Here is a 461373-nt window from a genome sequence, read left to right on the forward strand (position 1 = left end):
GCCCGGCGGCTTCGACGTGCCCGGCGCCCGCACGCCTGCCGAGGACGACTGGCTCTCCGACGACCTGGACCTCGGGCCGGACGATGCCGGTGCCGGGGCCGACGACGGTGAGAGCGACTGGGCGAGCGTGTACGCCTGGGACGACGGTCCGTCCTGGGAGGAGCCCGCGGACGAGAAGGGGCCCGAGACGGGTCCGGAGCCGAGTTACGCCGCCCCGTCGCGGGACCGCTCCAAGGGGGTTCCGCGCTGGCTGGACCGGGAGAGCGGCGAGGGCGGGCCCGACCTGGTCGCCACCCTGTCGGCCGATCTGACGGACGCCGCCCTGGAGGCGATGAAGCCCTACTGGGGCGCCGTGGAACGCGGCCAGGCGGGCACCCTCGCCGTCCGGCGCACCGAGGAACGGGTCCGCGCGCTGCTGTCGACGGCCCGTCATCACCTGCAGCACAACGGCGTTCTGGCCCCACCCCCGTTCGCCGCTGCCCGCCGCGTCCGTGCCACCTCGGCCAACCTCCTCGGCACCGACCCGCACGGACCGGCCGACCTGGTCGGCGCCGAGGCCGACCGGCCGGCCGTCGTACAGCTGTCCTCGCCCGAACAGGGCGCACTGCTCAGCCGCGATCCGGCGGCCGCGGTGTGGCTCAGGTTCGCCCCCAGGGCCGTACGCGACGAGGTCGAGAAGGCCTGGCGGTCGAGCGGCTCGGTCCACCCGGACGAGGTCCTGTGGACGTCCTCGGGACGCTACGCCGGCCTGGTACGGCTCACCCCGCTACGCATCGGCGTGGTGCACACCGTCCGGCCCCGGCACGGAGCCGAGCCCGACGGCGACGCGGCACTGGACACGGACGACGCGCTGGAGTCGTACGGCACGACGAACGCGTACGACCGGGCCGAGCCGGCGAACCCGTATGACCGCCCCGACCGCCCCGACCGCCCCGACCGCCCTGACCGCCCCGACCGGGCCGAGCCGGTGAACCGCCACGAGCGCACCAACTCCCATGAGCGGGCGGCGCAGTCCTACGACTGGCCCGACAGGGACGGCTGGCCGGACGCCGGCGACCGAGGGGACGGCGACCCCTGGTGACCCGTCTCCCGCACCCCGCCCGGGTGCACCCGCACACCCCGGTGCTCACGTACGAACGAAAGGACCGCCGGTGAGCAGCATCCCGTATCCCCCGCAGGGGCCGGGCGGTCCGCCTCCGGACAAGCTCGCGTTCACCGTGCCCTCGGGGCGGCGCCGGGTCACCCCGGTCCGCGTGGGCCGGGAGGTCCGCCGCGACCGGCCGCTGCCCCAGCTGATCCGCAAGGCGAGGCTCGACGACGAGGGACAGCAGTGCGTGCAGGTGCGCCTGAGCGCCAAGGACGCGGCGAACCCGGCGGCGCGCGCCCTGCTGGACACGGAGGCGGGCACCGCCCTGCTCCTGCAACAACTGCTCGGGGACACGGAGTTCGCGGCGCTCTTCCCGAGGATCGTCGGCTACGAGCTGGACACGGCCGAGCCGTTCCTGCTGTACGACCCTCCGCGCGGCACCCCCGTCGCACGGATCCACGTGATGTCCGCGACCGACCAGGACGTCTTCACCAGGGATCTGATGCTGGCCCTGTGCCTGCTGGAGGGCCAGGGGCTGGTACCGCGCGACATCTCACCCAACTCCGTGCGCTGGGACGGCGCCAAGGTGCAGCTGTGGGGGCTGGAGTCGGTGACCCGGACCGGCCGACCCAGGCGCCCGTGGGGCCGGACACCGTTCTGCCCGCCGGAACAGCGACGGGGGGAGGGGCGCGCCGACTCCCGGGACGCGGTGTGGAGCGCGGCCCAGGTGCTCTACCAGCTGGTGACCGGACGGCCCGGACCGGCCGACCGGACACCCCCCGACCTCGCCGAACACCGCAGGCTCGACCGGACCTTGCGGGACGCCTTCGCGCCGCGAGCGGCCGACCGGCCGACGCCCGCCCAGGTGCTCGACCTGGTGAAGCCGGGCGCCGCCCGCCGCGTCCGCCTCGCCGTGCCGCCCGACGAGACCCGCCCGCACCACGAGGCCTTCGAGGAGGCGCTGCGCCTCAAGCGCGAGGCACCGGCCGGGCGGAGTGACGGCGCGGCGCGCGGGGACGGCGAAGTGCTGTGCCCGTACTGCCTGGAGACCATCCAGCTCGACCTCACCAAACTGTTCGTCACCGACAGCCGTATGCAGTACCAGCCACTGGACCTCTCGGGCATCACCAACCCCGTGCGGCGGGCCGACATCATGCGCGGCGCCGTCCAGAAGTGCACGGCGGACCCGGACTTCCCCGAGCACTTCATCCCGGTGCCCTATCTGACGTACGGCCGCCCGCTGACCGTCGCGATGGTCGGCCAGTCCTCCACCGGCAAGAGCCATCTGCTCACCCAGATGATCGCGGCCATCACCGACGGCGGGCTGGAGCCGTACGGCCTGAAGTGGCAGTCCGTCAACCCGGAGCAGCACGCCCGGTTCGTACGGGAACGGGTGCAGCCGCTGCGCAACGGCAAGGTCCTCGACCACACGGCCGCGCTCGGCCTGGACGACTTCGCCCGCTTCGTGGAGTCCCTGCTGATCACCGACGCCCGCGGGCAGGTGCGCCCGGTCGCCTTCTTCGACCTGGGCGGCGAGGACCTCGTACGCACCGACGCGGCGCTGCGGTTCCTGCTGGGCGTCGACGCCCTGGTCTTCGTCGTCGACCCGGCGCTGGCCCTGCCGCTGCCGCAACTGGACCACGCCAGGGAACGCTGGGGGGTCGAGGTGAACCGGGACGGCGACCTCGCCTTCGGCACCGTCCTTGACCGGCTGCCCAAGAACGGCCCGTACGTGGACGTGCCGGCTGCGATGGTGCTCGGCAAGGCCGACCTCCTCAGGTTCCAGCCGCCCGTCGACCGCTGGCTGACCCGCCCGCCGGCCGGCTCCCTCGACCCGGCACTGATGCGCGAGGAGAGCCGGGACGTCCACGGGCTGCTGCGCCGGCACGCCGGCCAGGCGTGGCTGCGTCCCTTCGACGCGATCCGCCGCTGCACCCTGCACATCGCGTCCGCCACCGGCGGCCAGGAGGACCAGGGCCGCTATCCGGCGGGCGCGGGGCCCCGGCGGGTGCTGGAGCCGCTCGTCGCGCTGCTGGCGATGCACGGACTGATCCAAGTGCCGGGCGGCGCCGAGGCGTTGGCCGTGGGCGAGGCGCCCGCGCTGGAGGCGGTGCCGTGGGACGAAGCCGGGGGACACGAGGCGGCGTCCGCAGGATTCGAGAGGTCTGAAGGGCCCGAGGAGCCCGAGGGATCCGACGGAGGGGAACATCGGTGAGCGACTTCCAGGACCGGGGCCCGGTCCACCAGGCCGTCTTCCGCTGGGACGGCAACCACGGCCGGCAGGGCACCGGCATGAACGCCGTCGCGCACTCCTGCGAGCCCGAGCGCGCCGAGGAACTCGGCCGGGAACTGGGCCCGTTGCTGTGGGTGTCCGGCGCGGCGGCGGCACGGCCGAGCGTCGTGCGCACCGTGTCCCGCGACGGTGACGTCCTGCTCGTCCAGCGCTGGCCCACCACCGACCGGGGCGGACGGCCCAGCACGGTCAGCCATGTCCTCATCGGCGACCGCGGCACCCTCGCGGTCCGGGAGAGCCTGGGGCTGGCGTACCGCGGCTGGCGCAAGCAGGAGAAGGCCGAGCAGGCGTCGGGCCGGCTTCCCGAAATCGACCCCGCGAGACTCGACGACCTCGCGCACAAGCGGCTGCCGGAGATGCTGGAGCGGCTGCCGAAGGTCGCGCACGCGCTGATCCTCACCACCGCGGAGTTGCTGCGCGATCCCACGCAGCGGGTGTCGCTGCTCCTGGAGGAGGAGACCCCGCGCGACTGGCCGGACCGGGAGGCCGTACCGCTGGTCTATCTCGGGCTCTTCCTGCTGTTCGGGCGCTGGCTGGGGCAGGAGTGGACGTTCGCCACCTGCGACTCCGTCGACACCCACGCCCTGCGCCTGATGGCCGTCCCGCGCTGGGAGCCGGACACGGGCGGCTCCGGCCCGCTCGCCAGGATCATGGGCCGCCCGCACGGCAAACCACGCTTCGAACACAAGGCGGCAAACCGGCTGGTCGACCACCTCCTCACGCACCGGGAGGCGGCCCCCGGCGTACCGCAGCTCGTCGAGGAACTCCCCGACGGCGCCGCCCTGGACTGGGAGCGACGCCGTGACCGGCTCTGGAGAATCCTGGGGGAGCAGCGGGAGCGGGACCAGGAGCGGGATCGGGACCGGGACCGGGACCGGGAAACGAGGCGAACGCGAGATCGGGATCGGGACTCTGAGAGGCCCTCGACACTCGCCGCCCAGGCCACCGTCGCCCCGGAGCCGTATGCAGCGCCTTACCCGGACCCGTACGCCGAGCACTACGCGGAGCTCTACGCGCAGCCCCGCCCGGAGGATTACACCGAGCCGTACCCGCAGCCCCGCCCGGAGCCGTACGCCGAGTCCCGCGCGGAGCCGTACGGAAAACCGTATGCGCCCCCCGCACTCGCGCCCTCTCCACCGTCACCACCCCCTGCCCCCGTGACACCCCCGCAGCCGCACCAGCCGCCGCTCACCCCCGGCCCGAACGGCCACGACACCCCCGCCCTCCCTGCCCTGCGCCGGGACCTGCGCGACTACCGGCGCGGGGACGGGAGCCGGCGCAGCATCCTGATGGCGGACCTGCGCACGCGGTCCGACGAGGTGCTCCTCGGCGAGCTGCGTTCCGGCGAACTGCCGCGGGACTCGGTGGAACTGCTGCTGAACGAGCTGGGCAGGCCGGACCGTGTCGAGGTGCGTCACCTGGAGGTGCGACACGAGCTGTGCGCCGAGGTGCTGCACAAGGACCTGTACTTCACTCCGCAGACGGCGAACGGGGAACACCCGTCGAGGAAGGCCATGATCGATCTCTCGGCCGACCTCTTCACCTGGGCCGTCGCCCCGCTGGCCCGCGACGAACGCTATCTGCGCGATCTGCAGGAACTGCTGTACCGCATGAGCCGGGACCCTCACCCCACCACGGGCAACTGGCTCCGGCAGAGCATCATCGAACCGGCGAACGGCAAGATCCCCGACCTGCCGCCGGTGCTGTGGAGGCAGCTCCTGCGCGATGCCATGTGCCGCAGCGAGGGGCCGCCGCCCGCACCAGCCCTGCCCCGCCCCACGACGGCGCCCACGGTGCCCCAGCCACCCCCGCAGCCGTCCGCCTTCACGCCGGAGCCGCTCACCGCCATGGCGCGGATCTCCGACCTGATGAACAACCCCGGCTGCTTCATCGGAAGCAGCCTCGTCGTGATCGCCGTCCTACTGGGGATCGCCCTGATGCTCTTCGTCTAGCACTCGGTCAGCACGGGATCAACACTCAGTCGGGTCGTTGTGTTCGTACAGGCATCCGATCCCTTCGTTGGGGAGCGTGAGGGGCGCGCATCCAGGGGCCTGGGGCTTCGGCCTTTGACCTGGGGTTTCTTGGGTCCTGATGCTGCGAGACCCGGGCGGTGCCGCGGTGGTCGGCCCATGCGGAGTGCGCCGAACCTCGTTGCCGACCGTGACCGCGATGCCGGCCAGTCAGGCCGGCGCGGTGTTCGCACCGGTCGGAGCGCGGCGGCCGTGCTTCCCGCGGAGGCGACGGGATCAGTGACCGGGAGGCGCTGACATGTGCAGCAGTCGTTCGGTGATCTCCCGGTACTGCCTCAGTGCGAGCCGCAGTTCCTCGGTCTGCGCCTCGGTGTCCTGGTCCTGCCAGCTCGCGCGCAGGACGTGCCGCCGTTCCGTGAGGGTGTCGGTGAACCGGGTGGCGACGTCGTCGAGGACGCTGCTGCTTCCCTTCGCGTGGCGTCGGGTCAGCGGCCATGGCGCGTGGCCTTGGCCGTCAGGGGCGCAGGGCCGGGGCGGCTCGGCTGTTCGGTGACCAGTGCTTCGAAGAGGCTTCGGGCTTCGACCATGGCCTCCCGCATTTCCTCGGTGTCGCTCTGGCCGCGGGCCGCCGCGTGCATGCTGCGGTAGCCCTGGACGTAGTGGGCGTGGTGGACGGAGAGGGCGGCGATCTGGTCCTCGAACCGCTCGCCGTCGGGGAAGCCGCGGTCCCTTGCCAGGCGCGCCAGCAGTGCGTCTGCCTCGGTGACGGACTGCTGCGGTGATTCCACGAACTGCTCCTGGACGGCGGCCCATCGCGTCACGTAGCGCTCACGGGCCGCGGGCGACAGCGGCTGCTCCGTGAGGGAGCCGTATTCCTTCACACGCGCGCCGAGTTCCTGCTCGGCGGCCTTGGTGTCGCCGTCCTGGCGGGCGACGGCGCGGGCGTACTCGGGGCCGAAACGCCGCTTCAGCCCGTGCGCGCCATGGCCTCGGACTCGTCCACGTCCGAGGTAGAGGAGGGTGGCCGAGCCGATGACGATCACGGCGATGATCACGAGGGTGAACATGGCTGCCTTCTTTGGCTCTCGGTTCGCACGTCGGGCTGCTGCATTGTCGTCAACTCCTGTCGGCTGATCGAGCGTTGGGCCCGCCGGGTGGTGTCCACACGACGTGGGCACCACCCGGGGCGTTTGCGGTCACGGCCTGAAGGCGTCCTTGGTCTTGTCGCCGGACTGCTTCAGGTTTCCGGCGACCCGGTCGGTCCTGCCTTCGCGCTGCAGTCGCCTGTTGCGAGTGGTCCGGCCGATGCGCTCGGTGACCCGGCCCTTGAACGCCTGTGTCTTGTGCTTGATCGTCCGTCCGACGCTCATGGCCGGCCTCCTGCTTGTCTGGTGAGTGGGGTCCCGCTTGTGATCGCCGTACAGGCCTTTGTTCCTGCGGGCAGGGTCGAGCTCCGGAATGGACTACCTGCGGCTGTACCGGCGGCCGCCGCCACGGCGCCCGCGCATCGCGAAGCCGACGATCCAGACGACCAGCAGTACGGCGGCGACCCACCACAGGATCTGCATGGTGAAGCCGAACCCGAACACCACCAGGATCAGCAGAAAGAGAAGAATCCACAGAATCATTGCCGGGCCTCCAGATCGCGGGGATTTCCTTGATTCCGCGGGGTCCGGGCGAAGCGGGAAGGTGGAATGCCGCCGAACAATCCGGAGTGGCACTGCCCTACGCCGTGCTGCCAGTCAACGCCCGGCAACCTTCCTTGTCAACGCGGTGTCGACACTGAGGAGTTCTGGGAGCTCTGCTGGGGCCGCCGGGGGGAACGGAGGCTCGGCGGGGGCTTCGGGCGGCTCGGTCGGCGGCGTCGGCAGGATGTGGTCCTCCCACCAGGACAGGGCCATCACGGTGGCGAGCAGGACGAAGGGGGTCGAAGCGGGAACGATCAGCGCGTACATGTGTACCGCCTGTCGGTGGATACGTGCGACACGGCGGACAGCGGATGGGCGGTGCCCGCATGGGCGCATCGAGGCCGCGCCGGGATCGCGTGGCGACGGCGGGTGCGGGAGCGGCCCGTTGGGGGCGGGGCAGGTTCCGGCACTGATGCACGAGGTGCGCCCTCGAAGGGGCGCGAGAGGTGTTCGACGCTGCCGGGGGCTCGGGCCGTACCGCACACGCTAGCCCTCGCCGCGCTCCCTGGACAGATGTCAAGTGGCCATCTGGTCCCGGCGGAGGGCGCTGACGTGGGTCGCTATCCGCAACCTCTGGGGAGGGCTACGCTGTTCGTACAGGCCCCAGCCCCCGGCAGTGATGCTTTGTTCCGCTCCCGGAGGCCCGCGGTGTTCGTTCTGCTTCTCATCCTGATCGTGGTCTTGTTCGGCCTCGGCTTCATCAACCCCATCTGGTGGGTGGCCGCGGCCGTGTTGGTCTTCGGCGCCACCCGGCACGGCCGCGATCGCGGGGGAGGGTGGATCCGTGACGACGGTTCCGATCTCGGGGACTACCGGGACTACGAGAACCGCCGGGATCGTCAGGACCGCTGGAACCGTCGTTACAGCCGTCGGCACCGGGCGCGCTGGAGGCGTGAGGACCGTCGGGACCATGAACACCGCGGGTGACCGATGAAGTTGCCCGACATCCAGAGATTCCGGGGCGGCTTCAGCCACACCGGACGTGTGGAATTCGTGGAGAGGTAGATGCCATGCATCGCACAACCTTGCTCCCAGAGAATTGGTGGGATGTGGCGGCTGAGGCCTGGGCGGAGAATGCGGCGGGCCATGGTGTCGTGGCGCTGCGCGCCGAGAATGATCAGCTGCGGCGGGCACTGGCCGGCCGTATGGTCATCGATCAGGCGTGCGGCATGGTGATGATCCTTGCCCCCTGCCGCCGTGGGCCGGCCAGGAACCTGCTGGTGGACATCTCGCGGCAGTGCAACAGCAGTCTTCCGGACGTGGCTGCGGCCGTGGTCGCTGCCTGGGAGGGTGATCCGCTCTCGCCGCTGATGCGGCGGGCGCTGCGGCGGGCGCTGCGGCGGCTTCACGCGGAAGACCGGGGGTGCGACTCGCCGCCGGCGGATGAGCCCTCCGGAAGGAGAAGGTCATGATTCACGCAGCCGACGTCCGAGAATGGCGCAACCGCGATGTCGTCGACACCGAGTCGCACAAGATCGGTGTTCTCGAGGCGGTCTATGTGGACACCACTACCGATGAGCCGGCCATGGCCACGGTACGGACCGGACTGCCCACCCGGCACCGTCTGGTCTTCGTCCCCCTTGAGGACGCGATCGCCGGGCCGGACTATCTCAGGGTCGGCCATGTCAGAACGCTGGTGAAGCAGGCCCCTTCGATCGGCACCGACGACGTGCTGCCCGCCGAACAAGAGGAAGCGATCTTCAAGCACTACGGACTGGCCTACCAGCCCGGTGCGGCCGGAGAACGGCAACTGGCGCGCCGCTGACCACCTATGGACGGGATGACTGCCCTGTGAGGTATGCACCATGCGCCGGCTGACCACACCCCGCGAAGAACAGCCGTTGTTGACGGCCGTGGCGTCGGCGGAGGAAACGGCTCTACGGACCGAAGTCGTCGAACTGCGCGCCACGAACGAGCAGTTGGGACGCGCGCTGGCGAGCCGCGCGGTGATCGACCAGGCGCGCGGCATGGTGATGGCCCTGGCCCCATGTCCCAGCGACAGGGCCTGGGACCTGTTGGTGGACGTGTCGCAGCACTGCAACATCAAGCTCCGGGACGTGGCCGCGGCCCTGGTCGCCACGACCAAGGACGAGGCACTCCCGGAACCGATACAGCGGGAGCTGCGCCGGGGGCTGCGGTGTCTCCACCTGGCAGACCGGCGGTGACGGCATGCGTGCCCAGCGGACGGCAGCGGCAGCTGTGAGCTCAACTCTCCGGTGCCTTCGTCCAGGACGGCCGTCGGACGCCTCGTGCAGCCCACCTCGCGGAACACAGACTCCGGCCGGCCCCTTCCCTGCCCTCGCCATGGCGCTACGCCCCCTGGGGGCCGTGGCGGAAGAGCGGACGAGAGATCGTCCACCCAGTAGTGCCGGTGTACTCCGGACTCGCCGCTACCTCATCTTCGGGGTAGACGCAACTCGTGGCGGTGGCGTGCCGGGCAGAACGGTTCTACCGTGAGGACAGGAAGCAGACCCCAGTAGCACGTCATGATCATCCTCGGACTCGCCATTCCCGTTGCCGCGGTGGTCATCGGTGTCGCCAGGGTTCTTTCCAACAGCGGCAGCGCCCTCGATTTCACCGGCGGATTCTCCGTCCTCGGAGTCGACGTCACCGGCTCCGCCGGCACCCTCTTCCTCTACGGCATCGTCGTCGGGGCGGCGGCTCTGTTCGGGCTGATCCTGATCCTGACCGGTACACGCCACGCCACTCGTCGCGGCCGCACCGCACGTGGCAGGCTCAAACACGAACACGGCTCCGCCCGCGCGCAGACGGCGCAGGCGGAGGGTGCTGACGAAGACCCTGCCGGACTGGTCGAAGGCCCCCGTCACGAGGACCACTGGTTCCGCCACCGGGCCGCCCACTGACGATCCAGGTCGGCCGCTCTCATACGTCGCGAGGCGGTGCGGGTCCTCCGCTGGATGCCTCTCTTCTGGGCCTTGGGTGTAAGGAGTAGGTGTTCCTCATGGAATGGCTGAGAAGGTTGCCTGTGATCGGAAAGCTGATGCGTACGCACGCTGGGCGGGCGTTCGAGCGGCTGGATGCCGTCCACTGGGCCCGGCTCGCCGCGGCCATCACCTTCACCAGTTTCGTCGCGCTCTTTCCGCTGATCACCGTGGGCGCGGCGATCGGCGCCAAGCTGCTGAGCGACGACCAGCTCCGGGACCTCCAGGACGAGATCGCCGACCAGGCGCCGGGCCTCTCCGACCTGCTGGACCTGGACGGTCTCGTCGCGCACGCCGGATCCGTCGGGCTGATCGCGGGCGCCCTGCTGCTCGTGATCGGCATCAACTGGGTCGGCGCCCTGCGCGGGAGCCTGCGCGCGGTGTGGGAGAAGGAGCAGGACCCGGGCAATCCCATCCTGCTCAGGGCCAAGGACGCCATGGTGCTGGTCGGTCTCGGCGCGGTCGGGCTGGTCGCGATCGGCAGTTCGGTATCCGCCAACATCGCCGTCGGCTGGGCCGCCGACAAGGCCGGCATCGAGGGCGGGGCGGGACGGGCTCTGCTGTTCTTCGCCGGCCTGGCCATCGCCCTGGTCGTCAACTTCCTGCTGCTGGTCTACGTACTCACCCGGCTGCCGCGGGTGCATCCCGGCCGGCATGCGGTCGTGGTCGCCGGGCTGATCGGTGCGGTGGGCTTCGAACTGCTCAAGTGGTTGCTGACCGGCTATCTGCAGGGCGTTGCGGGGAAGAGCATGTACGGCGCCTTCGCCGTGCCGGTCGCCGTCGTGCTGTGGATCAACCTCATGGCCAGGCTGCTGCTGTACTGCGCCGCTTGGACAGCGACAGCAACGGGGACGGCAGTGCGGTCCGACGAGTCAGCCGAGGGCGAGGGCGCAGAGCCAGCGGGGATCAGCCCCGCAGCCGCCGCCGCACCACAGCGGGCGTCAGCCGGCAGTAGCGCACCAGCAGCACCGCGCCTCCAGAAGCACGGCCGGTGATCCGAGCGTGGGCCTGGTGCTCAGGTAGCTGCGTGCGGGCACAGCCTCGGCGACGGTGTCAGGGCACCAGGCCGGGGAGAGGTTCGGAGTCGTCGATGAAGGCGCGGGCCAGATCGGACAGGCGCCGGTTGTGGGCGCGGGCGTAGCCGCGCAGCGCGGTGAAGGCCTGTTCCATGTCGATGCGGTGGCGTTCGGCGAGTTTGCCCTTGGCCTGTTCGATCAGGACGCGGCTGTTCAGCGCGTTCTGCAGCTGTTCGTTGAGGACGTTGCTGAGGTGTGCGGAGCGCTGTTGGAGCAGGCTGATGGTGGCGACGTCGGCCAGGGCCTGGGCGACAAGTGTGCCGACCGGGTCGAAGGGGCCGGCGGCGGCGTGGAAGAGGTTCAGGGCGCCGACGGTCTCGTCCCGCAGGCGCATGGGCAGGGCCTGGACTGCACCGAACCCGCTGCGGTGGGCCGCCGTGACGAAGCGCGGCCAGCGGTCGGCCTCCCGGGTCAGGTCGGGGACTGCCACGGGTGTGCCGGTGCGGAAGCATTCGAGGCAGGGGCCTTCGTCGTTCTGGAGCTGGAAGAGCTCAAGGAGGCGCACCTGTTCGTCGGAGGCGGCCATCACACGGAGTTTGCCGTCCCGGTCGGCGAGCAGCACCCCGGCGGCGCTCGCGTCGAGCATGCCGACGCAGCGGTCGGTGAGCAGGCGCAGGAAGTCGATGAGGTCGAAGTCGGCGACGAGGTTGTCGGCCAGCTCGACGAAGGTCTTGGCCAGGAGCTGCTCATTCATCGTGTCACCCTCGATTGAGACTGGTCCCGCCGGGAGGGGGCGGGAAGTACGGCATGTTCCTCGGATGGCGCCGGTGCGTCAGGCTTCGTCGTCGGCTTGGCCCGGCTCCGAGTCAGGGGAGAGACGGAGCCGGTGGGCCACCACGTCGGCGGCCACGTCGGCGAGCCGGCGTCTCTGCGCGTAGGCGTAGGCGCGCAACCGTACGAAGGCTTCGTCGATGCCGACGCCGAGCTGGACGGTGAGGATGCCGGTGGCCTGGTCTATCTCCGCCCGGTATCCGCCCAGGTCCTCGAATCCTCGGTCTGCCACTTCTGCACCGGCCGGCGCGCCCGTCTCGTCGATCCGCGCATCGAGCAGGATCAGCGTCGCGAGATCGGCGAACGCCAGCGCGTCGGCCAGTTCCTCGGCGTCCAGCACGGTCGGCACGTCGGCGTACAGGTCGAGGACTCCCGGGCTGATCGCCCCGATCTGCAGGGGGAGCGCGAAGACGGCGCGTGCCCCGGCTTCCAGGGCCGCATCGGCGAACACGGTCCAGCGGTCCTGCAGTTCACGGGTCAGCAGATCGGGTGTCAGGACGGCCGAGCCGTGCAGAAAGGCATCCACGCAGGGCCCCTCGCCCAGTGTGAGCTGGAGCTCTTCCAGTTGCTCGCTGATGTCATCGGTGCTGCAAAGCGGATGGCTCGCCGCGGACTTGGACATCGCCGACAGGCCGGCCCCGCCGACCGGCAGCGCGGCCACGGCCGCGGTGCACACATCCACCACGCCGACCCGGGCACCACGAAGGGCCGCCTGCTCGGCGACCAGCGCCTGGATCCTGGCCGACCGGCTCTCGGACCTCACCCGGGCCACCGGGTCCAGGCCTCGCGGGCAAGTCCCTCCAGCCTTGCGGCGGTTCGTTCCCCGAGGGGCAGAACCAGCGCACGGAACATGGTGGGGCCTGCCGGCCGCCAGAGCTCTCCGACGTCCAGCCATCCCCAGGAGCGGAGCGCGGCGAGGGCCGGGTGATCGTCCTGATCCACCAAGATGGCGCCGAGCGACGCCCGGTGGTCGCTCACCAGCCGCTCCTGCAACCGACGGGCCACCTCCGCGTCCCAGTCCTGGTCCGGCGGGTGCGAACGGACAAGGGTGTCGGCGATCGCGAAGACACCGCCGGACTCAGTGAGTTGCTCAACACTTTGCGGCAGTGCTCCGTCGAAGCCGAGCCACCAGCAGCCGTCGCTGCGCACCGGGAATCCGAAGGCGCATCCCACGAGACCATCCGTCTCCGCGATCACCATGGCGAACCCCGGCCTGCGGATGTCGCCGGTGAGACGGTTCAGGACGTCCTGGCGGCTGCGGTATGCCTCAGGGGCGGACGTCTCGCGGGAGTTCACGTACAGATCCGCCAGCGCCCCGGCCAGGCCCTGTGCCAGCCAGCGGCTCACCCGACGTAACCGCACCGCGTCCATGGTGGACGACTCGCCTGCATGGAGCTTGTGCGGCTGCCTCTGCCCTCGCCGGGCCGTCACCGCACATCACCCGAGAAGACGGGCGCAAGCGGAACAGTCCGGTACGGCGGAGCTTGGGCGGTCGGGGCCGGGACACCCTCGGGAGGAGGTGACAGGTGCCCGAGCGGAAGGCCTGGGAGCAGGAACCCGGAACCGGTGAGGTCGAGTATCAGACCGAGATGCGGTGGCGGGTGGTGCAGCCCCAGGGTCCCGCCGGCCTCCGCGGTCCGCTGTGAAGCGTAGAGGAAGGCGTTGAGGCCGCTGCAGTCGCAGAAGGTGACGGGGGCGAGGTCGACGTCGATGGTGTGGATGCCGTCGTGCAGGCACCGCTCGAGCGCGGTGCGCACCAGGGGGGCCGATTCCAGGTCGATCTCACCGACCAGGGTGATCAGCGTCCGGTTGCTTCGGTCATGGCGGTAGACGGTGAGCTGCGGAAGGGGCATGACGCCTCGGTTCAGAAGACCATCCGGCAGCGGACGCGGTGACGCCGGGAATCCCGGCCCCTTGGCGCTGCCGGCAGGGGCGTACGTTCGGCGGAGGTGGAGCGGCGGCCGGTCCGACAGCCTGTGTGTCAGGACAGAGGACCCACCCAGTTCTCTCCAGGGACGGGCCGGGTGACGGACGAAGGTCCACTCCCTGCGCCATCTGTGTCGAGCATCGACAAAGCCGCCAGGGTCTGGGGCGCCCGTGTAGCAGCATAGTCGCCGCCGGGTGCGAGGGGCGGCCCGAAGCCGCCCATCTCAGGATGCGGACGGCGCCAAAAGGTGGTGGCGCGCGTATATCGGGTGCCTGCACGGTACTTGGGCCTGCTGCGCGAACGCGGCGGCCGGCAGCCGTTCAGGTATGGCAGTCCGTCGACTGCCCGAGGAGGTGGCTTCGCATGACGGAGCCGAACAGTTCAACCCTGCGGAAGCCCGAGCCCGATGGGCCGAGCACGGGCGTGGGGCCGACGCTGCAGGCCGCACGGCCCGGGCCTCAGGAACCGCCGGGGACCCGTGGCAGGACGACCATCGCGGACGGGGTGGTGGAGGAAATCGCCGGGATCGCCGCACGGGAGGTCCCCGGATTCCACGCACTGGGTGGGGGATTCACCCGCACCATGGGCGCGGTGCGCGACCGGGTCCCGGGCGGGCACTCGAGTGTGCTTTTCGGCGATGACGGTGGCGAGTGGGTAGCCGAGGATCTGGAAGCTGTCCGTCGTGAGCTGCTGTGGGTAGTCGATGATCCGAGGGCCGGGGGTAACGGGGTCGCCGAAGCTGACATCCAGTCGGAGCTTGGGTCGGGCCGGGCAATGGAGGCGGCCATGGACAGGCGCAGGCCGTGGTACTCGTCCTCCTCGCGGATGGGGACGGTCTTGAGCGTCGTGGGATCGAAGAGGACTCCGTCGTCGATCTCGGTGGCTGCGATGCCGCCGATCCTGTGGACGATCTCGGTTTCGGTGCCCGGGAACGAGCGGCCGAGGATGTTACATCGAGATGGCGGGGCGTAGTTCCCGTCGTTGACTATGCGGCACGAACCCGCAGGTCAGACGCCCATACATGGGATTTACCAGGGACTTTTCAGGGACTTCCACGTCTGTCCCAGGGAGTTTCCAGGGACTTCCCGCCGCGTAAGCAGAGAAGGCCCCGACAGCGCCGAAAGACACGAACGCGCAGGTCAGGGCCCCTCCCCTCAGCACTCGATGATGTTGACCGCCAGCCCGCCCCGGGCCGTCTCCTTGTACTTCACGGACATGTCGGCGCCCGTGTCCTTCATGGTCTTGATGACCTTGTCCAGGGACACCTTGTGCGAGCCGTCCCCGCGCATGGCCATCCGCGCCGCCGTGACCGCCTTCACGGCGGCCATGCCGTTGCGCTCGATGCACGGGATCTGGACGAGGCCGCCGACCGGGTCGCAGGTCAGGCCGAGGTTGTGCTCCATGCCGATCTCGGCGGCGTTCTCGACCTGCTCCGGGGAGCCGCCTAGCACCTCCGCCAGCGCGCCCGCCGCCATCGAGCAGGCCGAGCCGACCTCGCCCTGGCAGCCGACCTCGGCGCCGGAGATGGACGCGTTCTCCTTGAAGAGCATGCCGATCGCGCCGGCGGCCAGCAGGAAGCGGACCACGCCTTCCTCGTCCGCGCCGGGCACGAAGTTGATGTAGTAGTGCAGGACCGCCGGGATGATGCCGGCCGCGCCGTTCGTCGGGGCGGTCACGACCCGGCCGCCCGCCGCGTTCTCCTCGTTCACGGCCATCGCGTAGAGCGTGATCCACTCCATGGCGAGCGCCTTGGGGTCGCCCTCGGAGCGCAGCTTGCGGGCCGTGTTCGCGGCGCGGCGGCGCACCTTCAGGCCGCCCGGCAGGATGCCCTCCCGCGACATCCCCCGCGACACGCACTCCCGCATCACCTGCCAGATCTCCAGCAGGCCCGCGCGGATCTCCTCCTCCGTGCGCCAGGCCCGCTCGTTCTCCAGCATCAGCGCGGAGATCGACAGACCCGTCTCCTGCGTCAGGCGCAGCAGCTCGTCGCCCGTGCGGAAGGGGTACTTCAGGACTGTGTCGTCCAGCTTGATGCGGTCCGCGCCGACCGCCTCCTCGTCGACGACGAAGCCGCCGCCCACCGAGTAGTACGTCTTGGAGAGCAGTTCCTCGCCGGACGCGTCGTACGCCCACAGCGTCATGCCGTTCGCGTGGTACGGCAGTGCCTTGCGGCGGTGCAGGATCAGGTCCTTGTCGAAGGAGAACGGGATGTCGCGCTCACCGAGCAGCCGCAGCCGGCCTTCACTCTTGATCGCCTCCACCCGCTCGTCGGCGCTCTCCACGTCCACCGTGCGCGGCGAGGCGTCCTCCAGGCCGAGCAGCACCGCCTTGGGGGTGCCGTGTCCGTGGCCGGTCGCGCCCAGGGATCCGTACAGCTCGGACCGTACGGACGCGACGGAGTCCACCAGACCCTCGTTGCGCAGACGGCGGGCGAACATGCGTGCCGCGCGCATCGGGCCGACCGTGTGGGAGCTGGACGGGCCGATGCCGATCGAGAACAGGTCGAAGACCGAGATGGCCACGGGGGACTCCTCAATACGGGGTGGAACAGGGGCGTGGGGCGTCCCGCTCACCTACGAGTGTGCGGGACACCCCACAAAAAGGAACTACTTGTTGAGACCGGGGTACAGCGGGTGCTTGTCCGCGAGCGCCTTGACCCGGGCCTTCAGCGCGTCCGCGTCGTACGTCGGCTTCAGCGCCGCGGCGATGACGTCCGCGACCTCGGCGAAGTCCTCGGCCGTGAAACCGCGGGTCGCCAGCGCCGGCGTACCGATCCGCAGACCCGAGGTCACCATCGGCGGGCGCGGGTCGTTCGGGACGGCGTTGCGGTTGACCGTGATGCCGACCTCGTGGAGGCGGTCCTCGGCCTGCTGCCCGTCCAGCTCCGACTCACGCAGATCCACGAGGATCAGGTGCACGTCGGTGCCGCCGGACAGCACGTTGACGCCGGCCTCGCGGGCGTCGGCGGCGGTCAGACGGTCGGCGAGGATCCGCGCGCCCTCGACCGTACGGCGCTGGCGCTCCTTGAAGTCCTCGCTCGCGGCGACCTTGAAGGAGACCGCCTTGGCCGCGATCACGTGCTCCAGGGGACCGCCCTGGAAGCCCGGGAAGACGGACGAGTTCAGCTTCTTGGCGAAGTCCTTCTTCGCCAGGATGATGCCGCCGCGCGGGCCGCCCAGCGTCTTGTGAGTCGTGGAGGTGACGACGTCCGCGTGCTCGACCGGGTTCGGGTGCAGGCCCGCCGCGACCAGGCCGGCGAAGTGCGCCATGTCGACCCACAGGTACGCCTCTACCTCGTCGGCGATCCGGCGGAACTCGGCGAAGTCCAGCTTCCGCGGGTACGCCGACCAGCCGGCGATGATCACCTTCGGGCGGTGCTCCTTGGCGAGCCGCTCGACCTCGGCCATGTCGACCAGGCCGGTCTCGGTGTCCACGTGGTACGGGACCACCTTGAACTGCTTGCCCGAGAAGTTCAGCCGCATCCCGTGCGTGAGGTGGCCGCCGTGGGCCAGGTCCAGACCCAGGATGGTGTCGCCGGGCTGGGCCAGCGCGAACAGGGCGGCCTGGTTGGCGGAGGCGCCCGAGTGCGGCTGGACGTTGGCGTACTCGGCGCCGAACAGTTCCTTGACCCGGTCGATGGCGATCTGCTCGGCGACGTCGACGTGCTCGCAGCCGCCGTAGTAGCGGCGGCCCGGGTAGCCCTCGGCGTACTTGTTCGTGGCGACCGATCCCTGCGCCTCCATGACCGCGACCGGCGCGAAGTTCTCGGAGGCGATCATCTCCAGGGTGGACTGCTGGCGCTCCAGCTCGGCGTCGAGCGCGGCGGCGATCGCCGGGTCGAGCTCGTGCAGGGGTGTGTTCAGAAGCGACTTGTCAGACATAAGGGGGTGTAACTCCTCAGCCGGCGGTGTGGGCGACGTACTCGTCGGCGGAGAGCAGGTCGGCGGGCTCCTCCGTGATGCGTACCTTGAACAGCCAGCCGCCCTCGAAGGGGGCCGAGTTCACGAGCGCCGGGTCGTTCACCACGTCCTCGTTGATCTCGGTGACCTCGCCGGTGACCGGGGAGTACAGGTCCGACACGGACTTGGTCGACTCCAGCTCGCCGCAGGTGTCACCCGCGGTCACGGTCGAGCCGACCTCGGGGAGCTGGGCGTAGACGACATCGCCGAGCGCGTTGGCCGCGAACTCGGTGATGCCGACCGTCGAGACGCCGTCCTCGGCGGTCGACAGCCACTCGTGCTCCTTGCTGTAGCGCAGCTGCTGGGGGTTGCTCATGGCCTGAATTCTCCTGTACGCGCGGGAGTGGTGATGAAGGGGGGACTGCTGGAAACGTGCGTGAGCAGCACAAATGTGCGCAGGCTCACGCAGGGGCCGCTGCCAGTCTCTACTTCTGGAGTTACTTCTGCCGCTTGTAGAAGGGCAGCGCCACGACCTCGTACGGCTCGTGGCTGCCGCGGATGTCCACGCCGACCCCGGCCGTGCCCGGCGCCGAGTGCGCCGCGTCGACGTACGCCATCGCGATGGGCTTGCCCAGCGTGGGGGAGGGCGCACCGGAGGTGACCTCACCGATCACCTGGCCGCCGGCGACGACCGGGTACCCGGCGCGCGGGACGCGACGCCCCTCGGCGATCAGGCCGACCAGGACGCGCGGCGGGTTCTGCGAGGCACGGTCGGCGGCCTCGGCGAGCGCCTCGCGCCCCACGAAGTCGCCCTCCTTCTCGAACTTCACCACCCGGCCGAGCCCGGCGTCGAAGGGGGTGAGAGAGGTCGACAGCTCGTGGCCGTACAGCGGCATGCCCGCCTCCAGCCGCAGCGTGTCCCGGCAGGACAGACCGCACGGGATCAGGCCGACGCCCTCGCCCGCCTTGGTCAGCGCCTGCCACAGCTCGACGGCGTGCTCCGGCTTCACGAACAGCTCGAAGCCGTCCTCGCCGGTGTAGCCCGTGCGCGCGACGAGGGCGGGGACGCCGGCGACGGTGCCGGGCAGGCCGGCGTAGTACTTCAGGCCGTCCAGGTCGGCGTCCGTGAGGGACTTGAGGATGCCGGGGGACTCCGGGCCCTGCACGGCGAGCAGGGCGTACGCGTCCCGGTCGTCACGGACCTCGGCGTCGAAGCCGGCGACCCGCTCGGTCAGCGCGTCCAGCACGACCTGGGCGTTGGAGGCGTTGGCGACGACCATGTACTCGGTCTCGGCGAGCCGGTAGACGATCAGATCGTCCAGGATGCCGCCGTCGGCCCGGCAGATCATGGTGTAGCGGGCGCGGCCGACGCCGACGGAGGCGATGTTGCCGACCAGGGCGTGGTTCAGGAAGGCCGCCGCGGCGGGGCCGGTCACGGTGATCTCGCCCATGTGGGAGAGGTCGAAGAGCCCGGCCTTGGTGCGCACGGCGTTGTGCTCGTCGCGCTCGGAGCCGTAGCGCAGGGGCATGTCCCAGCCGGCGAAGTCGGTCATCGTCGCACCGAGCGAGCGATGCAGGGCATCGAGCGCGGTGTGACGGAGTTCTTCTGTACTGCTCATCGGACGGTTTTCTCCCAAGGCATGACGGGCGAGGTCGTTCCTCCCCATCTGTCATCGGAACCTGAGAGGTTCGCCATGACCGGCGGAGGGCCAGGTCACGGCTTGCACCTTGGGTGGAGCCCACGCCTCTTCTCGGCGAAAAGGGGGACTCGCTTTTCAGATGTGCCTCGCCCGCGCGGTAACGGGGCCTGAGAGATTCAAGGGAGGGACTTGCTCCTTCGGCGCCCCAGCGATGCACTGCTGGGAACTCTCCCGCGCGGATTCAAACGGCCGGTATGCAGTTGGCGCGGACATCATTGCACGCCCGGCCCGTCTTGGGCAGGCCGCGGCTGTAACGGGGTTGTGGCAGGAAGTGAACGAAAATGCGGGAGATCATCCATTACCTTCTCTTTACGCTCAGTGGGGATGGGGAATCCTGAACCGGAGGAGGACGATGACGGTGAAGCGCACCACTGCGTACGCCACGACGTCGGGCATCGCGCTGCCCAAGCAGCCCGCGGCCCCGGCCGTCGAGGCCCCGGGCACGCGCGTCGCACCGGTGGTCCGTGACCTCCGCGATCGCTCCGGCCACAGCCCGCACGCTCTGCTCTTCGCCCCCGAGGACCTCGTCGTGATCACGGGGCTGCCCGGCAGCGGCAAGTCCACGCTGATGCGCCGGACGGTGAACGGCGCCCGCATCGACTCCCAGGACACCCGGGACCGCTGGGACGCCCGCATGCCCGGCTTCCTTCCCTACGCCGTATACCGCCCCCTGGTCCGCCTCGCGCACTACGCCGGCCTGCGCCGCGCCATGCGCTCCGGCGAGGGCGTCGTCGTGCACGACTGCGGCACGCAGGCCTGGGTGCGCGGCTGGCTGGCCCGTGAGGCCCGCCGCCGCGGCGGCACCGTGCACCTGCTGCTGCTCGACGTCGACCCGGACACGGCCCTGGAGGGCCAGCGCGAGCGCGGCCGGGGCGTCTCGCGGTACGCCTTCCTGCGCCACCGCAGGGCCGCGGCCCACCTGCTGCGCTCCGTGGAGAAGGGCCACCTGCCCCCGGGATGCGGCTCGGCGGTGCTGATCGACCGGGATGCGGCGGGCGTACTGCGCCGGATCGGGTTCACGGGCTGACCGGCCGAGGGCCTGTACGGGACGGCCACCCGCTAGCCTTTTGAGCCACAGCAGCGGTTCACAGCAGGCGGTTGAGAAGTAGATGGACTTCCCGGCGGAACTCCCCGCGGACTTCCCGGCAGGGGCACACCTCCACTCCCACGGCGGGTGGCCAGGCAACGAACTGGAGGAGGTGCTCTCGGCCTCCCTCGGCCTCCCCTCGGCCGGCGGCCGGATCATCGAGGTGCTGGGCCGCAGCTTCGTCTGGGTGCCCCTGCCCAGCGGCGGCGGCCCGGACAGCGGTCAGCTGGACCTGCCGACGGTGGAGATCGGGGGTCAGGCGTACGTGCCGGTCTTCAGCTCCGAAGAACAGTTCCGCCAGGTGGTCGGCTCCCACATGTCGTTCACCATCGCCCCCGCGGTGGAGTTCGCCCGCGGTCTGCCGCCGCAGGTGGGCATCGCCGTCAATCCCGACGGCGTGGTCGGCGTCCCGCTGCCCCCGGCGGCGGTGGCCGAGCTGTGCCGCGTGGGCCGCACCCCGCTGGACGGCCTCGCGTCCGGGGGCCGCGTCAAGCTCTACGAGCCCGACTGGCAGGACGACCCGATCGACTTCCTCGCGGTGGCGTCCGCCGAGTTCGCCGAGACCGGCGTGGTCACGACGGCCCGCCGCTGCCTCGCGTCGATCGAGACGGGCGCCCCGGTGATGTTCATCGGCGTGGAACTCTCCCTCTGGGAGGGCGACTTGCGCGCCGCCCCCATGGACGCCCTGGCCCGAGCCCTCGGCCGCGCCCCGGTCCAGTGGCCGGTCAACCTCGTCCTGCTGGACGTGGCCGAGGACCCGGTGATCGCCTGGATGCGCCAACAGGTCCGGCCCTTCTACCAGCGTGACTTGCAGCGCCCCTGAGGGGCAGCGCCCCTCCAGGGGCGCGGGGAACTGCGCGACAAGCCACATGTGACCCGCAGTCCGCAGACCACAATAGGTCCCGAGCTCTCCCCGGCTCTCCCAGCGGAGCGCCTAAGCTGGGGACAAAGCCATGTTTCCCGAAGGGGCGGTAAAAGGTGAGCGCGAGCGGCACCACCTCGACCGGACAGGTCGAGCACATGCTGCGCCAGGTTACGCCCGGGCGCTACGACGCCTACGAGGCCCTCCTGCGCGCGCTCGCGACCCCGTCCTCCGGCCAGGTCTGGATGCTGCTGTGGCACGGCCAGGGCGGCTCCCCGGACGCCCAGTACGGAAACATGGACGTCGAGGGCTACGGCTACGCCCCGTGCGTCACCTCCGCCCAGGAGCTGTCCGCCAGCGGCTGGAACCGCAGCTACGAAGTCGTCGACGGAGTCGACGTGGCCCGCACCCTCTACCCGGACCACTACGGCCTCTGGCTCAACCCGCACGCCCCCGGCGGCGGCGTCGGCATCCCGTGGCTCGATCTGCGCCGCATCGCCACCGGCCTGGACCGCCAGCCCGCCGGCCCGCTGAGCCTGTCGGAACCCGGCATCGAGGTCCCGCAGTTCTACGCCCTGCTCGCGCAGAACGCCCACCGCACCCCGGCGGTCCGCTCGCTGCGCCGCGCCTGGGTGCAGCCGGCGCTCGGCGCGCCGTATCTCGCCATCGGGCTCGACGTGTACGACACCAGCCCGCCCGCGGTCGACTCGGTGCGCTCGATGATGTCGCAGTCGATCGGCGCGGTCCCGGACGGGCTGCCGGTCTCGACCGTGGCGATGTCCGACGAGGACGACCCGGTCGCCATGTGGATGAGAGCGAGCGCCCGCCCGTTCTACGACCGCGAGGCACACGTCGCCGCCCCCGCGCAGGCACCGGCGGCCGGCTACGGCTACCCACCGGCACAGGGCCGTTACTGATCATGCATCGGCTAACCTGCTGATCAGTCGGCAACCCGACTGTCGTAGGTGCAAAGGGTCTTCGACTGCGGTTTCCCAGGTCGATCTCCGCGCGTAGATGCGATCGGAAGGTCCCGGTCCGCCCTCATACGCCCCAACTAGCCCCCGTCCGACGGCCGATACCCACTGTTCGGATAACGGAACCCCTCAGACAGCATCACGGTTGCGCATCCTTTCCCCGTCAGCTCTGGCAACAGATCGCCAAAGCGTTGAAGACTCCCGGCAAGACACGGGCCGGTCGGTCCTGTGTACGAGTGGAAGCAACCGCTACAGCGGCAGCCAGGGGGGTCGGCAACCGCCGGCCGAGAGGGGTCAATCTCACTGTGACCGCACCGATCGAGACAACCGGAGCGGAGGCCGGAGCGCAGCCCGAGGCCGTTCTCTCCGGCGTCGAGAAGAGCCAGATCGAGGGGCGTTCCCTCGGCCAGATCGCCTGGTCCCGGTTCAAGAAGGACAAGGTGGCTGTGGCCGGCGGGGTCATCGTGATCCTGCTGATCCTGCTCGCGATCCTCTCCCGCCCCATCCAGGCGATGTTCGGCCTGGACCCCAACGCGCTGAACCAGGATCTGATCGACCCCAACACGTCGCTGCCCAAGGGTGACTTCGGCGGCATGAGCTGGGAGCACCCGCTCGGTGTGGAGCCGAAGTTCGGCCGGGACATCGCCACCCGCATCCTGGAGGGCTCCTGGGTCTCGCTGGTCGTCGCCTTCGGCGCCACGATCCTGTCCAACACGATCGGCGCCGTCCTCGGCGTCGTGGCCGGTTACTACGGCGGACGCGTCGACACGATCATCAGCCGTCTGATGGACACCTTCCTGGCGTTCCCTCTCCTGCTGTTCGCGATCGCCATCTCCGCCACCCTGCAGGGCGGTGCCTTCGGCCTGGAAGGCCTGCCGCTGCACATCAGTGTGCTGATCTTCGTCATCGGCTTCTTCAACTGGCCCTATCTGGGCCGCATCGTCCGGGGCCAGACACTGGCCCTGCGCGAGCGGGAGTTCGTCGACGCCTCGCGGGGGATGGGGGCCAAGGGGCCGTACATCCTCTTCCGGGAGCTGCTGCCGAACCTCGTGGGTCCGATCATCGTCTACTCGACGCTGCTCATCCCGACCAACATCCTCTTCGAGGCGTCCCTGAGCTTCCTCGGCGTCGGCATCCAGCCCCCGCAGGCTTCGTGGGGCGGCATGATCAACCAGGCGGTCGACTACTACCAGGTCGACCCGCAGTTCATGATCGTGCCCGGTCTCGCCATCTTCGTGACCGTCCTGGCATTCAACCTGCTGGGCGACGGTCTCCGTGACGCTCTCGACCCGCGCAGCCGCTGATCTGCGGCCGCAGCGAGAGTCCCAAAATTCCAACAATGGAGGGGAAGCAGACCATCATGCGAAGGTCAGCGCTGGCCGCGGTAGCGGCCATCGGCAGTGCGAGCTTGCTGCTTTCGGCTTGCAGCAAGGCCGATGACAACTCGGACAACAACGGAAACAAGTCGGCTGGGGCCAACGCAGCGACCAAGGGTGTCGTCAACGCCTCCACCCAGAAGGGTGGGACGGTCACGTACGAGTACTCGGACGTCCCGGACTCCTTCGACCCCGGCAACACGTACTACGCGTACATGTACAACCTCAGCCGGCTCTACGCGCGCCCGCTGATGACGTTCAAGCCCGCCCCGGGCGAGGCCGGCAACGAGCTGGTCCCGGACCTCGCGGCCAGCCCGGGCGTGCCGAGCGACGGCGGCAAGACCTGGACGTACAAGCTGCGTTCGGGCCTGAAGTACGAGGACGGCACCGCCATCACCTCGAAGGACGTCAAGTACGCCGTCGAGCGCTCCAACTTCGCTCGTGACGTGCTCTCCCTCGGCCCGAACTACTTCCAGCAGTTCCTCGAGGGCGGCGACAAGTACAAGGGCCCGTACAAGGACAAGAGCGACAAGGGCCTCGCGTCCATCGAGACCCCGGACGACACCACGGTCGTCTTCAAGCTGAACCGCGCCTTCCAGGAGTTCGACTACCTGGTCGCGACGCCGCAGACGGCTCCGGTGCCCAAGGCCAAGGACAAGGGCATCGACTACGTCAAGAGCATCGTGTCCTCGGGCTCGTACAAGTTCGAGAGCTACGACGAGGGCAAGCAGGCCGTCCTCGTCCGCAACGAGAACTGGGACGCCAAGACGGACCCGCTGCGCAAGCAGTACCCGGACAAGATCGTCGTCAAGCTCAAGGTCAACGCCGAGACGATCGACCAGGACGTCCAGGCCGGTACGGCGATCGACCTCGGCGGCGGTGGCGTCCAGGCCGCGACGCAGGCCAAGGTCGTCAACAACGCGGACCTGAAGGCGAACACCGACAACACCTACGGTGGCCGTCTGGTCTACATGGCGATCAACACCCAGGTCGCGCCGTTCGACAAGGTCGAGTGCCGCAAGGCCGTCCAGTACGCCATCGACAAGGTCTCCGTGCAGACCGCCGAGGGCGGCCCGATCCGCGGTGACATCGCCACGACCGTCCTTCCGCCGGACATCCCTGGCTACCAGAAGGCGGACGTCTACGCCACCGAGGGCAACAAGGGCGACGTCGCCAAGGCCAAGGAGCAGCTGAAGGCCTGCGGCAAGTCGACCATCAGCACCAACATCTCGGCGCGCAGCGACCGTCCGCAGGAGATCGACGCGGCCACCGCGATCATCGCCTCGCTGAAGAAGGCCGGCATCAACGCCACCCTCAAGCAGTACCCGTCGGGCAAGTACTTCACCGACTACGCGGGTGTGCCGACCTTCGACAAGAAGCAGAACATCGGTCTGCACATGATGCAGTGGGGTGCCGACTGGCCGTCCGGCTACGGCTTCCTCCAGCAGATCCTGCACGGTGACGCGATCGGTGCGTCCGGCAACACCAACCTCTCCTACATCAATGACAAGCAGATCAACGAGATGCTGGAGAAGGCGATCGCGACCGAGAGCGACACCGAGCGCAACAGCCTGTACGCCGAGATCGACAAGCGTGCGATGGACCAGGCTGCTCTCGTCCCGCTGACCTACTTCAAGGTCCTGCTCTACCGCCCCGCCAACTTCACCAACCTGGTGTCCACGGCGGCCTTCAGCGGTCAGTACGACTACCTCAACATCGGCACGACCAAGAAGTAGCCCCGGAAGGCAGGTGAAGGCATTGGTGCCCGCGGGCTTCGCGGCCCGCGGGCACCAGCGCCGGTCCCCGTGATCTCGTACATCCTCCGTCGGACGCTCGCGGCAGTGATCCTGCTGCTGGTCGTCACCGCGGTCACCTTCGCGATCTTCTTCCTGCTGCCACGGATGGCCGGTCAGACCGCCGACCAGCTCGCGCAGCAGTACATCGGAAAGAGCCCGACGAAGGCCGACATCGCCGCGGTCAAGCAGAACCTCGGTCTGGACCAGCCCCTGTACGTCCAGTACTGGCACTTCATCAAGGGGATCGTGGCCGGCGCCACCTATGACCTGGGCCCCACCACGGCGCACTGCAACGCGCCGTGCTTCGGCTACTCCTTCAAGAACCACGTCGAGGTCTGGCCGCAGCTCACCTCGCGCCTTCCGGTGACCCTCTCGCTGGCTGCCGGTGCGGCCGTGCTGTGGCTGGTGTCCGGTGTGCTGATCGGCGTGATCTCCGCGCTCAAGCCCCGCAGCTTCTTCGACCGCACGTTCATGGGTGTCGCGCTCGCCGGCGTCTCGCTGCCCATGTTCTTCACGGGCAACCTGGCGCTGCTGCTCTTCACCTTCCAGTGGCCGATCTTCGGCCGCACCTACGTGCCGTTCACCGAGAATCCGGCGCAGTGGGCCAACACGCTCTTCCCGGCCTGGTGTTCGCTCGCCCTGCTGTACTCCGCCATTTACGCGCGGCTCACCCGCTCGGGCATGCTGGAGACGATGAACGAGGACTTCATCCGCACCGCCCGCGCCAAGGGCCTGCGTGAGCGCAAGGTCGTGGCCCGGCACGGGCTGCGGGCCGCACTGACCCCGATCATCACCGTCTTCGGCATGGACCTGGGCCTGCTGCTCGGCGGCGCCGTGATCACGGAGACCGTGTTCTCGCTGCCCGGCATCGGCCAGTACGCGGTGCAGGGCATCACCGACAACGACCTGCCCCCGATCCTCGGCGTCACCCTGCTGGCCGCCCTCTTCGTCGTGATCGCAAATCTCCTGGTGGACCTGCTCTACGCTGCCGCCGACCCGCGCGTGAGGCTCTCGTGACCGAACTCTCCAAGACCGGTGCCGCCGTGGGCGAGCCGACCAGCTCACCCTCGAACGGTTCCGACGCCTTCCTCTCGGTCCGCGACCTCAAGGTGCACTTCCCCACCGACGACGGCCTGGTCAAGTCCGTCGACGGGCTCACCTTCCAGGTGGAGAAGGGCAAGACCCTCTGCATCGTGGGCGAGTCGGGCTCCGGCAAGTCCGTCACCTCGCTGGCGATCATGGGCCTGCACCGGCTCGGGGCACGCGGCAAGAACGTCCAGATGTCGGGCGAGATCTGGCTCGGCGGCAAGGAGCTGATCTCCGCCGACCCGGACGAGGTGCGCCGGCTGCGCGGCCGCGAGATGGCGATGATCTTCCAGGACCCGCTGTCCGCGATGCACCCGTACTACACGATCGGCAACCAGATCGTGGAGGCCTACCGGGTCCACCACAACGTCAACAAGAAGACCGCGCGCAAGCGTGCCGTCGAGATGCTCGACCGGGTCGGCATCCCCGAGCCCGGCAAGCGCGTCGACAGCTACCCGCACGAGTTCTCCGGCGGTATGCGCCAGCGCGCGATGATCGCCATGGCGCTGGTCAACAACCCCGAACTGCTCATCGCGGACGAGCCGACGACCGCCCTCGACGTGACCGTCCAGGCGCAGATCCTCGACCTCATCCGGGACCTGCAGAAGGAGTTCGGCTCCGCGGTCGTCCTCATCACCCACGACCTCGGCGTGGTCGCCGAGATCGCCGACGACGTCCTCGTGATGTACGGCGGCCGGTGTGTGGAGCGCGGCAGCGTCGACGACGTCTTCGAGCGGCCGCAACACCCGTACACCTGGGGCCTGCTCGGCTCGATGCCGCGCATCGACCGCGAGACCTCCGAACGGCTCATCCCCGTCAAGGGCCAGCCGCCGAGCCTCATCAACGTCCCCTCGGGCTGCGCCTTCCATCCCCGCTGCCCGTACGCGGACATCCCCAAGGGCGATGTCACCCGTACCGTGCGCCCGGACCTCCAGCCGGTCGGCAGCGGACACTTCTCCGCGTGCCACCTCTCGGCGGAGGACCGTACGCGGATCTGGACCGAAGAGATTGCGCCGAAGCTGTGAGTGAGACGAAGAAATCGGACGCGGCCGTCCCGGCGCAGGCGTCGGCTCCCGCCGCGGAGCGCGAGGTGCTGCTCAAGGTCGAGGGCCTGCAGAAGCACTTCCCGATCCGCAAGGGCGTCCTCCAGCGTCAGGTCGGCGCGGTCAAGGCGGTCGACGGCATCGACTTCGAGGTGCGCAAGGGCGAGACCCTCGGCGTGGTCGGCGAGTCCGGCTGCGGCAAGTCGACCATGGGCCGGGTCATCACGCGGCTCCAGGACCCGACGGGCGGCTCGATCCACTTCGAGGGCCAGGACATCACGCGGCTGAGCACGGCCGGGATGCGTCCGCTGCGGCGGGACATCCAGATGATCTTCCAGGACCCGTACGGCTCCCTGAACCCCCGGCACACCATCGGCGGCATCGTCTCGGCGCCGTTCCGGCTCCAGGGCGTCGAGCCCGAGGGCGGGGTGAAGAAGGAGGTCCAGCGGCTCCTGGAGCTGGTGGGTCTGAGCCCCGAGCACTACAACCGCTACCCGCACGAGTTCTCCGGCGGTCAGCGCCAGCGCATCGGCATCGCCCGGGCGCTCGCCCTGAAGCCGAAGCTGGTAGTGGCGGACGAGCCGGTGTCCGCGCTGGACGTGTCGATCCAGGCCCAGGTCGTGAACCTGATGGACGACCTCCAGGAGGAGCTCGGCCTCACGTACGTGATCATCGCTCACGACCTGTCCGTCGTCCGGCACGTCTCGGACCGGATCGCGGTGATGTACCTCGGCAAGATCGTCGAGCTCGCCGACCGCACCTCGCTGTACGAGGCGCCGATGCACCCGTACACCAAGGCCCTGATGTCGGCCGTGCCGGTGCCGGACCCCAAGCGCCGGGGTGCCAAGAGCGAGCGCATCCTGCTGCGCGGCGACGTGCCCTCGCCGATCTCCCCGCCGAGCGGCTGCCGCTTCCACACGCGGTGCTGGAAGGCCACGGAGATCTGCCGGACCACGGAGCCGCCGCTGCTGGAGCTGAGGCCCGGCCAGCGGGTGGCCTGCCACCACCCGGAGAACTTCGAGGACCAGCAGCCGCAGGACACGGTGCTGCTGACCGTGGCCAAGGAGGCCGCGGAGCTGGTGCCGGCGGAGCAGACCGCCGACGCTCCGGTCGCCAAGGAGGCACCGGCGGCGGCTCCGGTCGCCAAGGAGGCACCGGCGGCGGCTCCGGTCGCCAAGGAGGCACCGGCGGCGCCTCCGGTTGCCAAGGGGGCACCGGCGGCTGCGGCTTCCGAGGAGGCACCGGCGGACGAGGCTTCCGACGAGGCCCCCGATGCCGAGGCTTCTGCGGAGTCCTCCGCGGAAACTCCGGACGAAAAGAAGTAACCCAGCCCGGGCCCCCGCCTTCCTTTGCAAGGCGGGGGCCTTGCGCTGAGCGAGAATGTGCGGGTGCTCCAGCAACTGTTCAGCCCGTCCGTCCAGCACACGCTCGACCTGATCGGCATCTTCGTCTTCGCCATCTCCGGCGCGCTGCTGGCGGTCCGCAAGAACTTCGACGTCTTCGGCATCGCCGTCCTCGCCGAGGTCACCGCCCTGGGCGGCGGGCTGTTCCGGGACGTGGTCATCGGCGCCGTACCGCCGGCCGCCTTCACGGACCTGGGGTACTTCCTCACCCCGCTGCTCGCCGCGCTGCTCGTCTTCTTCCTCCACCCGCACGTGGAGCGCATCCAGACCGGCGTGAACGTCTTCGACGCGGCGGGCCTCGGCCTGTTCTGCGTCGCCGGGACGACGAAAGCGTACGACTACGGCCTCAACCTCACCGCCTCCGTCGCCCTGGGCCTTGCGACCGCAGTGGGCGGCGGTGTGCTGCGTGACGTCCTCGCCAACGAGGTGCCGTCACTGCTGCGCTGGGACCGAGACCTGTACGCGGTCCCGGCGATCGTCGGCGCCACGATGACCGTCCTGTGCATCCACTACGACGCCCTGACCCCGCTCACCAGCACCCTCGCGGCCGTCACGGCCTTCGTGCTGCGGCTGCTCGCGATGCGGTTCCACTGGCGAGCTCCGCGGGCCTGGAACCGGCGGTCGACGGTGCGAGAGGAGTAGCCCCCGGCTCCGTACGGGCCTGCTGCCGGGGCCCCATCACCTCGCTCAGCCAGCGGAACGCCGGGACCACCTGCGGCTTCCACAACGCCATGGTGTGACCGCCCGCACTGCTCGGGATGAACACCACGTCCACGGTCGTCGGCGCCTTCGCGGCCCGCTCGACGGCCATGGCCGCCTCGTACCCGTCCTTCGGCTGACCGGAGAGGTAGAGCGCCACGCGCGGCGGGACACGGGACTTCTTGAGCAGGACGTACGGGTTGTTGGCGGCCCGCAGCGCGGGTGACTTGGCGGCGAGCGACTGGGGTACGGCGACGGGGTCGTTGTAGCCGGACAGGCTGACCGCGGCCCGGTAGCGGTCGGGGTGGGCGACGGCGAGCTTGGCCGCGCAGTGCCCGCCCGCCGAGTACCCGGCGACGGCCCAGCCGTCCGGCGCGGCCTGGGCGCGGAAGTTGTCCATGACCATCCTCGGCACGTCGACGCTGAGCCAGCTGTCGGCGTTCACCTTGCCCGGGATGTTCGCGCAGCCGGTGTCCACGCCGGGCAGCAGCGAGGTGCGCGGCGAGACGATGATGAACGGCTCGACCTGCCCGCTGCGCATCAGCGGCGCCAGCTGCTGGGGCGCGTCCATCGTCCCGTACCAGGCCTTCGACGAGCCCGGGAAGCCCGGCAGCACCTCGACGACCGGGAACCGGTGATTGCGGTACGCGGGCTCGTCGTACTGCGGCGGCAGCCAGACGTTGACCTCGGCGTGCACTCCGGAGACCCGGCCCTTGAGGTGCGTGACGAGCACCCCGCCCTCCGCGCGCATGCCCGGCCCCTTGGCCGGCTTGAACGTCTGCCGCACCTTGGGCAGCTTCTCCAGCGCGATCCCGCCGGTGCCGCTCGCCCCGAGGTCGGCGGCCTCGTGCACATGGTCGCTGGTGCCGAGGAGATCGCCCCAACTGTCGTACAGCTGGTTGGAGTTGTTGACCATGGTGAAGACCAGGGCGACCGCCGTGGCCTGGGCGAACAGCAGCATCAGCACCCGGGCGGCGCCCCGCACGACCTTGGGCCCGCGCACTCGCGACCACAGAACCAGCGGCAGCGCGACGGCGACGACGCACAGCGCGATCAGCGTGTAGAGGAACGGGGTCCCGGTGAGACTCATGTCCTCATAGAGGGGTGGAGCGGGCTTCGGGTTTCGGGCGAGCCGGGGCACTTGCCGAAAAGTTGCGCACATCTCGTCCGACAGGTGTGCGCCCTTGCGGGAACGGGTGTGAGCCCTCCCCAGGAGAAAAAGCTACCGCTTAGTAGTTAGCTGTTGTACCGTTCATCCATGCCAGAAGCAGCCTCTGCCCCGACGGCCCCGCGGGCCGTGATCGGCGACAGCGAGTTCGACCGCGACACCGCGCTGACCCTGCGCGAGCCCGGCGTCTACGACATCGACCTGTCCGCCGGCTGGACGATCATCAGCGCCGTCAACGGCGGCTATCTGCTGGCCGTCCTCGGCCGCGCCCTCGCGGACGCGCTCCCGCACGGCGACCCGTTCACCATCTCCGCGCACTACCTCACCGCGTCCCAGCCGGGCCCGGCGGTCGTCCGCACGGACGTGGTGCGCACCGGGCGGACCCTGTCGACCGGCCAGGCCTCGCTCTTCCAGTACGACGAGCAGGGCCGCGAGGTGGAACGCATCCGCGTCCTCGCCTCCTACGGCGACCTCGGCGCCCTCCCCGACGACGTCCGTACGACGGCCGAGCCGCCCGCGATCCCGCCGATGGACCACTGCTTCGGCCCCGAGGACGGTCCCGCCCCCGTCGACGGCAGCTCGGCCATCGCCGACCGCCTCATGCTCAAGCTCGACCCGTCCACCCTCGGCTGGGCACTCGGCCAGCCCTCGGGCAAGGGCGAGATGCGGGCCTGGTTCGGCCTCGCGGACGGCCGCGACGCCGACCCCCTCTCCCTGCTCCTGGCCGTCGACGCGCTGCCCCCGACGGCCTTCGAGATCGGCATCTCCGGCTGGGTCCCGACGGTCGAACTGACCGTCCACATCCGCTGCCGCCCGGCCCCGGGCCCCCTCCGCGTGTCCATCACCACCCGCAACCTCGCCGGCGGCTTCCTGGAGGAGGACGCGGAAGTGTGGGACAGCGCGGACCGGTTGGTGGCGCAGTCGAGGCAGCTGGCGAGGGTGCGGCTCGGCTGAAGCGGGCCTGGTGATGCGGGGCCGGGTGCGCGCGGCCGCGCCGTGATCCGGCTCCGCCGTGATCCGGCTCCGCCGTGTCACGGCCCTGTATCAGCGAGTTGGCTGAGTCTCCAAGGGAATTCGCAGGTCAGCGACGTGTGTTGAGGTGCGCTTTGCCCGGCGCACAGGCCCTCGACAGCCGGGCCTCAAGGGAGCCCTAAGCAGCGTGGGTTGAGTGCCCGCCCAGGACTTCCTCAGTTTCCTCATCTTCCTTGGAGCTGTCTCTCATGAAGCGTGCGCGTCTCCTCCCCGCCGCGGCCCTGCTGGCGCTCTCGCCCCTGGCCCTGGCGGCCTGCGGGTCAGGCGACTCGTCGTCGTCGACGTCGAACAGCGACAACTCCGGGCAGCTGCAGTCGTCGTGCCGGCAGCCGAGTGGGGCTGCGTCGGGTGCGCCTTCCGGTGCACCGTCGGGCGCCCCGGCCGCGCAGCCGCCGGGTGCGCCTTCCGGTGCACCGGCGGGCGCGCCGAGCGGGGCGCCCAGTGGCGGCCCCGGTGGCGGGCAGGGTGGCCCCGGCGGGGGTCAGGGTGGCTGTGGTGGTCCCGGCGGCGGGGTGGCTCCCAGCGGGGTGCCGAGTGTGGCGGCGACGGCGACCAAGAGTTGACGTAGGACGCCGTACGGACGCCGTACGGACGCCGTACGAGCCTTACGGCAGGGGCGGCACTCCCGGTGAACGGGGGTGCCGCCCCTGCCCCGTTGTGCCGATCCCCGGTCCTCAGTCCAGCCAGTGCTCCCGGCCGATGCTGATCAACCGCATCTGGCGGGTGGCGACCTGGGCGACGCGCCGCCGCTCGTCCTCCGGGGCCTCCAGGGCATCCAGGAACAGCGAGGCCGTCATCAGCATCTGGTCGACGTAGAGGTTGGCGAGCATGAGGAGGTCGTCGTCGTTCCAGCCCGCGGAGACCGGGTCCTTGGTGAGCGCGACCTTCACCTCCTCGGCGAAACGGGCCAGTTGGTCCTGGATCGCCTCCCGCACCGACTGCACGCCGCCGTGCCGCTCCCGGGCGATGAAGCGGACATGGGCAGGATGGGTGTCGACATGCCGGGCGATCAGGTCGACGGCGCGTTCTATGCGTTGGTCGCTGTCGCCGGCGGAGCTGACGATCGTGCGGATCATGGGGTGCAGACTGCCCAGCGCCTCCTCCACGAGGGCGACTCCGAGGTCGGCGGTGGAGCGGAAGTGCCGGTAGAAGGCGGTGGGGGCGACGCCGACGGCACGGGTGACCTCGCGCAGGCCCAGGCTGCTCAGGCTCTGCTCCTCGAGCAGGGCGAGCGCCGCGTCCAGGAGGGACTGGCGGGTCTTCTGCTTCTGGGCCTGCCGGATACCGAAGGTGTGACTCATACCATGCAGTTAACAACTGTTCTCTGGAATTGAAAAGCCGTGCGGCGCGCTAGACTTGGAGTCAGTGAACAACTGTTACTACAACTGTTCACCGAAACGTAACGAGAGAGATCTCCAGCGAGAGGGATCTCGAAGGGGGCTCCAACCATGCTGTTCCTCGTCGCCGCGCTCCTGCTGCTGGGCGTACTGCTGGGCACCGTGGCCCACGCACCGCTCGCCTTCACCGCCGTTGCCGCCGCCGTGATCGCCGTCTGGCTGGGCATCTTCGCCGCCCGCGAGCGTCACGCCCGCCGCAACTGACTGACCCCGTCGTCCGAATCGACTTCGTCATCCGAACCGACTTCTCGGGAGCTGACACCCCATGCACCTCACCGCACCGGCCACCACGCGCCACGGCAGCCGCACCCGCGACGCCGACGGCATGGCCGTGGCGTCCTTCATCCTCGGCCTCCTCGGCCTCCTCGTCTTCAACCTCTTCCTCGGCCCGACCGCGATCGTCCTGGCCGCGGTGTCCCTGTGGCGAGGCACCGAGCGCAGGGGCCGCGCCTACCTGGGCATGGGCCTGGGCGTCGCCGACCTGCTGGTCCTGCTGGCCTTCGTGCAGGTGGACAACACGCTGTCCTGGAGCTTCTAGGAGTTCCGGACGGTCGGCACCCGAATCCGACGGCAAAGCGGCTTGGGGCGAGCCGCAGCCGCGGACGGCCCGCCGGGCGCCTGCTGACTGCCGTCGGCTGACGGGCACGGCCCGCTGACCAAGCCGCCGGTGCTGCGGGAGCGGTTCGCGTGCTGCCTGCGGCCCGCCGTCGGTTGCCCGCCGCCCGCCGCCCGCCGCCCGCCGCCCGCCGCCCGCCGCGGCCGACCGGCAAGATCCGCCCGCTGACTGCCGTCCGCCGGCCCAGCCGCCGGTGCTGCGGGAGCGGTTCGCGTGCTGCCTGCGGCCCCCCGTCGGTTGCCCGCCGCCCGCCGCCCGCCGCGGCCGACCGGCAAGATCCGCCCGCTGACTGCCGTCCGCCGGCCCAGCTGCCGGGACTGCGTGAGTGTTTCGCGCGCTCCGCCGCCCGCCGTCGCCTACCACCGAGCGCTGCCTGCCCCCCCCATCGTCCGCGCGCCACCGCCGGCTGGCCGCCGCGCGCCGTGGGTCGACCGCTGACCGCGCCGCCGGAGCTCTGGGAGTGGTTCGCGCGCTGACCGCCGTCGGCCGAACCATCAACCCCGTGGGCAGTCGTTCCGCAGGGCGGAACGGGTGGGCACGGGCTGTGGCGCCGCGTGGGTGGCCGCCGAGGTCGACCGGAACGCGGGCAAGGCGCAACCCAGTCGCCGCGTGGGTGGCCGCCGAGGTCGACCGGAATGCGGGCAAGGCGCAATCCAGCCACACTCCGCGGCAACCTGGGCACGAGGCCGCGTGGCGGCGCCCGTAGAATCGGGCTCACCATGGCTTACCTCGACCACGCCGCGACGACCCCCATGCTCCCGGAGGCGGCAGAGGCCCTGACCGCCCACCTGAGCGTCACCGGCAACGCCTCTTCCCTCCACGCATCCGGCCGCCGCGCGAGGCGAACCGTCGAGGAGGCCCGCGAGACCCTCGCGGAAGCGCTCGGCGCCCGCCCCAGCGAGGTCGTCCTCACCTCCGGCGGCACCGAGGCCGACAACCTCGCGGTCAAGGGCCTGTACTGGTCCCGCCGCGACGCCGACCCGGCCGGTACCCGGACCCGCATCCTGGCCAGCCCCGTCGAGCACCACGCCGTCCTCGACGCGGTCCACTGGCTCGGCGAGCACGAGGGCGCCGAGGTCGAATACCTCCCGGTCGACTCCCACGGCCGGGTCCACCCGGACACCCTGCGCGAAGCCATCGCCCGCAACCCCCACGACGTCGCCCTCGCCACCGTGATGTGGGCCAACAACGAGATCGGCACCGTCATGCCGATCCGCGAACTGGCCGACGTGGCAAGGGAGTTCGACATCCCCCTGCACGCCGACGCCGTCCAGGCCTTCGGCCAGGTCCCCGTCGACTTCGCCGCCTCCGGCCTCGCCGCGATGACGGTCTCCGGCCACAAGATCGGCGGTCCGTACGGCATCGGCGCCCTGATCCTCGGCCGTGATCACACCCCCGTCCCGGTCCTGCACGGCGGCGGCCAGGAACGCCACGTCCGCTCCGGCACCCTCGACGTCCCCGCCATCGCCTCCTTCGCGGTCGCCGGCCGCCTCGCCGCCGAGCAGCGCGAGTGGTTCGACCGGGAGATCGGTGCCCTGCGCGACGCCCTGGTCGAAGCGGTCCGTACCGCCGTCCCGGACGCGATCCTCGGCGGCGACCCGGCGCCCGGCGGCCGCCTCCCGGCCAACGCGCACTTCACCTTCCCGGGCTGCGAGGGCGACTCCCTGCTCCTGCTGCTCGACGCCCAGGGCATCGAGTGCTCCACCGGCTCGGCCTGCACCGCGGGCGTCGCCCAGCCCAGCCACGTCCTCCTGGCCACCGGCACCGACCCCGCCCTGGCTCGCGGCACCCTCCGCTTCTCCCTCGGCCACACCTCCACGGAGGCCGACGTCGACGCGGTCGCCAAGGCGATCGGCCCGGCCGTTGAGCGGGCGCGGGCGGCAGGCCTGACGTAGACGCGAGACGCGAGACGCGAGACGTAAGAGGCGAGGCGCAACCGGGTTCGGCTACGCCTCCGCCTCTGCCTTCGCCGTACGCGCCGACCGCACAAGCTTCATGTACCGGTCCCAGTCCCAGTGCTTCCCGGGATCCGTGTGATCGGTCCCCGGCACCTCCACGTGCCCGATGATGTGCTCGCGGTCGACGGGGATGTCATAGCGCGCGCATATCCGGGCCGTCAGCCGCGCCGAGGCCTCGTACATCTCGTCCGTGAGGTCCTGCGGCCTCTCCACGAAGCCTTCGTGCTCGATGCCGACACTGCGCTCGTTGTAGTCGCGATTACCCGCGTGGTACGCCACGTCCAGCTCGCGGATCATCTGCGTGACGTGGCCGTCCTTGCGGACGATGTAGTGCGCGGCCGCACCGTGTTCCGGGTCCTGGAACACCTTCACCGCGCTGTCGAAGCTGCCCTGGGTGACATGGATGATCACCATGTCTATGCCGTAGTCGTCGGGCCGGTCCGCGCGCCGCCAGTTCGCGTCCGACGCCGCCACCCACCGGGCGCCGGTGTAGTCGACCTCGCCCTCCTTGCGCGGCTTCTCCACGCCCGGAACCCGCCACCACAACCGCGCGAGCTCGTCGCGGGCCAGCACGGCCGAGCCAGCCGCCGCCACTGCCCCACCGATCAGCAACGCGCGCCGGCCGACCTTCCGGTCGCCGTCCTTCGGAGCCTTCCGCTGTCCCATGTGATCGTCAACGGATACTCGCGGGTCCTGGTTCCCGCGCCCCCGTACCCTGGAAGGGTTATGACTGACACCGCGCAGCCCTCCCGCCCCCTCCGTGTCCTCGCCGCCATGTCCGGCGGGGTCGACTCCGCCGTCGCCGCCGCCCGCGCGGCCGAGGCGGGCCATGACGTCACCGGCGTCCATCTCGCGCTCTCCGCGAACCCCCAATCCTTCCGCACGGGCGCGCGGGGCTGTTGCACCATCGAGGACTCCCGCGACGCCCGCCGCGCCGCGGACGTGATCGGCATCCCGTTCTATGTGTGGGACCTCGCCGACCGCTTCCGCGAGGACGTGGTCGAGGACTTCATCGCCGAGTACGAGGCCGGCCGCACCCCGAACCCCTGCCTGCGCTGCAACGAGAAGATCAAGTTCGCGGCCCTGCTGGACAAGGCCCTGGCCCTCGGCTTCGACGCGGTCTGCACCGGCCACTACGCCACGGTCGTGCTGAACGAGGACGGCACCCGCGAGCTGCACCGCGCCTCCGACATGGCCAAGGACCAGTCGTACGTCCTCGGCGTCCTGGACGAGCAGCAGCTCGCGCACGCGATGTTCCCGCTCGGCGACACCCTGACGACGAAGGACGAGATCCGCGCGGAGGCCGAGCGCCGTGGTCTGGCGGTCGCGAAGAAGCCGGACTCGCACGACATCTGCTTCATCGCCGACGGCGACACCCAGGGCTTCCTCGCGAACCGCCTCGGCAAGGCGGAGGGCGACATCGTCGACGAGACGGGTGCGAAGCTCGGCACCCACGAGGGCGCGTACGGCTTCACCATCGGCCAGCGCAAGGGCCTGCGCATCGGCACCCCGGCCCCCGACGGCAAGCCGCGCTACGTCCTCGACATCTCGCCGGTCAACAACACGGTGACGGTCGGCCCGGCGGACTCCCTCGACGTCAGCGCCCTCACCGCCATCAAGCCCCGCTGGTGCGGCACCGCCCCGACCGGCCCCGGCACCTACACCGCCCAGCTCCGCGCCCACGGCGGCGAGACCGAGGTGAGCGCCGAACTGGTCGACGGCACCCTGGAGGTCACCTTCACGGAGCCGGTCCGCGGAGTGGCCCCCGGCCAGGCGATCGTCCTGTACGACGGCACGCGCGTGGTGGGCTCCGCGACGATCGCGTCGACGGTGCGGGCTACGACAGCGGCCGTCTGAGGCGAGGCACCCGGGCGGAGCCGAACTCCCGGCACACGCGTGTGCCCGTACCCGGCCCCGATCACGCCCCGAAGAACTCCGCGAGCACCGGCCCGAGAACGTCCGGCTCCACCATGTGGGTCTGCCCCTCCAGGCTCCGGTACGTCCCCTCGGGCACGGTCTCCGCGACGGCCCGCGTCGCCTCAAGCATCCACGCGGGGCTCACGCCGCCCGCGACGGCCAGCACCGGCACCCCGATCGAGGCCAGCCGGTCCCGGGGCAGCAGACCGTCGCCCATCACGGCGTCGTCGTACGCCAGACTCGGCGCGATGGTCTCCAGGCCGGGCCACATGGGCGACTGGCGGGCACCCTGGATCATCTGCTCGGCCATGCCCGTGAGCCGCAGGAAGAGCTCGACGGCGTCCCCGCGTCGGCCTTCCGCCAGCGCCTCGGTCAGCCGCTCGGTGTACTCCGCGCGCTCCTTGGCGCCGCCCTCGTAGACGGCGAACGGCACCTCGTACACGGCGACCTGACGCACCGGCAGCCCGCTCGCCGCCGCCTCGAGCGCCAGGGCGCCGCCCGACGAGACACCGTAGAGCGCCGCCTCGCCACCCACCGCCTCGATCAGCGCGGCAAGATCCTCGACCTCGCGCTCCACCGCGTACGGCTGAGTGTCACCGCTCTCGCCGCGCCCCCGACGGTCGTACGAGACGACTCTGAAGCGATCCGCGAGGGGTACGGCCAGCGGCGCGACAGTGGCCCCGGTGGACATCGCCCCACTGACCAGGATCACCGCCGGCCCCTGCCCGCTGCTCTGGTACGCGATGGAGGTGCCGTCGTGCGAAATGGTGTTCTTGTCCATGCCTGTGGAGATTGCCGTATGGGACGGCCCTAATCGTTTACGACACCTCGACTTCGTAGAAGCACAGGTGGTCCTTGATCTCGGCCACGTCCGGCTTGGGGTCCGGGTAGGCCCAGACGAGGTCCGCCGCGTCGGGCAGCGACCAGTAGGAGGCTGTTCCCTTGAACGGGCAGTAGGAGTGTGTCTCGGAGGGCGTCAGCAGGTCCAGGCGTACGTCCTCGGGCGGGATGTAGTAGCGCACGGGACAGCCCGTTTCCCGCAGGAGGAGAGGGCGGTCGGATTCAGCCAGGATCTGGTCGCCGTGGACGACCCGCACGCGTCGGGTGCCCTGCTCGATCGTGATCGTGTGTCCTTGAGCCATATCGGAAAAGCGCTCGCGGGCCCCCGGTTCTTCCCGCGTACGGTGACTGCATGCGTATCTGTGTCTTCCTCTCCGCCGCCGACCTCGACGACCGTTACACGCGACCCGCGCGCGAGTTCGCGAAACTGCTGGGCAAGGGCGGGCACACGCTCGTGTGGGGCGGCTCCGACGTCGGGCTGATGAAGGTGGTCGCCGACGGGGTGCAGGAGGCGGGCGGCCGGCTGGTCGGGGTCTCCGTGCAGTTCCTGGCCTCCAAGGTCCGCCCGGGCGTCGACGAGATGGTGATCGCGAAGGACCTGGCCGAGCGCAAGAAGCTGCTGCTGGAGAAGGCCGACGCGGTGGTGATCATGGTCGGCGGCACCGGGACCCTCGACGAGGCGACGGAGATCCTGGAGCTGAAGAAGCACGGCCACACGGACAAGCCGGTCGTCCTGCTCAACACCGCGGGCTTCTACGACGGCCTGAAAGAGCAGTTCCGCCGCATGGACGACGAGGGCTTCCTGCCCCGCCCCCTGACCGACCTGGTGTTCTTCGCGGAGGAGCCGGTGGGGGCGCTGGCGTACCTGGAGGAGAGCCAGGGAGTGGAGTGACCGGGCACTGATGCGAGCATGGCGGGCATGGCTACACATGTGATCACCGGAGCGGGCTCCGGCATCGGCGCGGCCGTCGCCCGCCGTCTGCACACGCGCGGGGACGATCTCGTCCTCCACGCGCGCGACGCGGGCCGCGCGAAGGAGCTGGCGGCGGAGTTCCCGGGCGCGAAGACGCTGGTCGGCGACCTGGCGGACCCGGACAAGCTGTCCTGGGCCTTCTCCCACCAGACGCTCCCGGGCCGGGTGGACTCCCTGCTCCACATCGCCGGGGTCGTGGACCTCGGCGCGGTGGGCGACCTGACCCCGAAGTCCTGGCGCCATCAGCTGAACGTCAACCTGATCGCCCCGGCGGAACTGACCCGCCACTTCCTTCCCCAACTCCGCACCGCCCGCGGCCATGTGATCTTCGTGAACTCGGGCGCGGGCCTGCGCGCGAGTGCCGAGTGGTCCGCGTACGCCGCGTCCAAGCACGGTCTGAAGGCCCTGGCCGACTCCCTGCGCAACGAGGAGCACGACAACGGCGTCCGGGTCACGTCCGTCTACCCGGGCCGCACCGCCAGCCCGATGCAGGCGAAGGTCCACCAGCAGGAGGGCAAGGAGTACGACGAGTCGCAGTGGATCGACCCCGAGTCGGTCGCCACGACGATCCTGATGGCCCTGGACCTCCCGAGGGACGCGGAGGTCAACGACCTGACGGTACGGCCGGGACGGTGACGCGGCTCGCCGGTGAAGCCGGCGGCGCGCGTTACATACGCTGTCCACGTGAGTGACAACAGCCAGTCCACCTTCGCCCCCGCCACCGGCGTGGGCTCCATGCCCGGTGGCGACGCCCGTGAGGCCGCCAAGACCGTCACCGGGTCCTTCGAGGACTTCCCGTTCCTCGCCGAGCTGCCCGCCCGCGGCCCCGGCGCTGACATGATCGGGCGGACCGCGGGGATGCTCGTCGAGCTGTACGCGCGGGTGGAGCCCAGCGGATGGCGGATCGGGGACCGGCCGGGGCGGGACACCAGGCGGGCGAGGTCGTGGCTGGGGGAGGACCTCGACGCGCTGGAGGAGTTCACCCAGGGACACGAGGGGCTGCTCAAGGTCCAGGCCGTCGGGCCCTGGACCCTGGCCGCGGCCCTGGAGCTGAGGAACGGCGAGGTCGCTCTCTCCGACGCCGGCGCCTGCCGCGACCTCGCCGCCTCGCTCGCCGAGGGGCTGCGGCAGCACCTGGAGGAGGTCCGGCGCCGTGTACCCGGCGCCCAGCTCGTCCTCCAGCTCGACGAGCCCTCGCTCGTCGCCGCGCTGCGCGGGCAGGTGAAGTCCGCCAGTGGCTACCGGACCCACCGTGCCGTGGACCGGCAGATCGTCGAGGCCACCCTCCGCGACGTCGTCGGGGTTCACGGCGACGGCCCCGTCGTGGTCCACTCATGCGCACCGGACGTCCCGTTCGCCCTGCTGCGCCGGGCGGGCGCGGCAGCGGTCTCCTTCGACTTCTCGCTCCTCACCGAACGTGACGACGATGCGATCGGCGAGGCCGTGGAAGGGGGCACCCGGCTCTTCGCAGGTGTCGTCCCGGGCACGGACGGCCCATTGTCAGACCCTGCCGGTAGCGTCATGGGTGTCAGGACGTTGTGGCGCAGGCTGGGGCTGTCACCGGGGCTTCTCGCGGAGGCGGTCACGGTCACGCCGTCGTGCGGACTCGCGGGGGCCTCCCCGGAGTACGCGCGCAAGGCACTCGCGCACTGCGCCCGGGCGGCGAGATCCCTCGCGGACAACCCAGAGTAACGGGAGGACCATACGGTGGCCGGCGACAAGCAAGCGGAGACGACGGTGCCCGCGGAGGCACGGGAGAAGCACGCGAAGCTCGCTGAGCAGATCGAGGAGCACCGCTTCCGGTACTACGTGAAGGACGCTCCGGTCATCAGCGACGCGGAGTTCGACGAGCTCCTGCGCTCGCTCGAAGCACTGGAGGACGAGTATCCGGAGCTGCGCACACCGGACTCGCCGACCCAGAAGGTCGCCGTCGAGTACGAGACCGACCTCGCCGAGGTCGAGCACCGCGAGCGCATGCTCTCCCTGGACAACGTCTTCGACGACGCGGGCCTCGCGGCCTGGGCGGAGAGAGTGGCCAGGGACGTCGGCGGTCCCGACTACCACCTGCTGTGCGAGCTCAAGGTCGACGGGCTCGCGGTGAACCTGACGTACGAGGACGGCCGGCTCACCCGGGCCGCCACCCGTGGCACCGGACGGATCGGCGAGGACATCACGCCCAACGTCATGACGATCGCAGAGATCCCGCATCGGCTGACGGGCGATCGTGTGCCGCGTCTCGTCGAGATCCGCGGCGAGGTCTACTTCCCGATGGAGGCCTTCGCGGACCTCAACGCCCGGCGTGTGAAGGCCGGTGAGAAGCCGTACGCCAACCCGCGCAACTCCGCCTCCGGTTCGCTGCGGCAGAAGGACCCGAAGGTCACGGCGACGCTTCCGCTGCACATGGTGGTCCACGGCATCGGCGCCCTGGAGGGGTACGAGGGCCTGACCCGCCTCTCCGAGGCCTATGACCTGCTCAAGAGCTGGGGTCTGCCCACCTCCACGCACGCCAGGGTGGTCGAGGGTCTCGACGGCGTCCGGGAGTTCATCGCGTACTACGGCGAGAACCGCCACTCCGTGGAGCACGAGATCGACGGCGTCGTCGTCAAGCTCGACGAGATCCCGCTCCAGGGCCGCCTCGGTTCGACCTCGCGCGCGCCGCGCTGGGCGATCGCGTACAAGTACGCGCCGGAGGAGGTCAACACCAAGCTCATCAACATCCGTGTGGGCGTGGGCCGTACGGGCCGGGTGACGCCGTACGCCCAGGTCGAGCCGGTCACGGTCGCGGGCTCGGAGGTCGAGTTCGCCACCCTGCACAACCAGGACGTCGTCAAGGCGAAGGGCGTCCTCATCGGTGACACGGTGGTGCTGCGCAAGGCCGGTGACGTGATCCCGGAGATCCTCGGGCCCGTGGTGGACCTGCGCGACGGCAGCGAGCGCGAGTTCGTGATGCCGTCCGAGTGCCCGGAGTGCGGTACGGCGCTCAGGCCGATGAAGGAGGGCGACGTCGACCTGCGCTGCCCGAACGCCCGCACCTGTCCGGCCCAGTTGCGTGAGCGCCTGTTCTATCTCGCGGGCCGCAAGGCGCTGGACATCGAGCATTTCGGCTATGTCGCCGCCGCCGCGCTCACCAAGCCGCTGGAGCCGTCCGAGCCGCCGCTGCTGGACGAGGGCGACCTGTTCGACCTGACCGTCGAGCAGTTGCTGCCCATCAAGGCGTACGTCCTGGACCAGGACAGCGGTCTGCCCAAGCGCGACCCGAAGACCGGCGAGGAGAAGATCGTCACGATCTTCGCCAACCAGCAGGGCGAGCCCAAGAAGAACGCGGTCGCGATGCTGGAGAACATCGCCGCCGCGAAGGCGCGTCCGCTCGCCCGCATCCTCACCGGCCTGTCGATCCGTCACGTCGGACCGGTCGCCGCCGAGGCGCTGGCCCGCGAGTTCCGCTCCATCGAACGTATCGAGCAGGCCGGCGAGGAGGAGTTGGCGAACACCGACGGCGTCGGCCCGATCATCGCCGCCTCGCTGAAGGAGTGGTTCGCCGAGGAGTGGCACCAGGAGATCCTGCGCAAGTGGAAGGCGGCCGGCGTACGCACCGAGGAGGAGGGCTCCGGGGAGGACGAGGGACCGCGTCCGCTGGAAGGGCTTACTGTCGTCGTCACCGGCACTCTGGAGCACTTCACGCGCGATGGCGCCAAGGAGGCGCTGCAAACTCGCGGAGCGAAGGTGACCGGTTCCGTTTCGAAGAAGACATCTTTTGTTGTCGTAGGTGACAACCCTGGGTCTAAGTACGACAAGGCAATGCAGGTCAAGGTGCCAGTTCTGAACGAGGACGGCTTCAACGTCCTCCTGGAACGGGGGCCCGACGCGGCGGCCGAAGTTGCGCTACCCGCAGAGGAGTAGCGGTTGAAGGCTCCCCGATCGGCGCATATCAGATGCATACGGGTGGCTGGGGCGCATTCGGGCAACCGTCGACGACCGCTGCCCGTGGAAGCCTTCTGCAGCCTACTGTTGAGGTGTGCGCCTGCCGTGCCCAGCTGCGGTCGGGGCATCCCCTTGGCTCTGCAGAGCCTTGAAGGGCGAGGGGAAGGGTTTTCCAACGCGGTGCCGTTGAAGGTTGTTGTCGGGCATCGGGCCGCGTGGCGTGGGCACCGCCGGCTGTGAGAGGGACGGGAATGGAACCGACCGAGAGCGCCGCCCCCGACTCACGGCTGCGCCGGATGGCCGGCGCGTGGCGGGGGTGGGCGGCACGGACCGCGGAGCGTTCGCGGGCGGAAAGAGCTGCGGGGAGCGCCGCCGGGCGGAAGGTCATGACGGAGGACCGCACCACCGTGCCGTTCGGCACCGAGCGCGCCGACGGGCTGCCCGGTTCCGATCACGAACGGCACCTGTCCTGGCCCGCGCTGCCCGCGGCGGTCGTCGCTGCGGCCGGGTTCGTTCTCGGCGCCGGGTTCTACCGGGCGTTCTCCGGCGACCACGCCCTCTTCCCGTCCGGCACCGTCGGCTGGTCCCTGGCCGTGCTGACCGGCATCATCGTCGGCCACCTGGTGGCCCTCGGTCGCGCCCGCTGGTGGGGCGGCACCGGATCCGGCGCCGCCCTCACCCTCGCCGTGCTGATGCTGTACGGCTGGGTGCCGGCCGGCATGGTCAGCCTCACCGTCGTCGTTCTGGTCGGCATCGCCCGGCGGGGGCGCTGGCTGCAGGGTGTGCTGCACGGCGCGGTGGACATCCTCGGCATCGCCGCCGGAGCCCTCGTGCTGGCCGCCTTCGGCCGGGTGCCGACCGTCGAGAACCCCTGGAACCCCGACACCTGGACGCTCTACACCGCCCCCGGCGTGGTGCTCGTCGCCGCCGCCTATCTCGCGGTCACCCGGGTCCTGCTCTGGTACCTGCACGCCCCGCGCGGCGGCCTGCCCACCGTCGCCCGCACCGCCCTGGTCAGACAGGGGCTGGTCGCGGTCGCGCTGCTCGGCATCGCCCCGCTGGTGTGCGTGGTCGCCACCGCCAAGCCCCTGCTGCTGCCGCTGTTCTCCATCCCGCTCGTCGCCCTCGACTCCACCCTGTGGATCGCTCGGGCCCGGGCGGAGGAGCAGCTGCGCGACCCGCTGACCGGGCTGCCCAACCGGCAGTGGCTGCTGGAGCGCATCTGGACCGCGCTCGACGACGCCGAGCGCATCGGTGCCCGGTCCGCCCTGATGCTGATCGACCTCGACCGTTTCCGGTCGGTCAACGACACGCTCGGTCATCTCGCCGGTGACCGGTTGCTGTTGCAGATAGCCGACCGGCTGCGGCTCGCCCTGCCGCGCGGAGCGGAGGCCGCGCGGCTCGGTGGTGACGAGTTCGCCGTCTTACTGCCGGTCGCCGACTCCACGACGTCCGCGACCCGGGTGGCCCGCAGCCTCGTCGCCGCCCTCAGCTCCCCGCTCGACCTCGACGGCCTCACCCTGGTCCTGGAGGCCAGCGCCGGTGTCGCGGTCTTCCCCGACCACGCGCTCGACGCCGAGGGTCTGCTGCGACGCGCGGACGTGGCGATGTACCAGGCGAAGCGGGACCGCACCGGCGTGGAGGTCTACGAGTCGAAGCGGGACTCCAACACCCCGGACCGGCTGGGCCTGCTGGGAGATCTGCGCCGGGCGCTCGACGCGCACGAGGTCGAGCTGCACTACCAGCCGAAGGTCCGCTTCGACGGACAGGTCGCCGGCCTGGAGGCCTTGGTCCGCTGGGTGCATCCCGAGCGCGGGAAGGTGCCGCCGGACGAGTTCATAGCGATCGCCGAGTCGTCCGGGCTGATGCCGCATCTGACGGAGTACGTGCTGGAGACGGCGCTCGGGCAGGTGGCCCGGTGGCGGTCCCAGGGGCTTTTCGTGCCCGTCGCCGTGAACGTCTCGCCGCGTGACGTCCACACCCCCGGATTCGCCGGCTCCGTCGCCGCGCGGCTCGCCCGGCACGGTGTCCCGGCGGGAGCGCTCCAACTGGAGATAACGGAACACGTCCTGCTGGAGGACCCGCAGCGGGCCGCGGACACGCTCGCCGGGCTGACCGGGCACGGCGTGAAGATGTCCCTGGACGACTTCGGCACCGGGTACTCGTCCCTCGTGCACCTCAGACGGCTGCCCGTGAGCGAACTGAAGATCGACCGCTCGTTCGTGGCCCGGCTCGCGGTGGACACCGAGGACGCGGAGATCGTGCGCTGCACCGTGGACCTCGCGCACTCGCTGGGCCTGCTCGTGGTCGCCGAGGGCGTCGAGGACGACGAGACCTGGGAACGCCTGCGGGATCTGGGCTGCGACGCCGTACAGGGATGGCTGGTCGCCGCGGCGATGCCACCCGAGGAGACCACGGCATGGCTGCTGGCGCGAGGGTCGCGCGGGTGGCAGCGGCCGCGTGCGGCGCTGCCGGCCGCCGAGTAGGTCTCCGGTGAGTGCCGCGAGGGGTGGTGCGGCGGCTGCGGCGCCGTCGTGGCCGGTCGCGCGGTTCCCCGCGCCCCTCAGGGCGTTGTCCAGCCGCAAGCTGCCACCGAATCGGTTCAGCGACTCGCTCCTGCCGTGAAGTGTCCGATCAGCAGCGCCAACCTCTGCTCATGATCCCTCTCCGGTAGCCGCCCGCTGCGCATCAGGGTCACCAGACCGTGCAGCCCCGCCCAGTACGTCTCCGTCAGCACCCCCAGGTCCTCGCCCGCCCCTGCGATCGGCTCCACCACCGCCGCGATCTCCCCGAAGGCCCGTTTAAGTGGCTCCGGCGCCTCGTCCGTGGCGAACGGCAGGTCCACCCGGTACGTGAACATGGCGTCGTAGAGCGCCGGTCGGCGTCGGCCGAAGGCCGTGTACGTCTCGCCCACCGCCGTCAGCGCCGCGCTGGTGCCCTTCGCCGCCGTACGGGCCGCGTGCAGTTCGTCCGCCAGGTCCGCGCAGCCCTGCACCGCGACCGCGGCCATGATCGCGTCCTTGCCCTTGAAGTGGCTGTAGAGGACCGGCTGGCTGTACTCGATCTCCGCCGCCAGTCGGCGGGTCGTCACCGCGTCCCAGCCCTCGGCCTCCGCGAGTTCCCGCGCGGCCGTGACGATCAACCGCTCGCGCTCCGCTCGTTCGCGCTCCCTGCGCGTCTGGATCGACATGCCAGGAATTCTAGCAGCGCTAGCGCAACTGTCGATGCTCTGCTAGCTTCGCTCTTGTCCCTAGCATCGCTAGCGAGGAGTGAAGACATGACCGTGACCGCCTACACCCTGGCCGTCGTGCTCAACCTGTTCTGCCTGTTCCTCGGGTACCGGTTCCTGTTCCAGCCCGCCTCCGCCGCCACCGGTTACGGCGTGCCCGCCCGGCCGGAAGGCGACGCCGGCGCCTATCTCTCGATCAAGGGCCTGAGGGACGGCACCTTCGGCCTGCTGGGCCTGGCGCTGCTGTTCTTCGTGGGCGCCCGCGCCGAGGCCTGGTTCATGCTCGCCGTGGCGATCGTGCCGCTCTGCGACACACTGATAGTGCTGCGGCACGGCGGAACGAAAGCCGTCGCGTTCGGGATCCACTTCGCCACGGCGGTCGTCGTCCTGATCACCGCCGCCCTGCTCTTCCTCGTCTGACCTCGTCCGAGCACGTCAAGACCGTCACCGGGGGTTCGACATGTCGCTGTTCGTTCCGAAGTTCGACGAGTCCGTGATCGTCCGCGAGGCCGAGGCGGAGGTCGTCGGCCGCGCGCCCACCACCGTGCGTCTGCTGGCCGACAGCAGCCGGACGGGCGGCGCGCTGTCCACCCAGCGCGTGACACTCCAGGGCGGCGCCGACGGCGCCGAACCGCACTGGCACGACAACTCCGCCGAGATGTTCTTCCTGCTCGACGGTGCCGCCGAGATCCTCTCCGGCGACGACGTCGTCACCGCCGGCCCCGGCGACCTCGTCGTCGTACCGCCCGGCAAGCCGCACGCCTTCGCCGCCGTGCCGGGCGCCGACGCCGACCTCCTGATCGTCATCACACCCGGCGTCGAGCGCTTCGAGTACTTCCGCCACCTCCAGCGCGTCGCCCTCGGTGAGGCCACCCCGGAGAGCCTGCTGGAGGTGCAGGAGCTGTACGACAACCACTTCATGAGGAGCGAGGCCTGGGACGGCCGCCGGCGCTGGCGGGCGAGGGCCGGGGAAACCGTTTCACAGGCACAGGTCCCCGACCCATAGGATTGGGCCAAACCACACACACTCACCCCAGAGGATCGCTGCATGCCTGGCATCACGCGCGAGGAGGTCGCCCACCTCGCCCGGCTGGCGCGTCTGGAGCTGAAGCCCGAAGAGCTCGAGCACTTCGCGGGACAGCTGGACGACATCATCGGCGCGGTCGCCCGCGTCAGTGAGGTCGCCGACCAAGACGTACCGCCGACCTCGCACCCGCTCCCGCTGACGAACGTCATGCGAGCGGACGAGGTCCGTCCGTCGCTCACCCCCGAGCAGGCGCTCTCCGGCGCCCCGGCCCAGGAGCAGCAGCGTTTCAAGGTGCCGCAGATCCTGGGGGAGGACTAATCGCCATGACGGACATCATCAAGCTCACGGCCGCCGAGACCGCCGCGAAGATCGCCTCCGGCGAACTCACCGCGGTCGAGGTCACCGAGGCCCACCTGGCCCGCATCGAGGCCGTCGACGAGAAGGTGCACGCCTTCCTGCACGTCGACCGCGAGGGCGCCCTCGCCCAGGCCCGTGCCGTCGACGAGAAGCGGGCCAAGGGCGAGAAGCTCGGCCCGCTGGCCGGCGTCCCGCTCGCGCTGAAGGACATCTTCACCACCGAGGGCATTCCGACGACCGTCGGTTCGAAGATCCTCGAGGGCTGGATCCCGCCGTACGACGCGACGCTCACCAAGCGGCTCAAGGCCGCCGACGTCGTCATCCTCGGCAAGACCAACATGGACGAGTTCGCCATGGGGTCCTCCACCGAGAACAGCGCCTACGGCCCGACCGGCAACCCCTGGGACCTCACCAAGATCCCCGGTGGATCGGGTGGCGGCTCGTCCGCCGCGCTCGCCTCCTTCCAGGCGCCGCTCGCCATCGGCACCGACACCGGCGGCTCCATCCGCCAGCCGGCCTCCGTCACCGGCACGGTCGGCGTGAAGCCGACGTACGGCGCGGTGTCCCGCTACGGCATGGTCGCCTTCTCCAGCTCCCTCGACCAGGGCGGCCCCTGCGCCCGTACGGTCCTGGACGCGGCCCTGCTGCACGAGGTCATCGCCGGGCACGACCCGATGGACTCCACCTCGATCGACGCGCCGGTCCCGCCGGTCGTCGAGGCCGCCCGCAACGGCAGTGTCGAGGGCATGCGCGTCGGCGTCGTCAAGCAGTTCCGCGGCGAGGGCTACCAGGCCGGCGTCATCCAGCGCTTCGACGAGTCCGTCGAGCTGCTCAAGGAGCTGGGCGCGCAGATCGTCGAGCTGGACTGCCCGTCCTTCGACCTGGCGCTCTCGGCGTACTACCTGATCGCGCCCTCCGAGTGCTCCTCCAACCTCGCCCGCTTCGACGGCCTGCGCTACGGCCTGCGGACCGGCGACGACGGTACGAACTCCGCCGAGGCGGTCACGTCGATCACCCGTGAGGCGGGCTTCGGCCCCGAGGTGAAGCGCCGCATCATGCTCGGCACGTACGCCCTGTCGAGCGGGTACTACGACGCGTACTACGGCAGCGCCCAGAAGGTCCGCACGCTCATCACCCGCGACTTCGAGAAGGCCTTCGAGCAGGTCGACGTGATCGTCTCCCCGACGACGCCGACCACCGCCTTCGCGATCGGCGAGCGTGCCGACGACCCGATGGCGATGTACCTCGCCGACCTGTGCACCATCCCGACCAACCTGGCGGGCAACGCGGCCATGTCGCTGCCCTGCGGTCTCGCTCCGGAGGACAACCTCCCGGTCGGCCTGCAGATCATCGCTCCGGCGATGAAGGACGACCGGCTCTACAAGGTCGGCGCTGCTGTCGAGGCCGCCTTCGTGGAAAGGTGGGGGCACCCGCTGATCGAGGAGGCTCCGTCGCTGTGAGTGCACTGACCAAGGCCAAGGGCTTCAAGAAGTCCAAGTCCGGTACGTACCTGTCCATGGCCGCCACCGCGTTCGGCGCGTTCGGCGTCGCAAAGCGGCTCAAGACGGCCCGCGCCGAGAAGGACACACTGGTCCTGATCGACGCCACCGTGTCCGCCGCCGCCATCGTCACCGGCCTCGCCATCCTCTACCGCGAGCTGAAGCGGCTGGGCGACGACGACGTCCTGCTGGGCTGAGAGGGAAGTTTCACCGTGACCACCACGACCGACCTGGTGTCGTACGAGGACGCGCTGGCGTCGTACGACCCCGTCATGGGCCTTGAGGTCCATGTCGAACTCGGCACCAAGACCAAGATGTTCTGCGGCTGTTCGACCGAACTCGGTCAGGACGCCAACACGCAGACCTGCCCCACCTGCCTCGGCATGCCCGGCGCGCTCCCGGTCGTCAACGCGATCGGCGTGGAGTCGGCGATCAAGATCGGTCTCGCGCTGAACTGCGAGATCGCCGAGTGGTGCCGCTTCGCCCGGAAGAACTACTTCTATCCGGACATGCCGAAGAACTTCCAGACCTCCCAGTACGACGAGCCGATCGCCTTCAACGGCTACCTCGACGTCCAACTGGAGGACGGCGAGACGTTCCGCGTGGACATCGAGCGCGCCCACATGGAGGAGGACACCGGCAAGTCGACGCACGTCGGCGGTGCCACGGGCCGAATCCACGGCGCCTCGCACTCGCTCCTCGACTACAACCGCGCCGGCATCCCGCTCATCGAGATCGTCACCAAGCCGATCGTCGGTGCGGGCGAGCGTGCCCCTGAGGTGGCGAAGGCGTACGTCCGTGAGCTGCGCGAGCTCATCAAGGCGCTCGGCGTCTCCGAGGCCCGTATGGAGATGGGCCAGATGCGCTGCGACGTGAACCTCTCGCTGCGCCCGAACGGCACCGAGAAGTTCGGCACGCGTTCCGAGACGAAGAACGTCAACTCGCTGCGGTCCGTGGAGCGCGCGGCCCGCTACGAGATCCAGCGGCACGCCGCCGTGCTGAGCGGTGGCGGGACGATCATCCAGGAGACCAGGCACTTCCACGAGGACACCGGGTCGACGACCTCGGGCCGCGTGAAGGAAGAGGCCGAGGACTACCGGTACTTCCCCGAGCCGGACCTGGTGCCGGTGGCCCCCTCGCGCGAGTGGGTCGAGGAGATCCGGGCGGGCCTCCCGGAGCTGCCGCTGGTCCGCCGCACCCGACTCCTCGCGGAGTGGGGCATCTCGGCCGTCGAGATGCAGGCGATCCTCAACGCGGGCGCGCTGGACCCGATCGTCGCCACGATCGACGCCGGCGCCGACGCGGCCTCCGCCCGCAAGTGGTGGATGGGCGAACTCGCCCGCAGCGCCAACGAGTCGGGCAAGTCGCTCGACGAGCTGGCCATCACGCCGGCGCAGGTGGCCCGCGTCACCGAGCTGGTCTCGAAGGGCGACCTGAACGACAAGCTGGCCCGCCAGGTCATCGAGGGCGTTCTCGCGGGCGAGGGCACCCCGGACGAGGTCGTTGACAAGCGCGGTCTGAAGGTCGTCTCGGACGAGGGCGCGCTCACCACCGCCGTCGAGGAGGCCATCGCCGGCAACCCGGCCATCGCGGACAAGATCCGCGGCGGCAAGGTGGCCGCGGCCGGCGCCCTGGTCGGTGCGGTCATGAAGGCCACCCGAGGCCAGGCCGACGCGGCCCGCGTCAAGGAGCTGATCCTTCAGCAGCTGGGCGTCAGCGAGGGCTGAGCCGAAGCGCGTACGGCCCCGGAGGCAAGTCCTCCGGGGCCGTCGCCTTGCTCGGGCTACGGCTTACGGCGTCCTACGAGCCGTACGAAGCCCAGCGCGCGGCCCTCGTCATGGCGCAGCATCTCGCCGACCCGGCGGGCCATGGTGCGATGCCACTCATCCGGGCTCTCCTCGGCGATCACGTCGCACCACAGCAGCCAGTCCCGCCAGCCGTCCGGCTGCCGGTCGGCGGCCTCGACCTCGACGGCGCCGCTGCGGGTCCACTGGCGTCGCCACCAGTCGGCGGAGTGGAAGCACCAGTAGCCCGGCTCCCACCACGGCTCGAGATGCTGCGGCGGCTCGAGCCCCTCCGGCTCCTCCCGCAGCGCGGGCACGACGACTCCGATCCGCCCGCCGGGCTTCAACAGCCGCGTCAGGGTGGGTAGATAGAGGTCGTCGGTGCCGAAGTACTGGTACGCGTCGACGCTCACGATCGCGTCGAAGCTGCCCTCGGCGAACGGCAGGTCGTGCGCCTCGGCGTGCACGGGCAGCACGCGGTCGGCGAAACCGGCCTCGGCGATGCGCTGGGCGTTGTCGTCGGGCTTGATCCACAGGTCGGCCGCGGTGACCTGGGCGTCGTACTCCCTGGCCAGGAAGACGGAGGTCATCGCCCGTCCGCAGCCCAGGTCGAGGACGCGCGCGCCGGGGCGCAGGGCGTCCAGGCCGAGGGCCGGGGCCAGCCACTCCAGCAGCCAGAGTGCGTTCGGGCCCATCTGGTTCTCCACGACCCAGTGGGGGTCGTAGCTGTTGCTGCGCGGGTAGCGGGGGTGGGTCAGCCGCTTGGTGAGGTCCTCATTCGAGGTCCTCGGGGTGATGTCCGGCATCGGTGAACGGGCTCCTTGAGTCCGGGAAGGCGGAAAGGGATACGGAGGAGCTCGGCCGGACGCTCAAACAATGCACCTGCTCAGGTCGGCGGCGGTGTGCCGCGGCATGGCTGACCTCCGGAAACTAGCAGTGGCAGGTACGGCCCGGCATCCGGTTTCCCAGCGCGACCCGCTACGCTCGCCCGCCATGAGTGGACGCGGTGATTCCGAGATATCCGAGACGGGGGAGGACCGGACCGAGAAGCCCGAGGGCCTGGACGACGGCAAGGACTTGGAGGACGTCGAAGACCTGGAGGACGTCGAAGAGTTCGAGGACGTCGAGGATCCGGCGCAGGTGGCGCGGCGGGCCCGCTGGACGGCGGCCGGGACCGGGGCGCTGCTCGCCCTTGCCGGCCTGGCCGCCTCGATGCTCCGCGCCACGAGCAGCGCCCCGGCCCTCGTCCCGGCCGCCTACGCCTTCGGCGCCGCCTTCTGCGCACTTGCCGCGTTCCTCGGTTCGCGGGGGCGCACCCGGCGGGCGCTGTGGCTGCTCGTCACCGGGGTAATGGTGATGGCCCTGGGGGATCAGTTCGACTGATGTGAAGGGCGCCACTCATGAGCGACGGAGTGACCGTTACTGTCCTGTGATCTTCCTCCCAATCGTGTGAATAAACGCACGAACGAGGCAAACGATCATTTTCGCCTGCGAGAGTTTGCTTCACATCGCTCACGCGTTCTTTGCGGGCTGTTCACTTCGTATGAACGACTGTTCCCGGTCAAAGATCCATAAAAGCCCCGGGAGCACGTTCGTGGCAGCCCTCGCACGCTGGTGTGTCCAGCGCCGCCTCGTCGCCGTACTGCTCTGGCTGCTTGCTTTCGGCGGGGTGAGTGCGGCCGCCGCCGTGACCGGCTCCGCGTACTCGAACGACTACCAGGTCCCCGGCACCGAATCGGGCCGCGCCACCCAGCTGCTGGAAGACGGCTTCCCCGGCCTCGGCGGCGACAGCGGCACCGTCGTCTGGCACACCACCGCCGGCACCGTGCGCGCCGCCGACGTCGAGCAGACCATGACGCGCACCCTTGACGAGATCGCGGAACTGCCCGGAGTGGCGGCCGTGAGCAGCCCGTACGACAAGCAGGGCGCCGCGCAGATCAGCGAGGACAGGCACACGGCGTACGCCACCGTCACCTTCGAAGCCGGAGCCGAGAGCCTCGACGAGGGCGACGCACAGGCCGTCGTGAGCGCGGCCAAGGACGCCGAGACCGAAGGGCTCCAGGTGGAGCTGGGCGGCAGCGCAGTCGGGCTCACCGAGTCGCCGGGCGGGCACATCGCCGAGGTCGTCGGGGTGGCCGTCGCGGCCGTCGTGCTCTTCCTCGCCTTCGGGTCGCTCGCCGCCTCGCTGCTGCCCATCGCCACCGCGCTGGTGAGCGTCGGCACCGCGTACGCCGGGATCGCGCTGCTCGGGCACGCCATGACCGTCGCCGACTTCGCGCCCATGCTGGGCATGCTGATCGGGCTCGGCGTCGGCATCGACTACGCGCTGTTCATCGTCACCCGGCACCGGCGCGGGCTGAAACGCGGGCTGCCCGTCGCCGAGTCGATCACGAGCGCCGTCGCGACCACCGGACGGGCCGTCGTGTTCGCGGGTGCCACCGTGTGCATCGCCCTGCTCGGCATGCTGATCCTGCAGCTGAGCTTCCTCAACGGCGTCGCGATAGCCGCCTCGCTGACCGTGGTCCTGACGGTCGCCGCCTCCGTGACCCTGCTGCCCGCCCTGCTGTCCTTCATCGGCATGCGCGCCCTGAGCCGTCGCGAGCGGCGCCGGCTGGCGGAGCACGGACCTCAGCCCGAGCTGCCGACCGGCTTCGCCGCTCGCTGGTCGGCGTTCGTGGAGCGCCACCCCAAGGCGCTCGGCGCGATCGCCCTGGCCCTCATCACGGTCCTCGCGCTGCCCACCCTGGGCCTGCGCCTGGGCACCTCCGACCAGGGCAACAACCCTCAGTCCGCCACCACCCGCCAGGCCTACGACCTCCTCGCCGACGGCTTCGGCCCCGGCGTGAACGGCCCGCTCACCCTCGTCACCCAGGTCGACGGCGGCGACGACAAGCTCGCCCTGGACAACCTCGACGCCACCCTGCGCACCACCGAGGGCATCGCGGCGGTGACCCCGGTGACGTACAACAGCGGCGGAAACACCGCCTACCTCACCGTCGTACCGGAGTCCGCCCCGCAGTCGCAGCAGACCAGCGACCTCGTCGACCGGCTGCGCTCCGAGGTCCTGCCACGCGCCGAGACGGGCACCTCGCTCGATGTGCACGTCGGCGGCATGACGGCGGGCTACGACGACTTCGCCGACGTGATCGTCGGCAAGCTGCCGCTGTTCGTCGGCGTCGTCATCGGCCTGGGCTGTCTGCTGCTCCTGCTCGCCTTCCGGTCGGTCGGCATCCCGCTGAAGGCCGCCGCGATGAACGTCGCCGCGGTCGCCGCCGCCTTCGGTGTCGTCGTCGCGATCTTCCAGTGGGGCTGGGGGAGCGAGCTGCTGGGGCTGGGCCGCGCCGGGCCGATCGAGCCCTTCCTCCCCGTGATCATGGTGTCGGTGCTGTTCGGCCTCTCCATGGACTACCAGGTCTTCCTGGTCAGCCGGATGTACGAGGAGTGGCTGGAGACCGGTGACAACCGGCGGGCCGTGCGGATCGGCCTGGCCGAGACCGGCCGGGTGATCAACTCCGCCGCGGTCATCATGATCTCGGTCTTCCTCGCCTTCGTCCTCAGCGGCGACCGCGTGATCGCCATGTTCGGCATCGCCCTCGCGGCCGCCGTCGCCCTCGACGCCTTCGTCCTGCGCACCCTCCTCGTCCCCGCCCTGATGCACATGCTCGGCGGCGCCAACTGGTGGCTGCCCCGCTGGCTCGACAAGCGCATGCCCCGCATCAGCATCGAACCGCCCGAGTCCCGCGCCGCCCATGAGAGGCTCACCGACGTCGTGGCGGAACTGGAGAAGGAGCAGCGGGGCGATGTACGCGATATCGCTGGGTGACGACGGAGCCGAGTTGCGGCCTCTGGAGCCGTGGCACGCCGAGGAGTTCCTGGCCCATCTGGAGCGCGGGCGGGAGTTCATCAACGAGTACGTCCCCTTCGGCTCGAAGGCCACGGACGTGGACGCCGCGCGCGCGGTGCTCCAGCGGTACGCCGACATGCGCGCCGCCGACACCGGATCCCTGCACGGCCTGTGGCTTGAGGGCAAGCTGGTCGGCGGGGTGCTCTTCCTCAACTTCGACGCAGAGAACGCCAACTGCGAGGTCGGCTGCTGGCTGGAGCCCGCCGGCACCGGGCGGGGGCTCGTCACGCGCGCGATGCGCGTACTCATCGACTTCGCCGTCGAGCAGCGCGGCATCCACCGCGTCGAGTGGATCGCCTCCGCCGGGAACACGCCCAGCCTGAACGTGGCGCGCCGCCTCGGCATGACCCGCGACGGCGTGCGCAGGGAGAGCTACCCCTATCGTGGGGTGCGGCACGACCTCGAGGTGTGGTCGATCCTGGCCCCCGAGTGGCGTGAGGCACGCACGCGTGCCGTCCGCAATGATCAGTAAGAGGCCTCGACGATCATTAAGAGACCTCTCATACAGCGTCCGTACGGTGCGAGGCATGGGAACGAAGACAGTGGACGAGACCGGCGCCGACCGAGGCACTGAGGCGAAGACCGACGAGGAGAAGGTGGACGTCGTCAAGACGAGCGATGCCACTGACGCCACCGTCTCCGACGAGGTCGAGGAGAACGACGACATCGAGGCCGAGGACGAGGTGACCGCTCAGGCCACGGAAGCGAGCCCCTCCGCTGTCGGCCAGGGCGCGGCCGCGGTCGTCTCCGCGGCGCTCGGCCTCGTCTCCCTGACCGGTGGCTGGATCGGTACGGTCGCCGCCGCGCGCGAGACCCTCGTGGGCCAGCTGGAGACCGCCTCGAACGCGAGCGTCTCCCAGCAGATCCAGGAGGTCTACGGCGACGCCTGGCAGACCTCCGCCCTGTGGGCCGGCGTGTTCGCACTGGCCGCGCTGATCGTCGGCGTCGTCGTGCTCGCCCGCCCCGCGTTCGGGGCGCCCGGCAAGCCGCAGGCCCCGTGGATCAAGTCGGTCGCCTGGGGCGGTGTCGCGCTCGGCGTCATCGGTCTGCTGCTGGCGGTGCTCAAGTACACCGACGCCCTGCTCGGCCTGCCCTCGGCAAGCTGAACCACCTGAATCACCGCAGGTCCCGAGGGGCCTCAGGACAGCCATAAGTACCTTAGACGGCGCCCTGAGGCCCCTCATGCGCGTCTAAGGCCCCTCGGCCGCCGAAGATGCGGAACTCTCCCGATGTGGCGGACCCGCCTGGCAGACGAAGGTTGACCCATCGCACAAAGCGATGTCGGAAATCGCGTCTCACCAGGGAAAACGAGGGTGCTGCCATGTTCGAGTACGAGCTCCACCACATCCGCTCCGCCGACATGATCCGCGAGGCCGAGCACGAGCGCATGGTCCGCGAGGTCATCCGCGGGCGCCGCGCCGCGAAGCGCTCCACCAAGGGTGCGGCGGAGGCGGAGTCGCATACGTCCCGCCTCCGTAGGCTCCGGCATCCGCGTGCCGCGTGAAAGCGGCGGTTCCGGGGGCCGAAGGTCGCCTCCCGGCGCCGGTCGCGGCCGTCTCAGCCCGTCCGGCACCTGAGGGCGAGGCCCATACCGGGCCGCAGGGGTTCTCCGGGGGCGCCGGTCCCCGGAAAACCGATGCCGGACTCGCAGCAGCGCGTGCGATGCTCGGACCCGTGGAGAGCCGGTCCGTCAGTCCCGTGTTCGTCGGTCGCGCAGCCGAGTTGGAGACTCTGAACGACGCCCTCGCCCGAGCCGCCGCGGGCGAACCGCAGGCGTTGGTGATCGGCGGCGAGGCAGGGGTCGGCAAGACCCGCCTCGTCGAGGAGTTCGCCGACGCCGCGGGCGAGGGCGCCGCCGTCGTCGCGCTCGGCGGCTGCGTCGAGATCGGGGCCGACGGGCTGCCCTTCGCCCCGTTCTCCACCGCGCTGCGCGCCCTGCGCCGCGAACTGCCCGGCGAGCTGGCCGCCGCGGCCGCCGGCCAGGAGGAGGAACTGGCCCGGCTGCTGCCCGAGTTGGGCGAGACAGCCCCGACCCGCGGCGCGGACCGTTCCGACGAGGAGGGCATGGCGCGGCTCTTCGAGCTCACCGCCCGCCTGCTGGAGCGCGTCGCCGCCGGCCGCACGGTCGTCGTCGCCCTGGAGGACCTGCACTGGGCCGACGCCTCCACCCGCCACCTCCTCGCCTATCTCTTCCGCACGCTGCGCACCGGCCGCCTCGTCGTCCTCGCCACCTACCGCTCCGACGACATCCACCGCCGCCACCCGCTGCGTCCGCTCCTCGCCGAACTCGACCGGCTGCGCACGGTCCGCCGCATCGAACTCGGCCGCTTCAATCGCGCCGAGGTCGGCCGCCAGATCGCCGGCATCCTCGCCACCGAACCCGACCCGGCCCAGGTCGACGAGATCTTCGAACGCTCCGACGGCAACGCCTTCTTCGTCGAGGAACTCGCCGTCGCCGCCCACGAGGGCAGCTGCGCCGGCCTCACCGACTCCCTGCGCGACCTGCTCCTCGTCCGGGTCGAGGGCCTGCCGGAAAGCGCCCAGCGGGTCGCCCGGATCGTCGCCGAAGGCGGCTCCACCGTCGAGTACCGGCTGCTCGCCGCCGTCGCCCAGCTCGCCGAGGACGACCTCATCGAGGCGCTGCGGGCCGCCGTCAACGCCAACATCCTCATCGCCGCGCCCGGCGGCGACGGCTACCGCTTCCGGCACTCCCTGGTCCGCGAAGCCGTCGGTGACGACCTGCTGCCCGGCGAGCGCTCCCGCCTCAACCGCCGCTACGCCGAAGCCCTGGAGACCGACCCGACGCTCGTCCCGGCCGGCGAGCGCGTGATGCGGCTGGCCAGCTACTGGTACCACGCCCACGACCCGGCCAAGGCCCTGCCCGCCGTCCTGGACGCCTCCGTCACCGCCCGCCGCCGGCACGCCCACTCCGAGCAACTGCGGCTGCTGGAACGCGCGATGGAGCTGTGGGACTCCGCCCCCGAGGCCATCCGGGCCACCCTGCGCCCCGTCGACTACACCGAGGTCTACCCGCCCTGCGGCTGCGACCCCGACACCACACCCCTGCGCTACCTCGACCTGATGGCCGAGGCCGCCGTCGCCGGACGGCTCTGCGGGGAGCGCGAACGCGCGCTGAAGATCACCAAGCGCGCCCTGCACCTGCTGGAGGACGAGGGCGATCCGCTGCGCGCCGCCTGGTTCTGGGTCCAGCGCTCCCGGCTGGTGCAGTCCCTGGCCCGCGGCGACGGCTGGAAGGAACTCGGCACCGCCCAGCAACTGGTGCGCGGCCTGCCCCCGTCCGAGGTGCACGCCGAGGTGCTGGCCGCCGCCGCCAACTGGTCGATGCTCCGCGCCCCCGGCCCCGACGCCATGTCGGCCGCCGAACGCGCCGTCGAGTACGCACGCATGGTCGGCGCCGAGGACATCGAACTGAACGCGCGACTCACACTCGGCAACCTCATGGTCGACGCAGGGCACATCGAGTCCGGACTGGCCCAGATGTACGAGGTCAGGGACGAGGTGCTGGCCCGCGGCCTGACCTCCGTGGTGGGCCGCAGCCATGTGAACCTGCCCTCCGTCCTGGAAGGCATCGGCCGCTCCGAGGACGCCGTCGGCATCCTGCGCGAGGGCTTGCGTCTCACCCAGCAGTGGGGCCTGCGCGACTCCGAGGCCTGGGTCTGGGCGAACCTCGCCAAGTCGCTGATTTCTTTGGGCCGTTGGGACGAGGCCGGCGCTGCCGCGGTGAACGCCCAGCGCACGGGACAGTCCGCCAAACCGCTCGGCGGTGGTTCCAACAGCCTCGCCCACCTCGCGCTCGCCCGCGGCGACACCGCCGCTGCCGCCCGCCATCTGGCCACCAGCCGCGCCTCCTACGGCACCCACGACCCCATGCCGCAGAACGACCTGCGCATGTCCTGCCTCGCCCTCGGCATAGCCGCCGCCGAGGGCCGCCTCCTCGACGCCCGCGCGGAAGCCGACCGGGTCCTGGACGCCGGCTTCCCGCCGGGCACCCAGCGCTACGTCTGGCCCCTGCTGCTGGCCGCCGCCATCGCCGAGTCGGACGCCCGCGCCCGGGCACTGCCCGCCGCACAGGAGGGCCGCACCGCCTTCCTGGAACGGCTCTGCGACGCCGTCCGCAAGCTCACCACGGGCGCACCCCTGTGGCTCGCCTACGAGAAGTGGACCCGGGCCGAACTCGACCGCGCCGAGAACCGGGCCACCCCCGACACCTGGTCGGACGTGGTCACCGCCTTCGAGGCCCTGGAACGCCCCTACGACCTCGCCCAGGTCCGCCACCGCCTGGCCGAGGCGCTGCTCGCGATCGGCGGCGACGACGAGCGCGCCCGCGCCACGGAACTGCTCCGCCTGACCCGCGCCGCCGCCATCCACCTGGAAGCGCGCCCGCTCGTCGACGCCACGACGCACCTGGCCCAGCGAGCCCGCCTCGCCCTCACCACGGCCCCGCCCCCGACCGACCCGGCCGACTCCCTCGGCCTCACCACCCGCGAACGAGACGTCCTGCGCCTGGTCTCCGCAGGCCGCACCAACCGCCAGATCGCGGAGGAACTCTTCATCTCCCCGAAGACGGCCAGCGTCCACGTGTCGAACATCCTGGGCAAGCTCGGCGTCTCCGGGCGGGGCGAGGCTGCGGCCGTGGCGCATCGGACGGGGATGTTCGCGGCCGAAACGCTCCCGTCCGGGACCTGAGCCCGAGGTTTACGCTGTAAGGGACGTCGGCCCAGGGAGGTTCCGTGTTCAACGCGTTCGAGGAACTTTTCGCGCCCGGCCGCAAGCACACCACCGACGAACAGAACCGCCTGGAACTGACCCGCGAGGACGTCGGGGACAACGACCCCGGCCGCGGACCGATAGATCTCGCGTCCGGGAAGGTCGTCGTACGGCCCCCCGAACCGTCGGCCGAGGAGGACGAGCACGGAGGTGACGGGAGGCGCGACGGGGAGGGGTGAAGGCGGCCGCTCAGGTCACCTGCACCTCCAGGATCCGGTCGTCCCCGTCCTTCGGGCTGCCCCGCCCGTCCGTGTTGCTCGTCGTCACCCACAGCTTGTCGCCGCCAGCCGATACAACCGTCCGCAGCCGGCCGTACTCACCCTCCAGGAAGGCTTGCGGGTCAGCCGATGCCTCGGTCCCGTCGAGGGGGACGCGCCACAGACGCTGGCCCTTCAGGCCGGCCATCCAGACGGAGCCCTCGGCGTAGGCGACGCCACTGGGGGAGGCGTCGTCGGTGCCCCACTGGGCGAGTGGGCTGCGGTACTTGGCGTTGTCGGACTTGCCCTCGACTTCTGGCCATCCGTAGTTGTCGCCCGGCTTGATCGCGTTGAGCTCGTCCCAGGTGTCCTGGCCGAACTCCGCGGCGAACAGGCGCTGTTTGGCGTCCCAGGCCAGGCCCTGGACATTGCGGTGGCCGTACGAGTACACGGGGGAGTCGGTGACGGGGTTGCCCGGAGCCGGTTCACCCTCCGGTGTCATGCGCAGGATCTTGCCGCCCAAGGACTCCTTGTCCTGGGACAGGCCCGTGTCACCGCTCTCGCCCGTGCCTGCGTACAGCATCTTGTCGGGGCCGAAGGCGATCCGGCCGCCGTTGTGGATGAAGCCCTTGGGGATGCCTCTGAAGATCGTGTCGGGTGCGCCGAGCTGCTCGCCGGTGGGCCGCTGCTCGTCGTACAGCACGCGGACGATGCGGTTGTCCGAGGCCGAGGTGAAGTACGCGTAGATCATGTGGTCCGAGGCGTAGTCCGGCGACAGCGCCAGGCCCATGAGGCCGCCCTCACCCGCCGGGGACACCCCCGGCACCTCGCCCAGCTCGGTCTTCTTGCCCGTCTTCGCGTCGACCCGCGTGATCGTGGCCTCGTCGCGGGAGGAGACGAGCAGGTCGCCGTCGGGGAGCGGGGCCAGACCCCAGGGGGTGTTCAGGCCCCCGGCGACCGTGCGCACCACCTTGACGGAGCCCTTCGCCGGCGGGGTCTCCTCGGCGGCCCGACCGGAGGGCGACGACCCCGCGGCCGTACTACTCGGTGCCGCGGCTCCGTCCTCGCCCGGAGATCCCCCGTCGTCGGAGGAACAACCGGCCGTCAGCAGGAGCGCGGCCGCGGCCATCACGGCCGTCACAACTCGACGTTGCACGATCAAGGTCCCTTCGACGCGGCGGCTTCTACTTTTCTTACACCGCTCGCGCCTCACAGGTTCCCGATCCATGAACCTCGAACCACCTCCGTGCGGGCGTCCCGTCCGTGTTTGGTCGGCAGTCGGCGCCTGTGACCTGCGGTGGAGCCCAAGCGCCGCGGTCGGCGGGGCAGGGCCCGGCGGCCGAGACTTCGCGACGGGACGGCGCCGCAGCAGGGCGCGCGGGCCGGCGGGAGGGCGCGGCGGCCCGCAAGTCCCCCGGCCCCCTGCCGATCTCGGTCTCCGGCCGATCCCGGCCCCGAGCCCGGCGATTTTCGGCTCAGGACCTTTGCACCGTCAGTCCCACGACCCCAACGCCCCCGGCAACTCCGCCACCTCCGCCAGATCCGTCTCCGTCAGCCGCAACTCCCCGGCCGCCGCGTTCTCGCTCACCCAGCGCTCCTGCTTCGCCCCCGGCACGGTGACCACGTGTCGCCCCTGAGCCAGTACCCACGCCAGTGCCACCTGCGCCGGGGTGACGCCCTCCCCGTGGCGGGACGCGATGCGGCGCAGGCCGGCGACTATCGGCTGGTTGGCCGCCATCATCTCCGCGGTGAAGCGCGGGTGGCGGGCGCGGACGTCGTCGGGTTCGAAGCCCTCGCCCGGGGTCAGTCTGCCGCTGAGGAAGCCGTTGCCCAGTGGCATCGCGGCCAGGAAGCCGATGCCGCGGGCCTCGCACCACGGCAGCAGCGTCTCCAGTGCCTCCGGTGACCAGACCGACAGCTCCGCCTGTACGGCGCTCACCGGGAAGACCTGCTGCACCCGCTGCAGCTGGCGGATCGTCGTGTCGTGCAGACGGGTTCCCGAGCGGCGGCCACCCCGCGCGCCCACCGCGCACAGTCCCAACGCCCGTACCTTTCCGGCCCGAACGAGCTCCGCCATCGCGCCCCAGGTCTCCTCGACCGGTATTTCGGGGTCCGCGCGATGCAGTTGGTAGAGGTCGATGACGTCCGTCTGCAGGCGGCGCAGAGAGGCGTCGCAGGCACGCTTCACATAGCCGGGACGGCCGTTGGCCACGATGTGCTGTTCGCCCACGAGCAGGCCGACCTTGGTCGACACGAACGCGTCCCGCCGGCGCTCCTTCAACACCCGCCCCAACAGCAGCTCATTGGTGAACGGGCCGTACATGTCGGCCGTGTCCAGCAGTGTCGAGCCCAGATCGAGCGCCCGGTGCACCGCCCTGAGCGACTCCTCGCCCCGCTGCCGCGACGAGCTGTAGGCCCAGCTCATCGGCATGCACCCGAGTCCGACGGCTCCCACCGCGAGCGCCGCCGCGCCGATCGTCCTGCGCTCCACCTGGCCGTAACCCTCCCTCTTTCGGCACCCCAACCTAACCTCTGCACTCCTGTTCGCCTGACATAGCCTCCAAGGCATGACTGCTGACGTGTGGCTCCCCATCCCGCCGGAAGAGATCGAGGGCCTCCCGCAGGGCCCGCACTACCGCTTCTGGAACGGCGAGGAGACCTTCCCCGCCGACCCGGCCGAGTGCGCCTTCTACGTCGTCCCCTACATGAAGCCGCCGGGAATCGGACAGCGTCCCCTGCCGGAGATGAGCTCCGTGGAGGTCGTGCAGACGCTCTCCGCCGGCATCGATCACGTGGAGTCGGGCCTGAAGCACCTGCGCCCGGGCGTGCGGCTGTGCAACGCGCGCGGGGTGCACGAGGCGAGCACCGCCGAGCTCACGCTCACGCTGGTCCTCGCCTCGCTGCGCGGCGTCCCCGACTTCGTGCGGGCCCAGGACAGAGGGGAGTGGCTCAGCGGTTTCCGGCCCGCGCTCGCGGACAAGAACGTCCTCATCGTGGGATACGGCTCGATCGGCGCCGCCATCGAGGACCGGCTCGCACCCTTTGAACTCGCGCGGGTGGCGCGCGTCGCGCGCTCTGAGCGCACCACGGCGCGCGGACCCGTGCTTCCGCTCACCGAACTGTCCGCCCTGCTTCCGGAAGCGGACGTCGTCATCCTCTCCACGCCCCTCACGGCGGCCACCCGGCACATGGTCGACGCCGACTTCCTCGCTCGCATGAAGGACGGCGCGCTGCTGGTCAACGTCGCACGTGGGGGCGTCGTGGACACGAAGGCGCTGCTGGCGGAGCTGGAGACCGGGCGCATCACCGCGGCCCTGGACGTCACCGACCCCGAGCCGCTGCCCCGGGAGCATCCCCTGTGGCGTGCGCCGGGCGTACTGATCAGCCCGCACGTGGGCGGACCGACGTCGGCGTTCCTGCCGCGCGCCAAGCGGTTGCTGGTCGACCAGCTCACTCGTTACGTGAACCGTGAGCCCCTTCGCAACGTGATCCTTACGACGGGCGCGGCACGCGCGTGACGCTCGCGGGCTGAGCTTCCCTCGGGTGCCGTGTGCGCCGCGCGCAACAGGCCGGAAACCCGCTTCGAGTACCGTCCGCAACCTTCCGGAAGCGGTGGGTACTCGCATATGCGCTGGTCGTTACGGAGCGTAGAGGTGCTATGTCCCTGAGTGACGAGACTGGTGTATCGTCCCGACAGGGGCTGCGCCGTGCACCTTTCGGCGCCGGGGATGGACATTTCAGATTTGTGAGGGGGGCGACGGGCGATGCACGGCCTATGGACGAGCAATCCGACGCGGCGGAGCCGTCGGCGGCGACCCTGGCGAACGGCCGCGCGCAGACGCGGCCACCACGCCACTCACGGCTGTCGTCACAGCCATCACCACCGCAGGCTCAGCAGCCGCAGGCGGCATGCGCACCCAGCGCACCGGGACCCTCGGGACCCGCGAGCGGTGCGGACCGGGAGGGTCCGGTGAGCTCGCCACCGCCCTCCACGACCACGCTGGACGCGGGGCTGCGGACTCAGTCCTCGTCGGCGGCGCTGCTGCCCCGTCCGTCGTCCTTCAAAAGCGGCTCGGGGCTGGTTCCGCAGCTCGTTCTGGCCCTGGTGTGCGCGGGATACGCCGTCGGTTCCGCGCTCGGCTGGGGTTCGGAGCAACTCGCGCTGATCATGGGCGACTTCGGACTGGCCGCCGCGGCGGGCGCCGCTGCCGTGTCCTGCTTCCGCTACGCCCGTAGCCGCCGTATCCGCTTTCGGCCCGCCTGGCTGCTGTTCGCCCTCTCCTCGGCGATGGCCGCCCTCGGCAACCTGGTCTGGGGATGGTACGAGGTCGTCCTGCAGCGACCCGTGCCCAGCCCCTCCTACGCCGACGGGTTCTTCCTGTGCTTCGCGCCGCCCGCCATCGTGGGACTCCTGGTGCTCGCCAAGCGGCCGGTGACGAGGGCCGGCTGGGTCTGCCTCGCGCTGGACGCGTGGCTGATCGGCGGCTCGCTGCTGACGCTGGCATGGAGCCTCGCCCTCGCCCAGGCGGCCAAGATCGACTCGAACGGCGGGGCCAGCGTGGCGCACACCGCGCTCTCGCTCGCCTACCCGCTGCTCGACATCGCCCTGGTCAGCATGGTGCTCGCGTTGCACTTCCGCCGCTCGTCGGCGAACCGCACCGCGGTCAACACCGCGATCGGCGCGCTCGCGCTGACCGTGATGTGCGATGCCCTGTTCACCTCGCCGCTGCTGCACAACAGCTACCGCTCCGGCCAGCTGCTCGACGCGGGCTGGTTCGCCGGCTCGCTGCTCCTGGCGTACGCCCCGTGGGCCGCGCCTCGGCACGGAGACGGTGAGCGGCAGGAAGGCACGGGGCACACGCGCGTGGTGCACGAGCACGTGCCCGGACAGCGCGGTGGAAGCCATCACCACACGCCCGCGCCGGGAGGTGATCACAGCCGGTACCCGGTCTCCCGGCCGATCGCCGGCTCCCTGGCCGCCCTCACGCCGTACCTCGCGGCCGCCGTCTGCACGCTGGGGATCCTGTACAACGTCCTCAACGGCCGCAGCGTCGACCGGGTCGTGCTCATCACCGGCGGCACCGTCGTGCTCGCCCTCGTGATGCGCCAGGGCATCATGCTGCTCGACAACATCACCCTCACCCAGGAACTGGCGCAGAAGGAGAACCACTTCCGCTCCCTGGTGCAGGGCTCCAGCGACGTCATCATGATCGCCGCACCCAACGGCATCCTCCGGTACGTCTCCCCGGCCGCCGCCGGGGTCTACGGCTGCTCCGCGGAGGAGCTGGTGGGCACGGAACTGGCCAATCTCATCCACCCGGAGGACCTGGGCTGCGTGGTGCACGAGGTGCGCCGCTTCCTCGCCGCCAGCCCACTTGAGGAACCCACTACGCGCATCGAGTGCCGCTTCCGGTCCGGAGACGACGGCTGGCTCAACGTCGAGTCGACCGTCAACCGTCACCACGGTGGCCTCATCTTCAACAGCCGGGACGTGACCGAAAGAGTGCGCCTGCAGGCGCAGCTCCAGCACAACGCCGAGCACGACCCGCTCACCGACCTGCCCAACCGCGCGCTGTTCACCAAGCGGGTCCAGCAGGCCCTGTCCGGCCGCCGCGCCTCCGACCGGGGCATCGCCCTGCGCAACACGGCCGTCCTTTTCATCGACCTCGACGGCTTCAAGGGGGTCAACGACACCATCGGACACCAGGCAGGGGACGAACTGCTCGTCCAGGCCGCCCGCAGACTCCAGGACGCGGTCCGGGGCGGGGACACGGCCTCCCGGTTGGGCGGCGACGAGTTCGCGGCCCTGATCGCCGGGGACAACACCCGTGACCGCACCGCCCGCGAACGACACATCCTGGAGCTCGCCGACCGCCTCAGGCTGACGCTGTCGCAGCCGTACCTCATCGACGGCAACGATGTCCGTGTCAACGCCTCCATCGGCGTCGCCTTCGCCGAGCCCGGCCTCGGCGCGGGGGAGCTGCTGCGCAATGCCGACCTGGCGATGTACCGCGCGAAGGCGGGCGGCAAGGGCCGGGTCGAGCTGTACAAGCCGCAGATGCAGCAGGACGTCGTACGGAAGGCGGAGCTGGCCACGCGTCTGCGGGCCGCGCTGCACGACGGGGAGTTCGCGCTGCTGCACCAGCCGGTGGTGTGCCTGGAGAGCGGCCGGATCGCATCGGTGGTCACCCAGGCGCGCTGGCGGTCCTCGCAAGGGGTGCTGTTCACGCCCGCCGAGTTCCTGCGGGTGGCCGAGGACAGCGACAAGACCGCCGAGCTGGGCCGCTGGATGCTGGAGGAGGCCGTGGAGCAGGCCGCCGAGCGCACCGCGACCGGGCTCGCCGTACCCGTCGCCGTGCGGGTGGGCGCGCGCCGGCTGCTGGACCGGTCGATGCCGCTCGGCTCGATCGAGGCGTTGCTGACCCGGCACGGGCTGCCGTCCGGGTCGCTGATCATCGAGCTGTCGGATCTGGACCACCGTGTCTCGCTGGACGAACTGGAGCGCCGCCTGAGCGGTCTGCACCGACTCGGCGTCCGGGTCGCCCTGGACGGCTTCGGCAGCGGATACGCGGCGATCACGGCCCTGCGCCGGCTCCCCGTCGACGTACTCAAACTCGACCGCGGTCTGGTCGAGGGTGTCGTCGAGTCCGCGCGGCTGCACAAGATCACCGGTGGGCTGCTGCGGATCGCCGGAGACCTGGGGCTGCAGTCCGTGGCCGACGGCGTGGACCTGCCGGAGCAGGTCGTCGCCCTGCGCGCGATGGGGTGCACGCACGGGCAGGGCATGGCGTTCTCCGGTCCGCTGGACGAGTACCGGCTGCGCCGGGCGCTGAGTTCCGGCCACTATCCGGTGCCGCACGGACCGGCCGAGCCCGCGTTCGCGGGTGGCGTGAGAGGTGAACGAGCCATGGAGAGGGGTGCGGGGGTGTACACCGGTGGTGTGCCCGCTGTTCTCGGAGGCGGAAGTGGCCTGCGCTCACATAATGAGACTCCCGTCCCACCCACTTGACAGTGGGTGCGTGCCGGGGGGAGGGTCTGTGCCATGCGCACCCGAATTCTCGTACTTGGAAAGCGCGTCGGCTGAAGCTGGTGACGTCCGGACAGATCCGGAACTCCCAGCGACCACACCCGGCGCGCTCCCCTCGCTTGCCTTATGGCACGAGGGGTTTTTTGTTGCACAGGCACCTGTCGTGCAGCACCGAAACTCCGCTCAAACTTCGCAAAAACCCTCAGCATCGAGAAGAGAATGCCGATGACCGAGCAGGCCACCGGGGCCCATCACCCGCAGCCCCGGCCCCGATCCGGAGGACACCAGTCCGCCCCCGAGCACGTCACGGGTGCGCAGTCCCTCATCCGTTCGCTCGAGGAGGTCGGCGCCGACACGGTATTCGGCATTCCGGGTGGTGCGATCCTTCCGGCGTACGACCCGCTGATGGACTCCACCAGGGTGCGCCACGTCCTGGTCCGCCATGAGCAGGGCGCAGGTCACGCCGCCACCGGCTACGCACAGGCCACCGGCAGGGTCGGCGTCTGCATGGCCACCTCGGGGCCGGGTGCCACCAACCTGGTCACGCCGATCGCCGACGCCCACATGGACTCGGTGCCGCTCGTGGCGATCACCGGGCAGGTGGCCTCCAAGGCGATCGGTACGGACGCCTTCCAGGAGGCGGACATCGTCGGCATCACGATGCCGATCACCAAGCACAACTTCCTGGTCACCAAGGCCGAGGACATCCCGCGGGTGATCGCGCAGGCGTTCCACATCGCCTCCACCGGCCGCCCGGGCCCGGTGCTGGTCGACATCGCCAAGGACGCCCTCCAGGCGAAGACCACGTTCTCCTGGCCGCCCGTGATGGACCTGCCCGGCTACCGGCCCGTCACCAAGCCGCACGCCAAGCAGATCCGCGAGGCCGCCAAGCTGATCACCGCCGCCAAGCGGCCCGTCCTCTACGTCGGTGGCGGCGTCCTCAAGGCCGGTGCCACCGCAGAGCTGAAGGTCCTCGCCGAACTCACCGGAGCGCCCGTCACCACCACCCTGATGGCGCTCGGCGCATTCCCCGACAGCCACCCGCTGCACGTGGGAATGCCGGGCATGCACGGTGCGGTCACCGCCGTCACCGCGCTGCAGAAGGCCGACCTGATCGTCGCCCTCGGAGCCCGCTTCGACGACCGTGTCACCGGCAAGCTGGACAGCTTCGCCCCGTACGCCAAGATCGTCCACGCCGACATCGACCCGGCCGAGATCGGCAAGAACCGCGACGCCGACGTGCCGATCGTCGGTGACGCCCGCGAGGTCATCGCCGACCTGGTCCAGGCCGTGCAGAAGGAGCACGCCGAGGGCCACCAGGGCGACTACAGCGCCTGGTGGAAGGACCTCAGCCGCTGGCGCGACACCTACCCGCTCGGCTACGACCAGCCCGACGACGGCTCGCTGTCCCCGCAGCAGGTCATCGAGCGGATCGGCCAACTCGCGCCGGAGGGCACGGTCTTCGCGGCCGGCGTCGGCCAGCACCAGATGTGGGCCGCGCACTTCATCCAGTACGAGAAGCCGGCCACCTGGCTGAACTCCGGCGGCGCCGGGACGATGGGCTACGCCGTTCCGGCCGCGATGGGTGCCAAGGCCGGAGCGCCGGAAAAGGCGGTCTGGGCGATCGACGGTGACGGTTGCTTCCAGATGACCAACCAGGAGCTCACCACCTGCGCCCTGAACAACATCCCGATCAAGGTCGCGATCATCAACAACGGCGCCCTCGGGATGGTCCGCCAGTGGCAGACCCTCTTCTACAACCAGCGCTACTCCAACACCGTGCTGCACAGCGGCCCGGAGGCGGACGGCAAGCAGCCGAGCGCCGGCACCCGGGTCCCCGACTTCGTGAAGCTGTCGGAGGCCATGGGCTGCTACGCGATCCGCTGCGAGTCGCCGGAGGACCTCGACAAGGTCATCGAAGAGGCGAACTCCATCAACGACCGCCCCGTCGTCGTCGACTTCATCGTCCACGAGGACGCGATGGTCTGGCCGATGGTCGCCGCCGGCACCTCCAACGACGAGATCATGGCCGCCCGGGACGTCCGCCCCGACTTCGGCGACAACGAAGACGACTGAGCGAGAGAGACGTAAAAGATCATGTCCAAGCACACGCTCTCCGTCCTGGTGGAGAACACGCCCGGCATCCTGGCCCGGATCGCCGCCCTGTTCTCCCGCCGCGGCTTCAACATCGACTCGCTCGCGGTCGGCGTCACCGAGCATCCCGACATCTCCCGCATCACCATCGTGGTGAGCGTCGCGGACCTGCCGCTGGAGCAGGTGACGAAGCAGCTCAACAAGCTCGTCAACGTGCTGAAGATCGTCGAGCTGGAGCCGGGTTCGGCCGTTCAGCGCGAACTCGTTCTGGTGAAGGTGCGCGCCGACAACGAGACCCGCTCCCAGATCATCGAGATCGTCCAGCTGTTCCGCGCCAAGACCGTCGACGTCTCCCCGGAGGCCGTCACCATCGAGGCCACCGGCTCCAGCGACAAGCTGGAGGCCATGCTGAAGATGCTGGAGCCGTTCGGCATCAAGGAGCTCGTCCAGTCAGGCACGATCGCGATCGGCCGCGGCGCCCGCTCCATCACGGACCGCTCGCTGCGCGCGCTCGACCGCTCGGCGTAGGACGCGTTCGGACGGCCGGGTGACACCGGCCGTCCGGACAGCGCCCGTATGGCGAGACCCCGAAACTTCCCTTCCGCCCCCCGTCATACGGTGGGACGCAACACCTGCACACAAGGAGAGAACCCAAAGTGGCCGAGCTGTTCTACGACGCCGACGCCGACCTGTCCATCATCCAGGGCCGCAAGGTCGCGGTCATCGGTTACGGCAGCCAGGGCCACGCCCACGCGCTGTCGCTCCGTGACTCGGGTGTCGACGTCCGCGTCGGTCTGCACGAGGGCTCCAAGTCCAAGGCGAAGGCCGAGGAGCAGGGCCTGCGCGTGGTGACGCCGTCGGAGGCCGCCGCCGAGGCCGACGTCATCATGATCCTCGTCCCGGACCCGATCCAGGCCCAGGTGTACGAGGACCACATCAAGGACAACCTGAACGACGGCGACGCGCTGTTCTTCGGCCACGGCCTGAACATCCGCTTCGGCTTCATCAAGCCCCCGGCCGGCGTGGACGTCTGCATGGTCGCCCCGAAGGGCCCGGGCCACCTGGTGCGCCGCCAGTACGAGGAGGGCCGTGGCGTTCCGTGCATCGCGGCCGTCGAGCAGGACGCCTCCGGCAACGCCTTCGCGCTGGCCCTGTCGTACGCCAAGGGCATCGGCGGCACCCGCGCCGGCGTCATCAAGACGACCTTCACCGAGGAGACCGAGACCGACCTGTTCGGTGAGCAGGCCGTCCTCTGCGGTGGTACGGCCGCCCTGGTCAAGGCCGGTTTCGAGACGCTGACCGAGGCCGGTTACCAGCCGGAGATCGCGTACTTCGAGTGCCTGCACGAGCTGAAGCTGATCGTGGACCTCATGTACGAGGGCGGCCTGGAGAAGATGCGCTGGTCGATCTCCGAGACCGCCGAGTGGGGCGACTACGTCACCGGCCCGCGCATCATCACGGACGCCACCAAGGCCGAGATGAAGAAGGTCCTCGCCGAGATCCAGGACGGCACCTTCGCCCAGGCCTGGATGGACGAGTACCACGGCGGTCTGAAGAAGTACAACGAGTACAAGCAGCAGGACTCCGAGCACCTGCTGGAGACCACCGGCAAGGAGCTGCGCAAGCTCATGAGCTGGGTGAACGAGGAGGCGTAAGCCTCAAGGCCACGGGGCCGGAGCAGCCGCTCCGGCCCCGTTGTCCACCTCGTCCAGCCACGGACGAGTGATCCTTCCGCGGAGGCGTAAGACGACCTCCATCGCGCCACTACACTGGCGCACAACATACGCGTCAGGCCCACAGCGTCGTGCGTCTTCCACGCGGCCAGTACCCTCCACCGCCTGCGGCCGTCGGGACGGCCGTCCGCATTGGACTTGTGAGGACTCACGTGAGCTCGAAACCCGTCGTACTCATCGCTGAAGAGCTGTCGCCCGCCACCGTTGACGCGCTTGGCCCCGACTTCGAGATCCGCCACTGCAACGGAGCGGACCGAGCCGCCCTGCTCCCTGCCATCGCCGACGTGGACGCGATCCTGATCCGCTCGGCCACCAAGGTCGACGCCGAGGCCGTCGCCGCCGCGCGCAAGCTCAAGGTCGTCGCACGAGCCGGCGTCGGCCTGGACAACGTCGACGTCTCCGCCGCCACCAAGGCGGGCGTGATGGTCGTCAACGCCCCCACCTCGAACATCGTGACCGCCGCCGAGCTCGCCTGCGGTCTCCTGCTCGCCACCGCCCGCAACATCCCGCAGGCCAACGCCGCGCTGAAGAACGGCGAGTGGAAGCGCAGCAAGTACACGGGCGTCGAGCTGGCCGAGAAGACCCTCGGCGTCGTGGGCCTGGGCCGCATCGGCGCCCTCGTCGCGCAGCGCATGTCGGCCTTCGGCATGAAGGTCGTCGCCTACGACCCCTATGTGCAGCCCGCGCGGGCCGCGCAGATGGGCGTCAAGGTGCTGTCGCTGGACGAGCTGCTCGAGGTCTCCGACTTCATCACCGTCCACCTGCCGAAGACCCCCGAGACGCTCGGCCTGATCGGCGACGAGGCGCTGCGCAAGGTCAAGCCGAGCGTGCGCATCGTCAACGCCGCGCGCGGTGGGATCGTCGACGAGGAGGCGCTGTACTCCGCCCTCAAGGAGGGCCGGGTCGCCGGCGCCGGCCTCGACGTGTACGCGAAGGAGCCCTGCACGGACTCCCCGCTGTTCGAGTTCGACCAGGTCGTCAGCACCCCGCACCTCGGCGCCTCCACCGACGAGGCGCAGGAGAAGGCCGGTATCGCCGTGGCCCGCTCGGTACGCCTCGCCCTCGCCGGTGAGCTCGTGCCCGACGCGGTGAACGTCCAGGGCGGCGTCATCGCCGAGGACGTCAAGCCGGGTCTGCCGCTCGCCGAGCGGCTCGGCCGTATCTTCACGGCGCTCGCCGGTGAGGTCGCGGTCCGCCTCGACGTCGAGGTGTACGGCGAGATCACCCAGCACGATGTGAAGGTGCTGGAGCTCAGCGCCCTCAAGGGTGTCTTCGAGGACGTCGTCGACGAGACGGTGTCGTACGTCAATGCCCCGCTGTTCGCCCAGGAGCGCGGCGTCGAGGTGCGGCTGACGACCAGCTCGGAGGCCACCGACCACCGCAACGTCGTCACCGTGCGCGGCACGCTCGCGGGCGGCGAGGAGGTATCGGTGTCCGGCACGCTGGCCGGCCCCAAGCACCTGCAGAAGATCGTCGCGGTCGGCGACTACGACGTGGACCTCGCGCTCGCCGACCACATGGTCGTCCTGCGGTACGAGGACCGTCCGGGTGTCGTCGGCACGGTCGGCCGGGTCTTCGGCGAGGCGGGCATCAACATCGCCGGCATGCAGGTCTCGCGTGCCGTCGCCGGTGGCGAGGCGCTGGCCGTCCTGACCGTCGACGACACGGTGCCCGCCGGGGTGCTCACCGAGGTCGCCGAGGAGATCGGGGCGACGTCGGCCCGTGCGGTGAACCTGGCCTGAGGCCCGTCGCACACCGAGGCCTATCGAACGCCGGACGCGCTGAGCTTGCTCGGCTCGTCCGGCGTTTCGCATGCCGGCTCCCTGAGCTCGACGCGGCGCAGCGCGAGCGCGGCCAGCACCGCCGCCCCCGCCAGCAGTACCGCGCCCGCGATCGCCGCCCCCTGCATTCCGCTGGTGAACGCCTCTCGGGCGAGCGTGGCCAGACCCGGCACCCGGTCGGCGACCGCCAGCGCTCCGCCCAGCGTCTCGTGGGCCACGTCCGGTACCGAGGCGGGGATCTCGTGGCGGTAGATCGCCGTACCGATCGAGCCGAGCACCGCCATGCCCATGGCGCCGCCGAACTCGCCGGCGGTCTCCATCAGGGAGGACGCCGAGCCTGCCCGCTCCACCGGCGCGGTGCCCATCGCGAGGTCCATGATCTGGGACATCACCACGACGCCCCCGACGGCGAGGACCGCGCACGAGGTCAGCACCAGCCACAGCGAGTCCGTACCGGCGAGGGCGAGCAGCGCGAACCCGGCCGCGGAGATCGCGAAGCCCGCCGTGACGACGTAGGCGCGATTGGCGCCCCGCTGCACCAGCTGGGTCGCGACCGGCCCGGCCACGCCGATCGGTACCGACGGGAGCAGGGCCCACAGGGCCGCCTCCAGCGCACCCTTGCCGAGCACGGACTGCAGGTACTGCGTGGTGAAGTAGGCCGACCCCATCACCCCGAACATGCAGACCAGGTTCAGCACGACCGACGGTGCGAAGCCCCGACCCCGGAACAGGTCCGGCGAGATCATCGGTGAGGCGGCCGTGCGCTGCCGGTGCACGAAGAGCGCCGCGAACAGCAGGCCGACGGTGATCGAGACGACGTAGCGGACGTTGAAGCCCTCGGAGGGGATCTCCTTCAGGCCGTGGATCACGGGCAGCACGGCCGCCATGGAGAGCGGGACACTCAGCCAGTCGAAGCGGCCGGGGGAAGGGCTCTTCGACTCGGGGAGCAGCAGCGGGCCGAGGACCAGCAGCAGCGCCATCGCGGGCAGGTTGACCAGGAAGACCGAGCCCCACCAGAAGTGCTCGACCAGCACGCCGCTCAGCACCGAGCCGAGCGCGATCCCCGCGGTCATCACGCCGGACCACACGCCGATCGCCTTCGCGCGCTGGGCGGGGTCGGTGAACATCGTGCGGAGCATGGCCATCGTCGACGGCATCAGGGTCGCGCCGCCGATGCCGAGGACCGCGCGGGCCGCGATCAGCATCTCGGCGCTGTTCGCGTACGCCGCCAGCAGCGAGGCGGTCCCGAAGGCGGCGGCGCCGATCAGCAGGAGGCGGCGGTGGCCGATGCGGTCGCCGAGCGAGCCCATCGTCATCAGCAGGCCGGCCAGCACGAAGGCGTAGATGTCGAAGATCCACAGCTGTTGGGTGCCGCTCGGCTCCAGATCGGCGCTGATCGACGGGACGGCGAAGTAGAGGACGGAGACGTCCATCGAGACCAGTAGCAGCGGAAGCATCAGGACGCCGAGAGCGGTCCATTCGCGTCGTCCCGCGCCGGGGGAAGGAGACGTGGTCGTGCTCGTCGGGTTCGTTGTCATGGCGGTGAATGTACGCGCGTATTAAACGCTTGTCTAGAACGATCGTATAGAACGGCTGTATAGGACGGTTGTATGGATCGGCGGTAGGGTGGGCGCATGGGACACCGTGAGGATCTGCTCGAGGGCGCCAAGCGCTGCCTGCTCGACAAGGGGTTCGCGCGCACGACGGCGCGGGACATCGTCAAGGAGTCGGGGACCAACCTGGCCTCGATCGGCTACCACTACGGCTCGAAGGACGCGCTGCTCGCGCAGGCGTATGTGTCGCTGGTCGAGGACATGGGCGACGCTTTCGAGGGCAACGGGACCACCGGGATCACCGCCGAGCCCGGCTCGATCGAACGGTTCCGTGAGGTGTGGTCGAACATCATCGGCACCATGAGCGGGCCCGGCTCCATGTGGCGGCTCAGCATGGAGATCGTCGTCATGGGCGACCAGCTGCCGGAAGTCCGCGACCATCTGGCCGTGGCCCAGCGCGAGGCCTGTCGCGGACTGATTCCGCTGCTCATGGGCGGCCGGGAGGAGGACGTCCCGGACGAGACCGTGGACACCCTCGGCAGGTTCTACGTGACCCTGATGACGGGTCTCATCGCGCAGTGGATGTTCGACCCGAGGACCGCGCCCGGCGCGGATCAGCTCACCGAGGGCCTGCGCCAGGTGCTGGAGGCCGCCACTCGGAAGTGACCCGCCCGTCCCGCATCTCGATCACCCGGTCCGCGAAGTGCCGTACGACCGCCCGGTCATGGCAGATGAGCAGGTACCCGAGGCCGAGATCGTCCTGCAGGTCGGCGAGCAGGTTCAGCACGCCGGCGCGCACCGACGGGTCGAGGGACGAGACCGGTTCGTCGAGAACCAGCAGGCGTGGCTCCGAGGCCAGTGCGCGGGCGATTCCGACGCGCTGGCACTGGCCACCGGAGAGTTCGTGCGGGCGGCGGTCGCCGTACGACGGGTCCAGGCCGACGCGGTCGAGGAGTTCGGCGACGCGCGCGGGACCGTCGGCGGCGTTCCAGCGGCCCTGCACCTTCAACGGTTCGGCCACCGCGTCGCGGATGCGGTGCCGGGGGCTGAGGGAGCCGTACGGGTCCTGGAAGACGGGCTGCATGCGCGGGCGGATCGGGCGCAGCCCGGCTTCGGTGAGGGCCGTCAACTCGCGCCCCTCGAAGCGGACTTCACCGGCGTCCGGGCGGCGTAGTTGCAGCGCTGCCAGGGCCGTCGACGACTTGCCGCAGCCGGAGGGGCCGTTCAGGGCGAGGGTCTCGCCCGCGGCCAGGGCGAACGAGACGTGGTCGACGGCGGTCGTGTCGCCGTAGCGGACCACGAGCTCGCGGACGTCCAGCAAAGCGTCACTCATGGAACAACTCCTTTGCCGGATAAGGGACTTCCGGCCAGCGGTGGCAGGCGACCAGGCGCCCCTCCACAGGGTGCGGTGCCGGTTCCGTCCGATGGCAGAGGTCCGACGCCAGCGGGCAGCGCGGGGTGAAGGCACAGCCCGGTGGGAGGTCGCCCGGGGCGGGTGGGGTGCCGCGCAGCGTGGGGAGGCGGCGACCGGGGGGTGCGTGCTGGGGGAGGGACGCCAGCAGGCCTGCCGTGTACGGGGCGCGGGGGCGACCGAGCACCTCGGCCGCCGGACCGAGTTCGGTGAGGCGTCCGGCGTACATGACCAGCACGCGGTCCGCGTGGTCCCGTACGACGTCCAGGTCGTGGGTGACCAGGACGAGCGCGGCCCCGACGGCCTCCCGTCGCTCGGCGAGCACCCGCAGCACCTGGCCGCGGTGCTCCTCGTCCAGGGCGGTGGTGGGTTCGTCGGCGACGACCATGTGGGGCTCGTTGATCGTCGCCATGGCGATGACCGCGCGCTGCCGCATGCCGCCGGAGTACTCGTGCGGATACGCCCGCGCCCTGCGAGCGGCTTCCGGGATGCCGACCCGGTCGAGTGCGGCGACCGCCCGGGCCCGGGCCTCCTTGCGGGAGACGCGGGCCACCGAGCGTACGGCGGCGGCGAGTTGGTCGCCGACCGGGTGCACGGGGGAGAGGGCGGACAGGGCGTCCTGAGGGACCAGCGAGATGCGCCGGCCGCGGTGGGCCGAGAGGTCCGGCGCGATCGTCCCGCCCGTCGTCGCGCCCCGCGGCAGCATGCCCAGCAGCGCCCGCGCCGTGAGGGACTTGCCCGCGCCCGACTCGCCGACGATCGCGAGGACCTCGCGTGGACGGACGTCGAAGGACAGGCCGCGCACGGCCCCGACGCCGTCGAAGGCGATACGGAGTTCTCGTACCGAGAGGAGCACCTCGGGGCTGTTCTCAGGCTTCAACGGGGGCCTCCTTCGGTACGGCACGTGCTCCCCGGCCCGGTACCGCCGTCGCTCCCGTCACCGCCAGCCCCGCCAGCAGGGCCAGAGCGACGGCCGGGGCGAGGGCCGCCCACGGGGCGCGTTCGACGTAGGCGCGGGACTCGTCCAGCAGCAGGCCCCACTCGGGCGCCGGCGGCTGCGCGCCCAGGCCCAGGAAACCGAGGGAGGCCAGGGCGAGGGCGATGCCGGGCAGGCGCAGCAGGGCGTGGCGGGCGACCGGGGCGGCGACGGACGGCAGGACGTGCCGGGTGAGGATCCAGAACGGGGTCGCGCCCATGGCCCGTTGGGCGGTGAGGAACGCCGACGCGCGCACCTCCTGCACCAGCGCCGCCGCGTGCGCGGACAGCGCGGGCCACGAGATCAGCGCGACGGCGAGGGCCGCGCCGCCGGCGCCGGGGCCGGTCGCCGCCGCGACCAGGATGCCGACGATCACCGGTGGCAGGGCGTTGGCGATGTCCGCGGCGCCCGCCGCGACGCCGGGCAGGAAGCCCAGCGCGAGCGCGAGGAGCAGGCTCAGCGCGCAGATGGCGGCGGCCGTGCCCACGGTCGAAGCGGCCCCGTGCCCGAGCCGGGCGAGCACGTCGCGGCCGAGGGCGTCGGTGCCGAGCGGGTGCGCCCAGGAGGGGGCGGCGAGGCGGGCGGCCGCATTGACCGTGTACGGGTCGCGCAGCAGGCCCCAGCCGATGGTCACGGCGAGGGCCGTGAGCAGCGCCGACGGGATCGCCGGGTGGGTGCGGACCGGGCGGGCCGGGGGCAGGGTCAGTCCGGCGTCCCGCAGGGCGGGGCCGAGCAGCCGGCGCCGGGTGAGCGCCGCCGCCGCGCCGGCGACCAGGCCGAGCAGCAGCAGTGCCAGCACCGAGCCCTGGAGCAGCGGCAGGTCCTGCGACTTGGCCGCGCCCAGAGCGGTACGGCCGATGCCGGGCACCGCGAACACCAGCTCCACGGCGACCGCGCCGCCGGTGAGGCCGACGGCGACCATGCCGAACTGCGGTACCAGCGGCGGCAGTACGCGCTTGAGGGCGGCCGCCGAGATCGCCGTACGGCTCACTCCCGCGCCCCGCCACAGCTCCACCCACCGTTCGTCGAGGACGGCGGGCAGCGCGTCCGCGACGAGCCGGCCGAGGAGGCCGCCCGCCGGGACGCCGAGGGCGAGCGCGGGCAGCACCAGGTACTCGGGGCCCGCCCAGCCGGCCGTCGGCAACCGGCCCAGCCAGACCCCGCAGACCAGCAGTGCGACGGTGGCCAGCAGGAACTCGGGCACGGCCGCGAGCATGGCGGCGAAGGCGCCGGCCGACCCGCGACCGCGCACCAGCACCGGTGCCACCAGCACGGCGGCCAGCGTGACCGCCACCCCGAGCGCCGCGCCCATCAGGCCCAGCGAGACCTGGACGCCGGCGACGACGGACGGCAGCACGTCGGTGCCCGACACCCAGGAGGTGCCGAAGTCGCCGTGCAGCAGGTCCGAGGCCCAACTCCCCAGCAGGGAAAGGGGGCCGGCGTCCAGGCCGAGGTCCTCGCGGATCGCGGACAGTGCCTCGTCGGTGGCCTCCCGCTCGGCCGACCGGGCCCGCAGCACGGTGAGCGCCGGGTCCGTGCGGGAGAGCCAGGGGAGCAGGCCGACGGTGGCCAGGACGGCGACCAGGCAGACCAGGCGGGTCAGGGCGGCGGGGCCGATCGACTTCCTTGCGGTGGACCCCACTTGTCGCAGGCGGCGCTTCACCTGACGTACGTGTCCGCCGTGACGAGCTCCCGCTCGCGCGGGTCGTGGGCGGCGTCCACGACACCGGCGGCGTCGCCCTGGATCACCCGCTCGTGGAGCATCGGCACGGCCGCGTCCGCGGCGAGCACTGCGGCCTCGGCCGCGATGATCGCCGCGCGGCGGGCGTCACCGACCCCGGTGTCGGAGGCCTTCTTCAGGGCCGCGTCCACGCCCTTGTCCGCGAACCGGGACAGGTTGAACGTGCCGTCGGACGCGAAGTCGCTGTAGAGGTAGGCGGCCGGGTCGCCGGAGTCGAGGACGGTGGCGCGGGAGAGTACGAAGGCGTCGAACCTGCCCGCGAGGGCGTCGGCCTCGATGTTGGTGTACTCGCGGACGTCGAGCTTCACCTTGAACCCGGCCTTCTGGAGCTGTTGTTGCAGTGTGGCGGCGACCTCGGGCATCTCGGCCCGGTCGGTGTACGTCCCGATGGTGATCGCCTCGCCGTCCGGCGCCCCGGCCCCGGCGTCCCGCGTCACCGGCCTGCGCAGCTCGGCGGCCCAGGGGAGTGCGGGCCCCAGCAGCCCCTCGGCGACGTCGGCGCGTCCCTCGTACACGCCCTTCACGAGCGCCTCGGCGTCGATCGCCTCGCGGGCCGTCGCGCGCAGCGAGGCGTCCTTGAAGGGGCCCTTCCCGGTGTTCAGGTACAGCGTGTTGGTGCGCGGCATCGGGACCTCGGTGATCAGGTCCTGGTCGAGGACCGCGGCCTGCGACACCGGTATCGCCTCGACGATGTCGGCCTCGCCGCTGCGGAGTGCCGCCGCGCGAGCCGTCCCGTCGGGGACGAAGGTCACGTCGATCCCGGGTGCCTCGGCCTTGTCGCCCCAGTAGGTGTCGTAGCGGTCGAGGGCGGCGGAGGCGGTGCCGTTGACCTTCGTGAGCTCGAAGGGGCCGGTGCCGGCGCCGACGGGGTCGACCGTCTTCCCCCGGTACGCCTTGGCGGCCAGGACCGACAGCTGCGGGGAGCTGAGGCGCTGCGGGACCAGGGGGTCCTCGGCGGCGGTCGTGACGCTGAGGGTGTCGGCGTCCGCGGCCCGGGCGGTCAGGTCGACGCCGTCGAGGATGCGGGGCTTGGGGGAGGCGGTGGCGGCCCTGGTGAGGGAGTTGGCGACCGCCTCGGCGGTGAGCTTCGTGCCGTCGTGGAAGGTGACGCCGTCGCGTATCTCGAAGGTCCAGGTACGGCCGGACTGCTCCCACTCGGTGGCGAGCGCGGGCTGCGCGTCGCCGTCCGCGTCGAGCTTCACCAAGGTCTCGGCCGTCGACCACCGCGACAGCTTGAACGCGTCGTCGGACAGCGGGGACAGCCCGGAGCGCGGGGGCTGCATCATCGCGACCCGGATGCGCTTGCCGCCGGACCCCGCCTCCTCGGCGGACTCCGCACCGGCGAAGCAGCCGGTGAGCAGCGCGGAGGCCGCGGTGAGGGCGGTGGCGGGGAGCAGATGGCGGGTGGGCAGGCGCACAGGGCCCTCCGGGTAAAAGGGTGGTCAAGAGAGCGGTTGCTGTGACCGTAGCATGATGACAATCATTTCCAATAGCCGGGGGTGGGGGCGTCAGCCCTGCGGGGCGATGACGCCGGTGGCGCCGGTGACGTGCTCGATCTACAGGCGTGCGCCCTTCAAAGCCATGTGCAGCAGCAGCCGGTCCTCCCCGTCGTCCAGGTCCAGGCCCGTGAGTTGTTCGACGCGGGAGAGGCGGTAGTACAAGGTCTGGCGGTGGATGCCGAGTTCGGCGGCGGTACGCCCGGCCTGGCCCGCGCGGTCGAGGTAGATCTCGGCGGTGCGGGCGAGTTCGTGGTGGGTGGGGGAGAGGAGCTGGGCGATGGCGGGGTCCCGCGCGGCCCCCGGCGGGAGAAACGTCAGCAGGCGGTACGGGCCGATGTGCGCCCACTCGGCGACCGGGCCGAGGCGGGGTTCGGCCAGGGCGGCGCGGGCCGCGGCCGATGCCTCCTGCCAGGTGGCGGCGAGGTCGGTGAGGCCGGAGCGGGGTGCGCCGATGCCGGCGGCTGCCTGTACCGCGCCGTCCTTGAGCAGCCGGGACGCCGCCGCGTGGGCCGGCGTCCGTACCTCCGGCGAGCGCAGCCGGACGAGGATGGCGAGGCTCTGGCCGCTCTCCCCTCCTGGCTTGAGGGCGTGGGAGGTGTCCCCACCCCACGGCACCGTGCACAGCGCCGTCGCGTGCGGCACCGTACGGACGGACGGCGCGTCGTCGGGGTCGGCGGACGGCCACGGGGCCACGCAGACCACGGTGTGCGTGCCCTCGCCCCGCGGGCCGAGCGCCGCGCGCAGGGCCGCCAGCGCCTGGTCCCCCTGCCAGCCGCGCTCCGCGGTCAGCGCGGCCCGCAGTTCCCGGCTCAGATCCGCTCCGTGCTGCGCCTCGTCGGCGAGCAGTGCGCCGATGCGGGCGGTCACCTCCATGGCGGCCGACAGCTGCTGGTCCGTGGGGCCCGGATCGTCGTCCAGGAGCCAGACGTAACCCAGGACCACCCCCCGATGGCGTACCGGGAGGCAGACACGTCCCCGGTAGACGCCCGCCTCCGGGGTGGGCGGGATGCGTACCGGGCCCGTAGCGCGGGTGATGCCGAAGCCCTCGAACCACGTCCGCACCGCCGTCGTGGAGCGCCGGGTCAGGATCGAGCGGGTGCGGACGGGATCCAGGGCGGACGCGTCGATATCGCCCTCGCTGTCGTACGCGCCGAAGGCGATCAGCTCGAAGTCGCGGTTCTCCAGCGTGGCGGGCGCACCCAGGAGCTCGGAGATCTCGTCGACCAGCTCCTGGTAGTCGTCCTTGTGGTCCTTGTGGTCCTTGAATTCCGGCGTCACCCGGGCATTCTCCCGCATTTTCGTGCAGCCTTCATACATCTGTCTGAGATCTGTGGCACGGATGCGTGACAGCTGTCGATGGCCGCCGTTCGGAGGGATCCTTAGGTTTCACGGTGGTTCTCCGTGCCGTACCCGGAACATCACTTATCGGGGTGTCGGCCGTCATTCGGCAGTGTTTGTGGAGGTGCCCCGTGCTGGGTCCCGTGATTCTCGCCGCGTCGCGCAGCGACCGGATGCGACGCCTGATCTCGGCGGCCCCGGTGACCAAACAGGTCGTCGACCGGTTCATCCCCGGCGAGACCGTCCACGAGATCGTGCCGATCATCGAGGAGCTCACGGGCAACGGCCTGGAGCTGACGATGGACGTCGTCGGCGAGGACATCACCCGCCCCGAGCAGGCCGAGGCCGCGCGGGACGCCTACCTGGCGCTCGTCGACCGGATCAAGGACCTGGAGCTCGGCGAGCGCGTCGAGATGTCCGTCAAGCTGTCCATGTTCGGCCAGGCGCTGGAGGGCGGACACGAGCTCGCCCTCGCCAACGTCCGCCCGGTCGTCGAGGCCGCCGCGGCCATCGGTACGACGGTCACGCTGGACGCGGAGGACCACACCACCCTCGACTCGATGTTCGCCATCCACGAGGAGCTGCGGAAGGACTTCCCGCAGACCGGCTGCGTCATCCAGGCCTACCTCTTCCGCACCGAGGCCGACGCCCGCCGGCTCGCTGCGAACGGCAGCCGCGTACGACTCGTCAAGGGCGCCTACAAGGAGCCCGCCGAGGTCGCCTACCAGCAGAAACAAGAGATCGACAAGGCGTACGTCCGGATCCTCAAGGTTCTGATGGAGGGCGCCGGGTACCCGATGATCGGGTCCCACGACCCGCGACTGATCTCCATCGCCCAGGAGCTCGCGCGGCGCGCCGGGCGCAAGCTGGACGAGTACGAGTTCCAGATGCTGTACGGGATCCGCAGCGACGAGCACCTGCGGCTGGCCGCGGAGGGCCACCGCATGCGCGTCTACACGGCCTACGGCACCGACTGGTACGGCTACTTCATGCGCCGGCTCGCGGAGAAGCCCGCCAACCTGCGGTTCTTCGTACGAAGCATGATCACCAAGGGCTGAACCACCACCGCTCAGTAAGGAGTTACGGAACCCATGGACGCTGTGACCCAGGTCCCCACCCCCGTCAACGAGCCGGTGCACGGCTACGCCCCCGGCTCGCCAGAGCGCGCCCGGCTGGAGGTCAAGCTCAAGGAGCTGGCCGAGAACCCGATCGACCTGCCGTGCACCATCGGCGGCGAGCGGCGGATGGGCGGCGGCGAGCGCTTCGACGTCGTGCAGCCGCACAACCACAAGGCCCGCCTCGGCACCTATGGCAACGCCACCCAGCAGGACGCCCAGGACGCCATCGACGCGGCCCTCGCCGCCGCGCCGGCCTGGCGTGCGATGTCCTTCGACGACCGCGCGGCGATCATCCTGCGCGCCGCCGAGCTGCTGTCCGGCCCGTGGCGCGAGACGCTGGCCGCCTCCACCATGCTCGGCCAGTCGAAGACCGCCCAGCAGGCCGAGATCGACACGCCCTGCGAGCTGATCGACTTCTGGCGCTTCAACGTCAAGTACGCCCGTGACCTGCTCGCCGAGCAGCCCCCGGCGAACTCCCCGGGCGTGTGGAACCGCCTCGACCACCGCCCGCTCGAGGGCTTCGTCTACGCGATCACGCCGTTCAACTTCACGGCCATCGCGGGCAACCTGCCCACCGCGCCCGCGCTGATGGGCAACGTCGTGGTCTGGAAGCCGTCCCCGACGCAGACCCACGCCGCCGTGCTGCTGCTTCAGCTGCTGGAGGAGGCCGGCCTGCCCAAGGGCGTCATCAACCTCGTCACCGGTGACGGCATCGAGGTCTCCAAGGTCGCCCTGGAGCACCGCGACCTCGCCGGCATCCACTTCACCGGCTCGACCAAGACCTTCCAGTACCTGTGGAAGACGGTCGGCAACAACATCGAGAAGTACCGCTCCTACCCGCGCATCGTCGGCGAGACCGGCGGCAAGGACTTCGTCGTCGCCCACCCGAGCGCCGACAAGGCCGTGCTGAAGACCGCCCTGACCCGCGGGGCCTTCGAGTACCAGGGCCAGAAGTGCTCGGCGACCTCCCGGGCGTACATCCCGGCGTCGATCTGGAACTCCGGCTTCAAGGAGGAGTTCGCGGCGGAGGTCGACTACATCACCATGGGCGATGTGACGGACCTGTCGAACTTCATCGGCGCCGTCATCGACGAGCGGGCGTTCGCCAAGAACAAGGCGGCGATCGACCGGGCGAAGCAGGACCCGACCTGCACGATCGTCGCGGGCGGCTCCTACGACGACTCGGTCGGCTACTTCGTCCGCCCGACCGTCGTCGAGTGCACCGACCCGGAGAACGAGGTCTTCACGACCGAGTACTTCGGCCCGTTCCTCGCCGTGCACGTCTACGAGGACGACAAGTACGACGAGATGCTGGAGCAGATGGAGTCGGTGTCCGCCTACGCGCTGACCGGCTCGGTCATCTCGGGCGACCGGGCGGCTGCGGCGTACACGATGGACAAGCTGCGCTACGCGGCCGGCAACTTCTACATCAACGACAAGTCGACCGGCGCCGTCGTCGGCCAGCAGCCCTTCGGCGGCGGCCGTGCCTCCGGCACCAACGACAAGGCCGGCGCCCCGCAGAACCTGATGCGCTGGACGCTGACCCGCGCCATCAAGGAGACGCTGGTCGCGCCGACCGACTACGCGTACCCGCACATGGGCTGACACGCCAACCCAACGCGAAGGGCCGGGTCTTGACGGACCCGGCCCTTCGCCGTGCGGGGAGTGGGTGCTACTCGGCGATCTCCGTCCGCTCCCACCACTCGTAGACCGGCAGCGCGCCCTCCGGGGTGTTCTCCCGGCGCGAGGTCGGCCTGAAGTGCTCGTATCCACCGCGGAGCTTGATCTTCACATCCGGACCGGGGGACGGGGACCCGACGATCCGCTCGGGCAGATCCTCGGGGCCGCCCTCGAGGAACACTTTCGACGTGTCGTTCATGACCTCACCGTTCCCCTCGACGTGACCTCGTCTCCCGGGCGGCGGGGAGGATCAGCCGAGTGGGCGATGCCGAATACTGGTGGGATGACCCCCGACGCACCGGCGGGCACGCCGCGCACCGCGCACACCGCCGACCTCACCCCCGCCGAACTGAGCGCGATCCGCGCCCTGTTGGACGATGCCTTCGAGGGGGACTTCTCCGACGCGGACTTCGAGCACGGGCTCGGCGGCATGCATGCCCTCGTCCAGGACGACGCCGGGCGGATCGCCGCGCACGGTTCGGTGATCATGCGGCGGGTGCGCTACCGGGACCGGTGGCTGCGGGTCGGGTACGTCGAGGCGGTCGCCGTGCGTGCCGACGCGCGGTGGACCGGGCTCGGGGGCCGGGTGATGGCGGAGCTGGAGCGGGTGATCGACCGGGCGTACGACGCGGGGATGCTGTCCGCGAGCGACGAGGGGGCCGCGCTGTACGCCGCTCGCGGCTGGGGGGTGTGGCGCGGGCGGGTCTGCGCGCTGGGGCCGGAGGGCGTCGTGCATCTGCCGGACGAGGAAGGCACGACCTTCGTGCGGCCCGCGCTCGCCGGCGCGCTCGACCCCGCGTTCGAGCTGGTCTTCGACTGGCGGGACGGGGACGTGCTCTGACGGGGCGACGACGGAAAGCCCAGGTCAGTGGGGTGTGACCCGGTCGACCGTCTCAGATAGTAGGAAGTCCGAGTAATTGTGGAGACAGACGCGCCGTCCTCCCTTAGCTTTGTAGAAGCCGAACGTCTCGCTCGATCAAGCGAATGGCGGTCGTGAGCCGGGCCCCTTGCAGGCAACCCCTGCGGCACCGCTCCCCGCCCCATCCGGCGTCTCGTATCCCCTGTCTGCACTCCCGGATTGTCGAAGGAGTCGATTTCCCATGGCCGAGACGACCGCCCGCCGCCGAGTCCGTCACCTCTCCCGCACGAGCGAGTCCGACCGCAAGAACGCCGCCGCGGCCCTCCAGCGTGCCCTCGACCGCAGGGACAACGGCGGAGCCACCGGCCACCAGGCCGCGTGACGCTCCGCTGGTAGTGCCGCGAAGTGTCGCTGTTCGAGTGCGGCGCCGTCGTGGCTGATCGCGCCCACGCGGCGGAGCCGCATATCGATGGAGCCCCGCGCCCCCGAACGGACGCTGGCCTCAGGCCGATCAGCCGCCGCGCCGCACCTCGAAGTGGTCGATGCGCTCCCCGTTCTGGGCCAGCGCCGACACCTTCAGCCGGGGCTTCGTGCCGCCCTCCGCCTCCACCGTGAGGAAGGAGAAGCCCCGGTAGCGCACCCGCGACCATTGCACGCTCTCCGCCTTGGTGTCGCGTGACTTGGTCCACTTGAAGGTGTCGACCGACTCCCGCTCGGTCACATGCCCCTCGTAGCTCTCCTCGACGCCGGCCGGGAAGCCGTACAGCTCCTTGCCGCCCCCGCCCGCCGTGACGTACACGATGCCGTCCCGCGTCGGGTCCGTCGAGGCACCGATGGGCACCTGCCTGCCGACCTCGCCGTTCTTGATGGCGTCCGTCCGCTCGTAGACGTGGTTGTGCCCGTTGATCACCAGGTCCACCTGATGCCGAGCGAACAGCGGAACCCATTCGGCCCGCACACCCCCGTCGGACGCGTGCGAGGACGTCGAGTAGGCGCAGTGGTGGAAGAAGACGACGATGAAGTCGACGTCCTTCGCCGCCCGCAGCTCACCGAGCCGCTCGTCCAGCCACTTGGTCTGACGACCGTCCGTGTGGCCCCGGTTGGCGGGAATCTCGTACGACACGTCGTTGGCGTCCAGCGCCACGAAGCCGGCGTTGCCGTAGGTGAAGGAGTACACGCCCGGGGCCGTACGGGCATCGAAGCCGCTGTCCGGCAGGGACCAGCGGGCCAGCTGGCCGCCGTAGCCGTCCGGCGAGTACCAGGCCTCCATGTCGTGGTTGCCGGTCGTCACCATCCAGGGCACCGACTTGGCCACCGACTCGGTCTGCTTGAGGTAGCCGTCCCAGAAGCCGGGGTCGTAGGCGTCCGACTCCTTGCCCAGGCCCTTGACGTTCGCGTAGCAGATGTCGCCGGCGTGGAGGTGGAAGGCCGGGTTCTGGCCCAGCAGGAGCTTGTCGTTGGTGGCGGCGGCCTCGCTGACGCCCTGGTCGCCGAAGGCTGTGAAGGTGAAGGCCTGCGGGCTCGCGGGAGCCGTGCGGAAGGAGGCGATCGTCGCGCGGTTCCTCGGGGCCGCCGGGTCGAAGCCGTCATGGCCCACGCCGTAGTAGTACGTCGTGCCGGGGCGCAGGGAGTCCAGTGCCGCGTGGACGTAGTACTGCTCCAACGCCGCGCGGATGCCCTGCAGTTCGGGGGTGTACAGATCGCGGATCTCGGCGTCGATCCGGCGGCTCAGGTCGTCGGGCCGCAGGCCGATCCGGATGTACGGCTTCTGCACCGCGGCCGGGACCTGCCAGGAGATCCGCATCTGCGACTTCGGGTCGGCGCCGAAGGCGAGATGGCGGCCGAACGGGGCGACGGCGGAGCCCGGCACCTTCGTGAGGGTGGACGCGGACGCCGATGCGGAGGGCTTCGCACCGGGCGTGCCCGACCCCGACCCCGAGCAGCCCGTCAGCAGACCGCCCGCCACCGCGCCGGCCGTCACCAGCGTGCGGCGCCGGGTCAGTTTCGTACGCAGGTACTCGTGCTGTTCCGCCATGCTCATGCGGCGGGCGAGCTGGGGCGGGATGCCGAAGTCCGGGATGTCCATGCTGGGAAAGTTCCCAGCACAGGCCAACGCCCGCCATACGTACGGGTGAACGCCGGTCGACACGCAAACGCCGTCCCCCATCGGGGTGTCCGTATCGCGGACATCGCGTGTCATCCCATGGGACGAGGAGTAGGGTGCCGACATGTCTCGCAGCCTCAATCTCGCAGTGATTCCCGGTGACGGCATCGGCCAGGAGGTCGTGGCCGAAGGCCTGAAGGTCCTCTCCGCCGTCCTTCCGCAGGATGTGAAGCTGGAGACCAAGGAGTACGACTTCGGCGCCAGGCGCTACCACGCCACGGGTGAGACCCTCACCGACGCCGACCTCGACGCGCTGAAGAAGCACGACGCGATCCTGCTCGGCGCCATCGGCGACCCGGGCGTGCCGTCGGGTGTCCTGGAGCGCGGCTTCCTGCTGAAGCTCCGCTTCGCCTTCGACCACCACGTCAACCTGCGTCCGTCGAAGCTCCTTCCGGGTGTCGCCACCCCGCTCGCCGGACAGCCCGAGATCGACTTCGTCGTGGTCCGCGAGGGCACCGAGGGCCCGTACACCGGCAACGGCGGCACCATCCGCAAGGGCACCGAGCACGAGGTCGCCACCGAGGTCTCCGTGAACACGGCCTTCGGCGTCGAGCGCGTGGTCCGCGACGCCTTCGCCCGCGCGCAGGCCCGCCCGCGCAAGAAGCTGGCGCTGATCCACAAGAACAACGTGCTGACCTTCGCGGGTCACCTGTGGACCGACGTCTTCAACAAGGTGGCCGAGGAGTTCCCCGAGGTCACCACCGAGTACATGCACGTCGACGCGGCGACCATCTACCTCGTCACCCAGCCCGAGCGGTTCGACGTCATCGTCACCGACAACCTCTTCGGCGACATCATCACCGACCTCGCCGCGGCCGTCTCCGGCGGCATCGGCGTCGCCGCGTCCGGGAACATCAACCCGTCCGGCGCGTTCCCGTCCATGTTCGAGCCGGTCCACGGCTCGGCCCCGGACATCGCCGGCCAGGGCAAGGCCGACCCCACCGCCACGGTCCTGTCCGTCGCCCTGCTCCTGCGCCACCTCGGCTACGACGCCGAGGCCGCCCGCATCGACGAGGCGGTCTCCGCCGACCTCGCGGAGCGCACCGGCAAGCCCGCCCGCAGCACGTCGGAGATCGGTGACGCGCTGGCCGTACGAGTAGCCGGCTGACGCCCGTCGCGCTACTCGAACAACTTTCGAAGCCGTCGGGTCACTTCGCACCCGGCGGCTTCCCCATGTCCGCCGCCGGGTGACACCATCAACCCCTGGATCGCGATTTCGCGCCGATCACGTCGAACAGGCCGATTTCTTCCACGGCAGCCGCTTGCGATAATCGAACGCGGAGCCGCGGTAAGAAGGAATGCTCGGACGTCCTAGCACTGGCCACAGGCAGTACTGGCGTGATCGCGGCCCGCCACAACGAAACCGGTGAAGGACATCTACTCATGACGACGCCCACGATCGAGCTCAAGCCGTCCGCCAGCCCGCTCGCCGCCGCGGACCGCGAGGCGATACTGGCCAACCCCGGGTTCGGCCGCCACTTCACCGACCACATGGTGACGATCAAGTGGACCGAGGGCCGTGGCTGGCACGACGGCCAGCTCGTGCCGTACGCGCCGCTCTCCCTCGACCCGGCCACGATGGTCCTGCACTACGCGCAGGAGATCTTCGAGGGCCTCAAGGCCTACCGTCAGCCCGACGGGTCCGTCGCCACGTTCCGTCCCGAGAAGAACGCCCAGCGCTTCCAGTCCTCCGCCCGCCGGCTCGGCATGCCCGAGCTGCCGGTCGAGACGTTCATCGAGGCGTGCGACGCGCTGGTGAGCCAGGACCAGGCGTGGGTGCCGACGCACGGTGGCGAGGAGTCCCTCTACCTGCGTCCGTTCATGTTCGCGACGGAGGTCGGCCTGGGCGTGAAGCCCGCGAGTGAGTACCTCTTCATCGTCATCGCCTCCCCGGCCGGCGCCTACTTCCCGGGCGGCGTCAAGCCGGTGTCCATCTGGGTCTCCGAGGACCACGTCCGCGCGGTGCCCGGCGGCATGGGCGACGCCAAGACGGGCGGCAACTACGCCGCCTCCCTGCTGGCCCAGGCCGAGGCCGCCGCCGAGGGCTGCGCCCAGGTCTGCTACCTGGACGCGGTCGAGCGCAAGTGGGTCGAGGAACTCGGCGGCATGAACCTGTACTTCGTGTACGGCGACAAGATCGTCACCCCGTCCCTCACCGGCTCCATCCTGGAGGGCGTCACCCGCGACTCCCTCCTGGCCGTCGCCCGTGACCTCGGCTACGACGCCGAGGAGGGCCGCATCTCCGTCGACCAGTGGCAGCGCGACTCGGAGAACGGCACCCTCACCGAGGTCTTCGCCTGCGGTACGGCCGCCGTCATCACCCCGGTCGGCACCGTGAAGCGCACCGGCGCCCAGTGGCACCAGGGCGACGGGGAGCCCGGCGAGGTCACGATGAAGCTGCGCCAGGCTCTGCTCGACGTCCAGCGGGGCAAGGTCGAGGACAAGCACGGCTGGATGCACAAGCTGGGTTAACTCTCGGCCTTGACCGTCAGGGCCGCCGCGGCCTCCGAGTCCGCGGCGGCCCTTTCGCGTACGACAGCGGTGTCGGCGATCGTCAGCAGCACGTACGACACGCCCCCCACCAGCCCCGACAGCAGGAAACTGCAGTCCACCCCGCCGGTCAGGGCCAGCAGCGGCCCCTCGTACGACGGGAGGGAGACGGCCAGCAGGCCGACCGTCGCGCCCAGTGCCCACGCCACCGTCGCCGGAATGTTCCAGCCGGCCCGGTACCAGTAGATCCCGCCGCGGGCCCGGCGGTTGAAGACCTGGAGGGCCTCCGCGTCGTACACGCCGCGGCACCGGGCGAAGCCGATCAGGGTGATCACCGCCCACGGGGTACCGATCGCCGTCAGCAGCAGGACGAAGGACGTCATCGCGTCCTGCGCGGACGAGTAGTAGTGGCCTACGAAGACGCAGGCGGTGGCGATCACCGCGACCGTGTACGTGGCCGTCGCCCGGGACGCGCGCGGCAGGATGGCGTCCAGGTCGAGGCCCATGGAGTAGAGCATCAGGCCCGCGTTGCCGACCGACCCGGCGGAGGCGGCCAGCAGGAGCGGGACCAGGTACCAGCCGGGGGAGGCGGAGACCAGCGGTCCGGCGTAGTCGAGGGCGGCCCCCGCCGCGTACGCCGTGAAGGTGCCGAAGAGCTGGGGGATCAGCAGGCCGAGGGAGAGCCCGAGCCAGGTGGCGTGCAGCACCCGGCGTGAGGAGTGGCGGGCCGGGGAGATGTAGCGGGTGTAGTCGCCGAGCAGCGTGATGAAGGCGATCGGCCCGGACAGGCCCGCGGCCACCGTCGCCAGCAACCAGGTGGGCCAGAAGCCGCCCAGCAGATAGCCGCCCGCCTCCGGCAGCGCGCCGGTCGTGAAATGCGGGGCGTAGGCGATCACGCCGAGGGCCAGCAGGGCCGTCATGCCGATCGCGAGGACGCGGGACATGGCGAGCAGCACCCGGTACCCGTACACCGCGCCCGCGACGGTCGCCGCGGCCAGCAGCCCGTAGACCACGCCGTACGAGATCCCGCTCGCTGGCAGTCCGACCAGCCGGCCCAGCACGCCGACCATCACATCGCCGCCGATCCACACGGTCAGGGCGGTGTAGCCGAGGGCAAGCAGCAGGCCGACCACCGAGCCGACCAGGCGGCCGCGTACGCCGAACTGGGCGCCCGACGACGTGGACAGGTTCGTCGCCGTGCGCAGCGAGATCAGGGCGAGCGGGGCGGTCAGGGCCGTGCCGGCCACCGTGCCCACCACGATCGAGCTCACCGACGCCCACCAGTCGAGGCCGAACGACGGCGGCAGCCAGCCGAAGACGATCACTCCGAGACAGAGGTTGGACCCCAGCAGGATCGAGACGAGATCCCGGGGCCCGCTCGTGCGTTCCCCGTCGGGGATGGTGTCGACTCCGCGCTGTTCCATCGGCATATTGGTCTCCCTCGGTTAGAACGACGTTCAATGTGAGGTGTCCTAACCTCTGCCGTCAAGGTTTCGGTTGCATCAATCCCGTGTTTAGAGTGATGCTCTAAAGCGAGGACGACAAGGAGGTGCCACGTCGTGAGACTGACCCCGACGGAACGTGACCGGCTGCTGCTCTTCGGAGCCGCCGAACTCGCCCGGGCCCGCCGGGCCAGAGGGCTCAGGCTGAACGTGCCCGAGGCGACCGCGCTCATCGCGGACACCGTCTGCGAGGCCGCCCGGGACGGGGCCCGGCTCGCCGAGGCGATCGAGCGTGCCCGGTCCGTGCTCGGGCCGGACGACGTGCTGCCGGGCGTGGCGGATGTCGTCACCGAGGTGCATGTCGAGGCCGTCTTCGACGACGGCTCGCGGCTGGCGGTCGTGTCCGACCCGATCGGTGGCGGCGGGCTCGCGGACCAGGGTCCGGGCGCGCTGCTGCCGGGGCCCGAGCACGCCGAGCCCGAGGCGGTCCTGCGGGTGATCGTGACGAACACCGCCACCGTGCCGGTCTCCGTCACCTCCCACTTCCACTTCTTCGAGGCCAACCCGCGCCTCGACTTCGACCGCGGCGCGTCCTACGGCATGCGCCTCGCCGTTCCGGCCGGGTCGTCCACGCGCTTCGGGCCGGGGGAGAGCGTCGAGGTCGGACTGGTCCCGATCGGCGGCGAGCGGATCGCGATCGGGTTCGCGGGGCTCGTCGACGGGGCGCTGGACGCGCCGGGAGCCCGCGCGGAGGCACTGCGCCGCGCCGCCGCCTGCGGCTATCTCGGCGTGACGGAAATACCTGATCAGGAGCAGGAGGTCGAGCGATGAGCCGTCCCGGAGGCCACCCGGCGGAGGCCCGCCGCCTCACCCCGTACGAGTACGCCGCCACCCACGGCCCCCGCGCCGGCGACCGCATCCGCCTCGGCGACTCCGGCCTGACCATCCGCGTCGAGTCGGACTCCCAGCGCTACGGCGACGAGTTCCTCGCCGGGTTCGGCAAGACCGCCCGGGACGGGCTGCACCTCAAGGCGGCCGCCGTCCGCGAGACCTGTGACGTCGTCATCAGCAACGTGGTGGTGATCGACGCGGCGCTGGGGATCCGGAAGGTCTCCATCGGCATCAGGGAGGGCCGGATCTGCTCGATCGGGCGAGCCGGGAACCCCGACACCCTCGACGGTGTCGACGTCGTGGTCGGCACGGGCACGTCGATCGTGTCCGGCGAGGGGCTCATCGCCACCGCCGGGGCCGTCGACACGCATGTGCACCTGCTGTCGCCGCGCGTCATGGAGGCCTCGCTGGCCTCCGGCGTGACCACGATCATCGGGCAGGAGTTCGGGCCGGTGTGGGGCGTCGGCGTCAACTCGCCCTGGGCGCTGCGGCACGCGTTCAACGCCTTCGACGCCTGGCCCGTCAACATCGGCTTCCTGGGGCGCGGTTCCTCGTCGGACCGGGCCCCGCTCGTCGAGGCCCTCGCCGAGGGCGGCGCCTCCGGCTTCAAGGTCCACGAGGACATGGGCGCCCACACCCGGGCGCTGGACACGGCCCTGCGCGTCGCCGAGGAACACGACGTCCAGGTCGCCCTGCACAGCGACGGCCTGAACGAGTGCCTCTCGGTCGAGGACACCCTGCGCGTGCTGGAGGGCCGCACCATCCACGCCTTCCACATCGAGGGCTGCGGCGGCGGACACGTCCCGAACGTGCTGAAGATGGCCGGCGTCCCGAACGTCATCGGCTCCTCCACCAACCCGACCCTGCCGTTCGGCCGGGACGCGGTCGCCGAGCACTACGGCATGATCGTCTCCGTCCACGACCTCAAGACCGACCTGCCCGGCGACGCCGCCATGGCCCGCGACCGCATCCGCGCCGGCACGATGGGCGCCGAGGACGTGCTGCACGACCTGGGCGCGATCGGCATCACCTCCTCGGACGCGCAGGGCATGGGGCGTGCGGGCGAGACCGTCCGCCGTACCTTCGCGATGGCCGGGAAGATGAAGGCCGAGTTCGGCGCCCCGGACGACGGCGACGACAACGAGCGCGTCCTGCGCTACATGGCCAAGCTGACCATCAACCCGGCCATCGCGCACGGCCTCTCGCACGAGGTGGGGTCGATCGAGGTCGGCAAGCTCGCCGACATCGTGCTGTGGCGGCCCGAGTACTTCGGAGCCAAGCCGCAGCTGGTGCTGAAGTCCGGCTTCCCTGCCTACGGCGTGGTCGGCGACCCCAACGCGGCCACCGACACCTGCGAACCCCTCGTCCTGGGACCGCAGTTCGGGGCGTACGGCGCCACGCCCGCCGACATCTCCGTCGCCTTCGTCGCGCAGGCCGCCGTCGACCAGGGCGACGACTCCATGCCGACCCGGCGCCGCAGGGTCGCCGTGCGCGGCACGCGCGGCATCGGGCCGGCCGACCTTCGCCTCAACTCCCGTACCGGAGCCGTCGACGTCGACCAGCGCACCGGCCTGGTCACCCTCGACGGCGAGCCGCTGCGCTCCGAGCCGGCCGACTCGGTCTCCCTCAACCGCCTCTATTTCCTGTGACGTTCAGACAAGGACCCGCCATGACGACCCCCGCCGCCGACGGCTTCCGCATGCCCGCCGAGTGGGCCCCGCACGAGCGCACCTGGATGGCCTGGCCGGGCCCCAACCCGACCTTCGAGGACCCGGACGACCTCGCGGCCTCGCGGATCGCCTGGGCGTCCGTCGCCCGTGCGGTCCGCCGCTTCGAGCCGGTGACGGTGGTGTGCGGCCCCGGCCAGTCGGCCGAGGCGCGCGCGCTGCTCGGCCCCGGCGTCGAGACGGTCGAGCGGGACCTCGACGACGCCTGGATGCGTGACATCGGCCCGACCTTCCTCACCGACGCCAAGGGCGAACTCGCCGCCGTCGACTGGGCGTTCAACGGCTGGGGCGCCCAGGACTGGGCCCGCTGGGAGCACGACGCGAAGATCGCCGCGTACGTCTCCGACCTGGCGGGGTCGGCCAGGACGTACGCCTCGAAACTCGTCAACGAAGGCGGCGCGATCCACGTCGACGGCGAGGGCACCGTCCTGCTCACGGAGACGGTCCAGCTCGGCCCGGAGCGCAACCCGCACTGGACGCGCGAGCAGGTGGAGGCCGAGATCCACGCCCACCTCGGCACCCGCAAGGCGATCTGGCTGCCGCGCGGACTGACCGGCGACTACCCCCCGTACGGCTTCGGCACCCTCGGCCATGTCGACATCGTCGCCGCGTTCGCCCGGCCCGGCGTGGTCGTCGCCCACGTGCAGCCGGACCCCGCCCACCCCGACCACGAGGTGACCAAGGAGATCGTCGACCTGCTGAAGTCGCAGACGGACGCGCGCGGCCGCCGCCTGGAGGTCGTCGAGGTGCCCGCGCCGACCGTCCTGGAGGCGGACGGCCACTGGGCCGACTACTCCTACATCAACCACTACCTCTGCAACGGCGGCGTGGTGCTCTGCGGCTTCGACGACCCGCGCGACGAGATCGCGGCCGGCATCTTCCGCCGGCTGTTCCCGGAGCGGACGGTGACGCTGGTGGACGCCCGGACGATCTTCGCCGGCGGCGGGGGCATCCACTGCATCACCCAGCAGCAGCCGAGGGCCGGGGTCAGGTAGAACGTACGGGTGAACGTACTGCTCTGCGCCACCTGCGGAACCCGGCTGACCGAGCCGGTCCGGCAGCTCGACGAGATGCCCGCGTGCCCCGGCTGGGACGGGTTCGCGGACCCGGACGAGCTGCGACCCGGACCGGCGAGCGTCCCGCGCGGGACGTACGCCGTCGACCCGAACCCCTTCGGCGCGCCGTACGTGCCGTACGAGGGGCCCGCAGGCGAGTACGACGGGGTCTCCCCGGGCGGTGGGTGGAAGTCCGACGCGCGGGGCCTGCTGGTCGCCGCGGGATCGCGCGGCACCTATGTCCTGCACCCGCTCGACGCCGTCGGCCTCGCACCCCATGCCGACGGCGCGCGCCTCATCGGATGCTGCGGCCCGGACGGCACACGGGGGGTCAACCACGTGTGCGCCTGCGGGGCCGAGGTCGCCATCGTGGCCACCGACTGCTACATCCGGTACGAGACCCGCCTCGTCCCGGACGCCGTCCGCATGGAGGCCGTAGCGTGACCCCCGTCCGGCGCCGTACCCCCGCCCCGCCCCGCGAGGACGTCCTCGCCGCCGCCATGGAGATGATCGCCGAACGCGGCCTGGAGAAGCTCACCATGGCCGCCCTCGGCCGTGAGGTCGGCATGAGCAGCGGCCATCTCCTTTACTACTTCCACTCCAAGGACGAGTTGCTGCTGCGGACCCTGGAGTGGAGCGAGGGCCGGCTCGGCGCCGAGCGCGGGCGGCTGCTCACCCGGACCGCCTCCGCCCGCGAACGCCTCGACGCATACGTCGACCTGTACGTCCCCGACGGCCACCGCGACCCCCACTGGACGCTGTGGCTGGAGGTCTGGAACCGTTCGCAGAACGCCGACGACGACGCCCGCGACCGTCAGGCCGCGATCGAGGGGGCCTGGCACCGGGACCTGGTGGCGCTGCTGGCGGAGGGGGTGTCGAGAGGCGAGTTCCGAGCGGTCGACCCGGACCGATTCGCCGCCCGCCTGCGGGCCCTGCTGGACGGCTTCTCCATCCATGTGGCCATCGGGCTGCGGGGCACGGACCGGGGGACGATTCTCGGCCACGTACGGGAGTTCCTGGACGAGGGCCTCCTCGCGGACGCCTGACCTCCCGCCCGGGTTGTACGCAATAAGACCGATTGACCCTGTGGCCGGTGATGCGTTTGCCTCGTTGCGAACTCCCGGCGGGGGCCGGGGGTGAAGCGTCGGCGGGGACCACAGGGGGGAACATGTCCGGAGTCGCACGTGTGTCCAGAGCCTCGTTAGGCGCGGCGCTGCTGCTCGCGCTCGCCGGGACGGCGGTCCCGAGCGCCGCCGCGGCGCCCCACCCACCGCGCGTCGAACGCGTCAGCACGGCAGCCGACGGCACCCAGGCCGACGGCCCCTCGAACGACGCCGCGCTCAGCGCCGACGGCCGCCATGCCGCGTTCGTCTCCACCGCGCCGAGCTTCAGCTGCGCGCACTTCACCCCGTGCCTGCTCGTGAAGGACCTGACCGGCGGCGGGGTCACCAGGATCGACCTCGGCAGCGGCTACACGTACGGCACGCCGATGCCGAGCGACGACGGGAGCCGCATCGCCTTCTCCGCGGGCACCCGGTTCCTCGCGCCCTACCTGTACGACCGCGCCACCGGGCGTTCGGAGCGGCTGTGGCCCGAGAACCCGCCCGGCTCCAACGAGTTGGGGCGCGTGCAGTCCATCAGCCCGGACGGCACGCACGTCGCGTACACCATCGGCAACCGCAACGGCTCCGAGAACTTCCGGCTGCTGTACGTCCGCGACACGGCCACCGGCACCGACGAGCTGATCTCACCGGCCGAGGAGGGCGACAAGCCCGGGGCCTCGGTCAGCGGCGACGGCGAACGGGTCGCCTACTCGGTCCGCAGCGGCTCCGAGGAGGATCCGGCCGACGTCTTCGTCAAGGACCGGGCCACGGGCGAGCGGACCCAGGTCGACACGGGCCTCGGCGCCGCCTTCCTGGTCCGCATCACGGCGGACGGCCGTAGCGTCCTCCTCGAAGCGGAGGGCGGCCTCTACGTCCACGACCTCCGCACGGGTACCTCGCGCCGGGTGGCCGAGGGGACGACGTCCTCCGCCACGGCGGACGGCCGGTACGCCGTCGTCTCAGGCGCGGACGGCACCCGTGTACGCGATCTGCGGACGGGGCTGCGCGGGGCCGCCCTCCCGTCGAGCGCCCAGGTGACGGAGGGAGCGCTGGCCGACAAGGGGCGTGCGGTGGCGTTCAGTTCGACGGCTTCCCACCTGGTGCCGCGCGACACCAACGCGGAGTCGGACGTGTTCGTCTTCTCGGGCGAGCTCCGGCAGAACCCTGCCCCGATGCCGTCCGTCACCGAGCGGATCAGCATGACGCGGGACGGACAGCAGCGGCCCGGGGCGTCGTACGACCCGGTGATGGGGGCGGACAAGGTCGTCGCCTTCACGTCGGACGACGACGTCTTCGTCAGCGCGGCGGGTGGCATCGGCCAGGTCAACTCCAGTTCACAGAAGCCGTCGTCCGAGGGCACGCCGTGCTCCAGCGGACGCATGGTCGGCTACGCGGCTCCTTACGACCCCGACGGCGGACCGGGCGTCCACGTCCGCAACCGCTCGGTCGGCAAGCTGACCAGTCTGGGCTCCTACCAGGGCGTCCGCTTCACCTGGATGGGACAGCCCGCGGTGGACCCCAGCTGCCAGTGGATCACCTACGCCGCCACGCTGCCCGCGACCGACGCCGACCCGCACCCGCAATCCCGCGTCTACCGCTTCCGCTTCAACGGCGGCACCACCGACGTCGTCAGCGCGCCCACGGGCGAGGCGGCGGGCAACCCGTCCATCAGCTACGACGGCCGGTACATCGCCTTCGAGCAGGGCGGCGCCATCCAGGTCCGCGACCTGGACACGGGCGCCCTGGAGCAGGCCGGAGACGAAGGCGCCTCAGCTCCTTCCCTGAGCGAGGACGGCCGCCGGGTCGCCTTCCAGCAGGGCGACGAGATCCACGTCCGTGACCTCGACGCGGGGACGACGACTCGGGTCAGGGGCGCCGAGCCCTCGCTCTCCGGAAGCGGTACACACCTTGCGTACACCTCGCGAGACGCCGTAATTCTGCTCGAACTCGCCACCGGGAAAAGGCAGTTGCTCAGCGTCGACCGCTGGGGCGGCCGCAACGACCTCCCGGCCCGGCACCCCTCCGTCAACGCCGACGGCACCGTCGTCGCATTCGAGTCGGCGTCACCCGATCTGGTGGAGGGGGACACCAACGGGGTGCCGGACGTCTTCCTGCGGACAGTTCAATGACAACGACCATCAACGGGGGAACAACCATGCACAGCACCAAGCGAGTTGTCGCGCTCGCCATCGCCCTGGCCGCCGCGACGGCGACGCTGTCGGGGACGTCGGCGGGCGCCGCGCCCAGGGCGCCGTACACCGAGAAGGCGAGCGTGGCCCCGGACGGCACGGACGGCAACCGTGGCTCCCACGGGCAGAGCCTGAGCGCCGACGGCCGCTATCTGGCCTTCGTCTCCGACGCCGACAACCTCGTCGCGGGCGACTCCAACGGCGTCGCCGACGCGTTCGTGCGCGACCTGAGGACCGGGGTCACCCGGCTGGCGAGCACTGCGGCGGACGGCATCCCGGGGGACGCCAACGTCCTGGACGTATCGCTGAGCGCCGACGGCCGGTACCTGGCGTTCACCTCCAACCCCACCTACAACACCGCCGACAACCACATCTTCGTCAAGGACCTGCGGACCGGCGCCCTCCAGCGGATCGACGACGCCGTCGACACGGGCTACAGCGCAGCCAGCATGCCCGCGCTCAGCGCCGACGGCCGCTACGTCGCCTTCGTCGCCCTGCACACCGGCGACGCGGGGCCGGAGGGCGACCGGTCGAACCGGGTCTACCGCGTCGACCGCGTCACCGGCGAGCGGGTCCGCATCAGCCAGGTCCCCGGCGAGGCGGCCTGGAAGTCCGCCGCGACCCAGCCGACCATCAGCGCGGACGGCAACAAGGTCGGCTACCAGTTCTTCGTGCCGTACCCCACCCGGGGCGACTGGAGCGACGCCTACGTCCGTGACGTGCGCGGCGGCGAACTGACCCAGGTCGACAAGGCGCCGGACGGCGCGGTGTCCGACGGGCACACCGAGTACCCGCAGGTCAGCGCCGACGGCCGGTACGCGGTGTTCAACTCGCTGGACTCGAAGCTGACGTCGGGCGACACCAACGGCACCCACAACGTCTTCGTCCGTGATCTGAAGACGGGGGACCTGCGCCGCATCGACGCCGCCGACCCGGCCGCCTACACCGGCTTCGCCCGGCTCAGCGCGGACAGCAGGTACCTCGCGTTCGGCTCGGCAGCCCCGAACACCGCACGTCAGGTGTACGTGCGCGACCTGCGCACCGGACGCACGGAACTCGTGAGCGCCGCGGCACAGGGCGGCCCGAGCGCCGACTACGCGGAGTACCCGGTGATCGACCGGCACGGCCGCACGGTCGCCTTCAGCAGCCGGGGCGCAGACCTGGTGCCGGACGACACCACCGACACCACGCACGTCTACGTCCGCCACCTGCGGTGATCAGCACAGTGCTCGCATCCTGAGACGGACGGTGAGCACGGGGGCGACTTGTGCCAGACTGCCCCCGTGCTCTCGTTCGCCATGATTATTGGCAGCAGGCGCGCCGGTCCGCAGTGACCACAACGTACGACCAGGTACGGGTGGACACCGTCGTCCTCGACCCGCGCGCAGACCTCTCGCACCCGCGAGAGGTTTTTCTGTTTCCCGGCCCACCCGCAGCCGGGCGGAGAGCGTGAGGGACCATAGGTGGGGACGGTGGAGCCGGTCATTCCGGTAGACCGAGATCCAATACAGGAGCCTTACGACCATGTCGGTAACCAGCGAGCTCGACGACTCGTTCCACGTCTTCGACACCACCCTGCGCGACGGCGCCCAGCGGGAGGGCATCAACCTCACCGTCGCCGACAAGCTGGCCATCGCCCGTCACCTGGACGACTTCGGCGTGGGCTTCATCGAGGGCGGCTGGCCCGGCGCCAACCCCCGCGACACCGAGTTCTTCGCGCGCGCCCAGCAGGAGATCGCCTTCAGGCACGCCCAGCTGGTCGCCTTCGGCGCCACCCGCCGCGCGGGCGGCAAGGCGTCCGAGGACCCGCAGGTCAACGCGCTCCTGGAGTCCGGCGCCCCGGTGATCACTCTCGTCGCCAAGTCCCACGACCGGCACGTCGAGCTCGCCCTGCGCACCACCCTGGACGAGAACCTGGAGATGGTCCGCGACACCGTGTCGTACCTGCGCGAGCAGGGCCGCCGCGTCTTCGTCGACTGCGAGCACTTCTTCGACGGCTACCGCGCCAACCCCGAGTACGCGAAATCCGTCGTCCGTACGGCCTCGGAGGCCGGCGCCGACGTCGTGATCCTCTGCGACACCAACGGCGGCATGCTCCCCGCCCAGGTCCAGGCGGTCGTCTCCACCGTCCTCGCCGACACCGGCGCCCGGCTCGGCATCCACGCCCAGGACGACACCGGCTGCGCGGTCGCCAACACCCTCGCGGCCGTCGACGCGGGCGCCACCCACGTCCAGTGCACGGCCAACGGCTACGGCGAGCGGGTCGGCAACGCCAACCTGTTCCCGGTGGTGGCGGCTCTGGAGCTGAAGTACGGCAAGAAGGTCCTGCCCGACGGCCACCTCCGCGAGATGACCCGCATCTCGCACGCGATCGCCGAGGTCGTGAACCTCACCCCCTCCACCCACCAGCCGTACGTCGGCGTCTCCGCCTTCGCGCACAAGGCCGGCCTGCACGCCTCCGCGATCAAGGTCGACCCGGACCTGTACCAGCACATCGACCCCGAGCAGGTCGGCAACACCATGCGGATGCTGGTCTCCGACATGGCCGGCCGCGCCTCGATCGAGCTCAAGGGCAAGGAACTCGGCATCGACCTCGGCGGCGACCGGGAGCTGGTCGGCCGGGTGGTCGAGCGGGTGAAGGAGCGCGAGCTCAAGGGCTACACGTACGAGGCCGCCGACGCCAGCTTCGAACTCCTGCTCCGCACCGAGGTCGAGGGCAAGCCGCTGAAGTACTTCCAGGTCGAGTCCTGGCGCGCGATCGTCGAGGACCGCCCCGACGGCAGCCACGCCAACGAGGCCACGGTCAAGCTCTTCGCCAAGGGCGAGCGCATCGTCGCCACGGCGGAGGGCAACGGCCCGGTCAACGCCCTCGACCGCGCCCTGCGGGTGGCCCTGGAGAAGATCTACCCCCAGCTCGCCAAGCTGGACCTCGTCGACTACAAGGTCCGCATCCTGGAAGGCGTGCACGGCACCCAGTCCACGACCCGCGTCCTGATCTCCACGTCCGACGGGGCGGGGGAGTGGTCCACGGTCGGCGTCGCCGAGAACGTGATCGCGGCGTCCTGGCAGGCGCTGGAGGACGCGTACACGTACGGGCTGCTGCGGGCCGGGGTGACCCCGGCCGAGTAGGCCGAACGGACCTCGCCGCCTCCCCCGGGCCTGCCGTCCACGGCACAGTGGAGCCATGGACGACAAGGACACCGACGCCCGGCACTTCCTCGCCCGGGGCCAGGTGGCGACCCGGCTGCCCGCCCAGGACCTGGAGCGGGCCCGGCGCTTCTACTCCGACAAGCTCGGTCTGGACCCGGTCGACGAACGGCCTGGCGGGCTGCTGTACCGGTGCGGCGGCACGGAGTTCGCCGTGTACCAGTCGACCGGAGCCTCCCCCGGCACGTTCACCCAGATGGGGTGGCAGGTCGAGGACGTCGAGGCGGTCGTCGCGGAACTCGGGCGGCGCGGCGTGGAGTTCGAGGACGTCGACGTGCCCGGGCTGCGCACGACGAACGGCATCGCCGAAGTCGAGGGCCACTACCCGAGCAAGGGCTTCCGCGGGGAGCGCGCCGCCTGGTTCCACGACAGCGAGGGCAACCTGCTGGGCATCGGCGAGCCGTTCGCCTGAGCCGGCCCCCTACTGCAGACGCCACTTCTGGTTCGCGGCGCCCGTGCAGCTCCAGATCTGCGCGCGGGCCCCGTTCGCCGAGGAGTTGTCCGTCACGTCGAGGCACTTGTCCGCGGCGCGGTTGACCAGGTCGCCCGTCGTCGCGTTGTACGACCACTGCTGCGCCCCCGACCCGTTGCAGCCGTACAGCTGGACCTTCGCGCCGTTCGCGGTCGCGCCGGACGTGACGTCCAGGCACTTGCCCAGCGCCCGCACCGACCCGTCCGCCTGCACGGTCCACCGCTGGGCGGTCGAGCCGTTGCAGTCGTAGAGCTGCACGGCCGTACCGTCGGCCGACGAACCCCCCGCCACATCAAGGCACTTGCCGGCGAGACCCACCAGCGCCCCCGACTGTGACGGGCCCTCGGTCTGGGTGCCCGACCAGGTGAACGTCGCCGACGTCTTGCCGGGCAGCGAGTACGTGGCGTGCTGCGAACCCCAGTTGATCGTCACGGTCTTCGCACTCGACGCATCGTTGTACGCGATCAGCGCCTTCGACCCGTCGGGGTTGCGCCACGCCACGTTCGGCACCGACGACGACGCCGTGGACGCGATGCGCTGGGCGCCCGGCTTCACGAACTTCGTCAGATGGCCCATCGTGTAGTACTCGACGGTGTAGTCGACCTGCCCGTGCCGGGAGTCCCCGTTGTGGACGGTGATCAGCCCGTCGCAGGTCCCGCAGCCGCCGTTGTGCGGTCCCCGGTTCTGGTCCAGCGCGAGCGACCACTTGGTCACCGACTTCGCCCAGTTCCGGGTGTAGTCGATGATGTTCATCATGTCCTCGCGCTGCTGGTTCGCGATCCAGGTGCCGCCCGAGTGCTCGGTGCCGAAGGCGTCCAGCTGCGGATACCGGTTGTGCACCTGCGTCTGCTTGGCCACGTCACCGCCGTAGCCGTGCCAGGCGATCCCGCCGAAGTTCGGGTGGTTGCGGACCGCCGCGTCGTCGACCGTCTGCGCGGCGTAGGCGTCGTAGGTGTCCCAGTTCCAGTCGTGCGCCAGGACCTTCGTCGACAGCCCGGCGTTCTGGAGCTTCGGCAGCAGCTCGTTCTTCGTGAAGTACGCCAGCCCGCTCGCGTTCCAGCTCATCGACGGATAGCCCGAGCAGCAGGTCGGCTCGTTCTGGGCGGTGACGTACGAGATCGGGATGCCCTGGGCCTGGTAGGCCTGCACGTACTTCACGAAGTAGGAGGCGTACGCCCCGTAGTGCTCCGCCTTCAGCCAGCCCCCGTTGAGCTGCCCGCCGTCCTTCATCCAGGCCGGCGCCGTCCACGGCGAGGCCATCACGGTGAGCCCCGGGTTGAGCTGACGTGCCTGCTTCGTCAGCGGCACGACGTCCTGGAGATCGTGGGCGATCGAGAACTCGGAGAGGTCCGGGTCGGTCTGCCCGGCCGGCATGTCGTCGTAGGTGTAGCCGAAGCGGGCGAGGTCCGAGCCGCCCATGGGATTGCGCAGGAACGACAGCCCGATGCCCTCCGTCGGGGAGAACAGCTTGCGCATCGTGTCGTCCTTCGTGGCCGGCGACAGCGCGCCGCTTCCGTCCATCAGCCAGGCCGCGGTGTCCGTGAAGGACGCGCCGCCGCCGGTGAAGGACTGGTAGCGGGTGTTCTCGTCGACGGTGATGTTCTCGCCGCTGCCGCCGGACCCGGCCTGGAAGGCGAACGGAGTCTGCGGCTGGAGACCGCGGGTCACATGGCGTCCGCCGCTGTCGTCCGTCGTGGTCAGCCAGGCGGTGACCTGTTCGCCGGCGGCCTGCGCGGGTGTGGCCGCCGTGAAGCCGGCCGTGGTGACGAGCCCGGCGAGAAGCAGCCCGAGCGTCCGGGTGGACCGAGAGGATCGCGCGGATCGAGTGGATCTCCTCATGGAGCGCCGCCCTTCTGGCGGTGGGGGATGGGGGCGTGCGAGGCGTGAGTAAATGACGGCTTCGTATGTGCGTCAAGGGGTCGCGCGTTCATGAGGTGAAGGGACAACGGCACTGCTCCGGCCAGGAGTTGAGTGCACACCGGCTCTGACGTGAAGTCTTGACGTCATTCGACTCCCCGGCTTAACTCAAGGCGTGAGGTAAGTCATAGAGGGACCCCGGCGGCGCGGGGATCACCGAGGCAGTGGCGAAGCCCGTCGCCGAGGCCGATCGTCTGCTGCCGACGGGCCGGTACGAGGCGGCGGTGGAGGGCCGAGCGCCACGTGCCGCGCGGCCTGAGCCGCCGTACGGCACGCGGCGGCTGCCGTGGGGCGCCGGTCCCGGTGGGAATCCGGCCACCTGGATCGGCGCCTTTGCCCGTCCCATCAGGTAGCGTCGAGGGTATGAGGACTCCGCTCTTCCGGGGACTCATGCGCTTGCTGATCGTGCCGGTCGCCGCGACCGCGGCGGTGCTCGTGACCGGCCCGCCCGGCGCACATGCGGCCACGGATGTTTCCCGGGTTGCCGAGGCGCTGCGCGATGATCCCGTCTACGTGGATCCCGCAGCCTCGGACCAGCTGTCGTCGGCCGACGCGGAAGCGCTCGCCGACAAAATCAAGGACGCCGACAAACCGGTCTTCATCGCCGTCCTGCCGGCCGATCAGCCGACCAGGAACCTGCTGCTGAACCTCCGCACGGAAACCGGTGTGACGGGCCTGTACGGCGTCCGTGTCGGTGACCGGTTCGACGCGGCGGCCGACTCCTCGGTGATGTCCAGGCAAGCGGTGGACAACCTGGTCTCCTCGGTGCAGAGCGCCGGCGATCCCAAGGCCCAGCTGAACGACTTCGTCGATTCGGCGCTGCGCAACGTGGACGGCACGGCACCGGCCAGTTGGGGCGACGGCGGGGGCGGCGACGGCGTGGACGCCGGTACTCTGATCGCCGTCGGCGCGGTGCTGGCGGCGGGCGGCGCGGGCGCGTACACGCTGGTCAAGCGCAAGCGACAGCGTCACGAGGCGGAGCAGCGGGCGGCGCTGGAGAAGCTGCGGGTGGTGGTCGACGAGGACATCACCGCCTTCGGTGAGGAACTGGACCGGCTGGACTTCCACCCGGGCGAACCCGGCGCCGACGACGCGATGCGCGCGGACTACGAGAGCGCCCTGGACGCCTACGAAAAGGCGAAACGGCTGATGGACTCCGCCCGCAAACCGGAGGACGTCAAGGCCGTCACCCAGGCCCTGGCGGACGGCCGCTTCTCCCTCACGCAGCTGGCCGCCCGCCGGGAGCACCGGCCCCTTCCGGAACGCCGGCCGCCGTGCTTCTTCGACCCGCGGCACGGCCCGGCGGTGGCCGACGAGACCTGGACCCCACCCGGCGGCACCGCCCGCGAGGTCCCGGTCTGCGCGGCCGACCGAACCCGCCTCTCCGAGGGCCGCGACCCCGTCATCCGCGAGGTCGACACCGAGCACGGCCGCCGCCCGTACTGGGACGCCGGCCCGGCCTACGGACCCTGGGCAGGCGGCTACTTCGGCGGCGGCATCCTCCCCGGCCTCCTCATCGGCACCCTGCTCGGCAGCATGATGGCCACGCCCGCCTACGCAGCCGACTACGGAGCGGGCTACGGCTACGGCGGTGGCGGCTACGAGGGCGGCGACGTCTCCGGCGCGGACTTCGACAGCGGGGACTTCGGGGGCGGATTCGGCGGCGGGGACTTCGGCGGGGGAGGAGGGTTCGACGGCGGCGGGTTCTGAGGATTCTCGCCTTCCGGGACCCTCGCCTTCCGCCGCTATCGAGGAGCCGGACGCGAGCCCGGTCGGCGCCGTGTCAGGCCAGCTCCCGTCCGGACGCGACGACGACGCCGTACGCGTCGGCGATGGCCGCCAGCGCACTTCGGTGCAGCTCGTCGGCGGAGACATCCACGATCGACCGGGTGGCGCACGCGTCCGCGGGCACGGTCGGCTTGTTGCCGCGCAGGGCCGCGGACGCCGTCGTGTACGCGATGCACATGTGGGTCATGAACCCGGCGACGATCACGGTCTCGTTCCCCGCCTCGTCCACGAGCTTGCCGAGGTCGGTCCCGTGGAAGGAGTCCGGGGCCCGCTTGACGACCACGGACTCGCCCTCGACGGGCGCGACGGCGGGGTGTATCCGGCCGATCTCCGTGCGGATGTCGTACAGCGAACCCTCGCCGTCGTCGTGCTGGACGTGGATGACCGCGGCTCCCGCCTCGCGGGCCCGGGACAGCAGATCCGACGCCACTTCGAGGGCCGGCTGCCAGCCGTCGAGTTCCATCGCACCGCGGGTGTAGGTGTTCTGGTAGTCGACGAGGATCAGCGTCGAGGACGCGAGGGCCGCAGGGGTGTCGTCGGCACCGCCGAGTTCGCGCAGCGTCTTGCTGGCCACAGGACTTCTCCAGGGGTTGGGGGACTTGAGGTTCCGAGGGCTCGTTGAACGAGTCGAACCGCTGCTCAACAGCCTGTTGAACACGTATGCGACGCTATGGCCCGCACCGGACTGTCGGCAATGACGCGCTGTTCGCAGAAACCGACACCCGCGTGCGCGCGCGAGACAGGGGGTACAGGGTGGGGGCCGTGAACCGGTTGATCGTGATCGTGTTGTTCGAGGGCGTCGACCTCCTCGACGTCACCGGCCCGCCGGAGGTGTTCTCCCTCGTCCCGCACGAAACCACCGGGGGTGCCGGCTACGAGGTCGTCCTGACCGCCGAGACGACCGCACCGGTGACGACGGCGGCGGGCGTGCGGATCCTGCCCGATGCCACCTTCCACGAAGTCGCCGAGCGGGCCATCGACACGCTCCTGGTCCCCGGCTCCGTGGAGGTGGACGGCGAACGCCGCGTCCACCCCGTCACCGACCCCGGCACGGTGGCCTGGGTGAAGGCGCTGGCGGGCCGTACCCGACGGGTCGCCTCGGTGTGCGTCGGCGCGCACATCCTCGCCGCGGCGGGGCTCCTCGACGGCAAGCGCGCCACCACGCACTGGTCGACAGCGCAGCGACTCGCCGCCGACCATCCGGCGGTGCGGGTCGACCCGGATCCGATCTTCATCCGCGAGGAGGGCGAGATCTGGACCGGCGCGGGGATCAGCGCCTGCCTGGACCTGTCCCTGGCCCTGGTCGCGGAGGACTTCGGCGAGCAGGTCGCGCTGCGCGTCGCCCGCCAACTCGTGATGTACCTCAAGCGGCCCGGCGGGCAGTCCCAGTTCAGTGTGCCGTTGGAGCCGGTGTCCACGACCCGGCGCGTCGAGGACCTCCGGCATCACATCCTGAGGAACATCGACCAGCGCCTCACGGTCCCGGACCTGGCTGCGTACGCGCATGTCAGTGACCGCCAGCTGACCCGCATCTTCAAGTCCGAACTCGGCATGACGCCGCACGCCTACATCGAGTCGGCGCGGGTCGAGTTGGCCGGCAACCTGCTGGAGACCACCGACGCGACGCTGGAGCGGGTGGCCACGGTCTGCGGCTTCGGCACGGTGGACACCCTCATCCGGGCGTTCCGCCGCCGGCACGCCACGACGCCGAGCGCGTACCGGGCGAGGTTCCGGGCCGCACCGGTCGGGGTGGCGGCCGAAACGGGGTGAGCGAGGCACGTGCGGCGTGGCAAGGGCCCGGCGTCGAAGACACCGGGCCCTTGGTGCGGCAAGCTCAGAAGTGCGGGGAGGTCACAGAGACGACGCCGCGGAGGCGATCGCCGACGCGAAGGTGGAGACCTCGGTGTAGACGCCGGGGGCGTTCGGGCGGGCGCAGCCTATGCCCCAGCTGACGATGCCGACCTGGATCCAGGCGTTGCTCGCGTCGCGGCGGAACATCGGGCCGCCGGAGTCGCCCTGGCAGGTGTCGACGCCACCGGACGGGAAGCCGGCGCAGATCTCCTCGTTGGCGATGAGGCCGCTGTAGCCGCTGTAGGAGCGGCACTGGGCGTCGCTGACGAACGGCACGTTGGCCTTGAGCATGTAGCGCTGCTGGGCACCGCCCTCACGGGCCGCGCCCCAGCCGGCCACGGTGAAGGTGCCGGTGTTGTACTGCGTGGTCGTGGCGATCTTCAGCGTCGGCAGGTTGATCGGCTGGGCGAGCTTGATGAGCGCCCAGTCCTTGCCGTCGCCGTTGTAGCCGGGGGCGCGGTACACGTACGTGGAGCGGACCTGGACGCGGCCGCTGGTGGACTGCAGGTCCACGACGCCGGCGGTGGCGGTGATGCTGGTGTTGGGGCCGGTCGCGCCCACACAGTGCGCGGCGGTGAGCACGATCTGCTGGGTGTAGAGCGCGCCGCCACAGCCCATGGAGAGCCGGACCATGAACGGGAACTCGCCCTGCGAGGCACGGGTTCCGCCGACGACGCGCGAGTCTGCGGCCTGCGCGGCCGAGACGGGCTGAAGGCTGACGATCGCGAGAGCGGCGGCACCGAGGACCGCGCATCTCTTGAGGGCGGTGAGGAGCTTCTTCAACGTGATGCCTTCCGTGGGGGGTTGGACATACGAACGTGGAGAGAGCACTGAAATGTAGGGGGCATGCCAAGCAAGGGGGAGTGACCATCTGCTGACATGCGCCGGTCAATTCCTTTGCTGGATTATGGGAATCCTGTGACCGCCCCCACAAGGGGCCAATTCCAGCCACGCCGGGTTCAGGGCCCGGCCTGTTCCGGCCACGCCTGCTCAGGCCCCGAGGCTCCCGCCCGAGCCCTCGTCGCACGTGCGTACCGCTCCCCGGCGGCATGCCACCAGCCGGGCGGGGACGGCCCGTTGACGACGGAGGTCGGCTGACCGGGATGCAGGCCGAGCCGCCACAGGGCACCGGCGGCGGCATGGACCGTGATCCACGCCCGCCAGTGCCCGTCGGCCCCCGGCGCGCACACGCGGTCCCAGCGGACCTCACCCGCCTCGAACGGCATCCAGTCGATGCCGCGCTCCCGCAGTCAGGCGCGCAGGGCGGCCAGGGGGTGCAGGAGCGGCTTCTCGACCTCGTACGAGGAGAGGGCAACCCATGCGAGCGCGGGGCGGGGCGAGTCGGTCATGCCGACGATGATGCCCGGGTACGGTTCCCGCCCGCGCCCGGGTTTCGCCACCGGGCGTGGCGGCCTGCCCCTCCGGGCGCTGACACGTCGCGGGCGGTTTTCCCGCTGATGCCTGCTTCACGCCCTTGGGCGCGAGCAGCGGCAGGCGCCTGGAGGTACCCCGTCTCGGCTTCGTGCACGGCGACGCGGACCGCCGGTCGGGGCGGGACGCCGTGGTGGTCTTGTCGGCGAGGGTCCCGGGTACGGCTCCCGTCCGCGCCCGGATTACAACGCCGGGCCTGGCAACCCGCCCCCCGGGTCCTCATCCGCCGCGAACGGCGACCCGCCGATGCCCGCTCACGCCATCGGACCTGAGCAGCGGCAGCTGCCCGGAGGCCCCCCGCTTCGGCCTCGTACCGGCGACGCCGACCTGTCGGTCAGGCCGGCGAGGATGCCCCGGTGCGACTGCCCTCCGCACCCCGTTCCCGCCGCAGGGCCGGGCCGTTCGCCGCCCCCGCCACCACCAGCGTCAGCGCGACCAGCCCGGCGCTGACCCACACCGGTGCCCGGTATCCGAGGCCGGCCCCGATGGCCGTACCGCCGAGCCAAGGGCCCAGCGCCGCGCCCACGTTGAACGCGGCCGTCGCGAAGCCGCCGGACAGGGTGGGAGCGCCGGGGGCGGCGTACAGGGCCTGGGAGACGAGTGTGGACCCGACCCCGAAGGACAGGGCGCCCTGCACGAGGACGAGCCCGAGCGCCACGGCCGGCGTCCCGGCGCCGAGGGCGAGGGCGCCCCACCCGAGGCACAGGACGCCGCCGCCCCCGACCAGCACCGCACGGGGCCACCGGTCGGCGAACCGCCCCCCGACGCCGACCCCCACGAACGACCCCGCGCCGAACAGCGCGAGCACGACGGGCACCCACCCGTCCGCCAGCCCCGTCACGTTGGTGACCAGGGGTGCGAGATAGGTGAAGGTGCAGAAGGTCGCCCCGTTCACGAGGGCGCCCAGGAGCAGCGTCAGCCGGAGCCGGGGGCTTCGCAGCGCACGCAGTTCACCCCGCAGCGCGGGACGTTCCGAGGCGCCCGCACCGCCGGGCACGGATCGCGCCACGGCCACCACAGCGGGCAGGGACACCAGGGCGACGGCCCAGAACGCCGCACGCCAGCCCCAGAGTTGACCGAGCAGCGCCCCCGCCGGAACCCCCACGACACAGGCCGACGTGACCCCGCCGAGCAGTGTCGACGTGGCCCGCCCCTTGGCCTCCGGCTCGACCAGCGCCACGGCCGTGACGAGGGCCACGGCCAAGAACCCGGCATTGGCGAGCGCCCCGACGACCCGGGTCACGACCAGCACCGCGAAGCTGTCGGTCACCGCGCCCACGACATGGACGGCGAGGAAGACCCCCAGAAACCCCAGCAGGGCCCCGCGCCGCGACCACCGTCGTGCGAGGGCGGCCATGAGCGGCGCCCCGACCACCATCCCCACGGCGAAGGCCGAGGTGAGCGCCCCGGCCGCGGGCACCGAGACCCCCAGGTCCCGGGCGATGTCCGGCACCAGCCCGGACAGCATGAACTCGGACGTCCCCTGCGCGAACACGGCGACGCCCAGCAGGAAAAGAGCGAACGGCATGAAGAAACTCCGCAACCCGAACTCGAAGGTGAAGACGAAAACGGCACGTCGAACGGCCGTCCGGTAGCGGAGTGAGCCCGGAAGCGGAAGCGAACGCTGATCAGAGGGACATCACGAGCAGCCACCGGAGAGCCGGTGGCCGGAGTCTGGAGGCTTCGGGGCTGGACACGCGGGCAGGGTATGCGGGACCTGCTGAGGAGAGCCACCGGTTTTCGGGCGCGGCCGGATGGCACGCGCACGGGAAGTGCCGCCCCCGCGGTGCACGATGACGACGGCGGCAAGGCCGACGACCAGGCCGATCGCGGTCTGCGCACCGAACGGCTCGCCGAACATGAACGCCCCCCACACCGCCGTGACCGGCGCCATGAGGAACATGAGGGTGTTGACCCTGGTGACTCCGGAGCGCCGCAGGATCATCCAGTACAGCCCGTACCCGCCGAACGTGGACAGCACCACGAGCCAGCCGATCGCGGCCCAGAAGCCGGCCTCGGCGGGCGGTACGGCCGCTCCGGTGCTCAGGGCGAACGCAGTGAACAGTACGGCGCTGGTGGCGCAGTGGACGGTGAGCGCCACCGCGGGCGGAACGGGCGTACGGGAGCGGCTTTCGAGGAACGTGGCCGCCACCAGCGAGAGCATGCCGAGGAACGGGACGAGATAGGCCCACGCGGCAACGCCGGTCGCCGCCGCGGCGTCGGCCGTCGTGACGATGAGGACGCCGCTCACCCCGAGGCACAGCCCGAGCCACTGCCGGCGTGAGACGTACTGCCGCAGCAGTGGCCCGGCCAGCGCACCGGCGACCAGGGGCTGGACGCCGTCGATCAGGGCCGTGGTGCCACTGGAGACGCCGAGCTGGATGGCGTAGTAGACGGTGAGCAGATAGCCGCTCTGCGACAGCGTGCCGATCACGGCCTGTCGCGTGATGTCCCGCCGGGTGAGCCCCCGCCACGACGCGCGGCCCAGTACCGCGGCCACGACGACCAGGATCACGGCGAGCGGCAGGAACCGCCACATCAGGATCGTCACCGCGGACGCGCTCCCGGCGCCGAGTTTGGCCCCGATGAACCCGGAGCTCCAGCTGAGGACGAAGGCGATGGACAGTAGGGCGTTCACGCCAACCACATCCAGTAGACAGATCGGTATACCTTGCTCGCATCAGAAACTATACAGATCGGTATACTCGGGTGCCATGGGCATTGCAGAGCAGCAGCCGCAGCGCGTCACGATGACGCGTGCCGCACGACGCATCCTGGAAGCCGCCGAGCGGCTGTTCTACGAGCGCGGCATCCACGCCGTGGGCGTGGATCTCATCGCGGCGGAGGCGGGGGTGACCAAGAAGACCCTCTACGACCGCTTCGGCTCCAAGGAGCGGATCGTCGTGGAGTACCTGACCGGCCGCGACGAGCGCTGGCGGGCCTTCCTCGCCCAGTACCTCGACGACCACCCCGACGCGACGCACGCGACACCGCAGGCGCGCGTCCTGGCGGTGTTCGACGCCTCGCGCGCGTGGTCGGCGGAATACGGCTCCAAGGGGTGCAGCATGGTCAACGCGCATGCCGAGATCAGCGACCCCGCCCACCCGGCCTACCCGGTCATCGCCGGGCAGAAGGAATGGATGCTGGCCCTGTTCACCCGTCTCGCCCGGGACGTCGCCCCGGACGACGCGGACCGCATGGGCCGGACACTGGTGCTGCTGCACGAGGGAGCGCTCGTCGCCCACGGTCTGCACACCTTCCCGGACCCGATCGCGCACGCCCGCGACCAGGCGGCTGCCCTCCTGAAGGCACCCGGAGGGCAGCCGTGAGCCCGTCGCCCCGGGAGCCGCGCGAAAGTGAGCGATCAAGGGCCCCGGCCTAGACTGGAGGGGGCACGGGGGGACGGGAGCCGACCCGGGAGGACGCGATGTTCCGGCACACCCGACTGCCAGGTGAATCCGCCGAGTACCTCGCCGCCCGCGAAGAACTGCGCCTCGCCGAAGTCGAGTTGATGCGTCAGGGCGAGGAGGTCGCCGCCCGGCGGCGCGCGCTCCCGCCGGGGCCGCCCGTCGACGACTACGTCTTCCTGGAGGGCCCCGCCGATCTCGACGCCGGCGACGAACCCGTCCGCGAGGTGAGGCTGAGCGAACTGTTCACCGCCCCCGAACGGCCGCTGCTCATGTACCAGTTCATGTACGGCAAGGCGGATACCGACCCCTGCCCGATGTGCACCATGTGGATCGACGGTTTCAGCAACATCGGCCACCACGTCACGCGCAATGCCGACTTCGTCATCGCGGCGGCCGCCGATCCGCCCGTCCTGCGGCAGCACGCCCGCGACCGCGGCTGGCACCGGCTGCGGCTGTTGAGCTGCGGCGACAGCACGTTCAAGTACGACACGGGCAGCGAGGACAAGGACGGCGCACAGGACTCCACCGTCTCCGTGTTCACCCGCGACGCCGACGGCACGCTCCGCCACTTCTACTCAGCGCACCCCCGCATGTCCGACGACATCGGCGAGCGGGGCATCGACCTGCTGGCCCCCGTATGGCCCCTCCTCGACCTGCTGCCGAAGGGACGCGGCGACTGGTACCCGAGCGTCGCCTACTGACCCTGGATCCGGTCCGGCCGATGGAGGACATTTCCTGACCTACTTCGCCCCTATGTTTGAGCCATGAGCCCGCACCGCGACCCGGAACCCCGCGCCTTCGCCTGCGCCGACGCCCTCGACACCTGGCTGGCGGAGCACCCGGCTCCGCACCCCGGCCTCTGGGTCAGGGTCGCCAAGAAGGACTCCGGCATCCCCTCCGTCACAGCCGCCGAGGTCAACGACGTGGCCCTGTGCCACGGCTGGATCACGGGGCAGCGCAAGGGACTCGACGCGTCGTACTACATACAGCGGATCACCCCGCGCCGGCCCGGCAGCCTCTGGTCGATGGTCAATGTCCGGCGGGTGGCGGAACTGACCGCCGAGGGGAGGATGCGCCCCTCGGGCCTCGCCGAAGTGGACGCCGCGAAGGCGGACGGGCGGTGGGAGGGGGCGTACGAGTCGCAGCGCAATGCCGAGGTCCCGGACGAGCTGGCCGCGGCTCTGGTGGACAACCCCCGGGCCGGGGCGGCCTTCGAGCAACTGGGCAGGACCGAGCGCTACCAGCTCATGCTCGGCCTCCTGCGCGCCCGGACCCCACGGAGCCGAGCGGCTCAGGTCGCCGCGATCCTGCGCCAACTGACACAGCGCCGGTGAGTGACGGACTCACCGGCGCCGTGCCATGGGGTTGCCTCAGAGAAGGCTCACGCGTTCTTGATCGCCGAAATGTCGAAGTTCAGCTTGATCTTGTCGGAGACCAGCACGCCCCCCGTCTCCAGCGCCGCGTTCCACGTGAGACCCCACTCCGAGCGCAGGATCTCCGCCTTGCCCTCGAAGCCGACGCGCTCGTTGCCGAACGGGTCCGTCGCGGCGCCGTTGAACTCCAGGTCGATGGTGATCGGTTTGGTCGTGCCGAGGATCTCCAGGTCACCGGTGATGCGGTAGTCGTCGCCGCCGAGGGACTCCGCCTTGGTGGAGCGGAAGGTCATCGTGGGGAACTCGTCGATCTTGAAGAAGTCCGCGCTCTTGAGGTGCCCGTCGCGGTCCGCGGACCCGGTGTCGATGCTGTCCATCTTGACGTCGATCGACGCCTTGGACGCGGCCGGGTCGGCGCCGTCGAGCTGCAGCGAGCCGCCGAAGTCGAGGAACTTGCCCTTGACGTTGGTGACCATGGCGTGCCGGACGGTGAAGCCGATGGTGGAGTGGGCCGCGTCGATCGTGTACTCGCCGGTCAGGGTGGTCAGGTCGGGGTTCGCCATGACGTGCTCCTTAGGAGTCGGGGGGCCTCGCGGCCCTAATGTTTAATCTTGAACTACATCAACGGGACCGACCGTAGACCTATTCCGTTCGAGATTCAACATCATCCGCGCGTGTTGGCGTGATTACTCTGAGGTGGTAGATGCCCATGACATGACCATTCAGCGCACCGGGCTCACCAGACCCACCCGCCGAGCCGTCCTGCTCGCGGCGGCGCTCCTGGCCACCGCCGCTCCCGCCGCCCGCGCCGCCTCGGCCGACTCCTACGACACCCTCCGCCTCCGCTGGCTCGACATCGCCCTCGGCACGGGATACGACCCCGCGGTCGAGCCGTACGCCGCGCGCCTGGCCGAGACCGGCACCCTCGCCCGCGGCTTCCGGGCCACCATGGCCCCCACCCCCACCTCCCTGTGGCCCGGCCACCCCTACGACCCGCCCGCCGGCATCACCCAGAGCTACAGCCGCCTGTGGACCATGACCCAGGCCTACGTCCAGCAGGGCACCGGCTCCACCGACGACCCCGCGCTCCTCGCCGACATCCTGCGCGGCCTCGACCACCTCTCCGCCACCGTCTACAACCCCTCCACCACCCGCTACGGCAACTGGTGGGAATGGCAGATCGGCAGCCCGCGCCTGCTGACAGACATCACGGCCGCCCTGTACGACCACCTCGGCGAGGCCCGGATCGGCGCCGCCTGCGCGGCCGTCGACCACTTCATCCCGGACGCGATGCTCACCGACTACTCCGGCACCTCCACCGGCGCCAACCGCGTCGACCTGTGCCGCAGCGTCGCCCTGCGCGGCATCCTCGGCCGGGCCCCGGCGAAGATCGCGCTCGCCCGTGACGCGCTCTCCCCGGTCTTCCCGTACGTCACGAAGGGCGACGGCCTCTACGCCGACGGCTCGTTCGTCCAGCACACCTGGGTCGCCTACTCCGGCACCTACGGCCAGGTCCTCCTCGACGGCCTCGGCCGCCTCTTCGCCCTGCTCGCCGGGTCCGAGTGGCAGGTGACCGACCCGAACAGGCAGATCGTCCTCGACAGCGTCGAGCACGCCTACGCCCCGCTGATCCATGACGGGTTGATGATGGACAGCGTCAACGGCCGCGCCATCAGCCGGGGTTACCTCAAGAGCGACGACCGGCACGTGATGCGCAGCGACCACTTTCACGGCCAGGGCATCATCGCCGCCATCGCCCTGCTCGCGGGCGGCGCGAGCGCGGCGGAGCGGGAGCGCTGGTACGGCCGTGTCAAGGGCTGGATCGAACGGGACGCGGTCACACCGATCCTGACAGCCCGTCAATTCGGGGTGGCCGACCTCGCCCGGCTGCACGCCGTCGCGAAGTCGCCGGTCGCCGCGGCCCCCGACCCGGTCGGCCACCACCTCTTCGCCGCCATGGACCGGGCCGTCCACCGCCGTCCTGGCTTCGTCGCGAACATCGCCATGGCCAGTGACCGCATCGCCCACTACGAGTGCGGCAACGGCGAGAACCCGCGCGGCTGGCACACCGGCGCCGGGATGCTCTCCTGGTGGGCGCCCGGCCTCGGCGACCAGTACACGGACTGGTACTGGCCGACCGTCGACTGGTACCGCCTGCCCGGTACGACGGTCTCCACCAAGCGCCTTCCCGACAAGGCCGGCGGCGAGTGGGGCGAGCCCCGGCCCGACGTGCGGTGGGTCGGCGGCGCGACGGACGGCGAGTACGCGGCGATCGGGCAGCATCTGAAGGGCCTCGGCTCGACCCTGGAGGCCCGCAAGTCGTGGTTCTGCGCCGCGGACGCCGTGATCTGCCTCGGAGCCGGGATCACCTGCGCCGACGCAGTCCCCGTCGAGACCGTCGTCGACAACCGCAACCTGGGAGAGGACGGCACCCAGACCTTCGTACGCGGCCCCGGCTGGGCACACCTGGAGGGCCACGGCGGCTGGGTGGTGCCGTACGGCGAACTGCGCACCCTGCGCGAGGACCGCACCGGCGCCTGGGCCGACATCAACACCACCAGCACGACGGAGCGCCGCACCCGCCGCTGGCAGACCCTCTGGCTGGACCACGGCACGGACCCGACGGACGCGACCTACGTCTACGTCCTCATGCCCGGCGCCGGCCGGCACCAGGTGGCGGCCCGGGCCGCCCTGGGCACCCGCTGGCTGTCGGTCCTCGCCAACGACAGCGCGTGCCAGGCCGTTCGCGTCGGCTCCCTGGGCCTCACCGCCGCCAACTTCTGGCAGCCGGGCACAGTAGGCCCGCTCACCGTCGGCGCCGGCGCGAGCGTGCTGCTCCGTCGCCGGGGCCGTACCGCTACGCTCTGCGTGAGTGAGCCGCCGCGCTCGGGCAAGCCGCTGGAGATCACCTGGGACCACCCGGTACGCCGGGTGCTGCGTAAGGACGACTCGGTCGAGATCCTCTCGACGGGACGCCGAATGAGCGTCCGTGTCACTCCGGGGATGGTATGCGCGACCCATCGATGTGAGGTGGCTCTCGCCTGACGGGTTTGTGCGACCCCAACAACCCGCACGCCCTCTGAGCAGTCAGAAGGGCTGCATGCCGCGATGGTTCTGTTCAGTGGTACCAGGAAATGGCTCCGGAGACTGTACGGAGTCAACGGCTCGCTTTCCTCGGTGTCCTTCGTAAGGTCGCTACATGACCGTTTTGGATGAGGCACCGGGTGAGCCGATCGACGCGCGCGGGCGCACCGCCGAGCTGCACGAGATCCGTGCGCAGGCGCTGGCCGGCCCCAGCGAGAAGGCGACCACGGCGCAGCACGCCAAGGGCAAGCTGACCGCCCGGGAGCGCATCGAGCTGCTCCTGGACCCGGGTTCCTTCCGGGAGGTCGAGCAACTGCGCCGGCACCGGGCCCAGGGCTTCGGCCTGGAGTCCAAGAAGCCGTACACCGACGGTGTCATCACCGGCTGGGGCACGGTGGAGGGCCGCACGGTCTTCGTCTACGCCCATGACTTCCGCATCTTCGGCGGCGCGCTGGGCGAGGCCCACGCCACCAAGATCCACAAAATCATGGACATGGCCATCGCCGCGGGTGCCCCGCTCGTCTCGTTGAACGACGGCGCGGGTGCCCGTATCCAGGAGGGCGTCTCGGCGCTCGCCGGCTACGGCGGCATCTTCCAGCGCAACACCAAGGCGTCCGGCGTCATCCCGCAGATCAGCGTGATGCTGGGCCCGTGCGCGGGCGGCGCGGCCTACTCGCCCGCCCTGACGGACTTCGTGTTCATGGTCCGCGAGACGTCCCAGATGTTCATCACCGGCCCGGACGTGGTCAAGGCGGTGACGGGCGAGGAGATCACCCAGAACGGCCTCGGCGGCGCGGACGTCCACGCCGAGACCTCCGGCGTGTGCCACTTCGCGTACGACGACGAGGAGACGTGCATCGCCGAGGTGCGCTACCTGCTCTCGCTGCTGCCCCAGAACAACCGTGAGAACCCGCCCCGGGCGGACTCCACGGACGCGCCGGACCGCCGCAGCGACGTGCTCCTCGACCTGGTCCCGGCCGACGGCAACCGGCCGTACGACATGGCCAAGGTCATCGAGGAGATCGTCGACGACGGCGAGTACCTGGAGGTCCACGAGCGCTGGGCGCGGAACATCATCTGCGCGCTGGCCCGCCTCGACGGCCAGGTGGTCGGCATCGTGGCCAACCAGCCGCAGTCCCTCGCCGGTGTGCTGGACATCGAGGCGTCGGAAAAAGCTGCGCGCTTTGTCCAGATGTGTGACGCTTTTAACATCCCGATCGTCACTTTCCTGGACGTTCCCGGGTTCCTTCCGGGTGTCGACCAGGAGCACGGCGGAATCATCCGGCACGGCGCGAAGCTCCTCTACGCCTACTGCAACGCGACCGTGCCGCGGATCTCGCTGATCCTGCGCAAGGCCTACGGAGGCGCGTACATCGTCATGGACAGCCAGTCCATCGGTGCCGACCTCACCTACGCCTGGCCGACGAACGAGATCGCCGTGATGGGCGCGGAGGGTGCGGCCAACGTCATCTTCCGCCGCCAGATCGCCGAGGCCGAGGACCCCGAGGTCATGCGGGCCCGCATGGTCAAGGAGTACAAGTCCGAGCTCATGCACCCCTACTACGCGGCCGAGCGTGGCCTGGTGGACGACGTGATCGACCCCGCGGAGACCCGCGAGGTGCTCGTCAAGTCCCTGGCGATGCTCCACACCAAGCACGCGGACCTGCCGTCCCGCAAGCACGGCAACCCCCCGCAGTAACCCACCGGTACCGCTGCGGAAACCTCTCTCACGGAGACTGACACCCATGAACCTCCCTGATATCCGCGTCGAGAAGGGCCACGCCGAGCCCGAGGAAGTCGCCGCCATCACGGCGATCCTGCTCGCGCGTGCCGCCGCCCAGCCGACCGACGCCGCCCCGGCCCACCGCGGCCGCGCCAAGGCCGGCTGGCGCCGCCTGGAGCGCGAGCCGGGCTTCCGCGCCCCGCACAGCTGGCGCTGACGGCCCGTACGACCTCGAAAGGGGGCCCACCCGCCCGGGTGGGCCCCCTTTCGTCTGCCGTCCCCGCAGAGGGGACGCGAGCGACAGCAGAAGGGGCCCTCTCCGACGCGGAGAGGGCCCCTTCTGCAACCGTGCGGCAGTGCTAGCGCAGCCGTGCCATCAGCGCGTGCTCGACCAGGGTGATCAGCGCCGACTTCGCGTCCGCCCGGTGCCGGGCGTCCGTCGTGATGATCGGGGTGTCGGGGCCGATCTGGAGGGCCTCACGGACCTCGTCCGGGTTGTACGGCTGGTTGCCGTCGAAGCCGTTGAGGGCGATCACGAAGGGCAGACCCGAGTTCTCGAAGTAGTCGACCGCGGGGAAGCAGTCGGCGAGACGGCGGGTGTCCACCAGGACGATCGCGCCGATGGCGCCGCGCACCAGGTCGTCCCACATGAACCAGAAGCGGTCCTGGCCGGGCGTACCGAAGAGGTACAGGATCAGGTCCTGGTCAAGGGTGATACGACCGAAGTCCATGGCGACCGTCGTGGTCGTCTTGTCTCCGGTGTGGGTGAGGTCGTCGATGCCGGCCGAAGCAGACGTCATCACGGCCTCGGTGCGCAGCGGGTTGATCTCCGAGACGGCGCCGACGAACGTGGTCTTGCCCACGCCGAAGCCGCCCGCCACCACGATCTTCGCGGAGGTGGTGGAGCGGGAAGGACCGCCGCTAGAGCTTGCGAAGTCCACTGAGCACCCTTTCGAGCAGTGTCACGTCTGGCTGGCCGCCGGCGTTCTCGTCGCCGCCGGGCTGATGGATGGCGACCAGGCCCGCCTCCGCCAAGTCGGCGACGAGGATCCTGGCCACGCCGAGAGGGATCGTCAGGAGGGCGGAGATTTCCGCCACCGACTTGATCTCGCGGCAGAGGTTGCAGATCCGCTGATGCTCGGGCAGCTGGCCCTGCATCTGGTGCGGCTGCGCGGTGGTGTGCACCAGTGCCTCGATGGCGAGCTGGTAGCGCGGGCGCGTCCGGCCGCCGGTCATGGCGTACGGACGCACCAGGGGGTTGTTCGACGCCCCTGCGGGCGCCGGCTCAGGGGCGCGCCGCTGCGGCTGCACCGGCTGGATGCGCGGCGTCGGCGGCTGGTCGTACGGCGAGGGCCCGGGGCCCTGCGGGGCGTACGGCTGCCGCTGGCTGGGCGTGGAGGGGAAGTTGTACCGGTTCCGGGAACCGTCGCCATGCCCCTGGCCAGGGCCGTACGACCAGTTGCCCGATGACGAACCGTCTGGGGGTGTTGCCACTTTCTCTCCTCCTCCGACTGTGCCTGGCACCCATCATGTGGAGCCGCGTCCCGAAACCTTACGGCCACGGGACGCCAAAACGCACCGACTGTCTGTTAGTTGAGCAGGCTGCCCTGGAGCTCCGCACGCAGATCCGGCGTGAGGACGGTACCGGCACGGTCGACCAGAAGCGCCATCTCGTACCCAATGAGGCCGATGTCCGCCTCGGGGTGTGCGAGAACCGCGAGCGACGATCCGTCGGAGATGGACATGATGAACAGGAATCCCCGCTCCATCTCCACAACCGTCTGGTTCACGCTGCCGCCCTCGAAGATGCGGGAGGCGCCTGCCGTCAGAGACGTCAGACCGGAGGCGACGGCCGCGAGCTGGTCGGCGCGGTCGCGCGGGAAGCCTTCGGACATCGCCAGAAGGAGTCCGTCGGCGGAGACCACCACCGTGTGCGACACCCCGGGGGTGTTGTCCACGAAGTTGGTGATCAACCAGTTCAGGTTCTGTGCCGCCTGGCTCATCGGGCTCACACTAACGCTCCTGGTTGTAGGTGCTGTCAGGACCACTGTGGTGATTCCTAGTGGCCTGGCCGTTCGTTTCGCTTCCCGCGCTGCGTCCCCGCTGGACACCGCGGCGCAGGTTGCTCAGCCTGCCCCGGACGTCCTCGGGAGCACGGGAGATCTGTGGACCTCCCTGGGGGGTGGTCTCAGCGGCTCCCTCGACCAGGTTGGCCTTGGGAACCCGCCTCGGCAGGCCGGAGGAGGTGACCCCGCCCGCCTTGGGCTTCCGGAGCTGCGAGGCCTGCTGCCAGCGGTCGTCGTTGGCCGAACGCCAGTTGCTGTCGCCGTTGCTCTCCGGCGCGGGGGCCGACGGTTCCTGCCGCACGGGCCGTCCGCCGTTGCTGCCGCTCGCGCCGGATCCGCGGCGGGGGAGCCCGGCGTCGGTCAGTGCGTGGGCGGCGGAGGAGGCCGGTCCCGGACGGTCGAAGCCTACGCTGTCGCGCTCGTTCGAGTCATCGGCCTGCGCAGATTCCGTTTCCGGAGCGTACTGGTCCTGGTAGCCGTTGCGGTAGCCGTTCTGCTGCGGCCAGTCGTCCTGGTGGCGCCGCTGCTCGAAGGCTGGGAAGGGCTCCGGGGCGGGGGCGCTCGGAGCTGCGGGCTCCTCGCGGACCGGCTCCGCATAGGAGGGCTCGGGGTAGCCGCCGCCGGACGAGAAGGTGTCGTTCTGCTGCAGGCCGGCGTTCGGCGCGTAGTACGTGTCGTCGTACGACGCCTGCTGGGGCTCCTCGTACGCAGACCGCTGCTGCTCCTCGTACGACGCCTGCCGCTGCTCCTCGTACGACGAATGCGGGTCGTACCCGCCCTGCTGCTCGGGGAAGCCGTTGTGGCCGTCGTAGGCCGGCTGACCGGTGAAGTCGTCGTACCCGGGCGCCTCGGGGTTCTCCGGGCCGTGGGACTGGGCCTCCAGGGCCGCGCGACGCTCCTCGCGCATCAGGGAGCGGCCCACCGGGTCCAGGTCGCGGATGTCGTCCGGGACCTCGGTGTAGCGGCTGTCGTCGAAGCCCAGCTCGGCGGCCGTGCGCATCGGCTGGCCGAAGCTCTCGCCACCCTGGAAGTTCTGCTCCGGGATGATCTGCGAGACGGTGAACTCGTCCTGGGACGGCTGCTGTTCGCCGCCACCGCCGTGCGTGATGGCGTCGGGCAGCATGACCAGCGAGGTCGTGCCGGCCTGCTCGCCGGAGGGGCGCAGCTGGACGCGGATGCCGTGCCGGTCGGACAGCCGGCCGACCACGAACAGGCCCATGCGCTGGGATATCGCGGCGTCGACGGTCGGCGGGTTGGCCAGCTTGTGGTTGATGTCCGCGAAGTCCTCGGCGGTGAGGCCGATGCCCTTGTCGTGGATCTCGATCATGACCCGACCGTCGGGGAGACGGGTGGCGGTCACGCGAACCTTGGTCTGCGGGGAGGAGAACGTCGTCGCGTTCTCCAGAAGCTCGGCGAGCAGGTGCACGAGGTCGGTCACGGCACGGCCGTGGATCTCGGCCTCCGGGACGCCCGAGAGCTCGATGCGCTCGTACTGCTCCACCTCGGAGGAGGCGGCGCGCAGCACGTCGACCAGCGGGACCGGCTGGTCCCAGCGGCGGCCCGGCTCCTCGCCGGCGAGGACCAGGAGGTTCTCGCCGTTGCGGCGCATACGGGTCGCGAGGTGGTCCAGGCGGAAGAGGTTCTCCAGCTGGTCCGGGTCGGCCTCGTTGTTCTCCAGGTCGGTGATCAGGGTCAGCTGGCCCTCGATCAGCGACTGGTTGCGGCGCGACAGGTTGGTGAAGATCGCGTTGATGTTGCCCCGCAGCAGGGCCTGCTCGGCGGCCAGCCGGACGGCCTCGCGGTGGACCTGGTCGAAGGCGCGGGCGACCTCGCCGATCTCGTCGCGGGTGTTGATCGGGATGGGCTGCACGCGGGTGTCCACGCGGCCCGGGTCGGTGCGCGAGAGCTGGTCGACCAGCATCGGCAGGCGCTGCTCGGCGATGCCGAAGGCGGCGTTGCGCAGCTGGCGCATCGCGCGGCTCATCTGGCGGGCGACCATCCCGGCCAGGATGAACGCGGCGAGCAGGGCGACCACGACCACGGCACCGGTGATCAGCGCGTCGCGCTTGGCGTCGTCCGAGATGGCGGAGGCCTCGTTCACCGCGGTGCCCGCGAGGTCGTTCTCGATGTCGCGGTACGCGTTGTACTTGAGGGTGTTCACCGCCCACCAGTTGTCCCTGGTGATGCCCTGCGCGGCGAGGGCCTGGCGGTCACTCGGGTCCGTGGAGGACAGCTGCGCGATGGCCGAGACCATCGCGTTGTCCTTGGTGGGCGGCGGGACGTAGTCCGGGTTCTTCTGCTTGGCCGCCGCAGCCAGGGCCGCGCCCTCGGCCTTGATGTCCTTCGAGGCCTGCACCAGCTTGGCGTTGTCCGCCTCGGTGCCACCGCTCTCGTACTCCTGGATGGCGATGCCCTCCAGGTAGGCGTACGACGACAGGGCGACGCGCTGCTTGGCCAGGTCCTCGGCCTTGGGACCCGGCTGGGTCAGCATGTGCATACCGATGGAGCGCTGCAGCGAGAGCGCGCCCTTGGTGAGCGAGATGGCGTAGACCGTACGGCCGTAGCTGGTGATGTTTCCGGTGCCGAGGCCCAGCTCGTTGGAGAACTCCAGCAGTCGGTGCTCGACCGCGACGTAGCCCTCTTCGGTTTCCACGCCCTTGAGCTTGCTCGTGTAGGCGGCCGCGCGAAGCTTGGTCAGGTCGGGCTCGACCTCACGGAAGCGGTCCAGACGCCGGACCAGGTTGGGCCGGTCCGGCATGTTCTGGGCGGCCTCGTCGAAGGCGTCGGCGGCCCTGTCGGTGGTGGCACGGGCCTTGACGACCGTCGGGTCGTCCTCGCCCTTGCCCGCCAGCAGGGGCGCGGCGGTCTGGTCGCGCTCCTCCAGGAGAGCGTCGCCGTAGGTCAGGGCGGCGGCGACCAGACGCGCGGTGTTCTCCGCGTCCTCGGCCTCCTGCCAGGTGTCGATCGAGCTCTTCACCTGGAAGCCGCCCATGACGAGGCCGACCATCACGGGTATGAGCAGGATCGCGTTCAGCCTGGTCGGCACGCGCCAGTTGCGCGGGGAGAGACGGCCGCCGCTCGGGGCCGGCGTGGCCGTTGTTTCCGATCCGGGCACATGGGCGGGCGCCGCTCCGCGCGGCGGCGGGGTGAAGTTGCCCCGGGCCGACGGCTCGGGACTGCTCTTGCTTCGCCTCACTCGACCAACAACCTTCCGGCGGGGTCGGCACCTACGTATGTGCCGCTGTGTCTCAGAGCCCAGTTCGCCATCGAGTACGTAGTACCGCTGAGTACGTCTTTGACTATTGGGCAGTTCTCGCATTCCAGCACGTCGGCCTGCGCTCTTCCAAACAGTGGAAGTCGAGGATTCCGCATGATGTAAGCCCTAGATAAAACGGTCATAAAGAGCGAGCCCCGTCAAAAGACGGGGCGTTTGTGCGCGCAGCGACACCGCTTGACCGCGACGAGTGGCCATACCACCCGATTCCTCTGCCGAAACGTTATGAACAACGAAGCCGACCGTGTCAAAGGCCACAGTCGGCTCCGGTACATCTACGACAACTGCCGTATGACGCTCCCGACTTGCGCTACCGCAGCCGGGCCATCAGGGCGTGCTCGACCAGCGTGATCAGCGCGCTCTTGGCATCGGCCCGGTGCCGGGCGTCTGTGGTGATGATCGGCGCGTCCGGGCCGATCTGCAGCGCCTCGCGCACCTCGTCGGGCGTGTACGGCTGGTGTCCGTCGAAGCCGTTGAGCGCTATGACGAACGGGAGCCCGCTGTTCTCGAAGTAGTCGACCGCGGGGAAGCAGTCGGCGAGACGGCGGGTGTCCACCAGGACGACGGCGCCGATGGCGCCGCGCACCAGGTCGTCCCACATGAACCAGAAGCGGTCCTGGCCGGGCGTACCGAAGAGGTACAGGATCAGGTCCTGGTCAAGGGTGATACGACCGAAGTCCATCGCCACCGTGGTGGTGGTCTTGTCCCCGGTGTGCGTGAGGTCGTCGATGCCCGCGCTCGCGGACGTCATGACGGCCTCGGTGCGCAGCGGGTTGATCTCCGAGACGGCGCCGACGAACGTGGTCTTGCCCACGCCGAAGCCACCCGCCACCACGATCTTGGCGGAGGTGGTCGCCCGACCCGGTTCAGAGCTTGCGAAGTCCACTGAGCACCCTTTCGAGCAGCGTCACGTCCGGAGCGCCACCGTTGTTCTCGTCGCCACCCGGCTGGTGAATGGCGACCAGGCCGGCCTCCGCGAGGTCCGCCACCAGGATCCTGGCCACACCCAGCGGCATGGAGAGGAGCGCCGACACCTCGGCGACCGACTTCACCTCACGGCACAGGTGGCAGATGCGCTGGTGCTCCGGAAGGAGTCCCATGAGCGCTGCCGGGTCGGCCGTGGTGCTGATCAGGGCCTCGATGGCCAGCTGGTAGCGCGGCCGGGTCCGGCCGCCGGTCATCGCGTACGGACGAACCAGCGGCTGGTCGCCCTCATCCTCGTACGGCTCCGCGTACGGATCATGAGAGGCGGTGGGCGGGGTCATGAATCCTCCGGGCTGGGACAGCAAGTCGGTCAGTCAAGCCGTCTGGTAAGGGGCCAGTGGGGGGATTGTGGCGGCCGGACGGTGATTTGGTGAGACGGGTGGATCCGGGGGCGATCAGTGGAGCAGACTGCCTTGGAGCTCGGCGCGCAGGTCCGGGGTGAGCACCGCGCCCGCGCGGTCGACCAGCAGCGCCATCTCGTAGCCGACGAGGCCGATGTCGCATTCGGGGTGCGCCAGGACGGCGAGGGACGAACCGTCCGAGACGGACATGAGGAAGAGGAATCCCCGTTCCATCTCCACGACGGTCTGGGCCACGCTGCCGCCGTCGAAGATCCGTGACGCCCCCGCCGTCAGTGAGGTCAGGCCCGACGCGACGGCCGCCAGCTGGTCGGCTCGGTCGCGCGGGAAACCCTCCGACATCGCCAGCAGCAGACCGTCCGCGGACACGACGACGGTGTGGGACACACCCGGGGTGTTGTCCACGAAGTTGGTGATCAACCAGTTGAGGTTCTGTGCCGCCTGGCTCATCTGGCTCAACTAACGCTCCTGCTGGTGAGTGGGGTTCGGGAAGCTACCGGTCTGGCCGTTACCGACCTGGCGACCTTGCGCGATACCCCGACGGAGATTGGTCAGCCGACCGCGTACGTCGTCAGGCGCACGCGAGATCTGCGGACCGGCTTGGTGCTGTTGCTGCTGAGCCGTGCCCGGGACGAGGTTCGCCCTGGGGACCCGGCGCGGCAGGCCGGAGGTGGTGACCCCGCCCGCGGCGGGCTGCCGGACGCGTTCCGCCTGCCGGACGAGGTCGTCGTTCGGCGAGCTGCGCCAGGCGGTCGATGCGCTCCGCTGGGGAGCGGAGGACGGCTGCGGAGGCGCCGCGGGAGCCTGGGCTTCCCGCGGAGCGGAGACCGGAGCCTGGCCGCCCGCCTCGGGCTGCTGCCCCTGCGGACCGCCGTGGAACCAGTTGGTCTCCAGCGTGTCGTACAGCGGGGTACGCCCGTCGCCGGGACCCGTCGCCGGCGGCAGCGCCTCGGGCTCCTGCCGCGCGGGCCGCTGCTGCGGACGCTGCGGGGCCGGGGGCTGCGGGGCGCCGTAGCCGGAACCGCCGCCGTACGTGCCGTTGACCTGCGGCCGCTCGTACTGTCCGGTGGAGTCCGGGTTCTGGCGGCCGGGCAGGGCGTGCTGGCCCGTGGAGCCGTTGTCGTAGGCCTGCGGAGCGGGGAACTGGCCCGTCTGCGACGCGTTGCTCTGCCCGCCCTGCGGGTTGCCCTGGGGCCGCTGGAACTGTCCGGTGGAGTCCGGGTTCTGGCGGCCGGGCAGGGCGTGCTGGCCGGTCGAGCTGTTGTCGTAGGCCTGCGGGGCGGGGTACTGGCCCGTCTGCGACGCGTTGTTCTGACCGGCACCACCCGCGGAGCCGAAGACGTCCGAGCGGACGAACTGACCGGTGCTCTGCGGGTTGTACGAACCCGGCGAGGTGGCGTCGAAGTCCGGGCCGGGGAACTCGGAGGCCGGGCCCGTGCCCTGACGCTCGTCGATCCGCGGCATCCGGGAGGTCTGTGCGGAGTCCTCGTCGTGCCCGCGCGGGGTGTCGAGCGAGGCGCGCGGCACCGGCGGCTGCGCGTTCTCGTCGCTCCAGCTGGGACGGGAGGGCTGGCTGCCGCCCGGCAGCTCGGCGCGCGGGCCACCGCGCGGCGGCAGCTGCGGCTGACGACCACGACGGCCCTTCTCGGCGGGCGGGTTCTGCTGCGACGAAGGACCGCCCGGACGGGACTGCTCCCGACCGGAGCCGCCGAAGGCGTCCTGGCCGGCACCGAACGGATCCTGACCCATGCCTGCGGCCTGCAGCCCCTGTGGAGCACCCGGAGCCTGGCCGCCGAACCCGGCACCCGCACCGGCGGGAGCCGGCCGGCCCTGCGACGGCGCGCCCGGACCCTGGGGTCCACGCGGTGCGCCGGGGCCACCCGGAAGTCCGCCACCGTCGCGCCCCGGCAGTGCGGCCCGCGGTCCCTGACCGGCACCGAGCCGGCCTCCGCCGGACGCACCGGCACCGAGCGCACCGCCACCCGGCGCACCCGCGCCGAGGGAGCCGCCGCCGGCCTGGGCCTGGCGACGGGCGGCAGCCGCACCGGCGGCGGCCTGCGCTGCGGCCGGGCCACCGGAGGCACCGGGACCGCCCGGGCCGGGCTTGCCCGGAGCGGGCTTCTTGCCGCCCTGGGCGACATCGACGGGGAGCATGACCAGCGCGGTCGTACCACCGGAGTCGGAGGGGCGCAGCTGGATGCGGATGCCGTGCCGCTGCGACAGCCGACCGACCACGAAGAGGCCCATGCGGCGGGAGACGGAGACGTCCACGGTGGGCGGCGAGGCGAGCCGCTCGTTGATCGCGGCGAGGTCCTCGGGGGAGAGGCCGATGCCGGTGTCGTGGATCTCGATCAGGACGCGGCCGTCAGGCAGCGCGTGACCGGTGACCTTGACCTTGGTCTGCGGGGAGGAGAACGACGTCGCGTTCTCCAGCAGCTCGGCGAGCAGGTGCACGAGGTCGTTGACGACCCGGCCGGCCACTTCGGTGGTCGGCACGGAGGACAGCTCGATGCGCTCGTACTGCTCCACCTCGGACGCGGCGGCGCGGAGCACGTCGACCAGCGGGACCGGGCGGGTCCAGCGGCGGCCGGGCTCCTCACCGGCGAGGACGAGGAGGTTCTCACCGTTACGGCGCATGCGCGTCGCGAGGTGGTCGAGCTTGAACAGGGAGGACAGCTGGTCCGGGTCGGCCTCGCGGGACTCCAGTTCGGAGATCAGCGAGAGCTGGCGCTGGATGAGGCCCTGGGAGCGGCGCGAGAGGTTGGTGAACATCGCGTTGACGTTGCCCCGCAGCAGGGCCTGCTCGGCGGCGAGGCGGACCGCCTCGCGGTGCACGTCGTCGAAGGCCGCGGCCACCTGGCCGATCTCGTCCCGGGAGTGCACACCGACCGATTCGACGGAGGTGTCGACGTCCTGCGGGTCCGACTCCGACAGCTGCTTGACCAGCTCGGGCAGCCGGTCCTGGGCGACCTTGGTGGCGGTCTCCTCCAGGCGGCGCAGCGAGCGGATCATGGAGCGGGCCACCACGAAGGCGCCGACCAGCGAGACACCGAGCACGAGCAGGATCAGCGCACCGGAGATGATCGCCTCGCGCTCCGACTCGTTGCGCAGCTCGCGGGCCTTTTGCTCCATGTCCTCCAGCAGCGTGGTCTCGATGGCCCGCATCTGCTGGATCTTGGTGGTGCTGTCGTCCACCCAGTCCTTGTAGGAGCGCTTCTCCAGGTCGTCGAGGGCGTTCGGGTTGCCGAGGGCACGGGTGGCGTACTTGTCGCTCGCCGTGATCGTCGGGTTGCCCTTCTCGATCGACTGCAGCAGGTCGGCGGCGCCCTGGATGCCGTAGATGCTCCGGAAGCTCTTCAGCTCGGAGCGCTGGCTCGTCAGGGCCGACTCGGCGTAGAGCCGGTCGTTCTCGGAGAGCTTGCCCGCGGTGTCGTTGTTCGCGGGCAGCGCGGCGGCGAGGGCCGCGCGCTGGATCGACGCGTACTCCTTGGCGGTGGAGAAGGCCGCCAGGGCGCGCGTGCTCTGGATCATCTCCGGGTTGCTGGTCGCCTCCGCCATGTCCTGCGAGAGACCGAGCAGGTTGGTGATCAGGCGGTGGTAGGCCTCCACGGTCTGCGTGGAGTTCTGCTTGGCCTGGTAGGCGGTGTTGCGGATCTTCGCGATGTCGCTCAGGTCGCCGACGAGCTGGACGAGGTTGTCACGGACACCCTTGAGGTTGCCGTCCTTGCTGCTGTCGTCGATCTCCTCGGACGCCTCGATGAAGCTGTCCCTGGCCCGGTCCGTCTTGTCCCGGTAGCCCTTGACCGTGTAGTCCGTCGCCTTCGCGCCGTGCGCGAGCGGGCCGGCGGACTGGTCGCGCTCCTCCTGGAGCGCCGCGGCGAGCTCGGTGGCCCGCTTGGTCATGTCCGTCAGCAGCTTCATGTTGTCGAGCTGCTGGATGTCGTCCATGTTGTCGCTGATACGCAGGGCGCCCAGCGAGGTGGCCGCGACCACCGGGAGCGTCAGCAGCGCCACCAGACGCGTGGAGATGCGCCAGTTGCGCAGGGCTATTCGCGCGCCCGGACCGGTGGCGGACTTGGGGGCCTTCTTCGGCGGCGGGGGCGTGGAAGCGCCGGCCGTCCCCGGAGAGGCCGACACGGCGGGGCGCCCGGAGCGCTCACCGCCGTCGACGGACACGGCCGGGCCCGGGTTCTGGGCGTGCTGGGGCGAGGGACCTCGGTCGGTCCCGCCGTGCTCCGGCTCCGCCGAAGCGCTGCCATCCCTCTTGAAACGTCCCTGCACTAGCGTCGCAACCTCTGGACCAGGCGCCCCTCCGCGTGAACGGACGGACACGGTGTCGGCGTATTGGGGAGCGTCCTGAACACGCTCCCTGATGGTCGTGAGTGACCGGCGCTGGCTCCCCCTTCTCGCCGCCGCACGGCGCTCGATGCGCCCCCTGTGCGCCGGCTCGATCCTGCGGCGGTCCGTGGAATTCCAGCACAGTGCCGGATCTCCAACAAGGCCCGTAGGTCGAGCCGTGACATACGTGACACCGCGTGATGGCGAGATTACCTGCCGTAGAAACTTATCCCGTCCATATCGGACTTTTACCCGCGAGCTGCTCGGGCGCGGGAGGTGTCCCAGTCGCCATGATCAGGAGCGGAATGATGGCTTCAGGGGGTCAATGTCCGTTTCATGGGGGTGAATTGCAGGTCCGAATTGCCTGATTCGTCCGCAGAGTCGTGAGCAAACTCACATGCGGAAGACAGGGTCTGCGCGGCCGTGGAGGGGAACACCAGGTTTAGCCCGCGCTTTACATGATGTAAGACTTTGACAAACCGCGCCCGCGCGAGGCCCCCTGCCTCCACCGGCGCCCGAACACGACAGGGTCACGCACAACCGTGAAGACGACGATGATGTTCCACAACATAGCCAACCCGCGGCGCACGACGCTGGCGCACCTCAAGGACGCCGACGCCCTGCAGACCCCGGAGCAGGAGCACTCCGTCGACCTCCCGGCGCAGACCGCGAACCCCAGGCGCACCGTCCTCATGGAGATCCCCGCCGCGGCCTCCGTCGCCCAGTAGTACGCGCGCCGGTCCCGGATCATTCAAGGCGCCCTCACCCGAGGTAATAGGCGAGGCACCTGCCCCTTGCCGCGTTAGCCTGGAGCGTCAGACTCCAGCCGGCTCAAGTGAGGGGCGCAGGGATCCCGTGCGCATCGCCAGATTCTCCATCGACGGGAACGTCGCCTTCGGCGCGGTCGAGGGCGACAAGCCTGACGAGCTCGTCCTCGACATCATCAAGGGCATCCCGTTCGCGGACTTCGAGCTCTCCGGTACGAAGGTGCCGCTGAGCAAGGTCAGGCTGCTGCCGCCGGTGCTCCCGAACAAGGTCGTGGCCTTCGGCCGCAACTACGCCGAGCACGCCCGCGAACTCGGCCACGAGGTGCCCGACGCCCCGTTCGCCTTCTTCAAGCCGTCCACCGCGGTGATCGGCCCCGGCGACGAGATCCAGTACCCGTCCTTCACCGAGGACCTCCACCACGAGGCCGAACTGGCCGTCGTCATCGGCCGCATGTGCCGTGAGGTCCCGCGCGAGCGCGTCAAGGACGTGATCTTCGGCTACACCTGCGCCAACGACATCACCGCCCGCGACGTCCAAAAGCGCGAGAAGCAGTGGGCGCGGGCCAAGGGCTTCGACACCTCCTGCCCGCTGGGCCCCTGGGTGGAGACGGACCTGGACCTCGAGAAGGCGTCCGACCTGACGATCCAGCTCACCGTCAACGGCGAGCAGCGCCAGCTCGGCCGTACCAGCGAGATGATCCACCGGATCGAGGATCTGATCGTCAACATCTCCGAGGCCATGACGCTGCTCCCCGGCGACGTGATCCTCACGGGCACCCCGGCAGGGGTCGGCCCCCTCAACGTCGGCGACGAGGTCGCCGTCACCATCGAAGGCATCGGCACTCTCACCAACAAGGTTGTCAAGCGTGGCTAGCGCACCCGTCCGCGTACGTTTCTGCCCCTCGCCCACCGGTAACCCCCACGTGGGCCTGGTCCGCACCGCCCTGTTCAACTGGGCGTTCGCCAAGCACCACCAGGGCACGCTCGTCTTCCGCATCGAGGACACCGACGCGGCCCGCGACTCCGAGGAGTCCTACAACCAGCTGCTCGACTCGATGCGCTGGCTGGGCTTCGACTGGGACGAGGGCCCCGAGGTCGGCGGCCCGCACGCGCCGTACCGCCAGTCGCAGCGCATGGACCTCTACAAGGAGGTCGGCCACAAGCTCCTGGACGGCGGTTACGCCTACCACTGCTACTGCTCCCAGGAGGAGCTGGACAGCCGCCGCGAGGCCGCCCGCGCCGCCGGCAAGCCGTCCGGCTACGACGGCCACTGCCGCGCGCTGACCGACGCGCAGGTCGAGGAGTACAAGGCCCAGGGCCGCGAGCCGATCGTCCGCTTCCGCATGCCCGACGAGACGATCACCTTCACGGACCTGGTCCGAGGTGAGCTGACCTTCACCCCGGAGAACGTCCCGGACTACGGCATCGTCCGCGCGAACGGCGCCCCGCTGTACACGCTGGTGAATCCGGTCGACGACGCCCTGATGGAGATCACCCACGTCCTGCGCGGCGAGGACCTGCTCTCCTCCACCCCCCGCCAGATCGCCCTGTACAAGGCGCTCACGGAGCTGGGCATCGCCAAGCAGATCCCGCAGTTCGGCCACCTGCCGTACGTGATGGGCGAGGGCAACAAGAAGCTGTCCAAGCGCGACCCCCAGTCGTCGCTGAACCTCTACCGCGAGCGCGGCTTCCTCCCCGAGGGCCTCCTCAACTACCTCTCCCTGCTCGGCTGGTCGCTCTCCGCCGACCAGGACATCTTCACGATGGACGAGATGGTCGCGGCCTTCGACATCGCCGACGTGCAGCCCAACCCGGCCCGCTTCGACCTCAAGAAGTGCGAGTCGATCAACGGCGACCACATCCGCCTGCTCGACGTGAAGGACTTCACGGAGCGCTGCGCCCCCTGGCTGAAGGCCCCGTTCGCCCCCTGGGCGCCGGAGGAGTTCGACGAGGCCAAGTGGCACGCGATCGCCCCGCACGCCCAGACGCGCCTGAAGGTCCTCTCCGAGATCACGGACAACGTCGACTTCCTCTTCCTCCCGGAGCCGGTGTTCGACGAGCCGAGCTGGACGAAGGCGATGAAGGAGGGCAGCGACGCGCTCCTGACGACCGCCCGCGAAAAGCTGGACGCGGCCGACTGGACCTCGCCCGAGTCCCTGAAGGAGGCCGTCCTGGCCGCCGGCGAGGCCCACGGCCTCAAGCTGGGCAAGGCCCAGGCCCCGGTCCGCGTCGCCGTCACCGGCCGCACGGTCGGCCTGCCCCTCTTCGAGTCCCTCGAGGTCCTGGGCAAGGAGCAGACGCTGGCCCGCATCGACGCGGCGCTGGCCAAGCTGGCCGCATAACGCGTTCACAACGGGGCGGCGTCCGGTTCGGACGCCGCCCGTCGCGTGTCCGCCCAGACGTCACCCGGAGTTCACCCATCCGGCCAACTGCTGCTTCCTGAGCGGACGTTGGATGCTCCCTGTGCACATGAGGTGCGTGTGCACCCAGTTACAGGGGGAGGGGAACGTGACTCGTTCACGAAGACTTGCCACAGTGGCGCTCAGCGGGGCGGTGGCGCTGACGTGCGCCCTGCCGATCACGCCCGCGCAGGCCGTGGAGTCGCCGGTGGGGACCGTCCGGCTCAGCACGGAGAAGCGCCAGGAGATCCGGTACGTCTGGGCCGGCGCGTCCGGGTTCCGGTACGGCACGGTCAGCGGTGGCACCACGACCTGGGTGGACTACCCGGACGTCGTCCCGCCCGCGCACGCGGGTCCGGACGACCTGGCCACCGGCACCGACGTCATCACCACGATGAGCGGTGCGACCGCCACGCAGAAGCACCGCTCCACCGGCGTGACCGCCACCCTCGCGCTCCCGTCCGGCCAGACCTATCAGGGCGCCGTGGGCTGGAGCGTGCTGACCCGGGACGGCTCCGGTGCCCTGCACGTCCTGCGCGCCGCTCCCGACGGCACCACAACGGACCTGCCGGTCTCCGGCCTCCCGGCGGGCGCCCAGCCCACCGCCTACCCGACGGCCGGCTCGGTCCGCCGGCTCGCCGTCGTCTACAAGGTCGACGGCACGACGTCCGTCGGTCTCATCGACCTCGCCGACGGCACCTTCCGCACCTACGTCACCGGTGTGATCGACGCCTCCGAGGTCGTCTACAACGACCGCTGGCTCGTCGCCGACTGGAAGTCGATACGGATCGACTCCGAGCCCGGCACCGAGCCCACCACGCACCCGCGGTGGGGGGCTCAGGCCGCGGCCGTGGTCGGCGATCAACTCCTCATCGGCAACCCGGACTTCGTCGAGGTCGGAACCCAGCCCGCGCTGATCGCCCGCTCCCTCGCGACCGGCACCGACACCACCGTGCTCAAACCGTCGTTCGGCGGGATCGGCCCGACCCCGGACGGCGGCGCACTCGCCACCGCGGGCCCCTCCAGCCTCGACTGGAACGTCCACCGGATCACCCCCACCGAGGACGGCACGGTCACCACCAAGAAGGTGGCCCCGATCCCGGCGTACGCGGTAGGGGTGCAGGGACTGGCCGTCGCGGGCGGCGAGTTGTTCCTGTACGGCTCGACACCGGGGGCATCCAACCGGTTCAGCAGCTTCCAGCTGGACTCCACCGGCAGGCCCACGGGCGAGCAGACCCCCCGCAGCCCGGGGCTGACCCAGGTCACCTGCCTTCCGGGCGACGCCGCCTGCCCCCAGCTGGAGGCCCTGGGCGACGGCCGGGTCGCCTACCTGTGGACCAACGCCGAGGGCCACGAATTCGTCCACAACGTCGGCCTCGACGCCACGACGGCCGGCCGCAACGAGCCCACGGGCGGCGACTCCGCCGGCCGCATCCCGAGCGGCTCCGGCCGCTACGTGATCTACAACGGCGGCTCCGGCACCCAGAAGGTCGTCGACTTCCCGAGCGGCGGGACCGCCGGCGAGACCACCCTCAGCCGCGCCCGCACGGCGGCCGCCGTCTGGGGCCAGACGATGTGGACCCCCGGCAGCACCCAGGGCTCGGTCGTCGGCAAGAGCCTCAAGACCGGCCAGACGGTCGCCACCCTGGCCACCGGCGCGCCCTGCACCCCGAGCGACATCCAGGCGGTCAACACCTGGCTGTACTGGTCCTGCGGCTCCACCGCGGGCGTCTACGACCGGGCGACGAACCGCAAGATCACGGTCCCCGCCGACCAGGGCCCGGCCCGCCTCGCCGACGGCTTCCTGCTCCGCGAGAACCGCACCACCCATGAACTCCTGCTCACCGACTTCCACACCGGTACGGCCGCCACCCGCACCCTGGTCAAGCTGCCCACCACGGACCAGAACACCGGAGGCAGCAACGGCCGCTGGGCGGTCGACCGATTCGGCGGCCACATCGCCTACCTCAACGGCACCTACGGCGAGGTGTCGATCGTCCGCAGCGGAGTCCCCGCCTCGACGCTCGCGCAGATGGAGGCACAGACGGACGCGGTGCCGAGCGGCCCGACGAAGTCCAGCCCCTGGCAGCCCGTGTGGCAGCTCAACAAGCCCGCCGACTGGACGCTCACCCTGACCGACAGCGGCGGCACGGTCGTGCGCAGCCTCATCGGCAGCACCGAGGGCGCCGCCGTCCGCGCCGCCTGGGACGGCTTCGGGACCGACGGCCGCCGCGTCACCGGCACGTACACCTGGAAGCTGACCGCCCAGCCGCACGACGAGGTGGGCCCCGCCCTCACCGTCACCGGCACGACCACGGTCAACTGACGGACAGCCTCCCGCCGTCCGAGTTACCGTCGGATCATGAGCATTCGGGCCGTGGTCTGGGACGTGGACGACACCCTCTTCGACTACACCGCGGCCGACCGCGCCGGAATGCGCGAGCACCTGCTGGCCGAGGGCCTGCTCGACGGGTACGAGACCGTCGAGCAGGCCCTCGTGCGCTGGAGGCAGGTCACCGATCAGCAGTGGGCACGGTTCTCGGCGGGGGAGGTGACCTTCGAGGGCCAGCGGCGCGATCGCGTACGGGTCTTCCTGGGCGAGGAGCTGCCGGACGCCGAGGCCGAGGCGTGGTTCCGGCGGTACATCACGCACTACGAGACCGCCTGGGCCCTGTTCCCGGACGTCCTGCCCGTCCTGGACGCCCTCGCGACCAGTCATCGGCACGCCGTCCTGTCCAACTCCAGCCTCGTCGTCCAGGACCGCAAGCTGCGGGTGCTCGGGGTCCACGACCGGTTCGAGGCGATCCTGTGCGCCGCCGAGCTCGGCATCTCGAAACCCGAGGCCGGCGCCTTCCACGCCGCCTGCACGGCACTGGATCTCGCCCCGCCCCAGGTGGCGTACGTCGGTGATCATCCGGAGATCGACGGGCGGGGTGCCGCCGAGGCCGGACTGCTGTCGGTGTGGATCAACCGTGACGGCGCGTACACCAGCGATGACGCCCCCGGCGGACCGCACCGGATCGCCTCCCTCGCCGAACTCCCCGCGCTCCTCGGCGCGGATACCCGTTTTGGAGCCCCGTCCACCTTCGGGTAATGTTCTTCCTGCGCCGCCGGAGAGCGGGCCGAAAGGCCGGAATCCGGGGGAGCAAACTAGAACGAGATCCCCCTCAGGGGCTTGCGTTCCAGTGGCCTATGGTGTAATTGGCAGCACGACTGATTCTGGTTCAGTTAGTCTTGGTTCGAGTCCAGGTAGGCCAGCTCGCAGAGCTCATCTGCGTCGCGGATCTCATCCGCAAAGCCCCCGTTGTGTAGCGGCCTAGCACGCTGCCCTCTCAAGGCAGTAGCGCCGGTTCGAATCCGGTCGGGGGTACAGATCCTTCCCGCGAGGACGGCTCGGGTAGCTCCCACCGATCTCGATGCAGGATCGCTAGGGCCCCCGTTGTGTAGCGGCCTAGCACGCCGCCCTCTCAAGGCGGTAGCGCCGGTTCGAATCCGGTCGGGGGTACTGACTGGTCTAAACCACATTGGTCTATGGTGTAATTGGCAGCACGACTGATTCTGGTTCAGTTAGTCTTGGTTCGAGTCCAGGTAGACCAGCTCGGACCTGCGGAAACGCAGTGTCCAGGCCCCCGTTGTGTAGCGGCCTAGCACGCCGCCCTCTCAAGGCGGTAGCGCCGGTTCGAATCCGGTCGGGGGTACAAAACGAAGGCCCTCCGCGCAGGCGGAGGGCCTTCGCCGCGTTCGGGGCTTCCCTCGGTGCCGCCTCAACCGGGCGTACACCAGCAGCAGTTGAGGGGCCGGCCGTGTCGGCGAGCCCGGGGCGTCGGCGTCCCGTCCGTCAAGAACCTGCCGCGGCGTTGAGGCTGGTCCTGTTCCGGCGGGGATACGACGCCCCGTGACTGATCAGCCCGAGCGGCGCAGGGCCTCGGAGAGACGGGCTGCCGCGTCGATGACCGCCTGGGCGTGCATGCGGCCGGGGTGGCGGGTGAGGCGCTCGATGGGGCCGGAGACCGACACGGCGGCCACGACGCGGTTCGACGGGCCGCGTACCGGCGCGGAGACGGATGCCACGCCCGGCTCGCGCTCGCCGATCGACTGGGCCCAGCCTCGGCGTCGTACGCCGGAGAGGGCCGTCGCCGTGAAGCGGGCGCCCTGCAGGCCCCGGTGCAGGCGCTCCGGCTCCTCCCAGGCCATGAGGATCTGTGCCGAGGAGCCCGCCTTCATCGTGAGCGTCGAGCCGACCGGGACCGTGTCCCGCAGGCCGGACAGACGCTCCGCCGCGGCGACGCAGATGCGCATGTCGCCCTGGCGGCGATAGAGCTGTGCGCTCTCGCCGGTCACGTCACGGAGGTGGGTGAGGACCGGGCCCGCCGTGGCGAGAAGGCGGTCCTCACCGGCCGCCGCGGCCAGTTCCGAGAGGCGAGGGCCGAGAATGAAACGGCCCTGCATGTCGCGCGCCACCATGCGGTGGTGTTCCAGAGCCACGGCCAGTCGATGGGCCGTGGGTCGTGCCAGTCCGGTGGCCGAGACGAGCCCTGCGAGGGTGGCCGGACCGGACTCCAGGGCGCTCAGGACAAGGGCTGCCTTGTCCAGAACGCCGACGCCGCTACTGTTGTCCATGAAACGATACTCGCGTCTCACTCTGTGAAACGCAAGTTCAATTTTCCGTGGAACACGCCACTCTGGAAGAACGAAGGCAGAGCGGCCCGTAAACCAGAGCGGGCCTGGCGGCGGACGCCCGGAAGCAGGGGCGCGGGCGCAGGTCGCCTTCTCAAGATCTCTAGTTGGGCCGGCGGACCGTAAGCCGGCCGGAGGGAAAGCGATGGGTAGGACACTCGCGGAGAAGGTCTGGGACGACCATGTCGTCCGGCGCGCCGAGGGCGAGCCCGACCTCCTCTTCATCGATCTGCACCTGCTGCACGAGGTGACCAGCCCGCAGGCCTTCGACGGCCTCCGCAAGAGCGGTCGCCAGGTGCGCCGGCTCGACCTGACCATCGCCACCGAGGACCACAACACCCCGACCCTCGACATCGACAAGCCCATCGCGGACCCGGTCTCCCGCGTCCAGCTGGAGACGTTGCGCAAGAACGCCGCCGACTTCGGTGTGCGCCTGCACCCGCTGGGCGACGTCGAGCAGGGCGTTGTGCACGTCGTCGGCCCCCAGCTGGGCCTGACCCAGCCCGGCATGACCGTCGTCTGCGGTGACTCGCACACCTCCACGCACGGCGCCTTCGGCGGTCTGGCGTTCGGCATCGGCACCTCCCAGGTCGAGCATGTGCTGGCCACCCAGACGCTGCCCATGGCCCGTCCGAAGACCATGGCCATCACGGTCAACGGCGAACTGCCCGAGGGCGTCACCGCCAAGGACCTGATCCTGGCGATCATCGCCAGGATCGGCACCGGCGGCGGCCAGGGCTACGTCCTGGAGTACCGCGGCTCCGCCATCGAGAAGCTCTCGATGGAGGCCCGGATGACCATCTGCAACATGTCGATCGAGGCCGGTGCCCGCGCGGGCATGATCGCCCCCGACCAGACCACCTTCGACTACCTCGAGGGCCGTCCGCACGCCCCGAAGGGCGAGGACTGGGACGCGGCCGTCGCGTACTGGAAGACGCTGAAGACGGACGAGGGCGCCGAGTTCGACGCCGAGGTCGTGATCGAGGCCGCCGAACTGTCGCCGTTCGTCACCTGGGGCACCAACCCCGGCCAGGGTGCGCCGCTTTCGGCGTCCGTCCCCGATCCGGCTTCGTACGAAGACGCTTCGGAGCGCTTCGCCGCCGAAAAGGCCCTGGAATACATGGGGTTGGAGGCCGGTCAGCCGCTGCGCTCCATCAAGGTGGACACCGTCTTCGTAGGCTCGTGCACCAACGGCCGCATCGAGGACCTGCGCGCCGCCGCGGAGCTCGTGAAGGGCCGCAAAGTCGCCGACGGCGTACGGATGCTGGTCGTCCCCGGCTCCGCGCGGGTGGGTCTGCAGGCCGTTTCCGAGGGCCTGGACGTCGTCTTCAAGGAGGCCGGCGCCGAGTGGCGGCACGCGGGCTGCTCGATGTGTCTGGGCATGAACCCCGACCAGCTGGCCCCGGGTGAGCGCTCCGCGTCCACCTCCAACCGCAACTTCGAGGGCCGGCAGGGCAAGGGCGGTCGTACGCACCTGGTGTCGCCGCAGGTCGCGGCGGCCACCGCGGTCCTGGGCCACCTGGCCTCCCCGGCCGACTTGTCCGACGCCGAGACCCGTACGCCCGCTGGAGTCTGATCAGCCATGGAAGCATTCACCACGCACACCGGCCGGGCCGTCCCGCTGCGCCGCTCCAACGTCGACACCGACCAGATCATCCCTGCTCACTGGCTCAAGAAGGTGACCCGGGACGGGTTCGAGGACGGGCTTTTCGAGGCCTGGCGCAAGGACCCGGAGTTCGTGCTCAACCGCCCCGAGCGCGAAGGCGCCACGGTGCTGGTCGCCGGTCCCGACTTCGGCACCGGTTCCTCCCGTGAGCACGCCGTGTGGGCGCTGCAGAACTACGGCTTCAAGGCCGTCATCTCCTCGCGCTTCGCGGACATCTTCCGCGGCAACTCGCTCAAGAACGGCCTGCTCACAGTGGTTCTGGAGCAGAAGATCGTGGACGCGCTGTGGGAGCTCACGGAGAAGGACCCGACAGCTGAGGTCACTGTGGACCTTGAGGCGCGTGAGGTGCGCGCCGAGGGCATCACCGCCTCCTTCGAGCTGGACGAGAACTCCCGCTGGCGGCTGCTGAACGGCCTCGACGACATCTCGATCACCTTGCAGAACGAGGCCGACATCGCCGCCTACGAGGCGAAGCGGCCGTCCTTCAAGCCGCGCACCCTTCAGTCCTGATCCGAAGGCCTGACCCCGAGTCGCGAGCCGAGACTTCGAAACAAGGCCACTTTCGGCCACCACAACACCCCCGCAGTACCCCCGATCAGCCCGATCGGGGGTACTGCCATGTCTGCACCCGAACGGCCCTGCGCCGCCCGCGGGCCGCGTTCAACTTCCCACGTTACGAAGGTTGTTGAAGGGGTACGCGAGTGTTGTAGTCGCGGCTTCCGCAAGTGCCCGGAAAGCCATTTGAGGCCGGAGTTGCACCCCTGGCAGGCGACAACTCGCCCCAGATGGCACAATCTGTGCATGGAACACGACGGCCAACTCGAGCTCTATGCGGCAGTCGCGGACCAACTCAAGGAAGCGCATGGAAGGGTGCGCGCACTGCAAGTCCCGGAGGGCGTACGGATGGCGCTGACCCGGAAGCTGCTGGTCATTACGGCCGCGGCCAAGCACGACGTCGCCGAAGCGACAAGGCGTCTGGAGTGGTTCATGGCGGACCTCGACGCGGGGCGATTCCCCGAAGAGGAACGCTGAACACCTTCGAGACTGTCGAGTCTGTTGCGGCACAAGGGTGATTAGCCCGTTTCGTGTTTGATTTGCGGTATATATCTGCCTAACGTGCGAAAAAGCTTGAACACTTTCGTTCTGGCGATGTCTCCGAAGGGGAAGACGTGAACAAGGCGCAGCTCGTAGAAGCGATTGCCGACAAGATGGGCGGCCGCCAGCAGGCCGCCGAGGCTGTCGACCACGTACTGGACGCCATCGTCCGCGCGGTCGTCTCGGGTGAGCGGGTCTCCGTCACCGGCTTCGGTTCGTTCGAGAAGGTCGACCGGCCTGCTCGTTACGCCCGTAACCCCCAGACGGGCGAGCGGGTTCGGGTCAAGAAGACCTCCGTTCCGCGCTTCCGTGCCGGTCAGGGCTTCAAGGACCTGGTGAGCGGCTCGAAGAAGCTCCCCCGGGGCGGCGAGGTGGCCGTCAAGAAGGCGCCCAAGGGCAGCCTGACCGGTGGTGCCTCGGCGACGGTCAAGAAGGCCGCCGCGAAGAAGACCACCAAGGCGGCCGCGAAGAAGACGACCGCGAAGAAGACGACGGCCAAGAAGACCACGGCTGCCGCCAAGAAGACCACCGCGAAGAAGGCTCCGGCGAAGAAGACCACGACCGCCGCCAAGAAGACCACCGCGGCGAAGAAGACCACGGCCAAGAAGGCGACGGCCAAGAAGGCCCCGGCGAAGAAGGCGACCGCCAAGAAGGCGCCCGCCAAGAAGTCGACGGCTCGCAAGACCACGGCCAAGAAGGCCACCGCCCGCAAGAGGTAGAACTGCGGGTCACAGGTAGAACCGCAGGGCACTCACGCGCCGGGCCGGACTCCGAGTGGAGTCCGGCCCGCGGCGTGTTCTAGAGCGTCTGCAGCGTCACCAGCGTGATCCGCAGGGCCTCGCCGTCGCCTTCCGTCTCGATGCGGACCCGCTGCCCGGGACGCAGCAGCCTCAGGCCGCCCGCGTCGAAGGCGGGGGCGTCGAAGGGGACGGGGGTGCCGTCGTCCAGGAGGACGCTGCCCGAGCGGGTGGCTTCGTCGTAGGTGTAAGCGGTGGCCTGCATGGCTGCAACCCTACGACGGGTGGTGGTTCGGGTGCGGTGCGATGAGCAGACGTGCCGCTGCCGCCGCCGTCCGCGGGCCCACGCCCAGGGTCAGTGCGGCCCGCAGATCCTCGCCGGTGTCCACGTCCTGGCGTACGGAATCCACCTCGTCGAGGCACAGTTCCACTGCCCCTGACGCACGGTGGCGGGCCCGGGAATCCTCGCCGAATGCCGGCCGCAATTCGTGGCCGGGGGCAGTGGCCAGCAGGGTGGTGCCGATTGCCGCGGCGTCCGGGAGAAAAGCGCGGGGGAATTCCGCCGCCGCGTCCAGGACGCGGGCCAATTCCAGCGGGCGCAGGGCGGGGAGATCGGCGTTCAGGGCCGCCACGGGGCTTTCGGGACGCGACGACCGTACGACTGCAGCCGCGTGCGCCAGAGCCGCGTTCAGGCCGCCGCCCGGCTCGTCAGGGACGATGTGCGCGCCAAGTGCGCCCAGCTCGCGGCCCGCCAGCTTGTCGCCCGTGACGACTGCCACATCCTTCACCGCCGGGCAGGCCAGCGCCGCCACCACGGTGTCCTGGGCGAATGCGAGGGCCAGGCCGGGGCGCAGCCCGTCCGAGGCGGTGTCCGAGAGCCTGCTCTTCGCCCGCGCCAAGGGTTTCAGGGGTATGACCAAGGTCCACTGCACGCGCGTTCCGTCCCTCTCTAGTCGCGGCCATTGTCACTCAGCCGTCACCAGGGCCATCCGGCAGCCGCGGCAATGGGAGGGGTGCGAAGCTCCATGCAAGGGTGGGGGCGGGAGACGGGCGGGCGTACGGTGTTCTCGACAGACTGGCGGCCTGGGGCGACACTTGTGCGGCTCCCGGGTCCGATGTCCTTGATTCCTAGAGGAAGGTGCTCCGCGTGCCCCGCCGCAGAATCGGCTTCTGGTACCGCTTCGCCGCGGTGATCTGCAAACCGCCGCTGGTGGTTCTGATCAAGCGGGACTGGCGTGGAATGGAGCACATTCCGGCCGAGGGCGGATTTATCACCGCGGTGAACCACAATTCGCACATCGATCCCTTCGCGTACGCGCACTTTCAGTACAACACCGGCCGGGTTCCGCGATTCCTGGCGAAGAGCGCGCTTTTCAAGAAGGGATTCGTCGGCGCCGCGATGCGCGGCACCGGACAGATCCCCGTCTACCGGGAGACCACGGACGCACTGAGCGCCTTCCGGGCCGCGATCGACGCCGTGGAGCGCGGTGAGTGCGTGGCGTTCTATCCCGAGGGCACCATCACCCGGGACCCGAACCAGTGGCCGATGACGGGCAAGACCGGTGCCGCCCGCGTGGCCCTGCAGACCAAGTGCCCGGTGATCCCCGTAGCGCAGTGGGGCGCCAACGAGTTGCTGCCGCCGTACGCAAAGAAGGCCGACGTCCTTCCGCGCAAGACCCACCGGGTGCTCGCGGGTCCGCCGGTCGACCTCGCGCGCTTCTACGACAAGGAGATGACCCCGGAGTTGCTGAAGGAGGCGACCGAGGTCATCATGGCCGCCGTCACCCGGCAGCTGGAGGAGATCCGCGGCGAGAAGGCGCCCGAGACGCCGTACGATCCGCGTCAGGAGCGCATCGAGCAGCGGCGCCGGACCGCCGCGCAGAACCGGCAGACGCCGGTGCAGCCCAAGGCCGAGCAGGAAGAGGGGCAGGGCACGTGAGCAAGCCCGTCAAGGCGGCCGTCATGGGCACCGGATCGTGGGGCACCGCCTTCGGCATGGTCCTCGCCGACGCGGGCTGCGAGGTGACCCTCTGGGCCCGCCGTCCCGAACTCGCGGAAGCGGTCAACTCCACCCGCACGAACCCCGACTACCTCCCCGGCGTCGAGCTCCCGGAGAACCTGCGGGCGACGTCCGACGCCGCCGAGGCCGCGCACGGCGCCGACTTCACCGTCCTCGCGATCCCCTCGCAGACGCTGCGCGGCAACCTCGCCGAGTGGACCCCGCTCCTTGCGCCCGGCACGGTCCTGGTCTCGCTGATGAAGGGTGTCGAACTCGGCTCCGCGATGCGGATGAGCGAGGTCATCGACGATGTCGCCAAGGTCGGTTCGGACCGGATCGCCGTGGTCACGGGACCGAACCTCGCCCGTGAGATCGCCGCGCGGATGCCCGCCGCGGCCGTCGTCGCCTGCACCGACGAGACCGTCGCCCAGCGCCTCCAGGCCGCCTGTCACACGCCGTACTTCAGGCCGTACACCGAGACCGACGTGGTGGGCTGCGAGCTGGGCGGTGCCGTGAAGAACGTCATCGGGCTCGCCGTCGGCATCGCGGACGGCATGGGGCTCGGCGACAACGCCAAGGGCTCGCTCATCACGCGCGGCCTCGCCGAGACCGCGCGGCTCGGTGTCAGACTGGGCGCCGACCCGCTGACGTTCGCCGGACTCGCCGGACTCGGCGACCTGGTGGCGACCTGCTCTTCGCCGCTGTCGCGCAACCACACCTTCGGTACCAACCTCGGCAAGGGCATGACCCTGCAGGAGACCATCGCGGTCACCAAGCAGACCGCCGAGGGCGTCAAGTCCTGTGAGTCCGTGCTGGATCTGGCCCGCCGGCACGGCGTCGACATGCCCATCACGGAGACCGTCGTCGGCATCGTGCACGAGGGCAAGCCGCCCGTGGTCGCCCTGAAGGAGCTCATGTCGCGCAGCGCGAAGCCTGAGCGACGCTGAGCGAACCCGACCCTCCGAACGCTGACTCGGACCCTACGGGCGGGTACGCTCAACGCGATATGAGCACCGAGAACCTCTCCCAGAGCCCTGACCAGCAGCCGCGCAAGCCGCGCGTGGCCGTCGTGTTCGGCGGCCGCAGCTCCGAGCACGGGATCTCCATGGTCACCGCCGGCGCCGTGCTGCGTGCGATCGACCGGACGAAGTACGACGTCCTGCCGATCGGCATCACGCAGAGCGGACGCTGGGTGCTCACCGCCGACGAACCGGAACGCATGGCGATCACCGAGCGCCGTACGCCCAACGTCGAGGAGCTGGCCGAGTCGAGCGAGGGCGGCGTGGTGCTCCCCGTCGACCCGGCGAACCGCGAAGTCGTCTACACCGAGCCCGGATCGGTCCCCAAGGCGCTGGGCGAGATCGACGTCGTCTTCCCGGTGCTGCACGGGCCCTACGGCGAGGACGGGACCCTCCAGGGCCTCCTGGAGCTCTCCGGCGTGCCGTACGTGGGTGCGGGAGTGCTCGCCTCGGCCGTCGGCCAGGACAAGGAGTACATGAAGCGGGTGTTCACCTCGTTCGGGCTCAAGGTGGGCCCGTATGTGGTGATCCGGCCCCGCGAGTGGGAGCGGGACGAGTCCGCCGCCCGCAAGAAGATCATCGACCTCGCCGGCGACCACGGCTGGCCGCTCTTCGTGAAGCCCGCGCGTGCGGGTTCGTCGATCGGCATCACCAAGGTCGAGGACCTGTCCGGCCTGGACGAGGCGATCGCCGAGGCCCAGCGGCACGACCCGAAGATCCTCGTCGAGGCGGCACTGCGCGGCCGTGAGATCGAGTGCGGGGTGCTGGAGTTCGAGGACGGCCCGCGCGCCTCCGTGCCCGCGGAGATCCCGCCACCGGACGCGCACGCGTACTACGACTTCGAGGCCAAGTACATCGACTCGACGCCGGGGATCGTGCCGGCGCCCCTGACGCCGCAGGAGACGGCGGAGGTCCAGCGCCTGGCGGTGGAGGCCTTCGAGGCCGCTTCGTGCGAGGGGCTGGTGCGGGCGGACTTCTTCCTGACCGAGGACGGGGAGTTCGTGATCAACGAGATCAACACGATGCCCGGTTTCACGCCGATCTCGATGTACCCGCAGATGTGGCAGGCGAGCGGGATCAGCTACCCGGACCTGGTGGACCGGCTGATCGAGGCGGCTCTGCGCAGGTCGACGGGTCTGCGGTAGGAGCCGGACGGTTCCGGTCCGTTCCCGCCAGGCCCGTACGGTTCAGTTGGCGATCCCCTCGGGGATCGCCTTCTTGATGGCCGGGGCCAGGTCGATCAGCACACCCGAGCTGTCCCGGCCCTCCGGCACGCTGACCTCGACATACGCGAGACGACTGGCGGTCGTGAACAGGTACCCGCCGCCGTCCTGCTTCTCCATCAGCCACTTGACGTCTTCCACGCCACCGGCCACCGCGTCCGGATCCCGTCCCTCGGCCACCTTCGGATCGACCATCTTCGGCGGCTGCCGTACACCGCACCGCAGTATGATCGCCGAGTCCCCCCAGCCCGCGGTCAGCGCGGACGCGGGCGAGGGGTCCTCACGGCTCTCACCGTCCACCTTGGCCGGCAGCACCTTGTCGAGGTTCCGGCACAGTTGCCCGGCCTTCGCGCCGGGGCTGGGAACCGCCGCCGACGCGCTGCCGTCTGCTGATGAGCAGCCCGCTGCGGTGATCAGCAGGACGAGCGCGGGCAGCCCGAGGACAGAAATGTGCCGGTGACGGAAAGAGTTCACCGGCCAAGGGTAGACGGGGGCTACAGATGTACGACCGGGCAGGTCAGGGTGCGGGTGATGCCGTCCACTTGCTGGATCTTGGCGACCACCAGGCGACCCAGCTCGTCGACGGTGTCGGCCTGGGCGCGCACGATGACGTCGTACGGTCCTGTGACGTCCTCGGCCTGGATGACTCCAGGGATCTTGCTGATCGTCTCGGCGACGGTCGACGCTTTGCCGACCTCCGTCTGGATCAGGATGTACGCCTGTACCACGGAACCTCCAGGGCGGCCACGAGGATCATGTGGGGAAAAGGAACGCCACGGTATCGCGTCGCCGCTCGCCGCGGGGAGACCTGCGGTGGCCGGGGCTTGCGCGCCGGGGTGCAGGCACGACAGAAGTTGACGTACACGTCGACCGTAGCGAGGACAGTAGTGACGCGCGACCGGGTGCGGACAGGGACAGAAGGGGCGTAAGGGCAATGAAGGGCACTGTTGGTGAGCTCGGCGAGTTCGGGCTCATCAGGGAGCTCACCTCCCGTCTCACCACCACCCCGGCGGTCCGGGTCGGCCCCGGCGACGACGCCGCGGTGGTGGCCGCGCCCGACCGCAGGGTGGTCGCCAGCACCGACATCCTGCTGGAGGGGCGGCACTTCCGCCGCGACTGGTCCACGGCATACGACGTGGGCCGCAAGGCCGCCGCGCAGAACCTCGCGGACATCGCCGCCATGGGCGCGGTGCCGACGGCGCTGCTGCTCGGCCTGGTGGTCCCCGCCGAACTCCCGGTGACCTGGCCGACCGAGCTGATGGACGGCCTGCGCGACGAGTGCCAGGTCGCGGGTGCCTCCGTGGTCGGCGGCGACGTCGTACGGGGCGACACGATCATGGTGTCGATCACCGCGCTCGGCGATCTGCGCAACCAGGAGCCCGTGACGCGGGCGGGCGCGCAGCCCGGCGACCTGGTCGCCGTGACGGGCTGGCTGGGCTGGTCCGCGGCCGGATACGCCGTGCTCGCCCGCGGTTTCCGCTCGCCCCGCGCCTTCGTCGAGGCACACCGGCGCCCCGAGCCGCCGTATCACGCGGGTCCGGCCGCCGCCGGGCTCGGCGCGACCGCGATGTGCGACGTGAGCGACGGGTTGATCGCCGACCTCGGGCACATCGCCGAGGCCAGCAAGGTCCGTATCGACATCCGCTCCGGCGCGATCGACATCCCCTCCCAGATGAACGACATCGGGCAGGCCGTCGGCGTCGATCCCATGCAGTGGGTGCTGACCGGGGGAGAGGACCACGCGATCGTGGCGACCTTCCCGCCGGACGTGAAGCTGCCGGCCCGCTGGAAGGTCATCGGCGAGGTCCTCAACCCCTCGGCGCTGCCCCAGGTGACGGTGGACGGGGCACCGTGGACCCGCAAGGGCGGCTGGGACCACTTCGGCGGGGACATCGAGTCATGATCGCCAACGTCCTTGCGGTCGCCGGCTCCGACTCCGGCGGCGGCGCGGGCATCCAGTCCGACCTGAAGACGATGCTCGCGCTCGGCGTGCACGGCATGAGCGTGATCACGGCAGTCACCGCCCAGAACTCCCTTGGTGTGCAGGGCGCTTGGGAGCTGCCGGTCGAGGCGGTACGGGCGCAGTACCGCAGCGTCGTCGATGACATCGGCGTACAGGCGATCAAGACGGGCATGCTGGCGTCGGCCGAACTCGTCGAGACGGTGGCCGAATTGATCGCCGGCACCGACGTGCCGGCCGTGATCGACCCGGTGGGCGTGTCCAAGCACGGCGACTCGCTGCTGGCGGCGTCCGCGCTGGATTCCGTACGCACGAAGCTGCTGCCGGTGGCGACCGTGGCGACCCCGAACCTCGACGAGGTGGCCCAACTCACCGGAGTGCACGTCGAGACGGAGGACGACCTCAGGCGGGCCGCGGCGGCCGTGCTGGCCTACGGGCCGCGGTGGGTCGTGGTGAAGGGCGGCCATCTCGCGGGCGACGCCGTGGACCTCCTCACCGACGGCTCCGAGGAGCACTGGCTGCGAGCCCCGCGCCACGACAACCGCCACACCCACGGCACGGGCTGCACCCTCGCCTCCGCGATCGCGTCGCATCTCGCGAAGGGACTGTCGGTGCCGGACGCGGTGGCGGCCGCCAAGGAGTACGTCACGGGCGCCATCGCCGCCGGTTTCGCACTCGGCGGGGGGATCGGGCCCGTGGATCACGGCTGGGCCCTGACGCGGGGCACCACGGCCCGTTGACGCCGCGAGGAACCTTGCCTCGCGCACGGCGAAAAGCCGGTCCCCGGGCATGGCAAAAAGCCGGCCCACCCTGAGGTGGACCGGCTTACTGCAGCGAACCAGCTGTGGCCGCGCGCTTTAGCTGAGCGTCAGCGCGAGACCTTGCCGGCCTTGATGCACGAGGTGCAGGCGTTCACGCGCTTCGGCGTCCCGCCGACCACGGTACGCACGCGCTGGATGTTCGGGTTCCAGCGACGGGACGTACGGCGGTGCGAGTGCGAGATGTTGTTGCCGAAGCCCGGCCCCTTGCCGCAGACGTCGCAGTTGGCAGCCACGGGTCACTCCAAAGACTTCAGATGCTCTTACGGATAATCCCGGCATGCCGGAATCGAGATCTACGATGAGAGATCTGAGTGGCGCTGCCAGGGGAACGGCCCGATTTTCATCGGGCAACCGGAGCAGCATACAACGACTGCGCCAGTCCAACGAAACTACCATGCCTGATCAGGGGCCCGCTCCCGGCCCGCTTCCGGCGCGGACCCACCCTGGGTCTACGCTGCGTGCCACGGCCGGCAGCTCAAGGAGGCGCAGGTGGCGCAGGTGCCGCAGACATTCTTCGATGCTCTCGCGGTGCGCACCTGGTGCGGCCTCGCGCTGGAGTCACTGGGCCGGGCGCGTGAGGAGATCGACGCGATCAACGTCTATCCCGTGGCCGACGGGGACACCGGGACGAACCTGTACTTGACGGTGGAGTCGGCGGTCGCGGCGGTGGAGGCCGTGTTCGCCGCGTACGACGTCGGCAAGCCCACCCTGGCGGACGCCGCCCGCGCGATGGCGCACGGAGCCCTGATCGGCGCCCGGGGGAACTCCGGGACGATCCTCGCCCAGCTGCTGCGCGGCATGGCTCAGGTGCTCGCCGTCGAGGGTGAGGCGGCTCACACCGATGGCACCGGCCTCCGTCTCGCCCTGCGGCAGGCCGCGGACGCCGCCCGCCAGGCCGTGGCCCACCCCGTCGAGGGAACCGTCCTCACCGTCGCCTCGGCAGCCGCCGACGCGGCCGACGGGGCCGCGCACGCCGACTGCGGGGCGGTCGCGCGGGCCGCCTACGAGGGCGCGCGCGTGGCGCTGGCCGAGACGCCCGGGCAACTGGCGGTCCTGGAGCGGGCGGGGGTCGTCGACGCCGGCGGACGGGGACTGCTGGCGGTGCTGGGCGCGCTGGTGGAGACGTTCACGGGGGAGGCGGCTGCCCCGGTGGCCCACCAGGCCTCCGGGGTGCACGCGCGCGTGCAGGGCGGTTCACCCGGTGGCGAGACCTCCCTCGCCTACGTCGAGGACTGCACCGACGCCGTTGCGGCGGGCGCGCCCGCGTTCGAGGTGATCTACCTTCTGGAGGCCGAGGACGCGGCCGTGGCGCGGCTGCGGGGGCGGCTCGACGACCTCGGGGACTCGCTTGTGATCGTCGGCGGTGACGGGCTGTGGAACGTGCACGTGCACGTCGACGACGCCGGGGCCGCTGTGGAGGCCGGCGTCGAGGCGGGGCGGCCGTACCGGATCCGGATCACCCACTTCGGTGCCGGGGACGTGCACACCACCGGTGCCGAGCGACCGCCCCGGGAGCGGGCCCAGCGTGCCGTCGTCGCCGTCGTGCCCGGCGAGGGCCTGGCCGGGCTGTACAGCGAGGCCGGCGCGACCACTGTCCTCGCGCGCCCGGGGGAGCCGCCCGCGAGCGGGGAGCTCGTGCAGGCCGTACGGCGTGCCCACGCGCGGGAGGTCGTGCTGCTGCCCAACGACGCCGAACTGCGCCACACCGCCGCCGCGGCGGCCGAGCAGGCCCGCACGGAGGGCATCCGCGTGGCGCTGATCCCCACCCGCTCCGCGGTCCAGGGCATCGCGGCGCTCGCCGTGCACGAGCCGGACCGCCGCTTCGACGAGGACGTCGTGTCGATGACCTCGGCGGCCGGTGCGACCCGCTATGCCGAGGTCGCCGTCGCCGAGCGCCAGTCCTGGACCATGGCCGGCATCTGTCAGGCCGGCGATGTCCTCGGCCTCATCGACGGGGACGTCGCCGTGATCGGGACGGACGTCACGGCCACCGCCGAGACGGTCCTCGACCGCATGCTCTCGGCCGGCGGTGAACTCGTCACCCTCGTCCTCGGCGACGAGGCGCCCGAGACGATCGCCGAGCACCTCGAAGCACGCGTGCGTGAGTCGTATCTCGCCGTCGACACCGTGGTGTACCGGGGCGGGCGGCAGGGAGCGCTGCTGCTCATCGGCGTGGAATAGCGCCACGCCGAAAGGCCCTGCCCCGGCCGGGGCTACGCCCTGTCCCGCTCCGCGTCGGCCTGCTCCCGCACCACCTGGAGCATCTGCCCGGCCTCCGCCCGCCGCTCCTGCGCCGCCTCGTCGTCCTCGTCGTGGCCGTCGTACGCCACCAGCACCGCACGCGCGCGTGCCGCGGCCTCGGCCGGGCGGCTCAGGTCGGCCTCCAGCCAGCCCGCGGCGAGTTCGGCGCCGGTGCGGCTGTGCAGGGCGTCCTCGCCGAGGGAGCCGAACACCGCGACGGCCCGCGTCACTTGGGACAGGGCCTCCTCCAGCGCGGTCCGGATCGACTCGTCCTCGGCGTCCTCCGTGGCCGAACGGGCGAGCAGGTCACCGAACTGCCGGTGAGTGTGGCCGAGTTCGGCGACCAGGCGTTCGCGCGCCTCGTCGTCGTCGACCGCCTCCAGCGCCGCCCTGCACTCCTCGATCGCGCTCGCCATCAGCTCGGACGCGGTGTCCGCCCCGCCCTCCACGTCCTCCACCCGCAGCGCCAGCCACGCACGGGCTCGCAGGGAGCGGACCAGGCCGTGCACATTGCCGAGGGTGCGCCACAGCGCACCCGCGCGGGCGTACGCCTGGTCCGCCTCGGCGTGCAGGCCCGCGTGGCCGAGGGACTCGGCGGCGAGGTGGGCCAGCGTGGCGTGGTCGTGCTGCTCGGGCCAGTGCCGGGCGGTCTCGGCCGCCTGCAACCGGCGTTCGGCCGCCTCGCGGTGGTCGCCGAGCTCGCTCAGGCAGTCGCCGAGCCACCACTGCGTCTGGACGACCGCGCCGTCGCCGTGCGTCTCCGCGCTCAGGTCGGGCAGCGCCGACTCCAGCACCTCGGCCGCCTCGGCGAACCGTCCCTGCCGCAGCAGGAACCCGCCCAGCTGCTGCCGCGCCCAGGCGCCCAGCGTCCGGCTCTCGCCCGCCTCGTCGGCCCAGTGCGCCGCCTGTAGGGCGTGTTCGGCAGCCTCCTCGGACAGCCCACGGCCGCCGAGCACCTCGGCCAGCTGCAGATGCAGCTGGGCCCGTCCGGTCGCCTCCAGGTGCGGCCCGCCGTGCTCCAGGGCCGCCCGCAGCGCCCGCTCGGCCTCCGCGGTGTCGCCGAGATGATGCGCGAGCCCGGCCAGCCGCGCCTCGTACTCCACCGCGAACCACGGCAGCCCGGCCCCGACGAACTCCGCCGAAGCCCGCGCGAACAGCTCCGCGGCCCCCTCCACGTCCCCGGTGAGCGCCGCCAGCTCCGCGAGCATCGCCTGCGCCTCCGCGGCCCGCGAAGCAAGCCGTACGTCGTCCCCGGCCCGCCCGTCGACGAGCGCCAGCACCTCACGGGCGGCGGTCTCCGCGTCGGCGAGAACAGCCTCCGGCACCGCGTCGTCCGTCTCGTGCACCCGCCGCATCAGAATCCGCGCCCGGCTCATCAGCACGGCCGCCGTCTGACGTACGCCCGTGCCGTCCTCGGCGTACAGCGCTAGAACCCGGTCATACAGGCCGGCGATCGCCGTGAGGGCCTGCGGCACCTCGCCCGTGAGAGCGCTTACGTACGCTCCACGCGCGCGTGCCGCCAGCGCCTCCCCGGGGTCGCCCGCCGCCGCGTACAGCTCGGCGGCCTCCTCGAAGAGGGGGATGCCCTCGGGGCCCAGGTCCATGGCCCGGTGGTCGGCGATCTCCGCGCGGTCGAGGGCGTGCAGTTCGACGCCCTCGGCGGCACGGGAGACGGCAGCCCAGGCCTCGATGGCGTTGGGCTGCAGGGTGTCCGACAGCCGCCGTGCCTCGGCGAGCAGCGCGGGCAGGTCGGCCTGCGCGTCGACCCCCTCGGAACCGCCGGGTGCGGCGGCCGCAGCCGGTGTGGGCATCGCCACCGCCTTCGGTCGGGCAGCCGTGCGCACCCCCAGCGGCAGCCGCTCCACCAGTGGCCGCTGTTCCATACGCGCGCGTGCCCGCTCACTGACGTGCTCCGTGCCGTTGCGCTCGTCGAAGCCCGCGGCCAGCGCGAGGGCCTGCGCACGCGCGTGTGCGGCCAGTTCACCGGCGGTCCAGTCGCGGCCCGCCGGTCCCGGAACCCGCTGCTCGAACAGCCCCAGCTCGGTGAGGCGGTCCATGAGCAGGGCCACGACCGCCATGAACTCCAGCTTGCTGCGCGGATGCCCGGTGTCCGTGAAGTAGGCCGGCCGCTCCGCGAGCAGCTCCAGGCCGCGCGCCTCGTTGCCGGTCAGCACGCAGAACTCGACGTGGTCCGCGTAGGCGCCGCGCATGCTCTCCATGGCCCGTACGAGCCTGAAGCCCCGCAGATGGTTGGCGCGGGCCTCGTCCACGCGGCCCAGGCGCAGCAGCGGCCCCAGGGAGGACGCGAGGACCGTGTGCGGCTCGTGGGCGCAGGCGAACTCGCCCTCCAGGACCGGCGCCCACAGCTCGAGCGCCTCCGTGTCCCGGCCCTGCTCGGCCTGCCACCAGCCCTGCCCGTGCAGCTCGCACGCGTGGCAGTCGGCCATGCCGTCCCGGTCGGCGGCCAGCCAGGCTCCGTAGGCCCGCTCGGCCCGCGCCACGTCCCCGACATGCGCGGCCACACTGAACTCGGCGCTGCGCACGGCCCGTTCGGAGTGCCCGGCGAGCCGGTAGCGGTGCTCCATCTCGCCGAGCCACTTCTCGATCGAGGCGAGCGGGATGTGCGGCTGGTCGAGCATGCCGGACGACATCCACTTGAAAACCCAGTGCAGCGAGTGCGTCTCGTACTCGTCGAAGTCCTCGGGCCGCTCGTCCCACATGCGCAGCAGACGCGCGAAGGGGACGAACATCTTGTCCTTCTCGGAGCTGTAGTTGTAGACCTTCAGCTGGTGCCCGAGCGCCTCGATCACGGCGAGCGGGATGCTCAGTTTCTCGGCCTCGACGAGCAGCTGCTCCGCGCGCGCGTTGCGGGCGGGACCCTCCGGCTCCTCGGCGTTCTCCGCCATCGCCCGGCGCAGCGAGTCGAAGTCCGTGACGTCGCTCATCGGTGGCCCTCCTCGCCGTTCGTGGCCCACTCCAGCAGGCCGATGAAGGCCCGGTTCAGCAGCGCGGAGTCCGCCGGCCTGAGCGGGCGCTGCGCCATCAGCAGGGCCTGCCCGTAGAGGGACTCGGTGGCGGTGCCGATCAGCTCCGGATCGCCCAGTGAACTGATCCGCCGGATCAGCGGGTTGAGGTGGTTGAGCACCAGACGCGCGCGTGGCGCGCTGCCGCGCAGCGAGCCGAGGATGCCCGCCCACAGGTCGTCGGCCTGCTCCTCGGCCTCCGCGCGCGCCTGCTCGTGCCGGGCCGCCCGGTCGTCGAGGTGCAGCGCGGGCACGGACAGCGGATGGAAGGCGCGCAGGACGACGTCACAGCCCAGCGGGTCGAGCTTTGCCCGCGCGGCCGCCAGGAAGCCCGCGAGAGCGAGCTCCTCGGCCGGGTCGACCGAGTCCAGATGGGCGGTCACGGTGTCCGCGTCCAGCTCGGCGACGACCGTACCCGGCCGCACCGACGGCAACGCCTCGACCAGCTCGCTGTCGTACGTGTAGCCGCCGTTGATGACCCCGACGCCCTGCGCGGACGCGATCGGAGCGACCTGCCGGTACTCCTCGACGGTCCGCGTGAAGTGCACCACCGGGTGCCGCTGCGCGAACTCCTCCAGGGACAGCGGCCCGTCGGTCGTCTCGAAGGGCAGCCACGGCAGCATCGTGCGCAGCATCTCCTTGTCGTGCCGCGCCAGCGACTTCACGCCCAGGTGGTGCACGGCCAGGAATGCCGACAGCCGTTCCGGATCACCGGCCGCCAGCCCCGTCAGCCAGGACCGAATCCTTTCGCCGAGCGCTTCCCGTACGCCCGCCAGCGTCTCGTCCTCGTACAGCGACTCCCGCGAGGCCGTCGGCCGCAGGCTGTCGGTGTCCAGGACGCAGCGCACGAAGAAGGCCCAGTCGGGCAGCAGCTGTTCGGCGCGCTCGGTCAGCAGCATGCCCTTGAGGTGGACGCGATGACCGGCCCGCTGGGCGGGGCTGACCGCCGACGGAAGGACGTACGCCACACCACGGATCCCCGCGAGCGGCACGTCCAGCCCGATCGAGTCCAGCGGCGTGAAGCCGAACAGGTCGTGACAGTGCCGGGCCAGGGCCACCCTGCGGTTGGCGGGGGAGGGGTACTGACGGTCCCAGGGCGCGGGCAGGTCGGTGACCGCCTCGTCGCCGACCCGGACGTCGTACGGCAGCAGCGAGCCGAAGTCCCGCGCCAGCGCCAGAACCCGGTCCTGCGCCAGCCACTCGCCGGTCCCTGCCCGCGCCACCAGGTGCACGGTGGTGCCCGGTTCGGAGCGGGCGTCGTCCGGCAGCGTCCGCACGGTGTACGAACCGTCGTCCGTCGCCGTCCACTCCACGGGTGCCGCGTCCGGCGTACGGGCGCTGCGGCTGACCACCCGGATGCGCTCGGCGACCACGAAACAGGCCAGCAGACCGATGCCGAACTGGCCGAGGAAGTCGGACCGGGCCTCCTGAAGCCCTTCGGCACGCTTGGAGCTACGGCCGATGGTGGCGAGGAGGTTGTGCACGTCCGCCTCGGTCAGCCCGACCCCGGAGTCCTCGACCCGCAGGGCGCCCGACTCGGCGTAGAGCCGGACCTTGGCGGGCGCGTCCGGCTCTTCGGCGCGTCTGGCGGTGATGGCGTCGACCGCGTTCTGCAGCAGCTCGCGAAGGTAGACCTTCGGGCTGGAGTACAGGTGGTGGGAGAGCAGGTCCACCAGACCGCGCAGGTCGACCTGGAACGTATGAGGTGACTGGGACGGCTGAGGTGCCTGGGATGACTGTGAGGTCTGGGAGTCCATCGTCGCTGCGCCGGTGGGGGGACTTCGCGACGGCGCGGGGTCGGGCGGTCCCGGTGAGGCGGTGACCGCGAAAGGATGGCCGGAGCGCGTCATCCTAGGGCCGAAACGAACCGTCTGACCAGGGGTTTCCGGGACGTTTACCCGGACCGCCGCCCTGACCTCTACGGCATTGTCAGTGCCGTGGTGTGGAATGGATCTCGTGCCCGCACTGGAAGAACCACTGAAAAAGGTGCTCGGCCCTCCCACCGCGAAGGTGATGGCCGAGCACCTCGGCCTGCACACCGTCGGCGACCTTCTGCACCATTACCCGCGCAGATACGAGGAGCGCGGCCAGCTCACCCACCTCGCCGACCTCCCCATGGACGAGCACGTCACGGTGGTCGCCATGGTCGCCGACGCGCGCCTGCACACCTTCGCCTCCAGCAAGGCCCCGCGCGGCAAGGGCCAGCGCCTGGAAGTCACGATCACCGACGGCAGCGGCCGGCTCCAACTGGTCTTCTTCGGCAACGGCGTTCACAAGCCCCACAAGGAGCTCCTGCCGGGCACCCGCGCGATGTTCGCGGGCAAGGTCTCCGTCTTCAACCGCCGCCTCCAACTGGCCCACCCGGCATACGAGTTGCTGCGCGGCGACTCGGAGGAAACGGTCGAGACATGGGCCGGCGCCCTCATCCCGATCTACCCCGCCACAGCCAAGCTGGAGTCCTGGAAGATCGGCAAGGCCATCCAGACGGTCCTGCCCAGCGCCCAGGAGGCGGTCGACCCCGTCCCGGCGACGCTCCGCGAGGGCCGCGGCCTGGTTCCCCTCCCCGAAGCCCTCCTCAAGATCCATCGCCCGCACACCAAGGCGGACATCGAGGACGCCCGCTCCCGCCTCAAGTGGGACGAGGCCTTCGTCCTCCAGGTGGCCCTGGCCCGCCGCCGTCACGCCGACGCCCAGCTCCCGGCGGTCGCCCGCAAACCCAAGCCCGACGGCCTCCTGGCCGCCTTCGACGACCGGCTCCCCTTCACCCTCACGGAGGGCCAGCAGAAGGTCTCGAAGGAGATCTTCGACGACCTGGCCACCGAGCATCCGATGCACCGGTTGCTCCAGGGAGAAGTCGGATCGGGGAAGACGATGGTGGCGCTGCGCGCCATGCTCGCCGTCGTCGACGCGGGCGGACAGGCCGCCATGCTCGCGCCCACCGAGGTCCTCGCCCAGCAGCATCACCGGTCGATCGTCGAGATGATGGGCGAGCTCGCCGAGGGCGGAATGCTGGGCGGGGCGGAGCAGGCCACGAAGGTGGTCGTGCTGACCGGGTCCATGGGCGCTGCCGCCCGCCGGCAGGCGCTGCTCGATCTCGTCACCGGCGAGGCCGGGATCGTGATCGGCACACACGCGCTGATCGAGGACAAGGTGCAGTTCCACGACCTCGGCCTGGTCGTCGTGGACGAACAGCACCGGTTCGGCGTGGAGCAGCGCGACGCCCTGCGCAGCAAGGGCAAGCAGCCGCCCCACCTCCTGGTCATGACGGCCACTCCCATCCCACGTACCGTCGCCATGACCGTCTTCGGCGACCTGGAGACCTCGGTACTCGACCAGCTCCCCGCCGGCCGCTCACCGATCGCCAGCCATGTCGTCCCGGCCGCCGACAAGCCCCACTTCCTGGCCCGCGCCTGGGAACGCGTGCGCGAGGAGGTGGGCAACGGCCATCAGGCGTACGTCGTCTGCCCCCGCATCGGCGACGAGGAGGACGACCCGAAGAAGGCCGGCAAGAAGAAGTCCCCGGAGGACGAGGCGGAGAAGCGCCCGCCGCTCGCCGTCCTGGACGTGGCGGACCAGCTCGGCAAGGGGCCTCTCCAGGGCCTCGGGGTCGAGGTCCTGCACGGTCGCATGCACCCCGACGACAAGGACGCCGTGATGCGCCGGTTCGCCGCCGGCGAGACAGACGTCCTGGTGGCCACGACGGTCATCGAGGTCGGCGTGAACGTCCCCAACGCCACCGCGATGGTGATCATGGACGCCGACCGCTTCGGCGTCTCCCAGCTCCACCAGCTGCGCGGCCGGGTCGGCCGAGGCTCGGCACCCGGCCTGTGCCTCCTGGTCACGGAGATGCCGGAGGCCAGCACGGCCCGCCAGCGCCTCAACTCCGTCGCCTCCACCCTCGACGGCTTCGAACTCTCCCGCATCGACCTGGAGCAGCGCCGCGAGGGCGATGTCCTGGGCCAGGCCCAGTCCGGGGCCCGCACCAGTCTGCGGATGCTAGCGGTCATCGAGGACGAGGAGATCATCGCGGAGGCGCGGGAGGAGGCGGCGACGCTGGTGGCGGCGGATCCGGAGCTGGAGCACCACCCGGGCCTGCGCACAGCCTTGGACGCCCTCTTGGACGAGGAAAGGGAACAGTACTTGGAAAAGGGGTGAGGGATGCCGACCCAGGGGCGCGGGGCTGTATGGACTATGCGGCTACCGCCTCGGGGGCGCGACCAGCCACACTGAACCCAAAGCCGCTCACACCCAAGGACCAAAGATGACCCGCGTGATCGCCGGCGTAGCCGGCGGACGTCGTCTAGCCGTGCCGCCAGGCACGGGAACCCGGCCAACATCAGACCGCGCACGCGAAGGTCTCTTCTCCACCTGGCAGTCCCTCCTCGGCGGCCCCCTGGAAGGCGAACGCGTCCTCGACCTCTACGCCGGTTCGGGCGCCGTCGGCCTGGAGGCACTCTCCCGCGGCGCCGGCCACACCCTCCTGGTCGAGGCCGACGCCCGAGCCGCCAGGGTCGTCCGCGAGAACGTGAAGAATCTCGGACTCCCCGGCGCCGAGGTCAGGTCGGGCAAAGCCGAACAGATCATCCAGACCCCGGCGCCGACCGAGCCGTACGACCTCGTCTTCCTCGATCCCCCGTACGCCGTCTCGGACGACGATCTTCGGGAGATTCTCCTCACACTCCGCTCGGGGGGCTGGCTCGCGGCCGAAGCGCTCGTCACCGTGGAGCGCAGCACCAGAGGCGGAGAGTTCCGGTGGCCGGACGGTTTCGAAGGGATCCGGGCCCGTCGTTACGGCGAGGGAACGTTTTGGTACGGTCGCGCCGCCTCCACGTGCGAAGACGCACGATGACCGGACCCGAGAGCGAGGGATCACAAGTGCGCCGAGCCGTATGTCCCGGGTCGTTCGACCCGATCACCAACGGACACCTCGACATCATTTCCCGCGCCTCGAGGCTGTACGACGAGGTCTACGTCGCCGTCATGATCAACAAGGCCAAGAAGGGCCTGCTTGAGGTGGACGAGCGGCTCGACCTGATCCGCCAGGTCACGGCCGAGTACGGCAACGTCCGCGTCGAGGCCTTCCACGGCCTTCTCGTCGACTTCTGCAAGCAGCGCGACATCCCGGCCATCGTCAAGGGCCTGCGTGCCGTCAGCGACTTCGACTACGAACTGCAGATGGCCCAGATGAACATCGGCCTGTCGGGCGTGGAGACGCTCTTCGTGCCGACCAACCCCACCTACAGCTTCCTGTCCTCCTCCCTGGTCAAGGAGGTGGCCACCTGGGGCGGCGACGTCTCCCACCTCGTGCCGCCGGTGGTTCTGGAGGCCCTCAACAAGCGCCTGCGCAAGGACTGATGGGGCTACAGTCGTCCCGTCCGTCTCCATCACAGCAGTAGAGAGTGGCGAGCACACGGTGGACGTGCAGAAGAAGCTCGACGAGATCGTCGCCTCGGTCTCAGGTGCCCGGTCGATGCCCATGTCGGCCTCGTGCGTGGTCAACCGCGCGGATCTGCTCTCGATGCTGGAAGAGGTCCGTGCGGCCCTGCCCGGCTCCCTCGCCCAGGCCCAGGAACTGATCGGCGGCCGTGAGCAGATGGTCGAGCAGGCCCGCCAGGAGGCCGACCGGATCATCCAGGGCGCGCACGCCGAGCGCGGGTCGCTGATCTCCGACACCGAGGTCGCCCGCCGCTCCCAGGCCGAGGCCGACCGCATCCTCGCCGAGGCCCGCAAGGAGGCCGAGGACATCCGAGCGGAGGCCGACGACTACGTCGACTCCAAGCTCGCCAACTTCGAGGTCGTCCTCACCAAGACCCTCGGCTCCGTCGGCCGGGGCCGCGAGAAGCTCCTCGGCACCGGACCCGGCACCGACGAGCACGGCTACGAGGACGAGGACGCCCCCGAGCGCAGCCACGACCCGGAGACCCTGCGCCGCAACGCCGACGACTACGTCGACATCAAGCTCGGCGCCTTCGAGGCGGTCCTGGCCAAGACGCTGGAGGCGGTCGGCCGCGGCCGGCAGAAGCTGCACGGCCGTATCGCCAGCGACGAACTCGGCGCCCTCGCCGACGACACCGGCACCGTCCAGCACTCCAGCGACGCCGACTACCTCGCCGACCTCGCCGCGCTCGCGGAGCAGGACGCCGCGGCAGCTCCGGCGGCACCGGCCGAGCAGCCCGCCGTACCGGCGCAGCAGCAGTACGACCAGCAGGCCGTACAGCCCGCGTACGGCTACCAGCAGCAGACCGCGGACCCGTACGCCGGATATCAGCAGCAGTACGCGGGCCAGCAGGATCCTTACGGCTACCAGCAGGCCGACCCCTACGCCTACCAGGGCTACGACCCTCAGCAGGCTGCCTACGACCAGCACCAGGCCCAGCACGCCCAGCACGCCCAGCACCAGGTCCCGCAGCAGGCCGCGCAGGACGGCCAGGGCTACGCCCTCGACGAGACCAGTCTCTTCGACACGAGCATGATCAGCGCGGAGCAGTTGCGGGCCTACGAGCAGGGGCGCGGCCAGTAACAGCCACCGGATTGGGCCATGAGCGAAAGGTCCAGTATCCTGGCTCTTCGGTCGCGTGTACGTCCGCGATCAACGCTGCCCGGGATCATCCAAGGGCAGTAAACCCCTGAGCTCAGCAGATCGAAAGCAGGAATGGCGTGACAGCCCGCCTCGACCACCGCAACCCTCTCGTGTTCGACACGCACGAGCTGGGTCGGCGGCCCGGTGCGTTGCAGCGCCTGACCCGCACGGTCGACGCCCCCAAGGATCTCGGTATCCAGAAGGTCATCGGAGTGCCGGAAGGCGCCCCGGTTGAGCTCGAACTCCGACTCGAGTCGGTCATGGAAGGGGTGCTTGTCACAGGCACCGGCCGTGCACAGGCCGAGGGGGAGTGCGTAAGGTGTCTGGAGCCGCTTCAGCTCGACGTCGAAGCGGAATTCCAGGAGATGTTCTCGTACCCTGACGCCGATGATCGGGGCCGTCACCACACGGAACCCGGCTCCGACGCCGAGGACGACGAGGACAGGCTCTTTCTCGAGGACGGCTTGTTCGACCTCGAACCAGTGCTGCGTGATGCGGTGGTGCTCGCACTGCCGATGCAGCCGGTGTGCCAGGAAGACTGCCCTGGACTGTGCGCCGAGTGCGGAGCACGTCTCGCGGACGACCCGGACCACCACCACGACGCCGTCGACATCCGTTGGGCGGCACTGCAGGGACTCGCCGAGACCATGACGGACGGCGAGAAGGACGAGATGAGCGGCGCCGAAGCGGGCGTCGACGAGAAGCAGGAGAAGTAGCCGTGGCTGTTCCGAAGCGGAAGATGTCGCGCAGCAACACGCGCCACCGCCGGTCGCAGTGGAAGGCTGCGGTCACCCCCCTGGTTGCGTGCGAGCGCTGCCACGAGCCCAAGCAGCAGCACATTGCGTGCCCGTCTTGCGGCACCTACAACAAGCGCCAGGTCCTCGAGGTCTGAGCGGCTGGTGAGAGGCACTGTGTCCACTGCCAAGAAGGCGGAAGACGCCAAGGCGGACCCACACGCCCGTAAGAAGGCGGACAACCAGGCCTCGTCCCACACGCTGTTGGAAGGGCGGCTCGGGTACAAGCTCGAGTCCGCCCTTCTGGTGCGTGCGCTGACCCACCGTTCGTACGCGTACGAGAACGGCGGCCTGCCCACCAACGAGCGCCTGGAGTTCCTCGGGGACTCCGTCCTCGGCCTCGTTGTCACGGACACGCTGTACCGCACCCACCCCGACCTGCCTGAAGGCCAACTGGCCAAGCTGCGGGCCGCGGTGGTCAACTCTCGTGCGCTGGCGGAGGTCAGCCGCGGGCTCGACCTGGGCTCCTTCATCCGGCTCGGCCGCGGTGAAGAGGGCACGGGCGGCCGGGACAAGGCGTCCATCCTTGCCGACACCCTGGAAGCGGTGATCGGCGCGGTCTATCTCGACCAGGGCCTGGACTCGGCGGCGGAGCTGGTGCACCGCCTGTTCGACCCCCTGATCGAGAAGTCCTCGAACCTCGGAGCCGGCCTGGACTGGAAGACCAGTCTCCAGGAGCTCACCGCGACCGAGGGGCTCGGCGTGCCCGAGTACCTGGTCACGGAGACCGGCCCCGACCACGAGAAGACCTTCACTGCTGCCGCCCGCGTCGGAGGCGTCTCGTACGGCACCGGCACCGGCCGCAGCAAGAAGGAGGCGGAGCAGCAGGCCGCGGAATCCGCATGGCGGGCCATCAAGGCCGCCGCGGAGGAGCGCGCCCGCAAGTCGGCGGCCGATGCCGCCGAGCCCGACGCCGATGCGTCGTCGGCCTCCGCCTGACCGACACAGCGCGATCCGAGCGCCCGTACCCCGCCGTGGGGCGGGCGCTCGGCCCATTGAGCGGCCCTGCCGGGCCGCGCAGGTATGACGGGGGATCCCCATGCCCGAGTTGCCCGAGGTCGAGGTCGTACGGCGCGGACTGGAGCGTTGGGTCGCCCACCGTACGGTCGCCGATGCCGAGGTGCTGCACCCGCGTGCCGTACGCAGGCACATCGCGGGTGGCGACGACTTCGCGCACCGCCTCAAGGGCCACCGCATCGGCACGCCGAGCCGCCGCGGTAAGTACCTGTGGCTGCCCCTGGAGGACACGCACCAGTCGATCCTGGCCCACCTCGGCATGAGCGGCCAGCTGCTGGTCCAGCCGAGCACCGCGCCCGACGAGAAGCACCTCAGGATCCGGGTGCGGTTCGCAGACGCCCTCGACACCGAACTGCGCTTCGTCGACCAACGCACCTTCGGCGGCCTGTCGTTGCACGACAACACCCCCGACGGCCTGCCCGACGTCATCGCGCACATCGCCCGCGACCCCCTCGACCCGCTCTTCGACGACGAGGCCTTCCACCAGGCCCTGCGCCGCAAGCGCTCGACCATCAAACGGGCCCTGCTCGACCAGTCGTTGATCAGCGGCGTCGGCAACATCTACGCGGACGAGGCCCTTTGGCGCGCCCGCCTCCACTACGACCGCCCGACCGCGACCTTCACACGCCCGCGCAGCCTCGAACTCCTCGGCCACGTAAGGGACGTCATGAACGCCGCCCTCGCGGTGGGCGGCACCAGCTTCGACAGCCTCTACGTCAACGTCAACGGCGAGTCGGGCTACTTCGACCGGTCGCTCGACGCGTACGGCCGTGAAGGGCTGCCGTGCAAGAGGTGCGGTACGCCGATGCGCAGGCGGGCCTGGATGAACCGGTCCAGCTACTTCTGCCCGAAGTGTCAGAGGGCGCCGCGCGTCTCGTCGTAGCGCACACGTGCTTCGAGGACGTCGTCCATCTGCCCCTCCACGAAGTGGATGAGGTTCAGCAGCCGCTGTGCCACCCCGCGCCCCAGGGGCGTCAGTTCGTAGTCGACGCGCGGCGGGTTCGTCGGTTGGGCATCGCGGTGAACCAGGCCGTCGCGCTCCAGGGCGTGCAGCGTCTGGGACAGCATCTTCTCGCTGACGCCGTCGACGCGGCGGCGCAGTTCGTTGAAGCGCAGCGAGCCCTCGTACAGAGCGCCGAGCGTGAGCCCGCCCCAGCGGCCCGTGACGTGCTCCAGCGTGCCGCGCGAGGGGCAGGCCTTGGCGAACACGTTGTACGGGAGGTCCTGCGCCTCCGTGCGCTCCTGCGTGGTGTCCATGCCTCAAGCGTACTCGAGTGCAGCGCTAACCGGCAGGTTGCACTAACTAATAGTTAGTGCTTTCCTTTCGTCATCGCCAGCGAGCTGCTTCTCGCTGGGCTGCCTACGTTCAGGAGTGTCCAAGTGACCACCCCCGTCGTTTCCATCGCCTACCACTCCGGCTACGGCCACACTGCCGTCATCGCCGAGGCCGTCCGCTCAGGTGCCGTCGAGGCCGGTGCCGAGGTGCACCTGATCAAGGTGGACGAGATCACCGAGGAGCAGTGGGCGATCCTCGACGCCTCGGACGCGATCGTGTTCGGTTCGCCCACCTACATGGGCACCGCCTCCGGCGCCTTCCACGTCTTCGCCGAGGCCACCTCGAAGCGCTGGGCCGAGCAGGCCTGGACGGACAAGCTGGCCGCCGGCTTCACCAACTCCGCCTCCAAGAGCGGCGACAAGCTGCACACCCTGCAGTTCTTCCAGATCCTGGCCGCGCAGCTCGGCATGCACTGGATCAACCTCGGCCTGCTCCCCGGCTGGAACAGCAGTGCCGGCTCCGAGAACGACCTCAACCGCCTGGGCGTCTTCACGGGCGCCGCCGCCCAGACCAACGCGGACCAGGGGCCGGAGGCCGTCCACAAGGCCGACGTGGCCACGGCCGAGCACCTGGGGCGCCGGGTGACGGAGACGGCGAAGACGTTCGCGCGGGGGCGCGTGGCCGCCTGAGCGACGCCATAAAGAACACGCACGAGGCGCCGTCCACTCAGTAGCCTGCCCACCGAGCCGGCCGCTGGGGGACGGCGCCTTGGGGGAAGCATGTGGGACGGCCCGTTCTACCGGGTGCGCAGGGAGGGGTACGAGATCTGCTTCGTGCCCGGCGCGGGGGAGGACCTCGACGAGGTGTGCAACGTCGACATGTGGGTGACGTTCGCCGATGGACAGCGCTGGTCCGGGACCGTCTTCACCCTCGACGAGGCGCGCCGCCTGATGGACCGCTGGAAGGACACCGGGGAGTGCCTCGACGGCCGGTACTTCAACTGCTGGGACAACCTGATGGTCCGGGACGCCGGCATCCCCGCGATGGTCGAGGTCATCGACCACCTCGTGGTCACCGGCGACTACACGTCGGCCCTGCGGCCCCTGGGGCTTGCCGAGGACTGAATCGGCAGCCGCGGCCGTCCAGGGGTCTTTGGAGGGTGCCCAACGACAACGCGGGCGGTGCCTCGGCGTCGGAATGCCGACGGAGTGCCGTCGGGCCACGCTGAGATCAGGGATCGAGTCAGTCCAGGAAGCTCGGCTGACCGGATGGCTCTGCGACCCAAGGAGGCCGACATGGCCCGTGGCGCCCCCTCAACCCGAATGGGCCAACGCCGGCCCGCGCCCGTGGCATGGGCCCACATCCGGCGCCACCGTCCTCGCGGCAGCACTGATGATCTTCGGCGGAGCAATGGCGATCTTCGAGGGAATCGCGGCCATTGCTGAGGATGACCTGTTCCTCGCGGCACGTCACTACGTGTTCGAGTTCGGCCTGACGGGCTGGGGCTGGGTCCACCTGATTGTGGGAATCGCCCCCGTCATTGCAGGCTGCGCCGTACTCAGCGGAGCACTGCGGGCACGCTTCTTCGGCGTCCTCGTGGCCGGGCTGGGCGCGCTCGCCAACTTCCTGTGGGTGCCGTACTACCCCCTATGGGCCCTGGCGCTGGTCGCCATCAACATCTTCATCGTCTGGGCCCTGTGCGCGGGTATGCACAGGGAGGCCAACGACGGCCGGACGGCCTGACCCAGGCGCGCCCACCGGGCGCGCCCTTCCCCGTGCTCAGTACCCGAAGTCCTGCGTCCACCAGGGGCCGCCGGCGCCGAGCTGCACGCCCACGCCGAGGGTCTTGAAGTCGCAGTTCAGGATGTTGGCCTTGTGGCCCGGGCTGTTCATCCAGGCGTCCATCACGGCGGCCGCGTCGGACTGGCCGCGGGCTATGTTCTCGCCGCCGAGGTCGGTGATGCCGGCCTTTGCGGCACGGTCCCACGGGGATGCGCCGTCGGGGTCGGTGTGGTCGAAGAAGCCCCGCTTGGCCATGTCCGCGCTGAAGTCCTGGGCCAGCTCGGTGAGCGAGCTGTTGGCGGCGACCGCGCTGCAGCCGACCTGGGCGCGCTCCTCGTTGACGAGCTTCAGCACCTCGGCCGCGGCGGCGGCCTGCGCGGAGACCGCCACGGGAGCGCTGGTCTGCTCCTTCTCGGGCTTCCTCTCAGGCTCCTTCTGCGGCGCCTTCGTGGCCGTGCGGGAAGGGGTGTCCTTCGGCTTCTGGCTGGGCGCGGCCGAGGGCTTCTTCGACGGGGTCTTCGTCGGTGCGGCCGACGAGGTCGACGGGGCCGGCGAGCTGGGGCGTTCGTTGTCGCGGCTCGTCGAGGAGCCGTTGTCGTGGCTGTCGGCGCTGCCGGACGTGCCGCCCTGCTCGTTGGGGGAATTGGTCGGGGTGTCGGCGGCCTGCACCTTGTCCGCGCCGCTGCCGCCGCCGAGCCTGTAGTTGTCGATACCGGGCACCACACCGGTGGCGACCGCGACCGTGCCCAGGGCGACCGCCGCAGAGACGCCGAGCAGACCGGTCTTCACCGGCGCCGCCGCCTTCTTCTTGCGGCGGCGGTGCGTGCCCCCGGGGCGACGGGAGCCGGAGCTGGGGGTGAAGCCGTCACTGCGGAAGACCGCGGTGTCCACGCCCGAGGCCGAGCCGCTCATGGAGCCGGCGTCGCCCGGGAAGGTCGCGGTGTTGGTGATCCGGTCGTAGTCGTCGTCCTCGGCGAAGAGGTAGGCGTCGCTCTTCGCGTAGGCCTCGGCGTACGCCTCAGGGTTCAGATAGGGCGCGATGCCCATCGTGGGCCGGTCGCCGTCGTACGAGTTGAGCGGGTCGTGGCCCTCCGTGTAGGAGCCGTCCGTATGTGTGACCCCCGTGGCGCGGCCCGTGGCGGCGCGTCCGGCGGCGGAGCGTCGGTGGCGTCCCATGTCCTGGCCTTCCTCGTCCTTGCGGTCTCAACGTCCTCACAGAACTCACTCGATCGTGTGAGTTTCATATGAGATTCATTGGGTGGGGACGGTACCGCATGGCGCCAGGGGAGGAAGTGCCCGGAGAGACATTGGCCCGTTAGGTTGCAGTCATGAGCGAGGATGTACGGCTGGTCGCCTGGGTGCGTGGACGCGTCCAAGGTGTGGGTTTTCGCTGGTTCACGCGGGCCAAGGCCCTCGAGATCGGCGGCCTGAGTGGTTTTGCTCTCAATTTGGCCGACGGCCGGGTCCAAGTGGTCGCGGAGGGTCCGCGCAAGGGTTGTGAAGGACTCCTCGACTGGCTCCGGGGCGACGACACGCCCGGGCGGGTGGACGGTGTCACCGAGATCTGGGACACACCTCGCGGGGGTTACGACGGCTTCGCCATCCGCTGAGCCGGTTCTGTAATGCGGCCCTGGCGCAAGCGGAGGGACCTGCCACCGGCAACTGCCTCAAGCAGAAATGGGCAGGTGGTTGCCAAGAACGGCTCGCGATGGCAGGCTCCGCACTTAAGGATGATCGCCACGCCCCGAAGGGCCCGCAGGAGTCGCCGCGCAGCCGTCTGAAGGCCGTGTGCCCCCGGGTTTGCCCGCCAATACGGGGCGTGATCGTGTTGACCGTCAAACTTTTTGGTGAGACGCTGAAAGCCCCGCGCACCTTAGCTGTTTGGCGTGGCTGAACGGCAGCACAACTCCAGGCCTGCCAAGCAACCGCGGGTGCGAATCCCTCACGACCCACACCGCTTCGGTCGGTCACTCATTGTGGAGGACCATCCATCATGGCAAAGGCGCTTCTCGGTTACGTCGGCGGCTCCGACCCTCGACTCCTCGCCGAGATGCGACGGCTCCAGCAGCGTGTCCAGGACCTGGAATCCGAGCTCGGACGGATCCAGGCGGAGAACGACGCGCTGACGGCTGCCGCTTCTCACGACAGGATCATGGAGAGCATCGACGCACACCAGGCGGAGCCTGCGCTCACCTGATCACTGCATCGCTCCACAACAGCACAAGCAGTGGTTCGGGCGGCTCGTATCCAACCGCTAGGTAATAGTCAGACGACTGGCCTGCCAGTCGTCAGAAGTTGCAAGGGACGCTTCGGCGTCCCTTCTTTCTTGCCCCCGGCTTACTGCCCCGCGCATCCTTTCACCCTCTTAACGTCTGGTGTGCCCTGCACGTTCATCCGTGAAACCGCGGGTTCATGGAGCGAGATACGGGCGGACGGTAGAGTCCAGCGGCGTGCACCTCAAGGCCCTGACCCTCCGTGGGTTCAAGTCGTTCGCCTCGGCGACCACGCTCCGGTTCGAGCCGGGCATCACGTGCGTCGTCGGACCGAACGGCTCGGGCAAGTCCAACGTGGTGGACGCGCTCAGCTGGGTCATGGGTGAGCAGGGCGCCAAGTCGCTGCGCGGCGGCAAGATGGAGGACGTCATCTTCGCCGGCACGACCGGCCGTCCGCCACTTGGCCGAGCCGAGGTTTCGCTGACGATCGACAACTCGGACGGCGCACTGCCCATCGAGTACGCCGAGGTCACCATCACGCGGATCATGTTCCGCAACGGCGGCAGCGAGTACCAGATCAACGGCGACACGTGTCGCCTCCTCGACATCCAGGAACTGCTCTCCGACTCCGGCATCGGCCGCGAGATGCACGTCATCGTCGGCCAGGGCCAGCTCGACTCCGTCCTGCACGCCGACCCCATGGGCCGCCGCGCCTTCATCGAAGAGGCCGCCGGCGTCCTCAAGCACCGCAAGCGCAAGGAGAAGGCGCTCCGCAAGCTGGACGCGATGCAGGCCAACCTCGCGCGGGTGCAGGACCTGACGGACGAGTTGCGCCGACAGCTCAAGCCCCTGGGCCGCCAGGCTGCGGTGGCGCGCCGGGCCGCCGTCATCCAGGCGGATCTGCGCGACGCCCGCCTCCGCCTCCTCGCCGACGATCTCGTTCGGCTTCGGCAGGCGCTCCAGACCGAGGTCGCCGACGAGGCCGCGCTGAAGGAGCGCAAGGAGGCCGCCGAGCAGGAGCTGAAGAAGGCGCTCCAGCGCGAAGGGCTCCTGGAGGACGAGGTACGGCAGCTCACGCCGCGCCTGCAGCGGGCCCAGCAGACGTGGTACGAACTGTCCCAGCTCGCCGAGCGGGTGCGCGGCACGATCTCGCTGGCCGACGCACGCGTGAAGAGCGCGACCTCCGCGCCGCCGGAGGAACGGCGGGGTCGTGACCCCGAGGACATGGAGCGCGAGGCCGCCCGCATCCGCGAGCAGGAGGCCGAGCTGGAAGCGGCCCTGGAGGCGGCCGAGCGGGCCCTGGAGGACACGGTCGCGCACCGCGCCGAGCTGGAGCGTGAACTCACGCAGGAAGAACGACGCCTGAAGGACGTCGCCCGCGCCATCGCCGACCGCCGCGAGGGCCTCGCCCGGCTGAACGGGCAGGTCAACGCGGCCCGTTCACGTGCGGCCTCCGCCCAGGCCGAGATCGACCGCCTGGCCGCCGCACGGGACGAGGCCCAGGAGCGGGCCTTCGCCGCCCAGGAGGAGTACGAGGCGCTCAAGGCCGAGGTCGACGGCCTGGACGCCGGCGACGCGGAACTCGCCGAGCAGCACGAGGCCGCCAAGCAGCAGCTCGCCGAGGCCGAGGCCGCCCTCACGGCAGCCCGCGAGGCGGCCACCGCGGCGGAGCGGGGCCGCGCTGCGACGCAGGCCCGCCACGAGGCGCTGTCCCTGGGACTGCGCCGCAAGGACGGCACCGGCGCCCTCCTCGGCGCCAAGGACCGCCTCACGGGACTGCTGGGCCCCGCAGCGGAACTGCTCACGGTGACGCCGGGTTACGAGGTACCGCTGGCGGCGGCCTTCGGAGCTGCGGCGGACGCCATCGCGGTGACGTCGCCGTCCGCGGCCGCCGAGGCGATCCGGTTGCTGCGCAAGCAGGACGGGGGGCGGGCGGCGCTGCTGCTGAGCGGAGCCCTGGACCACGTACCCAGTGAGCCGCGGCCGGACGGGCCGCAGTATGCGGCCGATCTGGTCGGTGGGCCCGATGACCTGCTGCCCGCCGTCCGCCGCCTCCTGCACCGCATCGTCGTCGTCGGCACCCTCGAGGACGCCGAGGACCTCGTCTACGCCCACCCCGACCTCACCGCCGTAACCGCCGAGGGCGACCTGCTCGGGGCGCACTTCGCGCACGGGGGGTCCGCCGGGGCGCCCAGTCTCCTCGAAGTGCAGGCCTCCGTGGACGAGGCCGCTGCCGAGCTGGAAGAGCTGGCCGTGCGGTGCGAGGAGCTGGCCGAGGCGCAGCATGCGGCGATCGAGCGGCGCAAGGAGTGTGCCGGGCTCGTCGAGGAGCTGGGGGAGCGGCGCAGGGCGGCCGACCGGGAGAAGTCGGCGGTCGCGCAGCAGCTGGGGCGGCTCGCCGGGCAGGCGCGCGGTGCCGCAGGCGAGGCCGAGCGGTCCGTCGCCGCCGCCGCGCGGGCGCAGGACTCGCTCGACAAGGCCCTTCAGGAGGCCGAGGAGCTGGCCGAGCGGCTCGCCGTCGCCGAGGAGATGCCGGTCGAGGAGGAGCCCGACACATCGGTACGGGACCGTCTCGCCGCCGACGGTGCCAACGCTCGGCAGACCGAGATGGAGGCCCGGCTCCAGGTCCGTACCCACGAGGAGCGCGTCAAGGGGCTCGCAGGACGGGCCGACTCCCTCGACCGTGCCGCCCGCGCCGAACGCGAGGCACGCGCGCGTGCCGAGCAGCGCAGGGCCCGGCTGCGCCACGAGGCGGCCGTCGCGGAAGCCGTCGCCTCCGGCGCCCGCCAGCTCCTCGCGCACGTCGAGGTCTCGCTCGCCCGCGCCGACGAGGAGCGCACCGCCGCCGAGGCCGCCAAGGCCCGCCGCGAGCAGGAGCTCACCGTCGCCCGCAACGAGGGCCGCGACCTCAAGGCCGAGCTCGACAAGCTGACCGATTCCGTCCACCGCGGCGAGGTCCTCGGCGCCGAGAAGCGGATGCGGATCGAGCAGCTGGAGACCAAGGCGCTGGAGGAGCTGGGCGTGGAGCCCGCCGGGCTCGTCTCCGAGTACGGGCCCCACCAGCTCGTACCGCCGTCCCTGGCCGCCGAGGGCGAACAGCTCCCCGAGGACCCCGAGCATCCCCGCAACCAGCCCAAGCCCTTCGTCCGGGGCGAACAGGAGAAGCGGCTCAAGTCCGCCGAGCGCGCCTACCAGCAGCTCGGCAAGGTCAATCCGCTCGCCCTGGAGGAGTTCGCGGCTCTGGAGGAACGGCACAAGTTCCTCAGTGAGCAACTGGAAGACCTGAAGAAGACCCGCGCCGACCTGCTGCAGGTCGTCAAGGAGGTCGACGAGCGCGTCGAGCAGGTCTTCACCGAGGCCTACCGGGACACGGCGCGGGAGTTCGAGGGCGTCTTCAGCCGACTGTTCCCCGGTGGCGAGGGGCGGTTGGTCCTGACCGATCCCGACAACATGCTCACCACGGGTGTCGATGTCGAGGCGCGTCCGCCCGGCAAGAAGGTCAAGCGGCTGTCACTGCTCTCGGGTGGTGAGCGTTCACTCACCGCCGTGGCGATGCTGGTGTCGATCTTCAAGGCCCGCCCGAGCCCGTTCTACGTCATGGACGAGGTCGAGGCCGCCCTCGACGACACCAACCTTCAGCGGCTGATCCGCATCATGCAGGAGCTGCAGGAGGCCTCGCAGCTGATCGTGATCACCCACCAGAAGCGCACGATGGAGGTCGCCGACGCGCTGTACGGCGTCTCCATGCAGGGTGACGGGGTGTCAAAGGTCATCAGCCAGCGACTGCGTTGACGCCGGTCGCCGGCGATCATCGGGCGCGATCACCTTCACCCGTCACCTTTGCCTTCACCTTCACTTCAAGAAGTGAACACAACTCACCCAGTCACGTCTCCAAGGTCACAGCTTCCTGGGTATTGACTTCGATACTTGAAGGCATAGTCTCTGCAACGTTGCTTTTAACTTCAGGTATCGCTACTTGGAGCGGCTGACCCCCCACCCGGCAGCGTTGCCGGCGCCCGAGGAGTACACGTGACCAGCACAGCGCAGGCATCCACGTCAGGAGCGAGGACGGCGCACCCCGAGCATCTCGGGCACGTCGTGTTCATCACCGCGGCGGCCGCCATGGGCGGCTTCCTGTTCGGCTACGACAGTTCCGTCATCAACGGAGCCAACGGCGGCATCCAGGCCCGGTTCGACCTCAGCTCCGGTGTCACCGGTACCGTCGCCGCCAGCGCCCTGCTCGGCAGCGCCCTCGGCGCCGCAATCGCCGGCCGCATAGCCGACCGCATCGGCCGCATCCGCGTCATGCAGATCGCGGCGGTGCTGTTCGCTGTGAGCGCCGTCGGCTCCGGCCTCCCGTTCGCCGCGTGGGACCTCGCCGCCTGGCGCGTCCTCGGCGGCATCGCCATCGGCATGGCCTCGGTCATCGGCCCGGCCTACATCGCCGAGGTCGCCCCGCCCGCGTACCGAGGCAGGCTCGCCTCCTTCCAGCAGGCCGCCATCGTCATCGGCATCGCCGTCTCGCAGCTCGTCAACTGGGCCATCCTCAACATGGCCGACGGCGAGGAGCGCGGGACGATCGCGGGCCTGGAAGCCTGGCAGTGGATGCTCGGCGTGATGCTCGTGCCCGCCATCGTCTACGGCCTGCTGTCGTTCGCCATCCCCGAGTCCCCGCGCTACCTGATCAGTGTCGGCCGCATCGAGGACGCGAAGAAGGTGCTCGCCGACGTCGAGGGCGGCGTGGACCTGGACGGCCGCGTCACCGAGATCGAGCAGGCCATGAAGAGCGACCACAAGTCGACGTTCAAGGACCTGCTGGGCGGCCGGTTCGGCCTGCTGCCGATCGTGTGGATCGGTATCGGCCTCTCCGTCTTCCAGCAGCTGGTCGGCATCAACGTCATCTTCTACTACTCGAACCTGCTGTGGCAGTCGGTGGGCGTCGACCCGTCGAGCTCGTTCTTCTACTCGTTCGAGACCTCGATCATCAACATCATCGGCACCGTGATCGCGATGATCTTCGTCGACCGCATCGGCCGCAAGCCGCTGGCCCTCATCGGCTCCGTCGGTATGGGCATCTCGCTCGCGGCGGCCGCCTGGGCCTTCTCCTTCCAGAACGGCAACGACCCCCTGCCCACCGCGCAGGGCTACGTGGCGCTGATCGCCGCCAACGCCTTCGTCCTCTTCTTCGCCATGTCCTGGGGCGTGGTCGTCTGGGTCATGCTCGGCGAGGTCTTCCCGAACAAGATCCGTGCCGCCGCCCTGGGTGTGGCCGCCTCGGCTCAGTGGATCGCCAACTGGGTCATCACGATCACCTTCCCGGACCTGTCGGACTGGAACCTGTCGCTCACCTACGTCATGTACGCGGTGTTCGCCTTCCTCTCCATCCCCTTCATCCTCAAGTTCGTGCCCGAGACCAAGGGCAAGAAGCTGGAGGAGATGGGCTGAGCCTTCCCGGGCTCCCCGAACTCGGGGGGAAGGGCCAAATCCCCGCTGCCCCTCTCCCCGTAACCCCGCCGCCGCCCCGGCTCGGCCACTGCCCGAGCCGGGGCGGCGGTGTCGTGTGCGAGGGGGGCAACGTCGTACGCCGGATCGGGGCCGCCGACGGCCTCGGATGCGACGCGATCAGTCGCCGAGCCCCGGCAGCACCCGCTCGCAGAACAACCGCAGGCTCCGCCACCCCTCCTCCACCGGCATCCCGCCGGACAAGGGGTGCAGTACGTAGTTGGCGTGGCCCAGCGCCACACACTCCTCGGGCGTCACGATCCGGTACACGCCCTCCGCGCGCAGTTCCTCCACCGTCGAGGCCCCCGACTTCACCGCGGAGCGGATGTCGCCGGACTGCCAGGAGGCATACGTCCGTGCCTCGTGCAGGAAGTGCCTCCCGTACTGCGCCCACGCCCGGTCGGGATCCTCGGCCACGTGCAGCAGCGGCGTCTCGGCGGCCGGCATCATGGTCCAGCCCTCGGTGCCGTACTCGACGAGCCGCTCCTTGTAGTACGCCTCCAGCTCCGGCAGATGCGCGCTGGGGAAGAACGGCAGGCCGAGCCGGGCGGCCCGGCGGGCGGCGGCCTTCGAGGAGCCGCCGACCAGCAGGAGCGGGTGCGGATCGGTGTACGGACGCGGAGTGATCCGTACCGTACGGCCCCGGTACTCGAAGGGCTCGCCGGTCCAGGCCTTCAGCAGCGCGTCCAGCAGTTCGTCCTGGAGCTTTCCGCGCCGCTTCCAGTCCACGTCGAACAGCGCGTACTCCTCGGGCCGGTATCCGATCCCGGCGACCGTCACCAGCCGCCCGCCGCTCAGCAGGTCCAGCACGGCGATCTCCTCGGCCAGCCGCAGCGGGTCGTGCAGCGGGCCGATGATCGCCGAGACGGTGACCGCGAGGCGCCGCGTCGCGCCGAACACCGCGGCCGCGAAGGCGAACGGAGACGGCAGCCAGTTGTTGTCGGCGCCGTGGTGCTCCTCGGTCTGCACGGTGGTGATGCCGTGCTCGTCGGCGTACGCGGCCATCTCCAGGGCCGCCCGGTAGCGGGCGGCGAGTGAGGCGGGGGTCGCGTCGGGCTCGACGAGGTTGAAGCGTACGACCGTGACGGGCATGGGGGTCCCCCTTCACCGGGCGGGTGTGAAGGCGGACGTTAGCTGACGGTGTGTCAGACATCCAGAGCGGTGTCGCCGGGCTCCATGGCCGATACTGGACGCGTTATGGACATCGTCATCCTTGCTGTAGTCATCGCCGTGGTCGTGCTCGGCGCGCTCGGCGGGCTCATCATCGGCAGCCGGCGCAAGAAGCAGCTGCCCCCGCCGCCGCCCGCCGCCCCCGACATCACCGCCCCTCCGGCCGAGCCGCACGTCGGCGACGAGGCCGAGACGCCGCGCGACGAACCGCGCCGGACCATAGAGGAGGTGGATCTTCCCGACGGCTCGACCGGAGTCGCCGTCGAGGAACCGCCCGTCGTCGAAGAGCCCCCGCCGATCGAGATCGAGGTACCGGAGCCCACCGCCGGCCGCCTGATCCGACTGCGCGCCCGGCTCTCCCGCTCCCAGACCGCCCTCGGCAAGGGGCTGCTCACGCTCCTGTCGCGCGAGCACCTCGACGAGGACACCTGGGAGGAGATCGAGGACACGCTGCTCACCGCCGACGTCGGCGTGCAGCCCACCCAGGAGCTGGTCGAGGGGCTGCGCGAGCGCGTGAAGGTCCTCGGCACCCGCACGCCGGTCGAGCTGCGCGGCCTGCTGCGCGAGGAGCTGCTGAAGCTGGTCGGCACCGACATGGACCGCGTGGTCAAGACCGAGCCGGAGACCAGCAAGCCCGGCATCGTGATGGTCGTCGGCGTCAACGGCACCGGCAAGACCACCACCACCGGCAAGCTCGCCCGCGTCCTCGTGGCCGACGGCCGCAGCGTCGTGCTGGGCGCCGCCGACACCTTCCGTGCCGCCGCCGCCGACCAGCTGCAGACCTGGGGCGAGCGGGTCGGCGCCTACACCGTGCGCGGGCCGGAGGGCGGCGACCCCGCCTCCGTCGCCTTCGACGCGGTGAAGGAGGGCAAGGAGATGGGGTCGGACGTCGTCCTCATCGACACCGCCGGGCGCCTGCACACCAAGACCGGCCTCATGGACGAGCTCGGCAAGGTCAAGCGGGTCGTCGAGAAGCACGCGCCGCTCGACGAGGTGTTGCTCGTGCTGGACGCGACGACTGGGCAGAACGGCCTGGTCCAGGCCCGTGTCTTCGCCGAGGTCGTGGACATCACCGGCATCGTGCTCACCAAGCTGGACGGCACGGCCAAGGGCGGCATCGTGATCGCGGTCCAGCGCGAGCTGGGCGTGCCGGTGAAGCTGATCGGACTCGGCGAGGGCGCCGACGACCTGGCGCCGTTCGAGCCGGAGGCGTTCGTGGATGCGCTTATCGGAGAGTGACCTACGAAATTCGTACCTGCTCGCAGCGAAGAAGCGCCCGCCTCCCAAGGTGCAGTTGGGGGACGGGCGCTTCGCTGTGTACGGCTGTGACGGCTGGGGCCGGTGGTACCCGCTACGCCCGCGACCGATGTGCCACGTAGGCCAGCGTCCCGAGCAGCAGTCGCGCGGCCGGTGGCTTCGTGGCCGTGTCCAGCTGCGGGGCCCGCAGCCAGCGCACCGGCCCCAGTCCGCGCCGGTCGGACGGCGGGGCCGTGATGGACGTGCCGGGGCCGAGGCCGCGCAGGTCGAGGTGGGTCGGGTCGTCCCAGCCCATGCGGTAGAGGAGCTCGGGGAGCTCGGCGGCGGCGCCGGGGGCGACGAGGAACTGCGCGCGGCCCTCGGGCGTGGCGGTGACCGGGCCGAGGGGGAGACCCATCCGCTCAAGCCGGGCCAGCGCTCGGCGTCCGGCCGACTCGGCCACCTCGATCACGTCGAACGCCCGGCCGACCGGCAGCATCACCGAGGCGCCCGGGAACTCCGACCACGCCTTGGCGACCTCGTCGAGCGTGGCCCCGGCCGGGATCTGCGGCGCGAAGTCGAGGGGGTGTGCGCCGGGCGCGCCGCAGTCGGAGCGGCCGCACGAGCAGGAGCCCGCGGCGGCTCGCGCGCCGGGCGCAACGTCCCAGCCCCACAGCCCGGTGAACTCGGCGACGGCGGTGCACTCCGAGGCGCGGCCGCGTCGACGCGTGCCGGACCGGATCTCCCGGATGCCGCCGATCGTGAAGCCCATGCCCCCTCCAACGGGTCCAGCGCGCCGGTGGTTACGGCGCGAAATCGGAACGTGACCCTGTGTGTTCCTGGGAAGCCGGTTACCCTCCGACGCCGTTCGGTTCACGCGGCGCTTGGAAGCGTCCAGGGTTGTGGACTCGGCGACGCGCGCCTCAGGGTGCTTCGCTCCGCCCACTTCCGGTCGTCCTATGTCAAGTGAATCGCGTGGCGGCGTCCGTTAGTTCATTCGAAGGGGTGGCGAATGGTGGCGTTTCCCGGATCGCCATGGCTGGAGGCGTGATCGTAGGATTACTGTGAGTGCACGGAACCTCGGGGCACATGCACTCGTGGGTATGCCGGGGGCAAGTCGGCTTTCCGTTCGAAGGGTGGCAACTGCCGGACGGGAGACCGTATTTACCGGCATTCTGATAGGGCTTGGCGCACTCGGTGACAAGTGGTCCAAGGGATGGGGGCGTTCCAGTGAGCGGCAACAGCGGAAGCGGTACGAGCGCCGGTGGCGCAGCGCACGCTGCCAAGAGCCCGAACGAGCTGCTCGCGTCCTGGTTCGTGCGCAGCGGCTGGTCGAAGGGTGAACTGGCCCGCCAAGTGAACCGCCGCGCGCGCCAGTTGGGTGCCAACCACATCTCGACCGACACCTCGCGCGTACGCCGCTGGCTCGACGGTGAGAACCCCCGCGAGCCGATCCCGCGGATCCTGTCCGAGCTGTTCTCGGAGCGGTTCGGCTGCGTCGTCTCCGTCGAGGACCTCGGCCTGCGCGCCGCCCGCCAGTCACCCTCCGTGTCCGGTGTCGACCTGCCCTGGACGGGTCCGCAGACGGTGGCCCTGCTCAGCGAGTTCTCGCGCAGCGACCTGATGCTGGCGCGGCGCGGCTTCCTCGGGACCTCGCTGGCCCTGGCTGCGGGCCCGGCCCTCATCGAGCCGATGCAGCGCTGGCTGGTCCCCGCGCCGTCCGCCCCGCGCCAGGAGTCCCGGCCCGTCCCGGCCTCCCGCGCGCGTGGCCGGCTCTCCAAGCCCGAGCTGGACCTGCTGGAGTCCACCACCGTGATGTTCCGGCAGTGGGACGCCCAGTGCGGCGGCGGCCTGCGCCGCAAGGCGGTCGTGGGGCAGCTGCACGAGGTGACCGACCTGCTCCAGGAGCCCCAGCCCGAGGCCACCACCAGGAAGCTGTTCAAGGTCGCCGCCGAGCTGGCGGAGCTGGCCGGCTGGATGTCGTACGACGTCGGGCTCCAGCCCACCGCCCAGAAGTACTTCGTCCTCGCGCTGCACGCCGCCAAGGAGGCCGGCGACCGGCCGCTCGGCTCGTACATCCTGTCCAGCATGAGCCGCCAGATGATCCATCTAGGCCGGCCCGACGACGCCCTGGAGCTGATCCACCTCGCGCAGTACGGCAGCCGGGACTGCGCGAGCCCGCGCACCCAGTCGATGCTGTATGCGATGGAGGCTCGCGCCTACGCCAACATGGGCCGGCCCGGCAAGTGCAAGCGGGCGGTCCGGATGGCCGAGGACACCTTCTCCGAGTCCGACGAGTGGGACGAGCCGGACCCCGACTGGATCCGCTTCTTCTCCGAGGCCGAGCTGTACGGCGAGAACTCCCACTCCTACCGCGACCTCGCCTATGTCGCCGGCCGCAGCCCGACGTACGCCTCCCTGGCCGAGCCTGTCATGCAGCAGGCCGTCGACCTGTTCGCGAAGGACGGCGAGCATCAGCGGTCGTATGCGCTGAACCTCATCGGCATGGCCACGGTGCATCTGCTGCGGCGCGAGCCCGAGCAGAGCACGGTCTACGCCGAGCACGCCATGCAGGTCGCCAAAAAGGTGCGCTCCGAGCGCGTCAACACTCGTATTCGAAAGACGGTCGACACAGCCGTACGCGACTTCGGGGATCTCGCCGAGGTCGTGGACCTGACGGACAAGCTCGCCGTGGAGCTGCCGGAGACCGCGGAGGCGGTCTGACGACCGCGGGTGAAGCCCGCGAAACCCCAGAACCCCGGCCGCGGCCGGCCCTCCCGAACTGCCCGACTCGGCTCCCCCATGCCAGGTCATCGGAAGGCCGCCCGCGGCCGGCCTTTTCTGCCTTCAGTGAAGGTTGCGCCACGATAACGATCCGGCAGCCGGAGATCCGGCAGTTCATCGACGCGTAACACGCAAGGCGCCTTCGTCACGGCGGCGAAACAACGAGGGGCTTCCACCGAAACGGCGCTGCGCCAATCTCATGGCGCATAACCGGCCCACCCCTCATTCCGCTCAGGCTTCGCCCGCACGGGGCCGTACCAATCGACGAGGAGACGCCGATGGCATCAGCCGCCATCACGCTTGCGGCGGACGCACCCACGCTGTCGTCCGCCAACACAGGCTTCATGCTCATCTGTTCCGCCCTGGTGATGCTCATGACCCCGGGCCTGGCCTTCTTCTACGGAGGCATGGTCCGCGTCAAGAGCACCCTGAACATGCTGATGATGAGCTTCATCAGCCTGGGGATCGTCACCATCCTGTGGGTGCTGTACGGCTTCTCCATGGCGTTCGGCACCGACTCCGGCAGCCTCATCGGCTGGAACTCGGACTGGGTGGGCCTCAGCAACATCGGTCTGACGGAGTTGTGGGACGGTTACACCATCCCGATCTTCGTCTTCCTGATCTTCCAGCTGATGTTCGCGATCATCACGCCGGCCTTGATCAGCGGTGCGCTGGCCGACCGCGTGAAGTTCACCGCGTGGGCGCTGTTCATCGCCCTGTGGGCCACGGTCGTCTACTTCCCGGTCGCGCACTGGGTATGGGGCGCCGGCGGCTGGGCCTTCGAACTGGGCGTGATCGACTTCGCCGGTGGTACGGCGGTCCACATCAACGCGGGTGCCGCGGCGCTCGGCGTGATCCTCGTCATCGGCAAGCGCGTCGGCTTCAAGAAGGACCCGATGCGCCCGCACAGCCTCCCGCTGGTCATGCTCGGCGCCGGTCTGCTGTGGTTCGGCTGGTTCGGCTTCAACGCGGGCTCGTGGCTCGGCAACGACGACGGCGTCGGCGCGCTGATGTTCGTCAACACGCAGGTCGCCACCGCCGCCGCCATGCTGGCCTGGCTCATCTACGAGAAGATCCGCCACGGCGCGTTCACCACGCTGGGCGCCGCCTCCGGCGCGGTCGCCGGTCTGGTCGCCATCACGCCCGCCGGTGGCGCGGTCAGCCCGCTCGGCGCGATCGCCGTCGGCGCCATCGCCGGTCTGCTGTGCGCCATGGCCGTGGGCCTGAAGTACAAGCTCGGCTACGACGACTCGCTCGACGTCGTCGGCGTCCACCTGGTCGGCGGTGTCGTCGGCTCCCTGCTGATCGGCTTCTTCGCCAGCGGCAAGGGCCAGTCCGACGTCGAGGGCCTCTTCTACGGCGGCGGCCTGACCCAGTTCTGGAAGCAGTGCGCCGGTGTCTTCGCGGTCCTGGCCTACTCGCTGATCGTCTCCGCGCTCCTGGCCTTCATCCTCGACAAGACCATCGGGATGCGGGTCTCCGAGGACGACGAGGTCGCCGGCATCGACCAGGCCGAGCACGCCGAGACCGCATACGACTTCAGTGGCGCCGGTGGCGGGGCCGCCCGTACCGCCGCCGGCCCGGCACCGGTCGCCGCGGCCGCGAGCAAGAAGGTGGACGCATGAAGCTCATCACCGCAGTCGTCAAGCCCCACCGGCTCGACGAGATCAAGGAAGCCCTCCAGGCGTTCGGAGTCCACGGCCTGACGGTCACCGAGGCCAGCGGCTACGGTCGTCAGCGGGGCCACACCGAGGTCTACCGCGGTGCCGAGTACACCGTTGACCTGGTCCCGAAGATCCGCATCGAGGTTCTGGCCGAGGACGACGACGCCGAGCAGCTGATCGACGTCATCGTCAAGGCCGCCCGCACCGGCAAGATCGGTGACGGCAAGGTCTGGTCCCTCCCGGTCGAGACGGCCGTACGGGTCCGCACCGGCGAGCGCGGCCCGGACGCGCTCTGAAGCAGGGAAACAGAACAGGAGTCGCTGGGTGACGGGTACGGACGTTCGTAAGGATGCAGAGGACTCGGGACCCAGCGGCTATGCGGCGGCCCGGCTGCGCCTCCTCACCGAGGGGGCGCGGTCCGGGCCGCCGCGCCGTACCGCCCTCGCGGAACTGACCGACGACTGGCTGACCGGCCTGTTCGCCGCCGGTGCCGAGGGGGTGCGCGGGGTCTCCCTGATCGCCGTCGGCGGTTACGGCCGCGGCGAGCTGTCCCCGCGCAGCGACCTGGACCTGCTCCTGCTGCACGACGGCGGCGACAGCAAGGCGGTGGCCACGCTGGCCGACCGCATCTGGTACCCGGTCTGGGACCTCGGCCTCGCCCTCGACCACTCCGTGCGCACCCCCGCCGAGGCCCGCAAGACGGCCGGCGAGGACCTCAAGGTCCAGCTGGGCCTGCTGGACGCCCGGCACATCGCGGGCGACCTGGGACTCACGGCCGGGCTGCGGACGGCGGTCCTGGCCGACTGGCGCAACCAGGCCCCCCGGCGGCTGCCCGAACTCCAGGAGCTGTCCGCGGAACGCGCCGAGCGGCAGGGCGAGTTGCAGTACCTCCTGGAACCCGACCTCAAGGAAGCCCGCGGTGGCCTGCGGGACGCCACCATCCTGCGCGCCGTCGCCGCGTCCTGGCTGGCCGACGCCCCGCGCGAGGGCCTCGCCGACGCCCGGCGCCGACTGCTCGACGTGCGGGACGCCCTGCACCTGACCACCGGGCGCGCGACCGACCGGCTCGCACTGCAGGAGCAGGACCAGGTCGCCGCCGAGCTGGGCCTGCTCGACGCCGACACGCTGCTGCGGCAGGTGTACGAGGCGGCGCGGGTCATCTCGTATGCGAGTGATGTCACTTGGCGTGAAGTGGGGCGCGTACTGCGTTCGCGCGCCGTTCGGCCGCGTCTGCGCGCCATGCTGGGTGGTGGGAAGCCGACCACCGAGCGTTCCCCGCTGGCCGAGGGGGTGGTCGAGCAGGACGGCGAGGTGGTGCTCGCCCGCGCCGCGCGCCCCGAACGCGACCCCGTGCTCCCGCTGCGCGCAGCGGCCGCTGCCGCGCAGGCCGGACTTCCGCTCTCCCTGCACGCCGTACGGCGCATGGCCGCCACCGTCCGCCCGCTGCCCACGCCCTGGCCCGCCGAGGCGCGCGAGCAGCTGGTCACCCTGCTCGGCTCCGGCAGCCCCACCGTCGACGTCTGGGAGGCGCTGGAGGCCGAGGGGCTGATCACCCGCCTGCTGCCCGACTGGGAGCGGGTCCGCTGCCGTCCGCAGCGCAACGCCGTGCACATCTGGACCGTCGACCGGCATCTGATCGAGACGGCCGTGCGCGCCTCCGAGTTCACCCGCCGCGTCCACCGCCCCGACCTCCTCCTGGTCGCCGCGCTGCTGCACGACATCGGCAAGGGCTGGCCCGGCGACCACTCGGTGGCCGGCGAGATCATCGCCAAGGACGTGGCCGGGCGCATCGGCTTCGACCGCGACGACGTGACCGTGCTCTCCACCCTCGTACGCCATCACCTGCTTCTCGTCGACACGGCCACCCGGCGCGACCTGGAGGACCCGGCCACCGTGCGCTCGGTCGCCGAGGCCGTCGGCTCGCAGGGCACGCTGGAGCTGCTGCATGCCCTGACCGAGGCGGATGCCCTGGCCACCGGTCCGGCGGCCTGGTCGTCGTGGCGCGGATCCCTGGTCGCCGACCTGGTGAAGCGGGTTGCGGCCGTACTCGCCGGGGACGACCCCGAGGAGCCCGAGGCCGCCGCGCCGACCGCCGAACAGGAGCGGCTCGCCCTGGAGGCGATCGCCACCGGCAGCCCGGTGCTGGCGCTGCGCGCCCAGACCGAGCCGCCGACCGAGGAGCAGCCCGCCGGCGATCCCGAGCCGCTCGGCGTGGAACTCCTCATCGCCGTACCGGACCAGCCGGGCGTGCTGCCGGCGGTGGCCGGCGTCCTGGCGATGCACCGCCTGACCGTCCGCACCGCGGAACTGCGCGCCCTGGATCTCCCGGACGGCGTCGAGGGCTCCGTCCTGCTGCTGAACTGGCGGGTCGCCGCCGAGTACGGCTCCCTGCCGCAGGCCGCCCGACTGCGCGCCGACCTCGTACGCGCCCTGGACGGCTCACTGGACATCGCGGGCCGTCTCGCCGAGCGGGACGCGGCGTACCCGCGCCGCCGGGGCGTGGTGGCGCCGCCACCGAGGGTGTCCGTACACCCGGCCGCCTCCCGGCTGGCCACGGTGATCGAGGTGCGGGCCCAGGACGCCCCAGGACTGCTGTTCCGGATCGGCCGGGCGCTGGAGGACGCGAGCGTGCGGGTGCGCAGTGCCCATGTCAGCACGCTGGGCGCCAACGCCGTCGACGCGTTCTACGTCACAGGTCCGGAGGGGGCGCCGCTGCCCAGGGAAGAGGCGGCCTCCGTGGCCCGCAAGCTGGAGGAGACATTGCGGGGCTGAACGGGGGATCCCGGCAACCTGTGCCGCCGGGATACCCTGGAGGGCGATTGCCAGCCGCCACCGACCCCGAGGACCGCGAGCGCCGTGTTCGATACTCTTTCCGATCGCCTCTCAGCGACTTTCAAGAACCTGCGCGGCAAGGGACGGCTCTCCGAGGCGGACATCGACGCGACCGCGCGCGAGATCCGCATCGCCCTCCTCGAAGCGGACGTGGCGCTGCCCGTCGTCCGTACGTTCATCAAGAACGTCAAGGAGCGTGCCCTCGGCGCCGAGGTCTCCAAGGCGCTGAACCCGGCCCAGCAGGTCCTGAAGATCGTCAACGACGAGCTCGTCACGATCCTCGGCGGGGAGACCCGCCGCCTGCGGTTCGCCAAGCAGCCGCCCACCGTGATCATGCTGGCCGGTCTGCAGGGTGCCGGTAAGACCACCCTCGCGGGCAAGCTCGCCCGCTGGCTGAAGGAGCAGGGCCACTCGCCGCTGCTGGTGGCCTGTGACCTCCAGCGCCCGAACGCGGTGAACCAGCTCAGCGTCGTCGCCGAGCGCGCCGGCGTCGCGGTCTACGCGCCCGAGCCGGGCAACGGCGTGGGTGACCCGGTCAAGGTCGCCAAGGACTCCATCGAGCACGCCAAGGCCAAGGTCCACGACATCGTGATCGTGGACACCGCCGGCCGCCTGGGCATCGACCAGGAGATGATGCAGCAGGCCGCCGACATCCGGGACGCGGTCTCGCCGGACGAGATCCTGTTCGTCGTCGATGCGATGATCGGTCAGGACGCGGTCAACACCGCCGAGGCCTTCCGCGACGGCGTCGGCTTCGACGGCGTGGTGCTCTCCAAGCTCGACGGTGACGCCCGCGGTGGTGCGGCCCTGTCGATCCGGCAGATCACCGGCAAGCCGATCATGTTCGCGTCGAACGGCGAGAAGCTCGACGAGTTCGACGCCTTCCACCCCGACCGGATGGCCTCCCGCATCCTCGACATGGGTGACCTGCTCACCCTGATCGAGCAGGCGGAGAAGACGTTCGACCAGGCCGAAGCCCAGAAGATGGCCGAGAAGCTGGCCTCCAAGAAGGGCCAGGACTTCACCCTCGACGACTTCCTGTCCCAGATGGAGCAGGTCAGGAAGATGGGCTCCATCTCCAAGCTGCTCGGCATGCTCCCCGGTATGGGCCAGATCAAGGACCAGATCAACAACCTGGACGAGCGGGACGTCGACCGCACGGCCGCGATCATCAAGTCGATGACCCCGGCCGAGCGCCAGGAGCCGACGATCATCAACGGCTCGCGGCGCGCCCGTATCGCCCGCGGTTCCGGTGTCGAGGTCGGCGCGGTCAAGAACCTCGTCGAGCGGTTCTTCGAGGCCCGCAAGATGATGTCCCGCATGGCGCAGGGCGGCGGCATGCCGGGTATGCCGGGGATGCCGGGCATGGGTGGCGGTCCCGGCCGGACGAAGAAGCAGCCGAAGAAGGCCAAGGGCAAGCAGCGCTCCGGCAACCCGATGAAGCGCAAGCAGCAGGAGCAGGAGGAGGCCGCTCGCCGGGCCGCCGCCGCTGAGGGTGGCGCCTTCGGGCTGCCGGGCCAGCAGGGCGGGCAGGACTTCGAGCTGCCGGACGAGTTCAAGAAGTTCATGGGCTGACGGTTCGTCTCGTACGGCTGAGTCGTCCCGTACGGCCATCCCGTCTCCTACGTCACTGGGGGCGCCCCTCGCTCTGGGGGGCGCCCCCAGCGCATGCCACGGCTCGGTATCTGCCGTAACGTCCAGATATGAGCAATGCCGCGCCGCCGCGCAAGGCTCCTGACCAGCCGTGGCGCACCGAGGGCACGCCGCACGAGCCGCCCGGGCGCCCCCGCGGTCGACGGATGCGCGGTCGCTGGTGGGGCCTGCTCCTCACCGCGGTGATCGTCTTCCTGCTCGCCTACGTGGGACTGACCTACCTCGACCGGGGCAACGAGCCGACGATCTCGTACACGGAGTTCAGCAGGCAGGTCGACGCCGGCAACGTCTCCAAGATCTACTCCAAGGGCGACGCGATCCAGGGCGAACTCAAGAGCGCCCGGGACAACCCCGACGGCGACGGCGACTACACCAAGTTCAAGACCCAGCGCCCCGCCTTCGCGGACGACGACCTCTGGCAGGACCTGAGCAGCCGCGATGTGACGGTGACCGCCGAGCCGGTCGTGCGGGAGCGCGGCGTCCTGTCCAACCTGCTCTTCTCCCTGATCCCGATCGCGCTTCTGCTCGCGGTCTGGATCTTCGTCGCCCGGCGGATGGGCGCCGGCCTCGGCGGCGCGGGCGGCATGCTCGGCCGCAAGGCGCCGCCGAAACCGGTGGAGCTCCAGCCCGGCAAGGAGCGCACGACCTTCGCAGATGTAGCCGGCATCGACGAGGTCAAGGGCGAGCTGGACGACGTCGTCGACTTCCTGGAGCACCCCGACGCCTACCGCAGGATGGGCGCGAAGATGCCGCGCGGCGTGCTGCTGGCGGGCCCGCCCGGCACCGGCAAGACCCTGCTCGCGCGCGCGGTGGCGGGCGAGGCCGGAGTGCCGTTCTTCTCCGCCTCCGCGTCCGAGTTCATCGAGATGATCGTGGGTGTCGGCGCCTCCCGCGTCCGGGAACTGTTCGCCGAGGCCCGCAAGGTGGCACCGTCGATCATCTTCATCGACGAGATCGACACCATCGGACGGATGCGGGGCGGCGGCGCGTCGGTGAGCGGCCACGACGAGCGCGAGCAGACGCTGAACCAGATCCTCACGGAGATGGACGGCTTCTCCGGCTCCGAGGGCGTGATCGTCATCGCGGCAACGAACCGCGCCGACATCCTGGACCCGGCGCTGACCCGGCCCGGCCGCTTCGACCGGGTGGTCAACGTCGCGCCGCCGGACCGCGGCGGGCGCGAGGCCATCCTGCGCATCCACACCCGCGAGATCCCGCTCGCCGAGGACGTGGACCTGACCCAGCTGGCCCGCACCACCCCGGGCATGACAGGCGCGGATCTGGCCAACCTCGCCAACGAGGCCGCACTCCTCGCCGTCAAGCGCAAGCAGGACCAGGTGACCCAGCCGGACCTGTCCGAGGCCCTGGAGAAGGTGCAACTGGGCGCCGAGCGCACCCTGGTGATGCCCGAGGAGGACCGCCGGCGCACCGCGTACCACGAGAGCGGACACGCCCTCCTCGGCATGCTCCAGCCGGGCGCCGACCCCGTACGCAAGATCACCATCGTGCCCCGCGGCCGGGCGCTCGGGGTGACGATGTCGACCCCCGAGGTGGAGCGGTACGCGCACTCGGAGGGCTACTTGCGCGGGCGGATCATCGGCGCCCTGGGCGGCATGGCGGCGGAACAGGTGGTCTACGGGGTCGTCACCACGGGCGCGGAGAACGACCTCGAACAGGTCAGCAACATCGCGCGCGCCATGGTCGCCCGCTGGGGCATGAGCGAGCGCGTGGGCCGGCTGTCCGCCCTGCCCAGCGACGCCCAGCAGGCGTACGGGCTCGCGGCAGCCCCGCAGACCCTCGACGTGATCGACGCCGAGATGCGCCGGATCGTCGACGAGTGCTACGAGGAGGCCTGCCGCAAACTCCGGGATCACCGCGGGCAGTTGAACGCCCTGGCCGAGGCGCTGCTGGAGAACGAGACGCTGGAGGAGACCGAGGCGTACCGGATCGCCGGGATCACGCGGCTGAAGAAGGACGACGCCCAGTAGGGCTCAGGGCACGCGGGCGATCAGGTACCGGAACACGTTCGGCATCCATACCGTGCCGTCCTGCCGCAGGTGCGGATGCAGCGCCTCCGTCACCTCCTTGTCCACCTGGGCCTGGTCGGTCGCCGCGATCGCCGCGTCGAACAGCCCCGTCGACAGCAGCCCCCGTACGGCACTGTCGACGTCCGCGTACCCGAACGGGCAGGCCACCCGCCCGGAACCGTCGGGCCTGAGGCCCGCGCGCTGGGCGACCTCCTCCAGGTCGTCGCGCCGGGCGGGGCGCCAACTGCCCGTACCGCGCAGGGGATCGGCCAGCTTGGTGGCCACCCGCAGCACGGACGACGTGGCGCAGCGCTCCGGCGGGCCCCAGCCGACGAGCACCACGGGCGCCACCCGCTCGGCGAGCGGCGTCACGGCCGCGAGCGCCTCACCGAGCCCTTCCGAGTCACCCGCCAGGCACCCGATGGGCTCGAACGCGGTCACCAGGGTGTACGCGGGCGTCTGCGCGTCGGCCGCGGCGGCCAGGTCGCCGGGCGAGCCGTCCACGAGCCGGGCCTCGCCACGCGCGCGCGTGCCCCACGCCTCGGGCAGCAGCCGCTGCCGCGCGAGGGCCAGCCGTTCGTGGGAGGAGGACTCGACACCGGTGACGGCCGCGCCTCTGGACGCGGCCATCAGCAGGGCGAGGCCGCTGCCGCAGCCGAGCCCCAGCACCCGGGTGCCGGCGCCCACTTCCACTCGCTCGTAGACGGCCTCGTAGAGCGGAACCAGCATCCGCTCCTGGATCTCGGACCAGTCACGCGCGCGTGCACTCGGGTTCACGCGGGGCGTCGAGCCCGCATGAGGTGGGTGCTGCCGCACGAGCGTAGGTGTCATCTAAAGCGCCCCAATCCGCCGAGAGTTGCCGCTGTACCTGATTCCGTGGCCCCCGTGACATGCGCTCACATCCCCCCGTATGCCAGGAAACTCCGCACCCGTCGCCGCGTCCAGGGGTCGCGGAGCCCGGCTTGTGAGATCCCTGCGTTCGTGGCCAAAATTCACATTCCGGCAACGTGGACCCGTACCATCGCGCCATGGCAAAGGCACCCGTACTCACGCCACGGGCGGACGACTTCCCGCGCTGGTACCAGGATCTGATCGCCAAGGCGGAGCTGGCCGACAACGGCCCGGTGCGCGGCACCATGGTCATCCGGCCGTACGGGTACGGGCTGTGGGAGCGGATGCAGGCCGAGATGGACTCCCGGATCAAGGAGACGGGCACGCAGAACGCGTACTTCCCCCTTCTCATCCCGCAGTCGTATCTCACGCGCGAGGCGGACCACGTCGAGGGCTTCGCGCCGGAGCTCGCGGTCGTCACGCACGGCGGCGGCAAGGAGCTCGAGGAGCCGGCGGTCGTCCGCCCCACCTCCGAGATGATCATCAACGACTACTTCTCGAAGTGGGTGCAGAGCTACCGAGACCTGCCCCTGCTGATCAACCAGTGGGCGAACGTGGTCCGTTGGGAACTCAGGCCGCGCCTCTTCCTGCGCACGACCGAGTTCCTGTGGCAGGAGGGCCACACCGCGCACGCCACCTACGAGGACGCCCGCGACTTCGCCGCGCACATCCACCGCGCGGTCTACGAGGACTTCATGGTGAACGTCCTCGCGATGGACGTCGTCCCCGGCCGCAAGACCGTCAAGGAGCGCTTCGCCGGCGCCGTCAACACCCTCACGCTGGAAGGCATGATGGGCGACGGCAAGGCCCTTCAGATGGCCACCAGCCATGAGCTGGGGCAGAACTTCGCCAAGGCCTTCAACACCTCGTACCTGTCGAAGGACGGCACCCAGGAGCTGGTCTGGCAGACCTCCTGGGGCTCGACCACCCGCATGATCGGCGCGCTGGTGATGATGCACGGCGACGACAACGGCCTGCGGGTCCCGCCACGCCTCGCGCAGATCCAGGCCGTCGTCCTCGCGATCAAGGGCGACGAGGCGGTTCTGGCCAAGGTCCGCGAGATCGGCGACCGGCTGAAGGCAGCCGGCGTCCGCGTCCACGTGGACGACCGCACCGACATCCCCTTCGGCCGCCGCGCGGTCGACTGGGAGCTCAAGGGCGTGCCCGTCCGCATCGAGGTCGGGCCCCGCGACCTGGAGAACGGCACCGCGATGCTGGCCCGCCGCATCCCCGGCGGCAAGACGCCGATCGCGATCGAGGATCTTGTACGACTGCTCCCCGTCGTCCTCGAGGAGGACCAGGCGCTGCTGCTGACCCAGGCCCGCGAGCGCCGCGAGTCACGCACCACCGACGTGACGACGATCGAGGAGGCCGTCGAGGCGGCCGTCGCCGGCGGCTGGGCGCGCGTCCCGTGGGCGACGCTCGGTGAAGAGGGCGAGGCCAGGCTGGCCGAGCACGCGGTGACCGTACGGTGTCTGGTGACCGAGGACGGGTCGGTCCCGGACGCCGATGACGCACCCGGTAACGTCGCCGTCGTGGCGCGCGCATACTGAGACGACGCCCGTGTGGAACGAGAGCGGCCGAAACGCCTCTTGCGCATTCGCGGACCACAGTCGCACCGGCGCGTGGACGGGGCGTACGCGCCGGGGCGTACGTCAGACTACGCACCGGCTTGGTATGAGCTGTGAGGCTTCTCCGCAGATCAGCGCACCCGCCCTCGTCCGGGCGCATCATTCGGAACTGACGGGTACGTGCAAATTATTTGGGATGCCCCGGAATCGGAACACAGCGGCACTCCGGCTCGTTGTCATTACGTGAGCACGACACAGACACCACCTGTACTCGCCGCAGAGCTGGCGCAGGCGTGGGCCGACATTCAGCGGTACCACCCCGAGCTGCCAGATCTCGCCGCGCCAGAGTCCCTGATCGGGGAGTCGTCGTCCGCGTGCGGTCACGAGCTCTCCTTCGAGCGACTGCTTCACGAGGCAGTCCATGGCATCGCCGCCGCGCGCGGCGTCCGCGACACCTCCCGGGCCGGCCGCTACCACAACCGCAGATTCCTCGCCGTCGCCGAGGAGCTGGGCCTGGACCACCCCGAGGAGCCGCACCCGAGCAGCGGTTTCTCCCTGGTCACGCTCAACCCCGAGGCCAAGCGCCGCTACCGCCCGACCATCGAACGCCTCCAGCGCGCCCTGAAGGCCCACACGGCGGCCACCTCCGCCGACACGAGCAGGACCTTCCGGGGCCCTGCCGCCCGTCACGGCTCCTCCGGGGGCGGCGTCCGCGTCAAGGCGGTCTGCGACTGCGGCCGTAACGTCCGGGTCGTCCCGTCGGTGCTGGCGCAGGCGCCGATCGTGTGCGGCGGCTGCGGGAAGCCGTTCCGGATTCCCGAGGTGGTCGGAGCGGCGTAGCGACGCCTCGTCGGACACCGGCAACTCGTGGCTGCCGGTCCAGTACGTGGCGTCGACGCCGGGGTGCCGTTGCGCAGCCGTATCGACGGCACCCCACCAGCGCCGGGCTGCGCGCCCGCCCGACGGCATCCCCGTCGCCGGGTGCCTCTCAGCCATGCCCGGGCGCCCTCCCCGCCCCTCGGCTCAAAAGCCCCCCGCAGGGTGTGGCACAATGGCTAGCTGTACTCGACAGCCGCACAGGAACCCTCTCGCCTCCGGCTGACGCGTCCATCGGGCACTCGGGTACCGCAACCCCACGCGGCCATCTCGCCGTGCCCAACCACGTCAAATCCAGGAGAACCCACTCCCGTGGCAGTCAAGATCAAGCTGAAGCGTCTGGGCAAGATCCGTTCGCCTCACTACCGCATCGTCGTCGCCGACTCCCGCACCCGCCGTGACGGCCGTGCGATCGAGGAGATCGGCAAGTACCACCCGACGTACAACCCGTCGGTGATGGAGGTCGACGCCGAGCGCGTGGCGTACTGGCTCGGCGTCGGCGCCCAGCCGACCGAGCCCGTCCTCGCCATCCTGAAGAAGACCGGCGACTGGCAGAAGTTCAAGGGCGAGCCCGCCCCGGCTCCGCTGCTCGTCGCCGAGCCGAAGAAGGCGCGCCCGACGTTCGAGGCCCTCAGCGGCGAGGACGAGGGCAAGGGTGAGGCGATCACCCAGAAGAAGAAGGCGGAGAAGAAGGACGAGGCTGCCGCCGAGTCCGCGTCGGCCGAGGCCTGAGCATGCTCGAGGAGGCTCTCGAGCACCTCGTGAAGGGCATCGTCGACAACCCGGACGATGTGCAGGTCGCCTCGCGCAACCTGCGTCGCGGGCGTGTGCTGGAGGTCCGGGTCCACCCCGACGACCTCGGTAAGGTGATCGGCCGCAACGGCCGTACCGCACGCGCTCTGCGCACCGTCGTGGGCGCCATCGGCGGCCGCGGTGTCCGTGTCGACCTCGTCGACGTGGACCACGTCCGCTGACGCCGAACGCAGCACCGGCTCGGGCCGGGGAGGGCCACTGGGCCGTCCCCGGCCCGTAGTCGTACGGGCGGTTCATGGCCGTCGTACGCGTCGTACGGCCAGTCGCATGACAGGAGAGCAAGCACAGTGCAGCTGGTAGTCGCACGGATCGGCCGCGCCCACGGCATCCAGGGCGAGGTCACCGTCGAGGTTCGCACCGACGAGCCGGAACTGCGGCTCGCCCCCGGCGCCGTCCTGGCCACCGACCCGGCCGCCACCGGGCCGCTCACCATCGAGACCGGCCGCGTCCACAGCGGCCGCCTCCTCCTGCGCTTCGAGGGGGTCAAGGACCGCACCGCCGCCGAGGCGCTGCGCAACACCCTCCTCATCGCCGAGGTCGACCCGGACGAGCTGCCCGAGGAGGAGGACGAGTACTACGACCACCAGCTCATGGACCTGGACGTGGTGACCGCGGACGGTATCGAGGTCGGTCGTATCACCGAGATCTCGCACCTGCCGTCCCAGGACCTCTTCATCGTGGAGCGGCCCGACGGGAGCGAGGTGATGATCCCCTTCGTCGAGGCGATCGTGACCGAGATCGACCTGGAGGAGCAGCGCGCCGTCATCACCCCGCCCCCGGGGCTGATCGACGACAACGCGGAGATCGCCTCGGCCCGCGATGCGGAGGCCGAGGGCTGATGCGGCTCGACGTCGTCACGATCTTCCCCGAGTACCTGGAGCCCCTGAACGTCTCCCTCGTCGGCAAGGCACGCGCGCGTGGGCAGCTGAACGTCCAGGTGCACGACCTGCGCACCTGGACGTACGACCGCCACAACACGGTCGACGACACCCCGTACGGCGGCGGCCCCGGCATGGTCATGAAGACCGACCCCTGGGGTGACGCACTGGACTCCGTCCTGGCCGACGGCTACGAGACGGGCTCCCGCGGGCCCTGCCTGATCGTCCCCACCCCCAGCGGCCGCCCCTTCACCCAGGAACTCGCCGTCGAACTCTCCGAGCGGCCCTGGCTGATCTTCACGCCGGCCCGCTACGAGGGCATCGACCGCCGGGTCATCGACGAGTACGCGACCCGTATGCCGGTGCACGAGGTGTCCATCGGCGACTACGTCCTCGCCGGCGGCGAGGCGGCCGTACTGGTCATCACCGAGGCCGTGGCACGCCTGCTGCCCGGTGTCCTGGGCAACGCCGAGTCCCACCGGGACGACTCCTTCGCGCCCGGCGCGATGGCGAGCCTCCTGGAGGGCCCCGTCTACACCAAGCCCCCCGAGTGGCGCGGCCGGGACATCCCCGACGTGCTCCTCAGCGGCCACCACGGCAAGATCGCCCGGTGGCGGCGTGACGAGGCTCTCAGGCGTACCACGGCCAATCGGCCCGACCTGATCGAGCGTTGCGACCCCAAGGCCTTCGACAAGAAGGACCGCGAGATGCTCTCCATCCTGGGCTGGATGCCCGACCCCGAGGGGGAGCGGTTCGGTCGATTTTGGCGCAGGACCGAGAGCGTGGAAGAATAGGCCGCTGTTGTGCGCCGTCCGGCATGCGCCCCTGCCACAGGGGGACACGACGCCCGCCCCGACGCGAACAGCATCCTCACGAAGAACCTATCTCCCGCCTATGACCTGTGGCATGGGCGAAGAAAGCAGACGAAATGTCTCACCTGCTCGACTCCGTCGACTCCGCGTCGCTGCGCAGCGACGTCCCGGCCTTCCGCCCGGGCGACACCGTCAACGTCCACGTCCGCGTCATCGAGGGCAACCGCTCCCGTGTGCAGCAGTTCAAGGGCGTTGTGATCCGCCGCCAGGGCGCCGGCGTTCGCGAGACCTTCACGGTCCGCAAGGTCTCCTTCTCCGTCGGCGTCGAGCGCACCTTCCCGGTGCACACCCCGATCGTCGAGAAGATCGAGCTCGTCACCCGCGGTGACGTGCGTCGCGCCAAGCTGTACTACCTGCGTGACCTGCGCGGCAAGGCGGCGAAGATCAAGGAGAAGCGCGAGAACTGAGCGCTTTCGGGGGCTCGCCCCCGCGGGGTCCCGAGCGGGGCCGGATAACATCTGGCCCCGATGGACACCGAAGCACAGCCGACGGAGCGCGACCGCTCCTCCCGCCCTTCCGACTCCGAGGCGATCTCGGACACCGAGGGACAGGAGGGCCGGTCGCGCTTCGCGTTGGTGTCGCGGATCACCGAGTGGGTCCCGGGCGGGCGGATCAGCCTGACCCTGCTGGTCTTCCTGGTCTTTCTGCTGCTGCTCAACACGTTCGTGCTACGGCCGTTCGAGATTCCCAGCGGATCCATGGAGTCCGGATTGAGGATCGGCGACCGCGTTCTCGTAAATAAGTTGGCGTACCGTTTCGGTGCCGAGCCGCGACGCGGCGATGTTGTCGTGTTCGACGGAACTGGGTACTTCGGGGACGCGGACTACGTCAAGCGCGTTGCGGGTGTGGGGGGAGACCGCGTGGTCTGCTGCGACAAGGAGGGGAGGATCCAGGTGAACGGCCGGTCGGTCGACGAGACGACGTACCTGTACCCCGGTGACAGCCCGTCCACGGTGCCCTTCGACGTCGTCGTGCCCGACGGCACCCTGTTCGTCCTCGGCGACCACCGCAGCGAGTCCAGCGACTCCCGCGACCATCTCGGCTCGCCCGGCGGCGGCATGATCCCGCTCGACGACGTCATCGGCCGCGTCGACTGGATCGTATGGCCGACCGCCCACTGGACCCGCCTGGACCGTCCGGACGCCTATGCGCGCGTGCCCGCAGCGGAGGGCGCGCATGGGTAACCGTGGCAAACCGCGTGGCGTCGCGAGCAGCCCCGCCGAGAATCTGCTGCCCACCGGTTCCCGGCGCGCCGCCAGCCCCGCCGGCGGTCGTACGCGCGCGGAGCGGCGCAAGCTCCAGCGCAAGGTCAAGCGCCGCCGCAGGCGCTCCGCGATCAAGGAGATACCCCTCCTCGTCGGCGTCGCGGTCCTCATAGCGCTGGTCCTGAAGACCTTCCTCGTCCAGGCCTTCGTGATCCCGTCCGGCTCGATGGAGCAGACGATCCAGATCGGCGACCGCGTCCTGGTCGACAAGCTCACCCCCTGGTTCGGCTCCGAGCCGCAGCGTGGGGACGTCGTCGTCTTCAAGGACCCCGGCGGCTGGCTCCAGGACGAGCAGACGACGGTGAAGAAGGAGGACCCCGTCGTCATCAAGCAGGTCAAGCAGGCGCTCACCTTCATCGGCCTGCTGCCGTCCGAGGACGAGAAGGACCTCATCAAGCGTGTCGTCGGCGTCGGCGGTGACCGCGTGAAGTGCTGTGACGCGCAAGGGCGGGTCACCGTCAACGGCGTTCCCCTGAACGAGGACTATCTGTATCCCGGCAACGCCCCCTCCAAAACGGAGTTCGACATCACAGTCCCGCAGGACCGGCTGTGGGTGATGGGCGACCACCGCGCCAACTCCGCGGACTCCCGTGTGCACCAGAACCAGGGCTACAGCGGCACGGTCTCCGAGACCGAGGTCGTGGGACGGGCCATGGTCATCGCCTGGCCCTTCGGTCACTGGAACTCACTCGAGGAACCCAAAACTTACGCATCGGTGTCCGACGCGGCGACCGGGTCGACCGCGGCCGCCCAGCAGTCGCATAGGGTTGCTTCCGACGAATCGATCGGAACGATTCAGCTCCCGAGCCCTGCGGAACTCCCGCTCGTTATGGGAGTGGTGGGCCTGCACCGTCTCTCGGTCAGGCAGCGGCACAGAGTGAGGAGTTGGCGTGGGGGATGTGGCTGTTGGCGCACGATCCGGGCACGACGGCGAGGAGCACCGCGGACGCCCCGTGGGAGCAGCCGACCCGGCCGCGGACGGCGCCGTGACCTCCGGGAATGACCCCGGAGCGGCCGGCGACGGCGATGGGTCCGGCGGGCGGCCGCCGACCGACGGTCAGGGGTCGGGCGGGGCTTCCCCCCAGTCGAAGAAGCAGCGCTCCTTCTGGAAGGAGCTGCCCATCCTGATCGGTATCGCGCTCGTCCTCGCGCTGCTGATCAAGACGTTCCTGGTGCAGGCGTTCTCGATCCCCTCCGACTCGATGCAGAACACCCTCCAGCAGGGTGACCGCGTCCTGGTCGACAAGCTCACCCCCTGGTTCGGCTCCGAGCCCGAGCGCGGCGAGGTCGTCGTGTTCCACGACCCCGGTAACTGGCTCAGGGGCGAGCCGACCCCGGATCCCAACGCATTGCAGACGTTCCTCAGCTGGATCGGCCTGATGCCATCGGTGGAGGAGAAGGACCTGATCAAACGCGTGATCGGGGTCGGTGGAGACACGGTTGAGTGCCAGGGGACCGGTCCGCTGAAGGTCAACGGCAAGGCACTGAACGAGCCGTACGTGTACCCCGGCAACACACCCTGCTCGAACGACGACTCGGGTGGTCAGTTCAAGGTCAAGATTCCTCAGGGCTACCTCTGGGTCATGGGCGACCACCGACAGAACTCGCGTGACTCGCGCTACAACCAGGGCGAGAAGTACCACGGCATGGTCCCGGTCGAGGAAGTCATTGGACGCGCCATCGTGAAGGCCTGGCCGATCGACCGCTGGGACACGCTGCCCGTGCCTGACACCTTCGACCAGCCGGGGCTCGACCAACAGGCCGCCGCCGCTGCGACGCCGTCCGACGCGGTGCATACGGTCGCTTTCGCGGGCGTTGTCCCCCTGGCGTTGTGGCGGCGCCGGCCCGCCCGGACTTCCGCCAGCGCTGCTGAATAGCCGGACAAAGACGGCTCGGTATCACAACGCCGACTCCCAGGGCCCTAGAGGTGGACGCGAGATCCCACCGCTGGGGCCCCTTCTTTTCTCCGAGCGCGACATCACGAGATGGTCACATTCGGATACTTGTTCCCCTCTCTGGGTGCCTGTTGCTAATCTTCGATCTTGTTCGAGCGGTAAAGATCAGTTGAACTGTGGGGGTCTAGTGAAGAAGTTTCAGCTTGCTGGGGCACTGGTCGGTGCGGTTGCGTTGGTGGGGCTTGCCAACTCGCCGGCCCTGGCGGCAACGGACGTGACGGTGTACGGACCGAGTTTCAAGGCGGGCTGCTCGTACGCTTCCGCCGGGCACTTCGCGTCCTACGGTGAGACGTTCACCGTGTACGACAAGTGTGCGGACGGCTGGGCCGCGGTGGTGAAGGTGGATGTCGCGCCCTACAAGTCCAACGGCGGGTACGACTTCCTCATCTGGAACCCCAACTCGGCCGACGGCTCCCCGGTGACCGTGAACAAGAGCTACGCCGAGGGAACCGGCGTCTGCATGCAGGCGGGATCGGGTGAGTACTCCAGCGGGCAAACGGGCTCGAACGCGTGGGGCTACTGGAGCTGCGGCGCGGCCTGATCTTCCACTGTGAGCTGGTCCCAGGGGGGTCTCGCCTCTCCTGGGACCAGCCGCATTCGGGCGCTGGTATCAGTTGAACTTTGGGGGTCTTGTGAAGAAGTTTCGGCTTGCTGGGGCACTGGTCGGTGGGGTTGCGTTGGTGGGGCTTGCCAACTCGCCGGCCCTGGCGGCAACGGACGTGACGGTGTATGGGGCGAGCGCCAAGACGGGCTGTCCGAACTCTTCCGCCGCGCACTTCGCGTCCTACGGTGAGGTGTTCACCGTGTACGACAAGTGCGCGGAGGGCCTGTCAGCGGTGGTGAAGGTGGATGTCGCGCCCTACCAGTCCAACGGTGGCTATGACTTCGCCATCTGGAACCCGAACGGTGCGGATGGTTCTCCGGTGACGGTCAACAAGAGCTATGCCGAGGGCACCGGGGTCTGCATGCAGGCGGGCGCGGGTGAGTACCGCAGCGGAGAGTGGGGCTACTGGGGCTACTGGAGCTGCGGTACGGCCTGATCTTCCTCTTTGACGCCTACCGTGACCGTGGTGGTCTTCGCGAGATTCAGGATCTCGCGAAGACCACCACGGTCCCTTTTTCGTGCCGCGATAGGGTGCGGGCGCGGACTGTGGGATGGGAGTGGATGTGGGCAGCACTGGACGTGACAAGGGGAAGTCGGGCGCCGATCCGGGCGGAATAGTGTCCGGACTGGCGGTGGCCCTCGGCCTTGTGCTGTTCCTGGCCGGGTTCGCCTGGGGAGCGGTGGTCTACCGGCCGTACACCGTGCCCACCAGTTCGATGGCGCCGACGATCGGCGCGGGGGACCGGGTGCTGGCCCAGCGCGTCGACGGCGGTGAGGTACGCCGTGGTGACGTCGTCGTCTTCACCGACAAGACCTGGGTGAGCAACGCACCCGTCGTCAAGCGCGTGGTCGCCGTCGGCGGCGACACGGTCGCCTGCTGCACCGACGGCAAGCTGACCGTCAACGGCAAGCAGATCGACGAGCCCTACCTGGCCGAGGACGGCCTGGCCGAGCTCCAGAACTTCCCGACGGTGACGGTGCCGAAGGACAGGCTCTTCCTGCTCGGCGACGAGCGCAGCGGCTCCCTGGACTCCACGGCCCACCTCACGGACGCCGCCAAGGGCACCGTGGCGCGCAGCGCCGTGTCGGCCCGCGTGGACGCCGTCGTCTGGCCCATGGACGGCATGCTGGAGCCCGCCGCGAGCTTCGAGCAGCTCGGCTCACTGTCGTCGCCGGGGCCGCTGCGGACGATGGTCGCGCTGATCGTCGGTGGAGGCGTGCTCGTCCTGGCCGGCGGCGCCTACGGCCCGATCGCGAAACGAATGAGCAAGCGCTCCCAGACCCGTACGGAGCCCGCGGGTGCCCGCTGAGGCGACGGGCGTGGGGAGCGGGCCGTACGGCGGGACAGGCCTCGGGAACGGGCCGTACGGCGACTCGTACGACGGCGGACTGCGCAAGGTCGCCCGCGTCGTCCTCCTCGACCCGCAGGACCGCATTCTGCTGCTGCACGGCCATGAGCCGGAGGATCCGGCCGACGACTGGTGGTTCACCCCGGGAGGCGGCGTCGAGGGCGACGAGAGCCGTGCTCAGGCCGCACTGCGGGAACTCGCCGAGGAGACCGGCATCACGGAGGTCGAGCTCGGCCCCGTGCTGTGGCACCGGATGTGCTCGTTCCCGTTCGCGGGCCGCCGCTGGGACCAGGACGAGTGGTACTACCTGGCCCGTACGACGCAGACGGCGACCCGGGCCATGGGCCTCACCGAACTGGAGCGGCGCAGCGTCGCCGGAGCACGCTGGTGGACGTGTCGGGAACTTGCCCAGGCACATGAGACGGTGTATCCGACCAGACTCGCCGAGCTACTGCGCACACTGCTCGACGAAGGTCCCCCCGCTGGGCCCGTGACCCTTGACCCCGAAATTGTCTAGGTGCGGACGGGACTGGCGCACAATGGTGGGATCGCACGGCTGAAGGGGAACATGCCATGAGCGCCGAGGACCTCGAAAAGTACGAGACCGAGATGGAGCTCAAGCTCTATCGGGAGTACCGCGATGTCGTCGGTCTGTTCAAGTACGTGATCGAGACCGAGCGGCGCTTCTACTTGACCAACGACTACGAGATGCAGGTGCACTCGGTCCAGGGTGAGGTGTTCTTCGAGGTGTCCATGGCGGACGCCTGGGTGTGGGACATGTACCGGCCGGCCCGGTTCGTGAAGCAGGTTCGGGTCCTCACATTCAAGGACGTGAACATCGAGGAGCTCAACAAGAGCGATCTCGAGCTCCCGAGCGGCTGAGGTTCACTCGCAGGGGTGAGGAAGTTGTCCACAGTCGCGGACTTGTCCACCAAGATCCAATAGCTCGCTGAGCTGCACTCATCGTTGGCGCCGGAGGTGGTGCCGACATGAGCACGAGCAAGGGAAGCGCACGCAGCGCACTGGGCAGGTACGGAGAGACGCTGGCCGCACGACGGCTGGTCGAGGCCGGGATGACGGTCCTGGAGCGCAACTGGCGCTGTGGCAGGACCGGAGAGATCGACATCGTCGCCCGGGACGGCGATGTGCTGGTCGTCTGCGAGGTGAAGACCCGCAGGACGGGTGCCTTCGAGCATCCGATGGCCGCGGTGACCCCGGAAAAGGCGGAACGCCTGCGCGGCCTCGCGGAACACTGGATCCACGCCCATGGCGGGGCTCCACCCGGAGGCGTCCGCATCGACCTCGTCGGCGTGGTCCTGCCCGGCCGCGGCGCGCCCGTGGTCGAGCACGCGCGAGGGGTGGCCTGAGATGGGGTTCGCGCGTACGTGCTCGGTTGCCCTGGTGGGCGTCGAGGGCGTTGTGGTGGAGGTCCAGGCGGATCTGGAGCCGGGAGTGGCGGCCTTCACCCTGGTGGGGCTGCCGGACAAGAGCCTGTCGGAGAGCCGTGACCGGGTACGGGCGGCCGTCGTGAACTCGGGCGGGGAGTGGCCGCAGAAGAAGCTCACCGTCGGGCTCAGCCCGGCATCCGTGCCCAAGGCGGGCAGCGGCTTCGACTTGGCCGTCGCGTGTGCCGTCCTCGGAGCCGCCGAGCGGATCGATCCACGGGTCCTGGCCGACATCGTGATGATCGGCGAGCTGGGCCTGGACGGGCGCGTGCGTCCCGTACGGGGCATCCTGCCCGCGGTGCTGGCCGCCGCGGACGCAGGGTACGAGCAGGTCGTCGTCCCCGAATGCGCCGCGGCCGAGGCCTCGCTGGTGCCGGGCGTGTCCGTACTCGGCGTGCGCAGTCTGCGCCAGCTGATCGCCGTCCTCGCGGACGAACCCGTGCCCGACGAGGAACCGGAGGAACAGGGCCGCCCGGACCCACTCCTCGCGGGCCTGCGGGTGCCGGGCACGGGCGCGGCCACGGGCATGCACAGCATGGGCGCCACCGAGCCCGACCACGGGCACGACCTCGCCGATGTGGTGGGCCAGATCTCGGCGCGTACGGCCGTGGAGGTCGCCGCGGCGGGCGGGCATCACCTGTTCCTCGAGGGGCCGCCCGGCGCGGGCAAGACGATGCTCGCGGAGCGGCTGCCGGCCATCCTGCCCCGGCTGCGCAGGGAGGAGTCGCTGGAGGTCACGGCAGTGCACTCGGTGGCGGGGCTGCTGCCCCCGGGCAAGCCCCTGATCGACGTGGCCCCCTACTGCGCACCGCATCACTCGGCGACCATGCAGGCGCTCGTCGGCGGCGGCGCGGGCATTGCCCGGCCCGGTGCGGTGTCACTCTCCCACCGGGGCGTCCTCTTCCTGGACGAGACACCGGAGTTCAAAAGCCACGCCCTCGACGCCCTGCGGCAGCCGCTGGAAGCCGGGCATGTAGTGATCGCACGCAGCGCCGGAGTGGTGCGCTTCCCGGCGAAGTTCCTGATGGTGCTCGCGGCCAACCCCTGCCCCTGCGGCCGTTTCTCCCAGACCGGCGACCTGTGCGAGTGCCCGCCCTCGGTGATCCGCCGCTATCAGGTGCGGCTGTCGGGACCGCTGCTCGACCGGGTCGACCTCCGCGTCGAGGTGGACCGTGTCACGCGCGCCCAGCTGACCGAGCGCGGGGCCCGGGGCGAATCCACGGCCACCGTCGCTGACCGGGTCCGCGCGGCTCGCGAGCGGGCGTCGGACCGGCTCGCCGGTACCCCCTGGCGGACCAACAGCGAGATCCCGGGACGGGAACTGCGCAGCCGTTGGTACGCGGCGATCGGCGCCATGGACGAGGCGGAACGGAACCTGGAACGCGGCGTACTGACCGCACGAGGACTCGACCGCGTACTGCGGGTCGCCTGGACCGTCGCCGACCTGGTCGGTCACGACCGGCCCGACGCGACGGACGTCGCACTGGCCCTGCAACTGCGCACCGGTGTGCCGCGCGGCGTGCCGATGGCCATCGGGGCGCTCACGTGACCGGCACCGAGCATCCGGACGACGAACTGCTCGGCCGGGTCTTCCTCAGCCGGGTCGTCGAGCCGGGGGACGAGGTCGCCGGGCGGTGGGTGCGGGAGTACGGCGTGGGGGAAGTCGTGCGGCGGTTACGGGAGGGGGCGCAGGCCCTGCCGGGGGTGAGTTACAAGCGGTGGGACGGGCTGCGGGCCCGGGGTCTGCGGGCCGAGCCCGACCGGGACCTTGCCGTCGCCCGGGAGGCCGGCGTGCGGTTTCTGTACCCCGGCGACATCGAGTGGCCGGGACAGCTCGACGACCTCGGGGACGCCCGGCCCCTCGGGCTGTGGGTGCGCGGGCGGGCCAGCCTGCGGATGTGGGCGTTGCGGTCCGTGGCCCTCGTCGGGGCCCGCGCCTGCACCGAGTACGGCGCACACATGGCGGCCACGCTCGCCGGCGGGCTCGCCGAGCGGGGATGGGTGGTCGTGTCCGGCGGGGCCTATGGGGTCGAAGGTGCCGCTCATCGCGGTGCCCTCGGCTCCGGTGGAGCCACCGTCGCCGTGCTCGCCTGCGGCGTCGACCGGCCCTACCCGCGCGGGCACACCCAGCTGATCAACAGGATCGCGGAACAGGGGCTCGTGATCGGGGAGCTGCCACCGGGGGACCATCCGACGCCCAGCAGGTTCATCGTCCGGAACCGGGTGATCGCGGCCCTGACGCGGGGCACGGTCGTCGTCGAGGCCGCCCACCGCAGTGGCTCACTGGTCACCGCCCGGGCCGCCCAGCGTTTGGGACGTCACACGATGGGGGTCCCCGGCCCGGCCACCAGCGGCCTCTCGGCGGGCGTGCACGAACTGCTGCGCGGGGACACCGTCCTGGTCACCGACGCCGCCGAGGTCGTCGAACTCGTCGGCGACATGGGAGAGCTCGCGCCCGAGCGGCGCGGGCCCGTCCTCCCGCGCGACTTGCTGGAGCCCCGGGCGCGCAGAGTCCTTGCGGCGCTACCCGGCCGGCGCGCGGCGAGAGCGGACGAGGTCGCGCGCGGGGCGCAGACCACCGAGGACGACGCGATCGCGAGACTGTACGAACTCCGCTCACTTGGTTACGTCGAACGACACGGCGACAGCTGGAAGTTGACACGCCAGGCGATGATGTCCGTTCACGCCGGTCGGAGTGGATGCTGACCGAGCGTGTTCGGCCGTACGGGGGAACACGGACGGCCTTGAGAATTCCCCCAGTTGGGGTGTTCGAGTGATCACGTAGAGCGACCGGTATGACCCTGCGGGGCGTCCAGCGGAACGTATCTGCGTACGGCGTGCGCTCCGTCCTTCGCGCACCGCGACACTTCAGTCACGCTACGCTCACGAGGATTCCGGCGCAGACCGGCACCTCGACCCCAGAACGGCAGCAGAACGACATCCGACCGGTTGCTCCCCCAGGCACCCCCACTTCACGGCAGAACGGCACAAGGCAACGAATGCCCCAGCACACCTCCGGGTCCGACCGGGCGGCGATCCCCCCAGCCGCCCGTGACGGTGGCAGCGTGCGGCCGCCCGCTCCCTCGACACTCGACGAGCTGTGGCGGTCGTACAAGTCGACGGGGGACGAGCGGCTGCGCGAGCAGCTGATCCTGCACTACTCGCCGCTCGTCAAGTACGTGGCGGGCCGCGTCAGCGTCGGCCTGCCGCCCAATGTGGAGCAGGCGGACTTCGTGTCGTCGGGGGTGTTCGGGCTGATCGACGCGATCGAGAAGTTCGACATCGACCGGGAGATCAAGTTCGAGACGTATGCGATCACGCGGATCCGGGGCGCGATGATCGACGAGCTCCGAGCGCTGGACTGGATTCCGCGGTCGGTGCGGCAGAAGGCACGCAACGTCGAGCGGGCCTACGCGACGCTGGAGGCGCGGCTGCGGCGCACGCCCACGGAGGCGGAGGTGGCCGTCGAGATGGGCATCGCGGTGGACGAACTCCACTCGGTGTTCAGCCAGTTGTCGCTGGCCAACGTGGTGGCGCTGGAGGAGTTGCTGCACGTCGGCGGCGAGGGCGGCGACGGGCTCAGCGTCATGGACACCCTGGAGGACACCGCCGCGGACAACCCGGTGGAGGTCGCCGAGGACCGGGAGCTGCGGCGGTTTCTGGCGCGGGCGATCAACACGTTGCCCGAGCGCGAGAAGACCGTGGTGACGCTGTACTACTACGAGGGGCTCACGCTGGCGGAGATCGGGAACGTGCTGGGCGTGACCGAGAGCCGGGTGAGTCAGATCCACACCAAGTCGGTGCTGCAGCTGCGGGCGAAACTGGCCGGCTTCGGTCGTTGACCTGGCGGGACGTGTGTCGGGTTGGCCGGAGAGACTCCCGTCGGCGCGGGTGCGTCCGTAAAGTGGTTGACGTGCCAAGGATTCGAGCGGCCTCCGTGGCCGAGCACCGGTCGATGCAGCGAGCCGCCCTGCTGGACGCGGCTCGATCCCTGTTGTCCGAGGGCGGGACGGACGCGCTGACATTCCCTGCCCTTGCCGAGCGGACGGGGCTCGCGCGGTCGTCCGTGTACGAGTACTTCCGGTCGCGGGCCGCCGTGGTCGAGGAGCTGTGCGAGGTCGACTTTCCCGTGTGGGCCGCGGAGGTCTCGGCGGCGATGGAGCGGGAGGTCACGGCCGAGGGCAAGGTCGAGGCGTATGTCCGGCGGCAGCTCGCGCTGGTCGGGGACCGGCGGCACCGCGCCGTGGTGGCGATCTCCGCGAGCGAGCTGGACGCGGGGGCCCGGGAGAAGATCCGGGCGGCGCACGGCGGCCTGGTCGCAATGATCGTCGAGGCGCTTGGGGAGATGGGGCACGCCGAGCCCCGGTTGGCGGCGATGCTGTTGCAGGGCGTCGTGGACGCGGCTGTACGGCGGATCGAGCTGGGAGCGGCGGAGGAGCCCCCCGCGATCACGGAGGCGGCTGTGTCGATGGCGCTGAGGGGTGTTCGGGGCTGAGTCCGGCGGGGGGCGGGGTCGATGTCCTGCCGGGTGCTGGGAGGCGCCTGCGTCGGGGCTGAGGTCGGGGTTGACGCCTGCCCGACGTGGGTGGTTGCCGCCTTTGCGGGCCGGGATGAGGTCGGGGTTGACCCCTGCCCGACGTGGGCGGTTGCCGCCTTTGCGGGCCGGGCTGAGGTCGGGGTTGACCCCTGCCCGACGTGGGTGGTTGCCGCCTTTGTGGGCCGGGATGAGGTCGGGGTTGACCCCTGCCCGACGTGGGCGGTTGCCGCCTTTGTGGGCCGGGCTGAGGTCGGGGTTGGGTGCGGCACGATGACGGTGGCGTGCCGGTTCTGTGGGCCGGGCTGAGGTCGGGGTTCGGCGTGGCCCGAGGTCTGCGGGCGCCGCCTCAGTGGGCCGGGACGAGGGCGGGTTGGGCGTGGCCCGATGCTGGTGGGGTGCAGCATCAGTGAGCTCGGAGCAGCCTCATCGGCACGACTCCGGCAGCTACGCGCTTCTGCCTGCTGGGCGCGTCTCGGCGCCGCTGTCCAGGACGAACGGGTCGGCTACGACGGCAGCGGCACCCCCAACACCGGCAGCAGCCTCGACGGCCCCCTGCGCAGCAGCGCCGGTGGCAGGAGTGACAGCGGGTCCAGGTAGGTGTCGCCTCTGCGTAGACCCCAGTGCACGCACGTTCCCGTGCAGTGCGAGCCCGTCGCCTCCACTGTCCCCACGACGTCCCCCGCCGCCACCTCGGCGCCCTTCTTCACTGCCGCCCGCACCGGCTCGTACGTCGTCCGCAGTGGCGGATCCCCCGTCCCCGCCAGCTCCACCGACAGGACCCCCTTGCCCGCCACCCGGCCCGCGAAGGAGACCCGCCCCGCCGCCACCGCCCGTACCGGACTCCCGGCCGGGGTGCCGAGGTCCACGCCCCGGTGGCCGCGCCCGTACCGTGTCGCCGGGGGCTCCCAGGTGCGGAGGATCGGCGGGGGTGACCCCACGGGCCATGCTCGGCCGACCGCCGGAACTGTGGGGTCCGGGGCCGACGCGGCGCCGGCGCTCGTGGCGGTCGGGGTCAGTCGTGGTGCCGGGGACAGCAGGACGGTCGCGGTCAGGAGCAACAGCACCACCAGCCGCCCGCATGTCCTCACCGTCCTGGCCGTCCGCGCCGTCATCGGGGCCCTCGTGGCCCTCGCCGCCCCCGCACATTGCTTCGCTCGCATGCGAGAACCGTCCCCCACTCCCGCAGATCATGGCCGGGATCTGTGGATAACTCCCGGGTTGTGGACAGCGGCGTCACCCGGTGCCTCGCGGGTCCCGTACACTTCTTCTGGCGATCCGGGTCACCGGGTCGACTTCGCACGCCCCGATACGACAACCGGAGACGGTCCGTATCAGCGCCTCTCGGTCCTTTGTGGCACGGCGCATGTGGGCGTCAGGCGCGGAAGCCGTCCGGCATCCGCGGCACAACCGAGAAATTCAAGGAGAACGGCCATGGCCGTCGTCACGATGCGGGAGCTGCTGGAGAGCGGCGTCCACTTCGGTCACCAGACCCGTCGTTGGAACCCGAAGATGAAGCGCTTCATCTTCACGGAGCGCAACGGCATCTACATCATCGACCTGCTCCAGTCGCTGTCGTACATCGACCGCGCCTACGAGTTCGTCAAGGAGACCGTCGCCCACGGCGGCACGGTCATGTTCGTCGGCACGAAGAAGCAGGCGCAGGAGGCCATCGCCGAGCAGGCCACCCGCGTCGGCATGCCCTACGTCAACCAGCGCTGGCTGGGCGGCATGCTCACCAACTTCTCGACCGTCTACAAGCGCCTGCAGCGCCTGAAGGAGCTCGAGCAGATCGACTTCGAGGACGTGGCCGCCTCCGGCCTCACCAAGAAGGAGCTGCTGGTCCTCTCCCGCGAGAAGGCCAAGCTGGAGAAGACCCTCGGTGGTATCCGCGAGATGCAGAAGGTGCCCAGCGCCGTCTGGATCGTGGACACCAAGAAGGAGCACATCGCCGTTGGTGAGGCCCGGAAGCTCAACATTCCGGTCGTCGCGATCCTCGACACCAACTGCGACCCCGACGAGGTCGACTACAAGATCCCGGGCAACGACGACGCGATCCGCTCCGTCACCCTGCTCACCCGCGTGATCGCCGACGCCGTCGCCGAGGGCCTCATCGCCCGCTCCGGCGTCGCCACCGGCGACAAGGGCGAGAAGGCCGCGGGCGAGCCGCTCGCCGAGTGGGAGCGCGACCTGCTCGAGGGCGAGAAGAAGGCCGACGAGGCTCCGGCCGCCGATGAGGCCCCCGCCGCCGAGGCGCCTGCTGCCGAGGCTCCGGCCGCTGAGGCCCCCGCCGCCGACGCCCCCGCCACCGAGGCTCCGGCCGCCGAGGGCGAGCAGGCCTGACACCGTCAGCGTCAGGGTTGACGGCGGGAGCGGTACTGCACCCAATAGCGCCTCCGGCGCGGTGAAGTCCGCTCCCGCCGTTCACCCGTAGGTCGACGAAAGGTCAGCGGCTTCCGTCTTCATGGGGCCGCAGACCCCGTAGATCTTCGATCTTCCAGACTTCGAGAAAGATTCACAGACTCATGGCGAACTACACCGCCGCTGACGTCAAGAAGCTCCGTGAGCTCACCGGCGCCGGCATGATGGACTGCAAGAAGGCGCTGGACGAGGCCGAGGGCAACGTCGAGAAGGCCGTCGAGGCGCTCCGGATCAAGGGCCAGAAGGGCGTCGCCAAGCGCGAGGGCCGCTCCGCCGAGAACGGCGCCGTGGTCTCGATCATCGCCGACGACAACTCCTCCGGTGTCCTCGTCGAGCTGAAGTGCGAGACGGACTTCGTCGCCAAGGGTGACAAGTTCCAGGCCGTCGCCACCGCGATCGCCGAGCACGTCGCGAAGACCTCCCCGGCCGACATCGAGGCCCTGCTCGCCTCCGAGATCGAGGCCGGCAAGACCGTCCAGGCGTTCGTGGACGAGGCCAACGCCAACCTGGGCGAGAAGATCGTCCTGGACCGCTTCGCGCAGTACGGCGACGGCTTCGTGCTCGCGTACATGCACCGCACGATGCCCGACCTGCCCCCGCAGATCGGTGTCCTCGTCGAGCTGGACAAGCCGAACGCCGAGGTCGCCAAGGGCATCGCCCAGCACATCGCCGCCTTCGCGCCGAAGTACCTCGCCAAGGAGGACGTGCCGGCCGAGGTCGTCGAGTCGGAGCGCCGTGTCGCCGAGGAGACCACCCGCGCCGAGGGCAAGCCCGAGGCCGCCCTGCCGAAGATCGTCGAGGGTCGCCTCAACGGCTTCTTCAAGGACGCCACGCTGCTCGGCCAGCCGTACGCGCTCGACAACAAGAAGTCCGTCCAGAAGGTTCTGGACGAGGCCGGTGTCACCCTGAAGCGCTTCACGCGCATCAAGGTCGGCATCTGAGTCCGTACCGCGATCGGCGCCCGACCCCGATAGGGTCGAGGGCAGTCGTCCGCGGACGCCGTCACCACGCACGCGCGCGTGACGGACGACAGCAGATCTGACGAGGAGGCCATTGCCGCGCATGGGATGCGAAACACACCCCAACCGGCAATGGCCTTCTTCGTATGTGCACCACGTAACAAAGGCGGGATCTCGATGACCACCAAGGCCCAGAAGAGCGACGACGGCAAAGTACGCGGCCGGTACCTGCTGAAGCTGTCCGGAGAGGCCTTCTCCGGCGGCGGGGGCCTCGGCGTCGACCCGGACGTGGTGCACAAGATCGCCCGCGAGATCGCGGCCGTCGTGCGCGACGGCGCGCAGGTCGCGGTCGTCATCGGCGGCGGCAACTTCTTCCGCGGCGCCGAACTCCAGCAGCGCGGCATGGACCGGGCCCGCTCCGACTACATGGGCATGCTCGGCACCGTGATGAACTGCCTCGCCCTCCAGGACTTCCTGGAGAAGGAGGGCATCGACAGCCGGGTCCAGACCGCCATCACCATGGGCCAGGTCGCCGAGCCGTACATCCCGCTGCGCGCCGTACGGCACCTGGAGAAGGGCCGTGTGGTCATCTTCGGCGCCGGTATGGGCATGCCGTACTTCTCCACCGACACCACCGCCGCGCAGCGCGCCCTGGAGATCGACGCCGAGGCGCTGCTGATGGGCAAGAACGGCGTGGACGGGGTCTACGACTCCGATCCGAAGACCAACCCGGACGCCGTCAAGTTCGACTCCCTCGGCTACGGCGAGGTCATCACCCGCGACCTCAAGGTCGCCGACGCGACCGCCGTCACGCTGTGCCGCGACAACAAGCTCCCGATCCTCGTGTTCGAGCTTCTGGCGGAGGGCAATATCGCGCGCGCCGTCAAGGGTGAGAAGATCGGCACGCTTGTGGGTGAGCAGGGCGGTCGGGGCTGACGCTCCGACAACAAGCCCGTCCGGGGGACGGACGGGACGGACCCTGACCGGGGGATGGACAATGTCCTGCCGGTCGGGAACCGTGCAGGAAGAAGACGCGACGCAGCCGGCCGCCGCCTCAGCGAGGAACCGCAGCCGGGCCTACTCAAGACACGCAGGAGCAAGTGGTGATCGAAGAGACCCTCCTCGAGGCCGAGGAGAAGATGGAGAAGGCCGTCGTGGTCGCCAAGGAGGACTTCGCCGCGATCCGCACCGGCCGTGCGCACCCGGCGATGTTCAACAAGATCGTGGCCGACTACTACGGTGCGCCGACGCCGATCAACCAGCTGGCTTCGTTCTCCGTGCCGGAGCCGCGCATGGCGGTCGTGACCCCGTTCGACAAGAGCGCGCTTCGCAACATCGAGCAGGCGATCCGCGACTCCGACCTCGGCGTCAACCCGAGCAACGACGGCAACATCATCCGAGTGGTGTTCCCCGAGCTCACCGAGGAGCGCCGCCGCGACTACATCAAGGTCGCCAAGGGCAAGGGCGAGGACGCCAAGGTGTCCATCCGCTCCGTCCGCCGCAAGGCCAAGGACGCCATCGACAAGCTGATCAAGGACGGCGAGATCGGCGAGGACGAGGGCCGCCGCGCGGAGAAGGAGCTCGACGACACCACGCACAAGTACGTCGCTCAGGTGGACGAGCTCCTCAAGCACAAGGAAGCCGAGCTGCTCGAGGTCTGATGAACGACTCTTCCTGGGGGGCGCCGCCACCAGCCGGGCAGGCCGGGCAGGCCGGGTACTGGGGGACCACCGCGCGTGGACCTGTCCAAGGGGCTGCCCCGGCGGGTCCCGCGTACGATGCGCCTGAGGCGCAGCAGACTCGCCCCATGCCCATCGTGCCCGACGTACCCGCGTATGGCGGAGACCAGGATGACGATCGGGGGGCCGCTCGGCTGAGCGGCCCCTTGTTCCGCGAACAGCCGCCCCGAGCGCGGCCGTACGACACGTCGCAGGCGCGGCCCTCCGAGGCGGCGCAGCAGAATCCGGAGCCCATGCACGACTCCCCGCAGCCGGCGCCCCCGCCGCAGAAGAAGAGCGCGGGGCGCGACCTGGGTGCGGCCATAGGGGTCGCTGTCGGGCTCGGCGTGGTGATCGTCGCGTCGCTGTTCGTCGTCAAGGCCGTGTTCGTCGGTGTGGTCGCGGTCGCCGTGGTCGTGGGTCTGTGGGAACTGACCAAGCGGCTCGAGGAGCGCAAGGGCATCAAGGCGCCCCTCGTCCCGCTCGCGCTCGGCGGTGCGGCCATGGTGGTCGCCGGGTACGCCCGGGGTGCCGAGGGCGCCTGGACGGCGATGGCGCTGACCTCGCTGGCCGTGCTGGTCTGGCGGATGACGGAGCCGCCGGAGGGCTATCTCAAGGACGTCACCGCGGGCGTCTTTGCGGCGTTCTACGTGCCGTTCCTGGCGACGTTCGTCGCGATGATGCTGACCGCCGACGACGGGCCCTGGCGGGTCCTGACGTTCCTGCTCCTGACGGTCGTCAGCGACACCGGCGCCTACGCCGTCGGCTGGCGCTTCGGCACACACAAGCTCGCCCCGCGCATCAGCCCCGGCAAGACCCGCGAGGGCCTGCTCGGCGCGGTGAGCTTCGCGATGGTGGCGGGCGCGCTGTGCATGCAGTTCCTCATCGACGACGGCACCTGGTGGCAGGGCCTGCTCCTGGGCCTCGCGGTCGCGGCCACCGCCACGCTCGGTGACCTCGGCGAGTCGATGATCAAGCGGGACCTGGGCATCAAGGACATGGGCACGCTGCTGCCGGGCCACGGCGGGATCATGGACCGACTGGACTCGCTGCTGCCCACGGCGCCGGTGGTGTGGCTGCTGATGGTGCTGTTCGTGGGCTCGGGCTGACGTCCGTACATGCACGTACCTGAGGGCCCCCGCTCTGACCGAGCGGGGGCCCTCCGCTTCGCCGGGCGGGCTTCCCGACTCCGCTCGGGGCGCCGCCTTCGGCCCACTCCGCCCCGGCTGCGCCGACGCCCGCCCACATGGATAGGGCCAGGGCCACAAGGCGAGCAGCAACCACCGGCGGCCCTTCAAGGAGGTGCCTCCGGTGGGGGGCGCTATGACTCCGGGACGGAGCAGGGGCCGCTTGCGAGTGCCGGCCGAATCGGGCAGACGGGATGGGAGCCGGGGCGAGTGGTGGGGCTGCGACACCGGGCGGGTGCCGGGCAGCGCCGGTGATCTAGGGTGTGTCGATGCAGCCCTTGCCGTCGCCGCAGATACCGGCGAACGAACTCCGGCCCGGCCGTCACTGGTATGCAACGGCGGCCGCGATCACCGTCGTGCTGATCGTGCTGGGTGTGGCCATCGGTGTGTACCGGTTCAAAAGCGCGATTGACGCGGTGGACACGGTCAACCAGTTCGCCAACGGCGACACCGTCACTCTGCGGCTCGATCCGGAAAACGAGAAGGCGATCTGGATCAAGGAGCGAGGCCCGTCATCTGACCAGGCGTGCGGCATCACCGGTCCGGGCGACCCCCGTCTCACCGATCCGGCAATCGACGTGTTCCTCACTCGCGACGAGACCTGGAACCCGCTCTACACCATCGCCGTGCCGCGGGCGGGCGACTACCAGGTCACCTGCACATCCCAAGGGCCGTCCCGGTACGCCATCGGGGACATCGGAGGCCTTGTCACATTTGGAGGCTGGCTCGTACTGGCCATCCTTCTCCCGATGCTCGGAATCAGCATCGGCGCCGCCATCGTCCTCGTCACCGCCTTCCGCCGCAGAGGCCATCGCAAGCGCCTGCTTGCCGAACGCTGCGGCTCCGGTGGTAGCCACGTGAGTGTGTCGAGCTCCCCTGCGCTCTGATCCCGAGTCGTTGACGTGAACATGGAGCGGACGAATCGGCACTCGGTTGATCTGCGACACTGGGAGAGTTATGCCTGCACCCGGAGAACTGATGTGCTCCGGGCACGAAGAAGCCCCCTACCAGCGATGTTGTCGCCAGTAGGGGGCCGCCTTATGCCCGCTGGGCCGTCTCCGGGCCGTCAGGGCTCCTGGGCCGTGTCGAAGACGCCATCCAGGGCCCGGCGGGCTCGCTCGCTGCTGCTGGGCATCAGGTGGGCGTACACCCGCAGCGTCATCGCCGGGTCAGAGTGTCCGAGGTACTCGCTCACGGCCTTGATGCTCTCGCCCGCGTCCAGGAGGACCGAGGCGTAGAAGTGGCGAAGCGCGTGCATCCCGTGTTGCCGGGCGGAGGCGTACGGCTCGCCGGATTCCGGCGTCGGGATGAGACCGGCTGCCGCGAGGGCGCGCTTCCACTCGTGGACGTTGAAGTTGCTCCGCCAGACGATCCCGTCGGCCGTGTTGGTGAAGATCAGATGCCGTTCGGTCAGCGGGCCGTCCGGCCTGATCCACGGCAGCTTGATCGCCACAGGCGGGTGAGTCTCGATGTGCCGGCGCAAGGCCGAGGCCACCGAGGACGGCAGCGGTACGTCCCGCTCCTTGTTGCCCTTGGGCGGAGCGAAGACCGCGACGCCCCGGACCAGCTTGACCTGAGTGGTGACCTGAAGAGTGTCACTGTCGAGCTGCGCGGTGTCCTCGGCCAGGCCGATGATCTCGCCCTGTCGGAGACCGCAACCGCTGCCTACGTCGACCATGGCTCGGTAGCGCTCAGGCAGGGCGTCACGGACTGCCCGCACCTGGGACGGGAGCCAGGGCACGACCCGGGAGGTCGAGGCGGCGGGTGGGCGGACGGACGCAGCCGAGCACGGGTTCCGGGCGAGGTGGCCGTCATCCACGGCGGCAGACAGCACCGCGCGGACGTTGGCGTAGATGTTGCGGGCGTAGGTGCCGCCTATGGAGTCGTTCTCCAGGTCGCGAACGAACTCACGGATGTGGACCGGACGGAAGGACCCGAGCGGACGCGCACCGATACGAGGGAAGGCGTGCAGCCGAAGACGGGTTTCCGCTCCGATGCGAGTGTTCAAGTCGGTCGTCTGCCCGGCGATCCAGCGTTCCGCGTACTGCTGGAAGGTGGTCCGGGCAGCCCTGGGATCGACGTACTGGCCACGGGCCATGTCGGCAGCTGTCTCGGCCAACCACTCTTCCGCCCGGCGCTTCTGACGGTCCGGGAAGGATCGGCTCTTCTCGGTGCCGTCCGGCCCGACGTACCGGGCCCGGTAGCGGAGCCCGTTGCCGAAGCGGTCGGTCTTGACCTTCACAGGCTTGCCGTCCGGACCTGACTCGGTCTTGTACCAGCGGTCTTGGATGTGTCCGGCCATCAGGCAGCCTCCCCGATCTGGGAGTCCACCCAGGCCCGTACGTCGTTGGGGTCGAAGCGCAGGTGCCGGCCGACGCGGAAGCCGCGGGGGCCGGTGCGCTTGCGGCGCCATTGGTAGACGGTTTCGACGCTGGGCAGTTCGAACATGTCCACCAGGTCGTCGGGGGTCAGGAAGCGGCATGGCAGCTCGGTGGTCATGTCACCACTCCCTTTCCTCGGCGGGCTGGTCGCGAAGGGCTTCGCGGGCGGTTTCGCGGTTGTGCTGGAGGTCGCGGGCGATGGTGGCGGCGAGGGCGGATTCGCCGGGGGTGTGGCCGTGCCCGGCGTACTGCCAGTCGGCCAGGACGAGGACGGTGTCCGGCTCGACTTCGTCCAGGCCGAGGGCTTGGCGTTCCTGCGCGGCGCGGAAGTCGGCGCGGGCCTGGCGGAGTTCGCCGAGGGTGGTGGAGTAGCGGCGGGACTTGGAGGAGAAGTGGCCCCGGAAGCCGAGCATGTGGGCCCAGGCCCAGAGGCGGCGATCCGGGTAGAGCGGATCGAGCAGCTTGCACGCCTCGATGAGGCGGCGGGTGTGGTCGGGGACTTGGTGGCGGTCGAGTTCGGAGAGTTCGCCGATGCGGCGGTCGAGGGTGCCGGTGTTCTCGGCGGCCTTGGTGGCGTACTTGGCGACGTAGGAAGCGACGGCCTGTTCGGTGATGTCTGAGCCGTCACCGAATGCCTTGACGGGGCGGACGTCGAGTTGTGTGCCCCAGCGGAAGGTGCGGGCGGGCTGGTCCTCGACGGCCGGGACCGAGACCGAGGTGTACGAGTGCACGGCGGCGGCGTGGATCGAGTCGGTGAGCAGTTCGACGGTTGCCCAGGCTGGGGGTGGGGTGTCCGGGCCGTCGGGGCCGTCGATCCGGATCACCGCATGGAAGTGCAGGGCGCCGCGCTTCTGGAACTCCGCCACCTTGCCGTATGACAGTCGTGCGGCTTCCTTCAGCTCCCGCTGGGACATGCCGGCGCGGGCGGCAAGCTCGCGGCGCAGGCGGTTGGTGAAGCGCTGCCAGAGCTGTCCGGCGTGGTTGTTGAAGAGGACGGCACCTGCGTAGTCGTAGGTGTCGGGGTTCAGGGCGGTGCCGAGTGCGGGGTCGTCGGCGGGGTGGTGGGTGCCGCAGCGGCAGGTGCCGGAGTCGGGCCGGTTGTGGACGGGGCCGAAGGAGGGGGCGGTGAGGGTGGCGAAGACGCGGGGGTGTTCGCGGACGGTGGCGGGGATGTCGCGGTGGTCGTCTCCGGCGAGGCCTGCGCGGATGAGGTGGTAGGTGTCTCCGGCGTAGGTGTAGGCGCAGGAGGGGCAGCGGGAGGCGCGGCGGTTGCCGCAGGCGAGGCGGAGGCGTCCGCCTGGCTCGCTGTCGGTGGAGTAGTGGTGCAGGGTCTCGCCGGTGGTCTTGTCCTTGGTGAGGGTCCAGCCGGTGAGGTGGATGGGGTCGGCGCAGCCTCCGGTGCGGCGGATCTGTTCGTGCCAGCGGTCGTAGTCGTCGGCCGAGGCCACCCTCAGCAGGTCGCCGAGGGTGGTCGGGTCGAGCAGCTGGTCAGGCACGGGCGCCCTCCCGCATGCGGAGAGGGCGGGTGCCGGTGCCGTGGCAGGCCGGGCAGTGTGCGGTGATGGTCCGCAGGTGGCCGTGCCGGTCGCGACCGCCGAGGGTGATGGCGGCGGAGGCGTGTCCGTCGCAGTCGGGGCAGATGCGAGGCGGCGGTGTGGTGCGGTGCGTCATGCTGGGGGTTCCTTCCGGTTCAGTGGATCGGACAGGGACGGCGCCCGGGCGGCGGAGACTTGGCGGTTGAGGCCGCCCGGGGGCCGGTCAGCGCTGTTTGGCCTCGGTGTTGATGAGCGAGCGGATGACCAGGGCGCAGATGGCGACCGAGACGCCGGTGACGGCGACCGCGAGGAGCATCGAGACCAGGACGGCGCCGACGACCAGGACCACGGCCGTGCCGCCACCGACCAGGGCGACGACAGCGCCGGGGGTGAGCTGGACGGTGGACCGGGCAGATGCCGGAGCCGGGGCGACCGGCGCGGCCACCGGGGCAGAGGGCGGCTGCTGGATGACGGCGGTGGGCTCGACGACAGCGGGCGGGGTGATCAGGCCGGTCGGCTGCGGCATGGTCGGGACCTTGGGGCGGATCATGGTGGGTCTCCTTTCACGGGCGGTTACTTGATGGCGGTGTCGATGACCGGGGCGAGGAGGCTGTCGGCGATGAGGTAGCCGCCGAGGAGGAGCACCAGGACCAGCCAGAGGGGCGGGCGGATGAGCTTGATGCCGAGGTAGCCGACGGCGGCAAGGGCGAACCAGAGGGGGACGTCCATGGCGGTGGCCTCCTAGCGGACGGTGCAGCGGTGGGTGCGGGCGGCGAGCTGGGCGGCGCTCTGGCTGGAGTAGTCGGCGGACCAGCCGCAGCGGTCGTTGGTGCACACGGCGGCGTGCTGGGTGCGGCCGTTGCGGTCGCGGTGGGTGCCGATCTGCACGGGGCCGATCCGCATGACGGAGTGGAAGTAGTCGCGGGCAGGCATCGAGGTCGTGTCCTTTCGGGTCAGGCGAGTTGGGCGGCGATGGTGTCGGCCAGCTGCGGCGGGACGCCGAGGCGGGCGCGCAGGGTGTCGGTGTCGATCGGGGAGCCGGTGCGGGCCTGGTGGTCGTCGGCGACCTTGCGGGCGTGGTCGACCAGAGCAGCCGGGACCGGCGGAGCCGGAGCAACGGGCACAGCCGGGGCGGGTTCGGCGGCCGGAAGCGCGGGGGCTTCCTCAGACTCGGTCACTCCGGCCGGGATGGTGTCCGGCTCAGCTGCGGCGGCCGGTTTGGGGTCGGGCGCAGCGGCCGGCACTTCCGGTGCCGGGTGGTCGGTGGGGGAGTGGGCAAGGAGGGTGCCGCCCATGAAGGCCAGAGCAGGCCAGGCGGCGACGAGGATCCGCAGCCAGGCCGGAACCTGCTGGAGGTCCAGGAGTCCGGCGGTGGCGACATTGGCGCCGAGGGAGGCCACCAGCGCGATCACGAACCAGCACCAGGCCAGCTGGGACGGACCATCGGAGCGCAGCCGCCGCCAGGAGGCGACCAGGAGCAGGTCAACCGAGACCGGGTAGGCCCAGGCCTTCCAACCGTCTTGTCCGGCAGCGGCGGCGAGGTCGTGCAGGTGGGCGAAGGACAGTGCCCCGGCGATGACGGCCTGGATGAGTACGGCGTCGACGCGGAGGGCGGTGCGGGCCATCACGGCTCCTTCCGGTGATGGGGCATGGCGGGGGTAGGGACCTGGCGCGAGGGGGTCGCGCCGACCGGTGGAGCGGGAGGGTCAGGCGGTGGCGGGGGCTGTCTTCGACAGCGGCGCCCAGGCCGGGAGCGGCGGGGTGACCGCGGGGCGGAAGGCTGCCAGGGCGGGCAGGTCCGGGACGCGGTGCGCGTGCTTGTTGCAGATGTTCACGGCCTCGCGCAGCGAGGTGTGCGGGGCGCGGATGCGGGCCCATCCTCCGGAGGAGTCCCCGGCGATGGCGACGCCGCGCATGTCGGTGGGGATCTGGACGGCCGCCAGGACGGCATCCGGTGAGATGTCGGCGAAGGCCATGTTGGCGGAGGTTTCGTCGTTGACGCGGTGGGCGGTGCGGCCGGTGAGCTGGGAGCGGAGCATGGTGATGCTTTTGCCGAGTTCGGCGCCGAAGCGTTGCCCGCAGATCTCCAGGTAGATGCCGGCGGCGCGGCCGAGCTGGGCGAGGCGGACCAGGGCGGTGATGATGCGGTCCCGTCGCTTCTCCTCGTCCTTGGTGGCGAACAGGGCGAGTTCGGCGACCTCGTCGACCAGGACCACGACTGGAACCGGGCGCAGTTCGGCGGGCAGGTCCCAGATGTCGGCGGCGATCTCCGCATCCGGTATCGCGACACTGATGCGCTGCTGGGCGCGGATGAGGTGGTAGACGTCCGCCATGTGGGAGACGAGGGCTTCCAGGAGGTCGAGGGCGGTGTCGGGGTTGTCGGCGAGCGCGGAGAACCGGCGTGCCAGCGGGAAGAGTTCCACTCCCTGCTTGCAGTCGATGCCCACCAGCGCGACGTCCATCGGGGCCAGGCCGGCGACCAGGTTGCGCTGGTAGACGGACTTGCCCGACTCCGTGGCGCCTAGAGTCAGCCCGTGCGGAACCGCCCGGTAGTCGCGGTAGTGGACAGCACCGTCCTCACGCAGGGCGACCGGGACCCGCATCAGACCGTTGTCGGTCCTGGCAGGCATCTGCACCCGCTTGAGGACGTCATAGCCCGTCATGCGCACCTCCACGACGCCTGAACGCAGTTCACGCGAGGTGACGCCATACAGGCTGAAGGAGTGGCGCAGCCGGTCCGAGGCCGCCGCGACGTCGAAAGCGTCCTGCCCGGGACGCAGGCCCAGCCGCAGAACCAGACCGGTGCGAGTCGGGCGGATGCGCAGGATGCGCGGCGGACGGGACTGCGGGACGGGCCGGTTGGTGAGCCGGGCTAAGGCCAGGCGCCAGCGGGAGGGCGGGACTGTAAGGCCGCAGGCATCCATGACGGAGGCGTAGCGGACCAGGACCCGCAGCGTGGCGAGGGTGACCCCGAAGGTCAGCCAGTACCAGGCGGGGCGCCGCCACCGCGGGATCACTGCGGCAGCGACGAGCAGCACCAGAGCGACCATCAACCACGTCATGATCAGGCAGCCTCAGCCTGCGAAGCAGCACCGGCCAGCGACGTCACGGCCACCGCGCGAAACGCGATCCCGTGCCGCTTCTGCCCGTTGAACTCGTTCTCCCACGCCGAGGCGACCAGGCCCGTCAGCGCGACCGGGGTACCCATGGTCAGCTCCTCCGAGACGCCCGGCTGCGGGACGGTGAGCTTGAGGATCTCCACCTCGTCGGGCGTCGAGAACATGACCTCCACTGTCATCAGCGTGACACCGTCCTTGTCGAGAGCGATCTCACCGGTACGGCGGTCCTTGACCTTGGGCTGCGGGGGCTTGGCGACCATCACGGTCGCGTTGGTGGTGTCGACGGGAATCTGACGCATCGTCTGTCGTCCTGTTCTTCAGGGAAGTTGCCCGGCGTCTGCCGGTAGAACAAGAAGACCCTGAGAGGTGCTGGACGTATCACGGCCCCCGTGGACGTTTAGGGACGTCTGAGCTATCGTCAAAACGTCCCTACGTCCCATTGGGAGGCCACTTCATGGCGAACGAGCGTCTGCGCGCAGCCATTTCGGCGAAGGGCGAGACCGTCCAGTCCGTTGCCGACCACGTCGGCGTGGACCCGAAGAGCGTGGAGCGGTGGATCACCACGAATCGCACGCCGCACCGTGGCCACCGTTGGAAGGCCGCGAGCTTCCTGGGCGTCGACGAGGTCTACGTCTGGCCGTCCGTGGAGAAGCAGGCCGAGAAGGCGAGCACATCCGAGCTGGTCACGTACTACCCGCACCGAGGCGCTGTGCCTGCTGCGCTGTGGTCCTCACTGATTGACCAGGCGACAGACCAGGTCGAAATCCTCGTCTACGCAGGACTCTTCCTCTTCGACAGTCACCCCGACCTCCCGCACCAACTCGCTGAGAAGGCAACGGCCGGCACACAGGTCCGGGTCCTCCTGGGAGACCCCGATTCGGAGATGATCCGCCAGCGAGGCGAAGAGGAGGGCATCGGCGACGACTTGGCCGCTCGCGCTCGCATAACCCGCCGCTACCTCGAACCGGCAGCCAAGACGCCCGGCGTCGAGATCAGGCTTCATGACACGATCCTGTACAACTCGATCTACCGGTTCGATGACGACGTGCTGGTCAATCCGCACGTCCTCGGAGCGCCCGCGGGGCAGAACCCCGTCCTGCACTTCCGGTACGTCCCGGGAGCCCGCACTTTCCGGCACTACATGCGGAGCTTTGACTACGCCTGGGAGCGGGGTCGGGCCTCCTAGCTCAACTGTCTGCCAGTCGTGCGAGGCTGGAGTCATGGCCCGCGTCGACTACATCAACGATCCGAACGCTCCGAAGGCGAACAGCATCGTCCCCTCGGTCACCGCCGTTGCACGGAACGAGGCCGGAGACGTCCTCCTCATCCACAAGACCGACAACGATCTGTGGGCTCTGCCCGGAGGCGGCGTCGACGTCGGCGAGTCCGTCGCGGATGCCGCAGTTCGCGAGACGAAGGAAGAGACCGGCTTCGACGTCGAAGTGACCGGGTTGGTCGGCCTCTACACGAATCCCGGCCACGTCATGGCCTACGACGACGGCGAAGTCCGCCAACAGTTCTCGATCTGCTTCACGGCGCGGATCACCGGTGGTGAGCTCCGGACGAGCAGCGAGAGCAAGGAAGTGGCCTTCGTCGACCCGAGCAGGTTGGACGACCTGAACATCCACCCGTCCATGAGGATGCGAATCGAGCACGGCTTGTCCGATCGGAGCAGGCCCTACATCGGCTGATCAGCCATCCGGGCACGCGTCCGCTCGACTGCCTCCTTGAGGTACGGCCGTGCCTTGCTGATCGCGTTGTGTACCTCGCTGCCAGGCTCGTAGCGCACGAGGATCTCATCGATCCGAACATCGAAGTCGAAGGACTGTCCGGCCGGGCCGGTCGTCATGTCCGCGAAAATCAGTGCGTCCAGAACCGGGGAGTCTTCCCGGTCGTAGACGGCAAGCTCTGCCGACAGCCCTCGCTGCTCAGCTTCGTACACCGCCCCGGAGTGATGGGCGACGAGCCGGACGAGACGTGCCGGCGCACTGAGCGATTCCAGGTGGCGGGCGCCATCGAGTGGGTGGAACCCTGTGTCCCGCAGTTCGGGGGCATAGCCGATGTCGTGAAGCCATGCGGCGGCGACAAGTAGATCTCGGTCAGCCTCGGACACGGCCGCGGAAGCTTCTTCCGCCCGAGCAGCCACAGCCTGAGTGTGCAGCCAGCGGTTCCCGAGTTGAGGAAGCAGGGACTCGGCGAGCTCCGCCGCACCCTGGGGCGTATCCAATGCAGAAGGCATGGCTTGAACGTTAGCCGAGTCCGGCAAGGAGCCGACAGGGGACGATCGAGCGGCGCAAGATCTGTCGAGTCTCAGTTGATGGAAATCGCTGGCCTGCGACGACGAAACCACCAGTGCTGCTTTCGTTCCGCTCGGCGGCCTGGGGTGCGGGCGGCATGATGATCGGAGTGAGCCTGCCGGGCGCCTCCTATGAATCGGTCATAGAGTTACAGAAGACGGCGAAACCAACACCTGGGAGGCCGTTATGGGGGCTCTCCGCTTCGTAGTCGAACCAGACGAGGGCAAGTCGATCTGGCTCGCGGGCATAGGAGTCGACTTCAAGATCTGGGGCGAGGAGACCGGCAACCAGTTTTCGATCGTCGAGCACCCCATCGAGCCGGGCCGTCTCATACCGCCACACGTTCACAGCCGCGAGGACGAGTTCTCGTACGTCCTGGAGGGCAGGGTCGGCGCACGAGTGGGCGACGAGGAGGCCACGGCAGGTCCAGGCTCGTACATCCTCAAACCGCGAGGGATCCTGCATACCTTCTGGAACGCTGGACCGGAACCGGCGAGGATCCTAGAAATCATCTCCCCCGCAGGCTTCGAGCGGTTCTTCGACGCGCTGGGCACGGTCAGCGAGACGGCCTCTGATCCTGCCGAGTTCCTCCAGCGCCGGGCCGAGCTAGGCGAGCAGTACGGTCTCGGGTTCTCCGACGAGTGGGTCGCCGAACTCACCAACAGGTACCAGCTCAAGCTTCTCGGTGAGTAACTACACCAGCTCTCACACGCACACTGATCAGACGCGCACAGCCAAACCGAGGCAAGCGGTGTCAAGCATCAGGTGAGGCCACTGCGTCAAGCATCAACCGAGACAAGACAGAGCGACGCAAGATCCGCGCGGTAGAACTTTCCCTACTTCATCAAGGCCCGCGCACGGCGCGGGCGCGCGCCGCCTGTACGGCGGGGCCGCCGCCCTGTCTTCGCCAGCGGCGGCCCCGCCCGGCGGCGCGCTGCGTGCAGCGAGCGAAGGCTGGGACGTCAACCGCGGCTACAAGATGATGCCTCCGGCGGGGATCGGCCGGCACCGGGATGGAGGGGGCACCGTCGCCGCCTGCGGGCCCGTAGGGGCGTGTCTGGGGTGGCTCCCATCCCGTCCACCGTCGACCCAGGCAGAGCCGAGCAGACGCGGCCCAGGGCGTCCAGGTCGTTCGTACAGTGGCGCGCTCCACCTGGACGCCCTGAACCACGCCCGCTCCACGGTGTGTGGGTCGACGGCGGACGGGATGGGAGCTGGGGCGAGTGGTGGGCACGGGATGCCTCTTTGCAGTTCGTCAAGGAATTCGGGCTGCGTTCGGGCGGCGAGGCGGGCAGCATGGCGAGATGCCGGATCTGCTGTGGGACGACGTCAGGAACTTCCTCGACCCTGACTTGATGGGTGCTCTGCCGGATGTTTCCGTGGCGGGCACCTCGGTGGAGGACTGGCAGGCGCTGTTCGATCTGGTCCAGTCGAGCGGTTGGGCGTGGGAGTACTCGGAGGGCGGCGTCGGGGCGCTGCCTCCTGCGGTGGAGGTGCTGACGCGGCCCGCCGATGCCGAGACGGTCGATCTGCGGGTCTGGCCGGTTCCGGGCGTGCTGGCGATCTTCTGGCCGATGGTTGCCGAGGAGATCGACTTCGATGTCGACCTTCGCGAGCTGCAGGGTCAGGAAGGAGTGGATGTCCTGTGTCGGTTCCTGACCGTGGTGGGCCGTCGACTGGGCAAGCCGGTGGTCATGACGGCCGAAGGCGACTACGGAAACCCGGTGCTCGGGTTCGATCCCACGGCCGACCGCGTGGTGCTAATGGCGGACCCGCAGCTCATCCAGCTCATCTGACCGCCGGGACCGGCCTGGCCTCGTACTGGCCGGAGCGCCGGAAGGCAGAGAACGGAGCAGAGAGCCACACGTGCTCCCTGCGTGCCCGTTGAGGGGGCACCACACGGGGAACAGCGGGGAGTCGCGGCCACCAGTTCGGAAACGCGCAGGTCAGTGTCTCGCCAGGTCACCGCACATCCGCATACGCGATCTTCCAAATTGGTGCTCTCGGAGCCGCGTAGCGGCGCTTGACGCGCTTGCAAGCTCAAACCCCAGAACGACTCAGCAATGCCTTGATGGGAATCTCGGAATAGGTGAAAACTACCCCGGCACCATATCTAGCCGACTCTCTTTCCATTTCCTCTTCCGCTCCCTTTTCGGTAAGGGCTTTATCGAATACAACCTGAGTCTTTTTCTTGGGGTTGAATGATGAAATAAAGTCATTATTGCCGAATTCTGGATTCCAGAAGGCCGTCACGTATCTTGGCCTGCGGGTCACATTTATCAGGTTGTTATTGTGTCGCACGCGGCCGCGATAAGCAACGTACTCCCCGTACTCTCTGCATTCGACCGGAGGGCAGTAGTAAGAACCCTCATATTTCTTCCATGACATTCGAGGGATAGAGAATTCTTCATTAATTTTCCCTCGATCCTTTCTCATTATGACGATCGTCAGGCGGGCTTCCAGTGTATCGAACGCAGAATCCTTAGGTATTCTTATTACAGTCTCCTCTGTGTATTCTTCTCCGACTTCAAACCAGCCGCCGGGTCCATAGAAGTGCCCTGAGCTTACTATTGTCTCCTCGTTATTGCGGATGTATCGCTCGGCTTCTGCGACGTAACCAGGACTCTCCTCTGTTTCGTTTTTCCATCGCTTCAGCCCTTCGCCGCTATCGGCGTATCTGACTGATGACCCCGCTACGGTGTAATCATCGTTGATGACGTAGACGGCAATCCCTCCGCTGTTTTTTACGTGTAGCCTTAAAGGAATATGTACGTACTTAGGGTCGGGGCTTTCTTGCGGCTTCCCAAATTCGGCCTTTAGTAGGAGGTGAACTGGCGCGGCGGTGGGTTGATACATGGTCGAATAGGCCAGGCTGACGGCCGTAAGAATCGCAGTGGCGACCACCCCAACCGCAATCCTATTCGGGTGTCGAACTCCCTCCCAAGGCTTTTCTCGGATAAGCAGACAAAGGGCCCAAAGGGACCAAACCCAAAGTGAAATAAATACTAGTAGATAGGCGATAAACTCCCTCTCCTCGAGCCACATGAACAGGAGAAGACTATTGGTCCCTAGTGCGATCAATGCTCCGATCAGGACGACCACTCCAGATAGCTTCGACTGACGCCTACCCCAATAGTCGAAGATTGCAAATATCGCCGCACCCTGCACCGCGCCTGCCAGGATGAACAGGGCGCCGACAATCCGTTGTGCGAAAGTCAGTCCTTCGAAGGCATCCGGCCAGCCGATAAATAGGTGCAAAATAACAGATCCGAGCATTCCCGCGATCATGAGAACAATTATTACGTGCCTTCTCCGTGGGTGGTCGGGCCACGTCTTGCTGTCACCTCCGTGCCAGTGTATTGATGACGAATCTTCCAAATCTATCGTTTCCGAGTAGCCGAGGCGGCTGAGGATCTTTCTCATTTCGCGAAGTGACCAAGCGCTGCCGACTGTCTCGCTGTCTACGATGATCTTGCGAAGGCCGCGGTAGTCAGGTGGTTCCACAGTGACCCATGGCTGAATGCCCATAAGACAAAACTGCAACCCGAGTAGGCAAGGTGCACGAGTAACTGCTCCGTTCAGGTTCCAGCCAATCCGTCGGGCTGACGGTTCTCAGTCGCGGCGTAACTCATTCGGACCTCCGTCGGCCCCTTCAGCCGCTTCGCCGACCTGCGCGGCCACTCTGACGACGATGCTCAGTGAGCGCTGCAACCTCAGCTTTCGGTAGCACGCCCTTAAGTTGCGCTGTTACTGGACATGGATCGCTCCCTGACATCCGCGGCTGAAACAACAACGCCGGACTGGGGAACACACCAGAGGCTCTTCCCGGCCATTGCCTCAGTCGACGGCGGCAGCCGGAGCGGGCGCGGACCGAACCCCTAAGGCGGTGGTCACACGTCAGCTCCGCCGACGCCAAAGACGGCAACGCTGACGGCAACAACGGCGGACGGCAGCGGCACTCAACAGCTCGGCGTGGTGCTGGTCTAGAACGATCGGACCGGCCCACCGGCGCGCGCCTGCAGCTCCTCAGCGCTGGGGCAGTGCTGGGCCGTCCCTGGGCCGTCCGAGGCCGACCAACGCTGACAGTCGGCACCCAAGGGTGACCACCCCCACCCCTCTCTGGCCTGGGCCCCCAGAGTTGATCTGCCACACTGGAAGGGTTATGCCTGCACCCGGAGAACTCACTTTCGTCGCCCCCCGCGGAGCCAAGAAGCCGCCGCGGCACCTTGCCGACCTCACGCCTGCTGAGCGCAAGGACGTCGTCGCTGCGATCGGCGAGAAGCCGTTTCGTGCCAAGCAGCTGTCGCAGCACTACTTCGCGCGGTACGCGCACGAGCCGGAGCAGTGGACCGACATCCCGGCCGGGTCGCGGGCCAAGCTGCGGGAGGAGCTTTTCCCGGAGCTGATGACGGTCGTACGGCATCTGTCGACCGACCAGGGCACCACGCGCAAGACGCTGTGGCGGCTGTTCGACGGGACGCTCGTCGAGTCGGTGCTGATGCGGTATCCGGACCGGGTGACCATGTGCATCAGCTCCCAGGCGGGGTGCGGGATGAACTGCCCGTTCTGTGCCACGGGGCAGGCGGGGCTGGACCGGAATCTGTCGACCGCCGAGATCGTGCATCAGATCGTGGACGGGATGCGGGCGCTCCGGGACGGGGACGTGCCCGGTGGGCCCGCTCGGCTGTCCAACATCGTCTTCATGGGGATGGGCGAGCCGCTCGCCAACTACAACCGGGTCGTGGGCTCCATTCGGCGGCTGACCGATCCGGAGCCGGACGGGCTCGGGCTGTCCCAGCGCGGGATCACCGTCTCGACCGTCGGTCTCGTCCCGGCCATCCACCGGTTCGCCGACGAGGGCTTCAAGTGCCGGCTCGCGATCTCGTTGCACGCGCCCGACGACGAGCTGCGCGACACCCTCGTCCCCGTGAACACGCGGTGGAAGGTGCGCGAGGTGCTCGACGCCGGATTCGAGTACTCCGCCAAGTCGGGCCGTCGGCTGTCCATCGAGTACGCGCTCATCCGGGACATCAACGACCAGGCCTGGCGAGGTGACCGGCTCGGGCGGCTGCTCAAGGGCAAGCCCGTGCATGTGAACCTGATTCCGCTGAACCCGACTCCCGGGTCGAAGTGGACCGCCTCGCGACCCGAGGACGAGAAGGCGTTCGTCGAAGCCATCGCCGCCCATGGTGTGCCCGTGACGATTCGGGACACCCGTGGTCAGGAGATCGACGGGGCGTGTGGGCAGCTCGCCGCGACCGAACGGTAGTCTGACCGCCGTAGGTACATTTTCCTATGGCGTAAATACATCTTCATATTCCGACAGGGGAGCGCCACAGCGCTGAGAGTGCGGCATCGGCCGCAGACCCTCCGAACCTGGCCCAGGTCATTCTGGGTAGGGAGATCGGTCACCACTCGAGCTGTTGCGCCCTGCCCGGAGCCTCCTCAAGGTTCCGGGCAGGGCCGCGTCTCTTCCTGGTCACCCCAGGAGGAATTTGTGAGCATCACCAAGAAGTCCACCGTGAGGTCCGCGGCCCTGGCCGTCGGGCTGGGCCTCGTCGCGCTGCCCGCGCTGTCCGCGTGCGGGTCGTCCGATGCCGACAGCGGCAGCGGCGGGTCCAAGACCGTCACGCTCGTCAGCCATGACTCGTGGGCCGTCTCCAAGAGCGTCCTCGCCGCCTTCGAGAAGCAGTCCGGCTACAAGGTCAGGGTCCTGGAGGACGGCGACGCCGGCCAGGCCGTCAACAAGGCCATCCTCACCAAGGACAACCCGCAGGGCGACGTCTTCTTCGGCGTCGACAACACCCTGCTCTCGCGGGCGCTCGACAACGGGCTGTTCCAGTCGTACGAGGCGAAGGGCTCCGACCTGGTCATGCCCGAGTACCGGGTCGACCAGGACCGGCACCGAGTCACCCCCGTCGACACCGGCGACATCTGCGTCAACTACGACAAGGCGTACTTCAGCAAGCACAAGCTGAACCCGCCCACCTCCTTCGACGACCTGATCAAGCCCGAGTACAAGAACCTCCTCGTCACCGAGAACGCCTCCGCCTCCTCGCCCGGCCTCGGCTTCCTCCTCGGCACCGCCGCCAAGTACGGCGACGACGGCTGGCAGGACTACTGGAAGAAGCTGAAGGCCAACGGCGTCAAGGTCGTCGACGGCTGGGAGCAGGCCTACAACGAGGAGTTCTCCGGCTCCGCCGGCGGCAAGAAGGCCAAGGCCGACCGTCCGCTCGTCGTGTCGTACGCCTCCTCGCCGCCCGCCGAGGTGATCTATGCCGATCCGAAGCCGACGACCGTGCCGACGGGTGTCGCGACCGGCACCTGCTTCCGGCAGGTCGAGTACGCGGGTCTGCTCAGCAATGCCGAGAACGCCGAGGGCGGCAAGGCGCTGCTCGACTTCATGCTGACCAAGACGTTCCAGGACGACATGCCGCTGAACATGTTCGTCTACCCGGTGAGCGAGGCTGCCCAGGTCCCGCCGGAGTTCGTGAAGTACGGACCGCAGGCCAAGGATCCCGAGACCCTGGACCCGGCGAAGATCGCCGACAACCGTGACGACTGGGTCAAGTCGTGGACCTCGCTCGTACTGAAGTAGCCCCCCGCAAGGGCGCCTTCCGCAGGGGACGCGCGCGGAGCGCGGCGGTGCGGTTCGGCCTCATCGCCGTGCCCGTCGCGTTCTTCGCGGTCTTCTTCGCCCTTCCCGTCGCCGCCATCGTCGCGCGCGGCCTGAAGGTCGACGGAGTCTGGCAGTTCGGGCGCCTCCTGGATGTGCTCGGGCAGTCCGACATCCGGCACGTCCTGTGGTTCACCACCTGGCAGGCGCTCGCATCCACCGCGCTGACACTGCTGATCGCGCTGCCGGGCGCCTACGCCTTCGCCCGCCTCGACTTCCCGGGCAAGCAGATCCTGCGAGCCGTGGTGACGGTCCCGTTCGTGCTGCCGACGGTCGTCGTCGGTACGGCGTTCCTCGCGCTGGTCGGCCGTGGCGGACTCCTCGACGAGCTGTGGGGCGTACGGTTCGACACCACCGTGTGGGCCATCCTGCTCGCGCATGTCTTCTTCAACTACGCCGTCGTCGTACGGACGGTCGGCGGGCTCTGGTCGCAGCTCGACCCGCGGCAGGAGGAGGCCGCGCGGATGCTGGGCGCGTCACGTCTCACCGCCTGGCGGACCGTCACCCTCCCGGCGCTCGGGCCCGCCGTGGCCGCCGCCGCGCTGATGGTCTTCCTGTTCACCTTCACCTCCTTCGGTGTGGTGCAGATCCTCGGCGGCCCGACCTTCTCGACGCTCGAAGTCGAGATCTACCGGCAGACGTCGGAGATCTTCGACCTGTCCACGGCGGCCGTCCTGACGATCGTCCAGTTCCTCGCCGTCGGCGCGATCCTCGCCGTGCACGCCTGGACGGTACGGCGGCGGGAGAGCGCCCTGCGCCTGGTGGACGCGTCGGTGACCGCGCGGCGGCCGCGCGGGGCGGGGCAGTGGTCGCTGCTGGCCGGTGTCCTGGTCGTCATCGCCGTACTCCTCGTGCTGCCCCTGGCCGTGCTCGTGCAGCGGTCCCTGGACGCGCCGGACTTCGGCTACTTCCGGGCGCTGACCAGTCCCGACGGCGGCGTCTTCCTCGTCCCGCCCATCGAGGCGATCGGCAATTCCCTGCAGTACGCCGTCGTCGCCACCGCCATCGCCGTGCTGATCGGCGGTCTGGCCGCCGCCGCGCTGACCCGACGGGACGCGGGCCGGTTCGTACGGGGCTTCGACGCGCTGCTGATGCTGCCGCTCGGGGTGTCCGCGGTGACGGTCGGCTTCGGGTTCCTGATCGCTCTGGACGAGCCACCGCTGGACCTCAGAAGTACGTGGATCCTCGTCCCGCTCGCACAGGCGCTGGTCGGCGTGCCCTTCGTCGTGCGGACCATGCTGCCCGTGCTGCGCGCCGTGGACCAGCGGCTGCGCGAGGCGGCTTCGGTGCTGGGAGCGTCGCCTTGGCGGGTCTGGCGTGAGGTGGATCTGCCGATGGTGCGGCGGGCGCTGCTGATCGCGGCCGGGTTCGCCTTCGCGGTGTCGCTGGGCGAGTTCGGGGCGACCGTGTTCATCGCGCGGCCCGACAACCCGACGCTGCCGGTGGCCGTGGCGAAGCTGCTTGGGCGGGCCGGTGATCTCAACTACGGGCAGGCGATGGCCCTTTCGACGATTCTGATGATCGTGTGCGCGGTGGCGCTGCTGGTGCTGGAGCGGCTGCGCACCGACCGGACCGGGGAGTTCTAGATGCTGCTGAGCCTTGCGGACGCGACGGTACGGTTCGACGGGCGTGTCGTGCTGGACGCGGTCGGCCTCGACGTCGCCGAGCACGAGATCGTGTGCGTGCTGGGGCCGAGCGGCAGCGGCAAGTCGACGTTGCTGCGGGTGGTGGCCGGGCTCCAGCCGCTGGACGAGGGCCGGGTGTTGCTCGACGGCCGGGACCAGGCGGGGGTGCCCGCGCACAAGCGGGAGGTCGGGCTGATGTTCCAGGACCATCAGCTGTTCCCGCAGCGGGACGTCGGCGGCAACGTGGCCTTCGGGGCGCGGATGCACGGCGCCTCGAAGGGCGAACAGGCCGAGCGGGTACGGGAGTTGCTCGACCTGGTCGGACTTCCGGACGCCGCCCGCCGCTCCGTCGCCTCCCTGTCCGGCGGCGAGCAGCAGCGGGTGGCGCTGGCACGTGCGCTCGCGCCGAGGCCGCGGTTGCTGATGCTGGACGAGCCGCTGGGTCAGCTCGACCGCTCGCTGCGGGAGCGGCTCGTGGTCGAACTCCGGGAGCTGTTCGGCCGGTTGGGCACGACCGTGCTGGCCGTGACGCACGACCAGGGCGAGGCCTTCGCGCTCGCCGACCGGGTCGTGGTGATGCGGGACGGGCGGATCGCCCAGACCGGTACGCCGCTCGAGGTGTGGCAGCGTCCGGTGGACGAGTTCGTGGCGCGTTTCCTCGGGTTCGACAACGTGGTCGAGGGCACGGTCGCGGGGGAGGCCGCGGACACCCCCTGGGGCAAGCTGCCCGTGGGCGAGGACGCCGCACAGGGCACCCGGAAGCTGCTCGTACGGCCGGCCGGGGTGCGGCTCGTGTCCCCGGACTCGGGGCTGCGCTGCACGGTCACGGCGCGCACGTTCAAGGGCACGCATGTCGCCGTGCACCTCCAGCCGGAAGAGGCGCCGCGCCTGGAGGCGGCGTGTGCGCTGCGGGAGGCGCCCGAGGTCGGGGACGCAGTCGGCGTGGAGTTCGACGCGGCGGAAATCGTGCTGCTTGGCTGATCACCCCGCACATAGGGTGCGGGGCATGACGTCACTCCCGCACAATCGTTACTGCGACGAAATCGCCCACCAGATCGGCCTGTTGAGGGCCGTCGTGACTTCGGGCGCCGACCTGTCGGCCACCGTGCCGACCTGCCCGGACTGGTCGCTGGAACAGCTCGTCCGGCACACCGGTGGCGCCCTGCGCTGGGTGGAGCTGACCGTGCGGACGCGGGCCGAGGAGGAGGTCCCGGAGGAGCAGGTGCCGGGGTTCACCGGCCCCGAGGGTGAGGGTGACGCCGCCGCGCTCGACGCCTGGCTCGCGGAGACCGGCGGGATGATCGTCGGCACGCTGCGGGAGGCCGGTCCCGACGCAAAGGTATGGGGCTGGGCCGGCGTACTGAACGCCGGATTCTGGGCCCGCCGTATGACCCACGAGATCACGATCCACCGCGCGGACGCGACACTCGCCGCCGGCCTGCCCTACGAGGTCTCGCCCGACATCGCCGCCGACGCGATCGACGAGTGGCTGGAGATCGTCGAGTGGGCGCAGCGGACACTCCCGGACGACCCGGCGCGGGAGCTGTGCCGGCCCGGGAGCAGCATCCATCTGCACGCCACGGACAGCACCCCCGAGCTGAATGCCGAATGGTCCATCGACCTCGACCAGGACGTCGTCGCCTGGCGGCGCGGCCACGAGAAGGCGACCGTCGCGCTCCGCGGCCCGCTCACCGCCGTACTGCTCGCCTTCTACCGCCGGCTGCCGCTGGACAGCCCGGAGTTGGAGGTCCTCGGCGAGCGGGAGCTGCTGGAGTTCTGGCTGGAGCGGGCGAGGTTCGGCTGACAGGCGTGGGGCGTGGCCCCGGGGAACAGGCGTATGGCCCGCCCCCGGGAAAGGGGACGGGCCACAGCGGTGTCGCTCTGCGGGCGCGTCAGCGGTCGTTGCTCGCCCCGCGGCGCCGCAGTCCGAAGAAGACCGCGCCGCCACCGATGGCGACCAGGCCGACCGCGATGCCGGCGATCAGGCCGGTGTTGGAGTTCGCACCGGTCTCGGCGAGGTTGGAGTCATCGGTCGCCGGGGACGGGGCGCTGCTCGCCGTGTCCGCGGGAGCGGTGCTCTCGCTCTCCGAGGGCGTCGGGGCCGGCGTCTCCTCGGCCGGGGTCGAGGCGGAGTCGGACGGGGTCGGGGTGTCCGACGGAGCCGGCGGCTCCTCCTCTTCCTTCTTGCAGGCCGTCGACGGGGTCGTCAGGTTCGGCTTGATGTCCTCGTCGACGTAGCCCGCGGCCTTGACGTGGACGCGGTACTCGGCGTCCGGCTTCCAGTTCTCGGCGAAGGTGATGGTGACACCCTCGCGGGAGCCCTTGACCACCTGCTCGCCGACCTTCTTCAGGTCGGCGCCGTTGTTCTGCAGGTAGACGCTGACAGTCGCGGGGATGCCGCTGGGGTCCACGTCGGTGACCGTGATGACGCCCTTGTCGCCGTCGCACTTGGCTTCGGCGGAGAATTCACTGATGTTGCAGGCGAGGGCGTTGCCGGCGAGGCCGAGCGCGAGGGCGGCGGAGGCGGACGCAACACCAAGAGCGCGCACGGAGCGCGTAACAGTACGGCGGTTTATGGACACGTTTGTCCTTACGAGTTGCACCACTGAGGGGGGTTGAACGAGGCGGCGATGCGACATCACCGTCCCCAGGAGTCTCACAGGTTTATAAGCGTGGCATAAGCAGTGTCAACGCGTACGCCCCCCGCGCACGTTGGCTTTGCCCTCTTATTGCTCGCTGAGGCGTTTCAACGCCTGCGGGGCCTGCTCGATCCGGTCGACCAGGGCGATACGGGACTCCATCGAGCGATCCCGGGCGAGGGCCTGCAACAGCGGCCAGGTCGGCAACTGCTCCGTCCAGTGGGCCCTGTTCACGAGCACCATCGGGGTGGGCTCGCCGCGCGACTCGTAGTAGTTCGGCGTCGCGTTGTCGAAGATCTCCTGCACGGTGCCGGCGGCGCCTGGCAGGAAGACGACGCCCGCGTTCGAGCGGGCCAGGAGGCCGTCCTCGCGGGTGGCGTTGGCGAAGTACTTCGCGATGTGGGAGGCGAAGGGGTTCGGCGGCTCGTGGCCGTAGAACCAGGTCGGGATGCCGACGGAGCGCCCGCCCTGCGGCCAGCGGGTGCGCACCTCGAAGGCGGCCGTCGCCCACTCGGTGATCGAGGGCGTGAACAGGGGCGCCTTTGCCAGGAGTCGCAGGGCGTCGCCGAGCATCTCGTCGTTGTGCGGGGCGGCGTACGCGCCGAGGTTCGCCGCTTCCATCGCGCCCGGGCCGCCGCCGGTGGCGACCGTGAAACCGGCGCGGGCCAGTTCGCGGCCGAGCCGCGCGGCCCCCTCGTACGCCTCCGTGCCGCGCCGCATCGCGTGGCCGCCCATGACGCCCACCACCCGGGCGCCGGACAGGAGTTCGTCGAGCGCGTCCGATATGGAGTCGTCGTGGATCGCGCGGAGCATGGAGGCGTGGATGTCGCGGTCCGCCTTGGTCCGCTGGAACCAGGCGTACGCGTGGGCGTCGGGCGTGTTCTCGTAGCCGTCCGCCAGCGACGCGAAGAGGTCGTCGGGCGAGTAGACCAGGCCCCGGTACGGGTCGAAGGGCAGGTCGGGGACCGGCGGGAAGACCAGGGCGCCGTCCGTGCGGATCTTCGCGGCCGCGTCCTCGCGCATCGGGCAGCCGAGGAAGACGGCGCCCGCCGTGTCCGTGGTGAGCAACTCGCGCGTACGGTCCGTCAGGTCGACGGCCTGGACACGGAATCCGGCCAGGGAGCCGCGCGCCGAGACGGTCGCGTCGAACTCCTCCAGCGTCTCGATCTCACGGTCGTTGTGGTGGGCCGCATGGGCGGGCATCGTCTGCACCCGCCCATGCTAGGCACCGGCCACGGGACGGCGGGGATCAGCCCTCGATGGCCGACGGGTCCATCCACACGACCTCCCAGGTGTGGCCGTCGAGGTCGTCGAAGGCGCGGCCGTACATGAAGCCGTGGTCCTGGGTCTCGCCGGTGACGGAGCCGCCCGCGGCGACCGCCTTCTCGACCAGCTCGTCGACCTTCTCGCGGCTCTCGGAGCTCAGCGCGATCAGCACCTCGCTGGTCTTCGTCGCGTCCGCGATCTGCTTCTTCGTGAACTGGGCGTACTTCTCGTGGGTGTGCACCATCGCGACGATGGTCTCGCTGATCACGACCGACGCGGTGGTGTCGTCGCTGAACTGCTCGTTGATCGCGAAGCCGAGCTCCGTGAAGAACTTCTTCGAGGCGTCGAGGTCGTTCACGGGCAGGTTCAGGAAGATCATCTGCTGGTAGGCGGGGGCGGTCATCGTGGTCTCTCCCTCGGGTGGCTGCTGCTCTCGCTGCTGTTCGGTGGGATAGACCGGGGGTCCGAGCGGAAGTCATCGCCGGGCGGAGAATTTTTGTTGCGAGTTTTTCGACCGGCTCGGCGGAGTCCGCCGAGCGGCTTCAGCGGGCCAGGGGCGCCGCGGCCAGCTCGGCCACGATCAGGGTGAGCGGGCAGAAGAAGACCAGCAGCGTGGCGGCGCGCAGGGCTGCCGCGCTGCGGAGCAACGCGGTGGGGGCGCCGAGGCGGAGCAGTGCGGCCGTGGTGTCGGCGCGGGCCTGCTTGGCCTCCACGGCGGCTGTGAGGAGGGTGGCCACGGCACAGCCGGTGACCACGGTGGCGCCGACGGCGGTGAGGGGGCCGATGGCGTCGGTGGTCGACAGGGGCGCGGTGGCGTACGCCGCGGAGGCCACGGCGCAGACGACGCCGAGGGGGCGGCCGATGCGGGTGGCCTCCGCCATCAGGACGCGGCCCGCGAGGAGGCGTACCGCGCCCGGGCGTACGGCCTGCAGGACGCGGCCGCACAGGTGGGTGAGGCCGGGGGCGGCGAGGGCCAGCCCGAGGGCGGTCAGGAGCCAGCCGACCAGGACCCCGGCTGGGCCGGTGGGGAGGGCGGCGGGGACGGTGAGCGGAGTGGGGGTGGCGGTGCGGCCGGCGTAGGCCTCCACGGCGATGCCTGCGGCGAGGACCGCGATACCCCACGGCAGGCCGACGGGGGGTTTGCCGGGGGCCGGGACATGGGTCGCGTGGGCCGGAGTTTGCTGGCTGTCGTCGACTGCCGCCGGGGGGTCGGTCGCGCGGTCCGGCGCCGGTGGGGTGCCGTCCTTCTCCGGGGCGGGCGCCGCCTCAGCGGCACGACTGTCCGCAGGCGGCGCGGTAGCACCCTCGCTGTCCTCCGCGGTGCCGGGCGCGGCCGTGCGGCCCCGCCTCACCTGGCCCCCGAACGACCGCCCCGCGCCCCGCGCCCCGGTGGGCCCGGGTTCCTTCGGGCGCAGGACCAGCGCCACCGTCGTCGACGCGGTGGCCGGGGTCAGGGTCAGCAGGGTCAGGGCGGCCGGCAGGGGGAGGGGGGCGTTCGCCGCCAGGAACTGCGATGCGGCGCCGTCGAAGGGCATGCCGGTCAGGTCGCCCCGGAGGTGGAGGAAGACGAGCAGGGCGAGCATCGAGCCGAGGGTGCAGGACAGGGCCGTGGTGGTGGCCGAGACCAGCATCAGGCGGGCCGGGCCCAGTCCGATCGCCGACAGGCCGGGGCGCGGCTTGGTGCCGGGGTCGGTGCGGGCCACCGCCACCGCGAAGTGGATCGTCGCGGCCAGCGGGGGCACGCACCAGGCGAGGCGGAGGACCGACGAGGCCGAGTCGGTGTGGGACATGGCGTAGCCCAGGGTGCACAGCAGCAGGAAGCCCGTGCCCGCCGACGCCGCGGCCAGGAGGAGGCGGCGCAGCTGTACAGCGGGCTGGGCGCCGCGGCTCAGACGGAGAGCGAGCACGCGGCCCGGCCTTCCGTCGCGGTGACCGGGGGCAGGTGCACCGTGTTCACGCGCCGTCCGTCGAGCAGGGCGAGGGTGCGGTCGGCGAAGGCCGCGTTCTCCGCGTCATGGGTGGCCAGGACGACGGTGATGCCGTGCGAGCGGGCTGCTGTCGTCAGGGTGCGCAGGACGTGTGCGCGGTCCGCGCGGTGCAGCGCTGCCGTCGGCTCGTCGGCGAACAGGACCGTGGGGGAGGGGGCCAGGGCGCGGGCGATGCACACCCGCTGGCGTTCGGCCTGCACCAGCTGGTGCGGGCGCTTGCGGGCCGCCTCGCCGACGTCCAGGCGGTTGAGCCACTCCAGCGCGGTCGTCTTGGCGCGGCGACGGCTGGTGCCGCGCAGCATCAGCGGGAGCGCGGCGTTCTCCCAGACGTTCAGCTCGGGGACGAGCGAGGGGGCCGGGTCGATCCAGGTGAAGCGGTCGCGGCGGAGCCGTTCGCGCGCCATCGGGGTCATGGTGTGCACCGGCACGCTGTTGAACCAGACCTCGCCGCTCCGGGCGGGGGCCAGGCCGGACAGACAGTGCAGGAGAGCCGTCTTGCCGCTGCCGCGGGGACCGGTGACGGCGAGGATCTCAGCCTCACGCACACCCAGCGAGACCCCGCCGAGCGCGGGAGAGCCGTCGCGGTGCGTGAAGTGCAGCGCGCGTGCCCAGAGCACGTCGTTGTCCGGCGGAGCCTCCATGCGCGTACACCTCGTCAGATCCGTAGTTCCCGGGCCGTTCCCCCGTGCGGGGGAACGAAGACAGGGCCGATCGGTTACAAGGCACGCTAAGGATCCGGGGGCGCAACGACGGACAGCACGCGGCGGGGGTGCACCCTTCTCACTCCTACGGGTGCACCCCCGCCGTCGCACGGACCTCGTGAGGCTAGAGCTTCGTCCACGCCTCCGTCAGCGTCGCCCGCAGGATCTGCTCGATCTCGTCGAACGTCTCCTGGTTGGAGATCAGCGGCGGCGCGAGCTGGACGACCGGGTCGCCGCGGTCGTCGGCACGGCAGTACAGGCCGTTGTCGAACAGGGCCTTGGAGAGGAAGCCGTACAGAACCCTCTCGGTCTCCTCGTCGTTGAACGACTCCTTGGTCGCCTTGTCCTTGACGAGCTCGATGCCGTAGAAGAAGCCGTTGCCGCGGACGTCGCCGACGATCGGAAGGTCGTGCAGCTTCTCCAGCGTCGTGCGGAACGCGGTCTCGTTGTCGAGGACGTGCTGGTTGAGCTTCTCGCGCTCGAAGAGGTCGAGGTTGGCGAGGCCCACCGCGGCCGACACCGGGTGGCCGCCGAAGGTGTAGCCGTGCAGGAAGGTGTTGTCGCCCTTGTAGAACGGCTCGGCCAGGCGGTCGGAGATGATGCAGGCGCCGATCGGGGAGTAGCCCGAGGTCATGCCCTTGGCGCAGGTGATCATGTCCGGGACGTAGCCGAACTTGTCGCAGGCGAACATCGTGCCCAGGCGGCCGAAGGCGCAGATGACCTCGTCCGACACCAGCAGGACGTCGTACTGGTCGCAGATCTCGCGCACCCGCTGGAAGTAGCCGGGCGGGGGCGGGAAGCAGCCGCCCGCGTTCTGGACCGGCTCCAGGAAGACCGCGGCGACGGTCTCCGGGCCCTCGAAGAGGATCTGCTGCTCGATCTGGTCGGCGGCCCAGCGGCCGAAGGCCTCCGGGTCGTCACCGAAGATCGGGGCGCGGTAGATGTTGGTGTTCGGCACCTTGTGCGCGCCGGGGACCAGCGGCTCGAAGGGGGCCTTGAGGGCCGGCAGGCCCGTGATGGACAGGGCGCCCTGCGGGGTGCCGTGGTAGGCGACCGCGCGCGAGATGACCTTGTGCTTGGTGGGCTTGCCGGTGAGCTTGAAGTACTGCTTGGCCAGCTTCCAGGCGGTCTCCACCGCCTCGCCGCCGCCGGTGGTGAAGAAGACCTTGTTGAGGTCGCCCGGCGCGTGGTCGGCCAGCCTTTCCGCAAGCTCCACGGCCTTCGGGTGGGCGTAGGACCAGATCGGGAAGAACGCCAGCTCCTGCGCCTGCTTGGAGGCGGTCTCGGCCAGTTCGACGCGGCCGTGCCCGGCCTGCACCACGAACAGGCCGGCGAGCCCGTCGAGGTAGCGCCTGCCCTTGTCGTCGTAGATGTAGGTGCCCTCGCCCCGGACGATCGTCGGGACGGGCGCCTTCTCGTACGAGGACATACGCGTGAAGTGCATCCACAAGTGGTCGTACGCGGTCCTGCTGAGGTCCTGAGGGCTGTTGGTGCTCACGGTTATCGGGTCCTCACGGTTATCGGGTTCCCCACATGTAGGTCTGCTTCTTGAGCTTGAGGTAGACGAAGCTCTCCGTCGAGCGCACTCCGGGGACAGCGCGGATGCGTCGGTTGATGACGTCCAGGAGGTGGTCGTCGTCCTCGCAGACGATTTCCACCATCAGGTCGAAGGACCCGGCCGTCATCACCACGTACTCGCATTCGGCCATGGCGGTCAGTGCGTCGGCCACGGACTCCACGTCGCCCTCGACGTGCACACCGACCATCGCCTGCCTGCGGAAGCCCACGGTGAGCGGGTCCGTGACGGCGACGATCTGCATGACGCCCTGGTCGAGCAGCTTCTGGACGCGCTGGCGCACGGCCGCCTCGGACAGGCCGACGGCCTTGCCGATGGCGGCGTACGGCCGGCGGCCGTCCTCTTGAAGTTGTTCGATGATGGCGAGGGAGACGGCGTCCAGCTGGGGACCGCCGTTCCTGGACTCGCGGGAGTCCCTGTGCTCTGCGCTTCGACTGGCCACGACGTCACTGTGCACGACGTCTCGATAGTTCCGCAAGGCCGAGGCGATGAAATTCGTTGTTTATGCGACCGAGACCTGCGGATTTCGCAGAAGGGGCGCCAGTGGGGGTGTTGAAAACGTGGGTCAGCCGATTAGGGTGGGTGTCTCAGAGAATGGACAGTTCGACCTGACAGGAGGCCGGCAGTGAGCACCGAGCTGCGTCGTCTGCGCAACTACATCGACGGTGAGTTCCGGGACGCCGCCGACGGACGGACCACCGAGGTGGTCAACCCCGCGACGGGCGAGGCGTACGCAACCGCACCGCTGTCCGGGCAGGCGGACGTCGACGCCGCGATGGAGGCCGCCGCGCGCGCCTTCCCCGCCTGGCGTGACGCGACCCCCGCCGAGCGACAGAAGGCCCTGCTGAAGATCGCCGACGCGTTCGAGGAGCGGGCCGAAGAGCTCATCGCGGCCGAGGTGGAGAACACGGGCAAGCCGATCGGACTCACGCGGTCCGAGGAGATCCCGCCGATGGTCGACCAGATCCGCTTCTTCGCGGGCGCGGCGCGGATGCTGGAGGGCCGCTCGGCGGGTGAGTACATGGAGGGCCTGACCTCCATCGTCCGCCGTGAGCCGATCGGCGTCTGCGCGCAGGTCGCGCCCTGGAACTACCCGATGATGATGGCCGTGTGGAAGTTCGCACCGGCCCTCGCGGCGGGCAACACGGTCGTCCTGAAGCCGTCGGACACCACTCCGGCGTCGACCGTCCTGATCGCCGAGATCATCGGAGGCATCCTGCCCAAGGGTGTCTTCAACGTCATCACCGGCGACCGTGACACCGGGCGGCTGATGGTCGAGCACCCGACTCCGGCGATGGCCTCCATCACCGGTTCGGTGCGGGCCGGTATGTCGGTCGCCGAGTCCGCCTCCAAGGACCTCAAGCGGGTCCACCTGGAGCTGGGCGGCAAGGCGCCGGTCGTGGTCTTCGCCGACACCGACATCGCCAAGGCCGTCGAGGACATCTCCGTCGCGGGCTTCTTCAACGCCGGGCAGGACTGTACGGCGGCCACGCGCGTCCTCGTCCACGAGGCCATCCACGACGAGTTCGTGCAGGCGCTCGCGAAGGCCGCCGCCGACACGAAGACCGGTCAGCCGGACGACGAGGACGTGCTGTTCGGCCCGCTCAACAACCCGAACCAGCTCAAGCAGGTCTCCGGGTTCATCGAGCGGCTGCCCGCCCACGCCAAGGTCGAGGCAGGCGGTCACCAGGTGGGTGACAAGGGGTACTTCTACGCGCCGACCGTCGTGTCGGGGCTGAAGCAGGACGACGAGATCGTCCAGAAGGAGGTCTTCGGCCCGGTCATCACCGTGCAGTCCTTCTCGGACGAGGCGCAGGCCGTCGAGTGGGCCAACGGCGTCGAGTACGCGCTCGCTTCGTCCGTGTGGACCAAGGACCACGGGCGTGCGATGCGGATGTCCAAGGCGCTGGACTTCGGGTGCGTGTGGATCAACACGCACATTCCGCTGGTTGCGGAGATGCCGCACGGCGGCTTCAAGAAGTCCGGGTACGGCAAGGATCTGTCGGCGTACGGGTTCGACGACTACACCCGGATCAAGCACGTGATGACGTCCCTGGACGCGTGACGCTGCGCTAGGCGCCGCGGGGGTCGTGGCCGTCTCACGGCTGCGGGTTCGATGTGGCCGGTCGCGCAGTTCCCCGCGCCCCTTCGCGGCGTCGCAGCCCCGGACGGAGTGAGTACCGTTCGGGGCTGCCGCTCGACATGGCGTCGATTGATCGGCCGCGGTCAGCAGCGGCATGCTGCGGCAATGGCCCTCCCCTCGATGAACTCCCCGCTGTCCCGCCGGGCTTTGCTGCGCACCCTCGGTGCGGGCGCTGCGCTCGGTGGGCTCGCCGGCTGCGGTGTGCGGCCCGCCTATGTGTCGCCCGGCGACCGGGCCGCCACCGATGTCTCCGCGACCGACAAGCGGCTCACCTGGGCGAACTGGCCGCTGTACATCGACACGGACGACGAGGACGCGCGGCGCAGGCCCACCCTGGAGGGGTTCGAGAAGAGCGCAGGGATCTCCGTCGACTACGTCGAGGAGATCAACGACAACGACGAGTTCTTCGGCAAGATCAGCCCGGCCCTGATGAACCATCAGCGCACAGGCCGCGACCTCGTCGTCATCAGCGACTGGATGTGCGCCCGGTTCGTACGGCTGGGCTGGGTGCAGGAGATGGACCGGGCACGCCAGCCGAACGTGGCGAAGTACCTGGACCCGCTGCTGCGTTCACCGGCCTTCGACCCCGGACGGAAGTACACCGTGCCGTGGCAGTCCGGCATCACGGGCATCGCGTACAACCGCCGCCGGCTGGGCCGCGACATACACAGCGTCGCCGAGCTGTGGGCTGGCGACCTGAAGGGCCGGGTGACCCTGCTCTCCGGTCTGGACGAGGCGTTCGCGCTGCTCATGCAGGGCAACGGCGTCGACATCACCCGCTGGACCGCGGACGACTTCCACACCGTCTGCGACCAGGTCGAGCAGCAGGTCCGCAAGGGCCAGATCCGCCGCTTCACCGGCAACGACTACATCAAGGACCTGTCGAGCGGCGACGTCCTGGCCTGCCAGGCCTACTCGGGCGACGTCATCCAGCTCCAGGCGGACGACCCCGACATCCGCTTCGTCGTCCCCGAGGAGGGGGCCGAGCTGTGGTCGGAGTCCCTGATGGTCCCGAACCTGGCCCGCCACAAGGCCAACGCGGAGCGGCTGATCGACTACTACTACGACCCCGAGGTCGCCGCCGAACTGGCCGCCTGGGTCAACTACGTCTGCCCGGTCCCGGCCGCCCAGGACGTCCTCGCCTCCGCCAAGGACGAGGAGACGGCCGCCCTGGCCGAGGATCCGCTGATCTTCCCGGACGCGGCGATGCGCCGGCGTCTCGCGATCGCTCGGGACATCACGTCGGAGGAGCGGGTGGAGTTCGCCAAGCGGTGGAACGCGATCGCGGGGTTGTAGGCGGCCCCCACGGCCCCGTGTGCCCCCTACCAGTGACCCTGCCGGTGCACCGCCGTGCGCCCCACCGTCGCCGCCAGTTTGCGCAGTCGGCGCCAGTCCAGGCGGGGGCCGCGCTGGGGGACGCCGGGGCGTTTGCGGGGGACACGGACGCGTAGGGCGCCCGAAGTGATGCGGCAGTGGACCGGGGCCTGCAGGACAAGGGCCTCGCCGTCCATGCCGGCCTCGATCTCCTCACGGTCGGCCTCGATGACCACCTCGGTTGCGGTGAGGATGCTGAGGCCGGGCGGCGCCGGGTCTAGGAGCAGTGCGGCGGCCTCGGCCGCGCTGTCCACCCTGATGCCGAGGACCCCGAGAACGGCGGCGTCGAGGCGGTCGCGGCGGCCGAGCCCGAAGGGATCGTCCGTGCGGTAGGGGTTGTTGCTGACCAGCACGGCATGCGGGGCGTGCAGCGTCGTGTCCGCCGCCCGGACGGTCAGCAGCGGGCCCTGCTGGCGGGTGAGCAGGTCGGGCAGCAGCTCCAGGCTGGTGCCGATCTTGTCGTCGCGGTAGCCGGGGCTCTGCACGATGGCCGCGTAGGCGCCGAAGGAGGCGTTGTTGACGAAGGGCCGGCCGTTCGCGAAGCCGAGGTCGACGCGCAGTTCCACGCCGTCGACGAGCGCGTCGAGGCAGGCGGCGGGATCCTCGCGGTCGAGGCCCAGGTCCATGGCGAAGTGGTTGCGGGTGCCGGCGCTGATCACCAGGAACGGGATGTCGTACGCGGCGGCGACGGCCGCGACCAGTGCCTGGGTGCCGTCCCCGCCCGCGACACCGAGCAGGTCCGCGCCGTCCGAAACGGCCTTGCGGGCCAGGGCGGTGACGTCCTGATGCTCGTCGGGGTCGAGGAGGACGACCTCGGCGCCGAGCCGTTCCGCCTTCTCCTTGAGCGCGAAGCGTTCCACCTTCCCGCCGCCCGAGCGGGGGTTCATGATCAGGATCGCCCGCCGCGGTGGCGCCGCCTTGCGACCCCGCATCACCCGCACCCGTGGGCTCCCCGTGCCCCGCAGCGCGTACCGGCCGCTCCACACGGCCACCGTCCACAGCGCCACGGACGCCAGCAGCGCCCAGAACAGGGTGGCAGCGAACAACGTGATCACGGCGGCCGGTACGGCCAGGGCCACGACGCCCGCCAACCAGCGCACCGGTCCGCGCAGCGTCAACGTCCACCACACCGCGACGGCGCCGATCCCCAGGCCCGCCACACCGGCCACCAGCAGCAGCACGCCGCCGATCCCGCCGTAGGCGAGCGGCACGAGCAGCGCGAGCCCCGCTGCGGTCAGCGAGGCCCGTGCCGCCCAACGTTGCCCCCGGTAAGCCCGTTCGCTCAGGTCCAGGCCCATGCGTCCTCCCTCGTCGGCGGACATCGTAGGGCCGGGCCGGTGCGGGCCGCATGGCGGCCATCGGTTCGGGCTCCGGGACGGAGACCCACTTTGAACGTGTTCAACTTCAAGCGTACGCTGCTGCCATGAGCGACAGAGCCGCCCTGCTCAAGGGCATCCGCGTCTGGCTGGCCCTCTTCGTCATCTGCCTGGTGCTCAGCGGCGCCACGGCCTTCCCTCTCGTCCACGAACTGCGCTGGACCGAGGACCTGTTGCGCGCCCTGTCCGTGCCGGAGCACCTGCCCGGCCTCATGGACTGGATCGAGCGCGTCCGGGGTGGTCTCGACACCGCCGACGCCGACTACCCCTTCCTGCTCTACGGCACGGACTGGCTCGCCTTCGCCCATCTCGTGATCGCCGTCGCCTTCTACGGCCCCTACCGCGACCCGGTGCGCAACATCTGGGTCGTCGAGTTCGGCATGATCGCCTGCGCGGGCATCATCCCGCTCGCCCTGATCTGCGGGCCGATCCGCGGCATCCCCTTGTGGTGGTCGGTGATCGACATGTCGTTCGGCGTCTTCGGGGTGATCCCGCTGTACGTCGTGCGGAAGAGGATCAAGCGGCTGGAGGCGCTGACGACGCCGTCAGCACCTCCGGCTGCCGCCGCCGCCGTCAGCGGTTGAACGCCGGGAAGGCGAAGCGCTGGGCGATGGACAGGCCGTCGCCCTTCGCGTCGGTCGAGTTGACGGAGTAGACGACCGTCCGGGACAGGTTGCGGGTGGCCGCGACGACGGTGTGATAGCCGGGTCGGGCACCCGTCTTGCCCCAGATCTCCTTGCCGTTCAGCTCGAAACGCTCCAGCGAGGCACCCATGGTGGCCCCCTCGATGTCCGGGACCGCGAACATCTCCTTCAGCTGCGGCTCGGGCACGACCCGACCGCGGAACAGGGCGAACAGCAGCCGTTCCAGGTCCGCCGTCGTCGAGATCATGTCGCCGGCCGCGAACCGGTCGGACATGTTCCACTCGGTCACGTCGACCAGCTTGCCGTCGATCCAGTCGTATCCGCGGTTGTGCGGGCCGTGAATGCGGGGGTCGGGGCCGGCCGGGAAGGAGGTGTGGCGCATGCCGAGCGGGCGGAAGATCCGTACGGCCGCCTGGTGGGCGTACGAGTCGCCCGTGACCTTCTCGATCAGCATGCCCAGCACGGTGTAGTGGATGTTGCCGTACCGCTGGTGCTCGCCGGGCGCGTGGTCGGGGTCGGGTCCCTTGGCGACCGACGCGGCCACCACCTCCTCGGGGGTCAGTGTCTCGAACCGGTGCTCGTAGCCGTCGTCGACGTCCTCACCGAGGGACGCCCCCGGCTGCAGACCGCTGGTGAAGTTCAGCAACTGCCGTACGGTGATGGGCGCGAAGTCCTCGGTGAGCAGGCCGGGCAGATATCGCTGCACCGTCCCGTCGAGGGAGATCCGCCCCTCGGCGGCGAGTTGCAGCACGATCGCCGAGGTCACGATCTTCGTCGTCGAACCGGCGCGGAAGCGGGCGTTCTCCAGCGCCGGCGCCCCGGTTCTCATGTCCCGCACGCCGGCCGCCCCGTGCCAGCTCCCCTTGCCGCCCACGCGGATCAGCGCGGCCGTGGCGTCCTTGTCGGGCAGCCCGGCGAGCGCGGCGCACAGGGCCTTGACGTCGGGGCCGCTCTTCGGGGCGGCCTCGATCGCGTGCGCGGAACAGGACGAGGACGACGCGGGCCGCGCGGAGGCCGTCCCGGCAAGCGGCACTGCGGCCAGGGTCAGAGCGAGGGCGGAGGTGAGGAGGGCGGGAAGCGGGCGTACGGGCATCTGCTGCTCCTGGAGTGGGGTCGGTGGGGTGTCCGTGATCATCGTCGGCCGTACGGTCCCGCGGCGGATCGTCGGTGAGGAGGGGCTGCAACCCTGGGGGAGCCCGGAGCAAGTGCCGCGCAGAACAAGGGCGTTGTGAGGGATCGCCCTTACGGGGCGCCGGTCGGCGAAAAAGTGTTATCGCCGACCCCCGCACCGCGTCTCCACTGGCGGAATGTGATCTCCGATATAGCCAACAGTGCTGGTCAGGCTGAGAAGGTGCGTACGGGCAGCGGATGAGCCGGGAGAGGACGTACGTGGACGAGGGAGCCGGCAGGCAGTGGCGCTCCACCATCGCTGCGGCGCAGGCCGGTGACCGGCAGGCGCTGGACGAACTGGTGGAGGGCTGGCTCCCGCTGGTCTACAACGTCGTCGGGCGCGCCCTGAACGGACACGCCGATGTCGACGACGTCGTCCAGGAGACCATGCTGCGTGCCGTCGACAACCTCGGCTCGCTGCGGGACCCGGACAGCTTCCGCTCCTGGCTCGTCGCGATCGCCATGCGGCAGATCCGGGACCGGGCGCGCCGCAAACAGCCCGCTCACCTCGACGAGTCGGCCGCGCACGAGGCCACCGACTTCGCCGAACTCACCGTCCTGCGGCTCCAGTTGCAGGGACAGCGGCGGGAGGTCGCGGAGGCGGTGCGCTGGCTGGACGACGAGGACCGGCAGTTGCTGTCGCTGTGGTGGCTGGAGGTCGCGGGCGAGCTGACCCGGCGTGAACTGGCCGCCGCGGCCGGGATCAGCCGACAGCACGCCGCGGTGCGCGTCCAGCGGGTGAAGGAACGGCTGGAGACCGCGCGCGGCATCGTCCGCGCACTCGACGGCGCCTGCCCCGGCCTGCGCGAACTGACCGCTCGCTGGAACGGACGCCCGGACTCCGTCTGGCGCAAGCGACTGGCCCGGCACATCAGGGGCTGCGGCTACTGCGGCGACACCCGCGAGGCCGTCGTCCCCGCGGAACGCCTCCTCGTCGGCATCGCGCTCGTCCCGATCCCGGTCGGCTTCACGCTGTCGCTGGCATGGGGCGGCAAGACGGCCGTCGCGGCGACGGCGGCCTCCGTCGGCTGGTCCGCGAAGGTGATGGCCGCGATCACCCAGCCCGCCGTGGCGGTGACGGCCGGGGCGACACTCGTCGCGGGCGGCGCGTACGTCGTCACCCAGACCCCACAGTCCCCGCCGCGCGCGGCCGCCCCCACCACGGCGAGCACGGCCCGCCCGCCGGCGCCGACCCCGCCCGTGTCGCCGACGGCCACGCTCTCACCGCCGTCCTCCCCCGCACCGTCTCCGTCACAGCCGCGGAAGACCGGGCTGTACGGCACAGTCGTCGATGCCGTCGACAAGGCCCCGGACCCGAACGCCGAGCCCGCCGCCCTGCCGCACCGCCGCGAGTCCGGTGTCACCAGCACCTGGGGCGCGAAGGCCGTCATGCAGCACCGCGGCGAGAAGGTGACGCTCAGCGGGCAGGGCTACGTCCTGGTGCGCTGGCAGATCTCCCCGCAATCACGGCCGGGCGCGCTGGTCATGCCGACCTGGACCGGCCTCAAGGGCAGGCTCTTCCACGTCGCCTCCGGCGGCGGCCGCCGCATGGACGACACCACCGGCCCCGACACCACCGGCATGGGCGGCCCCGACACCGGCTACACGGTCCTGCCCGACGGCACCCAGCAGATGTGGCAGAACGAGTACTTCTACGTCGACGGCTCGGTCACCCTCAACCAGAACGAACGGGGCGCCGACTACGGCGTCATCGTCTTCCCGTCGACCTGGGAGGCGGCCGAGAAGGACGTGCGGACCGGCCCCGACCAGGGCGCGATCCGCTACGGCCAGGTCCGCGACAACGGCAAGGACACCGCACCGGTCCCGCAGTACGTCACCCGCGGGACCCCGGCCGATCCGGCGACAGTGCCTCAACGCTCGCGCGTCTAGCGGCTTTCGGCGTCGGGCCGGGCGGTGAGCAGACCGAGGAGGACGTCGACGCGGTTGGTCGTGATCGAGTCGACGCCGAGGTCCAGCAGGCGGCGCATGGAGCGCCGGGTGTCCGGGGTCCAGACGGACAGCAGGTGACCGCCGCGGTGGACGCGCTCGGCGAGGGCGTGGTCGACCAGGCCGAAGCGGTAGTTGAGCCAGCGCGGCCGCACCGCGTCCAGCAGGGCGGGCCGCGGCGGAGCCAGCGTCGTCCAGGTCAGGGCGATCTCGGCGGCCGGGTCGGCGGCCCGCACGGCGAGCATGGCCGGGGCGCCCGCGCAGTAGTACACACCGTCCTGCGCCCCGCACTCGCGTACGACGTCCACGACCCGGCGCGCCGCCCGCACGTCGGGCGAGCCCGGCAGGTCGAGCATCACCCTGCTCCCGTCACACGCCGTCAGCGCCTCCCGCAGCGTCGGCACCCCGCCCGCCGTCAGCCCGCGCACCTCGGCCGCCGACAGCGCGAGCAGCGGACGGTCCTGCTCCCACAGCCGCTTCAGCGTGTCGTCGTGCAGCAGCACCGGCACGCCGTCCTTGGTGAGCCGTACGTCGATCTCCACCGCGTCCGCGCCCCGTTCGAGCGCGGAGCGCAGGGAGGCGAGCGTGTTCTCGCGGACGCGGTAGGGGTCGCCGCGGTGGGCCACGGCGGTCACGTTCTGCATGAGGGCATTCCGGTCGGGGGCGAGGGCCATCGTGGATGAGTCGAGGCGTGGCGGGCGCCGCCGGCTCAGGAGGCGAGCCAGTCGGTGGTGTACGTGTCGATCTCGGCCCTGATCCGGGCCTTGCCCGGCTCGTCGAGGAAGGACACGTCCACGGCGTTCTTGGCGAGCTCGGCCAGGCCCCGCTCGTCGAGCTCGAGGAGGCGCGCCGCGACCGCGTACTCGTTGTTGAGGTCGGTGCCGAACATGGGCGGGTCGTCGGAGTTGATGGTGACGATGACGCCGGCCTCGGTGAACTGCTTGATCGGGTGCTCGTCGATCGTGCGGACCGCGCGCGTGGCGATGTTGGAGGTCGGGCACACCTCCAGCGGGATCCGGTGCTCGGCGAGGTGCGCGAGCAGCTTCGGGTCCCGCGCCGAGCTGGTGCCGTGCCCGATGCGCTCGGCGCGCAGGTGCGTGAGCGCGTCCCAGACCGTCTCGGGGCCGGTGGTCTCGCCGGCGTGCGGCACGGAGTGCAGTCCGGCGGCGATGGCCTGGTCGAAGTACGGCTTGAACTGCGGCCTCGGTACGCCGATCTCGGGCCCGCCGAGCCCGAAGGAGACCAGGCCCTCCGGGCGCAGCCGGTCGTCGGTGGCGAGCCGCACGGTCTCCGCGGCGGACTCCAGGCCCGCCTCGCCGGGGATGTCGAAGCACCAACGCAGCACGGTCCCGAACTCGGCCTCGGCTGCCTTGCGGGCATCCTCGATCGCCGCCATGAAGCCGCCCTCGTCGATGCCGCGGCGGGTGGAGGAGAACGGGGTGATGGTCAGCTCGGCGTACCGCACCTGCTGGCGGGCCAGCTCGCGGGCCACCTCGTACGTCAGCAGCCGTACGTCCTCCGGGGTGCGGATCAGATCCACGACGGACAGGTACACGTCGATGAAGTGCGCGAAGTCCGTGAACGTGAAGTAGTCGACCAGGGCCTCGGGGTCGGTGGGGACCTTGGAGTCGGGGTGGCGGGCGGCGAGTTCCGCGACGATGCGGGGGGAGGCGGAGCCGACGTGGTGGACGTGCAGTTCGGCCTTGGGCAGTCCGGCGATGAAGGCGTGCAGATCGCGCGGGACGCGGGCGTCGACGAGGTTGTCGGTCAAGGTTCCTCCCCAGGAACGGCGTCTCCGGCCGGGCATGTGGTCGGCGGGACGCGGGTGATCGGCTGATCGGTGACTCGGGGTCATCGTATGCCGGGGCCGTGCCGGGGATGCCCGGGCCTTAGCATGACGGCACATACGACGGAGGGGGGCCGGGCATGTCCGACGACGCGCAGACGCCGGGGGCGGCGGAGGATGCGGCGGCTGGAGGGTTGGCTTCGCCGGGGGCGTCGGAGACGGGGGCGAGGACCTCGTTGGAGAAGGCGGGGAGCAACGCCTCCTCGACCGAGCCGGATCCGTGGGCGCCTCCGGTCGAGGGCGGGCAGGCTTCGGACTCCGCTCCCACCGCGCCCGGGGGAGCCGGTTACACCGTCGCCTCGAACGACCCGCTGACCTGGCCCGCACCCTCCGTGCACGATCAGCAGACGGTGACTTCCATGCCGTCCTCGGGCATGCCGACGCCGCCGTCGTGGGTGAACCCGTCGACCGGGCCGAACCCTGCGGTGCCGCCGGGCGGGTCGAGCCCCAACCCCTTCGCGGCGCCGGGTACCACGCCGCCCCACTCGGCGGCCGGGCCCTTCGCGCCCCCGACGGCATCCCTTCCCTACGCCGCCCACGGTGAGCCCGTTCCGCCGCCGCCCATCGCGCCCGGCGGTCCGGGGCAGGTTGCGTACGGCTATCCCGGGCCTGTCCACGCTTATCCGCCGCCGGGTGTGGGCCCCGGTGCCGGGGGTTATTACGGGTGGCCCGGGGTGCAGCCCATGCCGAGCAATGGGATGGGTACGGCGGGGCTCGTACTCGGGATCATCTCCGCGGCGATCTTCTGCCTGTGGCCAGTCGCCATCGTGATGGGTGCGCTGGCGTTGATCTTCGGGTCGATCGGGCGGGGGAAGGCGCGGCGGGGAGAAGCGACGAATCCTGGGCAGGCGCTGGCGGGGATGATCTGTGGTGCGGTGGGATTGGTGCTGGGGTTGGGGATGCTGGCGGTGTTGATCTCGACGGTGTAGTGAGCGGGGGGTTTCTTCGCCCCCGCCGCCCCTACCCTTCCCGTCCCTGGGGGCTGCCGCCCCCAGACCCCGCTGTCGGCCTGAACGGCCTCGTCCTCAAACGCCGGACGGGCTGGATTGCCTGGACCGGCGCTGGGAATTCAGAGCCCTGCCGGCCCCAACCCCCGCAACCGCTCCCGCGCCCCCATCAACGCGAACCCCAGCAAATTAGGCCCCCGCCACCGCTCAGGGTCTCCCGCCCCGTCATCCCCCGCCGCCAACCCGATCCCCCACACCCGATCCACCGGACTGGCCTCCACCAGCACCCGATCCCCGGTCCCCAGCAAAAACCCCCGCAGCTCCGCATCCGCCGAGAACTTGTGGACCGACCCCTCGACGACGATCCGGAACCGCTCCCGCTCCCACACGGCCTCGTCGAAGCCGCGCACGAGCCGCCCCGCCTTCTTCGCCAGCGAGGGATGCCCGGCCTCCAGCACCCGCCGCTCGGCCTCCGCGTCCCCGAAGAGCCGGGCCTTCTCGGCCATCATCCAGTGCTCGGCGGTCGCGTACGACACGCCGGCCACCGTGAACGGCGACGGCCACCACTGGCTCAGGCAACTCGCGCTCACCTGTCCGTCCGGTCGTGGCCGGTGGCCCCAGAAGTGCAGATACTTGACTCTCGTCCCGGCACGGACCTCCCTGATCAGGACGTCCCAGGAATCGATCTTCGCCATGTGGCCGAGTCTGGCACGCACCACCGACAATCCGTCCCGGGTTTTCAAGACCAACTCGACACCTGGTCGACAGATTCCGTTGCGTAACCAAAAGGCAACAACGGAATCACTTGTTGGAGCCTTCCTGCTCTGTCAGGATCGGCACTCAAATCGAGCCTGAGCCACGCCACCCCACGCCGACCCCACTGCGGTCCCTCCAGGGGGACACGGAGGAGAGCGACATGCACAACCCGGGCACCGCCACCCCGGAACGATTCCCGGCCCAAGACCGCTTCGCGGACGGCGCGCAGTTCATCGCGGGCCGCCTGGTGAAGGGAACCTCGGGTCGTACGCACGCCGTCGTCGACCCGGCGACCGGCGAGGAGGTCTACACGTACGACCTGGCCGGCACCGAGGACGTCGACGCCGCCGTGGCCGCCGCGCGCGAGGCGTTCCCCGCCTGGGCCGCAGCCACCCCGGGCGAGCGTTCGGACGCGCTGCACCGCTTCGCCGCCGTCCTCGCCGAGCGTGCCGAGGACTTCGCCCGCGCGGAGTCCCTGCAGTGCGGGAAGCCGCTGAAGCTGACCCGTGAATTCGACGTGCCGGGCACGATCGACAACACCTCCTTCTTCGCGGGCGCCGCCCGCCACCTCGCCGGCCAGTCCGCGGGGGAGTACTCCGGCGACCACACCTCCTACGTCCGCCGCGAACCCATCGGCGTCGTGGGCTCCATCGCCCCCTGGAACTATCCGCTCCAGATGGCCGCCTGGAAGATCCTCCCGGCGATCGCCGCGGGCAACACGATCGTGCTCAAGCCCGCCGAGCTCACCCCTCTCACCTCACTCCTGTTCGCCCAGGCCGCCACGGACGCCGGCATCCCCGACGGTGTCATCAACATCATCACCGGGACCGGCAAGGAGGCCGGCGAGCATCTCGTCGGTCACCCCGACGTGGCCATGACCTCCTTCACCGGCTCCACCGCCGTGGGCAAGCGCGTCGCCGAGATCGCCACGGCCACGGTGAAGCGGCTCCACCTGGAGCTGGGCGGCAAGGCGCCCTTCGTCGTCTTCGACGACGCCGACGTGGAGGCCGCCGCCAACGGCGCCGTCGCGGGCTCGCTCATCAACACCGGGCAGGACTGCACGGCCGCCACGCGCGTGTATGTGCAGAGGCCGCTCTACGAAGAGTTCGTCTCGCGCACCGCCGCCCTCATGGAGAGCGTCCGCCTCGGCGACCCCTTCAACCCCGGCACCGATCTGGGACCCCTCATCTCGCACGTCCAGCGCGACCGTGTCGCCGGGTTCGTCGACCGTGCGCGTGCCTACGCGCGCGTGGTCACCGGCGGTGAGGCCCCGCAGGGCGATCTCAAGGAGGGTGCGTACTATCGGCCCACCCTGGTCGCCGACGCCGCCCAGGACAGCGAGATCGTCCAGTCCGAGATCTTCGGGCCGGTCCTTGTCGTTCTGCCGTTCGACAGCGACGATGACGGGATCCGGCTCGCCAACGACACCCCGTACGGGCTCGCCGCCTCCGCCTGGAGCCGCGACGTCTACCGGGCGAACCGCGCCACCCGCGAGATCCAGGCGGGCTGTGTGTGGGTGAACGATCACATCCCGATCATCAGCGAGATGCCGCACGGCGGCTACAAGGCCTCCGGCTTCGGCAAGGACATGTCCGCGTACTCCTTCGAGGAGTACACGCAGATCAAGCACGTCATGTTCGACAACACGGCGGTCGCCAGGAAGGACTGGCATCGCACCGTCTTCGGGGACCGATAGCCGGACCGGACCGGCCCCGGCCTGAGCGGACTGAACCAGGCGGGATGTCGGACCGGACCAGACCGGCGCGGCCGCCTCGCCCCTCCCCGCGGCCGGCCTCCCCTCCCTCCCGATCTCCCGAAAGGGCACCACGCGCATGGAGCAGTACGAGCCCGACCGCCTGTCCCCGGCCCAAGTGGCCGCCATGCGGCGCAGCCTGCGCAACGGCCGGGCCGCCATGACCCGCCGTTCCCTGCTGCGCGCCTCCACCGGCGGCGCTCTCGCGGTGGGCGGACTTGGGGCGCTCAGTGCCTGCGGTATCCCCGCGGCCGGCAAGACCGAGGGCGGCACGTCCGCCGAGGACCACTCGGCGAAGGAGAAGCAGGTCAGCTTCTCCAACTGGACCGAGTACATGGACGTCGACGACAGCGGCAAGCACCACCCGACGCTGGAGCAGTTCGCGAAGCGGACCGGCATCAAGGTCAAGTACACCGAGGACATCAACGACAACAACGAGTTCTTCGGGAAGATCAAGCCGCAGCTGGCGGCGGGCCAGGAGACCGGGCGCGACATCATCGTCCTCACGGACTGGCTCGCCGGGCGTCTGATACGCCTCGGGTGGGTCCAGAAACTGGACCCGTCGAACCTGCCGCACGCCTTCGCCAACCTCTCCCAGCAGTTCCGCAACCCCGACTGGGACCCGGGACGGGCGTACTCGTACCCCTGGCAGGGCATCTCGACCGTCATCGCCTACAACAAGAAGGCGCTCGACGGCGTCGAGGTGAAGACGGTCTCCGACCTGCTCGACAACCCCAAGCTCAAGGGCCGCGTCGGCTTCCTGACCGAGATGCGCGACACCATCGGGATGACCCTGCTCGACATGGGCAAGGACCCCGCCAAGTTCACCGACGACGACTACGACGCGGCGATCGCCCGGCTCCAGAAGGCCGTCGACAACAAGCAGATCCGCCGGTTCACCGGCAACGACTACACCTCAGACCTCACCAGCGGAGACTTCGCGGCCTGCCTCGCCTGGGCCGGTGACGTCGTCCAGCTCAAGGCCGACAGCCCGGACATCGACTTCCTCATCCCGGACAGCGGCTACATGACGTCCAGCGACAACATGCTGATCCCCAACAAGGCCCGTCACAAGACGAACGCCGAGCGGCTCATCGACTTCTACTACGAGCCGAAGGCCGCGGCCGAGCTCGCCGCCTACATCAACTACGTCTGTCCCGTCGACGGCGTGAAGGAAGAGCTCGCGAAGATCGACGAGGACGCGGCGAACAACCCGCTGATCCTCCCCGACAAGGCCATGCAGGCCCAGTCCCGCGCCTTCCGCTCACTGAGCTCGAAGGAAGAGACGGCCTACGAAGAGAAGTTCGCGAAGCTCACAGGGGCGTGACCACCATGACGAACGACACCAGCGGCGACGTCCGCCTCTCCGGCATCAGCAAGACCTACGGCTCCTTCCATGCCGTCCATCCGCTCGACCTGACCGTGCCCCAGGGCTCCTTCTTCGCCCTGCTCGGCGCCTCCGGCTGCGGCAAGACCACCACCCTGCGCATGATCGCCGGCCTGGAGGAACCCTCCTCCGGCACCGTTCACCTCGGCGAACAGGACGTCACCGCGCTCCCGCCGTACAAGCGGCCGGTGAACACGGTCTTCCAGTCGTACGCTCTCTTCCCGCACCTCGACATCTTCGAGAACGTCGCCTTCGGCCTGCGCCGGCGCGGCATCAAGAGCGTGAAGAAGCAGGTCGAGGAGATGCTCGACCTCGTCCAGCTCGGCGAGCAGGCCCGCAAGAAGCCGCACCAGTTGTCGGGTGGCCAGCAGCAGCGTGTGGCCGTCGCCCGCGCGCTGATCAACCACCCCAAGGTGCTCCTCCTCGACGAGCCCCTCGGCGCCCTCGACCTCAAGCTGCGCCGCCAGATGCAGCTGGAGCTCAAGCGCATCCAGACCGAGGTCGGCATCACTTTCGTCCATGTCACGCACGACCAGGAGGAGGCCATGACGATGGCCGACACCGTCGCCGTGATGAACGCGGGCCGCGTCGAGCAGCTCGGCTCGCCGACCGACCTCTACGAGAACCCGCGCACGACGTTCGTCGCCAACTTCCTCGGCACCTCCAACTTCATCGAGGCCGAGGTCGACTCCAAGAGCGGCGGCGACATCGTGCTGAAGGCGGCCGGCGGCAAGCTGGTCCTGCCCGAGGCGCGGTGCAGCGCGGCCACGGCGACCGGCGGCAAGGTCCTGGTCGGCGTTCGTCCCGAGAAGATCTCCCTCACGCATGCCGACGAGGCGGGCGAGATACCCGAGGGCCGCAACCGCATCACCGGCAGGATCGCGGACTCCTCGTTCATCGGCGTCTCCACGCAGTACGTCGTCGACAGCCCCGTCTGCCCCGAGTTCGAGGTCTACGCCCAGAACATCGACCGGGACGACCGGCTCGTACCCGGCGCCGAGGTCGTCCTGCACTGGAACCCCGCGCACACCTTCGGGCTCGACGCCGCCCAGGACATCGACGCGGGCATCCAGGAAGAGGCGGCGGTCTGATGGCGACAGTCACCGAGGCGCCGCCGCCTCTCACCCCGACCGCCCCCGAGAAGAAGCCGCCCCGCAAACGCGGCCGCCTGGTGCCGTACTGGCTCCTGCTGCCCGGCATCCTGTGGCTGGTCGTCTTCTTCGCGCTGCCGATGATCTACCAGGCCTCCACGTCCGTGCAGACGGGCTCGCTGGAGGAGGGCTACAAGGTCACCTGGCACTTCGCGACCTACTGGGACGCCCTGTCCGACTACTACCCGCAGTTCCTGCGCTCGGTGCTCTACGCCGGCTCGGCGACGATCCTGTGCCTGGTCCTGGGCTACCCGCTCGCCTATCTCATCGCCTTCCGGGCGGGGCGCTGGCGGAACCTGATCATGATCCTGGTGATCGCGCCGTTCTTCACCAGCTTCCTGATCCGCACCCTCGCCTGGAAGACGATCCTCGCGGACGGCGGCCCGGTCGTCGGCGCCCTCAACACGCTGCACGTCCTGGACGTCACCAGCTGGCTCGGCATGACCGAGGGCGACCGCGTGCTGGCCACGCCGCTCGCGGTGGTGTGCGGTCTGACGTACAACTTCCTGCCGTTCATGATCCTGCCGCTCTACACCTCGCTGGAGCGCATCGACCCACGGCTGCACGAGGCGGCGAACGACCTGTACGCCAAGCCGATCACCACCTTCCGCAAGGTCACCTTCCCGCTGTCGATGCCCGGCGTCGTCTCCGGCACGCTGCTGACCTTCATCCCGGCGGCCGGTGACTACGTCAACGCCGACCTGCTCGGCTCGACCGACACCCGCATGGTCGGAAACGTCATCCAGACGCAGTTCCTGCGGATTCTGGACTATCCGACGGCCGCGGCTCTTTCCTTCATCCTCATGGCCGCCATCCTCGTCATGGTGACGGTCTACATCCGCAGGTCCGGCACGGAGGATCTGGTTTAAATGACCTTCGTCAACTGGCTCAAGCGCAATCTCGTCGTCATCGCGGGACTGCTGACGCTCGCTTACCTCCTCCTGCCCAATGTCATCGTGACGATCTTCTCCTTCAACAAACCGAAGGGGCGCTTCAACTACGAATGGCAGGAGTTCTCCACGGCCGCCTGGCAGGACCCGTGCGGTGTCTCCGACCTGTGCGGCTCGCTGTCGGTCAGCCTCCAGATCGCGTTCTGGGCGACCATCGGCGCCACGCTGCTGGGCACGATGATCGCCTTCGCACTGGTCCGGTACCGCTTCCGCGCGCGGGGCGCCATCAACTCGCTGATCTTCCTGCCGATGGCGATGCCCGAGGTCGTCATGGCCGCCTCGCTGCTCACCCTGTTCCTCAACATGGGCGCTCAGCTCGGCTTCTGGACGATCCTCATCGCGCACATCATGTTCTGCCTGAGCTTCGTCGTGACGGCGGTGAAGGCGCGCGTGATGTCGATGGACCCGCGGCTGGAACAGGCCGCGCAGGATCTGTACGCCGGCCCCTTCCAGACGTTCGTCCGGGTCACCCTGCCGATCGCCGCCCCGGGAATCGCGGCGGGTGCGATGCTCGCTTTCGCGCTCTCCTTCGACGATTTCATCATCACCAATTTCAACGCGGGCTCCACCGTCACCTTCCCGATGTTCGTCTGGGGCTCGGCCCAGCGCGGAACGCCCGTTCAGATCAATGTCATCGGTACGGCCATGTTCATCATCGCCGTACTGTTCGTCCTGGCCTCCATGGCCATCGGAAACCGCCGTAAGAAGCAGAAGGCATAAACCCCTGTAGGGAGTTGAAATCATGGCCCCAAGCGCCATGAGTTCTGGCAATCACTGGACGAAGGCACTCTCCGACGCCCAGCCGGTCCCGTACTGGCTGGACGACCCCGGCCGCCCGCACCCCGAACCCGCCCTCACCACCGCCGAGACCTGCGACCTGCTGGTCGTCGGCGGCGGGTACAGCGGACTGTGGAGCGCGCTGATCGCCAAGGAGCGCGACCCGCAGCGGGATGTCGTGCTGCTCGAAGGCCGCGAGGTGGGCTGGGCCGCCTCGGGCCGCAACGGCGGCTTCTGCGCCGCTTCCCTCACCCACGGTCTGCCCAACGGGCTCACCCGCTGGCCGGACGAGATCCACAAGCTGGAGGAGCTGGGCGCCCGCAACCTCGACGAGATCGAGAAGGCGGTCGCCCGGTACTCCCTGGACTGCGATTTCGAACGCACCGGCGAGATCGACGTCGCCACCGAGACCTACCAGGCGAGGGAACTGCGCGACTGGTACGAGGAGTTGAGGGACAAGGGACTCGCCGAAGGCGTCGAGTTCCTGGACACCGAGGCGGTGCGGGCACAGGTCGACTCACCGACCTTCCAGGCCGGCCTCTACGACCGCCGGGGTGTCGCCATGCTCAACCCGGCCAAGCTGGTGTGGGGCCTGAAGCAGGCCTGCCTGGACCTCGGCGTCCGCGTGTACGAGCACACCCCCGCCCTCACCCTGAAGCCGTACGGCGCGGGGATGGCCGTACGCACTCCGTACGGCTCGGTCCGCGCCCGCAAGGTCGCCCTCGGCACGAACATCTTCCCGAACCTGATCAAGCGTGTCCGCTCCTACACCGTCCCGGTCTACGACTACGCCCTGATGACCGAGCCTCTGACCGAGGATCAGCTCGCGTCGATCGGCTGGAAGAACCGCCAGGGCCTCGGCGACTCGGCCAACCAGTTCCACTACTTCCGCCTCTCCGCCGACAACCGCATCCTGTGGGGTGGCTACGACGCCATCTACCCGTACGGCGGCCGGGTACGGGCCGAGTACGACGACCGGCCGGAGACGTACGCCAAGCTCGCCGGGCACTTCTTCACCTGCTTCCCGCAGCTGGAGGGCGTCCGCTTCACGCACGCGTGGGGCGGCGCGATCGACACCTGCTCGCGCTTCTCGGCGTTCTTCGGTACCGCCCACCAGGGCAACGTGGCGTACGCGGCGGGCTTCACGGGCCTCGGCGTCGGCGCGACCCGGTTCGGCGCGGACGTGATGCTGGACCTGCTGGCGGGGGAGCGGACGGAGCGCACGCAGCTCGAGATGGTCCGCAGAAAGCCGCTGCCCTTCCCGCCGGAGCCCTTCGCCTGGACCGGCATCGCCCTCACCAAGTGGTCGCTGGCCCGGGCCGACGCGCAGGGCGGGCGGCGCAATCTGTGGCTCAAGGCGATGGACCGGCTGGGCCTCGGCTTCGACAGCTGAAGCCCGCTCGGCGGGTGTGACTCAGCTCACTCAAAACTGGCGGTGAGAACCCGCGTAATGCCTGCCGGTGGACCTCCCTCTTCCCCGTGACGCGATCAGCGTCCACAAGGAAAAGGGAGGTCACCGTCATGACAGGGGCGAAGACGGCCGTCGAGTGGCTGGCATCCGTTGCGCCGAATCCCGAAGCCTGCCGCTGGGAGTGGGAGCGCAACCCCCTCGGGGTCGCACTGCTGCCGGCCGGCAAGGCCTGGGACGTACTCATCCTGCCGGGCGAGCTCGGCTATCCGACCCTCGATGTGCTCACCCGCATCATCGACCAACCGGGCCCGGTCCTGGTCGACTTCGGCGACGCGCGCATGGGCTTCTTCGTGCCGCCCGGCACGGCCGCCCGCTGGCTCGGCACCGGCATCCGTACGGCCGGGGCCGGCACCTGGATCGTCGTTCCGTACCCGGGCCGCGCCACCGGCGGCACCCGCTGGCTGGTCCCACCCGACGGCACCGGCACCCTCACCGACCCGGCGCTGCTCGAACTGGCCATGCACGAGGCGGCGGCAGGGCTCGCCGACTCTTGACAGGAAGATTGGTCTGGACCAAGTTGTGTGCGGCTCCACCCTCCATTTCCCCCATGCCTGGAGGCACTTGTGGATCGCTTCAGACCTCTCGCCCTCCTGACCGCCGCGGCACTGACCCTGCCCGGCGTCACCGCGCTCTCGTCGGCCGCCCGTGCGGCCGACGCGGACCTGGCCCGCAACGGCGGCTTCGAAGCCGGCCTCGACGGCTGGACCTGCACGGCCGGCACGACCGTCAACACCCCCGTCCGCAGCGGCAGTCATGCCCTCCAGGCCACCCCGGCCGGCAGCGACAACGCCCGGTGCGCGCAGACCGTCACCGTGAAGCCGGACTCCCAGTACACCCTGTCCGGATACGTCCGCGGCTCGTACGTCTACCTCGGTGCGAGCGGCACCGGTACCACCGACGTCTCCGCCTGGACCCAGTCCGCCCCCGGCTGGCAGCAGCTCACGACGACCTTCCGGACGGGCCCCTCCACCACCCGTGTCACCCTCTACACCCACGGCTGGTACGGCACCGGGGCCTACTACGCCGACGACATCTCGCTCGTCGGACCCGGAGTGGACGCCGGTCAGCCGCCGGCCGCCCCGACCGGCCTGAAGACGGGAGCGGTCACCTCGTCCAGCGTCGCCCTGTCCTGGTCGGCGGTGCCGGGCGCGACTGGCTACGCCGTCTACCGCGACGGCGCCAAGGTCCAGACGGCGACCGGTACTTCCGCCACGATCGGCGGGCTCTCGCCCTCCACGGCGTACGGCTTCCAGGTCGCCGCGGTGAACGACGCCGGCGAGTCGGCGAAGTCGGCCACGGTGACGGCAACGACCCCCGCCCGACCGGGCGGCGGCACGGACCTCCCGGCCCACGCCCTGGTCGGCTACCTCCACGCGAGCTTCGCCAACGGCTCCGGCTACACCCGCATGGCCGACGTCCCCGACAGCTGGGACGTCATCGACCTGGCCTTCGGCGAACCGACCTCGGTCACCTCGGGCGACATCCGCTTCGACCGCTGCCCGGTCACGGAGTGCCCGAACGTGGAGAGCGACGCCGACTTCAAGGCGGCCATCAAGGCCAAGCAGGCGGCCGGCAAGAAGGTGCTCATCTCCATCGGCGGCCAGAACGGCCAGGTCCAGCTGACGACGACGGCCGCGCGGGACACCTTCGTGACGTCGGTGTCGAGGATCATCGACGAGTACGGCCTCGACGGCCTGGACATCGACTTCGAGGGCCACTCACTCTCCCTGAACGCCGACGACACGGACTTCAAGAACCCGAAGACTCCGGTGATCGTCAACCTCATCTCGGCCCTGAAGTCCCTGAAGGCCAAGTACGGCGACGACTTCGTGCTGACGATGGCCCCGGAGACGTTCTTCGTCCAGCTCGGCTACCAGTACTACGGCACCGGCCAGTGGGGCGGCCAGGACCCGAGGGCAGGGGCGTATCTGCCGGTCATCCACGCCCTGCGTGACGACCTGACGCTGCTGCACGTCCAGGACTACAACTCGGGCCCGATCATGGGCCTGGACAACCAGTACCACTCCATGGGTGGCGCCGACTTCCACATCGCCATGACCGACATGCTGCTGACCGGCTTCCCGGTCGCGGGCAACGCGAGCAACGTCTTCCCGCCGCTGCGCCCCGACCAGGTGGCGATCGGCATGCCCGCCTCGACCAACGCGGGCAACGGCCACGTCCCTCCGGCCGAGGTCACCAAGACCCTCGACTGCCTGACGAAGAGGACGAACTGCGGCTCGTACGCCACCCACGGCACCTGGCCGGCACTGCGCGGCCTGATGACGTGGTCGATCAACTGGGACCGGTACGGAAGCTGGGAGTTTCAGCGGACGTTCGACGGCTACTTCGGCTGAGGAGCAGCCACAGCAGCGTGAGAAGCACCGTGCACAGGCACCAACTGGCCACTACGTCCAGTGGCCAGTGGTAGCCGCGCCGGACCAGCCCGAAGCCGACCCCGAGATTGAGGACGGCGCACGTCACGAGGGCTGCGCGGCGGGCGGACACGGAGCTCAGCCACGGCAGCAGCAACAGGGTCGCGGCTCCGTAGGCGATGGCGGCCGTGGCCGTGTGGCCGGACGGGTAGTAGCCGGTGGCGGGCGGCACGACCGGGGTGCCGGGGCGGTCCGTCAGGATCTTGAGGGGGATCACCAGGGCCGGGACCAGCGCCATGAGCAGCGCCGCGGAGGCGACCGGCAACCACCAGTGGTGTGTACCAGTGCTGCGGGCCCGCCAGGCGACGTACATCAGACTCACGGCCAGCACGGGCACCGCGACGGGCACATTGCCCAGGTCGGCGAGGAGTTCGGAGAAGGGGTCCGGATGAGTCAGGGCCTGGCTGGTCGCCTCGTCGAGGTCGACCAGCGGGCCGTCGGCCACCACCTGCCAGGTGATGAGCGCGAAGAGAAGGGCGGGAAGCCCGAGGAGTCCGAGAAGGACGAAGAGGGAGGTCGGCCGCCCCGGAACAGGGGGGGTGGTTCCGGGGCGGCCGTCCGGATCGGATGGTCGCGCGCCCCGGGGGGTTTGGGGCGGGCGACTGTCCGATCGGTGAGGAGATCCGGAGCCAGAAGCTCCGGGTGTGTGCGCGAGGGCACGGCCAGGTCGAAGCTGGGGAGGCCTCGGCCCGAAGTCGCCCAGAGTCCCCTCTGGGCGGGGTGTATCTCTCATCTGCTTAGAACCTACGGCAGGGCGATGGTGTTAGACAGCCGGAATGGCGTCCTGACATCCACCTCGCACACCTTCTTCACACGCTCTGACGGTAGCCGCCCCGGCCCCGGAATCACGGAAGGCGCCGGGGCTGGGGCGGACGAGTCGCGTGGGACGAGGCCCCTGTCGCTCACCAGTGGTTTTGCTGTGACCTCAGATGCGGGCGAAGGCCTGTTCGATGATGTCGAGGCCCTCGTTGAGGAGGTCCTCGCCGATCACCAGCGGGGGCAGGAAGCGCAGCACGTTGCCGTAGGTGCCACAGGTCAGGACCAGCAGGCCCTCCTGGTGGCAGGCCTTGGCGAGCGCGGCGGTCGCCTCCGCGTTCGGCTCCTTGGTGGTGCGGTCCTTCACCAGCTCGATGGCGATCATGGCGCCGCGGCCGCGGATGTCGCCGATGATGTCGAACTTCTCGGCCATGGCGGTCAGGCGGGCCTTCATGGTCGCCTCGATGTTCTTCGCCTTGGCGTTGAGGTCGAGCTCCTTCATGGTCTCGATGGAGCCCAGCGCACCGGCGCACGCCACCGGGTTGCCGCCGTAGGTGCCGCCCAGGCCACCGGCGTGCGCGGCGTCCATGATCTCGGCGCGACCGGTCACGGCGGCGAGCGGCAGACCGCCCGCGATGCCCTTGGCGGTGGTGATCAGGTCCGGGACGATGCCCTCGTCCTCGCAGGCGAACCACTGGCCGGTGCGGCAGAAACCGGACTGGATCTCGTCGGCGACGAAGACGATGCCGTTGTCCGAGGCGAACTTGCTGATCGCCGGCAGGAAGCCCTTGGCGGGCTCGATGAAGCCGCCCTCGCCGAGCACCGGCTCGATGATGATCGCGGCCACGTTCTCCGGGCCGACCTGCTTGGAGATCTGGTCGATGGCCTGCGCGGCGGCCTCCGGTCCGGCGTTCTCCGCACCGGTCGGCCAGCGGTAGCCGTAGGCGACCGGCACGCGGTAGACCTCGGGCGCGAACGGGCCGAAGCCGTGCTTGTACGGCATGTTCTTCGCGGTCAGCGCCATCGTGAGGTTCGTACGGCCGTGGTAGCCGTGGTCGAAGACGACGACGGCCTGGCGCTTGGTGTACGCACGGGCGATCTTGACGGCGTTCTCGACGGCCTCGGCACCCGAGTTGAACAGCGCCGACTTCTTCGCGTGGTCACCCGGCGTCAGCTCGGCCAGCGCCTCGGCGACGGCGACGTAGCCCTCGTACGGCGTGACCATGAAACAGGTGTGGGTGAAGTCGGCGAGCTGCGCGCTCGCCCTGCGTACGACCGCTTCGGCGGACGCGCCGACGGACGTCACGGCGATGCCCGAACCGAAGTCGATGAGCCGGTTCCCGTCGACGTCCTCGATGATGCCGCCGCCCGCGCGCGCGGTGAACACCGGCAGCACCGAGCCCACGCCCTGCGCGACCGCGGCGGTACGGCGGGCCTGCAGCTCCTGCGACTTCGGGCCGGGGATGGCGGTGACGAGGCGGCGCTCCTGCGGAAGTGCGCTCATGAGGGGCTCCTGGGGGTTTTGCGGACGCTTGTCTTGTTCTTTTCTCGCAGGCTAGGGCGGGGAACGGGGGGTGGGCATGCTCCATGTGGGCGTTGTCAGCGGGTCCGGTTGTCCGTCGTGGACATAGCGACGCCGGGTGTCTGGAGCAGCTCGATCCGTTCGGTCGGCCGTGTAAGCGGTGAACTCCCCAGCAGAGGGCGTTAGATTGGCTCGCTGATGGTGGACGGAGCGGCTGGTCAGGGGGCAAGGGCGATGGACGGCGACGGGACGCAGGACGCGCGGGGTACGCACGCGACGCCTGTGCCGCGATCACGCTCCGCTGTGCCGCCGCGGCCCTCGGTGCCGCCGGTGCCGGATGGTTCGGCGTTCCTGACCTGGCTGCGGGCACCGCGACCGGAGGCGCCGGCCGGCGTGTGGCGGTTCGGGCATGTGCCCCGGCCGGACGAGGAGCCCGAGCGGATCCCGGGTCGGCAGCTGCTGAGCGGGGCGGTGATCGCCTTCCTGGTCGGGTGGCTGATCTGGTCGCTGCTCTGGAACGGCTATCTCGGTGGCTGGTGGGTGCTGCCCCTGGAGCTGTTCACCCCGGACTCCTGGCGCGAGAACAACGACCGCGTCGGCAACGCCGTCCTCTGGTACAGCTACTACACGCTCATCGCCCTCGCCATAATGCTCGCCGTCGGCCGACTGGGCCGTTGGGGCGAGGTCTGGCGTCGCTACGGTCCGCCCGCCTGGCGTCGCACGGCACCGGCGCCCGAGCGTGCGCCCGCCCCCGAGCAGGACCCCGCGTCGTGGCCCGCGCTGCGCACAGCCGGTGCCGCGGACGCCGCCGAGCGGCTGAGCGCCGACGCGCGGTCGGGGCTGATGCGTGACGTCGACTACGCCCGCATCGCCCGCGCCTGGCAGGGCGTGCGCAGCGGGCGGCACGACCTCGCCACCTTCAGTGGCGCCGTGCTCAAGGACGGCGCCGCCGCCTGTCTGCACCCGTCGGGTGAGCGCGACGTACCGGCGCGGGTCGCGCGGCACGACCTCGTCAGCGGTCAGGTGCGGCTCGGCACGACCGCCGACGATCCCCGCAATCCGTACGCCTATCGCGGGACGGGACTGGGCCTCGGACCCGATCTGCTCGGCACCTCCATGCTCGCCGTCGGGCCCGCAGGGTCCGGCAAGACGGGGACCGTGGTGCGGCCGCTCGCCGAGTCGCTGTGCCTGCACGCGCTCGCCGGACGGGCCGCCGTGGTCGTGGTCGGCGCGGCGGGCGCGGGGCTGGGACCGGAGGACTCGTACGACGTCGTCGTACGGATCGGAAACCCGGACTCGGTCTACGACCTGGACCTGTACGGCGGCACCGGCGACCCCGACGAGGCCGCGGCCGTGCTCGCCGAGGCGCTCGTCGGGGATCTCGCCGACCCGCATCCGGGCAGCGACAGCCGCCGCTCCACCACCGTGCTGGCTCAGCTGCTCGGGCCGTTCCGCGCGGTCCATCACCGCTTCCCGTCCGTGGCCGAGCTGCGGCAGCTGCTGGACGGCGCCCCCGGTGCGCTCGGTGCGCTGCGCACGGCGCTGGAGGGGTCCGGGCAGGAGTCGCTCATCCGTGAACTCGACGCGCGGGAGCGGCAGTCGGGGCACCCCGGGGATGTGGCGGCCGTGCTCGCGGACCGGGTGGCGCTGCTCGACCGCCCCGCCTTCGCCGGGTTCTTCGACACGTCCGGGCAGTCGCGGCCGTTCTCGCTGAAGGCCCTCGACCACCCCGTCCGGGTCCGCATCGACCTGCCCGCGCGCGGGCACGCGGAGGCGTCGCGGATGCTGGCGCGGCTGGTGCTGGCGCAGTTCACGGCGAGCATCGCGGTACGGGAGGACCGGTCGCTGTTCGCCTGCCTGGTGCTGGACGACGCGACCGGCGTCGTGACGCCCGAGGCCGTACGGGGCATCCAGCGGCTGCGGTCGGGCAACGCGGGCGCGGTGCTCACGCTGCGCAGCCTGGACGACGCACCGAGGCAGCTGCGCGGGCCGCTGCTCGGCGCCGCCGGGTGCCGGATGGCGCTGGCCGGGATCACGCCCTGGGACGGGCAGGACTTCGCCGAGGTGTGGGGCAAGGAGTGGACCGAGGCGCGGGACGTCACCGACCGGCAGATCATCGCGGAGACCCCGGCCGGCAAGGCGGTGCACGCGCTGCGGCGGGTGATCACCGGCAAGGCGCCGACCGCGCGGGCGGTGACCGTCCGCCAGGTCGAGCGGGAGCGCTGGTCGGCGTCCGAGCTGGCGCACGCGGTGCCGCCGGGGCATGCGGTGCTGTCGCTCACCAGCGTGCAGGGCGAGCACGCGCCGCCGTTGCTGGTGGATCTGCGGGGGTGACCTGGGGGTACGGGCGTCAGGCCGCGCGGTGACCTTCCGGTGAGGCAGAATCGGCACAGGCCGTTCATACACAGCGGCCAAATGATCACAGAGATCACCGAAGATCCAGCGGTCACAGAGCTCACACCGATTTGAAGGCCTCATGCCCCCCACGCTCGCCTCGCTCCTGCACCACTCCGCCCTCAAGCTGACCGTGCGGGCGGGCGAGGACCGCCTGGACGTGCCCGTGCGCTGGGTGCACGCCAGCGAGCTCGCCGACCCGGTCCCCTATATGGAGGGCGGGGAACTGCTGCTGATCACCGCGCTCAAGCTGGACGCGGAGAACCCCGAGTCGATGCAGCGCTATGTGCGGCGGCTGGCCGGCGCGGGCGTGGTCGGGCTCGGCTTCGCGGTCGGCGTCAACTACGAGGACATCCCCGAGGCACTCGTCGACGCGGCGGCACAGGAGGGCATGCCGCTTCTGGAGGTGCCGCGCCGCACTCCCTTCCTCGCCATCAGCAAGGCCGTGTCGGCGGCGATCGCGGCGGACCAGTACCGGGCGGTGACGGCGGGGTTCGCGGCGCAACGGGAGCTGACCAAGCAGGCGTTGACCGACGGGCCGGAAGGGCTGCTGGCCGCACTGGCCTCGCAGGTCGACGGCTGGGCGGCGCTGTACGACGCGTCCGGCGCCGTCGTCGCTACCGCGCCGGAGTGGGCCGGGCGGCGGGCGGCACGGCTCACGGCGGACGTGGAGCGGCTGCGGGAGCGGCCGGCGCCGGCGTCGTCCGTCGTGGGCGGGCCGGAGAACGAGGACCGGGTCGAGCTGCACACCCTGGGCACCGGCCGCCGGCCCCGCGCCGCCCTGGCCGTGGGCACGGCGGCGGCACTGGGCACGGCGGAGCGGTACGCCGTGCACTCGGCCATCGCGCTGCTGACCCTGACCACCGAGCGGTCGCGTTCGCTGCAGGCGGCCGAGGCTCGGGTGGGCGCGGCGGTGCTGCGCATGCTGCTCGCCGGGGAGCCGGATCATGCGCGGGCGGTGGCCGGGGACCTGTACGGAGGGCTCCTGGACGCGCCCTTCCGGGTGATCGTCGCCGAGGCAGCCTCGGTGTCGGCGGCGCGGGTCGTGGACTCCGGGAGCCGGGTGGCCCTCACCAAGGCGTCCGCCGCTGTGCTGGTCGCCGCCTCCGAGGCGAGCGGCGATCCGCTGGGTGGCCTCACCGAGATCGTGGAGTCGGCGGCGGCCCGGGCCGGGGAAGCGGTGCTGGTGGTGCCCGAGGGGGAGGGCGACACGGCGCGGCTGGTGGTGCTCGCGGCGGACGGGGGTGCGGCGGTGGACGCGTGCGCGGACTACGCGGCGGCGTTGGAGGCGGCGCGGACCGGGACCGTACCGGAGCAGGCGGGGAGCGCCGACGAGGACGAACTGGTCGTCGGGCTCTCGGCGCCGGCCGGACCCATCGCAGCGGCGGCGGCGTACAAGCAGGCCGAGCAGGCGCTGTCGGTGGCTCGGCGGCGGGGGCGGGTGTGCGTGGAGCACGAGCAGATGGCGGCGGGGTCGGTGCTGCCGTTGCTCGCGGACGACGCGGTGAAGGCGTTCGCGGACGGGTTGCTGCGGGCGCTGCACGAGCACGACGCCACGGGGCGGGGGGATCTCGTCGCCTCGCTGCGGGCCTGGCTGTCGCGGCACGGGCAGTGGGATGCGGCGGCCGCGGATCTCGGGGTGCACCGGCATACGTTGCGGTACCGGATGCGGCGGGTGGAGGAGATTCTGGGGCGTTCGCTGGACGACGCGGACGTGCGGATGGAGCTCTGGCTGGCGTTGAAGGCGACGTCGACCGAGTAGGACCGAAAGACCAGGGCCGGAAAATCCGGGTCGGCGTCGAGCCGAACCGCCGCTGTGCCAATCCGTCGAACCCCGGCCCTTCACCACTACACCCCGGACAAACGCCCCGCCGCCCCCGCGCCCCTACCGTGGACCACGACACACCAGGACACCCCCAATCGCGGAAGGGCCGGGAATCCATATGACTTCCACCCACGCCTTCTGGCTCGCCGGCCGCCAGGTCAGCGGCGAGGACAGCTTTGATGTGACCTCCCCGTGGGACGGGCGGGTCGTCGGCACGGTGAGCGTGCCGACGGACGCGCAGACCGAGGAGGCCGTGGCCGCCGCGTACGCCGTCCGCGAGGACTTCGCCGCGACGCCGGCCCACGTACGTGCCGCCGCCCTCGACCACGTCAGCAGGCGGCTCGTCGAGCGGACCGAGGAGATCGCCCGGCTGATCTCGGCCGAGAACGGCAAGCCCATGAAGTGGGCCCGCGGCGAGGTCGGCCGTGCCGTGTCCGTGTTCCGGTTCGCGGCCGAGGAGGCCCGGCGGTTCAACGGCGGCGAGGCCCAGCGGCTCGACACCGACCTCGGCGGTCAGGGGCGGCTCGCCTTCACCCGGCGCTTCCCCAAGGGTGTCGTCCTCGGCATCGCGCCCTTCAACTTCCCGCTCAACCTGTGCGCCCACAAGATCGCCCCGGCCATCGCCGCCGGCGCGCCGATCATCCTGAAGCCCGCCCCGGCCACCCCGCTGTCCGGGCTGATCATCGGCGAGCTGCTCGCCGAGACCGAGCTTCCGGCCGGCTCCTGGAGCATCCTCCCGGTGCCGAACGACCGTATGCCCGCCCTGGTCCAGGACGAGCGCCTGCCGGTCATCTCCTTCACCGGTTCCGAGAAGGTCGGCTACGCGATCATGGACTCGGTGCCGCGCAAGCACTGCACCCTGGAGCTGGGGGGCAACGGCGCGGCGATCGTGCTCGCCGACTTCGCCTCCGACGCGGACCTCGACTGGGCCGCGACCCGCATCGCCACGTTCTCCAACTACCAGGGCGGCCAGTCCTGCATCTCCGTGCAGCGGGTGATCGCGGACGCGTCCGTGTACGACCGGCTCGTGCCGCGCATCGTCGCCGCCGTCGAGGCCCAGGTCACCGGTGACCCGGGTGACGACGCCACCGACGTCGGCCCGCTGGTCAGCGAGGACGCCGCCAAGCGCGTCGAGACGTGGGTCGAGGAGGCCGTCGCCGCCGGGGCCAGCCTTCTCACCGGCGGCAAGCGCGACGGCGCCTCCTACGCGCCGACCGTCCTGACCGACGTACCGGCCGACGTGACCCTCGCGTGCGAGGAGGTCTTCGGGCCCGTCCTCACCGTGCAGAAGGTCGACGGGGAGGCCGCCGCCTTCGCCGCCGCCAACGACTCCAAGTACGGCCTGCAGGCAGGTGTGTTCACCCACGACCTGCAGACCGCCTTCCGCGCCCACCGCGCCCTCGAGGTCGGCGGCGTCGTCATCGGCGACGTGCCCTCCTACCGTGCGGACCAGATGCCGTACGGCGGCGCCAAGCAGTCCGGCGTGGGCCGTGAGGGCGTGAAGTTCGCGATGGACGACTACACCTACGAGCGCGTGATGGTCCTCACCGGCATCGCTCTCTGAGCCATGCACAAGGCTATCTAATGGGAACCATTTTCATATAGGCTCCCGAAGGGGCCCGGCGCCGATGCCTTCCGGTGCCGGGCCCCTTCCTGTGCCGACCTGTTCCGGACCCTCAACCGGAGAAGCCGACGTGCGCGAGCCGCAGTGGGCCGCGCAGTTCGAGGTGGACGTCGTGGACGCCGTCGGCGGTGATCCCGGCGCTCACCGTCGAGTAGTCGTACGGGTTCGCATCCGGCGCCCGGGACGTCAGTACGGCGAGCACCGGCCCCCCGTCCAGCGACACCTCGACCACACCGTCGCCGGAGACCGCCGCCGTCACCTGCGTGACGCCGGCCCCGAAGTCGCAGTGCCGGTAGAGCAGTTCGCCCGAGTCGCCCCGCGCCGGCGTCACCGCGTCGCCCGACGCCTTCGTACGGTCGACGATGGCGATGCCGATCTGCTCGTCGAAGTCGGCCGGGTTCATGCCGCGTCGGAGGACGGGGCGCGGGGCGGGTTTCTCGCCGTCCAGGATTACCGTCGTACGCAGGCGGATGTCCTCGCTGGAAGCGCCGGCCAGGATCTCGTACGGGCCCGGCTCGCGGCGCCACCCGCTCCGCGCGACGTCCCAGAAGTCGAAGGCGGACAGCGGGACTTCGAAGCTCAGCTCCTGCCGCTCGCCGGGAGCCAGCCGCACCCTGCTGTGCGCCACAAGCTCGCGGCGTGGGCGCGGCACCGTCGGTTCCACGGCCCGGGTGTAGAGCTGGGCGACCTCGTCGGCCGTCATGTCGCCGGTGTTGGTGACCGTGAAGGTGACCGTCACCGCGTCGCCGTCCACCGTCGTCCGCAGGTCGGCGTACGAGAAGCTCGCGTACGACAGGCCGTGGCCGAACGGGAACAGCGGAGCGCCTTCGAAGTACAGGTAGGTCTGGCGGCCACCGATCACGTCGTAGTCCAGGAGGCCGGGCAGGTCGGCGTCGTCGGCGTACCAGGTCTGCGGGAGGCGGCCCGCGGGGGAGACGTCGCCGGCCAGGACCCGGGCCAGGGCCGTGCCGGCCGCCTGGCCGCCGTGGGACGTCCAGAGCATCGCCGGGATCGCGGCCGGGTCGACCGCGTACGGGTACGCCGACACCAGTGCCAGCACCGTGTTCGGGTTGGCGGCGCGGGCGGCCCGCAGCAGGCGCTCCTGATGGGCGGGGAGGGCCAGTGTCGTGCGGTCCTCGGTCTCGCGGCCGTTGATGTGCGGGTCGTTGCCGACGACCACCAGGACCACGTCCGCCTGCGAGGTGGCACGCGCCACGGCGTCTTCGCCGGATTCGATGACGATGAGCTCGAAAGCCTCCGGATTCGCTTCGGCAACCCTGACGCCGTCGGCGGCGACTGAGACGTGGTGACCCGTGCCGAGATGCCGGAGGAGGTGCCCGTTCTCATGCGTTTCCAGACGGAACGTCTCCTGGACGACCCAGCCGCCGGGCTGGTCGGCGGAGGCGCGGAGGCAGCCGTCCTCGGCGACGGAGAGGTAGCGGCCGTCGGGGGCGCGCAGCGTCAGCACGCCCTCGCCCCAGTCGACGAGCGCGAGTTCGGTGCCGGTCGGGTCGCAGGTCAGCGGGGGCAGGTCGGTACGGCCGACGAGCAGGGCCGGGTCGAGGGCGCCCTCTGCGCCGCGCACCTCGTCGTCGGCGGCGGCCTCGGGGACGCGCAGGAAGGTTCCGGCCGAGGTCTTCAGCAGGACGCGGTCGACGCCCTCCGCGAACTCCACGCGCTCCGCGCCGAACCGCTCGTACAGGCCCTCCAGCGGGGTGGAGCGGTGGATGAGCGTGCCGCTGTACCAGTCGAGCTTGCACTCGTCGGCGAGCAGGCCGACCACCGCGAGCCGGGTGTCGGGCGCGAGCGGCAGCAGACCGTCGCTGTTCTTGAGCAGCACGACCGCCTGCTCCGCGGCCTCCTGGGCGAGCGCCCGGTGGGCCGGGGTGTCGAAGTCCTTGGTGAGCACGTGCGGGTCGTACTCCGGGTCGAACTCACCGAGGCGGAAGCGGACCGAGAGCTGGCGGCGGACCGCCGTGTCGAGGTCCGCCTCGGTCAGCAGGCCCTGGTCCAGGGCCCCGCGGACCCGCGCCGTGATCTTCGAACTGTCGGTGCCGTGGTCGGTGAAGCTGTCGACGCCGGCGAGGATCGCGGCCGCCGTGGCCTCCTCGTGGGTGTCGAAGTAGTGCTCGGAGTCGACCAGGTTGGAGGGCGCCCCGGCGTCCGAGCAGACCAGGAGGTCCTCGTCGGTCCAGGTGCGCAGGTGCTCGCGCAGATACGGCGAGACGTGGTTGGGGCGGCCGTTGACCAGGTTGTAGGCCGGCATCACCCCGGCTGTCGTGCCCGCCTGGACCGTCTCGCGGAAGGCACGCAGGTCGTACTCGTTGAGGACGCGCGGGCGCACCGACGAGGACGTGACGTCGCGGCCCGTCTCGTTGTTGTGGGCCAGCCAGTGCTTGAGGACGGGGGCGGTGCGCCAGTACGTCGGATGGTCGCCGCGCAGGCCGCGGGTGTACGCGGTGGCGATGGCCGAGGTGAGCTTCGGGTCCTCGGAGTAGCCCTCCTCGTTCCGGCCCCACAGAGGGTGGCGCAGGAGGTTCACCGTGGGGGACCAGACGTTCAGGCCCACGCGGTCGTCGCCGGCCCGCATCGCGCGGGTCTCCTTGGAGACGGCCTCGCCGACCCGGCGTACGAGATCGGTGTTCCAGGTCGCGCCGAGGCCGATCGCCTGGGGAAAGACGGTGGCCGGGCCCATCCACGCCACGCCGTGCAGGGCCTCCTGCCCGGTGCGGAACGCGTCGATGCCGAGCCGCTCGACGGCCGGCGCGAACTGGTGCAGAAATCCGATCTTCTCGTCGAGGGTGAGCCGCGACAGCAGGTCGTCGATGCGCTTCGCGAACGGCAGTCGCCGATCACGGAAAGGTGGCGTAGGCGGCGTTTGTGCGGTCACGTGGGGTTCCCCTTGCGATGGAGCGGCCAGACCCTTTCGAAGCGCTTCGATGCTCAGTCGACTCGGGGGTGAGTGTCAAGACATCAACGCCGCCAGTTCAAGCAATGCATAAGGAAAGGTCCCTTTCGGCACCTCGGAGGAATCTTGGAAGCGACCCTTGTGCACCCATGGGTGTTCACTTAACCTCGCAGCAACATCGAAGCGCTTCGACGGCGGATCTCATCGGATCTCTCGGATCTCGTCCCAGTGGTCGGAGGACCGCTTCAGCTCAGCCAGTTCCACTTACGACACCGCAGCCGACGGCCCACCGCCGGGTGTCCAGGTGCGCCATGAAGGGTTGACGCAATGACGCCGAACGCCGATTCAGCCTCCTCCGGACCCAGCCGGAGAAGCTTCCTCGCCTCCACGGCGGTCGCCACCGCAGCGGTGGCCGGCGGGATGCCGCTGCTCGCCGCCTGCGGCGGTTCGGACAGCGGTTCGCGCGAGGGGACCACGTCGGGCAAGGACGCCAAGAAGATCCTGCCGGCGTACGTGGCCGGCAACGTGGTGACGCCGGACATCCCCGCGAAGAACGGCTCCGCGGTCGGCTTCACCAGCAAGGTGGACCTCGCCACCCTGAAGACCTCGGTGCCGAAGAAGCTCGGCAAGGGCGGCAAGGTCACCATCATGTCGCCGTTCTGGGGCTCGCCGCCGAAGGGAGACAACGCCTACTACACGGCGATGAACGACCTGACCGGCGTCGACGTCCGCTGGCAGAACCAGGACGGCAACACCTACGACCAGAAGCTGGGCGCGGTGCTCGCCTCCAGTGACGTCCCCGACGTGGTGGTCATACCCGGCTGGAACATGGGCGGGAAGATACCCAGCGCCATCATCGGCAAGTTCGCCGACCTCGGGCCGCACCTGTCGGGCGACGCGGTCAAGGAGTACCCGAACCTCGCCGCGATCCCGACGGACGCGTGGCAGCGCTCCATCTTCGGCGGCAAGCTGCGCGGTCTGCCCATGCCGGCGTCGTACGTCCCCAACATCGTGCCCTTCTACCGCAAGGACATCTTCGACAAGGAGGGCTACGAGGTCCCCACCTCCGGCGACGAGTTCATGGCGCTGGCCAAGGACATCACCAACGCCAAGGCCAAGCGGTGGGCGTGCGGCGACATGAAGTGGACCGCCTTCAACGCCTTCGGGGTGCTGTCCGGCAGCGAGAAGGCGCTCGGCTGGAACCTCGTCGACGGCAAGCTGGTCTACCGCGCGGAGACCGAGGAGTACCTCGAGGCCCTGGAGTGGACCCGCAAGCTGTTCGCCGCCGGGGTCGTCCACCCCGACTTCAAGCTCGGCAAGAGTCAGGCCGTCGACCCAAGCACCAAGTTCGCCGCCGGCGAGTTCCTGATCTACAACAACGACATGTCCAGCTGGTGGGGGCAGCAGGCCGTCCAGGCCGCCCAGAACCCCGACTTCGAGATCTGGGGCATGGACGTCTTCGGCCACGCCGGCGGCGCCCCGACGCTCTTCGCCACGAACCCGGCCAACATCTTCGCCTTCGTCAGCAAGAACGCCTCCGAGGCCGTCATCCGCGATGTCCTCGCGGTCGCCAACGTGACCGCGGCGCCGTACGGCACGAAGGAGTACATGCTCACCAACTACGGGGTCGAGGGCACCCACTACACGGTGAAGGACGGCGTGCCGACCAAGAACGACAAGGGCAACATCGAGGTCGTCAACGCCTACGTCATGGTCGCCGGCCCCGCCCCCACCATCGCCCGCCCGGACTTCCCGGACATCGGCAAGGGCGCGGTCGAGTGGCAGCAGCGGATGGGCGCCGTCACCAGGAAGACGCCGTTCTACGGCATGCAGATCACCGAGCCGACCCGCTACACCAACCTCTCCAACGACTTCGAGCAGCTCGAGGACGACGTCGTGCGCGGCCGCAAGAAGATCAGTGACGTGCAGCAGGCCGTCTCCGACTGGAAGAGCAAGGGCGGCGACAAGCTGCGCGACTGGTACCGGAAGATCCTCGACGACAACGGCAGCGCGGCCAACTGATCCGGGGTTCGAGGCAAGGAGACGGCCGTGTCCCACAGCACGGTGCCTCGCGGCAGTGCCGAGGCGAAGAGGAAGACCCCGAGCGAGGAGACCCCGGCGGCGTCCGGCGCCGCCACCGGCCCCGCCCTGCGGACCGGGAAGACCCCCTCGGGGAAGCTGGGCTTCAGGGTCCGGTTCAGACGTGACCGCCTGCTGCTCCTGATGACGCTGCCGGCCGTCGTGCTGGTGCTGCTGTTCAACTACGTACCGATCCTCGGCAACGTCGTCGCGTTCCAGGAGTACGACCCCTACATCAGCGACAACGGCGTCGTCTCCATCCTGAACAGCCCCTTCGTGGGCCTGGAGAACTTCCAGCGGATCTTCGAGGACTCGGCCTTCTGGAACGCCGTCCAGAACACGCTGATCCTCTTCTTCCTCCAGCTCGTATTGTTCTTCCCGATCCCGATCCTGCTCGCCCTGCTCATCAACAGCGTGGTCAGGCCCCGGATCCGGGCGGTCTCGCAGGCGATCCTCTACCTGCCGCACTTCTTCTCCTGGGTGCTGGTCATCGCCGTCTTCCAGCAACTGTTCGGCGGCGCCGGGATCTTCTCCCAACTGCTCCGACAGCACGGCTACGACGGCCTCGACTTCATGACCGACCCGAACACCTTCCCGCTGCTGATCACCGCGCAGAGCGTATGGAAGGACGCCGGCTGGGGGATCATCGTCTTCCTCGCCGCGCTCGCCTCGGTCAGCCCGGACCTGTACGAGGCCGCCGCGATGGACGGCGCCGGGCGCTGGCGCCGTATGTGGCACGTCACCCTGCCCGCGCTGCGGCCCGTGATCGCCCTGCTGCTGGTGCTGCGCGTCGGTGACGCGCTGACCGTCGGGTTCGAACAGATCCTGCTGCAACGGGACATGGTGGGGCCGGGCGCCGCGGAGGTCCTGGACACCTTCGTGTGGTGGAACGGCGTGCGCAACCAGGACTTCAGCTACGCGGCCGCCGCAGGCCTCATCAAGGGCGTCGTCAGCCTCGGACTGGTCCTCGCCGCGAACAAGGTGGCCCATCTCATGGGCGAGCAGGGGGTGTACAAGAAGTGAGCGCCGTGATCGACGAGCCCGCGCGGCTCGGCAAGCAGCCCCGCGAGCCAGGCTGGTGGGAGGCGCCGCCTCGGCCCAGCTGGGAGGAGGAGCCCTCCAGGGCCGGCCTCGCGGGCAAGGGTCTCGCTCTGACGCTGGCCTGCCTCGGGATCCTCTTCCCGCTGTGGATCGTGGCCGTCACCAGTCTCTCCTCGCGCAGGACGATCGACGAGGCGGGCGGGCTGGTGATGGTGCCGAAGGACATCACCTTCATCGCCTACAAGGAACTGCTCAGCGGCGGACAGGTCACCCGCGCGGCGATCATCAGTGTCCTCGTCACCCTCGTCGGCACGCTGTTCTCGATGGCCGTGTCCGTGCTGTGTGCGTACGGGCTGTCCCGCAGCGGGTCGCTCGGGCATCGCTGGATCCTGATGACGCTGCTGGCGACGATGTTCTTCAGCGCCGGGCTCATCCCGACGTATCTGCTGGTGCAGACCCTCGGGCTGACGGACTCCTATCTGGCCCTGATCCTGCCGAGCGCGGTGAGTGTGTTCAACATCCTTGTGCTGCGCGGGTTCTTCACGGGGATCTCGCAGGAGCTCGTCGACAGTGCGCGCATCGACGGCGCCGGTGACTTCCGGATTCTGTGGCAGATCGTCATGCCGCTGTCGCGAGCGGTCATCGCGGTGATCACGTTGTTCTACGCGGTCGGCTACTGGAGCGCATGGTTCAACGCGTCGCTGTACCTCAACGACCAGGACATGATGCCGCTGCAGAACGTCATGATCCAGCTGGTCCAGAAGCAGGAGGCGCCGGTCGGACTCGGGCAGGCCATCAAGACGGGGCAACTGTCGGGGCTGGCCGTGCAGATGGCGGTCATGGTGATGGCTCTGCTGCCGGTTGCCGTGCTGTCTCCCTTCGTCCAGCGGCATTTCAAGAAGGGCATGCTCACGGGCGCGGTGAAGGGCTGACCGACGCGCGCACACACATGGAAGCAGTCCCGCGCCCCTTGATGTCTCTCCCGTCCCCCACGTTGCGAACGAGGTATGTCCATGCGCGCATCCCGCCCGTCCAGACGAACCGTCCTCGCCGGCACCGCGGCCGCCGCCGCGCTCACCGCCCTTCCGCCCCTCGCGGGGCAGGCGTCCGCCGCCGAGCCCGCTGCCGGCCAGGCGTACCGCTGGCGCAACGCCGTCATGGGCGGCACCGGCTTCGTCACCGGCGTTCTCTTCCACCCTGCCGTCCGCGGCCTGGCCTACGCCCGCACCGACATCGGCGGTGCCTACCGCTGGGACGACCGCGCCGCCCGCTGGACCCCGCTGACCGACCACCTCGGCTGGGACGACTGGAACCTGCTCGGCGTCGAGGCCGTCGCCGTCGACCCCGCCCACCCCGACCGCCTCTACCTCGCCCTCGGCACCTACGCCCAGTCCTGGGCCTCCAACGGCGCCGTCCTGCGCTCCGACGACCGCGGCGCCACCTGGACCCGCACCGACCTCACCGTGAAGCTCGGCGCGAACGAGGACGGGCGGGGCACGGGGGAGCGCCTCCTCGTCGACCCGCGGGACAGCGACACCCTGTGGCTGGGCACCCGGCACGACGGACTGCTCAAGTCCACCGACCGGGGCGCCACCTGGGAGGCCGTCACCGGATTCCCTGCTTCCCCGAGTGCCACCGGACAAGGCGTCACCCTCCTCGTCGCCGCCGGCCGCACCCTCTACGCCGGCTGGGGCGACGGCGACGGCACGGCTGCGACCAAGAACCTGTACCGGACCGGCGACGGCACCGAGTGGGAGGCCGTGCCGGGGCAGCCCACCGGCACCGCCGCCAAGGTCCCGATCCGCGCCGCGTACGACCGTCACCACCATGAGCTGTACGTGACGTACGCCGACGCGCCCGGCCCCAACGGCCAGTCCGACGGCAGCGTGCACAAACTGTGCACCCTCAACGGGAAGTGGACCGAGGTCACGCCCGTGCAGCCCGGCGGGACCACGAGCGACGGGTCGGCCGACACCTTCGGGTACGGCGGCGCCGCCGTCGACGCACGCCGCCCCGGCACGATCGCGGTCTCCACCAACAACCGGTGGGCAGACATCGACACCGTGTACCGGACCACCGACGGCGGTCGCACCTGGACGTCGTTGAAGGACACGGCCGTCATCGACGTCACCGAGACGCCGTACCTCAAGTGGGGTGCCGAGCAGCCCAAGTTCGGTTGGTGGATCCAGGCGGTCGCCCTGGACCCGTACGACTCCCGGCACCTCGTGTACGGCACCGGCGCGACCCTCTACGGCACGCGCGACCTGACGCACTGGGCCCCGCAGATCCGGGGCCTGGAGGAGACGTCCGTACGGCAGCTGATCTCGCCGCCGGCCGGGAGGGCGCACCTGATCAGCGGCAACGGGGACATCGGTGTGATGTACCACGAGTCGCTCACGGCCTCCCCGTCGCGCGGCATGGCCGCCAACCCCGTGTTCGGCACCTCCACCGGGCTCGCGCAGGCCACGGCCAGGCCGTCGTACGTCGTGCGTTCCGGCTGGGGCGACAACGGCAACGGCGCCCACTCGAACGACGGCGGGCAGACCTGGGAGCCCTTCGCGACACAGCCCGCCATCGCCGAGGAGGCGCCGGGACCGATCGCCACCAACGCCGACGGCAGCGTGCTGTTGTGGTCCTTCGTGCACTGGGACGGCACCCCCTACCCGGCCCGGCGCTCCGCCGACAACGGCGTCACCTGGGCCGAGGTCACCTCCTTCCCGAAGGGAGCCACCCCGGTCGCGGACCCCGTCGACCCGAGCACCTTCTACGCCTTCGACACCGCCACCGGCACGCTCCACGCCAGCACCGACGGCGGTCTGACCTTCACCGCGCGGGCCGGCGGACTGAACTCCGGTGACAAGGAGTTCCAGTTGGCCGTGGCGCCCGGCCGGTCCGGTGACCTGTGGCTGAGCCTCAAGTGGAACGGGTTGTACCGCTCCACCGACGGCGGCGCGACCTTCACCGAGGTCGGCAGCTGCTGGGCCTCGTACACCCTCGGCTTCGGCAAGGCCGCCCAGGGCGCCCCCTACCCGGCGGTCTACATGGTCGGCTCCACCGAGAGCACCACCGCCGTGTACCGCTCCGACGACGAGGCGAAGACCTGGGTGCGGATCAACGACGACCGGCACCAATGGGGCTGGACCGGCGCGGCCGTCACCGGCGACCCACGCGTCCACGGCCGGGTCTACCTCGCCACCAACGGCCGGGGCGTCCAGTACGGGGAGCCCGTCTGATGCCCGGCATGAGCGACGCCACCCGCGGCAGCATCCTCTTCGGCGGCGACTACAACCCCGAGCAGTGGCCCGAGGAGACCTGGCACGAGGACGTCCGCCTGATGAAGGAGGCCGGGGTCAACTCGGTCACCCTCGGCGTGTTCTCCTGGGCCGGACTCGAACCGCGCCCAGGGGTGCGGGAGTTCGGCCGGCTGGACCGGCTGATGGACCTGATGCACCACAACGGCATCGGCGTAGTCCTCGCCACCCCCACCTCCTCGCCTCCGCCCTGGATGGGCCGGCTGCACCCCGAGACCCTGCCGCGCGACGAGGACGGCCGCACCGAGTGGTGGGGCTCCCGCCAGCACTTCTCCCACTCCAGCGCGACGTACCGCCGCTACGCCGCCGCCATCACCGAGGACCTCGCCGCCCGCTACGCCGGTCACCCGGCCCTGCGGATGTGGCACATCAACAACGAGTACTGCACCTATGACTGGGGCGCCGAGGCCGAGGCCGCCTTCCGCCGCTGGCTCCAGGACAGGTACGGCACGCTCGACGCCCTCAACGAGGCCTGGGGCACCGCCTTCTGGAGTCAGGGATACGGCGACTGGTACGAGGTCCTGCCGCCGCGCCGCGCGCATTACATGAAGAACCCCACGCAGGTTCTCGACTTCAAGCGTTTCACGTCCGACGCGCTGCTGGAGTGCTACCTCGCCGAGCGCGACATCGTCGCCCGGCACAGCCCGGACATCCCGGTGACGACCAACTTCATGCCGTTCTGGGAGGGGCAGGACGCCTGGCAGTGGGTCGAGCGGGAGGACGTCGTCTCGGTCGACATCTACCCGGATCCGCGCGATCCGTTCGGCGGGCAGTACGGCGCGCTCATCCATGACATGACCCGCTCGCAGGCCCGCGGCGGCCCTTGGACGGTCATGGAGCAGGCGGCCGGGCCGGTCAACTGGCGCGGGGTCAACCACCCCAAGCCCGCCGGACTCAACCGCCTGTGGTCCCTCCAGGCCGTGGCCCGCGGCGCCGACGCCGTGTGCTATTTCCAGTGGCGGCAGTCCCGGCAGGGCTCGGAGAAGTTCCACTCGGGGATGGTCAGCCACGCGGGCGAGCACGGCCGTACGTACCAGGAGGTCAAGCGGATCGGCGCCGAACTGGCGCTGCTGGGCGAGAAGGTGGCCGACACCCGGGTCGAGGCCGCCGAGGTCGCCGTACTCCTCGACTGGAACGCCTGGTGGGCGAGTCGGCAGGACGGCCGGCTGTCCTGCGAGGTCGACTACCCGCAGGTCGTCCGTGCCTGGCACCGCGCCCTCTGGGAGGCGCACACCGTCGCGGACTTCGCCCACCCCGAGCACGACCTGTCCGCCTACAAGCTGGTCGTCGTCCCCCAGCTGTACCTGATGACGGACGCGGCCATCGACCACCTCGTGGCCTACGTCGACAACGGCGGCACCCTCGTCGCCGGCTTCCAGACCGGCGTCGCCGACGAGGACGACCGCGTCCGCCCCGGCGGCATGGACGTACGGCTGCGCGAGCTGTTCGGCATCCGCACGCTGCACGAATGGTGGCCGCTCGACGCGGGGGAGCAGGCCGACGTCGAGGGCTTCCACGGCACCCTGTGGTCCGAGGAGATCGAGGCGGCGGACGACGTGGACGCCGTGACGCCCTACAAGGGCGGCGAGCTGGACGGACTGCCCGCCGTCCTGCGCAAGGGGCGCGCCTGGTACGTCTCCACCCTCCCCGAGCCGCACGCGCTGCGCACACTGCTCGCCGGCATCGCGACGGGGGCGGGTGTACGACCGACACTCACCGGACTTCCGGCAGGAGTGGAGGCGGTACGACGGGGCGGGCTGCTGTTCCTTCTGAACCACGGGCGCGACGCGGCCACCGTGCCCGTGCCCGGCCGCCACCGCGACCTGCTGACCGGCACGGACGTCACCGACTCGGTGGAGCTGGGGCGGTACGGGGTCGCCGTACTGGAGGCCGCCTCATGAGCGGGCCGGTGCACGGCACCTGGGAGCCCGCTCCCGCCACCCGCTGGGAGGACGCCTTCCTGAGCGGGAACGGCCGACACGGCGTCATGGCGTTCGGCGATCCGAACGCCGACCGGGTCATCGTCAACCACCACACCCTGGTCCGCCCCAACGGGGCCGAACACGCCCGTCCGCCCGCCCTCGCCGCCGACCTTCCGCACCTCCAGGACCGGCTGCTCGCCGGGGACGTCACCGCAGCCGAGCACTTCACCGACGGGCGCGGGCTGCAGTGGGTACAGCCCTTCCACCCCGCCTTCCAGCTGCGACTGCGCCGCCCGGCCGTCGCGGAGCACGGCGACTACCGCCGCCGGGTCGACTTCACCACCGGCGTCTGCACGGCCGAGGGCGGCGGTTGGCGGAGCCAGGTCTTCGTCTCCCGCGCCGACGACGTCATCGTCCAGCACGTCACCGAACCCGGTCTCACGGTCGACGTCACCCTGGATCACCAACTTCCGGGCGCCCCACACGGCTTGGCGGTCGGGCACAGTGCCGTCCTCACCCCCGAGGGCGCGCTCCTCACCCTGCGCGCCCGTTACCCCGGCAGTGACCGCGCGTACACCGGAGTCACCCTCGCCGTGGTCACAGGCGGCGGCACCCGCACCTCACTGCCGGGCCTGCGCATCCAGAACGCCCGTTCGCTGCTGCTCCTCACCCGCGTCCGGCGCCACACCGGAGAGCTGGACGCCCTCGCCGAGGCACATGCGCTGCGCGCCCTGCTGCCCGACGGCGACGAGGACCCGTACGACCGCCTCCTCACCGGCCACACCGATCTGCACCGCCCCGCCTACCTCCGCGCCGGGCTCGACCTCGGCGCCCGCGCCGACGAACGGGCCCTTCCCGGCTCGGACCTGCTGAGCCGCCCGAAGAGCCCCGCCCTCCTGGAACGCCTCTTCGCGGCCGGCCGCTACCACCTCCTCTCCGCCTCCGGAGTGCTGCCGCCCCGGCTGACCGGCCTGTGGACCGGCGACTGGAACACGGCCTGGTCGGGCGCGTTCACCACCGACGCCAACCTCAACCTCCAGACCGCGTCGGCCGCCGCGGCGGCCCTCCCGGAGGTGACCGAGGCCCATGCCGCCCTCGTCCACGGCCAGTTGGACCACTGGCGGGACAACGCCCGAGCGATCTTCGGCAGCCGTGGCGTCGTAGCTCCCGCCCACACCGACGGCGAGTCCGGGCACATCTACCACTTCAGCCGCGAATACCCCCTGCACCTGTGGACAGCGGGCGCCGACTGGCTGCTCAAGCCGCTCGTCGACCACGACGAGACCCGCGGCGAGCGTGACCCGCGCACGGCCGCCGCCCTCACCGAAGTCGCCCGGTTCTACGAGGACTTCCTCACCCGCACCGACAGCGACGGCCGCCTGATCGTCGTCCCCTCATACTCACCCGAGAACCGCCCGGCGAACGCGAGCTGGGGCACTCTCAACGCCGCCATGGACCTGTCGGCCGCCCGCCACGCCCTGCTGACGGCGGCCGACCACCACTCCGGCACCCCGGACGCCGACCGCTGGCGCGCCCTCGCCGAGCGCCTCCCTCCGCACCGGATCAACGCCGACGGTGCCCTCGCCGAATGGGCCTGGCCCGGCCTGCAGGACACCTACGACCACCGCCACCTCAGCCACCTCTACGGTGTCTGGCCGCTCGACGAGATCACCCCGTACGACACGCCGGACCTCGCGACGGCCGCCCACCGCGCACTCGAACTGCGCGGCACCGAGAACGACTCCGCGCACGGCCATCTCCACCACGCCCTCGTCGCGGCCCGCCTCAGGGACGGTGAGCGGGTCGCCCAGGCCCTCGACCAGGTCCTGGGCGGCGACTTCTTCCACGCCTCCCTGATGAGCGCCCACTACCCGGACCGCGACGTCTACAACGCGGACGCCGCGCACACGCTGCCCGCCGTACTGATCGAGATGCTCGTGCAGTCGACCCCGCACCGGCTGGTCCTGCTGCCCGCGCTGCCGCCCACCCTCCCCGAGGGCCGGCTTCGGGGTGTGCGCACCCGGTTCGGCGCGGAGGTCGACCTGACCTGGACGCCCGAGGGAGCCATCGCGGTCCTGAAGCCGTCCCGCACCGTCCGTATCGAACTCCGGACTTCCTCCGGCAACGGCGACGCACGACCGCTCGACCTCGTCGCCGGAGAAGACCACGTCCTCGGCCTCGGGGCGTGGTAACCCCCGCAACTCCCCCCACCCATGGAAAGGGACACCATGGCAAAGACCGCACTGCGCAAGATCAGCATGGCCGTGCTGGCCCCGGCGATGGCCCTCGGCGCCACCGTCGGCCTCGCCTCCGCCCCCGCCTCGGCCGCCGTCTGGAACTCCTGCGACCAGTGGGGCAACACCAGCCTGAACGGCTACACGCTCTACAACAACATCTGGGGCTCAGGCGCCGGCAGCCAGTGCATCTGGGCCAACTCCGGTACCAACTGGGGCGTCTGGGCCAATCACCCGGGCACCGGCGGCATCAAGTCCTACCCCAACTCCAAGAAGGTGATCAACAAGACGATCGCCTCCCTCGGCTCGCTCACCAGCAGCTACAACGTCACCGTTCCGTCGTCCGGCGCGTACAACACGTCGTACGACATCTGGGACACCGACTACGACTACGAGATCATGCTCTGGGTCAACTACAACGGTGCCGTCGGCCCGCTCGGCACCTCGCAGGGCAACGTCACGCTCGGCGGTCACACCTGGACCGTCTACAAGGGCAGCAACGGCGCGAACGAGGTCTTCTCGTTCCTGCGGACGTCCGACTCCACCTCGGGCAGCGTGGACATCAAGCCGATCCTCAGCTGGATCGCCAACACCAAGGGCTGGATGTCCAGCAGCGAGACCATCGGTGACGTGCAGTTCGGCTACGAGATCACCTCGTCGTCCGGCGGGCTCGACTTCGCCACCAACAACCTGACCGTCAGCAGCAGCTGACCTGTCAGCAGGGCCGGGGCCGGTCCGCGTCCCGCCTCAGGCGCGGTCGACCTCGGCCCGCAGCACGTTGTAGTCCGCGAAGGCGTCCTCGACCTCGGCGCGGGTCAGGCCGTAGCGGGCCAGGTCGTAGCGGTGCGGCCGGGTGCCCTTCGGGCGGGCGACGGCACCGGCCAGCCGGGCGGCCTCGGCGTCGGTCCAGCGGGCGCCGACCGCGTCGTAGAGCTTCGGGGCACCCGTGGCGGGCTCGGCGCCGAGCCAGGAGTACGGGGCGTCCACCACCGCCTCGCGGGGGAGGGCGGCACGGGCAGCGAGGCCGCGTCGCATGGCACGGCTCAGCAGGCCGGACCAGGTGGCGCCGATGCCGTGCAGGTCGAGGGGGCGGGTGCTGACGGCCATGCCGTGCTCGATCAGGCTGCAGAAGGAGGCCACGGCGGTCACCGGATCGCGGTGGCACCACACGATCGTGGCGTCCGGGAACACCGCGTGCAGAGCGTCGAGGTTGCCCAGGTGCAGCGGGGACTTGAGGATCCAGCGACGCCTCGGACGGCCGTACTGCAGGACCTGGAACACCTGCTTGAGGTACCGGTAGTCGTCGGTGAAGTCCCGCGCGCGGTACCACTGCACGTACTCCGGTAGCAGCACCTGCGACAGCGGCATCAGGGCGTGCGGCAAGGCGAAGGTGCACTCCTCCGGTCCCTCGGCGGCCATCGCGTGGATGTCGCGGAAGCGCGGTGCGAACAGGTTGGTTCCCTGGACCATGCGGCGGCCCGCCGTGACCGCCTTCCGGCGCTCGCGGGGCGACGGCTCCAGGCCGGGGGTGAGGAGCTCCCACAGCAGGGGACCGCGGTGCTCGGGCGAGAGCGACAGCACGGAGTGCGTCACCGTGGTCGCGGTGCGGGGCAGGCCCACGACGAAGACCGGCTTCTCGATCGGTTCCCGCTCGATCTCCGGGTGCTCGGCGATCAGCCCACGCACCCGCGCTCGGTTGGCGAGATGCCGGCGCACGAAGACCTGCGCGGACTGCCAGCCGACCGGTGTGAGGTTCTCGGCCTTGGCCCACCAGCCCAGCAGCAACCGGAAGTCGTCGACGAACTGCCGGTCCCCCTTCGCCTCTCCCGTCTCCACGACGATCCGGTCGAAGACCCGGTCGGGACCGCGACGGGATCCGAAGCCCGGCCGCAGCAGCTGGTTGGCGAGAGTGAGGGCGAGCGGAGGCGAGGACACGCCGCGACTCTATCCCGATGAACTGACGTGCTGGAAAGGCCAGTTGGGCAAGAGGCCGAGGGGGTGACCGGTAGACCTCCACCGTCCGGCCACCCCCTCCGGCACGGCTACTCCGCTACGGGCAGCCGTGCCCCGTCCCGCAGAAACAGCGGGATGCGGTCCAGCGGGGCGTCGACCGTCACGGTCGCACCGCCCTCGTACGCCTCCCCGGTCCACGCGTCCGTCCAGCGCGCGCCCGCCGGGAGGTACGTCGTCCACGTCGTCGCGCCCGCCGTCAGCACCGGGGCGACCAGCAGGTCGCGGCCGAAGAGGTAGGCGTCGTCGACCGACCAGGCCGCCGGGTCGTCCGGGAACTCCAGGAACAGCGGCCGCATCACCGGCAGGCCCTCCTCGTGGGCCTCGCGCATGACCTCCAGGACGTACGGCTTGAGGCGCTCGCGCAGCCGCAGGTACTTCTCCAGGATCGGGGCGGCCTGCTCGCCGTACGACCACACCTCGTTCGGGCCGCCGGTCATCTCCGGGCCGAGCGGCGTGCCCGGGTCGCGGAAGCCGTGCAGCCGCATCAGCGGGGACAGCGCGCCGAACTGGAACCAGCGGACCATGACCTCGCGGTACGCCGGGTCGTCCGGATCGCCGCCGTGGAAGCCGCCGATGTCCGTGTTCCACCAGGGGATGCCGGACAGCGCGGTGTTGAGGCCGGCGGCGAGCTGGCGGCGCAGGGTCGCGAAGTCGGTGCCGATGTCGCCGGACCACAGGGCGGCTCCGTAGCGCTGACTGCCCGCCCACGCCGAGCGGTTGAGGGTGATGACCTCCTCGCCCTGCGCCCGCAGGCCCTCGTGGAAGGTGCGGGAGTTCTCGGCCGGATAGCTGTTGCCGACCTCCAGGCCCGGACCCGTCCAGTAGCGCAGGTTCTCCTGGAAGCCCGGCTTCAGCTCCGGCTCGCAGGCGTCCAGCCAGAAGGCCGTGATGCCGTACGGAACAAGGTAGTTGTCGCGCACCTTCGACCACACGAATTCACGCGCGTCCGGGTTCGTGGCGTCGTAGAAGGCCACCTGGACCGTGGAGGCCACCTCCTTGTCGGGCCAGTCGGCGTGTGCCATCGGGCCGTACTGGGTGCCGATGAAGTAGCCGCGCTGCTCCATCACGGCGTGGTTCTCGCTCAGCGGCGACACCGACGGCCAGACGCTGACCACCAACTTGACGCCCAGTTCCTCCAGTTCACGGACCATGGCCGCCGGGTCGGGCCACTCCGCCGGATCGAACTTCCAGTCGCCGAGGTGCGTCCAGTGGAAGAAGTCGCAGACGATCGCCGACAGGGGCAGGCCCCGGCGCTTGTACTCCCGCGCCACCGAGAGGAGTTCGTCCTGCGTGCGATAGCGCAGCTTGCACTGCCAGAAGCCCGCCGCCCACTCCGGCAGCATCGGCGTACGGCCCGTCACCGCGCTGTAGCGCCGCTGGCCGTCGGCCGGGCCGCCGGCGGTGATCCAGTAGTCGATCTGCCGGGCCGAGTCGGCGACCCACCGGGTGCCGTTGTGCGCGAGCTCCACGCGGCCGATCGCCGGGTTGTTCCACAGCAGGGTGTAGCCGCGGCTGGAGGACAGCACCGGGATGCCGACCTCGGCGTTGCGCTGGACGAGGTCGAGGACCAGGCCCTTCTGGTCGAACCGCCCGTGCTGGTGCTGGCCCAGGCCGTACAGCTTCTCGTCGTCGTACGCGGCGAAGCGCTGCTCCAGGCGATGGTGGCCGGTGCCGACAGCGGTGTAGAGACGCGGGCCGGGCCACCAGAAGTGGGCGCGTGCCTCTGCGAGGAGCTCGGTGGAGTCCTCGGTGCGCAGGAAGCGGATCAGGCCCTCGGCGTCGACCTCGACGGTCAGCCCGCCGACCGTCAGCCTGCCCAGCCCGTCCTCGATCTTGACTGCGGACTCGGTGGGCGGGGCGGCCTCCAGGAGCGCGCCCGGCAGTCCGTCGAGGACCGGGCCGCCCAGCCGGGCACGTACCCGGACCGCGTCCGGACCCCACGGCTCGACGCGTACGGTCTCCTGGCGGCCGCTCCACTCCAGCGCGCCGTCCCGTTCGCGGAACGTGCCGACGGTCGGGGACGACTGCGCGAGGCTGACCGTGCCTGGCTGGGGCTGGTTTTCGGCATGCTGATTCACGAGGTGTGCTCCTCAGGAGGGCAGCGAGTGCAGACATGGCGGTGCCCGGCGAGGGCACGGCGGTGAAGCGGTCGGTGGGGCGGCGGGGCCGCCTGTCAGCGGGCGGCGGACGGCGCCGGGCCCGTGCTCGCCCGGACCGTCAACTCGGGCGCGATCAGCAGGACTTCGTCGCTGCCGCGCCCGTCGAGCTTGGCGGCCAGCTGCTCCACGGCGTGCCGGCCCATCTCCTGCGCGGGAATGGAGACGGATGTCAGCCGCACCGAGGCCTGGGTGGCCACCTGGTCGGGGCAGATGCCGATGACCGACACGTCCTCGGGCACGGCACGGCCCTGCTGGCGCAGCAGGGCGAGCAGCGGCTCGACCGCCGACTCGTTCTGCACGACGAACCCGGTGGTGCCGGGGCGTTCGTCGAGAATGCGGGCGAGGGTGACGGCCATCGCGTCGTACCCGCCCTCGCACGGCCGGTGCAGCAGCCGGAGCCCCAACTCCTGGGAACGCAGCCGCAGTCCGTCGAGGGTGCGCTCCGCGAAACCGGTGTGCCGTTCATAGACGGCCGGCGCCTCGCCGATGACAGCGATGTCGCGATGCCCCAGCGTCGCCAGATGCTCCACGCACAGCGCGCCGGTCGCCTTGAAGTCGAGGTCGACGCAGGTCAGCCCGGAGGTGTCGGCGGGCAGCCCGATCAGTACGGACGGCTGGTCGGTGCCGCGCAGCAGCGGCAGCCGCTCGTCGTCCAGCTGGACGTCCATCAGGATCATCGCGTCGGCGAGCCCGCTGCCGGTGACGCGGCGCACCGCGTCGGGGCCCTCCTCGCCGGTCAGCAGCAGCACGTCGTAGCCGTGCGTGCGGGCCGTGGTGGCCACCGCGATGGCGATCTCCATCATCACCGGCACATACATGTCGGTGCGCAGCGGGATCATCAGCGCGATGATGTTCGACCTGCTGCTGGCAAGGGCACGGGCTCCCGCGTTCGGGTGGTAGCCGAGTTCGCGGATGCTCTGCTCGACCCGGTGCCGGGTGGTCGTGGAGATGGACCGCTTGCCACTGAGGACATAGCTCACCGTGCTCGCCGAGACTCCGGCGTGCTGGGCGACCTCGGCGAGGGTGACCATCCAGCTCTCCAAGCTCTTGTGAAGCGCTTCGACAGTGCGCCGATGCGTACGGGGGGCGGTGTGAGGGTGATTTGACACTAGCTCTGGCGAGGCCGGGTGTCCATAGGTTGTCGAAGCGCTTCGACAGCTTTTCTCTCCAGGGGCACCGTCCCCCGGACGGCCCTGTCGCCGCAACATCTCTGACCGCGCCCTTTCCCGGGGTGCCGACTGTCTGGACACCGAGGCGTACTCCGTCAACATCGGCTGAACGGACGCGCGCAGGGTGGTGGCCCCGCCCGTAATCGGGTACATACGATCGGGTAGCACCCGTCGGTAACCAAACGGCCCATGATCCCGATTCACGGCGAGGTGAGCCTCATGTCCGCAGCACCCACGAAGCCCACTGTCACTGAGCGTGAGGCACGTCAGGTGGCGGAGGAGGCCCGGCAGCAGGACTGGCGCAAGCCCAGCTTCGCCAAGGAACTGTTCCTGGGCCGCTTCCGCCTCGACCTCATCCACCCCCACCCGATGCCCACCGACGAGGCCGCCCAGCGCGGCGAGGAGTTCCTCGCCAAGCTCCGCGACTTCGTCGAGACGAAGGTCGACGGCGCCCTCATCGAGCGCGAGTCCCGCATCCCCGACGACGTGATCGACGGGCTGAAGGAAATCGGCGCCTTCGGCATGAAGATCGACACCAAGTACGGCGGGCTCGGCCTCGGCCAGGTCTACTACAACAAGGCCCTCACCCTGGCCGGCTCGGCGTCCCCCGCGATCGGCGTGCTGCTCTCCGCCCATCAGTCGATCGGCGTACCGCAGCCGCTCAAATTGTTCGGCACCCCGGAGCAGAAGGAACGGTTCCTGCCGCGCTGCGCCCGCACCGACATCAGCGCCTTCCTGCTGACCGAGCCCGACGTGGGCTCCGACCCGGCGCGCCTGGCCACCTCCGCCGTACCCGACGGGGACGACTACGTCCTCGACGGGGTCAAGCTGTGGACGACCAACGGCGTGGTCGCCGACCTCCTCGTCGTCATGGCCCGGGTGCCGAAGTCCGAGGGCCACAAGGGCGGCATCACCGCCTTCGTGGTGGAGACCAACTCGCCGGGCATCACCGTCGAGAACCGCAACGCCTTCATGGGCCTGCGCGGCATCGAGAACGGCGTCACCCGCTTCCACCAGGTCCGCGTCCCCGCCGCCAACCGCATCGGCCCCGAGGGCGCCGGCCTGAAGATCGCGCTCACCACGCTGAACACCGGACGGCTGTCCCTGCCCGCGTCCTGCGTCGCCGCCGGCAAGTGGTGCCTGAAGATCGCCCGCGAATGGTCCGCGGCCCGCGAGCAGTGGGGCAAGCCGCTCGCCCACCACGAGGCCGTCGGCTCGAAGATCTCCTTCATCGCGGCCACCACCTTCGCCCTGGAGGCCGTCACCGACCTCGCCTCGCAGATGGCCGACGAGGACCGCAACGACATCCGCATCGAAGGCGCCCTCGCCAAGCTCTACGCCTCCGAGATGGCCTGGACGATCGCCGACGAACTGATCCAGATCCGCGGCGGCCGCGGCTTCGAGACGGCCGAGTCGCTCAGGGCCCGCGGCGAGCGCCCGGTCGCCGCCGAGCAGGTCCTGCGCGACCTGCGCATCAACCGCATCTTCGAGGGCTCGACGGAGATCATGCACCTGCTGATCGCCCGCGAGGCCGTCGACGCCCACCTGTCGGTCGCCGGTGACCTCATCGACCCCGACAAGTCCCTCCAGGACAAGGCGAAGGCAGGCGCGAACGCCGGCGTCTTCTACGCCAAGTGGCTGCCGAAGCTGGTCGCCGGCCAGGGGCAACTGCCGTATTCGTACGGTGAGTTCAAACGCGGCGTCGACCTCTCCCCGCACCTTCGCTACGTCGAACGCACGTCCCGCAAACTCGCCCGCTCCACCTTCTACGGCATGTCCCGCTGGCAGGGCCGCATGGAGACCAAGCAGGGCTTCCTGGGCCGGGTCGTCGACATCGGCGCCGAGCTGTTCGCCATGAGCGCCGTCTGTGTCCGCGCCGAGCACCTGCGCGGCCAGGGCGAGCACGGCCGCGAGGCCTACCAACTCGCCGACGCCTTCTGCCAGCAGGCCCGCCTGCGGATCGAGGAACTCTTCGGCCGCCTGTGGTCCAACACCGACGACCTCGACCGCAAGGTCGTCAAGGGCGTGATGTCGGGCACGTACGAGTGGCTGGAGCAGGGCATCGTCGACCCGTCGGACGACGGCGCCCCCTGGATCGCCGACGCGACGCCGGGCCCGAGCGAGCGGGAGAACGTGCACCGGCCGATCAGGTGACGTCCTGGTGAGGGGTCACCGCCCGCAGTGACCCCTCACCATCCTGTTACCCGCCTGAGGGGGACGCCCTGTCCTCCCTGTCAGTCCGTCCGGCCACAATGGGGGAATGAGCGACAGTCCAGCCCCACTCGCCGACCCGCATCTGGTCTACGACCCCGTAGCGGGCGACGGCCCCAAGGACGTGGTGATCCTCGGCTCCACCGGCTCGATCGGCACCCAGGCCATCGACCTCGTGCTGCGCAACCCCGACCGGTTCCGGGTCACCGCCCTGTCCGCCAACGGCGGCCGGGTCGCCCTCCTCGCCGAGCAGGCGTACCGGCTGAAGGCGCGGACCGTCGCGGTCGCCCGCGAGGACGTCGTACCGGCGCTGCGCGAGGCCCTGAAGGCCCAGTACGGCACGGGGGAGCCGCTCCCCGAGATCCTCGCGGGACCGGAGGCGGCCACCCAGGTCGCCGCATCCGACTGCCACACCGTCCTGAACGGCATCACCGGCTCCATCGGCCTCGCCCCCACCCTCGCCGCCCTGGAGGCGGGCCGCACGCTCGCGCTCGCCAACAAGGAGTCCCTGATCGTCGGCGGCCCGCTGGTCAAGGCGCTCGCCAAACCCGGGCAGATCATCCCGGTCGACTCCGAGCACGCGGCCCTGTTCCAGGCGCTGGCGTCCGGGACGAGGGCAGACGTACGGAAGCTGGTCGTCACGGCGTCCGGGGGGCCGTTCCGGGGCCGTTCGAAGGCGGATCTGGCCCAAGTGACCGTGGAGGACGCCCTCGCCCACCCCACCTGGGCCATGGGCCCGGTCATCACGATCAACTCCGCGACCCTCGTCAACAAGGGCCTGGAGGTCATCGAGGCGCACCTCCTCTACGACATTTCCTTCGACCGCATTGAGGTGGTCGTGCATCCCCAGTCGTATGTTCACTCGATGGTTGAGTTCACCGACGGTTCCACGATCGCGCAGGCGACGCCCCCCGACATGCGCGGGCCGATCGCCATCGGCCTCGGCTGGCCGGAGCGCATCCCGGACGCCGCGCCGACGTTCGACTGGAGCAAGGCGTCGACGTGGGAGTTCTTCCCGCTCGACAACGACGCGTTCCCCTCGGTCAACCTGGCGCGTCACGTGGGCGAGCTCGCGGGCACGGCACCGGCGGTGTTCAATGCGGCAAACGAGGAGTGCGTGGAGGCCTTCCGGGCCGGCGCACTGCCGTTCAACGGGATCATGGAGACCGTGACCCGGGTGGTGGAGGAGCACGGCACCCCGCGCGGGGGAACTTCGCTCACCGTCGCGGACGTCCTCGAAGCGGAGACCTGGGCCCGCAGGCGGGCACAGGAACTGGCGGCACACACGGCGGAGGCCCGTGCATGACGACCCTGATGTTCATCCTCGGCATAGTGCTGTTCGCGGTCGGGCTGCTCGCCTCGATCGCCTGGCACGAGCTGGGCCACCTGTCCACGGCCAAGCTGTTCGGCATCCGCGTGCCGCAGTACATGGTCGGCTTCGGCCCCACCATCTGGTCGCGGAACAAGGGCGAAACCGAGTACGGCATCAAGGCGATCCCGTTCGGTGGCTACATCCGCATGATCGGCATGTTCCCGCCGGGACCGGACGGCCGCCTGGAGGCCCGCTCCACATCCCCCTGGCGCGGCATGATCGAGGACGCCCGCTCGGCCGCGTTCGAGGAGCTCAAGCCGGGTGACGAGACCCGCCTCTTCTACACGCGCAAGCCGTGGAAGCGGGTCATCGTGATGTTCGCGGGCCCCTTCATGAACCTCATCCTCGCGGTGGCGCTGTTCCTCACCGTGCTGATGGGCTTCGGCATCCAGCAGCAGACGACCACGGTCAGCTCGGTCTCCCAGTGCGTCATCGCGCAGACCGAGAAGCGCGAGGACTGCAAGGCGTCCGACGACAAGTCCCCGGCCGCGGCGGCCGGCATGAAGGCCGGCGACAAGATCGTCTCCTTCGGCGGGGTACGGACCGAGGACTGGAACGCCCTCTCCGACCTCATCCGCGAAAGCGCCGGCAAGGACGTCCCGATCGTCGTCGACCGCAAGGGCGAGGAACTGACACTGCACGCGAAGATCGCCACCAACTGGGTCGTGAAGAAGGACGCGAGCGGGGCCTACGTCAAGGACGACTACGTCCAAGCCGGCTTCCTCGGCTTCAGCGCCGCCACCGGCGTCGTCAAACAGGACTTCGGCGACTCGGTGACCTGGATGAGCGACCGGGTCGGCGAGGCCGTCGACTCCCTCATCGCCCTGCCCTCCAAGGTCCCCGCCCTGTGGGACGCCGCCTTCGGCGACGGCGAGCGCGAACCGGACTCCCCGATGGGCATCGTGGGCGCGGCGAGGGTGAGCGGTGAGATCGCGACGCTGGACATCCCGGCCTCGCAGCAGTTGGCCACGTTCGTCTTCCTCCTGGCCGGCTTCAACCTCTCCCTCTTCCTCTTCAACATGCTCCCGCTGCTGCCGCTCGACGGCGGCCATATCGCGGGCGCCCTGTGGGAGTCGCTGCGCCGCAACACGGCGAAGGTGCTGCGCCGCCCCGATCCCGGTCCGTTCGATGTGGCGAAGCTGATGCCGGTGGCCTACGTGGTGGCCGGGATCTTCGTCTGCTTCACGCTGCTCGTGCTGGTGGCGGACGTGGTTAACCCAGTCAGAATCTCCTAGTCACATGGAGTTCGAGGCGGCCCGGGATCGTATGTCCCGGGCCGCCTTCCATTGAGTGGGTTTACGGGCTGTGATGTGCTGGGTTGAGCCCTCGTGCCGTAATCTCGAAGCCTGGAGCCCGCTGCTGACGGGACCGGATCTTGATCCACGACTTGGGGTTGCACAGCAGATGACTGCGATTTCTCTCGGCATGCCGTCCGTTCCGACCAGGCTCGCCGAGCGCCGGCGGAGCCGCCAGATCCAGGTCGGCACCGTGGCGGTCGGCGGAGACGCGCCGGTCTCGGTCCAGTCGATGACGACGACGCGTACGTCCGACATCGGCGCCACTCTCCAGCAGATCGCGGAGCTCACGGCCTCCGGCTGCCAGATCGTGCGCGTGGCCTGCCCGACGCAGGACGACGCCGACGCCCTCGCGACGATCGCCCGCAAGTCCCAGATCCCGGTGATCGCGGACATCCACTTCCAGCCGAAGTACGTGTTCGCGGCGATCGAGGCCGGCTGTGCGGCGGTCCGTGTGAACCCGGGCAACATCAAGCAGTTCGACGACAAGGTCAAGGAGATCGCGCGGGCCGCGAAGGACCACGGCACCCCGATCCGCATCGGCGTCAACGCCGGCTCGCTGGACCGCCGTCTGCTCCAGAAGTACGGCAAGGCCACGCCCGAGGCGCTCGCCGAGTCGGCCCTGTGGGAGGCGTCCCTCTTCGAGGAGCACGACTTCCGCGACATCAAGATCTCGGTCAAGCACAACGACCCGGTCGTGATGGTCGAGGCCTACCGGCAGCTGGCCGCCCAGTGCGACTACCCCCTCCACCTCGGTGTGACGGAGGCGGGCCCGGCCTTCCAGGGCACGATCAAGTCGGCCGTGGCCTTCGGCGCCCTGCTCTCCCAGGGCATCGGCGACACCATCCGCGTGTCCCTCTCGGCCCCGCCGGTCGAGGAGGTCAAGGTCGGCAACCAGATCCTGGAGTCCCTGAACCTCAGGCAGCGCGGCCTGGAGATCGTCTCCTGCCCGTCCTGCGGCCGCGCCCAGGTCGACGTCTACAAGCTCGCCGAGGAGGTCACGGCAGGCCTCACGGGCATGGAGGTTCCGCTCCGCGTAGCCGTCATGGGCTGCGTCGTGAACGGCCCCGGCGAGGCCCGCGAGGCCGACCTCGGTGTCGCCTCCGGCAACGGCAAGGGCCAGATCTTCGTCAAGGGCGAGGTCATCAAGACCGTCCCCGAGTCCAAGATCGTCGAGACCCTCATCGAGGAGGCCATGAAGCTGGCCGAACAGATGGAGGCGGACGGCGTGGCCAGCGGCGAGCCGTCGGTGGCGGTGGCGGGCTGAGAGGTTTCTCGCCCCCGCCGCCCCTACGCGTCCCGTCCCTGAGGGCCTGCGGCCTCCAGACCCCCGCTTCGGCCCTGAACGGGCCTCGTCCTCAAACGCCGGACGGCTTTGGGGGGCCGCGGGCCCCAGGGGCGCGGGGAACTGCGCGGCCAGCCCCCACCCACCCGCAGTCGCCATTCTCCCCAGCGCCCCGAGCTCATAGGCGCCCGGCCCAGCGGCGCAGCCAAGCGGCGGCGCGTCAAAGCTTCCGCAGGTACAGTGCGGGGACCAGCAGAACCCCAGCGTGAGGCCCCGTACGTGTTGACCCAGACCACCTCACGGGTGCTCGAACCGAGCGACCTGGACGCCGCGCTCGCCGTACTCGACCGCGAGCCGGTCACGAACGCCTTCGTGACGTCCCGCGTCCAGATCGCCGGCCTCGACCCGTGGCGCCTCGGCGGCGAGATGTGGGGCTGGTACGAGGGCGGCATGCTCACCTCCCTGTGCTACGCGGGCGCCAACCTCGTCCCGATCTGCGCGGGTCCACGAGCGGTACGGGCGTTCGCCGACCGGGCCCGGCGGGCAGGCCGCCGCTGCTCCTCCATCGTCGGCCCCGCCGACTCCACCGCCCAGCTCTGGCGCCTGCTGGAACCCAGCTGGGGTCCGGCCCGTGACGTCCGCGCCCACCAGCCCCTGATGGTCACCGACCGCTTGCCGACCGACATCGCTCCGGATCCGTACGTCCGCCGCATCCGCAAGGACGAGATGGAGACGATCATGCCGGCGTGCGTGGCGATGTTCACCGAGGAGGTCGGCGTCTCCCCGCTGGCCGGCGACGGCGGCCTCCTCTACCAGGCCCGGGTCGCCGAACTCGTCGGCTCCGGCCGTTCCTTCGCCCGCCTCGACCACAACGGCAAGGTCGTCTTCAAGGCCGAGATCGGCGCCGCGACGAGCAGGGCCTGCCAGATCCAGGGCGTCTGGGTGGCCCCCGAGTACCGGGGCCAGGGCCTGGCGGCCCCCGGCATGGCGGCGGTACTGCGCTACGCCCTGGCGGACGTCGCCCCGGTGGTGAGCCTCTACGTGAACGACTTCAACACGGCGGCGCGACGGACGTACCACAGGGTGGGCTTCCAGGAGACCGGCGCGTTCATGAGCGTCCTGTTCTGAGGGCCTTTGCGTCCGAGCAACGGCGCGACAACGCCCTTGGGGGCGCGGGGCCCTATCGATGTGCGGCTCCGCCGCGTGGGCGCGAGCAACCACGGATGCCGCACCCGGAATTCAGCGCGAACCCCCCTGTAGGCTCCCCACATGCGCCTTCCCGGTCACGCACACCGCCGCCAACCAGACGACATCGTGATCGGCCCCCTGGACCTCGCCACCCACGTCGACGAGGCCCTCGCAGTCCAAGCCGTGGCGTTCGGCCTCGGTCCCGACGAGGTGGCCGTACGCCGCCAGATCGTCCTGCGCCACATGACCTACCCGGGCGCAAGGGCCCTCGGCGCCACCAGCGGCGGGCGCCTCATCGGATTCGTCTACGGCATGCCGAACGACCGCACCCACTGGTGGTCCACGATCGTGGAGCCCTACCTCCGGGCCCAGGGCTGCGACGACTGGCTCGACCACTCCTTCGTCATCACGGAACTCCACGTCCACCCGGGCTACCAGAACCGCGGCGTCGGCCGTTCCCTGATCACCAGGATCACGGACGGCGCCGCCGAACCCCGCTCGATCCTGTCGGCGATCGACGTGGAAAGCCCGGCCCGCGGCCTCTACCGCTCCCTCGGCTATCAGGACCTCGCCCGCCAGGTCCTCTTCCCGAGCGCCCCGAAGCCGTACGCCGTGATGGGCGCCCCGCTCCCGCTCCGCCACCGCTAACCGATTTCCACCGCCCCGTCCCGCCCGGCTAACCTCCTGCCATAACCCTTACGCAGCAGGAGTACGGAAACCATGGCGAACGCACCGGTCCAGCGCATGTCCCAGTTGATGGCGAAGACGCTGCGCGACGACCCGGCGGACGCCGAGGTCCTCAGTCACAAGCTGCTCGTCCGCGCCGGCTACGTCCGCCGCACCGCGGCCGGCATCTGGTCGTGGCTGCCCCTCGGCAAGCGGGTCCTCGCCAACGTGGAGCGCATCGTCCGCGAGGAGATGGACGCCATCGGCGCCCAGGAAGTGCTGCTCCCCGCGCTGCTGCCGCGTGAGCCGTACGACGCGACGGGCCGCTGGGACGAGTACGGCCAGGAGCTGTTCCGCCTCAAGGACCGCAAGGGCGGCGACTACCTGCTCGGTCCGACCCACGAGGAGATCTTCACCCTGCTGGTGAAGGACCAGGCGTCCTCCTACAAGGACCTGCCGGTCATCCTCTACCAGATCCAGCACAAGTACCGCGACGAGGCCCGCCCGCGGGCCGGCATCCTGCGCGGCCGTGAGTTCCTGATGAAGGACTCCTACTCCTTCGACACCGACGACGAGGGCCTCGGCCAGTCCTACGCCCTGCACCGCCAGGCCTACCAGCGCGTCTTCGAGCGTCTCGGCCTCGACTACCGCATCTGCGCCGCCACCGCGGGCGCCATGGGCGGCTCGAAGTCCGAGGAGTTCCTCGCCCCGGCCGAGGCCGGCGAGGACACCTTCGCCGACTGTCCGAACTGCGACTTCGCGGCGAACACCGAGGCGATCACGTACGAGCTGAAGTCGGTGGACGCCGGCGACGTGCCCGCCCTCGAAGAGATCCCGACCCCCGACACCCCCACCATCGAGACCCTCGCCGCCCACCTCGGCGTCCAGGCGTCGGCCACGCTCAAGAACCTCCTCGTCAAGGTCGACGGCGAGATCGTCGCGGTCGGCGTGCCCGGTCACCGCGAGGTCGACATGGACAAGGTCGAGGCGCACTTCGCCCCCGCGGTCGTCGAGATGGTCACCGAGGCGGACTTCGCGGGGCGCCCGGACCTGGTCCGCGGCTACGTCGGCCCGCAGGGCCTGGGCGAGAAGGTCAAGTACCTCGCCGACCCGCGCGTGGCCCCCGGCACCTCCTGGATCACCGGCGCCAACAAGGAGGGCACGCACGCGAAGAACGTCGTCGCGGGCCGTGACTTCGAGGTCGACGAGTACGTCGACGTCGTGGTCGTCCAGGAGGGCGACCCGTGCCCGAAGTGCGGCACCGGCCTCAAGCTGGACCGCGCCATCGAGATCGGCCACATCTTCCAGCTGGGCCGCAAGTACGCGGATGCGCTGAAGCTCGACGTCCTCGGCCAGAACGGCAAGCCGGTCCGCGTGACCATGGGCTCCTACGGCATCGGCGTATCCCGCGCCGTCGCGGCCCTCGCCGAGCAGACCGCCGACGACAAGGGCCTGTGCTGGCCCGCCGAGGTCGCCCCGGCCGACGTGCACGTGGTCGCCGCCGGCAAGGCCCTGCAGACCGAACTCGCCCTCGACGTCTCCGAGAAGCTGTCCGCGGCCGGCCTGCGCGTCCTGTGCGACGACCGTGCGGGTGTCTCGCCGGGCGTCAAGTTCACGGACTCGGAACTGATCGGTGTACCGCAGATCCTGGTCGCCGGGCGGCGCGCCGCCGAGGGCGTCGTCGAGCTCAAGGACCGCAGGACGGGTGAGCGCGAGGAGCTGACGGTGGACGAGGCGATCGCGCGCCTGACGGCGTAACGCGACCCGGCAGAACCCCCGACCGTCCTTCGTCGTGCGACACAGCGTCACACGGCGGGGGGCGGTCCTGCTTTTCAGGTCGCGAAGCCGGTTCAGCCGGCCTCGGCCGTGAGCACGCGGGGGAGGAGTTCATGCGGAAGATCGACGTGCATGCCGCAGAAGCAGCGCAGGGGCCCGACGCGTGAGCCGGGGGCACCCAGGTCGATCAGGAGGATGTCCGCGACTTCCCGGAGCACGTCTCGCGCCGGGGCACCTCTGGCGACGCGGATGCTGACCTCGTCCGGGTCCCAGACTGCGATGCTCGCCAGACCGTCCGTCACGGAAATGTGGACGCACACAACTGTCTCCCCAGGGATGCACTACGGCACGGAGTGATCCGCTCCGGGAGGTCAGCGGCTGTTTGATGGTACCGACGGCGGTCGGGTGCGTGCGGAGTTTCGTCATATTCTCCCGTCGCACCGGAAGCGCCCGCCCCACCCGGCACGCGCCCGCGGGCCGACCAGGTGGCCGAAAACGAGCCCCTGACCTCAGCCGATGCGGCTGACCTGAAGCATCGCCTCGGCGTCCTTCAGCAGCGCACGTTGACGTGCCTCCGGCAATTGCCGGTAAAGCTTGAGGAGTCGGGCCTCACGCTCGTCCCCGCTGGGTCCCGGCACAGGGCGGCCGACCGCCTCGAAGAACTCCCTCGGTGTCGTCCGTACGCCCCAGCGCCGGAACACCTCGACCATGGCCCGCAGCTTCTCCGGATCGATGCGTGAGGTGCCGCGGGTGCGGTTCATCCAGGCGTTCAGCGTCGGGTAGGAGATGCCGGCCTCGGCAGCCAGGTCCTTCTGTGTCCTGTCGGGCACCTGGGCCAGGAGACGTTCGAGCAGAGCCGCCAGGTCTTCGTCCTGGCGAGGGGGATCCTGGCCGGGATCCGGGTCTGGGTCTCCTTGACTGCTCTGCTGGATCGTCACGCATCGAGGATCCGGCATCAATATCTACAAGCGCAAGTAGATCGCAGATCGCTCCTGAGGGCGTCGGGAGCGCACGGGAGCATTGTGTGGGCGACCGCGCAACCGTACGCCCCCGGCCACCGCCGACCCCGCGCTTCTTTACGCTCCGTAGGTATCTTGACACTATCTGCATCTACATGAAGACTGTAGATGCCTCTGATGTGGATCGCGGCTCCTGGCGCGGACCGTCGCCGTGCGCCCGAAGAATCTACATCTACATGAATATTGAAGATTCGAGAGAAACGACTCGACGGGAGAACCGATCGTGTCCCTACCGGACAACGTCATCACCGCTCCGGGCGACCCGGAACCCGAGCTCGTCGCCCGGGCCCGCACGGGTGACCGGGAGGCGTTCGCGGCTCTGTACCACCAGCACTACCGGGTGGTGTACAGGTTCCTGCTGGTCCGCACGCACAACAGGCATCTGGCCGAGGACCTGACCCAGGAGGTGTTCACCCGCGCCTTACGGCGCATCGACGCCTTCACCTGGCAGGGCACGGCCTTCGCCGCCTGGCTGACCACCATCGCGAAGAACCTCTACCTCGACGAACTGGGCCGTGGCCGCACCCGGTTGGAGACCCCGGTCGCCGAGTTCGACGATCCCGGGGAGACCGGCCGGGACGCGGAGGCGCTCGCTCTTCGCGCGCTCGAGGCCGTCGAGGCCCACGAGGCGGTCCGTACCGCCCTGCACACCCTCAACGCCCAGCAGCGGCACTGCGTGCAGCTTCGTTTCCTCCACGAACTGACGCCGCAGGAGACGGCGTTGGCGATGGGCCGGAGCGTCGGTGCGGTCAAGACGCTGACCTACCGCGCCCTGCGCAAGCTGCGCCGGCCGCTCGGGGCGGTGTCCGTGTGAACAGCAACTTCCCGCACGCCGTGGGCGTGATCCGTGCGGCACTGGAGTCCCCCGGGGCCGACCGGGCGACCGCGGTCGCGCACGCGCTCGACACCGCCCGTCTCCTCGTCGATCCGGGGCGCTCCTTCGGCGTCGTACTGCATCGGACGTCGGACGGCGGCTGGTCGCCGGCGGCCCACCCGCTCACCGAGCTGGAGCGCAAGGCCCTGGCCTGGGACGCCTCCTGCGCGCGGGCACGCTCCGTCGCGCACGCCATCGAACGTCGGCTGGCCGGGCACGCAGGTCCCTCCGGCGTCCACGTGGACGGCGACCGGGTGCGGGTCGTGCTCCGCGTCGACGGCCCCCTCTCATGGGCCCGCTGGCGCGCTTACCTGGGCATTACGGCCGTCGGAGCGGGCGCCCGCCCGCACACGGTGGTCGGCGAGGGGGAGCGGGGCGGCGTCCGGGTGACTGCGGTGGCCCACGGCGCCACCTCGGTATCTCCGTCCACGGCTCCCGCGTCCGCCGCAGGCCCGTCCTCGGTGGCGTCCACTTCTGCGGCAGCCCCATCGGCGGCGCCGTCCGAGGCACCCCCGCCGGCGGCCCCCGCCTCCTCCGCGCCCGGACCGCACACGCGTCTCTTCCGGTTCGGCGGCCTCACCTACGACCTGGCGTTTCCGCAGCGCGACGCGCAGGGTGACGTCTGGTACTTCCAGGGCTGCCGGAGCCATGACGGGATGCCCCTGATGTCCCTGGACGGCCGGCCCGAGCGATGCTCCCTCGCCAACGTGGCGATTCATCTGGGGCCGTTGTCACCGGTCCGGTCCGGCTCACAGGACGCAGGCCGGGCGTTACCCCCGCCGGCTCCCTCGCCGGCAGTGCCGTCCGGATCGGTGTGCGGCCCGATCGGGCCGGTCGTATGACGCGCGGTGGGGCGGGTCCGTGGACCCGCGGCGAGGCGGGGGAGGACGGCGGCTCGCGGGTCTGGGAGGCGAGGGCAGCATGCGGGGAGCGGGACGCGGACCTGTGGTTCTCGCGCAGTTCCTGGCCGACGGCCGTCGCGATCTGCACGGTCTGTCCCGTGCTCGACCCGTGCCGGGCCGCCGTGCTGCAACGGGAGAGGGGCCTTCCCCGCTGCCGTCGCCAGGGCGTCGTGGCCGGGCTGACCGGCCCTCAACGCCATGACCTGGAGCGCACCGCGAACCTGCCGCGCCGTCAGGCACCGCCGACCGGTGAGCCGGCCGATCGCGCCGTACTTCTCGCCCCGGACGGGCCCCCGCGCACCCGGCGCGCCCCCTGCGGCACCCGCGCCGCCTACCAGCGGCACCTGCGCCGGGGCGAACCCGTCGACGAGGCGTGCCGCGCCGCCAACGCCCGGGAGGCCGGCCGCTATCGCCGTACCGGCTCCACTCGCGACCAGCGCGAGAGCGCCCGAGTCCGACACCGAGCCGGGTCGTCCGGCGACCCGAGCTGACACCCCCTCACCGCGACTGGAGTACTTCATGCCCTCGTCCCCGCCGGATCCCCTGCCCGACGAGCCCGGTACCGGCCACACCCGCGGCCCGGGACCACTCGGCCGCACGGCTGCCGCCCTGCTCCGAGTCCTGCGGTGCCACGGCAAGCCCCTCATGCGCAGGACCGGACCGCGCCACCGCCTCGGGCGCGACCTGGACGACTGCCGGCAGGAACGCGAGCGCTGGCAGCGGCACGCCGGCTCCTACGAGCGGGAGTTGGCCGATGCCCGGCGCGAATGCGCCCATCTCCTGGCCTGGCTGGCGGCGCTGCACCCAGCGACCGCCGTCCTCACGCCCGACGTCGGCTGCGGACCGGACGGCGCCCACCTGCTTCGTATCGAGGCCGGGGGGCGGCAGTTGTCCTGGCGGCTGTCACCGGCCGACGTGCCGCTGTTCGCACATGTCCCGTACGGGCATCCGGCCACCGGTGACGGTCCCGCGCCCCCGGACCGGACGGCCCACATCCGCCGGCACACCCGGCTGCTGGCGATGGAGGGGATCCTGTCGGGCGCCACGGCCGAGACATGGGCGGAGGTGATGCCTCTGCGGCCCGGCGAGCACTGAAGGCGCCCGGACGGCCGTCCCGGTGCCCCCGCGAAGACTCCGGTCGGCAGGCTCGGGAGGCAAGTCGATCGGATCCACCACGCCCCTCTGCTCCGACCATGGCAGGGGGGCGTGGCCCCGCCCATGGCACCCGGCGCCGCCGGGTACGGGGCCGCTACAGCCAGCCGGCGAACTCCAGCAACAGCTCCGCGTCCTGGGCCCGCCCGACCCGCCGCGCCCGCGCCCCCGACTCCACGGCCCGGAACAACGTCCAGCCCCGCAACCGCTCCTGGTCCACGTCCAGCGACTCCGCAAGCCGCTTGACCCGTCGCCGAGTCGTCGACGCACCCGACGGCGAGGCGATCAGATCCTCCACCCGGTCCCGCACCAACCGCGCCAGATCGAACGCGCACTCACCGACCACCGGATCCGGCCCCACCGCCAGCCACGGCATCCGCTCCCCGGCCAGCACCTTGCTCTGCCGGAACGTCCCGTGCAGCAACCGCCGCTCGGGCGGCGCGGCCAGCAACTCCTCGCGCGCGGCGAGCGCGGCGTCGACCAGCGGGGTCACCTCGGCATCCACCGCCGCGGTCGCCCGCATCGCGTCGGCCTGCCTGCCGGTCCGTTCGGCAACGGTCTCGAAGGGGTGGTCGCCGGGCGGCTCGACCCACAGCCGCCGCAGCGCCCCGGCTGCCTCCAGCAGCGCCTTCGCCTCGGGCAACGAGCGCACCGACACATCCGGATGCAGCCGCTCCAGCAACAGCACACCCTCGACAGGGGGCTCGTCGAGCAGCTGCACGGAGCCCACCCCGCCCCAGTGCGCCAGCGCCGCCCGCTCGCTCTGCGGACGTGCCCGCGGCGGGGCCAGCTTCAGCACAGCCGGGGTCCCGTCGGCGCGCCGCACCAGCACCACCAGGCTGCTGCGCCCACCCGGCATCTGCACCCGCTCAACGGTCAACTCGCGTAGCGCGACGGCCTGGTGGGCCGCCTCCGGCAGCTTCACCAACCAGTCGTCACCGTCCGGTGCCGTCTCACCGAGCGCCTTGACCAGACGCGGCGGCGGTTCGAAAGCCATGCGCGAGTAGTTCCCTTCAGATGCCGGTCATGCCGAGGGCGTCGGCGAGGGGGACGTCGTGGCCGCCCGCTCGGCGAGCCCAGGGAAGGCTACGCTCTCGCCCCGCCAGCGCACCGCCCGCACCGCCGCCTCCCGCAGCGCCTCGGCCGCAGTACCCCGCAGCTCACCCTCGGCCGCCCGCACCAGGTCGGAGTACACCCCGGCCATCCGGTCCTCCAGCCCGGCGGCGAAGCGGACGGCGGCGGGCGAGTCCGACACCGGGAACGGCAGCGCGTACGCGGGGCTCGCGGCGACCGGCTCGTCGCCGAGGTCGCGCACCTCGCGCGCCAGCGCGTCCCGCCGCGCCCGGTGCGCGTCGTAGGCCGCGCGCGCCTCCGAGCGCCGCTCCTGGCTGATCCGGCCGCCGACGACGCCGTACCCGTACACCGCCGCGTGCTCGGCGGCGAGCGCCGCCTGCAGGGCCTTCAGCTGCTCCTTCTTGCCGGAGTCGGTCACTTGGCCCCCTCGTTCAGCAGATACGCGTGTGCGGCCCCCGCCGCGGCCACCGAGGCCAGCAGCCGCGCCAGTTCGCCCGGCACGTCCAGCAACGCCTTGGCCCGCCGGTCCGCGAGCGCCCGCTCCGTGGCGGCGAGCTCGGCGAGGGCCGCCCTCTCGTCGAGGGGGACGGCGGCCGACGGCGACCCGGAAGGCGACGGTGATCCGGAAGATGCCGGAGACCCGGAGGGCGACGCGCTGTCCGACGCTTTTCGGCCACCCCCGAACGCCTCCGCATGCCGTACGGCCGCGGCCCGCAACGGCCCCAGCAGTTCCGCCAGCACGGGATGGGCGGCGAGGACCGCGTCGTAGCGCTCGACCAGCCCCTCGCTGTCCCCGGCCGCACGCGCGCGTGCCCGCTCGGCGACCGACGGGCTGCCGCTGGTGCCGCCGTCGGAGTCCTCGGAGCCGGACGAGCAGCCCACCAGCAGTGCGGCACCGGCGGCCGAGGCGAGCAGGGTTCTTCTGCGCGGTCCCGTCAGGGAGCGCGGCGGCGGGGGGTACGGCACGGCAGACGTCCTCGGGGAACTCGTACGGAAGGCGGCTGTGGAAGCGGTTACAGAAGTCAGCGGGCCGCAGGCCCGTGATCACCGTACCCGCGCAAGCGGACGGCACCACTCATCGGCACCGCTCGTGCGCAGGTGGACGGCAACAGTCCTCGCGACCCGATACCCTTTGACCAGACACGCGACCCATCCCACAACAGCACACGCGGCCGAGGAGTCACCCGGATGAGCACCACCCAGAGCGAGAGGCTGCGAGAACTACTGGAACCGCTCGTCAGCTCTCAGGGCCTGGACCTCGAAGAGATCGCAGTGGACTCCGTCGGACGCAAGCGTGTGCTGCGCGTGGTCGTGGACTCGGACACCGGTGCCGACCTGGACCGGATCGCCGATGTGAGCCGTGCGCTCTCGGCGAAGCTCGACGAGACGGACGCGATGGGCGAGGGGGAGTACACCCTCGAGGTCGGAACCCCCGGCGCGGAGCGCCCCCTCACGGAGCACCGGCACTACGTGCGCGCCGTCGACCGGCTGGTGAAGTTCCAACTGGCCGAGGGCGGCGAGCTGGTCGCCCGGATCCTGAAGGTCGACGACGAGGGCCTCGACCTCGAAGTGCCGGGAGTGAAGGGCCGCAAGGCCACCTCCCGCAGACTCGGCTTCGCGGACATCGACAAGGCGCGCGTGCAGGTCGAGTTCAATCGCAAGGACAGCAAGGACGAGAAGGAAGAGGAGGCGTAGCCGTGGACATCGACATGAGCGCCCTGCGGGGCTTGGTACGGGAGAAGGAGATCTCCTTCGACCTGCTGGTCGAGGCGATCGAGTCGGCCCTCCTCATCGCCTACCACCGCACCGAGGGAAGCCGCCGCCATGCGCGCGTGGAGCTGAACCGGGAGACCGGCCACGTGACCGTGTGGGCGAAGGAGGACCCCGAGGACCTCGAGGAGGGCCAGGAGGCCCGCGAGTTCGACGACACCCCGTCCGGCTTCGGCCGTATCGCCGCCACCACCGCCAAGCAGGTCATCCTGCAGCGGCTGCGCGACGCCGAGGACGACGCGACGCTCGGCGAGTACGCCGGCCGCGAGGGCGACATCGTCACCGGCGTGGTCCAGCAGGGCCGCGACCCCAAGAACGTCCTCGTGGACATCGGCAAGCTGGAGGCCATCCTGCCGGTGCAGGAGCAGGTCCCGGGCGAGACGTATCCGCACGGCATGCGCATCCGGTCGTACGTCGTACGAGTGGCGAAGGGCGTCCGCGGCCCGTCCGTGACCCTCTCGCGCACGCACCCGAACCTGGTGAAGAAGCTCTTCGCCCTGGAGGTGCCGGAGATCGCCGACGGATCCGTCGAGATCGCCGCCATCGCCCGCGAGGCCGGTCACCGCACGAAGATCGCCGTCCGGTCCACCCGCAGCGGTCTGAACGCCAAGGGTGCCTGCATCGGCCCCATGGGCGGCCGGGTGCGCAATGTCATGGGCGAGCTGAACGGCGAGAAGATCGACATCGTCGACTGGTCGGACGACCCGGCCGAGATGGTGGCGAACGCGCTGTCCCCGGCCCGGGTCTCCAAGGTGGAGGTCGTGGACATGGCGGCCCGCTCCGCGCGCGTGACGGTGCCCGACTACCAGCTGTCACTGGCGATCGGCAAGGAAGGGCAGAATGCCCGGCTCGCGGCCCGGCTGACCGGCTGGCGGATCGACATCCGGCCGGACACCGAGCAGGCCGGGGAATAGATCCAGGCCGCAGGTCGCTCAGATCACGTCACGTTATCGCGCGGCAACTGTTCGAATCCTGCCCCAAAGGGGTGAGGTCGCTACGGGGAGGTAGACTTAGGAGTGTCTGGCCGGACACGCGTCCGCGCATGCCCTGAACGCACCTGTGTGGGGTGCCGGGAGCGAGCGGCCAAGGCTGATCTGCTGCGGATCGTGGCGATCAAGGGCGAGTGCGTCCCTGATCCTCGCGGTACGCTGCCCGGCCGGGGTGCGTATGTACACCCCGCTCTGGTCTGTCTCGACCAGGCGGTGCGCCGCCGGGCGTTCACGCGGGCGTTGCGCGCCCCGGGAGCGCTCGACACAAAGGCGTTGCGCCAGTACGTCGAGCAGACAACAGTTGCTGAGCAGGCAACACCGTAAGAAGCGTCGCGCGGAACCCCCGCGCGGCCCTGGTACCCCGCGAGTTGGAAGTAGGTCGAGATTGCGATGAGCACTCGATGAGCACGCGATGAGTACGCCCATGAAGTAGCGACGGTCCGGACGCAACCCGGACCTAAAAGGAGCGAAGTGGCTAAGGTCCGGGTATACGAACTCGCCAAGGAGTTCGGGGTTGAGAGCAAGGTCGTCATGGCCAAGCTCCAAGAACTCGGTGAATTCGTCCGTTCGGCGTCTTCGACCATCGAAGCGCCCGTTGTCCGCAAACTGACGGACGCCCTCCAGCAGGGCAACGGAGGCGGCAAGCCCGCCCCCGCCCGCAAGGCTGCCCCGGCGAAGCCGGCAGCCCCCTCTCCCGCGCAGGCCGCCCGTCCGGCAGCCCCGCGCCCTCCGGCCCCCAAGCCGGCCGCCGCCGAGAAGCCCGCGGCTCCCGCCGCGCCGGCCGCTCCCGGCCCCCGTCCCACCCCGGGCCCGAAGCCCGCGCCGCGGCCTGCCCCGGCGTCCCCGGCTCCGACCACGCCCGAGTTCACGGCACCTCCGGCGGCTCCCGCCGCCCCCGCGGCCTCTCAGGGCCAGGGTCAGGGTCAGGGCTCCGCCCCGCGTCCGGGCGCCCAGCGTCCGGCCGGCCAGGCGCCGCGTCCCGGCGCTCCCCGTCCCGGTGGCCCCGGCCAGGGTGGCCAGGGCCGCGGTGACCGCGGCGACCGTCCAGGCGCTCCGCGTCCGGGTGGCGGCGCCCAGCGTCCCGGCGGTCGTCCGGCCGGTCCCCGTCCGGGCAACAACCCGTTCACCTCTGGTGGCTCCACTGGCATGGCGCGCCCGCAGGCGCCCCGGCCGGGCGGCGCCCCGCGTCCGGGCGGCCCGGGTGCCCCCGGCGGTGCCCCGCGTCCGCAGGGCCAGGGCCAGGGCGGTCCCCGTCCCCAGGCTCCGGGCGGCGCCCGTCCCTCGCCGGGCGGCATGCCCCGTCCGCAGGGCGGCGGCCCGCGTCCCGGCGGCTCCGGCGGCCCGCGTCCCGGTGGCGGCGGCCCCGGCGGCCCGCGTCCGAACCCCGGCATGATGCCGCAGCGTCCCGCTGCCGGCCCGCGTCCCGGCGGCGGTGGCCCCGGTGGCCGTGGTCCCGGTGGCGGCGGTCGTCCCGGTGGCGGCGGCGGTCGCCCGGGTGGCGGCGGCGGCTTCGCCGGTCGTCCCGGTGGCGGCGGTGGCGGCGGCTTCGCCGGTCGTCCCGGCGGTCCCGGTGGCGGCGGTGGCGGTTTCGCCGGTCGTCCCGGTGGTCCCGGCGGTGGCGGCGGTGGCCGTCCCGGCTTCGGTGGCCGTCCCGGCGGTCCCGGTGGCCGTGGTGGCACGCAGGGTGCCTTCGGCCGTCCCGGCGGTCCCGCCCGTCGTGGCCGTAAGTCGAAGCGGCAGAGGCGCCAGGAGTACGAGGCCATGCAGGCCCCGTCGGTCGGCGGCGTGATGCTGCCTCGCGGCAACGGACAGACCGTCCGCCTGTCGCGCGGTGCGTCCCTCACCGACTTCGCGGAGAAGATCAACGCCAACCCGGCGTCGCTCGTCGCCGTGATGATGAACCTCGGCGAGATGGTCACTGCCACGCAGTCCGTCTCCGACGAGACCCTCCAGCTGCTCGCCGGCGAGATGAACTACGTCGTCGAGATCGTCAGCCCGGAGGAGGAGGACCGCGAGCTGCTCGAGTCCTTCGACATCGAGTTCGGCGAGGACGAGGGCGGCGAGGAATTCCTCATGCCGCGTCCGCCGGTCGTGACCGTCATGGGTCACGTCGACCACGGTAAGACCCGACTGCTGGACACCATCCGCAAGACGAACGTCGTCGCGGGCGAGGCCGGCGGTATCACGCAGCACATCGGTGCGTACCAGGTCGCCACCCAGGTCAACGACGAAGAGCGCAGGATCACCTTCATCGACACCCCGGGTCACGAGGCGTTCACCGCCATGCGTGCCCGTGGTGCCAAGTCGACCGACATCGCGATCCTGGTCGTCGCGGCCAACGACGGCGTCATGCCGCAGACGGTCGAGGCGCTCAACCACGCCAAGGCGGCCGACGTCCCGATCGTCGTCGCGGTCAACAAGATCGACGTCGAGGGTGCGGACCCGACCAAGGTGCGCGGTCAGCTGACCGAGTACGGCCTGGTGGCCGAGGAGTACGGCGGCGACACGATGTTCGTCGACATCTCCGCCAAGCAGGGCCTCAACATCGAGAGCCTGCTGGAGGCCGTGGTCCTCACCGCGGACGCCTCGCTCGACCTGCGGGCCAACCCGGAGCAGGACGCGCAGGGTATTGCGATCGAGTCCCACCTCGACCGCGGTCGCGGTGCCGTCTCGACGGTCCTGGTCCAGCGCGGCACGCTGCGCATCGGCGACACGATGGTCGTCGGCGACGCGTACGGCCGTGTCCGGGCGATGCTCGACGACAACGGCAACAACGTCGAGGAAGCGGGTCCGTCGACCCCCGTCCTGGTCCTGGGTCTCACCAACGTCCCGGGTGCCGGCGACAACTTCCTGGTCGTCGACGAGGACCGCACGGCGCGTCAGATCGCCGAGAAGCGCGCGGCGCGCGAGCGCAACGCCAACTTCGCCCGCCGGGGTGTCCGGTTCTCCCTGGAGAACCTGGACGAGGCCCTCAAGGCCGGTCTGGTGCAGGAACTCAACCTCATCATCAAGGGCGACGCGTCCGGTTCGGTGGAGGCTCTCGAGTCCTCGCTGCTCCAGCTCGACGTCGGCGAAGAGGTCGACATCCGCGTCCTGCACCGCGGTGTGGGTGCGGTCACCGAGTCCGACATCGACCTGGCGACCGGCTCCGACGCCATCGTCATCGGCTTCAACGTCCGCGCTGCGGGCCGCGCGGCGCAGATGGCGGAGCGCGAGGGCGTCGACGTCCGGTACTACTCGGTGATCTACCAGGCCATCGAGGAGATCGAGGCGGCCCTCAAGGGCATGCTCAAGCCGGAGTACGAGGAGGTCGAGCTCGGCACGGCGGAGATCCGCGAGGTCTTCAAGTCGTCCAAGCTGGGCAACATCGCCGGTGTCCTGGTCCGCTCGGGCGAGGTCAAGCGCAACACCAAGGCGCGCCTCGTCCGCGACGGCAAGGTCATCGCGGAGAACCTCAACATCTCCGGTCTGCGTCGCTTCAAGGACGACGTCACCGAGATCCGCGAAGGGTTCGAGGGCGGTATCAACCTCGGCAACTTCAACGACATCAAGGTCGACGACGTCATCGCGACGTACGAGATGCGCGAGAAGCCGCGGGCGTAACAGCCGACGGTTTGTGCTGGCCGGCGGGACTTCGGTTCCGTCGGCCAGCGCGCCGTTTGCCGACCGGCACCCAAGCGCTTCGCTGGAAGTGCCGCGATATGCCGTCGTTCGTGTGCGGCACCATCGTGGCTGGTCGCGCAGTTCTCCGGGCCCCTTTCAGGCGCCGGCGAACCGCAGCGGAATGCGCCCGACCGGCTTGGGGGCGGCGCGACGGTCTACGGAGCGTAATATCCGTCGATCGTCCCGGCCCCTTCGTTGTACGGTTCTGATGTCCCTGCCCCACGGATGGCAGGGCCATCGATCCCGCACCGGCGGGTGAACCGGTTGCACATGTATGTGGGGACGCTGTCCTTCGACCTCCTCCTCGGCGACGTACGGTCGCTGAAGGAGAAGCGCTCCGTCGTCCGCCCGATCGTCGCCGAACTCCAGCGCAAGTACGCGGTGAGCGCGGCCGAGGTGGACCACATGGACCTCTACCGGCGGGCCGGGATCGGCCTCGCCGTGGTGTCCGGCGACGCCGGGCACCTCACCGACGTACTGGACCGGTGTGAACGGCTGGTCGCCGGCCGTCCGGAGGTGGAACTGCTGTCGGTACGGCGGCGGTTCCACGGCGACCACGACGACTGACGACCACAAGCCAAAGAACGCAGAAGAAAGAAAGAACGGGAGACGGACCAGTGGCCGACAACGCGCGGGCGAAAAAGCTGGCGGACCTCATCCGAGAGGTGGTGGCCCAGAAGCTGCAGCGCGGGATCAAGGACCCGCGGCTCGGCTCGCACGTCACCATCACGGACACCCGCGTCACGGGTGACCTGCGGGAGGCGACCGTCTTCTACACCGTGTACGGGGACGACGAGGAGCGCAAGGCCGCGGCTGCCGGACTGGAGAGCGCCAAGGGCGTGCTCCGCTCGGCCGTCGGGGCGGCTGCGGGCGTGAAGTTCACGCCGACCCTCACCTTCGTCGCCGACGCCCTTCCGGACACCGCCCGGACCATCGAGGACCTCCTCGACAAGGCCCGGCAGTCCGACGAGAAGGTGCGTGAGGTGTCCGCGGGCGCGAAGTACGCCGGTGAGGCGGACCCGTACCGCAAGCCGGGTGCCGAGGACGAGACGGACGGCGACACCGCGGAATGACGCAGAAGCACACCACGCCCGACGGCCTTGTCATCGTCGACAAGCCGTCGGGCTTCACTTCGCACGACGTGGTCGCCAAGATGCGCGGCATCGCCCGCACCCGCCGCGTCGGGCATGCCGGCACCCTCGACCCCATGGCGACGGGCGTCCTCGTCCTCGGCGTCGAGAAGGCGACCAAGCTGCTCGGTCATCTGGCCCTGACCGAGAAGGAGTACCTCGGCACCGTCCGTCTCGGCCAGACCACGATCACCGACGACGCCGAGGGCGAGATCACGGCGTCGGCCGACGCCTCGAAGGTCACCCGCGAGGCCATCGACGCCGGGATCGCCAAGCTGACCGGCGACATCATGCAGGTCCCCTCGAAGGTCAGCGCCATCAAGATCGACGGCGTGCGCTCCTACAAGCGGGCGCGTGACGGCGAGGACTTCGAGATCCCGGCGCGGCCGGTCACCGTCTCGTCCTTCTCGGTCCACGACGTGCGTGAAGCCGTCGCCGACGACGGCACCGCCGTCCTCGACCTGGTCGTGTCGGTGGTCTGCTCCTCCGGCACCTACATCCGCGCCCTGGCCCGCGACCTCGGCGCCGACCTGGGCGTCGGCGGCCACCTCACGGCGCTGCGCCGCACCCGCGTCGGCCCGTACAAGCTGGACTCCGCCAGGACGCTGGAGCAGCTGCAGCAGGAGCTGACGGTGATGCCGATCGCCGAGGCCGCCACGGCCGCCTTCCCGCGCTGGGACGTCGACGCCCACCGTGCCCGGCTGCTGACGAACGGGGTGCGCCTCGACATGCCCGACGAGTACGCGAGCGCCGGCCCCGTGGCCGTCTTCGCCCCCGAGGGCCGTTTCCTCGCGCTCGTGGAGCAGCACAAGGGCAAGGCCAAGAGCCTGGCCGTCTTCGGCTGAGGCACCGGGCCCACGGGCGCCGCTCGCCGCTGTCTGCCCGTGGAGCGGCGGTCACGGGGTAGTCCTCTGCCCGCCGCTCCACGGTCCCCCTCGGTTCCCCCACCCCTAGGGTGTATCCAACGACCCCCGCCTGTTCACCCGTCCGTGCAGGCGCTCGGAGTGAACCGAGGGAGCGGAAGGGGGCGCGTTCGCCGAGCGATCTTTCCCGCTGATCACTTCGCGCCTACCGTCGAAAAAACAGGGCGAGGGCGTATGGGCGTGTGGACGCACGGCGGGGAGGTTCGACGATGGCGGGACGAGGCCCGGGGGCGGGCGGCGACCGCCGGATGCCGGAGGGGACGCGGACGGCGGGAGACGCGTGGGGTACGCGCGATGCCATGCGGGGCGTTCGGGACCTGGGGGCGGCATCGGGTCCGTGGAGCACCACCGACGACCTGCCCGGCATCGGCCTGACCGAGACGGACGCCGGCACACAAGGCCCGGACGCGGGCGGGTCCTGCGCCGGCGAACGCCCGGATGGCGACGGGTTGGGCGCCCGTCCCCGTGACGAGGCCCTGGTCCGCATTCACGACCCGGCCGGTCGGCCCCGCGGCCTCGGCTTCGTGGCCGACCAACACGGCACGGTCGTCACCAGCCATGAGGTCGTCGACGGGCTGTCCGGACTGGTCCTGTACGCCGCCGCGTGCGGCCGAAGCTGTGTGGTGGACGCGACCGCGGTGACCCGGCTGCCGGCCCTGGGCCTGGCTCTCGTCCGCACCGAGGGCCTGGGCGTGGAGCCGTTGCCGGTGGCCGGGCGGGAGCGGATCGAGACCGGCGCGTACGTCCGCATCGCGGCCGGCGGATGGCGGGAGGCCCGGGTGCTGGGCGCGGCGGCAGTGACGTACCCGGCGACGGACCGCCTGCATCTCCTCGACGGCGCCCTGGAGTTGGCGATCGGCACGGCCGGCCGGGACGCGCTGCGGCTGGGTGGAGGGGCGGCCGGGGGACCCGTGCTCGACGCCGGCACCGGCGCCGTCGTGGGCGTCCTCGGCACGGCACTGCAGTCCGGCCACCGTGACGCCGTCTTCGCGGTGCCGCTGCTTCCACAGGCTCTCGGCCGCGCGCGGGCAGGGGAGACCGGACCCCCGTCCGACGGCCCGCTGGCCGAGCTGCTCGCCGAGAACGCGGCGACGGTGCCGGCGTACGGGGCCGACCTCAATCTGGCGGGCGTACTGGAACTGACGGCCACATCGGTCGGGCAGGACGGTCCGCCTGGGGCGCTGGCGGGCCATGTGGGCCGGGACGACGCCGGGGGAGCGGGAGCGGGGGCTCCGGTCGAACGGGCATCGGTGGCGGGGGAGTTCAGCGCCTTCGCCGCGAGCCGGGCCTCCGTACTGGGCCTGGTCGGGCGTCCCGGCACCGGCCGTACGACGGAACTCGCGGCCCTGGCCGCCCGCCGCAGCCGCGGTCCGCAACCGGCTCCCACGCTGTGGCTGCGCGGCGCCGACCTGAGGGACGACGACACCTCGGTGGCCGACGCGGCGCGGCGAGCACTGAACCGGGCGGCTCGCATCGTGGCGGCATCGGCATCGGCATCGGCATCGGCATCGGTATCGGTATCGGGATCGGTATCGGGATCGGTGTCGGGGCACGCCCCGGGCCAGTACTCCGCCGACCCCAGCACCCTGGGCGACACGAGCCCCGAACGGCTGGCCCACCTCGCCCGCGCCACCGGCCGGCCCCTCCTGCTCCTCCTGGACGGCCCGGAGGAGATGCCCCCCGTCCTGGCCCATGCCCTCACGGAGTGGACCGAGGGCACGGCGGAGTGGCTGCGGGAGACGGGGGCGCGGCTGGTGGTGGCGTGCAGGGCGGAGTACTGGGAGGGGGCGGGCGCCGAGTTCCCGGAGGAGCTGCTGTACGGCTTTGGTGAGCGGTCGGAGCGCGGGAGCTCCGGGCGGTTTCCGCCCTGCGTGCGGCTCGACGACCTCGACCCTGACGAGGCCCAGCTGGCCCGCGCCGGCTACGGCATCCCGGACGGCGTCCTCGCAGAACCCGATGCCCGACACCCCCTGACCCTCCGGCTCTTGTCCGAGGTGCGCGCCGCTCTGCCCGACGCCGCCACCGTCCCGGTCGACCGCGACGACGTCCTCTCCGCCCATCTCGACCTCATGTGCCTGCGCATCGCCGTCCGCCTCGCCGCCGGGAACGGCCTGCGCGGCACCGCCGTACGCCGCCTTGCCGCCAAGGTCTCCGGCCAGGTCCACGAGGCCGCCCGCCGCAGCCTCGGACCGGGCCAGGGGGAGCTGGACCGGGAGTCGTTCGAGGCGGTGTTCCCCTGGGGACCCGCCCCCGCGCGGCTCGGCGGCGCCACCGGCTGGGCCTCCGCCGTCCTCACCGAAGGCCTCCTCGTCCCGGCAGGCAACGGCTACCGCTTCGCCCACGAGGAGGTCGCCGACTGGATCCAGGGCATGCACCTCGATCTGGACGAGGCTCTGTACGCCCTGGTCCACCGAAGCCGGACCGACCCCGACGCCGCGCACCCCCTCCCCGTACCGCACCACCGCATCGGCCCCGTCGTCCAAGCCCTCCTGCTGCTCCCACGGCATCACGGGCACCGTCAACTCGCCCTCCGGCTGGAGGAGTTGACCGATGCGCTGGACGCCGACGGGCACTGCTGGTGGGCCGCCCGGCTCATCACCGAGACCCTGCTGCGCGTCCCGGACGCGACGCCGTACCAGGGCGTACTGCGCCTGATCACCGACCGGATCGTCGCCCGGCGCGGTCACGACAGCGGCGCACCGCCCGGGTTCGGACCCGACTTCTGGACGGCGCTGCCGCTCCCGGACGAGGAGCGCCTCGACCTGTTGCGCCGCCTCGTCCTCGCCGACGGCCCGCTGAGCGACGCCGAGGAGGCCCTGAACCCCGGGCAGGCCCGGCACCCCCGGTACCTGGACGCGGTGGCACGGCTCCTCGCCGCCGACCCCGCCGCCGTACAGCCTCACCTCACCCGCTGGTTCGACGACGACCGTCCGCTGCCCGCGACCCCGCATGCGACCGTCGCGCACGCCGCCCAGGCCCTGCTGCACACGCACCGCCACCGCGCCCTCGACGACCTCACCGAATCGCTCGTGGACAGCGCGCACCGCAAGGCCGACGAACTCCTCGCCGTCCTGTCCGAGGAGGAACCGTCCGCGATCTGCCGGGCCGTCGACCGCTGGGCGCACGACGAGCGGCCCGGGCGACGCGTCGCGGCGGCGGCGTACGGACTGCGCGTCGCGCCGCACGTGCGCACCGAGGCCGACCGCGAGTTGCTCCGCTACGCCGCCCTCGCCCTGCTCGCCCGGCCCGACGACTGCACTCTGCACGGCGGGGCGCTCGCCGTCCTCGTACTCGACCCCCGCACACGTGGCCTCCATCTCCCGCAGGCGCTGGCGCACTTCGTGGCATCCGACCCGCAGTTCCCGCCGGGCGCCCTCGTCGCCGCCCTCGGGACCCACCCCGACCAGGTCCTCGAAGCCTTCCGGGCGCGGCTGAGCCGGCCCGATGCCGGAGAGGCGCTGCGCACCCTGGCCGACGTCACCACGCCCGGCCTCGCGCGCCGGGTCGCCGCCCTCGTACGGGAGGCGGTACAGCGGTGCCCCGAGACCGCCGCGGACGTGGCCGCGTACGTCGACCGGCGCCTCGACCACGGCCCCAGTGCCCACGCCGTCCTCTTCCCGCTGGTCACCGGCCTGCTGGACGGCGGCACGGAACAGGTGCGGGTCGCCCTGGCCGCCGTACTCGCCACTCCCGGTACGCCCGACTCCGGGACAGCGCGGCGCGAGCTCCTGGATTTCCTCCTCGCCAACGAATACGCCCCGGCCGTACTCGACGCCCTCCTGCACGCCGCCGTCCGGTGCGGTGGCCACCGCCCGGGCGGCGGCCTGCGCGACCTCGTCCACCACATCGGCATGCTCCTGGTCCGCACCCAGGACGGCGCGGCCCGCTTCGACCGCGGCCTGGTCGACCTGGGCCGCCGCGTCCCCGGCTTCGCCGCCCAGGTCGCCGCCTGGCTGAGCGACACCCCACAGGACTGGGCGGCGGTGGTGGGCCCGAGCACCCGCCGGATGATCGAGAACCTGGCCGGCGTCCGAGTCCCCGCATGAATCCCGGGTTGTCACGTGCACCCGGTCACAGCACCCATGCCGATGCGGGCCAGAGGGGCCCGGCATGGCACCCTTAGACCTGCGTAAGACCGTATGAGCGAAGACGGACACCGGTTCGACGACTTTGCGACAAGGAGCAGGCACAGTGCAGCGCTGGCGTGGCTTGGAGGACATCCCCCAGGACTGGGGGCGCAGCGTCGTCACCATCGGCTCCTACGACGGAGTCCACCGCGGGCACCAGCTGATCATCCGGCATGCCGTGGACCGCGCGCGTGAGCTGGGCGTCCCCGCGGTCGTCGTCACCTTCGACCCGCACCCCAGTGAGGTCGTCCGCCCCGGCAGCCACCCGCCCCTGCTCGCCCCGCACCACCGGCGCGCCGACCTCATGGCCGAGCTGGGCGTGGACGCGGTGCTGATCCTCCCCTTCACGACCGAGTTCTCGAAGCTGTCGCCGGCCGACTTCGTCGTCAAGGTCCTGGTCGACAAGCTGCACGCCAAGGCGGTCGTCGAAGGCCCGAACTTCCGCTTCGGGCACCGCGCAGCGGGCAACGTCGAGTTCCTCGCCGAGCAGGGCAAGATCTACGACTACGAGGTCGAGGTCGTCGACCTGTACGTGACCGGCGAGGCCGGCGGCGGCGAGCCCTTCTCCTCCACCCTGACCCGGCGCCTGGTCGCCCAGGGCGACGTCGAGGGCGCCGCGGAGATCCTGGGCCGCCCGCACCGTGTCGAGGGCGTGGTCGTGCGCGGGGCGCAGCGGGGGCGGGAGCTGGGCTTCCCCACCGCCAACGTGGAGACCCTGCCGCACACCGCCATCCCCGCCGACGGCGTCTACGCCGGCTGGCTGCACGCCCAGGGCGAGGTGATGCCGGCGGCGATCTCCGTGGGCACGAACCCGCAGTTCGACGGCACCGAGCGCACGGTGGAGGCGTACGCGATCGACCGCGTGGGCCTGGACCTGTACGGCCTGCACGTCGCCGTCGACTTCCTCGCCTTCGTCCGCGGCCAGGCGAAGTTCGAGTCGCTGGAGGGCCTGCTGGAGCAGATGGCCCAGGACGTCAAGCGCTGCCGTGAGCTGGTGGCGGCCGCCGAGTAGCCACTCCTACGACGCCGAAGGGCGGCCGGTACCTCAGGGGTACCGGCCGCCCTTGGTTGTGCAGGGGCTACTGCTGCGTCCAGCCGGGCGGTACGGCGCCCTGCTGCGGATGCTGGCCCTGCTGCGGATCCTGCGGCGGCGGCGCCTGCTGTTGCCAGCCCTGGTCCGGCGCGGGCTGCTGCGGGGGCTGCCCCCAGCCCTGACCCGGCTGCGGGGCGCCGCCCTGCTGGGGGTACGGCTGCTGGGGCTGCTGCTGCGGGTGAGCGTAGCCGCCCTGCTGCGGGTGCTGCTGGTACTGCATGTTCGGGTTGCCGAAGCCCTGCTGCGTGCGCGCGATGTCCTCGGCGATGAGCGCGGCGAGGTCGAAGTAGGCCTCGCGGGTCTTGGGACGCATCATGTCGAGGTCCACCTCGGCGCCCGCCGAGAGGTGCTCGTCGAAGGGGATCACGACGACACCGCGGCAGCGGGTCTCGAAGTGCGCGACGATGTCCTCCACCTTGATCATCTTGCCCGTCTCGCGGACCCCGGAGATCACGGTGACCGAACGCTGGACGAGGTCGGCGAAGCCGTTCGCCGACAGCCAGTCGAGGGTCGTCGAGGCGCTGCTCGCTCCGTCCACCGACGGGGTGGAGATGATGATGAGCTGGTCGGCGAGGTCCAGCACACCGCGCATGGCGCTGTAGAGCAGACCGGTACCGGAGTCCGTGAGGATGATCGGGTACTGGCGGCCCAGCACGTCGAGCGCGCTGCGGTAGTCCTGGTCGTTGAAGGTGGTCGAGACCGCCGGGTCCACGTCATTGGCGATGATCTCGAGACCCGAGGGCGCCTGCGAGGTGAAGCGGCGGATGTCCATGTAGCTGTTGAGCTGCGGGATCGCCTGCACCAGGTCACGGATCGTCGCGCCCGTCTCGCGCCGCACCCGGCGGCCGAGGGTGCCGGCGTCCGGGTTGGCGTCGATCGCCAGGATCTTGTCCTGACGCTCGGTGGCGAGGGTCGCGCCCAGCGACATGGTCGTCGTGGTCTTGCCGACGCCGCCCTTGAGGCTGATGACCGCGATCCGGTAGCAGGACATCACCGGCGTACGGATCAGACCCAGCTTCCGCTCCCGCTCCGCCTGCTCCTTCTTGGCGCCGAGCTTGAAGCGGGACGGGCCCTGGTTGTTCTTGCGCGCCTTGGGCTGGTTGCGCAGCAGCCGGTCGGAGGACAGCTCCACGGCGGCGTTGTAGCCGAGCGGGGTGCCGGGCGCGGCTTGCTGCTGCTGGGGAGCGCCGGGGCCGGCCTGAGGTCCGGGCGGGGCGCTCCAGCCCTGGTTGCCCTGGTTGCCCGGCTGGCCGTAGGCGGCGGGGTTCTGCTGCGGCTGCGGTTGCGGCTGCTGCGGGGCCTGCTGCTGGGGCTGGGCAGGGGGCTGCTGCTGGGGTGCGGGCTGCTGGGGTGCGGGCTGCTGCGGCGCGGGCTGCTGGGGCTGGGCTGCCTGCGGGTAGCCGTAGCCGCCTTGCTGGGGCGGGTAGCCGTAGCCGGGCTGAGCGGGGTGCTGCGGGTAGCCGTATCCGTCGGCCTGGGGGTGCGTCGGCTGGGGCTGGGGCTGGGGCTGGGGCTGCGCGGGCTGCGGCTGGCCCGCCTGTGGCTGGCCGGCGTGCGGGGCCTGCTGCGGGTAGCCGTAACCGGCGGCCTGCGGGTGTCCGGGCTGAGGCTGTCCGGGCTGGTGCGCCTGCCGCGGGTCGGCGGGGACGGGCTGTCCGGCCTGCGCCGGGTATCCGGGCTGGACCTGGGGCTGAGCCGGGCCGAACGAGCCCTGGGCGGGGGGCTGGTGCGGAGGCTGACCCGGGTGGCCGGGCTGACCGGGGTGGCCAGGGTGGCCGGCCTGGTCCGGGAGCGGCTGGCCGGGGTGCGGGGCCTGCTGCGGGTAGCCGTAACCGGCGGCCTGGGCAGCGGCGGCGGCCTGCTGGTCGGGCTGTCCGGCCTGCGGCGGCATTCCCTGGGCCGGTTGCGCCGGCGTGAAGCCCTGGGGCAGCGGGGGGAGCGCCTGGTTGGGGTGGGGCTGGGCCTGCGGCTGCTCCGGGGCCTGGCCGGTGGGCTGGGCCTGCGGCGGCATGGGGGTCCGGCCGGCCGGCTGTGCCTGGGGCTGCGGTGCCTGGGCCGCGGGCGGCTGTGCGGGAGCAGTGGGCGCGGGCGCGGCGGGCGGGACCTCAACCTCTGCGTCCGGCTCCGCTTCCGGGGTGGCCGGGGACTCGTTCTGCGGCGCGGCCTGGGCGGGGGAGTCGGCGTCGGCCTGGACGTGGCGCTCCGGCTCGTCGCCCTCCGCTGCGGGCGCGGATCCGGCGGAGTCGGCCGACTCCACCTCGTCGCTCCGCTCCTCGTCCGCCTCTACGTCGTCGTCGGCATCGCCGAACAGGCGCGCGGCCTCGGCGTCGGCGGCGGCATGGTTGAGCTCGACCTCCGGCTCAGCCACGGGCTCCGCCACCGGCTGTGCGGGGGCAGGCTGCTCGGGTGCGGGCGCCGCCGGGACGCCTGCCGCCGGGGTGGCCGTCGAGGACGGTCCGCCCTGGGCGTCGGTGTCGATCGGGCGCAGCACAGGGAAGCCGGGGGCGCCGGGAGGTGGGGCGGGCGTGTGCTGTTGGGGCGCGACGGGAGGCTGGGCAGGCGTCTGGGGCTGAGGTGTGGCGGGGGGCTGGGCAGGCGTGTGCTGTTGGGGAACGCCGTAGCCGCCGGAGGTGTCCTGGCTCTGGCCCTGCTGGGGTACGCCGAATCCACCGGAGGTGTCTTGGCCCTGGCCCTGCTGGGGTACGCCGAACCCGCCGGACCTGTCCTGGCCTTGACCCTGCTGGGGGGCACCGGCGCCCGTCTGCTGGGGATAGCCGTATCCGCCGCCCGCGGGGCCACCCGGCGCGGACTGCTGCTGCGGAACGCCGAAGCCACCCGAGGTGTCCTGGCCCTGGCCCTGCTGGGGGGCACCGGCGCCCGTCTGCTGGGGATAGCCGTATCCGCCGCCCGCGGGGCCACCCGGCGCGGACTGCTGCTGCGGAAAGCCGTAGCCACCCGTGGCGGGGCCGCCCTGCTGGGGCGCGTTGGGCGTGCCCTGAGCCGGAGTCTGCTGGGCGGGCTGGGCCGGCTGCGCGGGCGGCTGAGGGATGCCCTGGGCCGGTGGCTGCGCCGGTCCGGGAGCGTAGGGAGCGGGACCGCCGGGCGGGCCGGTGGGCGACCCGACGGGCGCACCGGTCGGCGGTGGTGGCGATGGCGGACCGGAATCCTGCTGGCCACCCGCCGAGGAACCGCTTTGCGTACTTTGGGCGTACCAGGCGGGAGGTGTGTAGACGATTTCGAACTCGCCGGTGAGATCCACCTCGTGATCGTCCCCGTCCGAGGAAGGGCTCCCGCCGTTGTACTCGGACCGATCCCTGTTCACTGCTTGCCTCCTGGTCAGCCACTGCTGCTGAGCTGGTCGTCGTCGCGGCCGGGCGGACCGAGTGGCGAGTCCCACTCGACTGCGATCGTCACCGCACCACCAGAAGCCTAATCACTCGCATGGCGGGACGGAAAAGCCCCCATGGGCGCGGACGCTATAGCTCCGGGTGCGTGGGCGGAAGAGCCTCATGGGTGCGGACGGAAACCCCCCTGGGCTTGGCCTTGTTGGGCCCCGCCCAGGGGACGACGACCTGTCAGTCCATACGGCGGGCCACGCCGAGCAGGCCCGTCTCCGCGTCGGTGGGGTCGGTCATGACGAACTTCTGGTGCTTACGAGTGCACCACAGAGCGACGCCGTCGTGCAGGGTCGGCAGGTGCTGGAGCTGGTCCTCCGGGATGCCCAGGGTGTCCCGCACGGCCTCGGTCTCGTACGGCGAGATGCGCTGGATCCCGACCAGATGGGCCTGGGACAGCCAGCGCGGCGCGTGCTCGCTGACGAAGGGCAGTACCGTCACGACGGCCTGCCACGGCACGGACGTCACCCGACCGCGCGGCGGGCGGATACCGCAGTCCCGGAACAACACGACCGGACTGGACACGGACGGACCCTGCGCGGGCACCCGGCCCACCGGGTACACCGTCACGCATTGCTGGCCGCCGCCGGCCGCCTGGGCCAACTGCTGCCAGGCCTGCGGACGTCCGGTCTCGACGCCCACCCGCGCACCCGTCGCCGCGGCGCGCAGCGCCAGCACCTGGGCGAGCCACAGGCCACCCACTAGCACGACGTCGAAGGGGGTGGGGCGGGACAGCCCGAGCACGGCCGGCTGCGACTCCGGGTCGGTGCCGATGATCACGCCGTCGTCACCGAGCGGCATGCTGATCGCGGCGAGTTCGTCCGCGCTGACGACATGGCGGTTGCGGCGCGGCCCGCGCAGCCCGAAGCCGGGGCTGATGATGCGCCGTTGCTGCTGCTGCTGTGTCTCCGGCTGCCGGATGATCGGGATCATGCCGGTGTCGGTGGGGGAGGCCACGTGTGCCGGAGTGCGCCCGGGGGCCCGGCCCTGCTGCCCCGGGGGCATGGTCGCGGGGTGGGACATCAGTACGTACCTCCGAGCGGCAGAGTGGCGAGGGCTCCGGGAACCTGCTCCCGGTCGAGACGGACCAGACCGACCTTCGCGGTACTCGCGGCCCGCTCCAACTCCCGTCCCACCTGACCGAGTTCACTGTCACCACGGGCGGTGACACGGACGTGCCCGGTGAGGGAGACGCCGCGGTTGCCGGCCTTGCTCAGGGTCATGCTGAACGTCGTGGCGAGCAGGGGCAGCGAGGTGAGCCGCGTGACCAGCTCGGGCAGCGCCACGCCACCGTTGCCCAACTGCGGCCAGCGGGACACCCAGTACGTGGTGTGCCACCGGTCGTCGACCCGCCAGGTGCGGACCGCCTCGACCGTACGGCGCTGGGGAGCCCGGCCGTCCTGCCCGTGCTGCGCGTTGGCGCGCGGGTTCAGGCAGCTGGACGTCGCGAGCGCCTGCACCAGCTCGGTCTCGTCCAGGATCGTCGCCTTGAAGCCGGCCCCGGCCAGCCGGCTCGCCAGCTGGTCCGCCACGCGCAGCAGCGCGCGCTGCGCACCGGGGACACCGTCGCCGCGGGCCTGAACGGCCTCCGGGCACAGCTCCGGGTCGAGCTTGAGGGCGACCCAGGTGAGCCGGAGCGCGGGGGAGCCGGCCTGCGCCTGGAGCGGGCCGTAGGAGCGCGCGGCGAGCGACTGCTGCGGCAGGTGCGGCGCGGGCGCCGGCTGGGTGTGCTGCACGACCTGCACGGAGGCGAGCCGGATCCCGTCGACCTCCAGGGCGTCCTGGATCAGCCGCAGCGGCAACTGCCGTCCGGCGGCGGCGGGGCGCAGCGGCTCGTCGGCCGGCTGCACGAAGAGGACGGCGGTCAGGAAGGTCCCGTCGCCGATCATGCCGATCGAGCGGTCGTCACGGGACACGAACGAGTACGTCCGCAGGGCGGGGTCGCACTCCACGACCGGCGCCAGCATCGCGTCCGTGCCGGGCGGCACGGGCTGCTTGGCGTCGCGTCGACGCTGCCTGAGCGCGCGTGTCGTCTCGTACCACTCGGGCAGCGGACGGCGGCCCCGGCGCAGTACGGCCAGGAGCAGCAACAGCGCCGCCACGGCACCTGCCGGGGCCAGCAGCCAGGACGCGTCGGCGGCCCAGGCGGCCACCATGACCGCCGCCGCGAGCTCCACCAGGATGAGCTGCTGCAGCCGTACCGGACCGAGGCCGCCGGGGCGGGGCAGCGTGCGCGGCGATGCGGCGACGGGCGCGGCCGGAGCGGCGGACGTACGTCTGCCGCCCGGACCTCCCTGTTGCTGCGGTGCGCGGCGTCCGCGCCGAGTGCTCGTAGCGCTGCTCATCCCCCGGGACATCCCTTTCGCGAAGTAGTGGCCGTCGGTCGGGCGGGATCCGCTGTCCGGGATCCCCGCGACGGGCCAGGGGCACCGATGGCCCACAACATCCATGCGGGTGGCTCACGGTACCCGCTGCACAACACCAGGCGACACAGGGGACACCCAAACCCCAGGTGGTCACCCTGTCATGGACCGGCCCCGCATGGTGGAGCGCTGTGGTGAAGCTCTGTGAAGATGCGGGGGCGGCCGCGTACCTGATGGATCGTGGCCGCGTGGCGCAAGGCATAGTAGGTGCCTGCGCGGGTGCCTGCGTGGCTGAACGGGCCTTGCGAGGCGGCCGAATCGGCCTTGCAAGACGGCCGAACCGGCCTTGTGGGACCGGCCTTTCGAGCGCGATCGAGCATCACCAATGCTCGATCGGGCGTCACCAACGCGCTTGAGCACACAACCGCGATCGAGTCTCACATCACGATCGAGCATCACAAACGGGAGAAACGGGGACCATGGCAAAGCAGCGTCGGGATGAGCTCGCCGCCTACACGTTCGCTCGCAAGCGCACCGTCGCAGCGTTCCTGGCGCCGTCGCCGGGCGGATCCGAAGAGGGCGCGCCGCGTCCCGTTCGTACCGTGATGCCCAGTCTCGCGGTGGGCGTGGTGCTGGTCATCGGCTTCATCGCGTGGGGCGTGATCAAGCCCGCGGCACCCAAGGGCTGGGACACGCCGGGCGAGTACATCATCGTCGACAGCGACTCCACGACGCGCTACGTCATCCTCAACGACGAGGCGTCGAACGGCGACAAGACCAAGACGCTGCACCCGGTCCTCAACTACGCGTCCGCCAAGCTCCTGCTCGACAAGGGCAAGGGCAGCGTCATCGAGGTCCCCGGCAAGGAGATCGACAAGAGCGGCATCCCGCACGGCGCGACCCTGGGCATCCCGTACGCCCCCGACCGGCTGCCCGCCAAGGGCGACGCCGAGGAGGAGAAGACCTGGGCGGTGTGCGAGCGGCCGGCTCCGGGGTCGGCCAACGCCATCGACCGCGCAGTCTTCGTCCTCGACAAGGACGACGCCAAGTCGGTCAACAACGCGGGGAAGGTCGGCACGAGGAAGGCCCTGTACGTCGTCGACTCCAAGACCAAGCAGGAATACCTGATCGACGGCAAGGGAACCCGCTTCCTGCTGGGGCGCCCGGACCTCGACGTCACCACCATGGAGAAGCTGCGCGCCGCCGTCATCGGTGGTGAGGCCGAGCCGCAGTCGGTGAGCCAGGAGTGGCTGCGCACCTTCAACAACGGCGGTGTCCTCACCTTCCCGACGGTCCCTGAGGCCGGCTCGGACACCACGGTCCAGGGGCTTCCCGCGGAGGCGAGCACGGTGGGCAGCGTGCTCAAGGCGAACGACGCGGGAGGCGAGCGGTACTACGTCGTCCTCAAGGACGAGATCGCGGCCATCACGCCTCTCGTGGCCGACCTGCTCAAGCTGGCGACCGGGGCGGACGCCCGCGAGGACATCGTGGTCAGCACCTCGGACATCATCGACGCCAACGGCGGCCGGGCGGACACCTTCTACCAGGACAAGGGCTGGCCCCAGACCGTTCTGGCGCAGGCCAACTCCACCGACGCGGCGAGCGGCGAGGCCCGCACCACCTCGTGCAGCGTCTACAAGGGCGGCATCGGCGCGGACAAGAAGCCGCAACTCGCGGCCTGGGCCGGAACGGCGTACCCGAAGAAGGTCATCGCCGACTCGCTGGGTGCCTACGTCTCGTCCGGCTCAGGCCTGCTCTTCCGCGAGATCGCCGGTGCGGAGGGCGGTGGCGGCAGGGTGTACCTGCTGACGGACACCGGCCTTCGCTATTCCCTGCCGGCGAACAACGACAGCGGCGCGAAGGAAAGCGGCAGCGGTTCCGCCGCGTCGGCCGCGAGCGGGACGTCGCAGGGCGACGCGAGCGAGACGGACAAGGCGCGGACGCGGCTGGGCTACGAGGACGTCTCCGCCAACATGGCGATCGTGCCGCAGACGTGGGCGACGTTCATCCCGAAGGGGCCGATGCTGGACACGGGGAGTGCGGCGCAGCCGCAGAGTCAGTGACGTGATGGTGGTGGGGTCCCGGGGTCCGGGACCCCTTCCGTTCCGCCGGGTCGGGAGGCGGCTCGGGGGCGCCGTCTGCTGGGGCCCCGGGCGGCCTCGCTGCGGGCGACCCGAGCTGGCGGTCGGCCAACGGGCAAGCGGGCAACAGCACTTGACAGTAAGACGGCGTGACGGTCACGAGATGATCGCCCAAGTGTGTGAGCCGTGTAACTGATTGGTCTTGCCTGTGGTTGAGTGACAGGCTGACGATAGAGTGTTTGCAGCGCTCAAGCGTGCGAAGCTCCTCCGGGTACCCGTGCTGGTTTCCCGGATAACGACGACATGGGGGAAGGTTCATCATGGCCGGCCAGTTCCGGGTAACAGAGGACGAACTCACCAAGCTCTCCGGCGACATCAGCACCGCGAACGGTCAGCTGCAGGGCGAGATCCGCCGCCTCAACGGAGTGATCGACCAGATCGCCGGCGGCTGGAAGGGCCAGGCGGCCCAGTCCTACCGCCAGCTGCAGGATCGTTGGAACGCGGACGCGAAGAGGATGAGCGACATCCTCAACGACATCAAGGAAGCCGTGGACTCCACGCGGAGCAACTACTCCGCCTCGGAAGAGCAGCAGAACGCGGAGATCAGCAAGATCATGTCCGACTTCGGCTGATAGAGCCGTTTCAGTCGGTATATCTCTGCTGTTTCTGCTGTTCAAGACTCCACAGACTTCCTCCGATTCTTCCTGAAAGGGAATGACGATGTCGATCCTCGTCAATTACGCAACCATCACCAATGCGTCCACCGACGTGAAGTCCACCGCCGGTCGCATCAAGCAGCAGCTCGACGACCTCGAGGCCGCGGTCAAGCGTGTCGCCAGCACCTGGGAAGGTGAGGCGCAGGAGGGCTACCAGCGCAAGCAGCGCGAGTGGGACAAGACCGCCCAGGACCTGCACGCGACCCTGCTGAAGATCTCGACGGCCCTGCAGAGCGCCGCCGAGAGCTACCAGGCCACTGAGAAGAGCAACGCCAACACGTGGGGCTGAGCCCGGCGGCGGCCCAAGGGGCATGAGATGAAGAGAATCGGCCCAGCCGACGCCACGGCGTTCGCTGGGCCGACCTCTGCTTCGGGGTCGTACACAGCTTCTCCGGAACCGGACGGATCCGCTTCGGATGAGCACATGGCAAATCCCGCGAACATTCACACTCACCGCAACACCCGTGACACACACATGACCCAGCTTCGAAGGAAGCAAGGAAGCCCTGGGGGCCTGAACATGAGGGGCCTGAACGTGGCGGGCCGCACAGTCCGCACGCGTAGCCGCAACAGTGGAACCCGCGCACTGCAGCGGGTTCTCGGCGTGCTCGCGGTGACGGGGATCTGCGTGGCGTCGGCGCCGGCCGCCCTGCCGGCATCGACGGACACGACGACGCCCACCCTGCTCGCGGACTCGGGTGACTCCGCCTCGGGCGGCTCCGGCTCCTCCGACGCCCCCGAGTTCGGCCTGTCGGCCAGCACGGAATGCGTCTTCGGCGGCAACGTCATCAAGTCCACGCCCTGGTCACTCCAGCGGATCCTTTTGGACCAGCTGTGGGAACAGGCGACGGGCAAGGGCGTCAAGGTTGCGGTGATCGATACGGGCGTCGACAGCTCGAACAAGCAACTGAGCGGTGCCGTATCAGGCGGTAAGTCCTACGTCGGCGGTTCCGCCACCAAGGACATCGAGGGCCACGGCACCCGGGTCGCCGGCATCATCGGTGCCCGCCCGCTCAAAGGCACGGGCTTTGTGGGTATCGCGCCGGACGCCGAGATCCTCTCCTACCGCTACACGGGCGGAGAGGGGGAGAAGCAGGGCAACTCGGGGACGATGTCCCAGGCGATCGCTGCCGCGGTGGCTGCGGGCGCGAAGATCATCAACATCTCCTCGGACACCGCGAACAAGGAAGACAACGAGGGTCTGCGGCGAGCCGTGGCCAACGCGGTGAACGCCGGAGCCTTGATCGTCGCTGCCGCCGGCAATGACGGAGCCGACGGCAAGTTCGCGAACACCTACCCGGCCGCCTACCCGGGCGTCCTGGCGGTGGCAGCCTCCGACCGCAACGACGAACGCGCCTTCTTCTCACAGGCGGGCGACATGGTAGACGTCGCGGCACCTGGCGTCGGCATGGTCTCCACGGTTCCGGAGGGCGGCCAGTGCACGGCCGACGGCACGAGCTTCGCAGCCCCGTACGTCGCGGGCGTCGCGGCCCTCCTGAAGCAGAAGTACCCGGACTGGAACGCGGCCCAGATCGCCACCCGCATCGAGCAAACGGCTCAGCGTCCGGGGCGGGGTCCCAACCAGTTCATCGGCTGGGGAGTGGTCGATCCGGTAGCCGCGTTGTCGGAGACATCGACACCGGGTACGTCCCCGACCCCGGATCCGCCGGTGAAGGCAGGTTCGGGCGGAGTCATCCCCATGGCAGTGACCATGGGGGAGACCGAGGCGGAGCGGGAACGCCGGGTAGCCATCTATGTGTTGGGCACGGGGCTGGCTCTTGCGCTGGTGGTTGCGGGGAGCGGGGTTGCTGTGCGGGACTGGCGTAGTCGGAGGGTCGGCCGGGCCGATGCGTCCACCGGCCGACTTGGGCGATGACTGGGCACCGAGTGGGTGCTGACAACTTGAGGAACAGGGGAGAGGACAACGGGGTATGAGTAACGGGATGCGGGTTGACCTGAGCGCGATGGATGAGGTCATCCGGAAGCTCTGGACGTTGCTGGACGATATGGATAAGGCCGGGCAGACGTCGCGGTATAACACGGAGATCCCGATGGATGCGTTCGGGAACTCGTGCCTGTTCTTGGAGGCTGGCGACCTGCAGCAAGCGCACAAGACCATGAAGACCGATCTTGAGAACGTAATCAAGAGCCTGCATGGTCTAATCGACAGGTTCGGCACGAGCACCTCCAAGGTCAAGGACAAGTACACCGAGCAGGAGTACGCGAACAAGAACCAAATGGGTGGTGACACGGGGGGCTCGAACGGCTCGTATGCAAAGTAGTCCGATCGAGAATCACCTATTAGAGGGAGGAGTTCAAAATGGCCGGTGACAAAGATCTGCCGAAGCCTGAGATCGTGAATGACACGTGCGTTGCGGACCCTGGGCGTCCTCAGACCAAGACCCAGTTCATCGACTACTCGTTGAAGGAACTCAAGCAGATGCTTGAGGGCACCAACCCCGGGGCGATCGAGGAGGTCGGCCGCCACTGGGGCAAGGTCAACGAGCTTCTTTCCGGTGGCGAGGGTGGCGGTATCGCCGGGCTGCTCGACAAGGCAGTCGACAATGTCCTTGAGCATTGGGAAGGGGAAGCTGCCCGGAGTTTTGAGAAGAAGGCCCGGGAAATCTCCCAGAGCATCAGGAATGCAGCCTGGCATGCCGATCTGAACGGCTCCCAGATGACTGACGCGGGTTCGCAGCTGCGCAGGTTTAAGGCGCAGCTGGATGAAATCGAAGAGCCCAGCGGCTGGGCCAAGGTCGGTGACGCTCTCAGTGACTGGAAATGGGACAATGGTGAAGCAGTCGCCAGCGATCTCCAGGACCGGAAGCTGACCGCTAAAGAAGTAGCGGAAATCAACGAGGGCAAGATCGGGGCAAGCCGAGAAGCCCAGCTCAATGGTGTCGCTGTTATGGAGAACCTCGGTGCTCAGTACATGCGCATCTCGGGGAACCTACAGCGGAATCGGGTGGTCGAAAATCCCGATGGCACCGTCAAGGAGCCAACTCGCGATGTGGAATACCCGCCGCCGGTTGTCCCCTCCGGTGCCGGTGCGTCTCGACCCGGAGCCTCGGGTTCAGCTAGTAAGCCGTGGAGCGCAGGCCCGACCACGAGTGTCAAGCCAGCACCGAACGTGCCCCGTGATCAAGGCATCACCGGAGGCGCGCAACTCCCGACCTCCAAGACGAAGGTGGATAGCATCTCTCCCGGGCTGACCGGGCCCGGTGCTGGCACTGGGACTGGTAGCCCCAGTGTCGGTGGGGGCGGTGTCGGGACCGGCGGGCCTCAGGGCTCGGGCTTCGTGGCCCCTGGCGGAGGGGCTGGCGTCGGACGCGGTACGGCCGGGCGCGGCGGTATCGGCGTTGCAGGCGGCCGCGGAGGTGTGGCCGGTGGCGGTGCGGCAGCAGGCCGTGGTGCCGGAGGCCGCGCAGGCATGGGTGGCATGGGGGGCGGCGCAGGCGCGGGCGCCGGCCGAGGCGGAGCAGGCGCTGGCGGTCGTGGCGCCCTGGCGAGGTCCCGCGGCGGTGTGGTCGGCGCGGCCAAGGGGGTCACTGGCAAGGGTGCCGGTGGCGGTGCAGGCCTACATGGCAGCCGTGGTGGAACCCAGCGTGGCGCCATGGCGGGCGGAGCCGGCGGAATGGGCGGCCGTAATAGCCGACGATCCGAGGATGAGAACGGCAGGGGCGACCGTCCCGACTACCTGGTCGAGGACGAAGAGACCTGGATCTCGGAAGAGGACCGCAACCGGAACGTACCGCGGACCATCGAGTAAGCACGCGAGCGGGACGGACGGATAGTCGTCGTCTGCCCCACAGATGAAGGCTGGCGCACCCAGCCAACGCTGAGTGAGGAGCAAGGAATTGGGTTTCAATCGAGTCTGGTCCACGACAGGAGTCGTGGCGTTGACGGGAGCCTTGCTCCTCACTTCGGCGCCAGTGGCCTTCGCTGACTACGTCAGAGATCAGCAGTGGGCCTTGAACGCGTTCGCAGCAGAGGACGTTTGGGCTGAGTCCGAGGGGGCTGGCGTAACAGTTGCTGTTGTCGACTCTGGAGTGGATGGTGGCCATCCTGATCTGACCGGTCAGGTCCTTGAAGGTAAGGACTTTACCGATGGAGGGAACGCCCAAGAGGACATCCTTGGCCACGGAACAAAAATGGCAAGTCTTATCGCAGGCCATGGTCATGGTGCCGGAAATTCCTCTGGTGTGATCGGGCTCGCACCGAAGGCCAAGATTCTACCCTTGCGTACGCTTCAAACGAATTCTGATAGGAACCTTGATGAGACGTGGGGGGCCGCTGTTCGATACGCAGTGGATCATGGCGCAAAGGTAATCAACCTCTCCATTGCAAACGACGGCGGTAAGACTCTGAGTGCCGGTCGTGACGCGATCGCGTATGCGCAGGCTCATGACGTGGTAGTCGTGGCAGGCTCAGGCAATGATGGCTCTTCCACCGTGAGCGAGCCAGGTGCACTCCCTGGCATTATCTCTGTTGGTGCCATCGATGAAAAGGCCAACCTCTGGGAGGACTCGAATACCGGGAAGGGGCTAACGCTTACGGCTCCTGGTGCAGAAATCGTTGGTGCAAATCCGACGATGTCCAACGGCTATGGAGTGGGAAGCGGTACTTCAGATGCCACCGCCTACGTATCCGCTGCTGCCGCCCTGGTGCGCTCCAAGTACCCGGATCTCTCTGCCGGCCAAGTAGTCAACCGCCTGATCAAGACGGCCACCTTCGCACACCACAAGGGGTTGAAGGCGCCTGACGAGGAGTACGGCTACGGGATCGTTCGCCCCTACTCGGCGCTCACGATGGACATCCCCGCCGGCCCCAAGAAGAACCCTCTCGGCCAACTCACGTCCTCCACCTCGACCTCCAGCGAGGCGGCCAACGGGACCGACAAGTCGACGCAGGCCAAAAAGAAGAAGAAGTCCTCCTCCAGCAGCCTCCTCCTTGTCGCCGGTGGCGTCGCAGTCGTCGTGGTCATCGGCGCCATCGCCTTCGTGGTACTCCGCAACCGTCGCAACGGAGGCAACGGAGGCCCCGGTTCCGGTGGCGGAGGGTCGCAGTACCCCGGCTACCCGTCAGCCCAGCAGCCGTACCCGGGTCCCGCTTCGAACCAGGGATACCCTGCCTCCCCGGGGCAGGCCCCGCAGCATCCCGGCCCGTACACTCAGCAGCCCCCGCAGCAGGGGCGCTAAGGGGCAAGCCTTTCTCGTCCGTGGCAGTTAGAGGCGCATCCGGTTCACGCGAAAGGGTGCGCCTACCACAGAGGCGGAACCAAACGATCTGGCCTCATTCTCTCCGGATCGGACAGACGTGAAACCCGGAGTTTTCGGATACGAATTCTCGGTCCGTTGCCGACGCGAGGTGACGTCGAGAAATGCGATGTCGTCCGGTAATTCGCATGGCTCACGGCGCTGGTGCTCATCGGCACCCACGGGCCTTGTGAAGTTGCTGGGGTACCGTGACGACAACCGTGCTTTGAAAAAATTGGGGCGCGGTCACGCTGCCCGAACGCTGCTGCTGTGTCTCGCAGGAACGTCGATTCCGCAGTGACCTGGAAGTCAAGTAGGAGAAGGGGTTCCCATCGATGGGTGCCATCGTCGTCGTAGTCGGCGTTCTCGGCCTTGGAGCCGTAGTCGGCGCCATAGTCGTCTTCGTAGTGCTACGCAGTCGCCGCAACTCGGCTCCCGGCCAGGTGAATTACGGTGCCGGAGCTTCGCCCCAGCACATGGGATACCCGCCGCAGCAGCCGGCCTACCCGCCTGCTCAGCCGCCTTACCCCTCGGCTCCCCAGCAGGGACAGCCCACTCCTCCGGGACAGGCGCCTCAGTACCCCAACCCCTACACGCAACAACCCCCGTATCAGGGTCAGTAGACAGTAGACAGCGGAGCCCGTCCTCAATCGAGAAGGGCTGCGGGCGAGCTGACGCAGCAGTAGGCCGTGGCCCTGACGCGAGGACGCCGCCGTACTCAGCCGAGTGGCTTTTAGCCGTGCGCACCGTAATGTTCGGTTCGTTCTCCAAGGGCCCAACAATCCCCGCCTGTTTGGCAGCGGCCGGAGGCTGTGCGCAGGCCTGGGCGCGTATCGGGTCCCCTCTCCCTGAGTCCGCGGGGGTGCGCGAAGGGGTGGTCGCTCTCCTCGCCGCGATCATGACATCGACGAACGCGGGGGCGCTGGTGAACCACGCCCGCCGCGCGGAATTCGCCCGACCTGCACCAGCAGCAGCGGTACAGGTATGAGGCATTCGGCCACAAGGCCACCCCCCGCTCCCGGCCGCTCTGCACTCAGTTGCTTTGCCGCCAGCGGGGTCACTAGTCGGTGTTCCTCCCGTTTGGTCCAAGTGCGCCAATGGGCTTCAGGGTGAAGTGGTCGGTTAGCTCCGGATTTCTCTACGGCAGTAAGTCACGAGCTGCATCCGAGGTTCGAGTCGCCGGAGCGACGGCCCGGAGGCCGTGATCAAATAAAGCCAATCATGGTCGGCGGATCGCCGTCGCCATTCAAGTACGGGACAAACGAGGGGACTTATGAGCGGGGGATTCGATGTCGAGGGCGACGCCTTGCGCAAGTACGCGAAGGCTGTCGAGGCCGCAGCCGGCCGGGTCGACAGCATTCGGAGCCGTACACAGCAGCTGGAGCTCACCCAGGAGACCTTCGGGAAGCTGCCCCAGTCGGACGAGTTGAAGGCCGACTACGACACGCAGCGCAAGGAGTCCGGCAACGACCTCACCGACGCGGTCGACACGCTGTACGCGATAGCCGACGCGCTCAAGGACTCCGCGGCGGCCTACGACGGAACGGAGATGCATAACCGGGGCATGATGGGCGGGGGCAACTGATGGGCGCCGGACAGGTCGCCGGCGATGCCCTGAGCCGGATCAACTTCGTCCTGGACTGGAGCAACCCGCTCGCAGGTGTTCTCGACGAGATCATCCGGGGCATCCTCGAGCAGTTCAACCTGGACGAACTCCTCGAGCAGGTCAGCGGAGACAACGAGCTGCTCGCCGAGACCGCGATCCAGTGGCGCAAGTCCGCCAATGACCTACGAGGTGTGGTCGAGGACCTGGTCGCCGACCGCCGGGCGCTGGCCACCCAGTGGCAGGGAGAGGCGTTCGGGAAGTTCGACGGCATGATGACCGAGTTCGAGGAAGCCCTCATGGGCGAGGCCTCGGACATGGACACCATGGCCGAACTCCTTGAGATGGCGGCTCAGGAGTGCGCGGCTGCCGAACAGCTGATGCTCGACCTCATCGTGGAAATCGTGGAGGTCGCGCTCGCGGCCGCCGCTACCACGGCCATCCTCTCGCTCCTGACGGCAGGCGCCGCGGCCGCCATCGGTCCGCTCATCGCGGCTGCGGGCATCGCCCACAGGGCCGCGAGGGCCGTGAGGATCACCGCCAAACTGGCGGACGCCCTGGCCGACATCGCCAAGCGCATGCAACTGCTGCGTAAGATGATGAAGCTCCGGAATGCGCTGCGTAAGGGCCCCAAGCACTTCAAGGGCGGCCTCGGACGTTTCGTTCGCGGTACGAAGAAGCGCGACGAGTTGGGCAACGAAGTCACCGTGCGCAATCCCAACGACCTTGCCATGTATGTGGGCTACAAGGTCGTCAAGAAGGGTGTGAAGGGCGTCGTCAAGGACGTCATCGGCGCGGATCCGGCCGGAGCGGTCCAGGAGAGTCTTCTGGAGGACGGGCCGGGGGTTGCGGAGGAGCGCTACGAGTACCATCAGCGCCCCGATCCGCAGAGTCTCCGTGAGCGTACGGACGTAACTCCTTCGAGTGCGACAAGGACAGTAAGGGACGATTTCGGGTGAGCAGGACCGAGCGCGGCCGGGAGACGGTCGAGCGGGCAAGAGCGCTGGTGCCGGCGGGTGAGGTACTACGTGCGGATCACGGGGTCTCATTGGCCGAGAGAGCACCGATGCCCGGTTATTTCCGCCGCCCGCGCGCTCTGCGATCCGAGCGACGCACGCTCGGGAGCTGGGCCATGCTCCCCGTGTTCTGGTTCGCACGACTCTACGAGATCACCTGGAATCCGATCGAGGCGGTCGTCGAAGCGTTCACGGAGCGTGAGCCGAAGAAGCCGGGCAAACCGTTTAACGGCGGCTGGAACAGCATGGCCGGCCATCTGGCCCGCGCCGTGCTGCCTCGGACCAAGAACAACAGGGCTGTGATGCTGCAGGTCACCGACCGCCGGCTGCAGATTGTCTACGTGTCACAGGCCCGTTCCTTCACTGGCAATCCTGGTCCGGCCGAGGTGGGATGGGCCACGGATCTTCACAACGTGACCTGCATCCGTGACCGCAGCGATGTGGTGGGCGGCGACCATGAGATCGCTTTTGTCGACGGTTCGTGGTGCTCGATCCACTTCGGCGGCAAGGGCTGGAGCGGGATGTCGGACGCGTTCCCGCTCCGGTTGAGTCACCTTGACCCGCTTCCGTATCAGAGATGAGCGCACCGTCGTGAGCTCCGACGTGAAGTGAACCCGCCCGGGACCGGCTCGATCGGTCCCGGGCGGTGCTGTCCTTCGACGGGTGAGGGAGCGTCAGGAAGGCCGCCCCGCGATCCGGACTGCTATCCGAAGTCCGCCCTCACGTGATCGGCAGCGCTACGCCCCTGCTCGTCTCCGTCGCCCGGGGAGGGGGCGCCCCCGGCTCCGCTGGACACCGTCAGATCGTGTGCGGTCTTCGACAACAACGAGACGTAGAAGGGGAGATCGGGCAGGGAGGGTGTGGTGAGGCTCAGGACGAGGAGTCGTTGCATCCGGGGGAGCGGAAGGTACACGTCCGCCCTGGCCAGTGGCAGGGAGGGAGCCGTTGCATCGGAGGGGTCAGACTGCCACTCGATGCCGCACAGGACGAGAACACCTGGCCCTGCCGGGACGCGGAACTCCTCGACCGTGTTGTTGTCGTTCGCGGAGAGCGCCTCGAAGAGGCCGCGCACCGACAGTTCCGCGTCAGGTTCGTCCAGCGGGTCGAGGCGGGCCAGCAGTGACGCGGTGGTGAGGCGGCCGTCCGGGGTCTCGTCCAGGCAGAAGCCGGCGTAGAAGGAGTTCTCGGCGAGTGCGTGGTCGGCCATCTCGCGGTAGGAGTGGAAGGTGACCTCGCGCTGAAAATCGGTGCCGTGCGGCCAGACCTCCTCGGCGATGGACCAGAGTTGCTCCTGGCGCTCCTCGTCGTCCAGGTCGAGTCCCAGTGAGTGAAACCCACCGGGAACGTCCAAGTGCAGCTCGGTGGTCGCGGCGGACATCAAAGCGTCTTCCTGTGGGTTGGCCGCAGACTCACGCCGCGACGTAGATCTGTAGGTACGTCCAGGGCGAGGTGGTGCCTGTGCGCCAGGCGGGTCAGCGCACTGACCGGGGTCCCTCGGAACTCACGGGGATGCAGCGCGACGCCCTTCACGCGTGCGCCGTCAGGCATGGGGGCCAGGGTGACGAAGTGGTAGATCGTCGTGCGCCAGCCGAATTGCTGGCGCTCGATCTCTGCGGCGAGCCGGGCGAACTCCCTGTCCAGGTGTGCCTCGTGCTTGGCCGGGTTGCGAGAGAGGCGGAGTGCCAACTTGCTGGGCGAGAGGAACCGGGCGGGAGCGTTGAGGAGCCGCATCAGATCGTCCTCATGGCCATCTCCGAAGATGACCACGAGCAGCCAGACGAGTTTGGCGACGAACTCCACCGGGATGAGCACCCACTGCAGCACGAACCACAGCAGAAGTCCCAGTCTCGAAGGGAATGGAAGGACCGCGTCCGCGACCGACTCGGAGTGCGGAGTGGCTGCCATGGCTATTCCCCCGTCACGCTGTCGTAAATGCCGCTGACAGTGCCCGGCACCTGCATCGCGAGTTGCGGGCCCTTCGACCACCACGAGGTCGGGTCCACGGTTCCGTCGGCACGTATCGCTGCTTGCAGGGAATCAAGGTTCCTGAGCCCTGGAGTGTTCGCGACAATGGTGTTCAGCCCGGTCTCGCCCATCGAGGCACCCATGTTCTTGGCCACCGAATTCTCCCAGGCGAGCTTCACCTTGTTCGCGGCGCCTTGTGCCTCGAAGATCTGGCCCTCGGCGCCGCGGAGGATGCGGTTCCCCGCCCGGCCGAAGTCTTCCGCTGTTGCGACTCCGTCATCCACGAGCTTTCCCAGCCGAGCGGCCCTTGCCGCGCCGTCGACGGATGTCACCAGCTCTCCGGCCTTCTCCGCGCGCACCACGACCTTCGCCGTGCCGGTGATGGCTGTCTTGGCGAAACCCGCGCCCGGAACGACGCCGAGGGCGTCGCCCGCCAGGTCCATCAGCCCGATATCCGCACCACCGATCTTGGCTGCTCCATGAGCCAGGAGCGCGCCCGCCGAAAACCCCGCACTCGCCAGCGCGAGAGCCCCGGACAGCGGCGGACACCACAGGGTCAGCAGTGCCAGGACACCGAGGACGGCGGAGATGTTGCTCAGCCAGTCACCGATGCTCTTCAGGAGGTCCTTGTGCCGGGCACACCACTCCTGGATGGCGTGCCCGAGCTTCTGGAACTGGTCGCCAAGTCGCTCCCAGAACCCCGGATCGGGCGCGTTCTCGGTCGCCTTGCGTAGCTGACCCGCGACGCCCCGGGCCTGAGACTGGTGCTCCTCGAGCAGCCGCTCAGCCTTCTTGACGATTTCCTCGAGCTCGCGCTCGGCCTGGTCAAGCCGCACGGAGGCTGTCGACAGGTCGCCATCGGCCTGCTGCAGCCGGGCGCTCGCCGCGTCGATCCTTGCTTGTGCGTCCTGCAGAGCGGGGCCGGTGAAGTACTGGCCACTGAGACGGAACGCGGGATCGGAGGCTGCCTGGTTGTAGCGGCTCGTCGCCGTGTCCTTGGCCTTTTCCGCGGAGCCGACCTGCCCCTTGGCTTCCTTGGCCTGCGACTCGTACGTTCGGGCTGTGTTCTGGTAGTCGGCCAGCGCCGCGCGCCACTTCGTCAGCTCCGACGACGCCGTACTCATCGCCTCTTGGCTGTCCTTCAGGTAGCGGGGGAGTTCCCCGACCTTCTTCGAGAACGCCGAGGCGGCGTCTCCAGCCCAAGTGACGTTCCCAGTCAGGCGCTTGATGCTGTTCTGCGCGTTGTCGAGTGCGGCTGCTGCCTTCCTGGTGCGGGCGGCCAGCGAATCCACGTTGCCGGGGTTGCCCGGTGCCGGATCGAAGCCGAGGGCGGGGTACGAGTCGCTGCTCACTGCGTGCCACCCTTCCCGGCGAAGCCGTCACGCAGGGCCGTCTCGACGTCCCGGTAGGTGTCGCGGGTCTTCTTCAGTCCGTCCTCGATGGCCTGCGTACCCTCGGCGATCTTCGTGATCGCGTCGTCCCAGCTGTCGTGGAACTCGTCGCAGGCGTTGTCGAGTTCCTTGCTCCCCGTGGTCTTCGGACCGGTGTCACGCAGAGCGTTGAGCGCGGAACGCATCTCGTCCTGACTCCGGTGGAGTTCCCTGACCAACGTGTCCAGCTCGGATATGTCTACCTTGAAGCCCGCTCCCATGGCGCCGGCATCCCCCTGTCTTGCAAAGGCGCAGGTCAACTTGCTGTCGCCACACGCTACCCAATGGGTCTGTGAGAGCAGATCGAGGGTTTGCGCGTTCGCAGAACCTTCACGACTCCATGTCAGCGGGTACGGGAGTCGTGGCCGAAGCGGACAACTACCTTTGCAGCACTGGAACGTGGTACCTCGCCGCCGCAGGGCCCGCCCGGTGGTGCGCCTCTGCGTTAGCGAACGCCATAAGGTGTCTCGTGACTGAACGGGGATGATGCGCTTGAGGGGGCGGGAGTTGCTCCTGTGCTGAGCTCAGAGGCGTAACCCGGTTGCAGGGCAGCCGAGGGAGTGGACCTCCGTCGCACGTGATCGAGCCGCGCATCATGCCCCTCACCGGCAGACGTGTGAGGAAACCCATGTCCTATCCGCCGCCGCCCGCAAACCCGGGCAGCGCCAACCCGTATGGGCAGCCGCCCCAGCAAGTGGGGTGGCAGCAACAGCCACAGCAACAGGGGTGGCAGGGGCAGGTCCCAATGCCGCCCCCTTCTCCAGGAATGCCGCCGGCGGTTGCCCCTGCTCCCTCCGGCGGGGTGCGCGCACAGCTCGTATCGTGATTGGTTCGCTCCTTGGCCTGTTCGGTGTCCTCGCACTCGTGGGAGGCGGGGCACTCGCGGCGCATGCTTACAGCAACAGCCAGCAGACGCCGGCCAATCCCGAGTACGGAGAGGCGATCTGGTCGGACGAACCCGCCGACAGCATCTTTCCGGACACCCTTGGCGGCCGTGACGGGCGCCTTGGAGATCTCACCAACCCCAAGTACGCGTACTGGCGTCGGCTCGGCATCTCCCCTGAAACGTCCTGTGGCAAGGGACTGACGGCGAAGGCGCTTGCGAGCGCGGAGCAGTTGGGATGCAAGGCCGTGCTGCGCGCGACGTATGTCGACCCGACCGGGGACGTGGTGGCAAACGATCGCACTCGTGGTGTTGCCCGGAGACATCTCGAAGAAGGTGGAGCTCGCTCAGGCCTGCGAGGGCATGGAGAACGAGGGGGCGGTGGCTCCATTGGCAGTGCGGGGCACTCCGGCCGCCGAGTGGAAGAAGTTCGGGCGAAACGGGTCGGCGCTGGACGCAACTGCCGGCGAACACCTGCCCTACGCCGTCGCTGCCACCGTGGGTGCTGTCAACGGGCGACTTGCCGGCAATCTGCCGGGCGACTGGGCGGAAGACGAAGTTGAAGTGATGACCGACCGGGAGTCCTGGTACGCCGAGGCGGAAATCCTGGTCAGGATGTTCCGACTTCACTTGGATGATCTCCAGCTCGGGGGTGCGGAGTCGTGACCAACCGACGTATGAGGACGGCCGTCGTCGGCGCTGCACTGACCGGTCTCATCTGTGCACTGCCCATGGCCGCCGCACATGCCGCCACCACGCCCTTGGGGTGGGAAGGCGAGGCCCTCGGCCTTTCAGCAGCGCAGCAGCTCAGTCAGGGCGAAGGCGTCACCGTGGCTGTCCTGGACAGCGGAGTGGTGGCTGACCACCCTGCGGTCAAGGGGCGGGTGACCACCGGCCCCGACTACCGCAAGGACACGGGCAGATCGACGCCGGCTCCGCTGTGAAGGCTGCGGCCTCGCCGCCGGACGACAAGACGGTGCCGGTGAAATACGAGGGCAAGGAACACTTCGCCTCCCCTGTGGGTACGCCCCGGACGACCCATCCGGCGATGGAGCAGGAAGTGTGGCTCACCGGTTTGGGCGCCGCCGGTGTGGGGCTCCTGATGTTGATTGGTGGGCTGCTTCTGGTGTTGCTGGGGCGGCGCAGGACTGGCGGCGGTGCACCGGCCACCGTTCCTCCGTCGGGACCGTTCCAGGTCTGACTCTCATGGTGGGGCTCGTGGCAGTCCCTCTGTGCCGGCGAAGCTCCCTGAGGCGGTTGTTGCCGATTCGCATCGGGACCATCGCCTCGGGGAGCCACCTGGGTGCGACGTAAGGTCCAAGCTCGGGTCACACGAAGAACGTCACCAGCAAGCTGACGACAAACCCGACCACCCCCACCGCGATCATCACGAACACGGTGCCGAGCAGGCGCCGGCTCGCGGCCTCCCTCGCGCGGCGGAAGTCGGAGATGCCCCCGAAGGCGAAGCCGGTGGTGATGCCGAGGATCCCGATGCCGAGGGGGACGAGGGCGCCGAACCACCATGCGCAGCCGACGGCGATGGCGCCGACCCAGCCGTGGTCCTGCTGGTAGGAGGTGTCGCCGGTCTTGAAGGCGTCGAGGACGTCGCCGCGCTGGTACAGGGCGTCGCTTCTGAGTTCGGCGTTGAGGTCCTTGGTGCTGCCGTCGGCGGTGGTGAAAGTGCCGTAGCACCACTTGGTCTTGGTCCCCTTCCGCGAACTGCTGGAGGTGCTCGACGAGCTCGAGCGGTACTTGTAGTCGACGGTGCAGGTCTCCACGGTGAGCTTGCCCGGTTTGGCGGTGGCGTACGAGTACGGGCCGAGGTAGGCGCCGAGGGCCAGGAGGACGACGCTCACGAGGATGAGGCCCGCGCCGATGAGGCGGCCGAGGCCCGCGCGCCCTTCCGGGGTGGCGTTCGTCGGTGCGTTCCCGTGCAGCTGTGCCATTGGGGGTGACTCCTCAGAGTGCGGAAGAGTATGGATACGGGCATCACAGGGCGAATGCGCACACGAGTGCTGTCAGGACGCCCAGGGCGAACAGACCGCCCAGGAGGGGACCGGTGATGGTCCGGGCCGGCAAGGAGTTCCAGGAGGCCGCGAAGCCGGGGCCGTTGCGGGAGCCGAAGCCGGTGAGGAGGCAGTGGATGCCGAACGACAGCAAGGAGAGGCAGAGCGCGAGAATCGCGGCGTCGTCTCCGGGGTCACGGTCCTGCGGCCGCTCGAAAGTGCCGTCCACTTGTACGACCGGGATTTTCGCACCGGATTCGAAACGCGACGAAGTGTCCACTTCTACATTTTGGTAAGTGGTCCCGCCTTGTTGAGCCGTCCAGTTCCCGGTGCAACTGAAACGGAGTTCTGGCGAACGCCGATGCGTGCCGTAGTGGGTCTTCGTGTGCGTCTCACATGAAGAAATCGTGAGGGTCCCCGCGGTGCCGTCGCCGTCCAGTTCACTGCGCAGTTCCGGAATGGTCACCGCGGCGACGGCCACGGCCGCGAGGAGCAGTCCAAATCCGAGGCGTCTTCCCGCCCACCGGGCCCCTGTACTGCTGTAACGCGGCTGAGCTGTCACCACTTTGGGCGTCCCTTTGAATTCCTTGACGATCTCTTGACCGGCCGACTTTCGGGTCGTGCGCGAGGAGTCTAAGCTATCCGCCTGTCGTGCAATATGACGTACAGCAAGGGGAGTTCGGGGGAGCGTCATGACGTTCGAAACCTTTAACGTGGACACGGATGTGCTCCGGCAGCAAGGGCAGCGATTCGCCACTCTCGGGGGTGATTTCGCGACCGCGTCCAAGCGGCTTCAGGGTGCCCTTGAAGGCATCGGGGAGCCTTGGGCGGATGCGGATTTCGGAGAAATCTTCGGGCAGGTCTACACGCCGATTCGTGACGGGATCTTCACGTCGATGGACAGCCTCGCGGAGCGGCTTCATCAGATCGGGCAGAACCTGCAGGACAACGCACGTGACTACGACGCATCGGACGCGTCGAACAGTGGCCTGCTGGACAGGATCTCCGGTCAACTCTAGGCGCATTCGGGACTATTGACATGTCGCTCACACTTCCCGGCGAGCTCGTCTGGGTGCTCGACCTCCTCGGCTACAGCTGGCCCGAGGCCGATGAGGAAGCGCTGCATCAGGTCGCCGAGGCCTGGCGGGCTTTCGGCAAGGAGCTCGAAGAGATCCAGGCGCAGGGCGAGGGCTTCGCCCGCACCGTCGTCTCCAGCAGTTTCGGTACCGCGATCGAGGGGTTCAGCAAGGACTGGGGCGCGTACACGGGCGCGAACGGCGAGGATCGCTACATCCCTGACGCGAGAACCGCGTGCGACGTGATCGCCCTGGCCTTCGACGTGGCCGCGGTGGCGGTCCTCACGGCGAAGTTGGCCGTGATCGTGCAGCTCATCGCCCTCGCGATGGAGATCATCGCCGCGCAGGCGGCGGCCCCCTTCACCTTCGGGCTGTCCGAGGTCGGCGCACTGGGCGCCACGCAGGCCACGCGCTTGATCGTCCGGGAACTGCTGGACCGCCTCAAGAAGGAGGTCATGGAGGCGATCACCAAGGCCATGGAGCACGTCACCATGGACGCCCTCAAGAAGGTGGCCAAGAAGGTCGTCAAGGAGCAGGTCAAGCAGTTCGTCCAGGAGCGGGTGGTCGACGCCGCCAAGGACAAGGCCCGCGAGGCCGCCGTCGGAATGGCGCAGAACCTCGGTCAGCAGGGCATCGAGGCCTACTTCGACGCACGGTCCGGCATCGATCTCGGAGAGACGACGGACGTCGCCAAGACGGCAGTCGGCGACTATGTGGACGGCCTCAAGAACGAGGTCACCGGAGGAGAGGGGTCGGCACTCGCCGGCTACGCGGATCCGGCCACGTATGTGGGCCACGCGAAGGAGACCGTCAGCGGGGCGGTCGGGGATCGGGCGCAGCACGGGGTCGATGCGTTGGCCCGGCATGGGGCCGGTTCCGGGGACGCCAACACCACGTCGGTGTCCGAGGGGGCGGCGGCCAGTACCGCCGCGCCCAGTACTGCCGCAGCGGGTTCCGGTTCCACCGGTACTTCTGCTGACACCGGTACTTCAGGGTCCCCCAACCCGTCGGGGCGTGCGGATGACTGGGCTCGCAACGAGTTCGGATGACGTGTCGCGGACATCACCGCTCGTGGCGAGCGGCTCTCAAGCGCCGCGCCCCGGTGCGTTGCATTCGCGGGCGACGAGCAGGGCAATAACGGCGGCGGCCGGCGCGTTCCGGGTCCAGGACTGTGAGGGACGTTTCGGGTGAGTGCACGGGACGTAGCCGTGAGACGGTTCGTGGTGCTCGGTCCACTTCGGCGGTCAGGGCTGGAGCCGTATTGCCTCGGCGTTCCCGGGCCGGTTGAGGCACTTCGAATCGGTTCCGCGCCGAGAGTGAGCAAGGAAGTGATCATGAACAGGTGCCGCACCTGCCAAATCTGCGAAGCGGGCATTGCGTAGAGGCAGGATGAATTCGGCGAACTGGAGAATTCGGGGCATAGGTAATCCGGCCATGGTGAATGATCAAGTTCGCAAACCCAGTAGCCTCTCGAAGACCAACAAGCTCCCGCCCTCCTCGAGTTGAAACCGAACACCCGGTTGCTGCGGCGACCGTGTGTTGAAGCGTTCGCAGATGCGTTGGTAGGTTCACGCCGGTCGAGACACGCCGACCCTCCCCGATGAGGTATCTCTTGGACAGCGCCGCGAACAATTCCGACAAGCGCGTAGACGACTCCGAGTTTCTGGAGATGACCCAGCAGGACGCCGCGCAGGCCAAGATCCTGCGGCAGTCCCTGGAGCATCTCGCCTCGGGGCTGGGAGGCGCTGCGCTCAAGGAGATGGCTCAGGAGGTCCTCTCCGGACGTATGGGGCTGCGCGAGGCGGCCGATGTGTCGGCGTACGCCGAGGAGGCGGTGCAGCAGTCGGCGCCGCTGGCCGAGAAGTGGGCCTCCATGTCCGACAGCGAGCGTGAGGCGCTCGCCGCTGACGGGGAGCGCCGGCTCGAGGAGGAACGGCGGCAGCTCGATGACGAGCGGCGTACGGAGTCGGAGAACCGCTCGGGCACGAAATCGCGTCACGACGGGCACGGCTGGTCCTTGTACTGATGGTCCTTGTCCTGATGGTCCTTGTACCGATCCTTGTATGAGCTGATCCAGGCGATGGGGGAGATGTGAGCTTTCGAGTAGAACCCGGTGCGATCGACGGCTTCTCGAAGCTGGTGGGACGCGCCGCGGACGGCAGTGCGCAGGCTGTCTCGTACACCGGCACCCATGCACAGATCGAGAAGTCGGTCGGTGGTGAGGCCTGGGATCTGGTCGCGGGTGACCACGATCAGTATGTGAGCGAGGCCAAGAAGGCTCTGGAGAAGGTCAAGAGCCTGCTGGAGTCGTCCGAGAAGGAGCTGACCGGCACCGCCAAGTACTACCGGGAAACGGACAGCGGCGAGGCGGCCAAACTCGACGCCACCTACCCCGGTTCCAAGGTGTCGGACGGCAGTTCCGGGGGTGACGCGCACGACTTCTCCGACGCCAGCGACGCCACGGACACGCTGAAGCCGCCCGGTGATCCCAGTAACCCCATCGTCAAGTACGCGTCGGGCCACGCGGACGAGTACAAGATGAATCCCGTGCAGAAGACGCTCGGCAGCGTCCTCGACCTGGGCAGCCCCTCGGCGATGGCCGTGGAGGCGTCCAAGCTGCTCTTCGACTTCGACCCCTTCGGCGTCTGCACGAACTGGGTTTTCGGGGACTGGAACAAGTACAACGACTGCTCCGACGTATGGGGCAACCTCGCGTCGTTCTGCGACTCGGTGTCCGCGAATGTGCGCAAGGGCACCCAGAACGTGGGTGTGACCTGGGACGGCAATGCCGCGAACGCTGCCAGCGTGTATTTCGACGAGTTCACCAAGAAGCTCGACGAGATCAAGGAGACCTTCAAGTCCCTGCAGCAGTGTTATGCGCAGGCGGCGCAGATGGCGTTCCAGTTCGCGGAGTTTCTGAAGTCGTTCTTGGTGATGTTCTGCGATCTGCTCGTCATCTGGCTGGTCAACCTGCTCGCGGCGCAGGCAGTCAACGCCATTCCCGTCGGCGGGCAGGCCGCCTCGATTGCCATGTTCGCCCTGGCCGCGGCACAGGCCATCCGGCTCATGCAGATGTGGGCCGAAGCGGCCAAGACCTTCGACACCTTCGCGTCGGCGCTGGCCGCGCTCGGGGTGGTCATGTCGGCGGCCGTCAACGGGTTCTCGGCGGCGGACGGGTTTCCGCAGGTGGGTACCGGTGGGTACGACCATGCCGCGGTATGAGGGTGAGTAGGCCTGGCAGGGCATGAGCGGGCATGAGTGGCATGAGGGTGTGAGCGGTTTGGGCGCCAGGAGTCGCAGGAGTAGCGGGAAAAGCAGGAGTACGAGGAGAGAGCGGTCCGGGTCATGAGTTTCTTCGGTGGGGCCGGCGACCTTGAGCTCTTCCTTTCTCGGAGCCAGGTCCTGAGCGTCAGTTCGGTGCCCGTCTGCCTGGGCGCCATGGTCTTCTTCATCACGGAGGAGGGCTGGCACTTCAGCCTGCTCCTGTGTTGCGTCCTGCCGCTGATCGCCGCCTACCTGGGCGTCCGGGGCAAGCGGGAGATCCGTGCGGGCCTGGCCGCGGCGGGGCTTGCTCTCGCCGTCGCCACGCTGCCGTTGTCGTTCGTATTGGCGTCGCTTGAGGGGGCGTAGCGCGAACGAACTCCGCGGCGTCTGGGGCGGTTTGACGCCCTGTCGCGCCATCCGTTGGACCACTCCGGCGGGCCACCGGTCGTCACCGCTAAGCTGCACTGCCATGACTACGGGTAGCGGTGGAGCGGCCAACAGGCCTGAAGGGACGGGCGGGCAGCCGCTTTCCAGCGGTTCTTCCGGGGTGAGCGCGGACGACCTGCGGGCGCAGTTCGATGCCCAGGGCAGATCGGGGCTCGTGGAGGAGCGGCGGCGTGACGCGCGGCAGGCGCGAGGGAAGTACGCGGTGTTCGCCGGGTTGGTCGCCGTCGTATGCCTTGCCCTGATCGTCGTGCGCCTCGGTCAGGGTGACGCGTTGGGCGTCTGGGTCGCCACGTACGGCGTGGGGGTGGCCCTCGGTGGATGGGGCTTCGTGCTCGCGCGGGCCGGTCACACGCGCTGGGCGATGATGGTCGCGTGCATCGGAGCAGCGCTCGCGGGCCTCGGCGACAGCCCGGCGTTTCGCTGAGGCAGGCAGGCAGGCCGGCGTGAGTCGACATCGGCTCGCGCCAGACCGGACCAGGCTGCCGACCGGGGCCGGGGCATCAGGTGATGGCCAGGACCGGTACCTGATGCGATGTCACACCTGTCGGCGCCTGCTGCCGATGAGGTAGGCGAGGCCCCAGGCGGCGGCCGCGGCGAGCACCAGGCCGAGCGGGGAGAACCAGTCGACGGCGTCGGCCGATTCGTCGGTCCACCAGGCTTTGGCCGGCCAGAAGGGTTCGTACCTCACCATGTCCCAGACAGCACTGGGCGAATCCGCGTCGGCGAAGACGAGCGGGATGGCGTTGGTGTAGCCGAAGAACGCGCCGAGCGCGGCGATGATGGCGCCACTGATCCAAGCGCCGTTGTTGCGGTGAGCCACCGTGCCGATCAGAAAGCCGACTATCGCTCCGTTGATCAGCGCGTGCCCCAGGTAGAGGGTGTTGGCCGTCGTGAGCGACAGGTCCTTGTACGTGGCCAGGATGAGACCGCTGTAGAGCATCGACACGATGACCGACACGAAGAAGCCGAGGAAGACCGCGCCCACCGGGTGACCGCTTGCGTTCGGCCGCTGCCCGAAGGGGGGTGCTGCCTGGAACTGCGGTGCCTGGTGCATCGGATACGTGGATTGCATCGGTTGCATCGGCTGCATCGACGGCTGTCCCGGCGCCGGGGGCGCCCCGGGGTACATCGGGGGCTGGCCGGGGGCGGGCGGCGGGCCGAACCCCTGGGGCTGCTGCTGCGGGGGCGGCGGGGCGGGCTGAGCGTATGGGTTGTTGGGGTCCTGAGGGGGTTGCGGCGGTTGCGGTGGCGGTTGGAACGGTGGCTGGCTCATTGAAGTCCCACTGAGTGAATAGGCAAGAACAGCAAGTTATCAGTGTGATCAGGAGGGGGCCGTCGGGGTTGGGGCGGGCGGCGTGAAGGGCGCTCAGGGGACAGAGGGGAGAGCGGCGAGCAGCAACCGGAACTCTCCCCGAGGGTTTCACGCCGGCCCGTGCACACAGGGCGGGCGTCAGATGGGCAAGGCCCCCTTGAAGCGGGAGTTCGGTACGTCGGGGTGGGTGGTTGCGAGCCAGCCATGGCCGTGGGTGCTGGACGCCGGCATGCGGCCGGGCTCGACCGAGAGCATGTCGGCTGCCGTCAGGGCGTAAGGAACACCTTCTGCGTATTCCTCCGCCTCGTCCTCGTCCGCGTCTTCCCTGTACTCCACCTCGAAGGGCAGTGGTTCTCCCCGGAACCGCGGGAGGTCGTAGCTGCCGAAGCTTCGGACCCGGTGACCTTCGCGGGCGACGTACCAGTTCTCGGCGGAGTTGTAGGGGTCGATGACGTAGAAGTGAGCCTCACCGCATCGCTCGCTGAGTTTGTCGGCCAGTGTGAAGCCGTCGAGCTGATCGATGAACGAATTGCCCCACAGCATCCGCCAGTTCTGGATCGGCACTTCGGAGAGCCAGGTCTCGAACGCCGGCGTGATGAACACCCGGTACGCGGTCCGAGCCTTTCCCTGGGAACTCTGGAACTCGAGGGAGTCGGTGGCTTGGGTGGCGGCAGCCACGCCCATGATCGTGGTGGCCGGCCGAAGATCGTGCAGGCCGAGAGCGGCTACGGCGTCGTCGACTCGCTCCGCCGGGAAGGCGAGCCAGCGACCGGCCTCCGACGGGACCCTCACCGGGAGTTCGTTCTTGAGCTTGACCCGCACGAGCCGCTCCACGGCACTCCGGTCACCCTCGTCCAGGTACTCGGCGCCACCCAGGTCGACCAGTACCTTCAGGGCGTTGCTGCGCAGACCCCCGGGACCGTGGCTCCGGATCTCCCGCAGGCGTGGCAATGCCTCGTCGCCCAGCCTCTGCAGGACGGACTCGGCACTCCATTTCAGCCGGGATGAACCGTCCACTCCCACATGGGGCAGCAGACTGTCGACCGCCTGCATGCCGAGGGCGACCAGACCGTCCTCCGCGGCCTGCCGCACGCTCCGATCATCGTCGGAGAGGTCCCGTACAAGAGCGTTGATGGTGTCTGGCATGACGCACAGCCTAGTTGTGGTGCGTGGCGGGCTGGTAAGGGCGTTGGCGGACAGTCATTCCATGGGTGTGTTCAGCTGAGAATGTCGTCACGCAGCTTGCCCCAAGTTCCTTGGAGGGCGCCGATGTGCCGGTCGAATTCGGCGCTGATGGCGTCCTCCTTGTGAGTCGTGGTCCCCTTGCGTTGGCTGTCGAACTCGTTCTTGATGGCCTTCATGAGCTTGTCACCGGTCTTGTCCTCAAGCTTCTTGAGCGCCTTTTCGAGACCTTCCTGGTCGTCCTTGTAGTGTTCGCGCCACACCTTTTCTGCGTGCTGCTTGGATTCCTGATCGGACATGCCCTTCATCTGCTTGAGCGCGTCCTTCTTGTCATCTGCCATGTCTCCACGGGTGTCCACACCCACGGGGTCGTCACGGTAAGTCGTGCTGTAGTGGATCGGTATGCCATCCAGCCGCTTGTCCCGGAGAGTGTCGGAGCATTTAGCGTGGCCCTGGCCCTGCCCGCATGGTTCACGTTCGGTGTACAGGCCGATGGGTGTGTACGTTGATCCGTCCGGGTCCATACGCTTGAGCCAGTCAAGCAGGTGTCGCTCCGAATGTCGTGGCTGCACCCCCTTGAGGTTCTGGTTGGCCGGAACAGACGAGTCCACGATGTAATGGACATCGCTCTCCGGTGGAGGTCCCTGCACCTCCAGGACTGCGTAGTTCTTTCCGCTGAAGTCTGGTCCGTGCCGCCTGATTTCCTTGAGGTCGTCGGTTTCGAGGTTCTTGAATTCCGCCTTCTTGAACAAGGCGTTCATCGCCATGCGATGCAGCCGCACACCGAGCGACTCCTTGGAGATCTTCGCGCCGCGGTCCGGTGTGTCCTTGTCGGGTTCGCCCTCGCCCTCGTTCCGGTAGGGATTCGCGATCCGTTCCGGGCTGCGGCCCACCGCGTGCTCCTGGTGGAAGGAGAGGCTGAGCCTTGCGAGGGACGCCACAACGGCCTGCTGCTCTCCACGCGACAAGTCACGGAAGCCGGTGAGACTTTCGCTCAACTGCTCCCTGGTGAAGCTACGTGCTCCGCCAGGATTGGCATTCGGCCCGCTGCCGTTCGTCGCCCGCACAACGTTCCCGAGCTCGCCCGACTCCGCCCAGCGGTTGAGTCGGTCGTGGACCCGGTCGAGTTCGACCCTGTGGACGTCCCGCTCCTGTCGCAGCCTTTGCTGCAGCGCGTCGGGCTCAAGGCCGTACTCCTTGGACTTGTCACCCTCCGGTGTCTCATGGGTGCGCGAGACATCGCTGTCCGGCCCGTCCTCGGTCACCCGGCGGCTTTCGTCCGCGGTGTCACTGGTGCCTCGGTCGTGAGGGTCGGTGTAGGGGTGGTCGTCGGGATCCTTGGCGCTGTCCTTGTCGCCCGTCGAATCTGTGGGGTCGTCGTGCTGGTGAGGGTCCTGCCCAGCAGGGTTTCGGGGTCCTTGGCGGGGTGCCTCGTCGCGGGTGGTCTCCGCTCGGCCGTCGGGGCGCGTCGTGGTGTCGCGCTCGGAGTCCGGCCGTTCGTTTGTGTGCGGTTTCCGGTTGGACGGGTCCTGCCCGCGTGGGTCGGCCGACCGCGCGGTGGGGTTGTGCTGCTGCGAGGCGGCGTGGGAGCCCGTGACAGGAGGCTGCTGGCTGCTGGGCCGATCGGTTGCCGGGGTATCGGGTGCCTGGCGGGCGGGGGTGTCGGAGCGGTCGCTCGGCGAAGAGGCCTGCGTCCCAGGTGCCGGAGTGGTGGTCCTGTCGGGATCGAGCGTGTTGGCCACGTTGGTGCGAGTGCCGTTGTCCGACTGCGACGCGCCGTCCTGGCCAGGGGGTGTGCGCCGGTTGTCTCCGGCTTCGTTCTCACCTTCACCGCGTGCGGAGCCGGAGTCCGACCCCCGTGCGGCGTCGGGAAGTTCTCCTGTCGACGGCCGGTCCGACGGCCGGTCCGACGGCGGATCCGACGGTCGTGACTCGGGGCTGAGCGCGCCCTCTTCGCTATGTCCGTCCGCATCTCTGACGGACGGCCTGTCTACGGTGTTTGCGGGTTCTGAGTGCGGGACGTTCTCGCCGGGCGCATGGGCGGGTGTCTCACCAGAAGGGGCCGGGTCGTCGGTCTGCTTGTTCTCGGGACCGTCGGATGCGTCGGTCGTGTTCGGTTGGGCACTGTCACCGCCGTCTTGCGACGTGTCCGTACCCTGCTGGGCGTGCTCGGAGTTCTGGGTGTGGGGCTGGCTCGTGTCGATCGGATTCCGGTCGGCGTCCAGCGGGATGTGCCAGACGTGTTCCGCCTGGTCGATGTGGAGCGGCTGGTTGCTGACTTCCCCGCTCTGGGTGTCGATCCAGACGATGTTGCCGTCGTGGTTGACGACGTTGAAGGCGTGGCCGCCTCCGCCGGGCCAGTCGACCTGGACGATGGCCGCTGAGCCGGGTCCGGCCTGCTGGAGGGTGGAGGCGATGTTGTTGGCGGTGTTGGGGTCGCCGCCGGGTCCGGCGTAGGTGTGGGCGGCGCCGGTCCAGCGGATCTGGTTGTCGTTCGCGTTGTCCTCGGGGGTGAACGGGTTGTGGTTGCCGTTCTCGTCGAGGTCGACAGTTCGTGGGGCTGAGACCTGGGGGTTGCCGTACCAGGTCTCCAGGAACGAGCGGGAGCAGTCTGCGCAGTTGTTGCTGCGGCCCGGGACCGTGTTGCCGCCGTCGTTCTGGAGCTGTGTCCAGGGGCCGAAGGGGTCGGGGAAGCGTTCCGGGGTGCCGTCCTCGTTGTGCGGGACCGCGTCGGCCAGAGCCTGCTGATCGGCGGGATCGGGCTGGGACAGGCCACCCGGGTGGTGGTCCAGGTCGGCTCGGATGTCGTCCAGGCTGTCCTGCTGCGGGTGTTGGTTCTGGGAGTTGCCGGGGTTGGCCTGGGGCGAGCCCGGGGGCTGGGGTGTGGCGGAGTCCGCGTGCGACGGGGAGTCGGAGGCGGGCGGTGTCGTGACGACGGTGTGGATCGGGACCGCTGTCACGTCCTGATGGTGCTGTTTTTGCTGCTGCGAGTCGGGCGGTGTGTTCTCCGACTTGTGCGGTTGTGCGGCTGGCTGCTGCGGAGTGCTGGGGGTGTTCGGCGTGTTCCCCGCCGGCTGGTGAGGCGGCCTGGAGGGGGTGGCGGGCGAACCGGTACTCGGCTGGTTCTGGGTGCCGGGCGTGCCAGGAGTGGCGTGGCCCGGCTGCGTCGAGGAGTTCGGGTTGCTGTTGCTCGGCGTCGAGGACCCCGGACTGCCGCTGCTCGGTGTGGAGGTGTGCGGCGTACTGCTGCTCGGCGTCGACGAGCGCTCGGGCCCGCCGCCGGTTGAGGTGGACGGCGTCGTCGTGGGCGTGCCGGTGGACGGCGATGCGGCCCTGGGGGGCGTCGACTGGGCCGGGTTCTGGTTCGGCGTCGTCGTGCTCGGGTTGTGGCCCGGGGTTTGGGTACGGGTGCCGCTGTTCGAGTCGGCGTTGTTGCGAGGTGTGCTGCCGTCGCTCGGGTTGGTGTTCGCGGGGTTGTTGCGGGGAGGAGTGCGGTCGCCCGGAGTCGTGTTCGTGGGGTTGTTGCGGGACGTGTTGCCGTCGCTCGGAGTCGGGTTCCCAGAGTTGCTGCGAGGTGTGCTGCCGTCGCCCGGAGAGGTGTTCCCGGGGCCGCTGCGCGGTGGAGTACGGTCGCCCGGCGTCGTACCGGGAGTGTTCCGCGGCGTGCTGCCCTCGCCCGGGGTCGTACCCCCGGGCCGCTGGGCCGGTATTCGACCATCCGGCGTGCCCTGCGTACCCTGCGTACGGCCGTCCCCCGCCCCCGGAGCACGTCCGTCCGGCGTTGAGGCAGGCCTACTTCCCGGCGTTGAGGCAGACGTACTGCCCGGCGTTGAGGCAGGCGTACCGCCCGGCGTCGCAGCCGGCGTACTCCGAGGCGCCGCAGAAGGCGTGGCGCTCGGAGTGGAGGCCGGCCCCGTCCCCGTGGCCGACGGCGTGCCAGGTGTGCCGGCGGAAGGATTCCTCGCCGGGGCGGAGTTGGCGTTCGGGCTTGTGGCGGACGGCGTGCTGGAGCCGCCGGAGGCGCCCGGGCTGTGCTGCCCACCCGGTGTCGCACCCCCGGTGGAAGGCGCCGTGGGCGACGTCGGCATGGCCGAGCCGCCGTCCGAACGGCCGCCGGAACCGGAGGGAGACGAGTCGGCTGCCGGCGCCGGTGCGGCGTTGGACTGGGTGGGAGCGGTGGCGGCCAGGCCGTCGATCTGGGTGCCGATCGAGCCGCTCCCCGGCGAGGAGGACGTACCGCCGGACGACGTGGCCCCCGACGAGGGCGTGGACTGGGGGCTCGGGGACGACAGGCCGGATACGCCGGAACCACCGCCGGAGTGGGATGGACCGGACGAGCTCGGCGTGCCCGACGAACCGTTGGAACTGGGAGAGTTGGCCGATGGCCCACCGGACGAGGGGTCGTCGAAGTCCGAGAGGGACGACCCAGACGGGGCCACCGACGGCCTCGAGTACGGCGTGTCCGAGGAGGACGGATTCTGCCCGGAGCCGGAGTTGGAATCGGATCCCGAGCCGGAGTCGGGGCCCGGCCCCACATTCGGTCCGCCGATGTCGTTGCCGCCGGTGTCGGCCGATATCCCGCTGCCTATGTTCGTCCCCGGCCCGCTGCCGTTGCTCGAACGCGACGACGTCGAGGAGTCCGACGAGTCCGACGACCCGGACGACCCGGAGTCCGAGGAGGAGTTGGAGTTGGAGCTGGAACTCCCCGAGCCGGAGTCCCCGCTCCCGCCGCTGCCGTCACCACTCCCGTCGGCACCGGCACCGCTGTTGCTGCCCGGCGTCCCGGACGGCCCGTTGTACCCGTCGATACGGCTGTCGATCGCGTGGTGGAAGCGGTCGCCCGCTTTCTTGCCCATGCTGTCGCGCACGCCCTCGGCGAACGTCTGCGGGCTCTGCTTCAGGGCCTCAAGGCCCGCCGTGCCACCGGCCTTCATGGTGGCGCCGACGTCGTAGCCCTCCTGGGCACCGAAGCCGACGTTCACCGTCTGGCGGATGAGGTCGGTGATGATCGCCTCGATCGCCGAGATCGCAGGCTCTTTCATGGTCTCGATGAGTGCCTCGAGCAGCGCCTTTTTGAGCTCGTCGAGGATACGGCGCACGAGGAGGCGGGCCGCCTGGGTGGCGCCCATTCCCGCTACCGAGGACAGACCGAAGGTGAAAGGCGCGGCGGCGGCCGCGGCGGCGATCTGGATGGCCAGGGCGATCAGCTGGGCGATCACCGCCCACTTGGCGAACTCGACGAGGTAGGCGCAGGTCTCCATCACGTTCGCGATGAGGAAGGCGGCCTCGGCGGCGTTACGGAGGTAGCCGTCGCCGCCCCCGCCGTCGAACTTCTCGTACGTCTTCGTGAACTTGTCGATCGACTCGCCGGCGTTGTTGGCGGTCACCGTGCGGGCGCTGGTGTTGGCCTTGGTGTGCAGGTCGGTGACGTCCTCACCGAACTTGCGCCACAGGTCGGCCGAGTCTCTGAGCTTGTCCTCGTCCGCCGTAGGCCAGTTGTAGCCCAGCATCTGGAGAACCCACTCGAGTTCGTCCGGCAGCATCATCGACACAGCAGTAAGCACCCCCGTCAGACAACACAGCCGTACAACTCCCTCACCCGTGAGGGAAAATCACACAGGAGTACAGCCGTCCGCAAAGTTTACGGACTCACCGGCCGGCAACTTCAGGGGGTTGCTGTCACAAGTCCGTTTCAGGTCGCCGCTGTTGCCGGAAGCGAGCGGCAGGGCGGCCGACCGTTCACTGTGTACGGCCCTGGGTGCGCTGTCGGTGTCCCTTGACGTCGGGTCGGCCGACGTGGCCCTCGGCGCGTTCGGACTCGCCGAGCCAGATGTGCGGGACGTACTGCTGGACCGCCGAGACGAGTTCCTGTCGGCAGGGCGCGGGGAAGGGGAGGCGGTGGCGCAGGCGGGGCAGGTCGGGGTGCAACGGTTCCTCGTCGCGGACGAGGGTCCACAGGACGGGGTCGTCCCGGTCGATCGGGCCGGCGGGGAACAGTTCGAGGGAGTGGACCTTCTGGCTTCGGCCGAACTTGCTCCAGTACAGGCCGACTCCGGCGAGCCCCTGCCAGGGGATGACGTTGCGAAGCTTTCCGTTCTCGACCCACAGGCCGGTGGCGTCGACGAGGATCCGGCTGCGACGGTTCGCCCAGTTGGCGATGAACAGGAACACGCCGAGCGCACCGAGCAGCAGCATGAACACGAGGCCCACGTAACCCGCCGGGTTGGATTCCCCCTTCTGGTTCCCGGTAGCAACCACGACCGCGCCGACGACGCCGACCGCGCCCATCGCGATGAGCAGGACGGAGCAAGGGAGGCCGGTCATGGCGCCGCGACGGCCGGTCCGAATCACCATGGCGTCGGGCGCGGGGGAGGGCGTGTGCGAAGGCAACATGGTGCGTGAGCTTAGCGAATTGACCTACGCTGCCTCCCCATGACGACGCACGGCCGGGAACTCGGCGGGGAACACGTACAGACGCAGCTGCGAGGCGACGAGGGCGATCCGGTCCCGCCCGAGATGGACGAGTTGCGGGCGAGTTTCCCCATGCAGTCGGATCCGGGGTTCGCGAGCCGGCGGTCGCAGCAGGCGCGGAGCGCTCGCGGTGGGCTCATGGCCGCCGGGGCGCTGGTGGCGCTGGTCTGCCTCTTCGTGATCGTGGGACGCCTCAACAGCGGTACCCAGGCGAGCGTGGGGACCGCGATGTACTGCGTGAGCCTCGCTTCCGCCGGCCTCAGCGTGGAGTTGGCGCGGCGCGCCCGCACCCGCCTGGCCATGATGGCGATCATTCTGGCGGCGGCGGGCGCGTCGCTGGCGGACGCGATGCCCTGACTCGCCGGACATTCCGGTCAGCGAGCCGCGGGCCGACTCAGGCCGTACGGACCAGTCGGATCGGACCTTGGTGAATCACCATCAGACCTTGGTGAAACACAACGTGTAGTCGAACCCCCCGGCTGTTGCGGTACTGGATGCCGTAGTCGTACTTCGCCGAGCACTCCTGGTCCTGTCCGGGGAACAGGGCCCCTGTCTTGTACTCGGCCTCGGGCGAGCCGCAGTCGACGACTGTCGGCAGCGGTTCGCCCTGAGGGTCCGCGACCTTCACGCAGTCGCCGATCTCGGGGTCGTGCGTCTTGTCCTCCTCGGCGGCCGCGGACGCCGAAGCCTCCGCCTTCGCCTTACCCCCGGTGGGGCTGGTGTTGTAGTCCCAGACGTAGTAGCCCAGCCCACCGAAGATCGCTATGACGACGACGGCGGCTGCGGCAGCTGCGGCGGGTAGCCGTACGGCTGCTGAGGCTGACCGTATGGCTGCTGCGGCTGGCCGTACGGCTGATTCGGATACTGCGGTGGAGGCGTCGACATGCCCGGGAACCCCGTAATTGGCTGAACGTTGAATGAACTGCCAAAGGTCAACGTGAAGTTGACCCGGCGCAGGCTATCCCCCGACGCCAGCCGGACCGTCACCGGGTCAGAAGTAGCTGATCAAGAACGACACCGCGGAGCCGACGATCCCCACCCCGATCGCCCCGATCACTAGCGACCGTGTCACTCCCCGCCCGGCCGCCTCCCAGGCAGCGTCGAACGAGACACGGCTCTGCCCGAACGGAGCGAACCCGGTGGCGAGGCAGAACACCCCGAGTCCGGTGAACACCCAGCCGCCGAAGAACGCGGCGAACCAGCGCCAGGCCCGGTCCATCCCGGCCTGGACGTAGTCGGCACCCGTACCGCCCTCCGACGTCGGCGGCTCCGTCTGCTGCACGGACAACTCGGTGCCCTGCACGTACCGTTGCCTGACCTGCACCGCCGCGTGGGCGTCCGTGCCCTTGCCGCCCTCGGCGACGAACGTGCCCTCGCAGCGGACGGGACGGCGGTTCTTACGGCTGCTGCGGGAGGCGTTGTTCGGGTAGCTCACCTCGCACTGCTGCACCGTCAGCGTGCCGTGGGTGCCCGCCCAACCGGCCGCGTACGCCCCCTCGTACGCGCCGAACCCGCTCAGCCCGAGGCCCGCGATCAGAAAGACCAGGCCGCCCGCGCGCCCCAGGCGCCCGAAGGCTCTGCCGAGGAGGCCGGCGAGGGAACGGTCGACGCCGGTGCCGCTTCCTGTGCCTTGCGTCCGAGCCATGACGATGCGGTCCTTCCGATGCGGTCCTTCTTCTCTACGGCCGATGGGGGCCCCAGCATGGCATCCCCGTGTGACGGGAGATACTTCAGGTGTCGAGAGGCGACGAGAGGCAGCGACATGACGAGGCAACCCGAGAACTCACCCAACCCGCAGGGCTCTTCGCAGGAGCGCGGCGTGCTCGACGAGGCACTCGAACCCGAACAGATCCGTTCCCTGAACTCCGCCCTGCGCAAGTTGTCCGAGTCCGACGCCGGCGGCAAGGACCTGCAGGAGGCGGCCAAGAAGCTGCTCTCCGGCCGCCTCGCCCTGCGAGACGCCATGGACGACCCCGCGGTGTCACGAGCCCTGGGCGGAGGCATGGCCTCCCTGCGCGGTCAGTGGGAGTCGCTCTCGGAGGACGAGCGCGACCAGATCAGGCACGGCGAGCCGCTCACCGGCGGTGACCCCGCCGCCGGGCCGTCGGATCCGAAGCGGGCGCAGGGCGAGGATTCCCAGTCCGGGAAGAAGAACCAGGGACGGCACAGCGGCGGGTTCTCGCTGTACTGAGCACGCCCGAGAAGTACGTTCACGCCCGAGCCGTAGTTCACGCCCGAGCTGTACGTGTCATGCCTGGCGCTGCTTCCGGTACAGCGCGATGGCCGCCTCAGTCGGATAGTTGGGCACGGTGACGGTCTCACCGGTCTCCTTGGAGACCACGATCTTGCTGCCGCCGGGCGGAGCCGGCTGAGGCCGCCCGGCGGCGTCCGTGACGGGCGGGAACACCGCGTACACCAGGTAGCCGATGTCGAACTCCTCGACGCGCAGTTCGGCGGGACTGCCGTCCGGCAGCCTGGGCTGCGCAAAGCGGCTGCGCACGATGGCGAGGGCCTGGTCGGAGGTGGTGGGCGCTGCCGGGTGGTCCGAAGTCACGGTCGCTCTCCTTGTTGTCTCGTTTGCCGCGGTGGGGATCTGCCCAGGGGACCGGGCCGGTCAGAACAGCCCGTGCCACATCTGCTCGACGATCAGCGACCACCAGGTGTCCGCGTTGCCCAGCGCGGACGCGTCCACGGCCGCCAACTGCTCCTGCAGCGCCGCCACTTCCGCGCCGGCCGCGACCGGGTCCAGACCCTGCAGCCGCTGCCGTGCGTCGGCGAGCAGCGCCAGGGAGCGCGCGAAGGCGGCAACCGAGACGTTGACGTAGCGAGCCGCGGCGGTGACCGGGTCCACCGCCCAGAGCGCGCCGAGGCCGTCCGGCTGTCCCGAGCCCGGCAGGACCTGCACGGCGATGACTGCGACCCCGTCGAAGCCGATCCGTACCAGGTGCGCCAGGGCGCCGATCTTCTCCTCGCCGGCCGGGCTGCGCCGCTCGCGCAGATTCGTGGCGACGTCGGTGAACAGGCCACCGGCCGGTGGGGCGTCCGACCGGTCGGCGGTGAAGAACAGCGGGAGGTCGGCCGGCAGCCCCGCCCACGTGAGCGTCGCCCCGGCAGCCTCGGGCAGCGCGCTGGCGGTGATGTCGTCGGCGTCGAAGCGACGGACGCCGTCCTCGCCGAAGACCTCCACGAGATGACGGCCCAGGGCCACGTCACGCATCGGCTCGGCCGGCGTCACCTGCGCAGGTACCGGGACGCGGTGCGGGCGGGGCGGCGGCTGCTGGCCGGCCATCCGGTGCATGGTCTCGACCTGCTCGACCAGCGCTGCGATGCCCTCCGCGCGCGCCTCGGGACGAGCCCCGTAGGTCTGTGAGCAGGAGAGCTGGGCGTTGCGGAAGGTGTTGAGGAGTTCGGCCGTGTAACCGCCGGGGAGCAGGCTGGGACGCAGGTCGGTGTGGATGGCCACGACGTTCTCGGTGGGTACGTTCATCCGCCGCAGCTCGGCCCACGCCTGGTACTCGGCCGGGGGCAGGCCCGGGGCGGAGGTGCGGAAGAGGTTGGTCTCCTCGCCGTTCGCCGGGTCCGTGTACGTGAAGACAGCGGTGTTGCCGGGACCGGTGACCGGACGGGCGCCGCCTTCGGACGCGCCCGCGCCCTGTCCCGCCCCTCCGTGCTTCTGCCGGTACATCTGCACAACTTCGTCGACCGGCACCGACGGCCAGACCGTCAGTTCGCCGGTACGACGGTCCACGACCCCGCACGCGTTGCCGATGTCGGCAGGCGGCCGCCGCTGACCGGTCTCCGGGTCACGCTCGGGCTCCGCAGGCGCCGCCCACACGACCCAGCCAAGGTCGAACTCCTGCGTCCGCACCTCGCGGCGCGGCTCCGTGGAGCCTTCCGGGTTGAGCCAACGGTCGGCGATGGCGAGCGCCTGCTCCTGGCTGGTCACGGGAGGCTCCTTCGAAGTCATCGGTTGTGGCTGCCTACGAGGCTATCCCCGCGCCCGCCGCGCGAATACGGAGGGCCTTCGCTCCGCGCTCGGTGGCGACGAGCAGGATGCCGTCGGCGGACAGGTCGGCCGCGGTGAATGGCGTGTCCGAGATCAGCGCGGCCACGAGTTCCTGATCCGTCCGGTTCCAGACACGCAGGTAGTCGGCGCCGCGGCTCAGCCCCAGCGGAGCGGCGGCACGTTCCTCCTCCGACGGGCGAAGGATCCGCTCGGGGTCGATGTCGCCGAGGTGATCAGGCTGTACGAGGCCATGGACCAGCACCGCGGAACCGGATTCCTCGCCGGGCGCACCGACCGGCCGTGCGCCCGGCGTGCCCGCGGGCACGACCATTACGGCGACCGGGGTGGCGGCTCCGTCGGGGCGAGGCAGGCTGCCGACGGTCACGTTGCTGATGCCGGGGACCGGCAGGCTCCACAGCGTCTGCCACGGCAGTTCCAGCCCGAGCCGCTGGTGGATCGCCTCGGCGTACTCGGGCAGGCCGTCCTCGACGAACGCGGTCTCCAGCAGGGCGGCGCGCAGCGTGGCGGGCGCCTGGGTGCGGGTCAGCAGGGGCGCCGTACGCAGGTACGTGCGGGCGGGGGCGCCCAGCTCCTCGGTCGGTACCGCCTCGATGGCGGCGCGCAACGGCACCGGATCGGCGTGGACGAACAGCCCCGGGTCGGTGAGGAGTTGGGGCAGGAGCCCCGCTTCCAGCGTGTGGCCCGCGATGTTGTCGCGTACGTAGGGGTCGGCCTTCCCCCAGTCCTGCTCGGGCACGGCCTCCAGCAGGGCCATCGCGATCTGGCTCTGGGCGGCGGCAACGTTCGGCAGCCCGGCGCGGATCTCGTCGCTGATGGCCGGGTGCAGGAGCCGTAGCAACGTACGCCCGCCGTCCGCCTGCTCGTCGTCCGCCGCGTCCGCGTCGGGTTCATCGGGCTGCACGAACGGCCCGGCGAGCAGCATCCCGCCCGCGATGGCCTGGCTCATGTCCTGCCCGGCGACCGCGCTCGCCAGCCGCGCCCACAGTTGGATCGGCAGACCGTCGGCCTCGGCCAGGGCGAGCGGTGCCAGCAGGAGCCGCAGCGTCTGCGAGTCGGTGCCGAGCCGCCTGGCGTGCAGGTCCAGGGCCTCACCGACAGACGTCGGCAGGAACCTCTCGTCAGCCGGGTCGAAGCCCTCCGGAGCCATCAGGATGCAGTTGACGGCGAGTTGGACGACCAGCGGACTGGTCCCGGCCCGGCGGCCGATGGCCGCTCCCAGGGCGAGACGGGAGGCGGGATCCACGGTGAACGGAAGCTCGGGTGCTCCGAACTCCGCGCTCAGCGCCGCCTGCGCGTGCCGCAGCAGGCCCTCGGGGTCGGCCCACTCCGGCTCGTCGAGATCGATGATCTGCACGGTGCCGGACGGCAGGACCTCGGCCAGCTCGGCTGCCAGCGGACGCGGCACCTCGGCCAGCAGCCGGACCGTCTCCGTGGCGGCCAGGGGGGAGAGCACCTCCCGTACCAGCCGTGCGGGTTCGCCCGCCGTCCGCACCGGACCGGCACGGTCGACGTCCGGTACGACGACGGTCACCGGCTCGTCGAGTGCCGCCAGTTCGGCGTACACGCCCTCGACACTGGTGGCGTTCAGCTCGTAGTGATCGGCGAGCAGCCACAGGACCTGGGCCGCGGTCAACCCCCCGGGGGCCGGTACGGCCGGGGCCGGCAGGTCCGGCGGCACCGTCGACGGGTCCATCTCGTCGAGCGGCAGCCGCTTGCGGTACTCCGGCTCGCACAGCATCAGGAACCCGGTGAGCAGCCGCGAACGCCCGCTTCCGGAGCTGCCCGTGAGCACGACCACGCGGGGCGCGCCGGGCGCGGCACCGCGCCAGGCGGTGAGCGCGCGCAACGCGGCGGTCCTGCCGCCTATGTGGGGGTGCGGTGCGTGGTGCTCGGTCGTGCCGGTCATGGGTCCCCGTCCTCCGTCATCGCGGACGCATTTTCGTAGGACCTTGATCTTAGGCGCCGGGCCGGTCCCACGGTCGGGCCCGTCCTCGACCGCCGACGGCGTACCCCCGCAGCCGACCTACTCCGCCGCCACCCCACCATTACGCGGCGTGGCCTCCAGATCGAACTCCCCGTCCCGCGCCCCCAGGACGAACGCCCGCCACTCCGCCTCGGTGTACCGCAGCACGGTGCCGGGGTCCAGGGACGAGCGCATGGCCACCGCGCCCGCCGGCAGGTACGCGATCTCGACCCGCTCCTCGTGCGCCTCGGTACCGGGCGCGCACTGCCACTCGACCCCCGAGATGTCGAGGGCGTACAGCTCGTCCCGCTCCCGCTCCTTGCGCGCCTTGACGTCCTCGGACTGAGTCCCGACCTCGTTGTTGCGTGCCTCGGTCATGCCGCTGGGCCTCTTCCTGACGTGCGAACGACGTACGTGACTCAGCCTACTTGCGTCGGAGGCCCCGCACGTGCCTGTCGAGGATCAGAGGTCCTGGCGAGGCCGCAGGTTGCTGTGCACGACACCGGTCGGCACCTGCACCTGACCGTCGTACTCGGACGTCGTCCGCTGCCAGATGGCGTCCTGCTCGGCCTCGTTCTTCTCGTGCGCCACGCCCATTTTGGTGAAGGCGACGCCCATGCCTGCGATGCGCTCCGCAAGGCTGGCCATCGACTCGTACATGCCGTCGCGCAGGCCCTCGTAGACGACGCCGAACTTCTCGCCGATGTCGTCGTCACCCCACGGCGGGGTGTCGCCCTTCTCGAGCGCGGTCAGCCCGGTCTGCAGGGATGTGACGGCCTTGGCGAAGTCCACGCCGACGCCGAACATGTGAAAGCCCTCGGTCTTGAGGACCTCAGGGTCGGAGTCCATGTAGTCCGACGACACAACTGCCCCCCGTGGCTCGTCTCTTCTGTCGCAACGCCACTCTAACGGGGACACCCGTCCGGGACCCAGCCCTCACGTGGGCAACGGAGAGGGGCGGCACCCACGTGGGTACCGCCCCTCCCGATCGACCGACCGTCCCTCAGAAGCGGTTCGGCACCCAACCCGTCTGAATCAGCTGCCCACCCCGACGCCGCGTGTGGAAGTGCCCACGCCCGGGCGGCAGTTGCGTCGCGGTGATGTTGCCGAGCAGCGCACCCTCCGCCCGGTCGCCGGAGAGCACGACACCCTGGGCGCCGAGCTCGCGCATCCGCTGCATCACGGGCTCGTACAGCGACCGGCTCGCACCGCCCGAGGAGCGCGCGATGATGATGCGCAGGCCGACGTCACGGGCGAACGGCAGGTACTCCAGGAGCGGGGCCAGCGGGTTCACGCCGGTCGCCACCAGGTCGTAGTCGTCGACGATGACGAACGCGTCCGGGCTGCTGTACCAGCTGCGGTTGCGCAGCTGCTCCGGCGTGACGTCCGGACCCGGCATCCGACGGTGCATCGAGCCGGCCAGGCCCTCCAGCGTCTCCGTCAGGGCCGGGGCCGAGGCGCAGTACCGCGACAGGTGCGAGTCGGGCACTCCCTCCAGGTGGGCGCGCCGGTAGTCACCCATGACGATCTTCGCCTGGTCCGGCGTGTAGCGCTCGGTGATCTGCTTGACGAGCAGCCTCAGCATCGCGGACTTACCGGACTCGCTCTCACCGAACACGATGAAGAGCGGGTCCGTCTCGAAGTCGACGAAGACCGGCGACAGCGACGACTCGTCGATGCCGATGGCGACACCGCGGTCCGGGTGCTCGAAGCCCTTGGGCAGCCCGTCCGCCGGCATCATCGTGGGCAGCAGACGCACGGACGGGGCGTGCGGGCCCGTCCAGTTGTCGTTGATGCCGCGCACGAGGATCGACGTCGCTTCCGACAGGTCCTCCGTCTCCGAGGAGCCGTCGACGCGGGGCAGACCCGCCATGAAGTGCAGCTTGTCCGAGGTCAGACCGCGGCCCGGCACGGTGGCGGGGACGTTCTGCGCGACCTTGCGGTCGATCTCGGACTCCGTCGGGTCACCGAGCCGCAGCTCGATGCGGTTCTGCAGCATGTCCTTGAGCGCGGGTCGCACCTCGGTGTAGCGGCTCGCCGTCAGGATCACGTGCACACCGAAGCCGAGGCCGCGCGTGGCGATCTCGGTGACGGTCGCCTCGAGCATCTCGTAGTCGGTCTTGAAGGTGGCCCAGCCGTCGATGACGAGGAAGACGTCGCCCCAGAGCTGGTCCGGCAGCTGGCCCGAGTTCCGGCGCTGCCGGTAGGTCTGGATCGAGTCGACGTTGTTGGTGCGGAAGTACTCCTCACGCGCGTTGAGGATGCCCTCGACCTCGCTGACCGTACGGCGCACCTTCTCGGCGTCGAGACGGTTGGCGACGCCGCCGACGTGTGCCAGCTCCTCCATCGAGATCAGACCGCCACCACCGAAGTCCAGGCAGTAGAACTGCACTTCGGACGGCGTGTGGGTGAGGGCGAACGACGAGATGAGCGAGCGCAGCAGCGTCGACTTGCCGGACTGCGGACCACCGACGAACAGACCGTGGCCCGCACCGCCCGCGAAGTCCCGGTACAGCACGTCGCGGCGCTGCTCGAACGGCTTGTCGACCAGGCCGACCGGCACGTTGAGCCGGCCGAGCGCCGTGTAGTCGGGTGCGGTGAGTCCGCGGTCCTGGGTGACGGCGAGCTGCGGGAGCAGCTGCTCCAGCGACGGCGCCTCCTCCAGCGGGGGCAGCCACACCTGGTGGGCGGGCGGTCCCTGGTTGATCATCCGGCTGACGAGCACGTCCAGGACGGTGTCGGCGAGCGCGTCGTCCACCCGGTTGTCGGGCTCCGGCTCCTCGATCACCGGCTGCGGGGGCAGCGCCACGTGCTGCGCCGAGAACAGCGCGGGCCGCAGCTGCGTGGAGCGGTGCACCCGGGACGGGCCCTCGCCGTGGTACGCCCCCGACACGTACGCCGCCTTGAAGCGGACCATGGTGTCGGTGTCGTACCGCAGATAGCCCGAGCCGGGGATCGACGGCAGGTGGTAGGCGTCCGGGACACCGATCGCCGTACGGGACTCGGCGGCGGAGAAGGTCCGCAGACCGATCCGGTACGACAGATAGGTGTCCAGGCCGCGCAGCTTGCCCTCTTCCAGGCGCTGCGAGGCCAGCAGCAGGTGCACACCCAGCGAACGGCCGATACGGCCGATCTGGATGAACATGTCGATGAAGTCCGGCTTGGCCGTGAGGAGTTCGGAGAACTCGTCGAGCACGATGACCAGCGAGGCCATCGGCTCCAGCGCGGCACCCGCCGCCCGGGCCTTCTCGTAGTCGTGCAGGTTGGCGTAGTTACCGGCCGAGCGCAGCAGCTCCTGACGGCGCTGCGTCTCACCCATGATCGAGTCGCGCATACGGTCGACGAGGGTGAGGTCGTCCGCGAGGTTGGTGATCACGGCCGCGGTGTGCGGCATGTCCGCCATGCCGGCGAAGGTGGCGCCACCCTTGAAGTCCGCGAGGATGAAGTTCAGCGTCTCCGAGGAGTGCGTGACCGCGAGACCGAGCACCAGCGTACGCAGCACCTCGGACTTGCCGGAGCCGGTCGCGCCGACGCACAGGCCGTGCGGGCCCATGCCCTCCTGCGAGGCCTCCTTGAGGTCCAGCATGACCGGCTCGCCGTTCTCGCCGACACCGATCGGCACGCGCAGCCGCTCGTGCAGCGTGCGGGGCCGCCAGGTGCGGGAGACGTCGACTGTGCCCGCGTCGCCGATGCCCATGAGGTCCGTGAAGTCCAGGTTGGACAGCAGCGGTTCGCCCTCTTCCGCGGAACCGACCCGGAAGGGGGCCAGCTGCCGCGCCAGGGACTCGGCCTGCGCCGGGTTGAGCAGGTCGGGCTTGCCGGTGTACGCGGACTCGTGCCCGACGAACAGCCGCATCCGATCCGGCTTCACATAGACCGTCAGGCCGGCCCGCAGCTCATCCTCCAGCTCGCCGGGCGCGATCTCCAGGAAGGTGACGCCCTGGAGGCCCTCGCTGCTGGCGAGTTCGGAGTCCGGCGGCACGGTGCCGCCGTCGAGCACCACGATCAGGTGCGGCTGGTCGTAGACCGGGGTGGCCTCACGGTTCCAGCGGGGCCTGTCGTCCAGCTGGTCCGCGAGCGCCTCCTCCAGCTCACCCAGGTCGTCGAAGAGCAGCCGGGACGAACCCGCCCCGTCCTTGCTCTTCGGGTGCTGGCTGTGCGGCAGCCACTTGATCCAGTCCCAGTCCGCCGCCGCAGAGGGATGCGCCACCACGGCGATCATCAGGTCCTCGGGCGAGTGCAGCGTCGCCAGCTGGGACAGGGACGCGCGGGCGTTGCCGTAGACCGTTTCCGTCTCACCGCAGACCGTCACGTGGTAGAAGGCGCGCAGCGAGACGGCGACCGGCAGGTCGGACAGACTGCCGTGCGCGTCGAGGAAGGCCTTCATGGCCGCCGCGGTCAGCGGCTCCAGCTCCTCCTTGGGCGCCGTTTCAGGCGCTACGAGCGGGGTGTTCAGCTGCTGGATGCCGCGACCGATCCGCACGGAGGCGAAGTCCGCGTCCGTCGGGCGCCGCTCCCACAGCCGCTTGCTGTCCGCCGCGACCGCCCACAGCTGCTCCGGGTCGGGGTGCTGGAAGAGCTGGCTCTGCCGCTGCAGATCGGCGGTCTTGTGTACGTCCTTGCGGACCTGCTCCAGGTAGCGGAAGTAGTCACGCCGGTCCTGAGCCATCCCCGCGCCGCCGCCCTGCTGACGGGACTTGGCGAACTGGGCGATGGCCATGGCCAGCGTCGAGGCGAGCATCAGCCCGCCGACGACCCTCATGTACGAGGGGAGGCCCGGCATGAAGAAGAAGCCGACCGAACCCACCATGCCCATCATGGGCAGCAGGTTCATCAGCATGCTCTCGTCGCCCTCGCGAGGGATCTCAGGAGGCGTCTCGAGTTTGACCTCGCCCTCCGGGACGGCCGGGGGCACTATCCGCGGTGGTCGTTTGATGATGACGACGCTCACCGAATGCACTCATCCTTCGCGATTGATACGTGATACGTCCTGGCACCGACGCCCCCGTGTACCGCGACGTGTTCTCGTTCGCGTAGGCGTCGTTCGCGTAGACAGCGATCCTACTGATGCGCCGCGTGCCCGAGGGAGGGAGGCGGATGGAGATGCGGCGCAGGTCCTGGGAGGAATGGGGGAGGTAGGTCCTTTCCCGGGTACCGCAACGGATATGGTGGCGCTCCGTGTCGTACGAGCGGCGCGAGGAAGCCTTGTCTAGCAGGGGGAACACCAGGTGAGCACGGGGACTTCGACAGGTTTCTGCCGAATCACCATCGCAGCGCCGGACAGCCGTGTAGATGTCGCGCTGCCGGAGGACCTGCCGATCCAGGACCTCTTTCCTGAGATCATCAGGCTCTCGGGCCTGGTTCAGTCGGACACCAGTCCTTCCGGTTACCACCTTGTGACCCGCGAGGGTCAAGTGCTCGACGCGAGCCGTTCGTTGCTCGAGCACCGGGTCAGGGACGGTGAGGTGCTGCTGCTGCGGACCTTCGCCGACTCGCTGCCGCCGGCCGTGCACGACGACGTGGTGGACGCGATCGCCGCCGCGGTCAAGCAGGACCTGCGCAGCTGGAACGACAACCTGATGCGGCTCGCCGGTCTCGTCGCCGGATCGCTGCTGCTGGTCATGCTCGGCTTCGTCTTCTGGTTCGCGGACCCGCTCCGGCACGACATGCACGGCCTGCAGGGCATCCTCGCCGGCGTGACCGCGCTCGCCCTGACGGCACTCGCCGGCGTACGCGCCCGGGTCTACGAGGACCGCGGCTCCGCCGTCGCGCTCGGCATCTCGGCGCTGCCGCACGCGCTCATCGCGGGCTCCGGCGTCATTTCCCAGGACGCGGGTGAGGGCCCCGGAAGGCTCCAGTTCCTGGTGGGCTGCGTCGCCGTCCTGCTGTTCTCCGTCGTGCTGATCATGCTGCTGCCGCAGGGCGACGCCCCGTTCGTGGCCGCCGCGCTCGCCTCCGCGATCGGCACGCTCGCCGTGTTCTGCGGGGTGCTCACCGAGGCCCAGCCGCGGGAGATCGCGGCCGGTACAGCGGTCGTCGCCCTGGCGGTCGTCGGCTTCCTGCCCGGCTGGTCGGCCCGCTTCGCCAAGCTGCCGATCGGCTTCCGCAACCCCGAGGATCTGGCCCGGGCCCGTCGCGAGGGCCACGAGGGCGACCTCGAGGCGGTCGACGTCCAGCGCATCGTCGCCCAGACCAGCCGTGGCCACGAACTGCTGCTCGGCCTGGTCGGCGGCTGCGCCGCGGTCATCATCGGCGCGGGCGGCGCGGTGCTCGGCTTCAGCGACAACGGCTGGGCCCAGCTGCTGGCTCTGTGCGCCGGCCTCGCCGCGATGCTGCGGGCGCGTCTGTTCCGCTACACCGCCCAGGTCACCTGCCTCTTCGTGGCCGGTGTCGTCACGCTCGGCCTGCTGGTCCTCGGCCTCGCGATCTCGCCGCCGGCCGACATCGTCATGGAGCTGCTCCAGGGCAACTCCGGCCCGGTCGACGTCCGCACCCTGTGGCTCGGCGCCTCCGTCGGCGCCGGTGTGCTGCTGCTGATCGCGATCGCCCTGATCGTGCCGCAGAAGGGGCTCTCCCCCTTCTGGGGCCGCATGCTGGACCTCGCCGACTCGCTGGTACTGCTCTCCCTGATCCCGATCTGCCTGGCCGTCCTCGACGTCTACGGCAAGGTCCGCGGCGGCGTCTGACCCGCGGCGGGCCCCGGGGGCCCGCCTGTCAAGAGCGTGCCCGTGTGCTGGTACGCTGTGTGACGGCCGTTTGTGTACGCGCCTCCGGGTCCACCTGGAGGACGCGCCCAGCGGATCCCCGCCTCCCGAGTCACGGAAGCTCCCCTGAGAAGTGGACCAGGGGCACTCGGTGGCAATCAGAGACTACGAGGAGTACACGTGTCGCTCGACACCGCCACGAAGAAGCAGATCATCGCCGAGTTCGGTACCAAGGAGGGCGACACCGGCTCCCCCGAGGTCCAGGTCGCCATGCTCTCGCGTCGCATCTCGGACCTGACCGAGCACCTCAAGACCCACAAGCACGACCACCACTCCCGCCGTGGCCTGCTGATCCTCGTCGGTCAGCGCCGCCGCCTTCTCCAGTACCTGGCGAAGAAGGACATCCAGCGCTTCCGTGCGCTGGTCGACCGCCTCGGCATCCGCCGCGGTGCGGCGGGCGCCAAGTAAGACGCCGTGAAGGGAGCGGTTCCCACTCTTAGGGGGCCGCTCCCTTTGCCGTACGTGCGGAGTGTCACCGCCCCTTTGTAGTGTGGTAGCACAACGCAATACCACGAGGAGAAGTGCGCCTCGCCGCCGCCGGTCCTCGGTAGTGGCCCCCGGGCAATGCGAACCCGGGTGCTTCGATCGAAGACCGGCCCGCACCAGATGGAGCGCTTCTCCGCACACGTCCCCCCGCCACACGGGCGGATCGGGACAAAAGACGTAACGCAGACGAAAAGTAACGGAGAAAACGCTAGTGGAGAACGAGACCCACTACGCCGAGGCCGTCATCGACAACGGCTCCTTCGGCACCCGCACCATCCGCTTCGAGACGGGCCGCCTGGCCAAGCAGGCCGCCGGCTCCGCCGTGGCGTACCTGGACGACGACACCATGGTGCTGTCGGCCACCACCGCCTCCAAGAACCCCAAGGACCAGCTCGACTTCTTCCCCCTGACGGTGGACGTCGAGGAGCGGATGTACGCCGCCGGCAAGATCCCCGGCAGCTTCTTCCGCCGTGAGGGTCGTCCCTCCGAGGACGCCATCCTCACCTGCCGCCTCATCGACCGCCCGCTGCGCCCGTCCTTCAAGAAGGGCCTTCGCAACGAGATCCAGGTCGTCGCCACGATCATGGCGCTCAACCCCGACCACCTGTACGACGTCGTGGCGATCAACGCCGCGTCCGCGTCCACGCAGCTGGCCGGCCTGCCCTTCTCCGGCCCGATCGGCGGCGTCCGCGTCGCGCTGATCCGCGGCCAGTGGGTGGCGTTCCCGACGCACAGCGAGCTCGAGGACGCCGTCTTCGACATGGTCGTCGCGGGCCGCACCCTGGAGGACGGCGACGTCGCGATCATGATGGTCGAGGCCGAGGCCACCGAGGGGACCATCAAGCTGGTCCAGGGTGGCACCGAGGCCCCGACCGAGGAGGTCGTCGCCGCCGGTCTGGAAGCCGCGAAGCCCTTCATCAAGGTGCTCTGCAAGGCCCAGGCCGACCTCGCCGCGAAGGCCGCCAAGCCGACCGGCGAGTTCCCGATCTTCCTCGACTACCAGGACGACGTCCTGGAGGCGCTCTCCGCCGCCGTCCGCCCGGAGCTCGCCTCCGCGCTGACCATCGCCGGCAAGCAGGAGCGCGAGTCCGAGCTGGACCGCGTCAAGGCGCTCGCCGCCGAGAAGCTCCTGCCGGAGTTCGAGGGCCGCGAGAAGGAGATCTCCGCCGCGTACCGCTCGCTCACCAAGCAGCTGGTCCGCGAGCGCGTGATCAAGGAGAAGAAGCGCATCGACGGCCGCGGTGTCACCGACATCCGCACCCTGGCCGCCGAGGTCGAGGCCATCCCGCGCGTGCACGGCTCCGCCGTGTTCGAGCGGGGCGAGACCCAGATCCTGGGCGTCACCACGCTGAACATGCTCCGTATGGAGCAGCAGCTGGACACGCTGTCGCCGGTGACGCGCAAGCGCTACATGCACAACTACAACTTCCCGCCGTACTCCACCGGTGAGACCGGCCGCGTCGGCTCCCCGAAGCGCCGCGAGATCGGCCACGGTGCGCTCGCCGAGCGCGCCGTCGTGCCGGTCCTGCCGACGCGCGAGGAGTTCCCCTACGCGATCCGCCAGGTCTCCGAGGCGCTGAGCTCCAACGGCTCCACGTCCATGGGCTCGGTCTGCGCCTCCACCATGTCGCTGCTGAACGCCGGTGTGCCGCTGAAGGCCCCCGTCGCCGGTATCGCCATGGGCCTGATCTCCCAGGAGATCGAGGGCGAGACGCACTACGTCACCCTCACCGACATCCTCGGTGCGGAGGACGCCTTCGGCGACATGGACTTCAAGGTCGCCGGCACCAAGGAGTTCGTGACCGCCCTCCAGCTCGACACCAAGCTGGACGGCATCCCGGCCTCCGTCCTGGCCGCCGCCCTGAAGCAGGCCCGTGACGCCCGCCTCCACATCCTCGACGTGATGATGGAAGCGATCGACACGCCGGACGAGATGTCCCCGAACGCGCCGCGGATCATCACCGTGAAGATCCCGGTCGACAAGATCGGCGAGGTCATCGGCCCCAAGGGCAAGATGATCAACCAGATCCAGGAGGACACCGGCGCCGAGATCACGATCGAGGACGACGGCACCATCTACATCGGTGCCTCCGACGGCCCGGCCGCCGAGGCCGCCCGCACCACGATCAACGGCATCGCCAACCCGACGATGCCCGAGGTCGGCGAGCGTTACCTGGGCACGGTCGTGAAGACGACGACGTTCGGTGCCTTCGTCTCCCTGCTCCCCGGCAAGGACGGTCTGCTGCACATCTCGCAGATCCGCAAGCTGGCCGGTGGCAAGCGCGTGGAGAACGTCGAGGACGTCCTCGGCGTGGGCCAGAAGGTCCAGGTCGAGATCGCCGAGATCGACTCGCGCGGCAAGCTCTCCCTCATCCCCGTGATCGAGGGCGAGGAAGGCTCCGAGGACGACAAGAAGGACGACACCGACAAGTGACGTCGAGTAGCTCCACGGCGAGGGGCCGCACCTCCTCGGAGGCGCGGGCCGTCGCCCGTACCCAAACCCTGATCAAGGGCGAGAACGGCATCGGCACCGTCCGCAAGACCACCCTCCCCGGTGGCCTGCGGATCGTCACCGAGACCCTGCCCTCGGTCCGCTCGGCGACCTTCGGCATCTGGGCGCACGTCGGCTCCCGCGACGAAACCCCGGCCCTGAACGGCGCCACGCACTATCTGGAGCACCTGCTCTTCAAGGGCACCACCCGCAGGTCCGCCCTGGACATCTCCGCCGCGCTCGACGCCGTCGGCGGCGAGATGAACGCGTTCACGGCGAAGGAGTACACGTGCTACTACGCGCGCGTGCTCGACACCGACCTGCCGCTCGCCATAGACGTCGTCTGCGACATGCTGACGGGCTCCCTCATCCTCGAAGAGGACGTCAACGTCGAGCGGGGCGCGATCCTCGAAGAGATCGCCATGACCGAGGACGACCCGGGCGACTGCGTGCACGACCTGTTCGCGCACACCATGTTCGGCGACAACCCCCTCGGCCGCCCGGTCCTCGGCACGGTCGACACCGTCAACGCCCTCACCGCCGACCGCATCCGCCGCTTCTACAAGAAGCACTACGACCCCACCCACCTGGTCGTGGCGGCCGCGGGCAACATCGACCACAACAAGGTCGTACGGCAGGTCCGTGCGGCCTTCGAGAAGGCCGGCGCCTTCAAGAACGGTGACGCCGCGCCCATCGGGCCGCGCGACGGCCGGCGCACCATCCGCGCCGCGGGCCGGGTCGAGCTGATCGGCCGCAAGACCGAGCAGGCCCATGTCGTCCTCGGCATGCCCGGCCTGTCCCGCACGGACGACCGCCGCTGGGCGCTGGGCGTCCTCAACACGGCCCTCGGCGGCGGCATGTCGTCCCGCCTGTTCCAGGAGGTCCGCGAGAAGCGCGGCTTGGCCTACAGCGTGTACTCGTACACCTCCGGCTTCGCCGACTGCGGGCTGTTCGGTGTGTACGCGGGCTGCAGGCCCTCGCAGGTCCACGACGTGCTGAAGATCTGCCGCGACGAACTCGACCAGGTCGCCGAACACGGCCTGTCCGACGACGAGATCGACCGCGCCATCGGCCAGCTCCGCGGCTCCACCGTGCTCGGCCTCGAGGACACCGGTGCGCTGATGAACCGCATCGGCAAGAGCGAGCTGTGCTGGGGCGAGCAGATGTCCGTCGACGACATGCTGTCCCAGATCGCGGCCGTGACTCCGGACGACGTCCGCGCGGTCGCCCGCGAGGTCCTCGGACAGCGGCCCTCGCTGTCGGTCATCGGCCCGCTCAAGGACAAGCAGGCAGCCCGTCTGAACGACGCCGTGGCCTGACCCGTCCACCCACGGAACATCCGACGCGGAACATCCGACGTAAGGAAGCAAGAAAGATGAGCAAGCTGCGCGTGGCGGTCCTCGGTGCCAAGGGCCGCATCGGCTCCGAGGCGGTACGAGCGGTCGAGGCCGCCGAGGACATGGAGCTGGTCGCCGCCCTGAGCCGGGGCGACAAGTTGGAGGCCCTGGCGGAGACCGGCGCCCAGGTCGCCGTCGAACTGACCACGCCGGCCTCGGTGATGGACAACCTCGACTACTGCGTACGGCACGGAATCCACGCCGTCGTCGGTACGACGGGCTGGACCGACGAGCGCCTCGCGCAGCTGAAGGCATGGCTGGCGGAGTCCCCGGAGACCGGCGTGCTCATCGCGCCGAACTTCTCCATCGGGGCCGTCCTGACGATGAAGTTCGCGCAGATCGCCGCGCCCTACTTCGAGTCGGTCGAGGTCGTCGAACTGCACCACCCGAAGAAGGTCGACGCCCCGAGCGGTACGGCCACGCGCACGGCCCAGCTCATCGCCGAGGCCCGCCGCGCCGCCGGAACGGCGCCCGCGCCGGACGCCACGGAGACGGCCCTCGACGGCGCGCGAGGTGCCAACGTCGACGGGATCCCGGTGCACGCGGTCCGCCTGCGCGGCCTGCTGGCCCACCAGGAGGTCCTGCTCGGCGGTGAGGGCGAGACCCTGACCGTCCGCCACGACTCCCTCCACCACAGCAGCTTCATGCCGGGCATCCTGCTCGGCGCCCGCCGCGTGGTGACCACTCCGGGCCTGACCTTCGGCCTGGAGCACTTCCTGGACCTGGGCTGAGGCTCACAGATGCGCGCGAAGATCTCCTACCTCATAACGGCCGCCGTCCTGGTCGTCTACTTCATCCTGGTCGGCAGCCGTGGCGTGCTGCTCATCCGGTCCGGCACGGTCCTCACCGTCACCTTCGGGGTGGCGGTGCTGATCCTGCCGGTGATCGGCCTGTGGTTCCTGTGGAAGAACACCCAGTTCGTCCGCCGGGCCAACGCGCTGGCCGCCGAACTCGACGCCGAGGGCGCCCTGCCCGTCGACGAACTGAAGCGCACCCCCAGCGGCCGTATCGACCGTGACTCGGCCGACGAGGTCTTCGCCAGGCGCAGGGCCGAGACGGAAGCCGCCCCCAACGACTGGCGCAGCTGGTTCCGCTTGGCCGTGGCCTACCACGACGCCCGCGACACTCCGCGCGCCCGCAAGGCGATGCAACGCGCCATCGCCCTCCACGACGGCAAGACCGTCGAGGCCTGAGCCCTACGAGGACTGCTCAGCCGCAAGCCGAAGGGGCCGGCCCGCACTCGCTGCGGACCGGCCCCTTCGGTTTACTCGGCTCGATCAGCCGTGCGTGTTCTCCCCGGCCCACGCCTCGACCGCGTCGGTGGCCCGGTCGAACGCCGCGACCCTGCCCAGGAAGTCCGCGTTGTGCGTGGTCATCAGCGTCGGCATGTCATCCGCCGCACGGTCGCGCCGTACGAGCATCAGCGCCTGCCCCTGCACCGTGCGCGGCAGCCCCAGCCAGCGCACCGGCTGCTGCACCGTCCGCACTGCGGCGACCTGTTGCCAGGGCACCGTACGCGTGGCGAAGAATTTCACCTGGCGCAGCCCGCTCGCGCTCACCCACACGCCCATGCGCAGCAGCCTCAGGGCTCCCGCGATGACGGCCAGCGCGATGCCGAAGACGACCGCGGCCTCGGGCACCGTGCCCGTCAGGGCGATGATGACCGCGGCGAACAGGACGTACGAAGCGAGCAGCAGCCACAGTGCGGCCACGCCCACGCGGCACGGACCGGGCCGGTAGGGGCGCCGCCAGCGGTCGAGGTCGTCGAAGGGCAGCGCGACATCGTCGGCTGTCTCGAATGCGCGGTCGGCCGTCAGGAAGGGCAGGGGCACGGCTGGTCCTCACTCGTTCCATGCATGGGCTGTGCCCGGTGAGGCTATCGACCTGTGTCCCCACTCACCACCCTTGGGGGTCCGATGGAGTCAGCGCCCCTGGGAGGCCTGGGACTGCTGAGTCTGCGTCCCCGTGTCGGTGGACAACGCGGGCGTGCCCACCACCAGCGAGCCGGCGAGCCCGGCGACGATGGTGAGCCCCAGCAGCCATCGCCCGGCTATCTGGCCGACGGACGCCCGCTCACGGGGTGGGGGAGTGACATTGCTGCGGAACCTGTCGGCCTCGGCGAGAAAGGCGAACGGAACGGGCTCACGCCGACGGAACATGGAGGGTGCGTCCCCCTTCGGGATCGAACGAATCACTTTCATCAACACAGACGAGCGAGTGCCCCAAAAGGTGCCCGGTTTCACCGACTTCCTTCCATCACGACCTCCCTTCGGTCACGACGGCGAACGTCCCGTTTGATGGGACGTAGAGTGGCGTCGCCAAGAGACGAGATGGGAAGGACCCTCCGAACCGTGACCCCCACCCCCGACGACGATTTCAAGATCGACCTGCGCAGCGATGTCACCGTCGAACTGGTCAAACACAGCGCGGCCGACTCCGACGTGCTGTTCGCGGCCCGGGTGTCGACCGTCGGGGAGCAGTCCCTGGATGAGTTGAACAAGGACCCGGAGCGTTCGAAGGGCCTGATCAACTACCTCATGCGGGACCGGCACGGCAGCCCGTTCGAGCACAACTCCATGACGTTCTTCGTCAGCGCCCCGATCTTCGTCTTCCGCGAGTTCATGCGGCACCGCGTCGGGTGGTCGTACAACGAGGAGTCCGGCCGCTACAGGGAGCTGCAGCCGGTGTTCTACGTGCCGGACACCTCGCGCAAGCTCGTGCAGCAGGGCCGCCCGGGCAAGTACGTCTTCGTCGAGGGCACCCCGGAGCAGCACGACTTCGTGCAGCACGCCATGGAGGGGTCGTACCGCGAGGCGTACCGGACCTACCAGGAGATGCTCTCCCAGGGCGTCGCCCGCGAGGTCGCCCGCTCGGTCCTCCCGGTCGGCCTGTTCTCCTCGATGTACGCCACCTGCAACGCCCGCTCCCTGATGCACTTCCTCGGCCTGCGCACCCAGCACGAGCTGGCCAAGGTCCCGTCCTTCCCGCAGCGGGAGATCGAGATGGTCGGCGAGAAGATGGAGGAGGCGTGGGCCGAGCTCATGCCGCTCACCCACGCGGCCTTCAATGCCAACGGCCGCGTGGCGCCGTAAGGCACCGGCGTTCCCCGGACCGGGCACGGCCGCACGGCCCAGCCGCATGAAGTGTCCGTATTGCGGCATTTAGAGAAGTTCATCTAGCCTGATCAAACGGACCCGGCACTGCTTGAACCCCCGAGCAGGCAGTGCCGGGCTCCTTATTTGTCCTGACTTTCCCCCACCCCCCTAGGGCAGACCAGGTCGTGCGCAACGAGTAGCGTGTAACCCATGGCTCCGACCTCCACTCCGCAGACCCCCTTCGGGCGGGTCCTCACCGCCATGATCACGCCCTTCACGGCGGACGGCGCACTTGATCTCGACGGCGCGCAGCGGCTCGCCACGCACCTGGTGGACGCAGGCAACGACGGCCTGATCATCAACGGCACCACCGGCGAGTCGCCCACCACCAGCAACGCGGAGAAATCGGAACTGGTCCGAGCGGTACTGGAGGCCGTCGGCGACCGAGCCCACGTCGTGGCCGGCGTCGGCACCAACGACACCCGCCACAGCCTCGAGCTGGCCCGAGCGGCGGAGAAGGTGGGCGCGCACGGCCTCCTGGTCGTCACGCCCTACTACAACAAGCCCCCGCAGGAGGGCCTGTACCGGCACTTCAAGGCCATCGCGGACGTCACCGAGCTGCCGGTCATGCTCTACGACATCCCCGGCCGCAGCGGCGTCCCGATCAGCACCGAGACGATCGTCCGCCTCGCCGAGCACCCGCGGATCGTCGCCAACAAGGACGCCAAGGGCGACCTCGGCCGCGCGAGCTGGGCCATCGCGCGTTCCGGCCTCGCCTGGTATTCCGGCGACGACATGCTGAACCTGCCGCTGCTCTCCGTGGGCGCGGTCGGCTTCGTGTCGGTCGTCGGCCATGTGGTCACCCCCGACCTGCGCGCGCTCGTGGAGGCGTACACCTCGGGCGACGTCCAGAAGGCCACGGAGATCCATCAGAAGCTGCTCCCGGTCTACACCGGCATGTTCCGCACCCAGGGCGTCATGACCACCAAGGCCGCGCTCACCCTCCAGGGCCTGCCCGCGGGGCCGCTGCGCGCACCGATGGCCGAGTGCTCAGCCGAGGAGATCGAGCAGCTCAAGATCGATCTTGCCGCAGGCGGGGTACAGCTCTAACACCAGACTTCGCGCTCCACGCGCGCACAACAGACTCCACAACTGAATACGCGGGCCACCGGTGCCTGCACCCCACAACGACAACTGCTTCTGCACGAACGTCACGCGCGCCACGTGCCCAACCGGTACGTGGCGCGCGTGGTGAGGAGAGTCTTTTGAGTCATCCGCATCCTGAACTCGGCACGCCCCCACCGCTCCCCGAGGGCGGCCTGCGCGTCACCCCACTCGGCGGCCTCGGTGAGATCGGCCGCAATATGACGGTCTTCGAATACGGCGGCCGCCTACTGATCGTCGACTGCGGAGTGCTCTTCCCCGAGGAGGAGCAGCCCGGAATCGACCTGATCCTGCCGGACTTCTCGTCCATCCGGGACCGCCTCGACGACATCGAGGGCATCGTCCTCACGCACGGTCACGAGGACCACATCGGCGGCGTCCCGTTCCTGCTCCGCGAGAAACCGGACATCCCGCTGATCGGCTCCAAGCTGACCCTCGCCCTCATCGAGGCCAAGCTCCAGGAGCACCGCATCCGCCCGTACACCCTCGAGGTGGCGGAGGGGAACCGCGAGCGCATCGGCCCCTTCGACTGCGAGTTCGTCGCGGTCAACCACTCCATTCCGGACGCCCTCGCGGTGGCCATCCGCACGCCTGCCGGCATGGTGGTCCACACGGGCGACTTCAAGATGGACCAGCTCCCGCTGGACAACCGTCTGACGGACCTGCACGCGTTCGCACGACTGAGCGAGGAAGGCATCGACCTCCTCCTCTCCGACTCCACGAACGCGGAGGTCCCGGGCTTCGTCCCGCCCGAGCGGGACATCTCCAACGTCCTGCGCCAGGTCTTCGCGAACGCCCGCAAGCGGATCATCGTGGCGAGCTTCGCCAGCCACATCCACCGCATCCAGCAGATCCTGGACGCGGCCCACGAGTACGGCCGTCGGGTCGCCTTCGTCGGCCGCTCGATGGTCCGCAACATGGGCATCGCCAGGGACCTGGGCTACCTGAAGGTCCCCCCGGGCCTGGTGGTGGACATCAAGACGCTGGACGACCTCCCGGACCACGAGGTCGTGCTGGTCTGCACGGGCTCCCAGGGCGAACCGATGGCGGCCCTGTCCCGCATGGCCAACCGGGACCACCAGATCCGGATCGTCCAGGGCGACACGGTGATCCTGGCGTCCTCCCTGATCCCAGGCAACGAGAACGCGGTCTACCGCGTCATCAACGGCCTGACCCGCTGGGGAGCGAACGTCGTCCACAAGGGCAACGCCAAGGTGCACGTCTCGGGCCACGCGTCCGCCGGCGAGCTCCTGTACTTCTACAACATCTGCCGCCCGAAGAACCTGATGCCGGTGCACGGCGAATGGCGCCACCTGCGCGCCAACGCCGAACTGGGCGCCCTGACCGGTGTCCCGCACGACCGCATCGTCATCGCCGAGGACGGCGTCGCCGTCGACCTCATCGAGGGCAAGGCGAAGATCTCCGGCAAGGTCCAGGCCGGGTACGTGTACGTCGACGGCCTCTCGGTCGGCGACGTGGGCGAGCCGGCGCTCAAGGACCGCAAGATCCTTGGCGACGAGGGCATCATCTCCGTGTTCGTGGTGATGGACTCCTCGACCGGCAAGATCACGGGCGGCCCGCACATCCAGGCCCGCGGCTCCGGCATCGAGGATTCCGCCTTCGGCGACGTCATCCCGAAGATCACGGAGTCGCTGGAGCGGTCGGCCCAGGACGGCGTGGTCGAACCCCACCAACTGCAGCAGCTCGTGCGCCGGACCCTGGGCAAGTGGGTCTCGGACACCTACCGCCGCAGGCCGATGATCCTCCCTGTCGTCGTGGAGGTCTGACGGTCCGTCGGACGCTGAACCGTGCGAACCCGGAGCGGGGCGCCTCGATTTGCATCGAGGCGCCCCGCTCCAGTACGTTTACGGCTCCGCCCGAACGGGAACCCGACCACCTCGTGTGCCGGAACCAGTCCCTGGAGGGGCGGGAATTCCGACTCAGAATCTCTGATAAAGTCGGAGTCGCCGGAAAGGGAAACGCGAGAGCGGAAACCTGGAAAGCACCGAGGAAATCGGATCGAGAAAAGATCTGATAGAGTCGGAAACGCAAGACCGAAGGGAAGCGCCCGGAGGAAAGCCCGAGAGGGTGAGTACAAAGGAAGCGTCCGTTCCTTGAGAACTCAACAGCGTGCCAAAAATCAACGCCAGATATGTTGATACCCCGTCTACCGGAACACTAGTTCTCGGTGGCGAGGTTCCTTTGAAAAAACACAGCGAGGACGCTGTGAACGGCCGGGCTTATTCCGCCTGGCTGTTCCGCTCTCGTGGTGTTGCACCGGATTACCGGTAAACATTCACGGAGAGTTTGATCCTGGCTCAGGACGAACGCTGGCGGCGTGCTTAACACATGCAAGTCGAACGATGAACCACTTCGGTGGGGATTAGTGGCGAACGGGTGAGTAACACGTGGGCAATCTGCCCTTCACTCTGGGACAAGCCCTGGAAACGGGGTCTAATACCGGATACCACCTTCACTGGCATCTGTGAAGGTTGAAAGCTCCGGCGGTGAAGGATGAGCCCGCGGCCTATCAGCTTGTTGGTGAGGTAATGGCTCACCAAGGCGACGACGGGTAGCCGGCCTGAGAGGGCGACCGGCCACACTGGGACTGAGACACGGCCCAGACTCCTACGGGAGGCAGCAGTGGGGAATATTGCACAATGGGCGAAAGCCTGATGCAGCGACGCCGCGTGAGGGATGACGGCCTTCGGGTTGTAAACCTCTTTCAGCAGGGAAGAAGCGAAAGTGACGGTACCTGCAGAAGAAGCGCCGGCTAACTACGTGCCAGCAGCCGCGGTAATACGTAGGGCGCAAGCGTTGTCCGGAATTATTGGGCGTAAAGAGCTCGTAGGCGGCTTGTCACGTCGGGTGTGAAAGCCCGGGGCTTAACCCCGGGTCTGCATTCGATACGGGCTAGCTAGAGTGTGGTAGGGGAGATCGGAATTCCTGGTGTAGCGGTGAAATGCGCAGATATCAGGAGGAACACCGGTGGCGAAGGCGGATCTCTGGGCCATTACTGACGCTGAGGAGCGAAAGCGTGGGGAGCGAACAGGATTAGATACCCTGGTAGTCCACGCCGTAAACGGTGGGAACTAGGTGTTGGCGACATTCCACGTCGTCGGTGCCGCAGCTAACGCATTAAGTTCCCCGCCTGGGGAGTACGGCCGCAAGGCTAAAACTCAAAGGAATTGACGGGGGCCCGCACAAGCAGCGGAGCATGTGGCTTAATTCGACGCAACGCGAAGAACCTTACCAAGGCTTGACATACACCGGAAAGCATTAGAGATAGTGCCCCCCTTGTGGTCGGTGTACAGGTGGTGCATGGCTGTCGTCAGCTCGTGTCGTGAGATGTTGGGTTAAGTCCCGCAACGAGCGCAACCCTTGTTCTGTGTTGCCAGCATGCCCTTCGGGGTGATGGGGACTCACAGGAGACCGCCGGGGTCAACTCGGAGGAAGGTGGGGACGACGTCAAGTCATCATGCCCCTTATGTCTTGGGCTGCACACGTGCTACAATGGCAGGTACAATGAGCTGCGATACCGTGAGGTGGAGCGAATCTCAAAAAGCCTGTCTCAGTTCGGATTGGGGTCTGCAACTCGACCCCATGAAGTCGGAGTTGCTAGTAATCGCAGATCAGCATTGCTGCGGTGAATACGTTCCCGGGCCTTGTACACACCGCCCGTCACGTCACGAAAGTCGGTAACACCCGAAGCCGGTGGCCCAACCCCTTGTGGGAGGGAGCTGTCGAAGGTGGGACTGGCGATTGGGACGAAGTCGTAACAAGGTAGCCGTACCGGAAGGTGCGGCTGGATCACCTCCTTTCTAAGGAGCACTTCTTACCGAGTCCTTCGGGACGAGGTCAGAGGCCACTACGCAGGCAAACGTTCTGCGGTGGTTGCTCATGGGTGGAACGTTGATTATTCGGCACTCTCAGTCATCTCGGGCTGCCAGTACTGCTCTTCGGAGCGTGGAACGCTGATCACGAGTGGCGAGTGTGTCGGGCACGCTGTTGGGTGTCTGAAGGTACGGCCGGTATGGCTGCCTTCAGTTGCCGGCGCCGGTGTAGCACCACTGTGGTGGTGTGTGACGGTGTACTGGTCGTTGTTTGAGAACTGCACAGTGGACGCGAGCATCTGTGGCCAAGTTTTTAAGGGCGCACGGTGGATGCCTTGGCACCAGGAACCGATGAAGGACGTGGGAGGCCACGATAGTCCCCGGGGAGTCGTCAACCAGGCTTTGATCCGGGGGTTTCCGAATGGGGAAACCCGGCAGTCGTCATGGGCTGTCACCCTTGCCTGAACACATAGGGCAAGTGGAGGGAACGCGGGGAAGTGAAACATCTCAGTACCCGCAGGAAGAGAAAACAACCGTGATTCCGGGAGTAGTGGCGAGCGAAACTGGATGAGGCTAAACCGTATACGTGTGAGACCCGGCAGGGGTTGCGTATACGGGGTTGTGGGATCTCTCTTCTGTTGTCTGCCGGCAACAGGACGAGTCAGAAACCGTTGATGTAGGCGAAGGACATGCGAAAGGTCCGGCGTAGAGGGTAAGACCCCCGTAGTCGAAACGTCAGCGGCTCGTTTGAGAGACACCCAAGTAGCACGGGGCCCGAGAAATCCCGTGTGAATCTGGCGGGACCACCCGCTAAGCCTAAATATTCCCTGGTGACCGATAGCGGATAGTACCGTGAGGGAATGGTGAAAAGTACCCCGGGAGGGGAGTGAAATAGTACCTGAAACCGTGTGCCTACAAGCCGTGGGAGCGTCGGATACGTGCTTGCACGTATCTCGTGACTGCGTGCCTTTTGAAGAATGAGCCTGCGAGTTTGCGGTGTGTTGCGAGGTTAACCCGTGTGGGGAAGCCGTAGCGAAAGCGAGTCCGAATAGGGCGATGTAGTAGCGCGCTCAAGACCCGAAGCGGAGTGATCTAGCCATGGGCAGGTTGAAGCGGAGGTAAGACTTCGTGGAGGACCGAACCCACCAGGGTTGAAAACCTGGGGGATGACCTGTGGTTAGGGGTGAAAGGCCAATCAAACTCCGTGATAGCTGGTTCTCCCCGAAATGCATTTAGGTGCAGCGTCGTGTGTTTCTTGCCGGAGGTAGAGCACTGGATAGGCGATGGGCCCTACCGGGTTACTGACCTTAGCCAAACTCCGAATGCCGGTAAGTGAGAGCGCGGCAGTGAGACTGTGGGGGATAAGCTCCATGGTCGAGAGGGAAACAGCCCAGAGCATCGACTAAGGCCCCTAAGCGTACGCTAAGTGGGAAAGGATGTGGAGTCGCAGAGACAACCAGGAGGTTGGCTTAGAAGCAGCCACCCTTGAAAGAGTGCGTAATAGCTCACTGGTCTAGTGATTCCGCGCCGACAATGTAGCGGGGCTCAAGCGTACCGCCGAAGTCGTGTCATTCATACAAATAGCCCCAACGGGTGTATGGATGGGTAGGGGAGCGTCGTGTGCCGGGTGAAGCCGCGCCGGAAGGCAGTGGTGGACGGTTCACGAGTGAGAATGCAGGCATGAGTAGCGATTCACACGTGAGAAACGTGTGCGCCGATTGACTAAGGGTTCCTGGGTCAAGCTGATCTGCCCAGGGTAAGTCGGGACCTAAGGCGAGGCCGACAGGCGTAGTCGATGGATAACCGGTTGATATTCCGGTACCCGCTGTGAAGCGTCAAACATCGAATCCAGTAATGCTAAGCCCGTGAAGCCGCCCTGATCTCTTCGGAGTTGAGGGGAGTGGTGGAGCCGGTGACCCGAGCTGGTAGTAGGTGAGTGATGGGGTGACGCAGGAAGGTAGTCCATCCCGGGCGGTGGTTGTCCCGGGGTAAGGGTGTAGGCCGTGCGGTAGGTAAATCCGTCGCACACAAGGCTGAGACCTGATGCCGAGCCGATTGTGGTGAAGTGGATGATCCTATGCTGTCGAGAAAAGCCTCTAGCGAGTTTCATGGCGGCCCGTACCCTAAACCGACTCAGGTGGTCAGGTAGAGAATACCGAGGCGTTCGGGTGAACTATGGTTAAGGAACTCGGCAAAATGCCCCCGTAACTTCGGGAGAAGGGGGGCCATCACTGGTGAGGGAACTTGCTTCCTGAGCTGGGGGTGGCCGCAGAGACCAGCGAGAAGCGACTGTTTACTAAAAACACAGGTCCGTGCGAAGCCGTAAGGCGATGTATACGGACTGACGCCTGCCCGGTGCTGGAACGTTAAGGGGACCGGTTAGTCAGGATTCGTCCTGGCGAAGCTGAGAACTTAAGCGCCAGTAAACGGCGGTGGTAACTATAACCATCCTAAGGTAGCGAAATTCCTTGTCGGGTAAGTTCCGACCTGCACGAATGGCGTAACGACTTCTCGACTGTCTCAACCATAGGCCCGGTGAAATTGCACTACGAGTAAAGATGCTCGTTTCGCGCAGCAGGACGGAAAGACCCCGGGACCTTTACTACAGTTTGATATTGGTGTTCGGTTCGGCTTGTGTAGGATAGGTGGGAGACTGTGAACTCTGGACGCCAGTTCAGGGGGAGTCGTCGTTGAAATACCACTCTGGTCGTGCTGGATGTCTAACCTGGGTCCGTGATCCGGATCAGGGACAGTGTCTGATGGGTAGTTTAACTGGGGCGGTTGCCTCCTAAAGAGTAACGGAGGCGCCCAAAGGTTCCCTCAGCCTGGTTGGCAATCAGGTGTTGAGTGTAAGTGCACAAGGGAGCTTGACTGTGAGACCGACGGGTCGAGCAGGGACGAAAGTCGGGACTAGTGATCCGGCGGTGGCTTGTGGAAGCGCCGTCGCTCAACGGATAAAAGGTACCCCGGGGATAACAGGCTGATCTTCCCCAAGAGTCCATATCGACGGGATGGTTTGGCACCTCGATGTCGGCTCGTCGCATCCTGGGGCTGGAGTCGGTCCCAAGGGTTGGGCTGTTCGCCCATTAAAGCGGTACGCGAGCTGGGTTTAGAACGTCGTGAGACAGTTCGGTCCCTATCCGCTGCGCGCGTAGGAATATTGAGAAGGGCTGTCCCTAGTACGAGAGGACCGGGACGGACGAACCTCTGGTGTGCCAGTTGTTCTGCCAAGGGCATGGCTGGTTGGCTACGTTCGGGAGGGATAACCGCTGAAAGCATCTAAGCGGGAAGCCTGCTTCGAGATGAGTATTCCCACCCACTTGATGGGGTAAGGCTCCCAGTAGACGACTGGGTTGATAGGCCGGATCTGGAAGCACGGTAACGTGTGGAGGTGACCGGTACTAATAGGCCGAGGGCTTGTCCATAGAGGCTCGCGTCCACTGTGTTGGTTCTGAAACCACGAACAGCCCCGTATGGCCACATGCGGTGCGGCTGACAGTTTCATAGTGTTTCGGTGGTTATAGCGTGAGGGAAACGCCCGGTTACATTCCGAACCCGGAAGCTAAGCCTTACAGCGCCGATGGTACTGCAGGGGGGACCCTGTGGGAGAGTAGGACGCCGCCGAACTCCTTTTAATAGGGTTGGACCCGGAACTTCGGTTCCGGGTCCAACCCTTTTTTGTTGTGCGTCACCTGAAGTTCACGTTTCGCAACCAACATCCCACACATGGGTACTGCTGCAATGCTCAGGGCCGCCGGCGTCGGAGTCGGTGACGAGGTTGTCGTACCGGCCTTCGGGAACGTCGAAGTCGCCGAGGCTGTGATCCTGGCCGGGGCGCTGCCGGTGTTCGCCGACATAGATCCGGTGACGTACTGCCTGGACGCCGGCGCTGTCGAGGCGCTCGTCACCTCGCGGACGGCGGCTGTCGTCGCCGTACACCGTTTCGGCCGGTGGGCCGACATCGCGCGGTTGCACGAGATCGGGCAGCGGCATGAGCTGTTGGTGCTGGAGCAGGGCGAGTCCGAGGCTCCGTACGACGAGATCGCTCAGCGTCGGCAGCGGGCCGCTTACCTGGACGGGAAGTTGAAGGGCGTGCAGACGCCCGATGGTGGTGACGGGCACACCTATCAGCAGTACGTCGTGCGTGTACCGGGGAATGGGCGGCCGGATCGCGACGCATTCGCTCGGGCCGTGCGGGCCAGGGGAGTTGAGTGCCGGGTGCCGGTGAAGACGCCTGTGCACAGGCTGCCCGAGTTCCGGCGGTGTGTGTCCCTGCCGGAGACCGAACGAGCGGCTGACGAAACGTTGGCTCTGCCCGTCGACGCGTCTCTGACCAAGAAGGACATGCAGCGGATCGTGTCCGCCTGCAATGCACTCGGGGGACTTCTCCAGCCCGCGTTCTGAGCGGGTTTGGGAGCACGGGTGTGTTCGGGGTATGATCTATTCCGTTGCCGCGAGGGAAACTTCGCAAAAGGTGACAGGCCCCTATAGCTCAGTCGGTAGAGCGTCTCCATGGTAAGGAGAAGGTCAACGGTTCGATTCCGTTTGGGGGCTCCAGACTGAAGGCCCCGCCCAATTGGGCGGGGCCTTTTGCATGTCTTCCCCGTGTCGCCCTCGGTCCTAGTCCTTGTGAAGGCCAGGGACGCGCATGGCCAGGATGGCCATGTCGTCGGACGGGGCGTCCGAGGCGAAGCGTTCGACCGCGCGCATGATGCGGGCCGCCACTGCGCCCGCCGTCAGGCCCGTGCAGGTGGTGAGGACGTCGGTGAGGCCGTCGTCGCCCAGCATGCGGCTGCCCTCGCGGCGTTCGGTGACACCGTCCGTGACGCAGAGGAGGACGTCACCGGGGTCGAGGGTGACTGTCTGCTCGTAGAGCTCCAGGTCGTCCATGACGCCGAGGAGAGGCTGGGGTTCGGCTGCCGGTTCGACTGTGCCGTCCTGGCGCAGGCGGAGGGGGAGCGGGTGGCCGGCGCAGACCACCTTCAGCTCGGCGCTGCCGTCCTCCTGGGGCCTCAACTCGCCGTAGAGGAGCGTCAGGAAGCGGCTGCGGGCGCCCTCGTCGAGGATGGCGGAGTTGAGGCGCTCCAGCACCGCAGGGCCGCTGAGACCCTCGCGTGCGAGGAGCCGGAGTGCGTGCCGGGCGAGGCCGGTGACCGCCGCCGCGTTCGGGCCCGTACCGCAGACGTCGCCGATGGCGAAGCCGTAGGCGCCGTCGCTGATCGGGAAGAGGTCGTAGAAGTCACCGCCGACCTCGTTGCCCTCGCCGGCCGCGCGGTAGATGACCTCGACCTCGACGCCGTCGATCAGGGGCAGCTCGGGCGGCAGGAGGCTGCGCTGGAGGGACTGGCTGATGGCGGTGCGCTCGGAGTAGAGGCGGGCGTTGTCCAGGGCCAGGGCGGCCCTTCGCGAGAGGTCCTCCGCCAACTCCAGGATTTCCTGGCGGAAGTGTTCGTCCGTCGGCTTGCCGAGCGTCAACATGCCGATGACGCGGTTGCGGGCCACCAGCGGCAGTACGACCGTCTCGCCGCCCACCGCGGACGCCGTGGCCAGGGTGGGGCCGATGCCGATGCCCGAGCTGACCCGGTGCGGGGGCTCGCCGAGGCCCAGGCTGCGCATGGAGGTGCGCAGGGCCGCCTGGTGGGCCGCCTGGGCCGGGGCCGACCAGACGCGGGCGCCGGGGGTGGGGACGGGGTCGGGAGGGGAGATCTTCGACAGCAGAGACTTAATGCCGTCGATGAGTTCCTCGTCCTCGTGCAGGACGTACGACAGGTAGGGCTCGGAGGCCTGGTCGGCGATCGTGTAGACCGCGCACCAGGTGGCAAGGGTCGGTACCGTCATCTGGGCCATCAGGGCCAGGGTCTGGTCACGGTCCAGGGTTCCGGCGAGCAGGTCGGAGGCCTCGACGAGGAAGCTGAGCGACCCCCGGCGCAGGCGTTCCAGTTCGCCCAGGCGGGCCGACTCCACGGCCAGGGCGATGCGGTCGGCCGCGAACTGGAGGCGAAGCGCCTCCTCGTTGGAGTATCTCGCGGGGGCCTCGGCAGCGACGCCGAGGGAGCCGGTGAGGCGGCCCTCGACCTTCAGGGGGACCGTGACGACCGAGCGCATTCCGGTGCCCCTGAGCAGCGGGACGGCGCCGGGGACCATCGTGAGGTCCTCGTGGACCGCCGGCATCCGGGCCGAGCCGTAGCGGCCGGGGCCCGCCTCGACGGGCACGCGCGCGAAGCGCTGACGGGCGGAGGGCAGGCCGGTGGAGGCGCGGACCTCCAACTCCGTCTCGTCGTCGGTCGCCAGGAGCAGGAACGCCGAGTCGCCGTCGAGCATGTCCCGGGCGCGTTCCACCGTGCGCTGGAGGAGGCCGTCGAGGTCGTCCGGGGCGGGTGAGCCGATGAACACCTCGAACGGGTCGGTGCTCTGCGCCTCGTTGGTGCTGTCGGATGCCGGGATGCGCAACGGGGTCTGCAGAACAGCCCGTTCGTGGTCCCGGACCAGAAGGCAGACCGTTGACGGTTCGCCGCCCGTGTCACGGACGCGGAGGTGGGAGGCGTACACCGGCGTGACGCGGCCGTTGGCGCCCCTTATGCCGTAGCTGCCTTCCCAGCGCGAGAGTTGCAGGGCCTCGGCGATTCCGGTGCTCGTGCCCGGGGTGTGCGGCCAGGCGGCGAGGTCGGTGAGGGGCTTACCGGTGACCTGCTCGGCCGCGTAGCCGAAGAGGTCCTCCGCGTCCTCGTTCCAGGACGAGATGGCGCCCGAACGGTCGATCTGGACCACCGCGACGCGGACGCGGCCGTCGGCGAGGGGGAGGAGGTCGGACGGCAGGGACGGGCCCGCTGCGCGGGTGCCCACAGGGCGCTCGGGGAGGTCCAGTTGGAACCAGACCTGCTTGTGCGTGGGTGTGTACTCGACGCCCCAGCGGCCGGCCAGGGCCGCGCACAGCTGGAGGCCGCGGCCACCCTCGCGGTCGGGGCTGCCCATGTTGACGGGCGAGCCCTGGAGGGGGATCTCGCGCTCCGGATACCGGTCGGCCACCTCGACGCGTACGCCGTCGTCACTGCGCAGACACAGAACGTCGGCGGACGTACCCGCGTGCACGACGGCGTTCGTCACCAATTCACTGGTGAGGACTACGGCGTCGTCGACGATGTCGGCGAAGCCCCAGCCCTGGAGTGTGTCGCGGACGAAGGAGCGCGCGCTCGCGACCGATCGCCCGACGGGGTCGAAGCTGGCTGCCGCGCGCGCGGTGATCACAGAACTCCTCGTCCGGTTGTCGACGTGCAAGGCCCCGTGGCCGGCGAGCTCGCGCCGCTGGTGCGGCATCTGCGCGCCCGTCGGCCGCTCCGGGGATTGTCCCCCCGGGATCAGTCCGGTGGTCATGTCCGGCTGCCCCTCCGATGCCCGCTCGTTGCTCCTCCTGCCACCGCCCAGGCCGGACGGACCGGCGCGGCTGGACAGCCGCATGCAAGGTTACTTACCTTCGCCGTCCCTGCGGATGCCGGTCTGCAGTGTTTCCGTCCGGAGGGTGTGCGGACGATGTGCGAAGCTGCCGAACTGTTATGGCCGGGTTCGGCGGGGGTGAAACACTGGGCAAGCTTCTTGTGAAGGTCCGGGCAGGCCGAGTGTCGTTCGCGTATCGCGGGCAGCAGCACGTGGTGTGGCCTGGTATATCCGGCAGGAATACCCAGCAGTAACGGGTACGCCGAACAGTAGAACCCGAGCACAGCAGTAACGGTCGACCCCTGCGGGAGGGACACAGTGGAGTCTGGCGCAGCGACGCGGGGCACTAAGACGCGCGCGAAAGGCGGACAGTCCCTGAGGAACGAGCGCAAAACGCGAGGCGGGACCACTGCGGTGGACACGGCTGCCCTGAACCGGCTGCTGACGGCCCTTGTGTCGATGCGCGACGGGAACTTCCGGAAGCGGCTCACGGTGTCCGGGGACGGCGTGATGTCGGAGATCGCGGCCGTCTTCAACGAGGTGGCCGACCGCAATCTCCATCTGACGGGTGAGTTGGCGCGGGTGCGGCGCATGGTCGGCCGCGAGGGCAAACTCACGGAGCGGCTGGAGACGGGCGCCTGTGAGGGTTCCTGGGCGGCCGCCGTCGACAACTCCAATGCCCTGGTCGACGACCTCGTACGGCCCGTCTCCGAGGTCGGCCGGGTGCTGTCCGCGGTGGCCGACGGTGATCTGTCGCCGCGCATGGAGCTGCGGACGCAGGCCCAGGACGGGACCGGGCATCCCCTGCGGGGGGAGTTCCTCAAGGTCGGGCGGACTGTAAACAACCTTGTCGATCAGCTGTCGACGTTCACCGACGAGGTCACGCGTGTGGCCAGCGAGGTGGGCACCGAGGGCAAGCTCGGCGGGCAGGCACGCGTGCGTGGCATGTCGGGTTCGTGGAAGGACCTCACGGACTCCGTCAACACCATGGCGTACCGGCTGACGGCCCAGGTGAGGGACATCGCACTGGTGACCACGGCCGTTGCCAAGGGTGATCTGTCCCGGAAGGTCACGGTCCACGTGGCCGGCGAGATGCTGGAGCTGAAGAACACCGTCAACACGATGGTGGACCAGCTGTCGTCCTTCTCCTCCGAGGTGACGCGAGTCGCGCGCGAGGTGGGCACCGAGGGCGAGCTGGGCGGGCAGGCGCAGGTGCCCGGTGTGGCCGGCGTGTGGAAGGACCTCACCGATTCGGTGAACCTCATGGCCGGCAACCTGACCGCGCAAGTGCGAGGAATCGCGCAGGTGACGACCGCGGTCGCCAATGGTGACCTGTCGCAGAAGGTGACCGTGTCGGCACGCGGCGAGGTCGCTCAGCTCGCGGACACGATCAACCAGATGACCGAGACGCTGCGGATCTTCGCGGACGAGGTCACGCGCGTGGCCAACGAGGTCGGCGCGGAGGGCCGGCTGGGCGGCCAGGCGAACGTGCCGGGCGCGGCGGGCACGTGGAAGGACCTCACGGACTCCGTCAACACGGTGTTCCGGAATCTGACCATTCAGGTGAGGGACATCGCGGCGGTCACCACGGCCGTGGCCAATGGTGACCTGTCGCAGAAGGTCACGGTCGACGTGGCCGGCGAGATGCTCGAGTTGAAGAACACCGTCAACGGCATGGTCGACCAGCTGTCGTCGTTCGGTTCCGAGGTCACGCGTGTCGCGCGTGAGGTCGGTGTGGAGGGTGAGCTCGGCGGTCAGGCGCAGGTGCCTGGGGCCGCGGGGACCTGGAAGGACCTGACGGACTCCGTCAACACCGCGTTCCGCAACCTCACCGGACAGGTGAGGAACATCGCTCAGGTGACCACGGCGGTGGCCAACGGTGACCTGTCGCAAAAGGTCACCGTGGACGTCTCCGGCGAGATGCTCCAGCTGAAGAACACCGTGAACACGATGGTGGACCAGCTGTCGTCGTTCGCCGACCAGGTCACGCGCATGGCCCGGGACGTGGGCACCGAGGGCCGGCTGGGCGGGCAGGCGGTGGTACCGGGTGTGGCCGGTACGTGGAAGGAGCTCACCGACTCCGTCAACGGGATGGCGGGAAACCTGACCGCCCAGGTGCGCAACATCGCCCAGGTGACCACGGCGGTCGCCCGGGGTGACCTGTCCCAGAAGATCGACGTCGACGCGCGCGGCGAGATCCTGGAGCTGAAGAACACCATCAACACGATGGTCGACCAGCTGTCGTCCTTCGCCGACCAGGTGACCCTGGTCGCGCGTGAGGTGGGTACCGAGGGTCGCCTGGGCGGACAGGCGCAGGTGCCCGGCGTCGCCGGTGTGTGGCGCGACCTGACCGACTCCGTGAACGGCATGGCCTCCAACCTGACCGGCCAGGTGCGCAACATCGCCCAGGTCGCCACGGCCGTGGCCCGGGGTGACCTGTCCCAGAAGATCACCGTGGACGCGCGCGGGGAGATCCTGGAGCTGAAGAACACCCTGAACACGATGGTGGACCAGCTGTCGTCGTTCGCCGAAGAGGTCACGCGTGTGGCCCGTGAGGTGGGCACCGAGGGCATCCTCGGCGGGCAGGCCGAGGTGCAGGGTGTCTCCGGCACCTGGAAGGACCTCACGCAGTCCGTGAACTTCATGGCGAACAACCTGACTATCCAGGTGCGCAACATCGCCGAGGTCACGACGGCGGTCGCCAAGGGGGACCTGTCGAAGAAGATCACTGTCGACGCAAAGGGCGAGATCCTCGAGCTCGTCACCACCGTGAACACGATGGTGGACCAGCTGTCGTCCTTCGCCGAGCAGGTGACCCGAGTGGCCCGTGAGGTGGGCACCGACGGCATCCTCGGTGGCCAGGCGCACGTGCCGGGGGCCACGGGCATCTGGAAGGACCTCAGCAACAACGTCAACCTGATGGCCAACAACCTGACCGTCCAGGTGCGGAACATCTCCCAGGTCGCGGCGGCGGTCGCCAACGGCGATCTGACGCGGACGGTGACGATCGAGGCGCGCGGCGAGGTCGCGCAGCTCGCGGACACCTTCAACACCATGGTGAAGACGCTGAGTTCGTTCGCGGACCAGGTCACCAAGGTGGCCCGCGAGGTGGGCACGGACGGCATCCTGGGTGGTCAGGCGCATGTGCCGGGTGTGGCCGGTACGTGGAAGGACCTCACCGAGTCCGTGAACCAGATGGCGTCCAACCTGACCGGTCAGGTGCGCAACATCGCCATGGTCACGACCGCCATCGCCAAGGGTGACCTGACCAAGAAGATCGACATTGACGCCCGGGGCGAGATCCTCGAGCTCAAGACGACGATCAACACGATGGTCGACCAGCTGTCGTCCTTCGCGGAGGAGGTCACCCGAGTCGCCCGCGAGGTGGGCACCGAAGGACAGCTCGGCGGTCAGGCACGCGTGCGTGATGTCGACGGCACCTGGCGGGACCTCACCGAGTCCGTGAACGAAATGGCAGGAAACCTCACTCGGCAGGTGCGTGCCATCGCGCGCGTGGCGACCGCGGTGACCCGCGGTGACCTGAACCTGAAGATCGACGTCGACGCGTCCGGCGAGATTCAGGAGCTCCAGGACTACATCAACAAGATGATCGCCAACCTGCGCGACACCACGATCGCCAACAAGGAGCAGGACTGGCTCAAGGGCAACCTCGCCCGGATCTCGGCACTCATGCAGGGCCGCCGCGATCTGGCGGACGTCGCCTCGCTGATCATGAGCGAGCTGACGCCGGTGGTGACTGCGCAGCACGGTGCGTTCTTCGTCGCCATGCCGCTGCTCGACGGCAAGGACCTGGCGGCCGAGAACGATGACCAGTACGAGCTGCGGATGCTCGGGTCGTACGGCTACTCGATGGGTTCCATGCCGACGTCCTTCCGGCCCGGTGAGGCGCTCATCGGGACGGCCGCCGAGGAGAAGCGCACGATCCTGGTGGAGAACGCGCCCAGCGGCTATCTGAAGATCTCCTCGGGACTCGGTGAGGCGCCGCCCGCGCAGGTGATCGTCCTTCCGGTGCTGTTCGAGGGCAAGGTGCTCGGCGTGATCGAGTTGGCTTCCTTCACGCCGTTCACGCAGATCCAGAAGGACTTCCTCAACCAGATCGCCGAGATGATCGCGACCAGCGTCAACACCATCTCCGTCAACACCAAGACCGAGGTGCTGCTGAAGCAGTCGCAGGAGCTGACCGAGCAGCTCCGTGAGCGGTCGGAAGAGCTGGAGAACCGGCAGAAGGCCCTTCAGGCGTCCAACGCCGAACTGGAGGAGAAGGCCGAGCTGCTGGCCCAGCAGAACCGCGACATCGAGGTGAAGAACACCGAGATCGAGGAGGCGCGGCAGGTCCTGGAGGAGCGCGCCGAACAGCTCGCGGTCTCCATGCGCTACAAGAGCGAGTTCCTCGCCAACATGTCGCACGAGCTGCGTACGCCGCTCAACTCGCTGCTGATCCTGGCCAAGCTGCTCGCCGACAACGCGGAGGGCAACCTCTCGCCCAAGCAGGTCGAGTTCGCCGAGACCATCCACGGCGCCGGCTCCGACCTGCTCCAGCTGATCAACGACATCCTCGACCTGTCGAAGGTCGAGGCGGGCAAGATGGACGTCTCCCCGACGCGTATCGCGCTCGTGCAGCTCGTCGACTACGTGGAGGCCACCTTCCGGCCGTTGACCGCGGAGAAGGGCCTGGACCTGTCCGTACGGGTCTCGCCGGAGCTGCCCGCCACTCTGCACACCGACGAACAGCGGCTGCTGCAGGTGCTGCGCAACCTGCTGTCCAACGCGGTGAAGTTCACCGACTCCGGGTCGGTCGAGCTGGTCATCCGGCCCGCCGGGACGGACGTGCCGCAGAAGATCCGGGAGCAGTTGCTGGAGGCCGGCTCGCTGACCGAGGCGGACGCGCCGCTGATCGCGTTCTCCGTGACCGACACCGGCATCGGGATCGCGGCCAGCAAGATGCGGGTGATCTTCGAGGCGTTCAAGCAGGCGGACGGCACGACCAGCCGTAAGTACGGCGGTACGGGGCTTGGGCTGTCGATCTCGCGGGAGATCGCGCAGTTGCTCGGCGGTGAGATCCACGCGCAGAGCGAGCCGGGACGCGGCTCGACGTTCACGCTGTATTTGCCCCTGCACCCGAGCGAACTGCCCCCACACGGCTACCAGCAGCAGTTGCCGTCCCTCGACGCGGGCGATCTGGTGGCCTCGGCCGCCGAGCTGGCGGAGCTGGCCGACGTGGAGATCGAGACGCCGGCCGAGGTGCGGTCGTACCGGGAGACGCAGAACGGTGCCGCGGCGCTCTTCAGGCGCCGCCGCAGGGCCGCCAGTGAGCTGGAACAGCGGCCGGCGCAGCAGGAGCAGTGGTCGGCGCCCGAGCAGACCAGGACGCCGCAGTCGCTCCGGGGCATCCGCTTCGGTGGCGAGAAGGTTCTGATCGTGGACGACGACATCCGCAACGTCTTCGCGCTGACCAGTGTCCTGGAGCAGCACGGCCTGTCCGTGCTGTACGCGGAGAACGGCCGTGAGGGCATCGAGGTCCTGGAGCAGCACGATGACGTGGCAGTCGTCCTGATGGACATCATGATGCCCGAGATGGACGGATACGCGACGACCACGGCGATCCGCAGGATGCCGCAGTTCGCCGGGCTCCCGATCATCGCGCTGACCGCCAAGGCGATGAAGGGCGACCGGGAGAAGGCGATCGAGTCGGGCGCCTCCGACTACGTGACGAAGCCGGTCGACCCCGATCATCTGCTGGCGGTGATGGATCAGTGGATGACCGAGCAGTGACGGCAGCTGACAGTGTTCACGCGGAGTTGCTGACTCAGTGTGCTCGAAGCCGTGTAGAAGTGCGGGATTCGGGGAACCTTCTGGTCTCCCGCTGCGTTTCTGCTACGTGCACAGTGACATCGCGGTGACAGGGTGTGGCGACAGGCGGGGTGCGGCTACCATGACCGGCACGAGGGCGGGCGGCGTAACGGAGTCGTCCCCTGGGGCGGAGCCCGGTGCACTGCCGGGGCGAGGAGGGCGGGCCATGGTGCAGAAGGCCAAGATCCTCCTGGTCGATGACCGGCCGGAGAATCTGCTGGCGCTGGAGGCGATCCTCTCTGCGCTCGATCAGACCCTGGTGCGGGCATCGTCCGGGGAGGAAGCGCTCAAAGCACTGCTGACGGACGACTTCGCGGTCATTCTGCTGGACGTCCAGATGCCGGGAATGGACGGTTTCGAAACCGCGGCGCACATCAAGCGGCGAGAACGGACCCGCGACATCCCGATCATCTTCCTCACCGCGATCAACCACGGCCCGCATCACACCTTCCGCGGCTACGCGGCGGGTGCGGTGGACTACATCTCCAAGCCGTTCGACCCGTGGGTGCTGCGGGCGAAGGTCTCGGTGTTCGTCGAGCTGTACATGAAGAACTGCCAGCTGCGTGAGCAGGCGGCGCTGCTGCGGCTCCAGTTGGAGGGCGGCGGCAAGGCCTCGGGTGCCGACTCCAAGGAGCCGGCGGGGCTGCTGGCCGAGCTGTCGGCGCGGCTGGCCGCGGTCGAGGAGCAGGCCGAGGCGCTGTCCAAACAGCTTGACGACGACTCGGCCGATGCGGCCGCGGTGGCCACGGCGGCTCATCTCGAACGCAAACTCACGGGATTGCGGCGGGCGCTCGACGCGTTGGAGCCGGGCACCGGAAGCGCGTCATCGGTTCCCTCGCAGAACTGACGTCGTGATGGCGCGTGTTGACGCGCGCACGTATCCGGGCCGTCCGAAGCGTGACCGGCACGTGAACCGGCGTCAGTTCACCGCCCCCGCAAGGGCGACACGAACGGGTGAAGCAGTGGGCACACGTGTCCGCTGTCTTCTCCACCGGTAACCTCACACCCATGGCCTCACGTCCCTCCGCAGCCAAGAAGCCGCCCGCAAAGAAGGCGGCCGCTTCGACGAAGGCTCCGGCGAAGAAGGCCGCCGCCAAGAAAGCCCCCGCGAAGAAGGCGCCGGCCAAGAAGGCCGCGGCGAAGAAAGCCGCGCCCGCGCCCAAGCCGGCGCCCAACCCCACCGGGGGCATCTACCGCCTCGTACGCGCCGTCTGGCTCGGGCTCGCACACGCGGTCGGCGCGGTCTTCCGCGGCATAGGGCAGGGCGCGAAGAACCTCGACCCCGCCCATCGCAAGGACGGAATCGCGCTGCTGCTCCTCGGGCTCGCGCTGATCGTCGCCGCCGGCACCTGGTCCAATCTGCGCGGTCCCGTCGGCGACCTCGTCGAGATCATCGTGACCGGCGCCTTCGGCCGGCTCGACCTGCTCGTGCCGATACTGCTCGCCGTCGTCGCCGTCCGGTTCATCCGGCACCCCGAGCAGCCCGAGGCCAACGGCCGTATCGTCATCGGGCTGTCCGCGCTCGTCATCGGCGTGCTCGGCCAGGTCCACGTCGCCGTCGGCTCGCCGGCCCGCAGCGACGGCATGCAGGCCATAAGGGACGCCGGCGGGCTGATCGGCTGGGGCGCGGCGACTCCGCTGACGTACGCCATGGGCGAGGTCCTCGCCGTACCGCTGCTCGTGCTGCTCACGATCTTCGGTCTGCTGGTCGTCACGGCCACACCGGTGAACGCCATCCCGCAGCGGCTGCGGCTGCTCGGTGTGAAGCTCGGGATCCTGCCCGACCCCGAAGAGGACGACGAGTACGCAGACGACGACGAGCGCTACGACGACCAGTGGCGCGAGTCGCTGCCCGCCGCGCGTGGTCGCAAGCGCCGTCCGGCCCCCGAGGCGTACGACCCCGACAGCGCCGAGCAGGAGGCCCTCTCGCGGCGTCGCGGCCGTCCGAGGCGCTCGGCGGTGCCGCAGCCCGAGATGGAACGCCCCATGGACGCTGTGGACGTCGCCGCGGCCGCTGCCGCCGCGCTCGACGGCGCCGTCCTGCACGGGATGCCGCCCTCGCCGATCGTCGCCGACCTCACCCAGGGCGTGAGCGTGGGCGACCGCGCGGAGACCACCCCGGTGCCGACGCCGGTACCGGCCGCGCGGCCCAAGCAGGAGAAGCTCCCCAAGTCCGAGGTGACCAACCTCGGCAAGGTCGAGGTTCCGGACCTCACCAAGGCCGCGCCCGAGCAGATGCGCGACATGCCCACGCGCGCCGAACAGCTCCAGCTGTCCGGTGACATCACGTACTCGCTCCCGTCGCTCGACCTCCTAGAGCGCGGCGGCCCCGGCAAGTCGCGCAGCGCCGCCAACGACGCCATCGTCGAGTCGCTCACCACCGTCTTCACCGAGTTCAAGGTCGACGCCCGCGTCACCGGCTTCACGCGCGGGCCGACGGTCACGCGCTACGAGGTCGAGCTCGGGCCGGCCGTGAAGGTCGAGCGGATCACGGCGCTGACGAAGAACATCGCGTACGCGGTCGCCAGCCCGGACGTGCGGATCATCAGCCCGATTCCCGGCAAGTCCGCGGTCGGCATCGAGATCCCCAACACCGACCGCGAGATGGTCAACCTCGGTGACGTGCTGCGCCTCGCGGCGGCCGCCGAGGACGACCACCCGATGCTGGTCGCACTCGGCAAGGACGTCGAGGGCGGCTATGTGATGGCCAACATCGCGAAGATGCCGCATGTGCTGGTTGCCGGTGCGACCGGTTCCGGTAAATCGTCCTGCATTAACTGCTTGATCACTTCGGTGATGATGCGGGCGACCCCGGAGGACGTCCGCATGGTCCTGGTCGACCCCAAGCGCGTCGAGCTGACCGCGTACGAGGGCATCCCGCACCTGATCACGCCCATCATCACCAACCCGAAGCGGGCCGCCGAGGCGCTCCAGTGGGTCGTACGGGAGATGGACCTTCGGTACGACGACCTGGCGGCGTACGGCTACCGGCACATCGACGACTTCAACGAAGCTGTTCGCAACGGCAAGGTGAAGTCGCCGGAGGGCAGTGAGCGCGAGCTTCAGCCGTACCCGTACTTGCTGGTCATCGTGGATGAGCTCGCCGACCTGATGATGGTCGCGCCGCGCGACGTCGAGGACGCGATCGTGCGCATCACGCAGCTCGCGCGCGCGGCCGGCATCCACCTGGTGCTCGCCACGCAGCGGCCGTCGGTCGACGTCGTCACCGGTCTCATCAAGGCGAACGTCCCCTCACGGCTCGCGTTCGCCACGTCCTCGCTCGCGGACTCGCGCGTCATCCTCGACCAGCCCGGAGCCGAGAAGCTGATCGGCAAGGGCGACGGGCTGTTCCTGCCGATGGGTGCCAACAAGCCCACGCGTATGCAGGGCGCGTTCGTGACCGAGGAGGAGGTCGCGGTCGTCGTCCAGCACTGCAAGGACCAGATGGCGCCGGTCTTCCGGGACGACGTCGTCGTGGGGACGAAGCAGAAGAAGGAGATCGACGAGGACATCGGTGACGACCTCGATCTGCTGTGCCAGGCGGCCGAGCTGGTGGTCTCCACGCAGTTCGGTTCGACGTCGATGCTCCAGCGCAAGCTGCGGGTCGGGTTCGCCAAGGCGGGGCGGCTGATGGACCTCATGGAGTCCCGCAACATCGTCGGACCGAGCGAGGGCTCCAAGGCTCGTGACGTTCTTGTGAAACCTGATGAGCTGGACGGAGTGCTCGCCCTGATCCGCGGGGAGGCTTAAAAGACTCCGGGGCGGAAAAGCGACACAGTGATGGCCCCCGACGGGTGGGTGATGAGTCGATGTTCGATCGTGACTCACCCGTAAGGGATCATTGAGCAACCGTTCCCCTTCGGCGTACGTCAAGTTGAGGGAAGCGCGACAATCTCGTAACCCCACCATCGGCGTGTCCGGCCATTCCGATGGCGTACAAAGTCCCACCGCCCGGTTGCCCCACCCTTTCGTACCCCCCCTAGACTGAACCTGCAGCACAGGTGGCTTAAACGCTCGAAAGGCGCCCCCGTGTCCATCGGCAACTCCCCTGAAGACGAGCGTCCGTTCGAAGACGTGTCCGAGGAAGCCCGCCCCTCGATCGGCCGTGCCCTCCAGCAGGCCCGTATCGATGCCGGGCTGACTGTCGACGACGTCACCAACGCCACCCGGGTCCGGATCGCCATCGTGCATGCCATCGAGGCGGACGACTTCGCCGCCTGCGGCGGCGACGTGTACGCCCGTGGCCACATCCGGACCCTGGCCAAAGCCGTCCACCTCGATCCTGCCCCCCTCCTCGACCAGTACGACGACTCGCACGGCGGACGACCGGCGCCGACCCCGGCTGCCCCCCTGTTCGAGGCGGAGCGCATCCGTCCCGAGCGGCGCGGGCCCAACTGGACCGCGGCCATGGTCGCCGCGATCGTCGCCGTGATCGGGTTCGTCGGGTTCACCGCGTTCAAGGGCGAGGACGAGGGTGGCAAGTCGGCGGTCGCCGAGGGCGGCTCGACGCCGACCGCCGACAAGACCACGCCCACGCCGAAGACCGACAAGCCCAAGGACCCGAAGCCGTCGGACAGCGCCATCGCCGCCGTCCCCCAGGACAAGGTGACCGTCCAGGTCAGCGCCGCCGACGGAAGGAGCTGGGTCGCCATCAAGGACCACAACGGCCGGCTCCTCTTCGACGGCCTCCTCAAGCAGGGTGACTCCAAGACCTTCCAGGACAGCGAGAAGATCAACCTCGTCCTGGGTGACGCCGGCGCGATCGACCTCTACGTCAACGGCAAGAAGATCGAGGACGACTGGCAGCCGGGCGCCGTGGAGCGCCTCACGTACACGAAGGGCGACCCGCAGGCCGGATAAGTCTGGCTCAAGGGTTTGGTTGTGGACGGGGTTGGCCAAGATCGGCCAACCCCGTCGACGTGGGCTGTCAGTGAGACAAAGTAGTCTTGAGCCCATGCCTGAACGCCGTACCGTCGCACTCGTCACTCTTGGCTGCGCCCGTAACGAGGTGGACTCGGAGGAGCTCGCAGGCCGCTTGGAGGCGGACGGCTGGGACCTCGTGGAGGACGCCGGGGACGCGGATGTCGCCGTCGTCAACACGTGTGGCTTCGTCGACGCCGCCAAGAAGGACTCCGTCGACGCCCTCCTGGAGGCCAACGACCTCAAGGGGCATGGGAGAACCCAGGCCGTCGTGGCGGTGGGCTGTATGGCCGAGCGGTACGGCAAGGAGCTCGCCGAGGCCCTCCCCGAGGCCGACGGCGTGCTCGGCTTCGACGACTACTCCAACATCTCGGACCGCCTGCAGACCATCCTTAATGGCGGAATCCACGCCTCGCACACCCCGCGCGACCGGCGCAAGCTGCTGCCGATCAGCCCGGCCGAGCGGCAGGAGTCCGCGGCCGAGGTCGCGCTGCCCGGGCACGCGCCCGTCGACCTTCCGGAAGGGATCGCTCCAGCCTCCGGTCCGCGCTCGCCCCTGCGCCGCCGTCTCGACGGGGCCCCGGTCGCCTCGGTGAAGCTCGCCTCCGGCTGTGACCGGCGCTGCTCCTTCTGCGCCATCCCGTCCTTCCGTGGTTCTTTCATCTCGCGCCGGCCCAGCGACGTGCTGAACGAGACGCGGTGGCTGGCCGAGCAGGGCGTGAAGGAGATCATGCTGGTCTCCGAGAACAACACCTCGTACGGCAAGGACCTGGGCGACATCCGTCTGCTGGAGTCCCTCCTGCCGGAGCTCGCCGAGGTCGACGGCATCGAGCGTGTCCGCGTCAGCTACCTTCAGCCGGCCGAGATGCGGCCGGGCCTCATCGACGTGCTGACCTCGACGCCGAAGATCGCCCCGTACTTCGACCTGTCCTTCCAGCACTCGGCGCCCGACGTGCTGCGCTCGATGCGCCGCTTCGGGGACACCGACCGCTTCCTGGAGTTGCTCGACACCATCCGCGGCAAGGCGCCGCAGGCCGGCGTGCGCTCCAACTTCATCGTCGGCTTCCCCGGCGAGAGTGAGGCCGACCTCGCCGAGCTGGAGCGGTTCCTGAACGGCGCGCGGCTGGACGCCATCGGCGTCTTCGGCTACTCCGACGAGGACGGTACGGAGGCCGCGACCTACGAGAACAAGCTCGACGAGGACGTCGTCGCCGAGCGGTTGGCCCGTGTCTCCCGGCTCGCGGAGGAGCTCGTCTCGCAGCGTGCAGAAGAGCGCCTCGGGGAGACGCTGCAGGTGCTCGTCGAGTCGGTGGACTCCGAGGACGGGGACGGCGCGTACGGCCGTGCGGCGCACCAGGCACCGGAGACGGACGGCCAGGTGCTGCTCACGAGCGGCGAAGGACTGAGCATCGGTCGTATGGTCGAGGCGAAGGTGGTCGGTACGGAAGGTGTCGACCTGGTGGCCGAGCCGCTGCAGGGCACGCTCGCGTGTAGTGAGGAGGCTGGCAGATGACCGGAGTTCCGGCGTCCGCCGCGGGTGGCTCCTCCCCGGCGGGTGCGGCAGGCAGAGCGAGTGCGGTGGGTTCGTCCAAGGCCGGTGGCTCGAAGGCGGGCGGTTCGAAGGCGGCCGGCGGCTCGAAGACAGGCGGCGCCGAGCCGGGTGTCCCCGGCGGTACGAAGCCCGCGCGCGGCGGGAAGATCGCGGCTGCGGCCGTCAATCAGGCAAGCGTCTGGAACGTCGCCAACCTCCTGACCATGCTCCGGCTGGTGCTGGTGCCCGCGTTCGTGGCGCTGATGCTGGCCGACGGCGGATACGACCCGGCGTGGCGCTCGCTGGCCTGGGCGGCTTTCGCCATCGCCATGATCACCGACCTCTTCGACGGTCATCTGGCGCGGGCGTACAACCTCGTCACCGACTTCGGGAAGATCGCCGACCCCATCGCCGACAAGGCGATCATGGGGGCGGCGCTGATCTGTCTGTCCGCGCTGGGCGATCTCCCGTGGTGGGTGACCGGCGTCATCCTCGGCCGGGAACTCGGGATCACGCTGCTTCGTTTCATCGTCATCCGGTACGGCGTGATCCCGGCGAGCCGCGGCGGCAAGCTGAAGACCCTCACGCAGGGCGTGGCCGTCGGGATGTACATCCTGGCGCTGACGGGGTGGCTGGCCACCTTGCGGTGGTGGGTGATGGCCGCGGCGGTCGTGCTGACCGTGGTGACAGGGCTCGACTATGTGAGACAAGCCATTGTGCTGCGCAGGCAAGGAATCGCAGAGCGCAAGGCCGCGTTGGAGGAGACGGAAGCGTGAGTTCCCCGGCCGCCGACCTGGTGCGACTACTCGTAGTGAACGGTGAGACGCTCGCTGTCGCCGAGTCGCTGACCGGCGGACTGGTGGCGGCGGAAATCACAGCCGCCCCTGGGGCATCCAAGGCCTTCCGGGGGTCGGTGACCGCCTACGCCACCGAGGTGAAGCATGAGCTGCTCGGCGTCGACGCCGCCTTGCTGGCACGTCATGGAGCTGTGAATCCGCAGGTCGCGGCTCAAATGGCAGCCGGCGTGCGGAAGGCGCTGGGAGCCGACTGGGGCATTGCCACGACCGGCGTAGCAGGGCCCGAGAAACAAGACGGACAGCCCGTGGGGACCGTCTTCGTGGCCGTGGACGGACCCGTCGGCCACGGTTCCGGTTCCGCCGGTGGCGGAAAAGTGGAGGCCCTGCGGTTGAACGGCGACCGCGCGGAAATTCGTATGGAGAGTGTACGGAGCGTACTCGCGCTCCTCCTGAAGGAGCTTGCGAGCGAACACAGTGGGAATGAGCGGGCACAGGATACGGAACAGAACGGGGGGTTTTGATGTTTGCAGCCCTGAGTGAACACGACATCGCTCCCCGCACGGCCGCGGCGCAAGGCGGTACGGTGGGGCGTGAAGGATGCGGCTACGCGGTCCGAGGAGGGAGCCACCGATGATTCTGCTCCGTCGCCTGCTGGGTGACGTGCTGCGTCGGCAGCGCCAGCGCCAGGGCCGTACTCTGCGCGAAGTCTCCTCGTCCGCCCGAGTCTCGCTCGGCTATCTCTCCGAGGTGGAGCGGGGGCAGAAGGAGGCTTCCTCCGAGCTGCTTTCCGCGATCTGCGACGCGCTTGACGTACGGATGTCCGAGCTCATGCGGGAAGTGAGCGACGAGCTCGCCCTCGCCGAGCTGGCCCAGTCTGCTGCGGCCACTCCGAGCGAACCTGTACCCACGTCGGTCCGTCCGATGCTGGGTTCCGTGTCGGTGACCGGTGTGCCACCGGAACGGGTGACCATCAAGGCGCCTTCCGAGGCTGTCGACGTGGTCGCCGCCTGACGGTGACCACCGGGCGCGTGGACTGACCATGCGCTGAGATGTGTGGGGCCCCGGCCGGGCCTTCTCCAGGGAGACCTGGGGGAGTGCGGTCGGGGTTTCGTGCTGTCCGGGGACTTTTGTGCTGTGTGCGGGCCCCTGCCCGGCCTCGTGGGGCCTTGCGGTGTCCGTTTGCCGGTGCGGGGCCCGGCGGTCATGGTGGAGGGTGTGATCGACGCCTGACGCGCTGTGATGACGTTGGCCCGCGCTGCATCCGTGTGCCGCCGGTGCGCCCTCCCGGCGGGTGAACGGGCGGCCTAGCCTCGGGCTGGAGGTGAGCGGATGGCACGGCCGATAGCGCGCTGGGGGGTGATCCTCGGGTTCGGGGCGCTGTGGTGGTGGGCCGTGCTGCGGCTCGCGCTGGCGCCCGGCGCGGGGGTGTTGGAGGGCGCCGTCGCCGCGGGAGGGTGGGGGCTGAGCCTGTTGCCGGTGCACTGTGTGCCGAAGGGGCGGGCCACGGGAGCTGTCGACTCGCGGCGGTGGGCTCGGGCCTGGCAGGTGGGGCGGGCTACCACGGCATCGCCACACCGCCGTTCGGACGCAGGATCTGCCCCGTCGTGAAGGACGAGGCGTCGGACGCCAGGTGCAGCACAGCGTGCGCGATGTCCTCCGCTTCGCCGACCCGGCCCAACGGCGACATGCGGGCCATGAGTGCCTCGGTGTGCGTCTGGGCCGCGCTGTCGTGGCGGTCGGTCATGGGTGTACGGATCCAGCCCGGGGCGACCGCGTTGACGCGGATGCCGTTCGGGCCCATCTCCGTCGCCAGCGTCTTGGTCAGCTGCACGACGGCAGCCTTGGCCGCGCCGTAGCAGAGCAGGCCCGGGCCGCCGGTGTCCACGGCGCCGGAGGCCATGGTGACGATGCTGCCTCTGATGCGCTGGGCGAGCATCGCTCGGGCAGCCTCCTGGCAGGCGTACAGCACTCCCTTGAAGTTGACGTTCAGCACCCGGTCCAGGTCCTCGTCGCGGGTCTCCAGAACCGGGCTGCTGTGCATGATCCCGGCGACCGCGGCCATCACGTCGAGTCGTTCGCAGGATGCGACGGCCTGGCGGAGCTGCTCGCGGTCGGTCACGTCGAGGTGATGGGTGAGTGCGGTGCCGCCGCTCGATTTGATCAGGGTCGCCGTGTCATGCAGGCCCTGCGCATCACGGTCGGCGCAGTGCACGGTTGCGCCGGCCTCGGCGAGGAGGACGGCCGAGGCGCGGCCGATGCCGCTGGCTGCGCCGGTGACGAATGCGGTGCGTCCGGTGAGGTCGTACGCCTTGACAGCCATGAAAGGACGGTACGAGGAGATCTGACGGGTCGTCAATTAGTGGTGCGGGGTGGAGTGCTGGGCCGGTTCGGAGAGAGGGTCCCTCGGGCGGTGCGGGGAGCCCTGCGCGCGGCGGCGGCGGTGTTCGGGGCCGGGCCCGCCTGGCAGTTCGGGCACCAGTAGGTGGGACGCTCGCGGGAGCCGTCGCCCTGGTCGGCCGCGCGGATGGAGGTGCCGCAGCGCAGACAGGGGCGCCTGGCACGGCCGTACACGAAGAGGTCCTGGCCCCGGCGGCCCGTCGTACTGCGGACTGGGCGGTCGCGGTTGGCTTCCAGCAGCTTCTTGGCGAGTACCGGCAGTTGGGCTGCGTGCTCGGTCGGGAGTGCGCCGACGGGGAGCCAGGGGGTGACCCGGAGCAGGAAGCACAGCTCGCTCTTGTAGACATTGCCGATGCCGGCGAGGTTGCGCTGGTCCAGCAGCGCCTCGCCGAGGGGGCGGGCGGGGTCGGCCAGGAGGTTGGCGAGGGCGCGGTCAGGTGCCCAGTCCGGGCCCAGAAGGTCGGGGCCGAGGTGGCCCACTGCTCGGTCTTCCTCGGTGGTGCGCATGAGGTCGAGCACGGGGAGGCGGTACCCGACGGCCGTGCGGCCGGGACGGGCGTCGGCGGCGGCGAGGATCACACGGATCTGGTAGGAGGGACCGCCCGTCCAGCGCTCCTGGTCGGCGAAGACCTTCCAGGAACCTTCCATCCCGAGGTGTGTGTGGACCGTCAGGCCGCCCTCGACGCGGGTGAGGAGATGTTTGCCGCGCGGGGTGACGTCCAGGACCGTACGGCCCGTGAGGTCGACCGTGGCGTACTTCGGTACCCGGAAGTCGCTGACGGTCAGCATTTCGCCCGCGAGGGCTGTGTGCAGCCGTTTCGCTGTCTGCCAGACCGTGTCTCCTTCGGGCATGGGTCAAGGGTGGCATGGGGCCGAGGTGTGCGGGGGGCGGATCGTGGGGTGGGTGGGGCTGGTGGGGGGGATGGGGGGGGGCTGGCGCTGGGTGGGTCGGGCAGGGTTTGGGTCGGTGGCTCGGCCTCGGGTTGGGCGGCGCGTCGTTGGCTACGGGCTACGGGCCGCCGGTCGTTGGGCGGCTTGGATCAGGCGCGTAGGCGTAGGCCTCGGGGTGTTGCGATGAAGCCCGCTCCTTCCAGGAGGGTGCCTAGGGGGGAGGTCAGGGCCGCGGCGCCGTTCACGCGCTCCACCGTGACGGTGCCGAGGGAGCCTGCGCGTGCGGCTGCGGCGAGGGCCTCTGCTGCCGTGTGCAGGCGGGGGTCGTCGGTGGGCTCGGTGTCCGGTGCCGAGGGCCAGGCCAGCAGGGTCTTGCCGCCGCGCTCCATGTAGAGGGTCAGTTCGCCGTCAACCAGGACGACGAGGGAGCCCGCCTTGCGGCCCGGCTTGTGCCCGGCGCCGGTCGGGGGCTCGGGCCAGGCGAGGGCGGCACCGTACGCGTTCGCCGGGTCGGCGGCGGCGAGGACGGCGGCTCGGGTGTCGGTCGCGGGGCGGCGGTGGCGGGCGGCGGAACCGGGGCCGAATGGGGTGCCGCCGTTGTGCCATGCGGGGCCTTGTGGGGTGCGGCGGTTGCCCTGGGCGGCGAGATCGCGCGGCGAGACGTAGTCGCCCGGACCGAGGTGGGCGTCCAGGAAGTCGTGGTCGAGGTCGGGGATGTCGTACGCAGGCTTGCCGTCGGGGTTGTCCCACGCGGCGTTGTCCCACGCCGGGGTGTTGCCCTGGTCGGCGCCAGGGGTGTCGAAGCCGTCGAGGGTGCCGTGCGTGTCAGGTTCGCCGTTGCCATGGGGGGCGCCGTCGGTGTCGGGGGTGCTGGGGCCGGGCAGGGCCTCGCCGCGTTCGCGGGCGTTGGCGACCGCGCGCAGGCGGTCCACCGCGCCGTCCATGGCGAACTGCGCGGCGCCGAGTCCCTCGACCACGTAGCCGCGCCGCGCCTGGCCGCTCTCCTCGAAGGCGGACAGGATGCGGTACGTCGCCGAGAACCCGCCCTCGACGCCCTCGGCGGCGACCGCTCCCCGGGTCACGACGCCGTGCCGGTCGAGGAGTGCGCGGGCCAGGGCGTGGGCCCGCACTGTGGGGTCCGGCTCGTGGGCCGGCAGCAGGGACCAGCGGCCGGCGACGGTCGGTGGGCCGGTTCGGGACGCGGGGCGGGCGGCGGACGTGAGGGAGCCGTAGCGTCCGCGCGGGACGGTGCGCTTGGCGCGGTGGGCCGTGGAACCTGCGGTGCGGCCCGAGCCCAGCAGGGAACGCATGGGTGCGAGCGTGTCGTTCGTCAGGCGGCCCGACCAGGCCAGCTCCCAGAGGGCATCGGCGAGTTGGGGGTCGGTGACGTCGGGGTGCGTGGTGGCGCGGACCTGGTCGGTGATCTGGCGGAAGAACAGGCCGTAGCCGCCGGACAGGGCGTCCAGGACGGACTGGTGCAGTGCCGTCAGCTCCAGGGGGTGCGGCTGCGGCAGGAGCAAGGGTGCCGCGTCCGCCATGTAGAGGGACACCCAGCCGTCCTTCCCGGGGAGTGAGCCCGCTCCGGCCCAGACGACCTCGCCGGCGGCGGTGAGTTCGTCGAGCATCGCGGGGGTGTAGTTCGCGACGCGGGACGGCAGAACGAGCTTCTCCAGGGCGGACGCGGGCACGGACGCGCCCTGCAACTGCTCGATGGCGCGGACCAATCCGTCGATGCCGCGCAGCCCGTGGCCCTTGCCGATGTGCTGCCACTGCGGCAGGAACTGCGCGAGCGCGGCCGGTGGCACCGGCTCCAGCTCATGGCGCAGGGCAGCGAGGGAGCGGCGGCGCAGGCGGCGCAGGACCGTGGCGTCGCACCACTCCTGCCCGATGCCTGCCGGGTGGAATTCGCCCTGGACGACTCGTCCACTCGCCGCCAGCCGCTGGAGGGCGCCGTCGGTGATCGCCGCGCCCAGGCCGAAGCGGGCCGCCGCTGTGGCCGACGTGAAGGGGCCGTGAGTGCGGGCATAACGGGCGAGGAGGTCGCCGAGCGGGTCCTTGACCGGCTCGGTGAAGGCCTCGGGGACGCCGACCGGCAGTGCCGTGCCGAGAGCGTCGCGCAGGCGGCCCGAGTCCTCGATCGCCGCCCAGTGGTCCGTGCCGGCGATGCGGACCTTGATGGCGCGGCGGGCCCCGGCCAGCTCCTGGGCCCAGTGCGGCTCGGCGCCGCGCTCGACCAGTTCGGCGTCCGTGAGCGGGCCGAGGAGGCGAAGGACGTCCGCGACGCCTTCGACATCCTTGACGCGGCGGTCCTCGGTGAGCCACTGCAGCTCTTGTTCCAGCTCGGTAAGAACCTCGGCGTCGAGCAGTTCCCGCAGCTCCGCCTGGCCGAGCAGCTCGGCCAGCAGACGCGAGTCCAGTGACAGGGCGGCGGCGCGGCGCTCGGCGAGCGGGGAGTCGCCCTCGTACAGGAACTGTGCGACGTACCCGAAGAGGAGGGAGCGCGCGAACGGGGACGGCTCGGGGGTGGTGACCTCGACGAGGCGTACCTTGCGGGCTTCGAGGTCGCCCATCAGCTCGGTGAGGCCGGGGACGTCGAAGACGTCCTGGAGGCATTCGCGGACCGCCTCCAGCACGATCGGGAACGAGCCGAACTCGCTGGCGACCTCGAGCAGTTGGGCGGCGCGCTGGCGCTGTTGCCACAGCGGGGTGCGCTTGCCGGGGTTGCGGCGCGGCAGCAGCAGCGCGCGAGCGGCGCACTCGCGGAAGCGGGACGCGAACAGCGCCGAGCCGCCGACCTGGTCGGTGACCATCTGATCGACGTCGCCCTTGTCGAAAACGACGTCCGCCGCGCCGACGGGCGCCTGGTCGGCGTCGTACTCGGTGCCGGCTTTCCTCGGCTCCTGGTCCAGCAGGTCCAGGCCCATGAGGTCGGCGTCGGGCAGGCGCAGCACGATGCCGTCGTCGGCGTGCATGACCTGCGCGTCCATGCCGTACCGCTCGGAGAGCTTCGCCCCCAGGGCGAGCGCCCAGGGGGCGTGGACCTGCGCGCCGAAGGGGGAGTGCACTACGACGCGCCAGTCGCCGAGTTCGTCGCGGAAGCGCTCGACGACGATCGTGCGGTCGTCCGGGATGTGGCCGCAGGCCTCGCGCTGCTCGTCCAGGTAGGACAGGACGTTGTCGGCCGCCCAGGCGTCCAGGCCTGCGGTGAGGAGGCGCAGGCGGGCGTCCTCCTTGGGCAGCGAGCCGACCTCGCGCAGGAACGCGCCCACCGCGCGGCCCAGTTCGAGGGGGCGGCCCAGCTGGTCGCCCTTCCAGAAGGGGAGGCGGCCCGGTACGCCCGGCGCGGGGGAGACCAGGACGCGGTCGCGAGTGATGTCCTCGATGCGCCAGGAGCTCGTGCCGAGCGTGAACACGTCCCCCACGCGGGACTCGTAGACCATCTCCTCGTCCAGCTCGCCGACCCGGCCGCCGCCCTTCTTCGGGTCCGCTCCGGCGAGGAAGACACCGAACAGGCCGCGGTCCGGGATGGTGCCTCCGGAGGTGACCGCGAGGCGCTGTGCGCCGGGGCGGCCGGTGATCGTGCCGGCGACCCGGTCCCAGACCACGCGCGGACGGAGCTCGGCGAAGGCGTCGGACGGGTAGCGGCCGGCGAGCATGTCGAGGACAGCGGTGAAAGCGGATTCTGGGAGGGACGCGAAGGGCGCGGCTCGGCGGACCGTGGCGAGGAGGTCGTCGACCTGCCAGGTGTCCATCGCCGTCATGGCGACGATTTGCTGGGCGAGGACGTCCAGGGGATTGGCCGGGACCTTCAGGGACTCGATGGACCCGGTGCGCATCCGTTCGGTGACCACGGCTGCCTGGACGAGGTCGCCGCGGTACTTCGGGAAGACCACACCGGTGGAGACGGCACCGACCTGGTGTCCCGCGCGGCCCACGCGCTGGAGGCCGGATGCCACGGAGGGCGGTGACTCGACCTGGACAACGAGGTCGACGGCGCCCATGTCGATGCCCAGCTCAAGGCTGGATGTGGCCACGACTGCGGGGAGGCGGCCTGCCTTGAGGTCCTCCTCGACCAGGGCGCGCTGCTCCTTGGAGACCGAGCCGTGATGGGCGCGGGCGATGACCGGAGGTGCGCCCTGGGCCGCGCCCGAGCCGCCCATGAGCTCGGCCGGGGCGTGGTGCTCGTCCAAGGGTTCGCCGGTGGCCCGCTCGTAGGCGATCTCGTTGAGGCGATTGCACAGGCGTTCCGCCAGGCGGCGTGAGTTGGCGAAGACGATGGTGGAGCGGTGGGCCTGGACCAGGTCGGTGATCCGCTCCTCCACGTGGGGCCAGATCGAGGGGCGTTCCGCACCTTCGGAGCCCTCGGCGACCGGGGAGCCGCCCAGCTCGCCGAGGTCCTCGACGGGGACCACGACCGAGAGGTCGAACTCCTTGCCCGACTTCGGCTGCACGATCTCCACCTTGCGGCGGGGGGAGAGGTAACGGGCGATCTCGTCGACCGGGCGGACGGTCGCGGAGAGGCCGATGCGGCGGGCCGGCTTGGGGAGCAGCTCGTCCAGGCGCTCCAGGGTGAGCGCGAGGTGGGCGCCGCGCTTGGTGCCCGCCACCGCGTGGACCTCGTCCAGGATCACCGTCTCGATGCCGGTCAGAGCGTCGCGTGTCGCTGACGTCAGCATCAGGAAGAGGGACTCGGGGGTGGTGATGAGGATGTCCGGGGGGCGGGTCGACAGGGCTCGGCGCTCTGCGGCGGGGGTGTCGCCGGAGCGAATGCCAACCTTTACCTCGGGCTCGGGCAGGCCCAGGCGTACGGACTCCTGGCGGATGCCGGTGAGGGGGCTGCGGAGGTTGCGCTCGACGTCGACCGCGAGGGCCTTGAGGGGGGAGACGTAGAGGACTCGGCAGCGCTTCTTGGGGTCGGCCGGCGGGGGCGTGGCGGCCAGCTGGTCCAGGGCGGCGAGGAAGGCGGCCAGGGTTTTGCCGGAGCCGGTGGGGGCTACGACCAGCACGTCCGAGCCCTCGTGGATGGCCTGCCACGCGCCTGCCTGGGCTGCGGTGGGCGCGGAGAACGCGCCCGTGAACCAGCCTCGGGTGGCGGGGGAGAAGCCGGCTAGGGCGTGGTGCGGATTGCTGACCATGCGTCCATCCTGCACCCGGGGACTGACAACGCGGCTGAGCTGGGGAAATGTGTTCGGGGCGGCGGTGCGTCTTGCCTTCGGCGGTTGGGCGGGGATGCCTGCGGCGGCCCGCCCGGCTGAGTGGGGGTTCGCGTAGTGCCTGCCGGTGGGGGGTGGGTCGGGGCCTTGCCGGGGGGTGTCCGTCCTCGGTCGGGCGGTTGCCGTGCCTTGAGAGGGGCCGTTTCTTGACGCCCGCCGCTGCGCGCGGACACCCCGGCACGTCCCCTCGCCGCCGTGCGCGGCTGCCGCTCCGTGGGGTGCGCCGCTGGGCAGTTCGTCGGCGTCGCGGAGAATGGGGGTATGGCAGGTTCGGGCGAGCGGGCGCGGCATTGGCAGTACGCCGACTTGCCCGGTGTTGATCTGCTGCGGGCCCGGTATGTGCGGAAGACGTTTGTGCGGCATACCCATGAGAACTTTGTGATCGCCGCCATCGCCGATGGTGTGGAGGTCTTTCACTGTCGGGGCGCTGATCAGTACGCGGGGGCCGGTGCGCTTGCGTTGGTCAATCCGGATACGCCGCATACCGGGCGGGCGGGGGTTCCTGAGGGGTGGCAGTATGGGGCCGTCTATCCGTCGCCCGAGGTGGTGGCCGAGATCGCGGGGGAGACCACTGCGATTCGCGGGACGCCCGGGTTTGTCGGGCCGGTGCTCGATGACGCGTACGCCGTGGGGTTGGTGCATCAGGTGTTGCGGGCCGCGGATGAAGGGAATGCGCTGGCCGCCGATACGTTGCTTCGGGTGGCCGTGACCCGGCTGCTGCGGTTGAACGGTGGGGCTCTTCCGCAGCGGGCGGTGCGGACTGCGGGGGCCCGGGTCGCTGTACGCGCGCGTGAGGTGCTGGAGGGGCGGATGGCTGAGCCGCCCAGTCTGGAGAGGCTGGCTGTCGATCTTGGTGCCAGTCCGTTTGCCTTGCTGCGGGCGTTTCGGGATCTCTACGGGATGCCGCCGCATACGTGGCTGACCGATGCTCGGGTACGGCGGGCTCGGCGGCTGTTGGACGAAGGGGTTTCGCCGGCGGAGGCGGCCCTTGCTGTGGGGTTCACCGATCAGCCGCATCTGAACCGGCACTTCAGCCGGATCGTCGGCGTTCCGCCGGGGGCCTATCAGCGGGAGCGCAAGAACGTACAAGACGTGTGGCAGGGGCTGTCCTAGCGTCGCGGGTGTGTCAGAACAGAAAGCTCTTGAAGACCTTCGTGTCGGCGAAGCCAAGCCCGACGGGGTTGTTGTACGGGACGCCCTGGGCGTCGGAGTCGCCGTCGGGTTGTCCGGGTTCGCCTTTGGGGTGACGTCGGCAGGTAGTGGGCTCACGCTCTTGCAGACCTGTGCGCTCAGCCTGCTGGTGTTCACGGGGGCGTCGCAGTTCGCGCTGGTCGGGGCGATTGCTGCCGGGGGTGGCCCGTGGACCGCGGCCGCGGGTGCGTTCTTCCTTGGGGTGCGTAATGCCTTTTACGGGCTGCGGTTGTCGCAGTTGCTGAGCCTCACGCGCGCGGTGCGACCGTTCGCCGCGCAGTGGGTGATCGACGAGACGGCGGCAGTCGCGCTGGCGCAGCCGACTCGGCGCAGTGCGCGGATCGGGTTCGTCGTGACGGGGCTCAGCCTGTACGTGCTGTGGAATCTCACCACGTTGCTCGGTGCGCTCGGGGCGGAGGCCATGGGGGACACCGATGCCTGGGGGCTGGATGCGGCCGGGCCTGCTGTCTTTCTGGCTTTGCTCGCGCCGATGCTGAAGTCCGCGACCGAGCGGACTGTCGCCGGACTGGCTGTGGTGCTGGGGCTCGGGTTGTTGCCTGTTCTGCCTGCAGGTGTGCCTGTGCTGGTCGCCTCCCTTGCGGCGCCGGTCGTGGTGTGGGCGCAGGGGCGGCGTCGGGGAGACGTGCGGGAGGGGGAGCTGTGAACACCTGGATCGCGATCGGGGTCACCGCCCTTGGCTGCTACGGCGTCAAGCTCGTCGGGCTGCTCGTGCCCGCTGGTGCTCTGGAGAGGCCTCTCGTACGTCGGCTTGCCGCCCTGTTGCCCGTCGCCCTCCTTGCCGCCCTCACGGCTCAGCAGACGTTCGGTGACGGGCAGGCGCTGGTACTGGATGCGAGGGTGGCCGGAGTCGCTGCGGCTGTTGTGGCGCTCGTCCTGCGGGCGCCGTTCCTGCTTGTCGTCGCGGCAGCCGTGCTGGTGACGGCAGCGGTGCGCGCGATGGGTGGGTGAGGCTCGTCAGCCGATGTGGCGGCCGTACGCCCTGAGCGTGCGCAGTGCCTCCATCGTCACCATGGGACGGGCCTCGGAGGCGATGCTCGGCGCCCACTGACGCCAACGGATCGGCCAGCCGCCGTCCTCCTGCTGCTCGTCGGCGAGGTGGTCGAGAGAGCGGCTCATCTCGTCGTCCGTGAACCACGCGCGCGCGAAGGAGCGCGGTGTACGCGCGTAGTCGTGCGGGAAATGGTGCTCGCCGGGGGCGTAGCCGGGGGAAGGCGGGTAGGTGTCGAGGTTGTCCGGCTCCAGTGCCGCAAGGCGCTGTTCGCGCACGAGCCGGCCCAGGCGGTCGGCGGCCGCCTCCGCGCGGGGGCGGTCGGGAACGGAGTCCAGGAAGGCCACGGCGGCCTCGATCTCGTACGGATGTGACTTCTCCAGGGACTCGACCGCCTGCCAGCAGAAGTCCGTGGCCCGGAACAGCCAGGCGTGCCACACCTCATTGCGGTGCAGCAGTCCGACGATCGGTCCGGTGGCCAGGAGCGAGCTGGGAGCGTCGTCCACGATCGGCATGAAGGGTGCGGCGGGGTAGCCGCGCTGGCTGGGGTGGATCGCCGGGAGGGCGCCGTCCGGTGTGGAGACCGAGGTGAGGTAGCGGCAGACGCGATCCACGCGCTGTCCGCCGCAGCGCTCGATGGCGTCAAGGATGCGGAGGGCGTGACCGGTGTGCAGCGGCTGGCTGACCGGGCCGCGCAGATCGGGCTCCAGCGCGTGGCCGTATCCGCCGTCCTCGTTGCGGTAGGCGTCCAGTGCGGTCTCCACCGGGTCGGCGGCACCGTTCAGGAAGCGGTACGCGAAGAGACGCTGCTCGAGCACGCGCGCGCTGAGCCAGACGAACTGTTCGGCGCGGAAGAGCGGGGAGCGCGTCGAGGGCGTCGGGGGGAGTGCGGAAGCTCCTGTTTCGGGCATGCGTCAGACCGTAGGACGGAAAGCGGTCTCGACAAGTGGTCCCGGCGCAGGCCCACTCTCAGGGGCGGGATACTGGACGCATGCGGTTGACGGTCTTCTGGGAGCGGATGGCGGATCACTTCGGTCCGGGCTACGCCGACTCGTTCGCGCGCGACCACGTGATGACGGAGCTCGGCGGGCGCACGGTGCACGAGGCGCTGAACGCCGGCTGGGAGGCGAAAGATGTGTGGCGTGTGGTGTGTGCCGTCATGAACGTTCCGGGTGAGAAGCGCTGACCGGCCACGAAGATCGCAGGACCGAAGCCGTTTGTCGGTGGCGTGGGCGACACTTGCTCCGTGGCACGCACTGACGAGACCGGGCAGCTCGCCCGGCACGGATCCCCGTTCGGCACGACGCCGCCGACCCCGCCATCGGGCGAGGGCGGCACCGGGTCGAACGCCCGTATGCCTCGTTGGCTCCCGCGCGCCATGGTGCTCGCACTGGCGCTAGTCGGCGCGTTCCAGCTGGGCAGCTGGGCATTTCACCAGCTCACCGGGCTGTTGATCAACGTCCTCATCGCGTTCTTCCTGGCTCTCGCCATCGAGCCCGCCGTGAGCTGGATGGCCACGCGCGGTATGCGCCGTGGATTGGCCACCGGCATCGTCTTCCTCGCCGTGATCATCGTGTCCGCCGGGTTCGTGACACTGCTGGGGTCCATGCTCGCGGGCCAGATCATCAAGATCGTCGAGGACTTCCCGAACTACCTCGACTCCGTCATCAACTGGATCAACGCGCACTTCAACACCGAGCTGCGCCGCGTGGACGTCCAGGAGGGCCTGCTCCGCTCCGACTGGCTGCGCAACTACGTGCAGAACAGCGCCACCGGGGTCCTGGCCGTGTCCGCACAGGTTCTCGGCGGTCTCTTCCAGCTGTTGACGATCACGCTGTTCTCGTTCTACTTCGCCGCGGACGGCCCGCGACTGCGCCGCGCGCTGTGCTCCGTACTGCCGCCCGCCAAGCAGGCCGAGGTACTGCGCGCGTGGGAGATCGCCGTCACCAAGACCGGCGGTTACCTGTACTCGCGCGGCCTCATGGCGCTCGTCTCCGGCGTAGCCCACTACATCCTGCTGGCGAGCCTGGACGTGCCGTACGCGCCCGTGCTCGCGGTGTGGGTCGGCCTGGTCTCGCAGTTCATCCCCACCATCGGCACGTATCTCGCGGGCGCCCTGCCCATGCTGATCGCCTTCACGGTCGATCCCTGGTACGCGCTGTGGGTACTGAGCTTCGTCGTGGTCTACCAGCAGTTCGAGAACTATGTGCTGCAGCCCAAGCTGACCTCGAAGACCGTCGACATCCACCCCGCGGTCGCCTTCGGTTCGGTCGTCGCCGGCACCGCCCTCCTTGGCGCGGTGGGCGCCCTGATCGCCATCCCGGCGATCGCCACGCTGCAGGCGTTCCTGGGGGCGTACGTGAAGCGGTACGACGTCACCGACGACCCCAGAGTGCACGGCCACCACCGGGGACGGAGAGCGGGGCGCGGTCTGGTCGCCCGCGCGCGGGCCCTGTGGGCCCCACGGCCGGGAGCGGCCGAGCCGCGGTCGAAGGCGGAGGACCCCGGCGAGAAGTCCTCCTGAGGAGCAGCCGACGCCAGGCGCGGCAGACAGGAGCAGGGGGCAGTGTCGCCGGGACGGCGGGCGGGCAATCCGCCCCGAGGGGCGGGCGTCGGCCGGGAACCCGGGGCTGTGTCAGGTCGCGGACGTAGTCTCGTAGGTGCCGTGTGGTGCGCTTGACACAAAAATCGAACATCCATTCTGATGGAGATGGCGGAGGGGTGCTCGGCGGGCATTTCGCCACGGTTTCGATGGATAAGCGGCCGAGTTATCCACAGGCCGGACGGGCGTCGGGGCCCATTGTCAGTGGCAGGCGTTAGCGTCTTTGACGTGAAGCGATCGACTCAAGCAAATCGGGTGGAACCCATGGCAGGAACCGACCGCGAGAAGGCCCTGGACGCCGCGCTCGCACAGATTGAACGGCAGTTCGGCAAGGGTGCGGTCATGCGCCTGGGCGAGCGGCCGAACGAGCCCATCGAGGTCATCCCCACCGGGTCGACCGCGCTCGACGTCGCCCTCGGCGTCGGTGGCCTGCCGCGCGGCCGCGTGGTGGAGGTCTACGGACCGGAGTCCTCCGGTAAGACCACGCTGACCCTGCACGCAGTGGCCAACGCGCAGAAGGCCGGCGGTCAGGTCGCCTTCGTGGACGCGGAGCACGCCCTCGACCCTGAGTACGCGAAGAAGCTCGGTGTCGACATCGACAACCTGATCCTCTCTCAGCCCGACAACGGCGAGCAGGCTCTGGAGATCGTGGACATGCTGGTCCGCTCCGGCGCCCTCGACCTCATCGTCATCGACTCCGTCGCTGCGCTCGTCCCGCGCGCGGAGATCGAGGGCGAGATGGGCGACAGCCACGTCGGTCTGCAGGCCCGGCTGATGAGCCAGGCCCTGCGGAAGATCACCAGCGCGCTCAACCAGTCCAAGACCACCGCGATCTTCATCAACCAGCTTCGCGAGAAGATCGGCGTGATGTTCGGCTCCCCGGAGACCACGACCGGTGGCCGGGCGCTGAAGTTCTACGCCTCGGTGCGTATCGACATCCGCCGCATCGAGACCCTGAAGGACGGCACGGACGCGGTCGGCAACCGCACCCGCTGCAAGGTCGTCAAGAACAAGGTCGCGCCGCCCTTCAAGCAGGCCGAGTTCGACATCCTCTACGGCCAGGGCATCAGCCGCGAGGGCGGCCTGATCGACATGGGCGTGGAGCACGGCTTCGTCCGCAAGGCCGGCGCCTGGTACACGTACGAGGGCGACCAGCTCGGCCAGGGCAAGGAGAACGCTCGTAACTTCCTGAAGGACAACCCCGACCTGGCCAACGAGATCGAGAAGAAGATCAAGGAGAAGCTGGGCGTCGGCGTGCGACCCGAGGAGCCGGCCGCCGAGCCGGGCGCGGACGCCGCGGTCGCCGCCACCCCGGACGACGCTGCGAAGACGGTGCCCGCTCCGGCGGCGGCCAAGACGGCCAAGACCAAGGCCGCGGCAGCCAAGAGCTGATCCGTACGGTGCCTGATTCAAAAGCGTGGCGAACCGGCCGGGCCGAGTCCGCCCACCCCGACGTTCCGCATGAGTGGGGAAGGGGCGGCGACGGCCACGGGGGAGACGTGGACCGGGGTAGCTACGACGGAGAAACTGCTCGGGGCGGTTACGGGGGATACGGCAGTGCGGCGTCGTACGGCACGGAGGGGCCGTACGACGACGGGCCGAGCAAGGGCATCCCGGGCGGTGGTGGCTGGCCGGGCGAAGACATGCCAGGCAGCGGCGAGCGGCCGCAGGGCGGCTCGGCGGACGGCGGTGGATACTCCGGCGGCTCGCGCCGGGGTGGCCGCAGGATGCGTGGCGAGAGCGGCTCAGCCGGGGGGCGGGGGCGCCGTCGGCGCGGCTTCGGGGAGTCGCCCGGTGAAGACGGAAGCACCCCCTCCTCATCGAGGGCCGAGAAGGGGGACCTCCCGGCGGACCCGGTGGAGCAGGCGCGGGCGATCTGCCTACGCCTGCTCACCGGGACCCCGCGGACGCGGAAGCAACTCGCGGACGCCCTGCGCAAGCGGGAGATCCCGGACGATGCCGCCGAGGAGGTGCTGTCGAGGTTCGAAGAGGTCGGCCTCATCAACGACAGTGCGTTCGCGGATGCCTGGGTGGAGTCCCGGCACCACGGCCGGGGTCTCGCCAGGCGGGCGCTCGCGCAGGAACTGCGCACCAAGGGCGTCGACTCCACACTGATCGACGCGGCCGTTTCCCAGCTCGACTCCGAGCAGGAAGAGACGACCGCACGCGAACTCGTCGCCCGCAAGCTGCGTTCCACGCGCGGCCTCGATCGCGACAAACGCCTGCGCCGCCTCGCGGGCATGCTCGCCCGCAAGGGCTATCCCGAGGGCATGGCCCTACGGGTGGTCCGGCAGGCGCTGGAGGAGGAGGGCGAGGACACGGAGTTCCTCGAGGGCGAGGGGTTCTGACCCCGGTAGGGGGCCCGGAAGTGGGCGAGAGCTCGCGACCGCGGGATTCCGGCGCCGGACACGGTGGACGCGCGGGGGCGCCCATCGCGTTCGGGCCGGGATCGCCGGCCTAGGCGTCCGCCCCCACCCCCGACGTCACCGGAAGCCCAGCCGCCCGCCATGCCTGGAACCCGCCGACCAGGTCGGTGGCCTGGCTCAGCCCCAGTCGCCGTAGCGACTCGGCCGCCAGGCTGGACGCGTAGCCCTCGTTGCAGATCACCACGACCCGCAGGTCGTGACCGGTGGCCTCGGGGGCGCGGTGGCTGCCCTGCGGGTCGAGCCGCCACTCCAGTTCGTTGCGCTCGACGACCAGGGCGCCGGGGATCAGACCGTCCCGCTCCCGCAGGGCCGCGTACCGGATGTCGACCAGCAGAGCCTCGCCGCCCTGAGCGGCCCCGTACGCCGCTTGAGGCTCGATCCGCTCGTAGCCCGCGCGTACCCGCTCCAGCAACTCGTCGATGCCGACGGGCCGTTCGTCCACGCCGCGTCCAACCACGTCACCCACGCCTGTCTCCCACTCGCCCCCGCCGGCGGGCAACTCGCTCACGCCGCCCGCGGCACTTGCCTTCAGTTCACCGCTACCAACCTGCCGTTCGCTCGAATCGTGCAGCACAGGTTCGCCTCCGGCCGCCCCGCTCACTGCCAGTCCTCCGGGCGCTCCACCTGCTCCAGGCGCAAAATCGGCCCGCTGCGGCTGAAGCGGCAGATCTGCGGCAGGGGTGGGTAGTAGGCGTGAACGGAGATGGCATGCCGGTCGGCGGACTCGTTGAGCACCTCGTGCACATGGTGGTGGCCGAAGGAGCGGCCCTTTCCGGCCGGCAGCCGCCGTTCCCGGTCCACGTCGTCCGTCAGTTCCAGCGTCTTCCAGCCGTCGGCGGGCAGCCGGACGGCGAGCGAGTTCTCCTTGAGCTCACCGGCCGCCGTCACGAAGGCGCCGACCGAGTCGGCGTGGTCGTGCCAGCCGGTGCCCGTCCCGGGCGGCCAGCCGATCAACCAGGCTTCGCTGCCGCCGGGACCCTCGAGCCGTACCCAGGTACGGCCCTCGGGGTCGAGCGGGAGCGAGGCGACCAACTCGGTGTCGGCGGCCGAACGCCGTACGAAGTCGAGAAGGTCCGCCTGCGTCGGCGCGGAGCCCGGCGCGGGATTCGACTTCGCGCCGGGCTTGGACGCGGCAACGGCGGAAGGGGAGGCGGCAGAGGGTACGGACACGGGCACCGTCCTGAAGAGAGTTCGCGAAGAGCGCGCGACAGCACAGGCGACAGAGTCAGCAGTGGCGCGCGCAGGAAAGGGGATGCGAGTTCAGCAGGACGGGCGACACACGCAGCCCGCATAGCGGACGAGGTCCATATGGACCCTCCGCCACAGGCGCACACAGGTGTCGGTCACGATCCGGAGTACACCACGCCGGTGCGGGCCGGTCAACTCACTGTCACTATGCGGACCGCGCAGTGACAGTGAGTGCTGCTCTCCGATCCGGTGAAGGTCGGTTCCCTACGACAGGGACAGCGCGAGCCTCCTTCGACGTCAGCGCGAGTTCGACGTCAGCGCGAGCCGGCCGCAGCCCCGGCCTCCGCCGAGGCCCCCGCTTCCGCCTCCGCCGCCCCGGACTGTGCCTTGCCCGGTCCGCCCAGCGCCGCCTCGGCTGCCGCGTACAGACCGGTCGGCCGCACTCCGCTCAAGGCCGTCACCAGATGACCGTCGGGCCGCACCAGCAGGACCGAATGCGCGGCCGCTCCCGGATAGGCCTCCGCGACCAGCAGCTCGGCTCGGTACGGCAATGCCGTCACCGCGGCCGCCAGCCGAGGCATGATCCCGGCGGTCGCCCAGTGCTTGCGCTCCCAGACGCCCGTGCCGGGCGCGATCAGCAGGACCAGCAGCGCACCGCGCCCGAGCCGGTCGCGCAGCTGTACGAAGGAGCCGTCCTCCGCCGTGACCCGCACGTCCACGACCGGCGCACCGCGCGGCGTGTTCACCGGGACCTCGCCCTCCAGGGGCCCGGGTGCGAGCGGCGAGTCGGCGTACGTCCCCAGCGCACCGATCGCGCCGTGCCCCAGGTGGCCGTCCATCAGCAGCGCGTCATGACCTCGGGCGGAGCCGGGGACGTAGGCGCGCAGCCCACCGCCGCCGCGCAGCAGCGGCAGCGCCTGGTCCGCGGCACGCAGCCGGGCGGCGACGACGGCGCGCCGCTCCGCCTGGTAGCTGTCGAGCAGCGCCTCGTGCGGCCCGTGGTGCCAGGCCGGTGCCAGCTTCCAGGCGAGGTTGTCGGCGTCCCGCAGCCCCTCGTCGAGCCCGTGCGTGCCGAGCGTGCCGAGGCAGTGCGCCGCGTCCCCGGCGAGAAAGACGCGGCCCACGCGCCAACGGCGGGCCAGGCGGTGGTGGACCGTGTGAACCCCGGTGTCGAGGAGTTCGTACGGCGGCGTCGGCCCACCGGTCCAGCCGGCGAGCGTCTCCCGGATACGAGCCACCAGCAGCTCGGGTGTGACCAGGTCCTTGCCCGGCGGAAGCAGCCAGTCCAGGCGCCACACCCCGTCCGCGAGCGGTCGTCCGGTGACCTCCCCTGCCGAAGGTCCGGACATCCGCCACGGCGGCATCCGATGAAGCAACGCCTGACCTTCCCACGGAAGTTCCGTGCGCAGCGCTGCCACGGCGTGTCGCTCCACTGCCGTACGGCCGGGAAAGCGGATGTCCTGGAGTTTGCGCACGGTCGAGCGCGGGCCGTCGCAGCCGACCAGGTAACTGCCGCGCCACCATGTGCCCTTGGGGCCACGGGTGTGGGCGGTCACACCCGATGGCTCCTGCTCGACGGCGTCCAGGCGGCTGTCCACGGCGATCTTGACGAGTGGTTCGCCTTCGAGGGCCGCGCGCAGGGCGCCGGTGAGCACGTGCTGGGCGATGTGCAGGGGTGCGGGATTCGCGACGCCCTCGGGACCGGCCGCCGCGTCGTCGAACGTGACCTCGCGCATCACCTGCTTGCGGCGCATTGCCCGCCATCCGGCCCAGCGGGCCCCGGCTTCGGCGACAGGCACACCCGTCAGGCGCTCCATGAGGGCGGTGGTGTCCTCGCGCAGGACGACGGTGCGCGCGAGGCGGGGTTCGTCCTTGCCGGGCCCCTCGTCGAGGACGACGGACGGCACCTCCTGGCGGGCCAGCGCCAGGGCGAGCGTGAGCCCCACGGGCCCCGCTCCGACGATGATCACCGGATCCACGGCGCGGCGCCCCCTGCCCGCAGCGGTGTCCCGAGGGACGCAAGTGAACAGAAAGTTGGAGCAGGGTGCACGATCACAGAACGTATGCAACCCATTGCCGGTGCTTGCGTCAAGTGACGGAGGGCAGTGGCGATCATGCCACTGCCCTCCGTGTTGTTCATGCCACTTGACTGTTCATCAGATCGCAACGGCTCCTGGGCTGATCATCGGATGGAGCCGTCGGCGCCGGTTCCGAAAGTTCCACCCGTCGCCGCCGGGTTGAGCTCCTCCATGTCCTCGGCGCTGAGGACCGCGCCCGTGCTCTTCTTGCTGCGCCGCAGCCTCTTCTCCAGCCAGCTCGCGAAGCTGGTGAGGATGAAGTTGAGAACGATGTAGATGATCGCCACCACGATGAAGCTGGGGATGACGTTGGCGTAGAAGGCTGCCAGGGTCTGGCGCGCGTTGAGCAGCTCGGTGAACCCGATCATCACGCCGCCCAGCGCGGTGTCCTTGACGATGACCACGAGCTGGCTGACGATGGCCGGCAGCATGGCGGTGACGGCCTGCGGCAGCAGGATGGTCCGCATCGTCTGGCCCTTGCGCAGTCCGATCGCCATGGCGGCCTCGGACTGCCCCTTGGGCAGGGAGAGGATGCCGGCCCGTACGACCTCGGCCAGGACGGACGCGTTGTAGAGCACCAGGCCGGTGACGACCGCGTACAGAGGCCGCTGCTCGCTGCTGACGTCCGTCCAGCGGTTGTAGAACTCGTTGGCGAACAGCATCAGCAGCAGGACCGGGATCGCCCGGAAGAACTCGACCACCCAGGCGGCCGGAAGCCGGACCCACCGGTGGTCGGACATGCGCGCGATGCCGAAGAGCGCGCCCAGCGGAAGGGCGATCACCATGGCCAGTGCCGCGGCCTTCAGCGTGTCGACGAGACCCGGCAGCAGATAGGTCGTCCAGGCCGGCGACTCGGTGAACGGCTTCCACAGGGCCCATTCCAGCTGGCCCTTTTCGTCCATCGTGTCCCAGATGAACCACGCGAGCAGTGCGAGCAGCGCGAAGAAGACCACCGAGATGAGCACATTGCGCCGCTTGGCGCGGGGGCCCGGAGCGTCGTAGAGAACGGAGGTCATCGCTTCACCGCCAGTCGCTTGCTCAGCCAACCGAGGAAGAGGCCGGTGGGCAGGGTCAATACCACGAAACCGAAGGCGAAGACCGCGCCGATCAGCACCGTCTCAGCCTCGTTCTCGATCATTTCCTTCATCAGGTAGGCGGCCTCTGCCACGCCGATCGCGGCCGCGACGGTGGTGTTCTTGGTCAGGGCGATCAACACGTTGGCCAGCGGGCCGATGACCGAGCGGAGGGCCTGCGGCAGGATGATCAGCCGGAGGGTCTGACTGAATGTCAGCCCGATGGCGCGGGCGGCCTCGGCCTGGCCGAGCGGCACGGTGTTGATACCGGAGCGAATCGCCTCGCAGACGAAGGCCGCGGTGTAGGCGACGAAACCGAGGATCGCCAGGCGGAAGCCCCGGACGCCGAAGTCGGAGGCGCCCATCGTCACGCCGAAGATGTCGGCGAGGCCGAGCGAGGTGAAGATGATGATGACCGTCAGGGGGATGTTCCGGACGATGTTCACATAGGCCGTGCCGAACCCGCGCATGAGCGGAACCGGGCTGACCCGCATCGCGGCCAGGAGAGTGCCGAGGATCATGGAACCGATGGCGGAGAAGAACGTGAGCTTCACCGTCATCCAGAAGGCACCCAACAGGGTCGGGTCGTTGTAGTCAGAAAGAAAATCGAACACGATCTCCCGCGCTTCCGGGTGGGTGGCGAACGTGGATAGCGCGGCGCGCCGCCGCCCTGATCGCGGTGGACGGCGGCGCGCCGATGGATCCCTGCGCTACTGGACGATGACGCCGATCTTCGGGGCCTGCTCGTTCTTGTAGTTGGCAGGACCGAAGTTCGCGTCGACTGCCTTCTTCCAGGAGCCGTCGCTGACCATCTTCTCCAGCGCGGCGTTGACCTTGTTTACGGTCTCAGTGTCGCCCTTCTTGACACCAACGCCGTAGTTCTCGTTGCTCAGCTTGAGGCCGGCGAGCTTGAACTGGCCCTTGTACTGCTCCTGCGCGGCGTAGCCGGCGAGGATCGAGTCGTCCGTGGTCAGGGCGTCCACGGAACCGCTCTGGAGGCCGGCGATGCACTCCGAGTAGCCGCCGGTCTCCTTCAGGTTGGCCTTCGGGGCGAAGTCGTTCTTGACGTTCTGCGCCGAGGTGGAACCGGTGACCGAGCACAGGTTCTTGCCGTTGAGGTCGGTGGCCTCGGAGATGTCCGAGTCGGTCTTGACCAGCAGGTCCTGGTGGGCCAGCAGGTACGGGCCGGCGAAGTCGACCTTCTCCTTGCGCTCGTCGGTGATCGAGTACGTCGCCGCGATGAGCTTCACGTCGCCACGGGCGAGCGCGTTCTCACGGTCGGCGCTCTTCGTCTCGATGAACTCGATCTGGTCGGGCTCGTAGCCGAGCTCCTTCGCCACGTACGTGGCGACGTCGACGTCGAAGCCGGAGAAGGTGCCGTCGGGCTCCTTCAGGCCCAGACCGGGCTGGTCGTACTTGATGCCGATCTTGATCTTGTCGCCACCCCCGGAGCCAGACCCGCTGTCGCTGTCGCCGTCACCACCGCAGGCGGTGGCGGTGAGGGCGAGGACGACGGCAGCGGCGGCCGCGGCGGAGACCTTGCGGAGCTTCATGGTGAACATCCTTTGTGTGGAGAAGAGATGCGTGCCGTCAGGAGCGGCGGTTGACGCAGGTCGTCGGCTGCGAGTTGCAGGCCGTCAGTCCGTCAGTGGTGCAGGATCTTGGACAGGAAGTCCTTGGCGCGGTCGCTGCGCGGGTTGCTGAAGAACTGGTCCGGCACAGCTTCTTCGACGATCTTGCCGTCTGCCATGAACACCACTCGATTGGCGGCCGAACGGGCGAAGCCCATCTCGTGGGTGACGACGATCATGGTCATGCCATCCCGGGCGAGCTGCTGCATGACCTCCAGGACCTCGTTGATCATCTCCGGGTCGAGAGCCGACGTCGGCTCGTCGAAGAGCATGACCTTGGGGTCCATGGCCAACGCTCGGGCGATGGCCACACGCTGTTGCTGGCCGCCGGAGAGCTGGGCAGGGTACTTGTCCGCCTGGCTGGCCACACCCACTCGGTCGAGCAGGGCGCGGGCCTTGTCCTCGGCGGCCTTCTTGTCCGCTTTGCGGACCTTGGTCTGTCCCAGCATCACGTTCTCGAGCACGGTCTTGTGCGCGAAAAGGTTGAAGGACTGGAAGACCATTCCGACGTCGGCACGCAGCTTGGCAAGCGCCTTGCCCTCAGCGGGCAGCGGCTTGCCGTCGATGGAGATCGCGCCGGAGTCGATCGTCTCGAGGCGGTTGATGGTGCGGCACAGGGTGGACTTCCCGGACCCGGAGGGTCCGATGACCACGACGACCTCACCGCGGGCGATCGTCAGGTCGATGTCCTGGAGCACGTGCAACGCGCCGAAGTGCTTGTTCACGTTCTTCAGGACGACCAGGTCGCCGGTCGCGGCCGCATCTTCCTTGGCCACCGATACTTCGGTCATCGCTCTCAGGCTCCGTCCTCCTCGGTTTCGGAGGACAGTAGTAACCGTATCCGACCTGCGTCATTAGTTCTGAGGGGAATCTGAGCATCACGATCCGATAGCAATCGGACACGTGTCGTAGCACTTGCGACCTGGGCGCGTACCGGCTGGATAACGGAAGCCGCGCGCAACCGGAACCCACTTGACGGCGTCATCGTCCATCAGCGTGACTTCCTTGGTGCACTCGCGCGCGTGCACGCACTGTGTACCTGTCCGAATCGTACGTCCGATGAATCGAAGGAGGCCGGCATGAGACTGCTCCTCGTCGAGGACGACAACCACGTCGCCGCCGCGCTGTCCGCGGTCCTGGCACGTCACGGTTTCGACGTCACGCACGCGCGTAGCGGCGAGGAGGCCCTCCAGGCGCTCGTCCCCGAGGGCAACGGCTTCGGTGTCGTCCTCCTCGACCTCGGCCTGCCGGACCAGGACGGTTACGAGGTCTGCGGCAAGATCCGCAAGCGCACCAGCACCCCGGTGATCATGGTGACCGCGCGCTCGGACGTCCGTTCGCGTATTCATGGCCTCAACCTCGGTGCCGACGACTACGTGGTGAAGCCGTACGACACCGGAGAGCTGCTCGCCCGGATCCACGCCGTCAGCCGGCGCACCGTTCAGGAGGACACCGGGACGGGCGGCGACGGCGTGCTGCGCCTGGGCGCCGTACACATCGAACTGCACACCCGCCAGGTGAGCGTCGGCGGTTCGGTAATCCAACTGACCCGCAAGGAGTTCGATCTGCTCGCCCTGCTCGCCCAGCGCCCCGGCGTGGTCTTCCGGCGGGAGCAGATCATCAGCGAGGTGTGGCGCACGAGTTGGGAGGGGACCGGGCGCACTCTTGAGGTGCATGTGGCGTCCCTGCGCGCCAAGCTGCGCATGCCGGCGCTGATCGAGACCGTACGCGGCGTCGGCTACCGGCTCGTCGCCCCGGCCTCGTAGCGGGCAAGGGTGCGCACTCGTCTTCTCCCGCTGCTCATCGTCCTGATGGCGGCTGTCCTGCTCGCCCTCGGCGTACCGCTGGCCATCAGCCTGGCCGCGGCCCAGCAGCAGAAGCTGGTCGTCGACCGTATCGACGACACCGCGTACTTCGCGGCCATCGCACGGCCCGCCGCCGACACCGCCAGCTCCGGATCGCGCGACGAGCTGCGCATCCTCAGCCGGGAACTCGAGAGCTACTACGAGGTCTACGGCATCCGCGCCGGCGTCTTCCTGCCCAACGACACGCCCCTGGCCAACGGGCCGACCACGTGGTTCCTGCCCGAGACCGGCGCGGAGCGCGACGCCTTCGAGGAGTCGCTGCTGAGCCGGCGCAGCCACGACCCCAAGCAGGTGTGGCCCTGGCAGCGCAACCGGCTCGTCATCGCCTCACCGGTCATCCGGGACGGTGACGTCGTCGCGGTCGTGGTCACCGACTCGCCCACCGGACAGATGCGTTCGCGGATCCTGCACGGCTGGCTGATCATCGGCGCGGGCCTGACGGCCGCGATGCTGGTGGCCGTCGGGGCCGCCCTCAGGCTGACCGGCTGGGTGCTCAGGCCGGTGCGCGTGCTGGACGTGACCACGCACGAGATCGCGAGCGGCCGCCTGAAGTCCCGTGTCGCGGTTGCCAGCGGTCCGCCGGAACTTCGGCGGCTGGCCCGGTCGTTCAACGAGATGGCGGACAACGTCGAGGACGTGCTGGAGCAGCAGCGCGCTTTCGTCGCCGACGCATCGCACCAGCTGCGCAACCCGCTCGCGGCGCTGCTGTTGCGCATCGAACTGCTCGCTTTCGAGCTACCGGAGGGCAATGAGGAGATCGCTTCGGTCCAGGCCGAGGGCAAGCGCCTGGCGCAGGTCCTGGACGACCTGCTCGACCTGGCCCTCGCCGAGCACACCGCCGCCGACCTCCGGCTGACCGACGTCGGCGCGCTGACCGCCGAGCGCGTCGCGGCCTGGGCGCCGACCGCCGAGGCCAAGGGCGTCCGGCTGGTGGGGACCTGCCCACCCACCACCGCCTGGGCCGACCCGGTGGCGCTGTCCAGCGCGCTGGACGCGGTGATCGACAACGCGGTCAAGTTCACGCCCAAGGACGAGCGCGTCGAGGTGACCGTCACGTCCAACGGCAATACGTCCACCATCGAGGTCACCGACAACGGCCCCGGCCTCACCGACGAGGAAATCGCCCGCATCGGAGACCGCTTCTGGCGCAGCGGACGGCACCAGAACATCAAGGGCTCGGGCCTGGGCCTGTCGATCTCGCGGGCGCTGCTCGCGGCGGGCGGCGGCTCGATCTCGTACGGCCACCATGAACCGCACGGGTTGCGGGTGACGGTGGCCGTACCCAGGTCGGGGCCGACGCCTTAGCGGGGCTGACCGGGTCCTTGGCGGGGCTGACCGGATCCGGTCCGGCTGCTCGACCATGCCCGCGGTTCGGCGGAGCCCTACGGCTTCACCGAGCGGTAGTAGTTCCGAGCCCCGGCGTGCAGGGTCAGGGGGTTGGTGTAGATCGCCGTGCGCAGGTCGACGAGTTGCGCGGAGTGGACGTGGGCGCCGATGCCGTCGCGACTCTTGATCACCGTCCGGGTCAGCCATTCGGTGAGCCGGGGGTCCATGTCCTTGCGGGTGATCAACAGGTTGGAGACGGCGATCGTGGGCACCGTGTCGCCGTTCTGGATGGTCGGGTAGGCCGACTCCGGCATGTTGGTCGCCCGGTAGAAGTGGGCCGCATCGCCCTGGGCGTGCACCTTTGCGACGAGGTCGGCGTCGATCGGCACGAACCGGAACGCGGAGGTCTCGGCGATCTGCTCCAGCCCGCCCGTGGGCACCCCGCCCGACCAGAAGAACGCGTCGAGCTCGTGCCCCAGCCGCTTGGGCCCGGTGTCGATGCCGTCCGACCTGGGCGTGATGTCCTTCTCCGGGTCGATGCCTGCGGCCTCCAGTACACGCGTGGCGATCAGCCGCACGCCGGAGTTCGGCAGCCCTATGGCCACCCGCTTGCCCTTGAGGTCCGCGACGGAGCGGATGTCCGAGTCCGGCGGGACGACGAGCTGTACGTAGTCGTCGTACAGCCGGGCGACGCCGCGGAGCCGGTCCATGACGGGCTTGTCGTCGATCCGGTACGTGTCCACCGCGTCGGCGGCGGCGATCGTGAAGTCGGCCTTGCCGGTCGCCACACGCTCGACGTTCTCCTGGGACCCGGCGCTGGTCAGCAGCCGCACCTTCAGCTGCGGCATGTCCTTGGCGAGCTCCTCGCGCAGAAGCTCGCCGTACTCCTGATACACCCCCGCGCGCGTCCCCGTACTGAAAGTGATCGTCCCGCTCGGCGACTCCTCACCGAGGGGCAGCAGCCACCACAGCAGCAACCCGAGGGTCACGACCCCGGCCGCCGCGCCCTGCAGGGCCCGGCGCCTGCTGATGCGGGTGAGTGCCTTGGACATGTCCGCGATCCTGCCAGCAGGAACGCGATGCTGACCAGGGCAGGGGTCACAGGCGGACGATGCGGAGGGGGCGGGGAGGGCCGACGATCGACGGCGATCGGCCTCCGCCACCGGCCCGCGTCAGCACCGTCAGCGGCGGTCGCATCCGCGGCGAGGACGGTACGACCCGGCTGTAGGACCCGACTGTCAGACCCCGCCGATAAAGTCGCCGCATGAGTTCCTCTCCCGCCAAGCTGGTCCGTGAATTCCACCTCGCCTTCGGTCTCGACGCCCGCAGTACACCGACCGAGGTCCCCCCGGAACTCGCCGCCCACCGTGGGGAACTGCTCGCCGAGGAGGCCGCGGAGGTCGCCGAGGTGGCCGTCACCGGCCCCCTCGACAAGCTCGCGCACGAGCTGGCCGACGTGGTCTACGTCGCGTACGGCACGGCCCTGGTCCACGGCATCGACCTCGACGCCGTCCTCGCCGAGATCCACCGGTCCAACATGACCAAGCTGGGCCCCGACGGCCGGGTCGCCCGCCGGGCCGACGGCAAGGTCCTCAAGGGCGAGCACTACCAGGTACCGGACGTGTCGAGCGTGCTGCGCCGCCAGGGGTGGGGCGGCGACGGGGCTTGACCGGCCCGGCGACGGACGGCCGGGCGCTCACGGCGTAACCGTCTCGGGCCGGGGCAACGGGCTTTCACGACCGCATACCCTTGTCCCATGAGCAGCAGCGACCGGAGCCAGGCAGTGGGCGTGAAGACATACGAGGTGCGCACCTACGGGTGCCAGATGAACGTCCACGATTCCGAGCGATTGTCCGGGCTGCTCGAAGACGCCGGTTACGTGCGCGCACCCGAGGGCTCGGACGGCGACGCCGACGTAGTGGTCTTCAACACCTGCGCGGTCCGTGAGAACGCCGACAACAAGCTGTACGGCAACCTCGGCCACCTCGCGCCGAAGAAGACCCAGCGGCCCGGCATGCAGATCGCGGTCGGCGGCTGCCTCGCGCAGAAGGACCGCGACACCATCGTGAAGCGGGCGCCCTGGGTGGACGTCGTCTTCGGCACGCACAACATCGGCAAGCTGCCCGTCCTGCTGGAACGCGCCCGCGTGCAGGAGGAGGCGCAGGTCGAGATCGCCGAGTCGCTGGAGGCGTTCCCGTCGACGCTGCCGACCCGGCGCGAGAGCGCCTATGCGGCCTGGGTGTCGATCTCCGTCGGCTGCAACAACACCTGCACGTTCTGCATCGTCCCGGCGCTGCGCGGCAAGGAGAAGGACCGCCGTCCCGGCGACATCCTCGCCGAGGTAGAGGCCCTGGTCGCCGAGGGCGTCAGCGAGATCACTCTGCTCGGCCAGAACGTCAACGCCTACGGCTCCGACATCGGCGACCGCGAGGCGTTCAGCAAGCTGCTGCGGGCCTGCGGGAACATCGACGGCCTGGAGCGCGTCCGCTTCACGTCCCCGCACCCGCGCGACTTCACCGACGACGTCATCGCCGCCATGGCCGAGACGCCGAACGTGATGCCGCAGCTGCACATGCCGCTCCAGTCCGGCTCGGACACGGTCCTGAAGGCGATGCGCCGCTCCTACCGCCAGGAGCGCTACCTGGGGATCATCGAGAAGGTCCGCGCCGCCATCCCGCACGCCGCGATCACGACCGACATCATCGTGGGCTTCCCCGGCGAGACGGAGGAGGACTTCGAGCAGACGCTGCACGTGGTCCGCGAGGCCCGCTTCGCGCAGGCGTTCACCTTCCAGTACTCCAAGCGCCCCGGCACCCCCGCGGCCACCATGGAGGACCAGATCCCCAAGGAGGTCGTCCAGGCGCGCTACGAGCGTCTCGTTGCCCTCCAGGAGGAGATCTCCTGGGAGGAGAACAAGAAGCAGGTCGGCCGCACCTTCGAGTTGATGGTCGCCGAGGGCGAGGGTCGCAAGGACGGCGCCACCCACCGCCTGTCCGGGCGCGCCCCCGACAACCGCCTGGTCCACTTCACCAAGCCGGAGCAGGAGGTCCGCCCCGGCGACGTGGTGACCGTCGAGATCACGTACGCCGCTCCGCACCACCTCCTCGCCGAGGGCGCCGTCCTGGACGTGCGCCGCACGCGCGCGGGTGACGCCTGGGAGAAGCGCAACACCGCCGAGGCCGCCAAGCCCGCGGGTGTGATGCTCGGCCTTCCGAAGATCGGCGTCCCGGCTCCGCTGCCGGTGGCGGCGGGGAGCGGCTGCGGCTGCGACTGAGGCGTTCACGGTCCTCGACCTGACCGGGGTGCTCATCGCGGAGTGACACCCGGCCGACTCGCGGGGTTACCCTGCCGATCATGCTTGTCGCTGCCGCAGTCTGCCCCTGCCCGCCTCTCCTCGTCCCGCAGGTCGCCGCGGGCGCCGCACCCGAGCTGGACGCCGCGCGGGCGGCGTGCACGGACGCGCTCGGCGTCCTCGCAGCCGCCCGGCCCGACCTCCTCGTGGTCGTCGGATCCGCCGAGGAGAGCGGCCACGGGACGTACGCGGAAGGTACGCCGGGCTCGTTCCGGGGCTTCGGCGTGGACGTCGACGTACGACTGGGGGCGCCGGCTGCGGAGGAGCCGCGGCGCGCGCTGCCGACCTCGCTCGCCGTTGCGGCGTGGCTGCTGGAGCGGACCACCTGGTCGGACGCCCCGATCGAGGGACTCGGTGTGAGGGAACCTCTTGAGGCCGAGCGGTGTATCGATATCGGAAGGGACATCGCCGCTCGAGCCGACCGGGTGGCGATGCTGGTGATGGGCGACGCCAGTGCCTGCCGCACGCTCAAGGCTCCCGGCTACCTCGATGAGCGGGCGGCGCCCTTCGACGCGTCCGTCGCGCGTGCCTTCGGCGAGGCGGACGTGGCCGCCCTCAAGGAGCTGGACACCGAGCTCGCGCGCGAGCTGAAGGTCTCCGGCCGAGCCTCCTGGCAGGTCCTCGCGGGCGCTGCCGAGGAGGCGGGTCTTGGGGGCGCCTTGCTGTACGAGGACGCACCGTACGGCGTGGGGTACCTGGTCGCGACCTGGTCATAGCCCACGTCGGCCTGGTCGTTGCGCACGTCGACGCCGGTCGCAGGGGCACACCGGCACCGTCCGGGAAACGGCGGACGGCCGGGAGCGGTCAAGCTCCGCGGCCGTCCGGCGATGTGCCGTTCAGGTGGTCGGCGGGGGTGCGTCCGGCGGCGGTGTGCTGCTGCCGGTCGCCGTGCCGTCGTCCTTGTGCGCGAGTCGGCCCATGGCACCCTTGGCCTTGCCCGTGCCCGTGTGGATCTTGTCGCTGTACTTGCCCTTGGTCCGATGGTCGACGGCCCTAGCGGCCTTGTCGAGGCCATGATGGACCTGCTCCTCGTGCCGCTGCGCGAAGTCGGAGACCTTGTCCTTGGCCGGGGCGAGTTTGGCTTTCAAGTTGTGCATCAGACCCATGCTTCACCTTCCCGCGCGGGGCAGTTACGTGCGGGCGCCCTCGCCGGCCTCACTGTCGGCCGCCTCGTCGGCGGACTGCTGCTTCGGGATCTCGACGCCGTCGTCGGCATCGGCATCGGCCTCGACGGCCTCCGCCGCCGTCGACTCGGCCGCGTTCTCAGCCTTGGTCTCGGCCGACCCCTTCGCCTCCGCCGCCTCTTCCGCCGCCGGCTCGGCCGTTGGTGTGTCGGCCTGGGCCTCGGCGGTTGACGCCTCGTCCGTAGCCTTCGACCTCCGGAAAAGTCGTGCGAAAACGCCCATATCCACTCCATACGTTACTCGTGCGGGCGAAATCCCGCGTCGGCCGGTGCGTCCGTTTGCGCCCCCGGGTCGCCGCCTCCTCGAAACCGGCGGCGAAAACCTCGCAACAGGCAACGACCCCGCGCGTGTGCCGTCACGTAACTCGTTCGAGGCCACCCCGTGAGGTTTGCGAGACTGGTGCGGTGAGTAGCGCACCCCTCGCCCCCCGTGTCATCGCCGTAGTCGGACCCACCGCGGCCGGAAAGTCCGATCTGGGCGTCTTCCTCGCCCAGCAGCTCGGGGGTGAGGTCGTCAACGCCGACTCCATGCAGCTCTACCGAGGGATGGACATCGGCACCGCCAAGCTGACGCCCGAGGAGCGCGCGGGCGTGCCGCACCACCTCCTGGACATCTGGGACGTCACCGTCACGGCGTCCGTCGCCGAGTACCAGCGGCTCGCGCGGGAGCGGATCGACGCACTGCTCGCCGAGGGGCGGTGGCCGATCCTGGTGGGCGGCTCGGGGCTGTACGTCCGTGGCGCCGTCGACAACCTGGAGTTCCCCGGCACCGACCCCGAGGTCAGGGCCGGGCTCGAGGAGGAGCTCGCGCTGCGCGGATCCGGCGCGCTGCACGCCCGCCTCGCCGCCGTCGACCCCGAAGCCGCGCAGGCGATCCTGCCCAGCAACGGGCGCCGTATCGTCCGGGCTCTCGAGGTGATCGAGATCACCGGCCAGCCCTTCACGGCCAACCTCCCCGGCCATGACTCGATCTACGACACGGTCCAGATCGGCGTCGACGTGGCCCGACCCGAGCTGGACGAGCGCATCGCGCGCCGGGTCGACCGGATGTGGGACGCCGGGCTCGTGGACGAGGTCCGCGAGCTGGAGGCGCAGGGGTTGCGCGAGGGGCGTACGGCCTCGCGCGCGCTCGGCTACCAGCAGGTCCTCGCGGCGCTCGCCGGGGAGTGCACGCTGGAAGAGGCACGGAACGAGACCGTACGCGCCACCAAGCGCTTCGCGCGCCGTCAGGATTCATGGTTCAGGCGCGACCCGCGGGTGCACTGGCTCAGTGGGGCTGCGGCAGATCTCACAGAACTTCCGCATCTCGCACTGGCGTTGGTCGAACGACCGGTTACAGCCTGATCACGTGATTGCATCGGGACGCTCCGGCCGTCATCCCGGCCTCCGGCGCCGTGCCATCATCGAGCTTCGATCGACCAAGTGGAGTCCGAGTTGGGAGGGCGCGTGGCGATGGAGGCCGGCCCTCGCGACACCGCACAAGGCACCGAGAACGTCACCGCCGACCGGGACGAACCGGAGCGGGACGGCGACCGTCTGAGCCCGGACCTGGAGGACGAGACCGAGGGTGGCGTCACCGACGACGGTCCCGAGCCCGAGGAGATGTACGCCGGCGGCCCGGAGGTCGAGGTCGAGCTGCGCCCGCAGCGCCGACTGCGCATCTGGCAGCTCGCGCCCATCGTTTCCCTTGCGGCGGTCGGCTCCCTGATGTTCGCGTTCCCGCTGGCCTTCGACTTCGGCGACAGCGGGGCCGTGATCGCCATGCTGGGGCTCCTGATCTGCTCCTGCGCGGCCGGCTGGGGCATGATGGCCGCCCGCCGCGTCGGCTACACCTGGCCGGGGCTGCCGCAGCGGGGCTCCGGGCGCAGACCGGACTGGCGGGTCGTGATCGCGTATGCCCTGGTCGTCGCCGCAATCGTCGTTCTGGCCGTGTGGCGAGTGGCGCGCCTGCGCTGACGCAGTCGCCGGACAGGCTCTCTTTTCGGCTCTGTCATAGCGGCACCGTACGATCGAGGAATGAGCACGCGGATCGCCTTCCTCAAGGGTCACGGCACCGAGAACGACTTCGTGATCGTCCCGGACCCCGAGAACGCCGTCGACCTGCCCCCGACCGCCGTCGCCGCCCTGTGCGACCGCCGCGCGGGCATCGGTGGTGACGGGCTGCTGCACGTCGTGCGGTCCGCGGTGCACCCCGAGGCCAAGGACATGGCGGCCGAGGCCGAGTGGTTCATGGACTACCGTAACGGCGACGGCTCGATCGCGGAGATGTGCGGCAACGGCGTGCGCGTCTTCGCGCGCTACCTCCAGCGTGCCGGACACGTCACCGAGGGGGACCTCGCGGTCGCCACCCGCGGGGGCGTGAAGACCGTGCACATCGCCAAGGACGGTGACGTGACGGTCGGCATGGGCAAGGCGCTGCTCCCCGAAGGAGACGTCACGGTCCGCGTCGGTGAGCGCAGCTGGCCCGCGCGGAACGTGAACATGGGCAACCCGCACGCGGTCGCCTTCGTGGACGACCTCGCGCACGCCGGCGACCTGTTCTCCCCGCCGCCGTTCAGCCCGGCCTCGGCCTACCCGGACGGTGTCAACGTCGAGTTCGTCGTCGACCGGGCACCCCGGCACGTCGCGCTGCGCGTGCACGAGCGCGGTGCCGGCGAGACCCGGTCGTGCGGCACGGGCGCGTGCGCCGTCGCCGTGGCCGCCGCGCGGCGGGACGGGGCCGACCCGGCTGTCACCGGCGCCCCCGTGACGTACATCGTCGATGTGCCCGGAGGCACCCTGGTGATTACCGAGCGACCCGATGGCGAGATCGAGATGACCGGCCCCGCGGTGATCGTGGCCGAAGGTGAGATCGACGCGGAGTGGCTGGAAACATTCGCCCGTTGAGCTTTTCCCCGACTCGGCAGCAGAGCCGTACAGGTGGGCCGCGGCCCGAGACTTCGGGCGCGGGGAGCCCGGGTGTGTTCGAGATCACGAACGACAGCTGGCCGTATGGCGCAAAAACGTAAACCCATCAACCCTCGCTCGAATGGGTGATCCGTTTCACGCTCGGCGAGAGGCGGTCAGTCGCACGTGATGGGCTCGGTAGCATCAAGCACCGGCCCGGACGGGGGAGATGTCGTCGTCCCCTGAGCCGTGTCCGCCATGGGGCACCCCGTTCGCCGGTCCACGCAGCCGGAGGTGCCCATGAGTGCGGAGGCCACGAATCCCGCGACGCCAGGCCCGGTAGCAGGCCCTGTGACGCCTGCCGTGCCACGCAGGAAGGCCCGCGCACGCATCGACCTGCGCCGCCTCGGCCGGGCGGCGCTGCTCGGCCCCGCCGCGCGCGGTCGGCTGCCCGACGCGATCGGCCATGTCGTCGACGCCCACCGGGCCCACCATCCCGACGCCGACCTCGAACCACTGCGCCGCGCCTATGTGCTGGCGGAGTCCTCGCACCGCGGCCAGATGCGCAAGAGCGGCGAGCCGTACATCACGCACCCGCTCGCGGTGACCCTGATCCTCGCCGAACTCGGCGCCGAGACCACCACCTTGACGGCGTCCCTGCTCCACGACACCGTCGAGGACACCGACGTGACGCTCGATCAGGTCGGTGAGCAGTTCGGCGCGGAGGTCCGCTTCCTCGTCGACGGCGTGACCAAGCTGGAGAAGGTCGACTACGGCGCCGCCGCCGAGCCCGAGACCTTCCGCAAGATGCTCGTCGCGACCGGCAACGACGTCCGCGTGATGTCGATCAAACTCGCCGACCGGCTGCACAACATGCGCACCCTCGGTGTGATGCGCCCCGAGAAACAGGCCCGCATCGCCAAGGTGACCCGCGACGTCCTCATCCCGCTCGCCGAGCGGCTCGGCGTCCAGGCGCTCAAGACGGAACTCGAAGACCTGGTCTTCGCGATCCTGCACCCCGAGGAGTACGAGCACACACGGGAGTTGATCGTCGGCAACGTCGCGCGCGCCGACGATCCGCTCGCCGAGATGGCCGACGAGATGCGCAAGGTCCTGCGCGAGGCCGGCATCCAGGCGGAAGTCCTCATCAGGCCACGGCACTTCGTCTCCGTGCACCGGGTGTCCCGCAAGCGCGGCCGGCTCCGCGGCTGCGACTTCGGGCGGCTGCTGGTCCTGGTGAGCGAGGACGCGGACTGTTACGGCGTCCTGGGTGAGCTGCACACCTGTATGACGCCGGTCGTCTCGGAGTTCAAGGACTTCATCGCCGTCCCCAAGTTCAACCTGTACCAGTCGCTGCACACGGCCGTCTCCCGCGCGGACGGCCAGGTCGCCGAAGTCCTCATCCGGACCCACCAGATGCACAAGGTCGCCGAGGCCGGTGTCGTAGCGCTCGGCAATCCCTACGCGCACCCTTCGGAGGAGCAGGCCGCGTCGAGTGCCGGGGAGCGCGCCGACCCCACGCGCCCCGGCTGGCTGTCCCGCCTCCTCGACTGGCAGGAGGCCGCCCCCGACCCGGACACCTTCTGGTCCACGCTGCGTGAGGACCTGGCGCAGGACCGTGAGATCACCGTGTTCCGGCCCGATGGCGGCACCCTCGGCCTGCCCGAGGGCGCGACCTGTGTGGACGCCGCGTACGCCCAGTACGGCGAGGACGCGCACGCGTGCATCGGCGCCCGCGTCAACGGCCGCCTGGCGACCCTCAGCACGGTGCTGCGGGACGGCGACACCGTCCAGCTCCTGATGGGCCAGGATCCGGCCTCGGAGCCCTCCAGGGAGTGGCTGGAGCACGCCCACACGCCCGCCGCGCGGATCGCGATCCAGCGGTGGCTGACCACCCATCCCCAGCAGAGCGACGCCGCCGAGGAGCCTGTGACGCAGTTCCGGTCCTCGGTCGAGGAATCGGGGAGCGCGTCGGCCGACGCGGACGGCCCGGCCGTACGGCTGGCCGCCGAGGGGCCACTCGGGCGACCCGCCGCCAGCGTCCTCGTCGACCGTCCCGGCGCGACCGTACGCCTCGCCGGTTGCTGCACACCCGTGCCGCCCGACGAGGTCGCCGGGTTCTCCGTGCGCGGGGGAGTGGTGACGGTTCATCGCGTCGAGTGCGCGGCGGTGGCGCGTATGAAGAGCGCTGGGCGCGCGGAGGTCGACGTGCGCTGGGGCGACACCACCGAGTGCCGGGTCACCCTGGTCGCCGAATCGTTCGTTCGCCCCCACCTCCTGGCGGACCTCACCGAAGCCATGGCCCTGGAGGGCGCGGAGATCGTCTCGGCCACGGTCGAACCCCCGACTCAGCAGCGCGTGCGCCACACGTACACGGTTCAACTGCCGGACGCGGCGCTGCTGCCCGGGCTCATGCGGGCGATGCGGAACGTGGCGGGCGTGTACGACGTGACAAGGGCCCAGCCGCAGACGCAGGGGGCGTGAGGGGCGCGCGGGGGTGCCTCGAGGGCCGGGGGACGTCGGCCTTCACGCCGGGTCGTCCCCCCCCCCCCCCGGGCGGCCGTTCACCGGCCGTTTCCGTGGCAATTCCCCAAAGGCTTGCACCCACTTGACATACCCGTTCGAGTGGGCCGGTCGCGCGGCGTCAACGCCGCGCACGCGCGCGCTGATAGCCGTGGGTGCATGCTGCTCACTCCCCGCACCAAGGCTCAGGGACCAATCCCTGGCGCTCCTCGCACCCGTCCCGGATCCCGGAGGCGACGCAAGGCGCTCGCGCTGTTCGCCGCAACCGCCTCCTTCGGTCTCCTCGCCGCCAGCGCCCCCGTCACACCCCTGGGCATCGGCGATCGCCTCTTCCCGAACCTGGGCAACCCCGGCTACGACGTGGCGTCGTACGACCTGTCCTTCCGCTACTCCGGCTCCAACGACAAGCCCCTCCAGGCTGTCACCACGATCGACGCGTGGACGACCGAGGACCTGGACCGCGTCAACCTGGACTTCGCCCACGGAAAGGTCGAGTCCGTCGAGGTCGACGGGGAGCCGGCGACGTTCCGCAGCGCCGGTGAGGATCTCGTCGTCACGCCCGAGGAGCCCTTGTCCGACGGCAGCTGGACGCAGATCACCGTGCGGCACACCAGCGATCCCGTGTACGCGAAGGGCCGCGACGGCGGGTGGGTGCAGACCTCGGACGGCCTCGCGATGGCCAACCAGGCCGACGCCGCGCACGTCGTGTTCCCGTGCAACGACCACCCGTCCGACAAGGCCATGTTCACCATCCGGGTCACCGCGCCCAAGGGCTACACCGCCGTCGCGAACGGCCTGCCGACCGGCGTGGACCGTGAGGGCGGCGCGACGACATGGACGTACCGCACCCGGCACCCCATGGCGACCGAGCTCGCCCAGGTGTCCATCGGCCGCTCCACGGTGGTGCACCGCACCGGCCCGCACGGGCTGCCCCTACGGGACGTCGTGCCCACCAAGGACCGCAAGCAGCTCGAACCGTGGCTGAAGAAGACCCCCGGCCAGATCTCCTGGATGGAGAGCAAGATCGGCCGGTACCCCCTCGAGACATACGGCCTGCTCATGGCGGACGCCGCCACCGGCTTCGAACTCGAGACCCAGACGCTCTCCCTCTTCGAGAGGGACCTCTTCACCGAGGTCGCCTACCCGAAGTGGTACATCGAGTCGATCATGGTGCACGAGCTGGCGCACCAGTGGTTCGGCGACAGCGTCAGCCCGCGCACCTGGTCCGACCTGTGGCTCAGCGAGGGGCACGCCACCTGGTACGAGGCCCTGTATGCGGCGGAGAAGGCGGGCAGGCCGATGGAGGCACGGATGAAGGCCGCGTACGCCGCGTCCGACCGCTGGCGTACGGCCGGCGGACCGCCCGCGGCACCCAAGGCGGCGGCCGCCGGCAAGAAGAACGGCATCTTCCGGCCGAACGTCTACGACGGCGCGGCCCTGGTCCTGTACGCCCTCCGTCAGGAGATCGGCGCCCCGGCCTTCGAGCGCCTGGAGCGCGCCTGGGTGAAGCGCCACAAGGACCGTTCCGCCACGACCGCGGACTTCGTCGCGCTCGCGGAGGACATCTCCGAACGCCAGCTCGACGGCTTCATGCACGCCTGGCTGTACGGCAAGAAGACCCCGCCGATGCCCGGGCAGCCGGAGTGGAAGTCCGCGGACCCCGAGAAGGCTGCGAAGAAGGCGGCCTCTGGGAAGGCGGCCAAGAAGGTGGCTTCCGGGAAGGCGGCCAAGAAATCGGGCGCCGGGAACATGGCCCAGAAGGCCGGCTCCAAGAAGGCGGCCGACAAATAAGCCGGTGACGAGACGTGCCGTGCCGTGCGACCATTTTCCGGTCGGCACGGCACACGGGAATCTCCTGAGGCGCTCGTGCGTTGTGAGCAGTGACGGACAGTTTTCGGGCCACGGATTCGGTCCGGGAAGCGACTGTCACTGCCACCGTCGCCGCAAGCGGATTCCCATCGACGTAAGGACCCAATGACCTCCTCTTCTTCCCCTTCCCAGGACACGCAGCGCGCCGCGCACACTTATCCCGAAGGTCTTCGGGCCGATGCCCTGATGGAAGAGGACGTCGCCTGGAGCCACGAGATCGACGGAGAGCGGGACGGCGACCAGTTCGACCGCTCCGACCGCGCGGCTCTGCGCCGTGTGGCGGGCCTCTCCACCGAGCTCGAGGACGTCACCGAGGTCGAGTACCGCCAGCTCCGCCTGGAGCGGGTCGTGCTCGTCGGTGTCTGGACCTCGGGGACCGTGCAGGATGCGGACAACTCCCTCGCGGAGCTCGCCGCCCTCGCGGAGACCGCGGGTGCGCTGGTGCTCGACGGCGTGATCCAGCGCCGTGACAAGCCCGACGCGGCCACCTACATCGGCTCCGGCAAGGCCGAGGAGCTGCGGGACATCGTGCTGGAAACCGGCGCCGACACCGTCATCTGCGACGGTGAGCTCAGCCCCGGCCAGCTCATCCACCTCGAAGACGTCGTCAAGGTCAAGGTCATCGACCGTACGGCCCTGATCCTCGACATCTTCGCCCAGCACGCCAAGTCCCGAGAGGGCAAGGCGCAGGTCGCGCTCGCGCAGATGCAGTACATGCTGCCGAGGCTGCGCGGCTGGGGTCAGTCGCTGTCCCGGCAGATGGGCGGCGGCAAGGGCGGCGGGCTCGCCACCCGTGGTCCCGGTGAGACCAAGATCGAGACGGACCGGCGACGGATCCGCGAGAAGATGGCGAAGATGCGCCGTGAGATCGCGGAGATGAAGACCGGCCGCGAGATCCAGCGCCAGGTACGCCGGCGCAACAAGGTGCCGTCGGTCGCCATCGCGGGCTACACCAACGCGGGCAAGTCCTCGCTGCTCAACCGCCTCACAGGCGCGGGTGTGCTGGTCGAGAACGCCCTGTTCGCGACCCTCGACCCGACCGTGCGCCGGGCCGAGACCCCGGGCGGACGGCTCTACACGCTGGCCGACACCGTCGGCTTCGTACGACACCTGCCTCACCACCTTGTCGAGGCGTTCCGCTCCACGATGGAGGAGGTCGGCGATTCCGACCTGATCCTGCACGTGGTGGACGGTTCGCACCCGAACCCGGAGGAGCAGCTGGCCGCCGTGCGCGAGGTGATCAGGGACGTCGGCGCCACCGACGTACCGGAGATCGTCGTGATCAACAAGGCGGACGCGGCAGACCCCCTGACGCTGCAGCGGCTGCTGCGGATCGAGACGCGTTCGATCGCGGTCTCGGCCCGCACCGGCCAGGGCATCGACGAGCTGCTCGCGCTGATCGACAACGAGCTGCCCCGCCCGTCCGTCGAGATCGAGGCACTCGTGCCGTATACGCACGGCAAGCTGGTCGCCCGCGCCCACACCGAGGGCGAGGTGATCTCCGAGGAGCACACCCCGGAGGGCACGCTGCTCAAGGCGCGGGTGCACGAGGAGCTGGCGGCGGATCTCGCGCCGTACGTTCCGGCGCCGACCGCGTGAGCCGTCGTAAGCCGACCGCCTGAGTCGCTGTGGAACAGCGGCCCGGGTTGCCGTAGCAACGCCGAAGGCCCGCCTCCTGTTGCAGGGGAGCGGGCCTTCAGTACGTACGTGTCCCTACTTGCGCGTCACCGACCGCCGTACGTCCTGCTCATGTGCTGGTACACCGCCTCGGCGCCGGCACCCAGCTGCGGGCCCGCAAGCCAGGTGTTGTCCTCAGGGCCGATCGAGGTGTTGGACACCAGCTTGGTCTCGCCGTTCACGACACGGATCCAGCCGCCGCCCGACGAACCGCCGGTCATGGTGCAGCCGATGCGGTACATCGTCGGCAGGGCCGGACTGAGCGAGAACCGGCCGGGCTGGTCGAGGCACTTGAACATCTGCAGACCGTTGTACGGCGGCGCCGCCGGGTAGCCCCAGGCGCCCATCGTGCCGGCCTCGGCCGCCCCCGGCGCCGAGAAGTCCACGTCGAGTGCGGCGCCGACCGTCTCCTCGAGCGACTTGGAGCCCTGCTCCGGCTTCACATGCAGCACGGAGTAGTCGTACGCGGCACCCGCGCCGCCCGTCTCCGAGCCGCCCTGGATCCACTCGTTCGAGGTCGAGACCCAGTCGGCCCACCAGTTGCCGTACGGCGCGACCTCCGCAGGCGTGGCGTTGCCAAGCTGCGCCTCTGACTTGCCGAGGTCGTTGTAGGACGGGACGAAGACGATGTTGCGGTACCAGCCGCCGTTGCCACCGGCGTGCACACAGTGACCGGCAGTCCAGACCAGGTTGGATTTGCCGGGGTGGTTGACGTCCTTGACGACCGTGCCGGAGCACACGGCAGGGCCGTCGGGGGAGTCGAAGAAGACCTTGCCGACCGGGGCCGCGTTGTCGTGGTACGGCGTCTTCTCGGCCGTGGCCCGGACGGGCGCCGGCTCCGGGTCGCTCACACCCTGGTCGGCCGAGGCGTCCTGTGTGGTGACCGTCTTGTTGGCCTCCTTCGCGGACTGCATCCGCTCAGGCTTCCAGAGGCCCTCGATCACCGGGTTGACGAAGTCCGTGGCCTCGCTGAGCCACTTGTCCTTGTCCCAGTCCTTCCAGCCGCCGCTGGTCCACTTGTCGACATCGATACCGTGCTTCTCGAGCTTGTCCGCGATGTCGGCCGGGATCTGGATCTTGTCGTCGCCGAGGCCGGCGGCCTGGGACGCGGCGGCGTCGGCCCGGTCGCTCGCCGAGCCCTCCGCCGAGCCCTCACAAGCGGTCGCGGTGAGCGCCAGGACGGCCACGAGGCCGGTGGCGACGAGGACGGAGCGCCGTCCTCTGCGCGGAGCTGTGGGCATATGTGTGGAACGCATGGTGCGGTAACCCCCGTTGGAACGTGCCGTGCCGTGATGCCTGACGTCAGGTGCGGGCTCACGAGGTTCCGTGCACGCTCTCGCGCGGTCCCTCGGACGCGACACCCCACTATGCCCGTGGAGTTGAGGGCGAACGGCGGTGGGGCGGTGAAGGTTTCTTCCCACCGCCCCACCGCCGCCGATGCCTAGGGTGCCGTCACTGCCCGACCTCTGGCCGACGTCACTGACCGGTGAACTTGTCGCTCACCCTGTCGAAGATGCCCTTGGCCTCCTTGCCCAGCCGCGGACCCGCCAGCCAGCCCGAATCCACCGGGCCGATGGAGGTGTTGGACACGAGCGCCGGCTTGCCGTCCGAGCCCGTCGCGACCCAGCCGCCACCGGACGAACCGCCGGTCATGGTGCAGCCGATGCGGTACATCGTCGGGTCAGACGCACGGAGCGACAGCCGGCCCGGCTCGTCCTGGCACTGGTACAGCTTCTCGCCGTCGAACGGCGCAGCGGCCGGATAGCCGGTCGCCTTGATGCTCTCCACCTTGGGGACGGCCGGAGCGTTGAAGTCCACCGGCAGGGCCGAACCGACCGTCTCCTCCAGGGACTTGCCGTTGCTGCCCTCCTCCGGCTTCACATGCAGCACCGCGTAGTCGTACGAGGCACCATCCCCGCCCGTCGCACCGCCCTGCGCGATCCACTGGTCCGAGGTCTGTGCCCAGTCGGCCCACCAGACGCCGAACGGAGCGACCTCCTCCCGCGTTGCGCTCTCGCGCTCCGTGGCCGACATGTCGTCGTTGTTGTACGACGGCACGAACGCGATGTTGCGGTACCAGCCGCCGCTCTTGCCCGCGTGCACGCAGTGGCCGGCCGTCCACACCATGTTGGACTTGCCGGGGTTGGCCGGGTCCTGCACGACCGTCGCCGAGCAGACCATCGTGCCCTCCGGGGAGTCGAAGAACACCTTGCCCGCCTCGGGCGCGTTGGCGTGGTACGCAGGCGGCACGGCCTGAGCGTCCACGGGCTCCGGCGTCGGGTCGGTCACACCCTGGTCACCGGAAAGGTCACTTTCGTCGACGCCCCGGTCCGGGTCCTCGGCGTCCCGCATACGGTCCGGGTCCCACAAGCCCTCGATGATCGGGTTGATGTAGTCCTGGGCCTCGCGGAGCCAGTCGTCCCTGTCCCACTTCTTCCAGGCCCCGTCCTTCCACTTGTCGATGTCGATCCCGTGCTCTTTGAGCTTGTCCTTGATGTCGTCCGGGATCGTGATCTCGCCTTCACCCCCGGCCGCAGCGGACGCGGTGGCCTCGCCGCCCGCCTCGGCGTCGCCCGAGTCGCAGGCCGTGACGGTGAGGGCCAGCGCAGCGGCGAGCGCGACTATGGGAAGCGGGGAGGTTCTGCGGCGCGTGCTCCTCCCTCGGCGAGCGGTGGACGACGGCCGTATCGATCGCATGATCTGACTCCCCCTGGGGTGACGGTACTTGGCGCCGCGGCCGTGAACTTCCGCTGATCATTCGCTGGTCCGGCGTGAGGTCACGGCGCGTTGGGACGGCACCACACACTATGCGCTCGCTGTGGGGGACTTCCGACGGAACGGCAACGGTTCCGTCACGGCAAGGATCTTGAAGCAACCCGTAACCCGGGGAACCGTCCGCGGTTGGTAGCCGTGGGGACCTGCTGTCTGTGTGCGGTCCCCTGTGCCCAGTTCCCCGGAGTTTCGAGTGGACGCTCGCGGGGCTTCGTATGTCGGGTCGGGCGAGGATGCGACAGACCTGCTCGCCCCTGGACAGCGGGAGGACAGGGAGCCATGGCCGTGACCGAATCTGTGCGTGAGGGTGCGTCCGACTCGGCGGGAGCATCCGCCGTGCACGAGGGGATCCTGCGGCGACAGTCGGCGCGCGAGTCGTCGGCGCGCACCTACGCTCGCGCCCTGCCGATCGTGCCGGTGCGGGCGCGTGGGCTGACCATCGAGGGGGCGGACGGCCGCCGATACCTGGACTGCCTCTCCGGCGCCGGGACGCTGGCGCTCGGACACAACCACCCGGTGGTCCTGGAAGCCATCCGCAAAGTCCTGGACTCGGGCGCGCCACTGCACGTCCTCGACCTGGCCACGCCCGTCAAGGACGCCTTCATCACCGAACTGTTCCGAACCCTGCCGCCCGGTCTCGCCGACCACGCGCGCGTGCAGTTCTGTGGACCGGCCGGAACCGACGCGGTGGAAGCCGCGTTCAAGCTCGTCCGGGCCGCGACCGGACGGACCGGGATGCTCGCCTTCAGCGGCGCGTACCACGGGATGACCGCCGGAGCACTCGAAGCATCCGGGGGCGCCTGCGACGTACGGGTCGCGCGCCTGCCGTACCCCCAGGACTACCGCTGCCCCTTCGGTGTCGGCGGCGAACACGGTGCCGAACTTGCCGCCCGCTGGACCGAGTCCGTCCTCGACGACCCGAAGTCGGGCGTGCCACGCCCAGCCGGGATGATCCTCGAACCGGTCCAGGGCGAGGGCGGAGTGATCCCCGCCCCTGACGGGTGGCTGCGGCGCATGAGGCAGATCACCGCCGACCGTTCCATCCCGCTGATCGCCGACGAGGTCCAGACAGGGGTCGGGCGCACTGGTTCCTTCTGGGCCGTGGAGCACAGCGGCGTCACCCCCGACGTCATGGTCCTCTCCAAGGCCATCGGCGGCAGCCTGCCCCTGGCCGTCATCGTCTACCGCGACGAACTCGACGCCTGGCAACCCGGTGCTCACGCAGGCACGTTCCGCGGCAACCAACTCGCCATGGCCGCCGGCACAGCGACACTCGCCTACGTCCGCGAGAACCGCCTCGCCGAGCGCGCGGCCGAACTGGGCTCGCGGATGCTGCAGCAACTGCAGCGACTTGCCGCGGAGTTCGCGTGCATCGGGGATGTGCGGGGGAGGGGGCTCATGATCGGGGTCGAGGTGGTGGAACCACAGGGCGAGTCCCCAATGGACGAGGGGCGGCCGGCGATCCTGGCGGCGATTGAGCGGGTTGGCGTGGCCGGGCGTGAGCGAGGGCCCCGGGCTGCTCTCGAAGGGCACGGGGGTGGCGTCGGCCAGGCTGATTTGAGCGCTTCGGTACAAGCGGGTGCGCGGAATGATCTCGGCTGGACCGGTGGAGGGGCAGGCGGTCTCGCGGGTCTCGGCCCTGCCCGAAGCGCGGGTGGCTCCCCGGAGGGTGTCGCCCTTGGCAGCGCGGGAGCAAGGGCGGCGGTACCCCGGGGCCCGGATCACCATCCGCGTCCCGCCGCCCCCGAACTCGCCGCCGCCATCCAACAGGAGTGCCTGCGCCGTGGCCTGATCGTCGAACTCGGCGGCCGCCACTCCAGCGTCGTCCGGCTCCTTCCGCCCCTGACCATCAGCGACGAGCAGGCGGCCGCTGTGCTGGATCGGTTGGCCGACGCGGTGGAGGCGGTGTCCCGCGGTCGCGCCGGTCGTACCGGCAGCAGTGGTTCCACCGGTCACACCGGCCGTCATCGGACGCATCAGCCGCACTCGGGTCACCGGCAGCACGGTGACCGTGGCGATCGTGCCGGGTAGCGCGGCAGGCGCTGTGCTTACGCCTGCTTCTTCCGTGCCCCGTGCCTTCACCTCGGTAACCCTCGACGGCCCCACTTCCGGGCGACCCGTCACTTCCTGTCGGAACCTCGCCGCCACCTGACACACCCTCTCCAACCGCACCTCTTTGGATACGCCGCCCCTTCCGGGCCACGCCCAACCTCACTGCAATAACACGGCCGTCGCCGCACTGCCGGAACCACTTCAAGAGGACCAGCCTTGACCACCACCCCCGCATCCGACGGCCGCACCGATACCGGCCGGCGAGGCTCCTCCGAACTACCGCTCTCCCAGCAAGTGCCGCCCGCGTCGCACATGGGCGACGCCTGGCAGGAAGGCGGCGCACCGCAGGAACGCGTGCCGGCACAGGGAGTTTGCGGGGGTCGGGTACCGCCGCGTGCGCCGACGCAGGAAGGTGCCGCGGACGCCGATTGGCTGCAGGGCGACGACACCTCTGACCTTCTTGAGCATCCGGACCCATACATCGCGGCCCAGGCCGCCGCCGTGGAGAACCTGCTCCGCTGCTGGGTGCGCGAGACTAATCTCCCGGCACCCGACAGGGGGGTCCTCCGTATCCCTTTGCCTGCCACTGGCACAGCCCTGCTGGTCCCCATCGGCTACTGGTCCCCTGCGGGATGGCACCGCTTCGGCTTCCCGCACCTGGCTGACGCGCCCGCCTCGTACCCACCGATGGATGCGGTCACCCTCGCCGCGCTGCTCGCCAGGGAGACGCTCGGGGGAGGAAGTCCTGCGGCCGTGGCTTCCGGCGCCGGCCTGGCGGTGCCTTTCACCGCGCCCTTGGCCATTGCCGCGCCCTTGGCCTCTGCCCCTGCCCTGACCTCTGCTGCACCTCTGATCTCTGCCGCGCCTTCGACTTCCGCCGTATCCCCGACCTCCTCCGTACCGCCGACCGACCCCGTATCCGGGTCCCCTGCCTCTCCAGCACCCCCAGCTCTGACCGGCCCCGCGATTTCCGCCGCAACCGACCTCGGTGCCCGTGTCGCCGACTCTGTCCGGCGAACCGTCACCTTCATCAGTGAGCGGCATGCAAATCCGGCCGACACCCCCGACCTGTTTCTCGCGGCCGAACAGGCGCTGCTGCTCGGACACCCGCTCCACCCGACGCCCAAGAGCCGCGAGGGTCTCTCCGAGGCTGAAGCGCAGCGGTACTCGCCCGAGTTGTGCGGCTCCTTTCCTTTGCACTGGCTGGCTGTCGCTCCCTCCCTGCTCGCCGCCGACTCGGCCTGGACCGAACGCGGCCGTGTCGTCCCCGCCGACCAGCTCACCTCCCGACTCGCCGGCCCTGAGCTGTCGTTGCCCGACGGCTACGCGGCTCTGCCCGTGCACCCTTGGCAGCTGCGCGAAGTCCGGCACCGCCCCGAAACCGCGGCCCTGCTCGATGCCGGACTGCTGAAGGACCTCGGCGCCCGTGGCGCCCCGTGGCATCCCACCTCCTCCGTACGAACCGTCTACAGGTCCGGTGCACCCGCGATGCTCAAGCTGTCGCTGGGCCTGCGGATCACCAACTCCCGCCGTGAGAACCTCCGCAAGGAACTGCACCGCGGCGTCGAGGTCCACCGCCTCCTGCGCAGTGGCCTCTCCACGCAATGGCGAACCGAGCACCCAGGCTTTGACATCGTTCGCGACCCGGCATGGCTCGCCGTCGACGGACCGGCCGGCGTCCCAGTGGCCGGTCTAGATGTGATGATCCGGCACAACCCGTTCCGGCCTTCCGACGATGTGTCCTGCGTAGCCGGACTCGTCTCACCCCGCCCGTGCGCAGATCCGGGCACCGCCACAGGCCGCCCCTGGTCGGGCGCGGAGCCGCTGCGGTCCCGTTTGGTCGAGCTGGTCACGCGTCTCGCCGCGCGAACAGGCCGCCCTCGTGGGGCCGTTGCCGCCGAGTGGTTCCTGCGCTACCTCGAGCAGGCCATCCGCCCTGTGCTGTGGCTGGACTCGGAGGCCGGAGTCGCCCTGGAAGCACACCAGCAGAACACCCTGCTCGTACTGGACGCTGACGGCTGGCCTTCGGGCGGCCGGTACCGCGACAACCAGGGTTACTACTTCCGTGAGTCCCGGCGTGCGGAACTCGACGCCCGGTTGTCCGGCATCGGTGAGCACAGTGACACCTTCGTCTCGGACGAAGTCACCGACGAGCGCTTCGCGTACTACCTTGCGATCAACAACGTGTTCGGCCTCATCGGAGCGATCGGCTCCCAGCGTCTCGCCGACGAACAACTGCTGCTCGCTGCCTTCCGCCGCTTCCTCCGTGAGGTGGCCTCCGGTCCCAGTCGGCTCCGCACCTCACTACCTGCCCACCTGCTCGACTCACCGGTTCTGCGCTGCAAGGCCAACCTGCTGACCCGGCTGCACGGCCTCGATGAACTCGTCGGCCCGGTCGACACCCAGTCCGTCTACGTCTCCATCGCCAACCCCTTGCATTCCTGACAACTCGCCTCGCCCCTGACCACGCACCTCGCCCCTGGCCTCTCGCCACACCCCACTTCTGAGCCAGGCCTCACCTCCGATCACGGTCGCCCTCCATGGCTCGGTCTTTGTACTCCCGACATCGCCTCCGGCTGTCACCAACACCTTTCATCCCTTAGGAACATGCCCCACACCACCTCCTGAGAGGAGCGTCGCCGTGCCTCCCACCGACGCGAGTGCCGACGCCGGTACTGCCCCCGTCACCGACATCGGTACCGCCATGAGCCTGGGTGCTCGTGATGGCCGTATCGCCGAGGCGGGCTTGGGCGCAGACAGTGAGGACACGCTGGACATGCGCCTGCCCGACGAGATCGTCGCTTTCTTCGCGGAACAGCCCGGTGCCGCGGGGGACCAGAGCTCAGGCGCAGACTCGCGCCTATTCGCCTCGGATTCAGATCTCCCGAACGTCGACGATCTGCTTGACCACGTCGCCGAATACGGGCCGGTCAGCACACCTGCAGGAGTGCTTCACCTTGTCCCTGTGCGGATCGAACGAGATCTTCCGATCATCGACCGGTGGATGAACGACCCCGCCATCGCCGCATTCTGGGGGCTGGCCGGGCCTCGGAACGCGACCGAGGAGCACCTGCGGGCCCATCTCTCCGGTGACGGATGCAGCGTCCCGTGCCTTGGCCTGCTTGACGGCACGCCGATGAGCTATTGGGAGCTCTACCGAGCCGACCTCGACCCGCTCGCCCGGTATTACCCGGCCCGGCCCCACGACACCGGCCTCCATCTCCTGATCGGTGCCGTCGGCGACCGCGGACGGGGACTTGGCGGCACTCTCCTCCGAGCCGTCGCCGACCTGGTCCTCGACAAGCGGCCCGCCTGCGCTCGCATCGTCGCCGAACCCGACATCCGCAACACCCCTTCCGTCGCCGCTTTCCAGAGCGCCGGTTTTCGGTTCTCCGCCGAGATCGAGCTGCCCGCCAAGCGGGCTGCCCTCATGGTGAGAGACCGGAGCCTGCGCCATCTGTTGTGACGCCGTGTTGCAGCGTCATCACAATTGGTACACCGGTCGAGTCGATCTGGTTCCCACTCGTCTTTGGCTCGCGGTCGAACCGTCGGCGCACTCGAAGACTCGGATCAGTTCCACGGAGCGACTGGCCGCGGGATTTTTACGTGCCGAACCTGCTCCCACCCCGGGCGCGGCCGACAGACCCCGCCGTATCCGATCGGCCGGGTCGCCCGGTCGCCATCGAATCGCCCCGGTCGCAAACGAGTCGACCCTGTCGCAACCGAACCACCCTGACCACGACCGAACCGACCACAGCGCCATACGCACAGCACCTGAGCGCAATCGAACCAACCCCACACCCACCCGAACCGATCCGATCTCGATCGAAGTGGCCCGGGCCTTGATCCCGCCCTCCGTCCCCACGGTGATCGCGCGTTTGTCAGTGCCTGGCCGTAGGGTGGTCACGCTATGACGAAGCCCCCACTCCCCGAACTCCTGCACGCTGCCGTCACTGCCGTCGGCGGTACGGAGCGCCCCGGCCAGGTGACCATGGCCGAATCCGTCGCGGAGGCGATCGACGGCGGTTCCCATCTGCTGGTCCAGGCCGGCACCGGCACCGGAAAGTCGCTCGGCTACCTCGTGCCCGCGCTCGCGCAGGGGGAGCGCGTCGTCGTGGCGACGGCCACGCTGGCTCTGCAACGCCAACTTGTGGAGCGGGACCTGCCGCGCACCGTCGACGCACTGCACCCGCTGCTGCGCCGTCGCCCCGAGTTCGCGATGCTCAAGGGCAGGTCGAACTACCTGTGCCTGCACCGGTTGCACGAGGGCGTTCCGCAGGAGGAGGACGAAGGCCTTTTCGACCAGTTCGAGGCGGCCGCGCCGACCAGCAAGTTGGGGCAGGACCTACTGCGGTTGCGCGACTGGTCGGACGAGACGGAGACGGGTGATCGCGACGATCTGACCCCCGGTGTGTCCGACCGGGCCTGGGGCCAGGTGTCGGTCTCGTCGCGGGAGTGCCTGGGTGCTTCGAAGTGCGCTTACGGCGCCGAGTGCTTTGCGGAGATGGCCCGTGAGCGGGCCAAGCTCTCGGAGGTCGTGGTCACCAACCACGCGCTGCTCGCGATCGACGCCATCGAAGGCGCTCCCGTCCTCCCGCAGCACGAGGTCCTGATCGTCGACGAGGCGCACGAGCTGGTCTCCCGGGTCACTGGAGTCGCCACCGGCGAGCTCACGCCCGGCCAGGTCAACCGCGCGGTGCGCCGCGCCGCGAAGCTCGCCAATGAGAAGGCCGCCGACCAGCTCCAGACCGCCGCCGAGGGCTTCGAGCGGCTGATGGAACTGGCCTTGCCGGGCCGCCTCGAGGAGATCCCGGAGGACCTCGCCTACGCCCTCATGGCGTTGCGGGACGCCTGCCGTACCGTCATCTCCGCGATCGGCTCGACCCGCGACAAATCCGTGCAGGACGAGGACGCGGTCCGCAAGCAGGCGCTGGCCTCGGTCGAGTCCGTGCACGACGTCGCGGAGCGGATCACGAACGGCTCCGAGTGGGACGTCGTCTGGTACGAGCGTCACGACCGTTTCGGCGCGTCCCTGCGTGTGGCCCCGATGTCCGTGTCGGGCCTGCTGCGGGAGAAGCTCTTCGCGGACCGTTCCGTCGTCCTGACCTCCGCGACCCTGAAGCTGGGCGGCGACTTCAACGGCGTCGGTGCCTCCCTGGGCCTCGCTCCCGAGGGCACGGAGGGCGATGACCTCCCGCAGTGGAAGGGAGTGGATGTCGGCTCGCCCTTCGAGTACCGCAAGCAGGGCATTCTGTATGTCGCCAAGCACCTGTCGCGCCCCGCGCGGGACGGCGACCGCCTGGACATGCTCGACGAGCTGACCGAACTGATCCAGGCGGCCGGCGGTCGCACGCTGGGCCTGTTCTCCTCGATGCGGGCCGCCCAGCTGGCCGCCGAGGAGCTTCGCTCCCGCATCCCCGAGTTCCCGATCCTCCTGCAGGGCGAGGAGACGCTCGGCGAGCTGATCAAGAACTTCGCGGCCGACCCGCAGACCTGCCTCTTCGGCACGCTGTCCCTCTGGCAGGGCGTCGATGTCCCTGGCCCCAGCTGTCAGCTGGTCGTCATGGACAAGATCCCGTTCCCGCGCCCGGACGACCCGCTGATGAGCGCGCGCCAGAAGGCTGTGGAGGACGCCGGCGGCAACGGCTTCATGGCGGTCGCCGCCACTCACGCAGCGCTGCTGATGGCCCAGGGCGCCGGCCGCCTCGTACGGGCATCGGGGGACCGCGGCGTGGTCGCCGTACTCGACCAGCGGCTGGCCACGGCCCGGTACGGGAGCTACCTGAAGGCATCACTGCCCGACTTCTGGTACACGACGGACCGTAATCAGGTTCGAAAGTCGCTGGCTGCGATCGATGCGGTGGCAAAGAAGGCAGAGGCAGAAAAGCAGCCGCAGTGATGGCGGAACAGCCAAGGGAGGATCGGGGGGTTAGCCTGTCGCGCGCCGCGACAGGCTAACCCCCCGATCCAGAGGCCGCTGACGGCGGGGTTCCCACAGCGCACGGTGTGAAGCAGCGGCCCAGGCTCTGATGCGGTGTGCAGGGCCGCCCGGACAGCACAGGGCCCCGGAACCGGCGCAGGGGTCCCGGGGCCCGGTCAGAGGGCGTCGCCGTCGGCTTCGCCCGCAGCCGTCACACGCGCCGCAGCACTGCCACCACCTTGCCCAGGATGGTCGCGTCGTCGCCGGGAATCGGCTCGTACGCGGCGTTGTGCGGGAGGAGCCAGACGTGGCCGTCCTCGCGCTTGAAGCGCTTGACGGTGGCCTCGCCGTCGAGCATGGCGGCGACGATGTCGCCGTTCTCCGCGACCGGCTGGCGCCGTACCGTGACCCAGTCGCCGTCGCAGATGGCCGCCTCGATCATCGAGTCACCGACGACCTTCAGGACGAAGAGCTCGCCGTCGCCGACCAGCTGCCGGGGGAGGGGGAAGACGTCCTCGACCGACTCCTCCGCCAGGATCGGACCACCGGCGGCGATGCGGCCGACCAGCGGGACGTACGACGCGGCGGGCTTGCCGGTGGTGTCCGTGGGCTGCACGGAGGCGGCCTGGTCGGAGCCACGCACCTCGTACGCGCGCGGGCGGTGCGGGTCGCGGCGCAGGAATCCCTTGCGCTCCAGTGCCATCAGCTGGTGGGCGACCGAGGACGTGCTGGACAGGCCGACCGCCTGGCCGATCTCCCGCATCGACGGCGGGTAGCCACGCCGCTGCACGGAATCCCTGATGACTTCGATCACGCGGCGCTGCCGGTCGGTAAGTCCTGAACTGTCCGCCCGGATGCCGGGAGGTCGGCCCGGCAGGGAGCGCTTGTGTCCCTCGGGACTCATGGCTTCGTTCATCGCATGCACCGGCTCGAGTCGGCCCTGGGAGCGGTCCTGGGCAGTGATGGTGGCGCTGTCTGCGGTGGTGGTCACGTCGGCCCCTCTCGATGGTCTCCCTGCTGCACAACGGTAGTTGCTTTCGAAAGGTTGCGCCAAACACACGTTCGAGTGAAAAATCGCGAATCACCTGACGTGATCGTGTGTCTGGGTGTATGGCTGACGTGCTGCCCGACGGGCAAAAGGGGCCATTGTTGTACCCTTCACCGCCGGGGTGGCGACCTCGTGGGTTGTTGCCCCAGTCTGCCATCCGGGATCGGATCAACCTGGAACCGACCCTCATCTGTGCGGGAGTCCCACGTCCCCTCCGTGTGGCCCTCACGGTATCTCCGTATGTGCCGTGGGGATACGGCCGTGCATCAAGTGCGCGGCGCGCCGGTCCGGCCCTACGCCACCTGGCGATGTCCGAGCGACACGCGCGTATGGCGTCGATGTATGAGCCAATCCCCACATCTAGTGGTTGGATTGCAGCAGCAGCCCAGAAGTTGTGGTCCCCCCGGTCTTCGACCGCTCGGAGATCGCCTATGCTTGGGGCTGCTTCGCGGGGCCCATGAGGTCCAGCGAGGCTATTGAGTCTGCTGTGAGGAGGGTTGGGAGTTATGCACTGCCCCTTCTGCAGGCACCCCGACAGTCGCGTCGTCGACAGCCGTACGACTGACGACGGCACGTCGATCCGCAGGCGCCGCCAGTGTCCTGACTGCTCCCGTCGTTTCACGACAGTGGAGACGTGCTCGCTGATGGTGATCAAGCGGTCCGGAGTCACCGAGCCATTCAGTCGTATCAAGGTCATCAACGGCGTGCGCAAGGCATGCCAGGGACGGCCTGTCACCGAGGACGCGCTCGCCCAGCTCGGCCAACGGGTCGAGGAGGCGGTGCGGGCCACCGGAAGCGCCGAGCTGACCACCCACGACGTAGGGCTGGCCATACTCGGCCCGTTGCAGGAGCTCGACCTCGTCGCCTATCTGCGATTCGCCTCCGTATACCGGGCGTTCGACTCGCTCGAGGACTTCGAGGCCGCGATCACGGAACTCAGGCTGGGGACGGGACGCACCGCCGCGGACGACGACGACCGCGAGGACGACGCACGCGCAGTCACGGGGGGCCAGGAGGACGACCGCGGGTCCGGAGGGACTGCACAGGTCCCCGTGCCCGCCAACGCCGCCGACTGAGGGCGAGCCGGACGCGGTCCTCGGACCTCCTGATCCGGCCGCGAGGCGGCGACAGAAGACCTGCTGCGGGTGGCAATCCGACGGTGCCCGCAGCACCAGACAGAACACCGTGCCACGGGGAACATCGGGGCACTTCAGGGCGTTTTAGCCCGTACAGGGAGGCGGCATGACAGAGACGGCGAGCGGTCCGGCACGGAGTTCCCGCGCCAAGGGCACCAAGGCGACCAAGGGACTGCGTATCGAGCGCATCCACACCACCCCCGGCGTGCACCCGTACGACGAGGTGGCCTGGGAGCGCCGTGACGTCGTCATGACCAACTGGCGCGACGGCTCGGTCAACTTCGAGCAGCGCGGCGTGGAGTTCCCCGACTTCTGGTCGGTGAACGCGGTCAACATCGTCACCAGCAAGTACTTCCGCGGTGCCGTCGGCACCCCGCAGCGCGAGGTCAGCCTCAAGCAGCTGATCGACCGCATTGTGAAGACGTATCGGAAGGCCGGCGAGGACTACAAGTACTTCGCCTCGCCCGCCGACGCCGAGATCTTCGAGCACGAGCTGGCGTACGCCCTCCTGCACCAGATCTTCAGCTTCAACAGCCCCGTCTGGTTCAATGTGGGCACCCCGCAGCCCCAGCAGGTCTCCGCCTGCTTCATCCTGGCCGTCGATGACTCCATGGAGTCGATCCTCGACTGGTACAAGGAAGAGGGCATGATCTTCAAGGGCGGCTCCGGCGCCGGCCTGAACCTCTCCCGCATCCGCTCCTCCAAGGAGCTGCTGTCCTCCGGCGGCAACGCCTCCGGCCCGGTCTCCTTCATGCGCGGCGCCGACGCCTCCGCAGGAACGATCAAGTCGGGCGGCGCCACCCGGCGCGCCGCCAAGATGGTCATCCTCGACGTCGACCACCCCGACATCGAGGACTTCATCCAGACCAAGGTCAAGGAAGAAGAGAAGATCCGCGCACTGCGTGACGCGGGCTTCGACATGGACCTGGGCGGCGATGACATCACGTCCGTCCAGTACCAGAACGCCAACAACTCGGTCCGTGTGAACGACACGTTCATGAAGGCCGTTGAGGCGGGCGGCAAGTTCGGCCTCACCTCCCGTATGACCGGCGAGGTCATCGAAGAGGTCGACGCCAAGGCCCTGTTCCGCAAGATGGCCGAGGCCGCCTGGGCCTGCGCCGACCCCGGCATCCAGTACGACGACACCATCAACCACTGGCACACGTGCCCGGAGTCCGGCCGTATCAACGGCTCGAACCCCTGCAGCGAGTACATGCACCTGGACAACACGTCCTGCAACCTCGCCTCGCTGAACCTGATGAAGTTCCTGAAGGACGACGGCAAGGGCAACCAGTCCTTCGAGGTCGAGCGCTTCGCGAAGGTCGTCGAGCTGGTCATCACCGCGATGGACATCTCCATCTGCTTCGCGGACTTCCCGACGCAGAAGATCGGTGAGAACACACGCGCGTTCCGCCAGCTCGGCATCGGCTACGCCAACCTCGGCGCCCTGCTGATGGCGACCGGTCACGCGTACGACTCGGACGGCGGCCGCGCTCTCGCCGGTGCCATCACCTCGCTGATGACCGGCACCTCGTACAAGCGCTCCGCCGAACTCGCCGCGGTCGTCGGCCCGTACGACGGCTACGCCCGCAACGCGCAGCCGCACCTGCGCGTCATGAAGCAGCACGCCGACGCCAACTCCGCGGCCGTCCGCATGGACGACCTGGACACGCCGGTCTGGGCCGCGGCCACGGAGGCCTGGCAGGACGTGCAGCGCCTTGGTGAGAAGAACGGTTTCCGTAACTCCCAGGCGTCCGTCATCGCCCCGACCGGCACCATCGGTCTGGCGATGTCCTGCGACACCACCGGTCTTGAGCCGGACCTCGCCCTGGTCAAGTTCAAGAAGCTGGTCGGCGGCGGCTCGATGCAGATCGTCAACGGCACCGTCCCGCAGGCCCTGCGCCGCCTGGGCTACCAGGAGGAGCAGATCGAGGCGATCGTCGCCCACATCGCCGACCACGGCAATGTCGTCGACGCCCCGGGCCTGAAGCACGAGCACTACGAGGTGTTCGACTGCGCCATGGGCGAGCGCTCCATCTCCGCGATGGGCCACGTCCGCATGATGGCCGCGATCCAGCCGTGGATCTCCGGCGCGCTCTCCAAGACGGTCAACATGCCGGAATCGGCGACCGTCGAGGAGGTCGAGGAGATCTACTTCGAGGCCTGGAAGATGGGCGTCAAGGCGCTCGCCATCTACCGGGACAACTGCAAGGTCGGCCAGCCCCTCTCCGCGAAGACCAAGGAGAAGGAGAAGGCCGAGATCACGGAGAAGGCCGAGGCCACCATCCGTGAGACGGTCGAGAAGGTCGTCGAGTACCGCCCGGTCCGCAAGCGTCTGCCGAAGGGGCGTCCCGGTATCACGACGTCCTTCACCGTCGGTGGCGCCGAGGGTTACATGACCGCCAACTCGTACCCGGACGACGGTCTCGGCGAGGTCTTCCTGAAGATGTCCAAGCAGGGCTCGACGCTCGCGGGCATGATGGACGCCTTCTCGATCGCCGTCTCGGTGGGTCTGCAGTACGGCGTGCCGCTGGAGACGTACGTCTCGAAGTTCACGAACATGCGCTTCGAGCCGGCCGGCATGACGGACGACCCGGACGTGCGGATGGCGCAGTCGATCGTCGACTACATCTTCCGCCGCCTGGCGCTCGACTTCCTGCCCTTCGAGACGCGCTCCGCGCTCGGCATCCACTCCGCCGAGGAGCGTCAGCGTCACCTGGAGACCGGTTCGTACGAGGCCGGCGATGACGAGGTGGACGTCGAGGGGCTGGCCCAGTCGGCGCCGCGCGCACAGGAGCTGAAGGCCGTCGCCACGCCGAAGGCCGAGGTCGAGGCAGCCAAGCCCGCTCCGCAGCAGGCGCACACCAGCGCCGAGTTGGTGGAGATGCAGCTGGGAATCCAGGCCGACGCCCCGCTGTGCTTCTCCTGCGGTACGAAGATGCAGCGGGCCGGCTCCTGCTACATCTGCGAGGGCTGCGGCTCGACCAGCGGCTGCAGCTGAAACTGGGCGGAATTGCATCGAGTGCAACACTCGGCAAACGCTCACCTGACAAGTAATCCCTGATGAGAGGGGCGTCAGCCTCGCGCTGACGCCCCTCCCGCGTAGCGGCTGGCCTGGGGATACACCCGCCGCTCTAGCGCCCGCAACAATGTTGCATCCAGCGCAACCGCCCCTACAGGTCCCCTGTGAAGGTGATGTAGAGGAAAAATCATGGACTACGTGGTCCACGATCTCGGCCGTCAGGCCAAGGGCGCGACCGCAGTCATTGAACTGTCCGGCAGTGCAGCCAATGTGCGTCTGATGGACTCCAGCAACTATCAGAAGTACAAAGCCGGACGAAACCCCCGTTTTGCAGGTGGGCTCGCAAAACACTGTCCAGTACGTCTTGCGATTCCGCGGAGCGGCCACTGGTACGTGACCGTTGACATGCTGGGCCTCAGAGGAAGAGTGAGGTCCTCGGCTTCCGTCGAACCGCCGCCGCTGCCCGTGCTACGCCCGAGCAACGCTGGTTCCCTGACCCAAATCAGACATGAGCCGCCGCCCTACTCCATCGGCCGGGCCGAGCCCGTACGAGATGTCTTCATCTCTCATGCCAGTGAGGACAAAGAGGCAGTGGCCCGCCCGCTCGCGCAGTATCTGCAAGAAGCCGGCATCACTGTGTGGCTCGACGTCCTCGAATTGAGGATCGGCGACAGCCTCCGCCGCAAGATCGACCACGGGTTGGCTAGTAGCCGGTTCGGCATCGTAATTCTCTCGCGCCCCTTCTTCGAGAAGGGGTGGCCCCAGTACGAGCTTGACGGCTTGGTGACAAGGTATGTGACGGGGCAACAGAATCTGCTGCCCATCTGGCACAACATCACCAAGGACGAGGTCATGGCCCAAAGCCCGTCCCTGGCCGACAAGTTGGCGAGAAGCACCGCTCAGTACACGGTCGAGGAGATCGCCAGCGAGATTGCTGATGTGATTCGAGACGGTGATGCCCAACGTGACGTTGGGTGACCTGGTCTCAGTCGAAGCTTCCGGCGGAAAGGCCGCCGGAATGGCGATCGTCTGACCCTTTGAGTCAGACGATCGCCGCAGCCAGAACGAGACGTCCTGTACCGCGTGCAGGCATGCATGACATCACGTTCTGAGCTGCAACGCAAAGTGGCACGAAAGGAATGTGATCATGCCCAAGAACCCGAGACAGACGGGCAAGAAGGCTGCTTCGGCCGCGGCCAAGGTCCTGGCCAACCCGAAGTCGACCAAGGCGGAGAAGTCTGCGGCGGCAAGCGCGCTGTCGCAGACGCCGTCGAGCAAGAGCAAGAAGAAGTGACCCTGACCGCCCCAGGTCAGGCGCTGGCCTGGGCGGTCGCCCGCCTCATGACCGCTGGTCAGGCGCTCTAGCGTAACCAATTCAACGATGTTGCGTTGAATGCAACGTGAGTCGAGCAGTGGATTTGCCTGGTGCTGCGCACCTGGTTCTCGCTGACGGGATCGTGCATCTCGATCCTGAACCGGCCGTTTTTGAGGCCATGTTGCAGGGGTGGGCTCGCCAGCAGCGCACCCGTTTCCTGAACGAGAAGGCGACGATCAAGCCGCGGGTATCGCTGGTCCGGCGCTTCGCAGAGTTCTCCAACCAGTACCCGTGGCAGTGGGCGCCGGCAGAAGCGGAGGCGTTCTTCGATCACCTCAGGAGCCGGAACCCGCGACTCGCTGTGTCGACAGCGCGGAACTATCAGAACGCCCTGCGGCTCTTCTGCGAGTACACCACCGATGCGCGCTACGGCTGGCCGCGCACCTGCACGGACCGCTTCGGGCAGGTGCCCGTACAGATCCTGCACGAGTGGAACACCGTCGTGCACACCAGCGAGTACGAGGGCCGATCCGGTCCTCGACCGCTGACATACGACGAAGTGCAGGCGCTGTTCGATGCAGCGGATGCCCGGGTGGCGGAAATCCGTCACCGGGGGCGCAAGGGTTCCCTGGCCGCTCTGCGCGACGCCATGCAAGACCGTGTACGCCTATGGGTTGCGCCGCAGGGAGGCATGTGGCCTGGATCTTGCTGATCTACGTAGAAACCCGAAGACACCGGACTACGGGCGCTTTGGCGCCCTGTTCGTTCGGCACGGCAAAGCGTCCACGGGCGGGCCACCCAAACGTCGCAGCGTGCTCACTGTCCCGGAGATGGACTGGGTTGTGGACGTACTGAACCAGTACATCGATGAGGTCCGTCCGGCTTTCGAGCCGGGCAAGCACCCCGCACTCTGGGTAACCGAGCGGCGGGGGCGGATATCTCTCCGGCGCCTCGACGAGGCCTTCGACACCGCTCGCCGATCGGCGGACCTGCCCGATGAACTCGACCTGCATTCCTTGCGGCACAGCTACGTGACGCACTTGATTGAGTTCGACTACCCCGAGCGCTTCGTCCAGGACCAGGTCGGTCACGCCTACGCAAGCACTACGGCGATCTACACCGGTGTCTCCGACGACTACCGCAATCGGCTCCTGCAGCGCGTGCTGAAGGAGCGTCACGCAGACCTATGGGAGGGCTCACCGTGATCCGGAAGATGGGGATCACCTGGCAGCTGCGGATGCGAATGGCCGAGAAGAACATGTTCCAGACCTCGGACCTGGTGCCCTTGCTGGCCGAACGTGGCATCCACCTGTCGCGGGAACAGGTCTTCCGCCTGGTGACTCAGACGCCGCAAAGACTGTCGATGGACACCCTCGCAGCGCTCTGCGACATTCTGGACTGCAGTCCTAACGACTTGATCGACATCAACGTCGTCAACGCCAAGATTCGCAAAGCGGGCGGGGGCGACGCCTCAGCCCTTCCGCGCGTCCGGCGCAGTACGATCCGCCGACCCGACCTGACATGAAAGAGCCCAAGGCGGAGGCGGCACGCACCATCGTGCTCGCAACTTGACAGAGGTGGTCGGCGAGCTGACGCCAGAGAACGCGATCCAGGCCACCGATGCAGCACGGATTCGAGGCCGTTCCTGGAACTTGCTTGAAGAGCACTTCCGACAGCACCCCTACGCACTACAGCAGCCGGGAGCCGACTTCCCGATTGCCTTGGTGCGGCTTGCTCACACACTGATCGACAAGGGACACGCTGATGTCGCGCGGCCCGCCTGCGCCGGCTGCGGCAAGGTCACGGTTCATCTGGATCACCGGATCCCGGAGGGCCGTGGCTGCTCCAACTGTTCGGGAAGGCAGCGTCGGGAGGTCTGCATCCGTTGTCAGCGCGTGGCGCGGATCAACGTCCGTCGCCCAGAGGGGCCCTCTGCGGCTCCTGCTACGGCAAGGAAGTGGCTGTGGAATGCGGCGGGTGTGGTCGAGTGCGGCGCCCCGCAGCCCGCCTGGCAGATGGAACCGTTCGCTGTCAGGGGTGCGCCCCTCGGCCGGATCGGCTCTGCAGCAAATGCGGAAGGAAGGCCCCTGCCCAGGCGTTCACAGACGCAGGCCCGGTCTGTCGCCGGTGCTACCAACAGCCTGAGCGGGCCTGCGGAAAATGCGGCTCTATCAGCATCATGCAGCGAGCCAGGGGCGAGCAACCCGATCTTTGCCCGCACTGCTACCGGCCGCAGACCGCGGTCTGCGCGACCTGTGGTCGCCACCGCCCCTGCGACCGGATTGCATCTGGGATGCCGATCTGCCAGCAATGCCGACCTCGGCTCCGCCGACCGTGCTCCCGTTGTTCGAGATCACGGCCGGTCCACGCGGAATGGCCCATGGGACCCGTCTGTCGGACGTGTTACGAATACGTTCGTTCCCAACCAGCCTCTTGCACTGCTTGCGGTGAGCGGCGCCCGCTTATCGGGCTCAACCCTGCGGACGAGGCGCTCTGCGGTCCCTGCGTGGGAGTCGATCTGACCTACACGTGTCGGAAGTGTGGTCGCAGTGGAGATCTCTACCAGGCAGGATGCTGTTCTCGCTGCGTTCTGACCGAGCGCCTCACCGATCTCCTCAGTGCAGACGACGGCACTATCCATCCCGATCTTGAGCTGGTGAGGCAGGCGCTCTGCGCGGCCGATCGGCCGCGCAGCCTATTCAGCTGGCTCGACCGCAGCAAAGCTCCTCGCCTGCTGATGGAGTTGGCTGCAAGCGGCGAGCCCATCACCCATGAGCGCCTGGACGAATTCCCCGTTACACATGCGACGCACTACGCCCGCGAACTCCTGGTCACCGCCGGTGTCCTGCCGCTCCGCGACGAATACCTTGAGAGGCAGCCAGTCTGGGTCGAACAACTGCTGGCTACCGCTCCTGAGCACCACCGGAAGACCGCGGCTCCGTTCGCCCATTGGTTCCTCTTGCGCCGCCTCAGGCAAGCTCACCACCGGCGCGGAGGGAAACGTGTCCAGGGAGGCACGGAGAGCATCCTCCGCTCACGCCTTCGACGCACGCTGGAACTGCTCGCCTGGCTCGACCAACAGGGCATTACCCTAGGCGATTTCACGCAGTCTGACCTCGACCGATGGCTGGTCGAGGGAACTAGCACCCGACAGAACATCCGGGCCTTCATCGTTTGGGCCCGCAAGCACGACCTCATCGGCGACCTTAAGGTCCCACTTCCCGGCAGAGCCCATCCCGTCACCTTCATCGAAGACTCCGAGCGGGTGGCCCAGTTACGCCGATGCATCGGTGACGAAGGGCTCTCCCTCTGGGTGCGGGTCGCAGGCGCACTCATGCTGCTTTTCGGACTCCAGGGCTCAAGGGTTCTGCAGCTCACCAAGGACGACATCGTCGACGATGGGGCGTCGCTTCAGATTGACCTCAGTGGCCGACGACTACACTTGCCGCCGAAACTGGCGCACATCGTCCGGCGCCTGCGTGATCAGTCCGAGACTCGCTGGCGGTTGAACCAACTTGCGGACACACGCCCCTGGCTCATGCCTGGGCAGAGCCCCAGCGCGCCCCTTGCGCGTGGATTACCTCAGTCTGAAGTTCCGCGAGTACGGCCTCAACGGGCTTGCTGGCCGCAACACTGCACGCCTGGCTCTGGCCGCGAACTTGCCGGCATCCGTCCTCGCGGACCTCACCGGCACCAGCGTCGACAACGCCGTCCGGTGGTCGAACTTCGCCAAGCGCGACTGGACTGACTACGTCGCTGCCCGCAAACGGGACACGCGGAATTGATCAACGGCCACCCCGGAATACCGCACGTCCAGAACAAGTGGCCTGCGCCAGTACCTTGGGCGTACTTCGGGGATGACCTTCCAGGTCAAGGCGGGTGTCGGAGAGATCTGGCACCCGCCCTCGCTCATATCCGATGCATCGTTGCATCGAACGTAACAGCGTGAGCCGACGATCTCTGCGCTGCATGCGTCCGCGAATCTCTGGCCCCAAGTACCTTGAATCCGCACGTGGTTGCTAGGCTGCCATGCCAAACCTTTTGGTATGGAGCGAGGTGGTCATGGGAACCGCGGGCGAACGGGCGTGGCTGGAGGAGGGGCTGGCGTTGTTGGCCGAGCAGGGTGCCCCAGCGGTGACACTGGATCGACTGTGTGAGCGAATGGGCAGGTCGAAGGGTGCCTTCTACCACCACTTCGGATCGATGCCGAAGTATCGGACCCGGTTGCTCGGCTACTTCGAGGCCGAGCACACGATGGCGATCATCGATGCAGTGGAAGGGGCCAGCGCGCTCGCGGCGCGGGAAAGGCTGAGCCGGCTCGTCGCGGAAGCGATCAAGGACACCGGTCCGGAGTTGGAAATCGCGATGCGGGCCTGGGCGAAACAGGCTCCCGAAGCGGCAGCGGTACAGGAGCGGGTGGACGCGACCCGGATCGAATATCTGCGAGGGCTGTGCGAAGAGGCCGGTCATGCCACCCCGGACAAGCTGGCCAAGCTGCTGTATCTGGTGCTGATCGGGGGTGCGCACCTGATGCCCCCGCTCCCGCCTGCAGAGAAGCGCGGCATGTATGAACTGCTGTTTCCGCTTCTGGACTGACCGACCGCCTGCGTCTTGTGGGCCGACCGGTGCCCGGGCCGCCACCGTCGAAGAGGCCATGTCATGAACATCGTCGACGCCACCCCCGAACCGCCATCGGCAGGCGCTCACGTCAGGTTCGAGGTGGTGGCCGGGGCCAAGTGCCACCGCTGGATCGGACGGCGCTACTTCAGCCTCATCCGCCCTTTCCGCCACCTGGTGTCACCACCACGACCAACGCGGGCGCACGCTCATCACTCAGTGCCTGAGAAAGGATCACACCGTCATGAGGACCTCCGTGTATCCGGAAGCGCGCAAGCCTGACACCCCAGGGCTCCACCGCTGGGTGCCCCGCCTGATAATCGCCGCCGCCACCGTGCACATGATGGTGGGCGTGGGCGCCGCCGGCTCACACTGGCGCGGCATCGTCTCCGACGGTCTGTGGAACACCGTCGGCAACGACGACGACGCCCGCATGATGACCCTGTGGTTCATGATCAGCGGAATGGCCTTCCTCGGTCTCGGTCTGCTCACCAGGAGAACCGTGATCGTCACGAATACGGTGCCCACAGAGACCGGATGGATCCTGCTGGCGCTCGGAATCCCGGTGTCACTGATGGAGCCCATCTCAGGCGGCTGGTCACTGATCGCTATCGGTGCCCTGGCTCTGGTGGCGTCGCGACACGACGGATCCGCGACAGACTCCGACCAAGCGGCCACTCACGCCGATGGGACTGGCACGGTGGGGTGATCCCAGGGAATACCGCACCGTCGGAATAAGTGCCCTGCGCCAGTAATGTGAGCGCCTTTCAGGCGTGAAGTGACGGACCGAGAGGGGAAGTCGGCGAAATGCCGGCTTCCCCTCTCGGCTGTCGTGGTTATCGACGCTTCGTGTCGCCCGGTGCCCCAAGTGTTCTCGCTATGAGGTCGGTATCGCAGTACTCGGTCAGTGCTTGCAGTTTTCCGTCCTCGATCCGGCAAACCCAGCAGTACGTGTTGTGATAGGGCTTCCCATCCGTGGTTGTGGCGCGACCTCTGCACTCCACGACGACGCAATCGCCGGCGGCGATGAAACGTTGTGGGGTGTTCGTGTACGTGTCCGCGAACTGGGCGAGCAGCGGCCGGAACAGCTCGTTGAGGACGGTCTGTTTACCCTCGTAGGTCCCAGACCAGCTCGTCGTACCGATGATCGTCCAGCGGAAGTCGTCGGCGAGACTGTCGGCGAGAGGCCGACCGTCCCCTTCCGCCAGCCCGGTGAAGATGCGCTGCATCAGTTGCGTGTTCTCGGTCTCGCCCATGGCTCCTCCGCCGCCTCATGTTTTGCAGGTCTGGCCTGCCATTCAATAGGCCGGAGTGCCGTCGCGGGCGACGTTTCCCGCGAGAGGGCGGGCCCGGCGGGAGTGACGGCGCAGGCACTCGGCCGGTCGGGATCGACCGGCCACAGGTCGAGGAATAGCGCACACCAGGAATAAGTGCTCTGCGCCAGTAACAAAGGCGGAGTCACGTCGGATACAACATCCGACGTGACTCGCGAATTCGCCTGACCTGCAGGTTTTGAACCTGACTGCAGGTCTTGAAGGGGACCGGCCGATGGTCGGTCCCCTTCACCGTGCGACCAGCGGCGAACAAAGCATGTGACAGGCGACGGTGGATCACGGAGCATCATGGCGTGCCGTCCAAGATGAATCACATCGCTCTCCAAGTCGTCACGCCGGAGCCGGCTCAGCGCGGAGGCGCAGTCGAGGTCCGACCGATCATCGATGGCGAGGACATCCTGGCCACGGCCTTCGACGAGGGCCCGGCGGAGGACCCTCGGCACCTCCTTTCGCCCTCCAGCCCGCTGATGCCCTCGCTTGAGCCCAAAGAGGTCCGGCTTGCTGAAGCCGACTGCACGGAGGGGTGTTGCGGCGCCGTCTTTGTGACGATCACGCGTGAGGATGCGACCGTCGTATGGCACGGTTGGCGGAACCCGGATGATGACGAGCTGGATCTTCCCGCGTACCGATTCGACGCGCGGCAATACGAAGCCGAGGTTCAGCGCGCAGTCGCTGACCACAGTTGGGAATGGCCGGCCCGCACCATCGCCAGGCTTCTGGAAGAGGGCCTCCGTCAGCAGACACGGTGGCTGGATCGCTGGGAGTGCGAGTTGGCCTGGGCCAGTGCCCTGCCCTGGGAGCGCGACCGCGTCACAGTCGTCTTCTTCTTCCAGCCGGGTGAGCCGACCAGCCGTGATGAGCGGCCCTGGCTGCAATTCCGTATCGCCCTGTCCGTCACCGACGATGCCCCCGTAGCGCAGGCCGACCGGATGTTGCAGGAACTCCTCTCACAGGATCCCAGGGCGATCGGTCACGTCTGCGGTGGTTCGCGCGAGTTCGCCGGCCAACTGGGGTATCCGTGGCCCGAGCGCTTCCCGGCCTGACCGCCAAGGACCCGTGGGTGGTCCGGCTCATCGAGGCAGCGCCCGGTCGCGGCTGCGGGCGTTTGCGGGCAGACCCTGAGGTGCCCTGACGGGAGTCCGTGGGAGGGGCGCCGACCACGTTTCGGCGCCCCTCTTTCCGTAGGACTTTCTTCGCCGGATGCACCGACGAACGTACGAGCGAGGCTCAGGGCCGGCGGATCTTGCCCATGGTCGCCGTGAACGTAGCCGGGTCGTCCTCGAAACCGTGGATGCCGGGGTGGAACTCCCACGAGCTCGATCCCTCGCGTACGAACTCGGCGACCGTGGCCGCGGTCGACCCGAGGACGCCACCGAAGTCGTCCTCGGCCATGACGGTGTAGCCCTCACGGATGCGCAGGGCCGGATTGATGACGCTCACGAACGTGCGCTGATCGGGACGCTGCTGGATGGCGACACCGACCATCACGCGCGCGTACCGAACGTCGAGCCGGTCCAGCTCCACGGTCAGGACCTCGTCCCAGCCGAAGCCCTTGCCGTCCTGGCTGTCCCGGTTGAGATAGATGGTGCCGTCGGGAGAGCGGCTGTCGAAGTGCACTACGTAGGCGGGATCGCCGTACGGATCGCTCGCCAGGTAGGTCGCGGCGACGAGGTCCAGGTCGGTGGGCGGATCACCCGCCGGACTCGGATCCCACTTGAGCGAGATCTCGACCTTCCGGATCCCCTTGTTGATGGCGTTCACCGGGCTTCCCCTTCCCCGTTGCGCTTATGGCTCAGCCTGAACTGCCCAGCAGACAAGGCCGGTTGTCCATCCTGCCACGCGCGGGGCAACGTACGCCGAAGAGCACTCCTGCCGAGCGTGACCGGCGCCACGCTCCGTGGCCTTACCATGGCGCGGTGCTGGTCAAGTGGATTCGCTGCACCGTGGTGGACCGCCGCGGCTTCGAGCGGGGGCAGCGAAAGTGGGCGGGGCTTCCGGGGGAGCCGGGATTTCGGGGGCAGGGCGGGGGTTGGAGCCGGGGGCGGCAGGGGGTCGCGCATGTCTTCTCGTTCTGGGAGAGCCGTTCCTTCTACGACTCCTTCATGGCGCGCTCCCACGACAGACTGGCCGCGGCCCAGTCGGGCACCTACAAGGACATGCAGGTCAAGCTCTTCGACTACCGCTTCGACGTGAAGACCGGCTTCGAGCCGCGCTTCACCGACGCGGACCTTGTCCGAGTGGCCCACTGCCGTGTCCACGAAGACCGAGCCGAGCACTTCACGCTCATGCAGGAGAAGGTCTGGAACCCGGCGATGGCCGGCTCCCCGGGCATGATCCGCGGACTGTTTGGCGAGGCGCCGGGCCATGAGTTCCTGGTGTTGTCGATGTGGAGGTCTGCCGCGGAGCACGGTAAGTACCGCACTGAACGCGTGGAGCGACTGGCATTGCGGGCACAGACGGAAGCGGACGTCGCGGCCCTCACGGGCGACATCGTCGAGCTCGAATCGAACTGGACGGTTTGATTTCCGGACTCACCATTCGTGCGTCCTGGTGTGGCCGCTGCTACAGGAAATGTGTGACCTACGCCGTATGAGGCCCGCACGAGTCCACGATCGGGCCTCAACCGATCTAGGGTTTTGGCATGGCACGACCACGGCGCATCGTCCTTGTCCGGCACGGCGAGTCAACGGGCAATGTTGATGACACCGTGTACGAGCGTGAGCCCGACCATGCTCTGCCCCTGACCGAGCGCGGCTGGCGCCAGGCCGAGGAGACGGGTAAACGGTTGCGGGAGGTGTTCGGCCGCGAGCGGGTCAGCGTGTACGTCTCGCCCTACCGCCGCACGCACGAAACGCTGCGCGCCTTCCACCTGGACCCCGAGGCGATACGCGTGCGTGAGGAGCCCCGGCTGCGTGAGCAGGACTGGGGCAACTGGCAGGACTGCGACGACGTACGTCTCCAGAAGTCCTACCGGGACGCATACGGCCACTTCTTCTACCGCTTCGCCCAGGGGGAGTCCGGCGCCGACGTGTACGACCGGGTCGGTGGCTTCCTGGAGAGCCTGTTCCGCAGCTTCGAGGCGCCCGACCATCCACCGAACGTGCTGCTGGTGACCCACGGTCTGGCGATGCGCCTGTTCTGCATGCGCTGGTTCCACTGGACGGTCGCGGAATTCGAGTCGCTGTCGAACCCGGGGAACGCGGAGATGCGGATGCTCGTTCTCGGGGACGACGGCAAGTACACGCTTGACCGGCCTTTCGAACGCTGGCGAGATCCGGAACCGTACGGGATCACCGGATAGAGTGGCAGGGCGATGACCGCTGATTCCTCCCCCGAAGGGCGCCTGGACCGCGCCCTCGCCAGCCTGCGCGGACTCGCCGTGGGAGACGCCCTGGGCTCGCAGTTCTTCGTCCCGGTGAACTACCCGCTGCTGAAGCGCCGGGAACTGCCGTCCGGCCCCTGGCAGTGGACGGACGACACGGAGATGGCCTGCTCCGTGGTCGCCGTCCTGGCCACCCACCACCGCATCGACCAGGACGCTCTGGCCCGCTCCTTCGCCGAGCACCACGACTTCGACCGGGGCTACGGCCCCGCGGTCAACCGGCTGCTGCGCCTGGTCCGGGAGGGCGGTGACTGGCGCGAGCTGTCGGCCGCGCTCTTCAACGGACAGGGTTCCTGGGGCAACGGCGCCGCGATGCGGATCGCTCCGCTGGGTGCCTGGTACGCGGACGACCCGGAGCAGGCGACCCACCAGGCAGAGATCTCGGCCTACCCCACGCATCAGCATCGCGAGGCCGTCGTCGGCGCCATGGCCGTTGCCGGGGCTGCCGCGCTCGCCGCCGCTCCCGGTGGTCCGCCCAGCCCTGAATCGCTCCTCGACGACGTCATCGCTCTCATCCCGAAGAGCGCAGTCGGGGCGGGCCTTCGACGCGCGCGAGACATGCTCGATTACGCCGACGCGGCCACCGTCGCGGCTGTACTGGGCTGTGGACGGCGTACGACGGCCCACGACACCGTGCCCTTCGCTCTCTGGTCGGCCGCTCGGGCCCTCGGCGACTATGAGCGGGCCTTCTGGACGACCGCGCAGGTCGGCGGCGACGTGGACACCACGTGCGCGATCGTGGGCGGCGTGATCGGTTCCGGGAAGGCCGGGGCGGTGCCGGCCGAGTGGGCGGAGCGGACCGAGGCACTCCCGGAGTGGGCACCGACGTCGGCGTAGCCCCGTTCAGCTACCCGGTCGGAACCTTGTTGGGCTGAGGCCGCGGACCTTCAATGACTTTCTGTGCTTGACGGGAACTCTGCGTGACCGTCGAGCCGTTGTCGTGACAGTTGTTGTGCGACCGCTGGAGCGGCACGAGCAGGTGTCACGCGAGGGGTGCAGGGGGTGGAGCAATGGGGTTCATGTCGGTGCTGGGCGTGCTGCTCGTCTCGGGTCCCGCCTCGGCGGGCGGCGTCGCCTCCGCGCGCGGGCTCGCCGGCATGTGCGCGGCGGTTGCCGCGTGGGACGGGCTTCGACTCCGCCGCCCCAGCGGCGCCTGCCCGGCGCCGGGCGGTGTGAGGGTGGTGCGGATGGCCGGCTCGTCGTCCTCGCCGTTGGTCTCCCGGACCCGGTCCGGCCATCCGCGGCCCTTCGAGGGCCCTGCCGGGTCAGCCGGCCATCGGCCCCGCCGTACCGGCGAGGGCATCCAGATCGCTTTTGCGGACCCGGATCACGAACCAAGCGGTGGCCAGGGCGAGTACGGCCATCGCGGCGGCGGCCACGAAGCCGGTCGAGATGCCCTGGGTGAGCACTTCGTGTCCCCATGGGCCGGGCAACTGCTGCGTCTTGGCGAACTCCGCCTTCTGCTCGGCCGATCCCTCCGCCATGAACTTCGGCAACTGCTTCTCCGCCTCGTCCTTGCTGGCCGATCCGAAGACCGTCGTCAGGATGGACAGGCCGAGCGAACCGCCCACCTGCTGCGTGGCGTTGAGAAGGCCGGACGCGGCGCCGGCCTCATGCTGGGCGACACCGGAGACCGCGGTGACCGTCAGTGTCACGAAGTTCAGTCCCATGCCGAAGCCGAACAGCAGCATCGGGCCGAGGACTCCGCCGACGTACGAGCTGTCGGCGCTGATGAGGGTCTGCCAGGCCAGCCCGGTCGCCGTGAGCGCCGAGCCCACGAGCATGAACGGTTTCGGGCCGAGCACGGGCAGGAATCGCTGCGACAGGCCGGCTCCGAC

399 protein-coding genes, 6 tRNA genes, 3 rRNA genes, 4 pseudogenes and 2 riboswitches (2 of these 414 running past the window's edge) are annotated in these 461373 nt (G+C 69.8%); of the genes and pseudogenes, 272 read left to right on the plus strand and 140 right to left on the minus strand.

All coding sequences use genetic code 11. The features are described 5' to 3' along the window. From AB5J55_RS29435 to AB5J55_RS29445, 3 genes are all read left to right on the plus strand, one after another. Positions 1–1081, plus strand: the 3' portion of a protein-coding gene (locus AB5J55_RS29435) for a hypothetical protein (RefSeq protein ID WP_369273524.1). 1730 nt of this gene lie to the left of the window's left edge; the window shows 1081 of its 2811 coding nt (coding positions 1731–2811); its start codon lies off the left edge, out of view; its stop codon occupies positions 1079–1081. Between the two features lie 70 nt (positions 1082–1151). Beyond that, positions 1152–3302 (plus strand): hypothetical protein, encoded by a 2151-nt coding sequence (locus tag AB5J55_RS29440; protein WP_369273525.1) that lies wholly within the window; start codon positions 1152–1154, stop codon positions 3300–3302. Next, positions 3299–5332 (plus strand): hypothetical protein, encoded by a 2034-nt coding sequence (locus AB5J55_RS29445; RefSeq protein WP_369273526.1) that lies wholly within the window; start codon positions 3299–3301, stop codon positions 5330–5332. The genes AB5J55_RS29440 and AB5J55_RS29445 overlap by 4 nt, the downstream gene beginning before the upstream one ends. Before the next feature lie 503 nt (positions 5333–5835). Here the strand turns inward: AB5J55_RS29445 and AB5J55_RS29450 are convergent. The 4 genes from AB5J55_RS29450 to AB5J55_RS29465 form a co-directional block, all read right to left on the minus strand. After that, a complete protein-coding gene (locus AB5J55_RS29450; RefSeq protein WP_369273527.1) occupies positions 5836–6417 on the minus strand; it encodes a hypothetical protein in 582 nt (193 codons plus the stop codon). Positions 6418–6546: 129 nt separating this feature from the next. Further along, complete coding sequence (locus AB5J55_RS29455) at positions 6547–6720, minus strand: CsbD family protein (protein ID WP_369273528.1); 174 nt, start codon at positions 6718–6720, stop codon at positions 6547–6549. A gap of 93 nt (positions 6721–6813) precedes the next feature. Next, complete coding sequence (locus tag AB5J55_RS29460) at positions 6814–6975, minus strand: hydrophobic protein (RefSeq protein ID WP_369276336.1); 162 nt, start codon at positions 6973–6975, stop codon at positions 6814–6816. Positions 6976–7092: 117 nt separating this feature from the next. Then, positions 7093–7305, minus strand: a complete 213-nt coding sequence (locus AB5J55_RS29465; RefSeq protein WP_369273529.1) for a hypothetical protein — start codon at positions 7303–7305, stop codon at positions 7093–7095. A gap of 381 nt (positions 7306–7686) precedes the next feature. Between AB5J55_RS29465 and AB5J55_RS29470 the strand changes: the two genes are divergently transcribed. The 6 genes from AB5J55_RS29470 to AB5J55_RS29495 all read left to right on the plus strand — a co-directional run bounded on the left by AB5J55_RS29470 (position 7687) and on the right by AB5J55_RS29495 (position 10975). Next, positions 7687–7965 carry a hypothetical protein gene (locus AB5J55_RS29470; protein WP_369273530.1) on the plus strand — a complete coding sequence of 93 codons (279 nt, stop codon included), beginning with the start codon at positions 7687–7689 and terminating at the stop codon, positions 7963–7965. 83 nt (positions 7966–8048) lie between these two features. Next, on the plus strand, positions 8049–8450 hold the full coding sequence (locus tag AB5J55_RS29475; RefSeq protein WP_369273531.1) for an ANTAR domain-containing protein: 402 nt from the start codon (positions 8049–8051) through the stop codon (positions 8448–8450). After that, positions 8447–8803 carry a PRC-barrel domain-containing protein gene (locus AB5J55_RS29480; protein ID WP_369273532.1) on the plus strand — a complete coding sequence of 119 codons (357 nt, stop codon included), beginning with the start codon at positions 8447–8449 and terminating at the stop codon, positions 8801–8803. The genes AB5J55_RS29475 and AB5J55_RS29480 overlap by 4 nt, the downstream gene beginning before the upstream one ends. A gap of 40 nt (positions 8804–8843) precedes the next feature. Beyond that, positions 8844–9203 carry an ANTAR domain-containing protein gene (locus AB5J55_RS29485; RefSeq protein WP_369273533.1) on the plus strand — a complete coding sequence of 120 codons (360 nt, stop codon included), beginning with the start codon at positions 8844–8846 and terminating at the stop codon, positions 9201–9203. Between the two features lie 321 nt (positions 9204–9524). Then, positions 9525–9902 (plus strand): hypothetical protein, encoded by a 378-nt coding sequence (locus AB5J55_RS29490; protein ID WP_369273534.1) that lies wholly within the window; start codon positions 9525–9527, stop codon positions 9900–9902. A 98-nt stretch (positions 9903–10000) separates the two neighbouring features. After that, entirely contained in the window at positions 10001–10975 is a 975-nt protein-coding gene (locus AB5J55_RS29495) for a YihY/virulence factor BrkB family protein (RefSeq protein WP_369273535.1), read from the plus strand. Positions 10976–11033: 58 nt separating this feature from the next. On the opposite strand, the gene AB5J55_RS29500 is transcribed toward AB5J55_RS29495, so the two are convergent. From AB5J55_RS29500 to AB5J55_RS29515, 4 genes are all read right to left on the minus strand, one after another. Continuing rightward, positions 11034–11750 (minus strand): GAF and ANTAR domain-containing protein, encoded by a 717-nt coding sequence (locus AB5J55_RS29500; RefSeq protein WP_369273536.1) that lies wholly within the window; start codon positions 11748–11750, stop codon positions 11034–11036. Positions 11751–11828: 78 nt separating this feature from the next. Next, a complete protein-coding gene (locus AB5J55_RS29505; protein WP_369273537.1) occupies positions 11829–12590 on the minus strand; it encodes an ANTAR domain-containing protein in 762 nt (253 codons plus the stop codon). After that, positions 12587–13198, minus strand: a complete 612-nt coding sequence (locus tag AB5J55_RS29510) for a hypothetical protein (protein WP_369276337.1) — start codon at positions 13196–13198, stop codon at positions 12587–12589. The genes AB5J55_RS29505 and AB5J55_RS29510 overlap by 4 nt, the downstream gene beginning before the upstream one ends. Positions 13199–13254: 56 nt before the next feature. Next, on the minus strand, positions 13255–13680 hold the full coding sequence (locus AB5J55_RS29515) for an STAS domain-containing protein (protein ID WP_369273538.1): 426 nt from the start codon (positions 13678–13680) through the stop codon (positions 13255–13257). Between the two features lie 437 nt (positions 13681–14117). On the opposite strand from AB5J55_RS29515, the pseudogene AB5J55_RS29520 reads away from it, so the two are divergent. Continuing rightward, positions 14118–14381: pseudogene (locus AB5J55_RS29520) on the plus strand (Asp23/Gls24 family envelope stress response protein); the annotation flags it as partial. Positions 14382–14435: 54 nt separating this feature from the next. Here the strand turns inward: AB5J55_RS29520 and AB5J55_RS29525 are convergent. The 5 genes and pseudogenes from AB5J55_RS29525 to gcvT form a co-directional block, all read right to left on the minus strand. Then, positions 14436–14504: pseudogene (locus AB5J55_RS29525) on the minus strand (hypothetical protein); the annotation flags it as partial. 404 nt (positions 14505–14908) lie between these two features. After that, positions 14909–16276, minus strand: a complete 1368-nt coding sequence (locus AB5J55_RS29530; protein ID WP_369273539.1) for an L-serine ammonia-lyase — start codon at positions 16274–16276, stop codon at positions 14909–14911. A gap of 84 nt (positions 16277–16360) precedes the next feature. Continuing rightward, complete coding sequence (glyA, locus tag AB5J55_RS29535) at positions 16361–17635, minus strand: serine hydroxymethyltransferase (protein WP_369273540.1); 1275 nt, start codon at positions 17633–17635, stop codon at positions 16361–16363. A gap of 16 nt (positions 17636–17651) precedes the next feature. Further along, positions 17652–18029, minus strand: a complete 378-nt coding sequence (gene gcvH, locus AB5J55_RS29540; RefSeq protein WP_107902594.1) for a glycine cleavage system protein GcvH — start codon at positions 18027–18029, stop codon at positions 17652–17654. Positions 18030–18150: 121 nt separating this feature from the next. After that, positions 18151–19272 carry a glycine cleavage system aminomethyltransferase GcvT gene (gcvT, locus tag AB5J55_RS29545; protein ID WP_369273541.1) on the minus strand — a complete coding sequence of 374 codons (1122 nt, stop codon included), beginning with the start codon at positions 19270–19272 and terminating at the stop codon, positions 18151–18153. Positions 19273–19438: 166 nt separating this feature from the next. Next, a riboswitch (glycine riboswitch) is annotated at positions 19439–19537 on the minus strand. A 168-nt stretch (positions 19538–19705) separates the two neighbouring features. Between gcvT and AB5J55_RS29550 the strand changes: the two genes are divergently transcribed. From AB5J55_RS29550 to AB5J55_RS29590, 9 genes are all read left to right on the plus strand, one after another. After that, the gene (locus tag AB5J55_RS29550) at positions 19706–20380 is read left to right on the plus strand and encodes an AAA family ATPase (protein ID WP_369273542.1); all 675 of its coding nucleotides are present in this window, start codon (positions 19706–19708) and stop codon (positions 20378–20380) included. A gap of 82 nt (positions 20381–20462) precedes the next feature. Next, positions 20463–21263, plus strand: a complete 801-nt coding sequence (locus AB5J55_RS29555; protein WP_369273543.1) for an enhanced serine sensitivity protein SseB — start codon at positions 20463–20465, stop codon at positions 21261–21263. A gap of 155 nt (positions 21264–21418) precedes the next feature. Continuing rightward, positions 21419–22219, plus strand: a complete 801-nt coding sequence (locus tag AB5J55_RS29560; protein WP_369273544.1) for an enhanced serine sensitivity protein SseB C-terminal domain-containing protein — start codon at positions 21419–21421, stop codon at positions 22217–22219. Between the two features lie 362 nt (positions 22220–22581). Next, positions 22582–23580, plus strand: a complete 999-nt coding sequence (locus tag AB5J55_RS29565) for an ABC transporter permease (RefSeq protein WP_328423180.1) — start codon at positions 22582–22584, stop codon at positions 23578–23580. A gap of 35 nt (positions 23581–23615) precedes the next feature. Then, positions 23616–25388, plus strand: coding sequence for an ABC transporter substrate-binding protein (locus AB5J55_RS29570; RefSeq protein WP_369273545.1), 1773 nt, complete (start codon positions 23616–23618; stop codon positions 25386–25388). 69 nt (positions 25389–25457) lie between these two features. Then, the gene (locus AB5J55_RS29575) at positions 25458–26465 is read left to right on the plus strand and encodes an ABC transporter permease (protein ID WP_369273546.1); all 1008 of its coding nucleotides are present in this window, start codon (positions 25458–25460) and stop codon (positions 26463–26465) included. Next, a complete protein-coding gene (locus AB5J55_RS29580) occupies positions 26462–27559 on the plus strand; it encodes an ABC transporter ATP-binding protein (protein ID WP_369273547.1) in 1098 nt (365 codons plus the stop codon). Before AB5J55_RS29575 ends, AB5J55_RS29580 begins: the two co-directional genes overlap by 4 nt. Continuing rightward, positions 27556–28902 (plus strand): ABC transporter ATP-binding protein, encoded by a 1347-nt coding sequence (locus AB5J55_RS29585; RefSeq protein WP_369273548.1) that lies wholly within the window; start codon positions 27556–27558, stop codon positions 28900–28902. The genes AB5J55_RS29580 and AB5J55_RS29585 overlap by 4 nt, the downstream gene beginning before the upstream one ends. Before the next feature lie 63 nt (positions 28903–28965). Beyond that, positions 28966–29622, plus strand: a complete 657-nt coding sequence (locus AB5J55_RS29590; RefSeq protein ID WP_328423170.1) for a trimeric intracellular cation channel family protein — start codon at positions 28966–28968, stop codon at positions 29620–29622. Here the strand turns inward: AB5J55_RS29590 and AB5J55_RS29595 are convergent. After that, complete coding sequence (locus AB5J55_RS29595; RefSeq protein WP_369273549.1) at positions 29531–30769, minus strand: alpha/beta hydrolase; 1239 nt, start codon at positions 30767–30769, stop codon at positions 29531–29533. The two genes, AB5J55_RS29590 and AB5J55_RS29595, sit on opposite strands and share 92 nt — an antisense overlap. Before the next feature lie 168 nt (positions 30770–30937). Here AB5J55_RS29595 and AB5J55_RS29600 point away from each other — a divergent pair, with 168 nt between their 5' ends. Continuing rightward, entirely contained in the window at positions 30938–31801 is an 864-nt protein-coding gene (locus AB5J55_RS29600; protein WP_369273550.1) for a thioesterase family protein, read from the plus strand. Positions 31802–32553: 752 nt separating this feature from the next. Here AB5J55_RS29600 and AB5J55_RS29605 read toward each other — a convergent pair. Then, the gene (locus AB5J55_RS29605) at positions 32554–33180 is read right to left on the minus strand and encodes a TetR family transcriptional regulator (protein ID WP_369273551.1); all 627 of its coding nucleotides are present in this window, start codon (positions 33178–33180) and stop codon (positions 32554–32556) included. A 147-nt stretch (positions 33181–33327) separates the two neighbouring features. Here AB5J55_RS29605 and AB5J55_RS29610 point away from each other — a divergent pair, with 147 nt between their 5' ends. From AB5J55_RS29610 to AB5J55_RS29620, 3 genes are all read left to right on the plus strand, one after another. Continuing rightward, on the plus strand, positions 33328–33480 hold the full coding sequence (locus AB5J55_RS29610; RefSeq protein WP_328879055.1) for a hypothetical protein: 153 nt from the start codon (positions 33328–33330) through the stop codon (positions 33478–33480). Between the two features lie 61 nt (positions 33481–33541). Continuing rightward, positions 33542–33814 carry a DUF4190 domain-containing protein gene (locus tag AB5J55_RS29615; RefSeq protein ID WP_369273552.1) on the plus strand — a complete coding sequence of 91 codons (273 nt, stop codon included), beginning with the start codon at positions 33542–33544 and terminating at the stop codon, positions 33812–33814. Positions 33815–34611: 797 nt separating this feature from the next. Further along, positions 34612–35787 (plus strand): cysteine desulfurase family protein, encoded by a 1176-nt coding sequence (locus tag AB5J55_RS29620; RefSeq protein ID WP_369273553.1) that lies wholly within the window; start codon positions 34612–34614, stop codon positions 35785–35787. Between the two features lie 51 nt (positions 35788–35838). Here the strand turns inward: AB5J55_RS29620 and AB5J55_RS29625 are convergent, their stop codons facing one another. After that, on the minus strand, positions 35839–36516 hold the full coding sequence (locus tag AB5J55_RS29625) for an N-acetylmuramoyl-L-alanine amidase (protein ID WP_369273554.1): 678 nt from the start codon (positions 36514–36516) through the stop codon (positions 35839–35841). 60 nt (positions 36517–36576) lie between these two features. Here AB5J55_RS29625 and mnmA point away from each other — a divergent pair, with 60 nt between their 5' ends. Continuing rightward, a complete protein-coding gene (gene mnmA, locus AB5J55_RS29630; protein WP_369273555.1) occupies positions 36577–37707 on the plus strand; it encodes a tRNA 2-thiouridine(34) synthase MnmA in 1131 nt (376 codons plus the stop codon). Positions 37708–37768: 61 nt separating this feature from the next. Here mnmA and AB5J55_RS29635 read toward each other — a convergent pair whose 3' ends face one another. After that, positions 37769–38548: an alpha/beta fold hydrolase gene (locus AB5J55_RS29635; protein WP_369273556.1), complete on the minus strand. Its 780-nt coding sequence runs from the start codon at positions 38546–38548 to the stop codon at positions 37769–37771. A gap of 37 nt (positions 38549–38585) precedes the next feature. Further along, complete coding sequence (locus AB5J55_RS29640) at positions 38586–38909, minus strand: DUF427 domain-containing protein (protein ID WP_328423150.1); 324 nt, start codon at positions 38907–38909, stop codon at positions 38586–38588. A 50-nt stretch (positions 38910–38959) separates the two neighbouring features. On the opposite strand from AB5J55_RS29640, the gene AB5J55_RS29645 reads away from it, so the two are divergent. The 5 genes from AB5J55_RS29645 (at position 38960) to AB5J55_RS29665 (ending at position 45987) form a co-directional block, all read left to right on the plus strand. Continuing rightward, positions 38960–39499, plus strand: a complete 540-nt coding sequence (locus AB5J55_RS29645) for a TIGR00730 family Rossman fold protein (protein ID WP_328879048.1) — start codon at positions 38960–38962, stop codon at positions 39497–39499. Positions 39500–39526: 27 nt separating this feature from the next. Beyond that, positions 39527–40216 carry an SDR family oxidoreductase gene (locus AB5J55_RS29650; RefSeq protein WP_369273557.1) on the plus strand — a complete coding sequence of 230 codons (690 nt, stop codon included), beginning with the start codon at positions 39527–39529 and terminating at the stop codon, positions 40214–40216. 48 nt (positions 40217–40264) lie between these two features. After that, complete coding sequence (locus AB5J55_RS29655) at positions 40265–41272, plus strand: methionine synthase (protein WP_369273559.1); 1008 nt, start codon at positions 40265–40267, stop codon at positions 41270–41272. Positions 41273–41287: 15 nt separating this feature from the next. Continuing rightward, positions 41288–43480, plus strand: coding sequence for an NAD-dependent DNA ligase LigA (gene ligA / locus AB5J55_RS29660; protein WP_369273560.1), 2193 nt, complete (start codon positions 41288–41290; stop codon positions 43478–43480). A gap of 272 nt (positions 43481–43752) precedes the next feature. Further along, positions 43753–45987, plus strand: a complete 2235-nt coding sequence (locus tag AB5J55_RS29665; protein WP_369273561.1) for a putative bifunctional diguanylate cyclase/phosphodiesterase — start codon at positions 43753–43755, stop codon at positions 45985–45987. Positions 45988–46103: 116 nt separating this feature from the next. Here AB5J55_RS29665 and AB5J55_RS29670 read toward each other — a convergent pair whose 3' ends face one another. Further along, the gene (locus AB5J55_RS29670; RefSeq protein WP_369273562.1) at positions 46104–46691 is read right to left on the minus strand and encodes a TetR/AcrR family transcriptional regulator; all 588 of its coding nucleotides are present in this window, start codon (positions 46689–46691) and stop codon (positions 46104–46106) included. Positions 46692–46778: 87 nt separating this feature from the next. Here AB5J55_RS29670 and AB5J55_RS29675 point away from each other — a divergent pair, with 87 nt between their 5' ends. From AB5J55_RS29675 to gatB, 6 genes are read left to right on the plus strand one after another with little or no spacing between them, the layout of a single operon-like run. Continuing rightward, positions 46779–47150 (plus strand): DUF4267 domain-containing protein, encoded by a 372-nt coding sequence (locus AB5J55_RS29675; RefSeq protein WP_369273563.1) that lies wholly within the window; start codon positions 46779–46781, stop codon positions 47148–47150. Positions 47151–47190: 40 nt separating this feature from the next. Continuing rightward, positions 47191–47736 carry a cupin domain-containing protein gene (locus AB5J55_RS29680; protein ID WP_369273564.1) on the plus strand — a complete coding sequence of 182 codons (546 nt, stop codon included), beginning with the start codon at positions 47191–47193 and terminating at the stop codon, positions 47734–47736. Positions 47737–47778: 42 nt separating this feature from the next. Continuing rightward, a complete protein-coding gene (gene gatC / locus AB5J55_RS29685; RefSeq protein ID WP_007384860.1) occupies positions 47779–48075 on the plus strand; it encodes an Asp-tRNA(Asn)/Glu-tRNA(Gln) amidotransferase subunit GatC in 297 nt (98 codons plus the stop codon). A 5-nt stretch (positions 48076–48080) separates the two neighbouring features. After that, positions 48081–49574, plus strand: coding sequence for an Asp-tRNA(Asn)/Glu-tRNA(Gln) amidotransferase subunit GatA (gene gatA / locus AB5J55_RS29690; protein ID WP_369273565.1), 1494 nt, complete (start codon positions 48081–48083; stop codon positions 49572–49574). Next, positions 49571–49810, plus strand: a complete 240-nt coding sequence (locus AB5J55_RS29695) for a hypothetical protein (RefSeq protein WP_328423132.1) — start codon at positions 49571–49573, stop codon at positions 49808–49810. Before gatA ends, AB5J55_RS29695 begins: the two co-directional genes overlap by 4 nt. A gap of 15 nt (positions 49811–49825) precedes the next feature. After that, entirely contained in the window at positions 49826–51340 is a 1515-nt protein-coding gene (gatB, locus tag AB5J55_RS29700) for an Asp-tRNA(Asn)/Glu-tRNA(Gln) amidotransferase subunit GatB (protein ID WP_369273566.1), read from the plus strand. A gap of 56 nt (positions 51341–51396) precedes the next feature. Here gatB and AB5J55_RS29705 read toward each other — a convergent pair whose 3' ends face one another. After that, positions 51397–52203 (minus strand): cyclopropane-fatty-acyl-phospholipid synthase family protein, encoded by an 807-nt coding sequence (locus AB5J55_RS29705; protein WP_369273567.1) that lies wholly within the window; start codon positions 52201–52203, stop codon positions 51397–51399. Between the two features lie 187 nt (positions 52204–52390). Here AB5J55_RS29705 and AB5J55_RS29710 point away from each other — a divergent pair, with 187 nt between their 5' ends. The 7 genes from AB5J55_RS29710 to AB5J55_RS29740 all read left to right on the plus strand — a co-directional run bounded on the left by AB5J55_RS29710 (position 52391) and on the right by AB5J55_RS29740 (position 60268). Beyond that, positions 52391–52780 (plus strand): hypothetical protein, encoded by a 390-nt coding sequence (locus AB5J55_RS29710; RefSeq protein ID WP_369273568.1) that lies wholly within the window; start codon positions 52391–52393, stop codon positions 52778–52780. Positions 52781–52991: 211 nt separating this feature from the next. Next, a complete protein-coding gene (locus AB5J55_RS29715; protein ID WP_369273569.1) occupies positions 52992–55220 on the plus strand; it encodes an MMPL family transporter in 2229 nt (742 codons plus the stop codon). Then, positions 55198–55773, plus strand: coding sequence for a GNAT family N-acetyltransferase (locus tag AB5J55_RS29720; RefSeq protein ID WP_369273570.1), 576 nt, complete (start codon positions 55198–55200; stop codon positions 55771–55773). The genes AB5J55_RS29715 and AB5J55_RS29720 overlap by 23 nt, the downstream gene beginning before the upstream one ends. A 55-nt stretch (positions 55774–55828) precedes the next feature. After that, the gene (locus AB5J55_RS29725) at positions 55829–56407 is read left to right on the plus strand and encodes a hypothetical protein (protein WP_369273571.1); all 579 of its coding nucleotides are present in this window, start codon (positions 55829–55831) and stop codon (positions 56405–56407) included. Positions 56408–56622: 215 nt separating this feature from the next. After that, entirely contained in the window at positions 56623–56805 is a 183-nt protein-coding gene (locus AB5J55_RS29730) for a hypothetical protein (RefSeq protein WP_369273572.1), read from the plus strand. A 158-nt stretch (positions 56806–56963) separates the two neighbouring features. After that, on the plus strand, positions 56964–60008 hold the full coding sequence (locus AB5J55_RS29735; RefSeq protein ID WP_369273573.1) for an AAA family ATPase: 3045 nt from the start codon (positions 56964–56966) through the stop codon (positions 60006–60008). Between the two features lie 44 nt (positions 60009–60052). Beyond that, complete coding sequence (locus AB5J55_RS29740; protein WP_369273574.1) at positions 60053–60268, plus strand: DUF6191 domain-containing protein; 216 nt, start codon at positions 60053–60055, stop codon at positions 60266–60268. Between the two features lie 10 nt (positions 60269–60278). Here AB5J55_RS29740 and AB5J55_RS29745 read toward each other — a convergent pair whose 3' ends face one another. Beyond that, positions 60279–61415: a sorbosone dehydrogenase family protein gene (locus AB5J55_RS29745; protein ID WP_369276338.1), complete on the minus strand. Its 1137-nt coding sequence runs from the start codon at positions 61413–61415 to the stop codon at positions 60279–60281. Between the two features lie 363 nt (positions 61416–61778). Then, positions 61779–62777, minus strand: coding sequence for an aldo/keto reductase (locus tag AB5J55_RS29750; RefSeq protein WP_369273575.1), 999 nt, complete (start codon positions 62775–62777; stop codon positions 61779–61781). A 76-nt stretch (positions 62778–62853) separates the two neighbouring features. Here AB5J55_RS29750 and AB5J55_RS29755 point away from each other — a divergent pair, with 76 nt between their 5' ends. From AB5J55_RS29755 to serA, 6 genes are all read left to right on the plus strand, one after another. Then, positions 62854–63804, plus strand: a complete 951-nt coding sequence (locus AB5J55_RS29755; RefSeq protein ID WP_369273576.1) for a 2-hydroxyacid dehydrogenase — start codon at positions 62854–62856, stop codon at positions 63802–63804. A gap of 452 nt (positions 63805–64256) precedes the next feature. Next, positions 64257–67295 (plus strand): putative bifunctional diguanylate cyclase/phosphodiesterase, encoded by a 3039-nt coding sequence (locus AB5J55_RS29760; RefSeq protein ID WP_369273577.1) that lies wholly within the window; start codon positions 64257–64259, stop codon positions 67293–67295. Between the two features lie 237 nt (positions 67296–67532). Next, positions 67533–69389 carry an acetolactate synthase large subunit gene (locus AB5J55_RS29765; RefSeq protein WP_369273578.1) on the plus strand — a complete coding sequence of 619 codons (1857 nt, stop codon included), beginning with the start codon at positions 67533–67535 and terminating at the stop codon, positions 69387–69389. Between the two features lie 21 nt (positions 69390–69410). After that, positions 69411–69935, plus strand: a complete 525-nt coding sequence (gene ilvN, locus AB5J55_RS29770) for an acetolactate synthase small subunit (protein ID WP_030051183.1) — start codon at positions 69411–69413, stop codon at positions 69933–69935. A 128-nt stretch (positions 69936–70063) separates the two neighbouring features. Then, positions 70064–71062 carry a ketol-acid reductoisomerase gene (ilvC, locus tag AB5J55_RS29775; protein ID WP_369273579.1) on the plus strand — a complete coding sequence of 333 codons (999 nt, stop codon included), beginning with the start codon at positions 70064–70066 and terminating at the stop codon, positions 71060–71062. Positions 71063–71292: 230 nt separating this feature from the next. Continuing rightward, complete coding sequence (gene serA / locus AB5J55_RS29780; protein WP_328879025.1) at positions 71293–72882, plus strand: phosphoglycerate dehydrogenase; 1590 nt, start codon at positions 71293–71295, stop codon at positions 72880–72882. Between the two features lie 20 nt (positions 72883–72902). Here the strand turns inward: serA and AB5J55_RS29785 are convergent, their stop codons facing one another. Further along, on the minus strand, positions 72903–74459 hold the full coding sequence (locus AB5J55_RS29785) for an MFS transporter (RefSeq protein ID WP_369273580.1): 1557 nt from the start codon (positions 74457–74459) through the stop codon (positions 72903–72905). Between the two features lie 96 nt (positions 74460–74555). Here AB5J55_RS29785 and AB5J55_RS29790 point away from each other — a divergent pair, with 96 nt between their 5' ends. Beyond that, on the plus strand, positions 74556–75140 hold the full coding sequence (locus tag AB5J55_RS29790; protein ID WP_369273581.1) for a TetR/AcrR family transcriptional regulator: 585 nt from the start codon (positions 74556–74558) through the stop codon (positions 75138–75140). On the opposite strand, the gene AB5J55_RS29795 is transcribed toward AB5J55_RS29790, so the two are convergent. The 5 genes from AB5J55_RS29795 to AB5J55_RS29815 all read right to left on the minus strand — a co-directional run bounded on the left by AB5J55_RS29795 (position 75094) and on the right by AB5J55_RS29815 (position 81397). Continuing rightward, entirely contained in the window at positions 75094–75807 is a 714-nt protein-coding gene (locus tag AB5J55_RS29795; RefSeq protein WP_369273582.1) for an ATP-binding cassette domain-containing protein, read from the minus strand. The two genes, AB5J55_RS29790 and AB5J55_RS29795, sit on opposite strands and share 47 nt — an antisense overlap. Next, the gene (locus tag AB5J55_RS29800; protein WP_369273583.1) at positions 75800–76765 is read right to left on the minus strand and encodes an ABC transporter ATP-binding protein; all 966 of its coding nucleotides are present in this window, start codon (positions 76763–76765) and stop codon (positions 75800–75802) included. The genes AB5J55_RS29795 and AB5J55_RS29800 overlap by 8 nt, the downstream gene beginning before the upstream one ends. Further along, positions 76755–78503 carry an ABC transporter permease subunit gene (locus tag AB5J55_RS29805; RefSeq protein ID WP_369273585.1) on the minus strand — a complete coding sequence of 583 codons (1749 nt, stop codon included), beginning with the start codon at positions 78501–78503 and terminating at the stop codon, positions 76755–76757. The genes AB5J55_RS29800 and AB5J55_RS29805 overlap by 11 nt, the downstream gene beginning before the upstream one ends. Before the next feature lie 17 nt (positions 78504–78520). Then, positions 78521–80020 (minus strand): ABC transporter substrate-binding protein, encoded by a 1500-nt coding sequence (locus tag AB5J55_RS29810; RefSeq protein ID WP_369273586.1) that lies wholly within the window; start codon positions 80018–80020, stop codon positions 78521–78523. 138 nt (positions 80021–80158) lie between these two features. Beyond that, positions 80159–81397: a PucR family transcriptional regulator gene (locus tag AB5J55_RS29815; protein ID WP_369273587.1), complete on the minus strand. Its 1239-nt coding sequence runs from the start codon at positions 81395–81397 to the stop codon at positions 80159–80161. Positions 81398–81570: 173 nt separating this feature from the next. Between AB5J55_RS29815 and AB5J55_RS29820 the strand changes: the two genes are divergently transcribed. Both AB5J55_RS29820 and pruA read left to right on the plus strand, forming a co-directional pair. Next, positions 81571–82497, plus strand: a complete 927-nt coding sequence (locus AB5J55_RS29820) for a proline dehydrogenase family protein (protein WP_369273588.1) — start codon at positions 81571–81573, stop codon at positions 82495–82497. A 33-nt stretch (positions 82498–82530) separates the two neighbouring features. Next, the gene (gene pruA / locus AB5J55_RS29825; protein WP_369273589.1) at positions 82531–84162 is read left to right on the plus strand and encodes an L-glutamate gamma-semialdehyde dehydrogenase; all 1632 of its coding nucleotides are present in this window, start codon (positions 82531–82533) and stop codon (positions 84160–84162) included. A 67-nt stretch (positions 84163–84229) separates the two neighbouring features. Here pruA and AB5J55_RS29830 read toward each other — a convergent pair whose 3' ends face one another. After that, positions 84230–84436, minus strand: a complete 207-nt coding sequence (locus AB5J55_RS29830; protein WP_369273590.1) for a DUF5988 family protein — start codon at positions 84434–84436, stop codon at positions 84230–84232. Positions 84437–84520: 84 nt separating this feature from the next. On the opposite strand from AB5J55_RS29830, the gene AB5J55_RS29835 reads away from it, so the two are divergent. Together AB5J55_RS29835 and AB5J55_RS29840 are read left to right on the plus strand one after the other, a co-directional pair. Beyond that, positions 84521–85078, plus strand: coding sequence for a GNAT family N-acetyltransferase (locus AB5J55_RS29835; protein WP_369273591.1), 558 nt, complete (start codon positions 84521–84523; stop codon positions 85076–85078). Positions 85079–85337: 259 nt separating this feature from the next. After that, entirely contained in the window at positions 85338–85478 is a 141-nt protein-coding gene (locus AB5J55_RS29840) for a hypothetical protein (protein ID WP_107083653.1), read from the plus strand. Between the two features lie 129 nt (positions 85479–85607). Here the strand turns inward: AB5J55_RS29840 and AB5J55_RS29845 are convergent, their stop codons facing one another. Continuing rightward, complete coding sequence (locus AB5J55_RS29845; RefSeq protein WP_369273592.1) at positions 85608–87182, minus strand: purple acid phosphatase family protein; 1575 nt, start codon at positions 87180–87182, stop codon at positions 85608–85610. A gap of 142 nt (positions 87183–87324) precedes the next feature. Here AB5J55_RS29845 and AB5J55_RS29850 point away from each other — a divergent pair, with 142 nt between their 5' ends. Together AB5J55_RS29850 and AB5J55_RS29855 are read left to right on the plus strand one after the other, a co-directional pair. Next, a complete protein-coding gene (locus AB5J55_RS29850; protein WP_369273593.1) occupies positions 87325–88368 on the plus strand; it encodes a 3-isopropylmalate dehydrogenase in 1044 nt (347 codons plus the stop codon). 275 nt (positions 88369–88643) lie between these two features. Beyond that, entirely contained in the window at positions 88644–89732 is a 1089-nt protein-coding gene (locus AB5J55_RS29855) for a branched-chain amino acid aminotransferase (protein WP_369273594.1), read from the plus strand. Here the strand turns inward: AB5J55_RS29855 and AB5J55_RS29860 are convergent. Then, entirely contained in the window at positions 89729–91180 is a 1452-nt protein-coding gene (locus AB5J55_RS29860) for a cytosine permease (protein ID WP_369273595.1), read from the minus strand. The genes AB5J55_RS29855 and AB5J55_RS29860 overlap by 4 nt on opposite strands. Positions 91181–91309: 129 nt before the next feature. Here AB5J55_RS29860 and ureA point away from each other — a divergent pair, with 129 nt between their 5' ends. From ureA to AB5J55_RS29905, 9 genes are all read left to right on the plus strand, one after another. Further along, entirely contained in the window at positions 91310–92023 is a 714-nt protein-coding gene (ureA, locus tag AB5J55_RS29865; protein WP_369273596.1) for an urease subunit gamma, read from the plus strand. Next, entirely contained in the window at positions 92020–93732 is a 1713-nt protein-coding gene (locus AB5J55_RS29870) for an urease subunit alpha (RefSeq protein WP_369273597.1), read from the plus strand. The genes ureA and AB5J55_RS29870 overlap by 4 nt, the downstream gene beginning before the upstream one ends. Before the next feature lie 20 nt (positions 93733–93752). Further along, positions 93753–94805, plus strand: a complete 1053-nt coding sequence (locus AB5J55_RS29875; protein WP_369273598.1) for an agmatine/peptidylarginine deiminase — start codon at positions 93753–93755, stop codon at positions 94803–94805. Between the two features lie 9 nt (positions 94806–94814). Beyond that, complete coding sequence (locus tag AB5J55_RS29880; RefSeq protein WP_369273599.1) at positions 94815–95309, plus strand: hypothetical protein; 495 nt, start codon at positions 94815–94817, stop codon at positions 95307–95309. 56 nt (positions 95310–95365) lie between these two features. Then, complete coding sequence (locus AB5J55_RS29885; protein ID WP_362384445.1) at positions 95366–95911, plus strand: TetR/AcrR family transcriptional regulator; 546 nt, start codon at positions 95366–95368, stop codon at positions 95909–95911. Between the two features lie 140 nt (positions 95912–96051). Beyond that, the gene (locus tag AB5J55_RS29890) at positions 96052–98097 is read left to right on the plus strand and encodes a TolB family protein (RefSeq protein WP_369273600.1); all 2046 of its coding nucleotides are present in this window, start codon (positions 96052–96054) and stop codon (positions 98095–98097) included. Between the two features lie 26 nt (positions 98098–98123). After that, a complete protein-coding gene (locus tag AB5J55_RS29895; RefSeq protein WP_369273601.1) occupies positions 98124–99374 on the plus strand; it encodes a TolB family protein in 1251 nt (416 codons plus the stop codon). A gap of 307 nt (positions 99375–99681) precedes the next feature. After that, entirely contained in the window at positions 99682–101286 is a 1605-nt protein-coding gene (gene cimA / locus AB5J55_RS29900; RefSeq protein ID WP_369273602.1) for a citramalate synthase, read from the plus strand. A 55-nt stretch (positions 101287–101341) separates the two neighbouring features. Continuing rightward, positions 101342–101776 (plus strand): VOC family protein, encoded by a 435-nt coding sequence (locus AB5J55_RS29905; protein ID WP_369273603.1) that lies wholly within the window; start codon positions 101342–101344, stop codon positions 101774–101776. Between the two features lie 9 nt (positions 101777–101785). On the opposite strand, the gene AB5J55_RS29910 is transcribed toward AB5J55_RS29905, so the two are convergent. Then, positions 101786–103675, minus strand: a complete 1890-nt coding sequence (locus AB5J55_RS29910; RefSeq protein WP_369273604.1) for a lectin — start codon at positions 103673–103675, stop codon at positions 101786–101788. A 242-nt stretch (positions 103676–103917) separates the two neighbouring features. Here AB5J55_RS29910 and AB5J55_RS29915 point away from each other — a divergent pair, with 242 nt between their 5' ends. Further along, entirely contained in the window at positions 103918–104106 is a 189-nt protein-coding gene (locus tag AB5J55_RS29915) for a hypothetical protein (RefSeq protein WP_369273605.1), read from the plus strand. 10 nt (positions 104107–104116) lie between these two features. After that, a complete protein-coding gene (locus tag AB5J55_RS29920) occupies positions 104117–105463 on the plus strand; it encodes a hypothetical protein (RefSeq protein WP_369273606.1) in 1347 nt (448 codons plus the stop codon). Between the two features lie 73 nt (positions 105464–105536). Here the strand turns inward: AB5J55_RS29920 and AB5J55_RS29925 are convergent, their stop codons facing one another. Beyond that, positions 105537–106115 carry a cysteine hydrolase family protein gene (locus tag AB5J55_RS29925; RefSeq protein WP_369273607.1) on the minus strand — a complete coding sequence of 193 codons (579 nt, stop codon included), beginning with the start codon at positions 106113–106115 and terminating at the stop codon, positions 105537–105539. A 179-nt stretch (positions 106116–106294) separates the two neighbouring features. On the opposite strand from AB5J55_RS29925, the gene AB5J55_RS29930 reads away from it, so the two are divergent. Then, complete coding sequence (locus AB5J55_RS29930; RefSeq protein ID WP_369273608.1) at positions 106295–107311, plus strand: GlxA family transcriptional regulator; 1017 nt, start codon at positions 106295–106297, stop codon at positions 107309–107311. 81 nt (positions 107312–107392) lie between these two features. Here the strand turns inward: AB5J55_RS29930 and AB5J55_RS29935 are convergent, their stop codons facing one another. The 4 genes from AB5J55_RS29935 to AB5J55_RS29950 form a co-directional block, all read right to left on the minus strand. Beyond that, a complete protein-coding gene (locus AB5J55_RS29935) occupies positions 107393–108175 on the minus strand; it encodes a trypsin-like serine protease (RefSeq protein ID WP_369273609.1) in 783 nt (260 codons plus the stop codon). A 176-nt stretch (positions 108176–108351) separates the two neighbouring features. Beyond that, positions 108352–108618 carry a hypothetical protein gene (locus tag AB5J55_RS29940; RefSeq protein WP_369273610.1) on the minus strand — a complete coding sequence of 89 codons (267 nt, stop codon included), beginning with the start codon at positions 108616–108618 and terminating at the stop codon, positions 108352–108354. Positions 108619–109157: 539 nt separating this feature from the next. After that, complete coding sequence (locus AB5J55_RS29945; protein ID WP_369273611.1) at positions 109158–110351, minus strand: Cmx/CmrA family chloramphenicol efflux MFS transporter; 1194 nt, start codon at positions 110349–110351, stop codon at positions 109158–109160. Between the two features lie 111 nt (positions 110352–110462). After that, the gene (locus AB5J55_RS29950; protein ID WP_369273612.1) at positions 110463–111461 is read right to left on the minus strand and encodes a DMT family transporter; all 999 of its coding nucleotides are present in this window, start codon (positions 111459–111461) and stop codon (positions 110463–110465) included. A 76-nt stretch (positions 111462–111537) separates the two neighbouring features. Between AB5J55_RS29950 and AB5J55_RS29955 the strand changes: the two genes are divergently transcribed. The 3 genes from AB5J55_RS29955 to AB5J55_RS29965 all read left to right on the plus strand — a co-directional run bounded on the left by AB5J55_RS29955 (position 111538) and on the right by AB5J55_RS29965 (position 113567). Next, the gene (locus AB5J55_RS29955) at positions 111538–112152 is read left to right on the plus strand and encodes a TetR/AcrR family transcriptional regulator (protein ID WP_369273613.1); all 615 of its coding nucleotides are present in this window, start codon (positions 111538–111540) and stop codon (positions 112150–112152) included. A gap of 98 nt (positions 112153–112250) precedes the next feature. Further along, positions 112251–112934 carry a DUF899 family protein gene (locus AB5J55_RS29960; RefSeq protein ID WP_369273614.1) on the plus strand — a complete coding sequence of 228 codons (684 nt, stop codon included), beginning with the start codon at positions 112251–112253 and terminating at the stop codon, positions 112932–112934. A 63-nt stretch (positions 112935–112997) separates the two neighbouring features. Continuing rightward, positions 112998–113567 carry a YdeI family protein gene (locus AB5J55_RS29965; protein ID WP_369273615.1) on the plus strand — a complete coding sequence of 190 codons (570 nt, stop codon included), beginning with the start codon at positions 112998–113000 and terminating at the stop codon, positions 113565–113567. A gap of 47 nt (positions 113568–113614) precedes the next feature. On the opposite strand, the gene AB5J55_RS29970 is transcribed toward AB5J55_RS29965, so the two are convergent. Next, the gene (locus tag AB5J55_RS29970) at positions 113615–114169 is read right to left on the minus strand and encodes a YceI family protein (protein ID WP_369273616.1); all 555 of its coding nucleotides are present in this window, start codon (positions 114167–114169) and stop codon (positions 113615–113617) included. A gap of 151 nt (positions 114170–114320) precedes the next feature. On the opposite strand from AB5J55_RS29970, the gene AB5J55_RS29975 reads away from it, so the two are divergent. The 3 genes from AB5J55_RS29975 to AB5J55_RS29985 all read left to right on the plus strand — a co-directional run bounded on the left by AB5J55_RS29975 (position 114321) and on the right by AB5J55_RS29985 (position 118630). Beyond that, positions 114321–116651, plus strand: a complete 2331-nt coding sequence (locus AB5J55_RS29975; RefSeq protein ID WP_369273617.1) for a polysaccharide lyase 8 family protein — start codon at positions 114321–114323, stop codon at positions 116649–116651. Positions 116652–116805: 154 nt separating this feature from the next. Further along, the gene (locus tag AB5J55_RS29980) at positions 116806–118389 is read left to right on the plus strand and encodes an acyl-CoA carboxylase subunit beta (RefSeq protein WP_369273618.1); all 1584 of its coding nucleotides are present in this window, start codon (positions 116806–116808) and stop codon (positions 118387–118389) included. Positions 118390–118435: 46 nt separating this feature from the next. Next, positions 118436–118630, plus strand: a complete 195-nt coding sequence (locus tag AB5J55_RS29985; protein WP_369273619.1) for an acyl-CoA carboxylase subunit epsilon — start codon at positions 118436–118438, stop codon at positions 118628–118630. A 142-nt stretch (positions 118631–118772) separates the two neighbouring features. Here AB5J55_RS29985 and AB5J55_RS29990 read toward each other — a convergent pair whose 3' ends face one another. From AB5J55_RS29990 to AB5J55_RS30025, 8 genes are all read right to left on the minus strand, one after another. Beyond that, positions 118773–119354, minus strand: a complete 582-nt coding sequence (locus tag AB5J55_RS29990; RefSeq protein ID WP_026248371.1) for an ATP/GTP-binding protein — start codon at positions 119352–119354, stop codon at positions 118773–118775. After that, positions 119335–119907 carry a DUF742 domain-containing protein gene (locus AB5J55_RS29995; protein ID WP_369273620.1) on the minus strand — a complete coding sequence of 191 codons (573 nt, stop codon included), beginning with the start codon at positions 119905–119907 and terminating at the stop codon, positions 119335–119337. Before AB5J55_RS29995 ends, AB5J55_RS29990 begins: the two co-directional genes overlap by 20 nt. 95 nt (positions 119908–120002) lie before the next feature. Next, positions 120003–120416 (minus strand): roadblock/LC7 domain-containing protein, encoded by a 414-nt coding sequence (locus tag AB5J55_RS30000; protein ID WP_004983065.1) that lies wholly within the window; start codon positions 120414–120416, stop codon positions 120003–120005. 10 nt (positions 120417–120426) lie between these two features. Beyond that, positions 120427–123675, minus strand: coding sequence for a nitrate- and nitrite sensing domain-containing protein (locus tag AB5J55_RS30005; protein WP_369273621.1), 3249 nt, complete (start codon positions 123673–123675; stop codon positions 120427–120429). Between the two features lie 388 nt (positions 123676–124063). Beyond that, positions 124064–124639 carry an ATP/GTP-binding protein gene (locus AB5J55_RS30010; RefSeq protein ID WP_030051303.1) on the minus strand — a complete coding sequence of 192 codons (576 nt, stop codon included), beginning with the start codon at positions 124637–124639 and terminating at the stop codon, positions 124064–124066. Beyond that, positions 124620–125018: a DUF742 domain-containing protein gene (locus AB5J55_RS30015; protein ID WP_003997626.1), complete on the minus strand. Its 399-nt coding sequence runs from the start codon at positions 125016–125018 to the stop codon at positions 124620–124622. Before AB5J55_RS30015 ends, AB5J55_RS30010 begins: the two co-directional genes overlap by 20 nt. A 114-nt stretch (positions 125019–125132) precedes the next feature. Beyond that, positions 125133–125546, minus strand: coding sequence for a roadblock/LC7 domain-containing protein (locus AB5J55_RS30020; protein ID WP_093910158.1), 414 nt, complete (start codon positions 125544–125546; stop codon positions 125133–125135). Positions 125547–125555: 9 nt separating this feature from the next. Further along, positions 125556–129377 (minus strand): nitrate- and nitrite sensing domain-containing protein, encoded by a 3822-nt coding sequence (locus tag AB5J55_RS30025; protein ID WP_369273622.1) that lies wholly within the window; start codon positions 129375–129377, stop codon positions 125556–125558. Between the two features lie 599 nt (positions 129378–129976). On the opposite strand from AB5J55_RS30025, the gene AB5J55_RS30030 reads away from it, so the two are divergent. From AB5J55_RS30030 to AB5J55_RS30075, 10 genes are all read left to right on the plus strand, one after another. Beyond that, entirely contained in the window at positions 129977–130162 is a 186-nt protein-coding gene (locus tag AB5J55_RS30030) for a hypothetical protein (RefSeq protein WP_369273623.1), read from the plus strand. 127 nt (positions 130163–130289) lie between these two features. Further along, on the plus strand, positions 130290–131075 hold the full coding sequence (locus tag AB5J55_RS30035) for a fumarylacetoacetate hydrolase family protein (protein ID WP_369273624.1): 786 nt from the start codon (positions 130290–130292) through the stop codon (positions 131073–131075). Further along, positions 131059–132543 (plus strand): glutamate--tRNA ligase, encoded by a 1485-nt coding sequence (gene gltX / locus AB5J55_RS30040; protein ID WP_369273625.1) that lies wholly within the window; start codon positions 131059–131061, stop codon positions 132541–132543. The genes AB5J55_RS30035 and gltX overlap by 17 nt, the downstream gene beginning before the upstream one ends. Positions 132544–132709: 166 nt before the next feature. Further along, on the plus strand, positions 132710–134926 hold the full coding sequence (locus tag AB5J55_RS30045) for a hypothetical protein (RefSeq protein ID WP_369273626.1): 2217 nt from the start codon (positions 132710–132712) through the stop codon (positions 134924–134926). Between the two features lie 36 nt (positions 134927–134962). Next, a complete protein-coding gene (locus AB5J55_RS30050) occupies positions 134963–135694 on the plus strand; it encodes an HAD family hydrolase (RefSeq protein ID WP_369273627.1) in 732 nt (243 codons plus the stop codon). 92 nt (positions 135695–135786) lie between these two features. Continuing rightward, positions 135787–135858: transfer RNA gene (locus AB5J55_RS30055), tRNA-Gln, on the plus strand. Between the two features lie 39 nt (positions 135859–135897). Beyond that, positions 135898–135970, plus strand: a tRNA-Glu gene (locus AB5J55_RS30060). 62 nt (positions 135971–136032) lie between these two features. Beyond that, positions 136033–136105 (plus strand) — tRNA-Glu (locus tag AB5J55_RS30065). 20 nt (positions 136106–136125) lie between these two features. Then, a tRNA-Gln gene (locus AB5J55_RS30070) sits at positions 136126–136197 on the plus strand. Positions 136198–136225: 28 nt separating this feature from the next. Beyond that, a tRNA-Glu gene (locus tag AB5J55_RS30075) sits at positions 136226–136298 on the plus strand. Between the two features lie 205 nt (positions 136299–136503). Here AB5J55_RS30075 and ndgR read toward each other — a convergent pair. Then, on the minus strand, positions 136504–137220 hold the full coding sequence (gene ndgR / locus AB5J55_RS30080) for an IclR family transcriptional regulator NdgR (RefSeq protein WP_369273628.1): 717 nt from the start codon (positions 137218–137220) through the stop codon (positions 136504–136506). A 202-nt stretch (positions 137221–137422) separates the two neighbouring features. Between ndgR and leuC the strand changes: the two genes are divergently transcribed. The 4 genes from leuC to AB5J55_RS30100 all read left to right on the plus strand — a co-directional run bounded on the left by leuC (position 137423) and on the right by AB5J55_RS30100 (position 140757). Next, the gene (gene leuC, locus AB5J55_RS30085) at positions 137423–138853 is read left to right on the plus strand and encodes a 3-isopropylmalate dehydratase large subunit (protein WP_369273629.1); all 1431 of its coding nucleotides are present in this window, start codon (positions 137423–137425) and stop codon (positions 138851–138853) included. A 6-nt stretch (positions 138854–138859) separates the two neighbouring features. After that, positions 138860–139453 (plus strand): 3-isopropylmalate dehydratase small subunit, encoded by a 594-nt coding sequence (gene leuD, locus AB5J55_RS30090; protein ID WP_369273630.1) that lies wholly within the window; start codon positions 138860–138862, stop codon positions 139451–139453. A 291-nt stretch (positions 139454–139744) separates the two neighbouring features. Further along, entirely contained in the window at positions 139745–139975 is a 231-nt protein-coding gene (locus AB5J55_RS30095) for a hypothetical protein (RefSeq protein WP_369273631.1), read from the plus strand. Positions 139976–140112: 137 nt separating this feature from the next. Further along, positions 140113–140757, plus strand: a complete 645-nt coding sequence (locus tag AB5J55_RS30100) for an HU family DNA-binding protein (protein ID WP_369273632.1) — start codon at positions 140113–140115, stop codon at positions 140755–140757. Between the two features lie 79 nt (positions 140758–140836). On the opposite strand, the gene AB5J55_RS30105 is transcribed toward AB5J55_RS30100, so the two are convergent. Both AB5J55_RS30105 and cofC read right to left on the minus strand, forming a co-directional pair. Continuing rightward, positions 140837–141040 carry a hypothetical protein gene (locus AB5J55_RS30105; RefSeq protein WP_369273633.1) on the minus strand — a complete coding sequence of 68 codons (204 nt, stop codon included), beginning with the start codon at positions 141038–141040 and terminating at the stop codon, positions 140837–140839. Positions 141041–141050: 10 nt separating this feature from the next. Further along, the gene (cofC, locus tag AB5J55_RS30110) at positions 141051–141707 is read right to left on the minus strand and encodes a 2-phospho-L-lactate guanylyltransferase (RefSeq protein WP_369273634.1); all 657 of its coding nucleotides are present in this window, start codon (positions 141705–141707) and stop codon (positions 141051–141053) included. A 215-nt stretch (positions 141708–141922) separates the two neighbouring features. Here cofC and AB5J55_RS30115 point away from each other — a divergent pair, with 215 nt between their 5' ends. The 3 genes from AB5J55_RS30115 to AB5J55_RS30125 are packed head-to-tail and all read left to right on the plus strand — an operon-like array spanning position 141923 to position 144938. After that, positions 141923–142714: a lysophospholipid acyltransferase family protein gene (locus AB5J55_RS30115; RefSeq protein ID WP_369273635.1), complete on the plus strand. Its 792-nt coding sequence runs from the start codon at positions 141923–141925 to the stop codon at positions 142712–142714. Beyond that, positions 142711–143721 carry an NAD(P)H-dependent glycerol-3-phosphate dehydrogenase gene (locus AB5J55_RS30120; RefSeq protein WP_369273636.1) on the plus strand — a complete coding sequence of 337 codons (1011 nt, stop codon included), beginning with the start codon at positions 142711–142713 and terminating at the stop codon, positions 143719–143721. The genes AB5J55_RS30115 and AB5J55_RS30120 overlap by 4 nt, the downstream gene beginning before the upstream one ends. A 59-nt stretch (positions 143722–143780) precedes the next feature. After that, on the plus strand, positions 143781–144938 hold the full coding sequence (locus AB5J55_RS30125; RefSeq protein WP_369273637.1) for a D-alanine--D-alanine ligase family protein: 1158 nt from the start codon (positions 143781–143783) through the stop codon (positions 144936–144938). Between the two features lie 42 nt (positions 144939–144980). Here AB5J55_RS30125 and AB5J55_RS30130 read toward each other — a convergent pair whose 3' ends face one another. Continuing rightward, a complete protein-coding gene (locus AB5J55_RS30130) occupies positions 144981–145490 on the minus strand; it encodes a DUF3515 domain-containing protein (RefSeq protein ID WP_369273638.1) in 510 nt (169 codons plus the stop codon). A gap of 20 nt (positions 145491–145510) precedes the next feature. Next, the gene (locus AB5J55_RS30135) at positions 145511–145744 is read right to left on the minus strand and encodes an Lrp/AsnC family transcriptional regulator (RefSeq protein ID WP_369273639.1); all 234 of its coding nucleotides are present in this window, start codon (positions 145742–145744) and stop codon (positions 145511–145513) included. Between the two features lie 206 nt (positions 145745–145950). On the opposite strand from AB5J55_RS30135, the gene AB5J55_RS30140 reads away from it, so the two are divergent. Both AB5J55_RS30140 and thiD read left to right on the plus strand, forming a co-directional pair. After that, positions 145951–146919, plus strand: coding sequence for a thiamine-phosphate kinase (locus tag AB5J55_RS30140; protein ID WP_328422982.1), 969 nt, complete (start codon positions 145951–145953; stop codon positions 146917–146919). Continuing rightward, the gene (gene thiD, locus AB5J55_RS30145) at positions 146916–147716 is read left to right on the plus strand and encodes a bifunctional hydroxymethylpyrimidine kinase/phosphomethylpyrimidine kinase (RefSeq protein WP_369273640.1); all 801 of its coding nucleotides are present in this window, start codon (positions 146916–146918) and stop codon (positions 147714–147716) included. Before AB5J55_RS30140 ends, thiD begins: the two co-directional genes overlap by 4 nt. A gap of 128 nt (positions 147717–147844) precedes the next feature. Here the strand turns inward: thiD and rpmB are convergent, their stop codons facing one another. After that, complete coding sequence (gene rpmB, locus AB5J55_RS30150) at positions 147845–148030, minus strand: 50S ribosomal protein L28 (protein WP_003993230.1); 186 nt, start codon at positions 148028–148030, stop codon at positions 147845–147847. A 256-nt stretch (positions 148031–148286) separates the two neighbouring features. Here rpmB and AB5J55_RS30155 point away from each other — a divergent pair, with 256 nt between their 5' ends. Further along, a complete protein-coding gene (locus tag AB5J55_RS30155) occupies positions 148287–149978 on the plus strand; it encodes a DAK2 domain-containing protein (RefSeq protein ID WP_369273641.1) in 1692 nt (563 codons plus the stop codon). A 32-nt stretch (positions 149979–150010) separates the two neighbouring features. Here AB5J55_RS30155 and AB5J55_RS30160 read toward each other — a convergent pair whose 3' ends face one another. Both AB5J55_RS30160 and AB5J55_RS30165 read right to left on the minus strand, forming a co-directional pair. Further along, a complete protein-coding gene (locus tag AB5J55_RS30160) occupies positions 150011–152983 on the minus strand; it encodes a tetratricopeptide repeat protein (RefSeq protein ID WP_369273642.1) in 2973 nt (990 codons plus the stop codon). Then, the gene (locus AB5J55_RS30165) at positions 152980–154818 is read right to left on the minus strand and encodes an HSP90 family protein (RefSeq protein WP_369273643.1); all 1839 of its coding nucleotides are present in this window, start codon (positions 154816–154818) and stop codon (positions 152980–152982) included. Before AB5J55_RS30165 ends, AB5J55_RS30160 begins: the two co-directional genes overlap by 4 nt. A 190-nt stretch (positions 154819–155008) precedes the next feature. Here AB5J55_RS30165 and recG point away from each other — a divergent pair, with 190 nt between their 5' ends. The 8 genes from recG (at position 155009) to mutM (ending at position 162335) form a co-directional block, all read left to right on the plus strand. Then, entirely contained in the window at positions 155009–157216 is a 2208-nt protein-coding gene (gene recG, locus AB5J55_RS30170; protein WP_369273644.1) for an ATP-dependent DNA helicase RecG, read from the plus strand. Positions 157217–157322: 106 nt separating this feature from the next. Further along, entirely contained in the window at positions 157323–157910 is a 588-nt protein-coding gene (rsmD, locus tag AB5J55_RS30175; protein WP_369273645.1) for a 16S rRNA (guanine(966)-N(2))-methyltransferase RsmD, read from the plus strand. Positions 157911–157936: 26 nt separating this feature from the next. Further along, on the plus strand, positions 157937–158416 hold the full coding sequence (gene coaD / locus AB5J55_RS30180; RefSeq protein WP_328422970.1) for a pantetheine-phosphate adenylyltransferase: 480 nt from the start codon (positions 157937–157939) through the stop codon (positions 158414–158416). Between the two features lie 58 nt (positions 158417–158474). Further along, positions 158475–159581, plus strand: a complete 1107-nt coding sequence (locus AB5J55_RS30185) for an ATP synthase F0 subunit B (protein ID WP_369273646.1) — start codon at positions 158475–158477, stop codon at positions 159579–159581. Positions 159582–159718: 137 nt separating this feature from the next. After that, a complete protein-coding gene (locus AB5J55_RS30190) occupies positions 159719–160357 on the plus strand; it encodes a DUF177 domain-containing protein (RefSeq protein ID WP_369273647.1) in 639 nt (212 codons plus the stop codon). Positions 160358–160359: 2 nt separating this feature from the next. Further along, positions 160360–160533: a 50S ribosomal protein L32 gene (rpmF, locus tag AB5J55_RS30195; protein WP_015657589.1), complete on the plus strand. Its 174-nt coding sequence runs from the start codon at positions 160360–160362 to the stop codon at positions 160531–160533. Positions 160534–160540: 7 nt separating this feature from the next. Next, positions 160541–161374 (plus strand): ribonuclease III, encoded by an 834-nt coding sequence (rnc, locus tag AB5J55_RS30200; RefSeq protein ID WP_369273648.1) that lies wholly within the window; start codon positions 160541–160543, stop codon positions 161372–161374. 100 nt (positions 161375–161474) lie between these two features. Then, on the plus strand, positions 161475–162335 hold the full coding sequence (mutM, locus tag AB5J55_RS30205) for a bifunctional DNA-formamidopyrimidine glycosylase/DNA-(apurinic or apyrimidinic site) lyase (protein ID WP_369273649.1): 861 nt from the start codon (positions 161475–161477) through the stop codon (positions 162333–162335). Here the strand turns inward: mutM and AB5J55_RS30210 are convergent. Beyond that, on the minus strand, positions 162308–162709 hold the full coding sequence (locus AB5J55_RS30210; RefSeq protein WP_369273650.1) for a winged helix-turn-helix transcriptional regulator: 402 nt from the start codon (positions 162707–162709) through the stop codon (positions 162308–162310). The genes mutM and AB5J55_RS30210 overlap by 28 nt on opposite strands. A 123-nt stretch (positions 162710–162832) precedes the next feature. Between AB5J55_RS30210 and AB5J55_RS30215 the strand changes: the two genes are divergently transcribed. The 3 genes from AB5J55_RS30215 (at position 162833) to AB5J55_RS30225 (ending at position 164471) form a co-directional block, all read left to right on the plus strand. Then, a complete protein-coding gene (locus AB5J55_RS30215) occupies positions 162833–163417 on the plus strand; it encodes a flavodoxin family protein (protein ID WP_369273651.1) in 585 nt (194 codons plus the stop codon). A gap of 90 nt (positions 163418–163507) precedes the next feature. Further along, the gene (locus tag AB5J55_RS30220) at positions 163508–163852 is read left to right on the plus strand and encodes a hypothetical protein (RefSeq protein ID WP_369273652.1); all 345 of its coding nucleotides are present in this window, start codon (positions 163508–163510) and stop codon (positions 163850–163852) included. Between the two features lie 268 nt (positions 163853–164120). Continuing rightward, positions 164121–164471, plus strand: a complete 351-nt coding sequence (locus AB5J55_RS30225; protein ID WP_369276339.1) for a hypothetical protein — start codon at positions 164121–164123, stop codon at positions 164469–164471. A 36-nt stretch (positions 164472–164507) separates the two neighbouring features. Here the strand turns inward: AB5J55_RS30225 and AB5J55_RS30230 are convergent, their stop codons facing one another. Then, positions 164508–165686, minus strand: coding sequence for a CAP domain-containing protein (locus tag AB5J55_RS30230; protein WP_369273653.1), 1179 nt, complete (start codon positions 165684–165686; stop codon positions 164508–164510). Positions 165687–165838: 152 nt separating this feature from the next. On the opposite strand from AB5J55_RS30230, the gene AB5J55_RS30235 reads away from it, so the two are divergent. The 4 genes from AB5J55_RS30235 (at position 165839) to AB5J55_RS30250 (ending at position 172168) form a co-directional block, all read left to right on the plus strand. Further along, complete coding sequence (locus tag AB5J55_RS30235) at positions 165839–166120, plus strand: acylphosphatase (protein ID WP_369273654.1); 282 nt, start codon at positions 165839–165841, stop codon at positions 166118–166120. Between the two features lie 383 nt (positions 166121–166503). Next, a complete protein-coding gene (locus AB5J55_RS30240) occupies positions 166504–166707 on the plus strand; it encodes a hypothetical protein (protein ID WP_030048901.1) in 204 nt (67 codons plus the stop codon). A 253-nt stretch (positions 166708–166960) separates the two neighbouring features. Beyond that, a complete protein-coding gene (gene smc, locus AB5J55_RS30245; RefSeq protein WP_369273655.1) occupies positions 166961–170515 on the plus strand; it encodes a chromosome segregation protein SMC in 3555 nt (1184 codons plus the stop codon). Between the two features lie 237 nt (positions 170516–170752). After that, positions 170753–172168 carry a sugar porter family MFS transporter gene (locus AB5J55_RS30250; protein WP_369273656.1) on the plus strand — a complete coding sequence of 472 codons (1416 nt, stop codon included), beginning with the start codon at positions 170753–170755 and terminating at the stop codon, positions 172166–172168. Between the two features lie 177 nt (positions 172169–172345). Here AB5J55_RS30250 and AB5J55_RS30255 read toward each other — a convergent pair whose 3' ends face one another. Further along, complete coding sequence (locus tag AB5J55_RS30255; protein WP_369273657.1) at positions 172346–173317, minus strand: LLM class flavin-dependent oxidoreductase; 972 nt, start codon at positions 173315–173317, stop codon at positions 172346–172348. A gap of 105 nt (positions 173318–173422) precedes the next feature. Here AB5J55_RS30255 and ftsY point away from each other — a divergent pair, with 105 nt between their 5' ends. Next, positions 173423–174634, plus strand: coding sequence for a signal recognition particle-docking protein FtsY (gene ftsY / locus AB5J55_RS30260; RefSeq protein WP_369273658.1), 1212 nt, complete (start codon positions 173423–173425; stop codon positions 174632–174634). Positions 174635–174746: 112 nt separating this feature from the next. Here the strand turns inward: ftsY and AB5J55_RS30265 are convergent, their stop codons facing one another. Continuing rightward, positions 174747–175403: a bifunctional DNA primase/polymerase gene (locus AB5J55_RS30265; protein WP_369273659.1), complete on the minus strand. Its 657-nt coding sequence runs from the start codon at positions 175401–175403 to the stop codon at positions 174747–174749. Positions 175404–175861: 458 nt separating this feature from the next. Between AB5J55_RS30265 and AB5J55_RS30270 the strand changes: the two genes are divergently transcribed. The 6 genes from AB5J55_RS30270 to ftsH all read left to right on the plus strand — a co-directional run bounded on the left by AB5J55_RS30270 (position 175862) and on the right by ftsH (position 185552). Further along, entirely contained in the window at positions 175862–177355 is a 1494-nt protein-coding gene (locus tag AB5J55_RS30270) for a hypothetical protein (RefSeq protein WP_369273660.1), read from the plus strand. A gap of 338 nt (positions 177356–177693) precedes the next feature. Next, positions 177694–179040, plus strand: coding sequence for an ammonium transporter (locus AB5J55_RS30275; protein WP_369273661.1), 1347 nt, complete (start codon positions 177694–177696; stop codon positions 179038–179040). Further along, positions 179037–179375, plus strand: coding sequence for a P-II family nitrogen regulator (locus tag AB5J55_RS30280; protein ID WP_003997576.1), 339 nt, complete (start codon positions 179037–179039; stop codon positions 179373–179375). The genes AB5J55_RS30275 and AB5J55_RS30280 overlap by 4 nt, the downstream gene beginning before the upstream one ends. A 28-nt stretch (positions 179376–179403) precedes the next feature. Beyond that, the gene (locus AB5J55_RS30285) at positions 179404–181851 is read left to right on the plus strand and encodes a [protein-PII] uridylyltransferase (protein WP_369273662.1); all 2448 of its coding nucleotides are present in this window, start codon (positions 179404–179406) and stop codon (positions 181849–181851) included. Positions 181852–181935: 84 nt separating this feature from the next. Continuing rightward, the gene (gene ffh / locus AB5J55_RS30290) at positions 181936–183486 is read left to right on the plus strand and encodes a signal recognition particle protein (RefSeq protein ID WP_369273663.1); all 1551 of its coding nucleotides are present in this window, start codon (positions 181936–181938) and stop codon (positions 183484–183486) included. 128 nt (positions 183487–183614) lie between these two features. Beyond that, positions 183615–185552 (plus strand): ATP-dependent zinc metalloprotease FtsH, encoded by a 1938-nt coding sequence (gene ftsH, locus AB5J55_RS30295; RefSeq protein ID WP_369273664.1) that lies wholly within the window; start codon positions 183615–183617, stop codon positions 185550–185552. Between the two features lie 3 nt (positions 185553–185555). On the opposite strand, the gene AB5J55_RS30300 is transcribed toward ftsH, so the two are convergent. Next, a complete protein-coding gene (locus tag AB5J55_RS30300) occupies positions 185556–186422 on the minus strand; it encodes a cyclopropane-fatty-acyl-phospholipid synthase family protein (protein ID WP_369273665.1) in 867 nt (288 codons plus the stop codon). Between the two features lie 197 nt (positions 186423–186619). Here AB5J55_RS30300 and proS point away from each other — a divergent pair, with 197 nt between their 5' ends. The 20 genes from proS (at position 186620) to AB5J55_RS30400 (ending at position 202605) form a co-directional block, all read left to right on the plus strand. Further along, positions 186620–188035 carry a proline--tRNA ligase gene (gene proS / locus AB5J55_RS30305; RefSeq protein WP_369273666.1) on the plus strand — a complete coding sequence of 472 codons (1416 nt, stop codon included), beginning with the start codon at positions 186620–186622 and terminating at the stop codon, positions 188033–188035. Positions 188036–188296: 261 nt separating this feature from the next. Next, the gene (locus AB5J55_RS30310; protein WP_328422929.1) at positions 188297–188893 is read left to right on the plus strand and encodes a hypothetical protein; all 597 of its coding nucleotides are present in this window, start codon (positions 188297–188299) and stop codon (positions 188891–188893) included. Positions 188894–189241: 348 nt separating this feature from the next. After that, positions 189242–189661, plus strand: a complete 420-nt coding sequence (gene rpsP, locus AB5J55_RS30315; protein WP_328878942.1) for a 30S ribosomal protein S16 — start codon at positions 189242–189244, stop codon at positions 189659–189661. A gap of 2 nt (positions 189662–189663) precedes the next feature. Then, positions 189664–189903: an RNA-binding protein gene (locus AB5J55_RS30320; RefSeq protein ID WP_003973401.1), complete on the plus strand. Its 240-nt coding sequence runs from the start codon at positions 189664–189666 to the stop codon at positions 189901–189903. Positions 189904–190029: 126 nt separating this feature from the next. Further along, a complete protein-coding gene (gene rimM / locus AB5J55_RS30325) occupies positions 190030–190581 on the plus strand; it encodes a ribosome maturation factor RimM (RefSeq protein WP_369273667.1) in 552 nt (183 codons plus the stop codon). After that, positions 190581–191414, plus strand: a complete 834-nt coding sequence (gene trmD, locus AB5J55_RS30330; protein WP_369273668.1) for a tRNA (guanosine(37)-N1)-methyltransferase TrmD — start codon at positions 190581–190583, stop codon at positions 191412–191414. Before rimM ends, trmD begins: the two co-directional genes overlap by 1 nt. A gap of 134 nt (positions 191415–191548) precedes the next feature. Beyond that, positions 191549–191899 (plus strand): 50S ribosomal protein L19, encoded by a 351-nt coding sequence (gene rplS, locus AB5J55_RS30335; RefSeq protein ID WP_328422921.1) that lies wholly within the window; start codon positions 191549–191551, stop codon positions 191897–191899. Between the two features lie 60 nt (positions 191900–191959). After that, entirely contained in the window at positions 191960–192676 is a 717-nt protein-coding gene (gene lepB, locus AB5J55_RS30340) for a signal peptidase I (RefSeq protein WP_369273669.1), read from the plus strand. Next, on the plus strand, positions 192669–193760 hold the full coding sequence (lepB, locus tag AB5J55_RS30345) for a signal peptidase I (protein ID WP_369273670.1): 1092 nt from the start codon (positions 192669–192671) through the stop codon (positions 193758–193760). The genes lepB (AB5J55_RS30340) and lepB (AB5J55_RS30345) overlap by 8 nt, the downstream gene beginning before the upstream one ends. Beyond that, the gene (lepB, locus tag AB5J55_RS30350) at positions 193648–194634 is read left to right on the plus strand and encodes a signal peptidase I (protein ID WP_369273671.1); all 987 of its coding nucleotides are present in this window, start codon (positions 193648–193650) and stop codon (positions 194632–194634) included. The genes lepB (AB5J55_RS30345) and lepB (AB5J55_RS30350) overlap by 113 nt, the downstream gene beginning before the upstream one ends. A 253-nt stretch (positions 194635–194887) precedes the next feature. Further along, a complete protein-coding gene (locus AB5J55_RS30355; protein ID WP_369273672.1) occupies positions 194888–195253 on the plus strand; it encodes a hypothetical protein in 366 nt (121 codons plus the stop codon). A 139-nt stretch (positions 195254–195392) separates the two neighbouring features. Then, positions 195393–195752 (plus strand): hypothetical protein, encoded by a 360-nt coding sequence (locus AB5J55_RS30360; protein WP_369273673.1) that lies wholly within the window; start codon positions 195393–195395, stop codon positions 195750–195752. Positions 195753–195879: 127 nt separating this feature from the next. Beyond that, the gene (gene lepB, locus AB5J55_RS30365; protein WP_369273674.1) at positions 195880–196626 is read left to right on the plus strand and encodes a signal peptidase I; all 747 of its coding nucleotides are present in this window, start codon (positions 195880–195882) and stop codon (positions 196624–196626) included. Between the two features lie 10 nt (positions 196627–196636). Further along, on the plus strand, positions 196637–197182 hold the full coding sequence (locus AB5J55_RS30370) for an NUDIX hydrolase (protein ID WP_369276340.1): 546 nt from the start codon (positions 196637–196639) through the stop codon (positions 197180–197182). A 56-nt stretch (positions 197183–197238) separates the two neighbouring features. Continuing rightward, complete coding sequence (locus AB5J55_RS30375; RefSeq protein WP_003993268.1) at positions 197239–197547, plus strand: DUF2469 domain-containing protein; 309 nt, start codon at positions 197239–197241, stop codon at positions 197545–197547. A 107-nt stretch (positions 197548–197654) separates the two neighbouring features. Further along, complete coding sequence (locus AB5J55_RS30380; RefSeq protein ID WP_328422909.1) at positions 197655–198032, plus strand: YraN family protein; 378 nt, start codon at positions 197655–197657, stop codon at positions 198030–198032. 1 nt (position 198033) lies between these two features. Continuing rightward, positions 198034–199659 carry a YifB family Mg chelatase-like AAA ATPase gene (locus tag AB5J55_RS30385; protein ID WP_369273675.1) on the plus strand — a complete coding sequence of 542 codons (1626 nt, stop codon included), beginning with the start codon at positions 198034–198036 and terminating at the stop codon, positions 199657–199659. Continuing rightward, complete coding sequence (gene dprA / locus AB5J55_RS30390; protein ID WP_369273676.1) at positions 199656–200816, plus strand: DNA-processing protein DprA; 1161 nt, start codon at positions 199656–199658, stop codon at positions 200814–200816. The genes AB5J55_RS30385 and dprA overlap by 4 nt, the downstream gene beginning before the upstream one ends. 293 nt (positions 200817–201109) lie before the next feature. Then, entirely contained in the window at positions 201110–201952 is an 843-nt protein-coding gene (gene whiG / locus AB5J55_RS30395) for an RNA polymerase sigma factor WhiG (protein ID WP_369273677.1), read from the plus strand. 95 nt (positions 201953–202047) lie between these two features. Beyond that, the gene (locus AB5J55_RS30400; protein WP_369276341.1) at positions 202048–202605 is read left to right on the plus strand and encodes a TetR/AcrR family transcriptional regulator; all 558 of its coding nucleotides are present in this window, start codon (positions 202048–202050) and stop codon (positions 202603–202605) included. Positions 202606–203150: 545 nt separating this feature from the next. Here the strand turns inward: AB5J55_RS30400 and AB5J55_RS30405 are convergent. Beyond that, positions 203151–203759, minus strand: a complete 609-nt coding sequence (locus AB5J55_RS30405) for a murein hydrolase activator EnvC (RefSeq protein ID WP_369273678.1) — start codon at positions 203757–203759, stop codon at positions 203151–203153. A gap of 319 nt (positions 203760–204078) precedes the next feature. Between AB5J55_RS30405 and rpsB the strand changes: the two genes are divergently transcribed. From rpsB to AB5J55_RS30435, 6 genes are all read left to right on the plus strand, one after another. Next, a complete protein-coding gene (rpsB, locus tag AB5J55_RS30410) occupies positions 204079–204987 on the plus strand; it encodes a 30S ribosomal protein S2 (protein WP_369273679.1) in 909 nt (302 codons plus the stop codon). A gap of 182 nt (positions 204988–205169) precedes the next feature. Continuing rightward, complete coding sequence (tsf, locus tag AB5J55_RS30415) at positions 205170–206006, plus strand: translation elongation factor Ts (protein WP_328878931.1); 837 nt, start codon at positions 205170–205172, stop codon at positions 206004–206006. 195 nt (positions 206007–206201) lie between these two features. Continuing rightward, positions 206202–206960 carry a UMP kinase gene (pyrH, locus tag AB5J55_RS30420; protein WP_328422897.1) on the plus strand — a complete coding sequence of 253 codons (759 nt, stop codon included), beginning with the start codon at positions 206202–206204 and terminating at the stop codon, positions 206958–206960. Positions 206961–207127: 167 nt separating this feature from the next. Continuing rightward, positions 207128–207685, plus strand: a complete 558-nt coding sequence (gene frr, locus AB5J55_RS30425; protein WP_062666818.1) for a ribosome recycling factor — start codon at positions 207128–207130, stop codon at positions 207683–207685. Beyond that, positions 207685–208851 (plus strand): phosphatidate cytidylyltransferase, encoded by a 1167-nt coding sequence (locus AB5J55_RS30430; protein ID WP_369273680.1) that lies wholly within the window; start codon positions 207685–207687, stop codon positions 208849–208851. The genes frr and AB5J55_RS30430 overlap by 1 nt, the downstream gene beginning before the upstream one ends. A gap of 347 nt (positions 208852–209198) precedes the next feature. After that, positions 209199–209816: a hypothetical protein gene (locus AB5J55_RS30435; RefSeq protein ID WP_369273681.1), complete on the plus strand. Its 618-nt coding sequence runs from the start codon at positions 209199–209201 to the stop codon at positions 209814–209816. A 179-nt stretch (positions 209817–209995) separates the two neighbouring features. Here the strand turns inward: AB5J55_RS30435 and AB5J55_RS30440 are convergent, their stop codons facing one another. The 10 genes from AB5J55_RS30440 to AB5J55_RS30485 all read right to left on the minus strand — a co-directional run bounded on the left by AB5J55_RS30440 (position 209996) and on the right by AB5J55_RS30485 (position 216263). Beyond that, on the minus strand, positions 209996–211231 hold the full coding sequence (locus tag AB5J55_RS30440) for a tyrosine-type recombinase/integrase (RefSeq protein WP_369273682.1): 1236 nt from the start codon (positions 211229–211231) through the stop codon (positions 209996–209998). Next, positions 211231–211428, minus strand: coding sequence for a helix-turn-helix transcriptional regulator (locus AB5J55_RS30445; RefSeq protein ID WP_369273683.1), 198 nt, complete (start codon positions 211426–211428; stop codon positions 211231–211233). Before AB5J55_RS30445 ends, AB5J55_RS30440 begins: the two co-directional genes overlap by 1 nt. A 1-nt stretch (position 211429) precedes the next feature. Beyond that, positions 211430–212806 (minus strand): replication initiator protein RepSA, encoded by a 1377-nt coding sequence (gene repSA / locus AB5J55_RS30450; protein ID WP_369273684.1) that lies wholly within the window; start codon positions 212804–212806, stop codon positions 211430–211432. Continuing rightward, positions 212799–212981 carry a hypothetical protein gene (locus tag AB5J55_RS30455; protein WP_369273685.1) on the minus strand — a complete coding sequence of 61 codons (183 nt, stop codon included), beginning with the start codon at positions 212979–212981 and terminating at the stop codon, positions 212799–212801. The genes repSA and AB5J55_RS30455 overlap by 8 nt, the downstream gene beginning before the upstream one ends. A gap of 87 nt (positions 212982–213068) precedes the next feature. Beyond that, on the minus strand, positions 213069–213395 hold the full coding sequence (locus AB5J55_RS30460; protein WP_369273686.1) for a SpdD-like protein: 327 nt from the start codon (positions 213393–213395) through the stop codon (positions 213069–213071). A gap of 23 nt (positions 213396–213418) precedes the next feature. Beyond that, positions 213419–213574, minus strand: a complete 156-nt coding sequence (locus AB5J55_RS30465) for a hypothetical protein (protein WP_093746058.1) — start codon at positions 213572–213574, stop codon at positions 213419–213421. 12 nt (positions 213575–213586) lie between these two features. Next, positions 213587–213778, minus strand: coding sequence for a mobile element transfer protein (locus AB5J55_RS30470; protein ID WP_093746057.1), 192 nt, complete (start codon positions 213776–213778; stop codon positions 213587–213589). 20 nt (positions 213779–213798) lie between these two features. Further along, entirely contained in the window at positions 213799–214470 is a 672-nt protein-coding gene (locus AB5J55_RS30475; RefSeq protein ID WP_369273687.1) for a DUF2637 domain-containing protein, read from the minus strand. Between the two features lie 81 nt (positions 214471–214551). After that, positions 214552–215907, minus strand: a complete 1356-nt coding sequence (locus AB5J55_RS30480; RefSeq protein ID WP_369273688.1) for an FtsK/SpoIIIE domain-containing protein — start codon at positions 215905–215907, stop codon at positions 214552–214554. 2 nt (positions 215908–215909) lie between these two features. Further along, positions 215910–216263 carry a hypothetical protein gene (locus AB5J55_RS30485; RefSeq protein WP_369273689.1) on the minus strand — a complete coding sequence of 118 codons (354 nt, stop codon included), beginning with the start codon at positions 216261–216263 and terminating at the stop codon, positions 215910–215912. A 155-nt stretch (positions 216264–216418) separates the two neighbouring features. Here AB5J55_RS30485 and AB5J55_RS30490 point away from each other — a divergent pair, with 155 nt between their 5' ends. Both AB5J55_RS30490 and AB5J55_RS30495 read left to right on the plus strand, forming a co-directional pair. Next, positions 216419–217150 carry an XRE family transcriptional regulator gene (locus AB5J55_RS30490; RefSeq protein ID WP_369273690.1) on the plus strand — a complete coding sequence of 244 codons (732 nt, stop codon included), beginning with the start codon at positions 216419–216421 and terminating at the stop codon, positions 217148–217150. A gap of 34 nt (positions 217151–217184) precedes the next feature. Next, positions 217185–217655 (plus strand): NUDIX hydrolase, encoded by a 471-nt coding sequence (locus AB5J55_RS30495; protein ID WP_369273691.1) that lies wholly within the window; start codon positions 217185–217187, stop codon positions 217653–217655. Here AB5J55_RS30495 and AB5J55_RS30500 read toward each other — a convergent pair. Beyond that, positions 217643–218203, minus strand: coding sequence for an HDIG domain-containing metalloprotein (locus AB5J55_RS30500; RefSeq protein ID WP_369273692.1), 561 nt, complete (start codon positions 218201–218203; stop codon positions 217643–217645). The two genes, AB5J55_RS30495 and AB5J55_RS30500, sit on opposite strands and share 13 nt — an antisense overlap. Before the next feature lie 244 nt (positions 218204–218447). On the opposite strand from AB5J55_RS30500, the gene AB5J55_RS30505 reads away from it, so the two are divergent. Beyond that, positions 218448–218954: a cupin domain-containing protein gene (locus AB5J55_RS30505; protein WP_369273693.1), complete on the plus strand. Its 507-nt coding sequence runs from the start codon at positions 218448–218450 to the stop codon at positions 218952–218954. Between the two features lie 611 nt (positions 218955–219565). Beyond that, on the plus strand, positions 219566–220057 hold the full coding sequence (locus tag AB5J55_RS30510; RefSeq protein WP_369273694.1) for a hypothetical protein: 492 nt from the start codon (positions 219566–219568) through the stop codon (positions 220055–220057). Between the two features lie 244 nt (positions 220058–220301). On the opposite strand, the gene AB5J55_RS30515 is transcribed toward AB5J55_RS30510, so the two are convergent. Continuing rightward, a complete protein-coding gene (locus AB5J55_RS30515) occupies positions 220302–221789 on the minus strand; it encodes a hypothetical protein (protein ID WP_369273695.1) in 1488 nt (495 codons plus the stop codon). Positions 221790–222423: 634 nt separating this feature from the next. On the opposite strand from AB5J55_RS30515, the gene rlmN reads away from it, so the two are divergent. The 5 genes from rlmN to AB5J55_RS30540 all read left to right on the plus strand — a co-directional run bounded on the left by rlmN (position 222424) and on the right by AB5J55_RS30540 (position 228366). Next, positions 222424–223530, plus strand: coding sequence for a 23S rRNA (adenine(2503)-C(2))-methyltransferase RlmN (gene rlmN, locus AB5J55_RS30520; RefSeq protein WP_369273696.1), 1107 nt, complete (start codon positions 222424–222426; stop codon positions 223528–223530). Between the two features lie 45 nt (positions 223531–223575). After that, positions 223576–223681: riboswitch (TPP riboswitch) on the plus strand. A gap of 77 nt (positions 223682–223758) precedes the next feature. After that, positions 223759–224859: a thiamine ABC transporter substrate binding subunit gene (locus AB5J55_RS30525; protein WP_369273697.1), complete on the plus strand. Its 1101-nt coding sequence runs from the start codon at positions 223759–223761 to the stop codon at positions 224857–224859. Further along, positions 224835–226523 (plus strand): ABC transporter permease, encoded by a 1689-nt coding sequence (locus AB5J55_RS30530; protein WP_369273698.1) that lies wholly within the window; start codon positions 224835–224837, stop codon positions 226521–226523. Before AB5J55_RS30525 ends, AB5J55_RS30530 begins: the two co-directional genes overlap by 25 nt. Further along, positions 226524–227543, plus strand: coding sequence for an ABC transporter ATP-binding protein (locus AB5J55_RS30535; protein ID WP_369273699.1), 1020 nt, complete (start codon positions 226524–226526; stop codon positions 227541–227543). It begins immediately after the preceding gene. 25 nt (positions 227544–227568) lie between these two features. Next, positions 227569–228366, plus strand: a complete 798-nt coding sequence (locus AB5J55_RS30540) for a maleylpyruvate isomerase family mycothiol-dependent enzyme (protein ID WP_369273700.1) — start codon at positions 227569–227571, stop codon at positions 228364–228366. Positions 228367–228454: 88 nt separating this feature from the next. On the opposite strand, the gene AB5J55_RS30545 is transcribed toward AB5J55_RS30540, so the two are convergent. From AB5J55_RS30545 to AB5J55_RS30575, 7 genes are all read right to left on the minus strand, one after another. Further along, entirely contained in the window at positions 228455–229111 is a 657-nt protein-coding gene (locus AB5J55_RS30545; RefSeq protein ID WP_369273701.1) for an LAETG motif-containing sortase-dependent surface protein, read from the minus strand. A gap of 177 nt (positions 229112–229288) precedes the next feature. Continuing rightward, positions 229289–230413: an LOG family protein gene (locus AB5J55_RS30550; RefSeq protein ID WP_369273702.1), complete on the minus strand. Its 1125-nt coding sequence runs from the start codon at positions 230411–230413 to the stop codon at positions 229289–229291. Between the two features lie 37 nt (positions 230414–230450). Then, entirely contained in the window at positions 230451–230870 is a 420-nt protein-coding gene (locus tag AB5J55_RS30555) for a VOC family protein (RefSeq protein ID WP_369273703.1), read from the minus strand. Positions 230871–231009: 139 nt separating this feature from the next. After that, positions 231010–232374: a hypothetical protein gene (locus tag AB5J55_RS30560; protein WP_369273704.1), complete on the minus strand. Its 1365-nt coding sequence runs from the start codon at positions 232372–232374 to the stop codon at positions 231010–231012. Continuing rightward, a complete protein-coding gene (locus tag AB5J55_RS30565; RefSeq protein WP_369273705.1) occupies positions 232356–233096 on the minus strand; it encodes an ABC transporter ATP-binding protein in 741 nt (246 codons plus the stop codon). The genes AB5J55_RS30560 and AB5J55_RS30565 overlap by 19 nt, the downstream gene beginning before the upstream one ends. 184 nt (positions 233097–233280) lie before the next feature. Next, positions 233281–234654 carry an aspartate aminotransferase family protein gene (locus tag AB5J55_RS30570; protein WP_369273706.1) on the minus strand — a complete coding sequence of 458 codons (1374 nt, stop codon included), beginning with the start codon at positions 234652–234654 and terminating at the stop codon, positions 233281–233283. 19 nt (positions 234655–234673) lie between these two features. Continuing rightward, positions 234674–235189 carry an Lrp/AsnC family transcriptional regulator gene (locus AB5J55_RS30575; protein ID WP_328422862.1) on the minus strand — a complete coding sequence of 172 codons (516 nt, stop codon included), beginning with the start codon at positions 235187–235189 and terminating at the stop codon, positions 234674–234676. A 168-nt stretch (positions 235190–235357) separates the two neighbouring features. Between AB5J55_RS30575 and AB5J55_RS30580 the strand changes: the two genes are divergently transcribed. After that, positions 235358–236797, plus strand: coding sequence for a gamma-aminobutyraldehyde dehydrogenase (locus AB5J55_RS30580; protein ID WP_362384112.1), 1440 nt, complete (start codon positions 235358–235360; stop codon positions 236795–236797). 183 nt (positions 236798–236980) lie between these two features. Next, positions 236981–238171 (plus strand): spermidine/putrescine ABC transporter substrate-binding protein, encoded by a 1191-nt coding sequence (locus tag AB5J55_RS30585; RefSeq protein WP_369273707.1) that lies wholly within the window; start codon positions 236981–236983, stop codon positions 238169–238171. 26 nt (positions 238172–238197) lie between these two features. On the opposite strand, the gene AB5J55_RS30590 is transcribed toward AB5J55_RS30585, so the two are convergent. Beyond that, complete coding sequence (locus tag AB5J55_RS30590; RefSeq protein WP_369273708.1) at positions 238198–239547, minus strand: diacylglycerol kinase family protein; 1350 nt, start codon at positions 239545–239547, stop codon at positions 238198–238200. A gap of 125 nt (positions 239548–239672) precedes the next feature. On the opposite strand from AB5J55_RS30590, the gene AB5J55_RS30595 reads away from it, so the two are divergent. After that, positions 239673–240209, plus strand: coding sequence for a hypothetical protein (locus AB5J55_RS30595; protein WP_369273709.1), 537 nt, complete (start codon positions 239673–239675; stop codon positions 240207–240209). Here the strand turns inward: AB5J55_RS30595 and AB5J55_RS30600 are convergent. Then, the gene (locus tag AB5J55_RS30600; RefSeq protein WP_369276342.1) at positions 240199–241362 is read right to left on the minus strand and encodes a serine hydrolase domain-containing protein; all 1164 of its coding nucleotides are present in this window, start codon (positions 241360–241362) and stop codon (positions 240199–240201) included. The genes AB5J55_RS30595 and AB5J55_RS30600 overlap by 11 nt on opposite strands. A 275-nt stretch (positions 241363–241637) precedes the next feature. Between AB5J55_RS30600 and AB5J55_RS30605 the strand changes: the two genes are divergently transcribed. Further along, on the plus strand, positions 241638–243329 hold the full coding sequence (locus tag AB5J55_RS30605) for a sigma-70 family RNA polymerase sigma factor (RefSeq protein ID WP_369273710.1): 1692 nt from the start codon (positions 241638–241640) through the stop codon (positions 243327–243329). On the opposite strand, the gene AB5J55_RS30610 is transcribed toward AB5J55_RS30605, so the two are convergent. The 3 genes from AB5J55_RS30610 to AB5J55_RS30620 form a co-directional block, all read right to left on the minus strand. Continuing rightward, on the minus strand, positions 243326–244030 hold the full coding sequence (locus AB5J55_RS30610) for a glycerophosphodiester phosphodiesterase (protein WP_369273711.1): 705 nt from the start codon (positions 244028–244030) through the stop codon (positions 243326–243328). The genes AB5J55_RS30605 and AB5J55_RS30610 overlap by 4 nt on opposite strands. Before the next feature lie 65 nt (positions 244031–244095). Beyond that, a complete protein-coding gene (locus AB5J55_RS30615; RefSeq protein ID WP_369273712.1) occupies positions 244096–245157 on the minus strand; it encodes an adenosine deaminase in 1062 nt (353 codons plus the stop codon). 415 nt (positions 245158–245572) lie between these two features. Next, entirely contained in the window at positions 245573–245707 is a 135-nt protein-coding gene (locus tag AB5J55_RS30620) for a hypothetical protein (protein WP_369273713.1), read from the minus strand. Positions 245708–245915: 208 nt separating this feature from the next. Here AB5J55_RS30620 and AB5J55_RS30625 point away from each other — a divergent pair, with 208 nt between their 5' ends. Beyond that, positions 245916–246161, plus strand: coding sequence for a DUF4190 domain-containing protein (locus AB5J55_RS30625; protein WP_362384096.1), 246 nt, complete (start codon positions 245916–245918; stop codon positions 246159–246161). A gap of 140 nt (positions 246162–246301) precedes the next feature. On the opposite strand, the gene AB5J55_RS30630 is transcribed toward AB5J55_RS30625, so the two are convergent. Continuing rightward, a complete protein-coding gene (locus AB5J55_RS30630; RefSeq protein WP_369273714.1) occupies positions 246302–246874 on the minus strand; it encodes an NADAR family protein in 573 nt (190 codons plus the stop codon). 221 nt (positions 246875–247095) lie between these two features. On the opposite strand from AB5J55_RS30630, the gene AB5J55_RS30635 reads away from it, so the two are divergent. The 8 genes from AB5J55_RS30635 (at position 247096) to AB5J55_RS30670 (ending at position 256778) form a co-directional block, all read left to right on the plus strand. Continuing rightward, positions 247096–248631 carry a gamma-aminobutyraldehyde dehydrogenase gene (locus tag AB5J55_RS30635; RefSeq protein WP_369273715.1) on the plus strand — a complete coding sequence of 512 codons (1536 nt, stop codon included), beginning with the start codon at positions 247096–247098 and terminating at the stop codon, positions 248629–248631. A 136-nt stretch (positions 248632–248767) separates the two neighbouring features. Continuing rightward, positions 248768–250015 carry a spermidine/putrescine ABC transporter substrate-binding protein gene (locus AB5J55_RS30640; RefSeq protein WP_369273716.1) on the plus strand — a complete coding sequence of 416 codons (1248 nt, stop codon included), beginning with the start codon at positions 248768–248770 and terminating at the stop codon, positions 250013–250015. Then, positions 250012–251166, plus strand: coding sequence for an ABC transporter ATP-binding protein (locus AB5J55_RS30645; protein ID WP_369273717.1), 1155 nt, complete (start codon positions 250012–250014; stop codon positions 251164–251166). Before AB5J55_RS30640 ends, AB5J55_RS30645 begins: the two co-directional genes overlap by 4 nt. Then, the gene (locus AB5J55_RS30650) at positions 251166–252095 is read left to right on the plus strand and encodes an ABC transporter permease (protein WP_365057714.1); all 930 of its coding nucleotides are present in this window, start codon (positions 251166–251168) and stop codon (positions 252093–252095) included. The genes AB5J55_RS30645 and AB5J55_RS30650 overlap by 1 nt, the downstream gene beginning before the upstream one ends. Further along, complete coding sequence (locus tag AB5J55_RS30655; RefSeq protein WP_362384090.1) at positions 252096–252896, plus strand: ABC transporter permease; 801 nt, start codon at positions 252096–252098, stop codon at positions 252894–252896. 22 nt (positions 252897–252918) lie between these two features. Continuing rightward, positions 252919–254346 carry an NAD(P)/FAD-dependent oxidoreductase gene (locus tag AB5J55_RS30660; RefSeq protein ID WP_369273718.1) on the plus strand — a complete coding sequence of 476 codons (1428 nt, stop codon included), beginning with the start codon at positions 252919–252921 and terminating at the stop codon, positions 254344–254346. A gap of 128 nt (positions 254347–254474) precedes the next feature. Then, complete coding sequence (locus AB5J55_RS30665) at positions 254475–254918, plus strand: hypothetical protein (RefSeq protein ID WP_369273719.1); 444 nt, start codon at positions 254475–254477, stop codon at positions 254916–254918. A gap of 69 nt (positions 254919–254987) precedes the next feature. Beyond that, entirely contained in the window at positions 254988–256778 is a 1791-nt protein-coding gene (locus AB5J55_RS30670; RefSeq protein WP_369273720.1) for a chitinase, read from the plus strand. On the opposite strand, the gene AB5J55_RS30675 is transcribed toward AB5J55_RS30670, so the two are convergent. Together AB5J55_RS30675 and gabT are read right to left on the minus strand one after the other, a co-directional pair. Further along, positions 256717–257589: a phosphatase PAP2 family protein gene (locus AB5J55_RS30675; RefSeq protein WP_369273721.1), complete on the minus strand. Its 873-nt coding sequence runs from the start codon at positions 257587–257589 to the stop codon at positions 256717–256719. The genes AB5J55_RS30670 and AB5J55_RS30675 overlap by 62 nt on opposite strands. 192 nt (positions 257590–257781) lie before the next feature. After that, positions 257782–259116 carry a 4-aminobutyrate--2-oxoglutarate transaminase gene (gene gabT / locus AB5J55_RS30680; protein ID WP_369273722.1) on the minus strand — a complete coding sequence of 445 codons (1335 nt, stop codon included), beginning with the start codon at positions 259114–259116 and terminating at the stop codon, positions 257782–257784. 252 nt (positions 259117–259368) lie between these two features. On the opposite strand from gabT, the gene AB5J55_RS30685 reads away from it, so the two are divergent. From AB5J55_RS30685 to AB5J55_RS30695, 3 genes are all read left to right on the plus strand, one after another. Further along, positions 259369–261468 carry an ATP-binding protein gene (locus tag AB5J55_RS30685; RefSeq protein WP_369273723.1) on the plus strand — a complete coding sequence of 700 codons (2100 nt, stop codon included), beginning with the start codon at positions 259369–259371 and terminating at the stop codon, positions 261466–261468. A gap of 142 nt (positions 261469–261610) precedes the next feature. Next, on the plus strand, positions 261611–263290 hold the full coding sequence (locus tag AB5J55_RS30690; protein WP_369273724.1) for a PucR family transcriptional regulator: 1680 nt from the start codon (positions 261611–261613) through the stop codon (positions 263288–263290). A 181-nt stretch (positions 263291–263471) separates the two neighbouring features. Continuing rightward, positions 263472–264917 (plus strand): aldehyde dehydrogenase family protein, encoded by a 1446-nt coding sequence (locus AB5J55_RS30695; protein ID WP_369273725.1) that lies wholly within the window; start codon positions 263472–263474, stop codon positions 264915–264917. 112 nt (positions 264918–265029) lie between these two features. On the opposite strand, the gene AB5J55_RS30700 is transcribed toward AB5J55_RS30695, so the two are convergent. Further along, positions 265030–267867: a glycoside hydrolase family 3 C-terminal domain-containing protein gene (locus tag AB5J55_RS30700; protein WP_369273726.1), complete on the minus strand. Its 2838-nt coding sequence runs from the start codon at positions 267865–267867 to the stop codon at positions 265030–265032. Positions 267868–268212: 345 nt separating this feature from the next. Here AB5J55_RS30700 and AB5J55_RS30705 point away from each other — a divergent pair, with 345 nt between their 5' ends. The 7 genes from AB5J55_RS30705 to AB5J55_RS30735 all read left to right on the plus strand — a co-directional run bounded on the left by AB5J55_RS30705 (position 268213) and on the right by AB5J55_RS30735 (position 279183). Next, on the plus strand, positions 268213–269907 hold the full coding sequence (locus tag AB5J55_RS30705) for an extracellular solute-binding protein (RefSeq protein WP_369273727.1): 1695 nt from the start codon (positions 268213–268215) through the stop codon (positions 269905–269907). Positions 269908–269934: 27 nt separating this feature from the next. Beyond that, on the plus strand, positions 269935–270987 hold the full coding sequence (locus tag AB5J55_RS30710) for an ABC transporter permease (protein WP_369273728.1): 1053 nt from the start codon (positions 269935–269937) through the stop codon (positions 270985–270987). Next, positions 270984–271937, plus strand: coding sequence for a carbohydrate ABC transporter permease (locus tag AB5J55_RS30715; RefSeq protein WP_369273729.1), 954 nt, complete (start codon positions 270984–270986; stop codon positions 271935–271937). The genes AB5J55_RS30710 and AB5J55_RS30715 overlap by 4 nt, the downstream gene beginning before the upstream one ends. Positions 271938–272018: 81 nt before the next feature. Beyond that, positions 272019–274238, plus strand: a complete 2220-nt coding sequence (locus tag AB5J55_RS30720) for a 1,4-beta-glucanase (RefSeq protein ID WP_369273730.1) — start codon at positions 272019–272021, stop codon at positions 274236–274238. Further along, the gene (locus tag AB5J55_RS30725; RefSeq protein WP_369273731.1) at positions 274238–276217 is read left to right on the plus strand and encodes a beta-galactosidase; all 1980 of its coding nucleotides are present in this window, start codon (positions 274238–274240) and stop codon (positions 276215–276217) included. The genes AB5J55_RS30720 and AB5J55_RS30725 overlap by 1 nt, the downstream gene beginning before the upstream one ends. Next, entirely contained in the window at positions 276214–278430 is a 2217-nt protein-coding gene (locus AB5J55_RS30730) for a glycoside hydrolase N-terminal domain-containing protein (RefSeq protein WP_369273732.1), read from the plus strand. The genes AB5J55_RS30725 and AB5J55_RS30730 overlap by 4 nt, the downstream gene beginning before the upstream one ends. 36 nt (positions 278431–278466) lie before the next feature. Beyond that, a complete protein-coding gene (locus tag AB5J55_RS30735) occupies positions 278467–279183 on the plus strand; it encodes a hypothetical protein (RefSeq protein ID WP_369273733.1) in 717 nt (238 codons plus the stop codon). Positions 279184–279219: 36 nt separating this feature from the next. Here the strand turns inward: AB5J55_RS30735 and AB5J55_RS30740 are convergent, their stop codons facing one another. From AB5J55_RS30740 to AB5J55_RS30750, 3 genes are all read right to left on the minus strand, one after another. After that, complete coding sequence (locus AB5J55_RS30740) at positions 279220–280407, minus strand: sulfotransferase (protein WP_369273734.1); 1188 nt, start codon at positions 280405–280407, stop codon at positions 279220–279222. A gap of 107 nt (positions 280408–280514) precedes the next feature. Further along, positions 280515–282563, minus strand: coding sequence for a TIM-barrel domain-containing protein (locus AB5J55_RS30745; RefSeq protein ID WP_369273735.1), 2049 nt, complete (start codon positions 282561–282563; stop codon positions 280515–280517). Between the two features lie 95 nt (positions 282564–282658). Further along, positions 282659–283675 carry a LacI family DNA-binding transcriptional regulator gene (locus AB5J55_RS30750; RefSeq protein WP_369273736.1) on the minus strand — a complete coding sequence of 339 codons (1017 nt, stop codon included), beginning with the start codon at positions 283673–283675 and terminating at the stop codon, positions 282659–282661. Positions 283676–284032: 357 nt separating this feature from the next. Between AB5J55_RS30750 and AB5J55_RS30755 the strand changes: the two genes are divergently transcribed. The 7 genes from AB5J55_RS30755 (at position 284033) to AB5J55_RS30785 (ending at position 293588) form a co-directional block, all read left to right on the plus strand. After that, positions 284033–285967, plus strand: coding sequence for an acyl-CoA dehydrogenase family protein (locus tag AB5J55_RS30755; RefSeq protein ID WP_362384056.1), 1935 nt, complete (start codon positions 284033–284035; stop codon positions 285965–285967). 106 nt (positions 285968–286073) lie between these two features. Then, positions 286074–287330, plus strand: coding sequence for a 1-deoxy-D-xylulose-5-phosphate reductoisomerase (gene dxr, locus AB5J55_RS30760; protein WP_369273737.1), 1257 nt, complete (start codon positions 286074–286076; stop codon positions 287328–287330). An 8-nt stretch (positions 287331–287338) separates the two neighbouring features. After that, complete coding sequence (locus AB5J55_RS30765; protein WP_369276343.1) at positions 287339–288631, plus strand: RIP metalloprotease; 1293 nt, start codon at positions 287339–287341, stop codon at positions 288629–288631. A gap of 169 nt (positions 288632–288800) precedes the next feature. Then, positions 288801–289958, plus strand: coding sequence for a flavodoxin-dependent (E)-4-hydroxy-3-methylbut-2-enyl-diphosphate synthase (gene ispG / locus AB5J55_RS30770; protein ID WP_328422792.1), 1158 nt, complete (start codon positions 288801–288803; stop codon positions 289956–289958). Positions 289959–290255: 297 nt separating this feature from the next. Further along, complete coding sequence (locus tag AB5J55_RS30775; RefSeq protein ID WP_369273738.1) at positions 290256–291104, plus strand: GNAT family N-acetyltransferase; 849 nt, start codon at positions 290256–290258, stop codon at positions 291102–291104. Between the two features lie 141 nt (positions 291105–291245). Then, the gene (locus tag AB5J55_RS30780) at positions 291246–291812 is read left to right on the plus strand and encodes a GNAT family N-acetyltransferase (protein WP_369273739.1); all 567 of its coding nucleotides are present in this window, start codon (positions 291246–291248) and stop codon (positions 291810–291812) included. A 72-nt stretch (positions 291813–291884) separates the two neighbouring features. Then, complete coding sequence (locus tag AB5J55_RS30785) at positions 291885–293588, plus strand: proline--tRNA ligase (RefSeq protein ID WP_369273740.1); 1704 nt, start codon at positions 291885–291887, stop codon at positions 293586–293588. A 92-nt stretch (positions 293589–293680) separates the two neighbouring features. Here the strand turns inward: AB5J55_RS30785 and AB5J55_RS30790 are convergent, their stop codons facing one another. Both AB5J55_RS30790 and AB5J55_RS30795 read right to left on the minus strand, forming a co-directional pair. After that, positions 293681–293926, minus strand: a complete 246-nt coding sequence (locus tag AB5J55_RS30790; RefSeq protein WP_369273741.1) for a hypothetical protein — start codon at positions 293924–293926, stop codon at positions 293681–293683. A 189-nt stretch (positions 293927–294115) separates the two neighbouring features. Further along, a complete protein-coding gene (locus AB5J55_RS30795) occupies positions 294116–294544 on the minus strand; it encodes a helix-turn-helix domain-containing protein (RefSeq protein ID WP_369273742.1) in 429 nt (142 codons plus the stop codon). Positions 294545–294848: 304 nt separating this feature from the next. On the opposite strand from AB5J55_RS30795, the gene AB5J55_RS30800 reads away from it, so the two are divergent. The 4 genes from AB5J55_RS30800 to AB5J55_RS30815 are packed head-to-tail and all read left to right on the plus strand — an operon-like array spanning position 294849 to position 297496. Continuing rightward, a complete protein-coding gene (locus tag AB5J55_RS30800; RefSeq protein ID WP_369273743.1) occupies positions 294849–295439 on the plus strand; it encodes a sigma-70 family RNA polymerase sigma factor in 591 nt (196 codons plus the stop codon). Beyond that, complete coding sequence (locus tag AB5J55_RS30805; protein WP_369273744.1) at positions 295436–296341, plus strand: BN159_2729 family protein; 906 nt, start codon at positions 295436–295438, stop codon at positions 296339–296341. Before AB5J55_RS30800 ends, AB5J55_RS30805 begins: the two co-directional genes overlap by 4 nt. After that, on the plus strand, positions 296338–296892 hold the full coding sequence (locus AB5J55_RS30810; protein ID WP_369273745.1) for a WhiB family transcriptional regulator: 555 nt from the start codon (positions 296338–296340) through the stop codon (positions 296890–296892). Before AB5J55_RS30805 ends, AB5J55_RS30810 begins: the two co-directional genes overlap by 4 nt. A 28-nt stretch (positions 296893–296920) precedes the next feature. Further along, positions 296921–297496, plus strand: a complete 576-nt coding sequence (locus AB5J55_RS30815) for a hypothetical protein (RefSeq protein WP_369273746.1) — start codon at positions 296921–296923, stop codon at positions 297494–297496. Positions 297497–297650: 154 nt separating this feature from the next. Here the strand turns inward: AB5J55_RS30815 and AB5J55_RS30820 are convergent, their stop codons facing one another. From AB5J55_RS30820 to AB5J55_RS30830, 3 genes are read right to left on the minus strand one after another with little or no spacing between them, the layout of a single operon-like run. Then, entirely contained in the window at positions 297651–298550 is a 900-nt protein-coding gene (locus AB5J55_RS30820; RefSeq protein WP_369273747.1) for an aminoglycoside phosphotransferase family protein, read from the minus strand. A gap of 27 nt (positions 298551–298577) precedes the next feature. Continuing rightward, entirely contained in the window at positions 298578–299045 is a 468-nt protein-coding gene (locus tag AB5J55_RS30825; RefSeq protein ID WP_369273748.1) for a ferritin-like domain-containing protein, read from the minus strand. After that, positions 299042–299593, minus strand: coding sequence for a hypothetical protein (locus tag AB5J55_RS30830; protein WP_369273749.1), 552 nt, complete (start codon positions 299591–299593; stop codon positions 299042–299044). Before AB5J55_RS30830 ends, AB5J55_RS30825 begins: the two co-directional genes overlap by 4 nt. Before the next feature lie 222 nt (positions 299594–299815). Here AB5J55_RS30830 and rimP point away from each other — a divergent pair, with 222 nt between their 5' ends. From rimP to AB5J55_RS30875, 9 genes are all read left to right on the plus strand, one after another. Then, entirely contained in the window at positions 299816–300322 is a 507-nt protein-coding gene (gene rimP, locus AB5J55_RS30835) for a ribosome maturation factor RimP (protein WP_369273750.1), read from the plus strand. A 2-nt stretch (positions 300323–300324) separates the two neighbouring features. Then, complete coding sequence (gene nusA, locus AB5J55_RS30840; protein WP_328422777.1) at positions 300325–301311, plus strand: transcription termination factor NusA; 987 nt, start codon at positions 300325–300327, stop codon at positions 301309–301311. Positions 301312–301413: 102 nt separating this feature from the next. After that, entirely contained in the window at positions 301414–301710 is a 297-nt protein-coding gene (locus tag AB5J55_RS30845) for a YlxR family protein (RefSeq protein ID WP_369273751.1), read from the plus strand. Between the two features lie 147 nt (positions 301711–301857). Then, complete coding sequence (infB, locus tag AB5J55_RS30850) at positions 301858–304989, plus strand: translation initiation factor IF-2 (protein ID WP_369273752.1); 3132 nt, start codon at positions 301858–301860, stop codon at positions 304987–304989. A gap of 330 nt (positions 304990–305319) precedes the next feature. After that, on the plus strand, positions 305320–305616 hold the full coding sequence (locus AB5J55_RS30855; RefSeq protein ID WP_369276344.1) for a DUF503 domain-containing protein: 297 nt from the start codon (positions 305320–305322) through the stop codon (positions 305614–305616). A 50-nt stretch (positions 305617–305666) separates the two neighbouring features. Continuing rightward, a complete protein-coding gene (gene rbfA, locus AB5J55_RS30860) occupies positions 305667–306122 on the plus strand; it encodes a 30S ribosome-binding factor RbfA (protein ID WP_301996511.1) in 456 nt (151 codons plus the stop codon). Then, positions 306119–307024 (plus strand): tRNA pseudouridine(55) synthase TruB, encoded by a 906-nt coding sequence (truB, locus tag AB5J55_RS30865; RefSeq protein WP_369273753.1) that lies wholly within the window; start codon positions 306119–306121, stop codon positions 307022–307024. Before rbfA ends, truB begins: the two co-directional genes overlap by 4 nt. Before the next feature lie 287 nt (positions 307025–307311). Continuing rightward, positions 307312–311148, plus strand: a complete 3837-nt coding sequence (locus AB5J55_RS30870; protein ID WP_369273754.1) for a trypsin-like peptidase domain-containing protein — start codon at positions 307312–307314, stop codon at positions 311146–311148. Positions 311149–311293: 145 nt separating this feature from the next. Further along, on the plus strand, positions 311294–312241 hold the full coding sequence (locus AB5J55_RS30875) for a bifunctional riboflavin kinase/FAD synthetase (protein WP_369273755.1): 948 nt from the start codon (positions 311294–311296) through the stop codon (positions 312239–312241). A gap of 67 nt (positions 312242–312308) precedes the next feature. On the opposite strand, the gene AB5J55_RS30880 is transcribed toward AB5J55_RS30875, so the two are convergent. The 3 genes from AB5J55_RS30880 to eccE all read right to left on the minus strand — a co-directional run bounded on the left by AB5J55_RS30880 (position 312309) and on the right by eccE (position 318062). Next, a complete protein-coding gene (locus tag AB5J55_RS30880) occupies positions 312309–315644 on the minus strand; it encodes an SCO5717 family growth-regulating ATPase (RefSeq protein WP_369273756.1) in 3336 nt (1111 codons plus the stop codon). A 253-nt stretch (positions 315645–315897) separates the two neighbouring features. Further along, a complete protein-coding gene (locus AB5J55_RS30885) occupies positions 315898–316740 on the minus strand; it encodes a hypothetical protein (protein WP_369273757.1) in 843 nt (280 codons plus the stop codon). After that, on the minus strand, positions 316740–318062 hold the full coding sequence (eccE, locus tag AB5J55_RS30890) for a type VII secretion protein EccE (RefSeq protein WP_369273758.1): 1323 nt from the start codon (positions 318060–318062) through the stop codon (positions 316740–316742). Before eccE ends, AB5J55_RS30885 begins: the two co-directional genes overlap by 1 nt. A 497-nt stretch (positions 318063–318559) precedes the next feature. On the opposite strand from eccE, the gene eccB reads away from it, so the two are divergent. The 10 genes from eccB to AB5J55_RS30940 all read left to right on the plus strand — a co-directional run bounded on the left by eccB (position 318560) and on the right by AB5J55_RS30940 (position 329332). Then, a complete protein-coding gene (gene eccB, locus AB5J55_RS30895; RefSeq protein ID WP_369273759.1) occupies positions 318560–320143 on the plus strand; it encodes a type VII secretion protein EccB in 1584 nt (527 codons plus the stop codon). 338 nt (positions 320144–320481) lie between these two features. Beyond that, the gene (locus tag AB5J55_RS30900) at positions 320482–320793 is read left to right on the plus strand and encodes a WXG100 family type VII secretion target (RefSeq protein ID WP_328422753.1); all 312 of its coding nucleotides are present in this window, start codon (positions 320482–320484) and stop codon (positions 320791–320793) included. Positions 320794–320875: 82 nt separating this feature from the next. Further along, entirely contained in the window at positions 320876–321166 is a 291-nt protein-coding gene (locus AB5J55_RS30905) for a WXG100 family type VII secretion target (protein ID WP_328422751.1), read from the plus strand. A gap of 246 nt (positions 321167–321412) precedes the next feature. Next, a complete protein-coding gene (gene mycP / locus AB5J55_RS30910; RefSeq protein WP_369273760.1) occupies positions 321413–322753 on the plus strand; it encodes a type VII secretion-associated serine protease mycosin in 1341 nt (446 codons plus the stop codon). A gap of 88 nt (positions 322754–322841) precedes the next feature. Next, positions 322842–323159 carry a hypothetical protein gene (locus tag AB5J55_RS30915; RefSeq protein WP_369273761.1) on the plus strand — a complete coding sequence of 106 codons (318 nt, stop codon included), beginning with the start codon at positions 322842–322844 and terminating at the stop codon, positions 323157–323159. Between the two features lie 38 nt (positions 323160–323197). Further along, positions 323198–324646 (plus strand): hypothetical protein, encoded by a 1449-nt coding sequence (locus tag AB5J55_RS30920; protein ID WP_369273762.1) that lies wholly within the window; start codon positions 323198–323200, stop codon positions 324644–324646. A 124-nt stretch (positions 324647–324770) separates the two neighbouring features. Next, the gene (gene mycP, locus AB5J55_RS30925) at positions 324771–326075 is read left to right on the plus strand and encodes a type VII secretion-associated serine protease mycosin (protein WP_369273763.1); all 1305 of its coding nucleotides are present in this window, start codon (positions 324771–324773) and stop codon (positions 326073–326075) included. A gap of 1330 nt (positions 326076–327405) precedes the next feature. Next, positions 327406–327717, plus strand: a complete 312-nt coding sequence (locus AB5J55_RS30930; protein WP_363032302.1) for a type VII secretion target — start codon at positions 327406–327408, stop codon at positions 327715–327717. Then, positions 327717–328694 (plus strand): WXG100 family type VII secretion target, encoded by a 978-nt coding sequence (locus AB5J55_RS30935; protein WP_369273764.1) that lies wholly within the window; start codon positions 327717–327719, stop codon positions 328692–328694. The genes AB5J55_RS30930 and AB5J55_RS30935 overlap by 1 nt, the downstream gene beginning before the upstream one ends. Positions 328695–328867: 173 nt before the next feature. Continuing rightward, entirely contained in the window at positions 328868–329332 is a 465-nt protein-coding gene (locus AB5J55_RS30940) for a hypothetical protein (protein WP_369273765.1), read from the plus strand. A 122-nt stretch (positions 329333–329454) separates the two neighbouring features. On the opposite strand, the gene AB5J55_RS30945 is transcribed toward AB5J55_RS30940, so the two are convergent. The 4 genes from AB5J55_RS30945 to AB5J55_RS30960 are packed head-to-tail and all read right to left on the minus strand — an operon-like array spanning position 329455 to position 332367. Then, a complete protein-coding gene (locus tag AB5J55_RS30945) occupies positions 329455–330129 on the minus strand; it encodes a hypothetical protein (RefSeq protein ID WP_369273766.1) in 675 nt (224 codons plus the stop codon). Beyond that, positions 330129–330656, minus strand: a complete 528-nt coding sequence (locus AB5J55_RS30950) for a hypothetical protein (RefSeq protein WP_369273767.1) — start codon at positions 330654–330656, stop codon at positions 330129–330131. Before AB5J55_RS30950 ends, AB5J55_RS30945 begins: the two co-directional genes overlap by 1 nt. A gap of 2 nt (positions 330657–330658) precedes the next feature. Then, a complete protein-coding gene (locus AB5J55_RS30955; protein ID WP_369273768.1) occupies positions 330659–332068 on the minus strand; it encodes a putative T7SS-secreted protein in 1410 nt (469 codons plus the stop codon). Continuing rightward, a complete protein-coding gene (locus AB5J55_RS30960) occupies positions 332065–332367 on the minus strand; it encodes a WXG100 family type VII secretion target (RefSeq protein ID WP_369273769.1) in 303 nt (100 codons plus the stop codon). Before AB5J55_RS30960 ends, AB5J55_RS30955 begins: the two co-directional genes overlap by 4 nt. A gap of 968 nt (positions 332368–333335) precedes the next feature. On the opposite strand from AB5J55_RS30960, the gene AB5J55_RS30965 reads away from it, so the two are divergent. The 3 genes from AB5J55_RS30965 to AB5J55_RS30975 are packed head-to-tail and all read left to right on the plus strand — an operon-like array spanning position 333336 to position 334230. Then, entirely contained in the window at positions 333336–333695 is a 360-nt protein-coding gene (locus AB5J55_RS30965) for a hypothetical protein (protein WP_369273770.1), read from the plus strand. Continuing rightward, the gene (locus AB5J55_RS30970; protein ID WP_369273771.1) at positions 333692–333973 is read left to right on the plus strand and encodes a hypothetical protein; all 282 of its coding nucleotides are present in this window, start codon (positions 333692–333694) and stop codon (positions 333971–333973) included. Before AB5J55_RS30965 ends, AB5J55_RS30970 begins: the two co-directional genes overlap by 4 nt. Continuing rightward, positions 333970–334230 (plus strand): hypothetical protein, encoded by a 261-nt coding sequence (locus AB5J55_RS30975; protein ID WP_369273772.1) that lies wholly within the window; start codon positions 333970–333972, stop codon positions 334228–334230. The genes AB5J55_RS30970 and AB5J55_RS30975 overlap by 4 nt, the downstream gene beginning before the upstream one ends. Before the next feature lie 127 nt (positions 334231–334357). On the opposite strand, the gene AB5J55_RS30980 is transcribed toward AB5J55_RS30975, so the two are convergent. Further along, on the minus strand, positions 334358–334975 hold the full coding sequence (locus tag AB5J55_RS30980) for a hypothetical protein (protein WP_369273773.1): 618 nt from the start codon (positions 334973–334975) through the stop codon (positions 334358–334360). 43 nt (positions 334976–335018) lie between these two features. Then, complete coding sequence (locus tag AB5J55_RS30985; RefSeq protein WP_369273774.1) at positions 335019–335516, minus strand: hypothetical protein; 498 nt, start codon at positions 335514–335516, stop codon at positions 335019–335021. A 211-nt stretch (positions 335517–335727) separates the two neighbouring features. On the opposite strand from AB5J55_RS30985, the gene AB5J55_RS30990 reads away from it, so the two are divergent. The 6 genes from AB5J55_RS30990 to AB5J55_RS31015 all read left to right on the plus strand — a co-directional run bounded on the left by AB5J55_RS30990 (position 335728) and on the right by AB5J55_RS31015 (position 340246). Next, entirely contained in the window at positions 335728–336054 is a 327-nt protein-coding gene (locus tag AB5J55_RS30990; RefSeq protein WP_363032285.1) for a hypothetical protein, read from the plus strand. Between the two features lie 20 nt (positions 336055–336074). Then, positions 336075–337160, plus strand: a complete 1086-nt coding sequence (locus AB5J55_RS30995; RefSeq protein WP_369273775.1) for a PE-PGRS family protein — start codon at positions 336075–336077, stop codon at positions 337158–337160. A 563-nt stretch (positions 337161–337723) separates the two neighbouring features. Beyond that, positions 337724–338137, plus strand: a complete 414-nt coding sequence (locus AB5J55_RS31000; RefSeq protein ID WP_369273776.1) for a hypothetical protein — start codon at positions 337724–337726, stop codon at positions 338135–338137. Between the two features lie 65 nt (positions 338138–338202). Continuing rightward, the gene (locus AB5J55_RS31005; RefSeq protein ID WP_369273777.1) at positions 338203–339333 is read left to right on the plus strand and encodes a hypothetical protein; all 1131 of its coding nucleotides are present in this window, start codon (positions 338203–338205) and stop codon (positions 339331–339333) included. A gap of 123 nt (positions 339334–339456) precedes the next feature. Next, the gene (locus tag AB5J55_RS31010; protein WP_365064189.1) at positions 339457–339741 is read left to right on the plus strand and encodes a hypothetical protein; all 285 of its coding nucleotides are present in this window, start codon (positions 339457–339459) and stop codon (positions 339739–339741) included. 181 nt (positions 339742–339922) lie between these two features. Continuing rightward, on the plus strand, positions 339923–340246 hold the full coding sequence (locus AB5J55_RS31015) for a hypothetical protein (RefSeq protein ID WP_369273778.1): 324 nt from the start codon (positions 339923–339925) through the stop codon (positions 340244–340246). Positions 340247–340357: 111 nt separating this feature from the next. Here AB5J55_RS31015 and AB5J55_RS31020 read toward each other — a convergent pair whose 3' ends face one another. The 4 genes from AB5J55_RS31020 to AB5J55_RS31035 form a co-directional block, all read right to left on the minus strand. Continuing rightward, entirely contained in the window at positions 340358–340894 is a 537-nt protein-coding gene (locus tag AB5J55_RS31020) for a hypothetical protein (RefSeq protein ID WP_363032274.1), read from the minus strand. Between the two features lie 378 nt (positions 340895–341272). Next, positions 341273–342280 carry a hypothetical protein gene (locus AB5J55_RS31025; protein ID WP_363032272.1) on the minus strand — a complete coding sequence of 336 codons (1008 nt, stop codon included), beginning with the start codon at positions 342278–342280 and terminating at the stop codon, positions 341273–341275. A 71-nt stretch (positions 342281–342351) separates the two neighbouring features. After that, complete coding sequence (locus AB5J55_RS31030; protein ID WP_369273779.1) at positions 342352–347862, minus strand: toxin glutamine deamidase domain-containing protein; 5511 nt, start codon at positions 347860–347862, stop codon at positions 342352–342354. 193 nt (positions 347863–348055) lie between these two features. Next, a complete protein-coding gene (locus AB5J55_RS31035; protein ID WP_369273780.1) occupies positions 348056–348709 on the minus strand; it encodes a hypothetical protein in 654 nt (217 codons plus the stop codon). A gap of 39 nt (positions 348710–348748) precedes the next feature. Between AB5J55_RS31035 and AB5J55_RS31040 the strand changes: the two genes are divergently transcribed. Beyond that, positions 348749–349144, plus strand: coding sequence for a hypothetical protein (locus AB5J55_RS31040; protein WP_363032262.1), 396 nt, complete (start codon positions 348749–348751; stop codon positions 349142–349144). A gap of 634 nt (positions 349145–349778) precedes the next feature. Here the strand turns inward: AB5J55_RS31040 and AB5J55_RS31045 are convergent. After that, the gene (locus AB5J55_RS31045) at positions 349779–350432 is read right to left on the minus strand and encodes a hypothetical protein (protein ID WP_363032258.1); all 654 of its coding nucleotides are present in this window, start codon (positions 350430–350432) and stop codon (positions 349779–349781) included. A gap of 117 nt (positions 350433–350549) precedes the next feature. On the opposite strand from AB5J55_RS31045, the gene AB5J55_RS31050 reads away from it, so the two are divergent. Then, on the plus strand, positions 350550–350978 hold the full coding sequence (locus AB5J55_RS31050) for a hypothetical protein (RefSeq protein WP_365064171.1): 429 nt from the start codon (positions 350550–350552) through the stop codon (positions 350976–350978). A 57-nt stretch (positions 350979–351035) separates the two neighbouring features. On the opposite strand, the gene AB5J55_RS31055 is transcribed toward AB5J55_RS31050, so the two are convergent. The 6 genes from AB5J55_RS31055 to eccCa all read right to left on the minus strand — a co-directional run bounded on the left by AB5J55_RS31055 (position 351036) and on the right by eccCa (position 359728). Further along, positions 351036–351341 (minus strand): hypothetical protein, encoded by a 306-nt coding sequence (locus AB5J55_RS31055; protein WP_328878831.1) that lies wholly within the window; start codon positions 351339–351341, stop codon positions 351036–351038. 60 nt (positions 351342–351401) lie between these two features. Then, a complete protein-coding gene (locus tag AB5J55_RS31060; protein WP_369273781.1) occupies positions 351402–352733 on the minus strand; it encodes an SUKH-4 family immunity protein in 1332 nt (443 codons plus the stop codon). Between the two features lie 34 nt (positions 352734–352767). Continuing rightward, complete coding sequence (locus AB5J55_RS31065; RefSeq protein ID WP_369273782.1) at positions 352768–354720, minus strand: ATP-binding protein; 1953 nt, start codon at positions 354718–354720, stop codon at positions 352768–352770. A 117-nt stretch (positions 354721–354837) separates the two neighbouring features. Then, positions 354838–355155, minus strand: a complete 318-nt coding sequence (locus AB5J55_RS31070) for a DUF397 domain-containing protein (RefSeq protein ID WP_328878828.1) — start codon at positions 355153–355155, stop codon at positions 354838–354840. An 84-nt stretch (positions 355156–355239) separates the two neighbouring features. Beyond that, complete coding sequence (locus AB5J55_RS31075) at positions 355240–355626, minus strand: hypothetical protein (protein WP_363032250.1); 387 nt, start codon at positions 355624–355626, stop codon at positions 355240–355242. Positions 355627–355780: 154 nt separating this feature from the next. Beyond that, positions 355781–359728 carry a type VII secretion protein EccCa gene (gene eccCa / locus AB5J55_RS31080; protein WP_369273783.1) on the minus strand — a complete coding sequence of 1316 codons (3948 nt, stop codon included), beginning with the start codon at positions 359726–359728 and terminating at the stop codon, positions 355781–355783. 277 nt (positions 359729–360005) lie between these two features. On the opposite strand from eccCa, the gene eccD reads away from it, so the two are divergent. From eccD to AB5J55_RS31110, 6 genes are all read left to right on the plus strand, one after another. Next, positions 360006–361463 (plus strand): type VII secretion integral membrane protein EccD, encoded by a 1458-nt coding sequence (gene eccD / locus AB5J55_RS31085; protein ID WP_369273784.1) that lies wholly within the window; start codon positions 360006–360008, stop codon positions 361461–361463. A gap of 198 nt (positions 361464–361661) precedes the next feature. Beyond that, positions 361662–361949, plus strand: a complete 288-nt coding sequence (gene rpsO / locus AB5J55_RS31090; RefSeq protein ID WP_147994107.1) for a 30S ribosomal protein S15 — start codon at positions 361662–361664, stop codon at positions 361947–361949. Between the two features lie 289 nt (positions 361950–362238). Continuing rightward, positions 362239–364461: a polyribonucleotide nucleotidyltransferase gene (locus AB5J55_RS31095; protein WP_369273785.1), complete on the plus strand. Its 2223-nt coding sequence runs from the start codon at positions 362239–362241 to the stop codon at positions 364459–364461. Continuing rightward, positions 364458–365837: a M16 family metallopeptidase gene (locus AB5J55_RS31100; protein WP_369273786.1), complete on the plus strand. Its 1380-nt coding sequence runs from the start codon at positions 364458–364460 to the stop codon at positions 365835–365837. Before AB5J55_RS31095 ends, AB5J55_RS31100 begins: the two co-directional genes overlap by 4 nt. 56 nt (positions 365838–365893) lie before the next feature. Further along, complete coding sequence (gene dapB / locus AB5J55_RS31105; protein ID WP_369273787.1) at positions 365894–366646, plus strand: 4-hydroxy-tetrahydrodipicolinate reductase; 753 nt, start codon at positions 365894–365896, stop codon at positions 366644–366646. Positions 366647–366655: 9 nt separating this feature from the next. Continuing rightward, positions 366656–367108 (plus strand): hypothetical protein, encoded by a 453-nt coding sequence (locus AB5J55_RS31110; protein ID WP_369273788.1) that lies wholly within the window; start codon positions 366656–366658, stop codon positions 367106–367108. A gap of 84 nt (positions 367109–367192) precedes the next feature. On the opposite strand, the gene AB5J55_RS31115 is transcribed toward AB5J55_RS31110, so the two are convergent. Together AB5J55_RS31115 and AB5J55_RS31120 are read right to left on the minus strand one after the other, a co-directional pair. Further along, positions 367193–367747, minus strand: a complete 555-nt coding sequence (locus AB5J55_RS31115) for a PH domain-containing protein (protein WP_369273789.1) — start codon at positions 367745–367747, stop codon at positions 367193–367195. 90 nt (positions 367748–367837) lie between these two features. Further along, entirely contained in the window at positions 367838–368074 is a 237-nt protein-coding gene (locus tag AB5J55_RS31120) for a hypothetical protein (RefSeq protein ID WP_369273790.1), read from the minus strand. A gap of 192 nt (positions 368075–368266) precedes the next feature. Here AB5J55_RS31120 and thyX point away from each other — a divergent pair, with 192 nt between their 5' ends. The 8 genes from thyX (at position 368267) to AB5J55_RS31160 (ending at position 378564) form a co-directional block, all read left to right on the plus strand. Beyond that, entirely contained in the window at positions 368267–369007 is a 741-nt protein-coding gene (thyX, locus tag AB5J55_RS31125; protein WP_369273791.1) for an FAD-dependent thymidylate synthase, read from the plus strand. 213 nt (positions 369008–369220) lie between these two features. Then, positions 369221–370120 (plus strand): 4-hydroxy-tetrahydrodipicolinate synthase, encoded by a 900-nt coding sequence (gene dapA, locus AB5J55_RS31130; protein ID WP_369273792.1) that lies wholly within the window; start codon positions 369221–369223, stop codon positions 370118–370120. Positions 370121–370275: 155 nt separating this feature from the next. Beyond that, complete coding sequence (locus AB5J55_RS31135) at positions 370276–371961, plus strand: ribonuclease J (RefSeq protein WP_369273793.1); 1686 nt, start codon at positions 370276–370278, stop codon at positions 371959–371961. A gap of 508 nt (positions 371962–372469) precedes the next feature. Then, positions 372470–373995: ribosomal RNA gene (locus AB5J55_RS31140) — 16S ribosomal RNA — on the plus strand. 315 nt (positions 373996–374310) lie between these two features. After that, positions 374311–377432 (plus strand): 23S ribosomal RNA (locus tag AB5J55_RS31145). Between the two features lie 85 nt (positions 377433–377517). Next, positions 377518–377634: ribosomal RNA gene (gene rrf / locus AB5J55_RS31150) — 5S ribosomal RNA — on the plus strand. Together the 16S, 23S and 5S rRNA genes form the textbook arrangement of a ribosomal RNA operon. A gap of 114 nt (positions 377635–377748) precedes the next feature. Further along, positions 377749–378411 (plus strand): DegT/DnrJ/EryC1/StrS family aminotransferase, encoded by a 663-nt coding sequence (locus AB5J55_RS31155; protein WP_369276345.1) that lies wholly within the window; start codon positions 377749–377751, stop codon positions 378409–378411. Positions 378412–378488: 77 nt separating this feature from the next. Next, positions 378489–378564, plus strand: a tRNA-Thr gene (locus tag AB5J55_RS31160). 63 nt (positions 378565–378627) lie between these two features. Here the strand turns inward: AB5J55_RS31160 and AB5J55_RS31165 are convergent. Beyond that, positions 378628–381378, minus strand: coding sequence for a SpoIIE family protein phosphatase (locus tag AB5J55_RS31165; RefSeq protein ID WP_369273794.1), 2751 nt, complete (start codon positions 381376–381378; stop codon positions 378628–378630). Positions 381379–381756: 378 nt separating this feature from the next. Between AB5J55_RS31165 and AB5J55_RS31170 the strand changes: the two genes are divergently transcribed. The 9 genes from AB5J55_RS31170 to AB5J55_RS31210 all read left to right on the plus strand — a co-directional run bounded on the left by AB5J55_RS31170 (position 381757) and on the right by AB5J55_RS31210 (position 396165). Then, positions 381757–387231, plus strand: a complete 5475-nt coding sequence (locus tag AB5J55_RS31170; RefSeq protein WP_369273795.1) for a HAMP domain-containing protein — start codon at positions 381757–381759, stop codon at positions 387229–387231. A gap of 244 nt (positions 387232–387475) precedes the next feature. Beyond that, complete coding sequence (locus tag AB5J55_RS31175; protein ID WP_328422666.1) at positions 387476–388156, plus strand: response regulator; 681 nt, start codon at positions 387476–387478, stop codon at positions 388154–388156. A 161-nt stretch (positions 388157–388317) separates the two neighbouring features. Next, complete coding sequence (locus AB5J55_RS31180) at positions 388318–391059, plus strand: DNA translocase FtsK (RefSeq protein ID WP_369273796.1); 2742 nt, start codon at positions 388318–388320, stop codon at positions 391057–391059. Positions 391060–391338: 279 nt separating this feature from the next. After that, positions 391339–392169 (plus strand): helix-turn-helix domain-containing protein, encoded by an 831-nt coding sequence (locus AB5J55_RS31185; protein WP_369273797.1) that lies wholly within the window; start codon positions 391339–391341, stop codon positions 392167–392169. Between the two features lie 94 nt (positions 392170–392263). Then, positions 392264–393742 (plus strand): 30S ribosomal protein S12 methylthiotransferase RimO, encoded by a 1479-nt coding sequence (rimO, locus tag AB5J55_RS31190; RefSeq protein WP_369273798.1) that lies wholly within the window; start codon positions 392264–392266, stop codon positions 393740–393742. Next, positions 393739–394536 (plus strand): CDP-diacylglycerol--glycerol-3-phosphate 3-phosphatidyltransferase, encoded by a 798-nt coding sequence (gene pgsA, locus AB5J55_RS31195; RefSeq protein WP_369273799.1) that lies wholly within the window; start codon positions 393739–393741, stop codon positions 394534–394536. The genes rimO and pgsA overlap by 4 nt, the downstream gene beginning before the upstream one ends. Beyond that, positions 394533–395078 (plus strand): CinA family protein, encoded by a 546-nt coding sequence (locus AB5J55_RS31200; RefSeq protein WP_369273800.1) that lies wholly within the window; start codon positions 394533–394535, stop codon positions 395076–395078. Before pgsA ends, AB5J55_RS31200 begins: the two co-directional genes overlap by 4 nt. A gap of 109 nt (positions 395079–395187) precedes the next feature. Further along, a complete protein-coding gene (locus AB5J55_RS31205; protein WP_062700236.1) occupies positions 395188–395568 on the plus strand; it encodes a helix-turn-helix domain-containing protein in 381 nt (126 codons plus the stop codon). Positions 395569–395886: 318 nt separating this feature from the next. Next, positions 395887–396165 (plus strand): hypothetical protein, encoded by a 279-nt coding sequence (locus AB5J55_RS31210; protein ID WP_369273801.1) that lies wholly within the window; start codon positions 395887–395889, stop codon positions 396163–396165. Here AB5J55_RS31210 and AB5J55_RS31215 read toward each other — a convergent pair. The 3 genes from AB5J55_RS31215 to AB5J55_RS31225 form a co-directional block, all read right to left on the minus strand. After that, positions 396113–396877 carry an SDR family NAD(P)-dependent oxidoreductase gene (locus AB5J55_RS31215; RefSeq protein WP_369273802.1) on the minus strand — a complete coding sequence of 255 codons (765 nt, stop codon included), beginning with the start codon at positions 396875–396877 and terminating at the stop codon, positions 396113–396115. The two genes, AB5J55_RS31210 and AB5J55_RS31215, sit on opposite strands and share 53 nt — an antisense overlap. Before the next feature lie 32 nt (positions 396878–396909). Further along, positions 396910–397806 (minus strand): Fpg/Nei family DNA glycosylase, encoded by an 897-nt coding sequence (locus AB5J55_RS31220; RefSeq protein WP_369273803.1) that lies wholly within the window; start codon positions 397804–397806, stop codon positions 396910–396912. Positions 397807–397994: 188 nt separating this feature from the next. Beyond that, the gene (locus tag AB5J55_RS31225) at positions 397995–402980 is read right to left on the minus strand and encodes an ATP-dependent helicase (RefSeq protein ID WP_369273804.1); all 4986 of its coding nucleotides are present in this window, start codon (positions 402978–402980) and stop codon (positions 397995–397997) included. A gap of 339 nt (positions 402981–403319) precedes the next feature. On the opposite strand from AB5J55_RS31225, the gene AB5J55_RS31230 reads away from it, so the two are divergent. Genes AB5J55_RS31230 through AB5J55_RS31240 form a run of 3 tightly spaced genes read left to right on the plus strand, consistent with a single transcriptional unit; the run spans position 403320 to position 405218 of the window. Next, on the plus strand, positions 403320–404171 hold the full coding sequence (locus AB5J55_RS31230) for an AraC family transcriptional regulator (RefSeq protein ID WP_369273805.1): 852 nt from the start codon (positions 403320–403322) through the stop codon (positions 404169–404171). A gap of 10 nt (positions 404172–404181) precedes the next feature. Beyond that, positions 404182–404913, plus strand: coding sequence for an AzlC family ABC transporter permease (locus AB5J55_RS31235; RefSeq protein ID WP_369273806.1), 732 nt, complete (start codon positions 404182–404184; stop codon positions 404911–404913). Then, positions 404910–405218 (plus strand): AzlD domain-containing protein, encoded by a 309-nt coding sequence (locus tag AB5J55_RS31240; RefSeq protein ID WP_369273807.1) that lies wholly within the window; start codon positions 404910–404912, stop codon positions 405216–405218. Before AB5J55_RS31235 ends, AB5J55_RS31240 begins: the two co-directional genes overlap by 4 nt. Positions 405219–405224: 6 nt before the next feature. Here AB5J55_RS31240 and AB5J55_RS31245 read toward each other — a convergent pair whose 3' ends face one another. After that, entirely contained in the window at positions 405225–406169 is a 945-nt protein-coding gene (locus AB5J55_RS31245) for a hypothetical protein (RefSeq protein WP_369273808.1), read from the minus strand. A gap of 80 nt (positions 406170–406249) precedes the next feature. Between AB5J55_RS31245 and AB5J55_RS31250 the strand changes: the two genes are divergently transcribed. The 4 genes from AB5J55_RS31250 to recX all read left to right on the plus strand — a co-directional run bounded on the left by AB5J55_RS31250 (position 406250) and on the right by recX (position 410208). Continuing rightward, entirely contained in the window at positions 406250–406444 is a 195-nt protein-coding gene (locus tag AB5J55_RS31250; protein ID WP_369273809.1) for a DUF3046 domain-containing protein, read from the plus strand. Positions 406445–406504: 60 nt separating this feature from the next. After that, positions 406505–407782 carry an AI-2E family transporter gene (locus tag AB5J55_RS31255; protein ID WP_369273810.1) on the plus strand — a complete coding sequence of 426 codons (1278 nt, stop codon included), beginning with the start codon at positions 406505–406507 and terminating at the stop codon, positions 407780–407782. A gap of 342 nt (positions 407783–408124) precedes the next feature. Then, positions 408125–409252 (plus strand): recombinase RecA, encoded by a 1128-nt coding sequence (gene recA / locus AB5J55_RS31260; protein ID WP_363042080.1) that lies wholly within the window; start codon positions 408125–408127, stop codon positions 409250–409252. 107 nt (positions 409253–409359) lie between these two features. Then, on the plus strand, positions 409360–410208 hold the full coding sequence (recX, locus tag AB5J55_RS31265) for a recombination regulator RecX (protein ID WP_369273811.1): 849 nt from the start codon (positions 409360–409362) through the stop codon (positions 410206–410208). Positions 410209–410317: 109 nt separating this feature from the next. On the opposite strand, the gene AB5J55_RS31270 is transcribed toward recX, so the two are convergent. The 8 genes from AB5J55_RS31270 to AB5J55_RS31305 all read right to left on the minus strand — a co-directional run bounded on the left by AB5J55_RS31270 (position 410318) and on the right by AB5J55_RS31305 (position 417047). Continuing rightward, on the minus strand, positions 410318–410752 hold the full coding sequence (locus AB5J55_RS31270) for a rhodanese-like domain-containing protein (RefSeq protein ID WP_369273812.1): 435 nt from the start codon (positions 410750–410752) through the stop codon (positions 410318–410320). Positions 410753–410883: 131 nt separating this feature from the next. Further along, complete coding sequence (locus tag AB5J55_RS31275; protein ID WP_369273813.1) at positions 410884–411456, minus strand: cysteine dioxygenase; 573 nt, start codon at positions 411454–411456, stop codon at positions 410884–410886. 90 nt (positions 411457–411546) lie between these two features. Further along, positions 411547–411633, minus strand: a complete 87-nt coding sequence (locus AB5J55_RS31280) for a putative leader peptide (RefSeq protein WP_313960178.1) — start codon at positions 411631–411633, stop codon at positions 411547–411549. 155 nt (positions 411634–411788) lie between these two features. Further along, positions 411789–413453 carry an FAD-dependent monooxygenase gene (locus tag AB5J55_RS31285; protein ID WP_369273814.1) on the minus strand — a complete coding sequence of 555 codons (1665 nt, stop codon included), beginning with the start codon at positions 413451–413453 and terminating at the stop codon, positions 411789–411791. A gap of 203 nt (positions 413454–413656) precedes the next feature. After that, a complete protein-coding gene (locus tag AB5J55_RS31290; RefSeq protein WP_369273815.1) occupies positions 413657–414568 on the minus strand; it encodes an amino acid ABC transporter permease in 912 nt (303 codons plus the stop codon). Then, entirely contained in the window at positions 414565–415239 is a 675-nt protein-coding gene (locus tag AB5J55_RS31295) for an amino acid ABC transporter permease (RefSeq protein WP_369273816.1), read from the minus strand. The genes AB5J55_RS31290 and AB5J55_RS31295 overlap by 4 nt, the downstream gene beginning before the upstream one ends. Positions 415240–415335: 96 nt before the next feature. Continuing rightward, positions 415336–416178: a glutamate ABC transporter substrate-binding protein gene (locus tag AB5J55_RS31300; RefSeq protein WP_369273817.1), complete on the minus strand. Its 843-nt coding sequence runs from the start codon at positions 416176–416178 to the stop codon at positions 415336–415338. Between the two features lie 92 nt (positions 416179–416270). Beyond that, entirely contained in the window at positions 416271–417047 is a 777-nt protein-coding gene (locus tag AB5J55_RS31305; RefSeq protein WP_369273818.1) for an amino acid ABC transporter ATP-binding protein, read from the minus strand. Positions 417048–417335: 288 nt separating this feature from the next. Between AB5J55_RS31305 and AB5J55_RS31310 the strand changes: the two genes are divergently transcribed. After that, positions 417336–418022, plus strand: a complete 687-nt coding sequence (locus AB5J55_RS31310) for a response regulator transcription factor (protein WP_369273819.1) — start codon at positions 417336–417338, stop codon at positions 418020–418022. Between the two features lie 9 nt (positions 418023–418031). Further along, a complete protein-coding gene (locus AB5J55_RS31315) occupies positions 418032–419426 on the plus strand; it encodes an ATP-binding protein (protein WP_369273820.1) in 1395 nt (464 codons plus the stop codon). A 77-nt stretch (positions 419427–419503) separates the two neighbouring features. On the opposite strand, the gene AB5J55_RS31320 is transcribed toward AB5J55_RS31315, so the two are convergent. Then, entirely contained in the window at positions 419504–420499 is a 996-nt protein-coding gene (locus tag AB5J55_RS31320) for a TAXI family TRAP transporter solute-binding subunit (protein ID WP_369273821.1), read from the minus strand. 212 nt (positions 420500–420711) lie between these two features. Here AB5J55_RS31320 and AB5J55_RS31325 point away from each other — a divergent pair, with 212 nt between their 5' ends. The 3 genes from AB5J55_RS31325 to AB5J55_RS31335 all read left to right on the plus strand — a co-directional run bounded on the left by AB5J55_RS31325 (position 420712) and on the right by AB5J55_RS31335 (position 423515). Further along, complete coding sequence (locus AB5J55_RS31325; RefSeq protein ID WP_369273822.1) at positions 420712–421116, plus strand: MazG nucleotide pyrophosphohydrolase domain-containing protein; 405 nt, start codon at positions 420712–420714, stop codon at positions 421114–421116. 87 nt (positions 421117–421203) lie between these two features. Then, positions 421204–422721 (plus strand): tRNA (N6-isopentenyl adenosine(37)-C2)-methylthiotransferase MiaB, encoded by a 1518-nt coding sequence (miaB, locus tag AB5J55_RS31330; RefSeq protein WP_369273823.1) that lies wholly within the window; start codon positions 421204–421206, stop codon positions 422719–422721. Between the two features lie 80 nt (positions 422722–422801). Further along, positions 422802–423515 (plus strand): class III extradiol dioxygenase subunit B-like domain-containing protein, encoded by a 714-nt coding sequence (locus tag AB5J55_RS31335; protein ID WP_369273824.1) that lies wholly within the window; start codon positions 422802–422804, stop codon positions 423513–423515. Between the two features lie 120 nt (positions 423516–423635). On the opposite strand, the gene AB5J55_RS31340 is transcribed toward AB5J55_RS31335, so the two are convergent. Beyond that, on the minus strand, positions 423636–423905 hold the full coding sequence (locus tag AB5J55_RS31340) for an antitoxin (protein ID WP_369273825.1): 270 nt from the start codon (positions 423903–423905) through the stop codon (positions 423636–423638). A gap of 24 nt (positions 423906–423929) precedes the next feature. Beyond that, complete coding sequence (locus AB5J55_RS31345; RefSeq protein WP_369273826.1) at positions 423930–424205, minus strand: hypothetical protein; 276 nt, start codon at positions 424203–424205, stop codon at positions 423930–423932. Between the two features lie 182 nt (positions 424206–424387). Between AB5J55_RS31345 and miaA the strand changes: the two genes are divergently transcribed. The 6 genes from miaA (at position 424388) to hflX (ending at position 432859) form a co-directional block, all read left to right on the plus strand. Then, positions 424388–425326 carry a tRNA (adenosine(37)-N6)-dimethylallyltransferase MiaA gene (miaA, locus tag AB5J55_RS31350; RefSeq protein WP_369273827.1) on the plus strand — a complete coding sequence of 313 codons (939 nt, stop codon included), beginning with the start codon at positions 424388–424390 and terminating at the stop codon, positions 425324–425326. Positions 425327–425434: 108 nt separating this feature from the next. Next, positions 425435–425938 carry a hypothetical protein gene (locus tag AB5J55_RS31355; RefSeq protein WP_369276346.1) on the plus strand — a complete coding sequence of 168 codons (504 nt, stop codon included), beginning with the start codon at positions 425435–425437 and terminating at the stop codon, positions 425936–425938. A 60-nt stretch (positions 425939–425998) separates the two neighbouring features. Beyond that, positions 425999–426868 (plus strand): diaminopimelate epimerase, encoded by an 870-nt coding sequence (gene dapF, locus AB5J55_RS31360; RefSeq protein WP_369273828.1) that lies wholly within the window; start codon positions 425999–426001, stop codon positions 426866–426868. 300 nt (positions 426869–427168) lie between these two features. Continuing rightward, positions 427169–429352 carry a bifunctional (p)ppGpp synthetase/guanosine-3',5'-bis(diphosphate) 3'-pyrophosphohydrolase gene (locus AB5J55_RS31365; RefSeq protein WP_369273829.1) on the plus strand — a complete coding sequence of 728 codons (2184 nt, stop codon included), beginning with the start codon at positions 427169–427171 and terminating at the stop codon, positions 429350–429352. Between the two features lie 198 nt (positions 429353–429550). Beyond that, on the plus strand, positions 429551–431182 hold the full coding sequence (locus tag AB5J55_RS31370; protein ID WP_369273830.1) for a M1 family metallopeptidase: 1632 nt from the start codon (positions 429551–429553) through the stop codon (positions 431180–431182). 183 nt (positions 431183–431365) lie between these two features. Beyond that, on the plus strand, positions 431366–432859 hold the full coding sequence (hflX, locus tag AB5J55_RS31375) for a GTPase HflX (RefSeq protein WP_369273831.1): 1494 nt from the start codon (positions 431366–431368) through the stop codon (positions 432857–432859). A 125-nt stretch (positions 432860–432984) separates the two neighbouring features. On the opposite strand, the gene AB5J55_RS31380 is transcribed toward hflX, so the two are convergent. Both AB5J55_RS31380 and AB5J55_RS31385 read right to left on the minus strand, forming a co-directional pair. After that, a complete protein-coding gene (locus AB5J55_RS31380) occupies positions 432985–434193 on the minus strand; it encodes a serine protease (RefSeq protein ID WP_369273832.1) in 1209 nt (402 codons plus the stop codon). 220 nt (positions 434194–434413) lie between these two features. After that, positions 434414–435634, minus strand: a complete 1221-nt coding sequence (locus AB5J55_RS31385; RefSeq protein WP_369273833.1) for a serine protease — start codon at positions 435632–435634, stop codon at positions 434414–434416. 354 nt (positions 435635–435988) lie between these two features. Between AB5J55_RS31385 and AB5J55_RS31390 the strand changes: the two genes are divergently transcribed. From AB5J55_RS31390 to AB5J55_RS31405, 4 genes are all read left to right on the plus strand, one after another. Continuing rightward, complete coding sequence (locus tag AB5J55_RS31390) at positions 435989–437740, plus strand: diaminobutyrate--2-oxoglutarate transaminase family protein (protein ID WP_369273834.1); 1752 nt, start codon at positions 435989–435991, stop codon at positions 437738–437740. A gap of 237 nt (positions 437741–437977) precedes the next feature. Further along, complete coding sequence (locus tag AB5J55_RS31395) at positions 437978–440206, plus strand: IucA/IucC family protein (protein ID WP_369273835.1); 2229 nt, start codon at positions 437978–437980, stop codon at positions 440204–440206. A gap of 196 nt (positions 440207–440402) precedes the next feature. Then, complete coding sequence (locus tag AB5J55_RS31400; protein WP_369273836.1) at positions 440403–441227, plus strand: GNAT family N-acetyltransferase; 825 nt, start codon at positions 440403–440405, stop codon at positions 441225–441227. A gap of 444 nt (positions 441228–441671) precedes the next feature. Beyond that, complete coding sequence (locus AB5J55_RS31405) at positions 441672–443660, plus strand: ATP-dependent DNA helicase (protein ID WP_369273837.1); 1989 nt, start codon at positions 441672–441674, stop codon at positions 443658–443660. Between the two features lie 232 nt (positions 443661–443892). On the opposite strand, the gene lexA is transcribed toward AB5J55_RS31405, so the two are convergent. Beyond that, positions 443893–444672: a transcriptional repressor LexA gene (gene lexA / locus AB5J55_RS31410; protein WP_328878695.1), complete on the minus strand. Its 780-nt coding sequence runs from the start codon at positions 444670–444672 to the stop codon at positions 443893–443895. A gap of 563 nt (positions 444673–445235) precedes the next feature. Here lexA and nrdR point away from each other — a divergent pair. From nrdR to AB5J55_RS31455, 9 genes and pseudogenes are all read left to right on the plus strand, one after another. After that, a complete protein-coding gene (gene nrdR, locus AB5J55_RS31415; protein ID WP_369273838.1) occupies positions 445236–445805 on the plus strand; it encodes a transcriptional regulator NrdR in 570 nt (189 codons plus the stop codon). A 166-nt stretch (positions 445806–445971) separates the two neighbouring features. Further along, complete coding sequence (locus tag AB5J55_RS31420) at positions 445972–448866, plus strand: vitamin B12-dependent ribonucleotide reductase (RefSeq protein WP_369273839.1); 2895 nt, start codon at positions 445972–445974, stop codon at positions 448864–448866. A 210-nt stretch (positions 448867–449076) separates the two neighbouring features. Beyond that, the gene (locus AB5J55_RS31425; RefSeq protein WP_369273840.1) at positions 449077–449865 is read left to right on the plus strand and encodes a DUF1883 domain-containing protein; all 789 of its coding nucleotides are present in this window, start codon (positions 449077–449079) and stop codon (positions 449863–449865) included. A gap of 169 nt (positions 449866–450034) precedes the next feature. Then, positions 450035–450181 (plus strand): hypothetical protein, encoded by a 147-nt coding sequence (locus AB5J55_RS31430; RefSeq protein WP_167828909.1) that lies wholly within the window; start codon positions 450035–450037, stop codon positions 450179–450181. A gap of 106 nt (positions 450182–450287) precedes the next feature. Then, positions 450288–451407: pseudogene (locus AB5J55_RS31435) on the plus strand (tyrosine-type recombinase/integrase). Beyond that, the gene (locus tag AB5J55_RS31440; RefSeq protein ID WP_369273841.1) at positions 451404–451727 is read left to right on the plus strand and encodes a helix-turn-helix domain-containing protein; all 324 of its coding nucleotides are present in this window, start codon (positions 451404–451406) and stop codon (positions 451725–451727) included. Before AB5J55_RS31435 ends, AB5J55_RS31440 begins: the two are co-directional and overlap by 4 nt. A gap of 981 nt (positions 451728–452708) precedes the next feature. Next, the gene (locus AB5J55_RS31445) at positions 452709–453950 is read left to right on the plus strand and encodes a hypothetical protein (RefSeq protein WP_369273842.1); all 1242 of its coding nucleotides are present in this window, start codon (positions 452709–452711) and stop codon (positions 453948–453950) included. A gap of 314 nt (positions 453951–454264) precedes the next feature. Beyond that, the gene (locus tag AB5J55_RS31450; protein ID WP_369273843.1) at positions 454265–454798 is read left to right on the plus strand and encodes a TetR/AcrR family transcriptional regulator; all 534 of its coding nucleotides are present in this window, start codon (positions 454265–454267) and stop codon (positions 454796–454798) included. Between the two features lie 265 nt (positions 454799–455063). Beyond that, entirely contained in the window at positions 455064–455528 is a 465-nt protein-coding gene (locus tag AB5J55_RS31455) for a DUF6463 family protein (RefSeq protein ID WP_369273844.1), read from the plus strand. Between the two features lie 127 nt (positions 455529–455655). On the opposite strand, the gene AB5J55_RS31460 is transcribed toward AB5J55_RS31455, so the two are convergent. After that, entirely contained in the window at positions 455656–456075 is a 420-nt protein-coding gene (locus tag AB5J55_RS31460; RefSeq protein WP_369273845.1) for a nuclear transport factor 2 family protein, read from the minus strand. A 371-nt stretch (positions 456076–456446) separates the two neighbouring features. Here AB5J55_RS31460 and AB5J55_RS31465 point away from each other — a divergent pair, with 371 nt between their 5' ends. After that, positions 456447–457196: a hypothetical protein gene (locus AB5J55_RS31465; RefSeq protein WP_369273846.1), complete on the plus strand. Its 750-nt coding sequence runs from the start codon at positions 456447–456449 to the stop codon at positions 457194–457196. A gap of 184 nt (positions 457197–457380) precedes the next feature. Here the strand turns inward: AB5J55_RS31465 and AB5J55_RS31470 are convergent. Continuing rightward, positions 457381–457923, minus strand: a pseudogene (locus tag AB5J55_RS31470) (TerD family protein); the annotation flags it as partial. Between the two features lie 146 nt (positions 457924–458069). Between AB5J55_RS31470 and AB5J55_RS31475 the strand changes: the two are divergent. The 3 genes from AB5J55_RS31475 (at position 458070) to AB5J55_RS31485 (ending at position 460372) form a co-directional block, all read left to right on the plus strand. Beyond that, positions 458070–458675, plus strand: coding sequence for a YdbC family protein (locus AB5J55_RS31475; protein WP_369276347.1), 606 nt, complete (start codon positions 458070–458072; stop codon positions 458673–458675). Between the two features lie 119 nt (positions 458676–458794). Continuing rightward, positions 458795–459454, plus strand: coding sequence for a histidine phosphatase family protein (locus tag AB5J55_RS31480; protein ID WP_369273847.1), 660 nt, complete (start codon positions 458795–458797; stop codon positions 459452–459454). Positions 459455–459466: 12 nt separating this feature from the next. Next, positions 459467–460372, plus strand: coding sequence for an ADP-ribosylglycohydrolase family protein (locus AB5J55_RS31485; RefSeq protein ID WP_369273848.1), 906 nt, complete (start codon positions 459467–459469; stop codon positions 460370–460372). Between the two features lie 428 nt (positions 460373–460800). Here the strand turns inward: AB5J55_RS31485 and AB5J55_RS31490 are convergent, their stop codons facing one another. Continuing rightward, a protein-coding gene (locus tag AB5J55_RS31490; protein WP_369273849.1) for an MFS transporter crosses the window boundary here: on the minus strand, positions 460801–461373 show its end. 975 nt of this gene lie beyond the right edge of the window; the window shows 573 of its 1548 coding nt (coding positions 976–1548); its start codon lies off the right edge, out of view; it ends in the stop codon at positions 460801–460803.

The organism is Streptomyces sp. R11 (assembly GCF_041051905.1).
Taxonomy (GTDB): domain Bacteria; phylum Actinomycetota; class Actinomycetes; order Streptomycetales; family Streptomycetaceae; genus Streptomyces.

Coding starts and splice junctions, on each gene's coding strand:
- AB5J55_RS29965 (WP_369273615.1), top strand. CDS start 112,998: ATGAGCCCGCACCGCGACCCGGAACCCCGCGCCTTCGCCTGCGCCGAC.
- AB5J55_RS31450 (WP_369273843.1), top strand. CDS start 454,265: ATGGGAACCGCGGGCGAACGGGCGTGGCTGGAGGAGGGGCTGGCGTTG.
- AB5J55_RS30300 (WP_369273665.1), bottom strand. CDS start 186,422: ATGACACCTACGCTCGTGCGGCAGCACCCACCTCATGCGGGCTCGACG.
- AB5J55_RS30505 (WP_369273693.1), top strand. CDS start 218,448: ATGGGGGCTCTCCGCTTCGTAGTCGAACCAGACGAGGGCAAGTCGATC.
- leuC (WP_369273629.1), top strand. CDS start 137,423: ATGGGTAGGACACTCGCGGAGAAGGTCTGGGACGACCATGTCGTCCGG.
- AB5J55_RS30555 (WP_369273703.1), bottom strand. CDS start 230,870: ATGACCGCCCCCGCCTACCAGCAGATGATCTTCCTGAACCTGCCCGTG.
- AB5J55_RS29785 (WP_369273580.1), bottom strand. CDS start 74,459: ATGACAACGAACCCGACGAGCACGACCACGTCTCCTTCCCCCGGCGCG.
- AB5J55_RS31070 (WP_328878828.1), bottom strand. CDS start 355,155: ATGACCGAGGCACGCAACAACGAGGTCGGGACTCAGTCCGAGGACGTC.
- AB5J55_RS29600 (WP_369273550.1), top strand. CDS start 30,938: ATGCCAGAAGCAGCCTCTGCCCCGACGGCCCCGCGGGCCGTGATCGGC.
- AB5J55_RS30380 (WP_328422909.1), top strand. CDS start 197,655: ATGAGCACGAGCAAGGGAAGCGCACGCAGCGCACTGGGCAGGTACGGA.
- AB5J55_RS30020 (WP_093910158.1), bottom strand. CDS start 125,546: ATGAGCCAGGCGGCACAGAACCTCAACTGGTTGATCACCAACTTCGTG.
- AB5J55_RS30125 (WP_369273637.1), top strand. CDS start 143,781: ATGAGCACCGAGAACCTCTCCCAGAGCCCTGACCAGCAGCCGCGCAAG.
- AB5J55_RS30280 (WP_003997576.1), top strand. CDS start 179,037: ATGAAGCTCATCACCGCAGTCGTCAAGCCCCACCGGCTCGACGAGATC.
- AB5J55_RS30705 (WP_369273727.1), top strand. CDS start 268,213: ATGACGCCGAACGCCGATTCAGCCTCCTCCGGACCCAGCCGGAGAAGC.
- AB5J55_RS31030 (WP_369273779.1), bottom strand. CDS start 347,862: ATGATGCTGCCGGACGAACTCGAGTGGGTTCTCCAGATGCTGGGCTAC.
- AB5J55_RS31180 (WP_369273796.1), top strand. CDS start 388,318: ATGGCCTCACGTCCCTCCGCAGCCAAGAAGCCGCCCGCAAAGAAGGCG.
- AB5J55_RS29720 (WP_369273570.1), top strand. CDS start 55,198: ATGTACGCGATATCGCTGGGTGACGACGGAGCCGAGTTGCGGCCTCTG.
- AB5J55_RS29480 (WP_369273532.1), top strand. CDS start 8,447: ATGATTCACGCAGCCGACGTCCGAGAATGGCGCAACCGCGATGTCGTC.
- AB5J55_RS31310 (WP_369273819.1), top strand. CDS start 417,336: ATGAGACTGCTCCTCGTCGAGGACGACAACCACGTCGCCGCCGCGCTG.
- AB5J55_RS30930 (WP_363032302.1), top strand. CDS start 327,406: ATGAGCGGGGGATTCGATGTCGAGGGCGACGCCTTGCGCAAGTACGCG.
- AB5J55_RS29970 (WP_369273616.1), bottom strand. CDS start 114,169: ATGGCGAACCCCGACCTGACCACCCTGACCGGCGAGTACACGATCGAC.
- AB5J55_RS29620 (WP_369273553.1), top strand. CDS start 34,612: ATGGCTTACCTCGACCACGCCGCGACGACCCCCATGCTCCCGGAGGCG.
- AB5J55_RS29850 (WP_369273593.1), top strand. CDS start 87,325: ATGTCTCGCAGCCTCAATCTCGCAGTGATTCCCGGTGACGGCATCGGC.
- AB5J55_RS30050 (WP_369273627.1), top strand. CDS start 134,963: ATGAGCATTCGGGCCGTGGTCTGGGACGTGGACGACACCCTCTTCGAC.
- AB5J55_RS29895 (WP_369273601.1), top strand. CDS start 98,124: ATGCACAGCACCAAGCGAGTTGTCGCGCTCGCCATCGCCCTGGCCGCC.
- AB5J55_RS30755 (WP_362384056.1), top strand. CDS start 284,033: ATGTCCGCAGCACCCACGAAGCCCACTGTCACTGAGCGTGAGGCACGT.
- AB5J55_RS30255 (WP_369273657.1), bottom strand. CDS start 173,317: ATGCCCGTCACGGTCGTACGCTTCAACCTCGTCGAGCCCGACGCGACC.
- pruA (WP_369273589.1), top strand. CDS start 82,531: ATGGACGCTGTGACCCAGGTCCCCACCCCCGTCAACGAGCCGGTGCAC.
- AB5J55_RS30490 (WP_369273690.1), top strand. CDS start 216,419: ATGGCGAACGAGCGTCTGCGCGCAGCCATTTCGGCGAAGGGCGAGACC.
- AB5J55_RS29450 (WP_369273527.1), bottom strand. CDS start 6,417: ATGTTCACCCTCGTGATCATCGCCGTGATCGTCATCGGCTCGGCCACC.
- AB5J55_RS29870 (WP_369273597.1), top strand. CDS start 92,020: ATGAGCCGTCCCGGAGGCCACCCGGCGGAGGCCCGCCGCCTCACCCCG.
- AB5J55_RS30935 (WP_369273764.1), top strand. CDS start 327,717: ATGGGCGCCGGACAGGTCGCCGGCGATGCCCTGAGCCGGATCAACTTC.
- AB5J55_RS31480 (WP_369273847.1), top strand. CDS start 458,795: ATGGCACGACCACGGCGCATCGTCCTTGTCCGGCACGGCGAGTCAACG.
- AB5J55_RS30870 (WP_369273754.1), top strand. CDS start 307,312: ATGGCGGGACGAGGCCCGGGGGCGGGCGGCGACCGCCGGATGCCGGAG.
- AB5J55_RS29845 (WP_369273592.1), bottom strand. CDS start 87,182: ATGGACATCCCGGACTTCGGCATCCCGCCCCAGCTCGCCCGCCGCATG.
- rlmN (WP_369273696.1), top strand. CDS start 222,424: ATGCCTGCACCCGGAGAACTCACTTTCGTCGCCCCCCGCGGAGCCAAG.
- AB5J55_RS30725 (WP_369273731.1), top strand. CDS start 274,238: ATGCCCGGCATGAGCGACGCCACCCGCGGCAGCATCCTCTTCGGCGGC.
- AB5J55_RS30405 (WP_369273678.1), bottom strand. CDS start 203,759: ATGACGGCGCGGACGGCCAGGACGGTGAGGACATGCGGGCGGCTGGTG.
- AB5J55_RS30915 (WP_369273761.1), top strand. CDS start 322,842: ATGGATGAGGTCATCCGGAAGCTCTGGACGTTGCTGGACGATATGGAT.
- AB5J55_RS29945 (WP_369273611.1), bottom strand. CDS start 110,351: ATGCCGTTCGCTCTTTTCCTGCTGGGCGTCGCCGTGTTCGCGCAGGGG.
- leuD (WP_369273630.1), top strand. CDS start 138,860: ATGGAAGCATTCACCACGCACACCGGCCGGGCCGTCCCGCTGCGCCGC.
- AB5J55_RS29510 (WP_369276337.1), bottom strand. CDS start 13,198: ATGGACGCGGTGCGGTTACGTCGGGTGAGCCGCTGGCTGGCACAGGGC.
- AB5J55_RS29955 (WP_369273613.1), top strand. CDS start 111,538: ATGGGCATTGCAGAGCAGCAGCCGCAGCGCGTCACGATGACGCGTGCC.
- thiD (WP_369273640.1), top strand. CDS start 146,916: ATGATCGCCAACGTCCTTGCGGTCGCCGGCTCCGACTCCGGCGGCGGC.
- mnmA (WP_369273555.1), top strand. CDS start 36,577: ATGACTGACACCGCGCAGCCCTCCCGCCCCCTCCGTGTCCTCGCCGCC.
- AB5J55_RS31025 (WP_363032272.1), bottom strand. CDS start 342,280: ATGCCAGACACCATCAACGCTCTTGTACGGGACCTCTCCGACGATGAT.
- AB5J55_RS29855 (WP_369273594.1), top strand. CDS start 88,644: ATGACGACGCCCACGATCGAGCTCAAGCCGTCCGCCAGCCCGCTCGCC.
- AB5J55_RS31300 (WP_369273817.1), bottom strand. CDS start 416,178: ATGAAGCTCCGCAAGGTCTCCGCCGCGGCCGCCGCTGCCGTCGTCCTC.
- ilvN (WP_030051183.1), top strand. CDS start 69,411: ATGTCCAAGCACACGCTCTCCGTCCTGGTGGAGAACACGCCCGGCATC.
- AB5J55_RS31455 (WP_369273844.1), top strand. CDS start 455,064: ATGAGGACCTCCGTGTATCCGGAAGCGCGCAAGCCTGACACCCCAGGG.
- AB5J55_RS30485 (WP_369273689.1), bottom strand. CDS start 216,263: ATGCGTCAGATTCCCGTCGACACCACCAACGCGACCGTGATGGTCGCC.
- AB5J55_RS30650 (WP_365057714.1), top strand. CDS start 251,166: ATGGCGACAGTCACCGAGGCGCCGCCGCCTCTCACCCCGACCGCCCCC.
- AB5J55_RS31225 (WP_369273804.1), bottom strand. CDS start 402,980: ATGGTCAGCAATCCGCACCACGCCCTAGCCGGCTTCTCCCCCGCCACC.
- AB5J55_RS31065 (WP_369273782.1), bottom strand. CDS start 354,720: ATGACCGGCACGACCGAGCACCACGCACCGCACCCCCACATAGGCGGC.
- AB5J55_RS30785 (WP_369273740.1), top strand. CDS start 291,885: ATGGCGAACGCACCGGTCCAGCGCATGTCCCAGTTGATGGCGAAGACG.
- AB5J55_RS29815 (WP_369273587.1), bottom strand. CDS start 81,397: ATGCGGGAGAATGCCCGGGTGACGCCGGAATTCAAGGACCACAAGGAC.
- AB5J55_RS31020 (WP_363032274.1), bottom strand. CDS start 340,894: ATGCAATCCACGTATCCGATGCACCAGGCACCGCAGTTCCAGGCAGCA.
- AB5J55_RS30240 (WP_030048901.1), top strand. CDS start 166,504: ATGGCAAAGGCGCTTCTCGGTTACGTCGGCGGCTCCGACCCTCGACTC.
- AB5J55_RS31175 (WP_328422666.1), top strand. CDS start 387,476: ATGGTGCAGAAGGCCAAGATCCTCCTGGTCGATGACCGGCCGGAGAAT.
- AB5J55_RS29595 (WP_369273549.1), bottom strand. CDS start 30,769: ATGAGTCTCACCGGGACCCCGTTCCTCTACACGCTGATCGCGCTGTGC.
- tsf (WP_328878931.1), top strand. CDS start 205,170: ATGGCGAACTACACCGCCGCTGACGTCAAGAAGCTCCGTGAGCTCACC.
- AB5J55_RS29675 (WP_369273563.1), top strand. CDS start 46,779: ATGACCGTGACCGCCTACACCCTGGCCGTCGTGCTCAACCTGTTCTGC.
- AB5J55_RS30635 (WP_369273715.1), top strand. CDS start 247,096: ATGCACAACCCGGGCACCGCCACCCCGGAACGATTCCCGGCCCAAGAC.
- AB5J55_RS31165 (WP_369273794.1), bottom strand. CDS start 381,378: ATGACCACCGGACTGATCCCGGGGGGACAATCCCCGGAGCGGCCGACG.
- AB5J55_RS30610 (WP_369273711.1), bottom strand. CDS start 244,030: ATGCAGAACGTGACCGCCGTGGCCCACCGCGGCGACCCCTACCGCGTC.
- AB5J55_RS31050 (WP_365064171.1), top strand. CDS start 350,550: ATGACGAGGCAACCCGAGAACTCACCCAACCCGCAGGGCTCTTCGCAG.
- AB5J55_RS30455 (WP_369273685.1), bottom strand. CDS start 212,981: ATGACGCACCGCACCACACCGCCGCCTCGCATCTGCCCCGACTGCGAC.
- AB5J55_RS31405 (WP_369273837.1), top strand. CDS start 441,672: ATGACGAAGCCCCCACTCCCCGAACTCCTGCACGCTGCCGTCACTGCC.
- AB5J55_RS29860 (WP_369273595.1), bottom strand. CDS start 91,180: ATGCCGATGGAACAGCGCGGAGTCGACACCATCCCCGACGGGGAACGC.
- AB5J55_RS30630 (WP_369273714.1), bottom strand. CDS start 246,874: ATGGCGAAGATCGATTCCTGGGACGTCCTGATCAGGGAGGTCCGTGCC.
- AB5J55_RS31040 (WP_363032262.1), top strand. CDS start 348,749: ATGACGACGCACGGCCGGGAACTCGGCGGGGAACACGTACAGACGCAG.
- miaB (WP_369273823.1), top strand. CDS start 421,204: ATGAGCAGCAGCGACCGGAGCCAGGCAGTGGGCGTGAAGACATACGAG.
- AB5J55_RS29645 (WP_328879048.1), top strand. CDS start 38,960: ATGCGTATCTGTGTCTTCCTCTCCGCCGCCGACCTCGACGACCGTTAC.
- glyA (WP_369273540.1), bottom strand. CDS start 17,635: ATGTCTGACAAGTCGCTTCTGAACACACCCCTGCACGAGCTCGACCCG.
- AB5J55_RS30275 (WP_369273661.1), top strand. CDS start 177,694: ATGGCATCAGCCGCCATCACGCTTGCGGCGGACGCACCCACGCTGTCG.
- AB5J55_RS31215 (WP_369273802.1), bottom strand. CDS start 396,877: ATGGCTGTCAAGGCGTACGACCTCACCGGACGCACCGCATTCGTCACC.
- AB5J55_RS30480 (WP_369273688.1), bottom strand. CDS start 215,907: ATGACGTGGTTGATGGTCGCTCTGGTGCTGCTCGTCGCTGCCGCAGTG.
- AB5J55_RS29650 (WP_369273557.1), top strand. CDS start 39,527: ATGGCTACACATGTGATCACCGGAGCGGGCTCCGGCATCGGCGCGGCC.
- dxr (WP_369273737.1), top strand. CDS start 286,074: ATGAGCGACAGTCCAGCCCCACTCGCCGACCCGCATCTGGTCTACGAC.
- AB5J55_RS31220 (WP_369273803.1), bottom strand. CDS start 397,806: ATGCCCGAAGGAGACACGGTCTGGCAGACAGCGAAACGGCTGCACACA.
- AB5J55_RS29910 (WP_369273604.1), bottom strand. CDS start 103,675: ATGAGGAGATCCACTCGATCCGCGCGATCCTCTCGGTCCACCCGGACG.
- AB5J55_RS31075 (WP_363032250.1), bottom strand. CDS start 355,626: ATGGACTCCGACCCTGAGGTCCTCAAGACCGAGGGCTTTCACATGTTC.
- AB5J55_RS30820 (WP_369273747.1), bottom strand. CDS start 298,550: ATGGCTTTCGAACCGCCGCCGCGTCTGGTCAAGGCGCTCGGTGAGACG.
- AB5J55_RS30015 (WP_003997626.1), bottom strand. CDS start 125,018: ATGACCCCGCCCACCGCCTCTCATGATCCGTACGCGGAGCCGTACGAG.
- dapF (WP_369273828.1), top strand. CDS start 425,999: ATGAGCACGCGGATCGCCTTCCTCAAGGGTCACGGCACCGAGAACGAC.
- AB5J55_RS29615 (WP_369273552.1), top strand. CDS start 33,542: ATGCACCTCACCGCACCGGCCACCACGCGCCACGGCAGCCGCACCCGC.
- AB5J55_RS31380 (WP_369273832.1), bottom strand. CDS start 434,193: ATGCGTTCCACACATATGCCCACAGCTCCGCGCAGAGGACGGCGCTCC.
- AB5J55_RS30780 (WP_369273739.1), top strand. CDS start 291,246: ATGCGCCTTCCCGGTCACGCACACCGCCGCCAACCAGACGACATCGTG.
- AB5J55_RS30435 (WP_369273681.1), top strand. CDS start 209,199: ATGCAGCCCTTGCCGTCGCCGCAGATACCGGCGAACGAACTCCGGCCC.
- AB5J55_RS30235 (WP_369273654.1), top strand. CDS start 165,839: ATGAGCGAGGATGTACGGCTGGTCGCCTGGGTGCGTGGACGCGTCCAA.
- AB5J55_RS30660 (WP_369273718.1), top strand. CDS start 252,919: ATGGCCCCAAGCGCCATGAGTTCTGGCAATCACTGGACGAAGGCACTC.
- AB5J55_RS31370 (WP_369273830.1), top strand. CDS start 429,551: ATGCTGCTCACTCCCCGCACCAAGGCTCAGGGACCAATCCCTGGCGCT.
- AB5J55_RS29500 (WP_369273536.1), bottom strand. CDS start 11,750: ATGAATGAGCAGCTCCTGGCCAAGACCTTCGTCGAGCTGGCCGACAAC.
- AB5J55_RS30690 (WP_369273724.1), top strand. CDS start 261,611: ATGCCCCCCACGCTCGCCTCGCTCCTGCACCACTCCGCCCTCAAGCTG.
- AB5J55_RS31335 (WP_369273824.1), top strand. CDS start 422,802: ATGCTTGTCGCTGCCGCAGTCTGCCCCTGCCCGCCTCTCCTCGTCCCG.
- AB5J55_RS30655 (WP_362384090.1), top strand. CDS start 252,096: ATGACCTTCGTCAACTGGCTCAAGCGCAATCTCGTCGTCATCGCGGGA.
- AB5J55_RS30730 (WP_369273732.1), top strand. CDS start 276,214: ATGAGCGGGCCGGTGCACGGCACCTGGGAGCCCGCTCCCGCCACCCGC.
- AB5J55_RS30230 (WP_369273653.1), bottom strand. CDS start 165,686: ATGGGACGCCACCGACGCTCCGCCGCCGGACGCGCCGCCACGGGCCGC.
- AB5J55_RS31110 (WP_369273788.1), top strand. CDS start 366,656: ATGCGCGCGAAGATCTCCTACCTCATAACGGCCGCCGTCCTGGTCGTC.
- hflX (WP_369273831.1), top strand. CDS start 431,366: ATGACCTCCTCTTCTTCCCCTTCCCAGGACACGCAGCGCGCCGCGCAC.
- AB5J55_RS31365 (WP_369273829.1), top strand. CDS start 427,169: ATGAGTGCGGAGGCCACGAATCCCGCGACGCCAGGCCCGGTAGCAGGC.
- AB5J55_RS29570 (WP_369273545.1), top strand. CDS start 23,616: ATGGAGGGGAAGCAGACCATCATGCGAAGGTCAGCGCTGGCCGCGGTA.
- AB5J55_RS29980 (WP_369273618.1), top strand. CDS start 116,806: ATGACCGTTTTGGATGAGGCACCGGGTGAGCCGATCGACGCGCGCGGG.
- AB5J55_RS29795 (WP_369273582.1), bottom strand. CDS start 75,807: ATGAGTGACGCTTTGCTGGACGTCCGCGAGCTCGTGGTCCGCTACGGC.
- AB5J55_RS30905 (WP_328422751.1), top strand. CDS start 320,876: ATGACGATGTCGATCCTCGTCAATTACGCAACCATCACCAATGCGTCC.
- AB5J55_RS30210 (WP_369273650.1), bottom strand. CDS start 162,709: ATGGACACCACGCAGGAGCGCACGGAGGCGCAGGACCTCCCGTACAAC.
- AB5J55_RS30470 (WP_093746057.1), bottom strand. CDS start 213,778: ATGCCTGCCCGCGACTACTTCCACTCCGTCATGCGGATCGGCCCCGTG.
- AB5J55_RS30495 (WP_369273691.1), top strand. CDS start 217,185: ATGGCCCGCGTCGACTACATCAACGATCCGAACGCTCCGAAGGCGAAC.
- AB5J55_RS31485 (WP_369273848.1), top strand. CDS start 459,467: ATGACCGCTGATTCCTCCCCCGAAGGGCGCCTGGACCGCGCCCTCGCC.
- AB5J55_RS30440 (WP_369273682.1), bottom strand. CDS start 211,231: ATGGCCGGACACATCCAAGACCGCTGGTACAAGACCGAGTCAGGTCCG.
- AB5J55_RS30855 (WP_369276344.1), top strand. CDS start 305,320: ATGTATGTGGGGACGCTGTCCTTCGACCTCCTCCTCGGCGACGTACGG.
- AB5J55_RS30445 (WP_369273683.1), bottom strand. CDS start 211,428: ATGACCACCGAGCTGCCATGCCGCTTCCTGACCCCCGACGACCTGGTG.
- AB5J55_RS30160 (WP_369273642.1), bottom strand. CDS start 152,983: ATGAGCGACGTCACGGACTTCGACTCGCTGCGCCGGGCGATGGCGGAG.
- AB5J55_RS31155 (WP_369276345.1), top strand. CDS start 377,749: ATGCTCAGGGCCGCCGGCGTCGGAGTCGGTGACGAGGTTGTCGTACCG.
- AB5J55_RS31355 (WP_369276346.1), top strand. CDS start 425,435: ATGGAGGCCGGCCCTCGCGACACCGCACAAGGCACCGAGAACGTCACC.
- dapB (WP_369273787.1), top strand. CDS start 365,894: ATGAGCAAGCTGCGCGTGGCGGTCCTCGGTGCCAAGGGCCGCATCGGC.
- dapA (WP_369273792.1), top strand. CDS start 369,221: ATGGCTCCGACCTCCACTCCGCAGACCCCCTTCGGGCGGGTCCTCACC.
- AB5J55_RS30665 (WP_369273719.1), top strand. CDS start 254,475: ATGACAGGGGCGAAGACGGCCGTCGAGTGGCTGGCATCCGTTGCGCCG.
- AB5J55_RS30600 (WP_369276342.1), bottom strand. CDS start 241,362: ATGCCCGTACGCCCGCTTCCCGCCCTCCTCACCTCCGCCCTCGCTCTG.
- AB5J55_RS30515 (WP_369273695.1), bottom strand. CDS start 221,789: ATGGGCATTCAGCCATGGGTCACTGTGGAACCACCTGACTACCGCGGC.
- AB5J55_RS31420 (WP_369273839.1), top strand. CDS start 445,972: ATGACAGAGACGGCGAGCGGTCCGGCACGGAGTTCCCGCGCCAAGGGC.
- AB5J55_RS30885 (WP_369273757.1), bottom strand. CDS start 316,740: ATGTCCCACCCCGCGACCATGCCCCCGGGGCAGCAGGGCCGGGCCCCC.
- ftsH (WP_369273664.1), top strand. CDS start 183,615: ATGAGCAATGCCGCGCCGCCGCGCAAGGCTCCTGACCAGCCGTGGCGC.
- AB5J55_RS31035 (WP_369273780.1), bottom strand. CDS start 348,709: ATGTTGCCTTCGCACACGCCCTCCCCCGCGCCCGACGCCATGGTGATT.
- eccE (WP_369273758.1), bottom strand. CDS start 318,062: ATGAGCAGCGCTACGAGCACTCGGCGCGGACGCCGCGCACCGCAGCAA.
- AB5J55_RS29670 (WP_369273562.1), bottom strand. CDS start 46,691: ATGTCGATCCAGACGCGCAGGGAGCGCGAACGAGCGGAGCGCGAGCGG.
- AB5J55_RS29940 (WP_369273610.1), bottom strand. CDS start 108,618: ATGCCGTTCGAGGCGGGTGAGGTCCGCTGGGACCGCGTGTGCGCGCCG.
- nrdR (WP_369273838.1), top strand. CDS start 445,236: ATGCACTGCCCCTTCTGCAGGCACCCCGACAGTCGCGTCGTCGACAGC.
- AB5J55_RS30595 (WP_369273709.1), top strand. CDS start 239,673: ATGAGCGACAGAGCCGCCCTGCTCAAGGGCATCCGCGTCTGGCTGGCC.
- AB5J55_RS30000 (WP_004983065.1), bottom strand. CDS start 120,416: ATGAGCCAGGCGGCACAGAACCTGAACTGGTTGATCACCAACTTCGTG.
- AB5J55_RS30475 (WP_369273687.1), bottom strand. CDS start 214,470: ATGGCCCGCACCGCCCTCCGCGTCGACGCCGTACTCATCCAGGCCGTC.
- trmD (WP_369273668.1), top strand. CDS start 190,581: ATGCGGCTCGACGTCGTCACGATCTTCCCCGAGTACCTGGAGCCCCTG.
- AB5J55_RS31320 (WP_369273821.1), bottom strand. CDS start 420,499: ATGTCCAAGGCACTCACCCGCATCAGCAGGCGCCGGGCCCTGCAGGGC.
- AB5J55_RS29905 (WP_369273603.1), top strand. CDS start 101,342: ATGGACGACAAGGACACCGACGCCCGGCACTTCCTCGCCCGGGGCCAG.
- AB5J55_RS30945 (WP_369273766.1), bottom strand. CDS start 330,129: ATGTCCGCCGCGACCACCGAGCTGCACTTGGACGTTCCCGGTGGGTTT.
- lepB (WP_369273669.1), top strand. CDS start 191,960: ATGGACACCGAAGCACAGCCGACGGAGCGCGACCGCTCCTCCCGCCCT.
- AB5J55_RS30815 (WP_369273746.1), top strand. CDS start 296,921: ATGCCCTCGTCCCCGCCGGATCCCCTGCCCGACGAGCCCGGTACCGGC.
- ndgR (WP_369273628.1), bottom strand. CDS start 137,220: ATGGACAACAGTAGCGGCGTCGGCGTTCTGGACAAGGCAGCCCTTGTC.
- AB5J55_RS30535 (WP_369273699.1), top strand. CDS start 226,524: ATGCTGCTGAGCCTTGCGGACGCGACGGTACGGTTCGACGGGCGTGTC.
- AB5J55_RS30540 (WP_369273700.1), top strand. CDS start 227,569: ATGACGTCACTCCCGCACAATCGTTACTGCGACGAAATCGCCCACCAG.
- gatA (WP_369273565.1), top strand. CDS start 48,081: ATGACGGACATCATCAAGCTCACGGCCGCCGAGACCGCCGCGAAGATC.
- AB5J55_RS31010 (WP_365064189.1), top strand. CDS start 339,457: ATGAGTTTCTTCGGTGGGGCCGGCGACCTTGAGCTCTTCCTTTCTCGG.
- AB5J55_RS30720 (WP_369273730.1), top strand. CDS start 272,019: ATGCGCGCATCCCGCCCGTCCAGACGAACCGTCCTCGCCGGCACCGCG.
- ftsY (WP_369273658.1), top strand. CDS start 173,423: ATGGACATCGTCATCCTTGCTGTAGTCATCGCCGTGGTCGTGCTCGGC.
- AB5J55_RS29875 (WP_369273598.1), top strand. CDS start 93,753: ATGACGACCCCCGCCGCCGACGGCTTCCGCATGCCCGCCGAGTGGGCC.
- AB5J55_RS29790 (WP_369273581.1), top strand. CDS start 74,556: ATGGGACACCGTGAGGATCTGCTCGAGGGCGCCAAGCGCTGCCTGCTC.
- AB5J55_RS29465 (WP_369273529.1), bottom strand. CDS start 7,305: ATGTACGCGCTGATCGTTCCCGCTTCGACCCCCTTCGTCCTGCTCGCC.
- gcvT (WP_369273541.1), bottom strand. CDS start 19,272: ATGAGCAGTACAGAAGAACTCCGTCACACCGCGCTCGATGCCCTGCAT.
- AB5J55_RS29730 (WP_369273572.1), top strand. CDS start 56,623: ATGTTCGAGTACGAGCTCCACCACATCCGCTCCGCCGACATGATCCGC.
- AB5J55_RS31430 (WP_167828909.1), top strand. CDS start 450,035: ATGCCCAAGAACCCGAGACAGACGGGCAAGAAGGCTGCTTCGGCCGCG.
- AB5J55_RS30685 (WP_369273723.1), top strand. CDS start 259,369: ATGGACGGCGACGGGACGCAGGACGCGCGGGGTACGCACGCGACGCCT.
- AB5J55_RS29475 (WP_369273531.1), top strand. CDS start 8,049: ATGCATCGCACAACCTTGCTCCCAGAGAATTGGTGGGATGTGGCGGCT.
- AB5J55_RS30105 (WP_369273633.1), bottom strand. CDS start 141,040: ATGCAGGCCACCGCTTACACCTACGACGAAGCCACCCGCTCGGGCAGC.
- gatC (WP_007384860.1), top strand. CDS start 47,779: ATGCCTGGCATCACGCGCGAGGAGGTCGCCCACCTCGCCCGGCTGGCG.
- AB5J55_RS29705 (WP_369273567.1), bottom strand. CDS start 52,203: ATGCCGGACATCACCCCGAGGACCTCGAATGAGGACCTCACCAAGCGG.
- AB5J55_RS30695 (WP_369273725.1), top strand. CDS start 263,472: ATGACTTCCACCCACGCCTTCTGGCTCGCCGGCCGCCAGGTCAGCGGC.
- AB5J55_RS30810 (WP_369273745.1), top strand. CDS start 296,338: ATGACGCGCGGTGGGGCGGGTCCGTGGACCCGCGGCGAGGCGGGGGAG.
- AB5J55_RS30510 (WP_369273694.1), top strand. CDS start 219,566: ATGCCGGATCTGCTGTGGGACGACGTCAGGAACTTCCTCGACCCTGAC.
- rplS (WP_328422921.1), top strand. CDS start 191,549: ATGTCTCACCTGCTCGACTCCGTCGACTCCGCGTCGCTGCGCAGCGAC.
- rsmD (WP_369273645.1), top strand. CDS start 157,323: ATGACCCGCGTGATCGCCGGCGTAGCCGGCGGACGTCGTCTAGCCGTG.
- AB5J55_RS29665 (WP_369273561.1), top strand. CDS start 43,753: ATGGAACCGACCGAGAGCGCCGCCCCCGACTCACGGCTGCGCCGGATG.
- pgsA (WP_369273799.1), top strand. CDS start 393,739: ATGACCGGAGTTCCGGCGTCCGCCGCGGGTGGCTCCTCCCCGGCGGGT.
- AB5J55_RS29960 (WP_369273614.1), top strand. CDS start 112,251: ATGTTCCGGCACACCCGACTGCCAGGTGAATCCGCCGAGTACCTCGCC.
- AB5J55_RS31250 (WP_369273809.1), top strand. CDS start 406,250: ATGCGGTTGACGGTCTTCTGGGAGCGGATGGCGGATCACTTCGGTCCG.
- AB5J55_RS31230 (WP_369273805.1), top strand. CDS start 403,320: ATGGCAGGTTCGGGCGAGCGGGCGCGGCATTGGCAGTACGCCGACTTG.
- eccB (WP_369273759.1), top strand. CDS start 318,560: ATGGCAAAGCAGCGTCGGGATGAGCTCGCCGCCTACACGTTCGCTCGC.
- AB5J55_RS30605 (WP_369273710.1), top strand. CDS start 241,638: ATGAGCCGGGAGAGGACGTACGTGGACGAGGGAGCCGGCAGGCAGTGG.
- AB5J55_RS30585 (WP_369273707.1), top strand. CDS start 236,981: ATGGCCCTCCCCTCGATGAACTCCCCGCTGTCCCGCCGGGCTTTGCTG.
- recA (WP_363042080.1), top strand. CDS start 408,125: ATGGCAGGAACCGACCGCGAGAAGGCCCTGGACGCCGCGCTCGCACAG.
- AB5J55_RS30465 (WP_093746058.1), bottom strand. CDS start 213,574: ATGGACGTCCCCCTCTGGTTCGCCCTTGCCGCCGTCGGCTACCTCGGC.
- AB5J55_RS30900 (WP_328422753.1), top strand. CDS start 320,482: ATGGCCGGCCAGTTCCGGGTAACAGAGGACGAACTCACCAAGCTCTCC.
- AB5J55_RS29765 (WP_369273578.1), top strand. CDS start 67,533: ATGCCGATGACCGAGCAGGCCACCGGGGCCCATCACCCGCAGCCCCGG.
- AB5J55_RS30140 (WP_328422982.1), top strand. CDS start 145,951: ATGAAGGGCACTGTTGGTGAGCTCGGCGAGTTCGGGCTCATCAGGGAG.
- AB5J55_RS31245 (WP_369273808.1), bottom strand. CDS start 406,169: ATGCCCGAAACAGGAGCTTCCGCACTCCCCCCGACGCCCTCGACGCGC.
- AB5J55_RS30625 (WP_362384096.1), top strand. CDS start 245,916: ATGCCGAGCAATGGGATGGGTACGGCGGGGCTCGTACTCGGGATCATC.
- cimA (WP_369273602.1), top strand. CDS start 99,682: ATGTCGGTAACCAGCGAGCTCGACGACTCGTTCCACGTCTTCGACACC.
- AB5J55_RS29490 (WP_369273534.1), top strand. CDS start 9,525: ATGATCATCCTCGGACTCGCCATTCCCGTTGCCGCGGTGGTCATCGGT.
- AB5J55_RS29640 (WP_328423150.1), bottom strand. CDS start 38,909: ATGGCTCAAGGACACACGATCACGATCGAGCAGGGCACCCGACGCGTG.
- proS (WP_369273666.1), top strand. CDS start 186,620: ATGGCAAAGGCACCCGTACTCACGCCACGGGCGGACGACTTCCCGCGC.
- AB5J55_RS29840 (WP_107083653.1), top strand. CDS start 85,338: ATGGCCGAGACGACCGCCCGCCGCCGAGTCCGTCACCTCTCCCGCACG.
- AB5J55_RS29975 (WP_369273617.1), top strand. CDS start 114,321: ATGACCATTCAGCGCACCGGGCTCACCAGACCCACCCGCCGAGCCGTC.
- AB5J55_RS29550 (WP_369273542.1), top strand. CDS start 19,706: ATGACGGTGAAGCGCACCACTGCGTACGCCACGACGTCGGGCATCGCG.
- AB5J55_RS29495 (WP_369273535.1), top strand. CDS start 10,001: ATGGAATGGCTGAGAAGGTTGCCTGTGATCGGAAAGCTGATGCGTACG.
- AB5J55_RS30320 (WP_003973401.1), top strand. CDS start 189,664: ATGCTCGAGGAGGCTCTCGAGCACCTCGTGAAGGGCATCGTCGACAAC.
- AB5J55_RS31325 (WP_369273822.1), top strand. CDS start 420,712: ATGAGTTCCTCTCCCGCCAAGCTGGTCCGTGAATTCCACCTCGCCTTC.
- AB5J55_RS30960 (WP_369273769.1), bottom strand. CDS start 332,367: ATGGGAGCGGGCTTCAAGGTAGACATATCCGAGCTGGACACGTTGGTC.
- ispG (WP_328422792.1), top strand. CDS start 288,801: ATGACTGCGATTTCTCTCGGCATGCCGTCCGTTCCGACCAGGCTCGCC.
- AB5J55_RS30590 (WP_369273708.1), bottom strand. CDS start 239,547: ATGGGCCTGGACCTGAGCGAACGGGCTTACCGGGGGCAACGTTGGGCG.
- AB5J55_RS29455 (WP_369273528.1), bottom strand. CDS start 6,720: ATGAGCGTCGGACGGACGATCAAGCACAAGACACAGGCGTTCAAGGGC.
- AB5J55_RS30750 (WP_369273736.1), bottom strand. CDS start 283,675: ATGGTCACCCTCGCCGAGGTCGCCCAGCACGCCGGAGTCTCGGCGAGC.
- AB5J55_RS29610 (WP_328879055.1), top strand. CDS start 33,328: ATGCTGTTCCTCGTCGCCGCGCTCCTGCTGCTGGGCGTACTGCTGGGC.
- AB5J55_RS30995 (WP_369273775.1), top strand. CDS start 336,075: ATGTCGCTCACACTTCCCGGCGAGCTCGTCTGGGTGCTCGACCTCCTC.
- AB5J55_RS29725 (WP_369273571.1), top strand. CDS start 55,829: ATGGGAACGAAGACAGTGGACGAGACCGGCGCCGACCGAGGCACTGAG.
- AB5J55_RS29605 (WP_369273551.1), bottom strand. CDS start 33,180: ATGAGTCACACCTTCGGTATCCGGCAGGCCCAGAAGCAGAAGACCCGC.
- AB5J55_RS31290 (WP_369273815.1), bottom strand. CDS start 414,568: ATGACCTCCGTTCTCTACGACGCTCCGGGCCCCCGCGCCAAGCGGCGC.
- rimP (WP_369273750.1), top strand. CDS start 299,816: ATGAGCACCACCCAGAGCGAGAGGCTGCGAGAACTACTGGAACCGCTC.
- AB5J55_RS30385 (WP_369273675.1), top strand. CDS start 198,034: ATGGGGTTCGCGCGTACGTGCTCGGTTGCCCTGGTGGGCGTCGAGGGC.
- AB5J55_RS30265 (WP_369273659.1), bottom strand. CDS start 175,403: ATGGGCTTCACGATCGGCGGCATCCGGGAGATCCGGTCCGGCACGCGT.
- AB5J55_RS31305 (WP_369273818.1), bottom strand. CDS start 417,047: ATGACCGAAGTATCGGTGGCCAAGGAAGATGCGGCCGCGACCGGCGAC.
- AB5J55_RS30565 (WP_369273705.1), bottom strand. CDS start 233,096: ATGGAGGCTCCGCCGGACAACGACGTGCTCTGGGCACGCGCGCTGCAC.
- gcvH (WP_107902594.1), bottom strand. CDS start 18,029: ATGAGCAACCCCCAGCAGCTGCGCTACAGCAAGGAGCACGAGTGGCTG.
- mutM (WP_369273649.1), top strand. CDS start 161,475: ATGCCCGAGTTGCCCGAGGTCGAGGTCGTACGGCGCGGACTGGAGCGT.
- AB5J55_RS30375 (WP_003993268.1), top strand. CDS start 197,239: ATGAGCGCCGAGGACCTCGAAAAGTACGAGACCGAGATGGAGCTCAAG.
- lepB (WP_369273670.1), top strand. CDS start 192,669: ATGGGTAACCGTGGCAAACCGCGTGGCGTCGCGAGCAGCCCCGCCGAG.
- AB5J55_RS29710 (WP_369273568.1), top strand. CDS start 52,391: ATGAGTGGACGCGGTGATTCCGAGATATCCGAGACGGGGGAGGACCGG.
- AB5J55_RS30735 (WP_369273733.1), top strand. CDS start 278,467: ATGGCAAAGACCGCACTGCGCAAGATCAGCATGGCCGTGCTGGCCCCG.
- AB5J55_RS29985 (WP_369273619.1), top strand. CDS start 118,436: ATGAACCTCCCTGATATCCGCGTCGAGAAGGGCCACGCCGAGCCCGAG.
- AB5J55_RS29835 (WP_369273591.1), top strand. CDS start 84,521: ATGACCCCCGACGCACCGGCGGGCACGCCGCGCACCGCGCACACCGCC.
- AB5J55_RS30675 (WP_369273721.1), bottom strand. CDS start 257,589: ATGAGAGATACACCCCGCCCAGAGGGGACTCTGGGCGACTTCGGGCCG.
- AB5J55_RS29625 (WP_369273554.1), bottom strand. CDS start 36,516: ATGGGACAGCGGAAGGCTCCGAAGGACGGCGACCGGAAGGTCGGCCGG.
- AB5J55_RS31045 (WP_363032258.1), bottom strand. CDS start 350,432: ATGGCTCGGACGCAAGGCACAGGAAGCGGCACCGGCGTCGACCGTTCC.
- AB5J55_RS30990 (WP_363032285.1), top strand. CDS start 335,728: ATGACGTTCGAAACCTTTAACGTGGACACGGATGTGCTCCGGCAGCAA.
- AB5J55_RS29885 (WP_362384445.1), top strand. CDS start 95,366: ATGGAGATGATCGCCGAACGCGGCCTGGAGAAGCTCACCATGGCCGCC.
- AB5J55_RS29680 (WP_369273564.1), top strand. CDS start 47,191: ATGTCGCTGTTCGTTCCGAAGTTCGACGAGTCCGTGATCGTCCGCGAG.
- AB5J55_RS30220 (WP_369273652.1), top strand. CDS start 163,508: ATGTGGGACGGCCCGTTCTACCGGGTGCGCAGGGAGGGGTACGAGATC.
- AB5J55_RS30165 (WP_369273643.1), bottom strand. CDS start 154,818: ATGGACTCCCAGACCTCACAGTCATCCCAGGCACCTCAGCCGTCCCAG.
- AB5J55_RS29920 (WP_369273606.1), top strand. CDS start 104,117: ATGAGGACTCCGCTCTTCCGGGGACTCATGCGCTTGCTGATCGTGCCG.
- AB5J55_RS30765 (WP_369276343.1), top strand. CDS start 287,339: ATGTTCATCCTCGGCATAGTGCTGTTCGCGGTCGGGCTGCTCGCCTCG.
- AB5J55_RS31210 (WP_369273801.1), top strand. CDS start 395,887: ATGGCACGGCCGATAGCGCGCTGGGGGGTGATCCTCGGGTTCGGGGCG.
- recG (WP_369273644.1), top strand. CDS start 155,009: ATGGATCTCGTGCCCGCACTGGAAGAACCACTGAAAAAGGTGCTCGGC.
- truB (WP_369273753.1), top strand. CDS start 306,119: ATGACGCAGAAGCACACCACGCCCGACGGCCTTGTCATCGTCGACAAG.
- AB5J55_RS29830 (WP_369273590.1), bottom strand. CDS start 84,436: ATGAACGACACGTCGAAAGTGTTCCTCGAGGGCGGCCCCGAGGATCTG.
- AB5J55_RS31425 (WP_369273840.1), top strand. CDS start 449,077: ATGGACTACGTGGTCCACGATCTCGGCCGTCAGGCCAAGGGCGCGACC.
- rpsB (WP_369273679.1), top strand. CDS start 204,079: ATGGCCGTCGTCACGATGCGGGAGCTGCTGGAGAGCGGCGTCCACTTC.
- AB5J55_RS30920 (WP_369273762.1), top strand. CDS start 323,198: ATGGCCGGTGACAAAGATCTGCCGAAGCCTGAGATCGTGAATGACACG.
- AB5J55_RS30460 (WP_369273686.1), bottom strand. CDS start 213,395: ATGATCCGCCCCAAGGTCCCGACCATGCCGCAGCCGACCGGCCTGATC.
- AB5J55_RS31340 (WP_369273825.1), bottom strand. CDS start 423,905: ATGGGTCTGATGCACAACTTGAAAGCCAAACTCGCCCCGGCCAAGGAC.
- AB5J55_RS29555 (WP_369273543.1), top strand. CDS start 20,463: ATGGACTTCCCGGCGGAACTCCCCGCGGACTTCCCGGCAGGGGCACAC.
- AB5J55_RS29635 (WP_369273556.1), bottom strand. CDS start 38,548: ATGGACAAGAACACCATTTCGCACGACGGCACCTCCATCGCGTACCAG.
- AB5J55_RS29735 (WP_369273573.1), top strand. CDS start 56,964: ATGCTCGGACCCGTGGAGAGCCGGTCCGTCAGTCCCGTGTTCGTCGGT.
- AB5J55_RS30640 (WP_369273716.1), top strand. CDS start 248,768: ATGGAGCAGTACGAGCCCGACCGCCTGTCCCCGGCCCAAGTGGCCGCC.
- pyrH (WP_328422897.1), top strand. CDS start 206,202: ATGACCACCAAGGCCCAGAAGAGCGACGACGGCAAAGTACGCGGCCGG.
- AB5J55_RS31120 (WP_369273790.1), bottom strand. CDS start 368,074: ATGTTCCGTCGGCGTGAGCCCGTTCCGTTCGCCTTTCTCGCCGAGGCC.
- AB5J55_RS31345 (WP_369273826.1), bottom strand. CDS start 424,205: ATGGGCGTTTTCGCACGACTTTTCCGGAGGTCGAAGGCTACGGACGAG.
- AB5J55_RS31205 (WP_062700236.1), top strand. CDS start 395,188: ATGATTCTGCTCCGTCGCCTGCTGGGTGACGTGCTGCGTCGGCAGCGC.
- AB5J55_RS31385 (WP_369273833.1), bottom strand. CDS start 435,634: ATGCGATCGATACGGCCGTCGTCCACCGCTCGCCGAGGGAGGAGCACG.
- AB5J55_RS30950 (WP_369273767.1), bottom strand. CDS start 330,656: ATGGCAGCCACTCCGCACTCCGAGTCGGTCGCGGACGCGGTCCTTCCA.
- AB5J55_RS30430 (WP_369273680.1), top strand. CDS start 207,685: ATGAACGACTCTTCCTGGGGGGCGCCGCCACCAGCCGGGCAGGCCGGG.
- AB5J55_RS29485 (WP_369273533.1), top strand. CDS start 8,844: ATGCGCCGGCTGACCACACCCCGCGAAGAACAGCCGTTGTTGACGGCC.
- AB5J55_RS30940 (WP_369273765.1), top strand. CDS start 328,868: ATGCTCCCCGTGTTCTGGTTCGCACGACTCTACGAGATCACCTGGAAT.
- AB5J55_RS29745 (WP_369276338.1), bottom strand. CDS start 61,415: ATGGCCGCGGCCGCGCTCCTGCTGACGGCCGGTTGTTCCTCCGACGAC.
- AB5J55_RS29755 (WP_369273576.1), top strand. CDS start 62,854: ATGACTGCTGACGTGTGGCTCCCCATCCCGCCGGAAGAGATCGAGGGC.
- AB5J55_RS30095 (WP_369273631.1), top strand. CDS start 139,745: ATGGAACACGACGGCCAACTCGAGCTCTATGCGGCAGTCGCGGACCAA.
- rimO (WP_369273798.1), top strand. CDS start 392,264: ATGCCTGAACGCCGTACCGTCGCACTCGTCACTCTTGGCTGCGCCCGT.
- AB5J55_RS30980 (WP_369273773.1), bottom strand. CDS start 334,975: ATGGCACAGCTGCACGGGAACGCACCGACGAACGCCACCCCGGAAGGG.
- AB5J55_RS31460 (WP_369273845.1), bottom strand. CDS start 456,075: ATGGGCGAGACCGAGAACACGCAACTGATGCAGCGCATCTTCACCGGG.
- AB5J55_RS30225 (WP_369276339.1), top strand. CDS start 164,121: ATGATCTTCGGCGGAGCAATGGCGATCTTCGAGGGAATCGCGGCCATT.
- AB5J55_RS29515 (WP_369273538.1), bottom strand. CDS start 13,680: ATGCCCCTTCCGCAGCTCACCGTCTACCGCCATGACCGAAGCAACCGG.
- AB5J55_RS31390 (WP_369273834.1), top strand. CDS start 435,989: ATGGCCGTGACCGAATCTGTGCGTGAGGGTGCGTCCGACTCGGCGGGA.
- AB5J55_RS30500 (WP_369273692.1), bottom strand. CDS start 218,203: ATGCCTTCTGCATTGGATACGCCCCAGGGTGCGGCGGAGCTCGCCGAG.
- whiG (WP_369273677.1), top strand. CDS start 201,110: ATGCCCCAGCACACCTCCGGGTCCGACCGGGCGGCGATCCCCCCAGCC.
- gabT (WP_369273722.1), bottom strand. CDS start 259,116: ATGAGCGCACTTCCGCAGGAGCGCCGCCTCGTCACCGCCATCCCCGGC.